Annotated in this window: 383 protein-coding genes, 3 tRNA genes, 1 other RNA gene, 8 pseudogenes and 1 riboswitch (2 of these 396 cut by a window edge); of the genes and pseudogenes, 196 read left to right on the top strand and 199 right to left on the bottom strand. The window is 58.8% G+C overall.

The annotated features are described in order from the left end of the window. The 5 genes in view from ACTG20_RS09050 to ACTG20_RS09070 are tightly spaced (at most 33 nt apart) and all read left to right on the top strand, a layout consistent with a single transcriptional unit that may run on beyond the window. A protein-coding gene (locus ACTG20_RS09050) for a type I restriction-modification system subunit M (RefSeq protein WP_439987592.1) crosses the window boundary here: on the top strand, positions 1–1824 show its 3' portion. Its footprint begins 21 nt before the window's first position; the window shows 1824 of its 1845 coding nt (coding positions 22–1845); the start codon falls outside the window, past its left edge; it ends in the stop codon at positions 1822–1824. Continuing rightward, complete coding sequence (locus ACTG20_RS09055; RefSeq protein ID WP_439982788.1) at positions 1814–3193, top strand: hypothetical protein; 1380 nt, start codon at positions 1814–1816, stop codon at positions 3191–3193. The genes ACTG20_RS09050 and ACTG20_RS09055 overlap by 11 nt, the downstream gene beginning before the upstream one ends. Further along, entirely contained in the window at positions 3184–5616 is a 2433-nt protein-coding gene (locus ACTG20_RS09060) for an McrB family protein (RefSeq protein ID WP_234879092.1), read from the top strand. Before ACTG20_RS09055 ends, ACTG20_RS09060 begins: the two co-directional genes overlap by 10 nt. Then, complete coding sequence (locus tag ACTG20_RS09065) at positions 5613–6941, top strand: McrC family protein (protein WP_439982786.1); 1329 nt, start codon at positions 5613–5615, stop codon at positions 6939–6941. Before ACTG20_RS09060 ends, ACTG20_RS09065 begins: the two co-directional genes overlap by 4 nt. A gap of 33 nt (positions 6942–6974) precedes the next feature. Next, the gene (locus ACTG20_RS09070; protein ID WP_439987594.1) at positions 6975–10073 is read left to right on the top strand and encodes a type I restriction endonuclease subunit R; all 3099 of its coding nucleotides are present in this window, start codon (positions 6975–6977) and stop codon (positions 10071–10073) included. Positions 10074–10127: 54 nt separating this feature from the next. Here the strand turns inward: ACTG20_RS09070 and ACTG20_RS09075 are convergent, their stop codons facing one another. Then, positions 10128–10502: a hypothetical protein gene (locus ACTG20_RS09075; protein ID WP_136501560.1), complete on the bottom strand. Its 375-nt coding sequence runs from the start codon at positions 10500–10502 to the stop codon at positions 10128–10130. Between the two features lie 80 nt (positions 10503–10582). Further along, positions 10583–10771: a DUF3283 family protein gene (locus tag ACTG20_RS09080; RefSeq protein WP_064341007.1), complete on the bottom strand. Its 189-nt coding sequence runs from the start codon at positions 10769–10771 to the stop codon at positions 10583–10585. Positions 10772–10887: 116 nt separating this feature from the next. Here ACTG20_RS09080 and umuD point away from each other — a divergent pair, with 116 nt between their 5' ends. From umuD to ACTG20_RS09095, 3 genes are all read left to right on the top strand, one after another. Beyond that, entirely contained in the window at positions 10888–11331 is a 444-nt protein-coding gene (gene umuD, locus ACTG20_RS09085; RefSeq protein WP_043133244.1) for a translesion error-prone DNA polymerase V autoproteolytic subunit, read from the top strand. After that, the gene (gene umuC, locus ACTG20_RS09090; protein ID WP_136501387.1) at positions 11312–12571 is read left to right on the top strand and encodes a translesion error-prone DNA polymerase V subunit UmuC; all 1260 of its coding nucleotides are present in this window, start codon (positions 11312–11314) and stop codon (positions 12569–12571) included. Before umuD ends, umuC begins: the two co-directional genes overlap by 20 nt. A gap of 519 nt (positions 12572–13090) precedes the next feature. Further along, positions 13091–13597: a hypothetical protein gene (locus ACTG20_RS09095; protein ID WP_136501562.1), complete on the top strand. Its 507-nt coding sequence runs from the start codon at positions 13091–13093 to the stop codon at positions 13595–13597. A 42-nt stretch (positions 13598–13639) separates the two neighbouring features. Here the strand turns inward: ACTG20_RS09095 and ACTG20_RS09100 are convergent, their stop codons facing one another. From ACTG20_RS09100 to ACTG20_RS09125, 6 genes and pseudogenes are all read right to left on the bottom strand, one after another. Further along, a complete protein-coding gene (locus tag ACTG20_RS09100) occupies positions 13640–15343 on the bottom strand; it encodes a DUF927 domain-containing protein (protein ID WP_136501563.1) in 1704 nt (567 codons plus the stop codon). Positions 15344–15423: 80 nt separating this feature from the next. Continuing rightward, complete coding sequence (locus tag ACTG20_RS09105) at positions 15424–15861, bottom strand: toprim domain-containing protein (protein ID WP_440007990.1); 438 nt, start codon at positions 15859–15861, stop codon at positions 15424–15426. A 38-nt stretch (positions 15862–15899) separates the two neighbouring features. After that, the gene (locus ACTG20_RS09110; RefSeq protein WP_440007992.1) at positions 15900–16316 is read right to left on the bottom strand and encodes a hypothetical protein; all 417 of its coding nucleotides are present in this window, start codon (positions 16314–16316) and stop codon (positions 15900–15902) included. A gap of 2 nt (positions 16317–16318) precedes the next feature. Continuing rightward, the gene (locus ACTG20_RS09115; protein WP_136501564.1) at positions 16319–16603 is read right to left on the bottom strand and encodes a helix-turn-helix transcriptional regulator; all 285 of its coding nucleotides are present in this window, start codon (positions 16601–16603) and stop codon (positions 16319–16321) included. 468 nt (positions 16604–17071) lie between these two features. Next, positions 17072–19968: pseudogene (locus ACTG20_RS09120) on the bottom strand (multidrug efflux RND transporter permease subunit). 15 nt (positions 19969–19983) lie between these two features. Next, positions 19984–21141, bottom strand: a complete 1158-nt coding sequence (locus ACTG20_RS09125; RefSeq protein ID WP_338710111.1) for an efflux RND transporter periplasmic adaptor subunit — start codon at positions 21139–21141, stop codon at positions 19984–19986. Between the two features lie 157 nt (positions 21142–21298). Between ACTG20_RS09125 and ACTG20_RS09130 the strand changes: the two genes are divergently transcribed. The 3 genes from ACTG20_RS09130 to ACTG20_RS09140 all read left to right on the top strand — a co-directional run bounded on the left by ACTG20_RS09130 (position 21299) and on the right by ACTG20_RS09140 (position 27417). Beyond that, on the top strand, positions 21299–22027 hold the full coding sequence (locus ACTG20_RS09130) for a response regulator (protein WP_439987596.1): 729 nt from the start codon (positions 21299–21301) through the stop codon (positions 22025–22027). After that, positions 22024–23109 (top strand): ATP-binding protein, encoded by a 1086-nt coding sequence (locus tag ACTG20_RS09135; protein WP_194495794.1) that lies wholly within the window; start codon positions 22024–22026, stop codon positions 23107–23109. Before ACTG20_RS09130 ends, ACTG20_RS09135 begins: the two co-directional genes overlap by 4 nt. Positions 23110–23541: 432 nt before the next feature. Then, positions 23542–27417 (top strand): DEAD/DEAH box helicase, encoded by a 3876-nt coding sequence (locus ACTG20_RS09140; protein ID WP_194495793.1) that lies wholly within the window; start codon positions 23542–23544, stop codon positions 27415–27417. Between the two features lie 156 nt (positions 27418–27573). Here the strand turns inward: ACTG20_RS09140 and ACTG20_RS09145 are convergent, their stop codons facing one another. Then, positions 27574–28467, bottom strand: coding sequence for a DNA replication terminus site-binding protein (locus tag ACTG20_RS09145; protein WP_139741342.1), 894 nt, complete (start codon positions 28465–28467; stop codon positions 27574–27576). 526 nt (positions 28468–28993) lie between these two features. On the opposite strand from ACTG20_RS09145, the gene ACTG20_RS09150 reads away from it, so the two are divergent. Together ACTG20_RS09150 and astE are read left to right on the top strand one after the other, a co-directional pair. Next, positions 28994–29203, top strand: a complete 210-nt coding sequence (locus ACTG20_RS09150; protein ID WP_005337823.1) for a DUF1127 domain-containing protein — start codon at positions 28994–28996, stop codon at positions 29201–29203. Between the two features lie 292 nt (positions 29204–29495). After that, positions 29496–30521 (top strand): succinylglutamate desuccinylase, encoded by a 1026-nt coding sequence (gene astE, locus ACTG20_RS09155; RefSeq protein WP_194495792.1) that lies wholly within the window; start codon positions 29496–29498, stop codon positions 30519–30521. Positions 30522–30681: 160 nt separating this feature from the next. Here astE and ACTG20_RS09160 read toward each other — a convergent pair whose 3' ends face one another. Further along, positions 30682–32235, bottom strand: coding sequence for a lytic transglycosylase (locus ACTG20_RS09160; protein ID WP_005361719.1), 1554 nt, complete (start codon positions 32233–32235; stop codon positions 30682–30684). A gap of 70 nt (positions 32236–32305) precedes the next feature. Then, on the bottom strand, positions 32306–33070 hold the full coding sequence (gene gloB / locus ACTG20_RS09165; protein ID WP_005337817.1) for a hydroxyacylglutathione hydrolase: 765 nt from the start codon (positions 33068–33070) through the stop codon (positions 32306–32308). 72 nt (positions 33071–33142) lie between these two features. Here gloB and ACTG20_RS09170 point away from each other — a divergent pair, with 72 nt between their 5' ends. Then, positions 33143–33865: a methyltransferase domain-containing protein gene (locus ACTG20_RS09170; RefSeq protein WP_162516067.1), complete on the top strand. Its 723-nt coding sequence runs from the start codon at positions 33143–33145 to the stop codon at positions 33863–33865. Here ACTG20_RS09170 and rnhA read toward each other — a convergent pair. Then, positions 33853–34317 carry a ribonuclease HI gene (gene rnhA / locus ACTG20_RS09175; RefSeq protein WP_005337815.1) on the bottom strand — a complete coding sequence of 155 codons (465 nt, stop codon included), beginning with the start codon at positions 34315–34317 and terminating at the stop codon, positions 33853–33855. The genes ACTG20_RS09170 and rnhA overlap by 13 nt on opposite strands. A 79-nt stretch (positions 34318–34396) precedes the next feature. Here rnhA and dnaQ point away from each other — a divergent pair, with 79 nt between their 5' ends. Together dnaQ and ACTG20_RS09185 are read left to right on the top strand one after the other, a co-directional pair. Continuing rightward, a complete protein-coding gene (dnaQ, locus tag ACTG20_RS09180; protein WP_088869726.1) occupies positions 34397–35131 on the top strand; it encodes a DNA polymerase III subunit epsilon in 735 nt (244 codons plus the stop codon). Continuing rightward, the gene (locus tag ACTG20_RS09185; protein WP_194495791.1) at positions 35128–36393 is read left to right on the top strand and encodes a TIGR03503 family protein; all 1266 of its coding nucleotides are present in this window, start codon (positions 35128–35130) and stop codon (positions 36391–36393) included. Before dnaQ ends, ACTG20_RS09185 begins: the two co-directional genes overlap by 4 nt. Positions 36394–36495: 102 nt before the next feature. On the opposite strand, the gene ACTG20_RS09190 is transcribed toward ACTG20_RS09185, so the two are convergent. Then, the gene (locus ACTG20_RS09190) at positions 36496–38013 is read right to left on the bottom strand and encodes an HD domain-containing phosphohydrolase (protein WP_194495838.1); all 1518 of its coding nucleotides are present in this window, start codon (positions 38011–38013) and stop codon (positions 36496–36498) included. Positions 38014–38337: 324 nt separating this feature from the next. On the opposite strand from ACTG20_RS09190, the gene ACTG20_RS09195 reads away from it, so the two are divergent. The 5 genes from ACTG20_RS09195 (at position 38338) to ACTG20_RS09215 (ending at position 43182) form a co-directional block, all read left to right on the top strand. Then, positions 38338–39141, top strand: a complete 804-nt coding sequence (locus ACTG20_RS09195; RefSeq protein ID WP_194495790.1) for a siderophore-interacting protein — start codon at positions 38338–38340, stop codon at positions 39139–39141. Between the two features lie 175 nt (positions 39142–39316). After that, a complete protein-coding gene (locus ACTG20_RS09200; RefSeq protein ID WP_194495789.1) occupies positions 39317–40333 on the top strand; it encodes a FecCD family ABC transporter permease in 1017 nt (338 codons plus the stop codon). 7 nt (positions 40334–40340) lie between these two features. After that, positions 40341–41378 carry a FecCD family ABC transporter permease gene (locus ACTG20_RS09205; RefSeq protein ID WP_194495788.1) on the top strand — a complete coding sequence of 346 codons (1038 nt, stop codon included), beginning with the start codon at positions 40341–40343 and terminating at the stop codon, positions 41376–41378. Continuing rightward, a complete protein-coding gene (locus ACTG20_RS09210; protein WP_194495787.1) occupies positions 41378–42181 on the top strand; it encodes an ABC transporter ATP-binding protein in 804 nt (267 codons plus the stop codon). The genes ACTG20_RS09205 and ACTG20_RS09210 overlap by 1 nt, the downstream gene beginning before the upstream one ends. Positions 42182–42264: 83 nt before the next feature. Further along, complete coding sequence (locus tag ACTG20_RS09215; RefSeq protein WP_058058834.1) at positions 42265–43182, top strand: ABC transporter substrate-binding protein; 918 nt, start codon at positions 42265–42267, stop codon at positions 43180–43182. 102 nt (positions 43183–43284) lie between these two features. Here the strand turns inward: ACTG20_RS09215 and ACTG20_RS09220 are convergent, their stop codons facing one another. The 4 genes from ACTG20_RS09220 to ACTG20_RS09235 form a co-directional block, all read right to left on the bottom strand. Next, positions 43285–43638, bottom strand: coding sequence for a copper-binding protein (locus tag ACTG20_RS09220; RefSeq protein ID WP_194495786.1), 354 nt, complete (start codon positions 43636–43638; stop codon positions 43285–43287). 44 nt (positions 43639–43682) lie between these two features. Beyond that, complete coding sequence (locus tag ACTG20_RS09225; RefSeq protein WP_194495785.1) at positions 43683–46811, bottom strand: efflux RND transporter permease subunit; 3129 nt, start codon at positions 46809–46811, stop codon at positions 43683–43685. Next, complete coding sequence (locus ACTG20_RS09230) at positions 46808–48316, bottom strand: efflux RND transporter periplasmic adaptor subunit (protein WP_194495784.1); 1509 nt, start codon at positions 48314–48316, stop codon at positions 46808–46810. Before ACTG20_RS09230 ends, ACTG20_RS09225 begins: the two co-directional genes overlap by 4 nt. 296 nt (positions 48317–48612) lie before the next feature. After that, positions 48613–49113 (bottom strand): hypothetical protein, encoded by a 501-nt coding sequence (locus tag ACTG20_RS09235; protein ID WP_194495783.1) that lies wholly within the window; start codon positions 49111–49113, stop codon positions 48613–48615. Between the two features lie 391 nt (positions 49114–49504). On the opposite strand from ACTG20_RS09235, the gene ACTG20_RS09240 reads away from it, so the two are divergent. The 3 genes from ACTG20_RS09240 to ACTG20_RS09250 all read left to right on the top strand — a co-directional run bounded on the left by ACTG20_RS09240 (position 49505) and on the right by ACTG20_RS09250 (position 52361). After that, on the top strand, positions 49505–50689 hold the full coding sequence (locus ACTG20_RS09240) for an OmpP1/FadL family transporter (RefSeq protein ID WP_194495782.1): 1185 nt from the start codon (positions 49505–49507) through the stop codon (positions 50687–50689). 134 nt (positions 50690–50823) lie between these two features. After that, the gene (locus ACTG20_RS09245; RefSeq protein ID WP_194495781.1) at positions 50824–51279 is read left to right on the top strand and encodes a hypothetical protein; all 456 of its coding nucleotides are present in this window, start codon (positions 50824–50826) and stop codon (positions 51277–51279) included. Then, positions 51276–52361, top strand: coding sequence for an HlyD family secretion protein (locus tag ACTG20_RS09250; RefSeq protein WP_194495780.1), 1086 nt, complete (start codon positions 51276–51278; stop codon positions 52359–52361). Before ACTG20_RS09245 ends, ACTG20_RS09250 begins: the two co-directional genes overlap by 4 nt. Positions 52362–52421: 60 nt before the next feature. On the opposite strand, the gene ACTG20_RS09255 is transcribed toward ACTG20_RS09250, so the two are convergent. The 6 genes from ACTG20_RS09255 to ACTG20_RS09280 all read right to left on the bottom strand — a co-directional run bounded on the left by ACTG20_RS09255 (position 52422) and on the right by ACTG20_RS09280 (position 61936). After that, positions 52422–55526 carry an efflux RND transporter permease subunit gene (locus ACTG20_RS09255; protein ID WP_110302419.1) on the bottom strand — a complete coding sequence of 1035 codons (3105 nt, stop codon included), beginning with the start codon at positions 55524–55526 and terminating at the stop codon, positions 52422–52424. A gap of 9 nt (positions 55527–55535) precedes the next feature. Further along, the gene (locus ACTG20_RS09260) at positions 55536–56735 is read right to left on the bottom strand and encodes an efflux RND transporter periplasmic adaptor subunit (protein ID WP_194495837.1); all 1200 of its coding nucleotides are present in this window, start codon (positions 56733–56735) and stop codon (positions 55536–55538) included. Positions 56736–57132: 397 nt separating this feature from the next. Beyond that, a complete protein-coding gene (gene xthA / locus ACTG20_RS09265) occupies positions 57133–57939 on the bottom strand; it encodes an exodeoxyribonuclease III (RefSeq protein WP_194495779.1) in 807 nt (268 codons plus the stop codon). Positions 57940–58054: 115 nt separating this feature from the next. Beyond that, the gene (locus ACTG20_RS09270) at positions 58055–59017 is read right to left on the bottom strand and encodes an ion channel (RefSeq protein ID WP_164536449.1); all 963 of its coding nucleotides are present in this window, start codon (positions 59015–59017) and stop codon (positions 58055–58057) included. A gap of 66 nt (positions 59018–59083) precedes the next feature. Then, positions 59084–60730 carry a tetratricopeptide repeat-containing response regulator gene (locus tag ACTG20_RS09275; protein WP_194495778.1) on the bottom strand — a complete coding sequence of 549 codons (1647 nt, stop codon included), beginning with the start codon at positions 60728–60730 and terminating at the stop codon, positions 59084–59086. Positions 60731–60889: 159 nt separating this feature from the next. Then, complete coding sequence (locus ACTG20_RS09280) at positions 60890–61936, bottom strand: FAD:protein FMN transferase (protein WP_194495777.1); 1047 nt, start codon at positions 61934–61936, stop codon at positions 60890–60892. Between the two features lie 335 nt (positions 61937–62271). Here ACTG20_RS09280 and azu point away from each other — a divergent pair, with 335 nt between their 5' ends. Then, positions 62272–62712, top strand: coding sequence for an azurin (gene azu, locus ACTG20_RS09285; protein ID WP_076494211.1), 441 nt, complete (start codon positions 62272–62274; stop codon positions 62710–62712). 114 nt (positions 62713–62826) lie between these two features. Here the strand turns inward: azu and ACTG20_RS09290 are convergent, their stop codons facing one another. From ACTG20_RS09290 to ACTG20_RS09355, 14 genes are all read right to left on the bottom strand, one after another. After that, on the bottom strand, positions 62827–63384 hold the full coding sequence (locus tag ACTG20_RS09290; RefSeq protein ID WP_042057881.1) for a HutD family protein: 558 nt from the start codon (positions 63382–63384) through the stop codon (positions 62827–62829). Between the two features lie 85 nt (positions 63385–63469). Next, positions 63470–64129 (bottom strand): YceH family protein, encoded by a 660-nt coding sequence (locus ACTG20_RS09295; protein ID WP_064336484.1) that lies wholly within the window; start codon positions 64127–64129, stop codon positions 63470–63472. 139 nt (positions 64130–64268) lie between these two features. Next, positions 64269–66407: a diguanylate cyclase domain-containing protein gene (locus ACTG20_RS09300; RefSeq protein ID WP_194495776.1), complete on the bottom strand. Its 2139-nt coding sequence runs from the start codon at positions 66405–66407 to the stop codon at positions 64269–64271. Then, the gene (locus tag ACTG20_RS09305; protein WP_194495775.1) at positions 66404–67597 is read right to left on the bottom strand and encodes a sugar ABC transporter substrate-binding protein; all 1194 of its coding nucleotides are present in this window, start codon (positions 67595–67597) and stop codon (positions 66404–66406) included. Before ACTG20_RS09305 ends, ACTG20_RS09300 begins: the two co-directional genes overlap by 4 nt. Positions 67598–67759: 162 nt before the next feature. Then, the gene (locus ACTG20_RS09310) at positions 67760–67975 is read right to left on the bottom strand and encodes a YdcH family protein (RefSeq protein WP_005337763.1); all 216 of its coding nucleotides are present in this window, start codon (positions 67973–67975) and stop codon (positions 67760–67762) included. Positions 67976–68251: 276 nt separating this feature from the next. Then, positions 68252–68863, bottom strand: a complete 612-nt coding sequence (locus tag ACTG20_RS09315) for a hypothetical protein (RefSeq protein ID WP_005361671.1) — start codon at positions 68861–68863, stop codon at positions 68252–68254. Then, complete coding sequence (locus ACTG20_RS09320; RefSeq protein WP_013723595.1) at positions 68860–70221, bottom strand: MATE family efflux transporter; 1362 nt, start codon at positions 70219–70221, stop codon at positions 68860–68862. Before ACTG20_RS09320 ends, ACTG20_RS09315 begins: the two co-directional genes overlap by 4 nt. Before the next feature lie 108 nt (positions 70222–70329). After that, positions 70330–72153: a SulP family inorganic anion transporter gene (locus tag ACTG20_RS09325; RefSeq protein WP_194495774.1), complete on the bottom strand. Its 1824-nt coding sequence runs from the start codon at positions 72151–72153 to the stop codon at positions 70330–70332. Positions 72154–72224: 71 nt separating this feature from the next. Continuing rightward, a complete protein-coding gene (locus ACTG20_RS09330; protein ID WP_194495773.1) occupies positions 72225–72815 on the bottom strand; it encodes a nucleotidyltransferase family protein in 591 nt (196 codons plus the stop codon). Continuing rightward, positions 72802–73062, bottom strand: coding sequence for a GNAT family N-acetyltransferase (locus tag ACTG20_RS09335; protein ID WP_005337747.1), 261 nt, complete (start codon positions 73060–73062; stop codon positions 72802–72804). The genes ACTG20_RS09330 and ACTG20_RS09335 overlap by 14 nt, the downstream gene beginning before the upstream one ends. A 203-nt stretch (positions 73063–73265) precedes the next feature. Beyond that, positions 73266–74450 carry an iron-containing alcohol dehydrogenase gene (locus ACTG20_RS09340; protein ID WP_194495772.1) on the bottom strand — a complete coding sequence of 395 codons (1185 nt, stop codon included), beginning with the start codon at positions 74448–74450 and terminating at the stop codon, positions 73266–73268. Positions 74451–74468: 18 nt separating this feature from the next. Then, positions 74469–74987, bottom strand: a complete 519-nt coding sequence (locus ACTG20_RS09345) for a hypothetical protein (protein WP_194495771.1) — start codon at positions 74985–74987, stop codon at positions 74469–74471. Next, positions 74968–75588, bottom strand: coding sequence for a TetR/AcrR family transcriptional regulator (locus ACTG20_RS09350; protein WP_194495770.1), 621 nt, complete (start codon positions 75586–75588; stop codon positions 74968–74970). Before ACTG20_RS09350 ends, ACTG20_RS09345 begins: the two co-directional genes overlap by 20 nt. Positions 75589–75599: 11 nt before the next feature. Then, a complete protein-coding gene (locus ACTG20_RS09355) occupies positions 75600–77045 on the bottom strand; it encodes a coniferyl aldehyde dehydrogenase (protein ID WP_194495769.1) in 1446 nt (481 codons plus the stop codon). Between the two features lie 212 nt (positions 77046–77257). Here ACTG20_RS09355 and ACTG20_RS09360 point away from each other — a divergent pair, with 212 nt between their 5' ends. The 3 genes from ACTG20_RS09360 to ACTG20_RS09370 all read left to right on the top strand — a co-directional run bounded on the left by ACTG20_RS09360 (position 77258) and on the right by ACTG20_RS09370 (position 79185). Next, the gene (locus ACTG20_RS09360) at positions 77258–77551 is read left to right on the top strand and encodes a hypothetical protein (RefSeq protein WP_005337735.1); all 294 of its coding nucleotides are present in this window, start codon (positions 77258–77260) and stop codon (positions 77549–77551) included. A gap of 223 nt (positions 77552–77774) precedes the next feature. Further along, a complete protein-coding gene (locus ACTG20_RS09365; protein WP_005337734.1) occupies positions 77775–78743 on the top strand; it encodes a nucleoside hydrolase in 969 nt (322 codons plus the stop codon). Positions 78744–78849: 106 nt separating this feature from the next. Beyond that, the gene (locus tag ACTG20_RS09370; protein WP_005353195.1) at positions 78850–79185 is read left to right on the top strand and encodes a DUF3634 family protein; all 336 of its coding nucleotides are present in this window, start codon (positions 78850–78852) and stop codon (positions 79183–79185) included. Positions 79186–79273: 88 nt separating this feature from the next. Here ACTG20_RS09370 and ACTG20_RS09375 read toward each other — a convergent pair whose 3' ends face one another. Together ACTG20_RS09375 and ACTG20_RS09380 are read right to left on the bottom strand one after the other, a co-directional pair. Next, a complete protein-coding gene (locus tag ACTG20_RS09375; protein WP_194495768.1) occupies positions 79274–80479 on the bottom strand; it encodes a c-type cytochrome in 1206 nt (401 codons plus the stop codon). Beyond that, positions 80476–82401 carry an NAD(P)-binding protein gene (locus ACTG20_RS09380; protein WP_058055889.1) on the bottom strand — a complete coding sequence of 642 codons (1926 nt, stop codon included), beginning with the start codon at positions 82399–82401 and terminating at the stop codon, positions 80476–80478. The genes ACTG20_RS09375 and ACTG20_RS09380 overlap by 4 nt, the downstream gene beginning before the upstream one ends. 366 nt (positions 82402–82767) lie before the next feature. Here ACTG20_RS09380 and ACTG20_RS09385 point away from each other — a divergent pair, with 366 nt between their 5' ends. After that, positions 82768–83142: a DUF805 domain-containing protein gene (locus ACTG20_RS09385; RefSeq protein WP_005337730.1), complete on the top strand. Its 375-nt coding sequence runs from the start codon at positions 82768–82770 to the stop codon at positions 83140–83142. Between the two features lie 82 nt (positions 83143–83224). Here the strand turns inward: ACTG20_RS09385 and ACTG20_RS09390 are convergent, their stop codons facing one another. From ACTG20_RS09390 to manA, 4 genes are all read right to left on the bottom strand, one after another. Continuing rightward, complete coding sequence (locus tag ACTG20_RS09390) at positions 83225–84328, bottom strand: YdcF family protein (protein ID WP_194495767.1); 1104 nt, start codon at positions 84326–84328, stop codon at positions 83225–83227. 334 nt (positions 84329–84662) lie between these two features. Then, the gene (locus ACTG20_RS09395; protein ID WP_047439217.1) at positions 84663–85415 is read right to left on the bottom strand and encodes a DNA/RNA non-specific endonuclease; all 753 of its coding nucleotides are present in this window, start codon (positions 85413–85415) and stop codon (positions 84663–84665) included. A 233-nt stretch (positions 85416–85648) separates the two neighbouring features. Beyond that, positions 85649–87523, bottom strand: coding sequence for a PTS fructose transporter subunit EIIC (locus tag ACTG20_RS09400; RefSeq protein ID WP_439987599.1), 1875 nt, complete (start codon positions 87521–87523; stop codon positions 85649–85651). Between the two features lie 503 nt (positions 87524–88026). Next, entirely contained in the window at positions 88027–89226 is a 1200-nt protein-coding gene (manA, locus tag ACTG20_RS09405) for a mannose-6-phosphate isomerase, class I (RefSeq protein WP_194495765.1), read from the bottom strand. A 129-nt stretch (positions 89227–89355) separates the two neighbouring features. Here manA and ACTG20_RS09410 point away from each other — a divergent pair, with 129 nt between their 5' ends. Together ACTG20_RS09410 and icd are read left to right on the top strand one after the other, a co-directional pair. Beyond that, positions 89356–90231: a helix-turn-helix transcriptional regulator gene (locus ACTG20_RS09410; RefSeq protein ID WP_194495764.1), complete on the top strand. Its 876-nt coding sequence runs from the start codon at positions 89356–89358 to the stop codon at positions 90229–90231. A 156-nt stretch (positions 90232–90387) separates the two neighbouring features. Continuing rightward, on the top strand, positions 90388–91641 hold the full coding sequence (gene icd / locus ACTG20_RS09415) for an NADP-dependent isocitrate dehydrogenase (protein WP_005347179.1): 1254 nt from the start codon (positions 90388–90390) through the stop codon (positions 91639–91641). Between the two features lie 71 nt (positions 91642–91712). On the opposite strand, the gene ACTG20_RS09420 is transcribed toward icd, so the two are convergent. From ACTG20_RS09420 to dsdX, 3 genes are all read right to left on the bottom strand, one after another. After that, entirely contained in the window at positions 91713–91889 is a 177-nt protein-coding gene (locus ACTG20_RS09420; protein WP_005337712.1) for a hypothetical protein, read from the bottom strand. Positions 91890–92196: 307 nt separating this feature from the next. Beyond that, positions 92197–93528 carry a D-serine ammonia-lyase gene (locus ACTG20_RS09425; RefSeq protein ID WP_194495763.1) on the bottom strand — a complete coding sequence of 444 codons (1332 nt, stop codon included), beginning with the start codon at positions 93526–93528 and terminating at the stop codon, positions 92197–92199. A gap of 16 nt (positions 93529–93544) precedes the next feature. Then, positions 93545–94882 carry a D-serine transporter DsdX gene (dsdX, locus tag ACTG20_RS09430; RefSeq protein WP_194495762.1) on the bottom strand — a complete coding sequence of 446 codons (1338 nt, stop codon included), beginning with the start codon at positions 94880–94882 and terminating at the stop codon, positions 93545–93547. 223 nt (positions 94883–95105) lie between these two features. On the opposite strand from dsdX, the gene dsdC reads away from it, so the two are divergent. Further along, positions 95106–96050, top strand: a complete 945-nt coding sequence (dsdC, locus tag ACTG20_RS09435; RefSeq protein WP_194495761.1) for a DNA-binding transcriptional regulator DsdC — start codon at positions 95106–95108, stop codon at positions 96048–96050. Positions 96051–96218: 168 nt separating this feature from the next. Here the strand turns inward: dsdC and ACTG20_RS09440 are convergent, their stop codons facing one another. From ACTG20_RS09440 to ACTG20_RS09450, 3 genes are all read right to left on the bottom strand, one after another. Continuing rightward, positions 96219–96395 (bottom strand): hypothetical protein, encoded by a 177-nt coding sequence (locus tag ACTG20_RS09440; RefSeq protein WP_005337704.1) that lies wholly within the window; start codon positions 96393–96395, stop codon positions 96219–96221. 311 nt (positions 96396–96706) lie between these two features. Further along, positions 96707–97156 carry a C40 family peptidase gene (locus ACTG20_RS09445; protein WP_194495760.1) on the bottom strand — a complete coding sequence of 150 codons (450 nt, stop codon included), beginning with the start codon at positions 97154–97156 and terminating at the stop codon, positions 96707–96709. A 191-nt stretch (positions 97157–97347) separates the two neighbouring features. Beyond that, positions 97348–98256, bottom strand: a complete 909-nt coding sequence (locus tag ACTG20_RS09450; RefSeq protein WP_005337702.1) for a hydrogen peroxide-inducible genes activator — start codon at positions 98254–98256, stop codon at positions 97348–97350. 146 nt (positions 98257–98402) lie between these two features. Between ACTG20_RS09450 and ACTG20_RS09455 the strand changes: the two genes are divergently transcribed. Then, positions 98403–99005 (top strand): peroxiredoxin C, encoded by a 603-nt coding sequence (locus ACTG20_RS09455; protein ID WP_005337701.1) that lies wholly within the window; start codon positions 98403–98405, stop codon positions 99003–99005. A 272-nt stretch (positions 99006–99277) separates the two neighbouring features. Here ACTG20_RS09455 and ACTG20_RS09460 read toward each other — a convergent pair whose 3' ends face one another. The 6 genes from ACTG20_RS09460 to ACTG20_RS09485 all read right to left on the bottom strand — a co-directional run bounded on the left by ACTG20_RS09460 (position 99278) and on the right by ACTG20_RS09485 (position 105474). Then, positions 99278–100243 (bottom strand): alpha-L-glutamate ligase-like protein, encoded by a 966-nt coding sequence (locus tag ACTG20_RS09460; protein WP_005353164.1) that lies wholly within the window; start codon positions 100241–100243, stop codon positions 99278–99280. A gap of 3 nt (positions 100244–100246) precedes the next feature. Further along, positions 100247–101785: an inactive transglutaminase family protein gene (locus ACTG20_RS09465; protein WP_005337699.1), complete on the bottom strand. Its 1539-nt coding sequence runs from the start codon at positions 101783–101785 to the stop codon at positions 100247–100249. Between the two features lie 3 nt (positions 101786–101788). Continuing rightward, positions 101789–102577, bottom strand: a complete 789-nt coding sequence (locus tag ACTG20_RS09470) for an ATP-dependent zinc protease family protein (RefSeq protein WP_234915315.1) — start codon at positions 102575–102577, stop codon at positions 101789–101791. A gap of 52 nt (positions 102578–102629) precedes the next feature. Then, a complete protein-coding gene (gene cmoB / locus ACTG20_RS09475) occupies positions 102630–103607 on the bottom strand; it encodes a tRNA 5-methoxyuridine(34)/uridine 5-oxyacetic acid(34) synthase CmoB (RefSeq protein ID WP_194495759.1) in 978 nt (325 codons plus the stop codon). Beyond that, positions 103604–104350 carry a carboxy-S-adenosyl-L-methionine synthase CmoA gene (gene cmoA / locus ACTG20_RS09480; RefSeq protein ID WP_194495758.1) on the bottom strand — a complete coding sequence of 249 codons (747 nt, stop codon included), beginning with the start codon at positions 104348–104350 and terminating at the stop codon, positions 103604–103606. Before cmoA ends, cmoB begins: the two co-directional genes overlap by 4 nt. Before the next feature lie 275 nt (positions 104351–104625). Next, entirely contained in the window at positions 104626–105474 is an 849-nt protein-coding gene (locus tag ACTG20_RS09485; protein ID WP_194495757.1) for a DUF72 domain-containing protein, read from the bottom strand. A 162-nt stretch (positions 105475–105636) separates the two neighbouring features. Between ACTG20_RS09485 and ACTG20_RS09490 the strand changes: the two genes are divergently transcribed. The 3 genes from ACTG20_RS09490 to ACTG20_RS09500 all read left to right on the top strand — a co-directional run bounded on the left by ACTG20_RS09490 (position 105637) and on the right by ACTG20_RS09500 (position 108530). Then, positions 105637–105888 (top strand): FmdB family zinc ribbon protein, encoded by a 252-nt coding sequence (locus ACTG20_RS09490; protein ID WP_005337686.1) that lies wholly within the window; start codon positions 105637–105639, stop codon positions 105886–105888. 32 nt (positions 105889–105920) lie between these two features. Continuing rightward, positions 105921–107687, top strand: coding sequence for an aspartate--tRNA ligase (aspS, locus tag ACTG20_RS09495; RefSeq protein WP_005337684.1), 1767 nt, complete (start codon positions 105921–105923; stop codon positions 107685–107687). A gap of 102 nt (positions 107688–107789) precedes the next feature. Continuing rightward, a complete protein-coding gene (locus ACTG20_RS09500; protein ID WP_005337681.1) occupies positions 107790–108530 on the top strand; it encodes a YebC/PmpR family DNA-binding transcriptional regulator in 741 nt (246 codons plus the stop codon). A 599-nt stretch (positions 108531–109129) separates the two neighbouring features. Here ACTG20_RS09500 and adhE read toward each other — a convergent pair. Further along, positions 109130–111796, bottom strand: coding sequence for a bifunctional acetaldehyde-CoA/alcohol dehydrogenase (gene adhE, locus ACTG20_RS09505; protein ID WP_019446648.1), 2667 nt, complete (start codon positions 111794–111796; stop codon positions 109130–109132). An 840-nt stretch (positions 111797–112636) separates the two neighbouring features. On the opposite strand from adhE, the gene ACTG20_RS09510 reads away from it, so the two are divergent. The 7 genes from ACTG20_RS09510 to ACTG20_RS09540 all read left to right on the top strand — a co-directional run bounded on the left by ACTG20_RS09510 (position 112637) and on the right by ACTG20_RS09540 (position 120394). Beyond that, positions 112637–113272, top strand: a complete 636-nt coding sequence (locus ACTG20_RS09510; protein ID WP_005337678.1) for a YchE family NAAT transporter — start codon at positions 112637–112639, stop codon at positions 113270–113272. 279 nt (positions 113273–113551) lie between these two features. Continuing rightward, the gene (locus ACTG20_RS09515) at positions 113552–115171 is read left to right on the top strand and encodes an ABC transporter substrate-binding protein (protein WP_042083894.1); all 1620 of its coding nucleotides are present in this window, start codon (positions 113552–113554) and stop codon (positions 115169–115171) included. Between the two features lie 98 nt (positions 115172–115269). Next, a complete protein-coding gene (oppB, locus tag ACTG20_RS09520; RefSeq protein WP_005337672.1) occupies positions 115270–116190 on the top strand; it encodes an oligopeptide ABC transporter permease OppB in 921 nt (306 codons plus the stop codon). A 14-nt stretch (positions 116191–116204) separates the two neighbouring features. Continuing rightward, on the top strand, positions 116205–117116 hold the full coding sequence (oppC, locus tag ACTG20_RS09525; RefSeq protein WP_005337670.1) for an oligopeptide ABC transporter permease OppC: 912 nt from the start codon (positions 116205–116207) through the stop codon (positions 117114–117116). Between the two features lie 54 nt (positions 117117–117170). Then, a complete protein-coding gene (locus ACTG20_RS09530) occupies positions 117171–118151 on the top strand; it encodes an ABC transporter ATP-binding protein (protein WP_005337668.1) in 981 nt (326 codons plus the stop codon). Continuing rightward, the gene (oppF, locus tag ACTG20_RS09535) at positions 118152–119147 is read left to right on the top strand and encodes a murein tripeptide/oligopeptide ABC transporter ATP binding protein OppF (RefSeq protein WP_005337666.1); all 996 of its coding nucleotides are present in this window, start codon (positions 118152–118154) and stop codon (positions 119145–119147) included. Between the two features lie 302 nt (positions 119148–119449). Continuing rightward, positions 119450–120394, top strand: coding sequence for a TerC family protein (locus ACTG20_RS09540; protein WP_005337664.1), 945 nt, complete (start codon positions 119450–119452; stop codon positions 120392–120394). 64 nt (positions 120395–120458) lie between these two features. Here the strand turns inward: ACTG20_RS09540 and alr are convergent, their stop codons facing one another. Next, positions 120459–121685 (bottom strand): alanine racemase, encoded by a 1227-nt coding sequence (gene alr, locus ACTG20_RS09545; RefSeq protein ID WP_042056513.1) that lies wholly within the window; start codon positions 121683–121685, stop codon positions 120459–120461. Positions 121686–121858: 173 nt separating this feature from the next. On the opposite strand from alr, the gene ACTG20_RS09550 reads away from it, so the two are divergent. Continuing rightward, positions 121859–122308: a methyltransferase family protein gene (locus ACTG20_RS09550; protein WP_040067858.1), complete on the top strand. Its 450-nt coding sequence runs from the start codon at positions 121859–121861 to the stop codon at positions 122306–122308. Positions 122309–122401: 93 nt separating this feature from the next. Here ACTG20_RS09550 and tapW read toward each other — a convergent pair whose 3' ends face one another. Together tapW and ACTG20_RS09560 are read right to left on the bottom strand one after the other, a co-directional pair. Continuing rightward, positions 122402–123541: a type IVa pilus ATPase TapW gene (gene tapW / locus ACTG20_RS09555; protein WP_005353124.1), complete on the bottom strand. Its 1140-nt coding sequence runs from the start codon at positions 123539–123541 to the stop codon at positions 122402–122404. A gap of 58 nt (positions 123542–123599) precedes the next feature. Beyond that, entirely contained in the window at positions 123600–123956 is a 357-nt protein-coding gene (locus ACTG20_RS09560; protein ID WP_005337656.1) for a DMT family protein, read from the bottom strand. A 112-nt stretch (positions 123957–124068) separates the two neighbouring features. Between ACTG20_RS09560 and ACTG20_RS09565 the strand changes: the two genes are divergently transcribed. From ACTG20_RS09565 to ACTG20_RS09575, 3 genes are all read left to right on the top strand, one after another. Beyond that, positions 124069–124800: a substrate-binding periplasmic protein gene (locus ACTG20_RS09565; RefSeq protein WP_376902784.1), complete on the top strand. Its 732-nt coding sequence runs from the start codon at positions 124069–124071 to the stop codon at positions 124798–124800. 97 nt (positions 124801–124897) lie between these two features. Next, entirely contained in the window at positions 124898–125905 is a 1008-nt protein-coding gene (btuC, locus tag ACTG20_RS09570; protein WP_439987601.1) for a vitamin B12 ABC transporter permease BtuC, read from the top strand. Further along, complete coding sequence (locus tag ACTG20_RS09575; RefSeq protein WP_194495754.1) at positions 125892–126689, top strand: ATP-binding cassette domain-containing protein; 798 nt, start codon at positions 125892–125894, stop codon at positions 126687–126689. Before btuC ends, ACTG20_RS09575 begins: the two co-directional genes overlap by 14 nt. Positions 126690–126711: 22 nt before the next feature. On the opposite strand, the gene aac(6') is transcribed toward ACTG20_RS09575, so the two are convergent. Both aac(6') and ACTG20_RS09585 read right to left on the bottom strand, forming a co-directional pair. After that, positions 126712–127170: an aminoglycoside 6'-N-acetyltransferase gene (aac(6'), locus tag ACTG20_RS09580; protein WP_194495753.1), complete on the bottom strand. Its 459-nt coding sequence runs from the start codon at positions 127168–127170 to the stop codon at positions 126712–126714. Between the two features lie 6 nt (positions 127171–127176). Continuing rightward, entirely contained in the window at positions 127177–128241 is a 1065-nt protein-coding gene (locus ACTG20_RS09585; RefSeq protein WP_194495752.1) for a 3-deoxy-7-phosphoheptulonate synthase, read from the bottom strand. 144 nt (positions 128242–128385) lie between these two features. Here ACTG20_RS09585 and ACTG20_RS09590 point away from each other — a divergent pair, with 144 nt between their 5' ends. Beyond that, complete coding sequence (locus ACTG20_RS09590) at positions 128386–128766, top strand: diacylglycerol kinase (protein WP_111899524.1); 381 nt, start codon at positions 128386–128388, stop codon at positions 128764–128766. Between the two features lie 81 nt (positions 128767–128847). Here ACTG20_RS09590 and serA read toward each other — a convergent pair whose 3' ends face one another. The 5 genes from serA to ACTG20_RS09615 all read right to left on the bottom strand — a co-directional run bounded on the left by serA (position 128848) and on the right by ACTG20_RS09615 (position 134768). Further along, positions 128848–130080 carry a phosphoglycerate dehydrogenase gene (gene serA, locus ACTG20_RS09595; protein ID WP_194495751.1) on the bottom strand — a complete coding sequence of 411 codons (1233 nt, stop codon included), beginning with the start codon at positions 130078–130080 and terminating at the stop codon, positions 128848–128850. Positions 130081–130400: 320 nt separating this feature from the next. Continuing rightward, positions 130401–131054, bottom strand: a complete 654-nt coding sequence (gene rpiA, locus ACTG20_RS09600; protein WP_005353106.1) for a ribose-5-phosphate isomerase RpiA — start codon at positions 131052–131054, stop codon at positions 130401–130403. Positions 131055–131215: 161 nt separating this feature from the next. Further along, entirely contained in the window at positions 131216–131812 is a 597-nt protein-coding gene (locus ACTG20_RS09605; RefSeq protein WP_194495749.1) for a 5-formyltetrahydrofolate cyclo-ligase, read from the bottom strand. A 212-nt stretch (positions 131813–132024) separates the two neighbouring features. Continuing rightward, entirely contained in the window at positions 132025–133359 is a 1335-nt protein-coding gene (locus tag ACTG20_RS09610; RefSeq protein ID WP_194495748.1) for a Na+/H+ antiporter NhaC family protein, read from the bottom strand. A 428-nt stretch (positions 133360–133787) separates the two neighbouring features. Further along, complete coding sequence (locus ACTG20_RS09615; RefSeq protein WP_194495747.1) at positions 133788–134768, bottom strand: alpha/beta hydrolase; 981 nt, start codon at positions 134766–134768, stop codon at positions 133788–133790. 273 nt (positions 134769–135041) lie between these two features. Here ACTG20_RS09615 and dapB point away from each other — a divergent pair, with 273 nt between their 5' ends. The 4 genes from dapB to ACTG20_RS09635 all read left to right on the top strand — a co-directional run bounded on the left by dapB (position 135042) and on the right by ACTG20_RS09635 (position 142359). Continuing rightward, positions 135042–135854: a 4-hydroxy-tetrahydrodipicolinate reductase gene (gene dapB, locus ACTG20_RS09620; protein ID WP_005347132.1), complete on the top strand. Its 813-nt coding sequence runs from the start codon at positions 135042–135044 to the stop codon at positions 135852–135854. Between the two features lie 670 nt (positions 135855–136524). Continuing rightward, positions 136525–137661, top strand: a complete 1137-nt coding sequence (carA, locus tag ACTG20_RS09625) for a glutamine-hydrolyzing carbamoyl-phosphate synthase small subunit (protein ID WP_005361585.1) — start codon at positions 136525–136527, stop codon at positions 137659–137661. 20 nt (positions 137662–137681) lie between these two features. After that, the gene (carB, locus tag ACTG20_RS09630) at positions 137682–140906 is read left to right on the top strand and encodes a carbamoyl-phosphate synthase large subunit (protein WP_005337626.1); all 3225 of its coding nucleotides are present in this window, start codon (positions 137682–137684) and stop codon (positions 140904–140906) included. A 301-nt stretch (positions 140907–141207) separates the two neighbouring features. Beyond that, entirely contained in the window at positions 141208–142359 is a 1152-nt protein-coding gene (locus ACTG20_RS09635) for a DUF1615 domain-containing protein (RefSeq protein ID WP_194495746.1), read from the top strand. 160 nt (positions 142360–142519) lie between these two features. On the opposite strand, the gene tyrA is transcribed toward ACTG20_RS09635, so the two are convergent. From tyrA to hinT, 12 genes are all read right to left on the bottom strand, one after another. After that, the gene (gene tyrA / locus ACTG20_RS09640) at positions 142520–143647 is read right to left on the bottom strand and encodes a bifunctional chorismate mutase/prephenate dehydrogenase (RefSeq protein ID WP_194495745.1); all 1128 of its coding nucleotides are present in this window, start codon (positions 143645–143647) and stop codon (positions 142520–142522) included. Between the two features lie 126 nt (positions 143648–143773). Continuing rightward, complete coding sequence (locus tag ACTG20_RS09645) at positions 143774–144847, bottom strand: 3-deoxy-7-phosphoheptulonate synthase (protein ID WP_194495744.1); 1074 nt, start codon at positions 144845–144847, stop codon at positions 143774–143776. Positions 144848–145256: 409 nt separating this feature from the next. After that, entirely contained in the window at positions 145257–146558 is a 1302-nt protein-coding gene (gene glgC, locus ACTG20_RS09650) for a glucose-1-phosphate adenylyltransferase (protein ID WP_005334047.1), read from the bottom strand. Positions 146559–146841: 283 nt separating this feature from the next. Continuing rightward, positions 146842–147759, bottom strand: coding sequence for a protein translocase subunit SecF (secF, locus tag ACTG20_RS09655; protein WP_005334046.1), 918 nt, complete (start codon positions 147757–147759; stop codon positions 146842–146844). A 150-nt stretch (positions 147760–147909) separates the two neighbouring features. After that, positions 147910–149712 (bottom strand): protein translocase subunit SecD, encoded by a 1803-nt coding sequence (gene secD, locus ACTG20_RS09660; protein WP_439987602.1) that lies wholly within the window; start codon positions 149710–149712, stop codon positions 147910–147912. A gap of 158 nt (positions 149713–149870) precedes the next feature. Beyond that, positions 149871–150305, bottom strand: coding sequence for a hypothetical protein (locus ACTG20_RS09665; RefSeq protein WP_081253334.1), 435 nt, complete (start codon positions 150303–150305; stop codon positions 149871–149873). A 95-nt stretch (positions 150306–150400) separates the two neighbouring features. Next, a complete protein-coding gene (locus ACTG20_RS09670; protein WP_440007996.1) occupies positions 150401–151258 on the bottom strand; it encodes a DUF6279 family lipoprotein in 858 nt (285 codons plus the stop codon). A gap of 3 nt (positions 151259–151261) precedes the next feature. After that, positions 151262–152086, bottom strand: coding sequence for a phosphotransferase (locus ACTG20_RS09675; protein ID WP_439987603.1), 825 nt, complete (start codon positions 152084–152086; stop codon positions 151262–151264). A 10-nt stretch (positions 152087–152096) separates the two neighbouring features. After that, positions 152097–152693, bottom strand: a complete 597-nt coding sequence (lpoB, locus tag ACTG20_RS09680; RefSeq protein ID WP_005302153.1) for a penicillin-binding protein activator LpoB — start codon at positions 152691–152693, stop codon at positions 152097–152099. Further along, positions 152693–153091, bottom strand: coding sequence for a YcfL family protein (locus ACTG20_RS09685; protein ID WP_005334038.1), 399 nt, complete (start codon positions 153089–153091; stop codon positions 152693–152695). Before ACTG20_RS09685 ends, lpoB begins: the two co-directional genes overlap by 1 nt. 82 nt (positions 153092–153173) lie before the next feature. Beyond that, a complete protein-coding gene (locus ACTG20_RS09690) occupies positions 153174–154610 on the bottom strand; it encodes a COG3014 family protein (protein ID WP_440007997.1) in 1437 nt (478 codons plus the stop codon). After that, on the bottom strand, positions 154610–154960 hold the full coding sequence (gene hinT / locus ACTG20_RS09695) for a purine nucleoside phosphoramidase (RefSeq protein WP_021231009.1): 351 nt from the start codon (positions 154958–154960) through the stop codon (positions 154610–154612). The genes ACTG20_RS09690 and hinT overlap by 1 nt, the downstream gene beginning before the upstream one ends. Before the next feature lie 252 nt (positions 154961–155212). On the opposite strand from hinT, the gene ACTG20_RS09700 reads away from it, so the two are divergent. Next, positions 155213–157225 carry a methyl-accepting chemotaxis protein gene (locus ACTG20_RS09700; RefSeq protein ID WP_439987604.1) on the top strand — a complete coding sequence of 671 codons (2013 nt, stop codon included), beginning with the start codon at positions 155213–155215 and terminating at the stop codon, positions 157223–157225. A gap of 69 nt (positions 157226–157294) precedes the next feature. Here the strand turns inward: ACTG20_RS09700 and ACTG20_RS09705 are convergent, their stop codons facing one another. Beyond that, positions 157295–158170 carry a 6-pyruvoyl trahydropterin synthase family protein gene (locus ACTG20_RS09705; protein ID WP_180343116.1) on the bottom strand — a complete coding sequence of 292 codons (876 nt, stop codon included), beginning with the start codon at positions 158168–158170 and terminating at the stop codon, positions 157295–157297. An 80-nt stretch (positions 158171–158250) separates the two neighbouring features. On the opposite strand from ACTG20_RS09705, the gene ACTG20_RS09710 reads away from it, so the two are divergent. From ACTG20_RS09710 to ACTG20_RS09730, 5 genes are all read left to right on the top strand, one after another. Further along, entirely contained in the window at positions 158251–159594 is a 1344-nt protein-coding gene (locus ACTG20_RS09710) for a dihydroorotase (RefSeq protein ID WP_439987605.1), read from the top strand. Between the two features lie 112 nt (positions 159595–159706). Next, positions 159707–159783: transfer RNA gene (locus ACTG20_RS09715), tRNA-Pro, on the top strand. Between the two features lie 216 nt (positions 159784–159999). Further along, on the top strand, positions 160000–160431 hold the full coding sequence (locus ACTG20_RS09720) for a CC0125/CC1285 family lipoprotein (protein ID WP_439987876.1): 432 nt from the start codon (positions 160000–160002) through the stop codon (positions 160429–160431). Positions 160432–160635: 204 nt separating this feature from the next. Next, positions 160636–161895: a dicarboxylate/amino acid:cation symporter gene (locus ACTG20_RS09725; RefSeq protein ID WP_005334018.1), complete on the top strand. Its 1260-nt coding sequence runs from the start codon at positions 160636–160638 to the stop codon at positions 161893–161895. A gap of 104 nt (positions 161896–161999) precedes the next feature. Beyond that, entirely contained in the window at positions 162000–163619 is a 1620-nt protein-coding gene (locus ACTG20_RS09730; protein ID WP_439987607.1) for a methyl-accepting chemotaxis protein, read from the top strand. A gap of 64 nt (positions 163620–163683) precedes the next feature. Here ACTG20_RS09730 and ACTG20_RS09735 read toward each other — a convergent pair whose 3' ends face one another. Beyond that, positions 163684–164286, bottom strand: coding sequence for a DUF924 family protein (locus tag ACTG20_RS09735; protein ID WP_123172793.1), 603 nt, complete (start codon positions 164284–164286; stop codon positions 163684–163686). 254 nt (positions 164287–164540) lie between these two features. Between ACTG20_RS09735 and ACTG20_RS09740 the strand changes: the two genes are divergently transcribed. The 3 genes from ACTG20_RS09740 (at position 164541) to ACTG20_RS09750 (ending at position 167523) form a co-directional block, all read left to right on the top strand. Continuing rightward, entirely contained in the window at positions 164541–164681 is a 141-nt protein-coding gene (locus ACTG20_RS09740) for a hypothetical protein (RefSeq protein ID WP_021231002.1), read from the top strand. 1 nt (position 164682) lies between these two features. Further along, a complete protein-coding gene (locus tag ACTG20_RS09745; protein ID WP_124929122.1) occupies positions 164683–165603 on the top strand; it encodes a DUF808 domain-containing protein in 921 nt (306 codons plus the stop codon). Positions 165604–165726: 123 nt separating this feature from the next. Next, entirely contained in the window at positions 165727–167523 is a 1797-nt protein-coding gene (locus tag ACTG20_RS09750; RefSeq protein ID WP_194495734.1) for a M3 family oligoendopeptidase, read from the top strand. A 63-nt stretch (positions 167524–167586) separates the two neighbouring features. Here ACTG20_RS09750 and ACTG20_RS09755 read toward each other — a convergent pair whose 3' ends face one another. Next, positions 167587–168993, bottom strand: a complete 1407-nt coding sequence (locus ACTG20_RS09755; protein WP_123172796.1) for a nucleobase:cation symporter-2 family protein — start codon at positions 168991–168993, stop codon at positions 167587–167589. Between the two features lie 505 nt (positions 168994–169498). On the opposite strand from ACTG20_RS09755, the gene ycfP reads away from it, so the two are divergent. Next, positions 169499–170038 carry an alpha/beta hydrolase YcfP gene (gene ycfP, locus ACTG20_RS09760; RefSeq protein ID WP_005334000.1) on the top strand — a complete coding sequence of 180 codons (540 nt, stop codon included), beginning with the start codon at positions 169499–169501 and terminating at the stop codon, positions 170036–170038. 74 nt (positions 170039–170112) lie between these two features. Further along, positions 170113–171405, top strand: coding sequence for an NAD(P)/FAD-dependent oxidoreductase (locus tag ACTG20_RS09765; RefSeq protein WP_194495733.1), 1293 nt, complete (start codon positions 170113–170115; stop codon positions 171403–171405). A gap of 83 nt (positions 171406–171488) precedes the next feature. Here ACTG20_RS09765 and ACTG20_RS09770 read toward each other — a convergent pair whose 3' ends face one another. The 3 genes and pseudogenes from ACTG20_RS09770 to ACTG20_RS09780 all read right to left on the bottom strand — a co-directional run bounded on the left by ACTG20_RS09770 (position 171489) and on the right by ACTG20_RS09780 (position 176017). Further along, entirely contained in the window at positions 171489–172130 is a 642-nt protein-coding gene (locus ACTG20_RS09770; RefSeq protein ID WP_194495732.1) for an energy-coupling factor ABC transporter permease, read from the bottom strand. An 88-nt stretch (positions 172131–172218) separates the two neighbouring features. Continuing rightward, positions 172219–173016: a pyruvate formate lyase 1-activating protein gene (gene pflA, locus ACTG20_RS09775; protein WP_005333994.1), complete on the bottom strand. Its 798-nt coding sequence runs from the start codon at positions 173014–173016 to the stop codon at positions 172219–172221. 65 nt (positions 173017–173081) lie between these two features. Beyond that, positions 173082–176017, bottom strand: a pseudogene (locus tag ACTG20_RS09780) (sensor domain-containing phosphodiesterase). Between the two features lie 135 nt (positions 176018–176152). Here ACTG20_RS09780 and ACTG20_RS09785 point away from each other — a divergent pair. The 4 genes from ACTG20_RS09785 to pbpC all read left to right on the top strand — a co-directional run bounded on the left by ACTG20_RS09785 (position 176153) and on the right by pbpC (position 186190). After that, positions 176153–177841 carry an FAD-dependent oxidoreductase gene (locus ACTG20_RS09785; RefSeq protein ID WP_194495730.1) on the top strand — a complete coding sequence of 563 codons (1689 nt, stop codon included), beginning with the start codon at positions 176153–176155 and terminating at the stop codon, positions 177839–177841. A 215-nt stretch (positions 177842–178056) separates the two neighbouring features. Beyond that, entirely contained in the window at positions 178057–178716 is a 660-nt protein-coding gene (locus ACTG20_RS09790) for a DedA family protein (RefSeq protein ID WP_194495729.1), read from the top strand. A 165-nt stretch (positions 178717–178881) separates the two neighbouring features. After that, positions 178882–183765, top strand: coding sequence for an alpha-2-macroglobulin family protein (locus ACTG20_RS09795; RefSeq protein WP_234915314.1), 4884 nt, complete (start codon positions 178882–178884; stop codon positions 183763–183765). Beyond that, positions 183731–186190: a penicillin-binding protein 1C gene (gene pbpC, locus ACTG20_RS09800; RefSeq protein ID WP_194495727.1), complete on the top strand. Its 2460-nt coding sequence runs from the start codon at positions 183731–183733 to the stop codon at positions 186188–186190. Before ACTG20_RS09795 ends, pbpC begins: the two co-directional genes overlap by 35 nt. Before the next feature lie 399 nt (positions 186191–186589). Here the strand turns inward: pbpC and ACTG20_RS09805 are convergent, their stop codons facing one another. Next, complete coding sequence (locus ACTG20_RS09805) at positions 186590–187555, bottom strand: hypothetical protein (RefSeq protein ID WP_194495726.1); 966 nt, start codon at positions 187553–187555, stop codon at positions 186590–186592. A gap of 177 nt (positions 187556–187732) precedes the next feature. Between ACTG20_RS09805 and thiI the strand changes: the two genes are divergently transcribed. Next, on the top strand, positions 187733–189181 hold the full coding sequence (gene thiI / locus ACTG20_RS09810; RefSeq protein ID WP_069556066.1) for a tRNA uracil 4-sulfurtransferase ThiI: 1449 nt from the start codon (positions 187733–187735) through the stop codon (positions 189179–189181). 75 nt (positions 189182–189256) lie between these two features. Here the strand turns inward: thiI and ACTG20_RS09815 are convergent, their stop codons facing one another. Both ACTG20_RS09815 and ACTG20_RS09820 read right to left on the bottom strand, forming a co-directional pair. Beyond that, positions 189257–189649: a hypothetical protein gene (locus tag ACTG20_RS09815; protein ID WP_005333978.1), complete on the bottom strand. Its 393-nt coding sequence runs from the start codon at positions 189647–189649 to the stop codon at positions 189257–189259. A gap of 100 nt (positions 189650–189749) precedes the next feature. Further along, positions 189750–190382, bottom strand: coding sequence for a trimeric intracellular cation channel family protein (locus tag ACTG20_RS09820; RefSeq protein WP_005333975.1), 633 nt, complete (start codon positions 190380–190382; stop codon positions 189750–189752). Positions 190383–190755: 373 nt separating this feature from the next. On the opposite strand from ACTG20_RS09820, the gene ACTG20_RS09825 reads away from it, so the two are divergent. The 8 genes from ACTG20_RS09825 (at position 190756) to ACTG20_RS09860 (ending at position 199178) form a co-directional block, all read left to right on the top strand. Beyond that, positions 190756–191670 (top strand): flagellin N-terminal helical domain-containing protein, encoded by a 915-nt coding sequence (locus tag ACTG20_RS09825; protein WP_108542026.1) that lies wholly within the window; start codon positions 190756–190758, stop codon positions 191668–191670. Positions 191671–192255: 585 nt separating this feature from the next. Then, the gene (locus ACTG20_RS09830; protein WP_123172804.1) at positions 192256–193155 is read left to right on the top strand and encodes a flagellin N-terminal helical domain-containing protein; all 900 of its coding nucleotides are present in this window, start codon (positions 192256–192258) and stop codon (positions 193153–193155) included. Positions 193156–193537: 382 nt separating this feature from the next. Next, positions 193538–194434 carry a flagellin N-terminal helical domain-containing protein gene (locus ACTG20_RS09835; protein ID WP_064336735.1) on the top strand — a complete coding sequence of 299 codons (897 nt, stop codon included), beginning with the start codon at positions 193538–193540 and terminating at the stop codon, positions 194432–194434. A 36-nt stretch (positions 194435–194470) separates the two neighbouring features. Then, positions 194471–194896, top strand: a complete 426-nt coding sequence (locus ACTG20_RS09840) for a flagellar protein FlaG (RefSeq protein WP_139463964.1) — start codon at positions 194471–194473, stop codon at positions 194894–194896. Between the two features lie 25 nt (positions 194897–194921). Then, positions 194922–196322, top strand: coding sequence for a flagellar filament capping protein FliD (fliD, locus tag ACTG20_RS09845; RefSeq protein ID WP_042083792.1), 1401 nt, complete (start codon positions 194922–194924; stop codon positions 196320–196322). A 23-nt stretch (positions 196323–196345) separates the two neighbouring features. Beyond that, positions 196346–196768 carry a flagellar export chaperone FliS gene (gene fliS / locus ACTG20_RS09850; protein WP_194495725.1) on the top strand — a complete coding sequence of 141 codons (423 nt, stop codon included), beginning with the start codon at positions 196346–196348 and terminating at the stop codon, positions 196766–196768. Continuing rightward, a complete protein-coding gene (locus ACTG20_RS09855; RefSeq protein WP_194495724.1) occupies positions 196768–197091 on the top strand; it encodes a hypothetical protein in 324 nt (107 codons plus the stop codon). Before fliS ends, ACTG20_RS09855 begins: the two co-directional genes overlap by 1 nt. Continuing rightward, a complete protein-coding gene (locus tag ACTG20_RS09860) occupies positions 197091–199178 on the top strand; it encodes a motility associated factor glycosyltransferase family protein (RefSeq protein ID WP_194495723.1) in 2088 nt (695 codons plus the stop codon). The genes ACTG20_RS09855 and ACTG20_RS09860 overlap by 1 nt, the downstream gene beginning before the upstream one ends. 69 nt (positions 199179–199247) lie before the next feature. On the opposite strand, the gene ACTG20_RS09865 is transcribed toward ACTG20_RS09860, so the two are convergent. The 15 genes from ACTG20_RS09865 to ACTG20_RS09935 form a co-directional block, all read right to left on the bottom strand. After that, positions 199248–199916, bottom strand: a complete 669-nt coding sequence (locus ACTG20_RS09865) for a class I SAM-dependent methyltransferase (RefSeq protein ID WP_194495722.1) — start codon at positions 199914–199916, stop codon at positions 199248–199250. A gap of 47 nt (positions 199917–199963) precedes the next feature. Beyond that, positions 199964–201010 (bottom strand): pseudaminic acid synthase, encoded by a 1047-nt coding sequence (gene pseI / locus ACTG20_RS09870; protein WP_194495721.1) that lies wholly within the window; start codon positions 201008–201010, stop codon positions 199964–199966. A gap of 33 nt (positions 201011–201043) precedes the next feature. Continuing rightward, positions 201044–201721, bottom strand: coding sequence for a formyltransferase family protein (locus tag ACTG20_RS09875; protein WP_194495720.1), 678 nt, complete (start codon positions 201719–201721; stop codon positions 201044–201046). Further along, positions 201722–202402, bottom strand: a complete 681-nt coding sequence (locus tag ACTG20_RS09880; RefSeq protein WP_439987611.1) for a PIG-L deacetylase family protein — start codon at positions 202400–202402, stop codon at positions 201722–201724. Continuing rightward, positions 202392–202679, bottom strand: a complete 288-nt coding sequence (locus ACTG20_RS09885) for a hypothetical protein (protein WP_440007999.1) — start codon at positions 202677–202679, stop codon at positions 202392–202394. The genes ACTG20_RS09880 and ACTG20_RS09885 overlap by 11 nt, the downstream gene beginning before the upstream one ends. Next, positions 202643–203857 (bottom strand): hypothetical protein, encoded by a 1215-nt coding sequence (locus ACTG20_RS09890; RefSeq protein WP_440008001.1) that lies wholly within the window; start codon positions 203855–203857, stop codon positions 202643–202645. The genes ACTG20_RS09885 and ACTG20_RS09890 overlap by 37 nt, the downstream gene beginning before the upstream one ends. Further along, a complete protein-coding gene (locus tag ACTG20_RS09895) occupies positions 203858–205147 on the bottom strand; it encodes an aminotransferase class III-fold pyridoxal phosphate-dependent enzyme (RefSeq protein ID WP_194495717.1) in 1290 nt (429 codons plus the stop codon). Continuing rightward, entirely contained in the window at positions 205144–205899 is a 756-nt protein-coding gene (locus ACTG20_RS09900) for a cytidylyltransferase domain-containing protein (protein ID WP_113739249.1), read from the bottom strand. The genes ACTG20_RS09895 and ACTG20_RS09900 overlap by 4 nt, the downstream gene beginning before the upstream one ends. Next, positions 205896–206741, bottom strand: coding sequence for an aldo/keto reductase (locus ACTG20_RS09905; protein WP_194495716.1), 846 nt, complete (start codon positions 206739–206741; stop codon positions 205896–205898). The genes ACTG20_RS09900 and ACTG20_RS09905 overlap by 4 nt, the downstream gene beginning before the upstream one ends. Beyond that, positions 206732–207874 (bottom strand): UDP-4-amino-4,6-dideoxy-N-acetyl-beta-L-altrosamine transaminase, encoded by a 1143-nt coding sequence (gene pseC, locus ACTG20_RS09910; RefSeq protein WP_194495715.1) that lies wholly within the window; start codon positions 207872–207874, stop codon positions 206732–206734. The genes ACTG20_RS09905 and pseC overlap by 10 nt, the downstream gene beginning before the upstream one ends. After that, the gene (gene pseB, locus ACTG20_RS09915) at positions 207871–208875 is read right to left on the bottom strand and encodes a UDP-N-acetylglucosamine 4,6-dehydratase (inverting) (RefSeq protein ID WP_439987613.1); all 1005 of its coding nucleotides are present in this window, start codon (positions 208873–208875) and stop codon (positions 207871–207873) included. The genes pseC and pseB overlap by 4 nt, the downstream gene beginning before the upstream one ends. Positions 208876–208980: 105 nt before the next feature. Then, entirely contained in the window at positions 208981–209814 is an 834-nt protein-coding gene (locus tag ACTG20_RS09920; RefSeq protein WP_194495713.1) for a cobalamin-binding protein, read from the bottom strand. Then, positions 209807–210769 (bottom strand): cobalamin biosynthesis protein CobD/CbiB, encoded by a 963-nt coding sequence (locus ACTG20_RS09925; RefSeq protein WP_194495712.1) that lies wholly within the window; start codon positions 210767–210769, stop codon positions 209807–209809. Before ACTG20_RS09925 ends, ACTG20_RS09920 begins: the two co-directional genes overlap by 8 nt. Further along, positions 210766–211458, bottom strand: coding sequence for a 5'-methylthioadenosine/S-adenosylhomocysteine nucleosidase (gene mtnN, locus ACTG20_RS09930; RefSeq protein ID WP_040067225.1), 693 nt, complete (start codon positions 211456–211458; stop codon positions 210766–210768). The genes ACTG20_RS09925 and mtnN overlap by 4 nt, the downstream gene beginning before the upstream one ends. 169 nt (positions 211459–211627) lie before the next feature. Next, positions 211628–212560, bottom strand: a complete 933-nt coding sequence (locus tag ACTG20_RS09935; protein ID WP_194495711.1) for a ZIP family metal transporter — start codon at positions 212558–212560, stop codon at positions 211628–211630. A 337-nt stretch (positions 212561–212897) separates the two neighbouring features. Here ACTG20_RS09935 and ACTG20_RS09940 point away from each other — a divergent pair, with 337 nt between their 5' ends. Continuing rightward, on the top strand, positions 212898–214529 hold the full coding sequence (locus ACTG20_RS09940; RefSeq protein WP_158112290.1) for a methyl-accepting chemotaxis protein: 1632 nt from the start codon (positions 212898–212900) through the stop codon (positions 214527–214529). Positions 214530–214935: 406 nt separating this feature from the next. Here ACTG20_RS09940 and suhB read toward each other — a convergent pair whose 3' ends face one another. Further along, positions 214936–215739 (bottom strand): inositol-1-monophosphatase, encoded by an 804-nt coding sequence (gene suhB, locus ACTG20_RS09945; RefSeq protein WP_005352992.1) that lies wholly within the window; start codon positions 215737–215739, stop codon positions 214936–214938. A 298-nt stretch (positions 215740–216037) separates the two neighbouring features. Between suhB and ACTG20_RS09950 the strand changes: the two genes are divergently transcribed. The 3 genes from ACTG20_RS09950 (at position 216038) to emrD (ending at position 218684) form a co-directional block, all read left to right on the top strand. Further along, positions 216038–216394 carry a hypothetical protein gene (locus ACTG20_RS09950; RefSeq protein ID WP_230599703.1) on the top strand — a complete coding sequence of 119 codons (357 nt, stop codon included), beginning with the start codon at positions 216038–216040 and terminating at the stop codon, positions 216392–216394. Positions 216395–216562: 168 nt separating this feature from the next. After that, complete coding sequence (locus tag ACTG20_RS09955) at positions 216563–217225, top strand: glutathione S-transferase family protein (protein ID WP_005333923.1); 663 nt, start codon at positions 216563–216565, stop codon at positions 217223–217225. A gap of 262 nt (positions 217226–217487) precedes the next feature. Then, entirely contained in the window at positions 217488–218684 is a 1197-nt protein-coding gene (gene emrD / locus ACTG20_RS09960; protein WP_042030002.1) for a multidrug efflux MFS transporter EmrD, read from the top strand. Positions 218685–218735: 51 nt separating this feature from the next. Here emrD and ACTG20_RS09965 read toward each other — a convergent pair whose 3' ends face one another. Beyond that, on the bottom strand, positions 218736–219644 hold the full coding sequence (locus ACTG20_RS09965) for a LysR family transcriptional regulator (RefSeq protein WP_439987614.1): 909 nt from the start codon (positions 219642–219644) through the stop codon (positions 218736–218738). A 162-nt stretch (positions 219645–219806) separates the two neighbouring features. On the opposite strand from ACTG20_RS09965, the gene ACTG20_RS09970 reads away from it, so the two are divergent. Continuing rightward, positions 219807–220613, top strand: coding sequence for a formate dehydrogenase accessory sulfurtransferase FdhD (locus ACTG20_RS09970; protein ID WP_193558653.1), 807 nt, complete (start codon positions 219807–219809; stop codon positions 220611–220613). Next, positions 220600–222891 carry an FdhF/YdeP family oxidoreductase gene (locus ACTG20_RS09975; protein ID WP_194495710.1) on the top strand — a complete coding sequence of 764 codons (2292 nt, stop codon included), beginning with the start codon at positions 220600–220602 and terminating at the stop codon, positions 222889–222891. The genes ACTG20_RS09970 and ACTG20_RS09975 overlap by 14 nt, the downstream gene beginning before the upstream one ends. Positions 222892–223056: 165 nt before the next feature. On the opposite strand, the gene ssrS is transcribed toward ACTG20_RS09975, so the two are convergent. Then, a non-coding RNA gene (gene ssrS / locus ACTG20_RS09980) (6S RNA) lies at positions 223057–223238 on the bottom strand. A 16-nt stretch (positions 223239–223254) separates the two neighbouring features. After that, a complete protein-coding gene (gene zapA / locus ACTG20_RS09985; protein ID WP_005333910.1) occupies positions 223255–223587 on the bottom strand; it encodes a cell division protein ZapA in 333 nt (110 codons plus the stop codon). Positions 223588–223760: 173 nt separating this feature from the next. Here zapA and ACTG20_RS09990 point away from each other — a divergent pair, with 173 nt between their 5' ends. From ACTG20_RS09990 to ACTG20_RS10000, 3 genes are all read left to right on the top strand, one after another. Further along, positions 223761–224330, top strand: coding sequence for a UPF0149 family protein (locus ACTG20_RS09990; protein WP_005333908.1), 570 nt, complete (start codon positions 223761–223763; stop codon positions 224328–224330). A 177-nt stretch (positions 224331–224507) separates the two neighbouring features. Then, positions 224508–225731, top strand: a complete 1224-nt coding sequence (ubiH, locus tag ACTG20_RS09995; RefSeq protein WP_194495709.1) for a 2-octaprenyl-6-methoxyphenyl hydroxylase — start codon at positions 224508–224510, stop codon at positions 225729–225731. 122 nt (positions 225732–225853) lie between these two features. Then, positions 225854–227122: an FAD-dependent 2-octaprenylphenol hydroxylase gene (locus ACTG20_RS10000; protein WP_194495835.1), complete on the top strand. Its 1269-nt coding sequence runs from the start codon at positions 225854–225856 to the stop codon at positions 227120–227122. Between the two features lie 212 nt (positions 227123–227334). Here ACTG20_RS10000 and ACTG20_RS10005 read toward each other — a convergent pair whose 3' ends face one another. After that, positions 227335–227562 (bottom strand): hypothetical protein, encoded by a 228-nt coding sequence (locus ACTG20_RS10005; protein ID WP_033138042.1) that lies wholly within the window; start codon positions 227560–227562, stop codon positions 227335–227337. Here ACTG20_RS10005 and gcvT point away from each other — a divergent pair. The 3 genes from gcvT to gcvP all read left to right on the top strand — a co-directional run bounded on the left by gcvT (position 227539) and on the right by gcvP (position 232285). Next, positions 227539–228636: a glycine cleavage system aminomethyltransferase GcvT gene (gene gcvT / locus ACTG20_RS10010; RefSeq protein WP_005346577.1), complete on the top strand. Its 1098-nt coding sequence runs from the start codon at positions 227539–227541 to the stop codon at positions 228634–228636. The two genes, ACTG20_RS10005 and gcvT, sit on opposite strands and share 24 nt — an antisense overlap. 84 nt (positions 228637–228720) lie before the next feature. Continuing rightward, positions 228721–229110 (top strand): glycine cleavage system protein GcvH, encoded by a 390-nt coding sequence (gcvH, locus tag ACTG20_RS10015; protein ID WP_005333898.1) that lies wholly within the window; start codon positions 228721–228723, stop codon positions 229108–229110. A gap of 298 nt (positions 229111–229408) precedes the next feature. Next, positions 229409–232285 carry an aminomethyl-transferring glycine dehydrogenase gene (gene gcvP, locus ACTG20_RS10020; RefSeq protein ID WP_194495708.1) on the top strand — a complete coding sequence of 959 codons (2877 nt, stop codon included), beginning with the start codon at positions 229409–229411 and terminating at the stop codon, positions 232283–232285. A gap of 91 nt (positions 232286–232376) precedes the next feature. Here gcvP and ACTG20_RS10025 read toward each other — a convergent pair whose 3' ends face one another. Continuing rightward, positions 232377–233930 (bottom strand): methyl-accepting chemotaxis protein, encoded by a 1554-nt coding sequence (locus ACTG20_RS10025; RefSeq protein ID WP_194495707.1) that lies wholly within the window; start codon positions 233928–233930, stop codon positions 232377–232379. Positions 233931–234133: 203 nt separating this feature from the next. Between ACTG20_RS10025 and ACTG20_RS10030 the strand changes: the two genes are divergently transcribed. Then, complete coding sequence (locus ACTG20_RS10030; RefSeq protein ID WP_123172827.1) at positions 234134–234844, top strand: HAD family hydrolase; 711 nt, start codon at positions 234134–234136, stop codon at positions 234842–234844. A gap of 126 nt (positions 234845–234970) precedes the next feature. Here ACTG20_RS10030 and ACTG20_RS10035 read toward each other — a convergent pair whose 3' ends face one another. Beyond that, the gene (locus ACTG20_RS10035) at positions 234971–236041 is read right to left on the bottom strand and encodes a permease (RefSeq protein WP_439987616.1); all 1071 of its coding nucleotides are present in this window, start codon (positions 236039–236041) and stop codon (positions 234971–234973) included. Positions 236042–236147: 106 nt separating this feature from the next. Here ACTG20_RS10035 and ACTG20_RS10040 point away from each other — a divergent pair, with 106 nt between their 5' ends. Beyond that, positions 236148–236474 carry an ArsR/SmtB family transcription factor gene (locus ACTG20_RS10040; protein WP_064342004.1) on the top strand — a complete coding sequence of 109 codons (327 nt, stop codon included), beginning with the start codon at positions 236148–236150 and terminating at the stop codon, positions 236472–236474. Positions 236475–236562: 88 nt separating this feature from the next. Here ACTG20_RS10040 and ACTG20_RS10045 read toward each other — a convergent pair whose 3' ends face one another. Next, positions 236563–237945: an amino acid permease gene (locus ACTG20_RS10045; RefSeq protein ID WP_005352966.1), complete on the bottom strand. Its 1383-nt coding sequence runs from the start codon at positions 237943–237945 to the stop codon at positions 236563–236565. 386 nt (positions 237946–238331) lie between these two features. Between ACTG20_RS10045 and ACTG20_RS10050 the strand changes: the two genes are divergently transcribed. After that, on the top strand, positions 238332–238628 hold the full coding sequence (locus ACTG20_RS10050; RefSeq protein WP_234915263.1) for a hypothetical protein: 297 nt from the start codon (positions 238332–238334) through the stop codon (positions 238626–238628). A 240-nt stretch (positions 238629–238868) separates the two neighbouring features. Here ACTG20_RS10050 and ppsR read toward each other — a convergent pair whose 3' ends face one another. Further along, positions 238869–239681: a posphoenolpyruvate synthetase regulatory kinase/phosphorylase PpsR gene (ppsR, locus tag ACTG20_RS10055; protein WP_194494530.1), complete on the bottom strand. Its 813-nt coding sequence runs from the start codon at positions 239679–239681 to the stop codon at positions 238869–238871. Between the two features lie 347 nt (positions 239682–240028). On the opposite strand from ppsR, the gene ppsA reads away from it, so the two are divergent. Next, positions 240029–242401 (top strand): phosphoenolpyruvate synthase, encoded by a 2373-nt coding sequence (ppsA, locus tag ACTG20_RS10060; protein WP_194494531.1) that lies wholly within the window; start codon positions 240029–240031, stop codon positions 242399–242401. 68 nt (positions 242402–242469) lie between these two features. Here ppsA and ACTG20_RS10065 read toward each other — a convergent pair whose 3' ends face one another. After that, a complete protein-coding gene (locus ACTG20_RS10065; RefSeq protein ID WP_194494532.1) occupies positions 242470–242928 on the bottom strand; it encodes a serine protease chaperone in 459 nt (152 codons plus the stop codon). An 18-nt stretch (positions 242929–242946) separates the two neighbouring features. Continuing rightward, positions 242947–244821 carry a serine protease Asp gene (asp, locus tag ACTG20_RS10070; RefSeq protein WP_194494533.1) on the bottom strand — a complete coding sequence of 625 codons (1875 nt, stop codon included), beginning with the start codon at positions 244819–244821 and terminating at the stop codon, positions 242947–242949. Between the two features lie 603 nt (positions 244822–245424). Here asp and ACTG20_RS10075 point away from each other — a divergent pair. Beyond that, positions 245425–246210, top strand: coding sequence for a MetQ/NlpA family ABC transporter substrate-binding protein (locus ACTG20_RS10075; RefSeq protein WP_194494562.1), 786 nt, complete (start codon positions 245425–245427; stop codon positions 246208–246210). Positions 246211–246295: 85 nt separating this feature from the next. On the opposite strand, the gene ACTG20_RS10080 is transcribed toward ACTG20_RS10075, so the two are convergent. Together ACTG20_RS10080 and ACTG20_RS10085 are read right to left on the bottom strand one after the other, a co-directional pair. Beyond that, the gene (locus tag ACTG20_RS10080) at positions 246296–248146 is read right to left on the bottom strand and encodes a DUF3413 domain-containing protein (RefSeq protein WP_194494534.1); all 1851 of its coding nucleotides are present in this window, start codon (positions 248144–248146) and stop codon (positions 246296–246298) included. Between the two features lie 47 nt (positions 248147–248193). Next, positions 248194–248421, bottom strand: a complete 228-nt coding sequence (locus ACTG20_RS10085) for a YejL family protein (protein ID WP_005333874.1) — start codon at positions 248419–248421, stop codon at positions 248194–248196. 73 nt (positions 248422–248494) lie between these two features. Between ACTG20_RS10085 and yejK the strand changes: the two genes are divergently transcribed. The 5 genes from yejK (at position 248495) to ACTG20_RS10110 (ending at position 254969) form a co-directional block, all read left to right on the top strand. Beyond that, a complete protein-coding gene (yejK, locus tag ACTG20_RS10090) occupies positions 248495–249544 on the top strand; it encodes a nucleoid-associated protein YejK (RefSeq protein ID WP_005333872.1) in 1050 nt (349 codons plus the stop codon). A gap of 407 nt (positions 249545–249951) precedes the next feature. Then, on the top strand, positions 249952–251133 hold the full coding sequence (malE, locus tag ACTG20_RS10095; protein ID WP_005333871.1) for a maltose/maltodextrin ABC transporter substrate-binding protein MalE: 1182 nt from the start codon (positions 249952–249954) through the stop codon (positions 251131–251133). A gap of 75 nt (positions 251134–251208) precedes the next feature. Further along, a complete protein-coding gene (gene malF, locus ACTG20_RS10100) occupies positions 251209–252861 on the top strand; it encodes a maltose ABC transporter permease MalF (RefSeq protein WP_194494535.1) in 1653 nt (550 codons plus the stop codon). Positions 252862–252873: 12 nt separating this feature from the next. Then, positions 252874–253764, top strand: a complete 891-nt coding sequence (gene malG, locus ACTG20_RS10105; RefSeq protein WP_041209357.1) for a maltose ABC transporter permease MalG — start codon at positions 252874–252876, stop codon at positions 253762–253764. A 68-nt stretch (positions 253765–253832) separates the two neighbouring features. Continuing rightward, complete coding sequence (locus tag ACTG20_RS10110) at positions 253833–254969, top strand: ABC transporter ATP-binding protein (protein WP_005333867.1); 1137 nt, start codon at positions 253833–253835, stop codon at positions 254967–254969. 112 nt (positions 254970–255081) lie between these two features. Here ACTG20_RS10110 and ppk2 read toward each other — a convergent pair whose 3' ends face one another. Continuing rightward, a complete protein-coding gene (gene ppk2 / locus ACTG20_RS10115) occupies positions 255082–255897 on the bottom strand; it encodes a polyphosphate kinase 2 (protein ID WP_005361444.1) in 816 nt (271 codons plus the stop codon). Between the two features lie 128 nt (positions 255898–256025). Here ppk2 and ACTG20_RS10120 point away from each other — a divergent pair, with 128 nt between their 5' ends. Continuing rightward, complete coding sequence (locus ACTG20_RS10120) at positions 256026–256826, top strand: alpha/beta fold hydrolase (RefSeq protein WP_194494536.1); 801 nt, start codon at positions 256026–256028, stop codon at positions 256824–256826. A gap of 111 nt (positions 256827–256937) precedes the next feature. Here ACTG20_RS10120 and ACTG20_RS10125 read toward each other — a convergent pair whose 3' ends face one another. The 3 genes from ACTG20_RS10125 to ACTG20_RS10135 are packed head-to-tail and all read right to left on the bottom strand — an operon-like array spanning position 256938 to position 259109. Next, complete coding sequence (locus tag ACTG20_RS10125; RefSeq protein WP_194494537.1) at positions 256938–257744, bottom strand: MipA/OmpV family protein; 807 nt, start codon at positions 257742–257744, stop codon at positions 256938–256940. A gap of 35 nt (positions 257745–257779) precedes the next feature. Next, the gene (locus tag ACTG20_RS10130; RefSeq protein ID WP_005352935.1) at positions 257780–258850 is read right to left on the bottom strand and encodes an AI-2E family transporter; all 1071 of its coding nucleotides are present in this window, start codon (positions 258848–258850) and stop codon (positions 257780–257782) included. 25 nt (positions 258851–258875) lie between these two features. Next, positions 258876–259109: a sulfurtransferase TusA family protein gene (locus tag ACTG20_RS10135; RefSeq protein ID WP_005361432.1), complete on the bottom strand. Its 234-nt coding sequence runs from the start codon at positions 259107–259109 to the stop codon at positions 258876–258878. A gap of 121 nt (positions 259110–259230) precedes the next feature. On the opposite strand from ACTG20_RS10135, the gene ACTG20_RS10140 reads away from it, so the two are divergent. Continuing rightward, complete coding sequence (locus ACTG20_RS10140) at positions 259231–260685, top strand: beta-barrel assembly-enhancing protease (RefSeq protein WP_005333848.1); 1455 nt, start codon at positions 259231–259233, stop codon at positions 260683–260685. A 90-nt stretch (positions 260686–260775) separates the two neighbouring features. On the opposite strand, the gene ACTG20_RS10145 is transcribed toward ACTG20_RS10140, so the two are convergent. Then, a complete protein-coding gene (locus tag ACTG20_RS10145) occupies positions 260776–261258 on the bottom strand; it encodes a TlpA family protein disulfide reductase (RefSeq protein ID WP_194494538.1) in 483 nt (160 codons plus the stop codon). 60 nt (positions 261259–261318) lie between these two features. Here ACTG20_RS10145 and arsC point away from each other — a divergent pair, with 60 nt between their 5' ends. Next, positions 261319–261669 (top strand): arsenate reductase (glutaredoxin), encoded by a 351-nt coding sequence (gene arsC, locus ACTG20_RS10150; RefSeq protein ID WP_167573058.1) that lies wholly within the window; start codon positions 261319–261321, stop codon positions 261667–261669. Beyond that, on the top strand, positions 261666–262049 hold the full coding sequence (locus ACTG20_RS10155; RefSeq protein ID WP_194494539.1) for a DUF2069 domain-containing protein: 384 nt from the start codon (positions 261666–261668) through the stop codon (positions 262047–262049). The genes arsC and ACTG20_RS10155 overlap by 4 nt, the downstream gene beginning before the upstream one ends. A gap of 43 nt (positions 262050–262092) precedes the next feature. Here ACTG20_RS10155 and ACTG20_RS10160 read toward each other — a convergent pair whose 3' ends face one another. Further along, positions 262093–262713 (bottom strand): ACP phosphodiesterase, encoded by a 621-nt coding sequence (locus tag ACTG20_RS10160; RefSeq protein ID WP_194494540.1) that lies wholly within the window; start codon positions 262711–262713, stop codon positions 262093–262095. 390 nt (positions 262714–263103) lie between these two features. Here ACTG20_RS10160 and ACTG20_RS10165 point away from each other — a divergent pair, with 390 nt between their 5' ends. Beyond that, entirely contained in the window at positions 263104–263883 is a 780-nt protein-coding gene (locus ACTG20_RS10165) for an ABC transporter substrate-binding protein (RefSeq protein WP_026034932.1), read from the top strand. A 66-nt stretch (positions 263884–263949) separates the two neighbouring features. Beyond that, positions 263950–265080 carry a beta-aspartyl-peptidase gene (gene iadA, locus ACTG20_RS10170; protein ID WP_194494541.1) on the top strand — a complete coding sequence of 377 codons (1131 nt, stop codon included), beginning with the start codon at positions 263950–263952 and terminating at the stop codon, positions 265078–265080. 103 nt (positions 265081–265183) lie between these two features. On the opposite strand, the gene ACTG20_RS10175 is transcribed toward iadA, so the two are convergent. Further along, positions 265184–266086, bottom strand: coding sequence for a lysine exporter LysO family protein (locus tag ACTG20_RS10175; RefSeq protein WP_194494563.1), 903 nt, complete (start codon positions 266084–266086; stop codon positions 265184–265186). A gap of 533 nt (positions 266087–266619) precedes the next feature. Between ACTG20_RS10175 and ACTG20_RS10180 the strand changes: the two genes are divergently transcribed. The 10 genes from ACTG20_RS10180 (at position 266620) to maiA (ending at position 275749) form a co-directional block, all read left to right on the top strand. After that, positions 266620–267390, top strand: coding sequence for an ABC transporter ATP-binding protein (locus ACTG20_RS10180; protein WP_005337310.1), 771 nt, complete (start codon positions 266620–266622; stop codon positions 267388–267390). A gap of 49 nt (positions 267391–267439) precedes the next feature. Next, entirely contained in the window at positions 267440–268213 is a 774-nt protein-coding gene (locus tag ACTG20_RS10185; RefSeq protein WP_005337307.1) for an ABC transporter substrate-binding protein, read from the top strand. Positions 268214–268398: 185 nt separating this feature from the next. After that, positions 268399–269139, top strand: coding sequence for an ABC transporter permease (locus tag ACTG20_RS10190; protein WP_005352911.1), 741 nt, complete (start codon positions 268399–268401; stop codon positions 269137–269139). Positions 269140–269232: 93 nt separating this feature from the next. Beyond that, positions 269233–269925, top strand: coding sequence for an ABC transporter permease (locus ACTG20_RS10195; protein WP_005337302.1), 693 nt, complete (start codon positions 269233–269235; stop codon positions 269923–269925). 183 nt (positions 269926–270108) lie between these two features. After that, positions 270109–270768: a TIGR01621 family pseudouridine synthase gene (locus tag ACTG20_RS10200; protein ID WP_194494542.1), complete on the top strand. Its 660-nt coding sequence runs from the start codon at positions 270109–270111 to the stop codon at positions 270766–270768. 26 nt (positions 270769–270794) lie between these two features. Further along, positions 270795–271463 carry an HAD family hydrolase gene (locus ACTG20_RS10205; RefSeq protein WP_194494543.1) on the top strand — a complete coding sequence of 223 codons (669 nt, stop codon included), beginning with the start codon at positions 270795–270797 and terminating at the stop codon, positions 271461–271463. 224 nt (positions 271464–271687) lie between these two features. Then, positions 271688–272824 (top strand): 4-hydroxyphenylpyruvate dioxygenase, encoded by a 1137-nt coding sequence (hppD, locus tag ACTG20_RS10210; RefSeq protein ID WP_194494544.1) that lies wholly within the window; start codon positions 271688–271690, stop codon positions 272822–272824. Then, complete coding sequence (locus ACTG20_RS10215; RefSeq protein WP_194494545.1) at positions 272817–273968, top strand: homogentisate 1,2-dioxygenase; 1152 nt, start codon at positions 272817–272819, stop codon at positions 273966–273968. Before hppD ends, ACTG20_RS10215 begins: the two co-directional genes overlap by 8 nt. Before the next feature lie 10 nt (positions 273969–273978). Next, positions 273979–274974, top strand: coding sequence for a fumarylacetoacetate hydrolase family protein (locus ACTG20_RS10220; protein ID WP_194494546.1), 996 nt, complete (start codon positions 273979–273981; stop codon positions 274972–274974). 139 nt (positions 274975–275113) lie between these two features. Continuing rightward, entirely contained in the window at positions 275114–275749 is a 636-nt protein-coding gene (gene maiA, locus ACTG20_RS10225; RefSeq protein WP_005361400.1) for a maleylacetoacetate isomerase, read from the top strand. 39 nt (positions 275750–275788) lie between these two features. Here the strand turns inward: maiA and ACTG20_RS10230 are convergent, their stop codons facing one another. From ACTG20_RS10230 to ACTG20_RS10240, 3 genes are read right to left on the bottom strand one after another with little or no spacing between them, the layout of a single operon-like run. After that, entirely contained in the window at positions 275789–277405 is a 1617-nt protein-coding gene (locus ACTG20_RS10230; RefSeq protein ID WP_440008004.1) for a tripartite tricarboxylate transporter permease, read from the bottom strand. Between the two features lie 9 nt (positions 277406–277414). Beyond that, positions 277415–277846, bottom strand: a complete 432-nt coding sequence (locus tag ACTG20_RS10235; protein ID WP_005359714.1) for a tripartite tricarboxylate transporter TctB family protein — start codon at positions 277844–277846, stop codon at positions 277415–277417. Between the two features lie 11 nt (positions 277847–277857). Beyond that, positions 277858–278844 (bottom strand): Bug family tripartite tricarboxylate transporter substrate binding protein, encoded by a 987-nt coding sequence (locus ACTG20_RS10240; RefSeq protein WP_158110668.1) that lies wholly within the window; start codon positions 278842–278844, stop codon positions 277858–277860. A 222-nt stretch (positions 278845–279066) separates the two neighbouring features. On the opposite strand from ACTG20_RS10240, the gene tctD reads away from it, so the two are divergent. Continuing rightward, on the top strand, positions 279067–279741 hold the full coding sequence (tctD, locus tag ACTG20_RS10245) for a transcriptional regulator TctD (RefSeq protein ID WP_108612209.1): 675 nt from the start codon (positions 279067–279069) through the stop codon (positions 279739–279741). Positions 279742–279790: 49 nt separating this feature from the next. After that, positions 279791–281140, top strand: coding sequence for a sensor histidine kinase (locus tag ACTG20_RS10250; RefSeq protein ID WP_320628402.1), 1350 nt, complete (start codon positions 279791–279793; stop codon positions 281138–281140). A gap of 65 nt (positions 281141–281205) precedes the next feature. On the opposite strand, the gene ACTG20_RS10255 is transcribed toward ACTG20_RS10250, so the two are convergent. The 6 genes from ACTG20_RS10255 to ACTG20_RS10280 form a co-directional block, all read right to left on the bottom strand. Further along, positions 281206–281454, bottom strand: a complete 249-nt coding sequence (locus tag ACTG20_RS10255) for a GlsB/YeaQ/YmgE family stress response membrane protein (protein WP_005359720.1) — start codon at positions 281452–281454, stop codon at positions 281206–281208. 248 nt (positions 281455–281702) lie between these two features. Further along, positions 281703–281879 carry a DUF3606 domain-containing protein gene (locus ACTG20_RS10260; protein ID WP_005337420.1) on the bottom strand — a complete coding sequence of 59 codons (177 nt, stop codon included), beginning with the start codon at positions 281877–281879 and terminating at the stop codon, positions 281703–281705. Positions 281880–282136: 257 nt separating this feature from the next. Beyond that, positions 282137–285571 carry an ImpA family metalloprotease gene (locus tag ACTG20_RS10265; RefSeq protein ID WP_194494547.1) on the bottom strand — a complete coding sequence of 1145 codons (3435 nt, stop codon included), beginning with the start codon at positions 285569–285571 and terminating at the stop codon, positions 282137–282139. Between the two features lie 301 nt (positions 285572–285872). After that, positions 285873–286628, bottom strand: coding sequence for a UDP-2,3-diacylglucosamine diphosphatase (lpxH, locus tag ACTG20_RS10270; RefSeq protein ID WP_194494548.1), 756 nt, complete (start codon positions 286626–286628; stop codon positions 285873–285875). Further along, positions 286625–287422: a DUF4269 domain-containing protein gene (locus ACTG20_RS10275; RefSeq protein ID WP_194494549.1), complete on the bottom strand. Its 798-nt coding sequence runs from the start codon at positions 287420–287422 to the stop codon at positions 286625–286627. The genes lpxH and ACTG20_RS10275 overlap by 4 nt, the downstream gene beginning before the upstream one ends. Then, the gene (locus ACTG20_RS10280) at positions 287412–287909 is read right to left on the bottom strand and encodes a peptidylprolyl isomerase (protein ID WP_005337417.1); all 498 of its coding nucleotides are present in this window, start codon (positions 287907–287909) and stop codon (positions 287412–287414) included. Before ACTG20_RS10280 ends, ACTG20_RS10275 begins: the two co-directional genes overlap by 11 nt. Positions 287910–288121: 212 nt before the next feature. Here ACTG20_RS10280 and cysS point away from each other — a divergent pair, with 212 nt between their 5' ends. Then, positions 288122–289498 (top strand): cysteine--tRNA ligase, encoded by a 1377-nt coding sequence (gene cysS, locus ACTG20_RS10285; RefSeq protein ID WP_150389314.1) that lies wholly within the window; start codon positions 288122–288124, stop codon positions 289496–289498. Between the two features lie 96 nt (positions 289499–289594). Here cysS and ACTG20_RS10290 read toward each other — a convergent pair whose 3' ends face one another. The 10 genes from ACTG20_RS10290 to ACTG20_RS10335 all read right to left on the bottom strand — a co-directional run bounded on the left by ACTG20_RS10290 (position 289595) and on the right by ACTG20_RS10335 (position 298361). Further along, complete coding sequence (locus ACTG20_RS10290; protein WP_150389313.1) at positions 289595–290407, bottom strand: hypothetical protein; 813 nt, start codon at positions 290405–290407, stop codon at positions 289595–289597. Positions 290408–290434: 27 nt separating this feature from the next. Continuing rightward, positions 290435–291121, bottom strand: coding sequence for a hypothetical protein (locus tag ACTG20_RS10295; RefSeq protein WP_150389312.1), 687 nt, complete (start codon positions 291119–291121; stop codon positions 290435–290437). 888 nt (positions 291122–292009) lie between these two features. Then, positions 292010–292765, bottom strand: coding sequence for a substrate-binding periplasmic protein (locus ACTG20_RS10300; RefSeq protein WP_194494551.1), 756 nt, complete (start codon positions 292763–292765; stop codon positions 292010–292012). A 139-nt stretch (positions 292766–292904) separates the two neighbouring features. Continuing rightward, positions 292905–293651: a substrate-binding periplasmic protein gene (locus tag ACTG20_RS10305; RefSeq protein WP_194494552.1), complete on the bottom strand. Its 747-nt coding sequence runs from the start codon at positions 293649–293651 to the stop codon at positions 292905–292907. 130 nt (positions 293652–293781) lie between these two features. After that, positions 293782–294528, bottom strand: a complete 747-nt coding sequence (locus ACTG20_RS10310; RefSeq protein WP_042083708.1) for a substrate-binding periplasmic protein — start codon at positions 294526–294528, stop codon at positions 293782–293784. A gap of 62 nt (positions 294529–294590) precedes the next feature. After that, positions 294591–295118: a GDYXXLXY domain-containing protein gene (locus ACTG20_RS10315; protein ID WP_439987622.1), complete on the bottom strand. Its 528-nt coding sequence runs from the start codon at positions 295116–295118 to the stop codon at positions 294591–294593. Next, positions 295115–296119 (bottom strand): DUF4401 domain-containing protein, encoded by a 1005-nt coding sequence (locus tag ACTG20_RS10320; RefSeq protein WP_439987623.1) that lies wholly within the window; start codon positions 296117–296119, stop codon positions 295115–295117. The genes ACTG20_RS10315 and ACTG20_RS10320 overlap by 4 nt, the downstream gene beginning before the upstream one ends. Next, a complete protein-coding gene (locus ACTG20_RS10325) occupies positions 296112–297050 on the bottom strand; it encodes a DUF2157 domain-containing protein (protein WP_236374006.1) in 939 nt (312 codons plus the stop codon). The genes ACTG20_RS10320 and ACTG20_RS10325 overlap by 8 nt, the downstream gene beginning before the upstream one ends. 164 nt (positions 297051–297214) lie before the next feature. Next, entirely contained in the window at positions 297215–297772 is a 558-nt protein-coding gene (locus ACTG20_RS10330) for a TMEM165/GDT1 family protein (RefSeq protein ID WP_005346773.1), read from the bottom strand. Positions 297773–298031: 259 nt separating this feature from the next. After that, positions 298032–298361 carry a translation initiation factor gene (locus tag ACTG20_RS10335; RefSeq protein WP_005337385.1) on the bottom strand — a complete coding sequence of 110 codons (330 nt, stop codon included), beginning with the start codon at positions 298359–298361 and terminating at the stop codon, positions 298032–298034. A gap of 119 nt (positions 298362–298480) precedes the next feature. On the opposite strand from ACTG20_RS10335, the gene ACTG20_RS10340 reads away from it, so the two are divergent. From ACTG20_RS10340 to ACTG20_RS10350, 3 genes are all read left to right on the top strand, one after another. Then, positions 298481–298708, top strand: a complete 228-nt coding sequence (locus ACTG20_RS10340) for a FeoA family protein (protein WP_005337384.1) — start codon at positions 298481–298483, stop codon at positions 298706–298708. Positions 298709–298834: 126 nt separating this feature from the next. Next, the gene (gene feoB, locus ACTG20_RS10345) at positions 298835–301105 is read left to right on the top strand and encodes a Fe(2+) transporter permease subunit FeoB (RefSeq protein WP_194494555.1); all 2271 of its coding nucleotides are present in this window, start codon (positions 298835–298837) and stop codon (positions 301103–301105) included. Further along, the gene (locus tag ACTG20_RS10350) at positions 301102–301341 is read left to right on the top strand and encodes a FeoC-like transcriptional regulator (RefSeq protein WP_005350974.1); all 240 of its coding nucleotides are present in this window, start codon (positions 301102–301104) and stop codon (positions 301339–301341) included. Before feoB ends, ACTG20_RS10350 begins: the two co-directional genes overlap by 4 nt. A gap of 99 nt (positions 301342–301440) precedes the next feature. Here the strand turns inward: ACTG20_RS10350 and ACTG20_RS10355 are convergent, their stop codons facing one another. Together ACTG20_RS10355 and ACTG20_RS10360 are read right to left on the bottom strand one after the other, a co-directional pair. Continuing rightward, positions 301441–302091, bottom strand: a complete 651-nt coding sequence (locus ACTG20_RS10355; protein WP_194494556.1) for a DUF2913 family protein — start codon at positions 302089–302091, stop codon at positions 301441–301443. A 98-nt stretch (positions 302092–302189) separates the two neighbouring features. After that, positions 302190–303485: a DEAD/DEAH box helicase gene (locus tag ACTG20_RS10360; RefSeq protein WP_064341970.1), complete on the bottom strand. Its 1296-nt coding sequence runs from the start codon at positions 303483–303485 to the stop codon at positions 302190–302192. A gap of 287 nt (positions 303486–303772) precedes the next feature. Here ACTG20_RS10360 and ACTG20_RS10365 point away from each other — a divergent pair, with 287 nt between their 5' ends. Next, positions 303773–304351, top strand: coding sequence for an O-methyltransferase (locus ACTG20_RS10365; protein ID WP_194494557.1), 579 nt, complete (start codon positions 303773–303775; stop codon positions 304349–304351). A 74-nt stretch (positions 304352–304425) separates the two neighbouring features. Here ACTG20_RS10365 and ACTG20_RS10370 read toward each other — a convergent pair whose 3' ends face one another. Together ACTG20_RS10370 and gltB are read right to left on the bottom strand one after the other, a co-directional pair. After that, positions 304426–305841: an FAD-dependent oxidoreductase gene (locus ACTG20_RS10370; protein WP_194494558.1), complete on the bottom strand. Its 1416-nt coding sequence runs from the start codon at positions 305839–305841 to the stop codon at positions 304426–304428. Positions 305842–305853: 12 nt separating this feature from the next. Then, positions 305854–310311 (bottom strand): glutamate synthase large subunit, encoded by a 4458-nt coding sequence (gene gltB / locus ACTG20_RS10375; RefSeq protein ID WP_194494559.1) that lies wholly within the window; start codon positions 310309–310311, stop codon positions 305854–305856. 611 nt (positions 310312–310922) lie between these two features. On the opposite strand from gltB, the gene ACTG20_RS10380 reads away from it, so the two are divergent. From ACTG20_RS10380 to ACTG20_RS10420, 9 genes are all read left to right on the top strand, one after another. After that, entirely contained in the window at positions 310923–311852 is a 930-nt protein-coding gene (locus tag ACTG20_RS10380; RefSeq protein ID WP_042083735.1) for a TIGR01212 family radical SAM protein, read from the top strand. Between the two features lie 377 nt (positions 311853–312229). Next, on the top strand, positions 312230–314374 hold the full coding sequence (locus ACTG20_RS10385; protein ID WP_005350980.1) for a type I secretion system permease/ATPase: 2145 nt from the start codon (positions 312230–312232) through the stop codon (positions 314372–314374). Continuing rightward, the gene (locus ACTG20_RS10390; protein WP_194494560.1) at positions 314367–315800 is read left to right on the top strand and encodes an HlyD family type I secretion periplasmic adaptor subunit; all 1434 of its coding nucleotides are present in this window, start codon (positions 314367–314369) and stop codon (positions 315798–315800) included. The genes ACTG20_RS10385 and ACTG20_RS10390 overlap by 8 nt, the downstream gene beginning before the upstream one ends. 37 nt (positions 315801–315837) lie before the next feature. Beyond that, the gene (locus ACTG20_RS10395) at positions 315838–317163 is read left to right on the top strand and encodes a TolC family outer membrane protein (protein WP_194494565.1); all 1326 of its coding nucleotides are present in this window, start codon (positions 315838–315840) and stop codon (positions 317161–317163) included. Between the two features lie 135 nt (positions 317164–317298). Next, positions 317299–318051 carry a transglutaminase-like cysteine peptidase gene (locus tag ACTG20_RS10400; protein ID WP_005350994.1) on the top strand — a complete coding sequence of 251 codons (753 nt, stop codon included), beginning with the start codon at positions 317299–317301 and terminating at the stop codon, positions 318049–318051. Positions 318052–318054: 3 nt separating this feature from the next. Then, positions 318055–319980, top strand: coding sequence for an EAL domain-containing protein (locus ACTG20_RS10405; protein ID WP_005337342.1), 1926 nt, complete (start codon positions 318055–318057; stop codon positions 319978–319980). A 263-nt stretch (positions 319981–320243) separates the two neighbouring features. Continuing rightward, the gene (locus ACTG20_RS10410) at positions 320244–335330 is read left to right on the top strand and encodes a retention module-containing protein (RefSeq protein ID WP_439987625.1); all 15087 of its coding nucleotides are present in this window, start codon (positions 320244–320246) and stop codon (positions 335328–335330) included. A gap of 86 nt (positions 335331–335416) precedes the next feature. Further along, the gene (locus ACTG20_RS10415) at positions 335417–335977 is read left to right on the top strand and encodes a hypothetical protein (RefSeq protein WP_194496064.1); all 561 of its coding nucleotides are present in this window, start codon (positions 335417–335419) and stop codon (positions 335975–335977) included. Between the two features lie 55 nt (positions 335978–336032). Continuing rightward, positions 336033–336749 carry an SIMPL domain-containing protein gene (locus ACTG20_RS10420; protein ID WP_194496065.1) on the top strand — a complete coding sequence of 239 codons (717 nt, stop codon included), beginning with the start codon at positions 336033–336035 and terminating at the stop codon, positions 336747–336749. A gap of 136 nt (positions 336750–336885) precedes the next feature. Here ACTG20_RS10420 and ahpF read toward each other — a convergent pair whose 3' ends face one another. The 3 genes from ahpF to ACTG20_RS10435 form a co-directional block, all read right to left on the bottom strand. After that, on the bottom strand, positions 336886–338466 hold the full coding sequence (gene ahpF / locus ACTG20_RS10425; RefSeq protein ID WP_194496066.1) for an alkyl hydroperoxide reductase subunit F: 1581 nt from the start codon (positions 338464–338466) through the stop codon (positions 336886–336888). A gap of 124 nt (positions 338467–338590) precedes the next feature. Continuing rightward, the gene (gene ahpC, locus ACTG20_RS10430) at positions 338591–339157 is read right to left on the bottom strand and encodes an alkyl hydroperoxide reductase subunit C (protein WP_005337335.1); all 567 of its coding nucleotides are present in this window, start codon (positions 339155–339157) and stop codon (positions 338591–338593) included. A 691-nt stretch (positions 339158–339848) separates the two neighbouring features. Further along, the gene (locus tag ACTG20_RS10435) at positions 339849–340295 is read right to left on the bottom strand and encodes a CBS domain-containing protein (protein WP_005337333.1); all 447 of its coding nucleotides are present in this window, start codon (positions 340293–340295) and stop codon (positions 339849–339851) included. 212 nt (positions 340296–340507) lie between these two features. On the opposite strand from ACTG20_RS10435, the gene queA reads away from it, so the two are divergent. From queA to nlpI, 7 genes are all read left to right on the top strand, one after another. Then, a complete protein-coding gene (gene queA, locus ACTG20_RS10440; RefSeq protein ID WP_021229691.1) occupies positions 340508–341560 on the top strand; it encodes a tRNA preQ1(34) S-adenosylmethionine ribosyltransferase-isomerase QueA in 1053 nt (350 codons plus the stop codon). A gap of 74 nt (positions 341561–341634) precedes the next feature. After that, on the top strand, positions 341635–342771 hold the full coding sequence (tgt, locus tag ACTG20_RS10445) for a tRNA guanosine(34) transglycosylase Tgt (protein ID WP_005337329.1): 1137 nt from the start codon (positions 341635–341637) through the stop codon (positions 342769–342771). 49 nt (positions 342772–342820) lie between these two features. Further along, on the top strand, positions 342821–343156 hold the full coding sequence (gene yajC / locus ACTG20_RS10450) for a preprotein translocase subunit YajC (RefSeq protein ID WP_005337327.1): 336 nt from the start codon (positions 342821–342823) through the stop codon (positions 343154–343156). 18 nt (positions 343157–343174) lie between these two features. Then, entirely contained in the window at positions 343175–345028 is a 1854-nt protein-coding gene (secD, locus tag ACTG20_RS10455) for a protein translocase subunit SecD (protein ID WP_194496067.1), read from the top strand. Positions 345029–345038: 10 nt separating this feature from the next. Beyond that, the gene (gene secF / locus ACTG20_RS10460) at positions 345039–345986 is read left to right on the top strand and encodes a protein translocase subunit SecF (RefSeq protein ID WP_005337322.1); all 948 of its coding nucleotides are present in this window, start codon (positions 345039–345041) and stop codon (positions 345984–345986) included. A gap of 84 nt (positions 345987–346070) precedes the next feature. Beyond that, positions 346071–346439 carry a rhodanese-like domain-containing protein gene (locus ACTG20_RS10465; RefSeq protein WP_019446086.1) on the top strand — a complete coding sequence of 123 codons (369 nt, stop codon included), beginning with the start codon at positions 346071–346073 and terminating at the stop codon, positions 346437–346439. 90 nt (positions 346440–346529) lie between these two features. Further along, positions 346530–347474 carry a lipoprotein NlpI gene (nlpI, locus tag ACTG20_RS10470; RefSeq protein ID WP_005351017.1) on the top strand — a complete coding sequence of 315 codons (945 nt, stop codon included), beginning with the start codon at positions 346530–346532 and terminating at the stop codon, positions 347472–347474. Between the two features lie 65 nt (positions 347475–347539). Here the strand turns inward: nlpI and ACTG20_RS10475 are convergent, their stop codons facing one another. Together ACTG20_RS10475 and ubiU are read right to left on the bottom strand one after the other, a co-directional pair. Then, entirely contained in the window at positions 347540–348412 is an 873-nt protein-coding gene (locus ACTG20_RS10475; protein ID WP_194496068.1) for a U32 family peptidase, read from the bottom strand. Positions 348413–348423: 11 nt separating this feature from the next. Further along, positions 348424–349419 carry a ubiquinone anaerobic biosynthesis protein UbiU gene (gene ubiU / locus ACTG20_RS10480; protein WP_047434357.1) on the bottom strand — a complete coding sequence of 332 codons (996 nt, stop codon included), beginning with the start codon at positions 349417–349419 and terminating at the stop codon, positions 348424–348426. A 189-nt stretch (positions 349420–349608) separates the two neighbouring features. Between ubiU and ubiT the strand changes: the two genes are divergently transcribed. Further along, positions 349609–350142: a ubiquinone anaerobic biosynthesis accessory factor UbiT gene (gene ubiT / locus ACTG20_RS10485; RefSeq protein WP_005359786.1), complete on the top strand. Its 534-nt coding sequence runs from the start codon at positions 349609–349611 to the stop codon at positions 350140–350142. Here the strand turns inward: ubiT and ACTG20_RS10490 are convergent. Then, on the bottom strand, positions 350095–350511 hold the full coding sequence (locus ACTG20_RS10490; RefSeq protein ID WP_005351023.1) for a hypothetical protein: 417 nt from the start codon (positions 350509–350511) through the stop codon (positions 350095–350097). The genes ubiT and ACTG20_RS10490 overlap by 48 nt on opposite strands. Positions 350512–350698: 187 nt before the next feature. On the opposite strand from ACTG20_RS10490, the gene trmJ reads away from it, so the two are divergent. The 20 genes and pseudogenes from trmJ (at position 350699) to ACTG20_RS10590 (ending at position 369679) form a co-directional block, all read left to right on the top strand. Then, on the top strand, positions 350699–351421 hold the full coding sequence (gene trmJ, locus ACTG20_RS10495; RefSeq protein WP_047434362.1) for a tRNA (cytosine(32)/uridine(32)-2'-O)-methyltransferase TrmJ: 723 nt from the start codon (positions 350699–350701) through the stop codon (positions 351419–351421). A gap of 92 nt (positions 351422–351513) precedes the next feature. Further along, entirely contained in the window at positions 351514–352017 is a 504-nt protein-coding gene (gene iscR, locus ACTG20_RS10500) for a Fe-S cluster assembly transcriptional regulator IscR (protein WP_026035025.1), read from the top strand. A gap of 53 nt (positions 352018–352070) precedes the next feature. Then, the gene (locus ACTG20_RS10505) at positions 352071–353285 is read left to right on the top strand and encodes an IscS subfamily cysteine desulfurase (protein WP_194496069.1); all 1215 of its coding nucleotides are present in this window, start codon (positions 352071–352073) and stop codon (positions 353283–353285) included. A 41-nt stretch (positions 353286–353326) separates the two neighbouring features. Beyond that, positions 353327–353710: a Fe-S cluster assembly scaffold IscU gene (iscU, locus tag ACTG20_RS10510; RefSeq protein ID WP_005333813.1), complete on the top strand. Its 384-nt coding sequence runs from the start codon at positions 353327–353329 to the stop codon at positions 353708–353710. 15 nt (positions 353711–353725) lie between these two features. Then, positions 353726–354049 (top strand): iron-sulfur cluster assembly protein IscA, encoded by a 324-nt coding sequence (gene iscA / locus ACTG20_RS10515; protein ID WP_005333812.1) that lies wholly within the window; start codon positions 353726–353728, stop codon positions 354047–354049. A gap of 118 nt (positions 354050–354167) precedes the next feature. Further along, positions 354168–354686 carry a co-chaperone HscB gene (gene hscB / locus ACTG20_RS10520; protein ID WP_005351031.1) on the top strand — a complete coding sequence of 173 codons (519 nt, stop codon included), beginning with the start codon at positions 354168–354170 and terminating at the stop codon, positions 354684–354686. Positions 354687–354714: 28 nt separating this feature from the next. Beyond that, positions 354715–356562: a Fe-S protein assembly chaperone HscA gene (gene hscA / locus ACTG20_RS10525; protein ID WP_005351033.1), complete on the top strand. Its 1848-nt coding sequence runs from the start codon at positions 354715–354717 to the stop codon at positions 356560–356562. A 1-nt stretch (position 356563) separates the two neighbouring features. Beyond that, a complete protein-coding gene (gene fdx / locus ACTG20_RS10530; protein WP_005333808.1) occupies positions 356564–356902 on the top strand; it encodes an ISC system 2Fe-2S type ferredoxin in 339 nt (112 codons plus the stop codon). 173 nt (positions 356903–357075) lie between these two features. Next, complete coding sequence (gene pepB / locus ACTG20_RS10535) at positions 357076–358380, top strand: aminopeptidase PepB (RefSeq protein WP_194496070.1); 1305 nt, start codon at positions 357076–357078, stop codon at positions 358378–358380. After that, positions 358377–359660 (top strand): aminopeptidase PepB, encoded by a 1284-nt coding sequence (gene pepB / locus ACTG20_RS10540; protein ID WP_194496071.1) that lies wholly within the window; start codon positions 358377–358379, stop codon positions 359658–359660. The genes pepB (ACTG20_RS10535) and pepB (ACTG20_RS10540) overlap by 4 nt, the downstream gene beginning before the upstream one ends. A 267-nt stretch (positions 359661–359927) precedes the next feature. Further along, the gene (gene ndk, locus ACTG20_RS10545) at positions 359928–360356 is read left to right on the top strand and encodes a nucleoside-diphosphate kinase (RefSeq protein ID WP_005333805.1); all 429 of its coding nucleotides are present in this window, start codon (positions 359928–359930) and stop codon (positions 360354–360356) included. Between the two features lie 167 nt (positions 360357–360523). Next, complete coding sequence (locus tag ACTG20_RS10550; protein WP_005344856.1) at positions 360524–361627, top strand: bifunctional tRNA (adenosine(37)-C2)-methyltransferase TrmG/ribosomal RNA large subunit methyltransferase RlmN; 1104 nt, start codon at positions 360524–360526, stop codon at positions 361625–361627. An 11-nt stretch (positions 361628–361638) separates the two neighbouring features. Continuing rightward, on the top strand, positions 361639–362430 hold the full coding sequence (gene tapF, locus ACTG20_RS10555; RefSeq protein ID WP_085943024.1) for a PilW family type IVa pilus biogenesis/stability lipoprotein TapF: 792 nt from the start codon (positions 361639–361641) through the stop codon (positions 362428–362430). Next, positions 362420–363388 (top strand): cytoskeleton protein RodZ, encoded by a 969-nt coding sequence (gene rodZ / locus ACTG20_RS10560; RefSeq protein ID WP_194496072.1) that lies wholly within the window; start codon positions 362420–362422, stop codon positions 363386–363388. Before tapF ends, rodZ begins: the two co-directional genes overlap by 11 nt. Positions 363389–363398: 10 nt before the next feature. Further along, on the top strand, positions 363399–364514 hold the full coding sequence (gene ispG / locus ACTG20_RS10565) for a flavodoxin-dependent (E)-4-hydroxy-3-methylbut-2-enyl-diphosphate synthase (RefSeq protein WP_005333801.1): 1116 nt from the start codon (positions 363399–363401) through the stop codon (positions 364512–364514). 138 nt (positions 364515–364652) lie between these two features. After that, complete coding sequence (gene hisS / locus ACTG20_RS10570; RefSeq protein ID WP_005351051.1) at positions 364653–365930, top strand: histidine--tRNA ligase; 1278 nt, start codon at positions 364653–364655, stop codon at positions 365928–365930. Between the two features lie 90 nt (positions 365931–366020). Next, a pseudogene (locus ACTG20_RS10575) lies at positions 366021–366583 on the top strand (tetratricopeptide repeat protein). Then, positions 366576–367760: an outer membrane protein assembly factor BamB gene (gene bamB / locus ACTG20_RS10580; RefSeq protein ID WP_005333796.1), complete on the top strand. Its 1185-nt coding sequence runs from the start codon at positions 366576–366578 to the stop codon at positions 367758–367760. The pseudogene ACTG20_RS10575 and the gene bamB overlap by 8 nt, the downstream one beginning before the upstream one ends. A 74-nt stretch (positions 367761–367834) precedes the next feature. Next, the gene (gene der / locus ACTG20_RS10585; protein ID WP_439987628.1) at positions 367835–369331 is read left to right on the top strand and encodes a ribosome biogenesis GTPase Der; all 1497 of its coding nucleotides are present in this window, start codon (positions 367835–367837) and stop codon (positions 369329–369331) included. A 123-nt stretch (positions 369332–369454) separates the two neighbouring features. After that, positions 369455–369679, top strand: coding sequence for a zinc ribbon domain-containing protein (locus ACTG20_RS10590; RefSeq protein ID WP_139734364.1), 225 nt, complete (start codon positions 369455–369457; stop codon positions 369677–369679). A gap of 373 nt (positions 369680–370052) precedes the next feature. Here ACTG20_RS10590 and mltF read toward each other — a convergent pair whose 3' ends face one another. After that, on the bottom strand, positions 370053–371537 hold the full coding sequence (gene mltF, locus ACTG20_RS10595; protein ID WP_005344877.1) for a membrane-bound lytic murein transglycosylase MltF: 1485 nt from the start codon (positions 371535–371537) through the stop codon (positions 370053–370055). A gap of 149 nt (positions 371538–371686) precedes the next feature. On the opposite strand from mltF, the gene purL reads away from it, so the two are divergent. Continuing rightward, complete coding sequence (purL, locus tag ACTG20_RS10600) at positions 371687–375610, top strand: phosphoribosylformylglycinamidine synthase (protein WP_194496074.1); 3924 nt, start codon at positions 371687–371689, stop codon at positions 375608–375610. 64 nt (positions 375611–375674) lie between these two features. Here the strand turns inward: purL and ACTG20_RS10605 are convergent, their stop codons facing one another. From ACTG20_RS10605 to ACTG20_RS10760, 32 genes are all read right to left on the bottom strand, one after another. Beyond that, a complete protein-coding gene (locus ACTG20_RS10605) occupies positions 375675–377210 on the bottom strand; it encodes an HD domain-containing phosphohydrolase (RefSeq protein ID WP_234915343.1) in 1536 nt (511 codons plus the stop codon). A 16-nt stretch (positions 377211–377226) separates the two neighbouring features. Further along, positions 377227–378657: an HD domain-containing phosphohydrolase gene (locus tag ACTG20_RS10610; protein ID WP_194496075.1), complete on the bottom strand. Its 1431-nt coding sequence runs from the start codon at positions 378655–378657 to the stop codon at positions 377227–377229. Continuing rightward, the gene (locus ACTG20_RS10615; protein ID WP_194496076.1) at positions 378654–379784 is read right to left on the bottom strand and encodes an FIST signal transduction protein; all 1131 of its coding nucleotides are present in this window, start codon (positions 379782–379784) and stop codon (positions 378654–378656) included. Before ACTG20_RS10615 ends, ACTG20_RS10610 begins: the two co-directional genes overlap by 4 nt. A gap of 191 nt (positions 379785–379975) precedes the next feature. Beyond that, positions 379976–381439: an NADH-quinone oxidoreductase subunit NuoN gene (nuoN, locus tag ACTG20_RS10620; protein ID WP_194496077.1), complete on the bottom strand. Its 1464-nt coding sequence runs from the start codon at positions 381437–381439 to the stop codon at positions 379976–379978. Beyond that, positions 381436–382980 carry an NADH-quinone oxidoreductase subunit M gene (nuoM, locus tag ACTG20_RS10625; protein WP_194496078.1) on the bottom strand — a complete coding sequence of 515 codons (1545 nt, stop codon included), beginning with the start codon at positions 382978–382980 and terminating at the stop codon, positions 381436–381438. The genes nuoN and nuoM overlap by 4 nt, the downstream gene beginning before the upstream one ends. Before the next feature lie 98 nt (positions 382981–383078). Next, complete coding sequence (gene nuoL, locus ACTG20_RS10630) at positions 383079–384926, bottom strand: NADH-quinone oxidoreductase subunit L (RefSeq protein ID WP_194496079.1); 1848 nt, start codon at positions 384924–384926, stop codon at positions 383079–383081. Further along, on the bottom strand, positions 384923–385231 hold the full coding sequence (nuoK, locus tag ACTG20_RS10635) for an NADH-quinone oxidoreductase subunit NuoK (RefSeq protein WP_194496080.1): 309 nt from the start codon (positions 385229–385231) through the stop codon (positions 384923–384925). Before nuoK ends, nuoL begins: the two co-directional genes overlap by 4 nt. Further along, positions 385228–385779 (bottom strand): NADH-quinone oxidoreductase subunit J, encoded by a 552-nt coding sequence (gene nuoJ, locus ACTG20_RS10640; RefSeq protein ID WP_005359828.1) that lies wholly within the window; start codon positions 385777–385779, stop codon positions 385228–385230. The genes nuoK and nuoJ overlap by 4 nt, the downstream gene beginning before the upstream one ends. A gap of 10 nt (positions 385780–385789) precedes the next feature. Then, positions 385790–386332 (bottom strand): NADH-quinone oxidoreductase subunit NuoI, encoded by a 543-nt coding sequence (gene nuoI / locus ACTG20_RS10645; protein WP_005351100.1) that lies wholly within the window; start codon positions 386330–386332, stop codon positions 385790–385792. Positions 386333–386342: 10 nt separating this feature from the next. Then, positions 386343–387311: an NADH-quinone oxidoreductase subunit NuoH gene (gene nuoH, locus ACTG20_RS10650; protein ID WP_005337244.1), complete on the bottom strand. Its 969-nt coding sequence runs from the start codon at positions 387309–387311 to the stop codon at positions 386343–386345. Beyond that, the gene (nuoG, locus tag ACTG20_RS10655; protein ID WP_194496081.1) at positions 387308–390064 is read right to left on the bottom strand and encodes an NADH-quinone oxidoreductase subunit NuoG; all 2757 of its coding nucleotides are present in this window, start codon (positions 390062–390064) and stop codon (positions 387308–387310) included. The genes nuoH and nuoG overlap by 4 nt, the downstream gene beginning before the upstream one ends. A 41-nt stretch (positions 390065–390105) precedes the next feature. After that, positions 390106–391491 (bottom strand): NADH-quinone oxidoreductase subunit NuoF, encoded by a 1386-nt coding sequence (gene nuoF, locus ACTG20_RS10660; protein WP_194496082.1) that lies wholly within the window; start codon positions 391489–391491, stop codon positions 390106–390108. Continuing rightward, complete coding sequence (nuoE, locus tag ACTG20_RS10665; protein ID WP_005337236.1) at positions 391488–392030, bottom strand: NADH-quinone oxidoreductase subunit NuoE; 543 nt, start codon at positions 392028–392030, stop codon at positions 391488–391490. Before nuoE ends, nuoF begins: the two co-directional genes overlap by 4 nt. Before the next feature lie 80 nt (positions 392031–392110). Further along, positions 392111–393916 (bottom strand): NADH-quinone oxidoreductase subunit C/D, encoded by a 1806-nt coding sequence (gene nuoC / locus ACTG20_RS10670; RefSeq protein WP_201941804.1) that lies wholly within the window; start codon positions 393914–393916, stop codon positions 392111–392113. Positions 393917–393918: 2 nt separating this feature from the next. Next, positions 393919–394593 carry a NuoB/complex I 20 kDa subunit family protein gene (locus ACTG20_RS10675; RefSeq protein WP_005344917.1) on the bottom strand — a complete coding sequence of 225 codons (675 nt, stop codon included), beginning with the start codon at positions 394591–394593 and terminating at the stop codon, positions 393919–393921. Between the two features lie 29 nt (positions 394594–394622). Beyond that, positions 394623–395027 (bottom strand): NADH-quinone oxidoreductase subunit A, encoded by a 405-nt coding sequence (locus ACTG20_RS10680; RefSeq protein WP_194496084.1) that lies wholly within the window; start codon positions 395025–395027, stop codon positions 394623–394625. A 380-nt stretch (positions 395028–395407) separates the two neighbouring features. Then, on the bottom strand, positions 395408–395977 hold the full coding sequence (locus ACTG20_RS10685; RefSeq protein ID WP_021231425.1) for a DUF1566 domain-containing protein: 570 nt from the start codon (positions 395975–395977) through the stop codon (positions 395408–395410). A 13-nt stretch (positions 395978–395990) separates the two neighbouring features. Next, positions 395991–397430, bottom strand: coding sequence for a DUF1566 domain-containing protein (locus tag ACTG20_RS10690; RefSeq protein ID WP_194496085.1), 1440 nt, complete (start codon positions 397428–397430; stop codon positions 395991–395993). A gap of 59 nt (positions 397431–397489) precedes the next feature. Next, entirely contained in the window at positions 397490–399937 is a 2448-nt protein-coding gene (locus ACTG20_RS10695) for a proprotein convertase P-domain-containing protein (protein WP_194496086.1), read from the bottom strand. Then, positions 399934–401940 carry a prolyl oligopeptidase family serine peptidase gene (locus ACTG20_RS10700; protein WP_194496087.1) on the bottom strand — a complete coding sequence of 669 codons (2007 nt, stop codon included), beginning with the start codon at positions 401938–401940 and terminating at the stop codon, positions 399934–399936. The genes ACTG20_RS10695 and ACTG20_RS10700 overlap by 4 nt, the downstream gene beginning before the upstream one ends. Continuing rightward, positions 401940–404078: a TonB-dependent hemoglobin/transferrin/lactoferrin family receptor gene (locus tag ACTG20_RS10705; protein WP_194496088.1), complete on the bottom strand. Its 2139-nt coding sequence runs from the start codon at positions 404076–404078 to the stop codon at positions 401940–401942. The genes ACTG20_RS10700 and ACTG20_RS10705 overlap by 1 nt, the downstream gene beginning before the upstream one ends. A 162-nt stretch (positions 404079–404240) precedes the next feature. Beyond that, on the bottom strand, positions 404241–405116 hold the full coding sequence (locus ACTG20_RS10710) for a flagellar motor protein MotB (protein WP_194496089.1): 876 nt from the start codon (positions 405114–405116) through the stop codon (positions 404241–404243). Continuing rightward, entirely contained in the window at positions 405094–405852 is a 759-nt protein-coding gene (locus ACTG20_RS10715) for a flagellar motor protein (protein ID WP_005351127.1), read from the bottom strand. Before ACTG20_RS10715 ends, ACTG20_RS10710 begins: the two co-directional genes overlap by 23 nt. Before the next feature lie 375 nt (positions 405853–406227). Beyond that, a tRNA-Ser gene (locus tag ACTG20_RS10720) sits at positions 406228–406315 on the bottom strand. A 145-nt stretch (positions 406316–406460) separates the two neighbouring features. After that, positions 406461–407078, bottom strand: coding sequence for a TPM domain-containing protein (locus ACTG20_RS10725; RefSeq protein ID WP_005337196.1), 618 nt, complete (start codon positions 407076–407078; stop codon positions 406461–406463). A 20-nt stretch (positions 407079–407098) separates the two neighbouring features. Further along, positions 407099–407824: a TPM domain-containing protein gene (locus ACTG20_RS10730; RefSeq protein ID WP_005351128.1), complete on the bottom strand. Its 726-nt coding sequence runs from the start codon at positions 407822–407824 to the stop codon at positions 407099–407101. Beyond that, positions 407821–408411 carry a LemA family protein gene (locus ACTG20_RS10735; RefSeq protein WP_005351129.1) on the bottom strand — a complete coding sequence of 197 codons (591 nt, stop codon included), beginning with the start codon at positions 408409–408411 and terminating at the stop codon, positions 407821–407823. Before ACTG20_RS10735 ends, ACTG20_RS10730 begins: the two co-directional genes overlap by 4 nt. Positions 408412–408496: 85 nt before the next feature. Then, the gene (gene mepA, locus ACTG20_RS10740) at positions 408497–409234 is read right to left on the bottom strand and encodes a penicillin-insensitive murein endopeptidase (RefSeq protein WP_194496090.1); all 738 of its coding nucleotides are present in this window, start codon (positions 409232–409234) and stop codon (positions 408497–408499) included. Further along, positions 409228–410133 carry an amino acid ABC transporter permease gene (locus tag ACTG20_RS10745; RefSeq protein ID WP_019444715.1) on the bottom strand — a complete coding sequence of 302 codons (906 nt, stop codon included), beginning with the start codon at positions 410131–410133 and terminating at the stop codon, positions 409228–409230. Before ACTG20_RS10745 ends, mepA begins: the two co-directional genes overlap by 7 nt. Beyond that, positions 410133–410954 (bottom strand): transporter substrate-binding domain-containing protein, encoded by an 822-nt coding sequence (locus ACTG20_RS10750; RefSeq protein ID WP_194496091.1) that lies wholly within the window; start codon positions 410952–410954, stop codon positions 410133–410135. Before ACTG20_RS10750 ends, ACTG20_RS10745 begins: the two co-directional genes overlap by 1 nt. Before the next feature lie 2 nt (positions 410955–410956). Then, on the bottom strand, positions 410957–411754 hold the full coding sequence (locus tag ACTG20_RS10755; protein WP_194496092.1) for an amino acid ABC transporter permease: 798 nt from the start codon (positions 411752–411754) through the stop codon (positions 410957–410959). Continuing rightward, positions 411747–412517, bottom strand: coding sequence for an amino acid ABC transporter ATP-binding protein (locus ACTG20_RS10760; protein WP_111901335.1), 771 nt, complete (start codon positions 412515–412517; stop codon positions 411747–411749). The genes ACTG20_RS10755 and ACTG20_RS10760 overlap by 8 nt, the downstream gene beginning before the upstream one ends. A 106-nt stretch (positions 412518–412623) precedes the next feature. Here ACTG20_RS10760 and ACTG20_RS10765 point away from each other — a divergent pair, with 106 nt between their 5' ends. After that, a complete protein-coding gene (locus ACTG20_RS10765; RefSeq protein WP_088869409.1) occupies positions 412624–413166 on the top strand; it encodes a hypothetical protein in 543 nt (180 codons plus the stop codon). 216 nt (positions 413167–413382) lie between these two features. Beyond that, positions 413383–413664, top strand: a complete 282-nt coding sequence (locus ACTG20_RS10770) for an RNA recognition motif domain-containing protein (RefSeq protein WP_005337180.1) — start codon at positions 413383–413385, stop codon at positions 413662–413664. 71 nt (positions 413665–413735) lie between these two features. On the opposite strand, the gene ACTG20_RS10775 is transcribed toward ACTG20_RS10770, so the two are convergent. Next, entirely contained in the window at positions 413736–414635 is a 900-nt protein-coding gene (locus tag ACTG20_RS10775; protein ID WP_194496093.1) for an aldo/keto reductase, read from the bottom strand. Between the two features lie 147 nt (positions 414636–414782). Between ACTG20_RS10775 and ACTG20_RS10780 the strand changes: the two genes are divergently transcribed. The 3 genes from ACTG20_RS10780 to ltaE all read left to right on the top strand — a co-directional run bounded on the left by ACTG20_RS10780 (position 414783) and on the right by ltaE (position 417111). After that, positions 414783–415190, top strand: coding sequence for a helix-turn-helix domain-containing protein (locus ACTG20_RS10780; protein WP_005351138.1), 408 nt, complete (start codon positions 414783–414785; stop codon positions 415188–415190). An 87-nt stretch (positions 415191–415277) separates the two neighbouring features. Next, positions 415278–415979: a short-chain dehydrogenase gene (locus tag ACTG20_RS10785; protein WP_194496094.1), complete on the top strand. Its 702-nt coding sequence runs from the start codon at positions 415278–415280 to the stop codon at positions 415977–415979. A 112-nt stretch (positions 415980–416091) separates the two neighbouring features. Continuing rightward, positions 416092–417111 (top strand): low-specificity L-threonine aldolase, encoded by a 1020-nt coding sequence (gene ltaE, locus ACTG20_RS10790; RefSeq protein ID WP_194496095.1) that lies wholly within the window; start codon positions 416092–416094, stop codon positions 417109–417111. A gap of 89 nt (positions 417112–417200) precedes the next feature. On the opposite strand, the gene ACTG20_RS10795 is transcribed toward ltaE, so the two are convergent. The 3 genes and pseudogenes from ACTG20_RS10795 to ACTG20_RS10805 all read right to left on the bottom strand — a co-directional run bounded on the left by ACTG20_RS10795 (position 417201) and on the right by ACTG20_RS10805 (position 419655). After that, complete coding sequence (locus tag ACTG20_RS10795) at positions 417201–417632, bottom strand: PAS domain-containing protein (protein ID WP_005337175.1); 432 nt, start codon at positions 417630–417632, stop codon at positions 417201–417203. Positions 417633–417640: 8 nt separating this feature from the next. Continuing rightward, positions 417641–418663 carry a response regulator gene (locus tag ACTG20_RS10800; RefSeq protein ID WP_047438363.1) on the bottom strand — a complete coding sequence of 341 codons (1023 nt, stop codon included), beginning with the start codon at positions 418661–418663 and terminating at the stop codon, positions 417641–417643. 54 nt (positions 418664–418717) lie between these two features. Then, positions 418718–419655: pseudogene (locus ACTG20_RS10805) on the bottom strand (LysR family transcriptional regulator). Positions 419656–420516: 861 nt separating this feature from the next. On the opposite strand from ACTG20_RS10805, the gene ACTG20_RS10810 reads away from it, so the two are divergent. The 5 genes from ACTG20_RS10810 (at position 420517) to ACTG20_RS10830 (ending at position 426479) form a co-directional block, all read left to right on the top strand. Next, a complete protein-coding gene (locus tag ACTG20_RS10810) occupies positions 420517–422469 on the top strand; it encodes a putative bifunctional diguanylate cyclase/phosphodiesterase (RefSeq protein WP_013723827.1) in 1953 nt (650 codons plus the stop codon). Positions 422470–422612: 143 nt separating this feature from the next. Beyond that, positions 422613–424178 (top strand): AbgT family transporter, encoded by a 1566-nt coding sequence (locus ACTG20_RS10815; protein WP_042055621.1) that lies wholly within the window; start codon positions 422613–422615, stop codon positions 424176–424178. A 71-nt stretch (positions 424179–424249) separates the two neighbouring features. Continuing rightward, on the top strand, positions 424250–424975 hold the full coding sequence (gene nfsA, locus ACTG20_RS10820) for an oxygen-insensitive NADPH nitroreductase (RefSeq protein ID WP_194496097.1): 726 nt from the start codon (positions 424250–424252) through the stop codon (positions 424973–424975). Between the two features lie 191 nt (positions 424976–425166). Continuing rightward, positions 425167–425931: a hypothetical protein gene (locus ACTG20_RS10825; RefSeq protein WP_005337161.1), complete on the top strand. Its 765-nt coding sequence runs from the start codon at positions 425167–425169 to the stop codon at positions 425929–425931. Beyond that, complete coding sequence (locus ACTG20_RS10830) at positions 425925–426479, top strand: VOC family protein (protein ID WP_194496098.1); 555 nt, start codon at positions 425925–425927, stop codon at positions 426477–426479. The genes ACTG20_RS10825 and ACTG20_RS10830 overlap by 7 nt, the downstream gene beginning before the upstream one ends. A 145-nt stretch (positions 426480–426624) precedes the next feature. Here the strand turns inward: ACTG20_RS10830 and ACTG20_RS10835 are convergent, their stop codons facing one another. Further along, on the bottom strand, positions 426625–427848 hold the full coding sequence (locus ACTG20_RS10835) for an MFS transporter (RefSeq protein WP_194496099.1): 1224 nt from the start codon (positions 427846–427848) through the stop codon (positions 426625–426627). 95 nt (positions 427849–427943) lie between these two features. On the opposite strand from ACTG20_RS10835, the pseudogene ACTG20_RS10840 reads away from it, so the two are divergent. Together ACTG20_RS10840 and ACTG20_RS10845 are read left to right on the top strand one after the other, a co-directional pair. Beyond that, positions 427944–428818: pseudogene (locus ACTG20_RS10840) on the top strand (LysR family transcriptional regulator). Positions 428819–428881: 63 nt separating this feature from the next. Next, positions 428882–429838, top strand: a complete 957-nt coding sequence (locus tag ACTG20_RS10845) for a LysR substrate-binding domain-containing protein (protein ID WP_194496100.1) — start codon at positions 428882–428884, stop codon at positions 429836–429838. A gap of 81 nt (positions 429839–429919) precedes the next feature. Here ACTG20_RS10845 and ribA read toward each other — a convergent pair whose 3' ends face one another. Then, the gene (ribA, locus tag ACTG20_RS10850; RefSeq protein ID WP_005351157.1) at positions 429920–430513 is read right to left on the bottom strand and encodes a GTP cyclohydrolase II; all 594 of its coding nucleotides are present in this window, start codon (positions 430511–430513) and stop codon (positions 429920–429922) included. 248 nt (positions 430514–430761) lie between these two features. Between ribA and cmk the strand changes: the two genes are divergently transcribed. The 6 genes and pseudogenes from cmk to pyrF all read left to right on the top strand — a co-directional run bounded on the left by cmk (position 430762) and on the right by pyrF (position 435937). Further along, positions 430762–431454 (top strand): (d)CMP kinase, encoded by a 693-nt coding sequence (cmk, locus tag ACTG20_RS10855; RefSeq protein WP_019444698.1) that lies wholly within the window; start codon positions 430762–430764, stop codon positions 431452–431454. Positions 431455–431548: 94 nt separating this feature from the next. Beyond that, positions 431549–433221: pseudogene (gene rpsA, locus ACTG20_RS10860) on the top strand (30S ribosomal protein S1). Positions 433222–433313: 92 nt separating this feature from the next. Beyond that, positions 433314–433598 (top strand): integration host factor subunit beta, encoded by a 285-nt coding sequence (ihfB, locus tag ACTG20_RS10865; protein ID WP_005299934.1) that lies wholly within the window; start codon positions 433314–433316, stop codon positions 433596–433598. A 158-nt stretch (positions 433599–433756) separates the two neighbouring features. Further along, complete coding sequence (locus ACTG20_RS10870) at positions 433757–434041, top strand: LapA family protein (RefSeq protein ID WP_005337143.1); 285 nt, start codon at positions 433757–433759, stop codon at positions 434039–434041. A 9-nt stretch (positions 434042–434050) separates the two neighbouring features. Further along, a complete protein-coding gene (lapB, locus tag ACTG20_RS10875; RefSeq protein WP_005346478.1) occupies positions 434051–435217 on the top strand; it encodes a lipopolysaccharide assembly protein LapB in 1167 nt (388 codons plus the stop codon). A gap of 18 nt (positions 435218–435235) precedes the next feature. After that, positions 435236–435937, top strand: a complete 702-nt coding sequence (pyrF, locus tag ACTG20_RS10880) for an orotidine-5'-phosphate decarboxylase (RefSeq protein ID WP_005351164.1) — start codon at positions 435236–435238, stop codon at positions 435935–435937. Here pyrF and rrtA read toward each other — a convergent pair. Then, on the bottom strand, positions 435912–436505 hold the full coding sequence (gene rrtA / locus ACTG20_RS10885; protein ID WP_179214420.1) for a rhombosortase: 594 nt from the start codon (positions 436503–436505) through the stop codon (positions 435912–435914). The genes pyrF and rrtA overlap by 26 nt on opposite strands. Here rrtA and ACTG20_RS10890 point away from each other — a divergent pair. The 5 genes and pseudogenes from ACTG20_RS10890 (at position 436504) to ACTG20_RS10910 (ending at position 439391) form a co-directional block, all read left to right on the top strand. Further along, positions 436504–437127 (top strand): tRNA-uridine aminocarboxypropyltransferase, encoded by a 624-nt coding sequence (locus ACTG20_RS10890; protein ID WP_194496101.1) that lies wholly within the window; start codon positions 436504–436506, stop codon positions 437125–437127. The two genes, rrtA and ACTG20_RS10890, sit on opposite strands and share 2 nt — an antisense overlap. Before the next feature lie 20 nt (positions 437128–437147). Next, positions 437148–437855 carry a 7-cyano-7-deazaguanine synthase QueC gene (gene queC, locus ACTG20_RS10895; protein WP_194496102.1) on the top strand — a complete coding sequence of 236 codons (708 nt, stop codon included), beginning with the start codon at positions 437148–437150 and terminating at the stop codon, positions 437853–437855. A 61-nt stretch (positions 437856–437916) separates the two neighbouring features. Further along, positions 437917–438588: a 7-carboxy-7-deazaguanine synthase QueE gene (gene queE / locus ACTG20_RS10900; RefSeq protein WP_194496103.1), complete on the top strand. Its 672-nt coding sequence runs from the start codon at positions 437917–437919 to the stop codon at positions 438586–438588. Between the two features lies 1 nt (position 438589). Next, complete coding sequence (locus tag ACTG20_RS10905; RefSeq protein ID WP_005337126.1) at positions 438590–438820, top strand: DUF3820 family protein; 231 nt, start codon at positions 438590–438592, stop codon at positions 438818–438820. Then, positions 438817–439391 (top strand): annotated as a pseudogene (locus ACTG20_RS10910) (cob(I)yrinic acid a,c-diamide adenosyltransferase). The gene ACTG20_RS10905 and the pseudogene ACTG20_RS10910 overlap by 4 nt, the downstream one beginning before the upstream one ends. 69 nt (positions 439392–439460) lie before the next feature. On the opposite strand, the gene ACTG20_RS10915 reads toward ACTG20_RS10910, so the two are convergent. Then, a complete protein-coding gene (locus tag ACTG20_RS10915) occupies positions 439461–439865 on the bottom strand; it encodes an H-NS family histone-like protein (protein WP_005359895.1) in 405 nt (134 codons plus the stop codon). Positions 439866–440167: 302 nt separating this feature from the next. Next, positions 440168–440339: riboswitch (Lysine riboswitch) on the top strand. Positions 440340–440427: 88 nt separating this feature from the next. Here ACTG20_RS10915 and ACTG20_RS10920 point away from each other — a divergent pair. Then, positions 440428–442008 carry a Na+/H+ antiporter NhaC family protein gene (locus tag ACTG20_RS10920; protein ID WP_005351177.1) on the top strand — a complete coding sequence of 527 codons (1581 nt, stop codon included), beginning with the start codon at positions 440428–440430 and terminating at the stop codon, positions 442006–442008. A gap of 91 nt (positions 442009–442099) precedes the next feature. Continuing rightward, positions 442100–442681, top strand: a complete 582-nt coding sequence (locus ACTG20_RS10925; protein WP_005351181.1) for a thymidine kinase — start codon at positions 442100–442102, stop codon at positions 442679–442681. An 80-nt stretch (positions 442682–442761) separates the two neighbouring features. Here the strand turns inward: ACTG20_RS10925 and ACTG20_RS10930 are convergent, their stop codons facing one another. Continuing rightward, complete coding sequence (locus ACTG20_RS10930; RefSeq protein ID WP_151286805.1) at positions 442762–444099, bottom strand: flavohemoglobin expression-modulating QEGLA motif protein; 1338 nt, start codon at positions 444097–444099, stop codon at positions 442762–442764. A gap of 158 nt (positions 444100–444257) precedes the next feature. Between ACTG20_RS10930 and ACTG20_RS10935 the strand changes: the two genes are divergently transcribed. The 4 genes from ACTG20_RS10935 (at position 444258) to htpG (ending at position 447817) form a co-directional block, all read left to right on the top strand. Beyond that, entirely contained in the window at positions 444258–444713 is a 456-nt protein-coding gene (locus ACTG20_RS10935; RefSeq protein ID WP_005337119.1) for a YbjN domain-containing protein, read from the top strand. 134 nt (positions 444714–444847) lie between these two features. After that, a tRNA-Ser gene (locus tag ACTG20_RS10940) sits at positions 444848–444935 on the top strand. Positions 444936–445119: 184 nt separating this feature from the next. Next, the gene (recR, locus tag ACTG20_RS10945; RefSeq protein ID WP_005346280.1) at positions 445120–445722 is read left to right on the top strand and encodes a recombination mediator RecR; all 603 of its coding nucleotides are present in this window, start codon (positions 445120–445122) and stop codon (positions 445720–445722) included. A 166-nt stretch (positions 445723–445888) separates the two neighbouring features. After that, complete coding sequence (gene htpG / locus ACTG20_RS10950) at positions 445889–447817, top strand: molecular chaperone HtpG (protein ID WP_439987635.1); 1929 nt, start codon at positions 445889–445891, stop codon at positions 447815–447817. A 105-nt stretch (positions 447818–447922) separates the two neighbouring features. On the opposite strand, the gene ACTG20_RS10955 is transcribed toward htpG, so the two are convergent. The 6 genes from ACTG20_RS10955 to pspF form a co-directional block, all read right to left on the bottom strand. Further along, positions 447923–448708, bottom strand: a complete 786-nt coding sequence (locus tag ACTG20_RS10955) for a peptide ABC transporter ATP-binding protein (RefSeq protein WP_439987636.1) — start codon at positions 448706–448708, stop codon at positions 447923–447925. Positions 448709–448742: 34 nt separating this feature from the next. Beyond that, positions 448743–449741: a peptide ABC transporter ATP-binding protein gene (locus tag ACTG20_RS10960; RefSeq protein WP_439987638.1), complete on the bottom strand. Its 999-nt coding sequence runs from the start codon at positions 449739–449741 to the stop codon at positions 448743–448745. Continuing rightward, positions 449741–450634 carry an ABC transporter permease subunit gene (locus ACTG20_RS10965; RefSeq protein WP_439987640.1) on the bottom strand — a complete coding sequence of 298 codons (894 nt, stop codon included), beginning with the start codon at positions 450632–450634 and terminating at the stop codon, positions 449741–449743. Before ACTG20_RS10965 ends, ACTG20_RS10960 begins: the two co-directional genes overlap by 1 nt. Positions 450635–450669: 35 nt before the next feature. Next, positions 450670–451629, bottom strand: a complete 960-nt coding sequence (locus ACTG20_RS10970) for an ABC transporter permease (protein ID WP_439987641.1) — start codon at positions 451627–451629, stop codon at positions 450670–450672. Positions 451630–451631: 2 nt separating this feature from the next. Continuing rightward, complete coding sequence (gene sapA, locus ACTG20_RS10975; protein WP_439987880.1) at positions 451632–453227, bottom strand: ABC transporter substrate-binding protein SapA; 1596 nt, start codon at positions 453225–453227, stop codon at positions 451632–451634. A 108-nt stretch (positions 453228–453335) separates the two neighbouring features. Continuing rightward, positions 453336–454364 carry a phage shock protein operon transcriptional activator gene (gene pspF / locus ACTG20_RS10980; protein WP_439987643.1) on the bottom strand — a complete coding sequence of 343 codons (1029 nt, stop codon included), beginning with the start codon at positions 454362–454364 and terminating at the stop codon, positions 453336–453338. Positions 454365–454560: 196 nt separating this feature from the next. On the opposite strand from pspF, the gene pspA reads away from it, so the two are divergent. The 8 genes and pseudogenes from pspA to ACTG20_RS11020 form a co-directional block, all read left to right on the top strand. Next, on the top strand, positions 454561–455247 hold the full coding sequence (gene pspA, locus ACTG20_RS10985; RefSeq protein ID WP_005346256.1) for a phage shock protein PspA: 687 nt from the start codon (positions 454561–454563) through the stop codon (positions 455245–455247). 3 nt (positions 455248–455250) lie between these two features. After that, the gene (gene pspB / locus ACTG20_RS10990; RefSeq protein WP_005333672.1) at positions 455251–455487 is read left to right on the top strand and encodes an envelope stress response membrane protein PspB; all 237 of its coding nucleotides are present in this window, start codon (positions 455251–455253) and stop codon (positions 455485–455487) included. Then, a complete protein-coding gene (gene pspC, locus ACTG20_RS10995; protein ID WP_194496107.1) occupies positions 455484–455888 on the top strand; it encodes an envelope stress response membrane protein PspC in 405 nt (134 codons plus the stop codon). The genes pspB and pspC overlap by 4 nt, the downstream gene beginning before the upstream one ends. Positions 455889–456033: 145 nt before the next feature. After that, a complete protein-coding gene (locus ACTG20_RS11000; RefSeq protein WP_194496108.1) occupies positions 456034–457440 on the top strand; it encodes a YcjX family protein in 1407 nt (468 codons plus the stop codon). Between the two features lie 65 nt (positions 457441–457505). Then, positions 457506–458537, top strand: coding sequence for a YcjF family protein (locus ACTG20_RS11005; protein ID WP_194496109.1), 1032 nt, complete (start codon positions 457506–457508; stop codon positions 458535–458537). Between the two features lie 190 nt (positions 458538–458727). Beyond that, positions 458728–459651 (top strand): LysR family transcriptional regulator, encoded by a 924-nt coding sequence (locus tag ACTG20_RS11010; protein WP_005346246.1) that lies wholly within the window; start codon positions 458728–458730, stop codon positions 459649–459651. A gap of 197 nt (positions 459652–459848) precedes the next feature. Beyond that, the gene (locus ACTG20_RS11015; RefSeq protein ID WP_194496207.1) at positions 459849–460994 is read left to right on the top strand and encodes an ABC transporter substrate-binding protein; all 1146 of its coding nucleotides are present in this window, start codon (positions 459849–459851) and stop codon (positions 460992–460994) included. 143 nt (positions 460995–461137) lie between these two features. Further along, positions 461138–461373: pseudogene (locus ACTG20_RS11020) on the top strand (ABC transporter ATP-binding protein) (it continues 777 nt past the right edge of the window).

Below are 461373 nucleotides of genomic sequence, written 5' to 3' on the forward strand. Positions count from 1 at the left end.
AGCCAGGCGCTGCTGGCCGCCGTTCCTGAAGATGGCAGCAGCATCGGCAACCAAGCCCTGATGGAAACCTTGAAAGCCCAATTCAGCGACCTGACCGATGAGGTATTTACCGCCGCACGCGAGGCCCTGCTGGAACAGGGCGTTCTGCGCAAGGGGCGCGGGCGGGGCGGTGCTGTACTCCGGGTGTTGGATGGCGAAGCCGCCGTTGCAGCACCACGCAAAGCGAAAGCGAGTGGCAGGGCGAAGCAGGCCAAGGATGAGCCGCAAGCTACCGGTATCGAGGGGCTGAAGAAGACCCTGTGGGCTGCCGCAGACAAGCTGCGTGCCGACATGGACGCCGCCGAGTATAAGCACATCGTGCTGGGCCTTATCTTCCTCAAGTACATCTCCGACTCCTTCGCCGCCCGTCGCGCTGAGCTCACCCGCCGCTTTGCCGATGAGAGCGACGAGTACTTCCTCTACGACTGTGACGATGAGCTGCTGGCCGAGGAGCTGGAAGACCGTGACTACTACCGTGAGGTGAACGCCTTCTGGGTACCGGAAGGGGCCCGTTGGGAGGGGCTGCGAGCGCATGCCAAGCAGGCCGATATCGGCAAGCGCATTGACGATGCACTGACCCTGATCGAGCAGGAAAACCCGCGCCTCAAGGGTATCCTCGACAAGCGCTACGCCCGTGCCCAGTTGCCCGATGGAAAGCTCGGCGAGCTGGTGGATCTGGTTTCCAAGATTGGTTTTGGCAGTGATGTCGGTGAAGCTCGCGACATCCTGGGGCAGGTCTACGAGTACTTCCTTGGCGAGTTTGCCAGTGCCGAGGGCAAAAAGGGGGGCCAGTTCTACACGCCTGCCAGCATCGTCAAGACGCTGGTGGCGGTACTTGCTCCCCATCATGGTCAGGTCTACGACCCCTGCTGCGGTTCAGGCGGCATGTTCGTGCAGTCGGAGAGGTTTATCGAAGCCCATGGCGGCAAGCTGGGTGATGTCTCCATCTACGGTCAAGAGTCGAACCCGACCACTTGGCGGCTGGCGGCGATGAACCTCGCCATCCAGGGGATGGACTACAACCTCGGGCGCGAAAACGGTGATACCTTCACCCGCAATCAGCACCCGGACTTGCGGGCTGACTTTGTGCTGGCCAACCCGCCGTTCAATATCAGCGACTGGTGGCATGGTAGCCTCGAGGGGGATCCGCGCTGGGTTTACGGCACGCCGCCTGCGGGCAACGCCAACTACGCCTGGCTGCAGCATATGCTCTACCACCTCAAGCCAACTGGCCGTGCCGGTATCGTGTTGGCCAACGGTTCCATGAGCTCTAGCCAGAATAGCGAGGGCGATATTCGCCGTGCCATGGTGGAGGCGGACGTGGTGGAGTGCATGGTGGCCCTGCCGGGCCAGCTTTTCTTCAACACCCAGATCCCCGCCTGCCTCTGGTTCCTCGCCAAGAACAAGACCCGCCGCCAGGGCGAGGTGCTGTTTATCGATGCCCGCAAGCTGGGCACCATGATCAGCCGGGTGCAGTGTGAACTGGACGAGGCCGCCATCGCCAAGATTGCCGATACCTTCCACGCATGGAAAGGGGAGTGCGAGCAGCCTTACGAGGATGTAGCGGGCTTCTGCCGCAGCGTAGCCTTGGCCGAGATTGCCGAGTACGGCCATGTGTTGACCCCTGGCCGCTATGTAGGGGCCGAAGAGGTTGAGGAGGACGATGAGGCCTTTGCCGACAAGATGGCTCGCCTAACCAAACAACTCGGCGACCAGATGACCAAGGGGGCCGAGCTGGATCTGTTGATTAAGCAGAAACTGGGGGGACTTGGGTATGAGTTCTGAGCTACGTAAGCGCTTAATGCAAGCAGGAGCATCTGTTCCTTATGAATGGGATGTTGTACCTCTCGAGGCTTTACTGAAAGACGCTAAAAGTATCTCTGTTGGTGTTATGTACCCGGGCCCTCATACCCCCGGAGGTACACCGCTTATTAAGGTCGGTGATATAAAAGGTGGCTTGGTAACGCAAAAGCCAGAGTATTGCATCTCAAGTGAAACTGATGAGTTACATCAGCGAACCCGACTTCACGGTGATGAATTGCTTATTACACTGGTTGGTAATCCTGGTGAGTGTGTTGTTGTAGAGCCTTGCATGGCCGGTTGGAACCCTGCAAGAGCTATCGCTGTTATCAGGCTTGCTAACCCTGGCTGGCGTATTTACTTGAAGGCCGTCTTGGAGAGCGCAGCGAGTAAACACCTGATTGATTCTGTACTTAATACTACAGTTCAAAAAACACTTAACCTGAAGGATATTCGTCAACTTCCTATCCCTCTGCCACCAGAAAAGGTAATTCAGTCTCTCAGTGATTTTTCGGATGTGCTAAGCAAGCGTATCTCCCTACTGCGCGAGACCAACGCCACGTTGGAGGCCATCGCGCAGGCGTTGTTCAAGTCGTGGTTTGTTGACTTCGACCCGGTCCATGCCTGTGCTCGTGGGGAGCAACCGGCAGGTCTGGCCCCCGAGGTCGCCGCCCTGTTCCCCGACAGCTTCGAAGAGTCCGAACTTGGTATGGTGCCGAAGGGGTGGGGAGTACAGCCGATACGTGATGTGGTTGAGGGGGTTTATGATGGCCCCCACGCTACACCGCCAGAATCAAATGTTGGGCCTGTCTTCTTGGGTATCAAGAACTTGACTGGCACAGCATTGGATCTCAGTGACGTACGCCACATTGCTGATGAAGACTTCATCAAGTGGACTAAGCGTGTGACCCCAAAAGCGGGTGACATCGTCTTTAGCTACGAGGCTACGTTGGGCTTCTTTGCGTTGATTCCAGATGAAGTTAAGTGTTGCTTGGGGCGTCGGCTGGCGTTGATTCGTCCTATGGCGATAGATGGACACGGCCATTTTTGGTTTCATCAGTTTGTCGCTGCGCCATTTCAGCGACACCTCGACAAGCACACTATTCAAGGTGCGACAGTGAATCGCATTGCATTGAAAGAGTTTCCTAGTTACCCAGTACTCAACCCCCCGAGCGAGTTAAAACAAGCATTTGAAGTACGTGCAGCGGCAATCTGGCACAAGATTCATCTCAATCAGAAGCAAGCCCAAACCCTCGCCAATTTGCGCGATACCCTGCTACCCCGCCTGATCTCCGGCCAACTGCGCTTGCCGGATGCTGAGGCACAACTGAGTGAGGTCGGATTATGTCAGTAATTCAGGATGCTTATCTGCTGACTTGGAATCCAGAGCACTACAAGGATGGTGGTAACGCAGGGGTAAGGGTCGGGGTATGTGAGCGATGGACTTGCAATTCAACTAAGCCGCAACCAGGGGACCGGGTATATCTGATCCGTCTTGGCGTTGACCCTAGAGGTATGGTCGCGCGCGGGACTGTGACCAAAGGAAGTTTTGAGGCTGAGGATTGGCGGGATGCGAACAAGAGTCGTCGATATATCGAGTTTATCCCCGAGGAGACCCGCCCGAATTGTGCCTCGGGTTTGGTGCCCCTATTGCTTCTTGAGCTGTTATCGCAAGGCCAGTTCAAGTGGAGTGCACAGAGTTCGGGGATAAGTATCCCCGCTGAATTGGCACAACGGTTGGATAACCTTTGGGAGGCTGGACGTGACGTACATAGCCTGGCCCAATGCGCTCATTGGTTTCAGGCCCAATCAGACTGGGAGAACGGAAGTTGGAAGCCACAATACCGTAGCCGTATCGATGCAATCGAAGCAATCAAGGCTGGACGGGCCACTCTCGATAAGGAGACGCTTGATTGGTTGTGGCGTGAAGGTAGTAACGGTGTGTGTACTGTATCGCCCGGTCACTTACCCAATATCGAATATGAGCGAAATATCGCACTGCTGCATGAGTTGGCCACCCAGGTAATACAAGAACCCGATCGCGAGACTTACCAACGCGTTTTTGACCGTTGGGAGAGTGCGAAAAGGGCGGGGTTGTTTCGGCAAACCTATATGGCAGTGGTGCATCGAGTGTTCGCGGCGGTTGCACCATCGCTCTATACGACGCTAGTGAACGTTCAGCATTGCCGTACCTTGCTTGGACATTTTAAACGTGATTTTGAGTTAGAAATTGTAGATAGCCGTGACTGGATTGCGTTAAATCGTGTAATCCAACGGTCTATCCATGAGGTTGGTTTAGCGGATCGAAGTCCAATCGACAATAACATATTCGTCTGGAGACTTTTTGAAGCATTTAGCGGAACCTTGCTCAAGGCCAGCGACGCTTCGCCCTCCCTTGTCCTATCACACGACAGCAAGGAGCACATCGTGGCCACAAAACCCCCCTTGAACCAGATATTGTTTGGCCCCCCCGGTACTGGCAAAACCTACCACACAATCGAGAAGGCATTAGCGATTCTTGAGCCGACTCTGTTAGCCAAGCCCGGAGTGACTCGAGCTGAGTTGAAGGCGGCATTTGACCGCCATAAAGATGCAGGGCAGTTGGCTTTTGTAACTTTTCATCAGAGCTTCAGCTATGAGGACTTTGTGGAGGGCATCCGGGCTGAGAGCAGGGAAGATGGGGGGCTTGATTACAAGGTTGAGCAAGGGGTGTTTGCAACTTTGTGTGAGCGGGCTCGACGTGGAGTTGTTGCGGTTGATGACCCATTTGAGCAAGCTTTGCAGAAGTTAGTTGAACAAGCAGAGCTGACAGAAGATGGTTGGTTGCCTATGCAGACTGCTCGTGGGAAGCGCTTCAAGGCTCGTTACTTCCCTGATAAGGGCACCTTTGCGATCGACCAAGAAAGTCGACAGGGAGACCGCAACCACGATTCGGCCAATATGAAGTACGTGCGAGCGCTGTATGAAACTGGCGAGAAAGGGGGATACAACACCTCTTACGTACAGGGGATGCTCGATTACCTTAAGGCGCAATGTGGTTTGGCCTTGTCGGTTGATGGTGGTGGTCACAGAGAGCGTAAGCCATTCGTGTTGATCATCGATGAGATTAACCGGGGCAATGTTTCACGCATTTTCGGTGAGTTGATCACCCTGATTGAGCCAAGCAAGCGAGCTGGGGAAAGCGAGGCGCTGACCACCACGCTGCCTTACTCCAAGCGCCCCTTTAGCGTACCGGGCAACCTCTACCTTATCGGCACCATGAACACCGCCGACCGCTCCTTGGCCGGACTCGATATCGCGCTGCGTCGCCGCTTTGTGTTTGAAGAGATGCCACCCAGGGCCGATCTGCTTGATGGTGTGGTCATCGAGGAAGAGGGGCACAAGGTAGACGTAGGTCGCTTGCTGCATACGCTGAACCAGCGCATCGAGGTGCTGCTGGACCGCGACCATTGCCTCGGTCATGCCTACTTTATGCCGCTCAAAGCTGCTGTAAAGCCGACCATGGCGCAGTTGGCGAGCATCTTCCAGCATCAGGTCTTGCCGCTGTTGCAGGAGTACTTCTTTGAGGACTGGCAGCGCATCGCCTGGGTGCTCAATGATCATCGCAAGAGCCGCGCTGAGGCGATGTTCCTCACACCTCCCAAACTCGATATCAAGACCCTGCTTGGTGATATAGCGGTTGGGGGGCAGCGCCAACGTTGGTGCATCAATGAGAAGGCGTTTACGCGTATTGAGGCCTATGCCTTGACCATCGAGGGTGACAAGGGGGCGCAGTGAAGGCTCCCATCACGGTTCGTGAGTATGGTCGGCTAACCGTTAGAGATAACGCTGTTGATACGCTGACGCTTGCCCATATAGACCCGGTTGATTTCGATTGGCTATGTCAGTTGAGCCAGCGCTACAAGGTAAGCCATGCACCCGCTCTTGCGCAGGTGGAAGATAGCCGGACCTTGCAACTGGACAACTACGTGGGGGTGATAGAGACCCCCACCGGGCAGGTGATCGAGATCCTGCCCAAGACCGCCAATGAGGATGACCCACTCGAGGATGGTCGTGAGTTGATCCGCCGGATGCTGGAACGAGCCCTGGATCTGCCACCCCGTGAAACGGCGGAGGCGTCGTTGGATCGCTTTGATATGCCGCTCAATGAGTGGGTTATTGCGCGCTTTCTGGCCGAGCTCGATCAGCTGGTCAAACGTGGCGTGCGCAGTGACTATCAGCGTCTTGAGGCGACCGAGCCGTTCTTGCGTGGTCAGCTGGATGTCGCCCGGCAGATGCGCCAGCCACCGGGTCGGGGCCACCATTTTGCGTTACGTTACGACCTCTTCTTGCCCGACCGGGCCGAGAACCGGCTGCTCAAGCGGGCGCTGGAGGCCGTCGCCAATGCGACTCAACACCCGGACAACTGGCGGTTGGCACAGGAGCTGCGCCACTTGCTGGTGGATGTGCCTGCCAGCCGCGATGTGGAAGGGGACTTCAGACTGTGGCGACATGACCGCTTGATGGCCCACTATCAAGGGGTTCGGCCGTGGTGTGAGCTCATCCTCTATCGTGCCATGCCGAGTGCCCTGAATGGTGAGTGGCGCGGCATCAGCCTGTTGTTCCCCATGGAGCGGCTGTTCGAGCGCTATGTAGAGGCGTGCCTGCGTCGACAGTTGTTACCTGGAGCCGAGCTAAGCAGGCAAGTTGCCAGTGAATCGCTTTGTACCCACCAAGGTAAGAAGATGTTCCAGTTGCAGCCGGACCTCTTGTTGCAGCACGGCAACAAGCGTTGGGTGATGGATGTGAAGTGGAAGCGGCTCGATAGCAGCGACCGTGATGGCAAGTACGGCATCAGCCAGGGTGACCTCTACCAACTGTTTGCCTATGGCCACAAGTACCTGACCGAGCAAGATGATGGTCATCTGGTATTGATTTATCCATCATGGAGCCAGCTCAAAGTTCCACTCGAACCTTTTTGTTATGATGCCCGCCTGACGTTGTGGGTCTTGCCGTTTGACTTGGCTGCCAGTTCGTCCCACCGGCTGATATTGCCTTGCCAGCCGGGGGCGGATTCTGCGTGCGAACTGCGTTTGCCGCTGAGGCCCACCGAGCCCGCCTGACGGGCGTTTCTCCCTGTTGATGAGTGATGGTGCATGACCGAAGATCAGTTGGAACAAGAGGTGCTGGGGTGGTTGGCCGAGGTGGGCTATCGCGTGGTGTGTGGCTACGATGTGGCCCCCGATTCTGATAATCCGTGGCGTGCGAACTTCAATCAGGTGCTGTTGCTCGACCAGTTGAGAGGCGCGATAGCACGCCTCAATCCGTCTGTGCCGATGGTAGCGCGTGAAGACGCGCTGGCGCAGGTGGTCAATCTCGATACCCCGGCGCAACTGTCGGCCAACAGGGCGTTTCACCGCCTGCTGGTGAATGGAGTGCCAGTCCAGTACCAGCGGGATGGCGAGACGGTGGGGGACTTTGTCCGCCTCGTTGACTTCGAGGATCCTACCGCCAACGAGTGGCTGGCCATCAATCAGTTCACCATCAAGGGGCCCAAGCACACCCGACGCCCAGACATCATCCTCTTCGTCAACGGGTTGCCGCTGGTTGTGCTGGAGCTCAAGAACCCGGCCGACGTGCATGCCGACATCTGGAAGGCATTCGACCAACTGCAGACCTACAAGGAGCAGATCCCCGACCTGTTCCAGTACAACGAGATCATGATTGCCTCCGATGGTAGCGAGGCGCGGATGGGATCGCTGTCTGCGGATGCCGAACGCTTTATGCAGTGGCGCACGGTGGATGGGGTCAACCTCGACCCCTACGGCGAGTTTGGCGAGCTGGAGACCATGGTGCGCGGCATTCTGACCCCGGCCATGTTGCTCGATTACCTGCGCTTCTTCGTGCTGTTTGAAGATGACGGCCGGTTGGTCAAGAAGATCGCCGGTTACCATCAGTTCCATGCGGTCAGGGCGGCCATTGAGCAGGTGGTGCTGGCGTCGCGTCCAGATGGTAGCCACAAGGGCGGGGTGGTTTGGCATACCCAGGGCAGTGGCAAGAGCATCACCATGACCTGCTTTGCGGCGCGGGTGATGCGAGACGCCGCGATGGAGAACCCGACCATCGTCGTCATCACTGACCGCAATGACCTTGATGGCCAGCTGTTCGGGGTCTTCTCACTCTCGCAAGATCTGCTGCGCGAGGAGCCGGTGCAAGTTAGTACGCGAGGTGACCTGCGTGACAAGCTTGGCAACAGGCCCTCCGGCGGCATCGTGTTCACGACCATCCAGAAGTTCATGCCCGGCGAGGATGAGGACTCGTTCCCGGTGCTCAGCGACCGTGCCAACATCGTGGTCATCGCGGATGAAGCACATCGAACCCAATACGGTTTCAGCGCCTCGCTCAAAGCGCCAGGCAAGGTTGCAGAAGGGGCTGCGCGCTATCAGGTCGGGTATGCCCAGCACTTGCGCGACGCGCTGCCCAACGCGACGTTCGTGGCCTTTACCGGTACGCCCGTATCTGCGGAAGACCGGGACACTCGCGCCGTCTTTGGCGACTACATCCACGTCTACGACATGCAGCAGGCCAAGGACGATGGTGCCACGGTTGCCATCTACTACGAGTCACGCTTGGCCAAGTTGTCACTTAATAACGAAGAGCTTCCCCACATCGACGACGAAGTGGATGAGCTGGCCGAGGATGAGGAAGAGAGCGAGCAGGCCAAGCTTAAGTCACGGTGGGCAGCCTTGGAGAAGGTGGTTGGCAGCAAGCCAAGAATTGAGCGGGTTGCCGCCGATCTGGTGGCCCACTTCGAAGAGCGCAATCAGGCGCAGCATGGCAAGGCCATGGTGGTCGCCATGAGCCGCGAGATTTGCGTGCACTTGTATGATGCCATCGTGGCCCTGCGCCCCGACTGGCATGACTCTGACCCCGACAAGGGGGCCATCAAGATCGTGATGACCGGCAGCGCTTCTGACAAGGCATTGCTGCGGCCCCACATCCATGCCACCCAAGTGAAGAAACGGCTGGAGAAGCGGTTCAAAGACCCGAGTGACCCGCTCAAGTTGGTCATCGTGCGAGACATGTGGCTTACCGGCTTCGACGCGCCCTGCGTACATACCCTTTATGTGGACAAGCCGATGAAGGGCCACAACCTGATGCAGGCCATTGCACGGGTAAACCGGGTGTTCAAGGACAAACAAGGTGGGTTGGTGGTCGATTACATCGGTATCGCCAACGAGCTCAAGAGCGCTATCAAGGAGTACACCGCCAGCCGTGGTCGTGGTCGCCCTACGGTCGATGCCCGTGAGGCCTACGCGGTGTTGGAGGAGAAGCTGGATGTACTGCGCTCCATGTTGCATGGCTTCGATTACAGCGACTACCTCACGGGTGGACACAAGCTGCTGGCAAGGGCTGCTGACTTCATCCTTGGTCTTGAAGATGGCAAGAAGCGCTTTGCTGACAACGCGCTGGCGATGAGCAAGGCATTCACCCTCTGTTGCACCCTTGATGAAGCCAAGGCGGTACGAGAGGAAGTGGCCTTCTTGCAAGCGGTCAAGGTGATGCTGACCAAGAAAGAGGTCACCCGGAAGAAGAAGACTGACGAAGAGCGCGATCTGGCCATTCGCCAGATCATCGGCAATGCTGTGGTATCGGGCGATGTGGTCGATGTGTTTGAAGCGGTCGGCCTCGACAAGCCCAACATCGGTCTGCTCGATGATGAGTTTCTGGCCGAGGTACGCAACCTGCCGGAGCGCAATCTCGCCGTGGAGCTGCTCGAGCGGTTGCTGGAGGGGGAGATCAAGGCGAAGTTCGCGACCAACCTCTCCCAGGAAAAGAAGTTCTCGGAGATGCTGAGCAAGGTCATCCAGCGCTATCAGAACCGCTCCATCGAGACCGCGCAGGTTATCGAGGAGCTGATCGACATGGCCAAGAAGTTTGCCGCTGTGAGCAAGCGGGGGCAGGCCTTGGGCCTCAACGATGACGAGCTCGCCTTCTATGATGCCCTTGCCAACAATGAGGCGTCTGTGCGTGAGCTGGGTGACGAGATACTGGCCAAGATAGCCCACGAGCTGACTGCCAGCCTGCGCCGTAGCGTGACCGTTGACTGGAGTAGCCGAGAGAGCGTCAGGGCCCGGTTACGTCTGTTGGTCAAGCGTATCCTGCGCAAGTACAAGTACCCGCCAGACCAGCAGGAAGAAGCTGCCCAGTTGGTGCTGGCACAGGCTGAGAGTTTGTGTGAGGTGTGGTGTTGAGTGGGGGAGGCGCGAGCCTCCCTCACCTTATCTATCAAGATGTGTAGATATGGCTTACTTCAGTATGACGCTGCCTGAAGGTATCTGGTTGGCCTCTTCGAGGCTCAGGTAGCGTGGGCCTTGTACGCTGGCCAGTGACTTGAATAGCCACGGATGCGGCTTTAGCCAAGCTTTGGTGTCTTCGTAAACGTCTCCACCGACCACGAAGTAACGACCATCACACCCGTCATCGTGTAGTTCATTGACATCAGGTGTCGAGAGTTTCAGCTGGCAGTCTTCGATGACAACCACGACTTGAGACTTGTAAACCCCAATGACGGTGGAGATTTTGTTGGCCATATCACTTGAAACCCGCCAAGCGCTAATGGCGCCCTTGTAAGCACCTCGGCTGGAGTAGGTCTCTACCAAGTTGACTACCAATGCCGTCACAATACATACCTCGTTAAGTTGTTTGGAATGCGGTTTGTTGCTAGTGACCTGCACAGCCACCGATGAACGTGTTGATAGGGTCAGCGAGACTTGAAGTAGGTGACCTTTTCAAGGAAGTAGCGACCCAGTTCACCTTGATGTTGGTTCGCTTCGCTTTCTGCGCTGGCCAAGTGACCGTTGCGCTCCTTCCATACCGCATACGCGGCGGCCTTCTCGACCTCGACCCGTTCTTGCTGCTCTTTCGGTAGGGCGCACAGATTGTGACTCATACTGACCTCTTTGTTATTTGTTGACGCCATGGTACGCCATCAGTGGCATGCGGGACTTGCGCTGGTTCAAAGGTGGTGCGCTATAATGCCTGTATATAAATACAGGTATTATTACCATGACGCTGTTAACCCCAGACCCATCACCCGCCGAGGTGACCATCCCGCTGTTCTTGCACCGCGCCTCTTGCGGCTTTCCCAGCCCAGCCAGCGACTATCTGGAAGGGAAGTTGGACCTCAACACCCACTGCGTGGCGCACCCTGCAGCCACCTTCTATCTGCGTGCCGAGGGGGAGAGCATGACCGGGGTCGGTATCTTTCCCGGTGACTTGCTGGTGGTCGATAAGAGCCTCACCCCTCGCCATGGTGATGTGGTGATTGCACTACTCGATGGCGGCTTCACGGTAAAGACTTTGCAGCTCAAGCCGAGGTTGCGGCTGTTGCCAGCCAATCCGGCGTTCGCGCCTATCGACCCTTGTATGAGCCTCTCCCTAGAGTTGTTCGGAGTGGTCACCCATGTGATTGGCAATCTGAGGCAGCGTGATGGCTATAGCGCTCGTTGATGTAAACAACTTCTACGCCAGCTGTGAGCGGCTGTTTCGCCCTGAGCTGCGTGGCCGCCCGATCGTGGTGCTCTCCAACAACGATGGATGCGTGGTGTCGCGCAGCCCCGAAGCCAAGGCGCTGGGTATCAAGATGGCCGGGCCCTACTTCAAGATCCGCGAGCAGTTCGAGGCGCATGGCGGTGTGGCATTCAGCTCCAACTACGCGCTCTACGGCGATATGTCTGGCAGGGTGATGAGCACGTTGGAGACCATGGCCCCTGAGCTTGAGGTCTACTCCATCGATGAAGCGTTCATGGCGTTGTCGGAGTCGTTTGCCGGGGACCTGACAGCCTATGGGCAACAGATCCGGCAGCGAGTGTGGCAGTGGACCGGCCTCACGGTAGGGGTCGGGATTGGTCCCACCAAGACCCTCGCCAAGCTGGCCAACTATGCAGCCAAGAAGTGGCCTGCCACGGGCGGCGTCGTGGACTTGCGTGACGAGCTGCGCCGTGCCCGGCTGATGGCTATCACCCCGGTGGACGAGGTGTGGGGCATAGGACGGCGCTTGGGGGCCAAGTTGGTGGCACAAGGTATCAATACCGTTGCTGACCTGGTGGCTAGCGACGCCAAAGGGTTACGCGCCCAATACGGCGTGGTGGTCGAGCGGATCGTACAGGAGCTGCGTGGCCTGCCTTGCGCAGAGCTGACCGTTGAACCGGCGGCGAAGCAGCAGATCCTCTCGAGCCGTTCCTTTGGTGAGCGCGTGACCGACCGTGGAGAAATGGCCCAGGCGTTGTCGGGCTTTATGGCTCGCGCAGCCGAGAAGCTGCGGGCCGAGGGAATGTGTTGCCAGCGGGTGCACCTGTTCGTGCGAACCAGCCCCTTTGATGAACGAGCCCCTTACTACAGTGAGCAGGCTGGCGTCCGGCTGGTCTGCCCTAGCGATGATACCCGGTTGCTGCTGCAGCAAGTGAACGTGCTGCTACCGCAGATTTGGCGCGACGGTTACCGTTATCAGAAGGGGGGAGTCATGCTGAGTGAGTTCACCCCCAAGGGGCAACAACAGGCAGATCTCTTTGCCCCGTCCTCCGCTCAATCAGATGCGCTGATGGCAGTGATGGACCAGATCAAAGCCAAGGGATTGGGGCGCGTAGGCTTTGCCAGCCAAGGTACGGGGTCGCCTGAGTGGATGATGCGACAAGAGCACCTGAGCCCCTGCTACACCACCCGCTGGGAGGACCTGCCGGTGGCGAGGTAACCAAGGCACAAGGAACCTGCTACTTGGCTGTAGTTGGACGTTTTGGAAAAGTGCTGCGAATGTAGACGGGTCTCGGTGACACATTCCACATGCGCGGCGGCGGGGTCACCTCCCGCCCCCCCATCTTGATTTGATCCACCCCCACCACCTCGTCGGTACCGGTTTTTCTCCCTTGTGCAACCGATAGCCACACTCACCCTCGACTCATCCTTTGCGGGTGAGTGTGCTGTTATGACTGCTGCTAGGTATGGTAACCAATTGAAATTGCTCGAATGTTCGTTTCCTATAATAGGAAACGAACCCCATCTTTGGCATGAGCTAGGGGAGGGGGAGTGCGTTCGAGATCCCGTCGAGCAGGGCCGCATCAATCGACCTGTGGCCCAATATCTGTCATGAACTTATGAAGTTACACCCAACTTGATGGGAATAAATATCAATTGCATTTGGTGGCAGTTTGTCCCCCTAAAGGGGGACTTAAATCTTGGGGCGGCAATAGTGCCAAAACCAAAGGACACCATCATGAAAGTGAATCTCGATCTCATAGAGCGACTCTTTGGCAAGTCGGGCCGGTCGATCCAGCGGATGCTGGATAACGGTCAGCTGACCAAGGAGGAGTTGTTGGACTTCAGCCTGTTTGTCGCGTCACTGACGGTGGCAACAGGGGGCATTCTGGGCAAGCCGTTGATGGATAGCATCAAGTGGGGATTGAGTGAGCGCATCATCTCCGGTCTGAACCCGTCTCTCGTTGGGCTCCATGTTAGCCACACCCAGCGGGAAGAGAAGGTGAGCGTGAGTGCCAAGCGAAAGGCTCGTCGTGTCTCGCTCAACGGTGATGAGGTGTTGGAGCTGGCCTATCTGATGGCCATCGCGGATGAACATTTCTTTGAGCAACTGCGAGGGCGAGTCGAGACCGACCTGCGGGAGAGGGTATGGTCGCAGGAGGAGCTGGTCGCTCAACTGACACACAAGCGGCAGCGCTGGCTTGATGAGGACTGCTCCGACGAACCACAATCCCCCCTGCATTAATAGCAAACAAGAAAAGGGGCCGCGTCCTGCGGCCCCTGTTGTTTACTCTCCACCTTGTTCCGCCAACAGCCTGTCGTGGGCGTCCGCGATCTTGTCTAACGACAATTGGTACACCCTGGATTGGCTGTGGCGTGGCAGGTCGCGGCCGGTGCCATGCATGAGAATGCCGTGTTTACGCAACACCTTATGGACGTAGTTGGCGTTAAAATCGGCGAAGGTCTTTTTAAACCCATACACGTAGAGGTGCAGGTCGGGCCCGAGTTTGTAGCCGTAAGTCTCTCCCAGCTTCGTTACATTCGGCCCATCGGCAAGGTACTGCCCGTGGCGCCCTTCGAGTAGGTCGACCAACTGCTCGATAATGTTTGCTTCTTCAAGGGAGCCGCTTGTACCACGCCTTGCGAGCCACTTGCGGAATAGTTGCTCGACAACAGCTGCTACACTACCCGCAGGCCAACCTGTGATCCCGAAGCGGTTGGCCAACTCACCTGCAGCTGATATCAATCCGAATGCATCGGCTACCCTTTGCACTTGGCCATCACACTCTTTGGCTCCAAGCCGTCGCATCATGTCAGCGCGATGTTCGTCAACGAATGCCTGAGCACCATTGATGTCCAAGGTCAGCTCTTCAACAAAAGATCGGAAGGCAATGCCATGATACTGGGCAGTCCGTTCTGCGAGGGCCTTGGAAAGGGAGGCACCATTCGGGTAGCCATGCAACTCTTCGAAGATGCCATGCCGGTCTGTATCGGCCTCAATATTGATCATGCGGACATCATGGCCAGCTTTGTGACGCTTACCGACCGAGGCAAGGCTGTGCTCCAAGTCAACTTCCCCGTTGCTGAGGAAGGTTGTTCGCCATTGCAGTTTGGCACGGCGCGACAGATCTGCATTGGCACGAGCTCGTCCTTCGCCGTTGGCCAGCATGTAGATGGTGTCGCCTAGAACATGAGGGTCAGCCTGCCCGATTTCGTCCAGAAAGAGGGTACTGTCGTTGAACAAGCCCGCAGTGGTTTCCAATCCCACCTTGGTGGCATTCCACGTCTGGATCTTGTTGGCAGGCTTGCCGAGCACACTAGCTGCAACCAACATGGCGGTGCTCTTGCCAATTGAGGATGGCCCCACCAGATGGACGCCAAAGCTGCTCTGATTGGTCAAGCGCAGCAAGGGGCCAACGAAAGCAAGCGAGGTACTTAATAGCAAGCGGCTGTTGCCAAGGCACAGCGCGGCAACGTCATCACGCCACTCGTCCAAGGTGCCTGCCACGTCGGATTGGGTTGGGTTATTCCCGGTATAGGTGTACTCATTGTCGTTGGTAGATCCCACCGGTCCATCTCCCAACATGAAGATGTGGGTATCCGGGATCCAGCCTAGTCGATCAACCCGAATGAACGTCTTGTAGGGGTTCTTCGAGTTGAGATAGTCAATCAGCTGTCTCTTCATTCCCAAGTTGAAGCGATAGCCCCCGTCCATCAGCTTCATCAACGCTTCGCGTCCGTCAGACAGCAGGTGAACGTGTGGAATGAACGCCTCCTGCGGTCGACCATCAGGGCTATACCAGCGTACTTGCAAGCCCCAGCCTAGACCCGCAGTGTCGCGCCCGCAGGCTGTTACCCAGAGTGGAGCACCGATCCTGCTCCAAACATCGTCTTGACCTTTGTCAGTGGTGACACAGTAGAGTCCATCTTGAAACTCAATGGGACCTAACTGGAAGGGCTCGGCCTTCAGCTCATAACGCTTTGTATTCATGAGATATTCCTTTATATAAAGTTGGTTGAACGATCCGGTCTCGTTGGGGTTTGTGACACAGTGACGCCGTGACACCGGATTTAATGGGCTGGAGGAGCGGCCTCAACACACGCGAGCAGTGCGGCTTTGCCGTTAAGGCAGAAGAGGTCATTGAAGTCGGTTATGCCGGGGATGGTCGGTGGCACAATCAAGCGGCCGTGCAGTTGATAAGCTGCTGCACGCGCTTTGGTTAGTCCGGGGTTGCCTGTAGTGGCATGATCGTTGTCTGCACACACCCACAGCTTGCTGTTGCTATAAAGCGTGCGAATGATATGGCCGACCTCGAGCAGGTTACCGGCAGAAAATGCAATGGCGACCGGCAGGCCGAGGTTCTCAAACAGCGTGGCCCCGGTTGAATAGCCTTCGCAAAGCAATACGGGGGCGCCGGACTTGGGTGAAGGGCCAAGGAGTAAGAACCCGCCCTTGAGTGACAACCCCCGATGGAAGCGCTTATTCCCGCTTTCATCGATGTCTTGCAAGCTCAACAACTGGGAGCGTGCATTGAAGACCGGTACTATCAACCGGTTACCAAACTGACGAGCACCGACCCCTGAGATTTGTTTGCGTGCAAGGTAAGCGTGTTGGTATGGGGGCTCGGCTGCCCCCCAATCTCTTTGGCTTCCTTGAGTGCCTTTGCTTGGGTCTCGGCAAGCCGATGTGCCTCAGCTGCTTTTGCTTGCTGAGTGAGTTGGGCACGGATATAGCTTGGTATTGCGGGTCCGATTGGCCGCCATACGCACTTTATTCCCAACTTCCACGAGCCAAAGACGGCATGATTACCCAACTCGTCGGTGATCAACCAACCATTGCTTGTACCAGGGCGGTCCCCTTGAATATGAAAGCGGAGAACCTGACCAGGAGTAGGGTTCAATGCGCGTGATGGCTTCACGCCCATGTCAGTCATTGAGTCTTCCAAGGAGAGGGCGGTGGTCATGGTTACATCCCCCCGACCAACTTCTGCATCAAGTCCTCGATATCACAGCTGCGCCAAGCGACGCGGCGACGCCCGAGCTTGTAATTTTGCGGGTAGAGACCCTGCTTCATTCCGTCATACCAAGTCGTCTTGCTGACAGGGATTAAAGCCAGCACTTCGTAAAGAGAAAGGAAGTGGTAGGAGCAGGTAGTTGATGAGCGCAGTTTGGCCTTAATTGTTGCTGGGGCAGAGGCGCAAGAGCGCTTGGTACCTTTGGGGTAAGTCTGAGGAGTGGCATTTTGATTCATACTGAGCTCCTTGCGTAGCAGTTGGTCAGCGTACGGTGTTGTCCCTGTCCGTACAGTGAGCGCAGTGAATCACTAATTTAAAAACTCCACATCAAATTTTTTTTCTAAGGTTATGTTTTTCATAACGTTTTTGTTATGTTTTTCATAACATCTCGGCGTTTTTTGTTATGTTTTTCATAACGTTTTTGGGTGTTTTTTAGACTTTGTTTTCATAACGATGTTGCTTTTTAGTTCATTTGGTTTGTTTGTTGCGGGGGGAGTACGATGATTTGGGTGGAGGGATATAGGTACAGTGATTGGTACATTGCGACTTTGTATTGATTCAAAATGCTTTAAAATTCAACTTCCTCAAGTGATGATTGCACTGGCTGTCTCTCCGCCACATACCAAGCCCAACCTGTTTAGCAGGTTGGGCTTTTTCTTTTGGTGATGTGCTGAGGAATTATCCGGCTGACTGTGTATCTGTGGTCATCGAGCCGGGTTAATGCTGTTGGATGCTCGCCGTGCCTGCCAGGAGTGCAGGCGCTGCTGCGCCCCGATGATGAAGACAAAAAAGACCGGTACGAAGAAGATGGCCAGCAGGGTGCCGCTGATCATGCCTACTTTAAAGAAGACGTCGTTGGGCATACCGCGCAGCATCACGGCCGCGACGGCACCGAGCAGGCCCAGCGGCACCACCAGCATCACCGAGAGCGGGATCGACCAGCTCTCGTAGAGTGCCGCCAGCACCAGGAAGACCACCAGCGCCGACAACAGCATCAGCAGGGGGCCTGCTCGGCCGACTGGCGCTCTTGCAACGACTGTCCCGTCCAGGCCAATGCGAAGCCTGGCGGCAATTGCGCCACCAGGCGCTCCATCTCCGCCATCGCCGCTCCGCTAGAGATGCCGGGCGCTGCCCCCCCGGCAATACGCACGGCAGGGAAGCCATCGAAGCGCATCATCTGTTGCGGCGATTCGCGCCATTCCGGTGTCACCACCTCCCGCAGGGGGACCATGCCGCCGCTGGCATTGCGCACCCGCAGGCCGAGCACATCATCGAGCTGCATGCGCGCCGACGCGTCGGCCTGCAGAATGACCTGTTGCATGTGTCCGCCGTTGGGGAAGTCGTTGACGTAGAGCGATCCCATCGCGGCCGACAGGGTACTGCTCACGCTGGCGAACGAGAGTCCCATGGCTTCGGCCTTCTGTCGGTTGATCTCGAGGTGAATGCTCTCGCCGGGAGGCAGATTGTCGGGATACACATCACTGACTACCTGGCTTTTGGCGGCCAGTTCCAGCAGTTGGGCCTGAGCGGCCAGCAGCGCGGCTTCCCCCCGGTTGGCTCTGTCTTGCAGGAACAGGGTGAAGCCGGAGGCGGTGCCCAGTTCGTCGATGGCGGGCGGCAGTAGGCTCATTACAGTGCCTTCAGGAATATTTGCCATGGCTGCTTGTGCCAGATCTGCCTCTTCGGCTGCCGTGGCACCATGACGCTGATCCCAATCTTTGAGCATGGTGAAGGCCATGGCGGCATTGGGGCCTGCGCCGGAGAAGCTGAAGCCCTGCACCACCAGGTTGGTGTCCAGCGCCTCGCGAGAGGCGATGTGAGCCTCGAAGGCCTTGACCACCTCAAGAGTACGCTCGCTGGTGGCGCCGGTTGGCAACTGGATGGAGGTCATGAAGTAACCCTGATCCTCGTCCGGCAGGAAAGAGGAGGGCAGCTGGGCGGCGGCGATGGCCAGCACGGCGCAGAGAGCGGCAAAGGTTGCCATCATCCGTCCGCTGCGCCCGACCAGCCGGGTTACACGCGCACCGTAGCCTGCCGTGAACCGCTCGAAACTCCGGTTGAAGGCACCGAAGAAGCCGCGCTTCTCATGATGATCTGGACTGACCGGACGCAGCAAGGTGGCGCAGAGCGCAGGCGTCAGGGTCAGGGCGAGGAAGGCCGAAATGAGGATCGACACCGCCATCGACAGGGTGAACTGCTGGTAGATGACCCCCACCGAGCCGCTGCCAAACGCCATGGGAAGGAACACCGCCGTGAGCACCAGGGTGATACCGATCACCGCCCCGGTGATCTCCTTCATGGCTTGCGACGTCGCCTCCCGGGGCGACAGCCCCCGGGTGGCCATCAGGCGCTCGACGTTCTCCACCACCACGATGGCGTCGTCAACTATGATGCCGATGGCCAGCACCATGCCGAACATGGTGAGAGAGTTGATCGAAAAACCGGCCAGCAGCATCACCGCGAAGGTGCCAAGCAGAGCGATGGGGGCGACGATGGCCGGGATCAGGGTGTAGCGCAGGTTCTGCAGGAAGAGAAACATCACCAGAAACACCAGCACCATGGCTTCCAGCAGGGTGTGGATCACCTTTTCGATGGAGACCTTGACGAAGGGGGCCGAGTCAAAGGGGATCGAATAGGCCATGCCCGCCGGCAGGGTGGGGGCGAGCTTGGCGAGACGGGTGCGCACCGCATCTGCGGTACGCACGGCGTTGGCGCCGGGGGAGAGCTGGATGGCGGCGCTGGTGGCGGCTACCCCGTTCTCGCGGTTGGAAAAGGCGTAGGATTGCGCCCCCAGCTCGACCCGGGCGACATCACCCAGCACCAGCTTGGCGCCATCACCACTGGCTCGCAGCACGATGGCGGCGAATGCCTCGGGGGTCGTCAGCTGCCCCTGAACCGTGAGGGGAACCGTCAGGCGCTGCCCCGGCAGGGCGGGTTCGTCACCGAGGCGCCCCGGGGCAATCTGGATATTCTGCTGCTCGATGGCCTGTGCCACCTCGCTGATAGTCAGCCCGTAGGCGGCGAGTTTGGCCGGATCTACCCAGATGCGCATGGCCTGCTCGGCGCCAAACAGCTGCACTCGTCCTACCCCGTCGATGCGGCGCAACTCCTGCACAATATTGCGTGCCATGTAGTCGTTGAGGGCAACCTCATCGAAGCGGCCATCCGGTGAGGTCATGCCGACCATCATCAGAAAACCGGATGAGGCGGACTCCACCTGCAGGCCGGTTTGCCGCACCGCTTGTGGCAAGCGAGGTTCGACTGCCTTGATGCGGTTTTGCACGTCCATCTGGGCAAGCTCAGGATCGGTGCCCGGCTTGAAGGTGGCGGTGATCTGCGCGCTGCCCGAGGCGTCCACCGACGACTCGAAGTAGAGTAGGTTCTTCACTCCCGACAGCTCGCGCTCGATAAGGCTCACCACCGCATCGTTCAGGGTCTGCGGTGTGGCGCCCGGATAGGTGGCATAGAGAGTCACCGACACCGGCGCCACCGAGGGATAGCGGGAGATGGGGAGCTTGGGGATGGCGATGACCCCTGCCAGCACGATGAACAGGGCGATCACCCAGGCAAACACCGGGCGATGGATAAAAAACTGCGGCATGGATAACTCTCCGATTCAGCGAATGCCACTGTCAGCCGGTTGGCTGAAAGCGGGTGGTTGCCAGGGGGAAGCTGTGACCTGAACCCCCGGGGTCAGACGGTCGATCCCTTCGATCACCACCTGTTGCCCGGCACTGAGCCCGGACGCGATGCGGTACTGGCTATTCACCAGTTCAGCTGTGTTGACCGGAACCAGCTGTGCCTGCCCCTGGCCATCCACCACCCACACGCTGGTCTGACCCGATGTGCGAACTACCGCCTGCTGGGGCACGGTCAGGGCGTTGGCATAGCGGGCACGGGGGATGCGCGCCTGCACATAGAGGCCGGGCAACAGGCGCCGCTCAGGGTTATCCACCAGCACCCGCAGCAGCACGTCGCCGGTTCCGGCATCGACCTCGATGCCGGAGAAGAGGATGCGCCCCTGCATTCCCAGCGGTGTGCCATTGCTGCCGAGGATCTCCACCGCCAGTTCCGGTGCCGTTGAGCCAGCCTGCTGGCGCAGGGATTCCAGCACCGAGGCCGGTTGGCGCACATCGACGTAGACCTGATCAATCTGCTGGATCCGGGCCATGGGGGTGGCATCGGTGGGCGACACCAGGGCCCCTTCACTCACCAGCGCCTGATCGATGCGTCCGGCGATGGGGGCCTCCACGCTGGCAAATTGCAGGTTCAGCTGGTGCCGGGCCAGAGTCGCCCTGGCCTGGGCCACATCGGCGGCCGCCTGATCCCGCTGGGAGATCGCATCGTCATAGGTCTGGCGGCTGATGGCGTCGGTGCGCAGCAGCGGCCGCAGGCGCTCAATCTGGATGCGGGCGCGGGCCAGCACGGCCTCGGCCCGTTGCAATGCGGCGGCGGCGCTGTCGACATCGGCCTTGAAGGGGGCCGGGTTTATCTGGAACAGCACAGTGCCAGCGCTGATCTCGGCGCCCTGCTCGAACAGGCGGCGCTGCACGATGCCGCTGATCTGGGCGCGAATGTCGGCGCTGCGCAGTGCCGCCACCCGGGCGGGCAGATCCTCGCTGATGACAAGCTCCCGACCAGTCAGAGTCAGCACCGATACCTGAGGAGGGGCGGGTGCCTCCTGCTCTTGCGGCGCGACATCGCAACCCGCCAACCCGAATGCGGCAATGACGGCGAGCAGGGCGCCCGCATACCGCTGTTTGACAAACATCATCCACTCACCTCGTTAAACCGTCTCTCCGGTGTGATGTGACCGAAGAGTGCATCGAGCGGCCATTATGGCGAGGGGCTATTGCGAATGATTCGAGGCTTTGTGGAGAATCCATGGAGGCGATGATAAAGTTCAACGCCACCTTTTTTCGAGTCCGACTATGTCCCATCTCAATGCTCCCGCCAGCCCGGCGGGCCAGTCACTGGTACTGATTGCAGAGGATGAAGCCGAGATCGCCGACATCCTCGCCGCTTACCTGCAACGTCATGGCTTGCGCTCCCTGCACGCCGCCGATGGCCGTGAAGCGCTGGTCATGCATCAGGCATTCAAACCCGATCTCCTGCTGCTGGATGTGCAGATGCCGCAACTGGATGGCTGGCAGGTGCTCAGCGAGATCCGGGCGCGCGGCGACACGCCGGTGATCATGCTGACCGCCCTCGATCAGGATCTCGACAAGCTGATGGGGCTGCGCATGGGGGCGGATGACTATGTGGTCAAACCCTTCAATCCGGCCGAAGTGGTAGCGCGAGTGCAGGCCGTGCTCAGGCGCACCCGAGCCGTAAAGCCTGCCACGGCGAACGTGTTGCGGGTCGGCCTGTTTCAGATCGATCTGGAGAGCCACGAGGCCAGCATTTTCCGCGATGACCAGCAGCAGGTGCTGGAGCTGACCTTGACCGAGTTCAAGTTGCTCGCCTCTTTGATGCGGGCGCCAAAACGGGTGTTCAGCCGCGCCGAACTGCTGACTCACTGCTTGCCGGAGGGGGATACCCAGGAGCGTACAGTGGATAGCCACATCAGCAAGTTGCGCAAAAAACTGGAGACACACGGCATTCAGGGGGTCCCCGCCAGTGTCTGGGGCGTTGGCTATCGCTTCGGGGGCGATGCATGAAATCGGCGCCCGGCCTTCGCAGGCAGATCATCCGCTCTCTGGGCCTGATGACGCTTGGTATCATCTCCCTCGCGGTGATCGGCACCTATGTGTTTTATGGCATCGCCGTGGCGTTTGTGCCGGGCAGCATCTCCGAGACCTGGGTGCCCTCCAGAGTCGAGATGATCTGGATCGGCTCCACCATTCTCATTGCATTGGGGATGGCGTTGTACGTGGCGGTGCGCCTCTCTCGCCGCATCCTGACTCCCCTCAACTCGGTGGCAACCAGCCTGCGCGAGGTGGCCGAGGGCAAACTCGATGCCCGTGTGCCGGAGGATGAGCAGGCGATCGGGGAGACGGCGCAACTGGTGCGCGACTTCAACGCCATGGCCGAGCGGCTGCAGAGCATGACCCGCGAGCGGGAGTTCTGGAATGCCGCCATTGCCCACGAGTTGCGCACTCCGGTGACCATTTTGCGCGGCCGTTTGCAGGGGCTGGCCGAAGGGGTATTTCCTCCCAGCAGCGAACTCTTCGAGGGGTTGCTGCGTCAGGTGGAGGGGCTCAATCACCTGATCGAGGATTTGCGGGTATTGAGCCTCAACGACAGCGGCCATCTGGAGTTACAGCGGACCGAGGTCAGGCTGGCCGACGAGCTTGCCGTGGTGCTTGAGGCATTTGCCAGCCCTCTGGCGGCGAGCGGATTTGTGTTGCAGCGGGAGCTGGATAGCGAACTTCATGTTTGCTGCGATCTGTTTCGTATCCGTCAGGCTCTGATGGCGCTGTTGGAAAATGCCCAGAAGCACGCGCTGCCGGGCCTGCTGACCGTGCGGCTGCATCGCTCGGAGAGTGTGTGCGTCCTGAGTGTGGAAGATGAGGGGCCAGGCATCAGCGAGGAGATCGCCGCCTGTATCTTCGATGCGTTTCGTCGCGGAGATCCGTCACGCTCGCGCAAGAGCGGCGGTAGCGGACTCGGACTCGCCGTGATCAAGGCGATTGCCGAGGCGCACGGCGGCAGCGCGGTTTGCCGAGCTACCGGGCAGGGAGGGAGCCGATTCGTGCTCTCCTGGCCCATCTCTGCCATGTCCGGTGGCCCTGAAATCTAGCCTAGGGGCGACAGGTTCTGATGAAGCTATACAGCTGACAGCTGCCCGCACAGGGGCGTTCGACAAGCGACTGCCATAAGGGTTTTCACCGCTTGTGCCGGGTGAGCAGGAGGGGTTGGGACATGGTTCATTTGGCGCGAAATCACGGTTTTTGCCGTCAAAAGTTGAAACCGTTTTCAGAAATCCTTTTCAACTGTGATCCGCTTCAAAGCTTTTTCGGGCGCCAACCTCTAGCATTGGCTCCACGAATTAGGGGCTAGCGCTCCCGATTTTCCCGCTGTGGGAGGTAACCGGATGATCCGGCTATTTCCTTCGTTACTTTCGACGGTCATCATGGATGGCCGTTTTTTTTTGAGTTATTTCACGGTAAAGGGTCGAGCCGCTGGCGCTTTACCGTTAAAATTCCGCTTTTGCACTTGCCCGTGAGTCTTGATGTCTGCGTCCACCCTCTCTTCGGATAGTTATGCCCTGCTCGCCACCCTGCAATTGCAGCGTGTTGCCAGTACCCGTTTGCTGCAAGAACAACTGGCGATAGGCCATGCCCTGATCGATAAACTGACCCGGCTGCAGGATGCGGGGCTGGTCAGATTGCGCGGGGAGCAGCAGTGGAGCCTGACCGCCGAGGGGACGCTGGCACTGATCCTGGGGGTGCGTGCCGGTCTCTGCCCGGCGCCGGACTGGAGCCGGGTGCCCTCATTGACCGGGCAGGATCTCACCCATGCGGTGGTGCGCGAGCTCTGCCGCGGCAAAGCGGGGGAGATCCCCACCTATTTCTCGGCCAGCGATCTGCTGACCCTGCTTGATACCCCGGACGCTCACCAGTTGCTGGCGGGCTCCAGCCCCGCCTGGCAGCAAATGTTGCTGGAGCACTTCTCGCTGCAACTCTTGCTCGATGCCCCCTATGAAGAGCGCTGGCCGCTGGCCAATGCGCTGGTGCGCTGCGCCCCCGAGGTGCAGGCCCGGGCCAAAGCGTTCGAGGCGGAGTGGCGCTGGCTCTGCGGGGATGGCGAGTGCACCTCGCCAACCGGCGAGGACAAGGATGCCGCCCCCGGCTGGCCAGCCCTGCAGGCGCTGGCCCAGCAGAGCCAGAGCGGCCCGCTTGGCGAGCGACTGCTCACCGCGCTGGGCCAGTGGCAGGCAACCGATGAGGGTGAAGCGGGCCAGTGGCCCCGTTCATTCAGCGCCCTGCTCTGGCTTGGCTGGTTGCAGCAGGCCGATCCCGTCATCGCCAGCGAACAGCGCAAGAAGTGGCAGCGCAGTCTGACTGGCCAGTTCCCCCTGCTTGCCGACTTGCTCAGCCAGTGGGCGGGCGATCGCCACGGTCAGGCGGTCGGCCTGTTCGATACCCTGCAACTGCCGGTGGAGGAGCTCCACTGGGGCTATCTCTGGCTCGATCTCTGTGCGCTGGCCCGTCACGGAGCCCAGAGCCCGCAGGTGGCCATGTTGCACAAGTGGGATCTCTCCCATCTGCTCGATGCCGAGCCCCATCATCGCCTGATGGCATTTTGTCAGGATCTGCTGCGTATCTTGTTGGGCGAGGCGGCCAAAGGGGCGCCCTTGTGCCAACTGCGCGGCAGTGAGGAGAGTGCGCAAGAGGGCAGTGACGAGCAGGATGATGACGGGGACGAGGACAAAACCGCGGCCTCTGCCAGCTGGCTCAACTGGTTGCAGGGGCTGGGACGCTCCAGTGGCGTACGCAAGCCGCAGGAGCGGTTGGTGTGGCTGCTCCATGCCGACGGTCCCGAGCTGGAGTGCAAGATCCAGAAGCTGAGCACCAAGGGGGAGTGGACCGCCGGTCGCCGGGTCGATCCGGCCCTGCTCTCCACCCAGTATGCCGCCATGCTCGACGAGCACGACTGGGCACTGGTTCGCACCCTGCCACGGGTGATGGGACGGCTGCCACGGGATGTTTGGGCACCGCTGGCCGATCACCCCCGCTTGTTCAACGCCAAGGGGCAGAAGCTGCAACTGGCCATCAGCGCCCCCCTGCTGCAGGTGGTCGCCACCGAACAGGGGATGAGCGCGCAGCTCTGCCCCGATGCAGCCGCCCGCGGGGCCCATATCATGCCGCTGGCGCAGGATCTGTGGCAGCTGATCCTCACCCCGCAGCCGCTGCTCGACCGCTTGCCTGCGCTCGAATCCATCCCGCTGCTGCCCGCCGAGGGGCTGGCTGAGTTGCAACGCACCCTGGACGCCATTCCCGAGTTGCCTTGGCACAGTCAGGTTGCGGGGCTTAGCGGCAACGCCGAACTGGCTCCCTGGCCGGGCATTCCTTCGGTGCAACTGGATTGGCAGGATGGCCAGCTGTCGGTCAAGCTGGTGACCCGCTTTGAGGATCTGCCGCCCCAGCCCCTTGGCAAGGGGGAGGCGATCGTGCGGCAGGGGATCAAGGCGTACCACTACTGGCAGCGGGATCTCGCGGCCGAGAAGCTGCAGGCCCAGCTACTGCGCAATCAACTCCCCATCGGCCTGCCCGGCAGCGAGTGGCTGCTGCAGGGGGAACAGGCGCTGGCGCTGGTCAATGCCCTGCCCGAGCTGGTGGATGCCGGTGTGGTCATTCACTGGCATCAGGACAGCGCCCGCCTCAAGAGCCTTGATGAAGCGGCCCTGAGCCTGCGCATCGAGCGGCGGCAGGACTGGTTCCAAGTCGAAGGGGCACTGGCCCTCGATGAGCACCAGATCCTCGACCTGCGCCTTATTCTGCGTCAGATGACCCCGGGGCAGCGCACCGTTCAGCTCGACGAGAAGACCAGCCTGATGCTGAGCGACAAGCTGGTGGAACGGCTTACCATGCTGGGGGCCATGCTCGATGAAGAGCAGCGGATCAACAACAAGCTGGCCTATCCGCTCACTCGTCTGCTCTCGGTGATTACCACCGAAGGGGATGCAGCGTGGCAATCCCTTCAGCAGGAGTGGCAGCAAGAGGTCGATTGCCCGGACGAGCTGCTTACCTCCCTGCGGGACTATCAGAAAGAGGGGGTGCGCTGGATGGCGACCCTGGCCCATCACGGTTTTGGTGCCTGTCTGGCCGATGACATGGGTCTGGGCAAGACACTGCAGGCGCTGATTGTGTTGCGCATGCGCCAGCACCTTGGCCCTGCGCTGGTGGTGGTGCCCAAGTCTGTGGTCACCAACTGGCAGGAGGAGGTAGCCCGTTTCGCCCCCGAACTGGATGTGGTGGTGTTCGAGAACCCGGCCGAGCGGGAGGGGATCATTCGCGAGGCCAAGGCCGGTCAGGTGATCCTCATCAACTACGGCATGCTCGGCAGCCTGGCGGAGGCGCTCAAGTCCCGCCGCTGGTCCTCCATGGTGCTCGATGAGGCGCAGCAGATCAAAAATGCCGGTACTCAGCGCGCCAAGCTGTTGTTCCAGCTCGACGGCGATTTTCGCCTCGCCCTCTCCGGCACCCCCATCGAAAACCATCTGGGGGAGCTGTGGAGTCTCTTTACCTTTATCAACCCGGGGCTGCTCGGCAGCCTTGGCGAGTTCAAGCGCCGCTTTGGCAAGGCAGTCAAGGATCCCCAGCACATGGCGCTGCTGCGGGCGGTGATCAGCCCCTTTATCCTGCGTCGTCTCAAGCAGCAGGTGTTGACCGAGCTGCCGGACAAGACCGAGATCATTCACCACATCAGCCTCTCCCCCGAAGAGCGCCAGCTCTACGAGGCGACCCGGCGGGAAGTGGTGCAGCAGGTGCAAAGCGCCGATGGCCGCGCCCTGATGCATGTGCTGAGCGGCCTGACCCGGCTGCGCCGTCTCTGCTGCTCACCGGAGCTGGTGATGCCCGAGTGGTCGCAGACCAGCAGCAAGCTGGACGAGGCGATGGCCCTGCTGGAAGAGGCGATCGACGGCGGCCATCGGGTGCTGGTGTTCAGCCAGTTCGTTGATCTGCTGAGTCTGCTGCGGGCCCGCATCGAGCAAAAATCCTGGGATTACTGCTATCTGGATGGGGGCTGCTCCGCCAAGTCCCGTCAGGACTCCATCCTGCGTTTTCGTCATGAGGAGGTGCCGCTGTTCCTCATCAGCCTCAAGGCAGGGGGGACCGGTCTTAACCTCACCCAGGCCGATACCGTGCTGCACCTCGATCCCTGGTGGAACCCGGCGGTGGAAGATCAGGCGAGCGATCGGGCGCACCGGATGGGGCAGACCCAGCCGGTGACTGTGTACCGGCTGGTGTGCGAGCAGACGGTGGAGGAGAAGATCGTCGCTCTGCACGACGAGAAGCGGGCGCTGGCCGATGGCCTGCTGAGCGGCCAGTCCGAGGTGCGCGGGCTGGATGTGGAGAGCCTGCGGGCCCTGCTGATGGGCTGATTGGCGACGCCGCCTTACATACCGTCTATCGATACAGAAAAGGGGAGAACATCCAGAGATGTTCTCCCCTTTCTCGTTTGGGATGCAGATGCGGGATTCATCGTTTATTGCGGCAAGGCGGCGCAGTTATCCCTGAACCAGCTATCCCTGATCCAGTCACCCCTGATAGAGATAGAGGTGCAGCCGCTCGATGATGGGTTCGCCGCCAATCTTGCGATCCCGCCGCGCCTGCCGGCTCTTGGGGGGATAGTTGCCCAGATGGGTGACTGCAGGCGGGGTATCGGAGCAGAGCAGCAGAGGCAGGCTCGCCTTGATCTGCTGCTTGCGCGGGGTGCGCTCCAGCCAGAGCAGGTTGATCATCGGGTGGGTCTTGACCGGGCGGCGGATCCGCAGCTCGGCATCGGCGGGCAGGCGGCGAATATCGTACACCTCCTGATCCACCATCTTGCTCCACTCCTCGTTGTTGGAGAGGGCCGGTATGTAGCGGCGGCTGCGCTCGAGCATCTCAAGCACCTGCTCGCGACTGAGACGATTGATGGTCTGCTTGTCGGCCCAGGTAAAGCCGAGGGATTGCAGCTCACCTGTCAACAGGGTCAGCTTGCGGTAGACCTGCAGCGTGATCACGCCGGGCAGGGCGGTATGTACCAGCTCGAACTTCTCGTCCCGTCCCCCCGCCTGCTGCACCAACGCCTTGAAATCAAGCTTGTGCTGGTTGATTTGGTCGATCAGCGGTTGCAGCAAGGGGGCAGCGGCGGCAGGAAAGCGCAACCAGCCGGGCAGCCGGTGAGTCGCCTTGGTGGAGCAGCCGGGGCGGGCGCTGTGATCCCGATAGGCGGCGAGGGTGGCCGCCAGCGCGGCTTCACCGTTGAGATAGCCCACCTCAATTTGCTCGATCGGGTCGTGTTCTTCCCCCTGTGCAACTGGGGGGAGGGGATAGACATGAGCCTCCTGCAGCTCGAGTTGGCCAAGCAGATCGGCCAGCTGGTTGAGAGAGGCTTCAATGGCGGCCATCTGTTGACGCAGGGCGGCGGTCGGGGTAAAGGTATCCATCGATGATCCTGTGGTCTGACCCGCTGTTGACGAGATCAGGTATGACATCAGCTGCGGGTAGCAAAACTACTGTATAAATAAACATACCAGCATGCGGCTGGAGTGCCAAGAGGCACTTTGGGGAGGGGGCAATGTGCGCCTCTGAATGGGGATGCGGTGCTGGTTTTATTTATGTTTCATTGTGTTAAATAAAGATCGTCACAAGATCATTAAATTAACAATTTCGTGTAACTCCGCTGTTGCCAGCTGTTCACACCTTGTCCATCCCTGCATATGTAAAGCAGTAAAATGCATATATAGATGGGTGCCATGCAGCACAATATGCTGTGCGACTCTGCTGGCCAACCGTTAAAATAATTATTTGTTTAAAATCAAAGCTTTAAAATTAAATCCTGCCGTTTTTAGACATTAGATTTACTAATGTAACGTATCAAAATTCGTCAATTGAGTCGGTCTGACTCCCTGACTAAGCTTTGCGCATCAAATAAAGCCCAGTGCGTAAACAAATATTCAGAGGAGCCACATCATGGCCAACATGACTTATACCGAAACCGGTTACCAGCATTCCAGCCAATTGAATCTGGTTGCTCGCGTTAAAATGACCGTTCTGACCTGGCTGGAGCGCAGCCGCAGCCGTCGCCAGCTCTCCGAGCTGCCCGAGTACCTGCTCAAAGACATCGGCCTGAACGAAGCTGACCGTTATCAAGAGACCACCAAGCCGTTCTGGCGTGGTTGATCTACCTGGCATGGATGCCTTGTTTTTCTGCTGAGTCGTTTGCTGTTCTGCCCCGTGGCGCCCGGCCGCCAGGTCTGTCATTGTCTGTTTTATATCCCCCGTTTTCCCCCTGTTATTTGTTGGTCCTTTTTCCTCTCCTCTTTATTCCACATCGCTACTGCCATTGCTGTCGTCGTTCGATTGTTATCACACTTGTATCGTTAATGTTTGAATTTGTTTAAAAAATGATTTTAAGCCGTGATGCCTTGCGTATAATCCGGCCATAGTGTTCCAGCGCAAGAGGGTGAGACGGATGATTCCCCAGCACGATTTTTTGGCCATGACCCGCAGCCATGAGTGGCAGCTCGATCCCTTTGAATTTGCCCTGCCCAATGGTGCGCGGGTCAGCGTCTGGGATACGGGCGTGCTCTGTCTGGAGCCTGCCAGTGGCACGGACGACCAGCCGGGAGGACGCAAGGATATCGTCCTCTCCTGCGGCATCCACGGCAACGAGACCGCTCCCATCGAGATCTGCAACCAGCTGCTGAGTCGTCTGCTCTCAGGCGAGCTGAGCGCCCGCCATCGGGTGCTGTTCCTGTTTGGCAATCCGGCGGCGATGAATCTGGGGCTGCGGGAGGTGGAGGAGAACATGAACCGGCTCTTCTCCGGAGCACACAGCAAGGGGGAGGGGCTCTGCAATCGGGAGCGGATCCGCGCCATGCGCCTCGAGCAGTATGTGAGCCGCTTCTTTGCCGATCCGGCTCGTCCCCGCTACCACTACGATCTGCACACCGCCATTCGCGGCTCGCGCCACGAGAAGTTTGCCGTCTACCCCTTTCCCCATGAGCGGCCCCACTGCCGCGAGCAGGTGCAGTTCCTCGGCGCCTGCGGGGTGCGTACCATTCTGCTCTCCGCCAGCCCGACCACGACCTTCAGCTACTACAGCTCCCGCCAGCATGGTGCCCACGCCTTTACGGTGGAGTTGGGCAAGGTGCGCCCGTTTGGCGAGAACGATATGACCCGCTTTATCGAAACCCGCCAAGCGCTGCAGGAGCTGGTCACTCAGGATGAGGTGGCGCTGGAGCCGTGGCGGGCGGATGATTTCACCCTGTTTGCCATCGATCGGGTGATCACCAAAAAATCGGCGGACTTTCGCTTCCTGTTCGCCAGCGATGTGGACAACTTCACCGAATTCCCCCAAGGGTTCGTGCTGGCCGAGGATGGTGAGCTGCGTTACACCGTCGAGCAGCCGCGTGAGGCGGTAGTCTTCCCCAATGCCAATGTGGCGATCGGCCAGCGCACCGTGCTGATGGTGGTGCCGACAAGGCTCTGGGAATAGCGGTGATAGTTTTGCCTGCAGAGCGGTGATGCATCCGCAGGTGGCGCCAAGCCATTGTTTTAGTCGGCGGCTCAGACACAGCAGCGGTTAGCCGCAGTAATAAAAAACGGGGCCAGTCAGATGACTGGCCCCGTTTTTTATCGGGTTCAAGCGGTGAGGCTTAGCTGTTGTTCTTCACAAACAGGGTCAGCTCCTGACCGGGCTTGAGGTAATCCCCTTTATCCAGCTGGTTCCAGCGCATCACATCGTTGATGGCCACCTGGAAGCGAGCCGCGATGGAGGAGATGGAGTCACCACGGCGAACCTGATACACCATCGATTTGTCGCTCTTCTTCCCTTGCTTGGGATAGACCACCAACTTCATGCCTGGCTTGAGCGCCGACTTGGCATTCAGACCGTTCCACTTGGCGAGCTCTTCGTGGGAGACACCGTGCGCCTGGCTGATGCTCCACAGGTTGTCACCCGAGCGCACCTTGTAACTGACTTTGGCCTTCTGGCTGCTACCACGGCTTGCCAGCTGCTGCGGTTTGCTGGCGGAGCTGGCCTTGCTGCTGACCTGACCGTGGGTCGGGATCACCAGTTGCTGACCGCGACGCAGGTTGTTGCTGCGCAGATTGTTGGCCAGCTTCAGCTCGTTCACGCTGACGCCATGATTCTGGGCAATGCGCGACAGGGTATCGCCACTGGTGACCTGATAGGAGCGGGTACGAATACGCTCGCTCTTGGGCAGATCGGCCAGTGCCAGCTCCAGGGTATCGGCATACTCTACCGGTACCAGCAGGCGGTAAGGGCCACGGGGCGACATCACGCCACGGCTCAGGGCCGGATTGACCTCCTTGAGCTGTGAGGTGCGCAGACCGGCCAGTTGGGCGGCCACATTCAGATCGATCTGGCTGCCGGTCTCCACCACTCGCAGCTTCGGCTCGTTGGCGAGCACCGGCAACTGGATATTGTACTTGTCCGCATTGCTGATCATGTCAGCCATGGCGAGGATCTTGGGCACATACATCCGGGTTTCGCGGGGCAGATCGAGCGACCAGTAGTCCGTCGGTTTGCCTGCGCGCTGGTTACGCTGGATGGCGTTGCGCACCCGTCCTTCCCCGGCATTGTAGGCGGCCAGCGTCTGCAGCCAGTCACCGTCAAAGAAGCGGTTCAGGTATTCCAGATAGTCGAGCGCCGCATTGGTGGAGGCCAGCACATCGCGCCGTCCGTCATACCAGTTGTCGTGGCGCAGACCGAAGTTTCTGCCTGTCGCTGGCACAAACTGCCACAGACCGACGGCATTGCTGCGGGATCGGGCATGGGGATCAAACATGCTTTCGATCATCGGGACAGTAATAAGCTCCATTGGCAGCTCACGCCGTTCAATCTCCTCTACCATCAGATAGAGGTAGGGTTCAGCCCGGCTGGCAATGGTCGCCAGATGCTTATCATTGCGCAACAGCCACTCACGTTGCTGGCGGATGCGCGGATTGTCCGGAGTTTCCAGTTGCATATCATCGCTGATACGCACCCACAGATTGTCCGTATCTTCCATTTCGTCCAGCTGTTCATCGCCAAACAGGAAATGGGAAGAGTGTTTTTTATGCGCTTTTTTCTTGACCTGGGGGGACTTGATCGGCTCGATTGCCGTTAGCGCCCGGTCATCCTGATGGCTCAGGTTTTGGCAGCCGCTGAGCAACAGCGCTGCCAATAAGGCCGTTCGTACCTTCATCTCGTTCCGGTCATTTTTAGGAAAAACAGCTCGCATCATAAGGGGCAATGGCCCCCTGATCAAGGTTTGTTCAAAAAACGTCCTTCCACTGACGCAGGATGGTGAAGGTATCTACCGGATTTTCCACGCATTTTAGCCCATGCTTTTCAGCAGAAAATTTCACTGAATCCTGTTCGCAGCGCAGAAAAATGTTGAAAGTGCGTTCGTCACCCAGCCGGGTTGGCAGGCTTGGCAGCCCTTGTTGCCGCAGTTTGCTGATCAGCCCGATCTGGCGGCGGATCGCCGGGTTATCCGGCTCGACCGCATAGGCAAAACGCAGGTTGGAGAGGGTGTACTCGTGGGCACAATAAATGAGTGTCTCATCGGGCAGGGCGGCGAGTCGTTGCAGCGAGTGGTACATCTGCTCCGGCGTCCCTTCAAACAGGCGGCCACAACCGGCCGAGAAGAGGGTATCGCCACAAAAGAGCATGCCGTTGCCGTGGTAGGCGATGTGGCCGCGAGTGTGCCCGGGCACATGGATCACCTCGAGGGCGAGGCCGTGCCAGTTGATCTGATCGCCATCTTCCAGCCACTGACCGTGGTGATCCGGCATGGGGTCAAGTTTGGGGCCATAGAGCCGGGCGTGGGGGAAGTGGGCAAGCAGGTCGGTGACGCCCCCGACATGGTCGTGATGGTGATGGGTCAGCAGGATGGCATCGAGCACCAGTCCTAATGCCTCAAGCCGCTCCAGCACGGGTGCGGCATCGCCCGGATCGACCACCAGACAGTGATTTTCGTGGCGGATCAACCAGATGTAGTTGTCATTAAAGGCTGGAACTGTGATCACTGGATACATGAGTCTGCTTCTCTTTAGGGAGGGTATCTTATATAACAGGATGGCGTTCGAAACCCCGAGTTGAGCCCTATTATGCAGGTGGCACGTACCGAACAACAAATCGAGATCCCGACCAGCTGGTCTGCATTGCCTATGGGGGACTGGGTGGCGGCCGAGATCCAGGATCGGCTCGACAACTGGTGTCCCAATCTGTTTGGGTATCATCTGCTGAAAATTGGCGCTCTGAGCGCTGAACTCTCCTGCAAACGCTCTTCCATTCGTCACCAGATCGGGGTCGCCCCCGGCGGGCGATTGCTCGACATGTATGGCGATCCCCTCGATCTGCCGGTGCGGACCGGCAGCGTCGATGCCTGCCTGCTGGCTCACTGCCTTGATTTCTCCGCCGATCCCCACCAAGTGTTGCGCGAAGCAGAAAGAGTGTTGACCGATGATGGCTGGCTGATCATCAGCGGCTACAACCCCATGAGTCTGGTCGGGATCGGTCACTGTGTGCCGTTCTTGCGGCGCAGAATGCCTTGGTCGGCACGGATGTTTACCCCGGGGCGGGTGACGGACTGGCTGCATCTGCTGGGATGCGAGGTGATGTTCGACGAGCGCTTTGGCTATTCATTTATGGGGAAACAGAGCTGGCACAGCTGGTGGCGGGAGAGTGTGGGGCGGGACTATTGCAGGGCATTTGCGTCGGTATACGTGATTGCGGCCCGTAAACGGCGCTTTCCATTGATCCCGGTGCGGCGGCGCTGGCAACTGCCAAAGTCCCTCGCCACACCGGGAATGGCCCGTCAGGGCTGGTAGCCGGTATCTTCGGCCAGATCCTTGCCACAGGCGGCATCTCTGGCCAGCTCGTCGCACCGTTCGTTCTCCGGATGGCCGGAGTGACCCTTCACCCAGAGCCACTCAATCTGGTGGCGACCCACTTCCGCATCCAGCTCCTTCCAGAGATCGACGTTCTTGACCGGTTGCCGGTTGGCGGTCATCCACCCTTTCTTCTTCCAGCCGATGATCCACTGGGTGATCCCCTGGCGGACATACTGGCTGTCGGTGGTGAGGCGTACCTTGCACGGTTCGTTGAGGGTGCGCAGCCCCATGATGGCGGCCATCAGCTCCATCCGGTTATTGGTGGTCAACTTGAATCCGGCGGAAATCTCTTTGCGGTGCTTGCCGTAGACCATCACGGCCCCGTAACCACCCGGGCCCGGATTGCCGAGGCAGGAGCCGTCGGTATAGACATCAATCTGTTTTAACATGAGCAATCAATCTGTTTTAACATGAGGCTTGGGGTAAACTAGCGAGTAAGTAAAGCCGAAGTTTGACATAGATTGGATCATGAACACACCCCAACTGAATCGCCAGATCATTCTGGATACTGAAACCACAGGTATGAATACGGCGGGCGGCCCTGTCTATCTGGGGCACCGCATTATCGAAATCGGCTGTGTGGAGGTGATCAACCGCAAGCTGACCGGTAACCACTATCACGTCTATATCAAGCCTGATCGTCTGGTCGACCCGGAAGCGATCCAGGTGCATGGTATTACCGACGAGTTCCTGCGTGACAAACCGTCGTTCAGCCAGATTGCCGACGAATTCCTCGAGTTCATCCGCGGCGCCGAATTGATCGCTCACAACGCACCGTTTGACGTGAGCTTCATGGACTACGAGTTCAGCAAGCTCGGACTCAACTTCAAGACGGCGGATATCTGCACCATCACAGATACCCTGGCGATGGCGCGGGATCTCTTCCCCGGCAAGCGCAACAACCTGGATGTGCTGTGCGATCGTTACGGTATCGACAACTCCCACCGTACCCTGCACGGGGCTCTGCTCGATGCGGAGATCCTGGCGGACGTCTACCTGCTGATGACCGGTGGCCAGACCAAACTCAATCTGGCCACCGAAAGCAACGAAAACGAAAGCAATCAGGACACCAGTATTCGCCGGTTAGAGAGCAACCGACCCGCCCTCAAGGTGGTGCGTGCCACTGCCGAGGTTCAGGCCCTGCACGAGGCGAGACTGGATCTGGTACAGAAAAAGGGAGGAAGTTGTCTGTGGCGGCAATGAGCAAGTGGTGTGCCGGTCTGCTGCTGTTGCTCTCGCTGGGGGCTGTGGCGACCGAGGTATTTGCCCCTTCCGATATTCCGCTGCTGGATAACCGCTTTCGCATCGATTACGGCGTGAAGGAGATCACCTTCATCATCAAGCGCAAGCCGGGCACCCCGTCAGTGATCCTGGTTCGCCCCGATGGCAGCAAGCTTTACGTGGGCAAGGTCAAACCCGCAGATGTGGGTTGGCTGGCGCTGCCGGAGCATGATCTCATTACCCTGCGCAATCCCATGCCGGGCCCCTGGCAGGCGATTGGCGAGGTGGATCCCGACAACCGGGTGCGCATTCTCTCCGATATCCGGCTCGATATCGCCGCCCTGCCGATGCAGCTCTATCAGGGGGAGGTGGTCAAACTCAAGGCGTGGTTGCTGATCAATGGTCAGCCGCCGAAAGATAAATACTATCTCTCTGACCTTGGCATGACCGTCAAGCTGCAATCGTTCAGCGATGCCGATAAGAAAGAGGTCGTGCTGGATCAAGTACTTGGCCACTATCGCGATGATGGCAAGGGGCTCGACGAAGTGCCAGGCGATGGCATCATGACGGCGGAAGTGACGCTGCAGGATATTCCCGGTGGCAAGTACCGCGCCATGTTCAGCACGGGCAATCAGGTGTTTGTCCGTGCCCGTTATCAGGATGTGCTGCTTTACCCCTATCCGTTCAGTTATAACCTGGCGCCGCCTTCGGATGAGCTGGGCGCTAAGCTCTCACTGCTAATCGACCGTGATGAGCTGGATCCTGCTTCCGTGGTGGTCAAGGGGAGTGTGACCAGCAATGTGGGCGGCCTCTACGAGTTCAGCGAGACCGCCAGCGACCCCAAGCTTGATATAGATCTCTCCAACATCAAGGAGGTCGGTCAGCATGAGGTGAAAGCAACCCTCTATGGCACCACTCGCCTCGGCCGTGAGCTGAAAATCGAGTTGCCGGTGAAAACCTTCAATGTCTTCCCGCCACCGCCGCCTCCAGTAGAGGTGGTGTCGGCCGCAGCTCCTGTATCTAGCGCCGAGGCGACCCATGAAGCTCCGGCAGAGGAGGAAATGGGCTGGCTGATCTGGGCATTGGCGGGTGGTGGTGTGCTGCTGACGGTATTGGGTGGGGTCGGGTTTGTGGTGATACAAAAACGGCGTGCCCTGAAGCGTGCTCTGGCCGCTGCGCAGGCCGAGAATCAGCAAGCCGGACAACCTGCTGCCAAGCTGGATCTCAATCTGCCAGAGCAGTAACCCTCGTACTTCTCGCTCTGAAGTGGCGTGATGCCAGATATAGAAAACCGCCCTGATAAGCAGGGCGGTTTTTTTGAATTCATAAACAGAACAAGCTGGCTATCAGTGTTCGCCGATATAGACATCCTTGTTCTGCTCGCGGATCTCGAGGAACTTGTCCAGATTGGCCATCATCAGCTCGACCAGCTGGGGGTCGAAATGCTGCCCCTTCTCCTCTTCAATCAGGGCCAGCACCTTGTCCAGCGGCCACGCCTTCTTGTAGCAGCGATCCGAACCCAGGGCATCGAACACGTCAGCCAGCGCCACAATCCGCCCCTCCAGCGGAATATCGGCCCCCTTCAAACCACGGGGATAGCCACTGCCATTCCACTTCTCATGGTGATTGCCAGCGATGGTGGCCCCAATCTGAAACAGCGCCAGATCGCTGCCGGAGAGCATATCCTGCCCGAGCTGGGCGTGGGTTTTCATGATCTCCCACTCTTCCGGTGTCAGCTTGCCCGGCTTGTGCAAGATGGCATCGGGAATTCCCACCTTGCCAATGTCATGGAGCGGCGAGGCACGTTTCACCAGCTCGCTCTGCTCTTCGCTCATGCCCATCAGGTGGCAGAACTGTTCGGTATAGAGCGCGACCCGTTTGACGTGCAGCCCTGACTCTTTTGAACGGGTTTCGACCAGTTCGCCGATGCGATAGATGATCTCCCGCTGGTTGTCGGCGATCACCTCATTGAGCCGGATATTCTCCAGTGCCACTATGATGTTTTCGGTAAACAGGGTCAGCAGACTGGTATCGATCTGGCTGAGCTGGCGGGTGGTCTCGATGTGGAACAGCAGGTGGTGGCGCGGATTCTGGCAGTAGAGCACCATCTGGGTGGCGTTATAGACATTGCTGCGCTTGCTCATAGCCTGGCGCAGGATCTCCGGCGCGTCCGTGAGGAGCATGGCGGGATGGCCGGAGAGCAGGGGCTCCAATACTTGATCCTTCACCTCATAGGCGTATTGCTTGACGTCGTATATCTGGGTTTCCCCCAGATGGAGCAGGGCGCTGAGCTGCTCCTGGGCGCCTTCGACAAACTGGCGCAGGGCCCGTTTCTCAAAGATCCCCTTGGAGGCTTCGATGACTTTTTCCAGCCCCTGACGGTTACTCTCCAGGGTGCGAATATCCCGATAGGATCGCAGGCTGGCCCGCAGCAGGGTGCGCAGCTTCTGGGAGGTGAGCTCGGTTTTATCCTTGTAGTCGTTGATGTCGTAGTTGGTGACCACGTCATCTTCCGGCGCCTGGCCGGGTTGGCCGGTACGCAACACGATGCGTACCATCTTGTTTTGCAGATCTTCACGGACGTATTTGACGACATCTAGGCCAGCGTGGTCGACCTCCATCACCACGTCCAGCAGCAACAGGGCAACGTCCGGGGTGGTGGCCAGCAACTCTTTGGCCTGCGCCGCGGAATAGGCATGCAGAAAATCGATGGGGCGATTGTCAAACTCGAATTTGTTCAAGGTGATTTTGGTGATGCGATGCACTTCAGGCTCATCGTCAACAATCATCACCTTCCAGCCCGCTTGCTGTGCGTCGGGGAGGGAGAGATCGTCATCATCAATAATCAGGATCTGGTCATCCATCATACAATCCTGTTTGGCATCCTGTGCTTACATTAACTGCTTCACTAAGGATAGGAAACTTATTGGGAAATAAAATTTGATCTCGAAAAACTATGGTCGAAATAAGCAAATGGAACCCTTTGTGACTGTGGCGTTGTCCGGCTGCTTTCTTTGCCCAATCATGGAGCTAGCGTGCATAAAGCCTATTTCTGGATTGGGGTGTGGACGCGAGTGGTTGGGGATGTTTGAATCCAGCTTGTAGCTATTAGACGAGAAACAATCTTATTTGATAGTGATTCCTATTTGCGTGTAGCATGGGCGACACACTCAACGAGGAGCCCCATCGTGTCCCCATCTCTGCCTCCCAATCGCCCCCGTCTGCTGGCTGTCAAAGCCATTACCCAGATCACCCCCCATTTGCGTCGCATCACCTTTGGTGGCAGCGAGTTGGCTGACTATCCCTTTACCTGCGGTGGGGCCCATATCAAGGTGATGCTGGCCCAGCCCCATCAGGTAGAGCCGGTGCTGCCTGCCATGACCCCGAGCGGCCCGCGCTGGAGTGACCCGGCTGACAAGCCGGTGATCCGCACCTACACCATCCGCACGTTTCGCCGTGATGAGCAGGAAATTGATATCGACTTCGTGCTGCACGGTGACGGCGGGCCCGCCAGCGCCTTTGCTACCCATGCCAAGCCGGGAGAGAAGGTGATCCTCTCCGGGCCGGGTGGTCCCAACCCCATGCTGCAACCGGCCGATCACTACTGTCTGGTAGGAGATCTCACCGCCTTGCCCGCCATCATGGCGATGTGTGAGGTGATGCCTGCCGAGGCCAGCGGGGAAATTGCGATTCTGGTGCCGGATCAGGCCGATGCTCAGCCGTTGACACTGCCGGTCGGGGTGCGCTGTCACTGGTTTGTCGGCGAGCCCGAGTCCAGTGGCCTGCTGGAGCATGTGATTGCTCTGCGGCTGGTGCGCGATGGTGGCTTCTTCTGGCTGGGTGGGGAAGAGGCGCTGGTGCTACCGCTGCGCCGCCATTTTCGGTCTGTGCTCGAGGTGGATCGCCAGTCGCTCTACGCCGTGCCGTACTGGCGCCGGGGCAAGAGTGAAGAGGCCTATCACCAGACCCGTCACGATGTGATGGATAATTAAGCGGATGCGAAAGAATACCTGACTCACTCTTGCAAATAAAAATGATTTGCATTTAGTATTGCGCCGTCTGGGTATTCGTTCAGGCGGCGTTTTTATTTCCGTTGACACAAGAGCGCCCTATTTTCACGTCGGTTTGGCTGAATGTTGTCAGACCCAACGCAAGGAGTCGTAAAGGGTGGTTAAGTACCAGACCCCTCTGTTCTGGCTGGGATTGTTCCTCCTGTTCATACTGCTTTCTCTCTCGCTCGCCACCGGTGCGGGTGTTTATGGTGCTCGCGAGGTGTTCGGCTACCTGATGGGTGACGCGCCTTGGGCGAGTGACGAGAAGCTCGCCATGGTGCTCAATACCTTGCGACTGCCGCGCACCCTCTGTGCCATGGTGGTCGGCGCCTCGTTATCTCTGGCTGCCTCCTTGTTGCAGAGTGCGACCCGCAACCCGCTGGCGGAGCCCGGCCTGCTCGGGGTCAGTGAAGGGGCCGTATTTGCACTGGTGGTGGGGATCACCTGGTTTGGAGCGGAATCAGCTTACAGTTACCTGATTTGGGCTGGTTTTGGTGCTCTGTTTGGCAACGTAATAGTGCTGGTACTCAGCACTATTACTGGCAGCGCAAATCCTCTCAAGCTCATTCTGGTCGGGGTAGCCCTCTCGGCAACATTTCGTGGTCTGTCGAGTTTCTTGCTGTTTTCCAACAAGATGGTGCTGGAGCAATACCGTTTCTGGGTATTAGGCTCCCTGTCGGCGGCCAATCTCGATGCCATCATTGCCGTGCTGCCCTTCGTGCTGGCGGCGTTTGTCATCACCTTGCTGCTCTGTCGCCAGCTGACCCTGATGCAGATGGGGGACAGTCAGGCCCAGGCGCTCGGGATCCGCCCTAACCGGGTGCGAATTGGCGTGCTGCTGGCCGCCACCCTGTTTACCGCCAGTGCCATCGCTATCGCCGGCCCCATCGGCTTTGTCGGCTTTCTGGCCGCCTACTGTGGCCGATTGGTGGAGCCGGTAAAGCTGTCGGTGCAGGTCTGTTTCTCCGCCCTGTTTGGCATGCTGTTTCTGCTGTTGGCCGACATTCTGGCGCGCTGGCTGATCCAGCCGTTCGAGTTGCCAAACGGGGTCATTCTGGCCCTGATCGGTGCACCTGTGCTGATCGCTATTGTCCACCGCGGGGGCTTTCGTACCCTGCTGACCGTCAAGTGAGGGGCTGATGCGTACACCTACCGATATGCTCTGCCTGCGGGCCGGCAACCGCTCTTTGCTGATCCATCTGCCCAGCTGGCGCTGGCTGGCACTGCTGGCCGTGGCGCTGCTGGCGCTTGCTCTGCTGGCCCTGAGCGTTGGCGGTGGCAAGCTCGGCTTGGCCGGGGTGGTCAACACCCTGCTGGGGGAGGGGACCCGGCTTGAGCAGCTCACCCTGTTCAAGATCCGGCTGCCGCGCATCCTTGGGGTGGTGGTGGCGGGGGCGGCCATGGGGCTCTCCGGCTGTCTGGTGCAGACGCTGGTGCGCAACCGGCTGGCCACACCCGATATGGTGGGGGTCAACAACGGGGCCTCTCTGGCCATCATCGTCTTCTCCCTCTACCTGACCGTGGGCAGCTGGCCCTGGTGGGCGGCCCCTATCGGAGCCATCTTCGCGGCGCTGGTGCTCTATGCCCTCTGCCGCAAACCGGGTGAGCAGGGCTATCTGTTCGTGGTGATCGGCATCGGTCTCTCCGAACTGTTCGAGGCGCTCGGCCAGTTTGTGATGTCCACCCAGGCCCTGCTGCACCTGAGCTCCCTCTATCTGTGGAACATGGGCAGCTTTATCGCCGTGGGTTACAGCACCATCACCCCGATTGCCATCCTGTTGCTGCTGCTCTGCCCGTGGATCGTCTATCTCTCCCGCTCGCTGGCGGTGCTGCGCTTTGGCCCCGAGATGGCCCGAGGGCTTGGCGTCAACGGCGATCGGGTGCAACTGGGCATTCTGGCGCAGGCCATTCTGGTGGCGGCGCTCGGCACCGCCATCGGCGGCCCCGTGGTCTTTATCGCCATGGCGGCCCCCATTCTTGCCTCCTGGCTGGTGAAAGACCGGGTGGTGCCGCTCTGGCTGGCTGCACTCAGCGGCTCTCTGTTGCTGCTCGCCAGCGATACCTTGGTCCGGGTGCTGGCCAGCCCTCACGAGGTGGCGACCGGCATCATGACCCGTATTCTCGGCGGCTTGTTGCTGCTGTTTCTTCTCGTTAACGATCGCCAGAGGGCTGACTGATGACGCTCACCGTAAATCGCCTCCATTTCGCCTATCAGCAGACCCCCATCCTGCGGGACATCTCCTTCAGCGTGCCGAGGGGCAAGCTGGTGGGGATCGTCGGCCCCAACGGTTGCGGCAAATCGACCCTGCTCAAGCTGCTATCCGGCCAGATGAAAGCCCAACGCGGCGAGATCCTGCTCAAGGGCAAGCCGCTTGCCAGCTACCCCATGAAGGGGCTGGCGCGGGAGCTCGCATATCTGCCCCAGTGGCCGACCCTGCCTGCCGGCATTCTGGTGGAGCAGTTGGTGCAGTATGGCCGCCACCCTCATCAGGGCTGGTTCAATCAGTGGGGTGAGGAGGATGCCCGCATGGTGCGTATTGCCTGCGAGCGGATGCAGCTTGAAAGCATCTGGCAGCAGAGCGCAGCGTCCCTCTCCGGCGGGCAGGCGCAGCGGGCCTGGCTTGCGATGATCCTGGCGCAGGACAGCGACATGGTGCTGCTCGACGAGCCCACCAGCGCCCTCGATATCGGTCACCAGACCGAGGTGATGGAGGCGATCCATCGCATCACCGCCGAGGGCAAAACCGTGCTGCTGGTGATCCACGATCTGGCGATGGCGGCCCGCTACTGTGACGAGCTGATCGCCATCGGCGAGGGGACCATTGCCGCTATGGGCCCGGCCCGGGAGGTGGTGACCAAGGATCTAATCGACCGGCTCTACCAGACCAGTGTCGACATTCTGCATGCCCCCGGCGACGGGGCGCCCATTATCGTGCCCCGTCGCCACGAACATGGCCGCACCCTGCGTTCGGCGAGTTGAGTCATATGGGCCTGCTCTGTGGGCCCGCCGAGTATATTCACGCGGCCGATTATCCGGGCCGTGCAACGAGAAGGAGTGAGATGATGAAGCGTTTTGCCGCCCTGGCAGCAGCCATCCTGATGCTGGCCGCGCCGCTGGTTCAGGCGCAGGAGATGCGTGAAGTGACTGATGCGTTTGGCCAGAAGGTGCAGGTGCCAGTCCAGCCAACGCGGGTGGTGGTGCTGAGCGAGCTCGAACTCGACAGCACCCTGACTCTGGGGCTGACCCCCATCGGCGCCGTCAATGGCCGTGGTCAACCCACCTTGCCCCGCTATTTGCTGAACAAGGCGGGCATGGGGATCCAGGTGATCGGCGATCTCGACAGCCCCAATCTGGAGTCGCTGATTGCGCTGGAGCCCGACCTTATCCTGACAGGCCAGACCCGTCCCGAGCTGCTGACCTTGCTGGGGGAGATCGCGCCGACCGTGGTGACCAGCAAGTGGGGTGAGCCGTGGCAGGATAGCTTCCGCCGCACCGCCCACACCCTTAACCGCGACCAGCAAGGGGATACTTTCTTGCTGCAGTATGCCGAGCGGTTGACTCAGGCCCGCAGCAAGCTGGCCAAGCATCAGGGGGAGAGCATCAGCATAGTGCGCTGGAATCCCAAGGGGCCGAGCTTTATGTATCAGGGCACCTTTGCCAGCAGCGTAGTGGAGTCGATGGGGCTGGTGCGCCCAAGCAAGCAGCAGGGTACTGGCGCGCCCCACTCACCGGCGCTGAGTCTGGAGTCCCTCAACCTGCTGGATGCCGACTGGCTGGTGGTCGGCACTCTGAGCGCCAGCGGTGATGCGGTGGATGCCATGCGTCAGGCGGAGCAGACCCCGGCGTTCCAGCAGCTGCCGGTGATCAAGGCCAAGCGCTTTGGCGCCGTGGACGGGTCGCTTTGGACCTCCAGCGGCGGCCCGCAGGCGGCCCTCAAGGTGATCGAGGATGTGGAGCAGTTGCTGGCAACCCGCAGCTGAGTGCCACCGCACACTAGCGGTTAATCAATAGAAGAGGGAGGCTGATGCCTCCCTCTTGCGTTGTCACTGTCTATCGTGACCTCTTCGGCGAGCCAGAGCCATTTATTGCGGCTGGATGGCTGTCACTGTGAGCTTGCCGCTCTGGCTTTCGGCATGAAAGTGGATGGCATCCCCCACCTTCAGCCCTTTGAGCTGGGCTGGATCTGCCACTCGAAAGACCATGGTCATGGCGGGCATCTTGAGATTCTCGATCGCCTCGTGCTTGATGCCGACCTTGCCGCTCCCCTCATCGAGGCGGGTAATGACCCCCTTGGTCATCACCATTGCGCCCTGTTCGTTCATCTCACCCGTCTGGCTCATCTCGCGCCCTTCATGGTGCATCATCTCTTCGGCTTGCAGGTTGGTCTGGGTGGCAAGGCCAAGCAGCAATGTCAGGGTCAGCGTCTTGTAGTTCATGATGGTTTCCTTATCGTTCAGTCAATATGGATCGTGAAATCCGGTTATTCGGATTGCGGGTTCGAGCTCTTGCCAAGGCTGCGACTGCGCCACAGGTAATAGGCCGCTGGCAGCACCAAGAGGGTCAGCACCAGCGCGCTCACCATGCCGCCGATCATGGGGGCGGCGATGCGCTGCATCACTTCGGATCCGGTACCGTGGCTCCACATGATAGGCAAGAGGCCGGCGATAATGGTCACCACCGTCATCATCTTGGGACGCAGGCGCAGGGCGGCGCCGTGGATCACCGCCCGATGCAGACCCGCCTTGTCCGGCTTGCCGCTGGCAACGAGATCGTCCCAGGCGTGGTTGAGGTAGACCAGCATCAAGACGCCGGTCTCTACCGCCACCCCCGCCAGAGCGATAAAGCCCACCCCGACCGCCACCGAGAGGTTGAAGTCGAGCAGCCAGAGGGTCCAGATCCCGCCCACCACCGCCAGCGGCAAGGTGGTGAGAATGAGCAGTACCTCCTGAACGCGGCGAAACGCCAGATAGAGCAGCAGCACTATGATGGCGACCGTCAGCGGCACCACGTAGGCGAGGCGCGCCTTGGCCCGTTCCATGTACTCGTATTGGCCAGACCAGGTGAGGGCGTAGCCCGCCGGCAGCACCAGCTGCTTGCCCACCTCGGCTTTGGCCTCATCGACGAAGGAGCCGATATCGCGGCCGCGAATATCGACGTAGACCCAGCCGTTGAGGCGCGCATTCTCGCTGCGCAGCATGGGGGCTTCATCGCTGATGTAGACCCGGGCTACATCCGCCAGCGCGATGCGCGCCCCGCTCGAGGTCACCACCGGCAGCAGCTCGAGGCTCGCCACCGAATCCCGATAGCTCTGGGGATAGCGCAGGTTGATGGGGTAGCGCTCACGCCCCTCGATGGTCTGGCCCACCTCCATGCCGCCCACCGCGGTGGCGAGCACCGCCTGCACGTCGGCGATGTTGAGGCCATAGCGGGCTGCTTTGAGCCGGTCGATATCCACCTTCACATAGCGGCCACCCGCCACCCGCTCGGCGTAGACCGATGAGGCGCCCTCGACCTTGCCAACGATCTGTTCGAGCTGTTGGCCGAGCTGCTGGATCACCTTGAGATCCGGCCCCGCTATCTTGATGCCGACCGGGGTCTTGATACCGGTAGCCAGCATGTCGATGCGGGTCTTGATGGGGGGCACCCAGGCGTTGGTGAGACCTGGGAAACGGATGAGGGAGTCGAGCTCCTCTTTCAGCTTCTCCGGGGTCATACCGGGGCGCCACTGATCGCGTGGCTTGAGCTGGATGCTGGTCTCCATCATCACCAGATCGGCGGGGTCGGTGGCCGATTCGGCGCGCCCCGCCTTGCCGAATACGTTCTGCACCTCGGGCACGGTGCGAATGAGCTTGTCGGTCTGCTGCAAAATCTCCCGCGCCTTACCCACCGAGATATTGGCTGCTGTGGTGGGCATATACATGATGTCCCCCTCATCGAGCGGCGGAATGAACTCGGAGCCCAGGTACTTGAGCGGCCAGAAGCCCGCCACCGTCACCACGGCGGCGACAGCCAGAGTGGTTTTCGGGCGGGCCAAGACGGCCTTGAGCAGCGGCACATAGCCCTGGCTTAGCCAGCGGTTGAGGGGGTTGGCCTGCTCCGCCAGCACCTTGCCACGGATAAAGTAACCCATGATCACCGGCACCAGCGTGATGGCGAGCGCGGCAGCGGCGGCCATGGCGTAGGTCTTGGTGAAGGCGAGGGGGTGGAACATCCGCCCCTCCTGCGCCTCCAGCGCGAACACCGGCAGGAAGCTGATGGTGATGATGAGCAGGGAGAAGAAGATGGCGGGCCCCACCTCGATGCTCGCCTCGGTGATGATGCGCCAGCGGTTCTTGTCGGTGAGCGCCTCCCGCTCCATATGTTTGTGGACGTTCTCGATCATCACGATGGCGCCATCCACCATGGCGCCGATGGCGATGGCGATGCCCCCCAGCGACATGATGTTGGCGTTGATCCCCTGCAGGTGCATGACGATAAAGGCCACCAGAATGGCGATGGGCAAAGTGATGACCACCACCAGCGACGAGCGCAGGTGGAACAGGAAGGCCAGACACACCAGCACCACCACGGCAAACTCCTCCAGCAGCTTGCCGGAGAGGTTGTCGATAGCGCGCTGGATAAGGTCGGAGCGATCGTAGACGGTGACGATCTCCACCCCCTCTGGCAGGCTACTCTTGAGCTCCGCCAGCCGTGCCTTGACTCCGTCTATGGTGTGCTGGGCATTCTCGCCGTAGCGCATCACTATGATGCCGCCCACTACTTCCCCTTCGCCGTTGAGCTCGGCGATGCCGCGCCGCATCTGGGGACCGGTGACCACATCTGCCACATCCCCCAGCAGCAGCGGGGCGCCGCGTACAGTGGTGCCGAGTGGGATCTGCTTCAGATCCTCGACGCTCTTGAGATAGCCGTTGGAGCGCACCATGTACTCCGCTTCCGCCATCTCGATGACGGAGGCGCCTGTCTCCTGATTGCCCTGCTTGATGGCGGTCTCGATAAGGGAGAGCGGGATGCCGTAGGCGCGCAGCTTGTCCGGATCGACCCGCACCTGATACTGGCGCACCATGCCGCCGACGGTGGCGACTTCGGAGACTCCATTCACCGTCTGCAACTCGTACTTGAGGAACCAGTTCTGCAGCGAGGTGAGCTGGCTGAGGTCATGCTTGCCGGTTTTGTCCACCAGCGCGTACTGATAGACCCAGCCCACCCCGGTGGCATCGGGGCCGAGCTGGGGGCGGGCGGAGGCGGGCAGATTGGGCGCAACTTGGCTCAAATACTCCAGCACCCGGGCGCGGGCCCAGTAAAGATCGGTGCTGTCGTCAAACAGCACATAGACGAAGGAGTCGCCGAAGAAAGAGTAGCCGCGCACCGTGGTCGCCCCCGGTACCGCCAGCATGGCGGTGGTGAGCGGGTAGGTGACCTGATCCTCCACCACCTGGGGCGCTTGGCCCGGGTAGGAGGTCTTGATGATCACCTGCACATCGGAGAGGTCCGGCAGGGCATCCACCGGGGTTTGCTTGACCGACCAGAGCCCCCAGGCGGTGAGCATGAGGGTCAATAACAGCACCAGAAAGCGGTTGCCCACCGACCAGCGAATAATCGAGGGGATCATGGCTTGGCTCCCATATTGTGCTGGCTATGGTCCATTCCTTCCATCTCATCTTTTGCCTGCTCCAGAGCGTGGCCGCTGGTCGGGGCCTTCTCCAGATGGATGGTGGTGATGCGGTACTCATCCCCCTCCTGCATTACCTGCAGGTGCAGGGTCTGCCCCTCGACCAGCTTGCTGATGTCGACTCCTTCGGCGACGGTGAACTCCATCTCCATGGCGGGCCACTGCCACTCGGGGATGGGCTGGTGGGAGACCATCAGGGTGCGGTTGGCCAGATCGATGCTTTCAACCTCGCCCTGGGTCCACACCTGAGCGGGGCGCACCGCCGTCATGCGCTGGAAGTCCGAATCGATGGCCGACTCGGAGTCGAGCAGGAACTGGGCCGAGCTGACGATGTTATCCCCAGCCTCTACCCCTGCCTTGATGGCAACCTTGTCGCCAAACTGGGGGCCGAGGGTGACGGCGACTGACTTGAAGTTGCCATCCCCCAACGCCAGCACCAGCCGATCCTGACTACCGGTGCGGATCACCGCTTCGCTCGGCACCACCAATCGCGGCTCTCCCTGCCCGGTGCGAATGCTCACCTTGGCAAACATATTGGGTTTCAAAAACTCGTCCGGGTTGTCAAAGCGCAGCCGCACCTTGAGGGTGCGAGTAGCGGCATCCAGTGTCGGGTAGAGGTAATCCACCTTACCTTGCCAACTGCGACCGGGGGCATAGTCGAGGGTCATGGTGACCGGGTCCCCCACCTTCAGCTGGGCGGCTTGACGCTCGAACACCTCGGCACTGACCCACACCTGCTTGAGGGTGCTGATGTTAAAGAGCGCCGCAGCGGGCTCCACATACTGGCCTTCGCGCACCTTCAGCTCGGAGACATAACCGCTGCTGGGGGCGTAAATGCTGATGGTTTCGTGCACCTGACGGGTGCGCTTGAGGGCCGCTATCTGATCCGCCGGCACCTGCAGGGACTTGAGCTTGCCCTCGGCGGCGCGCAGCAGCAGCGGGTTGGCGGTGTTGAGGGCCAGCAGGTACTCGTGCTGGGCGTTGACCAGATCAGGGGCGTAGATCTCGTAGAGCAGGGAGCCTTTGGCCACCTTCTGTCCCTCGCTCTTGATGGCGAGGGTGCGGATCCAGCCCGCCATGCGGGCGTTGACCGCCTCCAGCCGATCTTCGTCATAACCGACGTAGCCCACCGTCTCGATCTGCTGGTGGATAGGCAGCTTCTCCACCTTGGCCAGCCGTACCCCCAGGTTCTGCTGGATCTCGGGGCTGATGGTGACTGTACCTGGCGAGCCGTTTTTCTGCTCCTCATAGACGGGGATAAAGTCCATCCCCATGTTGTCTTTGGCAGGGGCATCGCGCTTGTCGCGGGGATCCATGGGGTTGACCCAGTAAAGGGGGGTCTTCTCTTTGGCGCTTGCGCCATCGGAGGTCTGTTTGGCGGCCCAATAGCCGCCACCAGCGCCAAGGGCGAGCAGCAGGGCCGACATCAGGACGGTCTTGTTCATGACTGGCCTCCAGCGCGGATCTGCATGCAGAAAGTGCAGGAGGGTAATGCGCCCGCGAAGGCAGCAACCTTGGACGGTGAAAAGTGGGCTGGTGACATAATTCGTCTTCTCTTGTGCAGGCCGCCGGTCGGGTGAGGTGCAAGGCATCACCAAAGGGGCTGGCGGCAAACGGGGCGCAGCTGTATCAGCGCGCACGGCTCCCTGTGAGCGGGCCGGTTTGGCCAGGGCACAGGGTCAGGCAAGGCGGCAGGAGACGGGCAAGCCAAGGCTTGCCGCTGCCGCAAGAGAAGATCTTTCTAGTGGCGCAGCACCGACAGCATCAGGTGTCGGCGCGGCCAGGAGGGAGGGTGAGTACCGCGGGATCGCAGGAAGGGATCCCGCAACCAGTTATCAAGCAGTGACGCTACGACGTTGTTGCCAAGTAGCAAGGGAAAGAGCAGCAGAGCGACCAGTACCCCAAGCAGAGTCATCGCGCCGAAGGAGAGAGCATTGACGCCGGTCTGCATCTGGCACTCATCGCCCATGGCTGACCCCTCGTCTCCCTGATGGCAGGAGAGGGGCATGACATCGCCCGGGTGATCCATAGCAGGCATTGCATGAGAGATATCGCCATCCGCCATCGCCATGGATGAATCGAACATCACCATCGACTGGGCGCTGCTTGGGGTCGGCTCGGAGGAGAGGGGAGAACCATGCCAGCTGATGCAGAGAGTCAGATTGCAGACGAGCAGCAGCGCCAGCAATAGCCGGGCCAGAGCAACAGAGGGCAATCTTGCAGCAAGCTGGGTGAGTGACAATCCGGGCATCCTTCGGGAGCAGATGGCGGGACTGTAAACCTTGCCACGAGGTGAAGGTCAATGGCGCCGGTGATGTAATAGAGGTGCTGTGTTGGGGCGGATATTTAAGCAATGCTTAACCATTGCGTATACCCAACCCTAATGAAGCATGCCCCTCATCCCGTTACGATGCCCCTGTCAGTTACCACGATGGCGTGATGGTTCACTCTTTTGCTCCGGCATAAATGACTGCGGCAGGAGTGCTTGCCGACCTTATCCATCCCGTGACGCCATGAGCGAGCAGTATAAAGCCGCAGGTCTCCCGGATGCTGACAATCAAAGAGTCAAACCGTGTTTTTGAGCAGCACACCTTGCCGGGTGCTCACCATGTTCACTATTCAGGAGTATTGAAATGCAGCCACGACTGCTGTCGCTGATGCTTGCCGCTTTGCTGAGTCCATCAGCCATGGCTGGCGGCCTTGCCCTCTACGAGACCAGCACTGCCAACAGTGCGCTGGCCAACGCAGGGTCTGCCGCCCGTGCCCAAGGGGCAGATACTATCGCAAGCAACCCGGCCGGTATGACCAAACTGGAAGGTACCCAGTTGCAGGTCAATGGCGGTGTGGTATACGGCGACCTTGAGCTGGATCTGGACAACGGCGGTAACAACGGTGGAAATGCCCTGCAGACCGCGCCGCTCGGCAGCCTCTATCTGACTCATGCCATCGACGATCAATGGGTCGCAGGTCTCGGCGTCTTTGGCAGTCACGGTCTGGGTATCGATTATGGCGATGGCTGGGATGGTCGTGGTTATACCCAGTCGGCCAAGCTGACCGGCATCGCCTTTGCTCCGAGTCTGGCGTACCGCATTGACTCAAATTGGTCGGTGGGAGCCAGCCTGATCGCCATGAATGGTTCGCTGGAAGCCTCTGTGGATCTGACGTCCGGGATGGGGGAAGGGCGGGAATTCTCCAACAGCGACTGGGCGTATGGCGCCTCCTTCGGGGTACTTTACGAGCTGGATCAGCACTCCCGTATCGGCCTGAGCTACTTCTCCGAACTGAAGTGGGAGCTGGAAGATCAGCTCTTCCCACGTGCTGATGTGGCAGGTCTAGGGGTCGAGATCATGATTCCGCAGACCATCACACTAAGTGGCTATCACCAGCTCAACGACCAGTGGGCCTTGCTGGCCAGTGCTAACTGGCAGCAGTGGTCCCGTTTTGGCGATATCGGTGTGGCATCTGCCATGGGCAGCCAAACCATTGATATGAATTACAAGGATACATGGCATGCCAGCCTGGGGGCACAGGTTGATGTCACCCCTGCACTGCGTTTGAGCAGCGGAATAGGCTATGACAGTAGTGCCGTGAGTGATGAGTACCGTACTGTGATGCTTCCAGTGGGTTCTGGTTGGCGCTGGGGTCTGGGGGCCAGTTATCAGTTGAGCCCAGCCACCAAGGTGGAAGCCAGCTATACCCTGGCCTGGCTGGGTGATATGCCAGTGGATCAGGACGGGATCGGTCGCCCGCACTTGTCCGGCAGCTACAACAACAGCTACCTGAACTTCTTCAACATCGGTGTGCAACACCAGTTCTGAGTTGTGAGCCTTGCAAGCCTTCACTGGTTGGGGGCTTCTCCATCCTAGCCGTCGCGCCGATCCGGCGCGTTATTAGCTGGGTGGCTCGTGAGGTCCACTTGTTTGCTCATCCGTTACTCAAGGAACAACATCAAATGTCATCACAATCAACCTCTGCGTTAGCGCGGTGGCTTTGGCGCCTGACGTTTATATTGGTCACGGTCGCTCTGGTTGTCTTCTTCTCGAAAGGTGCCCACATCAATCCAATTGAGGCGACCAAGTTCAACCATGCTTTGCCAGCCATCATGGTACTGCTTGATTCCGAGATCTTTATGGGGGTGATTACTGTGATCACTCTCTATGTGGTCCTCTATCTGGTCTATCTGCTGTGGCAACTGCATGAGATCGCTGTGCATCGTGCCAAGGTGTCTGAGTCGGTGCATATCACCCTGGTGTTTGCGCTCTCCTTGTGCGGACTGTTTATCGACAAGACCTGGTGGGTGCTTGCCGTCATCATCGCCTTTGCTCGTTGGGATGTGCTGAGCGAACGGATGAGCCTTATTATCGGCCATGGTATTCGACGTGGTCGTCATGAGGGGGAGGCATCATGAAAGAGATCCTGCTGCCCTATATCCTGATCGTGTGGTTGCTGGTCAAGCTGAACATATTGCCTTGGAACCTAAAAACTGGTTTTTGGAGTACCGCAATTGGCGCGTTATTGGCGCTTGGTTTGTTGACTACTTCTCGCCATTTGGCTCCGGTGGATTTTACCGATTCAGCGACAGTCAAGGCACCTCATGCGGTGTTGGGACCATTACTAGGCATCAACCAGTTTCATCAGATAGATCAGATTTATGTTGCGCATAATCAGCGTGTTGCGCGTGGTCAGCCCATTTATAGTCTTGCGGACTGGGAGAGTAACGGTAAGTCTCAGGCGTTGAGCTATCAGATTGACGCCCAGCATGCCCAGGTGGCGTCAGAGGTAAGCCAGCAGCGAGCGATCCAGTCACGACTGAACCTCAATCACAAGGAATTGGCTCGGCTGACCCAGTTGGGTAACTTTGCCAGTATTCAGAGCCGTGACCAGCTGCAGACCCAAATTGATGGCGATCTGGCGCAACTGAGTGCCAGTGAAGCGAAGGTTCAGGCGATTGAAGCTCAGGTGTTGAATCTAGAGACAGAGCTGGCCTTGCAGGAGCGACGGAATGAAGAGAAGGTGATCAGGGCTCCGTTTGATGGCCAGGTCTCGATAGTAAATATTGCCAGCGGTTCCCGTACCGGCAACATGCACCTATACGACACTTCTCGCAAGTTTCTGGAGTTTCGCATTCCGGATCAGAGTTTTCGCAACATAGCACCAGGCCAGTTTGCCGAGTTTTATGTAGATGCCTATCCCGGGCGCATCTTTCGGGCACGGGTGCACTCAGTACTTACTGGTACGGGGGAGGCCCAGATGAGTGTTACGCAGGGGGATCAGGATGTACGGCAGCATGTGGGCAACAACATGTCGAGCCATGGCCGGACAGTGGTACTCGACATGCTGGTGCCGGACGGTGTGGACCTGCCAATTGGGGCAACCGGCTCAGCCTGGATTTCGGCACATAAACCCCATCCGCTGCTTGGCTTTATCGACATCATCGGTGCGGCCACCGTACGCCTCAAGGCGATGAAGGCCTATCTGTTTGCGATGTAACGGACCGACATAAAAAAGCCCCTCCGTGAGGGAGGGGCTTGGTGAGCTTTACCGGAATAGTCAGGCCCTTTTTTCCGACCCTCTCATGATGAGGCGGAAGAAGAGCGGGATAAAGAAGATGGCGATAAAGGTGGCCGCCAGCATGCCGCCGATGACCGGCCAGCCGAGGGCGTGACGACTTGCCGCACCGGCGCCGCTGGAGGTCACCAACGGCACACAGCCGAGGATGAAGGCGAGCGAGGTCATCACGATGGGACGGAAACGCAGGCGCGCCGCCTCCAGTGCCGACTCGATGAGGCTCATCCCCTCTTCGTGCTTCATCACCGCGAACTCCACGATCAGGATGGCGTTCTTGGCGGCAAGGCCGACCAGGGTCACCAGCCCGATCTGGAAGTAGACGTTGTTGGTCAGCCCCACCAGCCAGGTGGCGAGCAGGGCACCGAACAGGGCGAACGGTACGGCGGTGATCACCGCAAACGGCAGGCTCCAGCGTTCATACTGGGCGGCCAGAATGAGGAAGATCATCACGATACCGAAACCAAAGGCCATGCCTGCGCTGCCTGCGGCCGCTTTCTCCTGATAGGCGGAGCCGGTCCACTCCAGCTTGGCGTCGTTGCCAAGAGCTTCATTAGCAACCTCTTCCAGCGCGGCGATGGCCTGACCCGAGCTGTAGCCGGGGGCGGGCTGGGCCATGATCTTGGCGGCCTGGAAGATGTTGAAGCGTTCGACCAGTTCGGGGCCGGTGGCATCACGCACCGTCACCAGACTGCTGAGCGGGATCATCTCCCCCTTGTCGGAGCGGACATAGACGTTGCGGATGTCGCTCTTCTTGGCGCGATAGTCTGCCTCGGACTGCAACTGCACCCGGTAGGTACGGCCGAACTGGTTGAAGTCGTTGACATAAACCTGACCGAAGGTGGCCTGCATGGTGTCGAACACCGCGTTGATCGGCAGCCCCAGTGCCTTGGCCTTTTCGCGATCCAGGTCGAGATAGACCTGTGGCACGTTGGCGCGGTAGGTGCTGGTGACGCTGGCAAACTCCGGGCGCGCCTTGGCTGCTTCAAGGAAGCGCTGTACTTCGCCGGAGAAGGCCTGGGCGTTGCCGGTGCCACGGTTCTGCAGATAGGCCTCAAGGCCACCTGTGGTGGACATCCCCTGAATGGGAGGCGGGTTGAAGGAGGCGACAAAGCCATCCGCCAGCCCCATCAGGCTCAAGCCCTGGAAGGTCTTGGCCAGCGAGAAGGAGTCCTGTCCGGTCCCCTGACGCTCGCTCCAGTCCTTCAGGGTAATGAAGGTCATGCCGCTGTTGCTGATGATGGCATTGGAAAGGATGTCAAAGCCCGAGAAGGTGATCACATCCTTCACATGGGGGTTGGCCATGGCGATCTTGTCGAACTGATCCGCCACCGCCTGGGTCCGGCTCATCGCGGCGGCATCCGGCAGCATGACGGCGGAGATGAGGTAGCCCTGATCTTCGTTCGGTACCAGTTCGCCCGGCACTTTCAGGAAGAGGCCGTAGATGGAGAGGATCAGCACGGCGATGATGGCAAAGGCGACCCCCACCCGACGGTTCAGGAAGGCCACACCCCGCACATAGCCGCGGGTCAGCTGGTCAAATTTTTCGTTGAACCAGACGAAGAAGCGGGCGGGTTTGTGGTGTCCCTCTTTGAGCAACACGGCACAGAGGGCCGGGGAGAGAGTCAGTGCCACCAGACCGGAGATGGCGACCGAGACCGCGACCGTGATGGCAAACTGCTTGTACATCACCCCGGTCATGCCGCCCATAAAGGCGACCGGCAGGAACACGGCGCAGAGCACCAGCACGATGGCGACCACCGGACCGGAGACCTCCTGCATGGCGAGGATGGCAGCCTCTTTGGCGGAGCACTTCTTCTCGCTCATGATCCGCTCGACGTTTTCGAGCACCACGATGGCGTCATCCACCACGATACCGATGGCAAGCACCATGCCAAACAGGGTCAGCAGGTTGATGGAGAAACCGAGCACCAGCATGCCGGCGAAGGTCCCGATGAGCGACACCGGCACCGCGATACAGGGGATCAGGGTGGCGCGGAAGTTCTGCAGGAACAGATAGACCACCACGAACACCAGCACGATCGCCTCGAACAGGGTGTGTACCACCTCTTCGATGGAGATCTTCACGAACTCGGTGGTGTCATAGGGGATCTGGTACTCGATATCCTGCGGGAAGCGCTCCTTGAGTCGCTCCATGGTGGCGTGTACCGCATCGGCGACCGCGACGGCGTTGGCGCCCGGTTGCAGATAGGTGGCGATACCGATGGCCGGTTTGCCGTTGGCGCGGGCCACCAGATCATAATCCTTGCCCCCCAGCTCGACCCGGGCGACATCGCGGACCCGGATCTTGGAGCCATCGGGCATGGAGCGGACGATGATGTTCTGGAACTCCTTCACATCCTCAAGGCGCCCCTTGGTCTGCACCGTGTAGGTGAAGTCGATGGGGGCCGTGGTGGGCTGGGCACCGATCTTGCCTGCCGCGAACTGGGTGTTCTGCTCGCGAATGGCGCCAATCACGTCGCTCGGGGTGAGCTCGAGCTGGGCCAGTCGATCCGGCCGCAGCCAGATGCGCATCGCATAGTCGGTACCGCCAAACAAGGTGGTATCACCGATGCCGGGAATCCGCTTGAGCTCGTCGATGATGTTGAGCAGGGCGTAGTTCGACAGATAGGTGGTATCAAACGAGCCGTTCGGTGACTGGAGGGTGACCACCTGCAGGATGGAGGTCGATTTCTTCTTGACCGTCACCCCCTGCTTTTTCACCTCTTCCGGCAGCTGGGCCATGGCAGCCGAGACCCGGTTGTTGACGTTGATGGTGGCCTGATCCGGGTCGGTGCCGATCTCGAAGTAGACGTTGAGGTTCATCTGGCCGTTGGAGGCCGACCCCGACTGCATGTAGATCATCCGCTCGACGCCGTTGATCTGCTGCTCCAGCGGCGCTGCCACGGTCTGGGAGATCACCTCCGGGGTTGCGCCCGGATAAAACGCCGTGACCGAGACCACCGGCGGGGTGATCTGGGGATATTGCTCGATGGGGAGCGCCCGCATCGCCGCCAACCCGCCCAGCACGATAATGATCGAAATCACGCTGGCGAAGATGGGGCGTTCTATGAAGAACTTGGAAAACATACGGGCTCCTTACTTGGCCGCAGACTGGCTGACCACCTTGCCGGTGATCGCCTTCATCTCGTCGGCAGAGACAGGTTTTACCACGGCGCCGGGGCGAGCCTTCATCAAGCCTTCGACGATATAGCGCTCACCAGCCTGCAGGCCGCTTTCGATCAGCACGCCGGAGTCGACTGCCGCGCCCAGGGTCACCGGACGGGGCACCACCTTGTTGTCGGCATCGACCACCATCACCATGCGGTCAGCCTGGGACTGGACGATGGCGCGCGGCGGCACCACGATGGCGTTTTTGCGCAGGCCCAGATCGATGGTCATGCGGACAAACTGGCCGGGCAGTAGTACGCCGTCCTTGTTGTCGAAGATGGCACGGGCACGGATGGTGCCGGTCTGGGGATCGACCCGGTTGTCGGAGAAGTTGAGCTTGCCCGCCTCCGGGTAGAGGGAGCCATCGGCCAGACGGATATGGGTGCGCCAGGTGGTGGCATCCTTCGCCTCAATCACCCCTTTCTTTACCGAGTTTTCGAAGTTGAGGCGATCCTGCTCCGAGTAGGAGAAGTTGACGTAGAGCGGATCAAACTGGGTGATGGTAGTGAGCAGGCCGTTGTCGCCGTTGGTGGAGATAAGGCTCCCCTCGGACTGGGAGCTCTTGCTCGCCATGCCGTTGATGGGGGCGGTCACCTGGGTGTAGCTGAGGTTGAGCTCCGCCTCTTTCACCTTGGCCTGAGCGGCCTGATGGCTGGCGATGGCCGCTTCGTAGTTGGCGATGGTGTCGTCATAGTCCTTGCGACTGACCACCTGACGCTTGAAGAGGGGAATGATGCGATCCCGATCGGCACGGGCCTTGTTGAGACGGGCCTGCTCCTGAGCCAAAGTCCCTTTGGCCTGCTCCAGCGCCACCTTGTAGGGCTCAGGGTCAATCAAAAACAGCTCCTGACCGGCGGTAACTGGCTGGCCTTCCACATAAGTGCGCTTGAGCAGGATGCCACTGACCCGGGAGCGCACATCAATCTCGCGAAAACCGGCGGTCTCTCCCACCATCTCGGTGGTGAGCGGCACATCGGTCAGCTTGACCTCGGCGACCACCACAGGGACGGTGGGCATGGTCTGGGCCGTCTGGGTCGTCTCGCCGCCACAGGCGCTCAGACCGCTGATCAGCGCCAGGGTCAGCAAGCTGCGTTTGTAAACCTCTCTTCCGGCATTGGGCACCTTCATCATCACACTCCTGTTGGATCGATTTCGGCTGCTGCGTTCAGCATGTTTCTCCATACACATCATTAACTTCATGATTAAAAAAACAACTTATTTATGATTGGAATGGGAGATGATAGGGCGGCAACCTTGAACACAACCTTCTCAAAGTGGCAATTAGGGTTGCCGATTGACGAAAAAAGTCTGACTTTTCCGATTTGGGCGGGGGGTTTCGGGGATGTTCATCCCGGGCCAGGGCTCTTCGCAACCGTATCATGCCAGCCACTCCTTGCTGCAAAAAATAAGGTGCCATAAGGCACCTTTTCTGGATGGTTTTTTTACGCCCTTTTATCGCGGGCAACCGCGAGCCGCTTCACAGTTTACGAATTCGTCGCGGCTCATCGGTTAATCTTGTGCCGAATCAGGCGAAGCAGGCCCAGATGGGGGCGTGGTCGGAGGGTTTCTCGATGTCGCGCAGCTCGTAGTCGATACCGGTCTCGGTCACCTTGTCCTTGAGAGCATCGGAGGCCATGATGAGGTCGATGCGCAGGCCACGGTTCTCGTCAAAGCCCTTGGAGCGGTAGTCAAACCAGGAGAAACGCTCGCACTCGGTGGGGTTGGCCGCGCGGAAGGTGTCGGTCAGGCCAAACCCTTTCAGGCGCTCCATCCATTCGCGCTCGATGGGCAGGAAGGAGCATTTGCCATCCCGCAGCCAGCGCTTGCGGTTCGCCTCGCCGATGCCGATGTCGAGATCGGTGGGGGAGATATTCATATCCCCGATCAGCACCAGCTGGTCGTCCGGGGTGTGGTTGGTCTCGAGGTAGTGCTGCAGATCCTCGTAGAACTTCTGCTTGGCCGGGAACTTGGTCTCATGATCCTGACTTTCACCCTGCGGGAAGTAGCCATTCATCACCTTGATGAGGGAGCCGTCTTCGCGCTCGAAGGTGGCCATGATCATCCGGCGCTGGGCTTCTTCATCATCGGTGGGGAAGCCTTTCTCCACCTTGACCGGCTTCTGCTTGCTCATGATGGCGACCCCGTAGTGGGCCTTCTGGCCGTGAAACTCCACGTGATAGCCCATGGCCTCCAAATCGGCCAGCGGGAATGCTTCATCGTGCACCTTGATCTCCTGCAGGCCGATCACATCGGGCTGGTGCTTGTCGATGATGGCTTGCAGTTGGTGCAGACGGGCGCGCAGGCCGTTGATATTGAAAGAGATGATCTTCATGTCCGGGATGCTCATGTCATTTTTATAAGTGGCTATTGGACTAGGAATCGGCGGTGGATGCAAGTTTGGCCGCGGGCCTGCGTCAGTGGCAGGCCCCGCGGGGTGGGCAGAGGTGTCAGCGGGTCATCTTTTTGACGAATACCACCACAAACAGCGCCAGCGTAAAGCTGCCGGTGAAGGCTTCGAAGGCGGCAAAGATCCTGGAGAGCCCGACCGGAGTGAAGTCACCGTACCCCAATGTGGTGAAGGTGACCACGCTGTAGTAGAGGCATTCGAGCAGGAAGATGGCATTTTGCTCGAGCGGGGCAGCGGGCTGGTAGATGAGGTGCTCGCCCTGAAAATGCAGTCCGCAGAAGAAGTAAAAAATGCTGCAGATAAAGATGAGCAGCAACGAGAAGAGCACCACCCGCATCGGGGCCTCGCCATAGCCGCAGAAGAGATCGACCACCCAGGAGGTGAAGCGCTGGGTCGACCAGAACGGCAGTTGCAGGCGGCGCATGGTGAGCTCCTGCTGGATATAGTTGCCGGACATGGTGAAGATCCCCTGCGCCTCGGAGGCTTTGCGCAGATCCCGGTAGGTCTCTTCCGCCTCCTTGAACCAGATGCGCGCCTGTTTGGGATCCCGTTCGCGGCGCCCCTTGCGATCCTGCATCACCCGTTTGCCGGTCTGCATGTTGTCGAGCCGGGTGTTGTGCCAGCGGATGCCGAGCAGGTTGACGTCATCGAGGGTGGCGCACTGGAGGTTGGCATCACTGAGATCGGCTTTCATCAGGCTGCCGCCCTTCATGCGCAGGCCGTAGAGGTGACCACCGCGCAGGTTGGCGCGATAGAGGTTGCACTGCTCCAGCAAAAATCCCTGATCGGACTCCTTGTTGACCAGATTGAGACCCGCCAGATTGGCCCGTGACAGCTGCAGGCCGTGGCAGAGTCCGCCTGCGCGAACGTACTGTTCAAGCGCCTCGGCGCTGCGGGCTTCCTGATGGGTATGGTGGGGATCATGCCAGTGGCAGAGATCGTGCTCGCCAGCCTCTTCACTGCAGTGGCGGCCATCGGCCACCAGATAACGACACATCGCCATCTTCGTTTCCCTCGTATTGCCGAACTGGTTTCAGCATAGGCGGGGAAAGGGGGGCGCGGCGGCGTCTTAGCTGAACTGGTTGAACTCCTGACGCAGCTTGCGAAAACGCTCCTGCTGGGCCGGGTTGAGGGGGATGCCGTCGAGCACGTCCAGGGTCTCTTTGCACTCGGCACCAAATTCCGGGCTCTTGCGGTTTTTCTGCATCAGTTGCAGCAGCACCTGGATCTTGTTGAGAGCCGCACCGGTATTGGCGGGGGCGCGGCGCAGGGCCTCGCGAAAATGGCCGAGGGCCTGCTCCAGCTCGCCGCTCTGATAGGCCTTGATCCCCAGATCGTTGAGCTGCTGGTAGCGCTGACGCCGCTCCAGCACCGTCTTGTCATCCCGGGTTGCCTGAATGCAGGTGGTGAGCAGCCGATCTTCGTCCTCTGCCAGCAGCCCTTGCAGGCTTTCGGCATATTCAAACTCGCCGAGCTGATAGAGGGCGAGGATGGTCTCGCCAAGCAGGGCGGGGGGCATGGTGGCCGGTTCATCGAGCCAGTTCTGATTGGCGCGATAGAGCATCTTCTTACCCTTGAGCAACTCACCCAGCGCAATCTGCACCCGGGCCTGACAGATCTGCTCGAACACCGGGTAGTTGAACTCCGACATCATCAGCGAATCGCGGATGCGCGACAGGGCAGAATTGACCTGCTTTTGCAGGTTGGCGATGTGGTAGCTGTCGTTGCTGTTGAGGGCGTAGAGGGTCAGGGTCTGGATATAGGCCCCCAGATAATGGGGCGTGCGATGGATGGAGTTGCGTGACAGGTCGATCAGCGACATCAGCACATCCTTGGCCTGGGCGTAGTCGTGGCGCTGCAGGCACACCTCCGCCAGCCGGCGGGAGAGTTGCACCGACTGAGGGGAGATATCCACCGCCCGTCTGAGCTCCTGCTGCGCCTGCTCGTCATTGCCAAGGGCCAGCAGGGATTCCGCCAGCCAGAGGTGAGCCTCCACCATCAGCGGGGTATTTTTGAGGGTCGCCTGCAGATGGCTGACCGCCTCTTCGTGGAGCCCCAGGGTGTTGCACGCCTTGCCCAGTGTCAGGCGGGCCCAGCTGTTCTCCTGCCCGGCCAGCAGTTGGCGCATCAGGGAGCGCGCCTCCTGCGTCTGACCCAGCTTGAGGTGGGTATCGGCCTGCAGGCAGCGGCAGTAGTTGGCAAAACGGGGCACCGCATCGGCCCGCTCGGCACAGGCGGTAATGAGGGCTGCCAGATTGTCATCGGCCAGCGCGGTAAAGACGCTGGCCAGGGCGTTGCGACGGGCGAGGGCACGCTTCAAGCGAAACGAGAACTGCTCCTGGGAGAAGGGCTTCATCAGGTATTCGTCGGGTTCGGCTTCCAGCGCGCTCAGTACCATGGCGCGAGAGCTGTCGCCACTCACCATGATCACCACGCTCTGGGGCGGGATCAGGTCTTTGTCGCGCAGGCTTTCGAGCAGTTGGCGACCATTCTCGCCAACCCCGAGATCGTAATCGATGAGATAGATGTCGAAACTGCCCTTCTGGCAGCGGCGCCGCGCATCCTCGGCGGTATTGGAGTAGGTGATGTTGCTGATACCCAGATTGAGCAGCATCGCCTTCATCATCACCTGAAACGAGCGCTGCTCATTGACCATCAGAATACGTTGTGGCTTGGCTGGGCTCTTTTTTTCTGGCTCTTGTTCAGGTGTCTGCATCTGTCTGGGTCGAGGCGCTGCGGGCTGATGGGAGAAAGTGTGCCACCAAAGCGCCCGAAGAGGCAATTGGCCAAGTTGTCGATTGCGAACCATCTCCGTTTGTCCGCCTTTTGTCCGCGATGAGTGAAAGAAAAAGGCCCTGTTGCCAGGGCCTGGAACTCACCGTTTTTTCTCTGCCAGATAGGGAGCAAATTGCGGCGTGTACTCGGCCTTGAACCCCTGTTCGGTCTTGATGATGAGATAGACCGCCAGCTGGTGCTGTTTGGCAAATGCCATCCCCGCTTCAGGCCCCATCACCATCAGCGCGGTATCGAGAGCATCGGCCTCCAGCGCGGTCGGGGTGATGACGCTGGCGGAGACCAGCTTGTGGGTGACCGGCTGGCCGGTGGCGGGGTCGATGATATGGGAGTAACGCTGTCCATCCAGCTCGTAGTAGTTGCGATAGCTGCCCGCGGTGCTGAGCGCCATGCCGTTGGGGATGACGATATCGGAAAACGCCCCCGGCTGATCGGAGGGTTCGACGATGGCCACTTTCCATGGCGAGCCCTTGCTGTTGTTGCCCTTGCTGCGCACGGCACCGGCCACTTCGATCAGGTAGTTGTGTACCCCCTTGCCTTCGAGCAGGGCGGCAATCTCGTCAGAGGCAGCCCCCTCGCCGAGGGTGGATAGGTCGAGATAGAGATCCGGGATCGTTTTTTCGAGCAGGAAGTGATCCCCCTGAGGGGTCAGGGTCAGCTTGTCGATCCCCACCTTGTGGCGGGCGGCGGCGATGGCTGCCTCATCGGGCCGCTTGACCGGCCGTTTGTCCGGGCCAAAGCCCCACAGATTGACCAGAGGCCCCACGGTCACATCCAGCTTGCCGTCGGTCAGCTTACCGGCATCCATCCCCTGCTGGACTATGATGGCCATGGCGGGCGGGATGGCAAACGGGGTGTTGGCGGGCCCCTGATTGAAACGGGAGATGAGCGAGCCCGGATCGTAGGTGGAGATCTCCTTGTTCATCCGGGCCAGCAGGCTCTCTACGTCGCTTTTGAGGGCGGGCTCTCCACCGGGGTAGCTATCGCTCAGGGTCACCACATAGTAGGTGCCCATGGTCTTGCCCTGAATACGGGTCTGGGCAGGCGGGGTGGGCTGGCAGCCGGCCAGCGCCAGCAGCAGGGTCAGCAGCAGGCCGCGCAGGGCCGCCACGGGGGTTATCGCAATCATCCGGCGCTCTCATCTGGAGAAGGTTCATATCGGGGCGCTAGCTTAGCCAAGGGGCGCCCGCCGGGCGAGCCCTGATAGGGGCAATCGGAGGGAAAAGGGCAGAAAAAATTAAACAGTTTTGAACCTGTGGCTGGAGCGGGTCGTATCGTCCATCCGTGAGGGAGCTAGTGGCGAGTAGAGCACCGTCTGGTGACCTGGCCCGCAGCTTTGGCCAAAAGCCATAGCCGATTGAAGACAATTGAGTAAAATGAAGGTCGATTTAGACGGCATCTTTGCGAAGCGTTAACCGCATCCGCCAAGTCGTTGCCATCCATTGCCAATCAAAGGAGAAGATGATGAAAAAGGCGATTACCCTGCTGTTTCTGAGTACCCTGGCTGCCCCCGTGCTGGCGGATGAGTGTGCACTGGTCATCGAAGGCAATGATGCCATGCAGTACAACCTCAAAGAGATGAGCGTGCCGGCCACCTGCAAGGAGGTGACGGTCACCCTGAACCACACCGGCAAGCTGCCTGTGACCGCCATGGGTCACAACTGGGTGCTGGCCAGCACCGCCGACTATCAGACAGTGGCGACTGCCGGGATGAGCGCCGGGGCCGAGAACGGCTATCTGCCCAAGGACGATGCCCGTGTACTGGCTCACACCAAGCTGATCGGCGGCGGCGAGAGCAGCAGCGTGACCTTCAAGACCGACGGTCTGGCGGGCAAGGATCTCACCTTCTTCTGCTCCTTCCCCGGCCACTTCGCCATGATGAAGGGCTCCTTCAAGGTCAACTAAGGTGCTGACCGGCACGAGCCGGTTGCCTCAATAGAAAAAGCCGGGATTTCCCGGCTTTTTCATCTCTGCTGTTTGTGTGTGGCGTGGCATGACTGCACACCGCCGACTTTTGCGCTATTTGGCCTGCAGGGTAAAGAAGGCGATGGCGGTCTTCTTCTGGCATTCGAAGTGAATGCTCTCTTCACCGGTCACCACCAGCGTCTCGTTGATGGCCACCTCTTTGCCCTGCACGGCCAGCTGGCCGCTCAGCAGGTGACAGAGGTAGGTCTTCTCTGGCTCGAGGGTAAGGGTCAGCGGGAAGGGGAGGTTCAGTACCCGCACGTTGGCGCTGATGCGATCCGGATGGTAGATAAGCCCCAGATCGGTCACCTCTTTTTTCAGCAACTCGCAGTGGGTCTCCTCATCGCCGCTAAAGTGCGCTGCCTCGAAGGTGGCGTAGGGGTGACCGTTGAGCACAAAGCCTGCCCCGCTCACCGGCAGCAAAATGCGCTGATAGCCGGGAAAGGGGGAGAAGGGGCCCGCGCTCTTGATGGGGGCCGAGCTCAGTCGATAGTCAAAGTCGAGTTTGGCAAGGCTGCTCCCCTTGGGGGAGATGAGGATCTGGCTGGTAGTGCCCTGCTGGTTTTTCCAGGGCATCTTCTGGTGGTCAGACTCTTTAATCAGGGTGATCACGGGCACTTCCTCACGATAAAAAAACGCAGGGAGCCGGGGACATCTGCCCCGGCTCCCTGATAGAGAGTGGCGATGGTAAAGGCGATCAGCCCTGACCATCCAGCGCAGCCAGCCGCGCTTCCATGGCGGCGAGACGGCTCTTGAGCTCGTTTACCTCCTGCTCCAGCTCGCTCAGACGGTCGGCAGCAGGGGAGGCATAGGCCGCGGCGGGGGCGGCATCCATCATCGCCTGAATATCCACTTCGCCGCTAAACAGGTGGGCATAGCGGGATTCGCGCTTGCCCGGCTCGCGCGGCAGCTTGACCACGTAGGGGCCACGCTCGATGAGCTGGGTCAGTACCGCATCCACCTCGGTGACATCATCGAAGCTGCAGAGGCGGTTGGTGCGCGAGCGCAGCTCCCCCGGGGTTTGCGGGCCGCGCAGCAGCAGTTCGCAGACGATGCCAAGCTCCTGGGCACTGAATTTCAGCTCGCCAAATTCGGTGTTGCAGAATCTGTGCTGATAGCGGGGCACCCGGGCATTGAAGCCGGCGGTGTTGACCACCAGCCGCTTGCGGATCAGCTCGTCTACCACGGCGCGGATATCGAGCTCGGAGAGCTCCAGCACCGGCTCGCGGTTGCTCTTCTGGTTGCAGGCGTTGACCAGTGCATTAAGGGAGAGGGGATATTGATCCGGGGTGCAGATCTCTTTTTCAATCAGACAGCCGATGACGCGGGCTTCCAGCGGGCCAAGTACTAACTCCATTTCCTACTCCCTTCCAAATCGAGACATCAAGAGCCCCTATCTTAGTCATGGTCCGCGCCGCGTCTAGCGTTGCGCGCCATTTTTGCGAGCTGATCAGGGGGTTGGCGAAAGGCTCGCCAACGCCACAGACCTCTGCTTTTTATCGCTGCCCCTGATAGAAGCGCGCCTTATTGGCATACATGGCGTCGTCCGCCACCCGGCTCAGCTCCGCCAGGGGGGTCTGGTCGCTGCTGCTCCAGCCGATGGCAAAACGCAGCGGGAAGCTGTGCTCCCCATGCTGCACGATGGCGTGCTGCTGGCTTGCCTCAAGTCTACCTGCCAGCAGCTGGCTGGCGAGGTGATCCGCCTCCGCCAGCAGTACGAACTCGTCGCCGCCGATGCGGAAAATCTTCTCATTCTGACGGCACAGCGTGCGTAGCTGGTGAGCCATCTGGATCAGCAGGGCGTCGCCCGCCTCGTGCCCATACTGGTCGTTGGTGCGCTTGAGGCCGTTGAGGTCGAGCATGAAGAGGGCGAGGTGACGCTCCGGATGGCGCGCCAGCACCGCTTGATAGTGGTGGAAGGTCTCTTCGAACGCCTGTCGGTTGGGCAGTCCGGTGAGGTTGTCGGTGCGGGCGACCCGTGCCAGCTCGTCGGTGAAGAGGCGCCCCTCGATGCCCACCGCCAACTGCTTGGCAAACAGCCGCAAGATGGCCCTGTCTTCGGACTCCAACCCTTCTGCGCTCACCATCAGATAGCCAAACAGCACGCCGCTTTGGCTGCCGGGCAGGGTCATGATCTTCCAGAGTGCGTTATCCCACTGGCATTCGGAGTGTTTGACCTCCTCATCCATCAGTTGAGCCAGTTTCTCCTGCAGGGCATCCCGCAAGGGGGCATCGACCCCCTGGGTCAGGGAGTAGTGGGGCTGGCCATCGCGGCGGATCACCAGTCCCCAGCGGTGGCCAGGATAGAGCTGCGAGAGCTGCAGCAGGGCGGAGCTGGCCAGCTCGGCAATATCGATATCCAGCTGCTGGTGCAGACCGAACTGCAACCAGGATTGCAGGATATGGCGGCTGCGCTCCTCCCGGCTCAGGGCCGAGCGCAGGGCGGTCGTTTGCGAGGCAACCTCTTGCTCCAGTTCGTCGTTGAAGCCGAGCAGCCGCTGGTTGAAGGCCTCTTTCTCGCTATTGGCCTGCTGCAGCTGTTCATTTTGCTGATAGAGCGCCCGCACCTGATCCGAGATGGTGCTGGCCATCTCTTGCAGCAGCTGGCGCACCTCGTCGTACTCCACAAAGCGCAGCGGCGCCTGCCGTTGCTGGTAATTGCCCTTGCCATAGCTGCGCACCAGCGCGGCCAGCGAGCGCAGCGGTCGGGTGAGCCAGCGGGTGAGCCAGACGCAGCCGATGGCCACCAGCAGCAACATGACGGCGATGCTGACGGTCAGCAACTGCTGGGATTTGTTGAGCTCGCTGACCCTGTCATTGCTGTAGCTGTAGAGGGTGATGGTGGGGGTGATCTCCTGCTCCAGCTGGGGCCAGCCAATAGCCAGGGGCTGCGCCATCTTGCTTGGCTCCCTGTCATCCATGGCGTTGGCGCTCTGGTGAGCCCCTTCGTAGAGACGGTTCTCGCCCTGGGAGATCACCAGATATTCGCTTCCCTTGAGATAGGGTTCCAGCAACTGGGCCATCTGCCGCCAGGGGAGAATGGTCATCACGAAGCCGGAAGGGGTCTGCATCACCCCTGCTCGCTGGTGGTTGCGATAGATGGGGGCCACCAGCGCCAGCCCGCCACTGCGGTTTTGCTCCATGTCGTCGACCAGTACGGGATCATTGACGGGGAGCAGCAGATGCTTGCCCTGTTTTGCCTCGCGGGTCTTGCCCCAGGCCATCAGCTGCGGCATCAGGTTGCTCGACTCGAGGTGGGAGGCCTGACCATTGATGTACTCCACCACCAACCCCTTGTCATCGATAAGGTAGGCCGAGGTGAGCAGGCTGTTGGATTTGACAAAGGAGGCCAGCGCCAGCCGGGCATGGCTGGAGAAGAGAAAGTTGTCGAGGGCCTGATGGAGCACCCGATCCTGGCTGAGCTGATTGAGCTGGGTGCCGATCAGCTCGCTGCGAAAGCGGGCCTCGCGGGTCATGCTGGTGAGGGCCCGCTCCAGCTGTGACTGCTCGCTCTGGGCGATGATCTGGTGCTGGCGGATCAGCAGCACAGTGCTGGCCAGCAGTGCCGGCAGCAAGGCGACGGTGAACAGGATGATGATGAGGGTCGGGCCGAGCCGAAAGGTGCGATGTTTCATGGTGTTTTGACCTGCCGGTACTGCTGATCGGCCAGCTGCTGCATATAGCGGGCGGTGTCGGCAGCACTGATCCCCTCTTTAAAGCGCTCGAACCCTTTCTCCATCGCTTGCCAGGCGATGGACATGGCGCTGTCGGAGGGCATGGGGGTACTGAGGGTGAACTGTTCCAGCAGCACTTTTTCCTGAGGCGTGGGACGGTGACTAATGGCGCTAAAAGCCTGCTGATTGACCGGCAGCAGCGCCCCCTGATGATAGATGGACTGCTGAATATCCTGACGCTGGATAAAGGCCATCAATGCCTTGATGACGGGTTTCCTATCCTCATCATCCATCGCCCAGCGGGAGGCTCCCATCACGTAGGCGCCGCTCATGGAGTGCATGGGATGGCTTTGCCAGCGGGGCAGCAGTGCAACGCCCAGCTTATCCCCCATGTTCTTCACCAGATCGTTGAAGGCCCAGTCCCCATTGATGAGGTAGGCGCTCTTGCCCTCATTGAAGCGGGCGAGGGCGGTGTCATAGTCGCACTCGGGATCGACCCACTGTTCGCTGGCGATGGTGCGGTAGGCCTCCAGCGCCTGCACCATGGCCGGGCTGTCGAGGGTGATGCGCCCTTCGGTCACCGGCGAGCCGCCAAAGGTGTGTAAAAAGGCGGCGAAGTAGTACATGTCGTGATAGGGCCAGCTGACGGGGTAGACCCCCTTGGCCTTGAGGGCCGGGGTGATAGCAGTCAGTTGCTGCCATTGGGTCACCGGAGTCGAGACCAGCGCCTTGTTGTAAAACAGCATCAGATGGTTGCCCTGCATCATGGGCATGCCCCAGCGTTGCCGATCCAAGGTGACATAACGCAAGGCGCTGGCCATCAGTGCGGGGGAAAACCACTCGGTCGGGAGCGGGGCGAGGGTCATCTGGCGATAGAGGCCGATAAAATCGGAGGGGATCAGCATCAGGTCGGGCAGCCCCCTTGCCTGAGCCGCCAGCAGGAGATCCGCCTTGATCTTGCCCGGCTCAATCTGGGTGACCCGTACTCTGTGGTTCCCCTCCTGATTGAAGCGGGCGATCACGTCGTCGATCACGTAACCGGCTTGCTGGGAGTGCCACAGCTCCAGTTCAGGCTCCTGAGCCTGCAGGGGGTGGCTCAATGCGAACAGGCAAAGCAGCAATAGATGATAAAAAGATCGTTTTCTGCTCATGTTATCATCACCGTTATCCCCTGAATTCCAAGGAAAAAATGTAACAAACTACCGGCAAGATCGGTAGGCTCGGGTGTCAACTAATTGACTGAAACAACAAAAAGCCCGGCGCGTGGGCCGGGCTGGGGGATAAATTGCTTATCCGCATATTCTTCGAGGCATCTATTGTGGATGTTGTTTGAGGATGTCGTATATCTCCTCTTTCAGTTTGAGTTTCTGTTTTTTCAGATCTCTCACCTCGGCGCTATAGTCGCTGGCGTGATGCTTTTCCAACTTTCTAATCTCCGCATCCAGGTCGTTGTGCAAGTCAAACTTCTTCTGGAAATGGACATCACTGCTCTTCAGTTTCGAGATAAGTTCTCTGTACTCTGGGAACATGTAATGGAGCCTCCTTGGTTTCGTTTGATTGTGCCTGTAAGACCAAAGCTACCCCTTAGTGCCGGGGATAAATGTGATCCTGATCGGATTTGGGGGCAATGATTTGGAGTATTCGGCGGGATATTTATAACTTGTTGAATCAAAACAAGATAAGTGATTTATCAATCTGAATGGTGAGCCAAACTGTGCGACAAGTCACAACAGGGGCAGTGTTGGCGTGAGGGCGCAGGATCAAAAAAGGGGCCGAGTGGCCCCTTTTTATGGATGCAGGCAACGTTACTCTTTCTCTTCGTCCGCCTGCTCTTTTTTCTTTTTCTTCTCGGGCAGCGGCTTGCCGTCGCGATGGATCACCTTGCCCGCTTCAAAGCCAATCTGGGCCGCCAGCTCCTCCAGATCCGCCGACTTGGCCTGATCACCGATGGCGTAGCGATAGTTGGCGATGGAGAGCTTTTCAGCCACCGGCGTGCCCGGGACGATAGGCTCGCGCCAGCCCTGGCCGATGTGGGCCACCAGGGTGCCGTTCATCAACAGCTCGCCGACGATCTCCTGGGTCGGATTGCCCTTGCCGTAGGTGAGACCCTGCGGGTGCTTTTTGCCGACTAGCGGCTCGTTGCTGGCGGGGATCAGCTTGGTGCGGATCAGCCACTTGGGCTTCTTGGTGTTGCCCACCGCCTTGCCGGTCTGGTACTCGTTGATCTTGATGGTCTTGATCATCTGGGCCATGAAGTCCTTGGTCAGCGCCTTCTGGGCGTCGCTGGTTTCATCGATGGCGATGGGGGCCACATACCAGGTCTGGGTGGCTTGAGCCTTGGGAGCGGCAGGGGCAGTTTGCGCCATGGCCAGGGGGCTGAGCAGGATGGCAGCCAGCAAGAGTCCTATCTTCTTCATTGTGATTCCGCTTTTGTTTCAACAAGAATTTTGTTTTGCCAGCGACGACTGCGCCAGCGCCAGAACATGGCCAGACCGCGCACCCACTCGTCGCAGGCCAGCGCCAGCCAGATACCGACCAGTCCATAACCCTGCATGATACCGAGGAAATAGGAGAGTGGCACGGCAATTCCCCACATGGAGAGCAACGCCATGTAGAGGGGGAAACGGGCATCCCCGGTGGCCCGCAGGGCGTTGATCACCACCAGATTGAAGGTGCGGCCGGGCTCGAGGATAAGGCTGATAAGAAACAGTTGCGCCACCTGAGTGATGATGTCGGCATCATCGGTAAAGAGGCTGATGATGGTGCGGCCATTGAGGGCCGCCGCCACGGCGATGACGCATGTGACCGCCAACCCGAGCTTGAGGCTTTTGAGTAGCTGCTGATAGGCGCGATCGAACTGTCTTGCTCCCGCCAGATGGCCGATGATGATCTCGTTGCCAAGGCCGATGGAGAGGCCAAACAGCAGGATAAACAGGCAGATCTGGAAGAAGTAGGACTGGGTTGCCAGCGCCTTGTCACCCAGCAGTCCGACAAAGGCTGTCACCACCATAAACTGCAGCATCCAGGAGAGGTTCTCTCCTGCCGCAGGCAGGCCGATATGGAGCACCTTGCCCAGCATCTCCCGACTGGGGTGGACGATATCGCGCACCACCAGCCGAATGCCGGTCTTGCGGGCGACAAGCCACACCAGCAGCACCACGCCGATCAGTCGCCCGGCAACTGTGCTGATGGCGACACCGGCGACGCCAAGTTGGGGCAGGCCGAACCAGCCGTAGAGCAGCAGCAGGTTGCCGACGAAGGTGATGAGGTTGACGATGAGGGTCACATACATCGCCTGACGGGTGTGGCCGTGAGCGCGCAGGGTGGCAGCCAGACAGAGGGCCGCGGCCTCCGGTAACAGGCAGAGACCGATGATCTGCAAGTAAAGCGTCCCGTCGCTCATCAGATTGGCAGGCAGGTTCATCAGCGCCAGCATGGTGCTGGCCCCCGCCATCACGCCGATGGCGGCCACCAAACCGATCAGCAGGTTGAAGCCGATGGCGGTGTGGATCACCACCCGACTTTTCTCCCGATCGCCGGCCCCCAGATACTGGGTGATCACCACGCTGGTACCGATGCTGACGAAGCTGAACAATGTGATGGCGAGATCGAACACCTGATTGCCGACCGCCAGTGCCGCGACCCCCTGATAGGAGACATGACCCACCATGAAGGTATTGAGGGCACCCGTCAGAAAGTGCAGGGCGAGATCGATAAAGAGCGGCCAGGTCAGCGCAAAGAGGGTACCCGGGCCTGCGTGGGATTGAGATTGCATGGCATGTCCAACAGCTGGGAGGGCACGGGGGAGTGCCCTCTGGGGGCGCATTTAACACCAAGGCCAAGGCCGGTGCAATCCTTGTGCAGGATTGCATCGGCCAGGGGATCAGGCAGGCGTGGCGCCCGCCTCCTGTTCGCTTGGCAGGGTGAGGCGAGCCGAGTCGGGCAGGGCATCATCCTGCGGCCAATTCGAGCGGATAGCATCTGTGGTGCTCTCCACCACCGCATCATCCTTGAACACCGGCTCGCGGTAGCAGCGGGTCAGACGTAGCGCCTGATACATATCGGGGCAGAGGATGATCCCTTCATCGCCCACCCGCACACCCGCCTGCTTTAGCCAGTGGGTCATCTGGCCGTGGCGACCCGCCATCACCATATGGATGCCGCGCCGTTTCAGCTCCTTGTGCAGCTCCCCCACCATGCTCATCACGCTGATGTCCTGATGGGTGAAGCAGGCAACCGCATCGATCACCAGACACTTGGGGGCTCGGGGATCCTGTACCAGCAGGGCCAGCACCCGGCGCTTGAAATAGGGGGCATTGAAGTAGGTCAGCGGCGAGTTGAAGCGATAGACCAGAATACCCGGGATCGCTTTGGCCTGTTCGTTATCCCCCAGGGTGCGCACTACCCCCTCGTCATCCATGCCGAGCAGCTGATCGGTGGGGCGCATCACATTGCGCAGGAACTGGAACAGCCCCAGCAACACGGCGAGGGTGATCCCCGGGATCACCCCCATGGTGAGCACGCTGATAAAGGTGACCAGCGCCAGCCAGAAAGCGGATCGATCGGAGTGGCGCAGGGCCCAGAGACCGCGAAAATCGGTGAGCGACAGGGAGGCCATCACCAGCACCACCCCGAGGGCAGCGGTGGGAATATATTTGAGCGGCGCCGTCAGATAGAAGGTGATGAGGGCGATCACCGCAGCGGCGATGATAGAGACCAGCTGGCTCTTGCCGCCGTTGGCGTCGTTGACCGCGGTGCGTGAATCCGCGCCGCTGATGGCAAAACCCTGGGAGACCGCGGAGGCGAGGTTAGCCATACCGAGGGCCCGAAACTCCTTGTCTGCGTCGATTTCGTAACCGTTTTTGGCTGCAAAGCTGCGAGCGGTCAGCATCATGGAGACGAAGCTCACCATGGCCAGGTTAAGCGCAGGCAGCACCAGCTCCCGCATCAGACCGGGGGGAAATTCCGGCATCTGGAAGGCGGGCAGGCCGGAGCCCACGGCCCCCAGGGTGGCGATATCAAACTGGCCGAGATTAAATCCCCACACCAGCGCAGCGGTCACCACCATGGCCACCATGGAGGAGGGCCATGCCGGTTTGTAGCGCTTGGCCAGCAGCAGGGTGAGCAGGGCTACCAGACTCATGGCCAGGGTCGGCAGATGGGTCTGGGTGATATAGGTGGCCCCGCTGGCGATCCGCTCGATGAGGTAACGTTCGCTGAAAGTGAAGCCGAAGATCTTGGAGAGCTGGCCCACCATGATGGTGATGGCCACACCATTGAGTAGCCCCATCAGGATCGGGCGGGAGAGAAAGTCCGCCAGTACTCCCAGCTTGAAGCGGCTGGCAATCAGGCACCAGAAGCCGGTCATGGCGGTCATGGTCATCACCAGTTGCCAGTGACGGGTGGGGTCGCCTGCGGCCAGCGGCGTCACCACGGCGGCGATGACCGCACAGGTGGCGGCATCGGGGCCGACAATCAGCTGGCGGGAGGTGCCAAACAGGGCGTAGACCAGCATGGGCAGGATGCAGGAGTAGAGACCGACGATGGCACCCACTCCGGCGAGTTCTGCATAGGCAATGGCGACGGGCAGCGCCACTGCCGCCACCGAGAGTCCGGCGCGAAGATCTGGCATCAACCAGGCGCGCTGGTAATGCAGCAGGGCGGCGAGGCCCGGTAGCCAGCGTTCGAGAGAGAAGAAGTCGCGCATTATTTAACCCATTGAGTTACAACCAGCTTTTCCCCTAGTGTGCCCAAGGTTATCGAAAGATTGCAATCAGGTTATGGCCAGTTTACCTGAAGGTCAGGCCAGATAGCCTGCCAGCGTTTCTCCTTGATGCGCTGGGTAAAAATCTGTTTGTCCTGGCGACATCTGGGGTTGGCACTCACTTGCAGCGACCAGTTGATGGCAAAGCCGTAGGGGGCAAGCCACTCGAACTCGCCATCCCGGGTGAGGCGTACGCCGATGCAGGTGGGCACCTCGACCCAGTGGCTGAGCGCCTCAAGGCTGCTGGCAAACGGCGCTACCATCTGGCGAGTGTGCATGCGGGCCTGATTGCGTACTTCCCACTGCTGGCCGGGCAGCCGTTTTGCCAGCCAGGCTTCGTGCTCTGCTTCGGCCAGCCCTTGTGGGTCGTTGCTATCGAGATAGATAAGGTCGATATCGTTGAGCGGGGTTGACTCGGTTTTGTGATGCAGGTGATCCCAGATGAGGTTGCGGATAAAGCCAGCTCCCAGCGCCCAGTCGGGCAGATTGAGCTCTGCGGCGGCTTGCAGGCAGGCCATCCGCTGCGGATCGGCCCGCAGCAGGGTTTCTGTTTTGGCTTGGAATTGCTGTTCGAGGGCGGTGTTCAGAGGTTCAGTTGTTGGCATTGCGGCGTAACCAGACATCAATGTAGCGGCAGCTCGGCACTATAGTGAGCCCCTCCGCCTGAGTCCAGTTGAAGAAGGCGCGCGCCAGCTGATCGGCAATCCCCTGCACCCGCAGCTCGGGGGGCACGAAGGTGCTGTAGGCGTCGATGGTCTTGGCATCGAGCCGCCGGTAGCGCAGTCTCGACTCTTTCCCCTCCACCATACAGATGAACTGCTGCTGGTTGGCCTGATGGATGATGTCGCTCATGGTGGGCACCTCTGGCATAAAGTTGGGTCTCTCGGCACAACATAACTGTTAGCCAAGGTATAGAACAGATAATGAGAGCACGTGGTCAATATCATCCCCCTTTGACAGAGGGCGCATCGATATCGCGATGCAGATCAAGGTGCCCGATGGTGAGTCGGGCACCGCGTTAGTGTCAGCACAAGAGTGTTGGCAAAGGGGAGGGATCAGACCCAGGCTCGCTCCAGCAGGGTGAGTAACTGCTCACGGTCGGCATCCTTGCGATTGAACAGCAGGGCACCGTCGTTGACCGCCAGATCGCGGATCTCGGTCAGTAGCGAGCGATCGCTTACCCCAGCCTCGCTCATGGTGCGCGGCAGCTTGACCGCTTGCCACAAGGTGTCGCGCAGGGTGCGAATGGCTGTGATGGTCGCCTCCGCCCGCTGATGGGCCGGGGTGGCGGCAAAGCGCTCTGCCCCCACCAGCGGCAACAGCAGCCGGGCCAACTCGCTATCCACCTCGGGGCGGTTGTAGTCGAGCACGGTCGGCAAAAAGAGGTTCATGCACAGCCCGTGGGGCAGATGGCAGCGGGCTCCCAGACTGTGGCCGAGGGCGTGTACCAGCCCCACCATGGAGTTGGAAAAAGCCATGCCAGCCAGCGTGGAGCCTTCCGCCAGTTGCAGCCGCAGCTGTTTGTTTTGCGGGTCGTGGATGATTTGCGGCAGGGCGCTGGCGATCTTCTCCACTGCCATCAGGGCCAGCGCATCGCTCACCGGGTTATTGGCGGTACCGATAAAGGCCTCGATGGCGTGGGTCATGGCGTCCATGGCAGTGGCGGCGGTGATATTGAGGGGCAGCCCCTGGGTCAGGCGCGGGTCGAGCACCGCCAGCTGGGGCAGCAGGAAGGGGGAGGTGAAGGGCACCTTGCGCCCGCTCGCCTCATCCTTGATCACTGCAACCAATGTCACTTCTGATCCTGTGCCCGCCGTGGTGGGCACCACCGCCAGCGGCTTGAGGGGACGGGTCAGGCAACCGGCGCCCGAGTAGTCGAGCAGGTGTTCACCCCCCATGGAAGTGAGAATGTTGACCGCCTTGGCGGTGTCGATGACCGAGCCGCCCCCCAGTGCCACCAGACTGTCGCAGTCGAGCTCGCGATAGCGTTTGGCGATCCGCTCCACCACGGCGGTGGAAGAGTCGGCCGGGATCTCGTCCCAGATGGCGGCAACCGGCAGCTCCCCCTCGGCCAGCACATTGGCCAGCAGGGTGGCAAGGCCGGTGGCATTGACCCCCTTGTCGGTCAGCAGCAGCGGGCGACGGGCCCCGAGGCTGGTCAGCTCGCTGGCCAGCTGCTCCAGCGCCTGTTCACCGGCCAGCAGTTTGACCGGGCAGAAGAAATCGTAATAGCGGCTCATTTCAAGGCTCCTTGCGCGTTAGCCGGTCACCAGACCCAGATAGATGTTGCAGGCCCGGCCGATCTTGTTGGTCGGGGCGGGATAGTGGCGCAGCAGCGGCCGCGCGATAAAGGCGGGCAGGATCAGGGACTGCAACTGCTCAAGCCCCCGCACCAGATGCATGGCAACGGTCAGATCCCCCTCCACCAGCAGCCGGTTTTCGCCAAATGCCTGATTGACCCCGAGCCGAAAGCTCAGGGCGCGAAAGGCGATATTGGGGTGCTTGAAGCGCACCCGCAGCGGATGGATGGTGGCATGGGGGGCGGCTGGCGCACCGGGATACCAGCGGCCACCCTGCTTGTACATGTTCATGGAGTAGCCGATGCCGCCCACTTCGAGGCGGATTGCCAGCCCGTCCGGCAACGGCGCCAATTCGCGGCGTACCGCCTCATCGGTGCGGGCGGCGCGGCAGAGGGTACGACCCACCACCCAGAGCAGAGTGGTGATCCAGAGGCGGCGGCCAAGGGCTGCCGCAGGTTCAAACATCCGTGTTTGCATGGGGATTGGCTCCTGAGATGGCTGACCAGAAGAGGGCGAACGCACTGGCTTGCCAGTAGTCGTCCTCTCCCAGCTCCGGTTGATCGACAAACAGTGATGCGCAGGCGAGGAACTGGCCCTGACACACCTCCAGCAACAGTGGCGCGGGGGCCTGCATCAGCTCGCCGCTGGCCTGCCCCTTTGCCAGCAGGGCAGGCAGAAAGCGCAGGGCATCGTTCAGGATCTGGCTACGGGCCGGTCTGGCCAGCAGCGGAGAGTGAAAGAAGCCGAGCACGAATTTGAGCTCATTGGGATGCGCCAGCATCCATCTCATCGCCAACTGCCAGTAGTGGCGGGTCTGGTCGTACAGCGGCAGGGTGGGGTCTGCTTCATGGATGGCGCTCCCCATCCGGGTCTTTACATCCTGATAGAGGGCGAGGATCAGCGCCTCCTTGCTCGGAAAGTGGTGGAACAGGGTGCCGTTGGCCACCCCGGCCGCTTTGGCGATACGGGCGGTGGCTGCCCCCTGCAGGCCATCTTCGGCGCAGAGGGCGAGGGCGGCATCCAGGATCTGGCGGCGCTTGTCGGTCATGGTTTGTGGCTGCGGGATAGCCTGGTGCATGGTCATCTCCATCAGCGCAGGAAGAAGGCCATCATCAGCTTCTGGATCCAGCTGTGGTAGGGCGGATGGATCAGGGAGCCGGTGGTGAACTTGCCGCGGGTCAGCACGGTTTTCGCCTTGGAGAAGGTGAGGAACCCCTCGTGGCCGTGATAGTGGCCCATGCCGGAGGCGCCGATGCCGCCGAACGGCACATCGTCGGCCGCCACCTGAAACAGGCTCTCGTTGATCGCCATGCCGCCGGAGTGGGTCTCCCGGGTCACTCGCGCCTGCAGCTCGGGGTCGAAGCTCATCAGATAGAGAGCCAGCGGGCGGGGCCGCTCGGCCACATAGGCGAGCGCCTCCTCCAGGGTGTCGTAGGGAATGAGCGGCAGCAGCGGCCCGAAGATCTCCTGCTGCATCACCTGACACTGACTTGGTACCCCGGTCAGCAGGTGGGGCACCAGCAGGCGACGCTGGTCGTCGCGGGCCGGGCTGCCACAGGGGTGGAGTTGGGCTCCCGCCTGCTCGGCTTCATCGAGCCAGCTGACGAGACGTTGATACTGGCGGTCGTTGATGATGGCGCCGTAGTCGGCACTATTGAGCCCCTGCGGGTAGAGCTTGCTGAAGTGGCGGCGATAGGCGGCGATAAAGTTATCCACCTCGCTGCGGGGCAGCAGCACATAGTCGGGGGCGACGCAGATCTGGCCGGCGTTGAGGCTCTTGCCGAAGATCATCCGCTCGACCGCGGTGGCGACCGGCATGTCGGGAGCGATAAGACAGGGGCTCTTGCCACCCAGCTCAAGGGTGAGGGGGGTGAGCTGGGGCGCGGCAGCGGCCATCACCAGCTTGCCCACCATGGTGGAGCCGGTAAAGAGCAGGTGATCGAACGGCAGCGAGCTGAATGCCGCCGCCATCTGGGCATCCCCCTCGATGATGGCGATCTCGTTTTCGTCAAATACGCTGGTGAGCATGGTGCGCAGCACGGCATTGGTATGGGGAGTGAACTCGGAGAGTTTCAGCATCGCCCGGTTGCCCGCCGCGATGGCGGTGATGAGGGGGCCGAGGCTCAGCATCACCGGAAAGTTCCACGGCACGATAATGCCGACCACCCCGAGCGGCTGGAAGTGCACCTCTACTTTGGCGGGGGCCAGCAGCAGGCCGGTGTGACGGCGGTGGGGCTGCATCCAGCGCTTGAGCCGCTTCTGGGTGTAGTTGATCTGCATGATGCAGGGCAGCACATCGGCGATCAGGCTGTCGTAGTGGCTGCGCTGGCCATAATCTGCTGCCAGCGCCTTGCACAGCGGCCCCTTGTGGGCGAGCAACGCCTGTTTGAGTTTGGTCAGCTGCGCCCGGCGCTCGGCCAGGGTAGGCATGGGATGAGCCAGACTCGCCCGCTTGAGCCGCGCCAGCTGATCCGGCAGGGACAATTTGATGGCGAGGATATCCTCAGGAGTGTGTTGAAGTTGCACCGCACCCATGTTGTTCTCCGCATGAAAAATAACCGACTGATTAGTCGGTCTAAATTTAGCTGTTTGTTACCGGAATGTAAAGCTGGCAAGCTGTCTGCCGCTCACCGCGAGCCGGACGCAAGAGAGAACTGTGTGTCTCCCCACACTTTTGTGGTTTGCTCGTTGGTGACTTATCCAATAAGGGGTAGTTTTTGGCTATTAACCTACACGGAGAGAGCACTATGACCAGGGAACTGAACAGCTTGTTGGCCCGGCTTGAAGATGTGGTTGAGCGGATGCCGGATTGCTTCAACACCTACGAATTCGCCCAGAAGCTGGCACTGCAATATCAGCCGGAGTTCTTTGCCGCGGGCCACTCTCTGGCCGAGCACGAGGGCAAGGTACTGCGGGTGCTGCACCAGAAGATCGCCGAAGCGCTGGCAGGCAGCGAGATGGTGATTGAAGGGGCACTGCTCCCCTGTGTGACCCCCTGGGGAGAGAAATCCACCTCACCACGCTGGCACCGTAAACACTGAGGATCCGGTCAGGCAGATCACTGCCAGATAGCAGATAACGAACAACGATAAAGGGCGCGGCGCTGGCAACAGGGCCGCGCCGTTTTTTGTGCAGATTGTCGCCAGCCTTTGCCCCCGCTGCCGGGAGCAAAGGCCCGGTCTGTGATCCCATGCCGGGATACGAGACCGTCAGCAGGGTAGACTCTCCCTTTTGCCGAAGGGTTTGTCACCGTAGGAATTTCTCATGACCCATAAAATCATTCTGGATACCGACCCGGGTATCGACGATGCCATGGCCATCCTGTTTGCCGAGGCCCACCCCGCCATCGAGCTGCTCGCCATCACCACTGTTTTTGGTAACGCCACCATCGACAATGGCACCCGCAACGCCCTCTGGCTCAAGCAGAAGTACGGCATGAAGGCGGATGTGGCCAAAGGCGCTGCCGCCCCGCTGCTGCGCGAGCCGGTCGGCCCCACCACCATAGTCCACGGCCCGAGCGGCTTTGGCGACATGGAGGCGGGAGAGGTGACTATCGCTCCGGATCCCCGTCCCGCCTGGCAATATATTGTCGAGGCGGTGAAAGCCGCGCCGGGGGAGATCACTCTCGTCACTATCGGCCCGCTGACCAATCTGGCGCTGGCGCTACAACAGGCGCCCGAGATTGTCTCGCTGGTGAAACAGGTGGTGGTGATGGGGGGCGCCTTTGGCGTCAACGGCCATCGCGGCAACGTCACCCCCTATGCCGAAGCCAATATTCACGATGATCCCGATGCCGCCGACCGGGTCTTTACCGCCGATTGGCCTGTGGTGATCATCGGGCTGGATGTGACCCAGCAGAGCTTCTTCAGCAGCGCCTATCTGGATGAGCTCAGGGACAAGGCGGGGGAGCCGGGCCGCTTCCTGTGGGATGTCAGCCGCTTCTACCTGCGCTTCTACTCCGAGAAGCTGGGGCTCTCTGGTTGCCACGTTCACGATCCGTCCGCCATCGCCTATGTGATTGATCCGACCCTCTTTACCCTGCGGGAAGGGCCGGTGCGGGTGATCACCAGCGGCCCGGCCATCGGCCACACCCTGCAAAAGTTCGATGGCAAGCGCCATTCCCACGATGACTGGGCAGCCTATCGTCCGCAGCAGGTCGGAGTGGCGGTGCGTGATGAAGCCTTGCTGGCGCTCTATCGCGAGACGCTGGTGGGCTGGGGCAAGGATTGCTGAGCAAAGGGGCGCTATTGCGCTGAGGCGGGGGCTGTGATCGGCGCCAAACAATCGGAGCGCACGGCCGCTTATACTGCCTGATATCAAGAGCTTGGGAGGGATGAAGATGGCCTGGATTTCCTTGATAGTTGCGATTGCGCTGATCTGGTGGTTGATGAAGCTGGGGCGTGGCGCCCTGTTCGAGATCCGTCTTGCCCCCGGCAAGGTAGTGGTCAAGCAGGGCAAGGTGTCACCCGCCTTTATTGAGCATGCCAAGCAGATCCTGCGCCACGACACGGTGCGCGGTCGCATTGTTGGGCAGCGCGATGGCGATGGCGTCAAGCTGATCTTCTCCCGCTCCATCCCCGAGCCGGTGGCCCAGCGGTTTCGCAATATCTTCCCCTATGGCGATTACCGCCAGCCAACGGCGCCACTGCCGGGGCCAAAATCCCGCAAGGGATAAGCACCGGAACCTGGTTCATCAATAGCAAACGGGCCTCCAGTGGAGGCCCGTTTTTTATGGCACTTGGCCAAGAGATAGCTGACAGCCCTTACTCCTTGCCGTGCAGCTCGCGCTGGGCCTTGACCGCCGCCGCCTTGACGGCGGTGCCTTCATTGCCCCAGGAGGCGCGCAGGGTGTTGACCAGCTCGGCGAGCCGCTCGTCATCCATGGTCCAGCCATAGCCTGGCATGTGGTAACCCAGATGGCCGTGGGTGACCGGTGTTTCGGCGCCGTGCAGCAACACGTTGATCAGGCTCGACGGATCGCTCGCCAGCACGGTGCGGTTGTTGACCAGCGAGGGGATGACGTGGTCATTGCCCTGTCCGTTGACCCCGTGACAGGTGGAGCAGTACATGGCGTAGTCCGCCTTGCCGCTGGCACTGGCGTAGGCACGGGCCCCTTTCTCCGCCACCGGTTCATCTTTCAGATCGGTGAGATAGGTGGCGATGCTGGCCAGATCGGCGTCGCTGAAATACTGGCTGCTGTGAGTGATCACTTCCCCCATGGGGCCCGCGACTGCTTCATGCTGGCTGCGGCCGGTTTTCAGCAGGTCGATCAGCGCCTGCTTGCTGTATCGGCTGCCTCGAATGTCGGGGGCATACCAGCCATCCAGCGCCGCACCGCTCAGGTAGACGGGATCCGCCTCGGTCAGCGCTTTCTCCTGCATGCCGAGCCCGCGCGGGGTGTGGCAGCTGCCGCAGTGGCCGGCACCCTGCACCAGATAGGCGCCACGGTTCCACTCTTCGCTCTTGCCAGCCACCGGGGTGAAGCGGCTGTCATCGTGGTAGACCCAGTTCCAGCCCATCAGCGGCCAGCGCATGTTGAGGGGCCAGGGGATGTCGCTCTCCTTGTTGGCGATGGCCAGCGGCTGTACCTCCTTCATCAGATAGTGATAGAGATCTTCGAGATCCTTATCGCTCATCTTGGCGTAGGCGGTGTAGGGCATGGCCGGATAGAGGCGATGACCATCGCGGGCCACCCCTTCACGCATCACCTTGATGAACTCCGGCAGGCTGTAGTTGCCGATACCGTGGGTCTTGTCAGGGGTGATGTTGGTGGCAAATACGGTGCCGATGGGGGTCGGGAACCCTTTGCCGCCCGCCAGCGGCTTGCTGGTTTCGCTGGTGTGACAGGCGGCGCAATCGCCCAGCGTGGCCACGTATTCCCCCCCAGACATGGCGGGGGCTGCGTTGGCGGCAAGGGCGGGCAGGGCCAGCAGCAGGGCGCTGGCGGTCAGTGACAGGGCGCGGCTCATTGGGCACCTCCCTTGCTCATGGCTACCAGCTCGTTGACGGCGCGCCACGCTTCGTCGATGGCGGCGTGGGCGTAGGGGCTCCAGCCCGCATCCGAGTTGGCGATGGTGATGTTGCCGATCGGCTGGCGACCCAGTTCAATCCATTTTTCGCACTGCGCTTCGTCATCAAACAGGGTGTTGGTGACATAGGAGTAGCCGTGAGACCAGCGGTTGACCGTGATGGCGAGGATGTCCTGCTCATGGTTGAAACCGGCGCTGCCGAGCATCCCCTGCAACTGTTCGCGGATCATCTGTTCATGCTGCTCGAACGGCATGCCGAGGATCATGGCGCGCCCCTTGCGGGACTGCTCGCGGGCCGAGAGGCCGCTGCCCGGCAGGGTCGGCACATAGACCATGTGCAGGCACATCGGCTGATCCGGGCTCTTGGGATGCTCATAGCCACCCATGCTGACCGGATAGTCGAGCTTGACCCGGCTGTAGGGGGCGGCGGGGGAGTAGACCTCGTGCACCCCCAGCTTGACGAAGGCTTGCCAGTTCTTGATCACCACCTTGGTGTAGACCAGCGGCGCCTTGGCATTCTGGCGCAGCGCCTCCTTCTGGGGCTCCGGCATCTCGGGCACCATGTAGGGGATCATCATGTTGTAGCCAGCCATGATCGACTGCTTGGCCCGCACCCGGTACAGTTTCCCCTCCTTGATGTAGGTGACATCCACCGCCAGCTTGCCGTCGGCGAGGCGCACGTTTTTGGCCTGCAACGCCGTGCTGCCAAGGCGCAGTTGCACCTTGTGCTCCGGCAGGTCGAGTTTGCTGTAGTCAAACTTGGCCAGCACCACATCCTGCATGGTGTGACCCGGCGCCACCTGCGGAATGAGCTTGCGTACCATCAGGCGGGTGAGACCGGCGTTGCCATCAGGGAAGTGGAAGATGTAGGGATCGTCCAGCTCCGCCTGCTCCTCGGCATCCAGCGGCGTCAGATTGAGGCCGTCGAACCCCGGCAAGGCGCAGAGGCGCGCATCGGCGCAGGCGGTGGCGTCGATGCCGACCGCCTGGAAGTCGTTGGTGCGCTGCTGGAAGTAAGTGATCGCCCGCTCGCTCAGGCCCACTTTATCGCGTAGAAAGGTGGTGTAGCTGTTGCGAGTCACCCACTCGTCCTGCTGCTCGCGGGTCATGCCGCTCAGGTAGTCGATCTTCGATTCGTGCAGGGCCAACAGGGCGGCCTTGTCGGCATCATCGAGGGGGAAGTCACCGATAAATTCTGCCAGCGGCCGGCCGTTCAGGCGATCGCGCGGGATATCGTCTGCCACGTTGTGACCCGGATCCCCGTTCACTATCTTGTTGACGCCAAAGTGCTTCTCATCGAAATAGACGCCGCGGCTGAGCCCCAGATCCGGATAGAAGGTCTGCTGGAAACCGGCGGCCAGCTCGTCGATGTTGACCTCCAGCGCCTTGAGCAGCCCGAGCGCCACCGGACTGTAGACCGAACGCGGTGATTGCAGGGACTCACTGCCGCCGTAACCCAGACGCAGGCCATCGGGGGTGGTGAACTCGTTGCGCTTGGCGTGGCCGCCGAAGTCATCGTGGTTGTCGAGTAGCAGGATCTTCTTATCCGCGCCGAGCAGTTGCTGATAGAAGCAGGCAGCGGCCAGGCCGCTGATCCCGGCGCCGACGATCACCAGATCGTACTCCCCCTCAAGGGGAATATTGGCGAAGTCATACTGCTTGCCGTCACGGGCGATGCTGTGGGCCGGTTCGAAAGAGCCCGGGTGGTTGCCGCGCAGGCCGGTGAGGGCGGGCGGGTAGGCCAGGGTTTTATCCGCCAGCGTGCTGCCGCCTTCGGCAGCCTTGAGCAGATTGATGGGGGCGACGCCTGCCGCAATGGTGATGGCAACGCCGTTGAGAAAATCTCTGCGTGTAATACTCATGGCTATCCCTGTGTTAGGAGAAGTAATGAATAAGTGGATTCATTATGGGAGGGAGACACAGATCCTGTTCAGGATTGGGCGCCGAATCTACCGCTATCCTCACGCTGAGTCCATACGATTGCTAATGGATTATTAAGCACCATTTTCCTGCTTGTGACGAGAGTGATGCGCTGATGGGGGTGATTTGCCCTGTTGCAGGGCAAATTATCTTCCGGAACGGTCGGTCAATGATTGCCGCAGTTGATTAGTTTGGGAGGCGTTCGGGCATCATTGTCGACTCGGGGGGATGATCGCGCTAAGCTCTTAACTACTTGTTTTATCGACTCTCTTTTTATTCATAGGCATAAAGGCCACTCAGGAGGCGCAATGAACTGGTATATATCGGTCCTCAAGCAATATGCGGTATTCAGCGGGCGGGCCCGTCGCACCGAATACTGGATGTTTGTGCTGTGCAACGTCATCGTCATGCTGTTGCTCGGCATGGTGGACAAGCTGATTGGCGGCGACAATGAGCTGATCAGTTCCATCTATTCGCTGGCGGTGCTGCTGCCATCGCTGGCGGTGGCGGCCCGTCGCCTGCACGATACCGACCGCAGCGCTTGGTGGCTGCTGCTCGGGCTCATCCCCATTATCGGCACCCTGGTGCTTATCTACTTTATGGTTTGCAATGGCCAGCAGGGGCCGAACCGCTTCGGTGACGATCCCAAAGCGGCCCCCTCACAGGGCTTTATCGTCAGCTAACGGGCGCGGCTTGGCCAATCATCGGTCAATAAAAAGAGAGGGAGGCATCACGCCTCCCTCTCTTTTTCGTGTTGATGGTCGATCAACGCTCAATCAGCGGGGCGGAGCGGTAGCTCCACATGCCGTAGGTGCGCAGGGCGTCGCGGTAGATGCCGAGCAGCTCGCTCTCGCTCGGGGTGGCCAGCTCCTCGAGGGGCTTGTCGGGGTAGCTGACGCTCGCCACCTTGATGTTGGCCGGACCAATCTGGTCGCAGGCGATTTCCAGCACCGTCTGGCCGCGACGTACATGGCTGGCGGAGCTTACCAGCACCGCATAGTCAATCTGGTGGCGGGCGAGGGCATAGGCGCTGTAGAGGGCGTTGTCCACCGTGCTGGTGGCGTAGTTCTCTTCAATCAGGCGGCTGCGGTCGATGCCGTGGTTGGCCAGCCAGTCGGCCATCAGCTTGCCCTCGGTCTGGCGGTTCTGGGGCACGCCGCCGGTCAGGATGATCAGCGCCTCAGGGTCGGCCTTGGCCAGCGCCAGAGTGGTTTGCAGGCGGCCCAGCAGGATCTTGTCCATGCTGCCGTCGGGATTGAGGGCGTAGCCCAGGGTGACGATGGCGCGTTTGCCCTCCCTGCTGGCCTTGACCTGATCCTCGGTCAGTTCGGTCTGCAGCGGGGCGGCGGTGATCCGCTGCACCCGGGCGATGATCTCCTCCAGATCGGCGGCGCGGCCACTGTTGCGATCCGCCACTTTCGCCAGATAGCTGCGGGAAGCCTCCTTGTTACCCTTCACCAACTGCCAGATGGCGAGATAGCTGTTGATGTCGAGATCATCGGGAGCGACGGCTTGCGCCTGCTCCAGCAAGGTGATGGCGCGGCTCAGGTTGCCGTTGTAGATCTGGGCGTTGGCCGCCGAGATGAGCAGGTCGGTGCGGTAGGGCTCAAGCTGGTAGGCGGCCAGCAGCCGCTCGGTCACCAGCTCCATATTGCTCGGCATCTTGGCGGTAAAACCGGCGTGGGAGATCTTGGCAGGCGACTTGTAGATCTGCAGCGCTTCGCCGAGCAGCATGTCCACCGCCTGGCGCTTGCTGACCAGGGTATTGAGGTCATGCTCCATTTGCATCGAGCTCTCGGCCGCTTGCAGGGCGAGGGGGGAGAGCGCCAGCAGGCCGCCGAGGGTGAGGGCAAGAAGGGTCTGTTTCATCAAAAGGTCCTCTGTCGGACTGAATCGCGCCGTATTGCGCCGGCGTGTGGGCCGATGGGATAAGGCAAATATGCGTCAATTCAGTCTGTTAGTGCCAAAGAGAGGGCAATATAGCAGCTAACGGCGTGGCAAACTGTGAGTCGGGGCGGGTCGTCGGGTGATGCCACACTAGTGGCCGCAAAAATGGCCGCAACAGTGGCCGCAACGGGTCAGCAGCCATCTAAAAAGGGCAGGGGGAGCGTGACTCCCCCTGCTGGGAGGGGCGTTGGCCCCTCCCTCTATCGCGACTCAAGACACATGGGGAGTCAATCCATCTGCTGGCGAGTGTTCGCGGTCAGTTCCACATCGGGGAGATGCGGGCTTCCAGCGTCTCTTGCTGCTCTTCGGGCATATCGCTGAAGAAGTTGAGCTGGGTCTGCTCTTCCACCTCGCGTACCGAGACCCGGTAGTCGGCGATCTGGCTGATGGGCACCTCTTCCTGCGGCATGATAAAGGCGATGGCCTGCAGTCTGGCCGGGTCCATCACGATCTTGTAATAGGCGCTCGGGATCGCCACACCCTGACCAATGGACTCTTCAGAGCCGGTAAAGATGGGGCCGGTGATCACCTGCACATCCTTGCGGGAAACCGCCCACTTGTTCACCTTGTCCTCCAGCACGCGCCACGCCTTCTGGTTGAGCACCCCGATCTGCGGCGTCATGTTGCTCAGTAGGAAGCTCTCTTTCATGGTGTTCTTGTTCGATTTCATGTCCCCCGCCGGGGCCTGATGACCACGGTCGTAGCCCGAGCCCTTGTAGTCGGAGAGGGTGGCGCGATAAGCAACCGGGATCTCCCTGTCCTCGGCGAAGGCATCCTTGCGCGGCACTGTGCCTTGTGCGCTCTGGGCGGTCATCCGGTAGGAGACCCAGTCCGCCACCTTGTAGTCGTAGTTGTAGCCGACCGCATACCCTTCACGGCAGAGCTTCTGATCCGATTCGGAGGGCAGGCCGAAGCGTACGTGCTCACCGCACTCCCAATGGGCGGCCAGCAAGGGGGTGGCAGTGAGGGTGAGGGTAACAGCCAGAACCAATTTATTGATTTTTATCATTTTTGTGATGTTCCAGTTTAGTAGGCGGAGCCATTTGACATGAGATCTGACCAGCGCTTCAATTGCTGTTTTTTTACACGTCACCGTTCTGTGACGGCTCGCCAAGATCCGTGATGTGACAGGTTAATATGTTTTAAATCAGTGGCTTGGTCGGTGGGATGATGTGCGGTTGCTCGGCAGACAACGAAAAGGGGCACGCGATGGGCCCCTTGTGATGAGCGGTCTGACTGCTATCAGGCGGCGTTTGCCTTGTTGCCCAGCGTGCGGGCCAGCAGTGCTTCCGGATTGTGGATCGCCTCCTTGGTCTTCACATCGATGACTTCGATATCGGTGAAGCGCTCACGGTTCTTGATAGCCACATCGTGGGCGAAGATGACGCAGCGGGCGTTGGCGACATCCTTGGCGGTGATGCGGTTGATGATGCCGTTGGCGCCCTGGGTCTCGACCTTGATCTTGATCCCCTGCTGGGCAGCGGCCTTCTGCAGGCTCTTGGCGGCGAGGAAGGTGTGGGCCACGCCAGACGGGCAGGCAGTGATGGCCAGTACGTCTGCTTCCCCTTCCGCTTCAATGACTTCGAAGCTGGTTTGGGTGGTGGTCACGTCATCTTCTTCGCTCACCGGCTTTTTCAGCAGGTTGACGATGATGGCGGTGGTCAGAGCGCCGAGGATGGTACCCAGGATGTAGCCCATCTTGCCTTCAACAACCGGCAGGACAATCCAGCCACCCCAGGGGGCGTGGTTGATACTGTGCATCATGAAGCCAGTGATGTTGCCGACGATGCCGCCTGCGACGATGGCCGGGATAACACGCATGGGGTCAGCGGCGGCAAACGGGATGGCACCTTCACTGATACCGATCATGCCCATGATGGCGGCCGCTTTACCGGATTCACGCTCTTCTTTCTTGTAACGCTTCGGAGACATGAAGGTCGCCAGCGCCATACCGAGCGGCGGCACACAGATGGCGATACCGACGCAGCCCATCAGCCAGGGCTGGGTGTTGACCTGAGTCTGGGCAAACAGGGTAGCAACCTTGTTGACCGGGCCGCCCATATCGAAGGCGGTCATACCACCCAGAATGGCACCCAGCATCACTTTACCTGAGCCTGCCATGCTGGAGAGCCAGTGGTTCATCCCTTCCATCATGGCGGCGATCGGGGCACCGATCCCCCACATCACGATGCCACACACCAGGAAGGTACCGATCAGCGGATAGATGAAGATGGAACCAAGGGAGGCCATGGAGTCAGGCAGCTTGATCCGTTTTAGCTGATTGACCACGAAACCTGCGATAAAGCCCACCAGAATGGCGCCGAGGAAACCGGTTTGATAGTGCTGAACGGCAATCCAGGAGCCGATCATGCCCGGGGCCAGGCCCGGCTTGTCAGCCAGCGAGTAGGCGATGTAGCCACCCAGCACGGCGGTAAACAGGGTCAGACCGGCGATACCCATGGTGGCCATGTCTTTGAGGAAGCCCGCTTCCGGCACGGCGCCCTTGCCGCTCATCATCACCGACAGTGACAGCAGCACACCGCCCGCCACGATGAAGGGGATCATGTGGGAAGTACCAAACAGCAGGTGCTGCTTCATGGTATTGAGGCGATCCTTGAAGGTGCGATCGGTGGGTTCAACCGGAGCAGCGGCAGCCGGTTTTTCCATTTTCGGGCCTTGCTTGAGCAGGGTCAGGGCTTGTTCGACAGTGGTGGCCGCCTTCATCTGCTCGATAAAGCCCGGCTCCAGCAGACGGGTAGAGAGCTCCGCCAGCACTTCGATGTGGTGGTTGGCGCCGCCATCCGGGGAGGCAATCATGAAGATCAGCTGGGTCGGCTTGCCATCTTCGGCGCCGTACTCGATACCCTGACGGCTGACACCGATGGCAATGGCCGGACGGCTGACCGCCTTGCTCTTGGCGTGGGGCAGGGCGACACCCTGCTCGAAGCCAGTGCAGTCCAGCTGTTCGCGGGCCCAGATATCCTTGACGAATTGTTGTTGATCAGACACGGCGCCATCGCGCGCCAGCATCTGTGCCATCTCGTCGAACAGGGCCTCCTTGCTGGTGGCCTTCAACTCCAGGCAGATGAGTCTGCCGTTGGTCATGGTGGGTAACATATTACACTCCTGGCTCCGTTGCCGAGCCGCATGATGGGGGGAACAATTGACCTGGATATTGTTCTCCCGTTGGCGCGGTGCCGAAATCGGACAAATGTGCCGTTTACTGGATTTTTGTGCTGGTAAGAATGAGCTGTGATTCTCATCTCGTTTTGGCGTGATGATTGAATTCGATGTGAATATTAATTTAATTATTTAGTATCAATCACTTGCTTTTGTTTCGTTCGTGCAAAATCTTATCTGAGTGTCTAGGTCGATGATGAGTTTTCTGTGATGGAATGGATATTTGTGTGATTTGTTATGGGTCAATAGTGTGAGCTGGTTGGCAAATAGCAGGCGCCTCAAGTGATTTTATTGTCATTAATTGGGAGGGAGATAACTCTGTGAGTATGGTCAACCGTGTTGCGAAGCGATGAAAGGGGATGGATGGGGATAAAAAACAAGGGCCATCATTGATGGCCCTTGTGCATATTCGAATGGGGCATTGCCTCAGGATGTGCCCGTTAGCAGCGGTTGCCGGCGCGGGCGACCCGTCCCTCGGCCAGCAGCTGGTAGCTGCCGGTGGCGGCCGGGATAAAGGCAGACTGGCCCTTTTCCAAACGCAGTGACTGTTCGCCCTGCTTGAGGATCACGGTGGCATCGATGGCAAACAGGATCTCGGCGCTGGCGGTGGTGAGCTGGTGCTCGCCCGCCGGATAGACGCTGAAAGTGAAGTCAGGTACCGGTACCTCGAAGTGCTGCACCGATCCTTCAACATGGGGAGCAAGCAGGATCTGGTCGTCCGGTTTGGGCAAGCAGCGGGTGCAGTCCAGCAGTTCTGCCACATCGATGTATTTGGGGGTGAGGCCGGCACGCAGCACGTTGTCCGAGTTGGCCATGATCTCGAGGCCGGTGCCGCGTACATAGGCGTGCGGGGTGCAGGCATCGAGGAACATCGCCTGCCCGGGCTTGAGGGTCACCACGTTCAGCAGCAGCGGCGAGAAGAGGCCGACGTCGCCCGGATACTGGGCCGCCAGACTGGTGATGAGGGCAAAGGTCTCCTCATCCTGATGCTCGCTGGCAAAGGCCAGCAGCCCCGCCAGCGCCTCCTCCTTGCGCGCCCCTTCCAGTACCAGCAGCTGGTGGAAGAAGTGCTGCAGGCCCGATTCATTCTGGCTGGCGGCAAGGGCTGCGGTCAGCTCGGCGATGGCCGCCAGATTGACCCGCTCGAACAGTGCCAGAATGGCCGGGATGGCGCGAAAACCGTTCATCGCCTGATAGGGGGTGAGGGCAAAGACCAGCTCGGGTTTGTGGTTCGGGTCCTTGTAGTTGCGATTGGCTGCCTTGGCATCAATGCCGGCAGCCTCTTCCTTGGCAAAGCCCGCTTCGGCCTGAGCCTTGCTCGGGTGCACCTGAATGGAGAGAGCCTTCTCGGCACACAACACCTTGAACAGGAACGGCAGGCTGCCAAAACGGGCGAAGGTGGCCTCACCCAGCGCGGCGGCCGGAGCCCTGTCGATCACCGAAGAGAGCTTTTGCACACTGCCCGCCAGCGTCACCTCGGAGCAGCCGTTGGGGTGAGCCCCCATCCAGAGCTCGGCCTGGGGTTTGCCTTGCGGGTTGGGAATGCCAAACAGGGTGGTGAGGGAGTCATGACTGCCCCAGTCATAGCCTTGAATCGGGTTTTGCATCAACAGAAAGGAGGGCAGATCGCTACTGCTCATAAGGGACGCCTCGTCTAGTTTGAAGAAAATCGGGTGCAGAAAAGGGTGGCATTACTGCTGTGGACCGGACTATAACATGGGCGGTCGCGCGCGCCGCAACCGCTTGCCTCTCTCTTGATCAGGATCACCATGTCTCTCATCTTCAGCCAACTGCTCGACGGAGCCCTGAGCGAACAGGTTCCATTTGACCAAATCTGGTTTGCCTGTGAACAGGGGGTGCCACCCAGTTTCAGCTATCAGGTCAACTTTCCCCGCCTCGAGCTGGTCTTTAGTGGCGAGTATCTCAACCAAATTTGGGACAGGGAGGAGGGGGGCAGAGAGATCAGTGTATTGCCGGGGCAGGCGCTCTACATTCCCCCCAACGGCTGGAACAAGCCGCTCTGGACCACCGACTGCTCGGTGCTGAGCCTGCTGTTTGGCAAACGCCAGCTGGGGTTCAGTCTGGTGAGCAAGCGCCGTGAAGATCCGGACTTTTTCGATGTGCAAAAGCACAGCATCATGGCGCGGGCGGGCCATGTGATCGAACACATTTTGGCGGCGCTGAACGTACTGACCGAGGATCCCGGTCGCTCCCCCACCGATGATCACCTGCTGCAGGCTCTGCTGGCGAGTGCCCGTCAGCTGTTGCTGGAGTCCGCCACGGATCGGCCACGGGGGGCAGAGCTCTTTCACGGGATCTGCATCTATATCCAGGAGAACTTTCACCGTCCCATCACCCGTGACTCCATTGCCCACCGCTTCAACGTCTCGGCCAGCCATCTCTCCCACCTGTTCCGCGAGCAGGGTCATATGCGCCTTGCCGATTACATCAGCTGGGTGCGGATCGATCGGGCCAAATTCATGCTGAAAAAGTACCGCTTTCGTCTTGAAGAGGTAGCCAGTCGCTGCGGTTACAGTGACGTGAACTACTTCTGCCGGGTGTTCAAACAGAAGACCGGCTTGACCCCTTCCCAGTATCGTTCCCTAAGTCAGCCGCAGGCGGTGGCCAGCGAGCTGGAGGGATAACGGGGCTGTGTCGGGAAGGCGTGGTGACGGCGCACTGGCGGGTGGCTACCTCTTTGGTCTGACATGCTTTCTTGTCGTTTTATTATGAAAATGAATGGGCTAAGATGGCCGCGCGCAACAAACAAGTTGATAACAAACGGAAGTTAGGAGATGCCGATGGAAAGCAAAGTAGTAATCCCGACCCAAGGTCAGAAAATCACAGTCGATGCCAACGGCAAGCTGCAGGTTCCCAACCATCCGATCATTCCGTTTATTGAAGGGGATGGCATCGGTGTTGACGTAACCCCGGCCATGTTGAATGTGGTGAATGCTGCGGTCGAGAAAGCCTACAAGGGCGAGCGCAAGATCGCCTGGATGGAGATCTATACCGGCGAGAAATCGACTCATGTTTATGGTGAAGGTGCCTGGCTGCCGGCCGAAACCCTGGATTTCATTCGTGAATATTGCGTGGCCATCAAGGGCCCGCTGACTACTCCGGTCGGTGGTGGTATTCGCTCCCTCAACGTAGCCTTGCGTCAGGAGCTGGATCTCTACATCTGCCTGCGCCCGGTGCGTTACTACGACGGCACCCCGAGTCCGGTGAAACGTCCTGATCTGACCGACATGGTGATCTTCCGCGAAAACGCCGAAGACATCTACGCCGGTATCGAGTGGAAGGCCGACAGCGCCGAAGCGAACAAGGTGATCGCCTTCCTGCAAAACGAGATGGGCGTGAAGAAAATTCGCTTCCCGGAGTCCTGCGGTATCGGCATCAAGCCGATGTCCAAGGCTGGTACCGAGCGTCTGGTGCGTGCCGCCATCGAGTATGCCATCGACAACGATCGCGACTCCGTGACTCTGGTGCACAAGGGCAACATCATGAAGTTCACCGAAGGTGCCTTCAAGGATTGGGGTTATGCTCTGGCCCAGAACGAGTACGGTGCCCAGCTGATCGACGGCGGCCCCTGGTGCTCCTTCAAGAACCCGAAAACCGGCAAGACCATCGTCATCAAGGATGTCATCGCCGATGCCTTCCTGCAGCAGATCCTGCTGCGTCCGGCCGAGTATGACGTCATCGCCTGTATGAACCTCAACGGCGACTACATCTCCGACGCGCTGGCCGCTCAGGTAGGCGGTATCGGTATCGCGCCGGGTGCCAACATCGGTGACGGCGTGGCCCTGTTCGAAGCGACCCACGGTACTGCACCTAAGTATGCCGGTCAGGACAAGGTCAACCCGGGCTCCCTGATCCTCTCCGCCGAGATGATGCTGCGCCACATGGGTTGGGTCGAAGCGGCCGATCTCATCATCAAGGGGATGGAAGCGGCGATCCGCAACAAGACCGTCACCTATGACTTCGAGCGTCTGATGGAAGGGGCCACCCTGCGCTCCTGCTCCCAGTTTGCTCAGGACATGATCGACCAGATGTAATCTGCTGCTTGCCAGAAACGCAAAACCGGCGCCATGTGCGCCGGTTTTTTATCGTGAAAGAGTGCAGGGGCTTATTGCGCCTGCTCTACGTGTTGCTGATAGCGTTGCTGCCATTTGCTGGTTTCTGCTTCATCACCCTGGGCCTTCCAGAAGGCGCAGATGGTATTGGCAAGTTCCGAAGCCATCGCGTGATCTCCGTCACGTCGACTCATCAGATAATCTCCCAGCCAGCTTTGATATTGTTTCATTACCCGATCTCCTTATCTCATGTGCCCTTGAGGGTGCCCACCTTGACGGAAGCCTGTCGGCTCATCTTGGGGGGAACATCATCAGGCATGATGGTGCAAAGTCACGACCCGGGCAGAGAGCCCGATGGGCCATCTGGCGGCGAACGTGACGCGAGATGTCAAAAATGAGCGCCATTTTAGCACAAACTGACCAACTTGGGGAAATTGTCGCCATGGATTGCGACAGAACAGCCCCATCCCCTTGTTCCCAAAACAGAAAACCCGCCGTGATGGCGGGTTGATTTGCAGATAAATGTGGCAAAAGAGCCTAGATCTTGGCGTTGGCCAGGTACTTTGCCATCTCTTCGGCAGGCACCATGCCACCGCCGGTGGCCCACACCAGATGGGTGGCCTGTGCCATGGTTGCGGCATCGCAACCGCGCCCGGTTAGCCACTCGGGATTGGCTGCCACCCGCCACGGGCCGGCCATACCAGCCAGAGCGGAGGGCTCGAGTGTGATCTGTTCATCGCGCGCCAGCAGCCCCAGCAGGTCATACATCTCCTGATCGCTCAGGGTGTAGAAGCCCGCCAGCAACCGCTCCATGGCGCGGCCGACGAAGCCGGAGGCGCGACCTACCGCGAGGCCGTCGGCTGCGGTGAGGTTATCGATGCCCAGATCCTGCACCGCAATGGCATCGTGCAATCCGGTGTGGACCCCCAGCAACATGCAGGGGGAGTGAGTGGGCTCGGCGAAGAAGCAGTGAACGTTATCCCCGAACGCCAGCTTGAGACCAAAGGCCACGCCGCCCGGGCCGCCACCCACGCCGCAGGGCAGGTAGACAAACAGCGGGTGGTCGGCATCCACCTTGATACCCATCTGGTCGAACTGCTTTTTCACCCGCTCGCCCGCCACCGAGTAGCCGAGGAACAAGGTGCGGGAGTTCTCGTCGTCGATAAAGAAGCAGTTGGGATCGCGCTCGGCCTCTTTGCGCCCCTGTTCCACCGCCACCCCGTAATCTTCGGCATATTCGACCACGATGACGCCGTGTTCACGCAGCTTGCGCTTCTTCCACTCCCGCGCATCGGCTGACATGTGGACGGTGACGGTAAAGCCGAGCTTGGCGCTCATGATGCCGATGGACATGCCAAGGTTGCCGGTGGAGCCCACTGCGATGCTGTACTGGCTGAAGAACTGGCGAAACTCGTCGCTGAACAGTTTGCGGTAGTCATCCTCTTCCCGCAGCAGACCAGCCTTGATCGCCAACTGTTCGGCGTGAGTCAGCACCTCGTAGATACCGCCTCGCGCCTTGATGGAGCCTGAGATGGGCAGGTGGCTGTCTTTTTTCAGCAGCAGCCTGCCGGTGACTTCAACGCCGTAACGCTGGTTGAGCGTGGCCTGCATCGCCGGAATGGCGGCGATCTCGGACTCCAGAATACCGTTGCTGGTGCGGGTCTCGGGGAAGGCTTCGCACATGTAGGGGGCGAAGCGGGCCAGCCGAGCGGAAGCGTCCGCCACATTGTTGTTATCGAGCCCCACATAGGGCAGACCGGCAGCCAGAGTGGTGGTGTTGGGGTTGAACCAGGTGACTGGCTCAAGCGCGATCAGGGATTGCACCAGTGGAAATTGCGCTGTGAGCTGTTGTACGTCGATGTTTTTCATAGTGTTCTCGGTCTTGTTACACGATAAAGGAGAGCAGGAAGGTACCGGCCAGCGCCATCAGGGAGGCGACCAAGGTGGCGGTGGTGTAGTACTTGAGTGTTTCGTTCAGGGTGGCGCCGCAATACTGCTTGACCAGCCAGCACAGAGAGTCGGTCACCATGGTGCAACCAATGGCGCCGGAGCCGATGGCCAGGGTCATGATCTCCGGGCTGATATCCGGGTAGTGCACCATGATGGGGGAGACGATAGCGGTAGCGCCCATCATGGCGACGGTGGCGGAGCCCACGGCGGCGTGCAGCACGATAGCCACCAGCCAGGCGAGCAGAATCGGGTGCATATCCAGCTGGGAGAGGATGGTGGCCAGGCTATCGCCCAGGCCACTTGCCTTGAGCACCCCGTTGAAGGCGCCGCCCGCTCCGATAATGAGCAGGATATTGGCGATGGAGGAGAAGCACTCCTCGGTCTTGTTGAGCAGCCCTTCCATCTTCATCTGCTGGCGGATCCCCAGCACGTAGTAGGCGGTGAAGGCGGCGATAAACATGGCGGTGATAGGGTTGCCGATAAACTCCAGCACGGTGTAGAGGTGGCTGGCGTGCTCCATATTGAGCTCGGCGACCGTCTTGGCCAGCATCAGCAGGATGGGCAGCAGCACGGTAAAGAGCGAGGCGCTTAAGGTCGGGAGAGTTGCCTCATCGCGGGCCTTGATGTCGGCAAAGGCAGCGGGCACCTCCTTGAACGGGAGCCGGTTACCCAGCAGCTTGAGGAACAGCGGGCCGCCCACCAGCGAGGCAAACAGCCCGACCGCGAGGCCATAGACAATGACCGAGCCGACGTCAGCCCCCAGCTGATTGGTGACATAGAGGGCAGCAGGGTGCGGCGGCACTATGCAGTGCACGGCCATCAGGGCGGTGCAGAGCGGAATGGCCAGCTTGAGCAGCGAGGTGTTGGTCTTGCGGGCGATGGAGAAGGCGAGCGGGATCAGCAGCACTACCCCCACTTCGACAAACAGGGTGATGCCGCACACCAGACCAACCAGCACCATGATGACATCCGGCGAGAGCCAGCGGCATCTCTGCAGGGCGAGACCGATGCGCTCTGCAGCCCCCGACACCTCCATCATCTTGCCGAGTATGGTGCCAAGACCGATGACGGCGGCGAGAAAACCGAGCGTGCCACCAATACCCTCTTCCATGGCGTTGACCATCTTGAGGGGTTCCATCCCCATCAGGGTGCCGACATAGAAGCTGGCCAGCAGTAGGGCAAGGAAAGGATGCACCTTGCCCTTCACTATGGTGACCACGATAAGAACGATGCTACTTAGCAAGGTAGCGATGACCCATACCTCTGAACTCATACTGCGCCTCGACATCTGTTGTGTGTGATTGTTTATGCGCTTATTGAATGAAAATGAGGTGGGGCTGACAAATGATGAAATCGACCACTTGGATGAACTGAGGTGATGCAAAGGCGCTGCATTGGTCACAATTTATCGAAATCACACTCTTTGGGTCTTTTGAGTTCATCCTGAAGGTGGCCTGTGGGTGTATCATCGGCGGCTCTTGCGAAGAGGGGGATGAATGTATAACGGGGATAATTACATATCGCGCAACAAGCTGCTGAGTGGCTACCAGCTGGCCAAGCTGCACACCTTCGAGGCGGCCGCCCGCCACGGATCTTTTGCCATGGCAGCTGATGAATTGTCGCTGAGTCCCAGTGCCGTGAGCCACCGGATCAGCGCGCTGGAAGAGGAGCTGGGGTTCAAGCTCTTTGAGCGTTTTCACCGCAAGGTGGTACTGACGGCGGATGGGCAGCGGGTGTTCTGGGCGCTCAAATCTTCGCTGGAGTTCATCAATCAGGAGATCCTGGAGATCAAGAATCAGGAGCTCTCCGGTACCCTGACCATCTATTCGCGTCCCTCCATCGCCCAGTGCTGGCTGGTGCCCAGGCTGGCGGATTTCTCCCGCCTGCATCCGCAGATCGAGCTCAATATCATCACCGGCAACGAGAACATCAACCTGCATGGTTATGGCATCGATTTGACCCTCTATTTCGATGAGAAGAGCCCGGAGCGGCTTGCCATCCACCCGCTGATGGATGAGTTCATGCTGCCGGTCTGCAGCCCGGAATATGCCGAGCAGCACGGGCTTGTCGGTAATCCCGCCAACTTGTCTTTGTGCCGTCTGCTTCATGATCGGCAGGCATGGGGATTTGACTCGGATACCGATGAATGGAGCTGCTGGGCTCGCCACGCCGGGGTCAGCCTCGAGGCATGCCAGCTGAGCATGGGTTTTGATCGCTCGGATCTCGCCATCATCGCCGCCATGAATCACGCCGGGATCGCCATGGGGCGCAAGAATCTGGTGAGCAAGCGACTGGCACGCAACGAGCTGGTGGCCCCTTTTGCCGGGCTGGAGATCAAGTGCGAGCAGCGTTATTACATGGCGACCCTGCCCAATCGGGCGTGTCCCAAGATCCAGGCCTTTATCGACTGGGCGCAGGAAATGGCTGCCGAGATGGAATGAACAGAGGCCGGTGCGCAAGAGCAAAATGAAGATGGTAAAGCGCGAGTGAACGAAGGTAGCGGTTTAACGTAGCGGGAAAATTGGGGGAGAGGGGTTGGCTGATGGTGGTTGGTCGCGAGTGGCCTTGCTGCCAACACCGGGTGGCTGGCAGCAAGGGAGCGGTCAGGGTCAGGTGGTCTTTTCCAGATGGTTCTGGTAAATCTGCTGCCACTTGTCCAGTTCGTTTTCATCACCCTGCTGCTGCCAGAACTCGCAGATGGAACTCGCCATCTCGCATGCCATGGCGTGGTCACCGTCACGGCGACTCATCAGGTATTGCCCCAGCCAGCTTTGATACTGTTTCATTGCACGATCTCCTTATCTATTTAACCCTTGATACTGCAGCTGTGGGACACCCGTCCGGCAGTGTCGCGCCACACTCCACTTTCGCCGTGCGCTGCTTGTTATTGCCTCGCTTGTTGTCAATCAGGACAGAGAGCGTATGAGAAAAAGGCGAAAGTGTTAAAAATTGGCCACCACCTTATCACAAAATGGTGTGATATGCAGGCTTTGGGGCCAATTGAGTTATAAGCGCGGGTTGTGTGTCCCGACATCGCGACAGGGATTGACGGAGAGTATCGGCACGCAACTTGTGCCGCAAGCAGGCGTTTGAGTGGTTACTGGGTCACCCGACGTGCCTGCCAGTAGCGACTGTTCCAGTAGACGTTGTCGAGGCGGGAGCGGATCACTCCCTTGCTGGTGGAGGCGTGAATAAACTCGCCGGCACCTGTGTAGACCCCCACATGGTACTGTTGCCAGCCGGTTTTGAAGAAGACCAGATCCCCGTGTTGCAGCCGGTAGCGATCCACCGGTTTGCCAATGCTGGCCTGAGATTCGGTGGTTCTTGGCAGGTTGAAGCCCAGCACCTGACTGTAGGCGAGCTGGGTGAAGGCGGAGCAGTCTAGCCCGGCGCGGCTGGCGCCGCCCATGCGGTAAGGGACACCGCGCCACTGTTGGTAGAAGCCATCAAAGGCACTGTTCTGCCGGGGGGCCGGAGGCGGCTCCGGCGTGCTGGAGCAGGCGGCCAGCAGCAGAGTCAGCAGGGATAGCAGCAGCTTGCGATACATCGGGCTCTCTCCACGGACGGGTCTACCAAACGAGACATTTATCGAGCGCCATATCCTGCCAAATCGTTATGGCGGTAGGGGGCGCGACAACTTTTCCATCATAAACAGGGATCTGGCTCCAGACCTAGTCTCTGGGAGGAAAAATGTGGTGGGGAACTGAAAAACGCCAACCCTAGGGCTGGCGTTTGTTGTCACTCGTTGTGGCTGATCAGTGGTTTAAGCAGCTCGGCCAGCTTGTAGAAGGTCTGCACCCGGGTGGTGCTGGGGCGCCAGACCAGCCCGATCTCGCGATAGGAGGTCTCTCCCGGCAGCGGGATGGCCACCAGATCGGAGTTGGCAAGAATGCCGGCATCGATGGCCATCTGCGGCAGGAAGGTGGTGCCAAGACCCGCTTCCACCATCTGTACCAGGGTGTGCAGGCTGGTGGCGGCGAACGGGTTGATCTTGCTCTTGTCCCGCAGGCGACAGGCGCTCACTGCGTGCTCGGTGAGGCAGTGCTCCCGCTCCAGCAGGAAGATGCTCTGGTTGGGCAGCTCCTTGTAGTCGAACGGGGTATGCAGACCAGCCGCCATGCTGGCGGGCATCACCATGTGGAACGGATCCTGGCCGACGGTCTTGCAGTGAAATCCACCGATCTCGATGGGCAGGGCAAGGATCAGCAAGTCGAGCTGACCCTGTTCCAGCTGCTTGAGCAGATTGCTGGTGGTGTCTTCACGCAGCAACAATTCGAGGTCAGGATAGGTTTTGCTGCACTCTTTCAGCAGCTTGCTCAGCAGGAAGGGGGCGATGGTGGGAATGCAGCCAAGACGTACCGTCCCCTGCATCACGCCGCCCTGATGTTGCCCGAGCTCCATGAGATCCCGTGCATCGGAGAGCAAATTGCGAGCGCGCTCGACGATTTCCATGCCGACCGGGGTCATAATGAAGCTCTTGTGGTCCCGCTCCACCAGTTGCAGGTTCATCATGTCCTCCAGCGTCTGGATCCCGGTACTCAGGGTCGACTGGCTGACATGACAGGCCTTGGCGGCGCGGTTGAAGTTCTTGTGCTCATCGAGAGCGACCAGATATTGCAGCTGTTTGAGGCTGGGCCAACGTTGCATAGAAAAACCCGATTAATGCTATCTATTTAATTTGATTTACCTAATCTACCACCGGGTCTATAGTTTGTCGCTTGAATTAGATGGACTTGGCTCTAGGTAGCCCAATCCTCACCGGATTGTTCACTTCACATAAAGAGGAATTGAATATGGTATTGGTAGGCCGTCCCGCACCCGATTTTACCGCCGCAGCTGTTCTGGGTAATGGCGAGATCGTTGATTCATTCAACCTGTCATCCCACATCAAAGGCAAAGCTGCCGTTGTCTTCTTTTATCCGCTCGATTTCACCTTCGTCTGCCCGTCCGAGCTGATTGCCTTCGATCACCGTTATGAAGAGTTCCAGAAGCGTGGCGTGGAAGTGATCGGTGTTTCCATCGATTCCCAGTTCTCCCACAACGCATGGCGCAACACCAAAGTGGAAGATGGCGGTATCGGTCAGGTCAAGTATCCGCTGATCGCCGACGTGAAACACGAAATCTGCAAAGCCTATGATGTTGAGCATCCGGAAGCCGGCGTGGCGTTCCGTGGCTCCTTCCTGATCGACAAGAACGGTGTCGTTCGTCACCAGGTTGTCAACGATCTGCCGCTGGGCCGCAACATCGACGAGATGCTGCGCATGGTCGATGCCCTGCAATTCCACGAAGAGCACGGCGAAGTGTGCCCAGCTCAGTGGGAAAAAGGCAAAAAAGGTATGCAAGCCTCTCCGGACGGCGTTGCCAAGTACCTGTCCGAGAATGCTGACTCCCTGTAATCGAGTCGTACTCTCCTTGAAGAACCGGCGTCTTGGCGCCGGTTTTTTTATACCTGTGAGTCATCTATCCCCCTGATATCGCCGGTCACACTCTTCTCGTTCCATCGTTCCATCGTTCCATCGCTCTCCTCGCTATTCCAAGCAGCCGTTCGCTGGCGTACTCGTTGTTTCGGGATGAGATGCTGACCCTATGGTTGGGAACGGGATGGGCCGACAGACAATAGCCATAAAAAAAGCGCGCCATAGGCGCGCTCAGTTCACAAGCGGAGGTGTTATTCCTCAAAGATCCCGAAGTGATCCTTGGCGAAATTGACCCGCTGCTCCACGTTCATCTTCACCTGCCCCAGCTTCTCGATGGTCTTGAGATTGGGCACCAGGCCGCGACCGTTGGCGATCTGGATGGCAAGACCAGGACGGGCATTGAGCTCCAGCAGCATGGGGCCGCGGAACTTGTCCAGCACCATGTCGGTACCGATATAACCCAGACCCGACATCTCGTAGCAGGAGGCCGCCAGGGTGAGCAGGGTATCCCAGTGTGGGACCTTGAGCTCATAGAGGTCGAGGCCGGTATCCGGATGGTGGCGCAGCGGATTGCCAAACTGCACCGCCCGCAGGGCACGACCGGTACGCAAGCACAGACCCACCCCCACGGCGCCCTGGTGCAGGTTCGCCTTGCCATCAGAGGCGGCGGTGGAGAGGCGCATCATCGCCATCACCGGGAACCCTTTGAAGATGATGACCCGGGCATCGGGTACCCCTTCGAAGGAGTAGCCATCGAACACATCATCAAAGTTGATGAGGCCTTCCACCAGTGCCACGTCAGGCTTGCCGCCAAGCGAATAGAGCCCCGCCAGAATGTTGGAGACATGGCGCTCCAGATCCTGACCGGTAGAGGCGCTGCCGTTGGGCTTGTAGAAGAGGCCATCTTCCTGACGCAGGATCACCAGGATCCCCTTGCCGCCCGAGCCACGGGCCGGCTTGATGCAGAAGCCCGGCCAATCTTTTACCAGTTCGGTGATGCGACCCACATCGTGCTGGGCACGGATGGTACCGATCAGCTCAGGCACGGTGACCCCTGCATCCAGCGCAATTTGCTTGGTCTGCAGCTTGTCATCCACCAGCGGATAGAGGCTGCGCGGATTGTAGCGGCTGATGTAGGAGTGGTTGCGCTTGTTCATGCCGAGGATGCCTGATTGGGACAGGCTCCACGGGGTGGTGTATTTTTCCCAGAACCACATCGGTTACTTGTCCTTACCCGGGGTGACGCCAGATTTCATCTCGTCTACCAGCGGCTTGAAGCGCTTCAGTTCGCTCAGCTTGTAGCCGGTGTAGTTACCCATCAACAGCACGGTCGCCATCAGCACCAGCTGCAGGCCGAGGAAGTTGAAGGTGAGGTGACGAATTAGCTCGTTATCCATGGCCAGATAGGCGATGACTGCAACCAGCAGAGAGCCGCCGCCCTGGCGGAACACCTCTTTCGGGCCCTCTTCTTCCCATAGGATGGACATCCGTTCGATGGTCCAGGAGAGGATGATCATCGGGAAGAAGGTGATCTTCATGCCGTCGGTCAGCCCCAGCTTGAAGGCGAACGCGGAGAAGATACCGATCATCGAGATAACCATGATGATGATGGCCGATATTCGGGCGACCAGCAGCAGGTTAAGCCGCGACAGATAGGAGCGGATGATGAGACCGGTGCCGACGATCAGCAGGAAGCCGATGAGGCCGGTGACCAGCGAGGTCTGGATAAAGGCGACCGCGATCAGCACCGGCATAAAGGTACCTGAGGTCTTGATCCCCACCAGCACCCGCAGGAACACCACCATCAGCACGCCGATCGGGATCAGCAGCAAGCCCTTGAACAGGGTCTGCTCTTCCAGCGGCAGGCTGTGGATGGAGAAGTTCATCATCTCTGATTTTTCGAACTTCTGCGCCAGTGCCACGCTCACCGGCTGCTCCTGCTCGATCATCGAGAAGCTGACACGGGAGTTGTGACCACCGGTCACGTCCAGCAGGGCGCCGGAGTTATACTCCCACAGCAGCAGGTTGGCCGGACGACCCTGTTCACCGGTTTGCGGGTTGAACAGCTTGTAGTCGGTCGGGCTGTTGAATACCTGCAGGTAATCCACCAGCTCCTGACGACGGCGGCCATCTTCCAGATTCAGGGCATGCACCACGCGGGTGGGGACGTCAGCATTGTTGAGCAGCTCGGCGATCAGGTTGGCGCGGCTCTTGTGCTTTTTCAGCAGCTCGGCGTTCTGCTCCTGCTTCTCGATCTCTTTGATGATCTCGCGAGTCAGGGTGTAGCCGTCGGCAGAGCGCTCCTGTGCCCGCTCGAGGATCTGCTTCATCGCGGTGGCATAAGGCTCACTCTCGATCTGCTTCTCGATGGCAGGCGGCTGCGGATTGGCGGCCGGTTTGGCGTGGGCATCTGCCATCATGTCGACGCGGTAGTAGAGCTCCTGACGGCCAGATGCGGTGCGGATGGACCACTCGGCGCGGGCATCGCCATCTTTCTCGACAAAGGAGAGGCCGTAGCCGGGGCTGGCGGCGTTCTCATTCATCAGGGTGAAACCGGGCTGGGTGCCCGGAATGGCCAGGGAGGCGATCACCGGCTCACCGGTCGCCTCAAACTCCAGCTTGGCTTCGATGGACCAGATCTGGCGCTTTTCACCGGGCGTCAGCGGCACATCCAACGCGATATGGTGATAGATCGTCATCCCCAGGCCGACAATGTACAGCAGGGCTACCAGCAAATAGAACGGCTTACGGGAAACCATGGATTATTTCACATCCTTGAGCTTGGGTTTGGGTTGGATATATTCGCGGGCCACATCAACCACGGCGATGTCTTTCAAAAATTCGCGACCCAGCAGCACAGGGAAGGTCATGTCGCTACGGTCTTTCAGGGTAAATTCGGCTTTCTCGGTCATGTCGCCAATGCGCACGGCCAGACGCACCACCGGACGGCGGTCCAGATCGTCGGCAGAGGCCTGACGCACCCGTACATGGCGTACCAGCGGCGCTTCGATCTGGATCTTGTCGTCCACTTCCTGATGGCTCAGGAAGAAGCGCACCCAGTTTTTGCCGTTGCGCTCGAAAATGGTGATATCCTGCGCACTGATGGAGGAGGTGGTCGCACCGGTATCGACCCGCGCCTGGAAGGCGTCGTTGGCCGCATCAACCCAGATCCACTCGGCTTCACCGACCATCAGCTTGCCATCGATGGTGTGACCCTGATTGGGGGCCGGGCACTTCTCGGTGGGGATGGCCATCGGCTTGGGCGGCTCGGAGGGGAGGGTGGCGAGCTTGTGGTCTACTTGCTTGACGGACTCTTTCATATTGGTGACATCTGTGTTGAGCTGAACCAGCAGGTGCTGTTGCTGCACATACTGCTTCTGTTGCTGTTCCATGGATGTTTGCAGGCGCTGCTCGCTCTGGCTCAGCTCGCTACGAAGCTCGGCCAGCGTCAGAGCAGGGACCTGAGGCGCTTTTTCCATATTGACACACCCGCCGAGACTAAGCAGGGAGAGCAGGGTCATTCCTTTTAATTTGCTTTTCATGTCATTCATTTAACTGTGCTTCCTGGAATTGGGTCAGTGTAACTTCCTGAATCGCCATCGGCTAGTCTTTGGCCTTGCGGGCAATCAGTACGGCACGTTTCGGCGCCGGGTGTCCTTCTACCGTGAGTGCCGGATTGTCTGGATCCAGATAGTCACTCAGGGATTCATTAATCATCCAGTCGGTACGACGCTGTTCGTCGGTGCTGGTCATATTCTCGTCTACTATCCGCACGTCGGTGAAGCCGCAGCGCTCGACCCACAGCTTGAGGGCGCGGCTTGAGGGAATAAACCAGACGTTGCGCATCTTGCCGTAACGATCGGTGGGCATCAGCACGTCGTTGACCCCGCCGTCAATCACCAGCGTCTCCAGCACCAGCTCGCCATCATCTTTCAATTGATTGCGCAACTGCTCGATGTGCTCGATGGGGGATTTGCGATGATAGAGCACCCCCATGGAGAAGACGGTGTCAAAGGCACGCAGTTCCGGTAGCTCCTGAATGCCAAGCGGCAACAGGTGGGCGCGCTGATCATTGCCCGCGAAGTGGCGAATGGCCTCGAACTGGCAGAGAAATAGCGGGCTCGGGTCTATGCCGACCGCCAGCTTGGCCCCTTCACCCACCATGCGCCAGAGGTGGTAACCGCTGCCGCAGCCCACATCCAGCACGTAACGGCCTTCGAGCGGGCTGATATGGGGCAGCACCCGATCCCACTTCCAGTCAGAGCGCCACTCGGTATCGATATGGATGCCGTGCACGGTGAACGGCCCCTTGCGCCAGGGCATGAAGTGGCGCAGCAGGCTCTCGACCTTCTTGCGTTCACCTTCGCCAAAGCTCTCGGCCGAGCCAATCTCGACCCGGCTTTTCAGCTCGATGTTGCCGGGGGAGACCACCGGCAGCTTGTTGAGGGCACGATTCCAGCGCGGCAGGTCGCCATGCTGGTTGTCATGTTGCCAAGCGTGCAGTTGGGCGGGCAGGGTATGCAGCCAGTGGCTCAGCCGGTTTTTGGCAATCAGTTGATAGAAATTGGCAAAGTCGATCATGTCTGGGCGTCGCTGGATTTGATGGCAATCATGGAGCCGAAGTTGAAGCACTGGAACCAGAGATCCTGATGGACGAAACCGGCATCCCGCAGGCGTGCCTGATGCACCGGCAGGCTGTCGGTGCGCATCACGTTCTCAAGGGCAGTGCGTTTCTGGCTGATCTCCAGCTCGCTGTAGCCATTGGCCCGCTTGAAGTCGAGATGCAGATCGATGAGCAGCTCGTTGACCGGTTCATCTTCGAAGCGGAACTTTTCGCTCAGGATCAGGATCCCGCCCGGGCGCAGACCATCGTGAATGCGCTGGATCAGGGCGGCCCGTTTCTCTGGTTCGACAAATTGCAGGGTGAAATTGAGCACCACCACGGAGGCGTTCTCGATCTCGATGTCGCAGATATCTGCTTCCACCAGCTCCACCGGCACCTCGGATTTGAAACCGGAGAGGTGGGCGCGGGCGCGCTCGATCATCGGATGGGAGAGATCCACCGCGGTGAGGCGGCAGCCGGGCTGGCTGACATGGCGACGCATCGCCTGGGTCGCGGCGCCCAGTGAGCAGCCGAGATCATAGAGTCGGCTCTCGGGTTGGGCGTAGCGGGCGGCCATCATGCCGATGGCAGAGATGATGTTGCTGTAACCCGGCACCGAGCGCTGGATCATATCGGGAAAAACGTCGACGACCTGTTCGTCAAAACAGAAGTCTCCCAATCGGGCGATCGGGGCGGCAAAAATTTGATCTTTGGTATGCATGCTGGCGCAACCTGACAGTCGGGACATCACCCGGCTGTATTGTTCAATTGAGTCGTTGGGTGACACCCATCAGAGTAGATTTATCACCTGTTTACGAACGGGGTGGCTGGTCATGAAATCCTTTGGACCTGTCCTGTTCGTACGGGCCATGTTCCGGACCCTTACTTGGGGCGGTAGTGTAGAGGATTGATGGCCGTTTGTCTTGACGCCAGGGCTTGCCACGCCACAAAAAAGCACTTTTTTTGCAGTGAAACGATGGCCGCAGAATGGGTTGGCTAAAAGCGCAGCACTCCCTGCCGTGCGCGATCGTTTTCCCCCGGCCAAGGGGCCATCTCCTGCTCCAGCAAGCGGGTGATCTGGCGGGCCAGCTCAGGTGCCTGGGCGTTGTCGGCAGTATGTATATAGAGGTAGAGATCTTTCCCCTCCGCGAGCCACTGGCGCCAGTGGGGGAGCCAGCTGGGCAGGAAGGGGTGATTGGCCGCCGGATCCGGCAGGCCGATAAAGCGCACCATGGGGGCGTTGGCGGTGGCCAGCAGATGCACCGGTAGGCGCGGTTTCTTGCCCTGGGCATCGACAAGGGCTGGCGTGGTTGCTTGGACCGAGAAGAGTGGCCGGCTGTCGAGCATCACCCGGTTCACACCCTGTTCCATCAGCAGCCGGTTCAAGGCCCGCTCGGCCTCCCCCTTGGCGAAAAAGTCGGGGTGACGCACCTCGAGGGCGTAGCGAAACGCCCGTGGCAGCCGCTCGATAAAGGCCGCCAGTCTGGCCAGCCCCTGTGGCCCGAAACGGGCGGGCAACTGCAGGGTGAGCAGCCCCAGCTTGTCGTGCAGCGGGGCGAGCAGGCGAATAAAGTCGGCGACTTGTTTGTCTGCGCTCACCAGATCGCTCTGGTGGCTGATGGTTTGCGGAAATTTGAAGTTGAAACGAAAGTGATCGGGCACTGCATCGGCCCAGCGCTGTACCGTGTCCGGTGTCGGCAGGGCGTAGAAGGTGGTGTTACCCTCCACCGAGTTGAAGACGGTCGCGTAGTGGGCGAGGTGCTCGGCGGGCTTGGCGCCCAAACCCAGCAGCTGGCCGGGCCAGGCGTGGTGGGACCACTGTGGCAGGCCCAAATAGAGGCTCATGGTGGCTATTCTCTTCGCTCTTGGTGCATTCGTGCCGATTTTTTGCCCGCTTTTTGTCATCGAGTGCAAAAAACTGGCGAAAGGAGGCTGCTGGCCATTTTACCCAAAAGGGGGTTTTCCTCTATAATGCCAGCCCTTTTGTTTTTCAATTTCTTGTGACCCATGCCTATCTACGAATATCGTTGCGACGTCTGTGGCCATGAATTGGCAAAACTGCAAAAGCTTTCCGATGCCCCCCTGACCGACTGTCCGGCCTGTAGCAAGCCGAATCTGGTCAAGCTGATATCGGCGGCAGGCTTCCGGCTCAAGGGAACCGGATGGTACGAGACTGATTTCAAACCGGGTAAGAAAAAGAATCTGGCCAGCTGTGAGACAGACGGTGCTTGCCAGTCGTGCCCGGCGGCCCAAGGTTAACCGTCTCTCTACAATTTCGAAGGAAGAAGTCCATGCGCTCTATCTATTGCGGACAGGTCAATGAGGCCCATGCAGGGCAGACCATTACATTGTGCGGTTGGGTTCATCGTCGTCGTGATCTCGGCGGTCTGATCTTTATCGATATGCGCGACCGGGAAGGGATCGTTCAGGTGTTCTTCGATCCGGACAAGCCGGATGCGTTCGCCCTGGCCTCCGAGCTGCGCGGCGAGTTCTGCATCCAGGTGACCGGCGTGGTGCGCACCCGTCCCGAGTCCCAGCGCAACAGCGACATGGCCACTGGCGCCATCGAAGTGTTCGCCCACGAACTCAACATCATCAACCGTGCCGAGCCGCTACCGCTGGACTTCAATCAGGTCAACAGCGAAGAGATCAGCCTCAAGTATCGTTACCTGGATCTGCGTCGTCCCGAGATGGCCAAGTACCTGAAGACCCGAGCCAAGGCCAGCGCGTTCGTACGCCGCTTCATGGACGAGCACGGCTTCCTCGATATCGAGACCCCGATGCTGACCAAGGCCACCCCGGAAGGTGCCCGTGACTATCTGGTGCCGAGCCGCGTGCACAAGGGCAAGTTCTACGCTCTGCCGCAATCACCCCAGCTGTTCAAGCAGTTGTTGATGATGTCCGGCTTCGATCGCTACTACCAGATCGTCAAGTGCTTCCGCGACGAAGACCTGCGTGCCGACCGCCAGCCGGAATTCACCCAGATCGACGTGGAGACCTCCTTCATGACCGCGCCGCAAGTGCGTGAAGTGATGGAAGAGATGATCCGCAAACTGTGGCTGCACATCCTGAACGTGGATCTGGGCGACTTCCCGATCATGACCTTCGACGAAGCCATGCGTCGCTACGGCTCCGACAAGCCGGACCTGCGTCTGCCAATGGAGCTGGTCGATGTGGCTGATCTGCTGACTGCTGTCGAGTTCGCCGTGTTCGCGGGCCCCGCCAACGATCCGAAAGGCCGTGTGGCTGCCCTGAAAGTCCCGGGCGGTGCCGAGCTCTCTCGCAAGCAGATCGACGAATACACCAAGTTTGTCGGCATCTACGGTGCCAAGGGCCTGGCCTGGATGAAGGTCAACGAAGCGGCCAATGGTATCGAAGGCGTGCAGTCTCCGGTTGCCAAGTTCCTCTCTGACGCCATCGTGCGCGAGATCCTGGCCCGTACCGGCGCCGCCGACGGCGACATCATCTTCTTTGGCGCTGACAGCAAGAAAGTGGTCTGCGATGCCATGGGCGCCCTGCGTCTGAAAGTGGGTCGCGATCTGGGCCTGCTGGAGAACAGCTGGAAACCGCTGTGGGTCATCGACTTCCCGATGTTCGAGGAAGATGGTGAAGGTGGTCTGGCCGCCATGCACCACCCGTTCACCGCGCCGAGCAACATGAGCCCGGCCGAGCTGAAAGCCAACCCTGTGGGGGCTTACGCCAACGCCTACGACATGGTGATCAACGGCTACGAAGTGGGTGGCGGCTCTGTCCGTATCCACAACAGCGAGATGCAGTCCACCGTGTTCGACATCCTGGGTATCACCCCGGCCGAGCAGCGCCTGAAGTTCGGCTTCCTGCTGGATGCCCTGAAGTACGGTACCCCGCCGCACGCCGGTCTGGCCTTCGGTCTGGACCGTCTCAGCATGCTGCTGACCGGCACCGAAAACATTCGGGACGTCATCGCCTTCCCGAAAACGACCGCGGCCGCCTGTCTGATGACAGACGCCCCCAGCCTTGCCAACGCCGCCCAACTGGGTGAGCTGGCGATTGCAACCACCGTCAAGGGCGACGAGTAAGCCGATACCGGCACCGGAGGCCGCCGCCGTGCGGCCTCTGTGTTTCCCTTGGGTTAGTCATGATCAGTGTTACTGACATTTAAAAAATAACGGAGAGTCTCTATGGCAGGTCACAGTAAATGGGCCAACATCAAACACCGCAAGGCCGCTCAGGACGCCAAGCGTGGCAAGATCTTCACCAAACTGATCCGCGAAATCACTACCTCCGCGCGTCTGGGTGATGCCGATCCGGCCAACAACCCGCGTCTGCGTGCTGCGGTGACTGCCGCCCTGACCAACAACATGACCCGCGACACCATCAACCGTGCCATTCAGCGTGGCGCCGGTGGTGGCGATGGCGAGCAGCTCGAGACCATCGTATACGAAGGTTACGGCCCGGCTGGCTCTGCCGTGATGGTAGAGTGCCTGACCGACAACCGTAACCGTACCGTAGCCGAAGTGCGTCACGCCTTCAGCAAGTGCGGTGGCAACCTGGGCACCGACGGCTCCGTTGCCTATCTGTTCAGCAAGAAAGGTCTGCTGACTTTCGTGGGCGTAGACGAAGATGCCCTGATGGATGCCGCGCTGGAAGCGGGCGCCGATGACGTGGTCACCGAAGAGGATGGCACCATCGAGGTGTACACCACCCCGAACGACTTCGGTACCGTGCTGGATGGTCTTGAAGCTGCCGGCTTCAAGGCCCAGAGCGCCGAAGTGACCATGATCCCCTCCACCGAAGCGGAGCTGGATGCCGAGACCGCGCCCAAGCTGATGCGTCTGATCGACATGCTGGAAGATCTGGACGACGTGCAAGAGGTGTATCACAACGGCTCCATCTCCGATGAAGTCGCTGCGACCCTCTGATCGCTGAATTGTGCTCTCCCGATGGCAGCCTGATGGCTGCCATTTTTTTATCTTTGCATCGTGGCAACTGCTGATGTGTCGGTTGCGCAACCGGTGCTACAACTCTCTTCACTGACAATCTTTCCCGCTTTCTCCGCGAATTATCATTGATCTGTCCCTGCCAGTCGGTTGGCCCTGCACGTACGCCAGTCGGCAGTTCTGCTGCATTGCGTTAGTGAGGCTCAGCTGATCCTGTTTATCACACCTATAGCTCTTGAGATGGCGTTGACTGCTCACATCTGCCCGTAAGGGTAATTCGTTGCGTTGCGTTGCGTTGCGTTGCGTTGCGGGTAGGGGAGAGGAGGTGATGGAGCGTGCTCTTGTTATCACAGGTGGCCCATCAATACAGAGTCACAGGTTGGGATGTCGATAACGGATTGGCTGGGGCGAGTTGGTTGGTTGGTTGGTTGGTTGGTTGGTTGGTTGGTTGGTTGGTTGGTTGGTTGGTTGGGAAGTTAGGGGCTGCACTACCGCAATCGGCTGGAGAGAGGAGCTCTGTGATAAGTGGCAGATAAAAAAAGCCCGCGCAGTGCGCGGGCTTGTCATCTCAGGGCTGGTTATCAGGCCTTGGATTTCTTCTTGCCTTCAACCTTGGCTTCAACCGGGGCAGCGGTTACCGGAGCGGCTTCGGTGAACGGACGACCGTAGTAGGAGTCCAGCAGAACCTGCTTCAGCTCGCTGATCAGCGGGTAGCGCGGGTTGGCGCCGGTGCACTGGTCATCGAAAGCTTCGATAGCCAGTTGGTCAACCTTGGCCAGGAAGTCAGCTTCAGTCACGCCAGCTTCGCGGATAGAGGCCGGGATACCCAGGGTAGCCTTCAGCTCGTCCAGCCAGGTCAGCAGCTTCTCGATCTTGGCGGCGGTGCGGTCACCGGCAGCAGTCAGACCCAGGTGGTCAGCGACTTCGGCGTAACGACGACGAGCCTGCGGACGGTCGTACTGGGAGAACGCAGTCTGCTTGGTCGGGTTGTCGTTCGCGTTGTAGCGGATGACGTTGCTGATCAGCAGGGCGTTAGCCAGACCGTGCGGAATGTGGAACTCGGCACCCAGTTTGTGAGCCATGGAGTGGCACACACCCAGGAAGGCGTTGGCGAACGCGATACCGGCGATGGTGGCAGCATTGTGCACCTTCTCACGAGCGATCGGGTCGTTGGCACCGTTCTGGTAGCTGGACGGCAGGTACTCTTTCAGCATTTTCAGGGCTTGCAGCGCCTGGCCGTCGGAGTACTCGTTAGCCAGTACGGAAACATAGGCTTCCATGGCGTGAGTCACGGCATCGATACCACCGAAGGCACACAGGGACTTCGGCATGCCCATGACCAGGTTGGCATCAACGATGGCCATGTTCGGGGTCAGCTCGTAGTCAGCCAGCGGATACTTCTGACCAGACACTTCATCGGTTACTACTGCAAACGGAGTGACTTCAGAACCGGTACCGGAAGTGGTGGTGATACAGACCAGTTCGGCCTTCACGCCCATTTTCGGGAATTTGTAGATACGCTTGCGGATGTCCATGAAGCGCATGGCCAGATCTTCGAACGCAGTGTTCGGGTGCTCGTACATCACCCACATGATCTTGGCTGCATCCATCGGTGAACCACCGCCCAGCGCCAGGATAACGTCCGGTTTGAAGGAGTTGGCCATCTCGGCACCCTTGCGAACCACAGCCAGGGTTGGGTCAGCTTCTACTTCGTAGAACACTTCCACTTCCATATTCTGTGCTTTCAGCAGGCTGACCAGTTCATCGGCGTAGCCATTGTTGAACAGGAAGCGGTCAGTCACAACCATGGCACGCTTTTTACCTTCCAGGTCGCTCAGAGCGATCGGCAGGGAACCACGACGGAAGTAGATGGATTTTGGAAGTTTGTGCCACAGCATGTTTTCTGCCCGTTTTGCGACTGTCTTCTTGTTGATCAGGTGCTTCGGACCCACGTTTTCGGAGATGGAGTTACCGCTCCAGGAGCCGCAACCCAGGGTCAGGGACGGTGCCATTGCGAAGTTGTACAGGTCACCGATACCGCCTTGGGTAGACGGAGTGTTGATCAGGATACGCGCGGTCTTCATCTTGTCGCCGAAGTACTTGATGCGGTCAGCGTTACGGTCCTGGTCGGTGTACAGACCTGAGGTGTGGCCGATACCACCGATGTTGACCATGTCACAGGCCATATCAACGGCGTTTTCGAAGCTGCTAGCACGGAACATACCGAGCAGCGGGGACAATTTCTCGTGAGCAAACTCATCTTCTGCACACAGCTTGACGCCTTCACCAATCAGGATCTTGGTATCAGCCGGTACAGTCACGCCAGCCATCTCGGCAATCTTGGTGGCTGGCTGGCCAACGATGTTGGCGTTCAGGGCACCGTTGATCAGGATGACTTTACGTACCTTGTCAGCATCTTCTTTGGAGAGCACATGGCCCTTGTGGGATGCAAAGCGCTCTTTAACCTGGTCGTAGATGGCATCAACAACGATGACTGCCTGCTCGGAAGCACAGACCACGCCGTTATCGAAAGTCTTGGACATCAGGATGGAGGCAACGGCACGCTTCACGTCGGCGGTTTCGTCGATAACGATAGGTACGTTACCGGCACCTACACCGATAGCAGGCTTACCGGAGGAGTAGGCTGCTTTCACCATGCCCGGGCCACCGGTGGCCAGGATCAGGTTGATGTCTTCGTGCTTCATCAGGGCGTTGGAGAGCTCAACAGACGGTTGGTCGATCCAGCCGATGATGTCTTTCGGCGCACCAGCGGCAACAGCTGCATCCAGTACCAGCTTGGCAGCGGTATTGGTGGAGTTCTTGGCACGGGGGTGCGGGGAGAAGATGATGGCGTTGCGGGTCTTGAGCGCGATCATGGATTTGAAGATCGCAGTGGAGGTCGGGTTGGTGGTCGGAACGATACCACAGATGATACCTACCGGCTCGGCGATGGTGATGGTACCCATCTGATCATCTTCGCTCAGAATGCCGCAGGTCTTCTCGTCTTTGTACTTGTTGTAGATGTATTCGGAGGCGAAGTGGTTCTTGATAACCTTGTCTTCGATGATACCCATACCGGATTCTTCCACGGCCATCTGGGCCAGGGGGATACGGGCGTTGTTGGCGGCCAGGGCGGCGGCACGGAAGATCTTGTCTACCTGCTCTTGAGAGAAGCTGGCGAATTCACGCTGGGCTTCCTTAACGCGGGCGACCAGTGCATCCAGTTCAGCCAAATTGGTTACTGCCATGTTTATCTCCTGATTATTTGAAAACTGTTTAGTAAGACGTTGGCAATGCCCGGCAATTATAGTCGCCCTGTCAAGACGGTATCGTTGCAACAGCTTTTTCACATGCCTTACTAAATCGCTTTCTGAGTCGATTATAGAGCGGGGCTGACTCAGAAAAACTTGATCTGGATCATGTGTAACAAAAGAACAAAAGAAATTTTATTTCACAATCCTTGTTTGACTGATGTTATCGGAATGTGCATCAAAGGGAAAGGCGAGAGACTTGTTAACTCAGGGTAATAAACCACATTTATCAAGTGGTTAATTGCAATCGAACATAGGATTGCAGAGCTATTTTGGCGGTATAGGTTAGCAAATATGAGTGAATTGGTTTCAAAATCACCGACAAACGCACTTTATTCCAGCGTTTGTTGCAAAAATGATTGTTGTTTTAATCCATGACTAATCCGCTTTATTCCCCAAGGGGGCCATTTCTGCCCGCTTTCCCGGTTTTTGCATTGTGGCTCTCTTGCCGAGTCAATGAAGTGATGTCTGGCCTGAAATAGTGGGAAGGTAAAGCCTGGATCCTCTCGAGTCGCTTGGTCATTCGGTCAGTCATCGTCGGGCTCTCTGGTCGTGATTAAGCAGGCTTGCGCTCACTTTTCTGGCGTGTGTCGGGCGATAGAAAGGGCTTTTGGCATCGATTTATGCCAATTAGCGCGGATGCATTAGATGAACTAACTAAAAAACCCTCAAAATGGTGAGATTATTTGATTGGTGCCCGCTCTGGCTATGATGTAAATTTACGCACGAAATTAATGGACTGGCCCGCTGGGCCCGAAACTCTATTGGAAGGCGCCTATGGCAGCAATTGACGTCTCGTTGTATCTGAAGTTTTTTGTCGGTTTGTTCGCAATTATCAACCCGCTTGGTTTGTTGCCGGTGTTTGTCAGCCTGACCAGCCACCATACCCAGGCCGAGCGGATGAAAACCAATACCACCGCCAATATCGCGGTGATGGTGATCCTGCTGGTCTCCATGTATATGGGGCAGCTGATCCTCGATGGGTTTGGCATCTCGCTGGCGTCGTTCCGGATCGCCGGTGGGTCGCTGATTACCCTGATTGCCTGGTCGATGCTGCAGGGCAAGCTGGGCGAGGTGAAGCACAACAAACAAGAAAAGGGCGAACTGGCGGTGCGTGAGTCTATCGCCGTGGTACCGCTGGCGCTGCCGCTGATGGCGGGCCCTGGTGCTATCTCCTCGGTGATTGTCTATGCCAGCCAGAGCCACTGGCAGCAGCTGCTCGGCATGTCAGTGGTTGTCGTGGTCTTCTCCTTCTGCTCCTGGCTCATCTTCCGCGCCGCGCCGCTGCTGTTCAAGATCATGGGCAACACCGGCATCAACGTGGTGACCCGTATCATGGGTCTTATCATGATGTCGCTGGGTATCGAGATCATGGTGGCCGGTATCAAGGGGGTTTTCCCCAGTTTGATGTGAGCCAGCTCCGCTTTATGAAAGCCGGTCCTCGTGACCGGCTTTTTATTGGTTGCTTTTTGCCCGGTCTTTTCTAGAATCGGTCGTTTGTGTGAAAAATGAGCGCCTTGCTGGTGTTTTAATACTGAAAAAGCGCATGCCAGCTGATTTTTTGACCAGAAAATGACGATTACCCTGACAATATCTGTTGCATTATCGGAATTGGCAGGGAATTATGCTGGGAGCGGGTTTTAACCCCGTCACTTTAAAAAATGCATGGAATGTTCTTGTTGGAGTAGGGAAATGACTCATAAAAAAACAATGATTAACACATTGCTGGTGGCTGCACTGTTTGGTGGCGTCAATGTGGCTCAGGCTGCCGATGTTCCGGCGGGAACCAAGCTGGCTGAAGTCCAGCAACTGGTAAAAGGCAACGGCTCCGAGCCTGCGACCCTTGACCCGCACAAGACCGAAGGAACGGTCGAATCCAATATCCTGCGCGACCTGTTCGAAGGTCTCGTTGCTTCCGGCCCGAAAGGGGAAATTCTCCCGGCTGTGGCTGAATCCTGGGAAACCAAGGATAACAAGCACTACGTCTTCCACCTGCGCAAAGATGCCAAGTGGTCCAACGGTGACCCGGTCACTGCCCACGATTTCGTTTTTGCTTTCCAGCGTGCCGTTGATCCGAAAACCGCCTCTCCTTACTCCTGGTATCTGGAGATCCCGACCATTGCCAATGCCTCCGAGATCATCGCAGGTAAAAAGCCGGCTGATACGCTGGGCGTGAAGGCGACCGACGACTACACCTTCGAAGTGCAGCTCGAGAAAGCGATCCCTTACTTCGTCAGCATGCTCTCCCACACCACCACCTATCCGGTACCGAAGAAGGTGATCGAGAAGTTTGGTGACAAGTGGACTCAGCCGGAAAATATGGTATCCAACGGTGCCTATACCCTGAAGAACTGGGTGGTGAACGAGCGCGTCGAAGTTGAGCGCAACAAGCACTACTGGAACGATGGCAAGACCGTCATCAACAAGGTGGTCTATCTGCCCATCCAGTCTACCAACGCTGACCTGAGCCGCTATCTGGCGGGCGAAGTGGACATCACCTATCAGATGCCCATCGAGCGCTTCAAGCAGATGAAGAAAGAGAAGCCGGACGAGCTGAAAGTGACCGGTTATGTTGGTACTTACTACTACCAGTACAACGTCAAGAAGAAGCCGTTTGACGATGTGCGTGTCCGTACTGCGCTCTCCTATGCCATCGATCGCAACGTGATCGCCGACAAGGTGATGGGTCAGGGTCAGACGCCGGGTTACACCCTGGTGCCGGACTTCGTCGATGGCTTCAAGCCGGTAGCGCCCGAGTGGTCGAAGATGACCCAGGCCGAGCGTGATGCCAAGGCCAAGGCGCTGCTGCAAGAGGCCGGTTTCGATGCCAGCAAGCCGCTGAAGTTCGAGCTGCTCTACAACACCGACGACAACCACAAGAAAGTGGCTGTGGCCGTGGCTTCCATGTGGAAGAAGCTGGGCGTGCAGGTGAGCCTGGTCAACCAGGAGTGGAAAACTTACCTGGAAACCAAGAAACAGGGTCAGTTTGACGTAGGTCGTGCCGGCTGGATCGCCGACTACAACGAAGCCTCCTCCATGCTGGATCTGATGCAGACCACCCACGGTAACAACGACGGCAAGTACTCCAATCCGGAGTTCGACAAGCTGATGGATTCATCCCGTGATCAGGTCGATGTGGCTGCCCGCAACAAGCTCTACGTCCAGGCGGAAGAGATCCTGGCCAAGGACATGCCGATTGCCCCCATCTACCAGTACGTGACTGCCCGTATGGTCAAACCCTATGTAGGCGGCTACCCGGCCAACCCGCTGGATAACCTCTACAGCAAAGATATGTACATCATTGCTCACTGATTTAAAGCAACAAGTCGCATAACAAGCAGGGCCCGCCGGACGGCGGGCCTTTATTACAACCGCGACCATTTGGAAGCAGTACAGGACAGGAAATGTCTATGTTGAAATTCATTTTTAAACGGCTATTGGAAGCGATCCCGACTCTGCTGGTCTTGATCACCGTCTCTTTCTTCATGATGCGTTTCGCCCCCGGTAACCCCTTTACCAGCGAGCGTTCACTGCCCCCCGAAGTCATCGCCAACATTGAGGCCAAATACGGGCTCGACAAACCCATTGGCATGCAATATCTCACCTACCTGGGCAACCTGGTGCAGGGTGATTTGGGCCCCTCTTTCAAATACAAGGATTTCACCGTCAATGATCTGGTGAGCCAGGCGTTGCCTGTATCCGCCAAGATCGGGACCACGGCCTTCTTCTTCGCCGTGTTGCTGGGGGTCACCTTCGGCACCATAGCGGCACTGAAACAGAACACCATCATCGATTATCTGCTGATGTCGTCGGCTATGGCCGGGGTGGTGATCCCGGGCTTTGTGCTGGCGCCCTTGCTGGTGCTGTTTTTCAGTATTCATCTGGGTTGGTTCCCTGCCGGTGGATGGCAGGGGGGTGGCATCCAGTTTATGGTGCTGCCGGTGTTCGGCATGATGATGTACTACATCTCTGCCATCTCGCGGATCATGCGGGGCAGCATGATCGAGACCATGAACTCCAACTTCATCCGTACCGCCCGTGCCAAGGGCTTGCCGCTGCGCCACATCATCCTGAAACACGCGCTGCGTCCGGCCATGCTGCCAGTGGTCTCCTATCTGGGCCCGGCCTTTGTCGGCATCATCACAGGTTCCGTGGTGATCGAGACCATCTTCGGCCTGCCGGGGATCGGTCAGCTGTTCGTCAACGGTGCCCTTAATCGTGATTACTCCATGGTGCTCGGTCTGACCATTCTGGTCGGCGCCCTCACCATCACCTTTAACGCAGTGGTCGATATTCTCTACGCCTTTATCGATCCCAAGATCCGTTACTAATTCGGGAGTTCATCATGGTTGTTTCAACTGAAAAACGCGATGCCGTCGAGGCGTTCGCGCAAAAAGTGGAAGTGGTGGAGGGGCGCTCCCTGTGGAAGGATGCCCGTCGCCGTTTCCTGCGCAACAAGGCGGCCCTGACCAGCCTGATCATTCTGACCATCATCGGTCTGGCGGTCATCTTTGGCCCCCATTTGTCCCAATACACCTTTGACGATCCGGACTGGGGCGCCATGCAGTCGCCGCCCGATATGGAAGCGGGTCACTACTTTGGTACCGACAGCCTGGGGCGCGATCTGTTCGTGCGCACCCTGCTGGGCGGTCGCATCTCCCTGATGGTCGGCATCATGGGCGCCATGGTAGCGGTCATCATCGGCACCCTGTATGGCGCGGCCTCCGGCTTTATCGGCGGGCGGGTCGACAGCCTGATGATGCGGGTACTGGAGATCCTCAACGCTTTCCCCTTCATGTTCTTTGTCATCATGCTGGTCACCTTCTTTGGCCGCAATCTGGCACTCATCTTTATCGCCATCGGGGCGGTGAGCTGGCTCGATATGGCGCGTATCGTGCGGGGCCAGACTCTCAGCCTCAAGAGCAAGGAGTTTATCGAGGCAGCCCACGTCTGCGGCGTCTCCAAGTGGAAGATCATCACCCGTCACATCGTACCGAACGTACTCGGTATCGTGGCCGTCTACGCCACCTTGCTGGTGCCGGGGATGATCATGTTTGAATCCTTCCTGAGTTTCCTGGGCCTTGGGGTTCAGGAACCGATGACCAGCTGGGGTGCCCTGCTGGATGAAGGCTCCAAGTCGATGGAAGTGGCCATCTGGCAACTGCTGTTCCCCGCCTGCTTTATGGTGGTGACCCTGTTTTGCTTCAACTTCCTCGGGGATGGTCTGCGTGACGCCCTCGATCCGAAAGATCGTTAATCGAGCATCGGATCGACAGGAAAGCATCACGAAAGATCGATAAGGAGTTTTTATATGAAGTTACTGGATGTGAAAGATCTGCGGGTCGAGTTCAAGACCCCGGACGGTAATGTGGTGGCGGTCAACGACCTCAACTTTTCTCTCTCTGCGGGTGAAACCCTGGGGATCGTCGGCGAGTCCGGCTCCGGCAAATCCCAGACGGCCTTTGCCATCATGGGGCTGCTGGCCAAAAACGGCATTATTACCGGTTCCGCCAAGTTTCAGGGTGAGGAGATCCTCAACCTGCCGGAGTCCAAGCTCAACAAGATCCGTTCCGAGAAGATCGCCATGATCTTCCAGGACCCCATGACCTCGCTCAACCCCTACATGAAGGTGCAGGATCAGCTGATGGAAGTGCTGATGCTGCACAAAGGGGTGAGCAAGGCGGAAGCGTTCGAAGAGTCGGTACGGATGCTCGATGCGGTGAAGATCCCCGAAGCACGCAAGCGGATGGGGATGTATCCCCACGAGTTCTCCGGCGGCATGCGTCAGCGGGTGATGATCGCCATGGCACTGCTCTGCCGGCCGCAACTGCTGATCGCCGACGAACCGACCACCGCACTCGACGTGACCGTACAGGCCCAGATCATGACTCTGATGAACGAGCTCAAGCGCGAGTTCAACACCGCCATCATCATGATCACCCATGACCTTGGCGTGGTCGCCGGTATCTGCAACAAGGTGCTGGTGATGTATGCCGGTCGTACCATGGAGTACGGCAAGGTAGACGATATCTTCTATCGCCCGAGCCACCCCTACACCGAAGGCTTGCTGCGCGCCATTCCCCGTCTCGATACCGAAGGGGAAGTGCTGCCCACCATCCCGGGCAATCCGCCCAACCTGCTGCGTCTGCCGACCGGCTGCCCCTTCCAGGAGCGTTGCCACCGGGTCAGCGAGATTTGCGGCCAGCAGTCACCGATCCTGACCCCGTTCAACGACGGTCGGGAGCGTGCCTGCCACTGGGTATCGGATGCCATGAACAAGGGAGCCAACTAAATGGGTGCCGACAAAAAATTGCTGTTGGAAGTGTCTGACCTCAAGGTCCACTTCAGTATCAAGAGTGGCAAGGCGTGGCCCTGGGCCAAGCCATCTGACCTCAAGGCGGTCGATGGCGTGACCTTGCGTCTCTATGAGGGTGAAACCCTCGGCGTGGTGGGGGAGTCCGGCTGCGGCAAATCGACCTTTGCCCGCGCCATCATCGGTCTGGTACCGGCCACCGATGGCAAGGTGGTGTGGCTGGGTGATGATCTTACCAAGCTCGATCAGAATGCCCTGCGCGAGAAGCGCAAAGAGATCCAGATGATCTTCCAGGACCCGCTGGCTTCTCTGAACCCGCGCATGACCATCGGCGACATCATTGCCGAGCCGCTCATCACCTTCTATCCCAACCTGCCGCGGGAAGAGGTGAAGGAGAAGGTGCGCGCCATGATGAGCAAGGTGGGGCTCTTGCCCAACCTGGTCAACCGCTACCCGCACGAGTTTTCTGGCGGCCAGTGCCAGCGGATCGGTATCGCCCGGGCGCTGATCCTCGAGCCCAAGATGATCATCTGCGACGAGCCGGTGTCGGCGCTTGACGTATCCATTCAGGCGCAGGTGGTCAACTTGCTCAAATCCCTGCAAAAGGAGATGGGGCTGTCGCTTATCTTCATTGCCCACGATCTGTCGGTGGTCAAGCACATCTCCGACCGGGTACTGGTGATGTATCTGGGCAACGCCGTCGAGCTGGGGACTCGCAAGGAGATCTTCGCCAACCCGTTGCACCCCTACACCAAGGCGCTGATGTCAGCGGTGCCGATCCCGGACCCTGAGCTGGAGCGCAACAAGGTGATCCAGATCCTGGAGGGGGACTTGCCCTCACCGATGAACCCGCCGTCCGGTTGCGTGTTCCGCACCCGCTGCCCGGTGGCTGGCCCCGAGTGCGCCAAGACCCGTCCTGTGCTGGAGGGGAACTTCGATCACGCGGTCTCCTGCCTCAAGGTCGACCCGCTCTGATGGGGATGTGTTGAACCTGTTTGCGGGGCTCCTTGATGGGGCCCCGATTTATTTCTGGCGGTAGTGAAGATGCCTCTTGGCGTTATCTTTTACCGCTGCTACTATCCGCGCAACAAGGGGAGTAACTTCTCGCCGGTTTGTCGTCATTACGGTGCACCCATTTCCTGCAGTGCACCCGGCAGCCGGGCAGTCGATGCAAATCAGCTGTAAGTGAGACCTTGCCGAGAGGCAAGGTGTATCTGCTCCAAACGCAAACCCACGCCTCTCGGTCGTGGGTTTTGTCGTTTTTGGGAGAAGTGAACATGGGTGAATGGTGGATGTGGACCGGTTTCTTCAGCATAGTGCTGGTCCTGTTATGGATAGACATACGCTTTGTCGGTGGCGGCAAGTCACACAAGGTGTCCCTCAAAGAGGCGGGCGTCTGGTCCCTCATCTGGGTCAGCGTGGCCCTGCTCTTCAACCTGGCCATCTGGCTTTGGCTCGATCACAGCGCGGGCCGTGAGATTGCCAACCAGAAAGGGCTGGAGTTCCTCACCGGCTACCTCATCGAGAAAGCGCTGGCAGTGGACAACGTCTTCGTCTGGCTGATGCTGTTCGGCTACTTTGCCATTCCAGCCGAGCTGCAGCGCCGGGTGCTGCTCTACGGGGTGCTGGGGGCCATCGTGATGCGTGCCGGTATGGTGTTCGCGGGCAGCTGGCTCATCGAGCAGTTCCACTGGATCCTCTATCTGTTCGGCGCTTTCCTGCTGCTGACCGGTGCCAAAATGCTGTGGGCGGCCGACAAGGAGCCTGATCTCGCCAACAACCCGCTGCTGGGCTGGATGCGCCGTCGCTTCAAGGTGACCGAGACCCTGGAAGGGGAGAAGTTCTTCGTCTGGCGTGACGGTGTGCGCTATGCCACCCCGCTGCTGCTCATTCTGGTGCTGGTGGAGGTGAGCGACCTCATCTTCGCGGTGGACAGTATCCCGGCCATCTTCGCGGTGACCACGGATCCCTTCATCGTGCTGACCTCCAACATCTTCGCCATCATGGGTCTGCGTGCCATGTACTTCCTGCTGGCCGGTGTGGCTGATCGCTTCGCCCTGCTCAAATACGGTCTGGCGCTGATCCTGATGTTTATCGGAGTCAAGATGCTGCTGCTGGATATCTTCAAGATCCCGACCGGCATAGCACTGGGCGTAGTCGCGTTGATCCTGCTGGCATCCATGGGGCTGAGTCTGTTTGTGACCCGTAAAAAGGCCGCTTAAACGCAACATTATTTAATACCAAACAACAAGGGCTCCCGCGGGAGCCCTTTTTCATATCGCGTGATCAGCGTTTGATCTTCTTGGGGTTGGTGTAGCCCCAGATGGTGTACATGTCCGCCAGCAGGGCGCCGTTGTACTCCTCCAGATCCGCCTGTTTCACTTCGGCTTCACCCTGACGGCCAAACAGCACCACCTCGTCGCCGGGTTTCACCCCTTTCAGATCAGTCACATCCACCATGATGGTGTTCATGGAGGTCTTGCCGACCACCGGTACCTTCTGACCCTGGATCAGCACATAGGCTTTGTTGCTGAGGGCGCGGCGATAGCCATCGGAGTAGCCCAGCGGCAGGTTGGCGAGCCAGGAGTCACGCTTGAGGGTAAAGGTGCGGTCATAACCGACGGTGTTGCCCGCGGCATAGTGGTTGACCGAGGCGACCTGGGTCTTGAATGCCATCACCCGCTTGTACTCGGTGTGGGAGGGGATGGAGTCACCGTAGAGCAGGCCGCCCGGGCGCACCATGTCGAAGTAGGCGTCCGGCACGGCTAGAGTGGCGAAGGAGTTGGCGGCGTGGATGGTGATCTTGCTGCGATCCAGTTTGCCCGCTTCCAGCAGCCACTGGGAGTCCAGTTTGAACTGGGCCAGTCCCATCTTGACGTCCTCTTTCTCCTCAACCGGGAAGTGGGTCATGATGCCGACCGGGGTGATCCCCTTTAGCTTGAGCATGGCCAGCGCATCCTGCTTGGCATCGGCCAGACGCAGGTCGATGCCGTTGCGGCTCATGCCGGCGGAGTTGAGCGCGATATGCACCGGAATGGTGGTGTGGTGGCGCTGGGCGATATCGGCGATACCCTGGGCACTCACCAGACTGCCGATCAGTTCCTCCATCTTGTAGGGCAGGGCCTGCTCTACTTCATCCGGGGTGGCAGCACGCACCCGCATCAGACGGCCGGTAAAGCCCTTCTCGCGGGCGACGCGCGCCTCTTCGTTGCTGGCGATGCCGATGCAGGGGATATTGGCCTTGACCACGGAGGGGACCAGCAGGTCGATGCCATGACCGTAAGCGTCGGCCTTCATGATGGCGCAGATCTGCGGGCCCTTGTCACCGAGACGATCCTTGAGGGTCTGGATATTGTGTTCAAAGGCGCCCAGATCCACTTCCAACCAGGCGTTGCTGGCGGTTTGCTCCTGGCCGTTGCGATGATCCGTCGCAAGGGGCAGATAGGGAGCCGCAACGGCTTGGCCCGCGAGCAGGCCGAAGATCAGGGTAGCCAGCAGAGTTTTCTTGTGCATGGTGATTCCTTTTTGTTATTCGCGTTGGATAGTTTGGACGGGGTCGGCCACATTGGTGGTGGTTTAACCACAACTTGTTGTTATTATTATGATCTTTGTCACTCTCAACAGGCGCTGACTGGTTGGGAGTCTACCGCAACACGGGTTCGGCCGACACTCGTCAGGGGAAGAAAATGGTCAATCTTGAGTTACGTTTGCCACCACCGCTGATCTTTCTGCTCTGTGCTGGTGTCATGTGGTGGCTAAGAGGGGAGAGTCAGCCCGGCATCTGGGCAATGACGCTGATGGCTATGCTGGTCGTGGCGGGGGCCATCATGGGCTTTGGTGCCCTGCAACGGTTTCGTCACCATCAGACCACGGTCAGCCCCACCAAACCGCAGCACACCAGTCGTCTGGTGACCTGTGGCGTCTATCGTGTCAGCCGCAATCCCATGTATCTGGGCTTGCTCTGCTGGCTGGCCGCCTGGGGCTGTTATCTCGGTGGAAGTTGGGTCTGGGTTGGGCCAATCGTGCTGGTTGCCTGGCTGACCCGCTTTCAGATCATGCCGGAGGAGCGGCTGCTGCGCGCCCGTTTCGGCGACGAGTATGTGGCGTATTGCCAGCGTGTTCGCCGTTGGTGCTGACTGGCTGTGAGCTGCGTGAGCTGAGGGATAAGTCGGGTCAGCCGTGCTGGATAAAGAGAACCCCGGGCGGGCCCGGGGTTCTCGAGGGGCTGGTTAGAAAAAATCGCCCTTCTCGTCCTTGGTGGGTTCGAGGCTCCAGCCGGTGGCATCGCTGCTGCTGGCAATCTGTCCCTTCTCCTTCCACAGCTTGATCTTGAGGCGCAGGTTGTTGGCCGAGTCGGCGTTCTTCACCGCCTCTTCTTCCTCAATTACACCTTCCACTACCAGATCAAACAGGGCACTGTCGAAGGTGACCATGCCGAGGGCTTTGGACTTTTCCATCACCTCTTTGAGGCCGCCAAATTCGCCGCGCTTGATCATGTCGCGGATGGTGTGGGTGCCGAGCATGATCTCCACTGCGGCCCGGCGACCGCCATCGGTGGTTTTCACCAGCCGCTGGGAGACAAAAGCCTTGAGGTTGTTGCCCAGATCGTTGAGCAGCTGGGGGCGGCGCTCCTCGGGGAAGAAGTTGATAATGCGATCCAGCGCCTGGTTGGCGTTGTTGGCGTGCAGGGTGGAGATGGCAAGGTGGCCGGTTTCGGAGAAGGCCAGCGCATGTTCCATGGTCTCGCGATCGCGGATCTCGCCGATAAGAATGACATCCGGCGCCTGACGCAGGGTGTTTTTCAGGGCAGCGTGGAAGCTGCGGGTATCCACGCCAACCTCCCGCTGGTTGATGATGCTCTTGCGGTGGCGATGAACGAACTCCACCGGATCTTCGATGGTGATGATGTGGCCGCCGCTGTTGCGGTTGCGATGGTCGATAAGCGCCGCCAGCGAAGTGGATTTGCCCGAGCCGGTACCGCCGACAAACAGCACCAGGCCTCGTTTCTCCATGATGGTGTCGAGCAGCACAGGCGGGAGTTTGAGATCTTCAAAGCGGGGGATTTCGGTCTTGATGTTGCGGGCCACCAGAGAGACTTCGTTGCGCTGCTTGAAGATGTTGACCCGAAAGCGGCCGATCTGGGGCAGGGAGATGGCGAGGTTCATCTCCAGATCCTTCTCGAACTGCTGCTTCTGCTCGCCATCCATGATCTCGGCGGCGATCCGCGCCACTTCCCCCGGCTCCAGCGGCGTTTCGTTGAGGGGGCGCAGGCCGCCGTTAAATTTGGCGCAGGGGGGCGCGCCGGTCGACAGATAGAGGTCTGAGCCATCCTGCTTGGCCAGGATCTGTAACATGTCTCGCAATTCCATTTTTTTGCCTCGTCGATCAATGAGATGCCATGAGCGGGATGATATGGAGTGTACAGCCTCAGGCGCCGGTCAGTTTCTCGCGAAAGACAAAAAAGACCGCACCGAGAATGCAGAGCCCTGCCCAGAGATAGTCCCATTTCAGATCTTCCTTGAGATAGAAGATAGAGAAGGGGACGAATACGGTGAGTGTGATCACTTCTTGCAGGATTTTAAGTTGGCCCACGCTCATCACCGTATGGCCGATGCGGTTGGCAGGCACTTGCAGCAGGTATTCGAACAGGGCGATACCCCAGCTCACCAGGGCGGCAATGATCCAGGGTTTATGGTTCATGCTCTTGAGGTGAGCGTACCAGGCGAAGGTCATAAAGACGTTGCTGCAGAGCAGCAGACCGATACTGGTGAAAATCGGGTTCATAGGGTTCTCCTTGAAAATCCGGCGCATTTTATCCCTGAACCACGGGTTTTCATACGTGGTGCGGGAGGGTATTTTTAACCAACAGGATAAGCCGTGCGAGGTATGCGACGGGATGGGCAAGTTATGCGGGATAGTGTTGTTACTGTTATTTGCCATGCCGGTGCGTGCGGCCCCGACGCTGATAGTGGCCACCGATCTGTGGCCGCCATTTCGCATCCTGCAAGCGGATGGCCGGTTGCAGGGGCTCGACATGGACATCCTGCGCCGGTTGCAACAGGCGAGCGGCATTGAGTTGCAGGTACGGCGGATGCCGTGGGGCAGGGCGCTCAAGCAGATGCAGACCGGGCAGGTCGATCTGATGATTGGCATCGCCTATACCGCCGAGCGGGCGCAGTTTATCGACTATCTGCAGCCTGCCTACTACCAGTGCTGGCCCGCGTTTTATGGTCAGCCGGTCAATGTGGCCCGTATCCACCAATACCGCGATCTGCAGGGGGTGAAGGTGGGCTATGTGCTCAACTCCGCCTACTTTGAGCCCTTCAACAGTGACAGCCGCCTCGACAAGCACGGAGTACCCACCGAAGATCAGCTGCTGCGCATGGTGCAGCGCGGTCACCTGCCGCTGATGATTGGCACCGACTGTCAGGTGGACTATGCCCTGAGTCAGGGAAATGCCAGCCGGATAGGCAAGGCGGACTACCGCCCCGCCACGCCGGTGACTCTCTATCTGGGGATGAGCAAACACTCACCTCACCAGTCGCTGCGCCAGCCCTTGCTGGTGGCGCTGCAAAATCTGGTGGCCAGCGGCGAGATAAGCGTGATGGCCAAGCGTTACCAGCCTTGACCTTGGGTGGCAAGCCACTGTTATCATGCCCTTTTCCTGCTTCCCCCCGGCGCTGTGACAGGGCCGGGGATGAAGCCTTGTTATTCGGGGATCATCCTTGTACCTCTCCCTTATCGCCCGCCAGCGGCGCTGGCAGCGGCGTTGGCTCTGTGGCCTGACGCTGCTGACCTTGCTGCTATTTCTCTTCTCCCTCGTCTGGGGCGAGTTTGTGCTGCTGCCCTGGCAGCCCCTTGGCGATCTCGAACAGCGCATCTTGCTGGAGCTGCGGCTACCCCGTGCCTTGCTGGCCCTCTTGGCTGGCGCTGCGCTCGCTTGTGGCGGCGCTGTGCTGCAGGTGATGCTGCACAACCCGGTGGCGGAGCCCGGGCTGCTTGGCGTTTCAAGCGGGGCAGGCCTTGCCGCCATGGTGGCGATGGCGGTGGCCAAGTCCCTCGGCCTCTATCTGCCCGGCTGGGGGCTGTCGCTGGCGGCCTTCGGTGGCGCCCTGCTGGTGACCATGCTGCTCATTCGGCTGGCTCGTCGGGCGCGTCTCGGCCATGCCCGCTTGCTATTGTTTGGCGTCGCCATCGGTATTCTTACCAATGCCGCCATGACCTGGTTGATGTACTTTGCCGACGATGGCTCCTTGCGTGAATTCATGTTCTGGATGATGGGGAGCTTCTCTTACGGCAGCCAGCAGTTTGCCTGGTGGTGGCTGGTGCTGCCGCTCACCCTGTGCTGGCTCTGCTGGCAGGGCAAGGCGCTGCAACAGTTGTTGTTGGGGGAGACCCAGGCCCGCCTGATGGGGATGGATGTCGACAAGATGCGGGTGCGGTTGGTGCTGGCGGTCTGTCTGCTAACCGGTGTGGCGGTGTCGTTGTGTGGTGTCATCGGTTTTGTCGGGTTGGTGGTGCCCCATCTGCTGCGGCTCTGTGGTGGCAGCGATCAGCGCTTTCTGCTGCCTGCCTCGGCGCTTGGCGGCGGGGCCCTGCTGCTGGCGGCCGATTTGGTTGCTCGATCCACCCTGAGCGCGGGGGAGTTGCCTATCGGCGTCATCACCGCCTCGGTGGGGGCGCCGCTCTTTATCTATCTGCTATTGAGGCAAACTGCCGATGTCACCCGCTGATCCCATGCCGGTTTCTTCTCGTGCTGCTGCGCCGCAGCTGGAGGCGCGCGAGCTCGCTATTGCCGGACGGCTCTCTCCCCTAGATATCCGCTGGCATGGTGGCCAGCTGGTGGCGCTGCTTGGCCCCAATGGCAGTGGCAAGTCGACCCTGCTCGGGGCGCTGGCGGGGATTTTACCCGCCGATGGCACAGTGCTGCTGGGGGGGGGAGTGCTTACTGACATGAGTTGGCCCGAGCTTGCCAAACGGCGCGCCATGTTGCCCCAGCGTCAGCCCCAGCTGTTTCATATTCCGGTGTTTCAGGTGTTGAGCCTGGGGCTCGATGAGGCGGTTGCGCCCGCCAGACAGAACGAGGCGATAAATGCATTGTGCGAGGCATTGGAGCTGGAAGCTTTGCTGGCTCGTGACTTCAGCCGGTTGTCGGGGGGCGAGCAGCAGCGGGTGCTGATTGCCCGCACCCTGCTGCAGGTGTGGCCGAGCCTCAATCCGACCGGCAAGGTGCTGCTGCTGGACGAGCCGCTGGCGGGGCTCGACCTGCATCACCAGCTGGCGCTATTGCGCTTGCTGAAAACCCTGGCCGGGCAGGGCTTGCTGGTGGTGCTCGCCATCCACGATATCAATCTGGCCATTGACTGGGCCGACCGCATTCTCTGCCTGCAAGGGGGCGCGGTGGTGCGCGAAGGGGGTGTCGAGCTGGTGGATGAGGCGCTGCTGGCGCAGGTGTTCCAGATCCGCACCGACCGCATCGAAGCGGCAGGGCGCGTGTGGTTTATGCCCAGTTTGTGAGAAACAAGAAAGGCCCTTGGCGTCAGCCGAGGGCCTTTTTGAAGAATACGACTCGCTCCGTTTCGGCAAAGCCGAGTTGTTGGTGCATCTGCTGCGAGGCAAGATTGTCGATGGCGGCATCGGAGGCCAGTTCCCGGCAACCCAGCTCGCGGCCCCACTGCGCCACCTGAGCGATCAAGGCTTGGGCCACCCCACGCTGGCGCGAGGCCGGTTGCACATAGACCCCTTCCAGATACATCACAGGGCTGCTGTTGCAGCCATTCACGTAATCGTGGCGCAGGGCTGCATCGGCAAAGCCTACCGCCTGACTCTGTTCATCCAGCGCCAGAAAGGCGTTGAGATGTGCATTGGCCAACATCTCAACCCCTTCCTGCAGGTGGGCCGAAAGTGCGTGGTGCGGCCACAGCTGCTGGCGCAGGGTTGCCCACTGCGCCAGCAGCGTCTCGTCGAGGGGGACTATCTGCCAGCCGATCTTCGTCATCGGGGCTCAGGCTTGCCGCTTGGCAAGGCGTACCAGTGCAGCCTCTGCCAGCATCGCCAGCAGGGTTTCGGTGTCGCTCCATGACAGGCAGGCATCGGTGATGCTCTGGCCAAAGGTGGCGGCGCAGCCGTTCTCCACATCCTGACGCCCTTCCACCAGGAAGCTTTCTGCCATGATGCCGGCGATGCCGGTACGGCCGCGGCGCAGCTGATCGCAGATATCTTGCGCCACCAGCAGCTGACGGCGGTGATCCTTCATGCTGTTGCCGTGGCTGAAATCGACCACCAGACGCTCCGGCAGGCCCACATCGGCCAACGCTTCACAGGCTTCATCGACACTGGCGGTGTCGTAGTTGGGTCGGTGGCCGCCACGCAGGATCACATGACCAAAGGGGTTACCGGCGGTGCGATAGATGGTCATCTTGCCGTCTTTGTCCGGCGAATAGAAGATGTGGCTGTGACGGGCGGCGCGCACCGCATCGATGGCGATGCGGGTATTGCCGTCGGTGCCGTTTTTGAAGCCGACCGGGCAGGAGAGGGCCGAAGCCATCTCGCGGTGTACCTGGGATTCGGTGGTACGCGCGCCGATGGCGCCCCAGGTGATGAGGTCGGCAATATACTGGCCGGTCACCATATCGAGGAATTCGGTGGCGGTGGGCATGCCGATCTCGTTGATGTCGACCAGCAGTTTGCGCGCCAGTTTCAGCCCTTCGTTGACGTCGAAACTGCCATCGAGTCGCGGATCATTGATGAGCCCTTTCCAGCCGACGATGGTGCGCGGCTTCTCGAAATAGGTGCGCATCACGATGCAGAGGCTCTTTTTATAATGCTCGCGCAGGGCGTTGAGGCGCTGGGCATACTCGCGAGCAGCAGCGGGATCATGAATAGAGCAGGGACCGACAATGACCAGCAGGCGCTGATCGTCTCCAGCCAGAATGGCTTCCACTTCGCGACGGGCATCCAGTAGATTCTGGGCAATGGTATCGGTGATCGGAAACGCGTGTGCAAGCTCGCTCGGAGTGATCAGTGACTCCAGGCGACGGGTGCGCAATTCATCTGTGTGAATGGACATACAACTCAAGTCTCGAGTGGGTGGTGTCAGCCGCAAGGGGCGAAAAAGCAAAGAGATAAAATAAAGCAAAAGTCCCCTGATTGAAACCTTGGGGGGCTCTGATAGGATGTGAGGCCAAAATCGATTCCAAATGAGGTAGTTAGCGTGGCAAAGCCAGGGGCAACCGGGGTCACCCGCATCATCAACGCAACCGGTTACAGCATGAAGGGGCTCAAGTCAGCCTGGATTAACGAGGCGGCGTTTCGACAGGAGCTGATGCTGATCCTGTTGCTGATGCCACTTGCCTTCTGGATTGGCGATTCCCTCAACCAGATCCTGCTGCTTATCGTCATCAGCTGGCTGGTGGTGATCGTCGAGATCCTCAACTCCGCCATTGAAGCTGTGGTAGACAGGGTTGGCTCCGAGCATCATGAGCTCTCCGGTCGCGCCAAGGATTTGGGCTCTGCCGCCGTCTTTATCGCGTTGGCCCTCAATGCCCTGGTGTGGGGCGCTCTGGTGGGCCGCAACCTGTTGGGGTGGTGGTAAGCCATCACGCTGCTTTGAGGTTCTGCTTCATACAAAAGCCCGTCATCACGACGGGCTTTTTGCTGCGCAGATAAGGGTCTATCAGTGGAGAATGCGGGCTCGGATGGTGCCGTTGATCTCCTTGAGCTTGGCGAGCGCCTTCTCGCTGTGCTCGGTCTCCACGTCGATCACCACGTAACCGATATGGCTGCTGGTCTGCAGGTATTGACCGGCGATGTTGATCCCCTCTTCGGCGAAGATCTGGTTGATCTGGTTCATCACGCCCGGCTGGTTGCGGTGAATGTGCAGCAGGCGGCTGGAGCCCTTATGGCCCGGCAGCGACACTTCCGGGAAGTTGACGGCAGAGAGGGTGGAGCCGTTGTCGGAGTATTTGACCAGCTTGTTGGCCACTTCCAGCCCGATATTCTCCTGCGCTTCATGGGTGGTGCCACCGATGTGCGGAGTCAGGATCACGTTCTCCAGCCCACGCAGCGGGCTTTGGAACTCCTCGTCATTGGACTTGGGCTCGACCGGGAAGACGTCGATGGCGGCGCCGGCGATATGGCCGCTCTTGATGACGTCAGCCAGCGCATCGATATCCACCACGGTACCGCGGGCGGCGTTGATGAAGATGGCGCCCGGTTTCATCATCCGCAGCTGCTCGGCACCGATCATGTTCTTGGTGGAGGCGGTCTCCGGCACGTGCAGGCTGATGACGTCAGACATATTGAGCAGATCGACCATGCTCGGCACCTGAATGGCGTTGCCCAGCGAGAGCTTGTTCTCGATATCGTAGTAATAAACCTTCATGCCGATGCTCTCGGCGATGATGCCAAGCTGGGTACCGATGTGGCCGTAGCCGATGATGCCGAGCTTCTTGCCGCGGGCTTCCACCGAGCGATTGGCCAGTTTTTCCCACACGCCGCGATGGCACTTGGCGTTTTTCTCGGGGATGCCGCGCAGCAGCAGCAGGATCTCGCCCAGTACCAGCTCGGCGACCGAACGGGTGTTGGAGAAGGGGGCGTTGAAGACCGGAATACCGCGGATCTGGGCCGCTTCCAGCTCGACCTGGTTGGTACCGATGCAGAAGCAGCCGATGGCAACCAGCTTGTTGGCGGCGTCGAGGACTTTCTCGGTGATCTGGGTGCGGGAGCGCAGCCCGATGAAATGGACGTCGCGGATCTGCTCGATCAGCTCCTCTTCGGAGAGCGAGGTCTTGAGATACTCCACACTGGTGTAACCTGCGGCACGAAAGGTCTCTACGGTGTTGGGGTGAACCCCCTCAAGCAGCAGAACCTTGATTTTATCCTTGTCCAACGAAAACTTGGCAGTCATGACGATCCCTCTGTATGTGCAAACGTAAGTGCAGATTTGGTGTGCGAAGAAAACAGTAAAGTAGCAAAAACGTTTGGGGGAGGGAATATTTGTGACGAAAGTCAAATTCTTTGAAGTTATCAACGAATGTTGTAAACATCCGTATGCAACTTGTTGAGGGATAAATAAAAACGGCGCCATCAGGCGCCGTCATTTATTCACAGTGCAATGTTTGGGTCATATTCCATCCCGGGGCTCAATCAACGCCGCTGTTGCGTCAGGGCTGGCAGAGTGGCGCTGGCGGGCGAGGATGCCGCTGCACTGTGCTACCGGTGTCGGGATTACTGGGTAATCACGCCGTCCGGCGTACCGATCAGGACCACATCGGCGCCGCGCGCGGCGAACAGGCCGTTGGTGACCACGCCAACGATGGCGTTCAGTCGTACTTCCAGCGCCTTGGCGTCGGTAATGGCCATGCCTTTTACATCCAGAATGTGGTTGCCGTTGTCGGTGACCACGCCTTCACGCCACACCGGGTTGCCACCCAGTTTGCGAATTTCGCGGGCCACGTATTCGCGGGCCATCGGGATCACTTCCACCGGCAGCGGGAACTGGCCCAGCACGTCGACGGTCTTGGTGTTGTCGATGATGCAGATGAACTTGTCAGCTACGGCGGCAACGATCTTCTCGCGGGTCAGGGCTGCGCCACCGCCCTTGATCATGTCGCGGGTTGCGTTGATCTCGTCGGCGCCATCCACATAGACGGAGAGGGCGTCGATCTCGTTGAGATCATATACGGTGATGCCGAAGCCCTTGAGACGCTCGGTAGAGGCCACGGAGCTGGATACCGCCCCCTTGATCTCGTCCTTCATGGTCGCCAGCGCGTCGATAAAGTGGTTGACGGTAGAGCCGGTGCCCACCCCGACGATGGTGCCGGGAACCACATACTTGAGCGCAGCCCAACCGGCCGCCTTCTTCATTTCATCTTGAGTCATGATCGTTCCTTAAGAAAAAAGCGGGCGCATTATATCCAACCCGGTACCCCGTCGCGACCTTGTTGCTCACGTTCCGGGGCAAAAAGAGGGACTTTGTAAATCGTTTGCCTGTTTATTCTGCGTTTGCGCGCACAAAGCAGGGGCTGCCTGCCAAAAACAGTCTATTCAAAGCGCCAGCAGTGGCTCGGGGTGATGATCTGGGGCAGCGGCACATCCCACTCCTCTTGCGGGACCGCATCCACCTGCTGGCAGTCGTGGGCAATGCCGAGCGGCTTGGGGCCCAGCTTGTGCTCATGCCAGATGGCGAGAGTGCGATCGTAGTAGCCGCCCCCCATGCCAAGTCGATTACCTTGAGCATCGAAGGCGACCAGCGGGGTGCAGATAAGATCGAGCGTGCTGTGGGGCACCACCTGCAGGATATCCAGCTCCGGCTCTTCGATGCCGTAGCGGTTGCGCACCATGGGACTGGTAGCGGTATAGCGCAAAAAGAGCAGGTGACCCGGAGTAAAGGGGTGGAGCACCGGCAGGTAGATCTCTTTGTGCTGGGCCCACAGCCAATGGATGGTGGGCAAGGGGTTGATCTCCCCATCATTGGCCAGATAGAGGGCAATGCGTTTGGCGGCGAGGATCTCGGGGTGTTGCTTGAACTGGGCCAGCAGCTGTTGGGCCGCCAATTGCTGCTCGGCCGGACTCAGATTTTTGCGGCGTTGACGAACCAGTTGGCGCAGGGATTGACGTTCGGGTTGGGACTCATGCATGGGGAACCTCTGGTATAGCTGCGCATCGATGGCTTGAACGCGCTCTACCTTAGCACATTCACTCTTGACGTTAAGGGGGGCAGGGGAACTCCCGCCCCGGACGGCTGATGCCCGGGACGGTGGGATAAATGCTGGCGGATCCGTTAGTGAGCCAACAAAGGCCAGGATGTGGCCCCTGTTGATGGCATGTCGGCGCGCCAGCGTCTGGTCAGTTACTTCTCAGCCTTGCCGCGCATCTGGTGCTTCACAAACACTGCAATGAGTGCCGCTAGAGCGAGCGCCATCGGGTAGAAACTCATGCTCACCACCGCCAACGGCGACAGGGCGAAGATGGATCCCAGCAGCAGCGCCTGTGCGCCCCAGGGGATCAGACCCTGTACCACGCAGGAGAAAATATCGAGCATGGAGGCGGCGCGGCGCGGGGTGACACCGTGGTGTTCGGCCAGATCCCGGGCTACCTTGCTGGCGACGATAATAGCCACCGTGTTGTTGGCGGTACAGAGGTTGGTGAGGCTCACCACCCCGGCGATGCCGAGCTCGGCGGCTTTCTCGTTCTGTTCACCATTGTGTTCGCGAGTGAAACGGGCAATCAGGGCGCTGATGCGCTCGCTGATCCAGGCCAGTCCACCCTGACGCTCCATCAGGGCGCCGAGACCGCCGATCAGCATGGAGAGCAGGAAGATCTCCTGCATGCCGGTAAAGCCCTGATAGATATCCTTGCTGAACTGACCGATGGCGTAGCCGTTGATCATGCCCACCGCTCCGGCGGCCAGAATACCGATCCCCAGCACCACAAACACATTCACCCCGGCGAGCGCCAGCCCCAAGATCAGAAGATAAGGCATCACCTTGAACAGCTCGATGGCGCTGCCGTTTGCCGGGGATTCACCCACTGAGCCCAGGGTCAGATAGAGCAGGATCACCGCGATGGCAGCAGGGGCAGCAATCTTGAAGTTTTCACGGAACTTGTCCTTCATCTCGCACCCCTGGCTGCGGGTGGCCGCGATGGTGGTGTCGGAGATGATGGAGAGGTTATCGCCAAACATGGCGCCGGAGAGAATGGTGCCTGCCATCAGCACCGGATCGATACCGGCCGCCTGCGCCACGCCCAGCGCGACCGGCGCCACGGCACCTATGGTGCCCATGGAGGTGCCCATGGCGGTAGCAATAAAGGCAGAGATGAGGAACAGTCCGGGCAACAGCGCCCAGCCAGGGATGAGCGACAGGCCCAGCGCCACAGTAGCATCAACCCCGCCGGTGGCCTTGGCCACGCTGGCAAAGGCGCCCGCCAGCAGATAGATAAGGCACATCGCCATAATATTGCTGTGGCCAACCCCCTTGAAGAAGGTTTCCAGATTGCTGTTGAAGCTCTCTTTGCCAAGCAGCAGGGCGAGCATCACCGCAGGCAAGGCAGCAACCGGAGCGGGCAGCTGATAGAAGGCGAACTCGACCCCCTGCAGGGTCAGCCAGGTACCGGTACCGATAAAGAGTGCGAGAAAAACCAGAAGTGGCAGCAAGGCCCTGGCACTGGGTTGAGTCTGGATCATGTGTTCCTCTGAAATTGAACAATGACCTCCTGTCATAAACTGCTTTGTACCTGTATCGGATAGGGATAGGGGGAAAACAGGGCGGGCATCCTGCCGCATTGGGGTGCCCACAGTAGTGAGTCAACCTCGCTTGGTCAAGATAGACGTCCAGATGGATAAGTGTTTTTGTTTGATGATTCTGGTCTTGTTGAGATATCCAAAGAATATTCGGAAAAAGAAGTTGGCGCTGTTTATTATTCATTGCTGTTCTGACGCAGTCCGCGGGTATCGCGTGCCTTTAATAAGGAAAGAGGTAAACGATAAGATCTCTGCATGCCATCTTGGGGATTTCTCCCGCTGCCAAACGTCAGCCGCACCTCTCTCTATCTCTACGTGAGCATGGTGCGGATATTTCCAGAACGCGTGGACACAAGACCTGAGCTGTGTGGTTACTGTGTCAGTTTCTCCACCGCCTGAACGGCTGTCGCGAGAGCATCCTGTTCCAGCGTCAGCGGAATGTGGCCAATTCCGGGCAGTAGGGTGACAGGCCAGGAGATGCCGAGACGTCTTAACTCAGGTTCAAGTTGATCTGTTTGAAAGGCTTCGTCATTTGCACCCGCGATCACGGCGCAGGGGCGTTGCACATTGCGTATGTTTTGCTGATAGTCGCGCTCCGGCTGAAAGTTCGAAGCAAGGTTGAAGGAGTAAGAGGGGGTCAGCAGGGATTTCGCCTCATCATTAAGGGCAAAGTTCAGCACGGTCAGATGGTTGAGTGCGGAAATATGGAAACCGTTGAGGATGCTCAGGGCGATGAGGCGAGGCAAGCCGACACGCACCCAGCCACCGCTGTTGGGCCGGTAGTTGGCGGCGGTGGGGCCAAGATAGGGGGAGAGCAGCAGATAGCTCTCGAACAGGGTTTGTCGCGCACTGCCAGCAACACGCAGGACAAAGCCACCCCCTGACGAGAAGCCGACGAGTGTTGCAGGCTTGTCGGGGGCTACCGACTTGATGAAATCTTCCAGATCGTCTTCAAGCTGACCGATGTAGGCAATGGTGCCTTTGTTGCCCGATGCGCCATGGCCGCGAATATCGAGGGCGTAGGCGTCATATCCCGCTTGCGAAAAGGCGCTCGCCATCTTGTGCATGCTCTGACTGCTGGCAGAAGAGCCGTGAACCAGTATCACGCTGCCCTTGACCTTGTTGTTCTCTGCGTGCTCCTTTGCGCCATAGTGCCGATAGGCCAGCTGCGTGCCGTCACGCGCCGGGTATCTTGAGAGGGGTGGCATGTTGCTCCAGCCACTCCCCTTGAAAGGGTCGTTGATGCTGGCCATCGCCGGTGCCGGACTCGGCCCGCCAAACAGCAGAGCCGCGGTCAGCATGACCAGGGTCAGTGATATCAACCCCACAGCAAACAGCAATCCTGCGCTCATTCTTGCACCTCGGTTGATATCGACACGGGCGTTGCCCTGATTTTGCTTATGCTGGCATTTCACTCGTTCGAACCTATCAGATGGCACCCGGTCTGCCAAATGATGGAGTGAGACGATGAAAAACGGCCTGTGACCAAAAGGAAGTTCTTGGCCAGCCAGCGGGCGCTGCCGTTGGCGAGTGCTGCAAGGAGTGGTGGCATCATGGCTTTTCAAACCCGGCGCGGGCTGGTAAAACGGTCTCTTTCCATAATTAAAAGAGATGAGAGGGTGGAGATGGACAATCCGATCCGTGTGGCCGTGATGGGCTGTAATGGTCGTATGGGCAAGGTGCTGCTGGAGGCCATCACCAACACCGATGGCGTAGTGGTCGGGGCTGCACTGGAGCGGCCGGGTTCGGCGGTGATCGGTCTCGATGCCGGTGAGCTCAATGGGCTGGGCCATCTGGGCGTGGCCATCAGCGACAGTCTGGACAAGGTGCGTGACGAGTTTGATCTCATCATCGACTTCACCCGCCCCGAGGTGACCCTTGCCAATCTGGCTTTTGCGCTGGCCCACCACAAGCAGATGGTGATCGGCACCACCGGTTTTGACGATGCAGGCAAGGCCGCCCTGAAAGAGGCTGGCAAGCAGATCGGTATCGTGTTCGCCTCCAACTACTCGGTCGGGGTCAACCTGGTGTTCAAGCTGCTGGAGCAGGCCGCCAAGGTGATGGGGGATTACACCGACATCGAGATCATCGAGGGCCACCATCGCCACAAGGTGGATGCGCCATCCGGTACTGCCCTCTCCATGGGGGAAGTGGTCGCCAAAACGCTGGGCCGGGATCTCAAGGAGTGCGCCGTCTATGGTCGCGAGGGGATCACTGGCGAGCGGGATCGCAACACTATCGGCTTTGCCACCATTCGCGCCGGCGATCTGGTGGGGGAGCATACCGTGATGTTTGCCGATATCGGCGAGCGGGTGGAGATCAGCCACAAGGCCTCCAGCCGCCTGACCTTCGCCAACGGTGCTGTGCGGGCGGGCAAGTGGCTTGGTCAGCAGGGGGCCGGTCTTTATGACATGCAGGATGTGCTCAATCTCAAGTGATGCCTCTGAGCGGCACTTTCGTACTACTGCTACCCCAGTGAAAAACCCCGGCTTGCCGGGGTTTTTGCTGTCAGTCAGCCAGATTTTGTGTAAAAAGACACGCTGCCTGCAATTTTTAACTGAACTCCTTATAAATCACACTATTGCGTTATCCGCCAGATTTTTCCTTCCTGAATGTCATCACCAGGTAACAGATTTGAGCATCTTTATGGCGGATAAAGCCATTTTTTTACACGGGCTGGAAAAGACTAAAAATTCAAACACAGAAAAACGTTTTCCATTTTTCATGTTCAATATTGTCATCGTAAAAGCGTTAAATTTGTCATTAATGTTTTTTGTGTAAAAATAAATGTTATTGTTTTAATTGGTTTTTTTGTTTGTTTTTGTCGTTATCGCTGGCTTGGTGGCATCTTTTGATGGTGGTTTTTCCTTTTCTTTCGCGGGAGGGGGTTGCAAAGCGATTAAGTGCATAGATAATGGGTAATGTTGCTTTTTTATTGAATTTAGATGCATTTCATCTGAGAAAAGACGTTGAAATGCCACTTTTTTTAAGTAGAATGCGCCCAATTTGCCAGAAATCTGCCGGGTTCGAGTCCTGTCCAAGACCGGAACCGAGCCCGCAACACCCAGGTAAATTGCTGAATTTAAAGCTAAATAACTGGAGGTTGTCTTGAATCACACTGCATTGCTAGTGCTGGAAGATGGAACTGTGTTCAAAGGCGTGTCGATAGGCGCCGAGGGATGTTCCGTTGGTGAAGTGGTTTTCAATACGTCGATGACGGGCTATCAGGAAATCCTCACCGATCCCTCTTATTCCCGTCAGATAGTCACCCTCACTTACCCCCATATAGGCAACACCGGCACCAACAGCGAAGATGAAGAGTCCAGTCAGATCCATGCTCAGGGATTGATCATCCGGGACCTTCCGATACTTGCCTCCAATTTCCGCAATCAGCAATCCCTCTCCGAATACCTCAAGTCTCACAACATCGTTGGCATCGCCGACATCGACACCCGTAAACTGACCCGCATCCTGCGCGAGAAAGGCGCTCAGGCTGGCTGCATTCTGGCCGGGAAACAGGTCGATGAAGCCTATGCTCTCGAACAGGCCCGCGCCTTCCCCGGTCTGAAGGGGATGGATCTGGCCAAAGAGGTGACGGTTGGTGAGGCGTACAACTGGACGACCGGGAGCTGGCAGCTTGGCAAGGGGCACGTCACCCCGGATGCCGACCAGCTGAAATACCACGTGGTAGCCTATGACTTTGGCGTCAAGCGCAACATCCTGCGGATGCTGGTTGACCGTGGCTGCCGCCTGACCGTGGTGCCTGCCAAGACCCCGGCCGCCGAGGTACTGGCGATGAACCCGGATGGCATCTTCCTCTCCAACGGCCCTGGCGACCCCGAGCCGTGCGACTACGCCATCGAGGCCATCAAGGCTTTCCTTAATACCAACACGCCGGTATTCGGCATCTGTCTGGGTCACCAGCTGCTGGGTCTGGCCTCCGGTGCCAAGACCGTCAAGATGAAGTTTGGCCACCACGGCGCCAACCATCCGGTGAAGAGCCTCGATGACAACACCGTCATGATCACCGCTCAGAACCACGGCTTTGCGGTAGACGAGAACAGCCTGCCGGATTGCCTGCGCGCCACCCACGTCTCCCTGTTCGATGGTTCCCTGCAAGGTATCCATCGCACCGACCGTCCGGCCTTCAGCTTCCAGGGGCACCCCGAAGCGAGCCCGGGCCCGCACGACTGTGCCGGTCTTTTTGACCACTTTATTGAATTGATTAAGCAGTATCGCGCCTAAGAAATAGAGGAAAGAGTTTCATGCCAAAACGTAATGACCTTCAGAGCATCCTGATCCTCGGCGCCGGCCCCATCGTCATCGGCCAAGCCTGCGAATTTGACTACTCCGGCGCCCAGGCGTGCAAAGCCCTGCGCGAGGAGGGCTACCGCGTTATTCTGGTCAACTCCAACCCGGCCACCATCATGACCGACCCGGAGATGGCTGACGCCACCTACATCGAGCCCATCACCTGGGAAGTGGTGCGCGAAATCATCAAGAAAGAGCGCCCGGACGCCATCCTGCCCACCATGGGCGGCCAGACTGCGCTTAACTGTGCACTGGCGCTGGAGAAGCATGGCGTGCTGGCCGAGTTCGGTGTCGAGATGATCGGTGCCACCGCCGACGCCATCGACAAGGCCGAAGACCGCTCCCGCTTTGACAAGGCGATGCGCAGCATTGGCCTGGAGTGCCCGCGTGCCGGCATCGCCCACAACATGGAAGAGGCGTGGGGCGTGCAACAGATGGTTGGCTTCCCCTGCATCATCCGTCCCTCCTTTACCATGGGCGGCTCGGGTGGCGGTATCGCCTACAACACCGAAGAGTTCGTCGAGATCTGCGAGCGCGGTCTGGACTTGTCGCCGACCAAAGAGCTGCTCATCGACGAGTCGCTGATCGGCTGGAAAGAGTACGAGATGGAAGTGGTGCGGGATCGCAACGACAACTGCATCATCGTCTGCGCCATCGAGAACTTCGACCCCATGGGTATCCACACCGGTGACTCCATCACGGTCGCGCCAGCCCAGACGCTGACCGACAAGGAGTACCAGCTGATGCGCAACGCCTCCATGGCGGTGCTGCGCGAAATCGGCGTCGAGACCGGCGGCTCCAACGTCCAGTTCGGTATCAACCCGAAAGATGGTCGCATGGTCATCATCGAGATGAACCCGCGGGTGTCGCGCTCTTCTGCGCTGGCCTCCAAGGCGACCGGTTTCCCCATCGCCAAGATCGCTGCCAAGCTCGCCATCGGTTACACCCTCGACGAGCTGATGAACGACATCACCGGCGGTCGCACTCCGGCCTCCTTCGAGCCGGCCATCGACTACGTGGTCACCAAGGTGCCGCGCTTCAACTTCGAAAAATTCGCCGGTGCCAACGACCGTCTGACGACCCAGATGAAGTCGGTCGGCGAAGTGATGGCCATCGGCCGCAACTTCCAGGAGTCCCTGCACAAGGCGCTGCGCAGCCTCGAAACCGGAAAAACCGGCTTCGACCCCATGGTTGACCTCAATGCCCCGGACTCCCTGACCCGCATCCGTCACGAGCTGCAGGACGCCGGTAGCGACCGTATCTTCTACATCGCCGATGCATTCCGCGCCGGTCTCTCCATGGATGGCATCTTCAAGCTGACCAAGATTGACCCCTGGTTCCTGGTACAGATTGAAGACCTGGTGAAACTGGAAGAAGAGGTGAAAGAGCGCGGCATGGCCGGTCTCGATGCCGACTTCCTGCGCGCCCTCAAGCGCAAAGGCTTTGCCGATGCCCGTCTGGCCAAGATCCTCGGTGTGGCCGAAGGGGAAGTGCGCAAACTGCGCGCCCGCCACAACATCTTCCCGGTTTACAAGCGGGTTGATACCTGCGCCGCCGAGTTCGCCACCAACACCGCCTACATGTACTCCAGCTATGACGAGGAGTGCGAAGCGGCCCCGAGCAACCGCGACAAGATCATGATCATCGGCGGCGGCCCGAACCGTATCGGTCAGGGTATCGAGTTCGATTACTGCTGTGTGCACGCGGCGCTGGCCCTGCGCGAAGATGGTTACGAGACCATCATGGTCAACTGCAACCCGGAGACCGTCTCTACCGATTACGACACCTCGGATCGTCTCTACTTCGAGCCGGTGACCCTGGAAGATGTGCTGGAAATCGTGCGCATCGAAAAACCCAAGGGCGTGATTGTTCAGTACGGTGGCCAGACCCCGTTGAAACTGGCCCGTGCACTGGAAGCCAACGGCGTACCGATCATCGGTACCAGCCCGGATGCCATCGATCGCGCCGAAGACCGCGAGCGCTTCCAGTCTGCCGTCGAGCGCCTTGGCCTCAAGCAGCCGGAAAACGGCACCGTCACCGCGCTGGAGCAGGCCGTGCTGCTGGCCGAGCGGATCACCTACCCGCTGGTGGTTCGCCCCTCCTACGTATTGGGTGGCCGCGCCATGGAAATCGTCTATGACGAGCAGGATCTGCGTCGCTACTTCGCCGAGGCGGTGAGCGTCTCCAACGAATCGCCTGTACTGCTGGACCGCTTCCTGGACGATGCCACCGAGCTGGACGTGGATGCCATCTGCGACGGCACCGATGTAGTCATCGGCGGCATCATGGAGCACATCGAGCAGGCCGGTATTCACTCCGGTGACTCCGGTTGCTCCCTGCCTCCCTATACCTTGTCCAAGAAAATTCAGGACGAGATCCGCGAGCAGGTGCGCAAGCTGGCGCTGGAGCTCGGCGTTATCGGCCTGATGAACGTGCAGTTCGCGGTCAAGGGCGATGACATCTACCTCATCGAGGTGAACCCGCGTGCCGCCCGTACCGTGCCGTTTGTCTCCAAGGCGACCGGCGCCCCGCTGGCCAAGATTGCCGCCCGTGTGATGGCCGGTCAGTCGCTGCAAGAGCAGGGCTTCACCAAAGAGATCATCCCGCCCTACTACTCGGTGAAAGAGGTGGTACTGCCGTTCGCCAAGTTCCCGGGAGTTGACCCGCTGCTCGGGCCAGAGATGCGCTCTACCGGTGAGGTAATGGGTGTGGGCAGCAGCTTTGCCGAGGCCTATGCCAAGGCGCAGCTGGGTGCCAACCACGCCGTACCGAAAGAGGGGCGTGCCCTCTTGTCAGTGCGTCACAGCGACAAGGCGCAGGTGGTCGACTTGGCTGCCAAGCTGCTGGAGCTGGGCTACGAGCTGGATGCCACTCACGGCACCGCAGTCGCGCTGGGTGAGGCGAGCATCAACCCGCGCCTGGTCAACAAGGTGCACGAAGGTCGCCCGCACATTCTCGACCGCATCAAGAATGGCGAGTACACCTACATCGTCAACACCGCCGAAGGGCGGGTGGCGATCCAGGACTCCAAGCAGCTGCGTCGCGCCGCCTTGCAGAACAAAGTGGCGTATACCACCACCATGAATGAGGCATTTGCCACCTGCATGGCCATCAGTGTGGATGCCACCGCCAACGTCAACTCGGTGCAGGAGTTGCACCAGAAGGTGAAAAACCGCTAAGAGTTTCCAGCGGGCATCAGCCCGACTTGCCAGACGACCAACCCCCGCCAGCGATGGCGGGGGTTTCTTTTTATCTGTCGCTCACCGTACGGTTCGGGGCGGGTGAATCCTTGAAGAAGGTCATGAGTTCCGCATCGCAGACAACGGATGGCGCGTGGGGTGGTAAAAGCTGGCAAGGGGAGGGGATGCTGCGAGCGCGGGTTTCAACTGCGGCAGGCAATCCTCTACAATGGCCCCACTTCGCTTGTCAGTGCAGTGCCAGCGGCGCTGCCTGTAGGGCCAACAAAAAATGGACATGCTTATGACCGCTTTGCCTTCCTGTCGTCTTCTTGCTTTCTGCTCTGCCTTGTTGCTGGCCGGTTGTGCCAGTGATCCCGCTTCCGCGCCCGCCAAAGAGGCGAGCGTGAGCAACCCCAAAACGCCGCCTGCCATGCAGCCGCGCAAACCGGCGGATATGAAGAGCCGCATCGTGCGCTTCTTGCCCCGTCAGGTGCCGGACAAACAGGGGTGGGCCAACGACGTGGTGACGGCGCTCACCACCCAGGGGGTGACGGTCAATGATCACAATGTCTGTAGCGTGCTGGCGGTTGCAGAGCAGGAAGCCACCTATCAGGCCGACCCCGTGGTGCCGGGCCTTGGCAAGATCGCCTGGAAAGAGATCAACTCACGGGCCGCCAAGCTGCTGATCCCCGAATTTATGGTGCGGGCCGCGCTCTCCATCAACTCGCCCACCGGCAAGAGCTACGCCGAGCGGATCGACAAGTTGCGTACCGAGCGGGAGATGAGTGAAATCTTCGAAGATATGATCAGCATGCTGCCGATGGGCAAGACGCTGTTTGGCAACCTCAACCCGGTGCATACCGGTGGCCCGATGCAGGTGAGCATCGCTTTTGCCGAAGCCAACGCCCGTGGCTACCCCTATCCAATCAAGGATTCCATTCGCCACGAAGTCTTTACCCGTCGCGGCGGCATCTGGTTTGGCACCAAGCATATCTTCGGTTATCCCGCCGACTACCCGGATACCCTCTACCGCTTTGCCGATTTCAACGCCGGCTGGTACGCCAGTCGCAATGCCGCCTTTCAGGCCGCCGTCAGCCGTTTGAGTGGCAAAACTCTGGCGCTGGACGGGGATCTGATCCGCTATGACTCGGATCTGCCGGGCAATACCGAGCTTGCCGTCTACACCCTCGCCAACCGGGTCAATATGAGCAAACAGGCGATCCACCAGAGCCTGCGCAAAGGGGATACCGCCGAATTTGCCGAGACCGCTCTCTACCATCGCATCTTTACCCTGGCCGACAAGCAAGCGGGCAAGCGACTGCCCCGCGCCATCCTGCCCGGCATTCAGCTAAAGAGCCCGAAAATCACCCGCAACCTCACCACCGCCTGGTTTGCCAAGCGGGTGGATGACAGAGAACAACGCTGCGTGCGGCAGATGGCAACGATTCGGTAAGACTGGGTTTGCTTCGAGACTAGTTGCAAAGCGGGTTGCCATTGTTAATGACAACCCGCACGCTTAATCGCCCCTTCCAATGGAGATCTTTGGCTCGCATCCAGTTATGAACGGTGGCGGCTCCTTCCGAGTGGCATGAGTTGTTACTACTTTTGCAGGATCAGCCGTGTTGGCGCCGGTCGTTGGCCTGGGCCAGTAGCATGCGGCTTTCACGCAGGAACTGGTCGGCATGTTCGCCGAAGAAACCGGAGACTTGCGAGAAGGCCTCGATGAAACCGTCCCTGTCCCCCCGCTCCAGCAGCCCCAGCGCTTCACCGAAGTTCTGGTAGTAGCGACGGATCATCGCCAGATTCTGCGGTGACGACAAAATGATGTCGGCATAGAGGTGGGGATCCTGAGCGAACAGCCGCCCCACCATGGCGAGCTCCAGCCGGTAGATGGGGGAGCTCAAACTCAGCAGGCGATCCAGATTGGCCTGCTCCCGGGAGAGGTGCCAGCCATAGGCAAAGGTGGCGAAGTGACGCAGAGCCTGAATGAGGGTCATCGCCTCATCGTGGGCCTTGGCTTCCACCTGTTGCAAGCGGGCGCCCCAGATGGTCATCTGATCCAGCAGCCATTGGCTGGCGGCGGAGTCACGACCCTGGCAGCAGACGATCACCTGCTTGGCGAGACTCGCCACATCCGGCCCGAACATGGGGTGCAGCCCCATCACCGGCCCTTGATGCACCGCCAGCATATGTTCGAGCGGTGCCGCTTTCACGCTGGTGACATCGACCAGCAGGCAGTGGGCGGGCAGGTTGCCGAGGCGATCGATGATCTGGCAGGTGATATCGATGGGCACCGCCACCATCACCAGACCGGCTCCTGCGAGGATCTCGTCAGCTCGCGGCCAGTCGGCTTGTTCCAGCGTCTCGACCCGATAGCCTGAGAGGCTGAACATATGGCCGAACAAGCGGCCAAGCTGGCCCTGACCACCGATGATGACCACTTTGCCAAGGTCTGGCTTTATGCATTTGAAGCCGGTATCTTTCTCGCTGGCGTAAGATTCGCGCATCACCCGGCGCAGTACGTCTTCGATGAGATCGCCGGGCACTCCCAACTGCTCGGCCTCGGCGCGGCGGCGGGCCAGCATGCTCGCTTCCCGATCCGGTGCATAGATGGGCAGGCCGTGGCGGCTCTTTACTTCACCCACTTCTCCCACCAGAGACAGACGGGCGGCCAGCAGATCGATCAGCTGCTTGTCCACCGCATCTATCTTGTCCCTGAGTACATTCAACTCTTCAGCCATATCCAGTCCCTGCTGGCGCCGCGAGCGGCGGCGCCCTGAAATTCAAGATGCAACAAGGTATCACGGCGTGATGCCACCAGCAGTGATACCTCGATTGTTCAATAGGTTACGACAAGATACCACGGCTTACCGCGCAGTTCTGCCCTTGAGGGGGTCAGCCAGCAGGTTGTGGCAGCGGGCCAGCAGGCTAGCGGTGCTGTCCCAGTCGATGCAGGCATCTGTGATGGAGACCCCGTAGCGCATCTGCTCCTTGGGCTGCTCGCTGGACTGGTTACCCTCAAACAGGTTGGATTCGAGCATCACCCCGATGATGGAGCGGTTGCCCTCCTGGATCTGGTGGATGACGTTGTCGGCCACCTTGGGCTGCAAACGGTGATCCTTGCTGGAGTTGCCGTGGCTGCAATCCACCACAAGGCTCGGCAGCAGGCCCGCTTTCTCCAGCGCCTCTTCCGCCAGCGACACGTTGACCGAGTCATAGTTGGGATGTTTGCCGCCGCGCAGGATCACGTGGCCATCCGGGTTGCCCTGGGTCTGCAGCAGCGCAACCTGGCCCTGCTGGTTGATCCCCATAAAGGCGTGAGGGGAGGAGGCCGCCTGCAACGCATTAATGGCAGTCCCCAGGTTGCCGTCGGTGCCGTTCTTGAAGCCGACTGGCATGGAGAGGCCGGACGCCATCTCCCTGTGGGTCTGGGATTCGGTGGTGCGGGCGCCGATGGCTGACCAGGAGAAGAGCTCGGCCAGGTATTGTGGGCTGATGGGGTCGAGCGCTTCGGTGGCCAGCGGTAACTCCAGCTCCGCCAGCCAGCAGAGCAGCTCGCGGGCACGGTGCAGCCCCAGCTCTACATCGAAGGTGCCATCCAGATTGGGGTCGTTGATAAAGCCTTTCCAGCCGACCGTGGTGCGCGGCTTCTCAAAGTAGACCCGCATGACAATGTAGAGAGAGTCCTGATAGGCATCATGCAGCGCTTTGAGTCTGGTTGCGTACTCTTTGGCGGCGTCCATGTCGTGGATGGAGCAGGGACCACAGATCACCAACAAGCGGTGATCGCGGCGGTGAATGATGTCGGCGATGGTATTGCGGGCCCCTTGCACGAATGCCAGCGCCTTGTCGGAGATGGGTAACTTCTCCTTGAGCTGGGCAGGCGTGATCATCACTTGTTCGGACTGGATATGGATGTTGTTCAGGGGGTCTCTTTGCATGATTTCATTCTCTCTACTGTATTAAGCCAAAAGCGATTGTACCGATATGTTTACGTTGGTACCTGCTTTGTTACGCAACCGCCCTCACCTTACCAAGGAAAAACAAATAATCAAGTGAAACTAGCGGGTTTACCGCTAGAAAGTCAGATAAAGGAGCTGCTATATAGTGCGAACAGGAATAATACAGAGAGGTTTTCGGAGGGGTGATGGTTATTTTGTAATTTAATGTTTACGGTTTGAGGGTGTAAAGGCAGCGTTGCCCAGCTGTTTACCCACAGTAAATGGTATCTCTGGGAGACTGCAACGCGATGGTAATGATGGTGTGAGGTGGCTATCTGGTCAGCCATAGAAAGAGGGAGCCATAGTGGCTCCCTTTGCGGTAGGAAGGGGGCTCCCGTCTGGCTGCGGATCAGCGCTTTTGTTTTCCCTGCAGCTCTTTGTTCAGGCGAGTGAGCATCCCCTGGGTGACCAGCACTATGCCCTGCTCGGAGCGGTGGAAGCGACGTGCATCTTCATCGGCGTTTTCACCGATCACCGTGCCTTCCGGCAGTTTGCACCCCTTGTCGATCACCACCCGGCGCAGTCGGCAACCGGCACCAATCTCCACACCCGGGAAGATAACGGCCTGATCCAGGGTACAGAAGGAGTCGACCCGCACATTGGTAAAGAGCACCGAACTCAGGATGAAAGAACCACTGACGATGGTGCCCCCGGCAAACATGGAGTTGATGGTCATGCCGTGCTGGCCGTTTCGGTCTTGCACGAACTTGGCGGGAGGAGTCATGTTCTGACTGGTCCAGATGGGCCAGTCCTGATCGTAGATATCCAGCTCCGGCGTGACGGAAGCGAGATCCATATTGGCCTCCCAGAAGGAGTCCACGGTGCCCACATCGCGCCAGTAGGGGCGGCGATCCGGACAGCAGCCGACACAGGACATGCCAAACGGGTGAGCGAATGCGGTGCCCTCTTTCACCACGCGGGGGATCACGTCCATGCCGAAATCGTGATGGGACTGCTCGTTGGCAATGTCCTCTTCCAGCAACTGATAGAGATACTCGGCATCGAAGATATAGACGCCCATTGAGGCCAGCGCGGTGTCGGCCTTGCCCGGCATGGCGGGCGGGTTGGCAGGCTTTTCGACGAAGGCATTGATCTTGCGATCATCATCCACCGCCATTACCCCGAAGGCGCTTGCTTCACTGCGTGGCACCTCGATGCAGGCAACGGTCACCTTGGCGCCCATATTGACGTGGTCGAGCAGCATGGCGGCGTAATCCATCTTGTAGATGTGATCGCCTGCCAGCACCACCACATATTTGGGGGCGTGATCGCGGATGATATCCAGATTCTGGTAGACCGCATCGGCGGTACCCCGATACCAGTTCACCTCATCCACCCGCTGCTGGGCAGGGAGCAGATCGATAAACTCGTTCATCTGGTAGCGCAGGAAAGACCAGCCCGATTGGAGATGGCGCAACAGGCTGTGGGATTTGTACTGGGTCACGACACCGACCCGACGGATGCCGGAGTTGATGCAGTTGGAGAGCACGAAATCGATGATGCGGAATTTGCCGCCGAAATGAACGGCAGGTTTTGCACGGTTGTCGGTTAACTGTTTGAGGCGACTACCCCGCCCTCCTGCGAGTACCAAAGCCATGGTCTCGTTCAGCAACTGTCTGGATTTTGCTGTATTGGCAGGTTGTAACAACATCTCATATCCCTTTGTAGATAAATCACTACAATGTTGCCTCCTTTGAGCCCTCAAGAAAGTGCTTTCAGTCACATTTTATGGTTTCTGACGTAATAAAATGACCTTTTTGTTATTAAAAATGACGGGTTGATCCGTCATTGCTTTCAATATAGTCAGTTGTCAATTGAGGCGAGCCGAACGACAAAATGGGCGGCGAGAGAGGAGGGATGAAAAAGCCCCTGCCAATGGTTGGCAGGGGGCCCGGTTTGTTGAGGCCCGGTGAGCCGGGCCTGGTTAACAAGGTTCAGGCTGCGTTGGCCAGTGGCTCCTCGCTCTTCTTCTGGTAGGCCTGCGGGGTGAGCCCAAGCAGCTCCTGCACGGTCGAGGCGACGGTAATGGAGGAGACGGTGCCCACCAGGATCCCGGCAAACAGGGTGAAGGAGAAGCCGTAGAGAGCGTCACCGCCAAACAACAGCAGAGCGCCCACGGTAAACAGGGTGGTGCCCGAGGTGATCATGGTGCGACTGAAGGTCGCCTTGATGGCCACATCGGAGCACTCGTGGATGCCCATCTGGGTACGCGAGCTCAGCAGATCCCGCAGCCTGTCTGAGATGACGATGCTGTCGTTGAGGGAGTAGCCGATCACCGCCATCAAACCGGCGATGATGTTCAGATCGAATTCAATCTGAAAGAGTGACAACAGCCCCAGCGCTACGATGGCGTCATGGACCACCGAGAGCAGGATGCCGATGGCCTGACGCCACTCGAAACGAAACGCCAGATAGGCCGACATCGCCAGCGAAGCGACCAGTACCGCCAGCATCCCCTGCTGGAACAGTTCTGCACCCACCTGAGGGCCGACGATGGTGGTGCGCAGCAACTCGACCGGCATCCCCAGCTGTTGGGTCAGCATGGTGGCGAGATCTGCCGCGGGCCAGGGAAGTTCGTGGGGGGGCAGCTTGATCAGCCACTCGCCGGGAATACCGGCCGAGCTCAGCTCAACGGCTCCCGCCAGCGGGGAGACCAGCATGGCATTGAGTTCATGGGCCTCTTTCAGGGTCTGGATATGAAACTCCAGCAGGATCCCGCCGGTAAAATCGAGCCCCAGTGTCAGGCCGTTCACCAGCAAGATGGCAACGCTGGCCACGGTCAGCAGGATGGAAGCCCACAGGCCAATATAACGCCAACGGGTCAGCCCCATGGCAACGATCATTCTCAACATAATTCTCTCCTTGGCCAGCCAGCACCAGGCTGTTGGCCCATCACGACGTGTCGCGACACGCCGGGAAATAGTGTTCTGCTTTGGCCGCTCCGGCCATATCCATGGCCGATGGCGCAGCCAAAGCCGCTCATCAGAAGGACTGCTGTCTCGTTACACCTTCAGCGTGCGCTCGCTGCTGCGTCCCCAGAGGGGGTTGATGATGGCGCGCGTCCCCCAGATCCCGGTGATCATGCTGGAGAGCAGACCCAGAATGAGGGTGATGGAGAAGCCCTGCAGCGGCCCGGAGCCGATGGAGTAGAGCACCACAGCGCAGATGAGCGTAGTGATGTTGGCATCGAAAATGGTGTGGAAGGCCGAGCGATAGCCAAAGTCGATGGCGTTGGCCAGTGAGCCCCCTTCTCGCAGACGGTCCCTGATCCGCTCGAAGATCAGCACATGGGTATCCACCGCCATGCCCACCGTCAGCACCAGACCGGCGATCCCCGGCAGGGTCAGCACGGCGCCCGGTAGCACCGCCAGCATGCCGACCTGCATCAACAGGTTGGCAACCAGCGCCGTGATGGCAACCCAGCCGAATTTGCGGTACCAGGCCATCATGAACAGCATCATGCCTGCCATGCCGAAGGCCAGCGCGGTGAAGCCCGCCTCGATATTCTGCATCCCCAGCGTCGGGCCAATACTACGTTCTTCCAGGATCTTGAGCGGGGCGGTGAGGGCGCCGGCACGCAGCAGCATGGCCAGCTCTTGCGCTTCCGGCAGACTGCCAATGCCGGTGATGCGGAACTGGTTGCCAAGGGCGGTCTGGATGGTGGCGACGTTGATCACCTCGCTCTGGGCGCGCAGTTTGCCCTGGGCGTTGGTTTTGTACTCGGTGAAGACGGTCGCCATCGGCTTGCCCACATGCTGGCGGCTGAACTGGTTCATCTTGCTGCCACCCAGGGTATCGAGCACGATATTGACCTGGGGTTGACCCATCTCGCCCATGTTGGCGCGGGCATCGACGATGTGCTCGCCGGTGAGTACCGGCTTGCGCGCCATGCCGACGGCCTGACCGTTGCGATCGGCGATATAGAAGTGGCTGTCGGCTTTGGCCTCGTAGAAGGCCAGCGAGGCGGTGGCGCCGATCACCTCTTTCGCCTGCTTGGGGTTATGTACCCCGGGCAGTTCGATACGGATACCATCCTGCCCCTGACGCACCACCGAGGCTTCGACGATGCCGAGCTCGTTGATCCGTTTTTTCAGGATCGACAGGTTCTGGGTCACGGCGTTGTTGACCAGCAGGGTACGCTCCGCCTCGCTCAGCACCAGTTTCAGATCATTGCCGGAGCGGGTCAGCTTCCACTGATCCTGACGGGTACCGGCACTCTCCTTGATGATGGCGAGCCAGCTCTCCTGTTCGGCCACCTCCGGCAGGGTGACGGCTACGGCGCCCTGTGCGCTGCGCGTGACGCTGGCGCCGCGCAGGTTGGCTTCACGGAAACGGGTGCGCAGGGTGTCCACCAGATTCTTGGTCTGATTGTCGATGACAAAGTCCACATCCACCCCGATCAGCAGCTGGGAGCCGCCACGCAGGTCGAGCCCCAGCTTGATGGGGTCGGCGCCGAGGCGGGTGATCCAGGCCGGCGCGTTGGAGTGAAACTCCAGGGTCAGGGCGGCACTGTCGACCCCTTGCAGCTCCAGCAACTGCTTGGCGCGCTGTTGTTCGCCCTGGCTGGCAAAGACCAGCTCGACCCGCTCAGGTTGCTCAATGACCTTGATCGGGGTCAGGTGTTTGTCGCTCAGCAACATCTGCTGCTGAGCCGTCAGGCGCTGCTGTCCGTGCAGGCCGAGGGAGGGCTGCTCACCGAAAAAGGTGGGCAGGGAGTAAAAGGTAAAGGTCAACAGCATCAACAGCAGCAGTGCGTACTGCCACTTGCTCATGCGGTTGAGAACGGTGCGATTGCTCTTTCTCATGGCAAACAAGCCTCTGTCAGGAGAATGGTGCCCGGGCCGATAGCAACAAGGCTCGGCAAGGCGCAAAAAATGGGATGCATCAGATGCGGATCAGGTAGCCGCCGGATCCGTCAGTAAGAGGAGATGAGCAAACAGTGGATGTGCCAGCCCCTCCGGGGTCAGGCGCTCAGATAGCTCTGGGTGAAGCGGTATTGCAGATGTTGGCGCTGTAGATGGCGCCGGTGGATCGCGCCAAAGCGCTCGCGAAAACTCTGTTTGTGATAGAGCTCGGGTGCCAGCATCAGCCAGCCGAGCAGCAACAGCAGGATGGCCTGGGCCGACCAACTCTGGATCAGCTCGTAGACCACACTCTTGGGCTGGTTGTCACTGCGCAGGGATTGTTCGAGACGCAGCAGGTGATTCTGATGGCTGCCGACAAACTTGATGATGCCATCATCGCTGTCGCTAAGCTGATTGAACACCTGAGTCTGCTGCTGTTCACTCTGGGGAGATGCGGGTAGCAGCGGGCCTTCCATTCGGGCGATGGAACAAAGCAGGGTGAGGGCGATAACCAGAGTTACCAGCACCAGTTTTACTTTGTCGATAAGGCGCAAAAGTTAATTCCCGATAAATAGGAAGGGCAAACTACCATAAGCGCCCGGTTTGAACAAGGTTGTCCCGGGCGCATGGCACCATTCGGTGCCGCTCGTCAGCTGCCGCTCATCTGCTTGAAGTCGCGTGCATAACCCTTGAGCAGGGAGTAGAGATGGGCCCGCTGAGAGATATCCAGCGACTGGCTCATGGCGCTCAGCCAGTTGACGGTACGTTGGCGCGACTGCTCGGTATAGCCGGTAAAGCGGCCATCCATCAGCCCATCCCCCTCGGCCAGCAGGTCAGTCAGCTCGCGGGTAAAGTCGGGACTCTGGCGCTGCTTCATCAACCTGTCCAGCTCCTGGGTCCAGGACTCCTGAAACTCGAGCCAGGGGGGCATCAGCTCGTATTGCCATTCGGCCCACTGGGCCACCAGTGGCGCCTGTGCCGGTTTCACCTCGCCAATCCAGAACTCGAGCCGCTTGTTCATCTTGTCGCGAAACTCCGCCAGCATCTGCTCTTTGGGCTCGCTCGCAAACTCCTGCTGGCGCTCTTGCTGGCGTTTGAGGCGATCGGCCATAAAGCGGGCGACCTGCTCATCGCTCAGGGTCCGTGCGATCCTGACGGTGCGGGGAATGGCGTTTTGCAGGGTGCGGGTGAGGCTCTGCTGCACCGCATCGAGGTTGGTCGAGATCTGCTCCGGCGTCATGGGGCTGGCTACCGCTTTGGCGAGGGTATCGAGATCATTGGCGTAGCGGGGCAGCTCATGCTGGCGGTGCCAGGCCATCAATCCCTTTACCTCCTGGCTCAGCAGATCCTTCTGGGGGGAGGTGAGGACGAAATAGTCGTCAAGCTGCCAGATGATGGCGGTATCGAGCCAGTAGTAGATCACCCGGGTGGAGCAACCGGTCAGCAGCAGGCCGATCAGCAGCAGACCCCAGGTTTTCGGCTTGTGCCAGCGCACCTTGTTTATCATCTGTTACTCCAGTCGTTGCCGGTTGATGGCGATCAGGATGTCATAGTCGAGTGAGGGCTGTTGCTCTGCCATCAGCAGGGCCCAGAGCAGGCCGATATAATCGACCCAGGGTAAAAATGCCTCGCTCTGAAAATCGGGCCACTGGTGGCGCGGCACAGCCTGCAGATAGTGCGCTTCCAGCTCGTCGCGCCGCTCGGCGGGCCACTCATGGGTGCGCTGGATGCTGGCGAGCTCAAAGCCGGGGTGACCTGCCGCGCCATACTCCCAGTCGATGACCCAGGGCTTGCTTCCCAACAAGTTAGCCGGATTGAGATCATGGTGGCAAGGGCGCCAGCAATCATTTGGCTCACTGCTGGCGAGCAAGCTCCGCTCCAGTGCAGGCAGCCAGGAGGGAATGCGGGCCAGTCGGGCGCGATAGCCTGCGGCGTGGGCTCGGACCGCCATCACCACCGCAGGCAGCGGCAGGCGATGGAGCTTGCGCAGCACCTCAGCCAGCAGACGGGGCTGATCGGCTTCCAGTGGCGCCGCGTGTACCCAGTTTGGCTCATCGCACCATTCGAGCAGCATCAGACCGCTGGTGGGATCGCCATAGTGGCAAGACAGTGCCAACCCTTCGCCCATCGCCCCCTGATAAAGCTGCCACTCGGTGGGACGGTCGATACCAAGGTGCACCGGGTCGGGGTGGCCCTGACGCAAAAAGTAACTGCGCCCCGAGGGGAGGCGCAGTCGATAGTTGCAGTTGGTCAGGCCTAACCCGAGTGGCTCCAACTGCCCCTCCCGCCAGGGGGCGGGTAGGCTGGCCAGCAGCGGATCACAGTTGCCTGTCATCGGGAGCCTGTTACCAGCCAAAGGTGGATTTCTTCGCCTGTTTGCGGATCTCTTTCTGATCGGCCCACAGCAGTTCGCCGTTTTGCAGGTCCATCAGGTTCATGGTCATCTGGTAGTAGACATCCTTCACCTTGCCATTGTCTTTGACGATGCTGGCGAGGTTGCCATAGACCATGTAGCGGGCACCGGTCTGCTTGCCCAGACGCACCATGGAGGCAGGATCCACCATGCCGCTGCTCTGCTGGTATTCGAGCTGCTGCTTGACGGCGGCCACCTTGCTCATGTCGACGAAGCGGAACTTGCCGGCCCGCAGCAACTTAGTGCGGATGGTGTCGGTGATAGCTTCGGTATCGATGTGCTCGGAGGTCTTGTTGCGGATAGAGTCCATAAACATCACCGGACGACCGCCTGCGGTGATCTCGCTGGTGGCGGGGGAGGCGAGCATGGAGTCCGCCATCTTGTCGGCGATGGCCTGCAGGTCGCTTGAGCCGTAATCGACGGTGACGGTTTCGGTTTCAGTGGGATCGCCATAGCTGACGGTGGTGCTGGAGCAGCCGCCCAAGAGCAAGGCGCCGGTCAATATCAGCAGGGCATGATTCATTTTCATCAGTAGGATTCCTCAATCACTTCGCGTACGTAAATCCGGTAACCCTGCGCCGCCGGGCTGGGCGCCAGGGCCGAGAGGGTGCGGGTCTGATAGCCATGCAGCTTGATGGGGGTCCAGCCGCGGCCATCGCTGGCGACCTCCTGACCGGCCTCATCATACCAATAGAAGATATATTGCAGCTTGTTATCGCCGCGCTGGGTGCTGGCGGCGGCCACATTGACCTGCAGCAGGCCATTTTGCTGGCGGCGGCTCAGCTCGGTCAGGGTGACGTTGACGTTTTGATGCTGCTCCAGCGTGGGAGCACCGCCCGCGGGGCCATAGAGCGCCACGCCGGAGGTGTTGGTGGCGCAGCCGGTCAGCAGCAGCGCGAGCCCGAGGGCCAACCCGTATGCTTTCATCTTGCTCTCCTTAATCGGGTGAGTGGGGCCGCGTGTGAGCCTGCCCGGTTAATTGTCTTGCTCATCTATCTTCGCCATCTGCTCAGAGCGGCATCACCCGGGTGGTCAGACCGGCGCCGAGGCGCTGTACCCAGACCAGGGTGGTGCGTCCCTTGTGGATGGTGAGCGGTAATTGCCGCTGGGCTGCCCCCGCGCCCAAGATGAGATTGATGTCACCTGCCGGCACCATTCCCTGCCAGCTCGATGCCTGAGCGGGCAGCGTCAGCCAACTGCGGGTATCGGCCCGCTCGGAGAGGGTGTTGAAGATCCCCACCAGAATATTGCCCACATCCCCTCCCTCTTTGGCGGCGGTGCGGCGCATCTGCTCCTTGGCCACCAGTCGCAGCGCCTGGCGGGTCAGTATGCCGGGCAGCCGCTCCTGCAGATCTTTGGCGGCCAGCGCTTCCAGCCTGACCAGCTCGCTGGTCTGCCAGGCCCGCTTGCCGACTTCCACCGTCAGCGGGCCGGTGTCGCTGGCCCGATTATCGTAATAGGGGATGGCGACGGTAAAGGTGCGAAAATCGCCGCGGGAGGTGGAGATGGGGAGCGGCAGGAACAGTTCGCGCCGTGCCGGGATCAAACCATCTTCAAACAGCACCACCAGTTGGCCTTGATCTTTTGCAAGCGGCGGCGCTTTGCGGCCTATCTTTTTCTCGGTCTCGCGGATCTCGTCCGGCGCGCCACGCAGCTGCGCCAGACGCAGCAAGGCATCTTGCAGGCTGCGGTTGTCCGGCGCTATCTGGTAGCCGCGCTGATAGTCGACCCAGGCATCGTTGAGATCCCCGGTCGCCTCATAGAGCACGGCGGAAAAATAGAAGGTGTAGGCGTTCTGAAAACCGTTTTTGACCTTGCCGATCAACCGGTCGAGATCCGGTGCGCCGCGCGACATCAGCTGGCGCATCTCGTCTTCTGCTTCGGCCTCTTCGCTCTCATCCTTCGCCTTGCGCACCTCATCGGCTCGCCGTTTCAGGGCCTGCTCCTGCACCTGATTGGCCCGGCGCACCTCCACCAGGGCACCATCGGCATCTCCCCGTTGCAGGTAGTTGAGGGCCAGATAGTGATGCAGCATGGTGCGTTCGTAATCGGGGGTGAGGTAGGCCATCGACTGGTCGTTGGTGAGCAGGCTGCCCACCTGATCCAGACCGTGGCTCAGCCGGTATTCTGCCTGATTGTCTTCCCATTGAAGGCGACTGTCGGCGGCGGTGAACGCCTGCTTGCTGCCCGCATCCTGACCCGCCAGCCAGGCAATGCGCCCCTGTTCGAGCCGATCCAGCACAAAGGTGTCATCCCCCAGGGTGGAGTCGCGCACTTCGGGCAGTGCCTCGGCGGCATGGCCCAGCAGCAGCTGGTTGCGCAGGGGCACCATCTGATCGGAGTAGGAGACGAACATATCCTGCCAGCGGGAGGCGCAGCCTCCCAGCAACAGCAGGGCGCCGCAGAGCAACAGGGCGCTGCGGCAGGTTGAGGCGTTGCGATTCATTACAGGCTGAGCAGCGGTCCCAGCGGCTGGCCACCGACCAGATGCATGTGGATGTGGTAGACCTCCTGCCCGCCGTGGCGGTTGCAGTTCATGATGAGGCGGTAGCCATCTTCGGCGATGCCCGCCTCGCTGGCCAGTTTGCGGGCCACGGTGAACATCCGGCCAAGGGCCAGTTCATGTTCGGCTTCCACGTCATTGACGGTGGGGATCAGTACATTGGGGATGATCAGAATATGGGTCTTGGCCTTGGGCTGTATATCCCGGAATGCGGTGACCAGATCGTCTTGATAAAGGATGTCGGCGGGGATCTCTTTACGGATGATTTTGCTGAAAATGGTTTCTTGCGCCATGGCTAACTCCCTTATATGAAACAGAAAATTGAACTAGAACCCCAAGCGGCTCCCGAAAGGGGGGCGAGCAGCACGCCAAGTGTGACACAAGCCGACATTTGACACAGCTGATGTCCCATTCCCTTCAGTTATTGTTAAAAATACCGATAGCCAGAGGGACGTCATCTGCAGCGCCTGTTCAGGGTGGTCTGCAGGGTATCAAAAGGACGGGGTACTCAGGCAAGGGACTTTTGCATATACAGCGGGACAATAATGAAACAAACAATGTCGGATCTCTCCATCTTGCAGCGAGTCTACCTTGGCTTCGCGATCCTGGTGGCCGTGATGGTGGCCAGTTCACTGCTCACATTTCGTAGTCAGGAGACCCTGGGGAACGCACTGGAGCAGGTTACCCAGCAGTCGATGCCGCTGGTGATTGCCAGCAGCCAGACCCAGATCACCCTGCTCAGCGCCAACAAGTGGCTGGGGGATGTGCTCACCGAGCAGGATCCCAAACAGCTGCCGGCCGAAGTGGCCGAACTGAAACAGGCCAAGGCTGCGGTGGGCAAGAGCCTTGACGTCTTGCGCCAGCAGGTGGCCCATCACCCCGAACTGCAAGGGGAGATGAGCAGCCTCAGCCAGCAGGTCGGCAGCTACCTGCAACTGACCGATACCCTGCCCGGCGAACACGAGGCGCTGCTCACCCGACTGCACAAGGTCAATCTGGCCAAGGGGCAGTTTCAGGTCAGTCTGCCCCAGTTCAAGAAGAGTCTGGGTGACATGATGGTCACCATCGACGACAGCTTCATCAAGATGCTCTCCGAGACCCTGACCACCAAGCTATCCGCCATCGAACTCTCCACCATGGATGCCCTCAACCAGACTATTCCGGCTCCCATCGAAGGGGCGCTCAAGCGCAACAAGATGCAGATCGAGGGGTTCAACAGCACCATCAAGGATCTCCAGGGGGAGCTGAAGAACTTCGAGAACGACATGGGCCACTATGTTCACGGCTTTGTGCGCGACACCACCGCAACCGAAGGCGTGCTCTCCCAGTATCTGGCGCTGATGAAGCAGCAGGAACAGATGCGGGAGAAGAGCAAGCAGGCGAGCGCTCTCATCGTCGAGATCCAGAACCGGCTTGAGCGGATCACCGGCCAGAGTCAGCAGCTGATGAGCCAAAGCATTCAGCACGCCAAAGCCACACAGAGCCAGAGCACCCTGACCCAGGGAACCAGCATCGTAGTCGCCATCCTGATCGCCATGCTGGTGGCTTATACCCTGGGCAAGGCCATTCGCCGTCCGCTCAGGGAACTGCTGCGGGTGCTGACTGAAGTGACTCAGGGCGACATGACCCAGCGCATCGGTTTTCAGAGCAAGAACGAATTTGGTCAGCTGGGCAGCCAGATCAACCTGCTGATTGCCCAGATGGGGGAGGTGCTGGCGCAGCTTTCACAAGCGTCGGCCCAGCTTAACGATGCCGCCCACGGCAATCGCCACACCACCGAATCAGTGCGGGCGGATCTGGAGAAACAGCGGCAGGAGACCGCCTCGGTCGCCGCCGCCATGACCCAGATGGAGGCCTCGGTGCGGGAGGTGGCGCAGGCTGCCAACCAGACACTGGAGCGGGTGCAGGATGTGGAGAAGGCCTCCGAGATGGGACGCAAGGTGATGGCAGGCAATATCACCACCACTCATCAACTGGCGGGCAAGCTGCAACAGACCGGCAAGGTGATTGGTGATGTGAGCGCCATGAGCAGCCAGATCGGCAACATCCTCGATGTCATTCGCGGCATCGCCGAGCAGACCAACCTGCTGGCCCTCAACGCCGCCATCGAAGCGGCGCGGGCCGGCGAGCAGGGGCGCGGTTTTGCGGTGGTGGCCGATGAGGTGCGCAGTCTGGCGGGGCGTACCGCCCAGTCCACCAGCGAGATCCAGACCATGATCGAGAACCTGCAGCAGGGGGTTGCCAAGGCGGTGACCGTAATGCAGGAGTGCTCTCGCGAGATGGACAGCTGCGTGGATCAGAGCTCTCACGCCAACAACGCCATGGAGGAGGTGCAGGGAATTGTGGTGCTGATCAGCGACATGTCGAGCCAGATCGCCTCTGCCGCCGAGCAGCAGCAGGCCACCAGCGCCGATATCGCCACCAACCTCAACCGCATCTCCGATATCTCGGATCTCAACTATCAGGGGATTGAGCGGGTAGCCGAGACCAGCCAGCAGCTGGACTCCCTTGCCGAGCAGCAGGAGAGCCTGGTCAAGCGCTTCCGCCTCAGCGCCTGATGGTCGAAAGTTGAAACAACAAGGCCCCGTATCTGCGGGGCCTTGTTGTTAATGCGATTAGCTGAGCGCTTATGCGTAGGCGATTGCGCCCTTGCCGACCCCTTCATAAGCGACAATCTTGACGAACTTGTCGCCCACCATCTTCTTCACTTCGCGGGCGATATAGCAGGCCAGCAGCTCGACCGTGGTGTCGGTGTCGATCATCTCCACCTCGGCGGTGGGGATGGCCAGCTGGAACAGCCCTTGCGGCGCCACATATTTGAAGCCGCAGTGATGCTCGCCAAGCTGGGCATTGGCGCGGGGGCTCAAAGCGAGCTCGGTCAGCGCCACCTTGTCCTCCTCGGTGCCGAGGTAGATATCGCCCCAGCGTTCGGCCCAGTTGAGCTCAAGCTCCTGGTCGCGCTCGCCATCGACATGGATCTCGATGGGAGAGCGGTGGCCGTGGGCGATACGCTGGCAGTTGCCATCGTGCTTTTTCAGGCCATGGCTGTAGTGGTAGAAGGCTCCGGTGATCGCCTCCTGACGCAGGGTCAGGGAGAGATCCTTGATATTGCCCGGCAGCCGTTTGGCCAGTACCGCCAGCAGGTAGCGGGTCACCGACTCTTTATCAACTTGCGGGGCCGGGATAAAGGCAAAGCCCTGGGATGGGCAGCGCAGATGGATGGAGCGACCCGGGCGCAGCAGATCCACTGTGCTTTCGTCACCATCCAGAGCCTCAACGTGGATCAGCGGGCACTCGGTCGGCACCAGCAGCTTGTGGTCCACCTCTTCATCGATGATCGACTTGATCAGCTTCTTTACCCGGCCAAAGTCCAGCAGCATGCTCATTTCGTTGAGCTCACCGCTCATTTCGATATCTACCAGCCAGCTCTCGCCCACCATGCCGCGGCGTTCGCAGAGGTAGCTGGAGTCGATCACGGTCAAATCTCTTACAAATAACTTCATCAGTCAGGCCTTGCTACAGAGAAAGGGCAGTTTTGCGCTATTATGACCCGCGATTATCGGCAAAGGAACTGGAACCCCCCATGAACAAACTGCTTATCAAGAATGCCACCCTGGTCAACGAAGGCCGCATCTATGCCTCCGATGTGTTGATCGAGGGGGAACGGATTGCCCGCATCGCCCCGGATATCGAGGCGCCCGATGCGCTGGTGATCGATGCCGCAGGTCGCCATCTCATCCCCGGAATGATCGATGATCAGGTCCACTTCCGGGAGCCGGGATTGACCCACAAGGGGACTATCGCCAGCGAATCCCGCGCCGCCGTCGCCGGTGGCACCACCAGTTTCATGGAAATGCCCAACGTCAATCCCCAGACCACCACCCTCGACGCCCTCGAAGCCAAATACCAGATCGCCGCCGACTCCTCCGTCGCCAACTACAGCTTCTATCTCGGCGCCACCAACGACAACCTTGAAGAGATCAAGCGTCTCGACCCCAAGCAGTCCTGCGGGGTCAAGGTGTTTATGGGCTCCTCGACCGGCAACATGCTGGTGGACAATCAGGAGACCCTGGCGGCCATCTTCCGCGAAAGTCCGGTGATGATCGTCACCCACTGCGAAGACACCCCGACCATCGCCAAGGCGGAAGAGGCGGCACGGGCCAAGTGGGGCGAGAATGTGCCGATGGGCGAGCACGGCCGCATTCGCAGTGACGAAGCGTGCTACAAATCCTCCAGCATGGCGGTGGCGCTGGCGAAAAAATACGGTGCCAAGCTGCATGTGCTGCATCTGACCTCGGCCAAGGAGCTGTCGCTGTTTACCGCCAGCCACGATCTGAGCGAGTTGAAAGACAAGAACATCACCGCCGAGGTGTGTGTTCACCACCTCTTCTTCAATGAAGCCGATTACGAGACCCAGGGCAGCCTGATCAAGTGCAACCCTGCGGTGAAGAGTGCCGCCGACCAGCAGGCGCTGCTGGATGCGGTACGTAACGACGTGCTCGATATCATCGCCACCGACCACGCTCCCCACACCTGGGAAGAGAAGCAGAACAGCTACTTCAAGGCGCCGTCTGGTGTGCCGCTGGTGCAGCACTCTTTGCAGGCGCTGCTGGAGCTCTACCACAACGGCGTGTTTACCCTGGAGACTATCGTCAAGAAGACCTCCCACGCGGTAGCCGAGCGCTTCCAGGTGCAGGATCGCGGTTATATCCGCGAGGGCTACTTCGCCGATTTGGTGCTGCTGGATCTGGGCAAGCCCTATGTGGTCAACGATGACAACATCCTCTACCACTGTGGCTGGTCGCCCTTCAACGGCTACCGCTTCCACAGCACGGTGGAGATGACGCTGGTGAACGGCCAGATCGCCTGGCAAAACGGGCAGGTGACTGACCAGATCCTGGGCAAGCGGCTGACCTTTAACCGCTGATTGTTCGTAAAGCAGGCGAACGCACCGTGGCCGAGGAATTGACGGCGTTTCCCTGTTGACAGGGCAGGGTCATCTCCATAAACTCTGCCCCCGTCAGCCGAGCTGACTCCGTCGGTGTGTAGCGCAGCCAGGTAGCGCATCTGCATGGGGTGTAGAGGGTCGGAGGTTCGAATCCTCTCACACCGACCAAATTCCCCGGTAAAGGCCTTGTCAAACGACAAGGCCTTTTCTTTTGCCTGCGATTCGCCGCACAGGCGTGAAGCCAGTGGTGATGCACGCTGGTCGCTGCTGGCGTGAGCAGATTGTGCTGCCACCGCGCTTTATGGTGTAGTAACAACTCTGTTGCTCATTTGCCTGGCGAGGCCTCTCGTGTCTGCATCCGTATCTAAACCCTGTTGTCTGCTGATGCTCACCCTGCTGCTGGTGGGCTGCGCCACCTCTTACGAGAGTGAAAAGTCATTCTGGAACGGCCAGACCGGTTTCTCCCAGACCCGGCTTGGCCCGGACAAGTGGCAGCTGGAGTTTGTCGGCAACGATCTGGTGGACAGGGAGACCGCCCGCAGATATGTGCTCAAGCGGGCAGGGGAGCTGGCACTGGCAGAGGGTTACTCCTGGCTCAAGGTCGATGAGCTGACCATTAACCGCGATGCCGTCAGGGTGACCCCATCACGGCCGATCTTCGGCTTTGACGAAGATGAACCGGATCTCTTTATGGCCCAGATGCAGGTGCAGCATACCATCTCGGCGATGCTCACTTTTCGCCTGTTGCCACGGGCACTCGATGAGCGAACTCTGAATGCGAAATATCTCGCCGAAATCAAAATAAACAGTGATTAATATTGGTGGTTTGCAAGATCTATATCACATACACCTAATGGCAGGATAAAATTCTGGATAAAGCCTCTAGATTTACCCCCTGCTTTTAGGCATTCTCCCAGCATACCAGCCGCCAGGAATCAACGGCTCGGATCACAAAAACGGACTGTAGTGGCTCCCACGCCACTGTTTACGGCTTGCACCAATCAAAACCGGGACTCCCCCATGAAAATGAATAAACTGACGGTCGCCATCCTCATCTCCATGATGTTTGGCATCCTCACCGGCCAGGGCTATCGGATGTTTGCCGCAGATCAGGCTGCGGATTTCGCCAATAACATCACGATCCTGACCGATATCTTCCTGCGCCTGATCAAGATGATCATCGCTCCCCTGGTCTTCACTACCCTGGTGGTCGGTATCGCCAAGATGGGTGACACCCGCACCGTGGGGCGTATCGGTGCCAAGACCCTCGGCTGGTTCATGCTTGCCTCCCTGATGTCCCTGAGCCTGGGTCTGGTGATGGTGACCCTGATGCAGCCGGGTGTGGGTCTTTCACTATCCCTGCCCAATGACACCGCCAGCTCGGGTATTGCTGCCGGTGCCATTACCCTGAAAGATTTTGTGACCCACGCCATCCCCAAGAGCGTGGTCGAGGCGATGGCCACCAACGAGATCCTGCAGATCGTGGTCTTCTCCCTCTTCTTCGGTCTGGCTGCCGCCGCGCTCGGCGATCTGGCCAAGCCGGTAGTGGTGCTGATGGCCAGCGCTGCCGAGATCATGCTGAAAGTGACCGGTTATGTGATGAACTTTGCGCCATTCGCGGTGTTTGGCGCCATCGCCGCCATGGTGGCCAAAGAGGGGCTGGGTATTCTGGTTACCTACGGCAGCTTTATGGCCCAGTTCTACATCGCGCTGGCCTGCCTCTGGCTGCTGCTGATCGCCATGGGTAGCGTCTTCCTGCGTGGCCGTGTCATCAAGCTGCTGGCGATGATCCGCGAACCCATCCTGTTGGCCTTCTCGACCGCCAGCTCTGAAGCGGCCTATCCGAAGACCCTGGATCGTCTGGAGAAGTTCGGTTGTGACAAGCGCATCGCCAGCTTCGTGCTGCCGATGGGTTACTCCTTCAACCTCGACGGCTCCATGATGTACTGCACCTTCGCGGTGATGTTCATCGCCCAGGCGTATGGCATCGAGCTCTCCATGGCCCAGCAGATCACCATGCTGTTGCTGTTGATGGTCACCTCCAAGGGGATGGCCGGGGTACCGCGCGCCTCTCTGGTGGTGATTGCCGCTACCCTGAACCAGTTCCATATTCCGGAAGCGGGCATCCTGCTGCTGCTGGGGATCGACCACTTCCTCGACATGGGCCGCTCTGCCACCAACGTGTTGGGCAACGCCATCGCCGCCAGCGTGGTTGCCAAGACCGAAGACAGTCTGGGTGAAACCGTCGCGCTGGGCGAGAGTGAGCCAGCCAAAGCCTGATCACAAAGCCATGAAAAATAAACAACAACGGCCCGCCAATGCGGGCCGTTGTTGTTTATGGCTCGTCTACACTGCTAGATAGTTTCCATCTGGAGTGTACGGTTATGAATATTGCTCGTCGACTGCAACTGATAGCGCTGTTGGTGATGCTGACGCTCATTTTTCTCAGTTGGTTCAGTATCAATCGCCTTGGGGCAGGCAACCGTGATTTGAGCTATGTGACGGACAATACGGTGCCCAGTATTTCGCTGATTAAGGAAGTGCAGGCCGATTTCTATGAATTGCACTCGCTGGTACAAACACATGTGCTCAATACCGACTCAAGCAAGATGCAGCAGATTGAAACGGGTATCACCGAGATACGGGGACAAATCAATTCGCTGCTCGACAAATATAAGGCAGAGATGCTCTCCAATGATGAAGATCGGCGCCTGACTGACGATGATCAACGTATTGTCGCGCAATATTATCAGGAGATAGACAAGGTTCTGCAGCTCTCCCGCCAAAACAAGAATGATGAAGCCAGAGACATGCTGGCGGGAGAGGCATACGTACTGTTCAAGCAGTTTGCCAAGGCCATCGAGCTTCACGTCAACTTCAATATGGATTTGGGACTGGCGCTCAAGAAGCAGGGTCAGGAGAACTACGACAACAGCCTGCAAACCCTGCTGTTGATCGCCGGTGGTGCCACCGTACTGACGATGGGGCTATTTGTCTGGTTGTTCAATCAGGTGGCCAATCCCCTTCGCACCGCCATGGATACCCTGACCCGGATCCAGCGTGACCTCAACTTTACCCTCAGAGCGGATGTGAAACAGCAGGATGAGATTGGCCTGACCCTCAATGCGGTCAACCGTCTGCTCGATACCTTGCAGCAGACATTTACCGAATTTTCCGTCGGCAGCTTGCAGATCAAGAGCACTGCCGAATCCCTCTCTCAGGCAGCGCAACACTTGGCCAGCTCGGCTAATCAGGCCAATGATGCCACCAGTCTGATAGCCGCCGGTGTGGAAGAGATGACGGTCAGCATCACAGATATCTCCCAGCGCACTCAGGAGACGAGCCGCATCACCAACGAATCGGGGCAACTGGCGTCCGAGGGGGGCCGGACCATCGAGCGCACCGTTCATGCCATCAACGAGATCGCCGACTCGATCCGGCAGGCATCGGCCGAGGTCATTGCGCTGGGTGAGGGCATTTCGCGCATTGGCGGTGTGGTCAACGTGATCCGTGATGTGGCAGGGCAGACCAACTTGCTGGCCTTGAACGCGGCCATTGAAGCAGCGAGGGCCGGGGAGTCCGGCCGTGGCTTTGCGGTGGTGGCGGATGAGGTGCGCAAACTGGCGGAGCGGACGGCGCAATCCACCCAGGAGATCTCCGCCACCGTAGAGGCGATCCAGCAGGAGTCGAACAATACGGTCTCCCGCATGCATCTGGTGGAGGAGAAGGTGAGCCAGGGGGTCACCATGGCGACCGAGAGTGGCGCCATTATTGCCGAGATCCGCAGTGCGTCGCACCGGGTGATGGAGCAGGTGGGCGAGATCACCAATGCCATCCGCGAGCAGAGTTCGGCCGCCGAGTCGATCGCTCATCAGGTGGAGCAGATTGCTCAGGTCGTGCAGCAAACCAGCAGCACAGCGGAAGAGACCTCAGCCGCAGCCGAGGAGCTCAATGTCACCACCGAGAGCATCCACCAGCAGATATCCCGTTACCGCATTCAGTAATGCTGACGGTTGTTATCCATCTGCTATCCCCGCCAGCTGGCGGGGATTTTTTTATATGGCTTGCTTAGAAGCCTGAGCCCGGTTGCTGCAAAAATGCCGCCTCTTCCGGTGTGCTGGTGCGACCCAGAATGTCGTTGCGGTGGGGGAAGCGGCCAAAGCGTTCGATGATCACCTGATGGCGGCGGGCAAAGTCGGCAAATCCTGCGAAGGTCGCTTGCGCCGGTGTGCCAGCCTGCTCGGCAGCCAGTGCCTCGAACAGGGCCACACTTCGGACTTGTTGTTCGCGGGATTCGGCATGCTCCAGCGGCAGATAGAAGAAGACCCGCTCCAGTGGCGAGAGGGATTTGTCCGCCCCGATGGATAACCCTTTCAGGCAGAGATCCCTGGCCAGCGGATCCTGGGCAAAGGCTGCAGGCGTGCCGCGATGGATATTGCGCGGCAGCTGGTCAAGCAGCAGGATCAGCGCCAGCCGACCGCTGGGAGCATCGGCCCAGTGGGCGAGGCAGCCCTCGGCTGCCGCCTCTGCCAGCTCGCCAAATTGCTTGGCAAGCAGGGCATCCGTTTCGCTGCTTTTTCCCCACCAGAGCGGGGCTTGCCGTGTGGCCCGCAGGACGTCATCGGCTTCGTCGCCAAACCAGAGATCGAGCAGAGGTTGCCAGGGTTGCATGGGAACTCCTTGAGGTGATTCAGAGGGAACCAGGAACAAATGGCTCAGGGGTGCTGCCGAAACGGCGGCTTCTCGTTACACTGTGCCATCTTTTGCCCGAAAGACGTAACCCCCCCCCGATGGCGAGCGCTGGATTCTTGGCTCGGCCGATGATGGCCTGCGATCGCCATGAGGTGGCCCTGTTGACCCTGGTGGTTATCGGGACGTACACCTCTCTCCCGGGGTTGTTCTCACTGATATAAGGAATCTTTGATATGGCCGGAACCAGTTTGTTGGCCCTGCTCGACGATATCGCCAGCGTGCTTGATGACGTGGCGCTGATGACCAAGGTCGTGGTGAACAAGCGCGAGACATTTTTCGGGAAGACGTTTCTCACTGATATAAGGGATCTTTGATATGGCTGGAACCAGTTTGTTGGCCCTGCTCGATGATATCGCCAGCGTGCTTGATGACGTAGCGCTGATGACCAAGATGGCGGCGAAGAAGACTGCCGGGGTGTTGGGGGATGATCTCGCCCTCAACGCGGAGCAGGTTTCCGGGGTGCGTGCCGAGCGGGAGCTGCCGGTGGTGTGGGCGGTGGCCAAGGGCTCATTTCGCAACAAGCTGATTCTGGTGCCCGCCGCCATCGCAATCAGTGCCCTGGTGCCCTGGCTTATCACGCCGCTTTTGATGCTGGGGGGCGCCTATCTCTGCTTTGAGGGGGCCGAGAAGCTGGCCCACAAGTTCCTGCCCCATGAAGCGAGTGAGGGTGAGGCACACACAGCTCCTATTCCCGATGATCTGGTGGCCTTCGAGCAACAGAAGGTGAAGGGGGCGATCCGCACCGATTTTATTCTCTCAGCCGAGATCATCGTCATCGCCCTTGGCACGGTACAGGGAGCAAGCCTCGCGCTGCAGCTCTCGGTAGTGGCGGGCATCGCCCTGCTGATGACCATTGGGGTCTACGGGTTGGTGGGGCTGATCGTCAAGCTCGATGACATCGGTCTGCATCTGCTGCAAAAGCCCGATGGCAGCGCCCTGCGCCGCGCGGTGGGGCAGGGACTGCTGGTGACGGCGCCCCGCCTGATGCACCTGCTGGCACTGGTCGGCACCATCGCCATGTTTATGGTGGGCGGTGGCATTCTGGTGCATGGCTGGCCCTTTGCCCATCACCTGATTGAAGGTGCAGCCGCTGTTGTCGCCACCCTGCCCACTGTGGGGGCCGTACTGGCGGCGGTGACGCCGACGCTGCTCAACGCCGTGGCCGGTGTGGTGGCGGGTCTGCTGCTGGTTGCCGTGATGACGCTGGTGAGCCGTCTTGCCCCGGCCAAGGGATAAGCGAGCTTGCGGGCCATTTTCTCTTTTTTCCTCTCTTCATTTTTTGGCCCTCGGGTTGCCCGGTTTCGGACTTGCTGCCCGCAGGTCTGTTACGCCTCCCGATAAAGGCCTTTGCGAGAAGTTATGTATCAACAACAGTGGAATAACGACCATATCTACCCTGGCCTCGACAGCACCGAGCTGGAAGCGGACATGCGCGCCGCCCGCCACGCGCTGGAAGAGCTGGCCAGCTATATGGCAGGTCTGGACGGGGTGCGCGATGCTGACGCAGCGCTGCTGGATTTTTTGCGGGAAGTGCGGCTGCGCGCCCGTGATATTCGCCATATCGGCTGGAACGTCGCCATTCTGGCCGCGTGCCGCGGCAGTCAGGATGCGCGGGATCCGCAGGCCAAACAGCTGGCGTCCCGTGCCCGCGCCCTCAACGCCGATCTGTTCAAGATCCTGGCGCCGGTGGAAGATCTGATGCTGGCGTTGCCGGAAGAGGAATTCGCCGCGCTGATGGCGGATCCGCTGCTCGGCGAGGAGGAGTACCGCTTGGGCCATGAGCGTCGTTTGCAGGATCAGCGCTTGCCGGTGGCGGCGGAGCAGCTGGTGATTGGTCTGGGCACCGATGGTCTGCACGCCTGGGGCAACCTCTACAACGATCTGGTAGGCAAGATCCGCTTGACCATTGATGGCCGCGAGATGGGGCTGGCCGAGGCGAGCAATCTGCTCTCCAGCCCGATACGTGTGCTGCGTTTAGAAGCCTTTGATGCCATCAGCGCCGGTTGGGAAGGGGAGCAGGAGACGGTCGCCGCTATCCTCAATGCCATCAACGGCTGGCGGCTGGAGCTGGCCCGTCAGCGCGGCAAAACCCGTGTGCTCGATGCGCTGGATCTCTCCTGCCACCAGAGCCACATCGAACGCGCCACCCTCGATGCCCTGATGAGCGAAACCTGGCGAGCCCGTGGGTTGGGTCAGCGCGCCTTGGGGCTGATGGCCGAGCGCCTTGGTCTCGATGATCTGGGGCCGGAGGATCTCTTTGCGCCGCCGCCAGCTTCCAGTAGCCGTGACATTCCTTTTGATGAGGCGATCGAGTTGATTGCCGATGCCTTTAGCCGTTTCGATCCCGAGATGGGGGCATTTGCCCGCATGATGGCCGAGAAGGGGTGGATTGATGCGGCGCCCACGCCAAATCGTCGCACCGGCGCCTACTGCACCAAGTTTGCCGAACCGGTCGAACCGCGGGTCTTCGTTACCTATGCCGGTACCATGGACAACGTCATTACGCTGGCCCATGAGCTGGGTCATGCCTGGCACAACTGGGTGATCCGCGATCTGCCGATGAGTCAGCGCAGCTACCCCATGACGCTGGCGGAGACCGCCTCCATCTTCGCCGAAACCCTGGTGCGCAGCGCCCTGTTCGGGCAGGCGCAAAGCCCGGAAGAGCAGTTGGCCATCGCTTGGGCCGAGGCCGATGGCGCAGCCACCTTCCTGGTCAATATCCCGGCCCGCTTCGATTTCGAGCAGGCCTTGGTGGCCGAGCGGGCGCAGGGTTATGTGTCGGCAGAGCGGCTCAAGGCGTTGACCGACGAGGCGTGGGGACGCTGGTATGAGGGGAGCCTGACCCGCTATCACCCGATGTTCTGGGCGGCCAAGGCGCACTTCTCCATCGCGGGGCTGGGCTTTTACAACTATCCCTATCTGTTCGGTTATCTGTTCAGCCTCGGGGTCTATCAGCAGTTGATGAGCCGCAAGGCGGCGGGGGAAGAGGGCATTGCCGAGGCGTATCGCGCCTTGCTGCGCGATACCGGCCGGATGAGCGCCGAAGAGCTGGTAGCCAAGCATCTGGGGCAGGATATCCGTGAGGCCGCCTTCTGGCAGGGGAGTCTGGCACAGGTAGCGCAGGCGGTAGAGCGCTTCGCGCAGTTGCCTGCCTGATTGGGTCAGCGGTGATATGAACAACAGGCCCCCGGACAGTCTCGCTGTCCGGGGGCCTGTTTGTTATGCCTGCTCTTGCTGTGGTTTGATGGGACCAACGAACAGAGGACGGGTCTGGTGAGTCAGATCAGGCTGATAGCCGTTGAAGAAGAGGTTGAGCAGTACCGAACTGATGGTGGCCAACAGGATACCGCTATGAAAAAGCGGTTGTAGCTGCGCCGGAAGTTGTTGGAAAAAATTCCCGGAGACCGTCGGGATCATGCCAATTCCGAGACTGATGGCGACGATATAGAGGTTGTGACGGTTGCTGTTGTAATCGGTGCGCGCCAGGATGCGAATGCCGGTGGCCAGTACCATACCGAACATCACGATACCGGCGCCCCCCAGCACGAAGGGCGGGATGGAGGCGACCAGCACCGACATCTTGGGGATGAGGCCAAAGGTGAGCAGGATCCCCCCCGACATCACGCAGACCCAGCGACTCGATACCCCGGTCACGCTCACCAGACCGATATTCTGGGAGAAGGAGGTGTGGGGGAAGCTGTTGAATATCCCACCAATAATGGTACCGATGCCATCCACCCGCAGCCCGCGTACGATATCACCGCGCCTGGCCGGATGGCCGACGATGTCGCCAAGGGCCAGAAACATCCCCATGGATTCGATAAAGGTGATGAGCATGATCACCGTCAGAGTGGCGATGGAGATGGGATCGAAGGTGGGCCAGCCGAAGGCGAAGGGCACTATGGGGGCAAACCAGGCTGCCTCGCCGAGGCCATCGAGGCTCACTTCGCCCATGGCGATGGCCACCACGAAACCGAAGATGATCCCCAGCAGCACCGAGATATTGCTGAAAAAGCCCTTGGTGAAGCGGGTCACCAGCAGGATAAAGACGAGCACCAGAAAGCTGGTGCCGATATAGCGCAGGCTGCCATATTCCGGATTACCCTTGCCCCCCGCCATCCAGTCGATCCCCACCTGCATGATGCTGATCCCGATGGAGGTGATAACCACCCCGGTGACGACGGTGGGGAAGAGTGGCATCAGCCGACCTATCAGCGGCACCAGCAGGGTCGAGATGATACCGGCGGCAATGGTGGCGCCGAAGATGCCCGTCAGCCCCAGATCCGGGTTGGCTCCGATGGCCAGCATGGGCATCACGGCGGCAAAGGTGACCGACATGATGACCGGCAGCCGGATCCCGGCAAAGCGACCAATCCCGACACATTGCAGCAGGGTGACGATGCCGCAGCAGAATAGATCCGAACTGATGAGGTAGGAGATTTGATCCTTGGGCAGCCCCAGACTGCCGCCAATCACCAGTGGCACCGCCACGGCGCCAGCGTACATCACCAGCACATGTTGCAGGCCCAGGGTAAAGAGTTGGCCCATGGGGAGCATGCGCTCCACTTCATCCACCGGGTGCTTGCGCGCACCCGGTCGGGGGGAGGGGGGATTGGTCTCGTTCATGAACAGATCACTCCTTGAAGCCCGCGCAACTGCTACAGGCAAGATAGTGAAAGCCGCAGCTTTCCCGGTCATTGATCTCGTGTATTGACAGAGGTGCCAGATCCCTCGGCAGTAGTGAGAGGGAGCCGGTGCAGCACGGGTCAGTGCACAAAACATGCACAACGCCACTCACGAGAGAAAACGTTTGGCGATAACGCCTTGTTTTTGCGGGATGAGTCACATACCGGCCAGATAAGTGTCCGGCTGCTGGCAGGGGAAGGAGGTGGGGGCATCTCAGATTGGTAAGGGGTTTATCATTATTGGTCTGGCGATCTCACTTTGATAGCCGGGCACCAGAGGGTTGCTCGCAATGCGTCCCTCTGCATGTGACGGCGCTCGCGGGCCGCAGGGCGCAATCGAGGGCGGGGGCGTGATCCAAAGCAAGAAAGTTGGATGTTTTGGTGGCGCACGGGGCCGCCGCTGGGGTAGTTTCGATAAAACCGACACAGATCCTGAGGTCTTATCCATGATCATCTATCTGCATGGCTTTGATGCCACCAGCCCAGGCAATCACGAGAAAGTGCTGCAGTTGCAGTTTATTGATGATGATGTGCGTTTCGTGCACTACAGCACGGTTCACCCCCGTCATGATATGAGCCATCTGCTCAAGGAAGTGAAAAAACAGCTCGATATGAGTACCGATCCCAAACCGCTGATCTGCGGCGTGGGTCTTGGTGGCTACTGGAGCGAGCGGATCGGCTTTCTGTGCGGCATTCGCCAGGTGATCTTCAACCCCAACCTCCATCCGGAAGAGAACATGCAGGGCAAGATCGACCGGCCGGAAGAATATGACGATATCGGTACCAAGTGTGTAACTGAATTTCGTAAGAAAAATTCAGGAAACTGCCTGTGTATCCTTTCCGTTCAGGATGAAGTGCGCGATAATCGGGACACTGAACGTGAATTGAAGAACTATTACGACATCGTGTGGGATGAGCGCGAGACTCATAAGTTCAAAAATATCTCGCATCATCTGCAGCGGATGAAGGCCTTCAAAGAAGCCTGATCCATCACGTCGACCGATTTCGTTTTAGGGAGCCAATGGCTCCCTTTCGTTTTGAGGAACCGAGGAAAATCATCATGATGAATATTGTCGTTGTAGGCGGCGGCGCCGGTGGCCTGGAGCTGGCCACCAGTCTGGGTCGCAAGCTTGGCAAGAAGAACAAGGCCAAGATCACTCTGGTCGATCGCAACCGCACCCACCTGTGGAAACCCCTGCTGCACGAAGTAGCCACCGGCTCTATGGATGCGGGCATCGATGCTCTGAGCTACCAGTCTCACGCCAAGAACCACGGTTTCGACTTCCAGCTCGGCACCCTGACCGACATCAAGCGTGACGATAAACGCATCGTGCTGGCCCCGATCCACGACGACAATGGCGACATCGTGGTCAACGAGCGCGAAGTGCCCTACGACTATCTGGTGATGGCCATCGGTTCTGTCTCCAACGACTTCAACACCAAGGGCATCAAGGATCACTGTATTTTCCTCGATAGCCCCTCCCAGGCGCACCGTTTCCACAACAGCATGATGAACCGCTTCTTGCAGTTCGCCACCGAATATAAGCCGGGCGACAAGGTGAAGATTGCCATCGTTGGTGGCGGCGCCACCGGCGTCGAGCTCTCTGCCGAGCTCTACAACGCGGTCGAGCAGCTCTATGCCTACGGCTTCAAGAACCTCACCACCGACAGCCTGAAGGTGACCCTGGTGGAAGCGGGCCCCCGCATCCTGCCGGCCCTGCCGGAGCGCATCAGCGGCGCCGCTCATCAGGAGCTGGTCAAGCTGGGTGTGGACGTGCGTACCGCCACCATGATCACCGAAGCGACAGCAGAAGGTCTGCACACCAAGGATGGCGAGCTGATTGAAGCTGACCTGATGGTGTGGGCTGCCGGTATCAAGGCACCTGACTTCATGAAGGATATTGCTGGCCTTGAGACCAACCGCATCAACCAGCTGGTGGTGAAAGAGACCCTGCAGACTACCCGTGACGAGAACATCTTCGTTATCGGTGACTGCGCAGCCTGCCCGCAGCCGGATGGCAAGTTCGTGCCGCCGCGCGCCCAGTCTGCCCACCAGATGGCCAGCCAGGCATTCAAGAACATTCTGGCCAAGATGAACGGCGGCGAGATGAAGCCCTACCTCTACCACGACCACGGTTCGCTGGTATCCCTCAGCCGCTTCTCCACTGTGGGCAGCCTGATGGGCAACCTGATGCGCGGCTCCATGATGGTGGAAGGCTACATCGCCCGTCTGGTCTACATCTCTCTCTACCGGATGCACCAGATCGCCCTGCATGGCTACGTCAAGACCGGCCTCATCATGCTGGTGGGTCGCATCAACCGGGTATTGCGTCCGACCCTGAAGCTGCACTAAGCCGGGATTTGTCACAATTCGGAATAGCAAAAGGAGAGGCCATGGCCTCTCCTTTTTTATGCGCGCAGATCGGGGAAAAGGAGTTATTTGCCCAGATAGGTGCGATCGAAGAAGGTGTTGACCCAGTGGGGGCGGTAGATGGCGAGCACCGTCATCGCCATGCCGTTGAGCAGGGCTTCGGGGAACAGCAGCAGCGGCCAGATGGAGAGGTAGTCTGCCGTGATGGTATGCCAGGGGTAGCTGCCGCTTATCCCCATCAGCAGGGCGCTGGCTGCCACCTTGACCGAGATGGCGAGGGCGCCGCCAAGAAAGGCGGCAACGAAGATATAGACAAAGAGATGGCGCGGCAGCCAGGCCCAGCTGGCCAGAAACAGCAGCCAGCTGCTGGCTACTGGCAGGGCAATGCCAACCAGCGCCTGCCAGCCAAAGTCGGCCAGATTGGTGACGCCAAAGTAATCGAGTACCAGCAGGGTCAGGCAGGGGGCGAGCAGGGCCAGCCGCCAGCCAAGCAGCAGAGTGAGGGAGGTGAGCCCGAGAAAATGGACCTCCAGTCCCTCATGCAGACCGGCCCTTAGATACCAGAGCGGCACCAGCGCGATGGCGCTACCCAGCAACAGGTGCTGATAGAGGGGGTTGTCATGGAGGGTTTGCCACAGAGAGCGGCGCAGGCTGAAGGCCAGCATTACCAGCCAGATCAGGAGGGCGGCGAGTTGTCCTTCACTCATCTTGTCGTCCATTTATGCAGTAGAGTCCGGGCGGCCTTCCCGACCGCCACATAGCAGAGCAGGCTGACGAGTCAGCCTGCTTTTACCATCAATATTTGACGTTGTTGTGGTACTTGCCGAGGATGCCCTTGACCCGTTCCATGGTCTCCTTGCTGGGGGGCTTGATCCCGCTCAGCTCGTACGGGTCGCCCAGCACATCCCACTTGTGTTTGCCGAGCTCATGGTAGGGGAGCAGCTCCACCTTCTCCACGCTCTCGCCCAGCTCGGCGATGAACTGGCCCAGCCCTTCGGCGCTCTCGTCGTCGTCGCTCCAGGTCGGCACCACCACGTAGCGGATCCACATGGTCTTGCCTTTGGCTGCCAGATAGCGGGCAAACTCCAGGGTGTATCTGTTGCTGACGTGGGTCAGCGGAATGTGTTTCTCGTCATTGATCTGTTTGATGTCGAGCAGCACCAGATCGGTCTGGTCGAGCAGCTTGTCCACCTGTTCGTCGAGATGACGGACGAAGCCGTTGGTGTCGAGACAGGTGTGGATCCCTTTCTCTTTGCAGGCGGTAAAGAGTTCGGTAATGAAAGCCGGTTGCAGCATGGCTTCACCGCCGGACGCTGTCACGCCACCGCCGGAGGCATTCATGAAGTGGCGATAGCTGGTGATGTCACTCATCAACTCCGGTACGGTCACTTCGCGGCCACCTTCGGTATCCCAGGTATCGCGGTTGTGGCAGTACTTGCAGCGCATCAGGCAGCCTTGCATGAATACGATAAAGCGTATTCCCGGGCCATCGACAGTGCCGCAGGTTTCGACGGAATGGATCCGGCCAACGGTGCCGTGAGCTCCGGCTGGCTGGCTGATTTCAACGGCTGGGATCCGATTAATGACAGACATAAACAACTCCAACGATTCGAGCAGGCCGTTATTTTATTACATAAACCCCTATTGATCCTACACCTTTAGTCCGGCGCCCGGCTGCCAAGCAGTTGCTCCAGTCCCTTGACGGTGAGCGGCCGACTGGTGAGAAACCCTTGATAATGCTGGCATCCCAGCGTTTTGAGGATGGCCAGCTGCGCTTCCTCTTCCACCCCTTCGGCGGTGACGGTAAAACGGAAGACCTGGGCCAGATCGAGTATTGCCTTGACGATGGCTCTGTCCTGTTCGCTGTGTACCAGGGTCTGAATGAAGCTTCTGTCCAGCTTCACTTCATCGGCGGGCAGATCCCGCAGATAGGCCAGCGACGAGTAGCCGGTACCGAAGTCATCGATGGAGATGAGGATGCCGAGCTCCTTGAGCTGGCGCATTCTGGCAATACTCTCCTGCCGATTCTCCAATACTACCGATTCGGTCACCTCCAGCAGCAGGCGGGAGGGGGCACACCGGTGTCGCGCAAGATGTACTCTACCTGTTGTACGAAGCCCTGGGTGTGGAACTGGCGGGCACTGACGTTGACCGACAGATGGGGGATCTGCAGGCCACGGTTGAGCCAGAAGCTGTATTGGGCGCAGGCGGTCTTCATCACCCAGTAGCCGATTTCGAGGATCAGGCTGGTCTCTTCGGCGATGGGGATAAACTCCCCGGGCGGTACCATGGTGCCGTCGCTGCGCTGCCAGCGCAGCAGCGCCTCGATACCCGACAGCGAGCCATTGTCGACCCGGTATTGCGGTTGGTAGTGGAGTTGCAGCTCGTGGTGACGCAGAGCATCGCGCAGCTCATTGGTGAGGGTCAGCCGGTTCTTCTCATGCTGGGCCATCGCCTCGGTAAAGAAGACGTAGTGGCCCTGACCGGCGCGCTTGGCCATGTGGGTCGCGGTGTCGGCCTGTTGCATCAGGACCAGATGATCCGTCTCGTTGCCGGAGAAGAGGCTGATCCCCACCGAGGCGCTGCAGTGCAGTTTGTGATCGCCGATGTCGAACGGGGTGCGAAACAGCCCCATCAGCTCGCGGGCGAAGTGCTCTGCCAGAATTTTGGCGGTGACTTCCCCTTGTCCCAGCTGGGTAAAGAGCAGGGCAAACTCATCCCCCGAGATACGCGCCTGCACCAGATTGTCCTGGGGCAGCTCCCTGAAACGCTGCACCACGGCCTGCAGCAGCAGATCGCCGCAGGCGTGACCAAGGGAGTCGTTGATCGACTTGAAGTTGTCGAGATCCACCAGCAGCAGGGCGCCCCACTGGCCGTTGGAGGCGCTCAGGGTCTGCTGCAAAATATGGTTGAGGCTGCGCCGGTTGTGCAGACCGCAGAGATCGTCGTAGTAGGCGAGCTGCTCGATGTGTCTGGCCGCCTCTTTTTCCTGGGTGATGTCGTAGAAGCTGCAGATAAAGTGGCTGAGCTCCCCCTGCTCATCCTTGACGCCGTTCACCATCAAGCGCACCGGAAAGAGGTGACCATCCTTGTGCAGGCAGCGCTCTTCCCCAAGCCAGAACTCCTGCTCGTTGACGGTGCGGCTGACATCCTCCTTGAGATGATCCCCGTAGTAGGTGGGACGCAGCTTGCGAATGGAGTGACCGATCACCTCTACCTCGCCAAATCCGGTGATCCGGCTGAAGGAGTGGTTGACCTTGAGGATGATGCCGTTGTGATCCATCACGATCAGCCCATCGTGGGTATTAAAGGCTACCTCGGCCAGCCGCAGGGCATCGTCGGTGGCGAGGCGCTTGAGCTCGATGGCTGCCCGCTCGTGCTGGCTGCTCAATAGATCCAGCAGGGGCTCAGGCTCCTCAAGAGGGGTATCGAGCAGCAGGGTGATCTGGCCAATGGGGGCGCCGCTCTGGCCATGGAGCGGAATGCCGATGTAGGCGCTGGCATTGAGGGCAAGCAGCCGGGTCGCTTTGGGATAGCGCACGGGCAGATCTTCCACATAGATGGCCTGACCGTGCTGGAACAGCTCCTGAGCGGGGCCGGGGTCGAGCTGGATGGGCTTGAGTGTGGAGCAGATCTCCTCGTTGATGACGCAGCGGGGGATGATCCAGAGATCCTGACCGCGGGGCTGGAACTCGCCGATCCAGCCCACCCGGGCACCGCTGGCGCTCATGGCCCAGCTTACCAGCGTCTTGCAGTAGTCGATGCCGGTCTGTTGGTGCAGTTCGGGCGGGAGGGCCAGCTCGGCGCGGTGCTCTTCCGGTTGCGGTTGCCAGTGGCCGAGCAACTGGGCGCTGCTGCGCACCAGCTGCAACATCTCCTCGCTAAGCGGGGTGGGATCGAGATACTCCAGACTCAGCACCCCGAACAGCTTGTCCTGCTCCAGCAGGGCACCATCGAGGCGTGAGCGCACACCGGCACTGGTCAGATAGAGGTGATTGCTCAACATCGGTTGGTGGGCGGCTTCCGAGAAGCTTAACGATTTGCGGGTACGCAGGGCGCGGATATAGCGGCTGTCACCGCGAATGGGGTAGAGCGCCTCGACCCCCAGGGTGAACACAGGGGTAAGTTGCTCGCTGCCGAGATCGCCGTTGGCCTGATAGTGCCAGAGGATGAGCCGATCGGCCCCCAAACTCTCTTTAAGGGCCTCGAGCAGGGGCGCATACTGTTGCTGGCTCGCCATCTGGCTGAGGCGCGGCAGTTGCAATGCCAGATCGGCGATGGGCTCCTGACGAAGGTTCTGCAGACAGATGAGCCAGAAGCCATCCTGCTCGTGAGCGAGGGCGATGTGCCAGAGCTGGCTGGCAAAGCGCACGGTGATCTTGCCGCCATGGCCGTTGGCCAGCAGTTGTTCGATGGGCAGGCGCAGGGCATCGGGAAGCTGGGCAGGCCAGGGGGCGCGCGGCTCATCGAGCCAGTAGAGCGGGGTTTGCATCACGTCGGTCAGGGCGACCAGCCGTTGACTGCGCAGATCCAGACGGAAAAAGAGCGGCGTCTGGAGGGCAGGGGGTAGATGACTGAGTGCGGTAGACGACATGAACAAACAACATCCTGTTAAGCAACCGTCGGGGTTGCAAGAATACTGCAAAATGGTGTGAAACAAAATTTCATTGAATTCTAAATTAGAAAAGTCTAATTTATTGCCCATTATCATGTATGAGGAGTCTTGCAGATGAAACGGATCCTGATTATCGGTGGTGTCGCGGGGGGCGCATCGGCGGCGGCTCGTGCTCGTCGTTTGAGCGAAGAGGCAGAGATCATGATGTTCGAGCGGGGCGAGTTTGTCAGCTTCGCCAACTGCGGTCTGCCCTATCACATCGGGGGCGATATCCCCGACCGGGATGCCTTGCTGCTGCAGACTCCCCAGAGTTTCAAGCGCCGTTTCAACGTCGATGTGCGGGTCTTCCACGATGTGATTGAGATCGACAAGGCGGGCAAGACCTTGCTGGTGCGCAACCTGCAAACCGGTGAAGAGCAGCGCGAGCATTACGATGTGCTGCTGCTGAGCCCGGGGGCGGCGCCGATCCGTCCTCCCTTCCCCGGTATCGACAGCCCCCATGTCTATACCCTGCGCAACATCCCGGACATGGATCGCATTCTGGCGGCCCTGCATCACGATCAGCCGCGCCACGTTACCGTGGTGGGCGGCGGCTTTATCGGGCTGGAGATGATGGAGGCACTGCACCAGCGCAAGCTGGATGTCACCCTGCTGGAGTTGGCCGATCAGGTGATGGCACCGGTGGACAAGGAGATGGCCAACATGCTCCATGCCCGCATCCGGGAAGAGGGGATCGACCTGCGCCTGCGCACCGGCCTCACCGCCATCGAGAGTCTGGATCTGCCTGCCGAGAAGACCTCCGCTGTGCCGACTGCCAAAAGCGGTGGCCTGCGCCTGACCCTCAATGACGGTTCCCATCTTGATACCGGCCTGCTGATCCTCGCCATCGGCGTCAAGCCAGAAACCCTGCTCGCCGCCAAGGCGGGGCTGGAGCTGGGCCCACGGGGCGGCATCAAAGTGGATGCCGGGATGCGTACCTCGGATCCCTTTATCTATGCGGTGGGGGATGCGGTGGAAGAGATAGACTTCGTCACCGGCGAATCTGTGCTGATCCCGCTGGCGGGCCCGGCCAACCGGCAGGGGCGCATTGCCGCCGACAATATGTTGGGCCGAAGCGAAACCTACAAGAAAACGCAAGGGACCGCCATCTGCAAGCTGTTCGATCTGGCGGTGGCCAGCACCGGCCTCAACGAGAAGCGACTGGTGCAACTGGGATTGCCGTTTGAGAAGGTTTATGTCCACCCGGGCAGCCACGCCGGTTACTACCCGGGTGCCCATCCGGTCAGCCTCAAGCTGCTGTTTGCCCCGGATGGCAAGATTTATGGCGCCCAGGCCATCGGCAAGGATGGCATCGACAAGCGCATCGACGTGCTGGCGGTGGCCCAGCGCGCCGGTCTCACCGTGTTTGACCTGCAGGATCTGGAGCTCACCTATGCGCCGCCCTTTGGATCGGCCAAGGATGTGATCAACATGGCGGGCTTTGTGGCAAGCAATCACCTGAAGGGGGACACCCTGCTCTGCCATGTGGCCGAGGTGCAGGCTCGTAACCCCCATCAGCTGGTGGTGGATGTGCGCAATGGCCCGGAGCTCGACAAGCTGGGTCGCATTCCGGGGGCGCTGCATATCCCCCTCGACGAGTTGCGTGGTCGCCTCCATGAGTTGCCCAAAGAGAAAGAGCTGCTGATCAGCTGTCAGGTTGGGCTGCGCGGCCATGTCGCCTGCCGTTTGCTGAGCCAGCACGGCTTTAAAGTGAAGAATCTCTCCGGCGGCTTCAAAACCTGGCAGATGGCCACCGCCGAGTAACCGTTTTATTTCTGTGCCTGTTTGCCCCTCTCCCTTGTGCGTGCAAGATGAGGGGCTTTTTGTTTCTGCTTTTCGCCCTTCTTGCATTTCCTTCGTTGCTGCAATATTTCGACACACTTTATTTTCTGTGCCGGACAAAATTAACGTTTTGTTCAGGGGATGGGTGCTATAACCCCTGCCTCGTTCATGATGAACCGTGTAGTAGGGAGAGTGACATGCTGGATATGCTGATGGCCATTTGGCATCAGGATTTTGACGCCCTGGTTCAGATGCAGGCGGTACCCCTGCTGATCAGTTGCCTGATGCTGGTACTGCTGCTGGAGTCCGCATTCGTCTTCCTGCCCCTGCCGGGGGACAGCCTGGTACTGCTGGCCGGTGGGCTGGTGGGCATGGGGGTGTTTGGCCCTGAAGTAACACTTATTTATCTGCCGTTGGCTGCTGGCATAGGTTCTGTGCTCGCCTACTGGCAGGGACGGGTACTGCAGCGCACCCGCTTTATGGAGCATATCGAACGGATGTTGCCTCCCGACAGCCTGCCCAAGGCGACCCGCTTGCTGAAAAAGTACGGTTTTCTGGCGATGTTCTCCTCCCGTTTTATCCCGTTTGTGCGGGTGCTGACCCCCATGTTGATGGGGATTGGCCGCCTGAGCGTGCTGCGCATGTGCGTGGCCAGCTTTGCCAGTGCCTTTATGTGGGCGCTCTGCCTCAGTTTGGTGGGCAAGCTGGCGATGAATACCCCCTTCTTTCTCCACCACAGCGAACTGTTGACCCGGGCCCTGCTGATTACCTCGCTGGTGCTGTTTCTGGCGGCCGTCATGGCCATCCTGTTTCGCTGGTTCAAAGGCGGAGCAAAAAACGAGACCAGCCACGACTAGATGACAACCCTTGCCGCACTGGATCAGTGGGCAAGGGGGTTCTCGCTCAGTAGGGGCGCGGAATTGTGCCCATTCGGGTAATGAGCTTTGTGTCGGGTGAGCAGGATGCCTTATCCTGTTTCCAGCCACGCTGCGTTTGCAGCGCTCCAACTCGGGATGGAACCTATGCGCCTCTTCGACTTTCCCTCTGCTTCTCACCGCTCTACCGCTGAAACCGGCGCTCTGCGCCGCCGCTGGTCAACCCTGCTGCTTTGCGGGGTGGTCGGTTTGCTGTCTGGCTGCGGCCCTGACAAGCCCACCAGCCAAATATCGACCACAGAATCCACAGCCCAGCAGGAGGCCGGGGCGCCAACTTCTGTAGTGCAGGCCAATGCCCGCCAATATCGCGATGCGCCGGCGCTGGCGCTGGTCTTCTCCGGCCCCCTGTCGCCCAAGGCCAATTGGCAGAGCTGGCTCGGGGTCAGTGAGGGGGGCAAGCAGGTGCAGGGGGAGTGGATCCTGGCCGACGATGGTCGCACCCTTTATTTCCCGAACGTGCAGCCCGATAAAAGCTATGAAGTGAGCCTCAAGGCGGGACTGGGCCCATCCCCTCAGAGCTGGACCCTCAAGACCCGGCCGCTGGAGGCGGGAGCCTCCTTTACCGCCAGTGGCATGGTATTGCCGCTGCGTCAGGAACTTCGCTTGCCCATCAGCGCTGTCAACGTGGATGAGGTCAATATCGATTTCTTTCGGGTCGATGCGGAATATCTGCCCCGTTTTCTGGCGGAATATCGCCCCGGTGCTGGCATAGGCAACTGGGAGCTTGAGCAAATCACCCAGCGGGCCAAGCGGGTATTCAGCGGCCGCTATGCGCTGGAGCTTGATGCCAACCGGCGCGAAACCCGCCTCATCAATGTGAAGGAGCCGCAGCTGGCGGAGGCTGGCGTCTACTTTGCGGTGATGTCGCCCCTTGGCAACTACGACTGGCGCAAGGAGACCACCTACTTCGCGGTGAGCGACATGGGGCTCAGTGCCCGCCGCTACCGCGATCAGCTGGAGGTGTTCGTGAGCTCCTTGGCCAGCGCCGATCCCCTCAAGGATGTGCAGCTCTCCCTGCTCGACGAGAAGGGCAACCGGCTGCAGGTGCAAACCACTGATCCGCAGGGCCATCGTCGCTTCGATCAGGTGCAGGGGGCTCGCCTGCTGCTGGCCGAACAGGGCAACCATCTGGCGGTGCTGCGCCTCGATGGGGCTGCGCTCGATCTCTCCGCCTTCGATCTCGGCACCCAGCCCTGGCAGGCCCAGCAGCTCTATCTGTTCAGCGGGCGCGATCTCTATCGTCCCGGCGAGCGGCTCGACAGCGAGATCCTGCTCAAGGGGCAGGATGGCCAGCTGCTTCCCGGCATGGCGGTGGAGCTGGAGGTGAAGCAGCCGGACGGTCAATTGCTCGAACAAAAGCGGCTGCTGCCGGACAATTTGGGCGCGGCCCACTACGGCCTGCGTTTGCCTAACGATGCACCGCTTGGGCGCTGGACCATCAGCCTCAAGACCGCCGCCGGCAGTCGCTTCGAGTGGCCCTTTTTGGTAGAGGAATTTCTGCCTGAGCGCTTGAAACTGCAGCTTGGCAAGGGGCCGGATGGGGAAGTGACGAGTCTGGACGCCGCCCTCAGCCTGCCACTGCAGGGGGACTATCTCTACGGCGCGCCGGCCAGTGCCACCAAGGCCAAGGCGGAGGTAAAGATCAGCCGCGCCACCATGCCTTTTACCCAGTGGCAGGAGTTCACGCTGGGGGACGTGCTGCTTGCCGAGCAGGCCAAGGATCTCGAGCCTCTCAATCTCACCCTCGATGCGCAGGGGCAGGGGACTTTTTCGCTTGCTGATGAACTCGATGGGGTGCACGCCCTCGGGCCGCTGGAGGTGGCCTATCGGGTGTCGCTCGCCGAGCCCGGTGGCCGCGCCGTCAATCGCAGCCGCACCCAGTATGGCTGGCCCGCGGGCAGCCAGTGGCCGGCGCTTAAGGCCGACTTCGTGGCGGATCGGGTAGAGGGGGGTAAGCCGCTCCCCTTCCAAATCCTCAACCTTGATGAGCAAGGCCAGCCGGTGGCGGGGGCGGTGAAGGTGCGCCTTATCAACGAGTACCGCGACTACTACTGGCACTACGCCGATGGCGAGGGGTGGAAGTACGAGTTCAACAGCCAGCCTTATCTGGAGCAGGAGCAGACCTTGCAGCTGGATGACAAGGGGCCGACCCCGCTCACGCTGCAACTGGCGGCTGGCTGGTATCGATTGGAAGTGGAGAACAGTCAGGGCCATCAATCCAGCCTGCGGGTGGAAATAGGCAGTTACGCCTGGGGCGGCGGTGGCGAGCAGGCGCGGCCCGACAAGATTGCCATCACCCTCGACAAACGTGCCTATCAGGCGGGTGACAAAGCCAAAGTGACGCTGGTGGCGCCGCGCCCCGGTAAGGGGTTGCTGCTGGTGGAAGATGGCGATGGCCTGCGCTGGTGGCAGCGTATCGAACTCAAGGGTGCCGGTGATGATGCCAAGGATGCCCGCGGCGAGTTCGAGATCCCGGTCAGCCCCGAGTGGCTGCGTCATGATCTGCACATTTCGGCCCAGATTGCCGCGCCAGACAGCGCCTCCAGACCGGCTGGCAAGCAGCAGGGGCAGAGCCTGCGCTCGGTCGGACTGGTGCCGCTCACCCTGGACCGGGAAGCGCGCCGACTGCCGCTCACCCTGAGCGCGCCTGATAAAGCGGTGCCCCTTACCCGGCTGGAAGTAACCGCCACCTCCACCCCCAACAGTCGGGGGCGGGTGGTGCTGGCGGCGGTGGATCGGGGCGTGCTCAATATCAGCGACTACCAGCCTCTCGACCCGTTCGAGATCTTCTTTGGTCGCAAGCGCTTCTCCCAAGATTTGTTCGACAACTACGGCCAGGTGATCCCGCCGCAGGATGGCAAGCTGGCCCGCCTCAACTACGGGGGCGATCGGGCGCCGCTGAAAAAGGGTGGTGCGCTTGAGAGCCGGGTCGAGATCGCCGCACTCTGGAGCGGCGAGGTGAGTTTTGACCAGCAGGGCAAAGCGGTGATCCCGCTCGATTTGCCCAACTTCAACGGCGAGTTGGCGCTGATGGCGCTGGCCTGGAACGAACAGCAAGTCGGGGAGGCCGAGCGCGCCGTCAAGGTAGTGGCGCCGCTGGTGGCCGAAATTGGCTGGCCGCGCTTTGGCGCCAGAGGCGATGAGACCCGGGCATTGGTGCAGTTGCGCAACATGAGTGGCGAAGATCAGACCCTCTCCCTTGTCTGGACCCTCAACGGTGGGCTCAAGGCAAACGGCGAGCTGCCCGGCACCCTTGCCCTTAAAAACGGCGAGGAGCAGTGGCTGACCCTGCCGCTCACCGTGACCGGGGCGAGCGGCGTGGCGAGCCTGCAGTTGGCGGCCAGCGGCAAGGATTTTGCCATCAGCCGCGACTGGACTTTGCCGCTGCGCTCCCCCTGGCCGGCCGAGACTCGCCAGCGCTACCAGATGCTGGCCCCCGGCCAGCAGATGAGCTTTGCGCCAGCTGAGCTGGCCGGGCTGGATCGCACCAACCTGCAGGGGCTGCTCAGCCTCTCCGGCACTCCCCCCTGGGATCCGGCAGCCCAGTGGCAGGCGCTGGCTGACTACCCCTACGCCTGTCTGGAGCAGACCTTGTCGCGGGCCTGGCCTTACTTGCTGACCACGGCCGATGAGCGGGCCGCCTGGAGCAAACCCGCAGAGGGCAAGAAAGCGGCGAGTGAGGCGGATGTGCAGCGCGCCCTGCTGCAACGGCTGCAGCGGTTGCAACTGCCCAGCGGTGGCTTTGGCCTCTGGGATGGTCGCTCCGACGAGGAGCAGTGGCTCACCGCCTATGCTGCCGACTATCTGCTGGCGCGCAAGGAGGCGGGTGACGCAGTGCCGGAGGCCATGCTCAATCAGGCGCTGAACCGACTGCAGAGCTATCTCACCGACAGCCAGTTCGGCGAGCGCTGGAGCAGTGCCCCCGAGCACAGCCGGCTGGCCTATCAGGCTTACAGCGCCTATGTGCTGGCCCGGGTGGGCAAGGCGCCGCTCGCTACCCTGCGCCTTATCTGGGAGCAGCAGGCTGATCACGCCCGCTCCGGTTTGCCGCTTTTGCACCTCTCGCTGGCGCTCTCGGCCATGGGGGATGAGCAGAACGCCGCCAAGGCCCTCAGCCGGGCATTGGCGACCGAGCGCGGGGATGACTATCTGGGTGATTACGGCTCACCGCTGCGCGATGAAGCCCTTGAGCTCTCCTTGCTACGCCAGCACAAGCTGGCTGGGGAGCGCTGGCCTGATCTCAGCGCCAAGGTGGCCGATACCCTGGCTCACCGTCAGTGGCTCAGCACTCAGGAGCGGCTCGCTCTGTTGCGACTGGCCCGTTTCGATCCTGCCGTCGACTGGCAGGCCAAGGTAACTTCCTCTCTTGGCAGTGGATCCCTGAGCGGTTCGGCTCCGCTACAGCAGGGTGCCCCCGAGGCACTGGCCGCGAGCACCGTCACCAACGAGGGCAAGGGATCCCTCTATGTGCAGCGCACTCTGGTAGGTTACCCCGAACAGGCGCCAGCACGGATTAGCAAAGGGATGAGTGTGACCCGCAGCTGGTTCAACGGCGACGGTCAGCGTTTTGATCCCGCCACAGTGAAGGTGGGGGATCTGGTGGTGGTGCGACTCAACGTCAGCAGCGAATCCGCGGTGCCCGATGCCCTGCTGGTGGAGATGGTGCCCGCAGGCTTCGAGCTGGAGAACCCGGCCCTTGGCAACAGCATCAAGCTGGAAGAGCTCTCCATTGAGGGAAAACCGGCGTGGCAGAGCGAGTGGAACGACTACCTCAAGCATCAGGAGTTTCGCGATGACCGTTACACGGCGGCGCTGGATCTGAGCGCCGGGAGCAACCAGCAACTGGTCTACCTGATGCGGGCGGTGACGCCGGGTCGCTATCAGGTGCCGCCGACCCAGGTGGAGGATATGTACCGCCCCGAGCTGCGGGCTGTGGGTGAGGATATCCAAGAGGTGCGTATCTCTGAGTAACAAACCCTCCCTTGAGCGGGTTCGCCCGCTCACTTTCTGGCGGCGCGGCTGGCTGCGACTGTGTCACGGTGGCCGCATTTGCCGCCACCGGCTTGGCCGTCTGCCGCGCTGGCTGCGTTTCTCGGTGCTGGGAGTTGTCGCACTGCTGCTGTCATTGCTGGCGTTGGATCGACTCTTCCCGCCGCCGCCACTCGACCCCGCCTATGCGCGGGTGGTGCTCGACATGAAGGGGCGGCCGCTGCGCGCCTTTGCCGATACCAGCGGCGTGTGGCGCTACCCCGTGACCCTGGAGCAGGTCTCCCCCCGCTATATCGAGGCGTTGCTGGGCTACGAGGATCGCTACTTCTGGCGTCATCCTGGAGTCAATCCGGTGGCCATGGTGCGCGGGGTCTGGCAGTGGCTGCGCTATGGGCGGGCTGTGTCGGGCGGCTCGACCCTCACCATGCAGGTGGCGCGTCTTATCGAACCCTACCACAGGAGCGTGCCCGGCAAGTTGCGCCAGATGGCCCGTGCGCTGCAACTGGAGTGGCACTACGACAAGCGCACCCTGCTCACCGTCTACCTCAATCGGGCGCCGTTTGGCGGCAATCTGGAGGGGGTGCAGGCGGCAAGTTTTGCCTATCTCGGCAAGAGCGCCGCCAAGCTGACCTATGCCGAGGCGGCGCTGTTGGCGGTGCTGCCGCAGGCCCCCAGTCGCAACCGGCCGGACCGCCATCCCGAGCGGGCCCGCACCGCCCGTGACAAGGTGATGCAGCGGCTGGTAGCGCAAGGCGTCTGGCCCGAACAGGTGTGGCTGGAGGGGCGTATCGAGCCGGTGCTGGCCCGCGGTCACTTCACGCCGATGGAGGCGCCGCTCTTTGCCCGTCTCGCCGCCGACCATCAGGCCGGGGCGCTGGTGCACACCACCATTGATGGCGATCTGCAGCGCTGGTTGGAGGGGCGGGTGGCGAGCTACATTCGCCGCTTCCCCGAGCAGACCTCAGCGGCGTTGCTCTTGGTAGATAACAAAACCATGGCTGTGCGCGCTTATGTGGGTAGCGCCGAGTATGGCAATTTGCGCCGCCACGGTTATCTCGACATGGTGCAGGCAATCCGCTCTCCCGGCTCCACCCTCAAGCCCTTTATCTACGGTCTGGCGATGGATGAAGGGTTGGTGCACTCGGCCTCCCTGCTCTCCGATGCGCCGAGGCTGGGATCTGACTATCGCCCCGCCAACTTTTCCGGCGCCTTTCAGGGGCCGGTGACCCTCGCTCAGGCACTGCAGCAATCCCTCAACGTGCCGGCGGTGCAGGTGCTGGAGGCGCTCGGGCCCGACAAGCTGGTCAGCCGCCTCGACAACGCTGGGGTGCGGCTGGCGCTCTCCGACAAACCCAATCCGGCCATTGCGCTGGGGGCGGCGGGCATTCGACTCGAGCAGCTGGTGGCCCTCTACAGCGCACTGACCCGGCAGGGGCAGGTGGCAATGCCGGTCTGGCTGGCGGGGCAGCAGGCGGTGTCACGCCCCTTGCTGAGCCCGGGAGCGGCCTGGATCATCTGGCAGATATTGAGCGCGCAGGGACGGGCGGACCAACCCTTTGCCAGCGAGGCGACCGGCCGGGTCAACAGGCTGGCCTGGAAGACCGGTACCAGCTATGGCTATCGCGACAGCTGGGCGATGGGGGTCTCCGGTCGCTGGACCATCGGCGTCTGGCTGGGGCGCCCCGACGGTACCCCTATGCCCGGTTTTTACGGCCAGAGCGCGGCGGTGCCGCTGCTGCTTTCGGTCTACTCGCGACTGGCTGACAACAGCCCTCTGCCGGCACAGCCCAACACGGTGAGCGAGGCCGAGATTTGCTGGCCGCTGGGGCGCAAGGCCAGCGCGACCCTGCCTGAAGCCTGTTTGCAGCGCCAGAGCGCCTGGTTGCTGGAAGGGCGCGATCCTCCCACCTTGCCGGATCCCATGGACTGGCCCTCGCCGCTGCGGCAAGTTGCACTCACTGCCGAAGGCAAGCCGACGCTGACCCGTTGCCCCGATGCGGCACAATCCGGTTTTCGGGCACTCTGGCCGTTGTCGTTGGAGCCTTGGCGGTCCCCCAGCGAGCGGCGGCAGTCGCTGCTCGCCAGCAGTTGTGCAGGGGAGGGGCAGAGCGCCGAGCTGCAGGCCCCCATTCGCATCGTGGCGCTGGGGGAGGGCAACCTTATCCGCAGCCAGCGCTATCGGTTGCAGCCCAAGGTGCTGGGCGGTGTCGGCAAGTCGGCCTGGTTTCTCAACGGCCAGCGACTGCGCTGGGACGGGGATCAGGTGCTGAGTGTGGCGGGTCGTTATCAGCTGGTGGTGGTGGATGAAGCGGGCAACAGCGATCGTATCGAGTTTCGCGTGGTGCATCCTGACAGTGATGCCGGCACCATCACCCGTTGTTCGTTTTGCCGACAGCCATTGAGGTGAATGTAATTAACTATTTGAAATGCATCAATATTTGATTGGATGAATTAATTTATGAATAATTACGAGTTCATTCAAATCCAATCGGGAGTTCTCTTTTGCTGCGTGTTCTGTGTCCCTTGCTGGTGCTGATGAGTTCGGGTTGTGCCACAACCAATCATGGTGATCACCATGTTTCTCCTGAACGTACCGGGTTCTATTCACCTTTCGAACCAGCTTCCGAGAGTTTTGCGCGTTGCTATCAGAAACAGTTTGCCTGTACCCCTTCCAATATCCGCCGTGACAGGGCGATGGAGGCGCGCAGGAAGGCGCAAGAGCGGGCCAATCATCGTGGTGATGATTGGTAGGCCGCAGATAACGAGAGGGGTTGGCAAATGCCAACCCCTTTTTCATTCCGCCCATTCAGCCCGGTTGGCGCAGATGGCCGAGCCGGCTGAAGAAGTGCTGGCTCTTGCGCTGGTGAAAGTGGCTCTTCTTGATGGGATGGAAGATGAGGTTGCTTTCGGGGTGGCTCGCCTTTAACTGGTGGAGCATGGCTACGGCGGGCAGGCTGGTGCTGACCAGGGTGGTGAGTGGCATGCTGAGGGTCTCGGGCCCGAGCAGTTGATTGAGCCCTTGCTGAGCCTGCTCAAGGCGGGTCAGGGCCGCCGGGTCGGCATAGCCGCTACCCAGCATGGCGAGCAGGTTGTCGATGGCCAGATGAAATTCGGCCAGCTGTTGGCGAAAGCCGCTGCGCCCGCGCAGGGCAATCAGCTCTGCAAACGGAATGTCGGCCAGGTGAGTGGGCACTTGCAACGGGATCTCGAGGTGGAAGCAATCCTGACCACCGCGATTGTGGTAGCGGGATTCGAGCAGATGGAGCAGGCGGTCGAGATAGTCGTGATCGGTAATAAGCGCCCCGTCATTGGCGAGTGCCCACTCACGGGCGAGACGCATGGAGAGCAGGTTGGCAAAGCGCCGCGCCATTCTGATCCCCCCTTCATCCCGGGTCGCAAAGCCGTGAGTAAGGCAAAAGCCGTGCAGCCGCTCCAGCCCCGCCTGATCCGGGCAGAAGCAGTCGTGGTTGGCCTCCTGACGCCAGCGACCAATCAGCTCCTTGTTGCCAAACACCTTGTGGCGGACGAAATCGGGGGCCACAAGGCCGCTTATCTGGCTCTCCAGTTGCGGGGTAATGGCGGCAAAAAAGGCTGCATCGGGCCGCTCGGCCAGCAGATCGCTCTGCTGTTGAAGGGTATCGAGCAGGGCGGTGAGACCGCTCTTTTCGCTGACGGTGAAGACAAAGGCAAGCCGCTCCAGATAGAGCAGGGCAAATTTGAGCCAGAGCTCGTCGCGTACCTCCATGCCGGGGTAGTAGATATAGGTCTTCATCGGATCAGTCTGTTGTCAAAAATCTGGCGAGGCGCAGGGTCGGGAATATACGCAAGATTGGCGCTGTACGGCAAACACTGCGTGGGGGAATGTGAGCAAACGCTCATCCAGTAGGCGCTGGCCACAAAGTTCTGATATAATTCGCGCCCTTAAATCAAGGTCACCCGAGTCATTACCATGAAGTTCATTATCAAGCTGTTCCCGGAAATCACCATCAAGAGCAAGTCGGTTCGCCAGCGCTTTATCAAGATCCTGCAGGGCAATATCCGCAATGTCCTGCGCCGCTTCGACGACGATGCCCGCGTACGGATGGATTGGGACAAGCTGATCGTGAGCTCCCGCAATGACCAGTTCCGCGAGCAGGCTATCGAAGCTTTGGCCTGTATTCCGGGCATTCAGGCCTTCCTCGAGGTACAAGCCAGCAAGTTTACCGATCTGCACGACATTTTCGAGCAGGTGAAAGCCGTATGGGGCGACCAGCTCAAGGGCAAAACCTTCTGCGTGCGCGCCAAGCGCCACGGCAAGCATGAGTTCTCCTCCCTCGAGGTTGAGCGTTACGTGGGCGGTGGATTGAATCAGCACTGCGAAAGTAATGGTGTGCGCCTCAAGAACCCGGATGTGAAGATCAACCTCGAGATCGACGGCGAAGAGCTCTTTATTGTCAGCGCCATCCATCAGGGCCTGAGCGGCATGCCCATCGCGACCCAGGAAGATGTGCTGAGCCTGCTCTCCGGCGGTTTTGACTCCGGCGTAGCGTCGTTCCAGTTCATCAAGCGCGGCTGCCGGGTGCACTACTGCTTCTTCAATCTGGGCGGTGCGGCCCACGAGATCGGCGTCAAGCAGGTGGCCTATCACCTGTGGAACCGCTTCGGTTCATCCCACCGGGTACGTTTCACCGCGGTCGACTTCGAGCCGGTGGTTGCCGAGATCCTCGAGAAGATCGACAACGGTCAGATGGGCGTGGTGCTCAAGCGGATGATGATGCGTGCTGCCGCCAAGGTGGCCGATGAATTCCAGATCCCGGCGCTGGTGACCGGTGAGTGTGTGGGTCAGGTCTCCAGCCAGACTCTCACCAACCTGAACGTGATCGACCGGGTCACCGACAAGGTGATCCTGCGCCCGCTTATCACCTGGGACAAGCCGGATATCATCAACGAAGCCCGCCGCATCGGCACTTTGGAGTTTGCCGAGACCATGCCGGAGTATTGTGGGGTCATCTCCAAGAAGCCGACCGTGAAGGCCGAGCTCTCCCGCATTGAAGAGGAAGAGGCCAATTTTGACTTCTCCATTCTGGACAAGGTGGTCTCAGAGGCCCGTTACCTCGATATCCGCCGTATCGGTGAAGAGACTGCCGCTGAAGTGCAAGAGGTGGAAACCACCCAGGTGCTGGGCGCTGACGAGGTGATCCTGGATATCCGTTCTGCCGATGAACACGATGAGAAACCGCTGGTGGTGGAAGGTCGTGAAGTGCTGCATATCCCCTTCTTCAAGCTGGCCACTGCCTTTGGCGATCTGCCCAAGGAGAAGACCTACCTGCTCTACTGCGATCGTGGCGTGATGAGCAAGCTGCAGGCGCTCTATCTGAAAGAGAAGGGCTTTGACAACGTCAAGGTGTACCGCCCGTAAGCGTGTTTTTCACTTTCAATAAAAAATCCGGCCAATGTGCCGGATTTTTTAATTTCACAGAGTGAGCCCTGACTATCAGGGACAGGGAACCGGAGTGAAGGAGTCTTGCCCCTGACAACGCCAGCCCATTTCTGCCTCCCGCATCTGCCACAGGTTGTTGCTGCGATAGAGGGTCAGGATGTAGATCATGTCGCTCTTGCTGCCGTCGAGGGCGACCGAGAGCACCAAGTCATTGTCCAGTTGCTGGGCATGGATGCGGCTGGGCGTGTCACCATGACCGACGAATCGCAGAGCTACCTCACGGTAGTCATTGACCCAGTTTTGCTGTTGATGGCTTGCCTGGCGTATCTGTTGGTTGAACTGCTGCACCGGCGCCGAGGCCAGTCGTCCAAATACCACTTGTGCTTCGGCGTGGGCTGCCGTCACGTTCGCCAGGAGGAGGGTGGTAAGCATACCGATTTTGCGCATGAGAAGTTCCGGCTAACAACGACTGCTTCTATGACAACAGAAAAGCCTATTTGGTTCAACGCGCGGCCCACAGCGACATGATGACGCTGTGGGCCTGCTCTCAATTGCGTTGCAGCGAGAAGGTTGGCAGCGACAGATGCCAGTAGATAGCCGCGACCCGCAGGCCAAACACGGCCGTCATGCAGATTAGCATGGCCGTTACCCTGTCCATGTTGGCCTCAAGTGCCAGGGTATAGAGAATGCCGCCAAGGATACAGGCGGTGGCATAGATCTCTTTTTGCAGCACCATGGGGACCTCCCGCGCCAGTACATCGCGGATCATGCCACCGGCTACCCCGGTCATGGTGCCCATGATCACGGCAATCAGCCCCGGGGTGCCGAAGTTGAGGGCCTTCTGGGCACCGATCACGGTAAAGAGGGCCAGTCCGAAGGCATCCGCCACCGGCAGTACATACCAAGGCATTCTGCGGGGCAGCTTGACCATCCACATACCGATCAGCGCCGTCGCAATGACGACCCAGATATAGAGGGGATCGCGCACCCAGAACACGGGGGTGGCTCCCAGGATCATGTCACGGATAGTGCCGCCGCCGATGGCAGTGACCGCCGCCAAAACCATGACGCCAAACCCGTCCATTCTGAGTCGTCCAGCCACCAATACCCCTGAAAACGCGAATACCGCAGTACCAAACATGTCGCTGATGTAAACAATCTGCTCAACCAGTGTCTGCATGGAGAACAACTCACGCCAAATTGTTGATGGGGCCGCGATTTTAGGGGTTGGTGAGCCCAATCGCCAACAGTGCTCGACAAAATTGAGAGTCGGGGCGGATTTTTTATCGCAGCACGAACGGTAGTGTCTCGTTTGTCCCCTGCCGTTGGCTAGCTTCAGAAGGTTGAGTCTGTCACTGGTTTTGACCCGATTTTTTCCTTAAGTATCCCCCCGACCCGCCGATATATAAGGTAAGCGGCGTTAATGCGATGAAGCGTTGAAAAAAATGCTAAAGACATCCAAAAACGAGCCGTTAAATAAGACGCATCGGGCACAGAAAATAATAAAGCCAGAGCAAATAGAAGAGTAAATTTAATAGCTTAGGAGAATAGTCATGGGCCTTTTTATCAACACTAACGTTTCATCACTCAACGCTCAGCGTAATATGATGAACGCGACCAAATCACTGGATACTTCCTACACTCGACTGGCATCTGGTTTGCGTATCAACAGCGCCAAAGATGATGCCGCGGGTCTGCAAATTTCCAACCGCTTGACCTCTCAGATCAACGGTCTGGACCAAGGTAACCGTAACGCTAATGATGGTATTTCTCTGGCACAAACTGCGGAAGGGGCCATGGATGAAGTGACCGGCATGCTGCAGCGTATGCGTACTTTGGCACAACAGTCGGCTAATGGTTCCAACTCTGCCAAGGATCGTGAAGCACTGCAAAAAGAGGTGGATCAACTGGGAGCAGAGATCAACCGTATCTCTACCTCTACCACATTTGCGGGGACCAAACTGTTGGATGGTTCTTTCACTGGGAGCTTCCAGGTTGGGGCTGATGCCAACCAAACCATTAGTTTCAGTTTGAGTCAAAACGCGGGCTTTAGCATTTCGGGTATTGCTGAAGCTGCTGCAACTACGATTACGGTTCTGAATGCTGCTAGTGCACAGACCACAGTTGCTTTGAGTAATATCTTCACTGGTGGGGGAGTTGGCGGCATCAGTATTAGCACTCAGAGTAAAGCTCAAGAGGTTTTGGCAGCAGCAGATGCAATGTTAGCTGTTGTAGATGGCAAGCGTGCTGAGCTGGGGGCAGTACAGAACCGGATGGATTCGACTATTCGCAACCAAGCCAACATTTCGGAAAACGTTAGTGCAGCTCGTTCGCGTATCCGTGATGCTGACTTCGCGATCGAAACTGCCAATATGACCAAACAGAATATCCTGCAGCAGGCAGCTTCCAGTATCCTGTCACAGGCCAACCAGAGACCTCAGTCAGCACTCCAACTGCTGCAAGGCTAACAAAAGAAAACAGGGCGGTTGTTCAGGCCGCCCTGGTCAAGAGATGGAACAAAGGGGTGTTCGGGTTCGCACTCTGTTCTATCGGGAGAGATATAATTCTCTACTAGTAATGCCAAGTGTTGTCCAGCTGTTCAGTTCTGTCACGCTTGGTCATATTCTCCTGAGCATATGCTCATTTTTAGGCCGGTTCTCCGGCCATTTTTTATTGTGTCGCCAAATTGGCGTCACTCCCCTCAGTGTGTGCATACATCATGCCAAAATTATATTTCCTCAGGCTCATCTATGGGCATGGCTGGAAGGCTCTCCCATAGAGGGTGGGGTGATTGAGTATGTTACCCCTCACAGGAGGAGACTTGCCGTTATCGGCAACAATTTTCCTAAAGCTTGGCAAAATTCTGCCGCTAAAAAGATGACGCAATCGAGGGGTGTTCGGAATCCAACGTTTGCATTGCTGCGGGTAGTCTGTCTGTTCAAACAGGTACCCGCCAGAAGAGAGAGGCCAGTTCAACCTCCTCTTCAACGGTGGGTCGTCACTCAGTTATGGTGACGCAACCCGCAGTCGCATGTTCTTCGGGAGAATTTATTATGGCCATGTTCATTAACACTAATACGTCATCACTGAACGCCCAGCGTAATTTGATGAATACCACCAAATCTCTGGATACCTCGTATACCCGTTTGGCATCCGGTTTGCGTATCAACAGCGCAAAAGATGATGCTGCGGGTTTACAGATCTCCAACCGTTTAACTTCTCAGATCAATGGTCTGGATCAGGGTAACCGTAACGCTAACGACGGCATCTCTCTGGCACAAACGGCTGAAGGCGCAATGGATGAAGTGACCGGCATGCTCCAGCGCATGCGCACCTTGGCGCAACAATCTGCCAACGGCTCAAACTCAGCAAAGGACCGTGAGGCTCTGCAGAAAGAGGTTAACCAGCTTGGGGCCGAGATCAACCGTATCTCTAAAGACACTACGTTTGCTGGTACTAAATTACTGGACGGCACTTACGGCGGAACTTTCCAAGTCGGTGCTGACGCCAACCAGACCATCGGTTTTAGCTTGTCTCAAGCTGATGGCTTCAGTATCTCTGGAATTGCTGCTGCGGCGAATACTACCGTTGACGTAGGCACCGTGATTGGTACCGCGATTAACGTTACTGCTATTTTTGCTGCAGGTAGCTCCATCAGCATCAGTACTCAGAGCGGAGCACAGCAAGTCCTCGCTGCTGCAGACGTCATGCTGGGAGTTGTGGATAGCAAACGAGCTGAGCTTGGTGCCGTACAAAACCGCTTGGACTCAACCATTCGCAACCAGGCAAACATCTCTGAAAACGTCAGTGCTGCACGTTCGCGCATCCGTGATGCCGACTTTGCGACTGAAACAGCCAATATGACGAAGCAGAATATTCTGCAGCAGGCGGCCTCAAGCGTTTTAGCTCAGGCTAATCAACGCCCTCAATCAGCACTATCTCTGCTTGGTTAATAGTTCCTCACTTTTGTGTAGCAGTCTGAACTCAAGCGGCCAACTTAAGGCCGCTTGAGTTTTATTGAGCGTTCTGAATACAACCTGGGAAAAGTCGGGTAATGCTTGCGTTATGTCTGCAAGGCTGGTTGAAAAAGTGATGAGAGAAAGCGTTCTGTTTTTGCCAATAATGTCCTAAAGATTGCGACTTGGCCGCCGTTAACCAAGATGAGGCAATCGAGGGGTGTTCGGAATCCAACGTTTGCATAGCTGCGGGTAGCCTGTCCGTTCAAACAGATACCCGCCAGAAGAGAGAGGCTCGTTCAACCTCCTCTTCTACGGTGGGCCGTTGTCAGCTTTGACAGCGCAACCCGCAGTCGCATGTTCTTCGGGAGAATTTATTATGGCCATGTTTATTAATACCAATACGTCATCATTGAACGCCCAGCGTAATTTGATGAATACCACCAAATCTCTGGATACCTCGTACACGCGTCTGGCATCCGGTCTGCGCATCAACAGCGCGAAAGATGATGCAGCGGGTCTGCAGATTTCCAACCGTCTGACCTCCCAGATCAACGGTTTGGATCAGGGTAACCGTAACGCCAACGACGGTATCTCTCTGGCTCAAACGGCTGAAGGCGCGATGGATGAAGTGACCGGTATGTTGCAGCGCATGCGTACGTTGGCACAGCAATCTGCTAACGGTTCCAACTCAGCCAAAGATCGTGAAGCATTGCAGAAAGAGGTTGACCAGCTGGGGTCAGAGATCAATCGCATTTCCAAAGATACGACTTTTGCGGGAACCAAGTTACTTGATGGTTCTTATACAGGTACTTTCCAGGTCGGTGCTGACGCCAATCAGACGATCGGCTTTGCACTTGATCAATCCGCTGGTTTTAGCATCTCCGGTATTGCTGCCGCCGCAGCGACAACTATTGCTACAACGGCAGCTGCTGTTGGTGTCACGACCATTTTTGTTGGTGGAAGTGCTGGTGGTATCAGCATTAGTAGTCAGAGTAACGCTCAAAACGTATTGGCGGCAGTGGACTCAATGTTGGGAGTGGTTGATAGCAAACGAGCCGAGCTTGGTGCGGTACAAAACCGATTAGATTCGACTATTCGTAACCAAGCTAATATCGCGGAAAACGTTAGTGCCGCTCGCTCTCGTATCCGTGATGCGGATTTTGCGACCGAGACTGCTAACATGACCAAGCAGAATATTCTGCAACAGGCCGCATCCAGTGTCTTGGCTCAGGCTAACCAGAGACCGCAGTCTGCTCTTTCCCTGCTTGGGTAATGGGTTGACTAGGCTGACTAAGATGGGAGAGATAAGATGGCAACCGAAATAGGCAATCTGTCATCTGCCAATGGCGCTTCCTTACAGCTAAGTGACAAGAGCGGCCAGGTGGCCGCTCAACTGCTTTCTGGCACGGTTGAGGATGCCGGGACTGTACAGCAAAAAAGTCAGGAGCAGGCAAAGGAAACTGAGCTTCAACAAGTGCAGAGCCAGGCAGATATTGAAAAACAGGTACAAAACTTGCAGGAATTTGGCAAGTTGCAAGGGTGGACCGTTAATTTCAGCATGGAGCAGGAGTCTGGCCAGGTTGTAATAAAGGTAATGGACTCTGATACCCGCTCGGTGATCCGGCAGATCCCTACAGAAGAGTTGATTGCTATCCACAAGCGGATCCAGGCGTTGCAGCAAGGTGAAGCAGGGGCGAACCCTAAACGCGGACTGTTGTTTGATAGCGAGATTTGAACCGAATTGATGAGGAGAAGATAACATGGCCATTACTTCTGCCGGGGCGGGCTCTGGGCTTGATCTTGAGAGCGTCATCGCTGCTAGCGTAGCGGCCAAGAAGGCCCAGCTACAGAAACCGATTTTGACCAAGCAAAACAGCACCCAGATCAGCATATCTGGTATAGGCCAGCTGAAGTCATCCCTCACCGCATTCACCGATATTCTCGATACCTTGAGCAAACCAGGGGCCTTCAACAAGCGAGCCGTCACCATCACCCAAGATAAAGATAACCCGGTGATGAAGGTGGAGAGTAAAAGTGGTGGCTCCAATGGTCAGTACAATATTACCGTCAATAAATTGGCAACCACTAGCCGTGTTGAAGGTGAATTTGCCAGTTCGACAACTCCACTTGTGACTCAGGATGGTCAGTTGACCTTCAAAGCCGGTGACAAGGAATTCAAGGTTGATGTCAAGGCAGGGGATACTCTGCAAGACATTCGTAAAAGTATTAATAGCAACGGAGATAACTTCGGTCTTAGTGCAAATATTGTCAATACTGCCGATGGTAAGGCAAAATTTGTTATTGACTCTGGGATATCTGGAGATGGCAAAGATTTGCTGATCACTGGTAATAATTCTGAGCTGGATATCTTTGCAACTGGTGCTACTGGTTCTGCGATGAGCCAAAAGCAAGCCGCTAGTAGTGCTGAAATTACTGTTGATGGTAATACACTTAAAAGTGATACCAATGTGTTTGACGACTCTATTCAGGACTTAAAATTAACGGTTTTACGGGTATCAGATAAAGAAAGTGATGGCACAACTCTGAAATCCAATAAAGTTGCCATAACAACTGATAAAACTGCGATTCAGGATATGGTCAAGCAGTTTATTGATGGTTATAACGCGCTGCAAGATAAAATGGACGCGTTGGGCAAGCGTAATAGTATCGTTGGTGGAGTTAGACAAGATGATGGTGGCGCGCTCGCTGGTGATGCGAGCACTCGTACCATTAGCAGTTTTATGGCTAATACTGTAACAAATAAAGCAGGTACCAGTACGACTTACTCAACCATCTTTGAAGTAGGCATTAAGATGGATAATAAAGGCAAGTTGTCTCTGGACAAAACAAAATTTGATGATGCTGTTGATAAAAACTTTGACCAAGTCGTTGGGCTTTTCGGTGGAGAAAAGGGTATTGCTGCAACCTTGAATACAGGTTTAAAAGAGTATTCCAAGTCTGGCGGTATGCTGGATCAACGTACAGATGTTTTGAATGCCGATCTGCGTAGCTTGAACCAGAAGCAGGCCACATCAAACGCTCAATTGGTTAAATACGAAGCTTCACTACGTGCTCAATATGGTAGCCTAGACGCCTTGTTAGTGAAAATGAATCACTCAGCGGCAGCACTGCAATCATTACAGATTAATAACAAGAAATAAATTTATATTACGAGGAGCAGGCTATGTACCAGCGTAATCTTAAAGCATATAAGGCAACCAGTGTCACTGCTGACTTGGCTGTTGCCGATCCTCATCGTGTTATTCAGCTCATGATGCAAGGTGTACTTGAACGTTTGGCTCAAGCCAAAGGTGCAATTGAGCGTCGTGATATGGAAGCAAAATCTACCGCTGTATCGAAAGCTCAGGGATTATTACATGGTTTGCAGGATGCACTTGATATGAGTCAAGGGGCTATTGCTGAAGATTTATATAGCCTCTATTCCTATATGGACGAGCGAATTTGGGATGCAAGCCTTGCATTGGATGTAGCCCCGATTGAAGAGGTCATGGCTTTGATGGTTACTATAAAATCTGGTTGGGATCAGTTACCCGATTCAGCTAAACAACAGGGCTATCAAATGAGACAGCAACTGGGTGAGTTGTAATGACCACTTTAGCCTCTTTGCAACAAGCTCTCACAGAAAATTACGAGCAACTTCAATATCTATTAGCCAGAAAAAGCTATGATGATGCTCTGGTCTGTATGGATGAGCGGATTTCTTTGATTGATCGTTTGCTGCATCTCGCTGAAAGTGAGCCTTCACTAAAACAAGATACCACTTTATTGGCTACATTACTTTTTCAACAAGAAGAAAGCATGAAAAAAGTGGCATCTGATCACCGTAAAATCATTTTCAATGAGTTGTCTGTGATTGGGTTGGCGAGTAAAGCAAAGCAAATTTATAGTGTGAATAGCAAGGAGTTCTGATGTCGGAAAATATTGATGATATTTTGGAAAAAGCTGAAGGTGTTGCTTTACGACTAAAAGAACGTGCAGAGCAAGAGGCTGCCATGTCGGTGGCCTTGCCGCTTCGATTCTCACAGAATATTGCTGCATTTCGTAAATATATCCCCCATATTGCAGATATGTATGAGTCATATCAACCAAGCCGACCATTTCGTTTTTTTTGTAATGAAAATGGCCAGCCAAATATGGCTTGGATCGATGATGATGTCGCGGTATATGGTGATGAGCCGTATCTTATCTGTGAGACATTAGTTAAAGAGTTCATGGATAAAGGGGGGTTATCCAAGTTCTCATTTAGTCAAGAAGCCAACCCACTCGGATTTATGCACGTTGAGTATCTTAATAAACTCAATGCTTATCTTGATGATATTTCTGTTCGAGAAGAGCCATTAAAAAAAGTACCAACTGAAGTTCCGACCGCACTGGTGTTTGGGGTTGGGTTGGGTTACCACCTTGGTTATCTTTATGAACAATGCAAAATTGGCACTTTATTTCTTTTGGAACCAGATTTAGATCTTTTTTATGCATCTCTTTTTTGTTTCGATTGGGCTCCTTTGCTTGATTATTTACATAAAGAGAACCTCGGTCTACATATCTTATTAGGCCAAGATGAAGATACTATCTTTAATGATTTTGCATCGGCTATTCATAGCCGAGGTTCTTTTCTTATCGCTAATGCCTTTATCATGTGGGGTTACCAAAATGATAAAATCAAAAGTTTAATTGAGAGGGTCCAGCAGGAGTATTATCTGCTAGTGATGGGGTGGGGTTTTTTTGATGATAATCTGATAGCTCTTTCTCATACGGTTGATAATCTTGAACGAACTGTTCCATTCCTGGTGCAGGGGAAGAAAATCCCATCGGAATATAATAGAACCCCAGTTTTTGTGATTGCGAATGGTCCATCTTTGGATGCATCTCTTCCTATTATTGAAAGAAATAAAGAAAAAGCAATTTTAATTTCATGTGGTAGTGCTATTTCTGCATTGCATAAAGTAGGTATTAAACCAGATATTCATGTTGAGACTGAACGAACTAAGATTGTTTATGATTTCTTGGTTAATATGAATGACCCAGATTATCTTAGAGATATACTTTTCCTAAGCACGGATGTTATTCACCCTTATTGCTCAACGCTGTTCGACAAATCAGCATTAATGTTTAAACTTAGTGAGCCTGGAGTTATACTCTATCATGTAAACTTCCCTCATCTTCCCAAATATGCTGCATTGGGAGGGGTAAACCCTTTAGTCGGGAATATCGGGGTGAGTGCTCCTATTCATCTTGGTTTTAAAAATATATATTTATTTGGCCTCGATAATGGTTATAAAAACAAAGGGCATCATCACTCGAAATTTAGTGCTTATTATAACAGTGATAAAAGTGCTGAGGTACTAGGTGAGTTGATGTATGGAGACAGCCAGTGGCAGCATGAAGGTAATTTTGGTGGTGTTGTAATAAGTAACGCCATGTTTAATACATCTCGAAAAGTTATTGAGCAAGTATTAGCTGCGAATGAACATGTTCAGTGTTTTAACTGCAGCGACGGGGCTAAAATTGCAAAAGCAAGGCCATTGCCTGATAGTGAGATCAATTTTTCATCAGTCATAGATAAAGCTGAGCTGATTCACCAAATTACACAGCTATCAACTCTGATCCCTCTGTCAAAAGAAGACTTCAAACCATATCTGGATGTTGAGTTTTTCGATGTTTTAATCGATAAAATGATAGGTGAGTGGCAACAGAAGTTCTCATCTAGAAATGAGATTAATCAATTAATGTTGCGTAATTTTGGTTATCTCGCACAGATTGCAGCAACTCGGCAAAAACATATATCTCAAATTATGATTGGCTCAATGAACTATGTGTTTACCATATTGAGTTCAATTCTCTATTCTTTTGATGGAGAGGAAAAAACGATGGCGCTGATGAGGCCAGCAATCAGCTTATGGTTAGACTTTTTGGCGAAAATAAAAGAGATGTATCCAAGAGCTTTCGATAGTGTTGATATGGTTGATAATGAAATTATGTCATTTTTTAGAAAATAATGATGTTTCTGATGTAGTGAACAATGCATTATTCTTTTTGTGGGAGGCTAATGCCTCCCTTTTTTATTATTAATTTGGGTGGGGATATGGATTTTTTGCATCAAGAAGCTGCGAGTCTTTTTTCAATAGTTGAACAGAAACCAATGCATCTGGTTCCAGCTCGTGAGTACCATCATGATGCATGACGTGCTCAAATACTCGACAATAACTTGGATGCCAACTGAACATACTACTGTAATTCATTTTATGGCTAAAAATGTTGGCATGATGTTGGTAGTCATTTCGATAGTGTCCTGTCGGAGGACAAAAATCGTAAATAGCCATTACCCCCTTGTCTGCGAGCAATCTGTCACTATTAGCCGCAATGGTGAATAAATCCTGTGGATCGCATAGATATAAACAAAAACCGAAAATTATCAGATCGACAGGTTCAAAATAAGGTAAACCATCTGCAGTTCCAACACTTAGATTTAATGCAGGATAGCTCTTAGCACCATCTTTAATAGCTGCTTGTGAGGGATCTATACCATAGCAGGTGGCACCATAATGGTTAGCCAGTTGTGCCAATCGCCAACCATTGGCACAACCAATTTCAAGGATTCGTTTCGGTTGGTAGCCGATATTTTGTAACGCTATGAATATGGGATCATTACTCAGAGATTTTTTATTGATGCAGAATTTATTTCTCTCATACCATGCATCAGCCTCTTCTTTCATGAATACGCTTTTTTGTTTCATATACAATACCTTGTAATATGAGAGTTATAATTTAATGCTTTAAGGTTTCATAAAAAATCATCGATATGAACTGCCTTTCCACGATTAATATCTTGGCGAGCTTTTTTTCCCAATATTTGTGGCAATGCTTCAGGTGGCAACCCATAACCTGGCCGGATCCGTCGGATGTGTTCCGGCTTTATGGTGGTGCCCGCTGGAATGTCGGTAACAAAATACAAAGAACGACGAAATCTCAGGTTTGCTTGTTCAGCCTGGTTGTCACCACTTTCTCCTGACCCCAACGCTTGCCAGCAGAGTTTTGCCTGGCTGCAGAGCTCTTTCAGTTCATGTGGTTCAAGTGAGAACTCTGCATCCGGGCCGCCATCAGCGCGAGCCAAGGTCAGGTGTTTCTCGATGGCCACAGCGCCTAACGCTATTGCCAGTTGAGCGGCAGTATTCCCCAGCGTGTGATCAGAGAGGCCAACGGGCACTGAAAATGTCTCTGCCAAGCGGGTAATCCGCTTGAGATTGATATCGGCAAGAGGGGTTGGGTAGCCACTGACGCAATGAAGTAGCAGGATCTGTGGGCAGCCATTTTCACGCAAAATGGTCAGGGCCTTGGCAATTTCAATTTCAGTCGACATTCCGGAAGAGATAATGACCGGCTTTCCTTGCTGAGCTATGTAGCTGAGCAGGGGAAAGTCGGTAATTTCGAATGAGGCAATTTTGTATGCGGGAGTACCCAGCTCCTCCAAAAAATCAACAGCACTCTCGTCGAACGGAGTTGAGAAGATGGTCAATCCGCGCGACTTCGCTCGTTCAAAGAGAGGCTGGTGCCATTCCCACGGGGTATGAGCCAGGGTGTAGAGATCGTAAAGGGTATGGCCATCCCATAAACCGCCCTGAATATGAAAATCCGGTAGATCACAGTCGATTGTCATAGTGTCAGCGGTATAGGTTTGCAGCTTGATGGCATCAGCTCCCGCATCGGCAGCAGCATCTACCAGCGCCAGTGCCCTCTCCAGCTGGCCATTATGGTTGCCGGAGAGTTCGGCAATTATATAGGGGGGGGTATTTGGACCGATTGTACGTCCATTGATTGTAAATTCATTCATAATTATCATTAAATCCTTGAAACAATTTTGATTTTAATCGTTATGTTTCTGTATGCGAACATGTGCTTCTATATCTCCAGATAATCGCATTATCGGATGCGAAAAAATTAACCTATATTTACCAACGTCAATATAAGCTGGAGGGTAACCATCAACATCTAAAACTCTTATTTTATCAAAAATATGTTCAATGCTGTTATTCATATCAATATTGCTTTGCTCATTTTTTCTACGCTCAAATAATGTGACATCCCCAATTTGTGGCATTGGCGTAGGGAGTTCATGCAATAGTTTATTCATCATTGATATGCTAGTGAGATAGATCCTTCTGAATACCTCCTCGCCACCGCCAAGTAGGGATACATCTTGGCGTAAATATATAGGGCCGGCATCTAGCTGATTTGTCATTTTAAGTGCCACTACTTGAGTGGTTTGATGTCCATTCAGCACCATATTCTGAATGGGGCTACCTCCTCTGCCGTAGGGTAAAGGAGTGCTATGAAAGCAGATGCATGTACATTCTTCAATTAACTTATTAGAAACAATCCATGACCAATGTGGAAAAAAAATCAAATCTATATTTTTTTTAGACAACAAGAGTAAATCGTCTTGATATTTACAAATATAAGTTGCATTGTTAAGCAACGCAGGTGATTTTTCCTGTAGCAAATGCCAGAATGAGTCGCTTTTGCAAGCAATAGCATATTTCATTTACAGCGACCTCGATTTAATTATTTCAAAAGCTTCTGAATAATTAAAGCCAGCCTGAGAGCCTCTAACTCTATTTATATTTTCTATGGAGGAAATTGATCTTGGGTGAGGTATATCTCTCATCTCCATCCAATAACAGTTGAGCGCTTCAACTTTTTTATGCATAAACTTATCGATGTTTACAAATAAGTTAGGGTTAAAGGTACGAACTCCCCATTCTGTTGAGGATGCAATTTCATAAGCTCTTATTTCTTGCCATGACTCATTTGGCTGAGCTCTAAAAGCAACTAATGTTGCCTCATGAACTCGCCTATGATTGATGTTAAGATCTGCAGACGAATGAGTATATATTATATCAGGAGATATATGTTTTTTTACTTCCTCTATATATCTTGCTAATTCGAGGAGTGGCACAGTGTCAAGCATATTATCTGGAAATTGACCTCTTCCAATCCAAGTGAATCCAATGGTTTTGGCTGCTAGATCAGATGCTTGCTTTCTCTCTTGCGATAAATTTTCATCGTCAATATTATTTACTCTGGCACCGATACCATTAGTAAATGATAATACATATACAATATCACCTTGGTTAATGTGTTTGGCAATAGTGCCACCACACCCAATGGTTTCATCATCAGGATGGGCTGATATAACTAAAATAATTTTTCCCTTATAATTCATCTCTCCTCCTATTTTTAGTAAGTTCCATTTCTAGATACTCCTCATTTGAGTCTCTCTCGAGGAAGTTAGATTTTTTATATAGTTTAAAAGCTACATCATTAGTTACTTTTACACACAAATTTAGCTTTTCTAAATTTGCAATATCAAATGCGATATATTCTATTGCCTGAAGTATTTTATTTCCAAACCCTAACCATTTATCACTAGGGTGTCTATATATGTCTAACCAGGCCTCTTTTTTTATCCAATCGATTCTATGTAAAGATGTAGAACCCATGATTTGATTTCATAGAAAACCGCATAGTTTAAATTGCAAGGATCCTGTTCTTGACTTTTGATGAAGTTCATATGAGAGGATATTGATATACGCTTTGTGTCATGCATTTCTTTGCGAACTTTATATCTATTCCTTATAGATAAAATAGTTATTTTTTCAGATTTATTTAATTGAGTGAATGGGATTAATGTCAACTCTCTATAAGTGATAGCTGTAGACATTTTTGAATAATAAAAAAGTACGTGAGATAGTCGTTGTGCCCCGTCAGGAATAGGATATTTACTCATGTTCACAACATGATTTTTTCTTGTTTGAAAGTCATTTAATATCGACATAGAGGTTCTTATTTTTTCTATAAGATTATCATTTTCCCAGTTGTCAATAATTTCAAATAAGTTATGGCTAGAGATACTCTCTAGTTGTGAAGACTGGTTTTCGGCTGTTTTTATAATAATGGAAGGTAGTAAAGATGCTATTAGCTCAAAAATTGTCTGCCCTGCAGCACAAATAGATATGTCACTTTGATACATTAACTCCGCTACCTGTTTGGCGCTAAGGTTAGAGTAATAGATACAATTTGATGAACATGCTGTCTGTATATTTGTTATTATGTGTATTGTTGCGGTTGGATATATGTCTTTTGTGATGTTAACTATACGGTTAGTTATCCCCAGAATATCTGTTCCACCCATCATAATAAGAATGTTATTAATGGTTTTCTTTAGTGTTTTATTCCTTTTACGGATGTCAATAAAATCTGGTCTGATGGGTTGCCATGATGTGCCGATGAGCCAGCGAGATGGATTGTTTGTAATTTTAGTTACGTTTGGTGTGGGATGTATAACTAGACCTTTTGGATATTTCACGCGAAAAGTATCATCAATATATGCTGTTATTTTAAAAAACGATGATAATTTTTTAAGTTGTGTTACTGATGCAGCATAGCTATCTATAATAGCAATATCCATGTTCAAGGAAATCGTTATTTTTTCGAACTGCCATTGTTTCCATACTACGTTATTCCCATTAATAAACTGATGTGCAATTGAATCGCCATCAATCACCCATTGAACTTTACCACCTAATTTTTCCCATGCAGTGGCATATGAATGACATCGACTTAGATGCCCCAAGCCTCTCTGTTGGTCACCCTCGGTAAAAATCCAAAGTGTCATCATTTAGCGTACCTTGAACACTGGCTGTATAGGTTTGCCGTGTAGTTTGGCAGTTAGAGATTTATCGTGATCATGGTGGATTAGCGCTGGCAGTATGTCGCGATAGGCGGCCAGCAAAGCGGCCACATCCTGTTCGCTGTGGGCCAGATTCATATTGTGACTGCCAAGGGTGAGGATCCCTCGCTTGCACAACTCCTGGATCAGATAGCTCTTGAGAAGCCAGGTAGAGTGGTTTACTGAATCCGCAACCAGCAGAAAGCTCCAGCTCGGATGTCCGGCGGTATGCAGCCAGTCCGGGGCATCGATCTCTTTTAGCAAGCTATCGAGCCCATCCAGTACCTGTTGTCCCCGCTCTGCAAGCCTCTTTGGTACATCCAGTCGCCGCATCTTTTTGATGACGGCGTTGGCCGCAGCGAGGGCAATTACATCCCCGCCGAAGGTGCCGGAGAAGAAGATATCTTCCATCCGTTTCATATATTGGCGGCGGCCAACAACGGCGGAAATCGGGAAACCATTGGCCATGCCTTTGCCGAACGCAGCAAGATCCGGCGTCACACCAAAGAGGCTCTGTGCCCCGCCCAAGTGGTAGCGAAAACCGGTAATGGTCTCATCAAAGATGAGTAGTGCGCCATGGGCATCGCAGAGTTGGCGCAGACCAGGCAGAAAATCCGGGGTTGGCCAGGTTACATTCATCGGTTCCAGAATGACGGCTGCAAACTCGCCCGGGTGAGCTTCCAGCAGGCACTGCAGCGAGGCAAGATCGTTGTAGTCAAATCTGTGGGTCAGCTCTCTCACGCACTCGGGGACCCCCAAATGGCGGGTGGTTGAGCCGATGTACCAGTCTTGCCAGCCATGATAGCCACAGACGGCTACCCGCTCGCGGCCTGTGACTGCTCTGGAGAGCCTGATACAGGCTGAGGTGGCATCAGTCCCGTTTTTGCCAAAGCGAACCATTTCGGCGCAGGGGATGAGCTCAATGAGCTGTTCAGCGACTTCAGTTTCCAGCCGGTGGGGAAGGGAGAAGATCGAACCAAGACTGAGTTGCTCCATTACCGCTTCATTCACATCCGGATCGCAATATCCAAGACTGATGGCCAGTAGGCCGCTGGCAAAATCAAGATACTCGTTGCCATCTACATCCCAAACATGCGCCCCATTGCCGCGCTCGATAAAGAGTGGGGCGGCGCCATAGGGGAAACAGAGGCGACTTTTGGAGAAGGTTTGGGAGCCGAGTGGAATGCTCTGTTCCGCACGTGCCGAGAGAGCGAGTGAATGTTGATAACGTGAAGTCATATATGATTCTCCTTGGCCAGCGAATTAGCCAATCCTTCGTTGCGCTTGTGCCGGGTATTAAGTGTTGTCAGCTCCGGCTGCTGCGCCAGCAGGGCGAGGATATCGTCGGTCGTAAAGGTTGGGTTGGCAGGATAGAGAGCCTGATAAATTCGCTCTACCAGTTCAAAGTCGGCAGGCTCATCGACAGTCCAGCGCAGGTGGGCCAGAGAAGGCGAGCGCTGTAGTTCGCCGATAGAAAACTGTTCGGAATGACAGCGAACGTAATAGGTGACATGTTCCCGCTCGGTCTGCGTGGCGGCCTTTTCCTGCAAGGTTGCCAGAGTCGCTCCACTCATGATCTCGGCATCCAGCCCATCCGGATAACTAGGGTTGCCGCAGTTGCTGCTGTAGTCGAACTTGCCCGAGAGATGGAGGGCTATCAGCTCGTCTATTACCATAGGGTCAGCCAGTGGGCAGTCACCAGTGAGACGCACAACATGGGTCGGACTGTAGGGTTGGGCCGCCAGATAGAAACGCAGCAACACATCGTCAAGTGGACCGCAGAAACAGGGGATATTCAACCTCTCGCACAGCTCGGCAATGGCGCGATCTTCCGACTGATCGCTGGTGGCAACCAGCAGCTTGTCCAGTAGCTTGCTCTGTTGCAACCGTTCAATCTGCCTTGCCAGCATGGGTTCGCCCAGCAGTTCCTTTAGTACCTTGTTGGGCAGGCGGGAAGAACTGGTTCTGGCCTGCAGAATACCCAAGATCATCGTGTTCTCCAGAGTCCGGGGTTGATAAGTTCCTGTTCCATAGACGCCAGGTGTGCGATATCGGCCTCGTAGCACTCGTGCTGTACTTGACTGGCCGCAACGATGGCGGCCAGCTCTTGGGCATGACAAACACCGACAACAAAGCGGCTCACCTGTGGTAGGGCAGTCATGATGGAGAGGGCTCTGCCAAGCGGGGCCACCGAGGGATGCCAGTGGTCAAACCGTTCAAGTGCGGTAGCGAAACGCTGAAAATAGTCAGGTCGCTGCGCTGGTTGCATCAATAACAGGCCCTGTAAAAAGAGCGAGCGAACATGGATTTCACACCCCATATCTACCAGTTTGTCGAGCCATCCAGTGCGTAAAAAGCGTTGATCGAGCAAATTGGCAGGTAATTGCACCAGTTCCAGAGGATAGCCAGCTGCGATCCAGGTATCGAGCTCCTCCGGGGAGTAGACGGAGATCCCGAGTTTTCCGATCGCGCCCTGTTGCTGCAAATCGGTGAGTAACTCGAACAAGGCAGGTGAGGCATCTTGGCTACGGTGCAGCAGCAAACCATCGAGCCGTTTTCGCCCCAGCCAATGCAAGCTGTTGTTGAGCGCTGCCTTAACATCGGACAGCGGTAGCCCTGGTGCCAGCTTGTCGATGAGAGTGAAGTCGGTGATATCTCTTTGCCCCAGCCTCTGCTCGGCATTGCCATAGGCTTGCGCCGTATCCAGGGTATCGATACCTGCTTGACGAGCTAACGCAATGATCGCGTCGAGTTCCTCATCGCTGACTTGTCCGTCGTGATTGCTGATCCCGTAATCCAGACCGAATTGCACTGTGCCCAGAGCTAGCCGCATAGTGCCTGCTCCAGCGCATCTACGACCTGTTGCTGCTCTGAGAGAGTCAGAGCCGGGAACAGTGGAAGAGAGATTGCTCCCTGATAGTAGGCTTGTGCGCCCGGATAGGCTGCTGGATCATGTCCCAGCCCACGGTAGTAGGGCTGGGCTGGGATAGGAATATAGTGAACGTTGACGCCAATGCCGGCAGCACGCAGGCGGGCAAACACCTGATCGCGTTCAGCCACCTGAATGACATAGAGGTGATAACCGCTCTGGCGATTATTACTCTGCTGCAACGGCTGGACTGGCAAGGGGGATAACAGCGCGTCATATCGCCTGGCAAGTTCACGACGCTGGGTAATGAACTGGTCAAGACGGCTCAACTGACTAAGCCCTAGTGCCGCCTGAATGTCGGTCAAGCGATAGTTGAAGCCCAGAAGTTGTTGCTCGTAATACCACTCTCCGGGAGAGGGCATGAGCAGCGCTTGCGGATCTCGAGTGATTCCATGGCTGCGATAGAGTTGCAATTTGTCGGCCAGCACCTGATCTCGGGTGGTGACAGCGCCTCCTTCTGCGGTCGTAATCGGTTTGACCGGATGAAAGCTGAAGACCGTCATATCGCTGTGACGGCAACTACCGATAGGTGACCCCTGATAGTGGGCACCCAGTGCATGGCAGGCATCCTCGATCAGAATGATTCCGTACTGGCGACAGAGCGCACCGATCTCTTCGAGATCGCAGGGCTGTCCGGCCAGATGTACAGCAATCAGCGCTTTTGGAAGGGAGTGGGTGAGCACTGCTTGCTGCAGTTTCTTATCCAGTGCCACTACATCGAGGTTACCGGTAGCAGGGTCAACGTCGACAAAATCAACGTTGGCATTGCAGTAGCGAACGCAGTTCGCCGACGCAACAAAACTGACCGCAGAAACCCAAACTGTATCTTGGGCGCCAATATCCAGTACTGCGCAGGCCAGATGAAGCGCAGTGGTGCCGTTACTGCAAGCAACCACATGCGGCACTTGGCAGTAATCGGCCAGTCCTTGTTCGAAAGCAGGAACGGCTTGGCCTTGGGTCAGATAATCAGATTTCAGTACGGCAACGACGGCTTCTATATCGGCATCGCTGATCGATTGGCGGCCATAAGGGATCATTCGGACAATACCTGCTGGTTCATGCTCTGTAGTTCGGCTATCGACAGAAAGTACTGATTATTTAGGGAATTGTATTCAAAGCCCGGTGCAACCAGTGTGGCTGTTTCACCCAGAGCATTAACGCTGAAATCATTGTTGCGGCTGGTGAAGCTGATGCTGGGGGCAATCACGTAGTAATCATTGAATTCATAAGTGTGGAAAGAGTCGTCAGCCGGACACATCACCTCGTGCAGCTTCTCCCCGGGGCGGATACCGATGATCTCCTGCTTAAGTGCCGGTGCCATGGCTGCTGCCAGATCGGTGATCTTGACCGACGGGATTTTCGGCACGAACAGTTCGCCACCGCGCATACGCTGGAAGTTACTAAGAACAAAATCTACGCCTTGCTGCAAGGTCAGCCAGAAGCGGGTCATCTCGGGGTGGGTGATAGGCAGCGTACTGACGCCGCTCTTGATCAGATTGTCGAAGAAGGGAACCACGGAGCCCCTTGAGCCGACCACGTTGCCATAACGTACCACCGAGAAGATGGTCGGGTTCTTGCCCGCCATATTGTTGGCAGCGACAAAGAGCTTGTCAGAACAGAGCTTGGTTGCTCCGTAAAGGTTGATCGGGTTGGCAGCCTTGTCGGTCGAGAGTGCAATGACCTTCTGCACGCCATTGTTGAGTGCTGCCTTGATGACGTTTTCGGCTCCTCCAACGTTGGTCTTGATGCACTCCATCGGGTTGTATTCGGCAGCTGGCACTTGCTTGAGCGCCGCGGCATGCACCACAAAGTCGACATCGCGCATAGCCATGTCGAGGCGCTCGGCATCGCGAACATCGCCGATAAAATAGCGCATGCAGGGATGGTTGAAACGCTGCTGCATTTCAAACTGCTTGAGCTCATCACGGGAGTAGACGATCAGTCGTGCGGGTTGGTAGCGGGATAGCACGGTTGCAATGAATTTCTTGCCAAATGACCCCGTGCCACCGGTAACCAGGATTGTTTTTCCATTAAACATGACGGTGTCCCATGATGAAAATTGGTATCTATAGAATTCTAAAGCACTTTTTATGCCATTTGCAGACGTATATTGGCAGGCGTGATCTGAATGGCTGTTTTTTGGCTACTTGCTGTTGGGTTTGGTAATAGCTTGGCAAACCTGCTCCACTGCATTGAGGGCTCTCGGGGTGAACCGGTGTAGCTCATCCGAGTTGATCAAATCGAGTCGCTGATGCTGCACCGCGTCGAGATTTGGCCACTTTCGCCAGTGACGCAGGGTGTCAGGATCTTGACTCCCCGCCAGGATCAGCGATGGGTTGGCTCTGATCACCTGTTCCATGTCCACTTGAGGGTAAGGGGTCTTGGCATTCGCCATGATGTTGATCCCGCCGCAGAGTTCGATGGCCTGAGCCGGCCAGGCATTGCCACTGACGCTGGTGAGTGGCGGGTACCAGAGCTGGTAGAACACCTTGACACCGGTTGGTTGGCCATAACGCTGTTGCAGGGAATGCAGGCGTGCCAGATAGCGATCGGCGGCTTCGTTGGCGCTCTTTTCCACCCCCAGTAATTTGCCCAGCGCCCGCATCTCTACGGCCAGCGAGGCAAAATCGGTAGGCTCAGAGTAGAAAACCGGGATACCCAGCTGCTCCAACGGGGCCAGCATCCGTGATTGAGCCGAGCGCCAGCCGAGAATGAGATCCGGCTTTTGCGCCAGCACTGCCTCGACGTTGATGCTGCGATAATTCGCCACCTTTGGCTTGGTTTTGACCTCGGCTGGGTAGTCGGAAGCATCGTCGATGGCCACCAGTTTGTCGCCGGCGTCAATCTCGTAGAGCAATTCGGTCAGGTGAGGAACAACGCTCACCACCCGGGTCGGCGTGGCGGCCAGCAGGGCACCGGGCAACCAGGCAAGCAGCACGCAGGGCAGCCAGATCGGCAAGCGCAACACTCTACCCATGAAATAACCCCGCTACCGTGACAACCAGCGCCAGTATCAACCAGCCCCAGCCGCACCCTTGCAGAATGTTGAGCACCTTGCGCGGTGTCTCGCTATCTGGCTCAGCACCCGTGCCGATGACGGGCCAGCGCTGGAGAGTCCCCTGATAGTAGCGAGGGCCACCAAGACGGATCCGGCACTTGTCTACCAGCAGAGTGAGCAGCATCCCCATGGCGGGATAGGGCCAGAGCGTGCCACTTCGCAGCAGCTGTGCGGCCTGTTTGAGACGGCTTGCCAGCAGTGGCAGCCCCAGCAGTAAAATGACGGAGGCATTGAGCCCCTGATAGAGCGCGCTGGCGGCGCGACCAAAGTGGTCGAAGGCGGGATCTTTGCGACTCCAGCTTTGATTCATCAGCTGCACCAGCCGCCAGAGCAGGGCGCCCTGTACGCCAGCTAGGGCAAATCCCAGCAGCGGGCCAGCCCATTGGCCGACCAGACGCAGGGCGCAGCTTTCCGCCACCGCTTTGGCGAGCCCCATGGCCGAGAGTTTGCCGGTCTCCCGTTTGAGCCAGGGGGCGGACTGCAATCTTGCCAGCGGCAGGGTCTCCTGGGTGGCGAGCGAGCGGGTGGCATGGGCGAGTTCGCGCAGTGGACGGGATTCGAGCATCAGCAGCAGGAACAGCAGATCGAAGACTGGCTCGCTCAGGGCCAGATTGCGCAGCGACCAGAGCCCGGCGGCGCAGGGGAGCCAGACTACCAGCATTGCCAGCAGGCCGGCCTGCATTTGCTGGCCGGGTGAACCATCGGGTCTGTGTACCTTGTGCCCCAGCTTGGTCAGCAGGGGCGTGACGGCCGAAAGACGCAGATGGGATGGCCACGGGATCACCGCCTCCAGTAGGGCAGCCCCCACCAGAATGGCCGCCGTCGTCGAAGGGAGGGCGTCGGCCATCAAATCAAGCGAGCCGGTCTCGATCACAGCTTGCCGAGCATCTTGATAATCACTTCGGCGGAGTGCTTGCCGGCTACTTCGATGAAGGCATCGAAGGATTCAACCTGTTCCTTGCCGGCGATATCGGACATGGCGCGCACCACCAGATAGGGCACTTTGAACATGTGGCACACCTGACCGATGGCGGCACCTTCCATCTCGACCGCCAGCATCTGCGGGAAGTCGGCGCGAGCCTTGGCGATGGCGTCCGGTTTGCACATGAACTGATCGCCGGTACAGATAAGGCCAACCTTGGTCTGGTGCTTGCCCTGCTCGGCGATGCAATCCTGAGCGACCGCGATGAGCTTCTCGTCGCAGGGGAAGGCGGCGGGTTGCTGCGCCATCTGGCCCATCTCGTAACCAAAGGCGGTCACGTCGACATCGTGGAAACGCATCTCGCTGGCGATCACCACATCACCGATGTGCAGGTCTTGGGCAAAGCCGCCCGCAGAGCCGGTATTGATGACGCAGTCGGGGGCAAATTTTTCCAGCAGCAGGCTGGTGGCCACGCTGGCGGCAACCTTACCGATACCGGAGCGGGTCAGGATCACCTCTTTGCCTGCCAGCATCCCTTGATAGAACTCGCAGCCGCCCAGTTGCAGGGTGGTGGGGTTGCTCATCTGGCTGCGCAGCAGGGCTACTTCTTGCTCCATGGCGCCGATAATACCTACTTTCATTGCTGACCTCGTCTTGATAGCCGTGTGGCTGAATTTAAGTTGCTGTAGATCATAACAAAAGATGGCGTCGGCGCCGAGAGGCACAAGCGAAAGGAGAGATGAAGCGCGGCGCTCCATATGGGAGCGCCGCAGGTGACAAAAAGCATTGATGAGAGAGGAGGGAGGGCCTTTAGCCGAGCGCGGTGTCGAGGGTCATCATCAGGGCAAAGCCTGCCATCAGGCCGAGGGTGGCATAGGTCTGGTGACCGTTGCGGTGGGTCTCCGGGATCACCTCGTGCGAGACCACAAACAGCATGGCGCCGGCGGCGAGCCCAAGTCCGATGGGGTAGGCGATGGCAAGGCCGCTGGAGAGCCCGACCCCGAGCAGGGCGCCAACCGGTTCGAGCAGGCCGCTGGCGATGGCAACCAGCACGGCGACAGAGGGGCGAAAACCGGCGGCGCACATGGCCAGCGCTACCGCCAGTCCTTCGGGAATATCCTGCAGTGCGATGGCGGTGGTGAGTGGCAGCCCCACCGACATATCCCCCTGCGAGAAGCTGACCCCGATGGCCATCCCCTCCGGCAGGTTGTGCAGGGCGATGGCAAAGACGAACAGCCAGACCCTAGAGCACTGCTCATGGCCGGGGCCGCAGGGGCCGGTTTTGTCATGTTCGTGCGGGGTGAACTGATCCAGCCCCAGCATCAACAGCACCCCGAGGGTCATGCCGACCACCACCACGGCGGCGGCGCTAAAGCCGTTGCCGGTGATCCCCTCGGCGGCCTCCAGCCCCGGCAGCAGCAGGGAGAAGGCACTTGCGGCCAGCATCATGCCGGCGGCAAAGCCCAGCATGGTGTCCTCTACCTTTTGCGGCACCGCTCGCAGGAATAGAGCGGGCAGGGCGCCGATGGCGGTGGCGGCAAACCCGGCAGCACCACCGACAAGGCCGTAGCGCACGCCGCTGGTCACTTCGCCGGTAGCGAGCATGATGAGACTCTGCAACAGCAGCGACAAGACCGCAGCCAGCGCGATAAAGAGGCCGAGAGCGGTGAGCGGGCGGCTTTGCATCTGGCTGCGCAGTTGCTGTGACCAGGATAACGGAGGAAGAGCTGAGAGATGGTCCATGGCATGACCTCGAGTGTGCAAAGTGGATGGTGGCATTACATCCACTTGGCCGCCCCTTGTCTATGTCTGCAAGGCGATTGCCGCTATCGAAAAATGGCGTCAGGTGAATATGAAGTTTTTTGTGATCCGGCTCCGATTGTTGGTTTTTTTAAGTTGCTTTTAATTTTTAAAGAAAAGTGAGGGCGTGGTCGCTTTGTGCTAGAGTGCGCGCCTTTGCGGAACTCTACCTTCCCGGTGTTCTGCATTTTTTCCCGTCAGGAAGGTCCGGGGATTTGCTCATAGGGACGTGATCGCCACACTCCATTCGCCTGTCAGCAGTAGAGGATCACCCGCCACTATGTTTTACAAGAATCTCTCCATTGGCAAAAAGATTGCCGTGGTTTTTGCGGTCATTGCCGCAGTCAACGTTCTCTTCGGTGTTTTTCTCTCCAGCGAATTGCGCGGTGTGCGTGATCGGGTGCTGAACTTTACCGACTCTACGCTGCCGAGTGTCCTGTCGGTCGAAACCCTGCTCTATGACGTCTCCTATGTCCGTCGTGCCCAATTTGCCTTGCTGATGGTGAACGATGCCGCTGATCTGCAGGCTCGCCGCAGCCGGATCCAGCAGAATATCCAGAAAGTAGACAACGCATTTCACGCCTATGAGGCGACCGTCGGTGCTGATCATGAGCGTCAGGTGTTTAATCAGGCCAAACAACAGTGGCTCAGTTACCAACGTGCAGTGAACGAGTTTGATCAACTGCTGGTACAAGGACAACAAGAGCAAGCCAAGGCACAGTTATTTGCCTCGAATGCTGCTTTTGGTTCTTTGGAGCGGGCAGTTAATGCTCTGATCGATGTGAACCTCGGTTTTGTGAAGGAAAACCGCAGCAGCTTGCTTGGCAGCGTCAGTATGGTGACCACTTTCGCCATGGTGAGCATTGGTGCTCTGCTGGTGTTCATGGTGGTGATGACCTGGTTTCTGACCCGCCAGATCTGCCTGCCGCTGCAAGCGGTAGTGGCTCAGGCCAACGCCATTGCCGCCGGCGATCTGACTCATCAGCTGGAGCGTCAGCATATCGGCCGCGACGAGCTGGGCATGCTGGCCAAAGCTTCCCTCAAGATGCAGGACAACCTGCGTGGTCTGATTGAAGAGGTGGTGGCTGCGGTTACCCAGTTGGGGGCGGCGATTGACGAAGTGAGTGCGGTTTCCGAACAGTCTGCCAAGGGTATTCAGAGCCAGCAGCAAGAGATTTCGCTGGTGGCGACGGCCATGACCCAGATGAAAGCGACCGTTGCTGATGTGGCGGGCAATACAGAGCACACTTCTGAGTCTGCCAGTGCGGCTAATACCTTGGCCCGCAAAGGTAATCAGGATGTGCAGCGTTCGCTGGTGGCGATCACCCGTGTGGCGGAAGAGATTGAGCAGGCTGGCACGCTGGTGGCCGAACTGGAGCGTGAATCCGCCCAGATCAACGTAGTGGTCGATGTCATTCGCAGCATTGCCGATCAGACCAATCTGCTGGCTCTCAATGCCGCCATTGAGGCAGCCCGTGCCGGTGAACAGGGCCGTGGCTTTGCGGTGGTTGCCGATGAGGTGCGCACCCTGGCGGGCCGCACCCAGGCCTCTACCGGCGAGATCGTCGCCATCATCGAAACCCTGCAGTCTCGCGCCAATCAGGCGAAAGAGGTGACCGGGCTGAGCTGTGACATGATCCGTCAGTGCGTCACCCAAAGCGAGCAGACCGGCACCGGTATCCAGCAGATTGAAGAAGCGGTGGCGCAGATCGCCGATATGGCGATCCAGATTGCCAGCGCTTGTGGTGAGCAGGATGCTGTGTCTGATGAGCTGGGTCGCAATGTTGAGCGGATCAACGAATCCGCCAATGAGGTGGCGCAGGGGGCGGATCATACTGCCCGCGCCTGTCTGGAGCTGAGCCAGCTGGCGGTGGGTCTGAAGCAGACCATCGGTCGCTTCCGCCTCGCCTGATAAAGGGGCTGGCGTACGCCGGCCTCTTCATTCATAAAAGTCGGGGCGCTTTGTATGTCCTCATGACACCCGGCCATGTGCCGGGTGTTTTTTTATCTGGCGATGGGGACGAGGCCAGATGGTCGGGGTTCTTCGCAAGGGGATGAAGGTCAGGGCAACAAACAGGGGGCAGATGATTATCCCGGCCTGTGCGCGGTGATATTCAAGAAGGTTGGTTAAAGCGTATTTGCTAACGAGAGAAGAGCGACGAACGGTTTTGGGGATGGGGAACGGGGCGAGCGGTTGGGGTGTGCGCTACGGGGAAGAAGAGCATAAGCAGTTGGTTGGAATGCCCGAACAGGGCATATCGCAGCAATAAAAAAACCGGCTTGCGCCGGTTTTTTTATCTGTCTGCTCGAAGGCAGGCTTATTTGGCCAGAGACTCCGGCAGCTCTTCGCGGATCTTGCCCAGCATCTCTTTCAGGACGCGCGGGTTGGCAACCACGATGTTGCCGGAGTTTTCGTAGTTGTGACCGCCTACGAAGTCGGTGACGATGGCGCCAGCTTCTTTGGCCAGCAGTTCACCGGCAGCGGTGTCCCAGGGCTTGAGGCCGATTTCCCAGAAACCGTCGACGCGACCGGCAGCCACGTAGGCCAGATCCAGTGCGGCAGAGCCGGAGCGACGGATGTCGGCACATTCGATGAACATGCTCTGGAACATTTTCAGGTAGGACTCGATGTGGTGCTTTTGTTTGTAGGGGAAACCGGTAGCCAGTACGGTGCCAGCCAGCTCTTTGGCTTTGCCGACACGGATACGGTAGCCGTTCAGCTGGGCGCCGCTACCACGAGTAGCAGTAAACAGTTCGTCACGGATGGGATCGTAAACAACGGCTTGTTCGGTTTTGCCTTTCACGCGCAGGGCGATGGAGACCGCAAAGTGCGGAATGCCTTTGACAAGGTTGGTCGTGCCATCCAGTGGGTCAATGATCCATTGGTAGTCCGGATTGGTACCGGCAATCTCACCAGACTCTTCAGCAACAATGCTGTGCTCCGGGTAAGATTTTTTGATGGTGTGAATGATGGCCGCTTCGGCTTCACGGTCAACGTTGGTCACGAAGTCATTGCTGCCTTTTTGGATAGCCTCAATGTTCTCGGGCTGGGAGAAGGCTTTTACTACAACTTGACCGGCGTTGCGCGCAGCGCGCACGGCGATATTCAGCATCGGATGCATAGGTTCACCACTGGATGTTAAAGAACGGGGGATAAAAGGACGCGGTATGATACCAGTATTTTGTGCGATGGCAACTGTTATCCCCCTACGACCAATTGATTACCACTGCCAGATTTGACGGCTCCAATATAGACCAGATCTGCGCTAGTCTTATCCCAGCAGCCGGATACAGGCTGTCATGAGCATAGGGATGTGAACCATGAATTTGTCATTAGTGAGTCAAAAAGTGTCTACTGCCAGCGAGGGACTGCTGGCCATCTTGCGGTCATAACCCGAGTATGGTGATCACTTTGCCCACATCACCGTGACCCCCCTGGCCCAGTGGCAACCGGCCAAGACGGAGGCGGCGATCCTGCTGATCGACGGCGATGCGCCCTGGCAGGATGCCGGATTTGCCCGGGGAGAGGATGAGACGATCGGTTTGCCGGTCTTGCCGCTGCTGATCCGCAAGGGGGACAAGGAGCTGACGGTCTGCGGGCCGGATGTGCGTGACCCCCGTTTCTATTTTGTCTCAAACGGCATCGTGCTGGATGAGTCGGAGCTGGCCGAGCCTGCCTGCAGCCGGGTGCTGTTGCGCAAGCTGGAGTCCTACTTCCCGCTGCTTTCCCGCCTGATCATGCTGCGCCAGCGCAAGCCGGTCGCCGTGATTAACTAATATCTACCATTACCAGAGCGCACCAGCGGCGCACCGTGGCCTTGTTTGGCCTACGGTGCGCCGCTTTTTAATGGTCTGGAGCCGGTCACTTGTTGCAAGATGAGGCGGCTATGGTATTGCACCCTGTTCCAACCGTGCAATCTGGCTATGACCAACAAGGAGTGAATCATGATCGACTTTTACACCGCCGCGACCCCCAATGGTTTCAAAGTGGCGATCGCCCTCGAAGAGTTGGGTTTGCCCTATCGGGTCATTCCTCTCGATCTTTCGGCGCTGGATCAGAAGAAGCCCGAGTTTCTCGCCATCAACCCAAATGGCCGTATTCCGGCTATCGTCGATCGGGATAACGACGATTTCGCCGTATTCGAGTCGGGGGCCATCCTCATCTATCTGGCGGAGAAAGCAGGCAAGTTGCTGCCCGCTGATCCCAAACGCCGCTCTCAAGCCATCCAGTGGCTGATGTTCCAGATGGGCGGGGTAGGACCCATGATGGGGCAGGCCAATGTCTTCTACCGCTATTTCCCCGAGAAGATCCCCGCCGCTATCGAACGCTACCAGAAGGAGGGGCGCCGCCTGTTCGAGGTGCTCGACAGCCATCTGGCCCATCATGAATATCTGGCGGACGAGTACAGCATCGCCGACATTGCCACCTGGCCCTGGGTGCGTATTTATGACTGGAGCGGCATCTCCATCGAGGGATTGCCCCATCTGCAAGCCTGGATGGATCGCATGGCAGAGAAACCTGCCTGCCAGAAGGGGATCACCATACCGCCACGCAAGGAGCAGCCCGATGAGCTGATCAAGCAGGCACAGCAGATGGTAACACGTTGATTTTTAACTGCTGACGGGGCGTGCTGCCCCGTAATATTAGAAAAACTAAGGCAAGCCGATTATAAAGATTCGTTCGTTTTTTGTGAGCTGAATCACTATGATGCCCCCATACCACCAAGCGTCCTGTGCGGTGGCTTGGCGGGCTCCCCGCCTACTGTTTCCAACACTGTTTTTGATTGCATCACAGCCTCTGTGATCAGATTCCTCTGGGCCATTTTGTGCCAGAGGGGCGGCAGCATTTTTTCGATTTTTTGGGACTGATATGGATCGGCACAGTTTTTATCCGTTGTTTTTACTGACCATTCTGATGGTCGCTGTGGGCCAGATGACCCAGACCCTTTATGTTCCCTCCATTCCCATGATGGCGGGGGACTTCAATGTGGCCTCGGGCCAGTTGCAGGCGGTGATGGCCTGTTACCTGATCCCCTATGGCCTCTCCCAGTTTGTCTACGGGCCGCTGTCGGATCGTATCGGCCGTCGCCCGGTGCTGATCGTCGGCATGATGGTGTTTCTGGTGGGCACCCTGATCATTCAGGTCATCCCCCATTTTGCCGCCCTGCTAGTGGGCAGCTTTGTTCAGGGGCTAGGTACCGGTGCCGGTGGCGCCATGAGCCGTACCGTGATGCGCGATCGCTACAACGGCGCCGAGCTCAACCGCGCCAACAGTCTGGTGAGCATGGGGGTGATCTTCTCCCCGCTGCTGGCCCCGGTGCTGGGTGGCTGGCTGACCGAGCTGTTCAACTGGCGCGCCGGTTACTGGTTCCTGTTCGGTTTTGGTGCCGTAGCCACCCTGGCGATCATGGCCTGGTTTGGCGAGACCCTGCCTGCTGCTGCCCGTCAGCCACTGCGCGTCGGTGCTGCCTATCGCCATGTGCTGGGCAACCCCAAGTTTCAGGGCAACCTGCTCTGCCTGATGGCGACCTTTGCCGGTTTGGCAGTGTTCGAGGCTGCGGCCGGTGTACTGCTGGGCGATGTGCTGAAACTGAGCGCTCGTACCGTGAGCGTGCTGTTCGTGCTGCCGCTGCCCGGCTATCTGTTCGGGGCCTGGCTCTCTGCCAAGCTGAGCTTCCGTTTGACTCAGGGCAAGCTGATGCGTCTGGGGATCGCCTTTCTGGCGCTCGGCTCCCTCATCATTCTGGTGCCGGGGCTGTTCGGGGTGGTGAGTGCCGCCTCGCTGGTTGGTGGTGCGGCTGTCTACTTCATCGGTAGCGGTATTCTCTACCCGACCGCCACCTCCTGCGCCATCGAGCCCTTCCCGGGTCAGGCCGGCACCGCGGGGGCCATTCTCGGCGGGATGCAGAATCTAGGGGCGGGCGTGGTGACCCTGCTGGCCGCCGGTTTCCCGATGACTGGACAAGTGACCCTGGGGGCCATCATGACCCTGATGGTGCTGATCGTGGCGCTGAGCTTTGTCTGGTTACGCCACCATGGCTCGCCGCACGAGCAGATGGCCATCTAAATTTGCTTGCCAGTTGCAAAACAAAGCCCGCCTGTTTGGCGGGCTTTGTCGTTATGGCAGCTTGTTGGTGGGGCCATCTTCCGCCACCAGATCGAGAAAGGCCCGCATGGCGGGGGTGACACTCTGCTTGCGAGTCAGAAAGACGGTGGTACCAGCATCGAGCGGTTCGAGGGGCTGGCAGACGAGATCGGAGAGCTGGCTGGCAGAGCTTGCAAGCCCGGCACTGACGATGGCCCAGCCCAGCTGGTGGCGCACCGCGCTTACCAGATGGAAAAGGGAGTCGGTCTCCAGCACCACATTGAGCGAGACCCCGGCCCGCTCGGCTGCGAGATCCAGATAGTTGCGAAACTGCATGGTGCGGCTTGGCAAGACCAGCGGCTGCTGTTGCAGGCTGGCAAGGGTCATGGGGATATCGGAGAGGAGGGGTGTTGCCGCGCTGCGGCGCATCAGCACGGCCATCCGGTTTCGCCCTTGCGGATAGATGTGAAAGGCCCGCTTGTCGGGATCGCTGGCGGGAACGTCAAATCCCAGCCCGATATCGCATTGATGGAGCGCCAACTGTGACAGCAGTGCCTCGTTGCTGAGCACTGACAAGCGGATGACGATATCGGGGTAGCGCTGCTTGCACCTAGCGATAAACGGCATGATGTCGACATTGGATTGCGGCACTATGCCGATACGCAAGGTACCTGATAATTCGCCATGAAACAGCGCCAGCTCCTGTTTGAGTGCCTCCTGCTCCAGCAACATCCGCTCGGCATACTGGCGCACCAGCTCGCCCGCCTCGGTCAGGGCGACAAACTGGCTGGTGCGTACTACCAGATCGGTGCCGAGGTTTTTCTCCAGCGCAGTGATGCTGGCCGACAGGGTCGGCTGGGTGATGTGGCAGGCTTTGGCCGCCTTGGCAAAATGCTGATGTTTGGCCAGTTCGTGAAAGTAGTGCAGCTGCTTGATGTTCATGACGAGGTGGCGAGGCGTCGGGCGGGATGATGCCTAAAATTAATCAATTGAAAATTCATCGTCAATAGAGTGATTCTATCAGGAGATAGATTTAATTCATTGGTTTTGCCGGAGCGGCCTCTCTAAACTTGAATGCAGATTGCATTTTTAGGCCAACCTGTCATGCCTGCAGCCAACCCCGGCGTTCCACCCGATTCCCACTACCCCTTGCCCTCGCTGGATCATCTGGTGGAGGAGGTGGCGGTTTCCATCAATATCAATGGCATCAACCATGCGGTCATGATGGCGACCCCGGACGATCTCGATGATTTTGCGGTCGGATTTCTGTTCTGCGAGTCGATCATCCGGCACAACCACGATGTGCACGATATCCGGGTATACCCCGCCGAACATGGCTTTGTGCTGGATGTTACCATCGCCAACCGCTGCCTGGCGCAGCTCCAGCTGCGTCGGCGTAGCCTGACCGGCGCCACCGGCTGCGGCATCTGCGGTGTGGAGGCCGTCGAGCAGGCGTTTCCTCCCTTGCCAGCGCTGCCGCTCACCCCACCCCTTGATGGCGCTTTGCTGGCCGGACTGCGTGCGCAGATCGCCCGCTGGCAGCTCAAGGGACAGCAACACGGTGCCCTGCATGCGGCGCTGGCGCTGGATGCCGAGGGCCGGATCCTCCACTGCCGGGAAGATATCGGGCGCCACAATGCCCTCGACAAGCTGATCGGCCTGCTGCTGCGTCAGCAAAGTGCGTGCGACACCCTGGTGGTGACCAGCCGCTGCGGTAGCGAGCTGGTGCAAAAAGCCGCCCGCTTCGGTGCCCGTCATCTCATCTGTCTGGCATCGCCCAGCCAGTTGGCAATCAGGCTGGCCCTCAAATACAACCTCAACGTCGTTCATATTCCCAAGTTTGATGCCCCGGTCAGCTATTCGAGCTATCGCCCGGCGGATCCCATCGGAGAGTGCCATGAGTCATATTGAAAAGCCCGCCAAAGCCGGCGGTTTTTCGTCCCTGCAATCCACCATGAAACAGGTGCTGCGCAGCCAGAAGACCCGTCAGAACATCAAGAACCTGCTGCGGGTCAACCAGACCGACGGCTTCGATTGCCCGGGGTGTGCTTGGGGTGACAACGACCACGGCACCTTCCAGTTTTGTGAAAACGGCGCCAAGGCAGTGGCCTGGGAGTCCACCGGCAAGACGGTGGGGGCCGAGTTTTTCGCCGCCCATGCGGTGCGCCAGCTGGCCACCCAGAGCGACTACTGGCTCGAGTATCAGGGGCGGCTGACCGAGCCGATGCGCTACAACCCGGCGACCGACCACTACGAGCCGGTGAGCTGGGACGACGCCTTCGCCCTGATCGCCGGCACCCTCAAGGGGCTGAATAGCCCGGACGAGGTGGAGTTTTACACCTCAGGGCGTGCCAGCAACGAAGCTTCTTATCTTTATCAGCTGTTTGGTCGCCTGTTTGGCACCAACAACTTCCCAGACTGCTCCAACATGTGCCATGAGGCGAGCGGGGTAGCGCTGATCCAGTCGGTCGGTATCGGCAAGGGGACTGTGGTGCTTGATGACTTCGACCAGGCCGATGCAGTGTTCGTCTATGGCCAGAATCCGGGTACCAACCACCCGCGCATGATGAATGCCTTGCGTCAGGCGGCGCGCGGCGGCTGCAAGATCGTCAGCTTCAACAACTTGAAAGAGGTGGCGCTGGAGCGCTTCGCCAGCCCGCAGAGCCCGCTGGAGCTGCTGACCCCGGCGGCTACCACCATCAGCCACCAGTACCTGACGCCGAAACTGGGTGGCGACATGGCCGCCATCCGCGGCATGGCCAAGTACATCCTGGAAGAGGCGCCAGAGGCGGTGGATCGCGACTTTATCGCCCGCCATACCCGCCACTTTGACGAGTATGAGGCGCAGGTGCGAGCCACCGACTGGGCGGCGATCGAGCTGCAGTCCGGCCTGACTCGCGCCGAGATCGTGCAGGCGGCCCGGGTATTTGCCGCAAGCCAGCGCATTATCAGTTGCTGGGCCATGGGGGTGACCCAGCATCTGCACTCGGTCGATACCATTCGCGAAATCGTCAACCTGCACCTGATGCGCGGCCAGATTGGCAAGCCGGGGGCTGGGCTCTGCCCGGTGCGGGGCCACAGCAATGTGCAGGGCAACCGCACCATGGGGATCAACGAAAAACCCACTGCCGCCTTTATCGACCGGCTCGAGCGTCACTTGCAGGTGAGCCTGCCGCGGGCCCGTGGTCACAATGTTTACGAGGCGCTCAAGGCGCTGCACGAAGGCAAGAGCAAGGTGCTCATCTGTCTGGGGGGCAATCTGGCGGCGGCTGCTCCCGATACCGACTTCACTTACGGGGCGATGAAAAAGGCCGAGCTCAACGTGCAGATCAGCACCAAGCTCAACCGCAGCCATCTGCAGGTGGGCAAGGCTGCGCTGATCCTGCCCTGCCTTGGCCGTACCGAGCTCGATATCCAGCGCAGCGGCAACCAGAAGATCACGGTGGAGGACACCTTCAGCATGGTGCACGCCTCAACCGGGGCGGCCGAGCCGGTATCGCAGCTCTGCCTCTCCGAAACCGACATAGTCGCGCGGATGGCTCATGCCTCCGTGGGCAGCGAGCGGGTCGACTGGCTGTCTCTGCGCGATGATTATGGCCGCATCCGCGATCTTATCGAACAGACCATCGCCGGCTTTACCGATTTCAATGCCCGCATCCAGCAGCCGTGCGGTTTTCATCTCGATAACTCAGCCGCGCAACTGACGTGGAATACCCCCAGTGGCAGCGCCGAGTTTCGTGCCAGCACCCTGCCGCAATCAGTGCTGCCGGAGTGTACCCGCCATGCCGAACAGATGCGCGATCAGCCAGTCCTGCTGTTGCAGAGCCTGCGCTCTCACGATCAGTACAACACCACCATCTATGGCATGGATGACCGTTATCGCGGCATCAAGGGCCAGCGCAACGTGGTGTTCATGAACGAGGCGGATGCTCGCCAGCTTGGCTTTGCCGAAGGGGATCGGGTCGACATGGCGGCCATCTGCAACGATGGGCGCGAGCGCAGCGTGACCGGTTTTGTGGTGGTGATCTACGAGATCCCGCGTGGCAATATCGCGGCTTATTACCCCGAGACAAATCCGCTGGTGCCTATCGACAGTATCGGCGCCGGGTCGTTTACCCCGACCTCCAAGTCGATCCCGGTGCTGGTGACTGCCTCCCGCCAGCAGGAGAACCTGTTGCTGGTCAAATAAAAGCGCTAACGCGACTGGCTGCGCTGAGATAGCCTGCGCAGTGAATGCGGTGATGCCCCGGGTGAGCTTTTCATCCGGGGCATTTTTTCAGCTCTGAAAGGGGTTGGGTTCGTTGATCATCAGGCAAAGAAAAAGCCCGTCACGCTGGTGACGGGCTTTTGCTGTTGGTACCCCGAGATGCCGTTGCCGGTTTGGGCCCTTGAACCGTCGGTTCAAGGCGGGGATCGGATCTGACCGCAGGCTTCTCGGTCGTGCCGAGCATGCGCAATAGCCAGAAGGCAGATCCCCTGTTTGGTATGAATATCGGCTCGGGGACTTGAACCGGCTGACAAACATCCCAGGGAATTTTAAAACGGTTTGCGATTAGGGCTGTTGCCCCTCTTCGCTGGAATCACCATATTGTCCGTGCTCGATCAGGGCCGCTTCGATGGTGCGCTGCAGCATCTTGATCCGCTTGTCCATGGTCTCAGAGTATTGGTGGTTCTTCTCTTTTTCAAGGCAGAGCTCATGACAGAAATTGAGCGCCGCCATGATAGCCAATTGCTCGTTGCTGGAGACTTTGGAGCGTTGACGCAGGTCGATCAACTTGTCGGTCAGCTGCTCGGCGGCCTGGCGCAGGGCATCCTGCTGTCCCAAGGGACAGGATACCTTGTAGGGACGTCCCAAAATGACGATTTCTACGGCCTCTGTGCTCATGCCTTCCTCAATACGGCGGAGCTGATTTCCGCCTTTATCCACGTGGACAACTGGGCGGGACTATATAGCGCAGATGCATAAGTTTCAAGGCCTTGCTGGCTCTGCAAGAGGGAGAATGCTAGGATCCTGACCATTAATTCTGCAAATTTGACTGAACTTTGAGCGGATCCTCGATGAGCAAAACGAACCCCCTTAAATATGCGGCAGTGGCCGACATCATGGAACAACATGAGCTGATGGCCAGCGCAGTAGAGGCCCATGGTGTGATCTGCGGTCTGGTGTGCGGTGGTGTGGCACTGGACGACAAGAGTTGGCTGCCCCATTTCAACGATCTGGTGAACGACGGTTTCGGCCTGCCGGCCCCGGTGCGCCAGGTGATGACCGATCTTTATCACAATGTGGTCGAGAGCCTGATGGCCCAGAAGGGCGTCGAGCTGCTGCTGCCAAGTGATGATGCTCCCCTCGACGAACGCATCGATTCGCTGGTGGACTGGTCACAGGCATTTCTGGCCGGTTTTGGCGTGGTGCAGCAGGAGCTCTCCCGCGCGTCGGAAGAGCTGCAGGAGATGATCCAGGATATCGCCAGCATCACTCAGGTCTCTGCCGAGTTCGATCAGGAAGATGACGAGAACGAAGCTTCCTTCCTGGTGCTCTACGAACACGTCAAACTGGGTGTCATGATGGCATTCGAAGAGTTTGGCAAGCGCCCCGATACCCCGAGCGCGCCGCCGACCCTGCATTGAGGTGCGGGTCAACGCGACCCTTACTGAATCTGCAAGAGCGCCTGATGGCGCTCTTTTTTATTCCCTTGTGGTGGCTAACCCTGTGAGGCGCAACCGGTTTTTTGCCGGTGACCTCGCATTCGGCCAGCGGCTTTGTGATAGCATGAGGCCACCTTTTTCACTTCTTCCTCTCTGCTTATGTCTCAATCTGATGTGCGACAGGTCGATGTCACCCTGGTCGGCGGTGGAATGAGCGGTGCCGTGCTGGCCCTCTCGCTGGCAGCCCTGCTTCGATCCGATGGCTCCCCCCTCGAGATCCTGCTGCTGGAGGCAAGCGTCCCCGAACAGCACACCCATTCAGGGTTCGACGCCCGCGCCATTGCGCTCTCGGCCGGTACCTGCGATGCGCTGTTGCGACGCGGACTCTGGCCGCTGTTTGCCCCCCATTGCGCCCCCATTACCCAGATTCATGTCTCGGATCGGGGCCACTTCGGTCAGGCTCGCCTGTCGGCTGCCGAATACGGTCTGCCCGCGCTGGGCCAGGTGATCGAGCTGGCAGCTGCCGGTCATGAGCTGCAACGGGCGATGGCGGCCTCTCCCAATATCCGGGTCTGCTGTCCGGCTCGGGTGAGCGAGATTGCGCCCGATGAGGAGAAGGTGACCCTCACCCTTGAGGACGGTGAACAGATTGAGACCCGCCTGCTGGTGGCGGCAGACGGCGGCAACTCCTTTGTGCGTCAGCACTTCAAGTTGCCGGTGACCCGCCACGACTTTGAGCAGCATGCCATCATCGCCACGGTCAAAACGGCGCAAGACCCTGAGGGACGCGCCTTCGAGCGTTTTACCGAAGGGGGGCCGCTGGCCCTGCTGCCGATGCAGGAGGGGCTCTCCTCGCTGGTGTGGAGCGTCGGGCTGCATGAGGTGGATGAGCTGACGGCCCTCGATGATGCCGCCTTCCTTGCCCGCTTGCAGCAGGCCTTTGGCTGGCGGCTCGGCCGCTTCGAGCGATGTGGCGTGCGTAACGTCTATCCGCTCATTCTGACCGCCTGCGACTACCCGCTGGCCCAGCGTACCGTGCTGGTGGGCAATGCTGCTCATGCCCTGCACCCTATCGCCGGACAGGGCTTCAACCTCGGGATGCGGGATCTCGACCTGCTTACCGGCGCCGTAGCCAAGGCGTTGGCAGAGGGGGAGGATATCGGCAGCTTCAAGGTACTGAGTGGCTACTGGCAGCAGCGCAAGCAGGATCAGGAGCAGACCGTCTGGCTCACCTCTTCGCTGGCCCAGCTCTTCTCCAATGGTCACGATCCGCTGGTGGCGGGGCGCAATCTGGCGCTCACCCTGATGGGGCGATTCCCGTGCCTCAAGGCGCCGCTTGCCTCGCGCACCCTGGGCTTTGTCGCTGATGTGTGCGGCAACTAGCCAGCACTTGTTGAGTGGAACCTGTTGACCGCCATTCGTTGATCAAAACCTATTGAATAAAGAGGTGATGCCTGCGGGCGTCCCCTCGCTGGCCAGCCGGTCAGCCCTGAAAGGATGAGATGATGCAGATGCAAAATGTGGATGTGGTGATTGTCGGTGGCGGCATGGTGGGGCTGGGGCTCGCTGCGGCCTTGAAACATAGCGCCCTCAAGGTACTGGTGGTGGAGGGGCAACTGCCAGACCCGCAGCTGGGGGAGGTGGCCGATAATCGGGTCAGCGCCTTGAGTCTGGCCAGCCAGCAGATCCTGCGCCATGTTGGCGCCTGGGACGGCATTGAAGCGCGCCGCCTGCAGGCCTATGACAAGATGGCGGTGTGGGAGCAGGACAGTTTCGGCCATATCGACTTCGATGCCGCCAGCCTGCGTCAGGCCAACCTCGGCCATATCGTCGAGAATCGGGTGATCCAGCTGGCGCTGCTTGAGGCGATTAAAGGTGCCAGCAATATCCAGTTGCTGACCCCCGCCAGAGCCAAGAGCCTGCAGAGCGGCCCGGTGGGCGCCTTGTTGCTCCTTGAAGATGGTCAGGCCATCTCGGCCAAACTGGTGGTGGCTGCCGATGGCGCCCACTCCTGGGTGCGCCGTCAGGCTGATATCCCGCTTACCAGCTGGGATTATGGTCACCACGCGCTGGTGGCGACGGTGCGCTGCGCCGAACCCCATGAAGCTGTTGCTCGCCAGATCTTCACCCCGGATGGCCCGCTCGCCTTTTTGCCGCTGTGGCAGGAGAACCTCTGCTCCATCGTCTGGTCGCTGCCTGCGGCTCGTGCCGAGGTGCTCTGCGCCTGTGACGACGAGCAGTTCAACCGCCAGCTCACCACCGCCTTCGATGCCAGGCTCGGTCTGTGCAAGGTGGAGGGGCCGCGCAGCGCGATTCCTCTTACCGCCCGCTATGCCCGCGATTTTGCTCGCGAGCGGTTGGTGCTGGTGGGAGATGCCGCTCATACCATCCACCCGCTGGCGGGGCAGGGGGTCAACCTTGGCCTGCTGGATGCTGCCGCGCTGGCGGAGCAGATCTTGCAAAATCATGCCGCGGGCGAGGATATCGGCCTGCTCGCCAACCTGCGCAGCTACGAGCGCTGGCGCAAGAGCGAGGCGGCTCGCATGCTGGCGGCGATGGAAGGGCTCAAGCGGCTGTTCAGCGGGGCCAACCCGCTCAAGAAGCTGGTGCGGGGCGTGGGATTGCGCGCGGCCAATCTGCTGACTCCGTTCAAGGAGGGGGTGATCCGCGCCGCCATGGGGCTGGAGGGAGAGTTGCCCGCATTGGCCCGTCCTGACTGGGCTGTTGCTGCGACCAAGGGCAGTGCCATGCAGGCCAAGGGTGAAAAAAACTAATATTACTCGCCGTTTTTGACAACAAAAGTAATCCGACAAGGCTGACGACCCGTTTTGGGTGTCAGCCTTTAATTTTGCTCTGGAGCGAAACGTTTTTCTGCAAATTGTGACGAAACGGTAAAAATCAAAATTTAATCTCGCCTGAGTCGGCTTATGGCTGTTTTTATCACTGCATTTATCTTAGTGTCTGGAGTCAGTTTTACGGGAGGGGATTAGTTTTTTTTGAGCGGCACGCTCGCCTGCTTGTCATATAATCCGCTCCGTTCAAGGAATCCCTCTTGCCTGGCAAGGGCAGGAGCGAGCACACACTTTTGGATCCGGTCGCTTTTTGCTGCACGCAGTGCAGTCAGAGCGGTGGCGCGGGTCGCAAGGGTGGTCGCCAAAGCGAAAAGGCTTTTTGCTAAGGAAAGAATGCGATGATCCAGACTACTGTACTGCATCCCAAACACCTGGAAGCCGGCGCCAAGATGGTGGACTTCCACGGTTGGGAAATGCCCATCAACTACGGCTCCCAGCTGGAAGAGCACCACGCGGTGCGCAGCGATGCCGGTATGTTCGATGTCTCCCACATGACCATCGTCGATTTGACCGGCGAACGGGTCAAAGCCTTTCTGCAACACCTGCTGGCCAACGACGTGGCCAAACTCACTGCCCCCGGCAAGGCCCTCTACAGCGGCATGCTCAATCCGGAAGGCGGCGTGATCGATGACCTCATCACCTATTACCTGACCGATACCTTCTACCGGCTGGTGGTCAACTCCGCTACCCGCGAGAAGGATCTGGCCTGGATCCGCCATCACGCCATCGATTTCGATATCACAGTGACCGAGCGTCCCGAGCTGGCGATGATTGCGGTGCAGGGCCCCAACGCCAAGGTCAAGGCCGCAGCCGTGCTGAGCGCCGCTCAGCGTACCGCCGTAGTGGGGATGAAACCCTTCTTCGGCGTGCAGGCTGGCGATCTCTTTATCGCCACTACCGGTTACACCGGCGAAGATGGTTATGAAATCGTGGTGCCGCAAGAGAAAGCCTGCGAGCTGTGGCAAGCGCTGCTGGATAACGGCGTCGCCCCCTGCGGCCTCGGTGCCCGCGATACCCTGCGCCTCGAAGCAGGGATGAACCTCTACGGTCAGGATATGGACGAGTCAGTCTCTCCGCTGGCCGCCAACATGGCCTGGACCATCGCCTGGGAGCCGAGCGATCGCAACTTCATCGGCCGCGACGTGCTGGAAGCGCAGAAAGCGGCGGGCAACCAGCCCAAGCTGGTGGGTCTGGTGATGGAAGAGAAAGGGGTGCTGCGTGCCGGTATGCCGGTCACCTTCACCGCGGCAAACGGTGAGAAGCGGGAAGGTGTGATCACCTCCGGCTCTTTCTCCCCCACCCTGGGCTACAGTATTGCCCTGGCGCGGGTGCCCCGCGATATCGGTGAGCTGGCCGAGGTGGAGATCCGCAAGAAGCTGGTCACCGTGAAGGTCACCAAGCCCGCTTTCGTCCGTAACGGCCAGAAGCTGGTTTAATACCGTCTTGGGGGAGGGTAGTGCCTCCCTCATCGCTTTTCATATTCGTTTTTAAACGCGACTCAAAGATCAAAGGAAGCACAAATGAGCCATATCCCGAGCGAACTGAAATATGCCACTTCCCACGAGTGGATCCGTGTTGAAGCCAACGGTGAGGCCGTGGTCGGTATCACCGAGCACGCCCAGGAGCTGCTGGGTGACATGGTGTTTGTCGAGCTGCCGGAAGTGGGCAAGCAGGTCAGTGCCGGTGACGACTGCGCCGTGGCCGAGTCGGTCAAGGCGGCCTCCGATATCTACAGCCCGGTGAGCGGCGAGATCATCGCCGTCAACGAAGAGCTGGAAGGGAGCCCCGAGCTGGTCAACTCCGACCCCTACAGCGCTGGCTGGCTGTTCCGCATCAAGCTCGATGACGAGAGCGAGCTGGCCAACCTGCTGGATGCCGAAGGCTACCAGAACGTGGTGGACGAAGAGTAATGCCCCCGGGCCCTGCCAACACAGCAGGGCCCCTTTGTATGGCCGCCAGCCGGGCAAGCACCGGCCGGTGGAAGGGTGAAGTCGCCCGCGCCTGCTGTTTGCCAGCCTAGGTGCCTAGGGGCAAACAGGCCGGTTCGCAACAAGGCGATCCCCTCTCGATGCTGCCGCAGCATCCGGTGCCGCGCCCTGTCTGCGGGACCCAGAACATGAGTGGAGTCGGTATCAGCCGACGATCAGGAACATCAGGTCTTGGTTATCAGGATGTCATGCCAGGACTTATTTATCAGGAAATAGGGAAATGACCCAGTCACTGTTTGAACTCGAGCAAAAAACCGATTTTGTCCGCCGCCATATCGGCCCGGGCGAGGAAGAGCTGCGCCAGCTGCTGGCGACCGTCGGGGCCGAGAGCCTGGACGATCTGATTGCCCAGACCGTGCCCGCCGCCATTCGCCTGCCGGGCCCGCTGGGGATCGGTGCCGGCATGACCGAAGTGGAGGCGCTGGCCAAGCTCAAGGGCTATGCCGCTCAGAACAAGATTGCCAAGAGCTATATTGGCATGGGTTATCACGATACCCATGTGCCCCACGTCATTTTGCGCAACGTGCTGGAAAACCCGGGTTGGTATACCGCCTACACCCCCTATCAGCCCGAGCTGGCGCAGGGCCGTCTCGAAGCCCTGCTCAACTTCCAGCAGCTGACGCTGGATCTCACCGGCATGGATCTGGCAAGCGCCTCCCTGCTGGATGAAGCGACTGCCGCTGCCGAGGCGATGGCGCTGGCCAAGCGGATGGCCAAGTCCAAATCCAACCTCTTCTTCGTGGCCGATGACGTGCACCCTCAGGTGATCGATGTGGTCAAGGAGCGCGCGGTTCACTTCGGTTTCGACGTGGCGGTTGGCGCCGCGAGCGATGCGGTGAGCGAAGAGGTGTTCGGTGCCCTGTTCCAGTACCCCACCACCACAGGTGAGGTGAAAGATCTGCGCGCCCTGATTGCCGCGGTACAGGCCCAGAAAGGGTTGGCCTGTGTCAGCGCCGATCTGCTCTCCCTGCTGCTGCTCAAATCCCCGGGCGAACTGGGTGCCGACGTGGTGTTGGGTTCCGCCCAGCGCTTTGGCGTGCCCATGGGCTACGGTGGCCCACATGCCGCCTTCTTCGCCACCCGAGATGCCTACAAGCGTTCCATGCCGGGTCGTATCATTGGTGTCTCCAAGGATGCCCGTGGCAAGGCCGCGCTGCGCATGGCGATGCAGACCCGCGAGCAGCATATCCGCCGCGAGAAGGCCAACTCCAACATCTGTACCGCTCAGGTGCTGCTGGCCAACATGGCGAGCTTCTACGCCGTCTACCACGGCCCGGTGGGACTGAAAACCATCGCCTCCCGCGTGCACCGTCTCACTACCATTCTGGCGTTTGGCCTCAAGGCCAAGGGGGTGGCACTCAAGCATGCCAGCTGGTTCGATACCCTGACCGTGCAGACGGCAGATAAAGCTGCACTTATTGCCAAGGCTGAAGCCAATGGCATCAACCTGCGTGCCGATCTCGACGGTGCGGTAGGGGTGTCTCTCTCTGAAACCACCACCCGCGCTGATGTGGCCGAACTGTTTGATCTGTTCCTCGGCCAAGGCCATGGACTGGATATCGAGGCCCTCGACAAGGCGGCCCAGACTCATCACGCCATCCCGCAGGATCTGCTGCGCAGCGATGCCGTGCTGACCCACGAGGTGTTCAACAAGTACCATTCCGAAACCGAGATGTTGCGTTATATCCACCGTCTCGAAGCCAAAGATCTGGCGCTCAACTACGCCATGATTTCGCTCGGCTCCTGCACCATGAAGCTCAACGCTACCGCCGAGATGATCCCGGTGACCTGGCCCGAGTTTGGCAAGTTGCACCCGTTCGCTCCGCTGGCACAGGCCAAGGGCTACCAGCTGCTGCTGGCCGACCTCGAAAACTGGCTGGTGAAGGTGACCGGTTACGATGCGGTCTGCATGCAGCCCAACTCAGGTGCCCAGGGCGAATACGCAGGTCTGCTCGCCATCAAGAAATATCACGAGTCTCGTGGTGAAGGGCATCGCGACATCTGTCTCATTCCGGCTTCTGCCCACGGCACCAACCCGGCCTCTGCCCAGATGGCGGGGCTCAAGGTGATCGTCACCGCCTGTGACAAATCCGGCAACGTGGATCTCGACGACCTGCGCGCTAAGGCGGCCGAGGCGGGTGATCAGCTTTCTTGTCTGATGGTGACCTACCCCTCCACTCACGGGGTGTATGAGGAGACCATCAAGGAGGTGTGCGACATCGTTCACCAGCACGGTGGTCAGGTCTATCTGGACGGCGCCAATATGAACGCGCAAGTTGGATTGACGGCACCGGGCTTTATCGGGGCGGACGTCTCTCACCTCAACCTGCACAAGACCTTCGCCATTCCTCACGGCGGTGGCGGCCCGGGCATGGGCCCCATCGGCGTGAAGAAGCATCTGGCACCGTTCGTGGCTGGCCACACAGTGGTCAAGACCGACAAGGAGAGCCGTGACAATGGCGCCGTGTCGGCGGCACCGTTCGGCTCGGCCAGCATCCTGCCCATCAGCTGGATGTATATCGCCATGCTGGGTGACGAGGGGCTGAAGAGATCCACTCAGGTCGCCATCCTCAACGCCAACTATCTGGCCAAGAAGCTGGGTGAATCCTTCCCGGTGCTCTATTCCGGCCGCAACGGTCGGGTGGCCCACGAGTGCATCCTGGATATCCGTCCGCTCAAGGAGGCTTCCGGCATCAGCGAGATGGACGTGGCCAAGCGGCTGATGGACTACGGCTTCCACGCGCCGACCATGAGCTTCCCGGTGGCGGGCACCCTGATGGTCGAACCGACCGAATCGGAATCCAAGCGCGAACTGGATCGCTTCGTCGAGGCGATGACGTCCATCCGCGCCGAGATTGCCAAGGTGCAGGAGGGGCAGTGGAGCCTGACCGACAACCCGCTGGTCCATGCGCCGCACACCCAGGATGACGTGATGGATGCAGAGTGGTCCCGTGGCTACAGCCGCGCCGAGGCGGTTTTCCCGTCCGAGGCGGTACGCGCTGCCAAGTTGTGGCCCTCTGTGAACCGCATTGACGACGTCTACGGCGATCGCAACCTGTTCTGCGCCTGCATCCCGACCGAGGATTACGCCAAGTAAGTGGCGTTTAGTAGCTACAGTTAAGCCTTATAAACAACAGGGCCACCCAGACGGGTGGCCCTTCGTTTACATGGACTTTATCTGCATGCTGCTATCCGAACGTCCGGCTTAAGTCCTTGAGCTGGCTCGCTTTGCTCTGCAAGTTGGCACTGGTTTCACTCACTTGATCGATTTTGAGACTGTTATCGTGAGAGAGCGAGGATATCTGGTTGATATTGCGACTGATCTCCTCGATGACCGCTTGTTGCTCGGTGGCCGCGGCGGTGATCTGGTTGGAAAAATCAGAGACCTTGTCTATCTCGACCACAACCTGATTCAGGTTGCCGGTACTTGCCCGGGTGGTGGCGAGGCAGGCGTTGGTTCTGGTCACATTGAGATGCATCATCTCTTTCCATCCCCCCAGGGTTTGCTGGATATGGCCAATGCTGTTCTGGATCTGCTCTGTCGCCTTGTGGGTTCTGGTCGACAGGCTGCGAACCTCGTCCGCCACCACCGCAAAGCCGCGCCCCTGATCGCCTGCCCGTGCGGCTTCGATGGAGGCATTGAGCGCCAGCAGGTTGGTTTGATCCGCAATCCCGCGAATTTCGCTCATGATGGTGCCGATCCGCTCGGATTCGCTCGCCAGCTCGACAGCTGACTGGAAGGCTTGCTCCGCTTGGGTGGCCAGCGCCGACATCTCTTCTCCTGCTTCCGAAAGCTGGGCGCTGGTGGTGATGCAGTGGCGGCGGGCCTCTTCGATCTGGCTGTTGCTGTCTTGAATATTGCGGTTGATCTCCTCGGCGGCCGAGGCCATCTGGGTAACGGCGGTGGCAATCTGTTGGATCTGCGTGTCTTGCGAAGAGATATCCTGGCTGGCCAGCGAGGCGGAGCCGCGCAGGTCATTGGCCATGGCATTGAGCGAAGCCGTGGTGTCATCCACCCGGCCGAGCACGGTACGGATCCTCGCTTGCCCGAGTTTGATATGGAAATCAGCGATGCTGTGGGGGGCATCCCCCGAGAAGATAAGGCGGCTGATGCTGTCGTAATCCTGCTCGAGCTGCAGCAAGAATCGCGGCGTGAGGAAGAGAGGGTGGCGATTGAACCAGATGGTGGCTACTAGGGGAATGATGACCCAAAGCGCCTGCAGCGGTGAGATCAGCCAGAGCGCGCTGATCACGCTGACGAGCAGCAGGGGGATGGTCATCATGGCTGGCGTGAGTTGACGCAGGCCCATGTGAATGGCAGAGCCGGTTTCACGGGCTTTAAGGGTTTTGTACATCTGGCTGGCACGCGCTTTGTGCTCTGCGGCGGGGCGGCAGCGGACGGATTGGTAACCCACCATCTTGCCATCTTCATAAATCGGGGTGACATAGGCATCAACCCAATAATAGCGACCATCTTTGCAGCGGTTTTTTACCATCCCTCGCCATGGTTTACCCGCCTGCAGGTGGGCCCAGAGATCGGCAAACGCTGCCTTGGGCATGTCGGGGTGGCGCACCAGATTGTGATGCTGCCCCAACATCTCTTCCAGGCGATAGCCTGCCACCTGACAAAACGCCGGATTGGCGTAGGTGATGTCCCCTTTGAGATCGGTCGTCGATACCAACTGGATATCGTCGGCAAATTCAACCTCGGTATCTGTGGTGTGAAGCGAGCTGGTTACCATGATCAGACTCCGGTTTCGGCGTAACGGAATACTTCGTTTGAGTATGGCAGAGGATGTTCATTTATTGTGTTGTTGCACATTAACTCTTGTGCTACTGCGTGGGGACGGGATGGGTCTCACATTTTTACAGCGCGGTTTGGCGAGGGGAGGCAAGCCAAGTAACATGGCGTGACTTATGGCTGTGAAGCGAGACAGGTAACGCAATGAAGTTGGATGCGATTTTATGGGATTATGACGGTACTCTGGTCAATTCGGTGCCGAAGAATATCGATATCACCAAGCAGATCCTGGCTGAGGTCGCCCCCCATCTGACCGGAGAACATCTGCCGCGCTATCTGCGCAGCGAAGCGGAGTATCACCATGCCAATCACGCCGCCAAGAACTGGCAGGCGCTCTATATGGATTACTACGGTTTGTCGCGGGACGAGATGGTGCTGGCTGGCAGTCTGTGGGCCAAGCATCAGGAGATGAACCGGACCGAGGTGCGTTTTTTTGCGGGGCTGGAGGCGGTGATTGACCATTTCTCTGCCATTCCCCACGGAATTTGTTCGCAGAACTCCCAAAAAAACATTCGCCGGGTACTGGAGCTGCATGGCGTGAACAGCCTGTTCAAGGCTGTGGTCGGCTATGATGACGTGCCCGGACAGCAGCAAAAACCTCATCCTTTCGGTGGCCTCAAATGTCTGGAGTCTATCTTCGGCCCAGCCAGGTGCCAGTCGCTCATCTATATCGGTGACCATGAAGCGGATGTGCAGTTTGCCCGTCATTTGCAAGCAGCGCTTGGCGAGCAGAGCCGTGTGATATCGGTGGCTGTCGCCTATAGCCGCGCGACCCCGGAGCGCTGGGAACACCAACCCGACCATATCGCCCGTGACGTCGAGGATCTGCTCCCCATCGTCGGGCAATATCTGTAACGCCGGTTGCAGATTGCCGTATGGAATAGACAAACGCCGATCAGTTGATCGGCGTTTTGTCTATGGGAAGCCTGATGGTTTCACACTCAGCTGGCTTAACACTCTGTCTGTTTAAAGATGGGTACCTTAAAACAACAGTTGTGTCAGGTAGCCCATCAGGATCGCCATGCCGAGGATCACGGTAAGAAAGGCCGCAATCATCGGGGTTCTGAACATCGATTTGAGCAGAATCACCTCGGTCAGGCTGGCACCTGCACTGCCGATGATCAGCGCCATGACGGCGCCCATTCCCATCCCTTTGCCCAGCAGTACCGACGCCAGCGGGATCACGGCCTCGGCGCGGATGTAGAGCGGGATCCCGACGATGGCGCTGAATGGAATGGCCAGCGGGTTGTCGGCACCAGCATGGGCGGCGATCCACTCGGCCGGAATAAAACCGTAAATAAACGAACCGATGAGCACCCCCAGCAGCAGGAAGGGCAATACCGCTTTGAACTGCTGCCAGGCATCAATGCGAGCTTTGACCCATGCGGTGGGGAGCTGTGGTGCTCTGGTCAGGGTTGCTGTGCCATCGCCGCAGCAGGAGAGGGTGGCCTGTTCTGCCATCTCTGGTTGCGGTGCCGGGCAGCATGCTGCCCCGTTGAGGGGTTTGATTGCGCGAATGGTACTGCGTTGGTTGTCACTGCAATTTGTTTGAGTTGTGGCGCGGGTCGCCGGGCCACAGTCGCTACCGCAAAAGGGGGTGGCCTCTTTGGGGCCGATGACATGGCGCTCGAATCCCAATCTGTCGAGCAGCATGCTCGCCATGACGGAGACGCTGGCGGCGATCACGGCGTAGAGCAGGGTCACTTTCCAGCCGAAGGTGGCCCACATCAAGCCGACGATGATGGGGTTCAGCAGTGGCGAAATAAACAGGAAGGTGAGGGTGGGGCCAAAGCCAGCCTTGGCCGAGAGCAGCCCTCTCAGCATGGGGATGGTGGAGCAGCTGCAAAAGGGGGTGACGGCACCGAGCAGGGTCGAGAGCAGATAGCCCTTGCCATGTCTCGCCCCCAGCATCCGCTGGATCTTCTCGTCGGGGATCTTCTGACGGATCAGGCTGACCCCGGCGCTAATGACCAGAAACAGCACCGACAGCTCGACAGCCAGAAACAGGAACATCTGGGCTGCATCGGTCAGCATGGTTAACCACTCATTCATTGTCGTACCCTCACTTGGTTTCTATATTTCCAAAATAATCGAAATGAATGGCCGGTCAAGATATTTCTGGTATTATCGAAATATCAAATTTGTGGAGAGCGCAAAGATGCAACTGGAAGAGGTCGCCAAGGCATTGAAAGAGCTGGGTCATCCGACCCGGCTGTTTATCTTCAAGCATCTGGTCAAGGCGGGAGAGCAGGGGCTGCCGGTGGGTGAGCTGCAAAAGCAGCTGGCGATCCCCGCTTCCACCCTCAGCCACCATATCGCGGCGCTGGTCTCGGTGGGGCTGGTGAAGCAAAACCGGGAGAGTCGCACCCTGCTTTGCGTCTCTCAATACGCGGTGTTGGAGGAGATCATCGCCTTTTTCCGCGATGAGTGTTGCGTCAACAGCCCGGAGCATCGGCAAGATCAAAGGCAAGAGCAGCCTTCCTGAGGGCTACGGCTGCTAGTAGTGCTGCGCGCAATAAAAAAACGCCGATCATGTGATCGGCGTTTTGCATTGATGTCGCTAGATTCGGGCATTAACCCAGATTGGCTGCGACCTTGCTTTGGGCTTGTCCTTTGCGCTTGATGACAAAGCCAATGCCCAACACCACCAGCCAGGCTGGGATCAGTTCGACCGAGATGCGGAAATCGGGGGTCATATACATGATCACCAGAATACCGGCCATGAACGCGAGGCAGAGGTAGTTGCCGAAGGGATACCAGAACGCCTTGAACTTGGGCTGGACGCCTTCCGCGACCTTGGCCTTGCGGAACTTGAGGTGCGCGAGGCTGATCATCGCCCAGTTGATCACCAGTGCGGAGACCACCAGCGCCATCAGCAGGCCGAACGCCTTGCCCGGCATCAGGTAGTTGATCAGCACGCAGAGCAGGGTGGCGATGGCCGAGACCGAGAGGGCAACCAGCGGCACGCCGCTCTTGTTGGTCTTGAGCAGGGCTTTCGGGCCGTTGCCCTGTTTGGCCAGACCGAACAGCATCCGACTGTTGCAGTAGACGCAGCTGTTGTAGACCGACAGTGCCGCCGTCAGCACCACGATGTTGAGTACGGTGGCGACCAGATTGCTGTCCAGAGCGTGGAAAATCATCACGAACGGGCTGCCGCCTTCCACCACTTTACCCCAAGGGTAGAGGGACATCAGGATAGCCAGAGCACCGATGTAGAAGATGAGGATGCGGTAGATCACCTGATTGGTGGCCTTGGGAATGCTCTTCTCTGGGTTGTCCGCTTCCGCGGCGGTAATGCCCACCAGCTCCAGACCGCCGAAGGAGAACATGATCACCGCCATCGCCATCACCAGACCGCTGATGCCGTTGGGGAAGAAGCCGCCCTGAGCCCACAGGTTGGTGACGCTCGCCTCGGGGCCGCCGGCACCGGAGAGGAGCAGATAGCCGCCAAAGCCAATCATGCCGATGATGGCGACCACCTTGATGATGGCGAACCAGAACTCCATTTCGCCAAACGCTTTGACGTTGGAGAGGTTGATGGCGTTGATCAGCACGAAGAAGAAGGCTGCCGACATCCAGGTCGGGATCTCGGGCCACCAGTACTGGACATAGATGCCCACCGCGGTCAGCTCGGCCATGCTCACCAGCACGTAGAGCACCCAGTAGTTCCAGCCGGACGCAAAACCGGCAAACTCGCCCCAGTATTTGTAGGCAAAGTGGCTGAATGAACCCGCTACCGGCTCTTCCACCACCATTTCGCCGAGCTGGCGCATGATCAGGAAAGCGATAAAGCCGCCGATGGCATACCCCAGCAGGACCGAGGGGCCTGCCATCTTGATGGTTTGGGCAATGCCCAGAAAAAGGCCGGTGCCGATGGCGCCGCCCAAAGCAATCAACTGAATGTGGCGGTTTTTAAGGCCGCGCTTCAGCTCCTCACCGTCTTGTTTCAAATCCATGGGTCTGTCCTTACGTCTCTGTTGTCTCTGGTCGGTGTTGGGCTCATCCTGAGCAGGCCGCATTGCGTAGCCAAAACCTGACGAAATCTGTATTTATTTCGTTACGCCATGCCATTTTCAATTTTTAGTGTTGGCTGGCAACTGAAGCAGAATAGTGATAATCCGCCATGAATGCACCTGTTTTCCATCTCTAATGGCCGTGTTTTGTACCAAAGGCAGCTTTTTCATGATTTGAAGAGGCTTCTTGGTAGTTTCTGGTTGATGTTTGTGTAATCGAATTCTGTTTTGTTGACATTTTATCTTGTTGGTGTGCTTTTGTTGTGCCAAGCCACAAATGGATGCAAATGATGCCAAACAAGCAAGAGTACAGGGAAGAGTGTAGGGAGTTGGAGTACAGAGAGCGAGAAAGCGTGCTGCAACAAGGGGTTGCCCGGGGTGTGCTGGTGGCGCTCTGGTTAGGGATTGCTGCCAGTCCGCTGTTGTTGCTGGTGGCCGCCACCATGCTGCTGGGCTGGCTCTCGCTCGGTGATCAGGAGTTGCTGCACTACTGGCAGCTGCTGTTGCTGGTGGGTGGGGTAACGGGGGCGCTCGTTGGCGGCTGGTTGGCGGAGCGGGTTCGCCTGCGCCACGGTTTGCTGGCCTTCTATGCCCGGTTGATGAACAACCCTGAGCTCAATCGTTAGTGAACGCTGGCTGTTTGCCGAGCGCAGCAGAACGGAATCGAATAGCGGCTAACTGGCAGCGGGTGACAAGGGCACAACGGCAAGGTCGACAAGAAGAGGGATAAGCATTTGTGGTGCTTATCCCTTTTTTTATCCACGCTTTTCACTGTCATCTATGTGAATTGCAGTTCGCCACAGCTGACTTTTGCCGCGACACTGTAATTTTTATCTTTTGTTGATGCCGATAGCTGTCAAGCTGGCTTAACAGAGCTGGCGGCGCAGACCGGTCGCCTCGAGGACCTTGGCGCTGATCTCCTCCACCGAGTGGGAGCTGGTATCGATGAAGCGGATCGCCTCCTGGCGAAACAGCCTCTCCACGCAGGCCAGCTCCTGCTCGCACTGTTCGATGGAGGAGTAGCGGCTGTTAGCGCGGCGCTGGTTGCGGATCTCGTGCAGCCGCTGCGGCGCTATGGTGAGGCCAAACAGCTTGTGACGGTTGGCCTTGAGGGGGGCGGGCAGCTCCAGCATCCCCATGTCCTGCTCGATAAAGGGGTAGTTGGCAGCGCGAATGCCAAACTGCAGCGCCAGATAGAGGCTGGTGGGGGTCTTGCCGCAGCGGGAGACCCCGATCAGGATGATGTCCGCCTCATCGTACTCTTTGGTGGTGATGCCATCGTCGTTGGCCAGCGCAAAGTTGACCGCCTCAATGCGATCGTCATAGAGCTTGCGATTCTCCATACCGTGGGTGCGGTGGAGGCGGGGCTCGGCTTTTACCCCCAGCTCCTGCTCCAGCGGGCTGACGAAGGTGTTGAGAAAGTCGTGGCCGCACGCCTCCGATTTCAGTACCTCTTCCCGTACCAGCGGGTCGACGATGGTGTGAAACAGAATGGGGCGTACCCCGGTCTGGCGGAACTGCTCGTCGATCCGCATCCGTACCTGACGGGCTTTCTCCAGTGTCTCCACAAAGGGGATAGTGATCTGCTCGAAGGCCAGCGGAAACTGGCTCAGTACCGCGTGGCCGAACACTTCGGCGGTGATGGCGGTGCCGTCTGAAACATAAAATACGGTGTGCACGTAGGGCTCCTGTGATACCGCTGGTGGGGTCGTATGGGGTAAAGGGTGAGAAGTATCTCCCGAAACCATACCAGTTTTGTCAACCGGTCTGCTGTGCCCAAGTTGTGAAGTGGCTTGCAAACCTGAATCGTTATCTTTTTGTGTCGCCATTGTAGAATGTTCCGGTCATTCGACCATCCCCAACGCTTGCTCGGGGATTTTTTTGAAAACCAGTAGAAAACGTTTTCGTGGTCGTTGGCAACAAAAGAAACAGACAATAACGCACCTGACTTACCCATAACCTCATCGATTAAATCGGGCGCACGAGGTGCTATGGCATCGGTGCCCACCAACCTGGAGACATCCAAGTGCAACAGTACGTGCTCTGGTACGAACAACTCGGAATGCAGGACGTAGAACGAGTTGGCGGCAAGAACGCATCCCTTGGCGAGATGATCAGCAACCTCTCTGGCGCCGGCGTATCCGTGCCGGGGGGCTTTGCCACCACCGCCTTTGCGTTTAACGAGTTTCTGGAGTCAAGCGGCCTCAACGGCAAGATCCACCATCTGCTCGACAATCTGGACGTGGACGATATCGCCGCCCTCAACCGGGCCGGTCAGCAGATCCGCGACTGGGTGATCGAAGCCCCGTTCCAGCCCGAGCTGGAGCAGGCGATCCGGGTTGCCTATGAAAAGTTGAGTGCCGGTGTCGAGGCCTCGTTTGCGGTGCGCTCCTCCGCCACCGCCGAGGATATGCCGGACGCCTCCTTTGCCGGTCAGCAGGAGACCTTCCTCAACGTACGTGGCATCGATGCCGTCATGACGGCGGTCAAGCATGTGTTTGCTTCCCTGTTCAACGATCGCGCCATCTCCTATCGGGTGCATCAGGGCTATGACCACAAGGGTGTTGCCCTCTCGGCCGGGGTGCAGCGGATGGTGCGTTCCGATCTCGCCGCCTCCGGCGTCATGTTTACCCTGGATACCGAGTCCGGTTTCAACGATGTGGTCTTTATCACCGGCGCCCATGGTCTTGGCGAGATGGTGGTGCAGGGCGCGGTCAACCCGGACGAGTTCTATGTGCACAAGCCTACCCTCAAGGGGGGGCGCCCGGCGGTGGTGCGCAAGACCCTCGGCTCCAAGCTTATCAAGATGACCTACTCGGACGATGCCGGTCACGGCCGCCAGGTGAAGATTGTCGACACCAATGAGGCCGAGCGCAGCCGCTTCTGCATCACCGATGAGGAGGTGATGGCGCTGGCGAAACAGGCCCTCATCATCGAGCAGCACTATGGCCGCCCGATGGATATCGAGTGGGCCAAGGATGGTCAGGATGGCCAGCTCTACATAGTGCAGGCCCGCCCGGAAACCGTGCGCAGCCGTCAGGAGGCCAACACCCTCGAGCGTTTTGCCCTCAAGCAGTCGGGCAAGGTGTTGATCGAGGGGCGGGCCATCGGCCACAAGATTGGCGCGGGTCCGGCGCGGGTCATCTCTTCCATCAGCCAGATGGACGAAGTGCAGCCCGGCGATGTGCTGGTGACCGACATGACCGACCCGGACTGGGAGCCCATCATGAAGCGGGCCTCCGCCATCGTCACCAACCGGGGTGGCCGCACCTGTCACGCCGCCATTATCGCCCGTGAGCTGGGCATTCCGGCTGTGGTGGGCTGTGGCAACGCTACCGATCATATTCAGCCGGGCCAGCGGATCACCGTCTCCTGCGCGGAAGGGGATACCGGTTTTATCTATGACGGCGAGCTGGACTTCGATGTGGCGGTGACCGAGGTGGGCAATATGCCACGCCTGCCCATCAAGATCATGATGAACATCGGCAACCCGGACCGCGCTTTCGACTTTGCCCAGTTGCCCAACGCCGGGGTGGGGCTGGCACGCCTTGAATTCATCATCAACCGGATGATCGGCGTGCACCCCAAGGCGCTGCTGGAGTTTGACCAGCAAACCCCAGAGCTCAAGGCCACCATCGGCAAGATGATCGCCGGTTACGAGAGCCCGCGTGAGTTCTACGTGGCCAAGCTGACCGAGGGGATCGCCACTCTGGGTGCGGCGTTCTGGCCGGAGCGGGTGATTGTGCGGATGTCAGACTTCAAGTCCAACGAGTACGCCAATCTGGTGGGCGGTCGTGGCTACGAGCCCCACGAGGAGAACCCGATGATCGGTTTTCGTGGCGCATCCCGCTACATCGCCGACAGCTTCCGCCCCTGCTTTGCCCTCGAGTGCGAGGCGATCAAGCGGGTGCGCGATGTGATGGGGTTGACCAACGTCGAGGTGATGATCCCCTTCGTGCGCACCGTGGGCGAGGCGGAGCAGGTGATCGACATCCTGGCAGAGAACGGTCTGCGCCGTGGCGAGCGGGGGCTCAAGGTGATCATGATGTGCGAGATCCCGAGCAACGCCCTCTTGGCAGACAAGTTCCTCGAGCATGTTGACGGCTTCTCCATCGGCTCCAACGACATGACCCAGCTCACCCTTGGACTTGATAGGGACTCGGGGCTGATTGCCCATCTGTTCGACGAGCGCAACGAGGCGGTCAAGGCACTGCTGGCGATGGCGATTCAGGCCGCGCGCAAGGCGGGCAAGTATGTGGGGATCTGTGGCCAAGGCCCATCCGATCATCCGGACTTCGCCGCCTGGCTGGTGGAGCAGGGGATCGACTCGGTGTCTCTCAACCCCGATACCGTGGTCGATACCTGGCTCTATCTGGCGGAGCAGCATGGTGCCAAGTAAGCCACTATCAAAATGAGCTGCACAGAAAGGGGGCCATAATGGCCCCCTTTGTTATCTGGTGTCGCGGCCTATTTCGGCTGCTGTTCGGCCCCCGACAGCTCGATCTGCACATTCACCCCTTCGCTCTTGAGCTTGGTGGCGATGGCGTTGAGATCGGTGCCCGATTTAGCCTCCAGCAGGGCGATACCACCACTGCTCTGCTTGAAGTTCAGGCCGTGGCGAGTCGCCAGCGCCTTGGCGCTGGCATCGTCAGCTTCCACCAGCAGGGTGCCGCTTACAGTCAGCTCCGGGCTGGCGGCCCCTTGCATCAACACGTCACCGCGGCGCAGGGTCTGTTGCGGGACCTTGCTGTCAAGGCTGCGGGCGACCCGCCTCTTGCTGCCGTTGTCGGGAATGAGGTAAGTCTGGCCGTTCACCTCTATGGTGCTGTACTGCTTGCCATCCATGGTGACGGACTCCTGGGCGCAGAGCTGTCCCGAGAGGGGGGCCAGCAGGGTTGCCAGAAGCAAGGTAACAGGTTTGTTCATGGTAATACTCCTAGCGTGTTAGCTGCGGTTGGCATCGTGACCCAGGACCCGCAGGGACCATGAGATCAGCTTGCCCGGTTGGCGATTGTTGCGCTCGGTCAGGGTGGTACGCTCACGGGTCTCGCGATTGAGCAGAGAGACCTGACGGGTACCGTTGGCAACGTCGGTCACTTCCAGTCGCCATGTGCCTTGCGCCGATTCGCCGTAGAACTTGTTGGATAGCATCCGCATGTCGCGCAATCCCTTGGTTCGCACAAAGCCCAGTTGCTGCTGGTCGAGAGATTGGCCGACCAGGCTGTTGAAGGGGCTCAGCAGGATGCTGCGGGTGCCGGCGGGGGAGACCAGTTCGATCAGCAGATCGGGCAGACGCTGGTGATCCAGGCTCACCATCACCTGAACCGCTTCCACCGTCAATGGTGTCGCGATGCGGGTGGTGGAACGGGTCGGGCTGTTGCCCACATCCGCAATGGCGGCGGCACTGCCGGTGACATTGATCTTCTGCCATGGCAGTTGCACCAGCGGGGGCAGGGGCTGGTGATTGGCTGCCAGCTCAAGGGCCTTGTTGACGTCGATCAGACCAAAACCGTAAGTCGGGCTGAACCACATGCCGGCGGCATTGCGCTCCCACCCTTCCAGCCCTTTCACATCACGCACCTTGCCGGTGCTGCTGGTGTAGCTGACCATCACGGGTTGATGTTTGGCATCGACCCGGGTTGCGCTGCGCGCCAGCAGATCCCGCAGGTCCCGCACCGACAGATCCGGGTAGGCGGACATCAGCAGCGCCATGGCGCCGGAGGTGCTGGGGGTGGCGGAGGAGGTGCCGTTCATCACGCCGTTGTAGTCGCAGCTGGCATCCAGTTGCGAGTTGCCGTGCAGCCGGTTGGTGCTGGGATCGTCGGTGCGGTTGTAACCCATGTCGCAGCCGGGCAGATCCGTGGTTACCATCGCCGGAGCGTCGGTACCGTACTCGCCGCCGGTCGCGCTCAGGAAGATGTTGCTGCCGACGCTGGAGTAGGAGGATCTGACGCCATCGGCGTTGAGCGCGCTTACCACCAGGTTCCAGAAGTTGCTGTTGGAGGGATCGAGGTTGCTGTTTTCAAACGGCAATTTGGGGCCATTGCCGGTGCGGTTAAGCACATAGCCGCCCGCCGCTATCTTGTTGAAGCCGTTGCCGGCGGCCTTGATATAGGCCGCACCCTGCGCCTTGAGGGTCTGCTGTTCAAACAGACGATCAAGCTGGGATTGATCCAGAGAGTTGGCAGAGCGGGGATCCACCACACTCATGCCGTAGCTCTGGTTGAACACCCGGTTGTCGCGGCTGGCATCGCTGTCGCCAAGGGCGTAGAGCCAATCTTTCTGCAACTGCTGGCTGTTGTCATCCAGCAGGTTGAACCCCTGCAGCTGGGCTCGCGGGGCAATCCCCTTGGTCCCGATGGCGTTGTCCACCGCCGCAATAATGCCGGAGACCGAGGTGCCGTGGGCCGAATCCGGATCGGTCGGTGTCGGGTCATCGCTGCCGGTCACCACGTTTTTCGAACCCGGACGCACGTTGTCCGCCAGATCCGGGTGGGCGATGGCCAGACCATCATCCACCACGGCCACATTGACTCCCTGGCCCAGCACGCCGGTGCGATGAGCCCACCAGAGGTTGAGATCATTGCCCGCTATACCGCCACGGGCGCTGAATCCATCCTGGCCGCTGTTGAGCAGATACCACTGCTGATCCTGCAGGGGATTGGTACCTGGCAGGCAGCGCTCGGTGCTGCTGCGTCCGATATCCATGCCGCTCTCCTTGCCGGTGAGCGGCGCACAACCTTCATTTGCCTGAACGAGCGCACTGGGCAGGGTCGACAGCAGTGCTGTGATCGCCAGTGCTAACGATGTTTGCTTCATTATTTTTTTAACTCCATCTTGGATCGCACCATCCTGAGTGCGACGGAAATCTATACACGGGTGAAAGGGGTTCAAAAAGAGCCATTTTCAAAAAACGCAATGAGGTTCAAAGAAATCCGATCTGGTTTATGGTAGGTATTCCAATGACGCTAGTTATGTGTTTTATTGAGAATGGTTCTCACCGCTCGCTACTGATCTTTTTATCTGTAATTCACTCATCTCGCGACTCTCCTTCGCCGCAGCCATCTCGATTCGGGGCAATCCCGAGGGGAGCTCGTGCGCTCTTGAACGTGAGCGGCATGGTTGTGTTTGCCAACGTGAGTGCAGCTATACATTCGGGGGTGACAGCAAGGGTGATGAGGTGGAACCAGCGGTTTATTGCTTGGCGGCGGCGGATGGCTCTGTTATGGTAATTGAAATAGCCGTTTGGATGGCTAGATTGCTGCTGTTTGAGGGGGGTAATCTCTGAGAGCCACCCCGCCGCAGTCCCATAGCTTGATGCGTACCTGACAGGGAGTCCCTATGCCGTTTTGTTCCTTCTTATCTTCTCCTTTGACTGCTTCCTTGCGCGCCACTGCTTGCGCCAGCACCTTTATTGCCGCGATGGCGGTCGGGAGCCTCTCTTTTTCCGCGGTTGCCGCCGATGAGCCCTTGCCGACCAAACAGGAGATTGTGATTGGTACCACGGTGGGGGATTTTGCCGACATGGTGACCGACTCCATCAAGCCGCAGCTGGAGGCCAAGGGGTACAAGGTCAAGCTGGTGGAGTTCACCGACTATGTGACCCCCAATATTGCTTTGGCTGACGGATCACTGGATGTGAACTGCTTCCAGCACAAACCTTATCTGGAGAGTTTTGCCAAAGATCGCGGCTTGTCGCTGGCACCCATTACCCAGGTGCCAACTGGCCCGATGGGGCTCTACTCCGGCAAGCTGGCAGCACTCGACAAGGTGAAAGAGGGGAGCACGGTGGCCATCCCCAACGATCCCACCAATCAGGCGCGGGCGCTGTTGATGCTGCAGGATCTTGGTTGGCTCACTCTCAAGGAGGGGATAAACCCGCTCAAGGCGAGCGAGTTTGATGTGGTGGACAATCCGCACAATCTCAAGCTGGTGTTGCTGGAGGCGGCGCAACTGCCCCGCTCGCGGGAGGATGTGGACTTCTCGGTGATCAACGGTAATTTTGCTGCCTCCAGCGGTATCCCGTTCAGTGAAGGACTGTTTCTGGAGCGCAGCTACGATTTTATCAATTGGGTGGTGGTGAAAAGCGCAGATGCGGATCAGCCGTTTGCCAAAGATGTTGCGGCAGCCTACAACTCGGCGGCTTTCAAAGCCTATGCAGCCAAACGTTTCGTCGGCTACAAGTACCCGCAAGGGTGGGGTGGCTAACAGTCGTGAACGTGGCCCGGCTATACAACGAAAAACGCCCCGAATTCGGGGCGTTTTTTATGGTAGCAAGCCATTAACGGGCGCTTCACTGGTTGCGATAGAAGCGGTTCAGCTCGTTCATCACCTGGATCATGGCGCCCATATCCGGGGTGCCGTGCTTGATCGGGCGATAGCTGTTGCGCTCCAGCAGTTCGAAGTCACCCTGCTTGTTGAAGTGGGTGATGGTGTCCCCTTCATAGATGGCGAAGTCATTCTGATCCCCGGCCAGCAGCCAGTTGCGCGGGCTGGTATCAAACAGCGAGCGGCCAACGCTATAATCGCGCGCCGGATTGCGCACGCCCAGCATCCCCTGCATCAGGGTCGGCGCCAGATCGAAATGGCTGCTTGGTTGCTCCCGAACGTCACTGCCGCGCCCCGGCCAGGCCAGTACCAGCGGTACCTGCACCTGATAGGGTGAGTAGTTGCTGCCTGCGCCCCAGCTGTTGCTGCGGGTGTCGTTGAACTCCTGACCGTGGTTGGAGGTGATGACGACGATGGTGTTGCTGTCCATCCCCTGGGACTGCAATTTGGTCAGCATCTGCTCAAGCAACTGGTCGGTATAGAAGACCGAGTTCTTGTAGCGGTTCTCCAGTTTTTGCAGGTTCTCCGCCCGATAGGCGGTCGCCGGATTGAAGTTGGCGAGCTCCGGTTGGAACGGCCCCTTCATGGTGGCGGGCAACTGGTAGTCGCCGGGGCTCGAGAGATAGACCAGCGAGAACCAGGGACGCTCGGGAGAGCGCTTCTCCAGCCACTGCTGCCAGTCGGTCAGCAGCTTGCCATCGTCACTCTGCTCGGAGACAAACACCTGTTTGCGCAGACCGGCGAGGATGCTCTTGCGATACTTCTGGGCATCTTCCATCGCGCCGAACAGCCCGAACTGGTAATCCTGACGCAGCATCTCGTCGAACAGCACCGGCGGACGCTTGTCGCTGCTGATGTCCTTGTAGTAGTGGCCGGGCAACCCGTAGAAGAGGCTGAACATCCCCATCAGATCGTCGTTGCCACCACTCAGGTGATTGCGGAACGTCAGATGCTGATCCGCATAGCGCTGCAGATTGGGCATGTTGATGTTGTTGAGCATGTCAAAACGCAATGAGTCGACCACCACAATCAGCAGATTGCTGTGAGTCAGGGGGGCGTTGACGTTGAGCGGGCGCAGCGGATAGTGCATCCGGCTGTCGTTGTTATCCCCCTGGGAAGCAGCCTGCTTCTCGTACTGATCCAGATCCAGCCAGCCATGTTTGGCCAGGAAGGAGCGGGCCGTCATAGGGTAGGAGAGGGGGAAGTTGGCTCTCTGCATGGTGATCGGCTGATAGAGGGTCGCATCCGCCCAGCTGTTAACCACGTGGGTCAGAATAAAGCAGATCAGCAGGGCCAGCCCCACCTGATTGCCGTACTGGCGGCGCTTGCGCTTGTTGATCTTGCGCCAGACATAGGCCGACAGCAGCAGTTGCAGCAGGAAGATGGTGGGCACGGCAACGAAGATGATGCTCCAGATTGAGCCCTCTTCGGTTTGCGCCTGATCCAGCAGCAACTGCCATACCTGACTGTTGAGGTGGAACTTGAACAGCCGGAATACCTGGGTGTCGATCAGCAGCAGCACCAGCGCCAGGGTGGCGATGATGGCCGAGATGAACCGCAACGGCTTCTCCTTGGGCAGCACGAAGCTGAGCGGGAAGATCGTCAACAGGTAGGTGACAAAACTCAGAAACGAGAAGTGGCCAATCCAGCTTACAACGAGATAGATCACGCCAAGCGTGGTCGATGGCCAGCTGATGGCACCCAGATAACGGGTGGCGATGAGCATGGCCAGAATAATGTTGAAGAAGGAGAACCAATGCCCCCAGGTGATCAGGCGAGAGACATTATCACGATAGGGGTTACCGGTTTCGACCATAGTGATCCATCTGCGTTGAGAAACGTCAAATCAACAGAGTCGGGGACTCAGTGTGCGTCGTGGCGATTATCGACCGATGCGGTCAGGGCCTGGACAAACTTTTCAGTGATGGCCTGGCGCTGGGCCGGTGCCATACCGTTGATGATATTGGTGGTCAGATTGCCAAGCACCATAAGGCTGAGATCCACCGGCGCTTTATGCTTTTCCAGCGCGGTGATCAGGTCGTTCATCAGGGCGTCAAATTGCTCGTTATTGTACTTTGATACGATAGGCATAATCTTCAGTTCATCTCGGTTCAAAGCGCCTTATAATACTTCACCCTTTCGGCTAACACTATGGCTTTGTGACATGAGTCTCGATATCGACAAGATCATTCTTCACTCCTTGCGCCAGGGCGGCGATGGTCAACCCCACGCCGATACCCGCAGCCAGACCCTGCCCCCTGATGAGGCGGTACAGGGACTGATGGCGGAACTGCATCGGATCTACAACGGCAAGGGCGGCAAGGGCTTTGGCTTCTTTGCTGACCCCGAGGCCGCCGTCGCCGAGCTGGCCGACGGTGAAGAGGCTCCCAAGCAGCCTTCACCCGCGTTTCGTATCGCCCTCGAACAGCTGCTCGACGAGCAGACCGAATTCGTTCCCTTCTCGGTCACCGTGACCCAGATGCTGGTCAAGCAGCTGGTGGAGCACGCCCTCGATGAGCAAGGGGTGCTGCTGTTTGCCAAATATAACTACGTCGGGGTCGATTATCTGCTGATTGCCCTGCTGGAGGGCAAGGAGAGCGTCACCGTCAGCGAAGCGCTGGAATTACGCCATATCCAGTATCTGGATATCGGCAAACTCAATCTGGTGGCCCGCATTGATTTGACCGAATGGAAAACCCAACCTGATTCGCGCCGCTATATCACCTTCAGCAAGGGGCGCATTGGTCGCAAACTGGGCGACTTCTTTATGGATCTGCTGGGTGCCCGCGAGGGCATGGATGCCAAGGTACAAAATAAAGGCTTGCTGCAGGCGGTCGAAGATTATTGCGACAGTCGTCAGCTCGAACCGACCGAGCGCAATGACTATAAAAAGCAGGTCTTCAAATATTGCACCGAACAGGCGAGCGCCGGTGAAGAGATCGAAATCAAGGAGCTGTCTGCAGAATTGCCTGGTGACGGTGACCTCGATTTTTACAGCTTTATTGGTCAGGAGTATGAGCTGGAAGAGCGTTTCCCGGCGGATCGCTCTACCCTGCGTGGTTTGACCAAGTTTGTCGGCTCCGGTGGCGGCCTGACTTTGAGCTTTGAGCAGAAGCTGTTGAACAGCCGGATCTTTTACGATCCCCAGACCGACACCCTGACCATCAAGGGTGTGCCGCCCAATCTTAAGGATCAGCTGCTGCGCCAGTCGTAGTCATGCTCCCGAGTGTGATCAACTCGTCATTTCTGGCAAAAAGAGACTCCGCCCCGGCGGGGTCTCTTTTTTATTGCGCCCGGGCAGACCTCGAAACTGGCGCGGTACTTTGTTAACAAATCAAACAAAATAAACCACCTGAAAGGGTTTTCATTGAGGTGAAAACCCTTTCATTCATGAAATTTTATTTCATTTTGGTAATTATTATTCTGTGGTTGTCTGGAATTAAGCCGATAAATGGCCGTAATTCCCTGAAATAAGAAAATGTTTTCAAAACTTTCTGGAAGGAAATACGTAATTGCATTTCAAAAATGCGAGTTGCGTCATGTGAGCCGTTTGCCGCTTGGGATAATATTCATCTCGCACACAATGCTCTTACAGCGCGGAACTAATACAAGGAAAGGCTCATGAAAAAGAAATTGCTGTCATCCCTGATCGGTCTGGCCACTCTTGGCGTCGCTTGCTCTGCTACTGCTGCCATCGATGAAGGCCAGCTGACCATCTGGATCAACGGTGACAAGGGATACAACGGTCTGGCTGAAGTGGGTAAGAAGTTTGAAGCAGAAACCGGCATCAAGGTTACTGTGGCTCACCCGGATCAGGTTGAAGTGAAATTCCAGCAAGCCGCCGCCACTGGCAACGGCCCGGACATCTTCTTCTGGGCTCACGACCGTTACGGTGAGTGGGTCAAAGCCGGTTTGCTGGTTCCGGTAACGCCGAACGCTGCCACCAAAGGCAAATTTGAACAGCTGGCATGGGATGCCATGACTGTTGATGGCAAAACCTATGGCTACCCGGTTGCCATGGAAGCAGTCAGCCTGATTTATAACAAGGACCTGCTGCCCGAGCCGCCGAAAACCTTCGAAGAGATCGCCAAGATTGACGAGACTCTGAAGAAAAACGGCAAGCGCGCCATCATGTGGGCTTATGACACCCCGTACTTCAGCTATCCGCTGGTGGCTGCCAACGGTGGTTACGCCTTCAAGAAAACCGCTACCGGTTATGACGTTAAAGATACCGGCGTGAACAACGCAGGTGCCAAGATGGGCGTGGGCTACATCTCCGAGATGATCAAGTCCGGTCACCTGGAAAAAGGCATCGACTACGGTGTGATGGACGCCAAGTTCAACAAGGGCGAAGTGGCCATGATGATCAACGGTCCCTGGGCCTGGAGCAACCTGGACAAGAGCGGCATCAAGTACGGCGTAGCGCCGCTGCCGACCCTGAACGGCAAGCCGGCCAAAGCCTTCGTTGGCGTACTGGGTGCCACCATCAACGCCGCCAGCCCGAACAAGGATCTGGCTATCGAGTTCCTGGAAAACTACCTGCTGACCGATGCCGGTCTGGCGCCGGTTAACGCCGACAAGCCGTTGGGTGCCGTTGCGCTGAAATCCTTCCAGAAGACCCTGGAATCCGATCCGCACATCAAGGCCACCATGCTGAACGCCCAGGCTGGCGAGCCGATGCCATCCGTTCCCGAGATGAGCCGTTTCTGGTCTTCCTTCGAAACTGCCCTCAAGAACGTGACCTCCGGTCGTCAGGGTGTTGACGAAGCTCTGGATACCGCTGCCAAGCGTATCGTTCAGTAAGCACGCACTACCCGGGAGGCCGTCATGGCCTCCCACTCTCTCAAATCTCTCTTGGCGTTATAAAGGTTAATTGGCATGGAAGTAGTACCTTCTGTTGAGTCCTATGCCGGTCCGAAGGATAAGCACACCTGGCTTAAGTGGACCATAGCGGCCCTGGTTGCCATCCTCAACGGCTACGCAGCCGTGATGATGTACGCCAGTGGCGAGTGGGTATTCGCGCTGCTGGATCTGGTGGTGGTTTCCGTCGGTCTGTATGTCTTCATGAACAAGAAGACCTATGCCCATCGCTACATCTTTCCGGGTGTTGCGGGCATGGTTGTGTTTATCATCTTCCCTCTTGCCTACACCATTGGCATTGCCTTCACCAACTATTCGGGGTCCAACTTGCTCTCCGTGGAGCAGGCGCGGGACTACCACCTGAAGAAAACCTACAAGGTGGCGGGCGGTGAATTCGATTTTACCCTGCTGGGTGGCGACAACGGCCAGTTCCAGCTGCTGCTGACACAGGATGATCAATCCTTTATCAGCCAACCTGTTTCCCTGATGACCAACAAGGCCCGTGAGCTGGCGTCCCGCGAGGGCCGTGTGCAGAACACCCAGCAAGTGGTCGAGCTGCAGCCCTTCACTGGCGAAGCGGCCAGCAAGGCCGCACCGATCCGCGCCATTGTTGAGCATCGTACTCACCTGAGTGACCTTGATCTGGTACTGCCGGATGGCGGTACCCACCTGACCCTGAGCAGCCTGCGCAAGTTTGCCGCCCAGAAGCAGCACTACACCCGTCTGATGGATGGTGCCGTGCTCAAGTCCGGCGTGGTGATCAAAGACAGCAACCTGCTGCGTGATACCCAGAATGGCGAGCTGATGCTGCCCAATGGCGAGACCGGCTTCTATCAGTACATCGACGATCAGGGTCAGTTTGTCGGCAAGGGTATTGCTCCGGGCTTTGTGGTGAGCGTCGGTTGGAAGAACTTCGCGCGCATCGTCACCGATCCGGGTATCCAGTCACCCTTCCTGCAGATCTTCATCTGGACCGTGATCTTCTCAACCTGCTCCGTCGCTTTCACCCTGGCTATCGGCATGGTGCTGGCCTGTCTGGTGCAGTGGGAAGAGCTCAAGGGGCGCGGTTTCTATCGGGTCATGTTGATCCTGCCCTATGCGATCCCGGCGTTTATCTCCATCCTGGTGTTCAAGGGGTTGTTCAACCAGAACTTCGGTGAGATCAACATGTTCCTGGAAGCGGCGTTTGGCATCAAACCGGACTGGTATACCAACCCCATGCTGGCCAAGGTGATGATCCTGATTGTCAACACCTGGCTCGGCTACCCCTACATGATGATCCTCTGCATGGGCCTGCTCAAAGCTATCCCGGAAGATCTCTATGAAGCGTCCGCCATGGACGGTGCCGGTCCGGTGCAGAACTTCTTCAAGATCACCGTGCCGCTACTGATGAAGCCGCTGACCCCGCTGTTGATTGCCTCGTTCGCCTTCAACTTCAACAACTTCGTACTTATCCAGTTGTTGACCAACGGTGCTCCGGACATCATCGGTGCCAGCACTCCGGCCGGTACTACCGACCTGCTGGTGAGCTACACCTACCGGATTGCGTTCCAGGGATCGGGTGGTCAGGACTACGGTCTGGCCAGTGCCATCGCCACAGCTATCTTCCTCATCGTAGGTGCGCTGGCGCTGCTCAACCTGAAATTGTCCAAAGCCGACAAGCAGCTGTAAGGAGGCTTCAACATGGCAATCGTACAACCCAAATCAGTCAAATACCGGGTGTGGGCAACCCACCTGGTCATGTGGGGCTTCCTGGCGTTGATCATCTTCCCGTTGATCATGGTTATCGCCATCTCGTTCCGTAACGGTAACTTCGCGGTAGGGGAGATCATCCCCTCCAATCCGACCCTGGATCACTGGAAACTGGCGCTGGGCATCTCCATCACCAACGCCGACGGCAGCATCACGCCGCCGCCGTTCCCGGTGCTGACCTGGTTGTGGAACTCCATCAAGATCGCCGGCATCACTGCCCTGATGATCGTGACGCTCTCCACCACCTGTGCCTACGCTTTTGCCCGTCTGCGTTTTCGTGGCAAGTCCACCATCCTGCAGGGCATGCTGATTTTCCAGATGTTCCCGGCTGTGCTGGCACTGGTGGCCATCTACGCGCTCTTTAACAAGATTGGTGACTACATCCCCTGGCTGGGTCTCAACACCCACGGTGGCCTGATCCTCGCCTACATGGGCGGTATCGCCCTGCACGTCTGGACCATCAAGGGCTACTTCGAGACCATCGACTCCTCTCTGGAGGAGGCTGCGGCCATCGACGGTGCGACTCCGTGGCAGGCATTCCGCCTGATCCTGTTGCCCCTGTCGGTGCCCATTCTGGCGGTGGTGTTCATTCTGGCCTTTATCGGTTCCATTACCGAGGTGCCCATGGCCTCCATCCTGCTGCAGGATGTGAACAATCTGACCCTGGCGGTCGGAGCCCAGCAGTATCTCTATCCGCAGAACTACCTGTGGGGTGACTTTGCCGCAGCCGCTGTGCTTTCCGGCTTCCCCATCACAGTGGTGTTCCTGCTGGCACAGCGCTGGCTGGTTGGCGGTCTGACCGCTGGCGGTGTGAAAGGTTAAGTTTATGGCCGGGGGAGCTGACTCCCCCCGCTATCACGATTTGCAAAGATTCAAGAGCGGAGCTCGTCATGGCTGAAGTAGTACTCAACAACGTTCGCAAAAATTACGATCCGGCTGTTCACAAGGACACCCTGCGCAACATCAACCTCTCCATCAAGGAGGGCGAATTCATCGTCTTCGTCGGCCCGTCAGGCTGCGGTAAATCCACCCTGCTGCGGATGATCGCGGGTCTGGAAGACATCACCAGCGGTGAGCTGACCATCGGCGGTCGCTACATGAACGACGTGCCGCCGGTAGAGCGCAACGTCGGCATGGTGTTCCAGTCCTACGCCCTTTATCCGCACATGAACATCTACGAGAACATGGCCTTTGGTCTGAAGCTCAAGAAAATGGACAAGGAGAACATCCACAAGCGGGTGATGCGCGCCGCCGAGATCCTGGGTCTTGAGCCGCTGCTGGACAGAAAGCCCAAGGCGCTCTCCGGTGGTCAGCGTCAGCGTGTCGCCATCGGTCGCTCCATCGTGCAGCAGCCGCAGGTGTTCCTGTTTGACGAACCCTTGTCCAACCTGGATGCCGCGCTGCGGGTCAAGATGCGGATCGAGATCGCCAAGCTGCACAAGGAGCTCAACTCCACCATCATCTACGTGACCCACGATCAGGTGGAAGCGATGACCCTGGCCGACAAGATTGTGGTGCTGAGCCCGCTCAAGGCCGAAGCGGCCACCAACCTGGAACAGTTCGGTTCACCGCTGGATCTCTACCACAACCCGGACAACAAGTTCGTGGCGGGCTTTATCGGCTCTCCCAAGATGAACTTCCTGGCGGGCGAGTTGCTGGAGATTGGCGAGCAGGAGTGCCTGGTCAAGTTGACCTCTGGCGATACCGTGCGGGCTCGGGTCGATGCCCGCAGTGGCGCTGTGGGTGACAAGGTGGAGCTGGGTATTCGCCCCGAGCACCTGATGCCGCTGGATCACCCCCATGCGCACAGCAAGGTGAGCGGGATCGTGCAGGTGGCCGAGCACCTGGGCGCCGAGTCCTTCGTTTATATGGATGTGGATGGTCACGACTTTACCGTCAAGGCCACCTCGGATGTGGATGTGGCGACTGGTCAAACCTACAGTGTGGGTATCCCGGCCGAAGCCTGCTACCTGTTCGATGCCAAGGAGCAGGCGTTCCCCCGTACCGCCAAATATATCCGTACCTGATTTTTTGTTGTGCTGGTTTTCCTTTCTTAATAATCAATGCCTTTTTGCCGGTCGTCAGACCGGCTTTTTATTGCCTGCGATTTGAACATGCAGATAGGCAAGGTAACCCGGTTCAAGCCTCGAGTTCGGCGGTAATATCGGGCACAAAGGTCTGGCTGGCCAGCGGCGGGCGCTCATACCCTTCGGTCTTGATGGGGGGGAGCTTGATAGGCTCGTAGTGGATCGCCTCGTAGGGCACCTTGCTCAGCAGATGGGCGATGCAGTTGAGCCGGGCACGGCGTTTGTCATCTGCCTCCACTACGAACCAGGGGCAATCCTCGGTGTCGGTGTAGGTGAACATGTCATCCTTGGCGCGGGAGTACTCCACCCAGCGCGAGCGGGACTGCAAATCCATCGGGCTGAACTTCCAGCGCTTGATGGGCGTATTTATCCGCTCCTTGAAGCGCTTCTCCTGCTCCTCATCGCTGACCGAGAACCAGTATTTGATCAAGGTGATGCCGGAGCGGATCAGCATCCGTTCAAACTCGGGGCAGGCGCGCAGAAATTCGCGATACTCGGCGTCGCTGCAAAATCCCATCACCCGCTCAACCCCAGCCCGGTTGTACCAGGAGCGGTCAAACAACACCATCTCACCAGCGGCGGGCAGGTGGGCCACATAACGCTGAAAGTACCACTGGGAGCGCTCCCGATCGGAGGGGGCGGGCAGCGCTGTGACCCGGCAGACCCGGGGGTTTAGCGGCTCGGTGATCGCCTTGATGACGCCCCCTTTACCGGCGGCGTCCCGTCCCTCGAACAGCACCACTACCTTCAGTCCCTCCTGCTTGACCCACTCCTGCAGCTTGACCAGCTCCTCCTGCAGATGGGCAAGGTGGTGCTCGTAGCACTTCTTGTCCAGACGTGGCCGCTTCTTGCTCTTCTCCTTCGCCATGGGCTTCTCCTTTTGGCATCCTTTCATGGGTGACTTCTTTGAGTCACTGCCAGCTTGCACCAGGGAGGCGTCACCTGCCAAGGGGGACGTGATACACTGCCCGCCCATCGCTGGCAACAGGAGATAACATGAAGCATTTTATGGAGATAGCGGGCCGCCGGATGGCCTATCTGGATGAAGGGCAAGGACCGGTACTGCTGTTTGGTCACAGTTATCTGTGGGACAGCGCCATGTGGGCGCCGCAAATCGAGGCGCTCAAGGGCAGCTATCGCTGCATCGTTCCCGAGCTGTGGGGCCACGGCGATTCCGACCTGCTCCCCGAAGGTGGCTGCACCCTGGCGACTCTGGCGCGGGATCACCTGGCGCTGCTCGATGCCCTCGGCATTGAGGAGTTCGTGTTGGTGGGCCTCTCCATCGGTGGCATGTGGGGTGTTGAGCTGGCGCGCATGGTGCCAAACCGCCTTAAGGGTCTGGTGCTGATGGATAGTTTTGTCGGCCTGGAACCGCAGATCACCTGCGAGCGCTACCTCGGCATGCTGGCGATGATCGAGCAGCTCGGCACCGTGCCGGCGCCCATCATCGAACAGGTGGCGCCGCTATTTTTTGCCAATCAGCCTGATGAGGCGCTGATGAGTGGTTTCAAGGCGCGTCTGGCCGCTTGGCCAAACGAGAAGATTGCCGCCATGGTGGCGGTGGGCCGCAGCTTTGTGACCCGCGAAGATCGTATCGAGTGGCTGGAGGAGATCACCACTCCCGCACTGGTGATGACCGGCTGCGAAGACAAGGCCCGTCCGGTGCTGGAGGGCTATCTGATGGCCGAGGTGCTGGGTTGCCCGTTCAGGGAGATCCCGATGGCTGGCCACATCTCGTCGCTGGAAAATCCGGCCTTCGTTAATCAGCAGCTGGCCGATTTTCTGGCGACGCTGTAAGCCTGAATTGGCAGCTTGAGCAGGCTGTACTACCAGCCTGATGGTCGTGAAAAAGGGAGCCGAGGGCTCCCTTTTGTTTGGTCGTGTCTCACGGTTCAAGACTCATAACCGTTACCAGATATAGCCCAGCGCAAAACCCGCATAGAGCTCGCCATCGTGCTGGATGATGGGGCTGTTTTTGATGTCCCGATCATACCATTCGTAGTTCATGGCAAACATGCCAATCCAGTTGGGGCTGAAGCGGTAGCTGGTGATGAGGGCCGCCATCGGGGATAGGGTGGTGCCGGTATCCCAAGCAGGCCGCTGGGCGGTTGCCTCGCTCTCGGAGATGCCGCCGAAGTAGTAGTTGGCCATCTTGTCGCTGCGCAGCATCAGCCCCATCCCCGGCATGATCAGCAGGTTGTCACGCAGGATGGGGAAGTCGGCCCACAGCAGCAGCTCCTGCCCCTTGCTGCGGCCGGTGACATCGCTGTTGGCCCGCACGGTCAGCAGGGCGTAGGGGGTGATGATGTTGCCACCGATCCCGCCTTCCAGCTGCCATTTTCGCTGCTCCATGCCAGTAAAGGCCGGAGAGTCCTCGGGATCCAGATTGCCAAAACGGACCCGGCCATAGCCGTAGAGGGCCACGTTATCATCCTTGTGGAAGTAGTAGCGGGCCCGATCTCCCAGAAACATGAACTGGTCGCCGAAGTAGATAAAGCCGGGGATGGCGTAGAGGCTGTTATCTTGTGCTTCATAGCGGGCTTGTCCCCCGATGAGCGCCGCACCGGCGACAAAGCCTTGTGGCACCGGACTGGTTGGGCTGTCGCTGGTGAGCAGATCCATGGCGCCAAGATCGATATCGGCGCGGACGGGCATGACGGCAGCGAGGAGCAGGGCCGTCAGCCCTGCCGCTCTGATTTGACGAAAAAAGGTCATGGACACTCCGTTGTCACGATTGCAGGGGAAGCAGGTTATTTTGCGGCACTGGGCATCTCTTCGCGTTTTGGCCAGGCATTGATCACCGCCTTGACCAGGGTGGCGAGGGGAATGGCGAAGAAGACTCCCCAGAATCCCCACAAGCCGCCGAAGACCAGCACGGCGATGATGATGGCCACCGGATGGAGGTTGACCGCTTCCGAGAAGAGCACCGGCACCAGCAGGTTGCCATCGAGGGCCTGAATGACCAGATAGGCCACCATCAGCCAGGCGAACTCGGGAGTGAGCCCCCACTGGAACAGGGCGACCATGGCTACCGGCACGGTCACCACGGCGGCGCCGATATAGGGGATCAGCACCGAGAAGCCGACCGCGACAGCCAGCAGCACCGAGTAGCGCAGTCCCATCAGGGCGAAGGGAACATAGGTGGCGATGCCGACGATAAGGATCTCGATCACCTTGCCGCGGATGTAGTTGATGATCTGGTTGTTCATCTCGACCCACACCCGGTTGACCAGGGTGCGGTTGCGCGGCAGGAAGCGGCGCAGGCTGCCCATCAGTACCCGCTTGTCTTTGAGCATAAAGAAGACCATCAGCGGCACCAGAATGAGGTAGATCATGATGGCAACCACGTTGACCAGCGAACTGAGGGAGGCGCTTACCAGATGCTCGCCGCCACTGAGGATGCGCTGGCGAATATTGTCGATGACGGTCTCCACCAGACTGACGTCGATGAGCTCGGGGTATTTGTCCGGCAGGGTGCGCACATAATCCTGAGCGTGGGTCAGCATGGCCGGCGCCTCTTTGGCCAGATTGATCCCCTGACTGACCAGCGTCGGGATAAGACCCAGCAAGGAGGCGACTGCTACCGCAATAAAGAGGATCAGAATGACGCTGGTGGCCAGGGTGCGCGACAGCCCCGCTTTTTGCAGCCGGGCGACCGGCCACTCCAGCAGATAGGCCATTACCAGCGCCACCAGCAGGGGGGCCAGCAGATCGCCAAACAGCCAGATGATGGTGAAGCAGAACACCAGCAACAGGAAAAGGGTAACGGCATCGGGATCGGAAAAACGGGTCTGATACCAGCGCTTCAATACTTCTAACATGACTGCATCCTTACATCACTGGGGCTCAAGATGGCTGTTTCGCCCCGACAACCAACTGCAAAGAGAGGGTATTGTCCGGTTGTTGCTGCATCTCGACATGGTGGCCCTGACGGTGCAGATAGGCCGGAATATCCTGCCGGGAGCCCGCATCGGCCAGCCGGATGGTGACGGTTTGACCGCTTTTGGCCCCCCTTAACCAGAGCTTGAGCCGGATCAGCGGCTCGGGGCAACGCCAGGGGGTCAGGTCGAGAATTTCCATGGGGGCTCCATCAGGCAGGTGGCCGCTATTATGGCCGTGATAAGAGCGTGAAACAACGCTTGTAGCCCTTGATGGGCAAGGGTATTCTGCCGAGGCCCTTTCTGATGGAGATAGAGATAACGTGGCACGTTTTTCCCCCCTGATGGCATCGCTTCCCCTGCTGGCTTCCCTGATGGGCGCCACGTTTCATGCCGAGGCCAACAATCAGCTTCCCGACATCGGCACGGCCGGGGTTGCTGCCCTGCCCATCGAGCAGGAAGTGCGTTACGGCAACGCTTTTATGCGCTTTGCCCGTGCGGGTCTGCCGATCATCGATGATCCAGTGCTGAGCCAATACATTGACGATCTGGGTCAGCGACTGCTGACCAACGCCGATGGGGTGCGTTTCCCGTTTACCTTCTTCCTCATCAATGATCCCAGCATCAACGCGGCCGCCTTCCTCGGCGGGCGAGTCAAGGTGCACACCGGCCTCTTCCTCTACGCCGACAGCGAGAGCGAGCTGGCCTCGGTACTGGCCCACGAAATCACCCACGTGACCCAGCGCCATATCGCCCGTTATATGGAAGCGCAGGCGAGCAGCTCGGCGGTGACCCTGGCCGGTCTGGTGGGCTCCATCGCGCTGGCGGTGATCAACCCGACTGCCGGTATCGCTGCGTTGCAGACTACGCTGGGCCTCTCCATGCAGTCGGCCATCAACTACACCCGCGACAACGAATACGAAGCGGATCGCATCGGCATGAAGACGCTCTATGATGCCGGTTTCGATCCCATGGGGATGGCCAACTTCTTCCAGAAACTGGCTGCCGAATATCGTTACGCCAGCAAGCCGCCGGAGATGCTGCTCACTCACCCGCTGCCGGAGACCCGGATCAGCGAGGCCCGCGCTCGGGCGGGCAGCTATGGTCGCCGCGACTTGCCGCCCAGTCTCGACTTCTGGCTGGCCAAGGTGCGGATTCAGGTGCGTTTTGGTACCGATACCCCGCAGGGGCTGCTGAGCTACTTCGATAGCCGGATCCAGAAGGGGGATTACCCGCTCAAGGATGCCGCCATCTATGGCAAGGCGCTGGCGCTGATCCAGCTCAAGCGCACCGACGAGGCTGATACTCTGATGCAGGAGCTGGCGGCCCGTCATCCGGAAGATCTCTTTATCGTCGATGCCCAGACCGACATCGATCTGGCCAAGGGGCGCAGTGCCCAGGCCATCGCGCGCCTCGAGAAGTTCCGCAGCCGGATGCCGGATAACGAAGTGGTGGTGGTCAACCTCGGCAACGCCTACCTCGAGAGCGGCAACTACAAGAAGTCCATCGCCATCCTCGACCCCTATGCCCGTGCCCATGAGGAGAACAATCTGGCCTGGAACCTGCTGGCCGATGCCTATCGCAAGGCGGGTAGAATGACCGAGCTGCATATGGCGCGGGCCGAGATGCTCGCACTGCGCGGGGATTATCAGGCGGCCATCGACGAGCTGATCGTGGCACGCGGTACCACCAGCGATCGGATGACCCTGGCTCGTCTGGAGGCGCGCATCACCGAGCTGGAGCGGGCCAAGAAGGATCTCGACAGCCTCAAGGGCTAACGAAACCTATCAAACAAGGGCGCACTATGGTGCGCCCTTGTTGTTTATGGCGGTGGCGTTGATGTGGGGGACGGTGATAGCAGCGATGGGCTAGTGACTCATGCTGCTGGTGGTCGCCTTGAGCATCTCGATCTGCTGCTGGTCGAGCTCGCCGACCAGCGTCTGCTTCAGCTTGCCCTCGCTATCGAGCAGATAGCTGGTGGGCAGGCCGCTTGGACGAGGGAAGGGGAGCCTGGCATCTTCATTGGCAATAAGGAGCGGCACCTTGATGTGATACTGCGCAGCCAGCTTGTCCAGCTCTGCTGGCGTGGTCGGGTCGTAGTTGATGGCCACCACTGTGATCTGGCATTCTGCCGCCAGCCCGTTGAGGCGCGGCATCTCCCGCAGGCAGGGAGCGCACCAGGGGGCGAAGTAGTTGACCAGCAGCGGCTTGCCGGCAAAGTGGCGCAGGCTGACCGACTGCCCTGTTGCATCGGTAAATTCGGGGGCGGGTGTGCAGGCGCCCAGCAGGCCCGCCACAATCAGCCAACAAATTCGTTTCAATTCCTTTCCACTGCCGCTTACCCTGACCATCACTTTCCCCTACAATAGCGCCGTTTCTAGTCCCATCTTGCGATTAATCAGGGAGTTACCATGAGCGAGACCCAAATCTACCACAATCCGCGCTGCTCCAAGAGTCGCGAAACCCTGGCCCTGCTGGAACAGCACGGGATCGCCCCTGATGTGGTGCTCTATCTGGAGCAGGCCCCGAGCGAAGATGAGATCCGCAACCTGCTCTCTCTGCTTGGTTTTAACGATCCCCGCCAGCTGATGCGCACCAAGGAGGATCTCTACAAGGAGCTGGGATTGGCCGATGTCAGCGGTGATGGCCTCATCCGCGCCATGCACCAGCATCCCAAGCTGATCGAGCGCCCCATCGTCATCAAGAATGGTCAGGCCCGTATTGGTCGCCCGCCGGAGCAGGTGCTGGAGATCCTCAAGTGAGCACCCGCTTCGCACGTTGGCTGACTCTGGTCGGCTTCTTCGGCCTGCTGGGCTGGGTCATCCTCTGGCATCTGTGGCTGTCGCCCCATCCGGACCTCAACCCTTGGCTGCTGCCGGTGATCTGGACGGTGCCGCTGATCTTCCCTCTCAAGGGGATAGTGCAGGGCAACCCCTACACCCACGCCTGGGGCAACTTCGTGTTGATGCCCTATTTCCTCCACGCCCTCACCCTGATCACCACGGATGAGGGGGAGCGGTGGCTGGCGGTGGTGGAGCTGGTCTTCACCACTCTCGCTTTTGTCGGCACCATCTATTACGCCCGACTGCGTGGTCGGGAGCTGGGCTTAAGCATTCGCAAAAAGAAAGACGAAGCCAACTGATGACAAATGCCCCGCAAGGGGCGTTTTTTATGGGAACGCAGCTCTATCCAGAGGGATCAGTGTGCCCTTGGGCTGCCAGATATTGGGCCAGCTGCTGCTGGCTAAAGTCCATCAGCTGGGGATAGAAGCGCAGAAATCCCGCCTCGCATGTTTGCCACTGCGACTCATCGAGGGTCAACAGCGCCTCTCCCAGTTGTACCGGGCGGCGCAGTCGGCGACCTATGCCATTTAGCGCTTGCCCCAGCCCCTCCCTGTGGCGGTAGGAGGCGATCCAGTTCTGCTCGGCCATCCGCTTGAGGGGGAGTGGCAGTCCATCCGGCAGGCGTGGGTGATCCGCCAATAGCTGGTCATAACTGCGTTGCAGGAAGCGGGGCAGTGGCTCGGTATTGAACAGCTCCCAGTGCTGACTCAGCCAGTGGTCGTAGATCATATCCACCACTATGCCGCCAAAGCGGCGCCAGGGGGCCTCGAAACAGGCGACGGCCGCCTTGTGCTCGGGGTGGCCGTCGGTGAAGGCGTCAATTTTGCGGTGCAGCCAGATCCCCTCATCGAAGTGGGCGGCAAGCCCCGTGGGCAGCGTGCCTTTGACGAAATCGCCGAGCAGATTGCCGGTGAGGGAGCTTCGGGTGTGGGCAGCCAGATGGAGATGGGCCAGAAAATTCATCGGTCGCTGTGGGTCTGTTATGGGATGGCAAGGTGCTTCGAGCCTAACGGATCCCGCCCGCCTTGACCATGATCGGGATTTTGCTACTGCCCGGCGGCTGCCTCTTGCCGAGCAAATTTGGGGCGTGTTAAGGTGATTGCCATCTTTGTCACAGGACGCGACAAACCACCATGATGCGCAAAGCCAGAGGCTTTTTTCTGGCCTTCTACTTCAAGCCTTTCTATCTCTCCGAGTGGTTCGACGAATAGATCGAACCCCTGGAGCAGTTCACTGACGCCCGCTCGGGCGTGATCTCACTCATCCAGATTTTGCCGCTTTTGGTCATCGCATGCATTCGCCTGCGGTGCCTTGTCCGCGCCTGTGCGCTTCTTATGTAATGGAGTACTCAAGATGAAGATCAGACTGACCCTCTCAGCCCTGTTTGTTGCCAGCTTGCTGGCCACCCCCGCCATGGCCAAGGAGTGGAAAACCGTGCGCTTCGGGGTGGAGGGGGCCTACCCGCCCTTCTCCTGGACCGATGCGTCGGGCGAGATCAAGGGGTTTGATATTGATCTCGCCAACGCCCTGTGTCAGCAGATGGCGGTCAAGTGCGAGTTGGTGGCGCAAGATTGGGACGGCATGATCCCGGCCCTGCTGTCGCGCAAATACGACGCCATCATCGCCGCCATGTCGATCACCGACGAGCGGCGCCAGAAGGTCGATTTCACCGAGAAATATGCCCATATTCCCAATCGCTTTGTGGCGGCCAAGGGGACCGAGCTGACGCTGACCCCGGAAGGCATGGCGGGCAAGCGCATCGGGGTGCAGCGTGCCACCACCCACGACAAGTACCTGACCGACAATTTTGGCTCGAATGTCACCATAGTCCGCTACGGCAATGCCGATGAGGCCTATCTCGATCTGAAAGCGGGTCGGGTGCTGGCCCTGCTGGCAGATGCCTCTGCCATTGAGCAGGGACTGCTTGGCAAAGAGGGGGGCGACAAGTTCGACTATGTGGGGCCCGCCCTGACCGATCGCCAGTGGTTTGGTGATGGTATGGGGATCGCCGTGCGCAAGAGCGATAAGGAGCTCAAGGGCAAGCTGGACGAGGCGATCAAGGCCCTGCGTGCCAACGGCACCTATCAGCAGATCAACCAGAAGTACTTCAAGTACGATATATATGGTGGTTGACGGGGGGAGGGAGCTTGCTCCCTCTCTTTTCATTGGGCAAGCGACAATCGTGCAAGGAGGATCGCCATGTTGACCCTGATCGAGGGAGCCGAGATCTTCAGCCCCTCCCACCTTGGCCAGCAGGATCTGCTGGTGGCTGATGGTCGTATCGCCTGGATGGGCAAGGGGTTGACGGTGCCCACAAACTGGCCGCTGCATCGGGTCGATGGTCGTGGCCGCTATCTGGTACCCGGGCTGGTGGATCCGCTGGCCCATATCACCGGCGGCGGCGGGGAGGGGGGCTTTGCTTTTCGCACCCCGGAACTGGCTGCGGGCGAGGCGCTCAAGGCAGGTGTCACTACCCTGGTGGCGGCGCTTGGCACCGACAGCCTGACCCGCACTCCCGCGCAGGTGCTCGGCAAGGTGCGCGAGTTTCGCGCCGCCGGGGTGAGCGCCTTTATGTATACCGGCTCCTACCATCTGCCGGTCAAGACCCTGACCGGCACGGTGGAGTCGGACATCATCCTGATCCCCGAGGTATTGGGGGTGGGGGAGGTGGCCATCAGCGACCACAGATCCAGTGCGCCGACCCACGATGAGCTGGCCAGGCTTGCCAGCGAGGCGCGGGTGGCCGGGCTGCTTGCGGGCAAGAGCGGGGTCAGCTTCTTCCATGTCGGGGATGGCAAGGGGGCATTGGCGCCCCTGCGGGCCCTGCGCGATGAGACTGACATTCCGCTGCGCCAGCTCTATCCCACCCACTGCAACCGCAACCCCTGGCTCTTTGCCGAGGCCATCGAGTGGGGCAAGGCGGGAGGTTGGGTCGACCTCACCACCTCGAGCTTTCCCGATCTGCTGGAAGATGGCGAGCGGCTTGCCGCCGATGCACTCCTCGAGCTGCTGGCCGCCAACGTGTCTGCCGAGCGCATCACCTTCAGCTCGGATGCCAACGCCAGCCTGCCGCGCTTTGATGGCGAAGGGCGGCTAATCGAGATGCGCTGCGGCCAGATTGCCAGCCTGTGGCAGCAGTGCGCGCGCGCGACCCGGCTCGGTGTCTCGCTGGAGAGGGCATTGGCCGTGGTGACGAGCAATCCGGCGCAGGCGCTGGGGCTTGGCAGCAAAGGGCGTATCGGGGTCGGGCAGGATGCGGATCTGCTGCTGGTGCACGACCGGACGTTTGCTATCGAACGGGTGATGAGTGGCGGCTTGTGGCGCGAATAAGGCTGCGGGCAATATCGCAGCCAGTGCGAGAGCGTGGTTGTTCCAAACAGCAAAAGCCCGACAACAAGGTCGGGCTTTTTGATCTGCAATGTGGGAATAAGGCTTAGATAGCCAGAAACCCGAGGATCAGGATGGGGCCGAGCAGGCTCAGGATAAAGCCGGAGACAATGGCCACCGGCACCACCTGAATGCCCCCTGATTTCTGGATGACCGGCAGGGTGAAGTCCAGCGCCGTGGCGCCGCCGTAACCGATGGCCGCCGAGGGGTGGCGTCGCATCAGGACCGGGATGATCAGAATGGCGATAAGCTCACGCCCAAGATCGTTGATAAAGGCAGCAGAACCGAGCACCGGCCCCAGTTTGTCGGCCACCAGAATGCCGGAGAGCGAATACCAGCCGAAGCTCGAGCTCATCGCCAGACCATGGGTAAAGGGCATGCCCAGCAACTGGGCCGCCAGCAGGCTGCCCAGCCAGCTGCTGAGGATGACGGTGGCGGCTATCTTCATCCCCCAGGGGTTGAGCAGGATCTGGCGCAGCCGCATGCCGGAGTTGCGCATCTGCACCCCGATGAGAAACAGCAGCAGCATCAGGGCCCACTCGCTCCACTTGTCGATGGGCAGTGCGCGCAGATCCACCAGTAGACCCAGCAGCACACCGCCGAGCACCACAAAGCAGAGCTGCAGGGATTCCCACAACAGGTGCAACTTGCCCGGCATCTTGGCATCGCTCGCCTCGTGGGTCGGCGGCGTGCGCTTGTCGAGCCACCAGAGGGCCAGCAGGTTGCAGACCGTGATCGCGGTCAGCATCACCCCGGCGACCTTGAAGATCACCGCCAGATTGCTGCCCAGGTTCTCCACATAGGCAAGCCCGAGCCCCATCAGAAACAAAATGAGGTAGACCATCTTGCCCAGACTCTGGTTGACCAGCTTGATCAGCCGGGCAGAGGAGAGGGGAACCAGATAGCCGATTGCCAGTGGCAACAGGATCAGCAACACATTGAGCAGCATCGAGGCCTCGATCACAAAAACTGATAAAAACACCACCTTATCATTACTTATTGGCTCTGTGTCACATATCTCTCGCTTTCATGGCCAAAAACAGCCCTTTTGGGGGCGGATTGTTACTTTTTTGCCACAACCTCTCTGTCCAATAAGGTTCTGTGCGAGCCCGAGTGCACCAATGAAATCAAGTCGATCCGATCGGGGGGCCGATATTTCGCTCGGCGAGGGGATGCATAAAGCCATTTTGGTGCCGGTTTGGCACACATCACGCTTTTCTCTTGCCACTGATATGATTGGGGTATAAAAAGGCGTTATCGGAATAGCCATTGAAACGGCTGTTTATGCAAACAAAGTGCTGAAAAATACGCAAAGATCGAATAAAAATAGAGCGAATCCCCTGAAGACCCTCGTTCTGTATTGTTTTTTCACTATCCGGGTGATATTTTCGCTGAAGGTTGCCATCGGTTAACTTTTTGTTAAATGGACGATGGTTGAGTCACGCCCCCTGCGGCGTCTAGGGACAGACAAGGTTGTAATGGATGAGCGACGTTGCCGCACTGGAAGTACGTGATCTGCACAAATATTTTGGCACCCACGAAGTGCTCAAGGGCATCGACATGACCGCCCACAAGGGGGATGTGATCTCCCTTATCGGCTCCTCCGGCTCGGGGAAGTCGACCTTTCTTCGCTGTATCAATCTGCTCGAAACCCCCTCATCCGGCACCGTCTCGCTCCATGGCGAGTTGATCCGGATGAAAACCAGCCGCGCCGGCGAGCGGTTGCCCGAGGATATGCGTCAGGTGGAGCGGATCCGCAGCCGGCTGGCCATGGTGTTTCAAAGTTTCAATCTCTGGTCACACATGACCATCATGCAGAACATCATCGAAGTGCCGATCCAGGTGCTCAAGGTGCCTCGCGCCGAAGCACTGGCCAAGGCAGAGCAACTGCTCAACCGGGTTGGACTCTGGGAGCGGCGTGACTACTATCCCGGCCACCTCTCCGGTGGTCAGCAGCAGCGGGCCGCTATTGCCCGTGCGCTGGCGGTAGAGCCCGAGGTGATGCTGTTCGATGAACCCACCTCGGCGCTGGATCCCGAGCTGGTGGGGGAGGTGCTCGGCCTGATGCGCGAGCTGGCCGAAGAGGGGCGCACCATGCTGGTGGTGACCCACGAGATGTCGTTTGCCCGGGATGTATCTAACAAGGTGATGTTTTTGCATCAGGGGCGGGTGGAAGAGGAGGGCAACCCCAAGGAGATTTTCGCCCATCCCAAATCCGAGCGGTTCAAGCAATTCATCTCCTCCATCTACTGATGGCGGGATGCCTGGTTACCCAATCAACTGTTTTATCAAGGAGAGATACATGAACAAGCTGATGCTGGCGACAGCCGTAGTTACTGCCCTCGCGTCCGGTAGCCTGATGGCCAAGGAGTGGAAAGAGGTCCGGATCGGGGTTGAGGGTGCCTATCCCCCCTTCTCCTGGACCGAGCCCAGTGGCGAGGTGAAAGGCTTTGATATCGACATCGCCAACGCCCTGTGCGAAGAGATGAAAGTGAAGTGCACCCTGGTCAAGCAGGACTGGGACGGCATCATTCCGGCGCTGCTGTCGCGCAAGTTTGACGCCATCATCGCCACCATGGACATCACAGAAGAGCGCAAGAAGAAAGTGGACTTCACCCAGAAGTACCAGCACATTCCGGCCCGCTTCGCCGCCAAGAAGGGCACTGACGTGCAGCTCGACAAAGCCTTTATGGAAGGTAAGTCCGTCGCGGTGCAGCGTGCAACCTCCATGGATACCTTTATTACCGACAACTTCCCCAATGCCACCATCAAGCGTTACGGCACCGCCGATGAAGCCTATCTCGATCTGAAATCCGGTCGTGTGGACTATGTGCTGGCCGACTCTGCCGCCATCACCGACGGTCTGCTGAAGAAAGAGGGCGGTGATGCCTTTGAATTCGTCGGCCCGAAACTGACCGATCCCAAGTGGTTTGGCGAAGGCGCCGGTATTGCGGTGCGCAAGGCTGACAAGGATCTGAAAGAGAAATTCAACGCCGCCATTCTGGCGCTGCGTGCCAACGGCAAGTACAAGGAAATCAACGACAAGTACTTCGAGTTCGACGTATACGGCGAGTAAGTCCAAAGACGTCTACGGCAAGTAACGACAGGTTGATCCCGTCAGTAGTCATCGGGCCCGTCACCTCCCTGAGGGAGTTTACGGGCCCGCATTGATTGCAATGGAGCTGCACATATTTCATTCGGACTGCTATGGAGCCTTCTGGTTAGCAGGTGCGTGAAGATTCAGTGGCGATGGAGTTGCATATGTTTGATTTGAAAGGATACGAAGCCTCGCTGCTGGAGGGCGCCTGGGTCACCCTGGAAGTGGCGCTGGCCTCCCTGCTGCTGGCGTTGCTGCTGGGGATGCTGGGGGCGCTGGCCAAACTCTCTCCCTACAAGTGGGCCCGGGCCATCGCCACCGGCTACACCACCATTATTCGCGGCATCCCCGATCTGGTGCTGATGATGCTGCTCTTCTTTGGCGGCCAGGTGCTGATCAACGGCATTTGCACCTGGGTCAACGAGACTTACAACAGCTGGTTACTGGAGAGCAATCCCAATCAGGAGTGGGTCTCCCTGCTCCCGGACTATATCGACATCAGCCCCTTTGTGGCCGGTGTCGCGACCATCGGTTTTATCTTCGGCGCCTACATGACCGAGACCTTTCGCGGCGCCATTCTTGCGGTGGACAAAGGTGAGCTGGAGGCCGCACGAGCTTTTGGCATGCGGGCAACCCAGGTGTTTGTGCGGATCCTCTTCCCCCAGATGATGCGCCACGCTCTGCCCGGGTTTGGCAACAACTGGCTGGTGCTGCTGAAAACCACCGCGCTGGTCTCCATCATCGGCCTTGATGACATGGTGCGCAAAGCCTCGCTGGCGGCGGGCTCAACCCAGCAACCCTTCACCTTCTACATGGCGGTGGCGCTGATCTTCCTGATCTTCACCGCAGTCTCCACCTCGGCGCTCAAGTGGGCCGAGCGTCACTATGCCATCAAGACGAGGTAAGCCATGTCGTACTCAATGCAGTCATCCGTTTACTGTGAGCGTCGCGGTGCCAGTGCCGAGCGTCACTACATCACGATGAAGACGAGGTAAGCCATGGATTTCTCAATCATTCTCAAAGAGTGGCCCACCTATTGGGAGGGGCTCTATACCACCGTCTGGCTGGTGGCCCTCTCTCTGATCCTTGGGTTGATGCTGGCGGTGCCCATGGGCATCCTGCGCAATAGCCGCAACTGGCTGATCAAGGGGCCGATCTGGGCCTATATCTACTTCTTTCGCGGCACCCCGCTGCTGGTGCAGCTCTTTATCATCTACTACGGCGCCGCCCAGTGGGAGTGGCTGAAGAACAGTGCCGCCTGGTCGCTCTTCTCCGAAGCCTGGTTCTGCGCTCTGCTGGCTTTCACCCTCAATACCGCCGCCTATACTGCCGAGATCGTGCGCGGGGCGGTGCACAATATGCCGCGCGGCCAGATTGAGGCAGCCAACGCCTTTGGCATGACCCGCTGGCAGACCCTGACCCGGATCATTTTGCCCAACTCGTTTCGTCGGGCACTGCCGGCTTACAGCAACGAGGTGATCTTCATGCTGCAGGGCTCGGCGGTGGCGGGCATCATCACCATCGTCGATCTGACCGGCGCGGCGCGGATCATCAATTCTCGCTACTACAGTCCGTTCGAGGCCTTTTTGACCGCAGGGCTGCTCTATATGCTGCTCACCTTTGTCATCGTCTGGCTGTTCAAGAAGTGGGAAGCGCGCTGGCACGCCCACCTGCGCCCGCGCAATGTGTAAGGGTTGACCTGCCAAGATGAGCGAAAATGGCTCCGCCTGTTGCAGGCGGGGCCATTTTTTATTTTCATCCTCTGCCCGCCCGGTTTGCCAAATGGCGGCCGAGCAGGGAGAATGCAGCACTCCCGAGCGCCGCCAGCTGTTGGCTGCATGCCTAATCCCCCAGTTCCCGAGTCCCGAGGTTTTATGTACCGGATATTGTTTGAGCATCCCGCTTTCCTGGTTATCGACAAGCAGCCCGGCATCGGCATGCATGACGAGAAGGGCGACGGGGAGGCGGTCAATCCGGGGCTGGTCAATCGCGTGAAGGCCGATACCGGGCTCACCCTCTATCCGGTGCACCGGCTCGACAAGATGACCTCCGGGCTGGTGCTGCTTGCCCGCACCCCAGAGGCGAACCGTGAGCTGAGCATGGCTTTTGCGGCCCGTGAGGTGAGCAAGCAGTATCTGGCGCTCTCCGATCGCAAACCGAAGAAGAAGCAGGGTTGGGTGAAGGGGGATATGCAAAAGGGGCGCGGCGGCAGCTGGATGCTGGCGCGCACGCTGGAAAACCCCGCCATCAGCTGGTTCGATTCGGTGTCGGTGCGCGAGGGGCTGCGGCTCTATCGCATCAAGCCCCAGACCGGCAAAACCCACCAGATCCGGGTTGCCCTCAAAAGTATCGGCGCCCCCATTCTCGGGGATGAGCGCTATGGCGGTACATCAGCCGATCGCGGTTATCTGCATGCCTGGCGACTGAGTTTCACGCTGGCGGGCGCGCCGTTCGATTTTGTCTGCCCGCCCGATGTGGGGAGTGAATTTGTCACCCCCGAGCTCATGGCCGCCATCGCGACCCTTGCGCCCTGATGGATATGCGCCCAGCGCCTGACTCAATGATCCATTCATCGATAGACCGTGAGCCAGAAGGGCGCGCGCCGCGCTGGATCCTGGCCGACTTTGACGACACCCTGGCCCCCGGCGACAGCCACGCCGGTCTGCTGTGCTATATCCTGCGCCGCCGGATCTGGTCGCTGCTGCTGTTGCCAGTGATTGTGCTGGGTGGCTTGGTCTATCTTCTTCCCAGCCAGCGGCGGCGCGGTATCTCCCTTATCTGGTGGGCCATCTCGTTGGGGCTTTCTCCTTTGGGCTGGCGCAAGCTGGTGCGCGCCTATTGCCGCACCAGGCCGGGGCTGTATCGTCAGGCTCGCGAATTGCTGCAAAGCGAGGGGGCGCGCTGCTGGGTGATCTCCGCCAGCCCCTGCGCGCTGGTGCGAGCCCAGCTCTATCAGCAACTGCCCGGCCAGTTGCCCCACCGGATCATTGGCTCGCAGATGCACTACCGTTTTGGCGGCCTGATGCCGCGCTTCTATTGCCACGGCCAGTACAAGCTGCTGCCGGAGATCTGCGCCCTCGATGCCGAATTGGCCTTGAGTGACAGCCTGCACGATTTGCCGCTGCTGGGGTTGGGGAAAGAGGCGTGGTTGATCAATCCGACACCTACGCGACTGCAAAAAGCCCGGGCCTGCTTGCCCCATCTGATGATCAAAAACTGGCAACTGTAATGCAAAGCTGACAGCCATGCGGGTCGTCACACTTTGATCCGCAGGGCTGCGGCTTGAATGTCACAATCCATTTACATCTTTTGCTGCCAGCTACGAAAAACTATCTGCAACCTGCCTCTTCTCTTCCTGCTACGCCCTGCCTCTAATGAAACAAGTTGTTAACACTTGCTGCACCGCTGCGTGCCGCAATCCGTTTTAACCGAATCAAGAGCAAGGAGCGCCCGATGAATGCCACCTCTTCCGCCACCCATACCATCAATCCGTTAGGCACAGATGGCTTCGAGTTCGTCGAGTACACGGCCCCCGATGCCAAGGGGATTGCCGCCCTCAAGAGCCTGTTTGTGTCGCTCGGGTTTGCCGAGGTCGCCAAGCACAAACACAAGCAGTGCTGGCTCTACCGGCAGGGGGATATCAACTTCGTGGTCAATGCCGAGCCCCACTCCCAGGCGGAGCAGTTTGCCAGCCTGCACGGGCCGAGCGTTTGCGGCATGGCATTTCGGGTGAGCGATGCGGGCAAAGCCCAGCAGTACGCCATCGCCAAGGGGGCCAAGCCCTTTGTCGGCAAGATTGGCCCGATGGAGCTCAACATTCCCGCCATCTACGGTATCGGCGAGAGCACTCTCTCTTTCGTTGACCGCTATGGCGACAAGGGCTCCATCTACGATGTGGATTTTGTCTTCTACCCCGACTGGCAGGCCCGGATGGCGGAGGTGGATGCCGGTCTCATCGAGATCGATCACCTGACCCACAACGTCCATCGCGGCAATATGGATGTCTGGTCCAACTTCTACGAGCGGATCGGCAACTTCCGTGAAATTCGCTACTTCGATATCGAGGGCAAGCTGACCGGGCTGCATTCGCGCGCCATGACCGCCCCCTGCGGCAAGATCCGCATCCCCATCAACGAGTCGGCGGATGATAAGTCGCAGATCGAGGAGTACCTGCGCCAGTACAAGGGGGAGGGGATCCAGCATATCGCACTCTCCTCGGCCGATATCTACCACACCATCCGCACCCTGCGCAGCCGCGGCACCGGTTTTATGCCGACGCCGGATACCTACTACGAGAAGGTGAACAGCCGGGTCGAGGGGCATCAGGAGGATCTGGCAGCCCTCAAAGAGCTGCGCATCCTCATCGACGGCTCCCCCACCAAGGATGGCATCCTGCTGCAGATCTTCACCGATACCGTGATTGGCCCGGTCTTCTTCGAGATCATCCAGCGCAAGGGCAACGAAGGGTTTGGCGAGGGCAATTTCAAGGCGCTGTTTGAATCGATCGAGCTGGACCAGATCCGCCGCGGCGTGCTGGATGGCGGTGAGGATGAGAAGGGTGCCCGCAAAGAGGGAGCGAGCAATGCGTAACTGGATTAACTTTCCCCACCGGGAGGGAACCCACTCCCGACAGGCTCATGCCGACCTGCCGGAACAGGCCATCTATGAGCGCGAGCTGGGGCGTAGCGGCTTTTTTGGCCCCGCCACCCACATGCACCACAAGCATGCCCCTACCGACTGGAGCAGTTGGGAGGGGCCGCTGCGGCCACGGCTGTTTGACCTCAATGCCCTGCAGGAAGAGGTGAGCTCCCTCTCCCCCTGGGTGGCTCCCGACATTCTCAGCAACCCCCATTGCCGCTACCGGATATGGCGGCTCTCCGAGGCGATGCCGTTTCTGGTACGCAACGCCGACGGCGACGAGCTGCTCTTTATCCACGAGGGGAGCGGCGAGTTCTTCTGCGATTACGGCCATCTGACTCTGCGGGACGGCGACTATGTGGTGATCCCCCGTGGCACCATGTGGCGCATTGAGCCGACGGCGCCCCTGTTCATCCTGATGATCGAGGCGACCAACGACAGCTACCAGCTGCCGGACAAGGGGCTGGTGGGCAATCACGCCATCTTCGACCCGGCGGCGCTCGATGTGCCCGCCATCAACGAGCGCTTTTTGGCCCAGCAGGATGAGAATCCCTGGTCGCTGCAGGTGAAGCGCCACGATCAGGTGTCGGTCATCACCTGGCCGTTCAACCCGCTGGATGCGCAAGGTTGGCACGGGGATTTGTGCGTGGTGCGCCTCAACTGGCGGGATATCCGCCCGCTGATGAGCCATCGCTACCATCTGCCGCCGTCGGCTCATTCGACCTTTGTGGCGAGCCGCTTCGTGATCTGTACCTTCGTGCCGCGCCCCATCGAGAGCGATCCCGGCGCCCTCAAGGTGCCCTTCTATCACAGCAATGACGATTACGACGAGGTGCTCTTTTACCACGCCGGGGATTTCTTTAGCCGGGACAATATCGAGCGGGGCATGGTCACCTTCCATCCCGCCGGTTTCACCCACGGCCCCCATCCCAAGGCGTTTGCGGCAGGGCAGGCCTATGCCAAGAAGTTCACCGACGAGGTGGCGGTGATGCTCGATACCCGCGATGCGCTGAACGTCGGCAGTCTGTGCGAAGGGATCGAGAACACCCGGTATGTCTCCAGCTGGCAGCGCCCGGGCGCGGCTGCCGGCAAATAAGGAATCGCTTATGAAATTGGCAACATTGAATAATGGCAAGCGCGATGGCGCTTTGGTGGTGGTGAGCCGGGATCTGACCCGTGCGGTACGGGTGAGCGAGATTGCCCCCACCCTGCAGGCCGCTCTCGACGAGTGGGCCGAGGTTTCCCCCAGGCTCGAGGCTGTCTATCAGCAGCTTAACGAGGGCCGTGTGGCCGAGGCATTCCCCTTTGACGAAGCGTCTTGCCTCTCTCCGCTGCCGCGCGCCTATCAGTGGGCCGATGGCAGCGCCTACGTCAACCATGTGGAGCTGGTGCGCAAAGCGCGCGGCGCCGAGATGCCGGAAAGCTTCTGGCACGATCCGCTGATGTATCAGGGGGGCTCCGACAGCTTTTTGGCTCCCCGTGGGCCGATTGTGATGGGTTCGGAAGAGTGGGGGATCGATTTCGAGTCGGAAGTCGCCATCATCACCGACGACGTGCCGATGGGGGTGAGTGCGCAGGGGGCCGCCAGCCACGTCAAATTGCTGATGCTGGTCAACGATGTGAGCCTGCGCAATCTCATTCCGGGGGAGCTGGCCAAGGGATTTGGTTTCTTCCAGTCCAAACCGTCCAGCGCCTTCTCGCCGGTGGCCATCACCCCGGACGAGCTGGGGGATGACTGGCGCGATGGCAAGGTGCTGCTGCCCCTGCGCACCCATCTGAACGGTGCGCTGTTTGGTGCGCCAGAAGCCGGGGTGGACATGACCTTCAACTTCTTCGAGCTGATTGCCCATGCCGCCAAGACCCGTCCCCTTGGTGCGGGCTGCATCATCGGCTCCGGCACCGTCTCAAATTACGATCGCAGCGCCGGTTCATCCTGTATCGCCGAGCGCCGCATGCTGGAAATTCTTGATTGTGATCAAGCTATAACCCCCTATTTGCAGTTTGGTGATAGAGTGTCGATCGCGATGGAAGATCGCTCTGGCCAAAACCTGTTTGGCACCATCTCTCAACAGGTGGTGCCAGCGAGCGGTCAGGGAGGTTGATGACCAGCGCCGGTTGGCGGCAAGCATATTCGGGAGATGTCCGGATCACGACGAGCCCTCAACTGGTGCTGGATACACACGGAGGCAGGTGGCGAGCACCTGCCGGGCTTCAGGCCCAGATAAGATGCAGGGACAGATTATGTTGCAGTTGTTTGGCTATTGGCGTTCGTCGGCAAGTTTTCGGGTGCGGATCGTGTTGCAGCTCAAGGGGCTCGCCTACGAGCAGCATCCCATCAATTTGCGGCAAGGCGAGCAGAGCGAGAAGGCCTATCGCCGGATCAATCCGCAAGGGCTGGTGCCGTTTCTGGTGGATGGCGATGTGCAGATCGGTCAGTCGGTCGCCATCATGGAGTACCTTGACGAGACTTATCCCGCCTACTCACTGATGCCCTCTTCCCCCGACGCGCGGGCCCGGGTGCGCCAGATCGTCAACATGATCGCCTGCGATATCCACCCGCTCAACAATCTGCGGGTACTCAACTATCTGGAAGAGCACTTCAGGGCCAACAACGAGCAGGAGGCCCGCTGGTATCGCCATTGGATTGACGAGACCTTCACCGCCCTCGAACAGCTGTTGATGACCACCGCCGGTGTCTACTGCGTCGGCAACGAAGTGACCCTGGCTGACTGCATGCTGGTGCCTCAGGTCTACAATGCCCGCCGCTACGACATGACCCTGGACGATTACCCCACCATCCGCCGCATCGTCGCCAACTGCGAACAACTGCAAGCCTTTATCAAGGCGGCCCCCGCCAACCAGCCGGACGCGCAGTGACCTACTGACTTGAATCGCGGGATGGCGTCAACACGCCATTCATAAATATGGGCCCCACTGTGTGGGGCCCTTGTTCGTTAACGGCACTCCAGTTTGCTGGCGTGCCTCTTTCTGTTCAGAGGGGATCAGGCACCCTGCTCCGGGCGGGCGTCCGGGATCAGCGGATCGGCTTTGCGGCGGCGCAGCAGGCGTACCAGCGGGGGCAGGGTGATCACTGCAATCGCCAGTACCAGCAGGGTCTGGCTGATGCCGCTGCTCCACAGGATGGCGGTGTCGCCATTGCTGATGGAGAGGGCGCGGCGCAGGTTCTGCTCCAGCATTTCTCCCAGCACGAAGCCCAGAATGAGCGGTGACATGGGGAAGTGCATCTTGCGCAGCAGGTAGCCAAAGACCCCGAGGGCCACCATCAGCAACAGGTCGAAGGTGGTGCTGTGCACCATAGACTCCCACTGCCGAGACGCTGGCGATGGCGGGCACCAAAAACCAGAGCGGGATGGAGAGCATGCGGGTAAAGAGCCCCACCATGGGGATGTTCATCACCAGCAGCATGACGTTGGCCAGCAAGAGGGCGGCGATCAGTCCCCACACCACATCGGGCTGTTCGGTGAACATGGTGGGGCCGGGGGTGATGTTATAGAGGGTCAGCGCCCCCATCATCACTGCTGTGGTACCCGACCCCTGCACTCCCAGTGTCAGCATGGGGATAAAGGAGCCGCAGGCTGAGGCGTTGTTGGCCGCCTCCGGTGCGGCAACGCCGCGAATGTCCCCTTCGCCGAATTTGGCATTCGGCCCCGCCAGACGCTTCTCGGTCATGTAGGTGATGGCACTGGCGATGGTGGCACCGGCGCCGGGCAGAATGCCGACGAAGAAGCCGATGGTGGAGGAGCGCAACATGGTGCCGGTGCAATGGACCAGCTCCTTGAAGTTGAACAGCATCCGTCCGGTGGTGCGCACCAGCTTGCCGCCACCACTGGTGTGCTCCAGCATCAGCAGGATTTCGCTCACCGAGAAGAGGCCGATCACCACCACGATAAACTGCACCCCGTCCGAGAGGTGAACGCTGTCGAAGGTGAAGCGATAGACGCCGGTATTGGCATCCACCCCGACGGTGGCGAGCCCCAGCCCAATTAGCGCCGCCATAAAGGATTTGAGCGGGTTTTGGCTCATCATGCTGCCAAGGCAGGCGATGGCGAACACCATCAGGGCGAAATACTCCGCCGGGCCGAAGGCCAGTGACCAGCGCGCCAGCGCCGGGGCGAACAGTATGATGCCGCCGATGGCGAGCATGGAGCCGACAAAGGAGCTGACCGCCGAGATGGAGAGAGCTACTCCTGCTTTGCCCTGCTGGGCCATGGGGTAGCCATCCAGCGCGGTCATGATGGCGGCGGCATCCCCCGGCACGTTGAGCAGGATCGAGGAGATCCGCCCGCCATACTCACAACCTATGTAGACGGTGGCGAGCAGAATGAGCGCCGATTCGGGGGGCAGTTTCAGGGCAAAAGCCAGCGGCAACAGGATGGCGACCCCGTTGATGGGGCCAAGGCCCGGCAGCAGGCCGACCACGGTGCCGACAAAGCAGCCGATGAGGGCAATCACCAGATTCTCCGGGGTGAGTGCCACCGCAAAGCCCTGGGAGAGGTACATCCAGGTATCCATATTGACTCCTTAAGAGAACCAGACGCCGAGGGGCAGGGTGACATCCAGCAGCCGGTCGAAGGCGAGATAGAGCACCAGACCGCCGACGACGCCGGAGAGCAGGGCGGCTTTAGTAGAGGCGCCAAACAGGCGCCCCAGTACAAAGGTGAGCAGGGTGGTGGCCAGCGGAAAGCCCAGCCACTCGAAGCTGGCACCGTACCCGGCCAGCGCCACCACCATGATGGCAAGGTGGCGCAGGGTACGCAGTGGCGGCCAGCTGACGGTGTCCGGCTGGCGGCGCAGCAGCAACAGGGCGCAGAGCGCCATCAGGCCGATGATTCCGAGCGGGAAGGGGCGTGGCCCCAGCGGCTCATAGCTGTATTCGCTCTGGATCTGCCAGGCGATAGCGGCGCCTGCCAGACAGAGCAGCAGCCAGATAGCGGCGAAGATGCGATCGCTCATGGCTGCGGCTCCTATTTGGCCAGACCGAAGGCTTTGGCCTGCTCGCGATATTGCGCTACCTGCTCCTTGACGTAGCTGTCGAGGGCCTCGCCGGTGAGGTCAAACTCGAACAGGCCGCGCAGATCCCGCTGCGCCTTGAAGGTGTCGGTCTTCACCAGCTGATCGAAGGTCTGCTTCCACCACTGGTATTCGCTGTCGCTCACCTTGGGGCCGACATAGAAGCCGCGGATCACCGGCCACACCAGGTCATAACCCTGCTCCTTGGCGGTGGGGATGGTGGACAGCTTGCCGGGCAGCCGTTCGGCAGAGAACACCGCCAGCACCCGCAGTTTGTCGCCGCCGATATAGGGCACCATCTCGCTCAGATCGCCGGAGACCGCCTGCACATGGTTGCCCAGCAGCGCGGTGACCGGCTCGCCGCCCCCTTCAAAGGCGACGTAGCGCATCTTGTGCGGGTCAACCCCGGCCTGTTTGGCCAGCAGCGCCGTCTTCATCCAGTCCTGACTGCCGATGGAGGCACCCGCGCCGATCACCACGCTGTTGGGGTCGCGCTCCATGGCGCTCACCAGCTCCTTGAGGTTCTGATAGGGGGCATCGTGGCGCACCGCAATCATGCCGTAATCGGTGCCCACCGCCGCCAGCCAGCGCACATCGTCCACCCCGTAACGGCCAAATTTCCCCTGTGAGAGGTTGAGCAGGGAGCCACCGGAGAAGGCGACCACAGTCCCCGCCTCGGCGGGGCGCTGGGCCACGATGGCGTTGTAGGCCACGGCGCCGACCCCGCCCGGCATATAGGTGACCCGCATCGGCTTGTCGATGGTGCCGGTCTCCTGCAGGCTCACCTGCAGCAGCTTGCAGGTGAGATCGAACCCACCGCCCGGTTTGGCCGGTGCGATGCATTCGGTACGGCTCGGGGTCGTGGCACTTTCGGCCGCCTGCAGTGGCAGGGCGCCGAGCAGGGTCAGCAGGGCGAGGGCATGACGTGTGCGTTGCTTCATGGTTGTGTGCTCCATCTTGTCGTTGTTTTTCCTGGGTGTGACTCCGTCGATAGACGAAGTGATGCGAAATTGTTAAAACAACAACCTTTCATTCACCTTTCAATCACTGACCAAGAGCCGGGAGTGTGACCCTGATCGCACCTTCTCCCGCAATGGCAGTGACGAAGGGATGCAGTTGAAGCAGTGCGGCTGAATGCTGCGGTTAGGAACAAGGGGAGAGGGATGCGCTTGCTGTTGGCAGAAGATAATCACGAACTGGCCCACTGGCTGTCGCGGGCACTCACCAGCGCCGGTTTCGCGGTGGATTGGGTAGCTGACGGGGCTCAGGCTGATCACCTGCTGCGCCACGAACAGTACGCGCTGGCGGTGCTCGATATCGAGATGCCCAAGCTCGACGGGCTGGCGGTACTCGGCCGATTGCGTAGTCGGGGGCAGGGAGTGCCGGTGCTGCTGCTCACCGCCCGCGGCGCGGTGGAGGAGCGGATCTGCGGCCTCAATGCCGGAGCCGATGACTATCTGGCCAAGCCGTTCGATCTGGGGGAGCTGGATGCCCGGTTGCGAGCCCTGCTGCGGCGCAGCGAAAGCGGTGGTGCCGAGTTGCGGCTGGGGCGTCTGACCCTGCATCCCGACGGCTATTTTTTGCTGGCCGATGCCCGCCTTGCCCTGACTCCGCGTGAGCAGGCGCTGCTGACCGCGCTGATGTACCGCCACGGGCGGCCGGTCGCCAAAGGGCAGCTGTTCGAGCAGGTGTTCAACCTCGATGACGAGGTAGGGCTCGACAGCATCGATCTCTATATCCACCGGCTGCGCAAAAAGCTGGTGGGCAGCGGGGTGGTGATCACCACACTGCGCGGTCTCGGCTATCTGCTGGAAGCGGCGCCGGAGGCCTCCCATTAGTCGCTCCCTGCTCCATCAACTGCTGCTGTTTCTGGGGGGCCCACTGCTGATCCTCTGGGCCGCCTCGGCCTGGTACAGCTACTACGGCGCGTTGGCGGCGGCCACCTCGGCCTATGATCGCACCCTGCTTGCCTCGGCCCGCACCGTTGCCGAGCGGCTGACGGCAGCCGAGGGCAGCCTCAGGGTGGATGTGCCCTATGTGGTGCTCGACAGCTTCGAGCGCAACATGCGCGATCGCCTCTTCTATCAGGTGCGCGGCATCGACGATAGGGTCATCTCCGGCTTTGACGACTTGCCCCCCATGCCCGTCGGTACGCCGCTGACCGACCGCTATCCGGCGCTCGCCTACTTCTACGACGGGCTCTATCAGGAGGCACCGATCCGCGCCGTGATGCTGCTGCAACCGGTAGGTGAGGGGGGCGTCAACGGCATGGCCCGCATCACGGTGGCGGAAACCCTGCTCGGTCGCCAGCAGCTGGCGGAGCAGTTGCTCTGGTCGGCCCTGCTGACCCAGGGGGCGCTGGTGGTGCTCACCCTGCTGCTCGCTTATCTGTTGCTCAAACGGCTGCTCACCCCGATGCGCCGTTTGTCGCGGGAGATCCTGCGCCGCGATGCCGCCAATCTTGCCCCCTTGCCGGATTTGCTCCCCTGGCAGGAGACCCGGCCGCTGGTGCAGGCGTTCAACCGCCAGCTGGCCCGATTGCGCCAGCTGGTGGCCCGGCAGGAGCGCTTTAGCGCCGATGCCGCCCATCAGCTGCGCACGCCGCTCACCATTTTGAAAACCCAGGTGGAGGTGGCGCGCGGCAGTGGCGATCCCGCCCTGATGAGCGAAAGTCTCGATGCCATGGCCGTGCGGCTCGATCACACCATCGCCCTGACCGAGCGGTTACTGCTGCTGGCCCGGCTCAAATCGGACGAGTGCTCCGGGCTGCGCCAACGTGAGCCCATCGAGTTGACGGCGCTGGTGCAGCAGGCCTGTCTGTCACGGCTGGCGCAGGCCCGCAGCAAGGGGATCGATCTCGGTTACGAGGGGGAGGAGTCCGCCATCATGGTGGCGGGGGAGCCGCTGCTGCTGGGGGAGCTTTGCGCCAACCTGCTCGACAACGCCATCAAATACACCCCGCCCCACGGCACCGTGACGGCGCGGGTGGTGCGAAGCAACGGGCAGGTCTGGCTGGAGGTGGAGGATAGCGGCCCCGGCATCGCCCCCGAGCTGGCGGAGCGAGTCTGGCAGCCGTTCCAGCGCCTCGAGCAGGGGAGTGAACAGCCGGGAGCGGGGCTGGGTCTGGCACTGGTGCGCGATATCGCCCACTATCACCACGGCGAGGTGGTGTTGCTGCCGGCCACCCAGCTGGGTGGCTTGCTGGTGAGGCTGATCTTGCCGCTGGCAACATCGTGAGGGCGATAAAAAAGAGAGGGCACCTCGCGGTGCCCTGTTTATCTACACATAGATGGCGTTGGTGGTCAGCTGCGGATCTTGTTGAAGACAAACAGGACGATAAGGGCGCCCACGGTCGCCAGCGCGATGCTCGGGATATTGAAACCGGTCACCGAGCCCAGCCCCAGCAGGGTTCCCACATAGCCGCCAACCATGGCACCGACAATCCCCAGCAGGGCGGTCATGAAGAAACCACCACCGTCGCGACCCGGCATGATCCACTTCGCCAGAATACCCACCAACAGTCCCAATACGATCCAGGTGATAAAGCCCATGGATTAATCCTCTCTGTGTGTTTGAGCCCGCATTATAGGCAGGGATGCCGCTATGCGAAGGGCCGGATGGCGCTGGCCGGTCACAAGCTGTCGGACGGCGGCCGGCGCTGGTCGGGCTGCACAGTCCGGTTATGAGCGGTTGAAGGGCGGTATGTGCGCAGCCAAACCGGAGGCAGGACGGGCCCACGTAAAGGCCAAGATGAGAAAAGCCCCGCGAGCGGGGCCGGGTTTGTGACGGGGTTGCACCCTCACTTCTTGAGGTATTTTCTGATCGCCTTGCCTGAGGTGCCGACTGCTTTGACCGCCCGTTTCAGCTGGACTTCGGTGCATTCGAACATTTTGATCCACTGCTTCATCTCATAGGGATCGTTGACATTGATCTTCTTGGCATCGAACGGGTGAGCGACCGCATTGCTGTCAGGCATACAAACCTCAACTTGTTGAAATAGCTGGCGAGAAAGATGTTTCTGCCTGAGCGCCATCATCCTCTCAATTGGCAAGGGGCAAGGTGACGGGGTTCACACAACCCGGGGACTGAGGGAGGAGTGCAGGTTTGCTTTGTTGATCTGTGAGCGATCACCACTTATTCCACCCTCTTCACATCATCAACAACGGGGCCAGAGGCCGGATAAACAACAAGCGCCCAGCCGGGCGCTTGTTGGGGTTATCGCGATGACCCTATTCAGGGTGTTGGGCAGGCGCTTGGCGAGCCACTGTTGCGGGGCCAGAGGGTGGATCCGTCGCTTTCGGAGAGCGGCAGGAATGTGACGCCTTCGCTCATGTTGGCAGGGGGCAGGTCATCCTCCATCACATACATCCCCATCGGCAGGCTGCCATAACGCTGGTTGGCCTGCACCTGAGCGACCGCGAGGCTGGAGTAACGCAGGCCAAGCAGATCGAAGTGATTGCGCCAGTCCCAACCGGTGAGCCGACTGAGTGCAACCAGCATAAAGTCATTGCCCGGTATGTCGCGCACCCGTTTGCCGCCATAGACTGCATGCCCCGAGTAGGGGAACAGGCTAAAGCCGAGCCTATCCTTGTTGGCATTCCACTGCGCTTCACTGTCGGCTGCCGCGCCGAAGATCCGTGAATGCTGATAGAGCAGGGTGAAGATAGTGAAGCCATCGTTCAGCCGGGTGCCATCAGTCAGGAGCATACGGTGGGCGCGTAATGCCATCTGGATATAAAACGCCATGCGATAGCCGTTGTGGACGGCGTAGGCATTGCTCTTCCAGGGGGCTTCGTAGCGACTCTCGCCGGTATCGAGCACCAGGCAGTTGGCCCCGAGCACGACGCGGTTGCCACTCCTGTCCCTTACCTGCGCCGCATCAGACATGAACACATAGAAGAGATCCTTGTGATTCATGTGCCCATCCTTGATGGGAGCAGTGTTGCCATCCCTCAGATAATGGGCGCGCCACTTCACCACATAAGGGAAGATGTTGTTGGAGTTTTCCCCCGCCCGGCTGCCATAGCCACTCCAGTTGTCGGCATCGCCTGCCGCAGCGTACTGCACGTTCAACCGGTTGGTCTGCAGGTTGTGGCCCAGTTCGTGATTGTCGAGCCAGCCGGTCGGGCTGATGCTGCCGGAAGAGTCCCACGGGTTGCCACTGCAACCGCTGCCGCAATGGGCATTCTGGTCATAGTTGGCATGCTGGATGATGGTGCGGGTATGAATCGACTCATCGAGACAACCCTCCCCCAGCAGTGCCACGCAGGCGTTTTTAACATCCGCAGGCAGCGACTCATCGAGCCCCTTGCCCTGAATTTTCAGGCCCGCCAGGGTGTAGACGCCATTGATGTGATCCCGGGCGATGCTGTCGAGCAGGGCATTGGTGTCGGGGATGACGCCACCCACCGCCTTGGTGAAGCGATCCCGGCGCAGATGCTGTTCGGCGCCATCGGCCCGCAGATCGATATGGGGCAGCTCGGTCTGTTCCAGCCGCTCGTTGAACTCGCGTATCTGCTGCTCATCACTGAAATCCATGATGGCCGGATGACGGGTGACGCCCGTGGCGCTCACCTGGACGGCCAGCGATGCTGCCCCCCCTTCCAGATAGAGGTAGATAGGGCCGCCATAAGGAGAAGTGAAGGTGACACTGCCCCCCTTGGCCAAGATCAGTCGTCCGGTGGTCAGCTCCAGCGGGGCTCGATAGATCTTCTGCTCATAGGCGCGATTGGTGTTGGGCCTGTGGTAGTTGAGTCGGACGGTAGCGGACACATCGGCGTTATCGGTGCGTCTCAGGGTGATGGTCTGTCCCGGCAGGGCATACCAGCCGGTGGTGGTCCACTGCCCGCTGTAGGGAACCGCAATGCGCCGAGTGTCGGTGAGCTTCGCGGGATAGGCGTAGTGGGCTGCTTGTCCCTTCACCACCTTGTTGCGATCGGTGACGTACTCCCCCAGATCGGGCTGGGCCGGGGTACGGGTGCGGGCATAGCTCACCAGCCAGTCGGCAAACATCGCCTGCTGCCAGGATTGATGTTCATCCCAGGCAATGGGGTAGTCGATGGCGGCCCTGTATTTGTCGGCCAGTAGCAGGGTGGCGGGCAACAGTGTCACGCCGTCACGGGCAAAGGGACTGATCCCGGCCTTGTCGAGGGTGATGGCCGCATTTCTCAGCCAGTCGGCACCCAGCTTGAACTGCTGGTTGAAGCTCTCCGAGCCACCGCAATTGATAAAGTTGCCGCCGCAGCTATCGAGCCACTGGGTTGTGAAGTTGCGATCCTGAAGGTTGCCAAGCAGGGTATCGACCGCCATCAGCTGGGCGTCGGGTGCCATGATGGTGTTCACTGCCAGATCGCTGGCTCTGAGTTTTGACCAGTAGTTGCCCCAGGTGACCAGCCCCATATCGAGATAGAGGGGGCTTAGCAGCGGGCTGGCATCGCGCCGATAGTTGGAGAGCAGCAGCGGGATCCCGGCCGCTTTGGCCTTGGCGATCCCTTGTGCGATCCCCTGATACCCCAGCCCTTGGCGGTCGATATCGCTGATCACGATAAGCTCCGGCGCCATGGTGTCTATACAGTCGCTCAGCGCCTGATAATCGCAGGTATTGGCTGGGTTGATGCTGTGCTTGTCGGAATAGATCGCCTTGAGCCAGTCACGCATGCCTTCGTTATGGGGAAAATAGACGCTATCGGCGCGGCTTGGCATCTGGGCAGTGAGGATGCGCAGGCCATCGCTATCCTTGCCCCGGGTCAGCCAGCCAATCAGCCCCTTGAGCAGCGCCTCGCTCTGCGCTGTGCGGTCAACGGAAAACAGGTTCGCCCCCATGGCGGCCTGACGGTAATCGGCTTGCTCGGAGACCATCACCAGACCCCGGATCTCGCTCTCCCCCTTGCCATTGATATTGGAGGGGAGCAGGGTCACCGTGCTCTCCGGCTGGAAGCTGGAAAAGGTGATGGAGTCGTGGCTCGGGTTCCAGCTGATCTGTGCCATTCCCTGATAGAGGCTGCGAACCAGCTCGGTGCGGTGCGCCTCACTGTCGGCAATCGCCGCACGGGCATGGGCGATCAGGGATTGCTCGCTGGCAAGGGTATGATCTTCTCGGGCAATGGCATTGGCGGCATCGCTGATAAAGCGGGCCGAGATCTGACAATCGGCGCGCATGGGTTCTGTGGTGTAGGTATTACCCGTCAGGGTACCCTCACACCCAGTGACCTGCGCCAGCACGAAGCCACTCTCGGGCTGCACGGTGAAACGGCCCTGTTCACCGGCGTTCAGACGCAGGGCGTCGGGGCTGAGTGCGCCCCCCTGAGAAGCTTGAGTGGTGGCGTTGAAATAGACGGCGGCACTCTCCTGCGTGAAGCTGGCCGAGATCTGGCAATCGCTGCTCATGGGGCCAGTGGTATAGGTGAGGCCGTCCAGGGTGCCATCACATCCGCTTATCTCGGTCAGGAGGTAACCGCTGTCAGCCTGTACCGAGAAGCGCCCCTGTTCTCCCGCCGCCAACCGCAGGCTGGTGGGGTTCAACTGTCCGCCCGCGCTGCTCTGGCTGGATGCCTCGAAATAGTTGGGGGTGACAGGGGGGCGGATAGGGGTCTCTTCCTGTTCGCCATCACCGCCGCCACAGCCTGTGATCAACAGCGCCAGTAAGGGGGTGAGAACCGTCTTTTTCATTGTTTGATACGTTCCTTGTGTTACGACGGGTAGGGGAGTCGGTAGTCTAATGAGCTGCCTTGCTTATTTCAACGCTGATTGAATGGTCATTTTGCTTTATTTTCAGCATCTTGGATGTTTTTTTGCCAGCTTTTGCCGTATTTGGTGTTGCTGGCGCAGCAGAACCGATAGGGATGGGGCGAGCACCCCATCAGCACAGGCCATACCAGCCTGAGCTCACCGTAATGAGTCGCTTCACCGGGTTAACAGGGGGCGATGCCGGGCCGCAGGTTTTGCCTGCAACCCGCACAGGGGGGGGATGTCAGACGGATGGATGAGCGGCGGGGCCGATCGTTGCCAGCGCCCGCATTTCCAGCCGCTGCTCGCCGGGGCGGCAGATCAGCACCGAGCCTTGCTCGAACCAGTCTCCCAGCACGATGCGCCGCGCCGGCTGGCCGTCCAGGGTGAAGTCGTGGATGGCGGGTCTGTGGGTGTGGCCGTGGATCATCATCCGGCAGTCGTGGGCACGCAGGGTGTCGTCCACCGCCGCGGGCGTTACATCCATGATGATCTGGCTCTTGTGGGCATTTTCCATCTGGCTTTGGCCGCGCATCTTGCAGGCGATGGCCTGACGGCGGGCGAGCGGCAGCCGCAGGAACAGCCAGCGCAGCCACTTGAGCTGGGTGATGCGGCGAAACTTCTGATACCCCTCATCCAGGGTGCAGAGCAGATCGCCGTGGCTCAGCACTACCCGCTCGCCGTAGAGGTCGATAACGCAAGGGTCACCCAGCAATGTCATCCCCGCGCGCTTGGCAAACTGTTGCCCCAGCAGAAAGTCACGGTTGCCGTGGATAAAGTAGATGGGCACGTTCTGCTGGCTCAGGGCCAAAAAGGCATCGGCCATCTGTTGATGGAGCGGATTGGGGTCATCGTCGCCAATCCAGAATTCGAAGAGATCCCCCAGCACATAGAGGGCGTCGGCGCCGGGGGCGTCGTGCTCGAGAAAGCGCACCAGTGCCGCGGTCATATCGGGCCGCTGGGCAGAGAGGTGAATGTCACTGATAAAGAGGGTGCTCATGATGTGGGGGTCGGGCTCTCGGTCGAAACAGGGCAAACGGGGGTGGCAGAGATAGTAGAAACAACTGGGGACGAACAGTGTGCTGCGGGCGCCATCGCGCCAGTTGAGGTATGGATATCGTCACGGGATGGCGGCTGCCATGACAGCTCGGCCAGATTGCGCCCCTCCAGCGTCAGCAGGGCGGCGTAAGGATCGCCCGCCAGACCCAGTAACCGGCACATGGCCGCTTCCCCTTTCAATCCCTCTTCAAGGCGCAGACGCAGCACTTCGCGGTAAAAAGCATCGCCAAACCGCTCGAGCAACGCGGCCATCAGGGTGAGGTGGCGCCAGCCATTCAGCGTCTCGATGGGGGCGGGGGTGACATAGAGCTCCAGCGGCCAGCTGGCCTCGCTCTTGTCAGAACCGCTAACAGCACTCTTCTGCTCGAGGCAGGAAAAGGTGCGCTCCAGCAGCCAGATATTGTCGCCCTTGGCGCTTGCCAGCCAACCTTGAGCTTCGAGCGTCGCGGCAAACGCCGCCGGATCAGCATGCTGGCAGAGAATATCGAGATCGCTGCCGGGCCGATCGAGGCCGATGGCGAGCGTGCTCACCAGCGCCATATCGGCGCACTGCGCGGCCAGCTCATCCCACACACCGGCGGTGAGCAGGGCATGGGCCGAGCGCTGGCGCGGGTTGCCGTGGGCCAGATAGTCGAGGCGGCGCCAGTTCGGACTGGCTGTTGGGGAGGCAGATGGAAAAACTGCGGCCGGGGCCGCAGTTTTGTCAGTGCCGAGTCGGCAGAGATCAGTCAGCAAGGGTCACCTTGGTGATCACTACATCTTCTACCGGCACGTCCTGGTGGATGCGGCCGTAGTTACCGGTCTTGACGCCCTTGATCTTGTTGACCACGTCCATGCCGGCAGTCACTTCACCGAATACGCAGTAGCCGAAGCCCTGAGTGGTAGCGGATTTGAAGTCGAGGAAGTCGTTGTTGTTCACGTTGATGAAGAACTGGGCGCTGGCAGAGTGCGGCTCCATGGTGCGGGCCATGGCGATGGTGCCGATCTTGTTGGAGAGACCATTGGCCGCTTCGTTCTTGATGGGAGCGCGGGTGTCTTTCTCTTCAAAGCCCGGGGCATAGCCGCCGCCCTGGATCATGAAGCCGTCGATAACGCGGTGGAAAATGGTGTTGTCGTAGTGACCGTCACGGCAGTATTGCAGGAAGTTGGCCACGGTTTCCGGGGCTTTTTCAGCGTTCAGGGTGAGGGTGATGTCGCCGTGATTGGTGTGCAGAGTGACCATGATATGTCCTTTCATTTGATGCGAGCGACCAAGTGCCCGCAGGTGTATGGCATAAAGTGGTGGCAATTCTAGCCCATCAGGGGCTGGCGGCATAGTCTCTCAGGCGCCGTAACCGTGCTGGCAGGCGGGATTAGCCCGCTTTTCTGCCTCGTTTTCTGCCCCCGAACGGGGTATTATGACCAACCATTTTACTCACAGGCAGTGGTTAGAAGATGCTGAAGATATACAACACACTCACTCGTCAAAAAGAAGAATTCAAACCTATCCACCCGGGCAAGGTGGGCATGTATGTGTGTGGTGTCACCATCTACGATCACTGTCATATCGGCCACGGCCGCACCTTCGTCGCCTTTGATGTGGTGGCTCGCTACCTGCGTTACGCCGGTTACGACCTCACCTACGTGCGCAACATCACCGACGTAGATGACAAGATCATCAAGCGCGCCGCTGAAACCCGCGTCACCTGCGACGAGCTGACCGAGCGTCTGATAGGCGATATGCACGCCGACTTTGACGCCCTCGGCATGGTGCGCCCGGATATCGAACCGCGCGCCACCCAGCACATCGAAGAGATCATCGAGCTGGTGCAATCCCTGCTGGAAAAAGAGCACGCCTACGTGGCGGATAACGGCGATGTGATGTTTATCGTCGAATCCTACGCCGACTACGGCAAGCTCTCCGGTCAGGATCTGGAGCAACTGCAAGCCGGTGCCCGCGTTGACGTGGTCGATGCCAAGCGCAATCCGCTCGACTTCGTGCTGTGGAAGATGTCCAAACCGGGCGAACCGACCTGGGAAAGCCCCTGGGGCCCGGGCCGTCCTGGCTGGCACATCGAGTGCTCCGCCATGAACTCCAAGCACCTTGGCAACCACTTCGACATCCACGGCGGTGGCTCCGATCTGCAGTTCCCGCACCACGAGAACGAGATCGCCCAGTCCTGCTGCGCCCACGGTGGCGACTATGTCAACACCTGGATGCACAGCGGCATGGTGATGGTGGATAAAGAGAAGATGTCCAAATCCCTTGGCAACTTCTTCACCATCCGCGATGTGCTGGCTCACTACGACGCCGAAACCGTCCGTTACTTCCTGATGTCTGGCCACTACCGCAGCCAGCTCAACTACTCGGAAGATAACCTCAAGCAAGCCCGCGCCGCGCTGGAGCGCATGTACACCGCTCTGCGCGATCTGCCTGTGGCCGCTGCTGCCGGAGGCGACGAGCAGGTGGCTCGCTTCAAGGAAGCGATGGACGACGACTTCAACACCCCGGAAGCCTACTCCGCCCTGTTTGATCTGGTGCGCGAGATCAACCGCCAGAAGGGTGAAGACATCAATGTTGCCGCCGCGCTGGGCGCCCGTCTGCGCGAGCTGGGCGCCGTGCTCGGCATCCTGCAGCAAGACCCCGAGGCTTTCCTCAAGGGTGACGAAGCGGATGAAGAGGTTGCCGAAATCGAACGCCTGATCGCCGAGCGCAATCAGGCCCGCGCCGACAAGAACTGGGCCGCCGCTGACGCCGCCCGCAACCGTCTCACCGAGATGGGCATAGTGCTGGAAGACAGCGCCGGCAAGACCAGCTGGCGCCGTGCCTAAGGTCGGTGGGCCTTGTTGGCGTCTGGTGCCAACAGGTTGAGCCAATAAAAAACCGCAGCCCTTGGGCTGCGGTTTTTGTTCAGTGAATATTGTCAGTTAATAATAATATCTTTTCTCAGATGATTTTCTTTCAACATATTCAGCATCATTATCTTCAATTTTAATTCTACCAAATGGCTTAAAAAGCACCCAGTCCATTATATCTAAACCATTAAGGTCTGTAGTTATTGGGATTGGAATTAAATCATCGTCAGTGTAGTTGGATAGTTTTAAATAAAAGCGATAAGAATCCTGAATTTGTTGCTGAGTAAGACGTGATTTTTCTATGTGTTGAAATGCTTGAGCGAACAGCCAAATCTTAAGATTACCAATAGAAAACTCTATAGTTCCATCATTGCAGACGTAATTATCTTTCTTATCATTAGCCTTCTGCGTTGAGAATAGAGTCATCACTACAGCAACAGAAAATTTCTTGCCGTTAACTTCAAAATAGCTTCCATACTCTGATTCATGGTCAGTGCTACTTAAATGGAAAAGTTTGTTTTTTCGTATGCATTCTGGGCCTTCGATAATTTCATTTCCATACTCCTCACCTTTTATCCACGGGTGTGTATGCATACTTCCAATATGGGCGTAGTCATCACCAAATATATTTGATATTTCTTTTTTTATTTCTAGAGACTTACGGTAAGTGCTTACGGAACTTCTGCTTCTTATTGCTGATGTCTCTATTGACACGTGATTAACAGTACATGTTAATGGCATTCTTTTATTTATTTTACCCCAAAGGTGAGCATATGTCTCAACTGCGATAACCTTACTCTCATTATGTTTTATTGTGTATGCTTCAACAGCAGACATTAATAATTCAAAAAAAGCACTTTTACTGAAATTAATGGTAGCATTCATGTTGTATATCCTTATTTAGAATTGATATCACTTGGATATTGTTCGTTTCTCAATCACCCAGCGGGAGTATGAACCACTATCATTTTTACCGCACCGCGTTACTTTAATTTTATCTTCACCCATATCCAGCTTTAACCAAGAATTCATTAATTTATCACTTTTCATAAATGAAACTGGATTTGTTATCTCAATTTTTCTAGGTTTTTTGGGACTACAGAGTAAAAAGTGTGCTTTGACACTTTTCCACTTTGTATGACTGTGCGTAGCTGAAACCTCTGGCTCATAGAAGATGGCCCTAAAACGCTCATTTTTACTCTGTAATTGAGCGTTACTAAAGGTGCTATCACCTTTAGCTTCAATCATCACTATATGGGTTGTGTTTTCGTGATCAACGAAGGCAATAAGAAAATCGACATCCTCTTGAGTGCCTGATATTTGATAGTCAATTGCAATTCCATTTTCTTCTATGAAATTGCGTTTTACGCAGCTCGCAGTGTTTTTTTTAGTGAGGTACAAGCTGGCATAGATCCAGTCAAGGTGGTAATCCATTGCAGCAAAGTATTTTCTGGGGATAGTGAGACCGATTAGGTTTGATATCTTATCAAGCTGGTTGTCATCCATGCGAAATTCTGGGTTTCCCAGCATTTGACCAATTAGGTAAAACCGCTCTTTTCGGTTAAACGATTTCAAATTATCAATTAGGGTGTCGCTCATATAAATCTCGAAAATGTATCTTGTCTGATAGGAAATAATGCAATGGAAATCGGTGTATATCGTAGGATGTAATGAACGAAGTGAATTACACCTCTATCTCAGATCGGCATGAATCCTGTATCTGATATTTTCCTCGGGGCTATGGGTCGGGTGTTGCCCCCTGTTGTTCGCCGAGGTGAGTCCGTTTGTCCAGGCCGCGAGGCAGGACGCCGAGCGAGCGCCGCTGGGCCATGGATGGCCCAGCGGCGCGTGCCCTGGGACAAACGGGTGAACCGAGGGAACCCGAAGCAGGAGGGCGAACAAGTGGGGGATAAGACTTTTGGTGTTATTTGCCAAAGAGAGCGGGTCTTTCCAAAGTCACTCGCCAAGCCGCGCAGCGGCGGCGAAACCCCGTCGAGGACGGAGTCCTCGTGTCCTGCATGGCGAAGCCATGCCATTTAGGCTGGCGATATTCCGCCATGTAATGACGTTACCGACCCCCCTCACCCTAGCCCTCTCCCGCAAGGGGAGAGGGGACGGTTACCGCGGACGATTACGCTTCGCTAATCGACCCTACGCTAAAGTGGCTACCGCCCCTGACTCTCGCTACCAGATTGCGCCGTTGACCATTAATCTCGGAAAAGGGGTCAACAGACGCCCGTCGCCATATTACGGAGCCAGAGTGGTCTTATCTATGGTTTTGATGGACTAACTATCAGAAAAGAGTGAATTTTTGCGCTGGCACAAACTTTTATTAATTGGTGATTAGTTGTTGGTTGTCGGGGCTTGGCAGTGGCAGGGCGGTGGGGTGACGCCGCGAGAGGCGTGCAAACGGTAAAAAGAGGGGGGCGCAAACGGAAAAAGCGAAGGGGCCCACTGTGGGCCCCTTGTTGTTGGCGCTCGACGCCGCTATTTGGTGGCGGGGGTAGGGAAGTATTTGCTGTGCAGCAGCGGGTATTCGCTGCTCGCCAGCACCTGGGTCAAGCCGGTCTGGAACTCCTTGACCAACTCGTCGCTCACCGGATGGCTGAAGGCGAAGCAGAACTGCTCCGAGCTCAGCACCCACTGCTCCTTGAAGCGGGCGGGGTCGAGTTTTTGTTCGACGATCAGCTGCTCCATGGTGGTCTTGTTGGTGGAGACCAGATCGACCCGGCCGGAGGTGAGCATCTTGAGCGCCTGTGCCAGCCGGTTGGCGGCCATCAGTTTGGTCTCGTCAAAGCCGTTGTTGAGCAGCAGTTGCTCCCCCACGTCGGCTCGCACCGCCCCGATATTGAACGTCTTGGCATCGTCGAGCTTGGTGATGGTGATATTGCGATCGGCCAGTCCCACCAGCACGATCTCGGCATACCCGATGGGGCAGGCCCACTTGAACAGGGGATCCCGCGCCTGGGTGCGGGCGGTGGAGAAGAGCACCGCATTGGGCTTTTGGGTCAGCAGGTAGTAGCCGCGCGCCCACGGCATGATGGTGACGGGCTGCGCCGGCGTGTTGGTCTTTTTCCACACCAGTTGCAGCAGTTCGACCGCGAGGCCGGTGGGGGCGCCGCTGGCATCGGCGTAGTTGTAGGGTTTGTATTCTTCGGTGATGTAGTGCAGTTTGCCGAGCTCAGGACTCGCCTGTGCGAGGGTGGCCAGCAGCGCCCCGGCCAATCCAATCCATGGTTTCATTTTTGCCATCCTGATCAAGGGAATATCTGCTCAAGTGTGACCAAGCTGGCCGATTTCGCCAAGGTGACGGAGCATGTTTGGCAAAAATGCGCGAGTGGATGCCGCCATCTTGCGCCCTATGTCGGCGGCGATCAGGGCGTTAGCGCAGCGGCAGGTATTTGGCTTGCAGGGCCGAGAAATCCGCCGAGGCGACAGCGTGGGTCAGCGCCTGCTGAAAGAGGGCGACCTCGCTGTCGGGCACCTGACGGCTGAAGGCGTAGCAGAGCGGTCTGGCATCCAGCACGAAGGCGACATGAAAGTCATCCGGCTTGAAGCCGATCTGCTGCAGGGTTTGATAGCCCGCCAGCTTGTTGGTCGCAAACAGATCGGCGCGACCGGAGGTGAGCATTTTGGCCGCCTGGGTGAGGCGGTTGGCCAGCATCAGCTGGCGCTCATCGATACCGCGCTCGAGCAGCAGCTGTTTGGAGACGGTGGAGCGCACCACGCCGACCTTGTAGCGGCTGATCTCGGCCACCGAGCCGAGGGTGATGTTGTCCGCCTTGCGCCCCAGCAGCACAAATTCCGAGTGATCGATGGGGCAGGCCCACTTGAAAAGCGCCTCCCGCTGCGGGGTGCGGGCGGTGGCAAACAGCACCACATTGGGTTTTTGTTGCAGCAGGTTGTAGCCCCGGGCCCAGGGCAGAATGCGGATGGGCTGGGGCGACACGCCCCGCGCTTTCCAGATAAGCTGCATCAGCTCCACCGACAATCCGGTCGGCATCCCTTGTTGGTCGCTGAAATTAAACGGGGGAGAGATTTCGCTCAGATACTCGAGCTTGCCCGGATCGGCCTGCGCGAAGGTGGCCCACAAGAGCAGTAGCAGATGAGGTAGGTGCCATGTCCGCACGGGAAAGATCCTTCGCAATCAACAATGTAGCCCAGTTTGACTGCTTGCGGCGGGAATAGCTAGCCACCTCTATTGCATCTTTCATCAATAAAATGGGCAGCGAACCGCTGCCCATTGGGTGAGTGAGTACTCAGCGCACCGGCAGGTATTTGGCCTGCAATTTGCGAAACTCTTCCGAGGCGAGGGCGCGGGTCAGGCCCTGCTGAAAGAGGGTGATCTCGCTGTCGGGCACCTGACGGCTGAAGGCGTAGCAGAGCTGCTCGGCGCTCAGCACCATGGCCACGTTGAAGTCGTCGCTGCTCAGCTTCAATTCGCGGATGGCGTCATATCCCGCCAGCTTGCTGGTGGCGAGCAGATCGGCGCGGCCGGAGAGCAGCATCTTCAACCCCTGCGACAGGCGGTTGGCCGGGATGATGTTGTTGTCATCCATGCCGTTGTTGAGCAGCAGCTGTTCGGCGGCATCCGAGCGCACGGCGCTGATCTTGTACTGGCTCATCTGTTCGAAGGCGGTCAGGGTGATGTTCTGCGCTTTGCGGCCCAGCAGTATGTACTCCGAGTAGCCGATGGGGCAGACCCACTTGAAGAGATCCTCCCGCGCCTGGGTGCGGGCGGTGGAGAAGAGCACCACATTGGGCTTCTGGGTTAGCAAGTAATAACCTCGCGCCCAGGGCAGGATGCGCACCGGCTGGGGCGTCACGCCGCTGTGTTGCCAGATCATCTGCAGCAGATCGACCGCAAGGCCGGTGGGCTGGCCTTGCGGATCGCTGTAGTTGTAGGGGGGGTACTCTTCGGTGAGGTACTCGAGCTTGCCCAGATCAGCCCGGGCCGTCGAGGCCCAGCAGAGCAGCAACAGATGACAGATCAGCCATATCCTCATTGGGAACATCCTTAGCGATCAACCTTCCCTTGAGTGTGACCATGAACAGAGTAAATAGCCACTCACTGCCGTTTCCAGCGGGCGCGGATCTGCCCGATGGGCTGGTAGGCCTCATCCCGCAGCCCCACCAACAGGGTCTTGCCATCCGCTTGCAGCCGGAACTCGCCGTAGCGGGCCGCTTCGTACTGCTCCCCCGACCCCTCTTCAAAGAAGTAGGCATCGGGGCCGATCTGCCACTGCCGCTCGCTCTGGTGCACCTGCAATAGCCGCTCATCGCTGGCGAGCCGATCCGGTTTGCCATCGACCACCAGAGTGGCTACCTGATGGGCATCGAGGCGGATCACCAGGGTGTCGCTGCCCTTGTCTTGAGTCGCACGGGCGTCGCGGCTGGTCAGCTCGCGGGCAATTTCATAGTTGAGGCGCATGTAATCCCCCTGCATCAGGGAGCGGGGGTCGACCGGAGCGAGCCGCAGCAGCACCACTTCGCCGCTGCTCATGGCGTGCTCATAGCGCCAGACGGTGGCATTGATGCCCGCCAGAATGGCGAGGCCGCTCAGCAACAGGGCGAGTTGTCGGGTGACGGGGTTCATGAATCGCTCCTTGCCGCGAAGGTGGTGAGCAGTTGGCGGGCACCCAGCAGCAGGATGCCGGAGCCCAGCAGCAGCCAGGATTTGGTCATCAGGGGGAGCCCCAGATCGTAGTAATAGAGCGAGCCATAACCGAGCAGCAGCAGGGCCGAGAGGGTCATCAGCCCCAGACTGCCGGCATAGAAGCCGAGGATCAGCACCAGTGCGCCTGCCCCCATGCCGGGGATGATGGCACTGATCAGCACCAGCGGCAGGCCAAACAGCAGAGGGAGCTTGAGCTTCACCATCACCGCCAGCAGCAGGGCGGCGCAGAGCAGGGGATTGAGCCAGAGCGGCAGGCGCGACAGCCCCAGTTCGTCCAGCACGCTGCTGCCGCCATCCCACAACGGATGGTGCAGGCGGCCCAGCACCAGCAGCGAGAGGGCCAGCCCCAGCGTGATGGAGTGGTAGAGCTGGTGACGCTCTGGATCCCTATCTGCCCGCAGCCAGCAGAAGGTGATGGCCGCCATCACTAGCGGCAGCGCCAGCAGTTGCAGCCCGAGGCAAGCGAGGCCAAGGGTGAGCAGCAGGGCCGCCGCCACGCTGTGAAACAGCCGTACCAGCCAGTGATCGAACAGCACGGCGATGGCAAGGGAGAGCAGGCACAACCCAAACCAGAGCAGGGCGTGATGAAGGTCCAGCTGATCGAGCAGGCCATAGAGCAGCCAGGCATCGGCCGCCAGGGTGAGGGCCAGCACGAACTGATCCCAGAGATCGCCGCGCTGGCTGCGATTAAGGGCGTAGGCCCCCGCCAGCAGCACGGCCCCCAGCAGCAGGGCACTGTTGGCCTCGCGGGTCAGCTGCTCGAAGGTGAGAAACAGGAAAAAGAGCAGGAACAGGGCGGCAATCCAGCCCACCAGCCCCAGCAGAAAGCGGCTCGACCAGTGGGGTTGGGTATCACGGGGCTGATCCCCTTCCACCAGATTGGCCTGTTGCAGCTTTTGCCAAAGGGTCAGATCACTCATGAGACCTCCGTTGTTGTTGCAGCCAGCGGGCGGCGGTGACAGAAAGGCCGATGGCAATCAGGCTCAGCAGCAAGAAGCCGTTGATGTCGGGCTCCATCCACTTGCCCAGCGCCGCGAGGATGACGGCAATCAGACTGAGGCACCCCATGGCGAGTCCGGCGATAAATCTGTGGTGCCACAGGGCATAGGCGGTGGCGAGCCAGCCAAACCAGAGCGGCCACACCAGCGGGGAGGCGGCATCGAAGAGCGCCAGCAGGGTGAGCAGGGTGGCCCCCAGACCGGCAGCCAGACCCGCCAGCCAGCTTGGCATCAGGCGCCAGCGGGCAGGTGCCAGCAGAAGCAGAGCCCAGAGGGCAGCGTTGAGCAGGGTAAGGCACCAGCCCAAACCCTCTTCATCGAAGGTAAAGAAGAACGTGAACAGGCCGAGCCGCCAGTAGAGCACCAGCGCCAGCTGGCCGAGCAGCCAGCTCAAGGTCCAGAGCAGGGGGCTTTGGCCAAATACCGCCAGTGGCACCAGCATCAGCGCCCAGGTGGCGAACAGCTGCCAGGGATCGGCGCCGGTCTGGTAGGTCTGACCCACCAGCGCCAGCAGGGCGCCGATATTGAGGGCGATAGCGAGCAGCAGCGCCTGACGGGGGGTATCCCCCAGCGGTTTGCGCCACAGCAGAAGCAGCATGGCGAGCAGCGGTGCCTCCAGCAGGGCGAGGCGGGAGACCCGGCCCAGCTCTTGCCAGTTGAAGGCGACGAAGAAGATGAGGCCAGCCCCGATACAGAGGGCGCCGAGCCAGAGCAGCAGCCGGTCAAACAGCCACTGCCAGCGCGCCGGATGGGGGGGAAGATCGGCGAGGGTCAGGGCGTCTACCAGCTTCTCTGGCGCCAGCCGTCCCTGTTTGACCCATTCGAGAAGCGTCTCTCTTGATATGTTGTGCATGGGGGGACTCCACGAGGTTTGCCCCATTATGGCATGAGGCACCCGCAACCGTGCACTGCCCCTTGGCTCTACGGCTGGTGGTTGCGACAGCGGATTACGCAATAGACAAAGCAGCAAACAAAAAAGCCCTCCACAGGGGAGGGCTTGAGCAGGGGAAAAGGCGATCAGGCAAAGATCAGGGTGCTCACCCCGAGGCCGACGAAGAGGATGGCGCAGGCGATGCGGATCCCCTTGAGCGGCAGCTTGTCTGCCCCCAGCTTGCCGATCAGCACCACAGGCACGTTGGCCAGCATCATGCCGAGGGTGGTGCCGGTAATGACCTGTACCAGCGAGTCATATTTGGCGGCCAGCAATACGGTGGCGATCTGGGTCTTGTCACCGATCTCGGCGATGAAGAAGAGCACGAAGGTGGCCATAAAGGGGCCGTATTTATCCAGCGGGCTCTCCTCGTCATCCATCTTGTCCGGCACCAAAATCCAGATAGCCATGGCGATAAAGGCGATGGCGACCAGCCAGGTCATTATCTTGGGATCGAGCCAGCGACTGATGAACTCACCAATCCAGGCAGCGCCCGCATGGTTGAGCAGGGTAGCCGCCAGCATGCCGGCGATGATGGGCCAGGGCTTGCGAAAACGGCAGATGAGCAGCAACGCCAACAGCTGGGTTTTATCGCCGATTTCGGCAATAGCGACGCTGAGGGTTGAGGTTAACAAGGCTTCCATAAAAATGACCGGGGGACGGAATTGTTATAAACCAAAGACAAGCCTGCGCCATCCGTCCCCGGTATTGGCACTGGCCCGTCAAAGGTCTTGTCAAATCCATGGCTGGCATGGATCACCCTGACCATGGTGATTTGGCACCAAGTATGTTGATCAGGGTCGCAAACCGGTATTCATGCAATGGATGGCACCGGCGTGCGAGACTACTCCCCCTCGATGGGAGCGGGCATTCTAGGGAAAAACCGCATGAGTGACAAGGGGATCAGCCACCCACCAGCTTGACGCTGAAACCGGCTTTCTCCAGCTCGGTTTTGATCAGGTCCCGTTTATCCCCCTGGATTTCGATTACCCCCTCCTTGATACCGCCACCGGTGCCGCACTTTTTCTTGAGCAGGGTGGCCAGGGATTTTTGCTGATCGGCGGGTACGCCATGAATGGTGATCACCCCGGCACCCTTGCGCCCCTTGGTCTCGCGGCGAATGCGCACGGTGCCGTCGGTGGGGAAGGGGGAGGCGGATTGGGGAGCGCTCTGCTCCTTGATCATGCCGCCATCTGTGCTGTAAACGAGGCGGCTGTTGTTGTCGTGACTCATGGCATTACTTTATGGGTTAGCTAAGCGGAGTTTGATTTTACTCAAATAAAAGTTGAAGACACAGCTTATAATGCCCCAAGTAAAAGCGAATTATTATTGTTTAACTTCAGGAGTCAGTCATGGTACTCACGCAGTTGTCACCGGGACAGAGTGCTCGCATCAAGAATATGAATCAGCTCGCCCGGCCGCTGCGCCGCAAACTGATGGTGATGGGCCTGTTGCCCCAGACTGAAGTCATCTATCTGCGCTCCGCCCCCCTGGGGGACCCGCTCCAGATCCAGTGCCAGGGGATCTGTCTCTCCATGCAAAAGAGTCTGGCCCAGCAAATAGAAGTCGAGCCGGTATAACCCCCTGCTCGGCTACCGCTCCGGTCAAAAAAGTCACCGGGAGCGGTTCAGAGACAAGAAGTCGAACCTGCAAAGCGGCTTGCCACACGCACGGCAGGTTCAGAAGAAAATAGAGGTAGAGCTGGTATGAATTATTCTCTGGTAACGGTAGGTAACCCCAATAGCGGCAAGACCTCCCTGTTCAACGCCCTGACCGGCGCCCGCCAGCAGGTAGGCAACTGGAGTGGTGTCACCGTTGACAAGAAAATGGGTGAGTTCAGCGCGGGTGAGCATCACTTCAAGCTGATGGATCTGCCCGGCATCTATAGCCTGGCCAGTCAGGATGGCAGTCTGGACGAGCAGATCGCCAGCCGCTTTGCCCAGGGCCAACAGCCCGACCTGCTGCTCAACGTCATCGACGCCGCCAATCTGGAGCGCTCCCTCTACCTCACGCTGCAACTGCGCGAACTGGGCCTGCCCATGGTGGTGGTGCTCAACAAGCTGGATATCCTGCAAAAGCGCCGCATCGTCATCGACGAGAGCAAGCTCGGCAAATCCCTCGGTTGCCCTGTAGTGGCCCTCTCTGCCCACAACAGCAAGCAGGTTGCCGCCTTCAAACAGCAGATCCGGCAGTTTATCGTTCAGCCGCAAGCCGCCTTGCAGCTCGATTACGGCCACGCGCTTGAAACCGATCTGGCGGAGTTGGAGACCCTGCTCGCCCCGCATCACCTCACTACCCGTGGTCGCGCCCTGCGCCTGCTGGAAGAGGATGCGGTGATGCAGGAGACCCTGCTGCCCGGTCAGCAGGCGGCCGCCGCCAATGTAGTGGCTCGCGCCCATCAGGGACAGGATATCGACCTGCAACTGGCGGATATTCGCTACGGCCATATCCACCAGTGGGTACAACAGGCTCGTCAGCAGAAGGGCAAGCTCACCGAGGCCCAGAGCGAGTGGCTGGATCGGGTGCTGCTCAATCGCTGGATTGGCATCCCCTTCTTCCTGTTTGTCATGTACCTGATGTTCCTGTTTGCCATCAACGTTGGCAGCGCCTTTATCGACTTCTTCGACATCATGGGCGGCGCCCTCTTTGTCGATGGGGTGCACCACCTGCTGAGGCTGGTCAATGCCCCCGAGTGGCTGGGCGCCATTCTGGCTGATGGCTTTGGCGTCGGTTTGCAGACAGTCGCCACCTTTATTCCGGTGATTGGCTGCCTCTATCTCTTCCTCGCGGTGCTGGAGAGCTCCGGCTATCTAGCCCGTGCCGCCTTCGTGGTGGATGCCCTGATGCGCCGCCTCGGCCTGCCGGGCAAGGCGTTCGTGCCGATGCTGATGGGCTTTGGTTGTACCGTCCCCTCGGTGATGGCGACCCGTACCCTCAACTCCGAGCGGGAGCGGCTGATGACCTCCGCCATGGCCCCCTTCATGTCGTGCGGTGCCCGTCTGCCGGTTTACGCCCTGTTTGCGGTGGCTTTCTTCCCCGAGTCAGGTCAGAACCTGGTGTTCGGTCTCTACCTCATCGGCATTCTGGTGGCGGTGCTCACCGGCCTGTTGCTGCGCAGCACCCTGCTGCCGGGCAAGAGCGACTCCATGCTGATGGAGATGCCAGATTACGAGTGGCCGCGTCCGGTCAACGTTGCCATCAAGACCTGGCAGAAGCTCAAATCCTTCGTCTTTGGCGCAGGTAAAACCATCGTGCTGGTGGTTGCCGTGCTGAGCGTGCTTAACTCCCTGGGTACCGATGGCAGCTTCGGCCATCAGGAGCAGGAGAGCTCGGTCCTGAGCAAGATAAGCCAGGCGGTGACCCCGGTGCTGCACCCCATCGGTGTACGCGATGACAACTGGCAGGCCACGGTCGGTATCGTCACCGGTATCTTCGCCAAAGAGGCGGTGGTCGGAACCCTCAACAGCCTCTACGCCGGTGGTGGCGATGCAGAGGAGGAGAGCGAGTTCTCGCTGGTGGCCAGTTTCCACGAGGCGATCGATGCCGTGGCGGCCAATCTGGCGGAGATCAACCCGAGCGACCCCATGGGGCTTGATGTTGGCAACCTTGACGACCAGAAAGCTGCCGCCGAGGCGCAGGAAGTGGATGTCTCCACCTACGGCAATATGCAGACCCACTTCGACGGGGCGGCCGGTGCCTTTGCCTACCTCTTGTTCGTGCTGCTCTACATGCCTTGCGCCGCCGCCATGGGCGCGCTGGTGCGGGAAACCGGTCGTCAGTGGGCGCTAATGACGGCGGTATGGTGCAACTATATGGCCTTTATGTGCGCGACCCTCTTCTATCAGGTCGCGACCTTTGCCGCTCATCCGGAGCAGAGCCTGTTCTGGATCGTCAGCTACGGCCTCTCTCTGGTACTGCTCTGGTGGGCCGGTCGCCGTCACGGTGATATCGTTGCCCGCAAGGTGGTGACCTTATGATCCTGCGTGAGCTGGGGGATTACCTCGCCGCGCAGCAGAAGGTGAGCCGGCGTGATCTGGCTCGCCACTTCCACACCTCGGAAGATGCGGTGGAGGCCATGCTCGGCGTCTGGATGCGCAAGGGGCGGGTCATCAAGCGTGAAAGCCGTGTCTGTGGTGGCAGTTGCTGCGGCAAGAGCGAGGAGGTGATGTTCGAGTGGTGTGACGCGGGCCAGATTGGCATCAAGATCCGCTAAACGACTACCCAACCTCATCATCAAACATCGAACAATAAAAAACGGCAGGCCCTGCTTTAAATGAGGGTCTGCCGTTTTTATTGTTGAAAACAGGCGGGATCAGGCGCCTTGGCGGGCCTCGCTCAGCAGTGCCAGCGCCGGTTGGGCGTTGTCCGGCATCAGCCGGTAGGCCTTGTGGTGTTTGACCAGGGTGGTCTTCTTGTTGCCCCGGCTCAGCAGCAGACCGTGCTTGAAGGCCGCCTCGGCCAGCACCTTCTCGTCACCGCGCACATAGAGGGTGAGGGGTTTGACAAGCTCACCGTCCTCGATATGGCCTTCATATTCGCTATGGCTTACCACCAGACTCGCCTGACCGCCCGATTGCAGGCGCAGCTTGGCGTTCACTTCGCTCTCGGTCAGCACCAGCCAGCCTGCCGCTGAGAGCTCCTCCAGCAGGGCAGCCAGCTTGGCCCCCAATTGCTGCGGATTGGTCATGGCGCACTGGTATTGGAAGGCGATGCGCTCCAGCAATCCCTTGAGATCGGCGCCCGCACCCAGAGTGCGGCCAAGCTGCACCCAAGCTTTCAAATCTTCCATCACCAGACGGGAGAAGCGCTTCTCCTTGAGGGAGTCGGCCATCCAGGTGCAGAGAAAGTGGCTCTCTTGCGCCGGAGTGCGCTTGCCCGCCTTTTGCTCGGCGGTGCGGGCCAGTTCGGCCAGGCTTTGAGTGGCCATCTCGAGCAGGGCCTGATTGTAGGTCGGAGAGGTCATAAGCAATCCTTGAGTTGACCACCAGGGGCCAACACCGATGACAGAGATGGCAAAGGCGCCAGTGGCGCCTTTGCGGTTCAATAGAGCAACTGCCCGCCTTATTTCGGCTGACGGGGCTTCTTGGCTGCAGCCAGACGCTTGAGGCGCTGACCCTGCAGCTTGGCTTCGGCCATCACCTGGGCCACGGCGTTATCTTCACGCTGCGGGCGCTTGCCAAAGCGACGACGCTCCTGCAATTGCTTGATCAGCTCGTCACGGCTGCTCACCTCATAGCCCGGCACCATGATGCGGCGGATCTTCTGGCCGATCAGGGCCTCGATCTCCAGCAGGGTACGCTCCTCTTCACGGCTGACGAAGGAGATGGCCATGCCGCGCTTGCCGGCACGACCGGTACGACCGATGCGGTGCACGTAATCTTCCGCCAGGAACGGCAGATCATAGTTGACCACGTATTCCAGGCTCGGGATATCCAGACCACGGGCGGCCACTTCGGTGGCGACCAGTACCCGTACCTTGCCTTCCATGAATTCGCGCAGGGCGCGGCGACGGTTGCCCTGGGCCTTCTCGCCATGGACAACGGCGGACTTGATGCCGTCGAGGTTCAGCTCCTCGACCAGCACATCACAGCTCTCGCGGGTACTGGCGAATACCAGCACCTGCTGCCAGTTCTGCTTGCCAATCAGCTCTGAGAGCAGCTCGCGCTTGCGCTTCTGCTCGACCGGATAGACGGTGTGGCTGACGGTGTCGGCGGTGGAGTTTTGCTTGTTGACGCTGACGATCTGCGGGCGATCCAGCATCAGGTTGGCCAGCTTCTTCACCGCGTCGGAGAAGGTGGCGGAGAAGAGCAGGTTTTGACGGGTCTTGTTGACCGCTTGCAGGATCTTCTGCACATCGGCACTGAAGCCCATGTCGAGGATGCGATCTGCTTCATCCATCACCAGACACTCGACGCCAGAGAGGCTGAGGTTGCAGGCGGTGAGGTGCTCCAGTAGACGGCCCGGGGTGGCCACAATGATGTGAGCGCCCGCTTTGAGCTTCTTGGCCTGCACGTCCTGTTTGCCACCGCCGACGATGGTGATGGTGGTGATATCGAGATACTTGGCGAAGTCATTGATGTTGCTCGCCACCTGAGCCGCCAGCTCGCGGGTCGGGGTCAGGATCAGCACACGGGCGTTGGAAGGCTGGACCGGAGCCGGATTGTCTACCAGACGCTGCAAGATGGGCAGGGCGAAGGCGGCGGTCTTGCCGGTACCGGTCTGGGCGCTGGCCAGCACATCGCGGCCACGGCGAATGGCCGGGATCGCCTGTTGCTGCACAGGGGTCATCTCCTGATAACCGCAATCTGAGACAGCACGCAAAATCTCGGGGGCAAAATCGAACGATTCAAATCTCATAATGGGTTCCTGTGTTCCAGCTGGGCTGTGTTTGGCTTGGTTAGCTCGGCATGAGCGAGACGGAGGTTGTAACCACCGACGGCTGCGCCTGACATCAAGTCAGAGAGTGAGCCGGAAAATGGCGGGCGCGAAGTGTAACAGATAGACGTCACAAATTCTGCCTCAAATGGTTGTCCTTTTCTCATCCTTTGTGGTGTGAATAGCGGTTGAAAGCAATCATTTGACTCCCAAAGACCAAGCCAAGAGCAGTGGGTGAACGGATTTGGACAAGGACGAAAGGGATATCGATGGAACTGGAACAGTTAAAACGCCAGCTGGAGCAGCTTGGCGAGCGCAATGACAGCATGCAGCAGGCACGCCAGCGCAAGCTGCTCAATATCACCCGCGACACGGGGGAGTTGCTGTCAGTGCTGGTGCAGGCCCGTGGGGCGCAGGCGGTGCTGGAGATCGGCACGTCAAATGGTTACTCCACACTCTGGCTGGCAGAAGCGGTGCGTCGGTTGGAGGGGCACGTGACCACCATTGAGCTGGATGAGGATAAGCGCGTGCTGGCCCATGACAACTTTCAGAGGGCAGGGCTGGCCCCTTGGGTAACGTTGCTGGCAGGGGATGCGAGTGAGCTGTTACCGACCTTGCCGCAAGCCGGCTATCAGCTCATCTTCCTCGATTCGGATCGTCAGCACTACCGGGCATGGTGGCCGCAGATCCGCCGCCTGCTGGCACCCCGTGGCCTGCTGGTGGTTGATAACGCCATCTCCCATCGCAGCGAGATGGTGGAGTGGATGAACGAGGTCGGGCAGGATCCGGCTTTTGCCACCTCGCTGGTGCCGGTCGGCAAGGGGGAGTGGCTGGTGGTGCGTTTGTAGGGGTAGCTACAAAAAATCAGCCCCGCATTGGCGGGGCTGATTGTGAAAGCGCATCATGGCCTTGGTCGGTCGGATCAGACCGCCAGATAGTCCATGATCCCTTCGGCTGCCTTGCGCCCTTCGTAGATGGCGGTCACCACCAGATCGGAGCCGCGTACCGCGTCGCCACCGGCGAACACTTTGGGGTTGCTGGTCTGGAAGGCGTATTCGGCCTGCTCGCGGGCCTTGATGCGATCCCGGTTGTCGAGCTCGATGCCGAACTCCGCCATCCAGGGCTGGGGGTTGGGCTGGAAGCCAAACGCCATCACCACCGCATCGGCGGCCAGCACCTGCTCGGAGCCTTCGATAACCACCGGATTGCGGCGGCCATTGGCATCGGGTTCACCCAGCTCGGTGCTCACCACCTTGATGCCGACGGTGCGACCGTTGGCATCCAGCTCGACCGCTACCGGTTGCAGGTTGAACATGAACTCGACCCCCTCCTCGCGGGCGTTTTTCACCTCCCGCTTGGAGCCCGGCATGTTCTCCTCGTCGCGGCGATAGGCGCAGATCACCTTGTCAGCCCCCTGACGGATGGCGGTACGCACGCAGTCCATGGCGGTATCGCCGCCGCCCAGCACCACCACCTGCTTGCCGGCGAAGTCGATGTAGTCGGCTTGCGCCTTCTCGAATCCCAGCAAGCGGTTGGCGTTGGCGATGAGGTAGGGCAGGGCGTCATAGACTCCCGGCGCCTCTTCGTTGGCAAAGCCGCCCTTCATGTACTTGTAGGTACCGACCCCGAGGAAGACCGCATCGAACTCGCCGAGCAGATCGGCGAAGGTGATGTCCTTGCCCACCTCGGTCTCGAGACGAAACTCCACCCCCATCCCCTGGAAGATCTCGCGGCGACGCTGCATCACCTCTTTTTCCAGCTTGAAGGAGGGGATACCGAAAGTGAGCAGGCCACCGATCTCCGGATACTTGTCAAACACCACCGGGGTGACGCCATTGCGCGCCAGCACGTCGGCACAGGCGAGGCCCGCGGGACCGGCGCCGATGACGGCGACCCGTTTGCCGGTCTTCACCACCTTGGAGAGATCAGGGCGCCAGCCCATCTCGAACGCCTTGTCGGTGATGTATTTTTCGATGTTGCCGATGGTGACGGCACCGAATCTGTCGTTGAGGGTGCAGGCACCCTCGCACAGACGATCCTGCGGGCAGACGCGGCCGCACACCTCCGGCAGGCTGTTGGTCTGGTGGGAGAGCTCCACCGCCTCCAGAATGCGCCCCTCTTTGGCCAGTTTCAGCCAGTTGGGGATGTAGTTGTGGACCGGACACTTCCACTCGCAGTAGGGGTTGCCGCACTCGAGGCAGCGATCCGCCTGCATCTGTACCTGCGGCTGATTGAAGGACTCGTAGATCTCCACAAACTGGATTTTGCGGATCTTGAGCGGCTTCTTGGGCGGGTCGACCCGCTGGACATCGATAAACTGAAATACGTTCTGGCTCATAGGGTTCCCTCCTTATTGCGCCTGGATTCTGAGTTCTGCACTGGAACGGCTGGTGTGACCCAGCAGCGATTTCACGTCGCTGGACTTGGGTTTGATCAGCCTGAACTTGGGCACATAGGAGTCGAAGTTGGCCAGGATCTCCTCGGCGCGCGAGCTGCCGGTCTCATTGAGGTGCGCCGTGATGATACCGCGCAGGTGCTCCTGATGGATGGCGAGATCCGCCACGTCCAGCAGTTCCACCAGCTCGGGGTTGGTGCGCTTGGCGAAGTTGCCGCATTCGTCGAGCACGTAGGCAAAGCCGCCGGTCATACCCGCCGCGAAGTTGACGCCGGTCTGACCGAGTACGGTGACGATGCCGCCGGTCATGTATTCACAACCGTTGTCGCCAATTCCCTCGACCACCGCCAGCGCGCCGGAGTTGCGCACCGCGAAACGCTCGCCAGCAGTGCCTGCGGCGTAGAGTTTGCCGCCGGTGGCGCCGTAGAGGCAGGTGTTGCCGATGATGGCCGCTTCATGGGACTTGAACGCCACGCCGACATGGGGCTTGATCACCAGCTTGCCACCGGTCATCCCCTTGCCCACGTAGTCGTTGGCGTCACCGGTGAGGATCATCTCAAGGCCACCCGCGTTCCAGACGCCGAAGCTCTGGCCCGCGGTACCGTTGAAGTGCACCTTGACCGGATCCACCGCCATCCCCTGATTGCCGTGACGTTTGACGATCTCGCCCGAGAGGCGCGCACCCACCGAGCGGTCGGTGTTGCGAATGTCGTAGCGGAACTCGCCACCGCTTGAGGTTTCCACCGCATCCAGCAGATCTTCCACCATTTTCAGGTTGAGCGGCCCCTTGTCGAAGGTGGGGTTGTGCTGCTGGCTGAACAGGCTGGAGCCTGCAGGTGCTACCGGACGGGCCAGAATGCCAGAGAGATCCAGCTTGGCCTGACGAGCGGTGATGCCGGGCAGGGCTTCCAGCAGATCGGTGCGGCCAATCAGGTCGGTCAGCTGGGTGACGCCGAGCTGGGCCATCAGCTCGCGGGTCTCTTCGGCGATGAACTTGAAGTAGTTCATCACCATCTCCGGCAGGCCGGTGAAGTGCTCGCGACGCAGCTTCTCATCCTGAGTGGCTACGCCGGTGGCGCAGTTGTTCAGGTGGCAAATACGCAGGTATTTGCAACCGAGCGCCACCATGGGGCCGGTGCCAAAGCCGAAGCTCTCGGCGCCGAGGATGGCCGCCTTGATGATGTCGAGGCCGGTCTTGAGACCGCCATCCACCTGCAGCCGCACCTTGTGGCGCAGACCGTTGGCGACCAGCGCCTGTTGGGTCTCGGCCAGACCCAGTTCCCACGGGGAGCCGGCATATTTGACCGAGGTGAGGGGGCTCGCGCCAGTGCCGCCGTCATAACCGGAGATGGTGATGAAGTCGGCATAGGCCTTGGCCACGCCGCAGGCGATGGTGCCCACACCGGGCTCGGAGACCAGTTTCACCGACACCAGACAGCTCGGGTTGATCTGCTTGATGTCGAAGATGAGCTGGGCCAGATCCTCGATGGAGTAGATATCATGGTGTGGCGGCGGCGAAATTAGGGTCACGCCGGGCACGGAATAACGCAGCTGGGCGATCTGGGCAGTCACCTTGTCACCGGGCAGCTGGCCACCTTCGCCGGGCTTGGCACCCTGAGCCACCTTGATCTGCACCACATCGGCGTTCATCAGGTAGTGGGGGGTGACGCCAAAGCGGCCGGAAGCCACCTGCTTGATGCGGGAGTTTTTCTCGGTACCGAAGCGCTTGGGATCTTCGCCACCTTCGCCGGAGTTGCTCTGACCGCCGAGGCGGTTCATGGCGACAGCCAGTGCTTCGTGGGCCTCAGGGCCGAGGGCACCGATGGACATGGCGGCGGAGTCAAAGCGGGGGAACAGCTTGTCGGCTGGCTCAACCTGATCCAGTGCGACCGGATTGTCGACCTTCTTCAGCGCCAGCAGGTCACGCAAGGTAGAGACCGGGCGCTCGTTGACCAGACGGGCGTACTCCTTGTAATCGGCATAGTTGCCGGAGCGCACCGCGGTTTGCAGGGTCTGCACCACATCCGGGTTGTAGGTGTGGTACTCGCCGCCGTGCACGAACTTGAGCAGGCCGCCGTGGGCAAGGGGCTTGCGGGCCAGCCAAGCCTGACGGGCCAGCTTGAGCTGATCCTGCTGGATGTCGGCAAAATCGGCACCCTGAATACGGCTCGATACGCCGCGGAAGCAGGTATCGACCACCGACTTGGCCAGGCCCACCGCTTCAAACAGCTGGGAGCAGCGATAGCTGGCGACCGTGCTGATGCCCATCTTTGACATCACCTTGTAGAGCCCTTTGTTGATGCCGTTGCGGTAGTTGACCATGGCCTGGCGCAGGGACATGGTGAGTACGCCCTCTTCAACCTGTTTGGCCAGGGTTTCGTAGGCGAGATAGGGGTAGATGGCGGTCGCGCCAAAGCCCAGAAGCACCGAGAAGTGGTGCGGATCGCGGCAGCTTGCGGTCTCTACCAGAATGTTGGCGTCGCAGCGCAGGTTGTTGTCAACCAGGGTGCGCTGCACCGCGCCCACCGCCATGGCGGCCGGGATCGGCAGGGTGTCGGCGCTGATATCGCGATCCGACAGCACCAGCAGCACGGTACCGCTCTTGGCGGCGGTTTTGGCCTCGTCGCAGATGCGCACGATGGCCGCTTCCAGTCCCTCTTCTGGCTTGAAGTTGAGGCTGATCACCTGATGACGGTAGTACTCACCTTCCAGTGCCAGCAGCTGGTGGAAGTCGGAATAGAGCAGGATCGGCGACTGGAACAGCACCCGGTGGGCGTGACCGAAGGTTTCGTTGAAGACGTTCTGCTCGCGACCGATACAGGTGGCCAGCGACATCACGTGGTTTTCCCGCAGCGGGTCGATGGGCGGGTTGGTCACCTGCGCAAACATCTGGCGGAAGTAGTCATAGAGGGTGCGCGGGCCGGAGGAGAGCACCGCCATCGGGGTATCATCCCCCATGGAGCCCACCGCTTCCTGACCGTTCTCACCCAGTACCCGGATGATCTGATCCAGCTCCTCGAAGGAGTAGCCAAACAGCTTCTGATAAGTCTTCAGCTGGTCGTCGGCAAATTCGCGGCGGCCGGTCTGGCTGTCGTCCATCTGCTCGAACGGCACCAACCGGGTGCAGTGCTTGTCCATCCATTGCTTGTAGGTGTGGCGGTTCTTGAGATCGTCATCGATCTCGAAGCTGGTCCACACCTTGCCGTTGCTGGTATCCACCACGAACAGCTCGCCCGGGCCGACCCGGCCCTTCTCCAGCACTTCGTCCGGGGTGTAGTCCCAGGTGCCGACCTCGGAGGCGAGGGTGATGAACTTGTCCTTGGTGATGACGTAGCGGGCCGGACGCAGGCCGTTTCTGTCAAGCGCGCAGGTGGCGTAGCGGCCATCGGTCATGACGATACCGGCCGGGCCGTCCCACGGCTCCATGTGCATGGAGTTGAAGTCGTAGAAGGCGCGCAGGTCGTCATCCATGTTCGGGTGCTTTTGCCATGCTGGCGGGATCAACAGGCGCATGGCGCGGAACAGGTCCATGCCACCGGCGAGGAAGAGATCCAGCATGTTGTCGAGACTGGAGGAATCTGACCCCGTGGTGTTGACGAAGGGGGCCGCTTCCTGCAAATCGGGAATGAGCGGCGTCGCAAACTTGTAGCTGCGCGCCTTGGCCCACTGGCGGTTGCCGGCGATGGTGTTGATCTCGCCGTTGTGGGCCAGATAGCGAAACGGCTGCGCCAGCGGCCAGCGCGGGCTGGTGTTGGTGGAGAAACGCTGGTGGAAGACGCAGATGGCCGCCTGCATACGGATGTCGGCGAGATCCAGATAGAAGCGCGGCAAGTCCACCGGCATGCACAGCCCTTTATAGACGGTGACCAGGTTGGAGAGGCTGACCACATAGAAGTAGTCGTCGTTGACGCGCTTTTCGATGCGGCGGCGCACGATATAGAGACGGCGCTCGAGATCCTTGTCGACCCAGCCGGGCGGGGCGTTGACAAAGACCTGTTCAATGCTGGGCAGGGAGGCTTTGGCGATGGTACCCAGTACGTTGGTATCGACAGGCACCTTGCGCCAGCCGACCAGACTCAGGGTCTCTTTTTCCAGCTCTTCGTCGATGATGTCGCGGGTCTGCTGGGCCAATACGGGGTCAGGGTTGAGAAACAGCATGCCGACCGCATAGTTGCGGCCAAGGTGCCATCCCTTCTCCTCGGCGACAGCTCTGAAGAAGCTGTCCGGTTTTTGCAGCAGCAGACCGCAACCATCGCCGGTCTTGCCATCGGCGGAGATCCCGCCGCGGTGCTGCATGCGAGCCAATGCTGACATCGCGAGACGGACAAGCTTGTGGCTGGCTTCCCCTTCCATGTGGGCCAACAGGCCGAAGCCACAGTTATCCCTCTCCAGCTTTGGATCATATAGTGACATTGCATTTCTCCCTTGCTCGGCCTTGTATCGTACAGTCATCACCTGACTGCATAAATTGCGATTGGCTCTTGTGGTTCCGTCTGCCTGACGTGGCGAATCTCCAAACTAATGGGATTTTCTGGCGAGGTCAATCGCAGGTCAGGTTTGTCTTCATGGTTACATTCGCATAACAAAATGTCGGGTTAGGGGGATTAACTCGCAGTTATGGGGTGTTTATTCTGTATGGTTTGATTTTGTTGGTTAAATATATCGCCATTGACGGGCTCAATGGTGCGCTCGGCGACGATGGGCGAATGTAGTAATTTTACCAACCCTATGCTACCGAGAGCGGAAGTGATCACATTTTCAATATCCCATGCTTGCAATTGTGTGCTGTCGGGTCTCTTTGAATTTTTCATTGTTCAACAGTGGGTTATCAGGTCTCATTTTCATATGGATGTTTACTGTTTGAATCATCAAAGAACTGTAAAAATCCTTTTTTTGCGCTTTTTCTCTATATTTATTCAAAATTGGTCGGGTATTTATATGTTTTACCCTCTCCGCTAGCTTGATCCAGCTCAGCCCCTGTTTTGCGCAAGCTCGTACAATGGCGCTCCTTTAGCGGAGGTGTCATGCAGTTACACGAACTCGTCAATACATTCGGTCAGGATCTCAAGCAGCGTCATGGTCAGAAGATCCACAAACTCTCCATCCACGGGGCCTTCACCTGCCCGAACCGTGACGGCACCCTGGGCCGTGGTGGCTGCACCTTCTGCAACGTATCCTCTTTTGCTGACGAGTCGGCCCAACAACTCTCCGTGGTGCAACAACTGCTGGCTCGCCGGGACGAAGTCACCCGTGCCAAACGCTATCTTGCCTACTTTCAGGCCTATACCAGCACCTATGCCGAGGTCGAATATCTGCAGCGGATGTATGAAGAGGCGCTGTCAGTGAGCGATATGGTGGGGCTCTGTGTGGGCACTCGCCCCGATTGCGTGCCGGATGCGGTGCTGGATCTGTTGGCGGGCTATCAGGCCCGGGGTTACGAGGTGTGGCTGGAGCTCGGGCTGCAAAGTGCCAACGACAAGACCCTGCAACGGATCAACCGCGGCCACGGTTATGCCGCCTATGAGGATGCGGTAAGACGTGCCCATCAGCGCGGCATCAAGGTATGTGCTCATCTGATCGTCGGCCTGCCGGGCGAAGTGCCGATGGACAGCCTCGATACCCTGCATCGCATCGTTGAGACCGGTGTTGAGGGGATCAAGCTGCATCCGCTTCATGTGGTAGAGGGTAGTACTCTTGGCAAAGCGTGGCAGGCGGGGCGCCTTGAGGTCTTGACGCTGGAGCAGTATGTGGAAGCGGCCGTTGCCATGATCCAGCACACGCCGCCCGAGGTGGTGTATCACCGGATTTCGGCCTCCGCGCGCCGTCCAACCCTGTTGGCGCCAGCCTGGTGTGAAAATCGCTGGACGGCCATGGCGGACATTGCCAAAGCACTCTCATTGAACGGCCCGCAAGGTCACGCGTTGGGCAGACCCTTCATACTTCCTGACCTATAATTGAGCGCCAGATTATTATTTTCACGTAAAACATAGGGTTATATAAAAAACTTCATACCCTAAACTATAGTTTTGCTACGTGCCGGTTGATATAGTGGTGCGCCATAATAAATGCCATTATCAATTAACTCCGACATTCACCCTGATTGCAGTGTTAGCATGGTGTTGATGAGCCGATTATTTTTACCAATAACGAATCATGCCGCCATTGCTGCTGTGCCGGGAAATTGGCGATGAGTGTCGCGATCTATCTGGACAGGTTTATCCCCTGATCAGTCTCATCAGCGGGAAGGCCACTCGGTTTTAGCGTGGCTATAGCAGGGAAATATGAGCGATGAACGCTCTTATCTACCTCATTTATGCAGTGACAGGATGCTATGCAAGCAGAAACAAGTCGTATTGATGAGTTATTGGAGTGTCTGGTCTTCTTGACCCGTTTTTATGGTGTGCCCAACAGCCAGGATGCCCTGACGACCGGGTTGCCACTGGTCTCCGGACGCCTGACAACCGCACTCTTTTGCCGTGCTGCCGAGCGGGGCGGGTTATCCGCCCGTGAAGTGATACAGCCACTGGCCGATATTTCTCCCTTGCTGCTGCCTTGTGTATTGCAGATGCGCAGTGGTGGCGCCTGCATTTTGCTGGAGTGGAACGAAGATCGCAGCCAGGGGAAAGTGATTTTCCCGCAGGCCGGTGATGCCGCGCAATGGCTGACCGCAGCCCAATTGGGTGATGAGTATCTGGGACGCCTCTTCTATGTAAAGAAGCAGTTCAAGTTTGACGAGCGCTCGCCCAAGGTACTGGAAACCCGTGATGGACACTGGTTCTGGAGCACCTTGTTCGAATCCCGCGGCATCTATCGCGATGTGCTGATCGCCTCCATTCTGATCAACCTGTTTGCCATCGCCAGTCCGCTCTTTACCATGAATGTTTATGACAAGATTGTGCCCAATCTGGCGTTTGATTCGCTCTGGGTGCTGGCGGTCGGGGCCATGGTGGTCTTTACCTTCGATTTTGTGATGCGGCAGTTGCGTAGTTACTTTATCGACATTGCCGGTAAAAAGTCTGATGTGCTGCTGTCCGCCAAGATTTTCGCCAAGGTGATGGGCATGAGGATGGAGTCTCGTCCCGCTTCCACTGGCGCGTTCGCCAAACATCTGCAGGAATTTGAATCGGTGCGGGAGTTTTTCACCTCCGCAACGGTTTCTACTCTTATCGATCTCCCTTTTGCCGTATTTTTCCTTTTTATTATCTGGATGTTTGCAGGCGTAATGGTGGTGGTTCCCATCGTCGCCATGCTGATCCTCATCGCCTACAGCTTCTATATTCAGGAGCCCCTCAAGCAGTCCATCGAAGAGGGGTCACGCCTTGCGTCCCAGAAGAACGCCAACCTGATTGAAAGTATTTCCGGGCTGGAAACCGTCAAGATTTTCGGCGCCGAGAGCATGTTCCAGCATCGCTGGGAACAGGCCGTCTCCCATATTTCCACCTGGGGCGTACAGACCCGCCGGATTACCAACTCCATGTCCTCGCTGGCCAGCTATATCCAGCAGGTGGTGACGGTCGGTCTGGTGATCGTCGGTGTTTACCAGATCTCGGAAGGCTTGGTCACTATGGGGGGCATGATTGCCGCCGTGATGCTCTCCAGCCGCGCCATTGCGCCCATGGTGCAACTCTCCGTGTTGTCGACCCGTTATAACCAGGCCAAATCTGCACTGGATATTCTGGAAAAAATCATGCAAACCCCGGGTGAGCAGGAGGAGGGCAAGCAATATATCCATCATCCGGTGATTGCCGGTCGCATTGAATTTGAAAATGTATCCTTCAAATATCCGGGAATGGAAACCAGCACCCTGCACAATATCAATTTGCGCATTCAGCCGGGCGAAAAGGTGGCGATTATCGGCCGGATTGGGGCGGGTAAAACGACCCTCGAGAAGTTGTTGATGGGACTGTATCGACCGACCGATGGTTCGGTACGTATCGACGGTTTTGAACTTGATCAACTGCCGCCTGCGGTGATCCGTCGCAATATCGGCTGTGTTCCGCAAGATGTCATTCTCTTTTTCGGATCGGTGCGGGACAACATCATGCTGGGTAATCCGCTGGTGGATGATGTGAGAGTCTTGCGCGCAGCCAAGCGGGCGGGTGTCACCAACTTTACCAACCGGGATCCTAACGGGCTAGATCGGCAGATAGGCGAGGGTGGCCGTCAGCTATCCGGTGGCCAGCGTCAGTCGATCCTGCTGGCACGCGCCCTGCTCAATGATCCCCCCATTCTGGTGATGGATGAGCCGACCTCCAACATGGACAACCAGTCCGAGATGCAGGTCAAACAGGAGCTCGCCAGACTGGGCCCGGAAACCACATTGATCCTCATCACTCACAAAACCTCGATGCTGGATGTGGCATCGCGAGTGATCGTCATCGAGCAGGGGCAGATCGTTGCTGATGGCCCCAAAGAGGTGGTGTTACAGCAGTTGAAGGAAGGCAAGGTGCGCGTGCAGGAGGTGTCCCATGGTTAAGGGGCTCATGGACTGGTTCAAGCGCAGCAAAAAGACGCCTTCCGGCGAGGTATTGCCGGCACCCGAGCATCTGGAGTTTGTCGATGACGGCGCGGCAGCTGTGCTGCTGACCACGCCGACCGGAGCTCGCATCCTGTTGTGGTGCTGTTTCCTCTTTTTCATGAGTGCCATCGTCTGGGCGGCCTGGGCCGAACTGGATGAAGTCACCGTGGGTCAGGGCAAAGTTATTCCGTCCCGTCAGCTGCAGGTGATCCAGAACCTGGAAGGGGGGATCGTCAAAGAGATCTTCGTCAAAGAGGGGGACATCGTCGAAAAGGGGCAGCCGCTGCTGCGTATTGATGACACCCGTTTCCGCTCCGACTTTAGAGAACGGGAGCAAGAGGTCGTCACCCTGAAGGGGGATGTGGCCCGTCTGCGCGCCGAGATGGCCAGCGTCGAGGTGAAAAACGACCCGGCACTGGGGTGGCGTGAGCAGGTAGTGGTAGGCGAAGCGCCAATCCAGTTTCCCGATGGTTATGAAACTGTCTTTGCCGAATACGCACACCGTGAGCGCTCTGTACAGCGGGATCGCCTAAATAACCTGAAGAACCAGCTCTATATTCTTGGTCAGCAAATCGAACAGAAAGAGCAGGAGCTGATTGAACTGAATGCCAAGATCCGCACTGTGAATCGCAGTGTGGAACTGGCCAGACAGGAACTGAATATTAGCCGTCCGCTGGCGAAAGAGGGTATAGTGCCTCAAGTGGAGCTAATCAAGCTTGAGCGGCAGGTCAACGAGATGCAGGGGGAGCTGGAGAGCAACCGTCTGCTGATCCCAAAACTCAATTCGGTACTGCGTGAGACCATCTCCAAGCGTAATGATATTGCGCTAAAATTCAGAGCAGACTCCCAGACTGAACTGAACGAGAAGCAGGGGCGACTTGGCCAGTTGTCAGAAGGGCAGGTTGGCTTGCGAGACAGGGTCGACCGGACCAGCGTGATTGCACCGCTCAAGGGCACCATCAAGAAGCTCAAGATCAACACCCTGGGCGGCGTGGTTCAGCCCGGCATGGATCTGATGGAGATTGTGCCGCTGGAGGATACTTTGCTGGTAGAAGCCAAGGTGTCACCGAAAGATATCGCCTTCCTGCGACCGGGGCTGGATGCCATCGTCAAGATTACTGCCTACGACTTTACAATCTATGGAGGATTGCATGGCAAGGTTGAACAGATAAGTGCGGATTCGATCCAGGATGAGGAGGGGAACTCCTTTTATCTGGTTCGGGTTCGGACAGAGAAGAGTTACTTGGGCGATGAGCTTAACGCACTTCCCATCATCCCCGGTATGTTAGCCAGTGCTGATATCATTACTGGTAAAAAAAGTGTCCTAGACTATTTGCTTAAGCCGATTTTACGGGCAAAGCAGTCTGCACTGAGAGAACGATAAGCCAACAATCTAAAAACAAAACATGACTGGAGATAACATGAAAAAAACGATTGTTGCCATGCTGGTCAGTGGCTGCATCCTGATCCCGAGTTTGGGTCAGGCCCAGACTCTGGAAGAGTCGGTGGCACAGACACTTGCTACGCATCCCAAGATCAAGGAAGCGTTTGATCTGTATCAGGCACGACTCTATCAGCATGATGGAGCCAAGGGTGGCTATTATCCTACGATCGATTTGCGTGGTGGTGTAGGCTATGAAAAAACTGACAGCCCTTCTACCCGCGCTGCCAGTGCCAACAGCAATATTGATGATTCCATGACTCGCAAAGAGGCAGGATTGAGTCTGCGGCAAATGTTGTTTGATGGCTTTGATGTCAGCAACAACGTCTCCAGAACCGAAGCTGAAGCGAATGCCCAGCGTCTGGCGATGATCTCTGAAGCTGAAAATACCGCGCTGCGAGTAGCTGAGGTCTACCTCAATATGCTGCGTCAGCAGGAGATTTTGGAACTCTCCAAACAGAACCTAGAAACCCACGAACAGATCCGCAGCGACATCAGCAAGCGGACTGATTCAGGGCTTGGCTCTACTGCGGATCAGACCCAGATAGAAGGTCGTGTTGCCCGGGCCTATTCAAATCAGGCCGCTGCTGAAAACAACTATCGCGACGCAGAGAGTGAATTTATTCGTGTCGTGAACGAGGTTCCCAAAGATCTGGTACAGCCGGTTCCCAAGACCGAGCTTATCCCGACCAGCCTCGATAGTGCGCTGAAAACGGCGACCGAAGTCCACCCGACCCTGCTCTCTTCCCTGCAGGATATCGAAGCGGCCAAGTATCAACATGAAGGCGCCAAATCCGGTTTCTATCCGAATGTAACATTCGAGGTCGATCAGAACTGGAATGAGGATATCGATGCGGTAAAAGGGCGCAACGATGATCTGACCGCAATGGTGCGGATGCGTTACAACCTGTTCCGTGGCGGTTCTGATGTGGCAGAGAGCAATGCAACATCGGCGCTCTACTCTCAGGCGAAAGACATTCATTTGAATGCGTTCCGCCAAGTGGAGGAAGGCACTCGTCTGGCCTGGAACGCGAAAGAGTCGCTGGCCAAGCAGAAGACCTTCCTGAAAGAGCATGTTGACGCCAGCTATGACACCGTACAGGCATACAAGAAGCAGTTTGGGTTGGGTCAACGGACATTGCTGGACGTATTGAACACCGAGAACGAACTGTTCGAGGCGCGTCGCAGCTATATCACTGCCGAGTATGATGCACTGCTGGCGGACTATCGCATTCTCAACGCGACAGGCAGTCTGCTCAATGCATTTAGCGTCAAACAACCCGCTGAATGGCAGGCCAGGCAATAACCGTTTGTTCATGATCCCGCAGGGATCATGAACGCCAACATGGTGATTGCAGCTGGCAGTCACCATGTTTGGCTAACGCAGGTTGTTGTACGAGCTTTGAGGAGTGCAGCAGTAATAATGCAGCAGGAATATGATGTGACACTCCAGCGCGGAACCGGTAGCCGATGGTGTTATCTTCTCAATGAATGGAGATACCGATCGCTACGCGCTCTGCGCCACTCCTTATGGATCCTGCTGTTACCCTTCTCACTTCTGCTCTGTGCCAGTCAGCCTCTGCCACAGGAAGATCTCAACTTGATCAAACGGGCGGAGCAGACCTATGGCGCCAGAGCCGGCAAGCGCGTAACCAGTTGGCGTATGTTGGTCATGGAGACGAAGGGCAGGGCCCTGAGCGAAGAAAAAAAGCTTGAGCGGGTAAATAATTTTTTCAATCGGATGCGTTTTATTGACGATATCAAGTTGTGGCGCAAAAAGGATTATTGGGCAACCCCGCTAGAATTTTTGGGAGCAGCTGGGGGAGACTGTGAAGATTTCAGTATCGCCAAATACTCTACGCTGCTCGAGCTTGGGATCCCGGATGATAAAATGCGGATGGTGTACGTTAAGGCTCTTGATTACAACCAGTTTCACATGGTGGTGGCATATTATGAGACACCCTCTTCTGTTCCGGTTATTTTGGATAATTTGATAGGCTCGATTCGCCCTGCCACACAGCGGCGAGATCTGGTGCCTATTTACAGCTTTAACGGTAGTCACTTGTGGTTGATGAAGGCACGAGGCCAAGGGGAACTGGCTGGTCAATCATCCCGCTTGGGATTATGGAATGATTTACGCAATCGCATGACCTCGGGGCGATTGGCTCGGCCAGTGGTGAATTTGGATGATTAACCTATGACGCTCTATCGACAGTTATTAGCCACCATGCTGCTGCTGTTTGGATTGTTATTTGCGGCCACATACTGGGTGCAATTCAATTCAACCCGCACTTATCTGGCGCAGCAACAGGAAACAACGGTCATCAATACGGCAACCTCACTGGGGCTTGCGCTCACCCCCTATCTGGAAAACGGTGACAAGGTCGGTGCCGAGTCGGTGATCCAGGCTATTTTTGATGGCGGCTATTATCGACTGGTTCGCCTTGACTTGCTTGCATCAAAGGATGTCATCGAGCAGGAAAATACCAACAATATTCAGGGGGTGCCGCAGTGGTTTGTGAATTTGGGTCTGTTTCCTGAGGTATCCAACGAGTCAATTCTGACGTCTGGCTGGTTGCAGCTTGGAAAATTAAAAGTAGTGGGTCACCCTGGCCAGGCTTATTACGAGTTGTGGCGGGGGATGAGCGAGCTGGCGAGCTGGTTTCTGGTCGGCTTTTTGATCACCACAATTTTGTTGATGAGAGCACTCAACTACTTGCTCAAGCCACTCAAACAGATCTGTGATCAAGCCGTCGAGATCGAGCTGCACCATTTCGGTCATACGATCCCGGAGCCTAAAACCCATGAATTGAAGCAGGTCGTTCAGGCGATCAACACCCTCTCAAGCAAGTTGGCGTTGCAATTTAAAGAGCAAGCCGATGAGGCCGAGAAATTGCGCGAGCGGGTTTATGTCGATGCCGTGTCGGGGCTTGGCAACCGAGCCTATTTTGTGGGTCAGGTAAACGCATGGATCGCGGAGGCTGGCCAAGGTGGCGTCATGCTGGTTGCGGTCGACATGCTGGATGATATCTATCGCGATGAAGGCTTTGCTGCCCGCGACAACATGGTCAAATCGATAGCTCAGGCTTTGAAAGAGCAATTAAAAGGGTGGGATGGCGCAGCATTGGCACGGATCTCCGCGACGGAATATGCGCTACTCTGTCCAACTGACGATCTGACTCAGCTAAAAGAGCTGGCTGAAGTGATTAATAGCCGCATTGCCGATCTGGTGGTGAATCCAATGGGCGAAGGGGATGCGCTCTCCGTCATCGGTATTGCCGGTCGTGATGGCAATGATGATCTCTCTGCCTTGTTGACCAAAGCCGATAATGCGCTTGGCAAGGCGCGCAATGAGCGCCGTGGTGCTGTGGTGATGGAAGGGGGTACCGAGCAAGGTTTGATGGGGCGTTTGGCCTGGCGAGATCTGGTACAAGATGCTATTTCACGACAACTTTGGCGCTTTAAAGCACAACCAGCTTGCCGGTTTGATAATGGAGCAAGGTTGCATGCCGAGCTGTTTGCTTCTATCTCTCGCGATGGCACAGATTATTTTGCCGGTCAGTTCTTGCCCGCGATTGAACAGTTCAAATTGGGTGGCGAGTTTGACCAGGCGGTGCTTGATGCTTGCGTTCCATTACTGCAAAAACAGTCTGATCTGGTACTGGCGATCAACATCACTGCTGGCTCGCTCTGCTCGGATGAATTTTTAACCTGGCTGACGCGCTATCTGACCGAGCATGCAGAGCTCAAAGAGCGGTTGTTATTTGAAATACCTGAAGCTGCCATCATGAAACATAAAGACAACGTGGCTGCGTTGGTTGGCACCTTGCAAGCTCATGGCTTCCAGTGGGGGGTTGACCACTATGGTCGTCACTTCCAGTCTCTGGGCTATCTGGAGGAGCTGTCGCCGGCTTATGTCAAGGTCGATCACGGTTATACCAGTCAGGTCATGGAGCCGGGGGCTGACACCTCATTCCTGGCAGCAGTGTGTCGCGCCGCACACAATGCCGGTGTGACCACCATTGCGACCCGTGTCGAGGATCAACATCAAGTGGAACTGCTTTCCAAGTTGCATATCGATGGTTACCAGGGATTTGTTCATCCTGCCTTCCCATTGTCTTGAACTAAATGCTGGAAATGGCCCCGATAGGGGCCTTTTTTATACCAGTCACTTCTCTTTTCGCCATTTTTCTATAACCAACTCAAGGTCGGCCTTGAATGGAGCTGTGTCTAGGGTTCTGATTTTTATTAAGAAATTCCAACTCTTCGATTTTTTTCCGTCCATTTGTTGAATTCCTCTCGAACGTACGCTTTTTTGCAACGGAACAGCGCGCTATCTCCTTCTACGGTGTAGACATCAAGATCTGTCACCTTGGAGCAATGGATATGCGTACCCAAATCATCGACAAGTCCGTGGTTGTCTCAGCTATAGAAGGCAATGTGGAGATTGTGCTGGCTGATGGAAGCAGCCGCCCTCTGCAAAAAGGGGAAATTCTCCAACCCGGAGCAAAATTGGCCATAGCTGATGACGCCAAGCTGGCTCTTTCCCCTTATGACGATACTCCAGCATCGGATGTTCCGGCCGGTTCCGAGTCCGCTGAACCTGCTCAACCGCAAGTGGCGGCCAGCCAGGAAGGCGCACCTTCAGATATTGCCGCATTGCAAGAATCGATTCTGCAGGGTGTTGACCCGACTCAAAACTTTGAGGCTTCTGCTGCTGGTGGGGCTCCAGCGGCCGGTGGTGGTGGCGGTATTGGTGGGGTTGCGGGGGCCAGTGGTAATGGTGGTTTCGTCACAATTGATCGAACTGGCGATGCCACGATAGCGGCTGCAGGGTTTGATACTACCTACGATACGGCCGCTGTCATCAATGAAAATCAGGCCGAAGATTTGATACTTGAAAATCAGCTTGATGATTTGGGCGAAACCGCCGTAACCCTGGAAGACACTCAGGTCAGTGGGAATTTGCTCGACAATAGTACCAATCCAGATGGACCCGCTGATGCCTCTATCGTTTCATATGACTGGGGTATCAATATCGGAGTCCCTGCCGGTGTTGCTGCCACCATTACCGGAGTGGGCACACTGATCATCAATCCGGATGGGAGCTATACCTTTACTCCGGCTCCTAACTATGATGGCGCAGTTCCCCCGGTGAGCTATCAGGTAACTGATGGCCAGGACACAGTGACTTCAACACTCGTTATCTCCATTACTCCGGTAGATGAGGAGGTAAGTCTTGATGGGCTTACTCAGGAAGGGGGAGAGGTGTTGGTCAGTGATGCCAACTTGGCCGACGGTTCGGCACCTAACGCTGCCGCGTTAACTCAACCTGGGGTGTTTACCTTCAATGCCCCGGATGGGGTTCAGCTACTGAGTGTGGGGGGACTTCAGCTGATCAGTAATGGCGCAGTCGTGACCTTGCCGCAGTCGGTTGATACCCCTTTGGGTAACACATTGCAAATTACGGCCATCACCTACGATCCGGTTACGGGTAATGGCACAGTGACTTACAGCTATACCCTTCTTGATAACGAATCTCATCAACAACCAGCCAACGACACTCAGTTGGGTGAAAATCTCCTAGTGACACTGACGGACGACGATGGCGATACGACCAGCGCAACGCTGGATATCGTTATTCAGGATGATGTGCCTACCCAAAGTGTGGGCGTAGCTGAAGAGGCCAATGTTGGCGGACTATCAGTCAGTCTGGACGAGACGGTTGGCGAAGGGGATACCTACAATGGAAGCGATGTGGATGATGGCTACGTCAGTGACGATGTGACTAATGCATTGGCCCAAGCCACAACGGGGATTGAAGGCGGTTTGCTGTCACTGTTTACCAGCAGTGGCAGCTACGGTGCTGATGGTGCAGGTAGCATCACCGGCAGTTTTAGCTTTGTCGGAATTGGCGAGGCGGGGGTTGCCACCAACCTGTCGGCCACCAAAGGTGGTGCGATTACCCTCAATGCAGTGAGCGCGACCGAGCTGCAAGGGGTTGATGGCAATGGTGTCGTGGTGTTCAGCATCAAGATTGTGGTGGTAGATGGGGTATCTCAACTGCAGACCACCCAGTTTGAAGCTTTGTCTCATGACAACACCGGCCTGTTTGATGAATCACTGCTACTGCTGCTCAGTGGGCAGAACAGCTTGGGACTGCAATACAGCGTGACCCGGGTGGACGGTGATGGCGATAGTGTAACCGACAGTGCCACCGTCAGTCTGGTGTCTGGTGAGCGGTCGGTGTTCAGCTTTGACGATGATGGCCCGACCCTGAGCGTCAGTGCCGAGGCTTCGAGAGAGGAGCTGGCAGCCCTGCAGGTCAATGTGGATGAAACCGAAGGCGATGAGCGACTGGCCGACGGTGAGATTGATTCGGACGGCAATACAGATGGCGATGCGCCCGGTCTGGGACAGGTGACGACCGGTCTGATTGCCGAGCAAGGCGGGCTGCTGAGCCTGTTCAGTGCCTTGGCCAGTTACGGCTCAGATGGTGCCGGGCAGACTACCGGCAGCCTGAGCTTTGTCGGCTTCCCGGAGAGCGGCGAGCTGGCAACCACGCTCGAGGCCATTGATGGTGGTTCGATCACCCTTGTCAAAGCGAGCGAAACATTGCTGCGGGGCGTGGATGAGGACGGCCAAGGGGTCTTCACCATCGAGATCGTCAACCTGGGAACGCAGGCGGATCCTAACTATCAGCTGCAGACGACCCTGTATGAGCCGCTCCGGCATGGTGACGATAGCCTGCACGACGAAGCGGTGCAGTTGCTCCTTGCTGAGGATGGCGCAGTGCAGCTGCAATACAGTGTCACGGTCGAAGATGCCGATGGCGACAGCATCACCCGCTCGGCGATGGTGGATCTGATCAGCCGCAGCTCGGTCGACGAAGAGGAAGTCAGCGAGAGCAGTGTGTTCAGCTTCGACGACGATGGTCCGCTGGTCAGCAGCTTTAGCCTGAAGGCGGGCGTGAAACTGATCGTAGACGAGTCGGTGGGCATTACCGGTTCGACCAAGGACGAGGCTGGGCAGGCGAGCAACAACGACGAGTCTGGTCGTCCGGCTGGTGTGATTGGCTACAAGACCATCACCGGTGCGAGCCTGTTCAATCTGGCGGTGGATGCCGGTAGTGACGGTCAGGATACGAGCAAAACGCAGTACGAGCTGACGCTGAGTGCCGCGAATGTGGATTCGGGCCTGGATGCCACGGCGGGTGGCGACATCCTGCTATCGAAGGAAGCAGGCACTGGCGACATCTTGGGCAAGGTCGGCGACACAGTGGTCTTCCGTCTGCATATGGATGCAGACGATGGTGATCTGACCCTGACGCAGTACTTTGCCATCGAACACACCGACAGCAACAACCACGACTTCCTGGCCCAGATCAGCGCGGGTCTGGTAGGCGCCAAGGTGACGGTGTATGACAACGACAATGACTCAGCCAGTTCCAGCACTCTGGACCTGGGCCCGGTGCTGGGTTTCGAAGACGATGGCCCGCTGGTCAGTAGTTTCAGCCTGAAGGAGGGCGTGAAACTGGTTGTGGACGAGTCGGTGGGTACCACTGGTTCGACCAAGGACGAGTCCGGTCAGGCGAGCAACAACGACGAGTCTGGTCGTCCGGCTGGTGTGATTGGCTACAAGACCATCACCGGTGCGAGCCTGTTCAATCTGGCGGTGGATGCCGGTAGTGACGGTCAGGATACGAGCAAAACGCAGTACGAGCTGACGCTGAGTGCCGCGAATGTGGATTCGGGCCTGGATGCCACGGCGGGTGGCGACATCCTGCTGTCGAAGGAAGCAGGCACTGGCGACATCTTGGGCAAGGTCGGCGACACAGTGGTCTTCCGTCTGCATATGGATGCAGACGATGGTGATCTGACCCTGACGCAGTACTTTGCCATCGAACACACCGACAGCAACAACCACGACTTCCTGGCCCAGATCAGCGCGGGTCTGGTAGGCGCCAAGGTGACGGTGTATGACAACGACAATGACTCAGCCAGTTCCAGCACTCTGGACCTGGGCCCGGTGCTGGGCTTCGAAGACGATGGCCCGCTGGTCAGTAGTTTCAGCCTGAAGGAGGGCGTGAAACTGGTTGTGGACGAGTCGGTGGGTACCACTGGTTCGACCAAGGACGAGTCCGGTCAGGCGAGCAACAACGACGAGTCTGGTCGTCCGGCTGGTGTGATTGGCTACAAGACCATCACCGGTGCGAGCCTGTTCAATCTGGCGGTGGATGCCGGTAGTGACGGTCAGGATACGAGCAAAACGCAGTACGAGCTGACGCTGAGTGCCGCGAATGTGGATTCGGGCCTGGATGCCACGGCGGGTGGCGACATCCTGCTGTCGAAGGAAGCAGGCACTGGCGACATCTTGGGCAAGGTCGGCGACACAGTGGTCTTCCGTCTGCATATGGATGCAGACGATGGTGATCTGACCCTGACGCAGTACTTTGCCATCGAACACACCGACAGCAACAACCACGACTTCCTGGCCCAGATCAGCGCGGGTCTGGTAGGCGCCAAGGTGACGGTGTATGACAACGACAATGACTCAGCCAGTTCCAGCACTCTGGACCTGGGCCCGGTGCTGGGCTTCGAAGACGATGGCCCGCTGGTCAGTAGTTTCAGCCTGAAGGAGGGCGTGAAACTGGTTGTGGACGAGTCGGTGGGTACCACTGGTTCGACCAAGGACGAGTCCGGTCAGGCGAGCAACAACGACGAGTCTGGTCGTCCGGCTGGTGTGATTGGCTACAAGACCATCACCGGTGCGAGCCTGTTCAATCTGGCGGTGGATGCCGGTAGTGACGGTCAGGATACGAGCAAAACGCAGTACGAGCTGACGCTGAGTGCCGCGAATGTGGATTCGGGCCTGGATGCCACGGCGGGTGGCGACATCCTGCTGTCGAAGGAAGCAGGCACTGGCGACATCTTGGGCAAGGTCGGCGACACAGTGGTCTTCCGTCTGCATATGGATGCAGACGATGGTGATCTGACCCTGACGCAGTACTTTGCCATCGAACACACCGACAGCAACAACCACGACTTCCTGGCCCAGATCAGCGCGGGTCTGGTAGGCGCCAAGGTGACGGTGTATGACAACGACAATGACTCAGCCAGTTCCAGCACTCTGGACCTGGGCCCGGTGCTGGGCTTCGAAGACGATGGCCCGCTGGTCAGTAGTTTCAGCCTGAAGGAGGGCGTGAAACTGGTTGTGGACGAGTCGGTGGGTACCACTGGTTCGACCAAGGACGAGTCCGGTCAGGCGAGCAACAACGACGAGTCTGGTCGTCCGGCTGGTGTGATTGGCTACAAGACCATCACCGGTGCGAGCCTGTTCAATCTGGCGGTGGATGCCGGTAGTGACGGTCAGGATACGAGCAAAACGCAGTACGAGCTGACGCTGAGTGCCGCGAATGTGGATTCGGGCCTGGATGCCACGGCGGGTGGCGACATCCTGCTGTCGAAGGAAGCAGGCACTGGCGACATCTTGGGCAAGGTCGGCGACACAGTGGTCTTCCGTCTGCATATGGATGCAGACGATGGTGATCTGACCCTGACGCAGTACTTTGCCATCGAACACACCGACAGCAACAACCACGACTTCCTGGCCCAGATCAGCGCGGGTCTGGTAGGCGCCAAGGTGACGGTGTATGACAACGACAATGACTCAGCCAGTTCCAGCACTCTGGACCTGGGCCCGGTGCTGGGCTTCGAAGACGATGGCCCGCTGGTCAGTAGTTTCAGCCTGAAGGAGGGCGTGAAACTGGTTGTGGACGAGTCGGTGGGTACCACTGGTTCGACCAAGGACGAGTCCGGTCAGGCGAGCAACAACGACGAGTCTGGTCGTCCGGCTGGTGTGATTGGCTACAAGACCATCACCGGTGCGAGCCTGTTCAATCTGGCGGTGGATGCCGGTAGTGACGGTCAGGATACGAGCAAAACGCAGTACGAGCTGACGCTGAGTGCCGCGAATGTGGATTCGGGCCTGGATGCCACGGCGGGTGGCGACATCCTGCTGTCGAAGGAAGCAGGCACTGGCGACATCTTGGGCAAGGTCGGCGACACAGTGGTCTTCCGTCTGCATATGGATGCAGACGATGGTGATCTGACCCTGACGCAGTACTTTGCCATCGAACACACCGACAGCAACAACCACGACTTCCTGGCCCAGATCAGCGCGGGTCTGGTAGGCGCCAAGGTGACGGTGTATGACAACGACAATGACTCAGCCAGTTCCAGCACTCTGGACCTGGGCCCGGTGCTGGGCTTTGAAGACGACGGTCCGCTGGTCAGTAGTTTCAGCCTGAAGGAGGGCGTGAAACTGGTTGTGGACGAGTCGGTGGGTACCACTGGTTCGACCAAGGACGAGTCCGGTCAGGCGAGCAACAACGACGAGTCTGGTCGTCCGGCTGGTGTGATTGGCTACAAGACCATCACCGGTGCGAGCCTGTTCAATCTGGCGGTGGATGCCGGTAGTGACGGTCAGGATACGAGCAAAACGCAGTACGAGCTGACGCTGAGTGCCGCGAATGTGGATTCGGGCCTGGATGCCACGGCGGGTGGCGACATCCTGCTGTCGAAGGAAGCAGGCACTGGCGACATCTTGGGCAAGGTCGGCGACACAGTGGTCTTCCGTCTGCATATGGATGCAGACGATGGTGATCTGACCCTGACGCAGTACTTTGCCATCGAACACACCGACAGCAACAACCACGACTTCCTGGCCCAGATCAGCGCGGGTCTGGTAGGCGCCAAGGTGACGGTGTATGACAACGACAATGACTCAGCCAGTTCCAGCACTCTGGACCTGGGCCCGGTGCTGGGTTTCGAAGACGATGGCCCGCTGGTCAGTAGTTTCAGCCTGAAGGAGGGCGTGAAACTGGTTGTGGACGAGTCGGTGGGTACCACTGGTTCGACCAAGGACGAGTCCGGTCAGGCGAGCAACAACGACGAGTCTGGTCGTCCGGCTGGTGTGATTGGCTACAAGACCATCACCGGTGCGAGCCTGTTCAATCTGGCGGTGGATGCCGGTAGTGACGGTCAGGATACGAGCAAAACGCAGTACGAGCTGACGCTGAGTGCCGCGAATGTGGATTCGGGCCTGGATGCCACGGCGGGTGGCGACATCCTGCTGTCGAAGGAAGCAGGCACTGGCGACATCTTGGGCAAGGTCGGCGACACAGTGGTCTTCCGTCTGCATATGGATGCAGACGATGGTGATCTGACCCTGACGCAGTACTTTGCCATCGAACACACCGACAGCAACAACCACGACTTCCTGGCCCAGATCAGCGCGGGTCTGGTAGGCGCCAAGGTGACGGTGTATGACAACGACAATGACTCAGCCAGTTCCAGCACTCTGGACCTGGGCCCGGTGCTGGGCTTCGAAGACGATGGCCCGCTGGTCAGTAGTTTCAGCCTGAAGGAGGGCGTGAAACTGGTTGTGGACGAGTCGGTGGGTACCACTGGTTCGACCAAGGACGAGTCCGGTCAGGCGAGCAACAACGACGAGTCTGGTCGTCCGGCTGGTGTGATTGGCTACAAGACCATCACCGGTGCGAGCCTGTTCAATCTGGCGGTGGATGCCGGTAGTGACGGTCAGGATACGAGCAAAACGCAGTACGAGCTGACGCTGAGTGCCGCGAATGTGGATTCGGGCCTGGATGCCACGGCGGGTGGCGACATCCTGCTGTCGAAGGAAGCAGGCACTGGCGACATCTTGGGCAAGGTCGGCGACACAGTGGTCTTCCGTCTGCATATGGATGCAGACGATGGTGATCTGACCCTGACGCAGTACTTTGCCATCGAACACACCGACAGCAACAACCACGACTTCCTGGCCCAGATCAGCGCGGGTCTGGTAGGCGCCAAGGTGACGGTGTATGACAACGACAATGACTCAGCCAGTTCCAGCACTCTGGACCTGGGCCCGGTGCTGGGCTTCGAAGACGATGGCCCGCTGGTCAGTAGTTTCAGCCTGAAGGAGGGCGTGAAACTGGTTGTGGACGAGTCGGTGGGTACCACTGGTTCGACCAAGGACGAGTCCGGTCAGGCGAGCAACAACGACGAGTCTGGTCGTCCGGCTGGTGTGATTGGCTACAAGACCATCACCGGTGCGAGCCTGTTCAATCTGGCGGTGGATGCCGGTAGTGACGGTCAGGATACGAGCAAAACGCAGTACGAGCTGACGCTGAGTGCCGCGAATGTGGATTCGGGCCTGGATGCCACGGCGGGTGGCGACATCCTGCTGTCGAAGGAAGCAGGCACTGGCGACATCTTGGGCAAGGTCGGCGACACAGTGGTCTTCCGTCTGCATATGGATGCAGACGATGGTGATCTGACCCTGACGCAGTACTTTGCCATCGAACACACCGACAGCAACAACCACGACTTCCTGGCCCAGATCAGCGCGGGTCTGGTAGGCGCCAAGGTGACGGTGTATGACAACGACAATGACTCAGCCAGTTCCAGCACTCTGGACCTGGGCCCGGTGCTGGGCTTTGAAGACGACGGTCCGCTGGTCAGTAGTTTCAGCCTGAAGGAGGGCGTGAAACTGGTTGTGGACGAGTCGGTGGGTACCACTGGTTCGACCAAGGACGAGTCCGGTCAGGCGAGCAACAACGACGAGTCTGGTCGTCCGGCTGGTGTGATTGGCTACAAGACCATCACCGGTGCGAGCCTGTTCAATCTGGCGGTGGATGCCGGTAGTGACGGTCAGGATACGAGCAAAACGCAGTACGAGCTGACGCTGAGTGCCGCGAATGTGGATTCGGGCCTGGATGCCACGGCGGGTGGCGACATCCTGCTGTCGAAGGAAGCAGGCACTGGCGACATCTTGGGCAAGGTCGGCGACACAGTGGTCTTCCGTCTGCATATGGATGCAGACGATGGTGATCTGACCCTGACGCAGTACTTTGCCATCGAACACACCGACAGCAACAACCACGACTTCCTGGCCCAGATCAGCGCGGGTCTGGTAGGCGCCAAGGTGACGGTGTATGACAACGACAATGACTCAGCCAGTTCCAGCACTCTGGACCTGGGCCCGGTGCTGGGCTTCGAAGACGATGGCCCGCTGGTCAGTAGTTTCAGCCTGAAGGAGGGCGTGAAACTGGTTGTGGACGAGTCGGTGGGTACCACTGGTTCGACCAAGGACGAGTCCGGTCAGGCGAGCAACAACGACGAGTCTGGTCGTCCGGCTGGTGTGATTGGCTACAAGACCATCACCGGTGCGAGCCTGTTCAATCTGGCGGTGGATGCCGGTAGTGACGGTCAGGATACGAGCAAAACGCAGTACGAGCTGACGCTGAGTGCCGCGAATGTGGATTCGGGCCTGGATGCCACGGCGGGTGGCGACATCCTGCTGTCGAAGGAAGCAGGCACTGGCGACATCTTGGGCAAGGTCGGCGACACAGTGGTCTTCCGTCTGCATATGGATGCAGACGATGGTGATCTGACCCTGACGCAGTACTTTGCCATCGAACACACCGACAGCAACAACCACGACTTCCTGGCCCAGATCAGCGCGGGTCTGGTAGGCGCCAAGGTGACGGTGTATGACAACGACAATGACTCAGCCAGTTCCAGCACTCTGGACCTGGGCCCGGTGCTGGGCTTCGAAGACGATGGCCCGCTGGTCAGTAGTTTCAGCCTGAAGGAGGGCGTGAAACTGGTTGTGGACGAGTCGGTGGGTACCACTGGTTCGACCAAGGACGAGTCCGGTCAGGCGAGCAACAACGACGAGTCTGGTCGTCCGGCTGGTGTGATTGGCTACAAGACCATCACCGGTGCGAGCCTGTTCAATCTGGCGGTGGATGCCGGTAGTGACGGTCAGGATACGAGCAAAACGCAGTACGAGCTGACGCTGAGTGCCGCGAATGTGGATTCGGGCCTGGATGCCACGGCGGGTGGCGACATCCTGCTGTCGAAGGAAGCAGGCACTGGCGACATCTTGGGCAAGGTCGGCGACACAGTGGTCTTCCGTCTGCATATGGATGCAGACGATGGTGATCTGACCCTGACGCAGTACTTTGCCATCGAACACACCGACAGCAACAACCACGACTTCCTGGCCCAGATCAGCGCGGGTCTGGTAGGCGCCAAGGTGACGGTGTATGACAACGACAATGACTCAGCCAGTTCCAGCACTCTGGACCTGGGCCCGGTGCTGGGCTTTGAAGACGACGGTCCGCTGGTCAGTAGTTTCAGCCTGAAGGAGGGCGTGAAACTGGTTGTGGACGAGTCGGTGGGTACCACTGGTTCGACCAAGGACGAGTCCGGTCAGGCGAGCAACAACGACGAGTCTGGTCGTCCGGCTGGTGTGATTGGCTACAAGACCATCACCGGTGCGAGCCTGTTCAATCTGGCGGTGGATGCCGGTAGTGACGGTCAGGATACGAGCAAAACGCAGTACGAGCTGACGCTGAGTGCCGCGAATGTGGATTCGGGCCTGGATGCCACGGCGGGTGGCGACATCCTGCTGTCGAAGGAAGCAGGCACTGGCGACATCTTGGGCAAGGTCGGCGACACAGTGGTCTTCCGTCTGCATATGGATGCAGACGATGGTGATCTGACCCTGACGCAGTACTTTGCCATCGAACACACCGACAGCAACAACCACGACTTCCTGGCCCAGATCAGCGCGGGTCTGGTAGGCGCCAAGGTGACGGTGTATGACAACGACAATGACTCAGCCAGTTCCAGCACTCTGGACCTGGGCCCGGTGCTGGGTTTCGAAGACGATGGCCCGCTGGTCAGTAGTTTCAGCCTGAAGGAGGGCGTGAAACTGGTTGTGGACGAGTCGGTGGGTACCACTGGTTCGACCAAGGACGAGTCCGGTCAGGCGAGCAACAACGACGAGTCTGGTCGTCCGGCTGGTGTGATTGGCTACAAGACCATCACCGGTGCGAGCCTGTTCAATCTGGCGGTGGATGCCGGTAGTGACGGTCAGGATACGAGCAAAACGCAGTACGAGCTGACGCTGAGTGCCGCGAATGTGGATTCGGGCCTGGATGCCACGGCGGGTGGCGACATCCTGCTGTCGAAGGAAGCAGGCACTGGCGACATCTTGGGCAAGGTCGGCGACACAGTGGTCTTCCGTCTGCATATGGATGCAGACGATGGTGATCTGACCCTGACGCAGTACTTTGCCATCGAACACACCGACAGCAACAACCACGACTTCCTGGCCCAGATCAGCGCGGGTCTGGTAGGCGCCAAGGTGACGGTGTATGACAACGACAATGACTCAGCCAGTTCCAGCACTCTGGACCTGGGCCCGGTGCTGGGCTTCGAAGACGATGGCCCGCTGGTCAGTAGTTTCAGCCTGAAGGAGGGCGTGAAACTGGTTGTGGACGAGTCGGTGGGTACCACTGGTTCGACCAAGGACGAGTCCGGTCAGGCGAGCAACAACGACGAGTCTGGTCGTCCGGCTGGTGTGATTGGCTACAAGACCATCACCGGTGCGAGCCTGTTCAATCTGGCGGTGGATGCCGGTAGTGACGGTCAGGATACGAGCAAAACGCAGTACGAGCTGACGCTGAGTGCCGCGAATGTGGATTCGGGCCTGGATGCCACGGCGGGTGGCGACATCCTGCTGTCGAAGGAAGCAGGCACTGGCGACATCTTGGGCAAGGTCGGCGACACAGTGGTCTTCCGTCTGCATATGGATGCAGACGATGGTGATCTGACCCTGACGCAGTACTTTGCCATCGAACACACCGACAGCAACAACCACGACTTCCTGGCCCAGATCAGCGCGGGTCTGGTAGGCGCCAAGGTGACGGTGTATGACAACGACAATGACTCAGCCAGTTCCAGCACTCTGGACCTGGGCCCGGTGCTGGGCTTCGAAGACGATGGCCCGCTGGTCAGTAGTTTCAGCCTGAAGGAGGGCGTGAAACTGGTTGTGGACGAGTCGGTGAGTACCACTGGTTCGACCAAGGACGAGTCCGGTCAGGCGAGCAACAACGACGAGTCTGGTCGTCCGGCTGGTGTGATTGGCTACAAGACCATCACCGGTGCGAGCCTGTTCAATCTGGCGGTGGATGCCGGTAGTGACGGTCAGGATACGAGCAAAACGCAGTACGAGCTGACGCTGAGTGCCGCGAATGTGGATTCGGGCCTGGATGCCACGGCGGGTGGCGACATCCTGCTGTCGAAGGAAGCAGGCACTGGCGACATCTTGGGCAAGGTCGGCGACACAGTGGTCTTCCGTCTGCATATGGATGCAGACGATGGTGATCTGACCCTGACGCAGTACTTTGCCATCGAACACACCGACAGCAACAACCACGACTTCCTGGCCCAGATCAGCGCGGGTCTGGTAGGCGCCAAGGTGACGGTGTATGACAACGACAATGACTCAGCCAGTTCCAGCACTCTGGACCTGGGCCCGGTGCTGGGCTTTGAAGACGACGGTCCGCTGGTCAGTAGTTTCAGCCTGAAGGAGGGCGTGAAACTGGTTGTGGACGAGTCGGTGGGTACCACTGGTTCGACCAAGGACGAGTCCGGTCAGGCGAGCAACAACGACGAGTCTGGTCGTCCGGCTGGTGTGATTGGCTACAAGACCATCACCGGTGCGAGCCTGTTCAATCTGGCGGTGGATGCCGGTAGTGACGGTCAGGATACGAGCAAAACGCAGTACGAGCTGACGCTGAGTGCCGCGAATGTGGATTCGGGCCTGGATGCCACGGCGGGTGGCGACATCCTGCTGTCGAAGGAAGCAGGCACTGGCGACATCTTGGGCAAGGTCGGCGACACAGTGGTCTTCCGTCTGCATATGGATGCAGACGATGGTGATCTGACCCTGACGCAGTACTTTGCCATCGAACACACCGACAGCAACAACCACGACTTCCTGGCCCAGATCAGCGCGGGTCTGGTAGGCGCCAAGGTGACGGTGTATGACAACGACAATGACTCAGCCAGTTCCAGCACTCTGGACCTGGGCCCGGTGCTGGGCTTTGAAGACGACGGTCCGGATATCAGCAATGTTCAGGATGCGGTCCTTGCCAACTCGGCTAGTGGCTACTTCTCAGGTGGTTCGGTTGTCGATATTGGCACTGATGGTGCCGGCTGGGCTGATCTGACGGGTAACATCAGTGGGTGGGATGGTTCAAGCACTACCTATGCTGCCAGCGCGTTGACCTCAGGTGGGGCAACGGTTTACTACTACGTCAGTGCAGCCGATCCGAGCATCCTCTATGCCTATACCAGCACGGTGCCCGGCGCCTATACCGGTGGTGCCGGTCAGTCACTGATATTCACCTTGAGCCTGAATACGTCTGGTAATTATGTCATCGACATGAATGGCAAACTGGACAACGCTACCCAAGAATACTCGGCGACATTCTCGAATATTCCTGGCGGCAATCAGGATTATCTCGTGGTCAGTAATACCGGGGGCATCTACAAACCCGGAGAGGTTGTACCGGCCGGTCAGTTCGTAATCATGTCTATCGACTCATCAATAGACTCTGTCAATTCCAGTACCCAGGGGCTGGCGACAGACAATCAGTGGGTCGACGGCAGCGAGAAGCTGTATTTCGACTTCAGTGAGCCTGCCGTCAAGGTGTCGTTTGCCATTGACGTACAAACTGGCGCTACGACCAATAGCGTTAACTGGACTGTGTATGGCACCAACGCTAACGGTGAGTTGGTCACTGAAAGTGGCAGCACGCTGTTCACTGACGGTGTGCTTCAGCAGGTGCCGACGACCCTGACGGACATCACGCGAGTTGAACTGTCTGACAACGGTGGGGCTTACGGCTACCGGGTGCAGAAGGTCACGCTGGTCGATCGTGTAGACGAGAGCCCAGTAACGAGCAGCTTTGATCTGGCCGTCGTCGATGCCGACGGGGATAGGGATTCGGCCACACTTGATGTGACCTTTGAGCCTGTGGTTGCCCCGGTTCTGATTGTGGGCACCAATGCGGATGATGTTACCGGCAGCTCGGTGCCCTATGAGGTATCGGGCGGTGCCGGGGTTATTACCGGCAAGGGTGGCAATGATGTGTTGGTCGGGGACGTGGGGGGCACGACGCAGTTGCTCGGACAAAAGGCCAATATCGCTTTTGTACTGGATAACTCCGGCAGCATGCAGACCAATACCATTCAGTTCACCAATGCAAATGGCACCACAACGACCATGACTCGTCTGGATGCCATGAAACAGGCGGTGATAAGTTCACTGAATGGTCTCTATAACTCGGGCGCTGGTGATATTCGGGTTCATTTGGATACATTTGCGACCCAGGTTAATGGTTCCGGCACCTTCACCCTGACTTCCGGCGGTGTGGATAACGCAGCTCAACTGGCGGCCGCGATAGCTTTTGTCAATGCCATCACGGTGCCGGGCTCGGATGCTGCGCAATACACCAACTATGAAGCGGGTCTGGTGGCAGCGAATACCTGGATCGAGTCTGCAGGGGTAAATGCGCCTATAGCGGCGGCGGATGTCAATAAGGTCATCTTTGTCTCCGACGGTGAGCCCAACAGGGCGCTGCAAGGCAATGGAACCAGTTCGGTAGTTTCGTTAAGCACCACAGGGGCCATGAAACATGTGCTGGGTACCTATGACGTCTCCCCCAACAGCAATGATGATACTGTCAATGAGATCAACCTGATCGAGAACGTCGGCTCATCGACGGGACAGGCCTTTACCGTCGAGGCGGTTGGCATTCAGGTTAACGAAAGTGCGCGGAGCCTGCTGAGCCAAGTCGAGGGAGCTGGTGGCAGTGCTACCAATGTGACTAATGCCAATCAATTGAGCAGTGTGATTGGTCAGCTGACCGGTGGAAGTATCAACGCTAACTCGGTAGGCAACGACCATCTGGTCGGTGGTAACGGCAATGATGTGATGTTTGGTGATAGCATTCATGCAGACAATGTGGATGGTGGTTGGTTCGAGTTTGTTACAGACAATCCGGGCAAGAGTGGTGGGCAACTGCTCAACGAACTTTACAGTCAGCATGCAGTGTATGGTAAGGAGGGGGCTGTCGGTGGCGATGATACCCTTGAAGGTGGCGACGGTAATGATGTGCTTTATGGCCAAAAAGGGAATGACATCCTGATTGGCGGTGACGGTATCGACATTCTGATTGGTGGGACCGGGTCTGACATCCTCACTGGGGGGGCTGGCAAGGACACCTTCAAGTGGGGCGCTGGAGATGCGGGTGGTACCGATGTGATCAAGGACTTCACTACCGGTACCGGTGGGGATGTACTGGATATAAGCGAGCTGCTAACTGGCGAGCATGCCAACTCTGGTTCGCTTGATGCGTACCTCAATTTCAGTAGTGATGGGCCAGGCACAAACAAATCAACATTGACTATTGATTTGGATGGTACGAATGGAGGAACCACCCACGTCATAAAATTTGACAGTATTGACTTGACGACCCTGGGTAACAGTGACTTGCAGATTATTCAGAAGTTGCTGGATGACGGTAACTTGAAGGTTGATCCGTAACCTTGTCTTGGGGCCGGGCTTGCCTGGCCCCTGTTTTTTCCTCAAGGGGATGGATAAGATAGCGGCAGTAGAGGAGAGGGGTAATCATGCAGTCATTCAACTGGGTCGACATTGATGGCATCCGTTATAGCTGGGATGGGCAGGGGAACATTACCTGTGCAGGCCAGTTTGGCTATCAGGCATCGATCGCGGGGGATCGGCTGGATGGGATGGAGATTGAGAATGAGGCCGGTGATGTAGCGGGCTCGCTCTATGTTGACTTCGCTACGGCCTCTATCACTTATGTGCCGGTCATGGATACCGAGTCTGCCCATAACATGATTCTGGTTGGCCATCATCAGGGGCAGCAGGAGTATCCGCTGGCCAGTTTTCACTCGCCGTTGTTGCAAGATTTGCTAGGGCCATCTGATACCATCCCTTGGTCTGCGATGGAGGAGGATAGTGGTGGCACCAATATCGGACAGGCGTTGCAAGGACACGTTCTGTCGTGGGACTCGTTCCATTTCGATGATGAGGTGTTGGTCTGTGGCACGGCTCCTGCTCTGGATATGGCAAACCAGAGCCAGGATCCCGGCAGCATGGTCACCATTAGTCTCGATCTGACCAATCAGATACTGGATCAGCTCCCCCCCTTGCACGATATATGAATCCCGTAGCTGCACGGGCATAATGGCCTCAATCTTTCCGATTGAGGTTTTTTCTATGTGGCGTCCCCTTCTTACTCTTTCTGCTCTGGTTGTCAGTGCTCCGCTGCTGGCGATTGAAGTGCCGCAAGCGCCCCATCTGGTGGTGAGCGGTTATGCCGAGCAGAAGACCGAACCCGATATGCTGACCCTCAATGTGGCGGTGAGTGCACTGGATAAGCAGGGCCTCAAGGCCAAGCAGCAGGTCGATACCAAGGTTGCAGCCTTTTTCAGCCAACTGGAAGGGTTGGGGATCAAGCGCAGCGATGTTGAGGCTGGCAACCTGATGGTCTCGCCGGAATATCAGTATGGTGAAAACAAGAAGCCGGTATTGCTGGGATATCGTGCCCAACGGCAATTGGCGGTCAAACTCTATCAACTGGATAAATTGAGCCCCCTGATGGATACCGCACTTAAAGCCGGGCTGGAGTCTGTATCCCAGATTGAATACGGGTTGAAATCGCCGCAGGTCATCAAGGAGCAGGCCCGTCTGAATGCCGTTGAGGATGCCAAAATCAAGGCTGAATCTCTGGCCAAGGCGTTCGGGATGAAGCTTGGCAAGGTCTACAGTGTGGAGTACCGCAATGCTTCGCCCATTACCGCCTACAGCCGCAACCTGAAAGTGGTGCAGGCCATGGCGATGGCTGCTCCTGCGGCGGATATGGCGGACAACAGCTATCAACAACAGCAGATCACGGTAAGTGATAATATCGAGGCTGTTTTCTTGCTGGAGTGATGCCCGTCGTTTAAGTCCAGTCATGAACAACCCCGCCATTTGCTGCGGGGTTTTTATTGCGCATCGATGCAGATATAAAAAAGCCGACGCTCGTGTTTACTTAATCGAGCGTCGGCTTTTTGTTGCGCTGGGTTTATCAGGCGGTCACAGCATCAGCCTGGGTCGCTTCAGGAGCAGGGTTGCGGATGAGGTAATCAAACGCACCCAGTGCAGCGGTGGCGCCGGCACCCATGGAGATGATGATCTGCTTGAACGGTACCGTGGTGGCATCCCCTGCGGCGTAGACGCCGGGCAGGGAGGTCGCCCCTTTGGTATCGATCTCGATCTCGCCAAAGCGGGTCAGGGCTATCTCGCTCCCTTTCAGGAACTCGGTGTTCGGTACCAGACCGATCTGGACGAAGATGCCCGCTACCGCCAGGTGCTTGATCTCGCCGGTGGTGCGATCTTCGTAATCCATACCGACCACCTTGCTGCCATCACCGATCACTTCGGTAGTGCGAGCGCTCATGATGATGTCGATATTGCCCATGGAGCGAGCCTTCTTCTGCAGTACTTCATCGGCACGCAGGGTGTCGGCGAACTCCACCACAGTCACATGCTCGACGATGCCAGCCAAGTCGATCGCTGCCTCGATGCCGGAGTTACCGCCACCGATCACAGCTACTCGCTTGCCCTTGAAGAAGGGGCCATCGCAGTGCGGGCAGTAGGCCACGCCCTTGGTGCGGTACTCAAGCTCGCCCGGTACGTTCAGATCACGCCAGCGGGCACCGGTAGCCAGGATCACGGCTCGGCTCTTCAAGGTGGCGCCAGAGGCGAGATTCACGTTCACATATCCATCTTTGCTGATGGCGGCGGCGCGCTGCTCGGTGATCACTTCAACGCCGTACTCTTTGACGTGCTGCTCCAGGCTGGCGGCCAGCTTGGGGCCTTCGGTGTAGGGCACGGAGATAAAGTTCTCGATGCCGACGGTGTCCATCACCTGACCACCGAAACGTTCGGCAACGATGGCAGTGCGAATGCCTTTACGAGCGGCATAGATGGCCGCTGCGGCGCCAGCCGGGCCACCGCCTACCACTAGCACATCGTAGGGATCTTTCTCATTCAGCTCGGCAGCTTTGCGCTCTGCGGCGCCGGTGTCGAGTTTGGCGACGATCTCTTCGAGTGAAATACGGCCCTGGCTGAACGGTTGACCGTTCAGGTAAACATTCGGTACCGCCATGATTTGACGCTCGGCGACCTCTTCCTGGAACAGGGCGCCGTCGATCATGGTGTGGGTGATGCCGGGGTTCAGGGTCGCCATCAGGTTGAGGGCCTGCACCACGTCCGGGCAGTTGTGGCAGGAGAGGGAGATATAGGTCTCGAAGTGGAACTCACCCTTGAGATTGCGGATCTGCTCCTGCACGGCCGCATCGGCCTTGGAAGGGTGGCCGCCGCTTTGCAGCAGGGCGAGTACCAGAGAAGTAAATTCATGACCCATGGGGATGCCGGCAAAGTGAACGCGCGGAGCTTGGCCCTGCGGCGCGACACTCATGGAAGGCTTGCGAACGGCAGTGCCAGAGGTCTGGGTGATCTTGGGGGACATCTCGGCGATCTCGCTGGCCAGTGCCAGCAGCTCTGCAGATTTGTCGCTGTCGTTGCCGGACACGCTGATCTCGATGGGATTGACGATGTACTGCAGATAGGTGTTCAGCTGTTGTTTGAGGTTGGTATCCAACATCTTCGAATTCCTTCTTGTGATTGCGGGTCGGCGTGAGATGTAAGCCGGAAAGCAGACCGGCGCCTTTGCTTGGGGCCGGAAACAAAACCGGCCCTTATACGGGCCGGTCTTGGAAGCGGGAGGCTTAGATCTTGCCTACCAGGTCCAGGGACGGGGCCAGAGTGGCTTCGCCTTCTTTCCATTTAGCCGGGCACACTTCACCCGGGTGGGAGGCAACGTACTGGGCTGCTTTGACTTTGCGCAGCAGTTCCAGTGCGTCACGGCCGATGCCGCCAGCGTTGATCTCGACGATCTGGATGATGCCCTGCGGGTCAATTACGAAGGTACCGCGGTCAGCCAGACCAGCTTCTTCGATCATCACGCCGAAGTTGCGGGTGATGGTACCAGTCGGGTCACCAATCATCGGGTACTGGATCTTCTGAATGGTGTCAGAAGTGTCGTGCCATGCTTTGTGAGTGAAGTGGGTATCGGTAGAGACAGAGTAGATCTCAACGCCCAGTTTCTGGAATTCAGCGTAGTTGTCAGCCAGGTCGCCCAGCTCGGTCGGGCAAACGAAGGTGAAGTCAGCCGGGTAGAAGAAGACCACGGACCACTTGCCTTTCAGGTCAGCGTCAGACACCTGAACGAATTTGCCATTGTGGTAGGCGGTAGCATTGAACGGCTTGATTTCAGTGTTGATGTAGGTAGACATGTAATTGCTCCTTGGTGATGTACATATGCCGGTCTGGTGTTGAAGAGTCTTGCCAGACGAGGCGCTTAACTTTCGATGGATTCATCATAGGGGCTTCCGTTAATCGATAAAAGCCGCAATTTTGAATCGCTTAAATCTACTTATTAGATAACTCACTATGGCTGTACCTAACATGAATATCTCTGGCCTACTGAGATAACTCCTTGTCGTGGTTCAATATCTGTGCGCTACATCGCCTTTTCAAGGCATAAGAAGGGGTGTGCAGAGTCACGATGACGCGATGAGATAAACGGTGGTGCAAACAGGTGGCGCAGGAGGTTGAGGCAGCTGCTTGCAGCGATGGGGATGTGCTGACTAGGGGGAGAGCAGAAAACGCGGATAAAAAAATCCCGGCGCTATCACAACGACAGGGCCGGGTCATCAAACAAGGAATGGCTATATAAACAAATGCTTTACAGCAAAGACTAACTACGGGGTGTGCAAACTTGCAGACATATGAGAGGAAGATAATGGGTGCACAATCCCTCGTCTCCCCCTCGGCAACTATTGCATGAGAGGGATGATAGTGTGATGCAGATCACAAGGCAAGCATTTGGTGTAATTTTTCAATCAAAATGAAAGTGTTTCATCATTTCAGCTTATTTTTACGGCTGAAAACGCTTTTATTGTAATTTAATTACGGCTAAATCTGTCAAAAGTCGGTAGGTGGTTCCTGCTCTTCCATCAATTCCAGCAGGTTGATGGCCACGGAAATAAAGTCCGACTCGGTGACAATGCCGATCAGCTTGCGTCCTTTGAGGACCGGCAGGCAGCCATATCTGTGGCGCTGCAGGTAGAGTGCCGCCTCCTTGATGCCGGCGTGAGGATCTACGCTCGCCACTTGCCGTGTCATGATCTCGTCGAGTTGCACGCTGTCGGTAAATTCGGCTTCCCGCTCCGGGCTGATGAGCAGCAGCTTGGATTCCCGGGTAGCCAGGATATCGGTGAGGGTCACCAGCCCCAGCAGGTGGTGCTGCTCGTCGACGATGGGAATGTGGCGGATCCGCTCCTGCTGCATCAGGTCCATCGCCTGTTTGACACTGTTTGACGGACCCAGAGTGAAGGGATGTTCGGTCATGATTTCGGATAGGGTCATCATGGTGGGCCTCCTTGTGTATCTGCTTTCACCCTAGCCCAGCCCCAACTGGCAAAACATGATCAGGGTCAATACAGAACATTAAAGAATCATTAACCGGAGGTGTGTCTCAATATTGCTCGCTACCCCTTGTCTCTCTTGGGTTTTTGGTCTTTTGGGTTGCCTTGGAAGATGGGGATAACTAGACTAGCCGCCGATTCCCCCCGAGGTGAAAGATGCAAGTATCCGATTTTCATTTTGATCTGCCAGACGAGCTGATTGCCCGCTATCCGATGGCAGAGCGTACCGCCAGCCGCCTGTTGCAGCTCGATGGTCAGACTGGCGCCCTGCGCCACGGTCAATTTGTGGATGTGCTGGATCAGCTCAATCCGGGTGACCTGCTGGTATTCAACAACACCCGTGTCATTCCGGCGCGCATGTTTGGCCAGAAGGCCAGCGGCGGCAAGCTGGAGGTACTGGTCGAGCGCATTCTGGACGAGCACAGCGTGCTGGCCCATGTCCGGGCCTCCAAGGCGCCCAAGCCCGGCACCCGGATGATCATGGATGGTGGTGTGGAGGCAGAGATGCGCGCCCGCCACGACGCCCTGTTCGAGATCCACTTCCTAGACCCGCGTCCGGTGCTGGAGATTTTGGAGGCCATCGGCCACATGCCGCTGCCCCCCTATATCGACCGTCCCGACGAGGATGCCGACAAGGAGCGCTACCAGACCGTTTACAATCAAAAGCCGGGCGCCGTTGCCGCGCCGACCGCCGGCCTGCACTTTGATGAGCCGCTGCTTGAGAAAATTCGGGCCAAAGGGGTTGAAACGGCCTTCGTCACCCTGCATGTAGGGGCGGGGACCTTCCAGCCGGTGCGGGTTGAGAAGATTGAAGATCACCACATGCACTCCGAGTATGCGGAAGTGCCGCAAGAGGTGGTAGATGCCATCGCGGCCACCCGTGCCCGTGGTGGTCGGGTGATTGCCGTTGGCACCACCTCGGTCCGTTCGCTGGAGAGCGCGGCCAAGGTCACCCTGGCGCAGGGCAAACCGCTAGCGCCCTTCTTTAGTGACACCGATATCTTCATCTTCCCTGGTTACAAGTTCCAGATTGTCGATGCCATGGTCACCAACTTCCATCTGCCGGAGTCGACCCTGATCATGCTGGTCAGCGCCTTTGCCGGTTATGACAACGTGATGGCGGCCTATCAGGCAGCCGTGGCCGGGCAGTACCGTTTCTTCAGCTACGGGGACGCCATGTTCGTCACCCGTCGCCAGGTTGAAGCATAAGCTTCAGCTTATTTACCGGGCCGTGAGCGGCCCTCCTATTGTCAGACTGTTTATCTGACGCAGCCGAGGTAGCAATGAAATTTGAACTGAAAACCACCGACGGCCGTGCCCGTCGCGGTCAACTGGTCTTCGAACGTGGTGTGGTACAAACGCCGGCCTTTATGCCGGTCGGGACTTACGGCACCGTCAAGGGGATGACCCCGGAAGAAGTGCGTGAAACCGGCGCCCAGATCCTGCTGGGTAACACCTTCCACCTCTGGCTGCGTCCGGGTCAGGAAGTGATGCGTGCCCACGGCGATCTGCATGACTTCATGAACTGGCAGGGCCCGATCCTGACCGACTCCGGTGGTTTCCAGGTGTTCAGCCTAGGCCATATTCGCAAGATCACCGAAGCGGGCGTCCACTTCCGTCACCCCATCAATGGCGAGAAGATCTTCCTCGACCCCGAGAAGTCCATGGAGATCCAGTACGATCTGGGCTCCGACATCGTGATGATATTCGACGAGTGCACACCGTACCCGGCCACTTATGAAGAAGCGCGCAAGTCCATGGAGATGTCCCTGCGCTGGGGCAAGCGCTCCCGCGACAAGTTTGATGCGCTGGGCAACAAGAACGCCCTGTTCGGCATCATTCAGGGCTCGGTCTACGAAGATCTGCGGGATGTCTCCCTCAAGGGGCTGCTGGAGATCGGTTTCGACGGTTATGCGGTCGGTGGTCTGGCCGTGGGCGAACCCAAAGAGGACATGCACCGCATCCTCGAGCACGTCTGCCCGAAAATTCCGGCTGACAAGCCGCGCTACCTGATGGGTGTCGGCAAGCCGGAAGATCTGGTGGAAGGGGTGCGCCGTGGTATCGACATGTTCGACTGCGTCATGCCGACTCGCAACGCCCGCAACGGCCACCTGTTCACCACCGATGGCGTAGTGAAAATCCGCAACGCCCAGCACCGCAACGACACCAGCACCCTGGATGCCGAATGCGATTGCTACACCTGCAAGAACTACAGCCGCAGCTACCTGCACCATCTGGACAAGTGCAACGAGATCCTCGGTGCCCGTCTGAATACGATTCATAACCTGCGTTATTACCAACGCGTGATGCAGGGTTTGCGGGACGCGATCGAGCAGGGTAAATTAGACGACTTTGTAACAGAGTTTTACCGTCGGCAAGGGAAGCCTGTGCCTCCGTTAGCTGAAAATGACGTTAAATAACAACATATAATTTTGTTTTTTTAAATCTACATCAATAAGAGGTTGTTAAATGAGCATTATCTCCAAGGCGTATGCAGAAGGCGCAGCACCGGGTGCACAGGGTGGTGGTATGGAAATGATCATCATGCTGGCCGTATTCGGCCTGATCTTCTACTTCATGATCTATCGTCCCCAGGCCAAGCGTGCCAAGGATCACCGCAATCTGATGAGCTCCTTGTCCAAGGGTGATGAAGTGCTCACTTCCGGTGGCCTGGTTGGCAAAATTGCCAAAGTGGCTGCAGACAGCGATTACCTGGTGATCGCCCTGAACGACCAGACTCAAGTCACCATCAAAAAGGACTTCGTCTCTGCCGTTCTGCCCAAGGGTTCTATCCAGTCCCTTTAATCTCCCAAGGAGCACAGCGTGTTGAATCGCTATCCGCTGTGGAAATACCTGATGGTGATCCTGGTGATCGCCATCGGTTTTCTATATGCAGCCCCCAATCTTTACGGCGAAGATCCGGCTTTGCAGGTTTCTGCCAGCCGTGGTGCCGAAGTCAAGCTAGATACTCTTGATCTGGTGAAAGAGACCCTTGAAGCGGCCAAGATCCCGGTCAAACATGCTGCATTCGAGCACGGTTTTATCCTGATCCGTTTCAAGAACACCGAAGACCAGCTGAAGGCGCGCGATATCGTTGCCAACAAGCTGGGCGACAACTTCATTACCGCACTCAACCTGGCACCTTCCACTCCCGCCTGGCTCGAAGCCATCGGTGCGGCGCCTCTGAAGCTGGGTCTTGATCTGCGCGGTGGTGTGCACTTCCTGATGGAAGTGGACATGGCCGAAGCACTGACCAAGCAGCAAGAGCAGATGGTGCAGGATTTCCGCTCCGAGCTGCGCACCCAGAAGATCCGTTACTCCGGCGTGCGCCGGGTCGGTGATCAGGTGCAGGTGATCTTCCGTGACGAAGCCGATCAGGAACGCGCCGTTTCTCATCTGCGTCGTCAGAACCCTGATTTGACTTTCACTACCGAGCAGAAAGGGGATGAGTTCATCCTGCTGGCTAGTCTGAGCGAAGCCAAGATCAAGGAAGTGAAGAAGTACGCCCTCGAGCAGAACATCACCATCATCCGTAACCGGGTCAACGAACTGGGTGTGGCCGAGCCGCTGGTACAACAGCAAGGCGCCGAGCGCATTGTCGTTGAACTGCCCGGTATTCAGGATACCGCCCGCGCCAAGGAGATCCTGGGGGCAACCGCGACCCTGGAATTCCACATGGTCGATGAGACTGCCGACATCCAGGCTGCGGCCGATGGCCGTGTCCCGCCCAGCTCCAAGGTCTACAACGATCGCAATGGTCGTCCCGTGGTGCTGCAAAAGCGGGTGATCCTGACCGGTGACCACATCGTGGGTGCCCAGTCCGGTTTCGACGAGTACAGCCGTCCCCAGGTCAACATCAAGCTGGATGGCCAGGGTGGCAACAAGATGGCCAACTTTACCAAGGATAACGTCGGTAAAGGGATGGCGACCGTCTTCATCGAGTACAAGCCGGTCGGTCAACCGGGTCCGGATGGCAAGCGCAAGTTCCGCAAGCAGGAGGAGGTGATCAACGTCGCCACCATCCAGTCGCGTCTTGGCAGCCAGTTCCGTATCACAGGTATCGACAACGCCAACGAAGCCCACAACCTGGCGCTGCTGCTGCGTGCCGGTGCCCTGATCGCCCCGATCCAGATCGTGGAAGAGCGCACCATTGGCCCGAGCCTGGGTCAACAGAACATCGACAGCGGTATGGAAGCCATCGGCTGGGCCATGCTGGTGATCGTGCTGTTCATGGGGATCTACTACCGTGCGTTCGGCTGGGTTGCCAACCTGGCGCTCTGTATGAACCTGGTGTTGATTGTCGGCATCATGTCGATGATCCCGGGGGCCACCATGACATTGCCGGGTATCGCCGGTATCGTCCTGACGCTGGGTATGGCGGTGGATGCCAACGTGCTGATCTACGAGCGTATTCGTGAAGAGATCCGCAACGGTCGTGGTGTTCAGCAAGCCATCCATCTGGGCTTTGATCGGGCATTCTCCACCATCGCCGACTCCAACGTGACCTCGCTGATCACCTGCGTGATCCTGTTCGGAATCGGTACTGGCGCCATCAAGGGCTTTGCACTGACGCTGGGCATTGGTCTGACCGCCTCCATGTTTACTGCCATCACAGTTTCCCGTGCCATTATCAACCTGGCTTGGGGTGGACGGCGTATCGACAAGCTGCCCATCTGAGGATAGAGAAATGTTTCAGATTCTACATTTTGAAAAACCGATCCCGTTTATGCGCTATGCCAAGCCGGGTGTGGTTTTCTCTTCCGTGCTGATGGTGGTAGCCCTGTTCTTCCTGTTTGATCGGGGGCTGAACTGGGGCCTGGACTTTACCGGTGGTACCACTATCGAGGTGGGGTTCCAGCAGTCGGTGAGCCTGGACAAGATCCATGACGCTCTGGAAGAGCAGAAGATTGAAGGGGCAACCCTGCAACACTTTGGCTCCAGCCGTGACGTGCTGTTCCGTCTGACCCCGAAAGAGGGGGTCAAGGTAGAACAACAGGGTAACGAAGTGCTGGCGGCGGCCAAGCAGCTCGACGAGGGCGCTGTGCTCAAACGCGTCGAGTTCGTCGGCCCTTCCGTGGGTGATGAACTGGCGACAGACGGTGCGCTGGCCATGCTGGCATCCATCCTCTGTATCCTGGCCTACGTGGCAGTGCGTTTCGAATGGCGTCTGGCGCTGGGGGGCATTCTCTCCCTGGTGCACGACGTGGTGATCACGCTGGGTGTCTTTGCCTACTTCCAGTACGAGTTCGACCTGACTGTACTGGCGGCACTGATGACCCTGGTGGGTTACTCCCTGAACGATACTATCGTGGTGTTCGACCGCTTGCGGGAGAACTTCCGCAAGGTGCGTAAAGGGGATACAGAGTACATTCTGGATCTCTCCATGACCGAGACCCTGAGTCGTACCATCATCACCTCCGGCCTTACCTTTATCGTGGTGCTGGCGCTGCTGCTCAAGGGCGGTGCGCTGATCCACGGTTTTGCCGTGGCCATGGTGATCGGTGTGGCGTTCGGTACCTACTCCTCCATCTATGTGGCGAGTGCGTTTGCCATGTTCCTCGGCGTCAAGCGCGAGCACATGCTGCCCACCCAGGTAGAGAAAGAGGGTGCGGACCAACAGGAAATCCTGCCGTAACAGTGAAGAGCGCCTCATGGCGCTCTTTTCTTATCTCTGCGTGTCGTTTGCTGACGCACATGATTTAAACAACAGGAGTTTGTCATGCATCACAATCCCCGTTTTTTGGCGCTGGTTGACGGGATCCGCTCCCGCATCACCGAAACCGATGTTCACCAGATCAAGCGCTGGCAGGATGAAGGGCGCACGTTTCACCTGATCGACGTGCGGGAAGAGAGCGAGTGGGCTAAAGGCCATCTGCCCGGTGCCCGATATCTGGGTCGTGGCGTGATTGAGCGGGATATCGAGACCCAGTTCCCGGATCTCGAGACCGAGCTCTACCTCTATTGTGGTGGTGGTTTTCGCTCAATTCTGGCGGCGGACAACCTGCAACAGATGGGTTATCGCAAGGTGATCAGCGTCGACGGCGGGTTTCGCGGTTGGTGCGATGCCGGATACCCTGTCGAATCCTGATTTATTTGAGGTAGAGGGGCACAGCTACATGACAAAGCGGCAGTTGACCTTTACCATATGCGGGGTCAAGCGTAAGCGTCGGAGTGTTCATTGAACGTCAGGAAAGGGATTGGATACCTCCTCGGTATCCTGTTGTTGCTTCCCATGTGGGGTTGCAGCAGTAGCAGTCAGGTTAACACCCCCAAGGTTCCCAAGCCGCAGCCTGCTTCACTGGTGTTGGCGACCCCCCTGCAGGTCTCCTACCAGAGTGAGCTGGCGCTCGCCCGACTCGGGCAGATGCTCAGTGAAATGGAACTGACCACCGAGCAACGGGCAGAGTTGTTCTATGAGCGTGCCGTGGTGTTTGATCGGGTTGGTCTGCGTTCCCTCGCGCGGCTCGATTTCAACCGTGCCCTGCGGGAGAAGCCGGATTTCGCCGAAGCCTACAACTTCATCGGCGTCTATCTGGTACAGCAGCAGAATTACGACGAAGCCTATGATGCGTTTGATTCCGCCCTCGAACTGGCGCCGGACTATGACTATGCCTATCTTAACCGTGGCATCGCCCTCTATTACGGCAACCGTCCCGAACTGGCCGCGGCCGATATGAAGCGTTTCTACGAGGCGCAGCCGGAAGACCCCTATCGGGTGATCTGGCTCTATCTGGCCGAGCAGAAACTCGACCCGTCGGCCGCCATGAGCCGGATGCGCGAGCGTCTCAACAAGTACGATGACGATGCCTGGAACTGGGATCTGGTTCGCCTCTATACCGGCGAGATCAACGCTTCCCAGCTGATGGGCAACGTGGTGAAAGGGGTGAAGGATAACCGGGAGCTTGCCGAGCGCCTGTGTGAAACCTACTTCTATCTGGGCAAGTTCGAGTTGGGCAAAGGCAACCGCAAGGAAGCCATCAGCTACTTCAAGCTGGCCTTATCTAACAACGTCTATGACTTCATCGAGCACCGCTATGCGCTGCTGGAGCTGGAGTTGATGGCGCGCAAGCCCTTGCCGCCAGGTGCCCAGAGCGCTCGTAACAAGGGTGATCAGCCCTCCTGATCTACTGCCAGATAGTGGTAAAAAAGGCCTCGCGATGAGGCCTTTTTGTTGGGCGAATGGCGGGTTTACTCCACCAGGCTCATGCCGGGGATCTGGCGCCAGTAGCCGTTACAGTCGCTTCCTTGCTGCAAGGGGAGGGGAGCCTGGCCCTGCCGGTTGGCTTTGAAGCGGGCCAGCATCTCCAGCGTCTCCATCCCTTGCGGTGAAAGTCTGACCACATCCACCAGACCTTCCATACCAGCCAGCTCGTTACCCAGGTTGTAGCAGTAACCGGACTGGGTCTGGATCCCGTTGAGATTGAACACCCGCTGCCCCTCGCGGCTGTTGGCCAGTCGTCCGGTGGGGTAGTTGATGCAGGCGAGCTCGCAGTTGTCTTTCGGTTTGTCGAGGGAGCGGGCGGTGAAGCAGCGCGCCGAGTAGGCGAGCGGCAGATGGCCGTAGGCAAACACCTCCACCTCAAATTGGTCGCGCAGGGAGCCCAGATCCTGATTGAGCTGGATCAGCCAGTCACGGGAGAGCTCCACCGGCATGACCCAGCGTTTCATCCCCTGTTTGAGCAGCATGCGCAGCACATCGGCGTTATAGGCGTTGATGGCGGGGCCACAGACGAAGGGGATCCCTGCCTCCCAGGCGAGTTGCACCGTACCGAGATCGTTGGCTTCGACCATCAGGTCGCCATTGTCGACCAGCCGCTTCACCTCCTTGAGTTCGGAGGGGGCGGAGATAAGGGCGAGGGTCGAGAGCACCACCTGCTTGTCGGAGCAGGCCATCTGACGGGCCAGCGCAATCCAGTCATCGACTTTGAGTTCGCGCCGCTTGCTGCAGACGGTCTCCCCCAGATAGATGATGTCGGCCTGACTGTCGGCAGCGGCATGGTAAAAGGCTTCGGTATCGGCTTTGGGCCAGTAGAAGAGCAGAGGCCCGAGAGAAAATTGCATGGGTGGACTCCTTATTGCCACTGACGATGGTAGGCGCCGAGGGTAGTCTGGCTACCTTCGGAGACGCGGGCTAGCTGGGCATCCCACTCAGCTTTAACCTGATAGGCCTCGGGATTGGCCTGATAGGCATCGATGGCTGCACGCCAGACCCGGGTCACTTGCTCCACATAGGCGGGGCTGCGCTGGCGTCCTTCAATCTTGACCGACTGGATCCCGGTCTTGAAGAGCTCGGGCAGGAGACCCAGGGTATTGAGACTGGTGGGCTCTTCCAGCGCGTGGTAGGTCTGGCCATCCACGTCGAAACGCCCCTTGCACAGGGTCGGATAGCCAGCATTTTCGCCCGGGCCATAGCGGTCGATCAGCACCTCGTTGAGCCGCGACTCGAGACCATTCGGGGTCTCTTCCCAACGGACGAACTTGGCCGGTGAGCAGGCGCCGACGGTGTTGGGACTCTCGCCAGTCATGTAGGAGGAGAGATAGCAGCGCCCCTCGGCCATAATGCAGAGGCTGCCAAAGGCGAACACCTCTAGGCCAACATCGGTCTCGCGGGCCAGCTGCTTGACCTGATGCATGGAGAGCACCCGGGGCAGCACCACCCGTGTGGCATTGAATTGCTGCTGATAGAAGCGAATGGCGGCGGCATTGGTGGCGCTGGCCTGCACCGAGACATGGAGTTCCATCTCGGGGTAGTGGCGGCTGGCATATTCCAGCACGGCGAGATCGGCGATGATTAACGCATCGGCGCCGAGGGCCACCCCGCGATCAACCGCCTGTTTCCATCGAGTATCGGCCCCGGGATGGGCAAAGGTATTGATGGCAATATGCAGCTTGCGACCATGTTGATGCACATAATCTACCGCCTTCTCCAGTTTGCTGTCGGTAAAGTTGAGACCGGCAAAGTGGCGGGCATTGGTGTCATCCTTGAAACCGATATAAACGGCATCGGCCCCGTTATCCACGGCGGTTTTCAGTGCCGGCAAACTGCCTGCCGGACAGAGTAATTCCATTGGTACGCTCCGAGAGTGCATATGAAGGGCAAACGAGCCCTGATTGTATGCAGCCATGCACTCCCGCTTTTTGACCTGAGGCAGCTTTGTGTGGCTTTACCCTTCTTGAGGTAACCCTGCACAAGTTTGATTTCCAACAGGATCTTGCCACTCTCCCTGTGTTTGAATGCGCAAAAAAGGGAGTCTATCGTGTTTCAACAACTGCAACGCCGCCTGGTCGAACAGGCTCCGCGCTTCTTGCGCCATCCCCTCAAGCTGGTTCCCTTCAATCTGCAAAAGCAGCTGATGGAGAGTTTACTGGCCCGGGTTTTCAAAGAGGCTATCGAAGATGGCGATTTCGAGTTTCTGGCAGACAAGTGGCTGAAAGTCGAAGTCTCTGATCTGGACCTGTGCTGGTTTATCAGTGAGCAGAATGGCCAGCTGGTGGTGGCTCGCGAGTGTGACAAGGCCGATGTCTGCTTCAGCGGTACGGCCAACGATCTGATCCTCATCGCTGGTCGCAAAGAGGATCCGGACTCGCTCTTTTTCCAGCGCAAGCTGAAGATAGAAGGGGATACCGAACTGGGCCTTGAGGTGAAAAACCTGATGGACAGTCTGGATCTCGATGGCTTGCCAAGCCTGATGAAGTATCCCCTGATGGATCTGGCGACGTTTATCGAACGCGCCCGCACCGAGTCAGCGCAGGCTCCGGTGCAGACGGCGCCGGGCGGGATCCCGTCTTAAGTGGACAATCACCCCATGGGCATGGCGACGATAATGGTGCCGTGCCCAGAGGCAGCGACAGGCCCACAGACAGGGCACCAAGGCGATGAGTGCCGCAGGGGCGGGCAGCTGTGACATGGCCAGCCCCGCAGCCAGCCAGATAAAGGGTTGCGCTTCATACAGCCACTCCGGCTGTAGCCAGCGTTTGCTCGGAAAGATAATCAGATCGGTACGTCGGTAGCTGGAGCGCATCATCCAGGTCACCGCTCCGGCGATAAACAGCAAGGCGCCTGCAAACCAGAGCAGGGGCTGTTCACTCAACGTAATAATGGCAATGGCTGCCAGCAGGTAGAGGCTGGGCAATCTCTCATAGATAAAGGGAGGAAGCATGGCGTGGTGTCTCCTGTGCCGTTTATCGGATATCCATCAAGTTTAGTCCCCCCCTCTCACTTCCCTCATGCTGGTTTGTTATACAAACGGCTGGTTTTGTTCTGAAATGGCTCGGCTTTTACGGTGCCAACATCGTGTTCTCTTATGTTACAATTGCGCGCCATTTTTGACTGAAGATTGACTGGGCATGTTGGATCAGATTCGTATCGTTTTGGTAAACACCTCTCATACCGGCAACATGGGGTCTGCGGCACGCGCCATGAAGACCATGGGGTTGACCCAGCTGGTATTGGTTGATCCGCAAGCCTTGCCGGATGACAATGCCTTCGCCCTGGCTGCTGGTGCCAGCGATGTGCTTGCCAATGCCCGTATCGTCCCGACGCTGGACGACGCGATCGCCGATTGTGGTTTGGTGATTGGCACCAGCGCCCGCTCTCGAACCCTGAGCTGGCCCATGCTCGATCCCCGTGAGGCGGGCGAAAAGTCGGTGGTTGAGGGGATGCAGCACCCGGTCGCGCTGGTGTTTGGCCGTGAACGCACTGGTCTCACCAACGACGAATTGCAAAAGTGCCACTACCACGTGGCCATTCCGGCCAATCCCGATTACAGCTCCCTCAATCTGGCCATGGCGGTGCAGACTCTCTGCTACGAAGTGCGGATGCGCTGGCTGCAGGGGCAGGCCGCCGAGCCTGAAGACGAGATGGTCTATCCGAGTGCCGCCCAGCTGGAAGGGTTCTATCAGCACCTGGAACAAACCCTGATGAAGACCGGTTTTATTGCCGATGACCATCCGGGTCATGTGATGAGTAAGCTGCGTCGCCTGTTCAATCGGGCTCGGCCGGAAGCGGCAGAGCTCAACATTCTGCGCGGGATTCTGACCTCGGTACAGAAAGCGCGCGTACCGGATTAATCCGACTGATTTACTCAACCATATACTTGACTGATTTGGTCGGGTATGTGACCATGTGCTCCATTAAATTGCTTCGCAAGACGGTAAGGCACATGAGACTGACTTCAAAAGGACGTTACGCTGTAACCGCCATGCTCGACGTGGCGCTGCATGCAGAGCAGGGGCCCGTCCCCCTTGCCGATATTTCCGAGCGCCAGGGCATCTCGTTGTCCTATCTCGAGCAGCTCTTTGCCCGCCTGCGTAAACATGGTCTGGTGAGCAGCGTGCGTGGCCCGGGTGGTGGTTATCGCCTCGGGTTGGCCCCAGGCGAGATTTCGGTTGGTCAGGTGATCACCGCGGTCGATGAGTCGGTCGATGCAACCAAGTGCCTCGGCAAGGGCGGCTGCCACGGTGGTACCCAGTGTCTGACTCACTCCCTGTGGCGCGACCTGAGTGAGCGGATCTCCAGCTTCCTCGGGGATATTACCCTGGCCGAGCTGGTACGCCAGGCCGATGTGCGCCGGATTGCCGGCAAGCAAGATGAACAAATGAAGACCGTGTTGTCCCTGGTTGATCGGGCAGAACACGGCGATGTGAGCTTGAAAGTCCAACTATAAACGTGCTTTCCACAGCGGGACTCTGTATGACCCGGACTGTGACGGAGAAAAACATGAAACTGCCTATTTACCTTGATTATTCGGCAACCTGTCCGGTGGACCCGCGTGTCGCAGAAAAAATGATGCAGTGTCTCACCATGGATGGCCTGTTCGGCAATCCGGCTTCCCGTTCTCACCGTTTTGGCTGGCAAGCCGAAGAGGCGGTGGATCTGGCCCGTAATCAAGTGGCAGATCTGATCGGTGCCGATCCCCGCGAGATCGTCTTCACTTCCGGTGCGACCGAATCCAATAACCTGGCCATCAAGGGTGTTGCCCACTTCTATGCCAGCAAGGGCAAGCACATCATCACCTCCAAGACCGAACACAAGGCGGTGCTCGATACCTGTCGCCAGCTGGAGCGTGAAGGGTTCGAGGTGACCTATCTTGAGCCGATGCCCAACGGCCTGTTCACTATCGAGATGATCGAAAATGCCATGCGTGATGACACCATCCTGGTCAGCATCATGCATGTGAACAACGAAATCGGCGTGGTTCAGAACATTGCCGCCATCGGCGAGTTGTGCCGTTCCCGCAAGATCCTGCTGCACGTGGATGCCGTTCAGAGTGTGGGCAAGATCCCGGTAGATGTGGAAGCACTGAAAGTGGATCTGCTCTCCGTCTCTGCGCACAAGGTGTATGGTCCGAAAGGGATCGGTGCACTGTTTGTTCGCCGCAAACCCCGCGTTCGCCTGGAAGCCCAGATGCACGGTGGCGGCCACGAGCGCGGCATGCGTTCCGGTACTCTGCCGACCCACCAGATCGTCGGGATGGGCGAAGCTTTCCGCATCGCCAAAGAAGAGATGGTGAGTGAAGGCGAGCGCATCATGGCTCTGCGCCAGCGTCTGTGGAATGGCATCAAGGATATTGAAGCCGTCTACATCAATGGCGATCTGGAGCAACGTGTTCCGGGTAACCTCAACGTCAGCTTTGCCTATGTGGAAGGGGAATCCCTCATCATGGCGCTGAAAGATTTGGCGGTCTCTTCCGGTTCGGCCTGTACCTCCGCCAGCCTGGAACCTTCCTATGTGCTGCGCGCACTGGGTCTGAACGACGAGCTGGCACACAGCTCCATCCGTTTCAGCATGGGTCGCTTCACCACCGAGGAAGAGATTGACTACGCGGTCAAGCTTATTCGTGACTCCATCGGTCGTCTGCGCGAGATGTCCCCTCTGTGGGAGATGTACAAAGACGGCGTCGATCTGAACACGGTCGAATGGGCTCATCACTGATCCACCGGGTCAGTGAGCAACAGAATTAGCAGGAGTGAGATATGGCTTACAGTGAAAAAGTAATCGACCACTACGAGAATCCTCGCAACGTCGGTGGTTTCGACAAGAATGATCCCAGCGTTGCAACCGGCATGGTCGGTGCGCCCGCTTGTGGCGACGTGATGAAGCTGCAATTGAAGATCAGCGACGAAGGCATCATCGAAGATGCCAAGTTCAAGACCTACGGATGCGGTTCTGCCATCGCCTCCAGCTCCCTGGTGACCGAATGGGTCAAGGGCAAGACCCTGGACGAAGCAGCTGGCATCAAGAACACAGATATTGCCGAAGAGTTGGCCCTGCCACCGGTGAAGATCCACTGCTCCATTCTGGCTGAGGACGCCATCAAGGCCGCCATCGCCGATTACAAGCAGAAGAAAGGTCTCTAAGCGCCGGAGAGCAGTATGGCTATTACCATGACAGATGCCGCCGCGGCACGGGTTTCCTCTTTTCTGGCTAACCGGGGCAAGGGCATTGGCCTGCGCCTCGGCGTCAAAACCACCGGCTGCTCCGGTCTGGCCTACGTGCTTGAGTTCGTTGATGAACTGACCGATGAGGATCAGGTGTTCGAGCAGCAGGGCGTCAAGATTATTGTTGATGCCAAGAGCCTGATCCATCTGGATGGCACCGAGCTGGATTTCGTCAAGGAGGGCCTCAACGAGGGCTTCCAGTTCAATAATCCCAACGCCAAAGGCGAGTGTGGTTGCGGCGAAAGCTTCAGTGTCTGAGATGTTTGACGTCAATGATCCTTCGTCTGTGGTTGAGCGGGTCGCCCATGACCCGTTCAACCACATCTCATTTGCCAGGGGCGAGTGAGGTTGTGGCGAACGTTTCCAAGAGGTTTGCATGAATCATTTCGAGCTGTTTGGGCTGGTTGAAGGCTTCGAGCTCGATACCCGTCAGTTGGCTGATACCTACCGCCAGCTGCAAACCCAATTCCATCCTGATCGTTTTGCCACCGCCCCCGAACGGGAGCAGCTGGCTGCGGTGCAACGTGCCGCCCAGATCAACGAAGCATTCACCACCCTCAAGGCGCCGCTGCGCCGTGCAGAATATCTGCTCTCCCTGCGTGGCACCGATATCCGTGGTGAACAGCAGACTCTGCAAGATACCGCGTTTCTGATGCAGCAGTTGGAGTGGCGCGAGCGTCTGGCCGATCTGAAAGATGATGCCGACCCTGAGCGCGCCATCAAGGATTTTCGCAGCGAGATCAGGCATGATCACCAGATGTTGATGCAGCAGCTGACCGAGTCTCTTGCCGCCGGCAGAGATCTCGTTGCCGCTGATTGCGTTCGCAAACTCAAGTTTGTCGACAAGCTCCTCGAAGAGCTGGAACGATTCGAAGACTCGCTTCTCGAGTCTTGATCCTTTAACGCTGGAAGTTTCATTACCCATGGCATTACTGCAAATCGCCGAGCCCGGCCAGAGCGCTGTTCCTCATCAGCACAAACGTGCCGTCGGCATCGATCTCGGCACCACCAACTCTCTCGTCGCTGCGGTTCGCAGTGGTCACGCCGATACCCTTTGCGATGAGCAAGGGCGCGACCTGCTCCCGTCAGTGGTGCACTATCAAAGCGACGCCATTCGAGTCGGAATTGATGCCAAGCGCGAAGCGGCTCTCGATCCTCACAACACCATCGTCTCGGTCAAACGGATGATGGGCAAGGCGCTGGCCGATATCGATACCCGCCAGCAGCCTTACCAGTTTGTTGCCGCCGACAATGGCATGCCGCAACTGCAAACCCGTCAGGGGCTGGTCAATCCGGTGCAGGTCTCGGCCGAAATTCTCAAAAAGCTGGCCGAGCGTGGCGCCCAGACACTCGGGGGCGATCTCGATGGCGTGGTCATCACCGTGCCCGCCTATTTCGATGATGCCCAGCGTCAGGGGACCAAGGATGCGGCCCGTCTGGCCGGTCTGCACGTACTGCGTCTGCTCAACGAGCCGACCGCGGCCGCGATTGCCTATGGCCTTGACTCCGGTCAGGAAGGGGTGATCGCGGTTTACGATCTGGGGGGCGGCACCTTCGATATCTCCATCCTGCGTCTGCACCGCGGTGTGTTCGAAGTGATGGCGACCGGCGGCGATTCGGCCCTCGGTGGTGATGATTTTGATCACCTGCTGGCGGACTGGATCAAGGAGCAAGCGGGCCTCTCCGGCGAGCTGGATGCCCATCTGCAGCGCGAGCTGCTGGATGTGGCCGCTGCCGTCAAACACGGCCTGACCGATGCCGAGCAGGTGGCGTGCACCTTTGCTGGCTGGCAGGGTTCAGTGAGCCGTAGCCAGTTTGATGAACTCATCACCCCGCTGGTGAAACGGACCTTGCTGGCCTGTCGCCGCGCCCTGCGCGATGCTGGTCTCGAGCAGGTGGAAGTGCTGGAAGTGGTAATGGTCGGTGGCTCCACCCGGGTGCCGCTGGTGCGTGAACTGGTGGGCGAGTTCTTCCAGCGTACGCCGCTGACCAGTATCGATCCTGACAAGGTGGTCGCCATTGGCGCCGCCATCCAGGCCGATATTCTGGTGGGCAACAAGCCCGATGCCGAGATGCTGCTGCTGGACGTTATCCCCTTGTCGCTGGGTCTGGAGACCATGGGTGGCCTCGCCGAGAAAGTGATCCCGCGCAACACTACCATTCCGGTTGCCCGCGCCCAGGAGTTCACCACCTTCAAGGATGGTCAGACCGCCATGGCCATTCACGTGGTACAGGGGGAACGCGAGTTGGTGGCCGATTGCCGCTCCCTGGCCCGCTTTACCCTGACGGGTATTCCGCCGATGGCTGCCGGCGCCGCCCATATTCGCGTCACCTTCCAGGTGGATGCGGATGGTCTGCTCTCGGTCAGCGCCATGGAGAAATCCTCCGGCGTTCAGGCCGAGATCCAGGTTAAGCCCTCTTACGGACTGGCGGAGCAGGATATCCTCAACATGCTGAGTGCCTCCATCGAGAACGCCCAGCAGGATATGGATGCCCGCATGCTGGCCGAGCAGCAGGTTGAAGCCGACCGGGTGGTCGAGAGTCTCAATGCGGCGCTGGCCGCCGATGGCGATGCACTGCTCAATGCTGCCGAGCGTGCCGAGATTGATGCCGCCATCGCCCATCTGCTGACCATGCGCAACAGCGGCGCAACCCATCAAATCAAAGAAGCCATTGAGGCAGCCGACGCTGTCAGTGGCGAGTTTGCAGCCCGCCGGATGGACGCCTCCATCCGCAAGGTGCTGACCGGACAAAACGTCAACAAGGTGTAATATGCCAAAACTGATCATTCTTCCTCATCCCGTACTCTGTCCGGATGGCGCCGCCCTCGAGGGGCAAAGCGGCGAGACCATTCTGGATGTGGCGCTGCGCAATGGTATCGAAATCGAGCATGCCTGCGAGAAATCCTGTGCCTGCACTACCTGCCACTGCGTGGTGCGCGAGGGCTTTGACTCACTCGAGCCAAGTGACGAGCTGGAAGACGACATGCTGGACAAGGCGTGGGGGCTGGAGCCGGAATCCCGTCTTAGTTGCCAGGCAAAATTGGCGGACGAGGATCTGGTGGTGGAATTGCCCAAGTACACCCTGAACCTTGCCTCTGAACGCCATTAATTACACATGAGTGAATTGCACGTGCAGCATCCTGTGGTGCTTCAGTGATATGGTGGAAGGCCGTGACCCTCGGGGGCACGGCCTTTTTTGTATTCGTTATTCTCTCTTTGCCAATAAGCTCTTTCCCATAAAGAGTGCTTATACATAGTGCCAGTAAAAAGGAAGCAAACACGATGGCTGACATGATGAAGGTAGCGTTATCCACCCAGGCTGCGGCCGCTTATTGGGGCGAGGGCGCCCAGCTCAGTTTCAATGGCGACGAGGCACTGATCCATCTTGGTACCGCCGGTCAGGAGAAGGATGTTCTGCGTACCGTTCAGCGCGCAGCCCGTCGCCTCGAATCGAGCGGGATCAAGCGGGTGACGCTGGCTGGTGAGGGGTGGGATCTGGAGCGTCGCTACGCGTTCGCCCAGGGGTTCTACGCCGCCAAGGGTGCGCGTGAACTGGATTTCGGCCAGCAGAGCGACGGGGATGCCCGTGAACTGGATGCGCTGCTCAAGGCGGCTCGCTGGGTACGTGACATCACCAATGGCTGTCCGGAAGAGATCTACCCCATGAGTCTGGCGGAATCGGCCCTGTTGCTCATTCGTGGTCTGGCCGGGGATCAGGTTACAGCTCGCATCACCGCCGGTGAAGCGCTGCGCGAGTCCGGCCATATCGGGATCTGGTCGGTTGGCCGTGGCAGCGAGCGCGAGCCTGTGCTGCTGGAGCTCGACTACAACCCGACCGGTGATCGCAATGCGCCCGTGGTGGCGGCGCTGGTGGGCAAGGGGATCACTTTTGATTCCGGTGGCTACTCCATGAAGTCCTCTGACAACATGCTGCCGATGAAGTCCGATATGGGCGGCGCGGCTATGGTGACTGGCGCGCTGGCGCTGGCTATCAGCCGCGGTCTGAACCAGCGGGTGAAGCTCATTCTCTGCTGCGCCGAGAACCTGGTCTCCGGCCACGCCTTCAAGCTGGGCGACATCCTGACCTACAAGAACGGCATCTCGGTCGAGATCCAGAATACCGATGCGGAAGGTCGTCTGGTACTGGCCGATGGCCTGATGGCGGCCTCCGACAGCGGTGCGGCTTATATCCTTGACGCAGCCACCCTGACCGGCGCCGCCAAGATGGCGCTGGGGCGCGACTACAATGCGGTGTTTGCCCTCGATGAGACCGAACAGCTGCGTGCGCTGGCCGCCGCCAAGGTGGAAAACGAACAGGCGTGGGCGCTTCCGCTGGAACCCTGGCATGCCAGCCAGCTCACCTCGGCCTTTGCCGATCTGGGCAACGTCGCCTCGGCAGAAGGCACGGCCGGTGCCACCACGGCTGCTGCGTTCCTTTCCCGTTTCGTACGTGATGAGGGCAAGGGTTGGGTGCACCTGGATCTGGCAGCCTCTTATCAGAAATCGGGCAATGATCTCTGGGCGACCGGCGCCAAGGGTCACGGTCTACGCACCATCGCACGCTGGCTGCAGGAGGTGACCGCATGAATGTCTGGCTGAGTCGTGAATTTGCACCGGCCGAGTGGGGGGAGGGGGCGCTGCTCTCTCACCGTGCCGACGGCATGGTGATCCATCTGGTGACGGCCAATCCGCTGCTCGATATCCAGCAGGCGGCCCGTCGCCTCTGCCAGCAAGGGATCCAGAAAGTGACCCTGGCTGGTCACTGGGAGCGTGAACAGCAGTGGGCTTTTGCCCAAGGGCTGCAAACCCCCAAGGCGGAGGTGCAACTGCAGTGGGCCATGTCCTCGGAAGAGGACAGAGAGGAGCTGGAAGCGCGTTGGCTCTGCGGCCGCTGGGTGCGCGAGATGACCAATGCCACCCCGGAGCAGTTGGGCCCGCTGGAGCTGGCGGTGGAAGCGGCCTCCTTTATTACCGAGCTGGCGCCGGACAAGGTGAGTCATCGCATTTTGAAAGGCGAAGCGCTGCAACAGGCGGGCTGGGTCGGCCTCTATCAGGTGGGCCGCGGCAGTGCGCGCGAACCGGTATTGCTGGAGCTCGACTTCAACCCGGGGCGTGACCCCAAGGCGCCGGTAGCGGCAGCGCTGGTGGGCAAGGGGATCACCTTTGACTCCGGCGGCTACTCCATGAAGAGCTCCGAGGGGATGCTCACCATGAAGTGCGACATGGGTGGTGCGGCGATTGTCACCGGTGCGCTGGCGCTGGCTATGCTGCGCGGGCTCGACAAGCGGGTGAAGCTGATCCTCTGCTGCGCCGAGAACCTGGTCTCCGGCCACGCCTACAAGCTGGGCGACATCCTCACCTACAAGAACGGCACCACGGTCGAGATTGTGAATACCGATGCCGAAGGGCGGCTGGTGCTGGCCGATGGCTTGCAACTGGCGAGCGAGTCCGGCGCACCGCTGATCATCGATGCCGCGACCCTGACCGGCGCTGCTGTGATGGCGCTGGGTGGGCGCTACAATGCCCTGTTTGGCCTCGATAAAGGGTTGATAAGCCGGGCCATGACCTATGCCGATGCCGAGCATGAGCCTGCCTGGCCGCTGCCGCTGGAGCCCTGGCACCGCCAGCAGTGCCCCTCCCATTACGCCGACACGGCCAACAGCCGTCCGGTGAAGGGGGGCGGGCCGGGTGGCGCCTCCAACGCGGCGGGTTTCCTCTCCCGTTTCGTTGCCAACGAAGGGATGGGCTGGTTGCATATCGATCTGGCAGCTTGCTTCAGTGACAACGGCGATGCCCTCTGGGCGCCGGGGGCCAATACCCTGGGGATGCGCACCATAGCGCGGGCCTTGCTGGCGGAAGCCAAATAGGCGAGACAAGGCACCTTCGGGTGCCTTTTTCATGCTGTTCTAATTGTGAACAAAAGATGGAGTTTTGGCGGCTTAAGGTAACTATCGTGCGCAAGCGCACATATTTTCCGGCTCTGCTCGGTCAAGATGAGTGTGGATGTTGATTGCAAGGGAGTGATGTTTAATAAAAAGTTGCTTGTTTGTGTGTTTTTCCGGTTTTTGTTTACGTATAATCGCCAGCGAACATGGATTCTAACAATAAAACTCTGTAGTTAAGGAAAGATATCAATGGCCATCGAACGTACCTTCTCTATCGTTAAACCGGATGCTGTCAGCAAGAACCTGATCGGTGCCATCTATAGCCGTTTCGAAAGCGCAGGCTTGAAAGTGGTGGCATCCAAAATGCTGCACATGAGCAGTGAACAGGCTGCCGGTTTCTATGCCGAGCATCAGGGCAAGCCTTTTTATGACAATCTGGTCAGCTTCATGACCTCTGGCCCTGTCATGGTGCAGGTGCTGGAAGGGGAAGACGCCATCCGTCGCAATCGCGAGATCATGGGTGCTACCAATCCGAAAGAGGCGCTGGCTGGTACCTTGCGTGCCTGTTATGCCGAGAGCATCGATCGCAACGCAGTGCATGGCTCCGATGCACCTGCATCTGCTGCCCGCGAAATTGCCTACTTCTTCTCTGACAACGAGATCTGCCCGCGCGGCTGATTTTTGTGGATGATGACCCAAGGGAGCCTAGGCTCCCTTTGTTGTTTTCGCCGTTTACGCAATATCCCTCTATTCTCCAGGTGGAAAGCCAGACCCATTATTTGTACAATGCCGCCCCCTGACGTCGTCAGCCAATAATTGATGAAGTGTTTGAACTGAGGCCATTGATGAGCGAAACAAAAATCAACCTGCTGGATCTTGATCGGGATGCCATGCGTGCCTTTTTCGTCGAACTGGGCGAGAAGCCATTCCGGGCAGATCAGGTCATGAAGTGGATCTATCACTTTGGGTGTGATGATTTCGATCAGATGACCAACGTCAACAAGGTGCTCAAAGAGCGCCTCAAGGCGATAGCCGAGATCAAGGCGCCCGAGATCAGCCGCGAGCAGCGCTCTGCCGATGGCACCATCAAGTGGGCCTTGCAGGTGGGCGATCAGGAGGTCGAAACCGTCTACATCCCGGAAGATGACCGCGCGACCCTCTGCGTCTCCTCTCAAGTTGGCTGTGCGCTGGAGTGCAAGTTCTGCTCTACCGCCCAACAAGGCTTCAACCGCAACCTGAAAGTCTCCGAGATCATCGGTCAGGTGTGGCGTGCGGCCCGCGTGGTCGGTGGCAAGCGTCCCATCACCAACGTGGTGATGATGGGGATGGGCGAGCCGCTGCTCAACCTCGCCAACGTGGTACCCGCCATGCGTCTGATGATGGATGACTACGGCTTTGGTATCTCCAAGCGCCGGGTGACCATCTCCACCTCTGGCGTGGTACCTGCGCTGGACAAGCTGGGCGACCAGATCGACGTGGCGCTGGCTATCTCCCTGCACGCCCCGAACGACAAGTTGCGTTCAGAGATCATGCCGATCAACGACAAGTACAACATCGAGGAGTTCCTCGCCGGTGTCCGTCGTTACCTGGCCAAATCCAATGCCAACGGTGGTCGGGTGACCGTCGAGTATGTGCTGCTCGATCATATCAATGACGATATGCAGCATGCTCACGAGCTGGCCAAGGTGCTCAAGGACACTCCGAGCAAGATCAACCTGATCCCGTTCAACCCCTTCCCGGGCAACCCTTATGGCAAGCCGAGCAACAGCCGTATCGATCGCTTCTCCAAGGTGTTGATGGAGTACGGTTTCACCGTGATTGTCCGCAAGACCCGTGGTGATGACATCGATGCTGCCTGTGGTCAGCTGGTGGGGGACGTGATTGACCGTACCAAGCGAACTATCAAAAATCGGATGCAACAGGATGGGATTTCCGTCAAAATGGTTTAAATGCTAAGCCATTGTATAGACAGGGAATGGATACACGTACATTGATCGTAGTGGCAGCGCTCTGCGCGCTGCCAGGCTGTGTGACCGAGACCACTTACGCTGGCCAGAACTCGACCCAGCGTGAAGTGGGGCCTGACCTCAAGGCGGCTGCCCAAACCCGCCTCGACCTGGGTATCCAGTACCTGCGTCAGGGCAATGCCGAGCAGGCCAAGTTCAATCTTGACCGCGCCCTCCAGTATGACCCCTCCAACCCCCAGATCCAGATCGGTTTTGCCTACTTTTACCAGAAGGTAGGAGATTTCAAGGCAGCCGAGACCCATTACAAGAACGCCCTTGCCATGGATCCGTCCAATGCTGACGCAATGAACAACTATGGTGCCTTCCTCTGTGATCGCGGCAGGTATGCCGAGGCAGATCAGGCGTTCAACCAGGCTGTTATTCAGCCAGGTTACGTAAAAATTGCCGATACCTATGAAAATGCGGCACTTTGTGCGCTGCAAAATCGCAGAAATGATAAAGCAGGCGAGTACTATCGCCTGGCCTTGGGGTATAATCCCCGCAATCCAGGGTTATTGCTGGACTTGGCCGAGCTTTCCATGAAAGATGGCAAGCTGCCTGATGTGCAGTCCTACCTCGCCCGTTTTGCCGATGTGTCAGACGAGAACGAGGAGAGTCTCTGGTTGAGACTTCGGCTGGCACAGGCGATGGACAAGCCGGCATTACTTCACCAATTCGGGACTGAGCTGGTAAGGCAATATCCCACTTCGCAACAAGCCAAGCGTTATTTAGCCAATGACTATTGAACAGCAACACGATTTCCAAGACGACTCCCAGGCAGTAGGCCCAGGCCAATTGCTGCGCAACGCCCGTGAACAGCTTGGCTGGACACGAGAACAGGTTGCGTCCCGCATTCACCTTCGTCTGACCCTGATCGCCGCTATCGAATCGGATACTTACGACAAGCACACCTCCCATACCTTTATTCGGGGCTATCTGCGTACCTATGCCAAGCTGGTCGGGATCCCCGACGAGACCATTCTGGCTGCTTACGACAAGCTGGGTCTTACTCCTCCCGACAATATCGACATGCAGAGCTTCTCCCGTCGCTCCCGCCAGCAAGCTAACGACAGTCGGCTCAAGGTGGTGACCTGGCTGGTGATCCTGGTGTTGATTGCGCTCTCGGTCGCCTGGTGGTGGCAGAGTACTTCCCGTCGTTCAGCCGGTGATGAAGCGCTGGCAGCTACCGAGATGAGTGCAACCAGTTCGACTCCGGCTGAACCTGCCATCACGCCGCCCGATGCGATCAACACCGCTCCGGTGGAAGGCGCGACCATCGTACCGGCCGTCACTGATGTAGCTGCCCCTGCGGTGGTCTCCGATGCGACGGCTACCCTGGCGCCTGCTTCTGCGGCTGTTGCCCCGACCGATGTCAGTGCGGCTGTCGGCACTGCGACCGATGCTGCGGTATCCGGCGCCAATGGCTCCGAATCTGAAGAGGCTGTCGTTGATCCGGCGACGGCGCCGCAACTGAAGATGAGCTTCACCGCCGATTGCTGGCTGGATGTGAAGGATGCCAACGGCAAGACCCTGTTCAGTGGTCTGAAGAAGGCCAACGACGAGCTGGTGCTGGAAGGCGCCGAGCCCCTGAAGTTAATCATTGGCGCGCCCATGGCCGTCAAGCTTGACTACAAGGGGCAGTCGTTTGATATGAGCCGTTACAACAACGGTCGTACAGCCCGCTTCTCACTGCCGCAGGAGTAATCTGTTTCCCATGTCTTCTCACGAATCACCCATCATTCGTCGTAAATCCAGACAGATCATGGTTGGTAATGTACCGGTTGGGGGCGATGCCCCCATTACCGTGCAGACCATGACCAACACCAAGACCACAGATGTCGCCGCCACCATCGAGCAGATCCAGCGGATCGAGCGGGTCGGTGCCGATATCGTCCGTGTCTCCGTGCCCACCATGGAAGCGGCGGAAGCCTTCCGGCTGATCAAACAGCAGACCCGCATCCCCATCGTTGCCGATATCCACTTCGACTATCGTATCGCCCTGAAAGTGGCCGAGTATGGTGCCGACTGTCTGCGTATCAATCCGGGCAACATCGGCAACGAGCAGCGGGTGCGCTCGGTGGTCGATTGTGCACGCGACCTCAATATCCCGATCCGTATCGGGGTCAATGGCGGGTCGCTGGAGAAAGATATCCAGGAGAAGTACGGCGAGCCGACCCCAGAGGCGCTGGTGGAGTCCGCCATGCGTCACGTGGACTATCTCGATCGTCTCGATTTCCAAGACTTCAAGGTGAGCGTCAAGGCCTCCGATGTGTTCCTGGCAGTCGGTGCCTATCGCCTGCTGGCCAAGCAGATCGAGCAGCCGCTGCACCTTGGCATCACCGAAGCGGGCGGTTTTCGTGCCGGCGCGGTGAAGTCTGCCATCGGTCTGGGTATGCTACTCACCGACGGCATCGGCGATACCTTGCGTATCTCGCTGGCGGCGGATCCGGTGGAGGAAGTGAAGGTCGGTTTCGATATCCTCAAATCCCTGCGTATTCGCTCCCGTGGCATCAACTTTATCGCTTGCCCATCCTGCTCACGGCAGGAGTTCGATGTGATCGCCACCGTCAACGCACTGGAAGAGCGGCTCGAAGACATCATCACCCCGATGGATGTTTCCATCATCGGCTGTGTGGTGAATGGGCCGGGTGAAGCGCTGGTCTCCGACCTTGGTCTGGCGGGGGCCGCCAACAAGAGTGCCTTCTATGAAGGGGGCCAGCGGGTCGATCGGCTCGACAACAAGGATCTCATTCCAACTTTGGAGCGCCGCATTCGCGCCCGCGCCGCCATGCTGGATCCCGCCAACCGGATCCCGATGGACAAGGAGTGAGCGAAACAGGGCCACATTGGGTGGCCCTTTTTCCAGGTGACTGATTTTAAATCCCGCATCCGGATTCCCTGATTTTACCTTGGGGGGGAAAATCCCTATAATGCGGCCAAATTTTACCTCTTTTTCTCGAGTATCAACGTGGCAAAACAGATCCAAGCTATTCGCGGTATGAATGATTGCCTGCCGGAGCAGAGCCCGGTATGGCAGAAGGTTGAACAGATCCTGCGCCAGGTCGTTGCCAGCTATGGCTACAGCGAAGTGCGCATGCCGATTGTCGAGCAGACTCATCTGTTCAAGCGCGCCATCGGTGAAGTGACCGACGTGGTCGAAAAAGAGATGTACACCTTTGAAGATCGCAACGGCGACAGCCTGAGCCTGCGTCCGGAAGGGACCGCCAGCTGCGTCCGTGCCGGTATCGAACACGGTCTGCTCTACAACCAGGAACGCCGGATGTGGTACATGGGCCCCATGTTCCGTCACGAGCGTCCCCAGAAGGGCCGTTATCGCCAGTTCCACCAGTTCGGTGTCGAGCTGTTTGGCATCAACGGGCCGGACATTGACGCTGAGCTGATCATGCTGACCCACCGTCTGTGGCGTCTGTTTGGCATCAGCGAGCATGTCACCCTGCAGCTCAACACCCTGGGTCAGAGCGCCGAGCGTGCCGCTTACCGCGATGCGCTGGTGGCCTATCTGGAGCAGTACAAGGAGCAGCTGGACGAAGAGAGCCAGCGCCGCATGTACAGTAACCCGCTGCGGGTGCTCGACTCTAAGGATGAAAAGGTGCAGGCCATTTTGGCGGGTGCCCCGCGTCTGTTCGACCATCTGGGCGAAGAGAGCCTGGCCCACTTCGAGGGGCTCAAGCGCCTGCTCGAGTCTGCCGGTATCAAATACGAAGTGAACGAGCGTCTGGTGCGTGGTCTTGACTACTACAACCTGACCGTGTTCGAGTGGGTCACCAGCAGTCTGGGTGCCCAGGGCACCGTCTGTGCCGGTGGTCGCTACGATGGTCTGGTAGAGCAGCTGGGCGGTCAACCGACCCCGGCCGTGGGCTTTGCCATGGGCATGGAGCGTCTGGTGCTGATGCTGGAGACTCTCGAGCTCAACGCCGATATCCGCCCGGCGGTGGATGTCTATCTGGCGATGGTGGGCGAGGGGACCGAACAGGCTGGCTTCCAGCTGGCCGAGCGTCTGCGCGATGCCCTGCCGGACCTGCGCCTAATGAGCCACTGCGGTGGTGGCAACTTCAAGAAACAACTCAAACGTGCCGACAAGAGCGGCGCGGCAATCGCCCTGATCCTTGGTGAAACCGAGGTGCAAAACGGGGAGATCACTATCAAATATCTGCGTGGTCAGGCCGAGCAACAGACCGTCAAGGTTGACGCCGCCATTGCCCTGCTGGCAGCCAAAGGAGAGTAAGCTGTGGAAGTCTATACCACCGAAGAACAACAGGTTGAGGTTATCAAGGAGTGGTGGAAAGAGAACGGAACCTCGGTGATTGCCGGGACCGTGATCGGTCTGGTCGGTCTGTTCGGCTGGCGCTATTACAACCAGCACCAGCAAGAGACCATGGAGGCCTCCTCCCACTCTTACAACCAGGTGATTGAGCAGCTGGCCAAGGGCGATGCCGCCGGTTTCGAGCAGGCACAGCAGTTTGTCACCGCCAACAAGGGTGCTCCTACGGTGAACTGGCCGCGTTGCAACTGGCTGCCGCTGCCGTCAAGGCGGGCAAGCTGGATCTGGCTGCCGAGCAGCTGGAGCTAGTGGCGACCACGGGTGACGAGAGCATTCGTCCCATCGCGGCGCTGCGTCTGGCCCGTGTGCTGAATGATCAGGGCAAGACAGATGAAGCACTGGCCAAGCTGGCGACCATCCAGAATGAGGCCTTCAAGGCGCAGGTAGCCGAAGCCCGTGGTGATGTGCTGCAAAAGCAGGGCAAGACCGAAGAGGCTCGTGATGCCTATCAGGCGGCGGCGGATGCCGGCGGCCTGCAGGGTAGCGCCGAGCTCAAGCTGAAAATGGACGATCTGGCCCTGCCGGCCGTTGCGACTGGTGAGGCACCGGATGCGTAATCTATTCAAGATGGTGGCGCTGGGGGCTGCGGTCTCCTTCGCTCTGCAGGGTTGCTCCCTGTTCAGTTCCGAAGAGGATCTCAACCCGATGGCGCCGCTGCCCAAGGTTGAATCTGCCTTCACTGCCGACACCGCATGGTCATCTACTGTGGGTGATGGTATCGGTGACTTCTACTCCCAGCTCAAGCCGGTGGTGGAAGAGGATCGCATCTACGCGGCGGCCCGTGACGGCGATGTCAGCGCCTTTGACCGTGCCAGTGGCGATCGCCTCTGGACTGTCGATCTGGCCGACCTGCCGGTCAACGCCGACAAGCGCAGCGCCCGCCTCTCCGGTGGTCTGGTCTCCCGTTACGGCAAGCTGTTCCTCGGCTCCGAGAACGGGGTGGTCTACGCCCTGAACGAAGAGAACGGTGAAGTGCTGTGGCAGACCAATGTGCCCGGCGAAGTGGTGGCAAGCCCCGCGGTGGAAGATGGCCGCGTGGTGGTGTTGACCACCTCCGGTCGCCTGATCGCCCTCGACACTGATGAAGGCAAGATGCAGTGGTCGCTCTCCGAAGAGCAGCCGCCGCTGACCCTGCGCAGTGCCGGTGCTCCGGTGATCACCAACGGCGCCGTGATTTACGGTCGTGCCGATGGCAAGGTGGGCATCGCCCTGCTGAGCAACGGCCAGCCTGTGCGCCAGTCCAAGGTGGCTGATCCGCGCGGTGCCACCGAGCTGGACCGCATGGTTGACGTCGATGCCAGCCCGCTGATTGCCGGTGATGAGCTCTATGCCATCGCCTACAACGGTCAGCTGATGGCGCGCAAACTGATGACCGGTGATGAAGTGTGGAAGCGCAAGTATTCCGGCTATCGCGATCTGGCGATGACCGGTAATGCCATCGTGCTGACCGACAGCCGCAGCCACCTGTTTGCCATCGACCGTCGCAACGGTCTGGAGCTGTGGTCCAACACCCAGCTGGAAAATCGTACCGTCACTGCACCTGTCATCTTCGGTGACTATGTGGTGGTGGGTGATGTGGAAGGATACCTGTATTGGCTTGATCGTACCGACGGTACCATCAAGGCTATGCAGCAGCTCGATAGCAGTGGTCTCTACGCCGCCCCGCTGGTGGATGGCGAGACCCTGTATGTGCAGAGCCGTGACGGCAAGTTGTACGCCCTCAAGCGTCCTTGATCGTCCGATAATGTGAATATCCGGCTCCTGGTCTTCGGACCCGGAGCCTTTGTCGTCTTGAGAATGAGGCTTTTATGACTCCTGTAGTAGCCCTGGTGGGCCGCCCCAACGTGGGGAAATCCACCCTGTTTAACCGCTTGACCCGTACTCGGGATGCCCTGGTTGCCGATTTTCCCGGTCTGACCCGGGACCGTAAATACGGTCAGGCGAAGTTGGGCGAGCTGGAATTTATCGTGGTCGATACCGGTGGTATCGATGGCACCGAAGAGGGGATCGAGCTGAAGATGGCCGAGCAATCCCTGCTGGCCATCGAAGAAGCGGACGTCGTGCTGTTCATGGTGGATGCCCGTGCTGGTCTGACCGCGGCGGATCAAGCCATCGCCGAGCACTTGCGCAAGGCCCACAAGAAGGTATTTCTGGTGGCCAACAAGACCGACGGTATCGACGGTGATTCCGCGGTCTCCGAGTTCTACGGTCTGGCGCTGGGCGAGGTCTACCAGATCGCGGCCGCCCACGGTCGTGGTGTGCTGAGCCTGCTGGAACTGGCCCTGGCTCCCCATCTGGAGACCCTGGTCGACTCCGCTACCGATGATGATGCGCAGGATGAGGAAGAGGAGGACTTCGACGAAGAAGCCCTGCTGCGCATGGTGGCTGCCGGTGAACTCGATACCAAAGAGGACACCAAGGAGACCCCGTTCGCCGACCTGCCCATCAAGTTCGCCATCGTTGGTCGTCCCAACGTCGGTAAATCTACCCTGACCAACCGTATGCTGGGTGAAGATCGGGTCATCGTCTATGACATGCCCGGCACCACCCGTGACTCCGTTTACATTCCGATGGAGCGTGACGAGCAGAAGTATGTGGTCATCGACACCGCCGGTGTGCGTCGTCGTGGCAAGGTGCACGAGACGGTGGAGAAGTTCTCCGTTATCAAGACCCTGAAAGCTATCGAAGATGCCAACGTTTGTCTGCTGGTGATCGACGCCCAGGAGACCATCACCGATCAGGACTTGAGCATCCTTGGCTATGTGCTCCACGCCGGTCGCTCCGTGGTGCTGGTGGTGAACAAGTGGGATGGTCTGGATCAGAAGGTGAAAGAGGATGTGAAGAACGAGCTGGATCGTCGCTTGGGCTTCATCGATTTCGCTCGCGTTCACTTCATCTCCGCCCTGCACGGCAGCGGTGTCGGCCATCTGTTTGAATCCATTCAGGAGGCTTACCTGTCCGCCACCCGTCGTACCAGCACGGCCATGCTGACCCGCATCATGCAGATGGCACAGGAAGATCACCAGCCGCCGATGGTCAACGGTCGCCGCGTCAAGCTCAAGTATGCCCACGCCGGTGGCTACAACCCGCCGCGCATCGTGATCCACGGCAACCAGCTGAACGACTTGCCGGACTCCTACAAGCGGTATCTGATCAACTACTTCCGCAAGTCCCTCAAGATCATGGGCTCGCCGATCCGGGTCGAGTTCCAGGAGTCGGTCAACCCGTTTGAAGGCAAGAAGAACACCATGACCCTGAGTCAGGAACGTCAGCGCAAACGCCTGCTGAAAATGAAGAAGAAATAAGTCCTTGCGGCTGCCCTCACCGGCAGCCGCTTTGTTATCCTCGCCATGTTAAGGTGAGGAATAGGGGGAGGGGGATCTGCCATGGAACAAGACCATGGCAGATCCACTTTCGAGGAGTTGATTATGGAAGTCCTGCTTTGTCCATCATGCCAGGCTGAACTGGATACCCGCAGCAAGGAGCAAACCTGTGGCCAGTGTCAGGCCAATGTCCGCGTCACGGCCATCTGCCCGACCTGCCAACAGGAGCTGGAGCGTCTCAAGGCGTGCGGCGCAGTGGATTACTTCTGCAACCACTGCAACTCGCTGATCTCCAAGCGGTCGGTACAGTTCAAGGCGGCGCTGGTGTAAGACAGTATTCAGGTGAGAAAGAAGATAAAAAAACCCGGCGAATGCCGGGTTTATGCTGTGTGCTCTGCAATAAGCAGGGTATAGGATCGATTTCTGCGCCACAGGTTGCGCTTGATGTCATTAAGCTTGAGTTTGCGTCTGGGGCTCCAGCTGCACTTCGCTTTTCTGACCAGACTGATTTTTCTACGTTTTTGCATCTTGGTCTCCTCCCAACTCAGTTGGCCATCCCGGCCTTGGGTCATTGATGGAGCCCATCCGAAATTGCTGTTATTTAATCTCTCAACATAATGAAAACAATGCGATTTCGGATAGGCTCCGATGTGAATCGATGGTAACAGAGAAGTTTGCGTGAAAACAGCCGAATAATGGCTGGTTAGCGCATGGTGATCTGATTGACCACTTCGGCGATGGCGGTGGGGCGCTCGGCCAGCTCGGGCTCGCTGTCGTTGTCGAGACTCTCCCGTTGATGTGCCTTCTGCTGCTCGTTGTCGAGCCAGAGCAGACTCTGGTAATACTGGCGCACGTTGTTGACATAGTTGCGCGCCTCGCTGCCACGGGCATAGCCGTAACGTACCTTGCGGTGCCAGCGCGCTTGTTGTAGCAGCGGCAGCACCTCTTTCACGTCGCTCCAGGCGTCAGGATTCTTGCCGAGCTCTTTGGTCAGGCGGCGGGCGTCCATCATGTGGCCGTAACCTATGTTGTAGGCGGTGAGGGCAAACCACACCTTCTCGTCATCGGGCACCGAATCCGGCACCTTCTCCATCATCTGTTGCAGATAGAGGGAGCCACCTTTGATGCTCTCTTCCGGATGAAGCCGGTCGTTGACTCCCATCGCCTTGGCGGTGGGCTCGGTCAGCATCATCATGCCGCGCACGCCGGTGTAAGAGCGGGCCTGCGGGTCCCAGTGGGACTCCTGATAGCTGATGGCGGCGAGCAGACGCCAGTCGATATTCTTGGCGTGAGTCTGGAACAGCGGCTGGTACTTGGGCAGCAGGCTCTTGGCGCGCTTGAGGAAGGTACGGGTATCGACAAAGTCGAAGTTCTGCACGTGGCCGAAGTACTTCTCGTCCAGCTTGGCGATGGCACCATCCATAAAGCGCTGACCGAAGAAGTCGATCACGCTGGCATAGAGGCTGTCATCGGGCAGCTTGCTCATGGCCCAGGCAACGGTCTGCTTCTGGGCCAGGGTCAGCCCCTCGGTGAGCTCCGGGTAGTAGCGCTGGGTACGGGCCAGCACGGTATCCTGCACCACCGTGTAGTCAATCTTGCCATCCACCACCTGCTTGAGCAGCTCCTCCACATCGGCGTTGTCGCTGGTGCTCCAGGCTAGTTTCGGATTCTCTTTGCTCATCTCTTTGAGCAGATCTTCACCGGTGGAGCCGGCGGCCACCACCAGCTTGCCCTTGATATCGTTCAATGAGGCCGGCTTGGGTTTGCCGTTGCGGTAGACCAGTTTGGGAGAGACCTGATAGAAGCCCGGGCCGAAGCGAAACAGCTCGCGCCGTTCGGGGGTGACCATGATGGCGGCAGCCGCCAGATCGAGTTTGCCCTTTTTCAGCAGGGTGACCAGTTGGTCAGTGGTGTCGACCGGGATGATGGTGAGTTTCACCCCCAACCAGTCGGCATAATTTTGCGCCAGCTCGTAATCGAACCCCTGGGCGAGGTCGTCACGCTGGTAATAGGAGGTGGGACCATAGATAGTGCCAACCCGGATCTCGCCTCGCTGGCGGATCTGCTCCAGCTGGCTGGAGGGGCTATAGAAGTCGCAGCCAACCAGTGTCAGCGTCAACAACAGCCCGATAAACAGTCGAAAAATGCAGCGCAAGTAGGTGAGTACCTTTGTTGAAAAAATCGGCATTTGTCAAAAAAGAGGCACCTTTATACCAGAGAGTGTGCGCAGAGTCACACTGCACGAAGTGAGAAAAACGTTTGTCCGCTGTGAGCCAGATCCCTATAATACGCGCGTCTCAATTCCCCCCCACTTTAAAACTTGGTGAGAAAGGTCATATGGATATCTTGCGTGGTGCCCCAGCACTGTCTGATTTTCGTGTCCAAAAACTGCTGCAACGCTTCGCACAGATGAGAAACGAGAGTGGAGTAGAGAGCGGAGTAGAGATAGAGGATGTCTATGCCGAGTATGTGCACTTTGCCGAGCTGACAAGCCCCCTCTCTCCCCCCGAGCGAGCGACCTTGGGCCAGCTCTTGCGCTACGGCCCGACTATCCCCGAACACACCCCCAGCGGTCAGCTGTTTCTTGTTACCCCCCGCCCCGGCACTATCTCCCCCTGGTCTTCCAAAGCAACCGACATCGCCCACAACTGCGGCCTGAAACAGGTCAAGCGGTTGGAGCGTGGTATTGCCTATTACCTGACCATCAAGGGGCAGGGTGAGCTGAGTGCCGCCCAGCGCAGCGCCATTGCCGCCGTGCTCCATGATCGGATGATGGAAGTGGTGTTTGCCGAGATGAGCGAGGCTGCCGCCCTGTTTGCTCACCACGAGCCGCGCCCCTTCACCCAGGTGGATGTGCTGGGCGGTGGTCGCGCAGCCCTGGCCGAAGCCAACGTGGCGCTCGGTCTGGCGCTGGCCGACGACGAAATCGACTATCTGGTGGAGAACTTCACCAAGTTGGGTCGCAACCCCAACGACATCGAGCTCTACATGTTCGCCCAGGCGAACTCCGAGCACTGCCGTCACAAGATCTTCAATGCCGACTGGACCATCGATGGCGAACAGCAGCCCAAGTCGCTGTTCAAGATGATCAAGAACACCTTCGAGCAGACGCCGGATCATGTCCTCTCTGCCTATAAAGACAACGCCGCCGTGATGGAAGGGAGCCAGGGGGGCCGCTTCTTCCCGAGCCCGGCCAACGGCGAATACCAGTATCACCAGGAACAGGTTGACATCCTGATGAAGGTGGAGACCCACAACCACCCGACCGCGATCTCCCCGTTCCCGGGCGCGGCCACCGGCTCCGGCGGCGAGATCCGCGACGAGGGTGCCACCGGTCGTGGAGCCAAGCCCAAGGCGGGTCTGGTCGGTTTCTCCGTCTCCAACCTGCGCATCCCCGGCTTCGAGCAGCCCTGGGAGCAGGATTTTGGCAAGCCGAGCCGCATCGTCAGCGCGTTTGACATCATGCAGGAGGGGCCGCTTGGCGGCGCCGCCTTCAACAACGAGTTCGGCCGTCCGGCCATTCTCGGTTACTTCCGTACCTTCGAAGAGGAGGTGCCGAGCCACAATGGCGTCGAGGTGCGTGGCTACCATAAACCCATCATGCTGGCGGGCGGCATCGGCAATATCCGCACCGAGCATGTCCAGAAAGGGGAGATCCCGGTAGGGGCTGCCCTCATCGTGCTGGGTGGCCCGGCGATGAACATCGGTCTGGGCGGCGGTGCGGCTTCCTCCATGGCTTCCGGCCAGTCGGCCGAAGATCTCGATTTTGCCTCGGTGCAGCGTGATAACCCAGAGATGGAGCGCCGGTGTCAGGAGGTGATCGACCGCTGCTGGCAGCTGGGGGACGACAACCCCATCGTCTTCATCCACGACGTGGGGGCGGGCGGTCTCTCCAACGCCATGCCGGAGCTGGTGAGCGACGGCGATCGCGGCGGTCGCTTCGACCTGCGAGCCATCCCGAACGACGAGCCGGGCATGAGCCCGCTGGAGGTCTGGTGCAACGAATCCCAGGAGCGTTACGTGCTGGCGGTGGCCAGGGAGAAGCTGCCGCTGTTCAAGGCGCTGTGCGAGCGTGAGCGCGCACCCTATGCCGTCATCGGTACTGCCACCGAAGAGAAGCACCTGACGCTCTCTGATCAGCATTTTGACAACCACCCCATCGACCTGCCGCTGGATGTGTTGCTGGGCAAGACCCCCAAGATGCATCGCGATGTGGTGACCCTGCCTGCGCAAGGCAAAACGCTCCAACTCGATGGCATCACCCTGGGCGAAGCTGCCGAGCGGGTGCTGCGTCTGCCCACTGTGGCGGAGAAGTCCTTCCTTATAACCATCGGCGATCGCAGCGTGACCGGCTTGGTCAACCGCGACCAGATGGTTGGCCCCTGGCAGATCCCGGTTGCCGATTGCGCCGTCACTGCCGCCACCTACGACAGCTACCACGGCGAAGCCATGTCGATGGGCGAGCGCACCCCGGTGGCGCTGCTCTCCCACGCCGCCTCTGCCCGCATGGCGGTAGCGGAAGCACTCACCAACCTGGCACCGGCTCACATCGGCTCGCTCAAGCGGGTCAAGCTCTCCGCCAACTGGATGGCCGCCGCCGGCCATCCGGGGGAAGATGCAGGTCTCTATGAGGCGGTCAAAGCGGTGGGCGAGGAGCTCTGCCCGGCCCTTGGCATCACCATCCCGGTGGGCAAGGACTCCATGTCCATGAAGACCCGCTGGCAGCAGGATGGCAAGGAGCACAGCGTCACCTCGCCGCTCTCCCTGCTCATCTCGGCGTTTGCCCGGGTCGAGGATGTGCGCAACACGGTTACTCCGCAGCTGCGTACCGACCTCGGTGAGACCGACCTTATCCTCATCGACCTTGGCAATGGCAAGCAGCGCCTCGGTGCCTCTGCGCTGGCGCAGGTCTACCGCCAGCTGGGTGACAAGGCGCCGGATCTCGACAATCCGGTACAGCTCAAGGGCTTCTTTAACGCTATTCAGGCGCTGGTGGCCGATCGCAAGCTGATCGCCTATCACGACCGCTCCGACGGCGGCCTGTTTGTCACTCTGGTGGAGATGGCCTTCGCCGGTCACTGCGGTCTCGACATCCAGCTCGATCGCATCGGCGGCGAGCTGCTGCCGGCGCTGTTCAACGAAGAGCTGGGCGCCGTCATTCAGGTGCGTCGTGAAGACAAAGAGACGGTGATGACCCTGCTGGCCGGTCACGGTCTGGCAGCCTGCTCCCATGTGCTCGGCACCGTGCGCGAGGGGGATCTCATCACCTTGCAGCGGGGCGGTCAGGAGGTCTATCGCGCCAGCCGCACTGCCCTTCGCACCATCTGGGGCGAGACCAGTTGGCAGATGCAGCGCCTGCGCGACAACCCGGCGTGCGCCGACAGTGAGCACGCGGCCCGTCAGGACGCCACCGATCCGGGTCTGCATGCCAAGCTGACTTACAACCCGTCCGAGGATGTGGCAGCCCCTTACATTGCCCGCGGGGTCTCCCCCCGTCTGGCGGTGCTGCGCGAGCAGGGGGTCAACTCCCATGTGGAGATGGCGGCGGCGTTCGATCGTGCCGGTTTCGCGGCGGTCGATGTCCATATGAGCGACATTCTCTCCGGTCGCATCAAGCTGGAGGAGTTCCAGACCCTGGTGGCCTGTGGCGGTTTCTCCTACGGTGACGTGCTGGGGGCGGGGGAAGGCTGGGCAAAGTCCATCCTGTTCAACGACAACGCCCGCGAGCAGTTCCAGCGCTTCTTCGAGCGCGGCGATACCTTGTCGCTGGGCGTGTGCAACGGTTGCCAGATGATGTCCAACCTGCGAGAACTCATCCCGGGTGCCGATCTCTGGCCGCGCTTTGTGCGCAACCGCTCCGAGCGCTTCGAGGCCCGCTTCAGTCTGGTTGAGGTGCAGGAGTCCCCGTCGGCCTTCTTCGGCGGCATGGCAGGCTCGGTGATGCCGATTGCCGTTTCCCACGGGGAAGGGCGTGTCGAGGTGCGTGATGCCGCTCACCTGAACGCACTGCAGCAGAGCGGTCTGGTAGGGCTGCGCTTTGTCGATAACCGCGGCAGCGTGACCGAGCAGTACCCGGCCAACCCCAACGGCTCGCCGGATGGTATCACCGCCGTGACCACCACCGATGGGCGCGCCACCATCATGATGCCGCACCCGGAGCGGGTGTTCCGCACCGTGGCCAACTCCTGGCACCCCGACAACTGGGGCGAGGACGGCGCCTGGATGCGGATATTCCGCAACGCCCGGGTTCGTCTGGGTTAATAGAGACAGCACCAGCGCATAAAAACAGAAACCGGCCAATTGGCCGGTTTTTTTATCCGTGTCGTTACGGCTTGCCGAGCGGTTGGGGGATAAAGTCTCCCCGGTCGAGGATCCGTAGACAGGCATCCACCACATCCGCATCGAGCTGATGGCCGCGCATCTGGATGATCTGCTCCCTGGCCTGGGGAATGCCGAGGGCGGCGCGATAGGGGCGATCCGAGGACATGGATTCGACGATATCGGCGACGGTGAGGATGCGGGCCTCCAGCAGGATCTCATCCCCCTTGAGTCCCAGCGGATAGCCGGAGCCATCGAGATACTCGTGGTGCTGGTGGATCATCCGGGCGATGGGCCAGGGGAAGTCGATATCCTTGAGCACCAGATAGCCTGCCGTCGGGTGCTCCTTGACCAGATTGAACTCCTGGGGGGTCAGCTTGCCCGGTTTGGTCAGGATCTCGACAGGCACCTGGATTTTACCGATATCGTGCACCATGGCGCCCAGATAAAGACCACGTAACTGTTTGTCACCCAGCCCCAGTTCCCGACCGATGGCCAACGCCAGAGTAGCGACGTGCTTCTGGTGACCTGCAGTGTAGGGATCGCGTTGTTCCAGCACGGCTGCGATGGCTCCCAGCGCATCCTCCAGGGCCAGCTCCAATTGACGGGCATGCATGGCTTTTTCTCGCTGAGCGGCGAGATAGGCTTGCTGGGTACGACGAGCTTGCAGGCCATAGGTCAGGTAGTCAGCCAGTCCGTTGAAGAGGTGTACTTCCTCATCGGTGAAGGCTCTGGCCTGCGTGCTGTGAATAAGCAGGCCACCTGGCACTGTTGCTTGCCACGGTAATGGCAGCAGCAGCCGGCCCCTCAGGGTGGCGGAGTGGTGAACCAGTTCGATGCCGAGTGCTTCGTTAAGCATCTCGCCTGAACTGATGGCCCGGATCAGGGCCACATCCCGGGTGAGCCAGTCATCGCTGGCAAACCAGATAGCCTGACCTGCCTGCGCCAGGATCTGCATACTGTCCTGATCTGCGGCCTGCAGCATGATCACCAGAGGAAAGCGCCCATCGAAGGTGATGGCATCGCAGATCTCCTGCAGTAGTGTCTGCTCGTCCCCCTGCTTGAGCATGGCATGGTGGGCGCGGGTAATGGCTTCAAGCGTCCAGGTATATTGCTGGAGACGCTCCTGCTGCTGCTTCTGGTCGGTGATATCTTCGAAGAAGACACCGACGCCGATCACCTTGCCCAGCTCATCGTACAGGGGAAACTTGGTGGTACTGAGCCAGCGGTCTTCACCCCCTTTCAGATAGGGTTCTTCGTGATGCCGGGTTGTGCCGCTGGCCATGACCTGGAGATCGTCATCCCGATAGCGTTGGGCCAGCTCGGTCGGGAAAAAATCGGCATCGCACTTGCCAACCAGTTCGGCCGGAGTGAGGGCCAGATCGTCGGCCAGCAGACGGTTGCAGGCGATGAAGTGTGAACGGGTATCTTTCAACAGGACGCGATAGGGTAGCTGTTCCATCACCTGATGGAGCAGGGCTGCGGTGGGGTGAGAGTTGACGCCCGGTGGCTGAATGGATGGCGGTAGATTTTTTAACATCATCTTGGTGCAACCAGAGTCAGGTGGTAGTAAAGCGGTAGCCCGCTTGCCAGACGGCGAAACAGGCATCGACCACCTGTTTGTCGTAATGCACACCGGCGTAGCGCGTCAGTTCGGCGAACGCATCGGTGAGGGGGAGGGCACGCCGGAACGGCCGGTGGGCCGTCATGGCGGCCAGGGAGTCGGCGACCCGTATAATCCTCGCCTCCAGCGAGATCGCATCTCCCTGTAGCCCCTGCGGGTAGCCGCTACCATCGAGATTCTCATGGTGCTGCATCACTATGGTGGTGATGGGCCAGGGGAAGTCAATCTGTTGCAGGATCTTGCGGCCAGTATCCGGATGCTGTTTGATAAGTTCGAACTCAACTGGCCTCAGTTCCCGTGGGCGAGTGAGGATCTCCGCCGGGATCTGCAGCAGGCCGATGTTATGCACCATGGCCGCAAGACCCAATCCATCCAGCTGCTCTTGCGGCAGTTGCAGCTGTTGACCGATGGCCAGCGCGAGATCATGCACGCGCCGTTCGTGTCCTGCCGTGACCGGATCTTTGTGGGCAATCGCGGAGGAGAGGGCCGCTATGGTCTGAAACAGCAGGGTGCGCTGGCGTTGTTCGCTCTCCTTGATATGAGTGATGTCGACTAGGACGCCGATGATACCTGCCACCTCGCCCTGATGGTCATAGAAGAGATCCTTGAAGTTCAGCACCTGGTAGCGGTGGCCGCTGCGATCAAACAGCGTATGCTCGAAATATTGCGGTTGCCTGCTACGCAGCACCTCCATGTCACGTTGGGTATATTCGTCCGCCATCTCTGGCGGCAGGATTTCGTCTACTCGCTTCCCCTCTAGATCGGTTTTGCTGATCCCGGTCACTTGAGTAAAGGCCGGGTTGCAACTGATAAAGCGCCCTTCAACATCCTTGTAGAATACAGGGATGGGGATGGCCTTGAGCAGGGACTCGTTGAGGCGCTGCATGTCGAGCAGTTCGGCCTGCTGGCGCCTGGCGAGCTGCTCGCTGTCTTTGCAGAGGGAAATGGCGCGGGCCAGGTTGCCGAGCACCGGGCTGAACAGATGGCAGACCGGTACGATCTGCTGATGTGGCTGGGGGGCGAGCAGCAAGATGAGATAACCCCCTTCAACCTTGAGCCGATAGGCAAATTGGTAGGGGCGGCTGCCCGGCAGGGGGAGCGTCTGTTGCAGCAGGCAGTGCTCCTCCTCGCTGACCCACCCTGGCAGTGGCAGGGTGGTGCCGGTGTGCTGGCGCAGCTGCTCGTCGCCGATCACCTTGAGCAGCTTGTATCCCTCCCGTTGTTGCTGCAATACCACACCAACCGGAGTGGCGCAGTGAAACATAAAGCGTTGCAACACCTTGGTGAGTAGGGCATCGAGTGTAACCTCCCGACCAATGCAGAGGGCGAGATCGCATACGACGGTCATGGCGTGGTCATTGTTCATCGTCGTCCCTCCCCGTTGCAGAGAATGGCGCCATTGTGAAACAGCGGATAGTCTCCAGGCCGCAGGCTGCCTATTTCACCAAGGGAGAGCGCGCCGACCAGCTCATGGGCTCCGCTTTGGGTGAAGAGGGTTTCCAGTTCAAGCGCACTTTGCGTACCGAAGTGCTGCTGACGTCCGGCGCAGTAGTAGATCTCGATGCGTTCAGGCACACCATACTGGCTGAGTTTCTCGGCCAGCTCGATGGCATTGGCGGTCGGACTTTGCGGCGCCTTGAGCAGAGTGAGAATACTGTAATCTGGCACTTCTCCCACGCAGAGCAGGGCTCCCTCTTCGGTGACGGCGACCGGGATCCGCACGATTACATCGCCATTGGCTCTGAGCAACCCGAGCGGCAAGTGGACGCCGTACTGGTAGAACTGCTCCGGGGTGAGGTTCTGCTGGAATTGCTGCCGTATCAGGGATTGATAGCGGCTGAAGGCGGGTTCCCAGTCGATAAAGGAGATCTTGTTGCCCTCGCTGCTGGTGGCAAGCATGGGTTGAGCAGTGAGCTGGTAGCCGTGCTCGAGCAGGGAGTAACTTTGGTGGGGAAGCAGTACACAACTGACCCCGTGATCCAGCAATATCTGGTTGTCGAAGAGGCAGGGCATGGCCGTGAACTGGCCGCTGCCAGCATTGACGCCGGCATAGTTGACCCTGTCCGCCAGTCGCAGATAGATCCCTTCCAGAATGGAGGCAATATTGGGGATCATGGCGTCGAAAGTGAGAAAGAGGGTTGGGACTTTCTGTTGATCCGGCCATTGGGAGATCCGAGGGACCAGCTGCTCGCAGATGATGGTGGCCAGCTCATCGGCGCTCGCGGTAGAGGAGAGTGGGATCAGCAGGGGGTTATGGGATGCCGGGCGGGGCAATAGCCAAGCCCCCTGTTCGTGGAAACCATGCTGGCTGACCAGGCTTGGAAAGATGGCCCCGCAAAGCTGTATATCGAGGCGTTGGCACTGCTGCTGCAGTTCGGCAACACGTGCAGCATCCCGCTCGGCCAGCAACACATCGAGTCGTCCTCCTCGGTAGGGAAGCAGTGTGTCGGTCAGTGGATGCGCATCAAATTGATAAAAAGTAGGCTGCATCATCGCTCGGAACTCCATTCCTGCCAGTCATCAATATATCAGCAAGGGGGCTGGGTGAATACCCATCAATATTTGATGTGTCAGTATAAGCCTTTCTAAAGAGAGACAAATTTGAGTCGTGGCAGGATGTATCCGGTTAGGTGGCAATAAAAAACCGGCCACAGGGGCCGGTTTTGATTGAGCCGCAGTTTGAGTTATTGCAGTACGACGTTCTGGAAACCCTGTACCAGCGAGATGACTGGTTGTGGGTAGAGGCCGAGCAATACCACCAGAGCTGCCGAGAGCAGCACAACCACTCCACCGGAGGAGAGAGCCCAGTCTGCGCTGGCATCCCGCTGCTGCATACCCGGTTCGCGCAGATAGAGGGTCACCATCACCTTGAGGTAGTAGTAGAGACCCAGTGCGCTGCCGAGCACGATGGCACCGGATAGCCACCAGAGCTGCGCCTCGACGGTGACGCCGATGAGGTAGAACTTGCCGATAAAGCCGAGGGTCATCGGGATGCCCGCGAGTGACAACATCATCACCGTCAGTACGGCAGTCAGATAGGGGCGCTTCCAGAACAGACCACGATAGCTGTGCAGGGAGTCGGCATCCTTGCCGCGATAGGGGCTCGACATCATGCTCACCACCCCAAAGGCACCCAGGCTGGTGAAGAGATACATCAGCAGGTAGACCCCGGCTGCTTCCACCGGCATCTGGCCGAATCGGCTCGCCACGATCACCGCCAGCAGGTAACCGAAGTGGGAGATGGAGGAGTAACCCAGCATCCGTTTGACGTTGGTCTGCACCAGGGCCAGCAGGTTGCCGACCAGAATGGATATGACCGCCATGGCTGCCAGCAGCCAGTGGATCATGGGATCGCTCGCCGCCGGTACCGCCAGATAGAAGCGCAGCAGCACGGCAAAGACCGCCACCTTGCTGACGGTGGCGAGGAAGGTGGCGACCGGTGCCGGGGCACCTTCGTAGACATCCGGGGTCCAGAGGTGGAAGGGGGCCAAGGAGAGTTTAAAGGCAAAGCCGACCAGCATTAACCCCAAACCGCCCATCAGCAGCGGATGGTGAGCCGGGCTCTCGGCCAGGGTCTGCCCCAGGGCTGCAAAGCTCAGGCTGCCAGCCTGTGCATAGAGCAGCGCCATGCCAAACAGCAGGAAGGCGGTGGCGGCGGCAGAGAGCACCATGTATTTCACCGCGGCTTCCAGCGAGTGGCGCTCGCGGTAGGCGTAACCCACCAGACCAAACATTGGCAGGGTCAGCATCTCGATCCCGATAAAGAGAGAGGCGAGGTGACGGGAGCATGCCAGCACCAGACCACCAGCGGTGGCGATCAGCAGCAGCAGGAAGAACTCCTCCCGGTTGTCCGGGTAGGCTTTCAGCCACGATTGACCGAAGGTGCAGGTGGCCAGGGCGCCGATCAGTACGAGACCCATGTAGAAGACTGCGTAACTGTCCACTTGCAGCAGCGGGGTGACCCCCTGATCCCCTTGCGCCATCACGATGGGCAGCGAGAACAGAGCAAGGTTGAGGCCAACAATGGTCACGGTAAAGGCGGTGGTGACACAGCGGCGCCAGGCGATGGCCAGCATCAGGGCCGCCATGGCCCCGGTGGTCAACAGCAGGGGAAGCAGTGCCAGCAGTTGGGAAGCGGAGAAAGTCATTGCAGGGCTCCAGCAGTCGGCAGCAGATACCAGTGCAGCACGTTGATAAGGCTGCTGCTGGCGGTGTCAATCACGGGTTGGGGATAGAGGCCAAGCAGAACCAGCAGGCCCGCGATCACCATCATCATGGTCAGCTCGCGGCGATCCAGTCCCTTGAGCATGCTCTCATCCTTGGCGGGGCCAAAGCAGGCGCGCTGCAACATGATGAGGGAGTAGACCGAGGCCAGTACCAGACCGAAGGTGGCGACCGCCGTGATGACAGGGGCAACCTGGAAGCTGCCGACCAGGATCAGGAACTCGCCGACGAAGTTGCCGGTGCCCGGCATGCCGAGCGACGCTACCGAGAAGAAGAGCATCACGCCGGGCAGATAGCGCAGGCGTCCCCACAGGCCGCCCATCTGGCGCAGATCCCGGGTGTGCAACCGCTCGTAGAGCTGACCGCAGAGGATAAAGAGGCCGGCAGCCGAGAGACCGTGGGCGATCATCTGCACCACGGCGCCCTGCAGGGCCAGCTCGCTACCCGAGTAGATAGCGATCATCACAAAGCCCATGTGGGAGATGCTGGTGTAGGCTACCAGCCGTTTGATGTCGGTCTGGGCAAAGGCCACGATGGCACCGTAGACGATACCGATCAGGCCAAGCACCATGGCGTAGGGGGCAAATTCGGCGGACGCCTCGGGGAAGAGCGGCAAGGCAAAACGCAGCAGACCGTAGGCGGCGGTTTTGAGCAAAATACCGGCGAGATCCACCGAACCTGCAGTCGGCGCCTGACTGTGGGCATCCGGCAGCCAGCCGTGCAGCGGCACCAGTGGCATCTTGACCGCGAAGGCGATAAAGAAGCCCAGCATCAGCAGCCACTGAACGCCCTTGCTCATCGGTGTATTGAGCAGCTCCAGATAGTTGAAGGTGAAGACTCCGGTGGCATGCTGGTGGGTCAGCACCAGCCCGATGATGGCCACCAGCATGATAAGGCCGCTCACCTGGGTGTAGATGAAGAACTTGGTTGCGGCGTTGATCCGTGATTTGCCGTCAGTGACCGAATGGCCCCAGAGCGCAATCAGGAAGTACATGGGGACCAGCATCATCTCCCAGAAGAAGAAGAAGAGGAACAGGTCCAGCGCCATAAAGACGCCGAGTACGCCACCCAGGATCCAGAGCAGGTTGAGGTGGAAGAAGCCGATGCGCTGCACGATCTCTTTCCACGAACAGAGAATGGCCAGTACCCCGATAAAGCAGGTAAGGATCACCATCAAGAGCGACAGGCCATCCACCGCCAGATGCAAAGAGATGCCGAAGCGGGGGATCCACGACAGGCGCCACTCGGCGGCCCAGGCGGAGGCAGCACCGGAGACGCCCGCGCTGTCGAGGCCGGTCGTGGCAAGGGAGAAATCACCACTTAGCCAGATGGCACAGGAGAGCAGCAGGCTGGCGCTCATGGAGAGCAGGGCAACCCAGCGGACAAACTGCCCGCCGAGACGCTCCATCTGCCAGCAGAGCAAGCCGCCGATAAAAGGAATTAGCAAGATCCAGAGTAAGGTCACGGTATCAGCTCTCGTTCAAGTTCATATGAGATTGCGCTCCCTGTTCCATCAGGGAGAGCAAACAGCCCGGCTGTATGATTGTCCGGTTGTTCATCGCGTTACCCCAGCAGCAACAGCGCCAGCACCAGCACGGCGCCGATCCCCATGGAGGCGGCATACCAGCGCAACTTGCCGGTTACTGTCCAGGCCAGCAGCTGGTTGCCATGCAGGGCAAGCCAGGCGGGCAGGCCCATCATCCAGTCCAGCGGATCCTGCCCGAGCAGACGGGTCGCCAGCAGATAGGGTTTGACCCACAGCTGGTCATAGAGCCAGTCAAAGCCCCAGGCGTTGAACCAGAGGGTGCTGAGCAGGCGGCCCGGCGCGCTGTTGGCAATGGAGGTGGCCAAACGGCGCTCACCAAGGAACAGAAACGCGGCCAGTGCAATGCCTGCGATGGCGATGATGCCGGAGGCTACCTCCAGTGCATGGCGACCCTCTTCGATATGGTCCCCCGGGCCTGCGGGTAGTACACCTGCCAGTGGCGGGGTGATCAGCGCGCCTATGCCGGTGGAGAGCACCAGCAATACCAGCAGCGGCAGATGGTGAGCCAGACCGTGGCCCGCATGGGCTTTGGTCTGCTCTTTGCCATGGAAGGCGATAAAGATCAGCCGGAAGGTGTAGAGCGAGGTGAGGAATGCCCCTACCAGACCTGCCCACAGCAGCGCGCTTTGGCCAGAGGCTTCTACTTGCCACAGGATGGCGTCCTTACTGTAGAAACCGGAGGTGACCAGCGGCAACGCCGCCAGCGCCGAGCCCCCCACCAGGAAGCAGGCGTAGACCAGCGGCAAACTCTTGCGCAGGCCACCCATCTTGAAGATGTTCTGCTCATGGTGGCAGGCGTTGATCACGGCACCGGCGGAGAGGAACAGCAGCGCCTTGAAGAAGGCGTGGGTCATCAGGTGGAAGATGGCCCCTTCCCATGCGCCGACACCCAGTGCCAGAAACATGTAGCCAATCTGGCTCATGGTGGAGTAGGCGAGGATCCGCTTGATATCGGTCTGAACCAGCGCGGCAAAGCCTGCCAGCACTAGCGTGATGGCGCCAACCAGCCCGACCAGATGGAGGATCTCTGGCGCCAGCAGGAACAGGCCGTGGGTACGGGCAATCAGGTAGACACCGGCGGTCACCATGGTGGCGGCGTGGATCAGCGCGGAGACGGGCGTCGGGCCTGCCATCGCATCCGCCAGCCAGGTTTGCAGCGGCAGCTGTGCCGATTTGCCGACCGCGCCGCCCAAGAGCATCAGGCAGGCCAGCGACAGGGCAGGGGAGCCCTCGGCAAACAGGGTCGGGGCACGAACCAGCAGCTCGTGGATATTGAGGGTGCCCAGATCCCGATAGAGGATAAACAGGCCGATGGCGAGGAAGACATCACCCACCCGGGTCACGACAAATGCCTTGAGGGCCGCTGCGCCGTTGTTGCGATCCTTGTAGTAGAAGCCGATCAGCAGATAGCTGCACAGCCCCACCCCTTCCCAGCCGAGGTAGACAAACAGCAGGTCATCGGCCAGTACCAGAAACAGCATGCTGGCGATAAAGAGGTTGGTGTAGGTAAAGAAGCGGGAGTAGCCCTCTTCACCGCGCATATACCAGGAGGCGAACAGGTGGATAAAGAAACCCACCCCGGTCACCACCCCCAGCATGGTCAGCGACAGGCCATCCAGTGCCAGCGAGAAGCTCGGGGTAAAGTTGCCCACCGCCATCCATTGCCACAGGTGCTGGACATAGACGCCCCCCTCGGGCGGGTTGCCCAGAAAGTCCCTGCTCACCCACAGGGTAGTGAGGGCCGACAAGCCAATGGAGCCTACCCCGATCAGCGCCGAGGTACGCTCACCAAACCGGCCGAGGGAGAAGGCCAGCACCAGCCATCCCAGCAGCGGAAATAGAAAAGTCAGATATAAGAGGCTCATCCGCGCATCTCGCTCACAGTGTCCACGTTCAGGGTGTGGTAACGACGATAGAGCAGCAGTAACATGGCAAGGCCGATACTGGCCTCCGCTGCCGCCAGAGAAATCACCAGGATATACATGATCTGGCCATCGGCCTGGGCCCAGCGGCTACCCGCCACCACAAACGCCAGTGCCGAGGCATTCATCATGATCTCGATACTCATCAGGATGTAGAGCAGGTTGCGGCGGATCAGCAGACCGCACAAGCCGATGCAGAAGAGCACCGCGGCCAGCAGGAGGCCGTGCTCCATAGGGATTCCATTCATTGCTGACCTCCTTCTTGTGCAGAGCGGGATGCTGTGCGGGGGACGGAGAGCACTTCACCGCTCTTCTCTTCCCGACCCAGGTGATAGGCGGTTACCAGACCCGCCAGCAGCAGGATGGAGGCAAGCTCCACCGCCAGCACATAGGGGCCAAAGAGCTCGACACCCACCTGCTTGGCGGTCACCTCGGTCACTCCGATCAGGCCGCCGGTCACCCCGAGAATGCCGTGGGCCAGAAAGCCCAGCAGGATCAGCGAGAGCAGGGCTGGGCCCCCCCAGGTCATGGGGGTGAGCCACTTTTTCTCCTGTGCCTGGGCACTCCCCAGGTTCAGCATCATCACCACGAACACGAACAGCACCATGATGGCGCCGGCGTAGACGATCACCTGCAGGGCGCCCGCAAAGGCGGCACCCAGGCAGAAGAAGATCATGGCCACGGCGATGAGGGAGATGATGAGATTGAGCAGCGCATGCATGGGATTGCTGGTGCTGATCACCCGCAGCGTGCTGTAAATGGCCACCAGGGCCGAGGCATAAAATGCCAGTTCCATGATTGACTCCTCAGGGCAGCAGGCTCTTGACATCGATGGGCTTGGCTTCGTTTTCGGCATCCCCTTTCGGCTTGCCGTCGATGGCCATCCCGCTCATGCGATAGAAGTTGTAGTCCGGGTATTTGCCGGGCCCGCTGATCAGCAAATCTTCCTTCTCGTACACCAGATCCTGGCGGCGATACTCACCCATCTCGAAATCCGGTGTCAGCTGGATAGCGGTGGTGGGGCAAGCCTCTTCACACAGGCCGCAGAAGATGCAGCGAGAGAAGTTGATGCGAAAGAACTCCGGATACCAGCGGCCATCATCCCGCTCAGATTTTTGCAGCGAGATGCAGCCGACCGGGCAGGCAACTGCGCAGAGGTTGCAGGCCACGCAGCGCTCGTCCCCATCGGGGTCACGGGTCAGCACGATGCGACCTCGGTAGCGGGGGGCCGCATAGACTGCCTGCTCCGGATAGTTGAGGGTTTCACGGGGCCGCCAGGCATGGGAGAAGACCATGGCCAGACTGCGTAACTGGGTGCCGACACCCTGAATAATGCTAACAATTTTCATATTGAGTGCCTCACTGCGTACTTATCAGTACAACTGCCGCGGTGACCAGCATATTGATCAGGGTCAGCGGCAAGCAGACTTTCCAGCCAAACGACATCACCTGGTCAAAGCGCGGGCGAGGCAGGGAGGCCCGCAGCAGGATGAAGAACACCATGAAACAGGCGGTCTTCAGGGCAAACCAGATGAAGGGGGGCAGCCAGGGGCCGTGCCAGCCACCGAAGAAGAGGGTCACGATGAGCGAGGAGATCAGCACGATGCCGATATATTCGCCCACGAAGAAGAGACCCCACTTCATCCCCGCATACTCGATGTGATAGCCGTCGGCGAGCTCCTGCTCGGCTTCTGGCTGATCGAACGGGTGACGGTGGGTGACGGCGACACCGGCAAACAGGAAGGTGACAAAGCCCAGGATCTGGGGCACCACGTTCCACAAGTCTGCCTGTGCCTCGACGATATCCCGCAGGTTGAAACTGCCGGTCTGGATCACAATCCCCATGAGCGACAAGCCCAGGAACACCTCGTAGGAGAGGGTCTGGGCCGAGGCGCGCAAGCTGCCGAGCAATGAGTATTTGTTGTTGCTCGACCAGCCGGCGAACAGCACCGCATAGACCGCCAGCCCCGCGATGGCCAGGATGTAGAGCAGCCCCACATTGAGATCCGCCACGCCCCAGGTGGGGGTGATGGGCACCACCGCAAACGCCAGAATAAAGGCAGTGAAGGCGATGATGGGGGCCAGGATAAAGATCCGCCGATCAGCGAACGGCGGGATCCAGTCCTCCTTGAAGAACATCTTGATCATGTCGGCGGCCAGCTGGAGCAGACCAAACGGCCCCACCCGGTTGGGGCCGTAGCGATCTTGCCACAGGGCCAGCAGACGGCGCTCGATGAAGCTCATGAAGGCTCCAGCTCCCACGATCCCCACCAGCACGATCAGTGCCTTGCCCACCTCCAGCAACAGATCGATCAGCGACTCGCTCATGCGATCACCTCCTGCAGGTTAGTGATTGAGGCTTGTTGCAGGGCCGTCGGCAGGCCGTTTACCCCAAGGGGGAGCCCCACCAGACCAGCGCTCAGCTGCTCGCTAAGCCGCAGACGCAGTTGCCAGTGGCTACCGCCCCAGGAGAAGGAGACCTGACTGCCCCCGTGGAGGGCCAGACGCTGCGCATCAAGGGGATTGAGCACCAGCTCGGGTTCGGTCATCCGGGCCTGAATGACCGGGCTGCGAGCGGAGAGCTCCTCGCCGCCAAACAGCTGGGCATAATTGACCACTTGCAGCGCCTCTGCGGCCTTGAAGGGGGCGGGGATGGTGGTGAACCAGCCGAGCAGCGCCTTGCCTTCTGCCTGCGGGTCTGTTGCTTCCAGCAGACGGCGACCCGGATCGCCAGCACGCAGTTTGCCACCCACTTCATCCTGGAACTTGTTCCAGGCGGAGGGAGAGTTCCAGCCCGGCGCCCAGGCGAACGGTACTTGCGGCAGCGGCTGACGGGCTCCGGCATACCCTTCCATGGAGAAGTTGAAGGGGGAGTCGGGATCTTGCGCTACCCGCGGCTCGCTGACGTTCTGATCCGCCAGCATGGAGGTGCGACCGCTGTAACGATGCGGCTCACGGGCCAGTCGCATGCCACGGATCCGCAAGCCTGCGTTGGGCGCTGCTTCCAGCATGGTGGCCAGCAGCGGATGACTGCTGGCGCAAGCGTGGCTGATCTGCTCGAAGTTCTGCCAGCGCAGCGGCTTGCGTTCGATCGCCCCTTGCAGCGCCGCCAGCCAGCGCCACCCTTCACGCACCTGAATATCGGCGTTGTAAAAGGCGGGTGCATAGACCTGGAAGAAGCGCTGGGCGCGCCCTTCCATGTTCACCAGGGTGCCATCGGCTTCGGCAAAACTGGCCGCTGGCAGCACCAGATCAGCCTTGTTGGCGGTCGGGGTCGCCTGATGGTCGATGACCAGCAGGTGCTGCAGCCGTGCCAGCGCAGCATCCACCCGGTTGCGCGGCGCGCGGCGGTAGAGATCGTTCTCCAGGGTGACCAGCGCCAACCCCTCTTCGGCCTCGATACGCGCAAGGGCGGCTTCGAGCGGCTTGTCTGACAAGGTTTGAGCGCCCAGCATGGCCAGACCCAGCGAGTTGGCCTCCTGGCCAACCAGCGCGATGCTGGCTTCCTGTCCAAGGCCTTTCAGGGCGCGGGCAATGTTGCTGGCCGCCTCAAGCAGCGCCACCTCGCGGGCAGTGGAGCCTGCAATGATGAGCGGCTTCCTGGCGTTGCCGAGCAGCTCGGCCCAGCGAGCCGCTTGTGCCTGCTGTTCGGGGCAGAGGTCGGCCACGGCCGGTGCACTCGGGTCGAGCAGGTTGGCGATGGCAAAGCCAAGGCGCGCCTGATCGGCATAGGGGGCGTGCAGCTTGTCGGCCGCCACATCGTCCAGACGGGTGGTGTCGAGGCTGGTGATGAGCAGCGGGTAGCGCTCGTTCTGACCCAGGGTTTGAACGGCGGCGACTTGCCACAGATCGACCTTCATCTTGCGGGCCAGCTCGCGAGCCTTGCCCTTGACGGCTTGGCGCAGCGCCAACGCGATACGGGCTGCGCTCATGGTGACATCCTCGCCGAGCAGCAGAATGGCGTCGGCCTCTTCCATGTCCCGCAGGCTCGGGGTTGGCACGCCGCCCTGTTGCAGGATCTGCAGCATCTTCAGCTGACAGGCCCACTCGGCCTGCTCGACGCCTGCGTAGAAGTTGGCTTCACCCACCAGCTCGCGCAGGGCAAAGTTGCTCTCCAGCGAGGCGCGGGGCGAGCCGATGCCGATGAGGCTGCTAGCGCTGCGCAGGGCATCGGCGGCGCGGTTGAGGGCGCCATCGACTGTGATGGTCAGCTGGTCGTTGCCATCTTTGAGCAGCGGTTGGCGCGGGCGGTCCGCCAGATTGACGTAGCCATAGCCAAAGCGGCCACGGTCACAGAGGAAGTAGTGGTTGACGCTGCCGTGGAAGCGGTTTTCGATGCGGCGCAGCTCGCCATAACGCTCGCCCGGACTGATGTTGCAGCCCACGGAGCATTGCTGGCAGATGCTGGGGGCAAATTGCATGTCCCACTTGCGGTTGTAACGTTCGGAGTGGGTCTTGTCGGTGAAGACGCCGGTGGGGCAGACCTCCACCAGGTTGCCGGAAAATTCACTCTCCAGGGTGCCATCCTCGACCCGCCCAAAATAGACGTTGTCGTGGGCACCATAGACCCCGAGATCCTCGCCACCGGCATAATCCTTGTAGTAACGGACGCAGCGGTAGCAGGCGATGCAGCGGTTCATCTCGTGACCGATGAAGGGGCCCAGCTCCTGATTCTGGTGGGTGCGTTTGGTGAAGCGGTAGCGACGGCTGTTGTGGCCTGTCATCACCGTCATGTCCTGCAGGTGGCAGGCGCCGCCCTCTTCACATACCGGGCAGTCGTGGGGGTGGTTGGTCATCAGCCACTCCACCACGCTCTTGCGAAATTCTTTAGCCTCTTCATCCTCGATGGCGATGTAGCTGCCATCGGTGGCCGGGGTCATGCAGGACATGACCAGACGACCGCGTTTGTCATCGGCATTCTGATACTGTTTGACCGCACACTGGCGGCAGGCACCAACGCTACCCAGCGCCGGATGCCAGCAGAAATAGGGGACGTCCAGACCCAGCGACAGACAGGCTTGCAGCAGGTTATCTGCTCCGTCTACCTCGTACTCTTTGCCGTCTACATAAATGGTTGCCATACAACTTCCCTGAAACCTGTTTTGTGAAATCTGTGGTGTCGTTACCAGCGCTCGCCCAGCAGATTGGGCTGGATCCCTTTGACCGGCTTGCGGTTATCACCGCTGCCCTTGATCCCGGCCTCGAATTCGGAGCGGAAATATTTGATGGCGCTGGCGAGCGGCTCGACGGCGCCCGGTGCGTGGGCGCAGAAGGTCTTGCCCGGGCCAAGGAAACCGCAGAGTTGTTCCAGAGTCGCCAGATCGCCGGATTGCCCTTCGCCACGTTCCAGTGCCCGCAGCAGCTTGACGCTCCAGGGCAGGCCATCGCGACAGGGCGTGCACCAGCCACACGACTCGCGGGCGAAGAACTCCTCCATGTTGCGCAGCAGGGAGACCATGCTGATTGAGTCATCCACCGCCATGGCGAGGCCAGTCCCCATCCGGGTACCTACCTTGCCGATACCGGCGGTATACATCTGGGCATCGAGGTGCTCCGGCAGCAGGAAGCCGGTGCCCGCGCCGCCCGGTTGCCAGGCTTTCAGGCGATAGCCGCTCTTCATCCCGCCGGCGTAATTTTCAAACAGCTCGCGGGCGGTGATGCCAAAGGGCAGCTCCCAGACCCCGGGGTTGTTCACCTTGCCGGAGAAGCCCATCAGCTTGGTGCCGTGATCGTCCGAGCCCGGCAGCGCCAGCCCGTGATACCAGGAGACCCCGTTGCCGATGATGGCGGGGACGTTGCAGAGGGTTTCGACGTTGTTGACGCAGGTGGGTTTGCCCCAGACGCCGGAGACGGCGGGGAAGGGGGGTTTGGCACGCGGGTTGGCGCGGCGCCCTTCCAGCGAATTGATCAACGCCGTCTCTTCACCACAGATGTAGCGGCCGGCGCCGGTGTGGACGAACAGCTCGAAATCAAAACCGGAGCCCAGAATGTTCTTGCCCAGCAGACCGGCGGCCTTGGCCTCTTCCACCGCCCGGCGCAGGTGGATGGCGGCATCAACGTATTCGCCGCGCAGGAAGATATAGCCGCGATAGGCCTTGAGCGCCCGAGCACTGATGATCATCCCCTCGATCAGCAGATGGGGCAGTTGCTCCATCAGCAGGCGATCTTTCCAGGTGTTGGGCTCCATCTCGTCGGCGTTGCAGAGCAGGTAACGGATGTTCATGCTCTCGTCTTTGGGCATCAGCCCCCACTTCACACCCGTGGGGAAGCCCGCGCCGCCACGCCCCTTGAGACCGGCATCCTTGACGGTACTGACAATCTCGTCCGGGCTCATCTGGCCGAGCGCCTTGCGGGCGGCTTCATAGCCCTGTTTGGCCTGATACTCCTCCAGCCACACCGGCTGGCCGTCATCCCGCAGCCGCCAGGTGAGCGGGTGGGTCTCGGGGGCTCGCGGGGTGCGATTGGCGGTGCCAAGAGAGGCGAGGATCTTGTTTTGCGGCAGGCTCATGGGTAAGCCTCCAGGGTTTTCAGCAAGGTCACCGGATCGAGACCGCCATAGGTGTCGTCATCGATCATGATCGCTGGCCCCTTGTCGCAGTTGCCAAGGCAGCAGACCGGCAGCAGGGTGAAGCGGCCATCCGGGGTGGTTTGACCGGGGCCGAGGTTCATCACCTCCTTGAGACCGGCCAGCAGATCTTCATGGCCATTGATGTAGCAGACCATGCTGTCGCAGACGCGGATGATGTGACGCCCTACCGGCTGGCGGAAGATCTGGCTATAGAAGGTGGCAACCCCCTCCACGTCGCTGGCGGGAATGCCGAGCTCGGCCGCGATGGCGTGAATGGCGCCGTCGGGTACCCAGCCTCTGGCCTGCTGCACGATCTTGAGCGCTTCGATGCTGGCGGCGCGGGGATCTTCGTAGTGGTGTTTCTCGTGTTCGATGGCATCGCGTTCAGCCTGGCTCAGAACGAAGTCGTCCTGTTTGCTGCTGCATGCCCCTTGCCCCTGTGGGGTCTGATTATTGTGACACTGACATTGCTGGCTCATGACTTGACCTTTGGTGGCTTGTCCTTTTACTGCTCGTTCGGTGATCCAAATTCCCGGCCATGGCCGGGAGGGCGGATCACTTAACGGTCCACATCCGACATAACGAAATCGATACTGCCCAGATAGACGATGAGGTCCGACACCATGCTGCCCTTGATCACCGAGGGGATCTGCTGCAGGTGAGCAAAGCTCGGGGTGCGGATCCGGGTCCGATAGCTCATGGTGGAGCCGTCACTGGTCAGGTAGTAACTGTTGACCCCCTTGGTCGCCTCAATCATCTGGAACGACTCGGCAGCGGGCATCACCGGGCCCCACGACACTTGCAGGAAGTGGTTGATCAGGGTCTCGATGTGCTGCAGGGTGCGCTCTTTGGGCGGCGGGGTGGTGAGGGGGTGATCCGCCTTGAAGGGGCCCTCCGGCATGTTCTTCATACACTGCTCGATGATCGACATGCTCTGGCGGATCTCCTCGATCCGCACGGTGGCTCTGTCGTAGGCATCGCCATTGCTGCCGACTGGCACTTCAAAGTCGAACTGATCGTAACCGGAGTAGGGGCGCCACTTGCGCACGTCGAAGTTGAGGCCGGTGGCGCGTAATCCGGCCCCCGTGGTGCCCCAGGACAACGCCTGCTCGGTGGTGTAGGCAGAGACGCCTATGGTTCGACCGCGCAGAATGCTGTTGCGCATCGCCGCTTTTTCGTAATCCATCAAGCGCTTGGGCAACCAGCTCAACAGGTTGTCCTGCACCAGCCGCTGCCATCCCTTCGGCAAGTCGTGGGCCACACCGCCGATACGAAACCAGGCCGGGTGCATACGGGCACCGGTGATCGCTTCGATGATGGTGTAGATCTTCTGCCGGTCGGTGAAGGTGAAGAAGACCGGGGTCATGGCCCCTACGTCCTGGATATAGGTCCCGAGGAACAAGAGGTGGCTCTGGATGCGGAACAGCTCCGCCATCATCACCCGGATCATGTCGACCCGCTGCGGCACCTTGATGCCGGCCAGCTTCTCGACTGCCAGCACGTAGGGGAGGTTGTTCATCACCCCGCCCAGATACTCGACCCGGTCGGTATAGGGGATGTAGCTGTGCCAGGACTGACGCTCGCCCATCTTCTCGGCGCCGCGATGGTGGTAGCCGATGTCGGGCACGCAGTTGCGGATCTCCTCGCCATCGAGCTGCAACACCAACCGGAAAGCACCGTGGGCAGAGGGGTGGTTGGGGCCGAGGTTCAAGAACATGTAGTCCTCATTCTCGTTGCCGCGGGCCAGCCCCCACTCTTCCGGTTTGAACAGCAGGTTCTCCTGCTCCATGTCCTGTTTGGCGGCATCGAGCATGAAGGGATCGAATTCGGTGGCGCGCGCCGGGTAATCCTTGCGCAGCGGGTGACCCTGCCAGCTCTTGGGCATCATGATGCGGGTCAGATGGGGGTGACCGTCGAAGGTGATGCCCATCAGATCCCACACTTCCCGCTCGTACCAGTTGGCATTGGGGAAGTGGTTGGTGATGGAGGGCAGATGCAGGTCACTCTCGGCCAGCGCTACTTTCAACATCACATCGGCGTTACGGTCGATGGAGATGAGGTGATAGAAAACGGTGAAGTCGCTCTGGGGCAGACCGTCGCGATGGCTGCGCAGCCGCTCGTCGGTGGCGCTGAGATCAAACAGCATCACAAACGGGGAGGGCACTTTGCGCAAAAAGCCCATCACATCCTGCAGCAGTTCTCGGGGAATCCAGACCACCGGTACGCCGGTACGGGTAGTCTGCACGGTGAAGTGCTCGGCCCCGAAGTGGGCAAACAGTTCGCCAATCACTTTGGCATCCTTGTGGTCGCTGGGCTGCCACTGGGCCATGGCGTAATTGCTGGGAAAATCACGAGTCAGTTTCATGGTCAGATCTCATCCGGCGTGCGCAGGTTGGTCACATTGATCCGTTCGCCGCGCTTGCGCTCTTTTTCGGCCTGCATCTGGGGACGGTAGATCCCCTGATCGCCCACCACCCAGGAGAGGGGGCGGCGTTCTTTGCCGATGGAGTCCTGCAGCAGCATCAGGGCTTGTAAAAAGGCTTCGGGACGGGGCGGGCAACCCGGAATGTAGACGTCGACCGGCAGGAACTTGTCCACCCCCTGCACCACGGAATAGATGTCATACATGCCGCCGGAGTTGGCGCAGGCCCCCATGGAGATCACCCACTTGGGTTCGAGCAACTGTTCATACAGGCGCTGGATGACTGGCGCCATCTTGATGAAGGGGGTCCCTGCAATCACCATGAAGTCGGCCTGACGGGGCGAAGCGCGGATAACTTCGGCGCCGAAGCGGGCCACATCGTGGGGGGAGGTGAAGGCGGTACACATCTCCACATAGCAGCAGGAGATGCCGAAGTTGTAAGGCCAGAGGGAGTTTTTGCGGCCCCAGTTGACTGTGTCTTGCAGCACCTCCTCGAGACGGCCCATCATGATGCCGCGCGTCGCTTCTTGCGCCAGTGGGTCATCGACGGTCTGGCGCTGCTCCTGGGGGTAGCGCTCAACGGGGGCATCCGGGTCAATCCGGGTCAGGGTGTACTTCATGGTGCAACCTCAAGGAAAGGGTCTGTGGTTCAATCACTGTTTTTGTTGTTCGACTGCGGTTTGCGCGGTGACCAGTCCAGTGCGCCGATGCGCCAGAGGTAGATCAGGCCGATAAGCAGCAGTCCGATGAAAATGGTGGCTTCAATAAAGCCGACCCAGCCGCTTTCGCGCACGGAAACGGACCAGGCAAACAGGTAGAGCGCCTCGACGTCGAAGATGACGAAGAACATGGCGACCAGATAGAACTTGGCGGAAAAACGCAGGCGGGCACTGCCGACCGAGTCGACACCAGATTCAAATGGCTTGTTCTTGGTGCGGCCGTAGGCACGACCTCCCAGCAGGGCGGCGAGGCCTATCATCACCAGACAGATGGTGATGGCACCGATGACATAAATGGCAAAAGCCCAATGTTGAGCAGAAATATCAGCAAACATAGAGGTTTTTCCTAACCAAATTAATCAAGCGACTTAACAATAATGTTACGCATTATGACACTTTCGCACTGATTTACATGTCATTTTTACGGGTTAATTATTAATCGGTTAACCGGTAATTAAATTTTGTTAAGAAGCGCACTTTTTTGTTGGTTATGGCGGGCGGGAAAGGCCTGTAAAGCGCAGAGAGCTGCTCCTCGTTATCACCTGAAAGGGGTAAATGCCGCGGGCGAAGCCGGATCAGGTCGGTATCGCGGGCAGGGGGCACTGGTGGGAGAAGAGCGTGATGGCGGGTGAGACAGGGGGGGTGGCAAGAGCAATAAAAAGAGAGGCTTTCAAGCCTCTCCTGTCATCGCGTTCCGGTTTCGAGCGTGGGGCGGTCAGGGTTTATTGGCGACCAACAAGACCTGATCCGGGTAGGCGCCAATGGCGCGAAGACCGATATCTCCCGAGGTGATGTCCAGATACGCCCGCTGACCATTGGCGGAGGTTACCGTGCTGCTCATCAGATAGACATAGCCCTCATTGACCTCTTTACCGCCCCCCGCCATGGCACGCGGGAAAATGGCTTCATTGAGAGAGGGCTTGTAGCAGGCATGCTCGACCAGGGTCGCCAGCTCCTTGATGTCGGGCAGGCGCCACTGGCTGATACCGCCGAAGTGATAGAGAGCATGGCTGCTGTCACTGCGGATCCGCTCCGCCACTTGCAGCCCCTGCTGCCAGTAGTAAACGGTCGGTTCCCCCAGGCAACTGCTGCCACTCCATGTCTGTCCCAGTTTGCAGCGCATCCAGGTGAGGCCGGTGTGTTGATCCGTGACGGTGCCGTTGCCATGGTCAAGAAAACGGGCAGAGGGGGCGGTGCGATCCATGGTGTCATCACAAATGGCAGCACCGTGGGCCAGGGGGGCCAGCAGTGCCAGCATGGCGAACGAAAAGCGATAAAGGCTCATGATATTCCTCGGATTATTGGGGAGTGGCGACCAGTCGTACCTGCATCAGCTCGATATAGGTATCTTGCTGCACCAGTGCGGGATAGGTGGTGCCCGCATCTTCTCCCAGGAGCAGGACTGTGCGTTTGCTGATGGGGCCACCGGAGAAGCGCTGGGCGGTGTTGCTGGTGGCGCTCCAGTAGTAGCCATGGTAGGTGTCATCTTCCGAGGAGGCGATATCCGGGAAGTAACGGGTATCCACGATGATGCGCTGACCCAGCGGGTCCTTGGCCAGGCTGCCGTAGTGCATCAGTGACATCAGCTCACCCATGGTGGGCAGCCGCCACTGGCTGATGCCGCAGCGCTGCTCGCCATTGAGCCACTGCTGATACGCGCGGGTGGTCAGCATGGTGGTCAGCGCCTGTGCTCGGGCGAGGGCCGCCAGATCTCCTTCGGCGGTGAGCTGTTCGATCCTCTTATGAATATGCTGGTAGGCCGCTTGCTGCTCGCCTGCGGTCGCCTTGAACTGCTCATCCTCATAGGCAAAGGGTCTGCTTTTCCAGTCAGGACTCAAGGGATCATCCGATTTGACCTCCCACACCAGACCGGTATTGAGATCCTTGACGCACTGCCAGCTCGGCGCGTTGTCAGGGAGCACCTGACCGCGATCATCGAGCTTGCGATAGGCAAGTTGGGGACGAGTGCGATTCCAGCTGGCATCTTGTCCCGGATAGTCGGCGGGTTCCTGTTCCAGCAGCGGGTCGTTGCCATCGCTGAAGGTGGTGACGCCGGTGACGGTCAGCAGGTTGCGTGGCTGCTGCTGCACCAGCAGGGTCAGCAGCTCTCTTTGGGTCTCTTCGGCAAACTGGCCGTTGCGCTGCCACTCCTGAGCCAATTGCGCCAGCATCAGGCTGATGGCGCGATAGCTGGTGGTGAGCAACTGGGTCTCCTTGGCGGTGGCAAGGCGTGTGCGGGCCTGTTGCTGCAAGCTGATCGCCACCTGCTGCAGCGCCTGATCAAACTGGCCGAGACCTGCGAGGGCCGCGCGGTCGCTGCCCGGTTGCAGCGGCGCGAGATCGGCCAGCAACTGCGTCAGTGCGCGATCGGCGGCCACCCCTTCGGCAATGCGGCTCTGCCACAGGGTACTGAGCAGGGTCGGTTGCAGCCGTTGTGGATCCCCTTTGGCGGCCGGATGTGCCAGTAGCAGGCCTCCGCTCCTCGGTACGAACAGCAGGGGCGAGTTGACGATGTTGGCCGAACGGCTGACCAGGGCCACCGCTCCTTCGCCGCTGACGGCAGGGTCGGCAGGATCACATTGCCAGTTCTGATCCAGATCGGCGCACAGGGTACCTGCGGTTGGCAGGGCGACATCGACCCGGTAGTCCGGGATCGCCAGTGGTGCGTTATCTTCCCCGCCGCCACAGGCGCTGAGCAGGGCTGAGAGGGTTGCAATAACCAGTACGGATGGTTTCACTTCACATTCCTTGATTCGGTCACAGGTTCACGGGGGCGGTAACCCCCGTGGTACAGGATTCAACGGCGCGGGGTGCTCCGGCGCCAGAGGCGGGGCCAGAGGGCCAGCAACAGCAGCAGGGGGGAAGCCGTGCCGCCACCCCCTTCATCCTGCTCAAGGGGAATGATGCCGGTGTTGGGCAGGGCTTCATCCTTGTCGCAGCGGGCGCCGACTTGCTGGGCTACCCGCCAGTTGCGCAACTGACCGGTGTCACCGGCGCTGGTGTCGTTGATCTCCAGCAGCCAGCGGCCAGCGAGCGGTTCGCCGTGCAGCTTATCGAGTGATTCGAACGGTACCAGTTCACGGGGGAACTCCCCCTTGAGCCGGGTATGGCTGGCATAACCCTTGTTCCACAGGCTGATCCGGGTGCCGTAAGGGGAGGTGAGCCAGATCTCCAGCTGCTCCAGCTTGCTGTGCTCCAGATCGAGGGCAACCACGAATCCGCTGTCGATGCGGGCCTTGCTCTCGGGCAGGGTGAGAGTGAAGCGGGACAGGCCGTGCCGTTCATCGCTCACCGCATCCTTGATCTGGCCACCCTGGCCGATGGCCCGCTGCCAGAGCGGTTCACCGATCGGCAGTTGCAGGTCAAGGCGGGTCTGGCGCTCGGTGGGGCTGGGCAGGGTGAGCTGGAACTGCAGCGGCAAGGTGACTGCCTCGCCACAGGTCAGGTTGCTCGCCGCTTCCAGCGGCAGGGTCCAGCGGGCTGTGCCATCGGCGTTGAGCTCTCCCTGCCAGTGATCCTCACCCATGAGCCCCTTGCTCGGGAGCAGGCTGGCGTCAGCCACGGTCAGGGGGCGGCCGCTCTGGTTGGTCAATTCGATGGCGAGGCTCTTTTTCTCCCCGGGCAGCAGGTAGCTGTCATCGGCAAGGCGGGCCGCAATGGGAGTGGGCAGCAGGGCGTGGTGGCGGAAGGCCTGCTCCAGCAGCTTGCCATAACTGCGATCAGGATAGAGGCGGTTGGCGGTATCCACGGTGACCCGCGCCAGCTGGGGCATCCGCACCTGCGGGCCGAGGCCGAAGTGGGATTCAATCAGCAGGGTATCGAACTCGTCACGGGCTACCTCGCCATACTGTTCAACGGCCTGGCGCAGCGCGGTGAAGAGCGGAGTGCCCCACAATTGGTCGCCGTTGCTGCCGTTGATAGTGAGGTGAGCCGGATAGAGGAAGCCCGGATGATAGCGCGCCCGCAGATCGTCGAGCTGACGGGGCGTCCGGCCGCTGATCCTGGCATCCCAGTTGAAGACCATGAAAGGCTCGAACTGGCGAGCCTCTGGACTACGCTGGCGCCAGCTGGCGGCCAGATAGTCGCTAAAGCCCTCGCCGATGGCGCCCCAGTCACCCTCGTCTCCCATGTCGGGCAGGATATGGTGCTGCACCGCATGGCCAAACTCGTGCCAGATCACCATGGGATCTTCCGCATCGGGTACCCCTATCCGGCCAATTTCCAACCGGCGCAGGAAGGGGTCATAGAGAGAGTTGTCCTGCTCCCCGGCATCGGTATCGATGGCCAGGGGGCCGCCCATCAGCGTTGGGTAGCCAAGGGATTCCACATGGCGCTGGGCCAGATCCAGATGGTAGTAGCCATTGATATCGAGGAAGGCGGGCTGCTGGTGATCCAGCTGGAAGCCATCGGCATCAGGGCTGCTAAAGGGGGCAGTTTCCGGCGCCGTGCCATCCACGACCCGGGCGCGTGGGCCATTTAGCTGGTAGGTGTCATCCACCTTTTGTACCGTGAGCGGCACGGTGCGATAGGCCCCGTTGTCCAGCACCAGATCGTGGCGCCACAGCAGGTTGCCATCTTGCAGTTGGGTGCGGGGATCGAGGGCAAAGATGCGGGCCTGCACCGTGGCCGCTTCCCCTGCCAGCGGGGCCGCTTCGGCACGGGTGTTGGCCTCTTGCAGCGTGCGCCCCAGCAGGGCGCTGCCATCGCAGGTGACAAACAGTTGCCAGTGGCTGCTCTTGCTGTTGCCCGGCTGGCTTTCCACCGCCAGCAGGCGCCAGGCCGCAGTCAGGGTGTCGCCATCCTGCCAGTACCAGGGCTGGGCCTCGTCACTGCCGGCGAATTGCCACACAGCGCTATCCAGCGTGGCGGTATAGGCATCCACCCCGGCGCGGCTTGCTTCATCACATGGCGTCGCCTGTGCCTGCATCAGCCGGGTATTGTGATAAAGGCGCCACGGGCGACCCTGCTCATCGAGACTGACGGCGGCCATCAGGCCGGCGATCGGTGCGCCATTGAGCTGCTGACGATAATGCAGATAGTGGCCCAGCTTGCCTTGGCGCTGATAGGCCGGGGCATCACTCAGGGTGACGCCGAGCTGCTGTTCGAGCCAGAGGCGGGGATCGGCCGGGGCGTCCTGTTCGACAAAACGCAGTTCGGCGGCCTGAGTGGAAAAGCCAGCCAGCCCCAGCAAGAGGGCGGGCAACAGGGGTTTCATAGTGGTACTCCCAATCAGCGGCAGGGTCATTGATTGATCCCCGCCAGATGCAACAAGAAGGCAAATTCACGAGCCCGATCGCCACCACCGGCGCGGTGGCCTCCCTCCAGTTCGGTCAGCAGCAGGTAGGGGCCGGAGCCCGTGCTGTGCTCCCGCAGGCGGGCCAGCCACTTGACCGGCTCCCAGTAGGGCACCTGGCTATCGTGCAGGGCGGTAGTGACCAGCAGGGGCGGGTAGGGGGCACGGTGCAGGTTGTCGTAGGGGCTGATGCGGCGCATCGCCTGATATTCTGCGGGCTTGGCCGGGTTGCCCCACTCCTGATACTCCTGACGGGTCAAGGGGAGGGCGGGATCACTCATGGTGCCGAGCATATCGACGAAGGGAACCTGCAACACGGCGCCGCTAAAGAGTGTCGGTTGCTTGTTGAGGGCCGCAGCAACCAGCGTGCCCCCCGCGCTGCCCCCCATGGCAAACAGGGGCAGAGGGGCGGCGTCGGGCGACCAGTGGCGCAGGGTGTTGCCGGCAGCGATAAAGTCGCTGATGCCGTTCTGCTTGTTGATGCCCCGCCCGTCGCGGGTCCACTGCTCCCCCAGCATGCCGCCGCCGCGCACATGGGCGATGGCGTAGACAAAGCCCCGATCCAGCAGGCTCAACAGCTCTTTCTGGTAGTAGGGGCGCATCGGCGTGCCATAGGCGCCATAGCCATAGAGCAGTACAGCGCGAGGGGCCAGATCCTTGCGCCACACCAGCGAGACAGGCACCCGGGTGCCATCGGCAGAGGTGATCCAGCGCCGCTCGCTCTGATAGGGCAATGCTTTATTGCCTGCGGTGTGCTGGTCGTTGATCCAGTGGCCGCTGGTCAAATCCAGCCAGCGCTGGCCGGGGGGCTGGCTCAAGCCCTGACTGCGCACCAGAATGCGTTCGCTGGCCGGGTCATGTTCTCCTTGCAGCCAGCCGGTACCGGCGCCACTGGCCAGCGGCAGGCGCTGGCGTTCATGGCCGTTGCGATCGAGCAGGGCGAGCCAATCCTCCCCCTGCTGGCGAAACTGCACCACCAGATGGCGATCAAACAGCCGCCACTTCTCGGGATCGCCGAGATCCTCCCCTTTGGCGGGCCACAGGCGCTGCCACTCACCGAGCGGCGTGCTGGCTGAGTAGAGGGCAAATGCCCCCTCCCGGTTGCTCTTGATCACCCAGCCGGATTGACTGTCCAGATAGTATTCCACCCCGCGCTGGCGGGGTTTGACCTGCTGCGGCTTGCCCGAGTCGAGCAGGTACTGCTCCGAGCTGTCGTGGTTGTTGCCCTGCAACACCAGATGTTGGCCATCCGTGGTGCGATAGAGGCTGAGCAGCCAGGCGGGATCCTGCTCCTCATAGAGAGTCTGCTCCTGGCCATCCTGCCAGCCGCGCAGCTGCCAGGGGCGCAGGGTGTAGCGCTCGTTGGCGATGGTGTAGAGGGTGCGACCATCTTGTGACCAAGCGAGATCAGCGCTGCGCTGCGCCAAACTGGCCAGCACCTTGCCGCTCTGGAGATCGAGCAGGGTGACCTGATAGTCGAGAGCGCCGCGCCTGTCTTCGGCGATGGCCAGCGTGCGGTTATCCGGGCTCAGGGCCCAGCCGCCCGCTTCGTAATAGCCCTCACCCGCTCTGGCGGGAAGCCGCTGCTGCACCTTGCCCCCGTGGCGTTGCCAGAGTGAGCCATCCGGGCGCAGCTGCCATGCCTGATCGCCGCGCACAAGCCAGTTGTCTGGCACGGGTTCACCCGCCGGATGACGGGCAAACTCGGCGCGCAAGGTTGCTTCCAGCGGCTGCTGCGCGGCGAGCTGCTGCTCGCTCCAGCGATTTTGCTGCTTGAGCAGGGCGAGAATGGCCGTGTTGCTACGGCTCTCGTCCCGCAACCAGAAGTAGGGATCCTGGCGTACGGGATTGCCTGAAATCAGGTGCGATTGGGACGGGATCGGCGGTGGCAGGGCCTCTTGCGCCCACGCCAACGGGGCGGCCAACAGGGCCGCCATGATTGCATGATGTTTCATCACATCCCCACGAAACGGTAGCTGAGGCTGGCTGACAGGTAGCGGCCGCTCTGGCTGTAGAGGGAGGTATCGCTGCCAGCCGGAAGTCCGGCCACATCCTGATAGCGGACGTAGCGGGTATCGAGCAGGTTGCCGATGGTGGCATTGACCTTGAGCGCCTCGGTGATCTGCCAGTCGCCGGTGAGGTCCAGGCTGAACCAGCCTGCGCTGCTCTGGCAGGCACCGTTGTAGCCAGTCTGCGCATTGGCGCACTGGGGCACCTTGGTCATGGCGGCGGCATAGTTGCCACTGAGCTCAACCCCCCAGTCGAGCTGTTGCCAGCGCAGGGTGGTGTTGCCTTCCAGCGGTGTCTGGGTTCGCAGCGGCTCACCGCGGTGATCCTTGCCATCCATCCAGGCCAGATTGGTCGAAAGCTCCCACTCGTCGCTCAGCCAGAGGCTGGCGGCCAGCTCGGCGCCCCAGGTTTCTGCTTTGGCGACGTTGCGATACTGGCGCAGGAAGACACCGTCATCGAGGCGAAAACCGGTCTGGCGCCAGTCGATGAAGTTGTAGTAGCGGTTGTAGAAAACGGCCGGTTTGACGCTCCAGTTGTCGCTTTGGCCATTCACTCCCCACTCCAGACTGTGGCTGGTCTCCTCCTTGAGGTTGGGGTTGGCAATGATCTCGAATGGCGGCATGGCAAAGTAGTGGGGAATGTTGCCGTAAACCTGATCGTAAGCGGGGGCGCGGAAGCCGTTGGCATAGCTGAGCCAGCTGCGCCATGTTTCGTTGAAGCGGTAACTGGCCGCCACACTGGGGGAGATGTGATCGCTGTGGTTCTCGGCCATATTGCTGTCCGGTGCGCGCAGGCGCTGGCGGTCAAAGCGCAGGGTCGGGGTAAACTGCCAGTTGCCCAGATCGATCACATCGCTCAGCCAGATACCATCGCGGCGGGTCTCGGCCTTGCTGAAGGGGGCTTTCTGTCCCTGGGTGGTGATGCCATCTTCCAGGGTCAGATTGCTGACCGGCCGCTCGTGGTTGGCCTGCTCCACTTCCACACCGTAGCTGAAGGTGTGATCCAGCGAGCCGGTGCTCAGCTTGCTCTGCAGCTCCAGCTCACTGCCAAGGCGCAGCTCCTCGAAGGTGGAGAGGGTGCGCTGGCTGCGATATCTGGGATAGCCGCTCAGGGCATCGTTGCGCAGCAACTGGCGCTGGTTGGCTTCGTTGCGTGACTGGTTGCCAAACAAGCTCCAGTTGAGGGTATCGATCATGCCCAGATCGTTGGCCTCCCAGCTGAACTTGCCGCCCTGGGTGCGCTGATCGCCATCTTCCTGAAAACCGACCACGTCCCAGCTGCCATCGGGTTGGGGCACCGCTTTGGGCCCCATCTGGCGTTTGGCGTGATCCTCGTAGTAGTCCAGCTCCAGCCGCAGAGCGTGATGGGCATTGAGGGGGAGGCGGCTGCTGGTGGAGGCACTCATGCCATCCAGATCAGCCGGAATACGGTTCTCCTCAAAGTTGGCGGTTTCGTTGCCGCGCCAGCCGGAGAGACGCAACAGATGTTCGCTCTCCAGTGCCCGTACCGCGCCGGTCATGCTGAGCTTCTTCTTGTTGCTGTCGCCACCGTAGAGGGTTTTGGCCGCCAGATAGCTATCTTGCTGTTGCAGATAATCTTCCGGCTGCTTGGTATTCATCACCACGGTGCCGCCGATGGCATCGGAGCCATGCAGGGAGGAGCCGGCCCCCTTGGCCACCTCAATCTGCTTGATGTCATCAAGGTCGAAGTTGAAGCGACCCACCTTGTCATTGATGTTGTCGGCGCCAAAACCATCGCTGACGCGCACCCCATCCTTGATCAGCAGGATACGGTTGCCACCGATGCCGCGCACGCTGATGTTTTGCGGTCGCCCGGCAGAGCCGGTGACCGAGACACCGGGGATCTTGCGAAACACATGAGTCAGCTCGCTGGCGACCTGACGGTCCAGCTCTTCCTGGGTGATGACGGTGATGGAGCCGGAAACATCGGAGAGTTTCTGTTGTACCCGTTGCCCGGTGACAATGATGGTGTCGTCGCTGCGAGCCTTCTCCACAGGGGGAAGATCGGCCGCGCCAGCGGAGGCACACAGGAGTGCCGGCCATGCCTGAAGCAGTTTGTTCATAATGATAATTGTTTTTATTTAAGCCTGAGGGGCGGCATTATTGCAGAGGCCTGACCACTTGACAATAAATGGCAATCATTATCATTAAGATCTTATGGTATTGATATTATTGAGTTATTTGTTTTTAAAAAGAGACTCCCGCGCGAAGCGGGAGCGGGGGGATCAGGGCTTGAGCAGTTGCAGCGACTCTTCTGCGGCCTTGCCTTGAGAGAGGGTGATATCGACCCGGCGGTTCGCCTGGCGATGTTCGGGGGTGTCATTGGCAAAGCGGGGTTGGGTGTCGGCAACCCCCTGAGCGATGACTCGTCTGGCATCCAGCTGGGGGTTGGTCAGCATGGTCTGTACGATGGAAGAGGCCCGCAGCACCGAGAGCTCCCAGTTGTTGCGATAGAGCTCCACCGGCGCTTGGGAGTTGTCGGTATGACCGGTGACCACTACCTGCCCCGGGATGTTGGCCAAAATGCCGGCGATCTTGTTGACCAGCGGGATGAACTGGGGCTGCAGGAACGCCGAATCAGAGGGGAATAGCGCCTTCTCGCCGATGCGGATCACCAGCTGGCTGCCAAGCTGCTCGACCTCGAGATCCTTCGATTCGATCTGGGCCTTTAGCTGCTGCTCCAGCTTCTGCTTGGTCACCTGCACCCACTCCTGCTCCTGGGTCTTGTGGGGCCAGGCTTCGGTGGCGCTCGGTTTTTCTGAGGCACCTATGGTCTCGTTGAAGGGGTCCGATGCCGCCATGGGGGCATCTTTCTCCAGTACAGTCTCTTCTTTCGGGCTGCTCGGCGTGGTCTTCGATTCCGGTTCGAGAATCCCTGTGCCCCCCTGCATCAAAGGTGAGCCGGCAGGCGGGGAGATGAGGCCGATTTTACCCAGCGACTCGATAAAGCCCTGGATAAGCACCCGGGTTTCGGACTGCTTGGCCATGGCAAAGGAGTAGAGCACCACAAACAGGGCGAACAGCAGGGTCATGAAATCGGCATAGGAGACCAGCCAGCGTTCATGGTTCTCCGGTGCTTCAGCCTTTTTCTTTTTGGCCACCGTGACCTCCCAGATAAGGTTCGAGGGTAACTTGCAGGCGCGCTTGGGATTCGCCATCCACGATGCAGAGAATGCCGGTCAGGGTCATCTCCTTGTAGTGGCGGATCTGGTGGGCAAACCCCTTGTAGCGGTTGCCGAACGGCAAGAAGATCAGGTTGGCTGCGGATACCCCGTAGATGGTGGCGATAAAGGCCACCGCGATGGCGCCGCCCAGCTTGTCGGGGGCATCCAGCAGACCCATGGCGTGGATCAGGCCAAATACCGCCCCGACGATCCCCATGGTCGGGCAGTAGCCGCCCATGGCTTCATAGAATTTGACCGTCTGTTCGAGATCTTCCTGTTCAAATTCGATCTCGTTCTCCAGCACCTCATGGATTTTGGCCTTCTCGTAGCCATCGACCATCATCTGCACCCCTTTCTTCAGGAAGGGATCCTTGATCTCCTCGATCATCCCTTCCAGCGCCAGCATACCGCTGCGGCGGGCGTTGCCTGCCAGGGTCTCCAGCAACTGGGCCTGTTCCAGCAGGTCGAGTTTGAGGGGAGAGAGCAGCCATTTGAAACGCCTCATGGTGCTGCCGACAACGGAGAAGGGGAACTGGGTCAGCGCAGCACCTATGGTGCCACCTATCACAATCAGAAATGCGGGCAGATCGAGCAGTGCACTGGGATGACCACCCTCGATCATGTTGCCGCCAAGGATGGCGATCAACGCCAGTACCAAGCCAATCAAGCTCATTTTTTACACGTCCCTGCATGTTGATAATGGCTAGTGTAGCTACTTAAGTATCAGTTTTTCAAAATGAAATCCAATCGCTGAGCAATTAATGGGCGCTGGGTAACGTCCATAAAAGAAGGCGTATTGCGGCCATAAGATGGCATTGCAATCATCTTGTTGCTCCTGTTGTGACAGGAATGAACGCTTGTCGGGTGGGGCAATCACAAAAGCAAGGTAGGGGGCGGTAGATGGCAATACGAAAAGCAGTGATGTTCCATCAGTGCTTTGCAAACCGGGGGATGAGTGCGTGGATGATCTGCCACTGCGTGGCTCACTTGTCGGCATAGGTGTTTGCCGGAAAGCAAAAAACCGACCCTGAGGTCGGTTTTTTAAATTTGGCGGTGAGGGAGGGATTCGAACCCTCGATACGTTGCCGTATACACACTTTCCAGGCGTGCTCCTTCAGCCACTCGGACACCTCACCAAATTTTCGTTCGCTGCGCTGTTGCGCTGGAACGGGGCGTAATTTAGGGGAAAGGGCTGTGTGGGTCAACCTCTTTTCCCCTTATTTTTCATAATCTTTTCCGAATGCCTAACCCTTGTGCAGAATGCCGGTTTTTTAAACCGGATCAGGGCTTGTCGAGGATGATCAGACTGTCCGGCAGCTCGTTTTGATCCCGGGTGGCCGGGAAGGCATCGGTCAGAATGGCGCTAACGCGCTCAACGCACTCCAGAAAACCTTGTTCGATCTCCTTGTTGCGCACTCGCGCCACGAAGTCGTCGATGATCTCCTGCCACTGGCCGTTGTCGATATGCTGGGCGATGCCGTCATCCACCAGTATTTCTACATAGTGCTCGGCGGCCGAGACGAAGATCAGCACCCCGAGCCGGTCGCGGGTGCGGTGCAGCCCCTGCTCGACAAATTGCAGGCGGGCCATCAGGGCCGCCCGGTGCTGGCGAACCTTCTTCGGGATTAGCCGCATCTTGATGGGGGTCCAGTGGAACAGCAGGCTCAGCAGCAGCCAGACTGACCACTGCACCAGCAGGATTTCATACCAGCCTAGCCAGAAGCCGAGCTGGAACACCAGCAGCGGGGTGAGCATCGCCAGCAGCGCCGCCCAGAGGGTGGGAATGTAGCGATAGCCATCGCTGGCCGGGGCCAGCACGGTGACCAGTTCAGCATCAGTCTCTAGCTCCGCTTCGCGCACCTTGGCCTGAAGCGTGTGGAAGAACTGTTTAGAAATCATGATTTGTCTCTTTACTCCTGTTACCAGCCACCGGAGGCTCCGCCGCCGCCAAAACTGCCGCCGCCACCGCTGAATCCGCCGCCAGAGCGACCACCAAAGGAGCCGGCACCCAATCCACCAGCCATGTAGGTCGACCGACGTCGTCCTCCCGGCCCACCGCCGCCACCCCCGCGCAGGTTGTGGAGCACGATCATCGCAATCACCACCAGAATAAACAGCCAGGGGCCGCCACCGTTGTCACTCTTTGGCTGCTCGACCGGCTGATATTCCCCGGCGAGTGCCTTCATGATGCTCTGGCTGCCCGCCATGATCCCGGCCACCATATCGCCGCGCTTGAAGGCGGGCAGGATGCGGCCATGGATGATGTTGGCGGCGATGGCGTCGGGCAGGGCGCCTTCCAGCCCATATCCCACCTCGATCCGCACCTTGCGCTCATCCTGGGCGATCAGCAACAACACGCCATTGTTCTTGCCTTTCTGGCCGATCCCCCAGTGGCGACCGAGCTGGTAGCCGTACTCCTCGATGGTCTCCCCATCGAGGCTGTCGACAGAGACCACCACCAGCTGGATACCGCTGCGCTTTTCAAAGGCGGCTAGCTGTTGGGTCAGTTGATGGGCCTGTTTGCGGGACATCAGACTGGCTTCATCCACCACCCGTCCGCTCAGCGTCGGGAAGTCCGGCGCCGCTTGCAGGGCACTGGCCCAGAGCAGTAGACAGGGAAGAAACCAGCGCAGCATCATCTTCATTGGAAGCTGACCTTGGGCGCCTCATCGGCACCGGGTTTGGCACTGAAACTGGGTTTGGCTTCCAGATCCGAGTAGAGCAGCTTGGACCAGATAACGCCGGGGAAAGTGCGGATCTCGGTATTGAACTGGCGCACCGCCTCGATATAGTCGCGGCGAGCCACCGAGATGCGATTCTCGGTTCCTTCCAGCTGGGCCTGCAGGGCAAGGAACTGCTGATCCGCTTTCAGCTCGGGGTAGCGTTCTACCACTACCATCAGGCGAGAGAGGGCGCTGGAGAGCTGGTTCTGCGCCGCTTCAAACTCCTTGAGCTGGGCAGGATCGCTCACCTGCACGCTGCCGACCCGGGCACGGGCATCGGTGACCGCCTTTAGGGTCTCCTGCTCATGGCTGGCGTAGCCCTTTACGGTGGCGACCAGATTGGGAATGAGGTCGGCGCGGCGCTGATACTGGTTCTCCACCTGCCCCCAGCTTGCTTTAACCTGCTCATCCAGGGTCGGAATGTTGTTCATGCCGCAGCCGGTCAGGCTGAGCAGCAGGGTCAGGGTCAACAGGCTCTGCGTGGTTCTGCGCCAGAGTGATGTGGCCATCTTGTTGTTCTCCTTTGGTATTTCGAGTCGATAGTGCGCCATGGATGGTGTACGACCAAGCGTGCACCACCATACCAGCTTGGGGTCAGTTGCCACAACGCGCAGGTAGTTCGGGTCGCTTGTTGATGCCGGAGACCTTGGGCAGCTGGGGCTTGTCTTTGAGCCAGGATGCCAGCTCTTCCCCGCAGCCATTGCCGGGCGGAATGGGAGCCTGGGGTTCACAATCGGGGCTGCCCACCGGGCAGCGCAGCCGCACGTGGAAGTGGCTGAAGTGGCCCACCCAGGGGCGTAGCTTGGCGACCCAGGGTTCGTTACCAGCCTGTTGGCAGACCGCGGATTTGATCACCGGATTGACGAAGATGCGGGCCACCTCGGGTTTGCTGGCCGCAAGCCGCAGCAGGGTGAGCTGCTGGGGGCCAAAGCGGCCCGGTAACATCTTGTAGCTGGGTTCGTCGATCAGTGCCCACTCCTTGGGAGCATCCTGCTCCCATTTGCTGATGGGGCGGTTGGCCATGCGAAACCAGATATCGGCGTCGAGTCCGGTCTGATGGCTGCGATGGCCGGAGGTAAAGGGGCCGCCCCGGGCCATCGCCAGATCGGCGATATAGAGATCCGGCAGCCCGGCCATGCGGGTCTGGTTGGCCAGCGTCTGCAGATAGTGGATAAGGTCGGGGTGGCCGTAGTAGCGCAGCCGTTTGGTGCGGATCACCTGATAACCCGGCCCTTCGAGGGGTAGGGGTACGCCGTTTTTCAGGCAACCGGCGGCATAACCACCGATGGCTTCCGCTTGCAATACAGTCGCCAGCAACAGGGACGTCAGCATGTGCGTGCTCCTTGTCTTGCTTCGAGTCGGCTCAGCAATACGAACAGACTCAAACATATAAATAAATAGGCCGCGGCCACCAGCAGCCAGATCTCGTAGACCAGTCCGCTGGAGTTGGCCATCTCGGTACCGACGAAGGTGAGCTCCTGTACCGAGATAAGGGAAACGATGGCGGTATCCTTCACCAGCGCGATGAGCTGACCGGTGAGGGGGGGCAACATCAGCAGCATGGCCTGCGGCAGGATCACATGGCGCAGCCGCACCCAGGGGGAGAGCCCGAGGCTCTGCGCCGCCTCCCACTGGCCACGGGGGATGGCGGCCAGCCCGGCGCGGACGATCTCGGCGACGAAGGCGGCGCTAATCATCCCGACACAGAGGGTGCCTGAGATGAGGTTTTCCCAGCGGGCTGGTGGGCCAAACAGCGCCTCTTGCCACGGGGAGAGCGAAACGGTGCCGAGCCAGCGGGAGAGGCCGCTCGCGGGCAGCAGCTGGTTGGCGATAAAGAAGTAGAAGATGAAGATAAAGACCAGCGGCGGCAGATTGCGGATCAGCTGGATAAACAGGGTCGCAGGCATCACCAGCCAGGGGCGGCGGCTGAAGGCGGCTACCCCCAGCGCAGTGCCGAGCAGCAGCGCCAGCACCATGCCGAGCAGGGCGATGCGCAAGGTGGTGAGCAGACCGCTGAAAAAGTAGGGCAACTCGCCGTGAGGGCCAGGGGTGAACAGCAGATCGAAGGCCTCATGCCAGCGCCACTGATAGGCTACCCCGATGTGCAAGCGGCTGGCCAGCCAGAGGCCAGCCAGCAGCAGGATCAGGGCGATCGCCCCATCCAGCCAGTTGATGTTCCGACATGGCTTCCGGACGATGCGCCGGATGGTCTGTTTGAGGGCCATCAGCATCAGGGATTGGCGACCTGCGCTTCCCACGCCAGCGACTTGAACCAGTAGTCATGGCGCGCCTTGAGCCAGCCATCGGCCTGACGGGCGGCGATCCACTCGTTGAACTGCTCAGCCAGGGCATCATCCCCCTTGCGCAGGGCAAAGCCTTCATCGCCTTGTGCCAACGGCTCGGCAAACGGCATAAAGAGGGCATCGGGGTGGCGCAGCGCCTCTTGCTCGGGTTTCGGGGAAGAGGAGAGGGCGCCGTGAGCGCGGCCGTTCAGCACCTCCTGAAATACCTGTGACTCGTCATCAAACTGGCGCAGGGTGGCCTTGGGGAAGTGTTCTTTTGCCACCTGTACCGGTGAGGCGCCACGACGTACCGCCAGGATCACCCCGCGCTGGTTGAAGTCCGCCACGGTTTTCTTCTCTTTGGCCATGGTGCTGGAGGCGGCCAGCTGCACCCCCGAGTGGGAGTAGGCCTGGGTGAAACGCACGCTCTTCTCCCGCTCGGGGGTGATGGTGAGGCCGCCGATGATGACGTCATACTTTTTCGCCAGCAGGGAGGGGATGATGCCATCCCAGGCGGTAGGCACGAACTCTACCTGCCAGCCGTTATCTGTGGCGAGGCGACGGGCCACGTCAATCTCGAAACCGATCAGGGCCCCCTGCTTGTCGCGCATCGCCCAGGGGGCGAAGGTGGACATGCCGACCCGCAGGGTACCGCTCTGCTCGATCTGCGCCTGGGTGTCGGATGGGGCAGTTTCTGCCAGTGCCGGATTGAGCAGACTTGCCAGCAGCAGGGCTGCGCCCGACAGGGTGGTCTTGAATGACAGATTCATGGTTAGCGTCCTTGTTGATCCGGATTCAGGTGACGGGCCAGCGCCCGCGAACAGGCTGACAGCGTCAGGGTTAACAGCAAATAGAGGGCAGCCACGGTAAACCACACCTCAAAGGTCAGAAACGTATCGGCAACTAGAGTACGCCCTTCGTTGGTCAGATCGAAGATGGCGATCACACTCACCAGCGCCGAATGTTTGATAAGGGAGACCAGCTCGTTGGTCAGCGGCGGCAAGGTGATGCGCACCAGCTGGGGCAGGATCACCTTGCGCAGGGTGATGGTTCGCGACAAGCCAAGAGAGTGGGCCGCCTCCCACTGTCCTTTGGGAATGGCCTGTACACCTGCACGCAACACCTCGGCGGTGAAGGCCCCCTGATAGAGGGAGAGGCTCAACACGGCGCAGGCAAGGGGGGCCAATCCCAGCATGGGGCCCAGCAAGAAATAGAGAATATAGAGCTGCACCAGCTGGGGCGTGGTGCGCACCAGCGCCAGATAGGCGATGGCGAGCCAGGGGCCGAGCCGGGAGGGGAGCAGCCGCAGGCTGACCACGCACACCCCGACCGCCAGAGTGCCCAGCAGACTGAGCAGCGCCACCTGCAGGGTGACCAGCAGGCCGTTTAGCAAGGGGCCGGCATAAAAGGTTCCCTCATCCCACTCGCCGAGAAAGGGCAACACCCGCGGCCACTGCCACTCATAGCCCATCTGGCGAGCGCCGCTATAGAGTGCCCAGCCCAGTAGCGCAGAGAGCATCACAGTGCCTGACAACCAGCCGAGCAGGCGGGGGCGATTGAGCCTAGCCATGATAGCTGAGCACCTGTTCGAGGAAGGCCTGGGTTCGCGGGTGCCGGGGGGCGTTGAATAGCTGGGCGGGCGGGGCCGATTCGATGATCTTGCCCTCGTCCATAAAGAGCACCCGATCCGCCACCTGACGGGCAAAGCCCATCTCGTGAGTGACGCAGATCAGGGTCATCCCCTCGTCAGCCAGCTCGCGGATCACATCGAGCACTTCGCGGATCATCTCGGGGTCGAGGGCGGAGGTGGGCTCGTCAAACAGCATCAGCTCGGGTTGCATGCAGAGGGAGCGGGCGATGGCGACCCGCTGCTGCTGGCCGCCGGATAGCTGGTGGGGGTACTTGTCGGCCTGTGCCTGAATGCGCACCCGCTCGAGCAGCCCGAGCGCCCGGGCTTTGGCCTCCTGAGGGCGCAACCCCAGGGTATGCACCGGCGCCACCATCAGGTTCTCCAGCACCGTCATATGGGGGAAGAGGTTGAACTGCTGAAACACCATGCCAACCCGACCTTGCAGGCGGCGCAGGTAGGAAGGGGTCACCGGCTCGCCAAACAGGAACAGCTGGCCGTCGTCGATCCCCTCCAGCCCGTTGATGGTGCGGATCAGGGTCGATTTTCCCGAGCCTGACGGGCCACAGATAACCCACTTCTCTCCCCGTTCAATGGTGAGATCGATGTGATGAAGAGCCTGAAAGTCGCCATAGAATTTGTCAACGCCACAAAAGCGCACACAGGGTTGCGAGCTGGTCAAGAAGCGGGTTCCACTGAGGATCATTTACGCCATGGTATTGATTTTATAGGGGGATGACAAAGAAAACCCCCTTGTCAGCATCCTTATGCCTATTCACAATGGCGCCATTTCGTGATGACAGGAGCTTTTCATGCGTATTACATCCTTGCTTGCCGGTTCCCAGGTGCAGCTGTTGATGCCGCCAGCGGTTCGCTATCGCTGCGTCATTTTTCTGTTGTTGCTGGTGAGTTGGGGCGTGGTGGCGGCCTCCTTGTGGGATGGCTGGGGCGCCATGGCGCTGCTCAACTGGGTGGGCGTGGTCTTTGGTGGCATCACCGGGATCATGGTGTCGCTGCCCCGCAGCTGGCAGCCCTGGCGCCTGGCGGAGCTGGGGTGGGATGAACAGCATATCTATCTGCTCAATGGCAACAAGGATGAGGCGCTGGCACTGCCCCGCAGCCAGCTGGTGGCGCTCGAACGGGAGCGGCGAGTGGGTCACGACGGCCAGTGGCTCGACTTCAGCCTCGATCTGCAACTGAGTGAAGAGGAGCTGGCGGCGGCTATGGCCTTACTGGATCTCAAGGCGGGTGAGCTGCATCTGGTGAGCCCGTCTGTCTATCGCTTCGGCTTTAAACGGGCCTGGCACGGTCGCCAGATGCTGGCGCAACGGTTGTCAGATCTGCAATCGGCCTGAGTCGACTATTTTCTCGACAATTCCCGGCAAAGCTCAGATACTGCCAGTGACTCGAATTGATCTTGTCCGCACTGTTAACCCAAGAGATCAATCACTTGACGACAGTGTGGAGAAGGCCACGGCATGAAGCCATGGCAGGTCCGGCATAGGGGTTGTGCCCTTACCGTTATGCTGGGAATTGCATAGAGAAGGCACCTTGAATCGAGAGTGGATGGCATGAAGATTTACGTAGGAAATCTGTCGTACCGGATGACGGCCGACGAACTGAAAACCCTGTTCAGCCAGTTTGGACAGGTCGACAAGGTTGATATCATCATCGACCGCGATACCGGCCAGTCAAAGGGGTTTGGTTTTATTGAAATGCCGGTCAATGGTGATGCCGAAAAGGCCATCGCTGGTCTGCATGGCACAGAAGTCGGTGGCCGTACCATCACCGTCAACCAGGCCAAACCGAAGACAGATGCTCCCCGTGGTCGCCCGCAACAGCGCCACCGCTAAGGTGCCTCGGCAATAAAAAAACGGCATGGGTTTCCCCCATGCCGTTTTTGTTTCTGGACGTTTTGCTGTTATCAGGGGACGTCGTAACCGAGCGCCGCCTTGCGGATGCGGAACCACTGCTGGCGGTTCAGCTCGACAGATTCGGCGGCTACGGCGGCAGCAATCCGCTCCCGTTTGCCGGAGCCAATCAATGGCAGCGGCTGGCTTGGCAGCATCATTACCCAGGCGTAGACCACCTGCTCGATAGTCTGGGCGCCCACTTCCTGACGGATCTGCTCCAGTTCGGCACGCAGCGGGGCATAGGCGTCATCGCTGAACAGTCGGCCGCCGCCGAGACATGACCAGGCCATCGGCTTGATGCCAAGATGCTGGCACTGATCCAGGGTACCATCGAGGGTCCCTTCCTGATGAAGCGGCGAGATCTCCAGCTGGTTGGTGACCAGCGGGAAGGGGAGGCGCGATTGCAGTAGCTCGAACTGACGGGCGGTGAAGTTGGATACCCCGGCGTGCTTGATCTTGCCCGCCTGTTTCAGGGTGATAAAGGCGTCGGCCACTTCATCTGCGTTCATCAGGGGATCTGGGCGGTGGATCAGCAGCAGGTCCAGATGGTCGGTGCCGAGCTTGCGCAGCGAGGCCTCGGCGCTGGCGATGATATGGTCCTTGCTGGTGTTGTAGTGGTTGAGAGCATGCTCCGGCTTGGCGGTGAGGGCGATACCGCACTTGGTGACGATCTCCATCCGGCTGCGCAGGGAAGGCTCGAGGCGTAGGGCGTGACCAAAGGCCTCTTCGCACTGGTAGCCACCATAGATATCGGCGTGATCGATGGTGGTGACCCCCAGATCCAGATGATATTTCATCAGATCGAGCAGAGCGGCCGGAGAGAGCTGCCACTCCATCAGGCGCCAGTAACCCATGATGAGGCGAGAGAAGGTGGGGCCTTGCGGATGCAGGGCGACACGGGATACAGACATGGTTGACTCCTTGAAAAACACGATGCGAAAACGATGTGCAACATAGATGACTGCGGGCATCTTGGCCTCATGTGGCTGGCAAAGCAATAATGGGCAGTGGCATGATTCGAACTTTGGTTCTGATCGCAGAGTAGGAGAGAGAGTTGGATGGAAGGATTTGCCGAGCGCTTGCAGAGCCTGATCGGGGAGATGAGCGTGAGCGCATTTGCCCGCAAGGTGGGGCTCAGTGAAGCGCTGATCCGCAAATATTTGAAGGGAGCCGAGCCTGGCCTGGCGCGGGCCAACCAGATCGCCATGGGGGCCAACTGCTCGCTGGAGTGGCTGGCAACCGGCTGCGGTTATCTCTACCGTCAGGCGGAAGTGGTAGACAGGGAGGCGCTGGCAGCGGCGCAGCTACTGCTGGGCGAGCAGCAACCCGGGGTGGGGCTGCCCGATGAGGAGGCACTGGTCACCCTGCTCGCCTATTACCAGTTTTTGCGCACCCACAAGAAAGCGGACGGTTTTCTCGACTTGGCGCTGGCGCGGGAGTTTGGTCGCCATCTGGGGGAAGCGTGATGAGGGGCATATTACCCTTTGGTCGTGTCACGGCCGGTTGATTATTCTGATACGCTCTAAGCAAGATAACTCTCCATGGAATGGGCGATGAGCTACTTGATCCTCGGAAGCGGTGCGCTGGGCTCGGCGCTGGCAAGAGAGCTGATGGCAAGGGGGGAGTCCTTCCTTCTGGCCGGGCGCACCTATCCAAAAGGGATCGAGATGGGGGCTTTCTTCCCGCTGCAAGAGGTGGACGCCATCTCGTTCGACGCCCTGTTTACCCTCTACGACACCGATCCGCTTCCCACTGTGGTGATCAACACCATCGGCCTGTTGCACGATGTCAGCTTTATGCCAGAGTGGCGGGTCGAAGAGGTGCACCCCAAGTGGCTGTGCGACAGCCTGCTGGCCAATGCCTGGCCAACGCTGGCGCTGGCTGCCCGTTTCAGTCGGTTGATGGGCAATGACCATCCGCTGTGGCTCTGTGCCATCTCTGATCTGGCGGGCTCCATCACCTCCAATCTGGAGGGGGGGCGTTACAGCTACCGGATGAGCAAGGCGGCCCTCGACATGGGGGTGAAAACCCTGGCCCTTGAGTGGACGCAGCGTTTCCCGCAAGCAGGGGTGGTGGCCGTTGCGCCCGGCTTGATGGACTCCCCGATGAACACCCCCTTTCTGAGCGAGTTGCCCGCGGATCAATTGCAGGAGCCTGCCGAGGTGGCGGTGAAACTGCTCAATCTCATCAAGGGGTTATCGTTGACCCAATCGGGTCAGCTACTGGATCTCAACGGTCAGCCGCTGCCTTGGTAAATCCCGCCTGCGGGTTCTATGGACGTCTATTGGCTTCACATTCTGCTCATGCGCCCCTTGCCAAGCGAGGGGCGCATGGCTAACGTCACTCTCCTGTTTCAGGAGGGATCTCATGCGCTATATCGATTTACGAAGTGACACCGTCACCCAGCCTACTGACGCCATGCGTCAAGCCATGCTCCACGCCGAAGTCGGTGACGATGTCTATGGTGAAGATCCGGGCGTCAACGCGCTGGAGGCCTTTGGGGCCAGATTGCTGGGCAAACAGGCGGCGCTGTTTGTGCCGTCCGGCACCATGTCCAATCTGTTGGCGGTGATGAACCACTGTCAGCGCGGTGAGGGGGCCATCCTCGGCAACGCCGCTCACATCTATCGCTATGAAGCGCAGGGGAGTGCCGTGCTGGGCTCCGTAGCCCTGCAACCCTTGCCGATGCAGCGCGATGGCACGCTGGCATTCGATGATATCAAGGCTGCGCTGGCCCCTGATGATGCCCACTTCGTCCAGACTCGCCTGATCTGCCTTGAGAACACCCACAACGGCAAGGTGCTGCCGCTCTCCTATCTGCAGGAGATGGGGGCATTTGTTGCTGAACGTGGCTTGAAGCTCCATCTCGATGGCGCACGGCTTTTTAACGCCGCCGTGGCCAGCGAGACCTCGGTCGAGGTGATCGCTGCACCGTTTGACAGCATCTCGATTTGTCTCTCCAAGGGGTTGGGCGCACCGGTGGGCTCGCTGCTGGTGGGCAGCCACGACTTCATCGCCCGTGCGCGCCGCCTGCGCAAGATGCTGGGAGGTGGCATGCGTCAGGCGGGCATTCTGGCGCAAGCCGGTCTGTTTGCTCTCGAGCAGCATGTGACCCGTCTGGCCGATGATCACCGCCGTGCCAAACGGCTGGCCGAAGGGTTGGCTGCACTGCCGGGCATAGAGCTCGACCTCTCGCTGGTGCAGAGCAACATGGTGTTCCTGCGGCTGCGTGAGGGGGAATCGGCCCCACTGCTCGCTTTTATGAAGGAGCGGGGGATCCTCTTCTCCGGTTACGGCGAGCTGCGGCTGGTGACTCATCTGCAGATCAACGATGACGATATTGAAGAGGTGATCGACGCCTTCACCGAGTATCTCGGAGCGCGTTGAGACGGCTGGTGAGGTAGAGGTTATACCAAGACCTGTTCATACCGAAATAACAGAGGGCGCTGCGGCGCCCTCTGTTATTTGCTGCAAGCTCAAGCCTGTCGCTGACCGCTCATCAGCATGGCCTCATCGGTGGCATCGTAGATCATCACCGCGATGTGGGTCACCTGACCGCCGAAATCGGCCAGTGGCACCAGGGTCAGGTTCTGGAACATGTGGGGGGCCGAGCCGGTAATGGGGCGGTAGTTGGAGAAACGCAGCAGATAGGGCTTCTGCTCCCAGGTGCTGAAGGCGCGGTTGTTGAGTTTGAAGACCATGTTGGCCTTGCGTTCGAACCAGGCTCTGTCCACATCGGGGAAGAGCTCGAACAGTACGCCATCGCGCACGTCACTGGCCAGTCGGCCGCTGTGGCTCTCCATAAAGCCGTTCCACACCTGAACCTTGTACTCCTTGTCGAGCACCACCAGGCCTACGTCCAGGTTCTGGACTATGTTCATCAACCAATGAAATTCACGGATTTCCATAGTCACTCCTAGAGCATGTGCATGATTTTGTTGTTCATGGTGGCGATGGAATCTTCGGTAAACAGCAGCAGCAGATCACACTGCACCGCGTAATCCTGGATCCGGTAGTTGATCTCGATGGCGAGCGTGCGGCGCCAGCGACTCTTGTTGGTGTTGATCAGCTCGTTGATGGGTCTGTGCTGGCCGAGCACCACCGGATGCCCCTGACTGAAGGGGGTGTCGAGCTGGTTGGCGTAGCCGCGCAGGAAGGCGCCGATCAGCACGTTGGCGGTATCCATCAACAGCTCCAGTTCGGCGGTGCGATCCAGCGTCCCCTGATGGTTCATCAGCTTGGCCAAATCTTTGAAGCTGGAGTCATGGAACAGGATCAGCGCTTCACCGGCGATCCCAGCTCCGATAAACCCCTGACAGACGGCGGAGAGGGTATCTGAATCCGCAGCGGCCGAGAGGGCCATATGCAACTCTGATACTTCCAGCACGTTGACGTTGGGGATAGGCAGTACCACGAAGGCGTTGAGCAGACGAGCCAGCAAGTCGGCCGCCTGACCCATGGAGACGTTGGCCAGCTCCTGATAGACATCGCGGATTTCGGGGGTGATCTTGACGCCTGCATCGGCTACAACGCCGTTTGGCTGCTGCTCGGGGGCGCTTGGTTGACCGCTCGGGGCGGCACTCCAGAAATCATGCTTTTTGAGCAGGGCGAGCAGGGTTTCTGGGGCGGCGGGTTTCTTGATGAAATCGAGCGCCCCCAGCCCCATGACCCGTTGATAGGCCTCTGGTTGGATATCCCCGGAGACCACGATCACCTTGTTGCGTAGACCCTCCCGTTGGAGGGTCTCCAGCACGCCGTAACCGTCCATTTCCGGCATGGTCAGATCGAGGAAGATGAGATCGCCATGACCCATCAGCACCTGTTCGATCCCTTCGAGACCATTGGCTGCGTAGTGCAAATCGACTTTCCAGTCGGCCGGGAGCGCCCGCGCCAGCTGTTTGCGGGCGAACCCGGAGTCATCACATATCAATACATTCATGGCGTTAGGCAGGCTCTGTTGGCAAGGGATGCTATAAGTGTGGCCCGCTAACGGTCAGATGCAATGGGTGAGGCTATCACCTTGTGAAAATTGGTTGTCCCACTGCCGATTGCGATAGCGTGCTGAGTATTTTTCAACAAATTCAACGAACATCTTAACACGCAACGGAGCGAACTGGTGCTGGCAACACAACATGTAGAAGGGGCGATTGCCGGTTTGCCAGTCGGTCAGTACCGGCACCAGCTGCTCGTCATGGAGGAAGCTGCTCAGATAGTGCAGCGGGGCATTGACGATCCCCAGATGACGCCGGGCTGCACGTACCGCGGCCTGGGTCTGGTTGACGGTCAGTTTGGCGCTGCGTTTGATGCAGACGCTCTGGCCATCCTTGTCGGTCAGCTGCCAGTGCTGGTGAGGCCAGCAGTAGATGAGATCGTGCTCTTCCAGCTGGTTGGGGTGGGAGGGAGTGCCCTTCTTGGTCAAATAGAGTGGTGAGGCAAACAGGCCGTACTCGATATGGCCGAGACGATCGCATTGGGCAGCGACTGGGGCAGCTCACCATTGAAGAACACCAGATCCCGATCATTGTCGAACAGGTGCTGGTGATCATTAGTCTGGGTGATATCGAACTGTACCTCGGGATAGTGCAGCCCGAATTCGGCCAGCATATCGATGAGGATGGTGTTGGAGAGTGCGATGGGCGCAGCTATCCGGATAAGCCCGGTGATGTCGGCCTCTTGACCCTGGATCTCGCTGGTGGCCTGCTCGATTTGCGCGAGTGGCGTGCAGAGACGTTCGTAGTATCTGAGGCCATCATCGGTAAGGCGGAGCTTGCGGGTAGAGCGATGTAGCAGGGAGCAACCCAGTTGCTCTTCCAGCTGGGAAATGCGTCGACTGATGGTGCCTGTTGGCATGCCCAGTGCGGCTGCAGCGTGGGAGAATCCTCCCTCTTGCACCACCTTGACGAACAGGTAGAACTCTTCGATGTGCTTCATAAACGCTGTTCTGGGTGTAACAAGGGGGCAACCATAAAAAGAGCGTTCCGGGTTGGCAAGGGTAATTCAGCGTTTAATTGATCTGGATTCGATTTCTGTTGATACCAGTTCTCCACCCGCCCGTCATCTCAGTTTCCCCGAGCTGGTGATTATTTCGGCACGATGCCAAATGGTGTTGCGGCAGAGATGTTTGCCATATTTCCTGATTTGTTCCGCTATAACCGTGGGCGAAGGCCGATATTGCAACCTGATGGAAGGGCGCCGGGGTGCTCTGCGTACTCAGCCGGGGTGGTTTGCCATCCACAGCCAATGTGATGCAGATCATATATTCGGGTTTTGCTCATTGCCTGTTGAAAAATGAATTTGGGGTATATCAATTCCGCCTTAGTGAACTATTTTTGTCCGATTTGGCGTTTTTTTGGCTGTTTATCCATCCGCTTGGTTAATTAATGGAAGCTTTGTGACAGAGAGTGATGACTATTTCCACCATTGATTTAAATGTTAATAACAAATTTGTCGCAGCAAATATGCAATTGCTCTTTCAAGGTCTCGAGTGGATAGCTCTTAGTGCTTGTTTTTACTGGGGAAAAAAGTTAAAAATCGACTATATGATTTGCCTGGATTAACAGGGTCCTTGGCTGAGTCCTTTGTGGTATTGCCGTACAGGCTGCCCTGTTGTTGATATCTGAAATAGTTTTGTCCGCTCTTGGCTATGTGAAAAGGGATAATGGCCGAGAGGTATTTGCACCTTGCATTCTGCAGCTAGCGGTTTGCCAGATCTGTTTTCCGGTTAACCAGTGACCATCCAGCATGAATGACCTTGACCAGATGAATACGCTTGACGAACGGTTACTGAAGACGATGGATGTTCTGCATACCCCGATCTGGGTTTATGACATCGAGCATCACCATATTTTCTGGGCAAACAGCGCCGCGCTCTCCGTGTGGGAGGCGACGTCTCTCGACGAACTCTGCTCCCGCGACTTCTCTGCCGATATGGCAACCGCCATCGATCTGCTGCTACAGCGCTATCTGGGTGATTTTCAGCAGGGGCGCAGTTACAACGAGTGGTGGACCCTCTCCCCAAAGGGGGTCAAGAAGCAGATCTATCTACGCCTCTCTGGCATTCAGCTGGCTGGCCGGCTGATGATGATGACCGAAGCGGTGCTCGACTCCGATACCCTCTATCAGGAGTCCTCGCTGGCAACCGGCGATACCCTTGCCTGCCTGTTCGATAGCCACGGTGTGTTCGAGAGCGGCAACTATCACTTCGAAATGTGTTTCGGCCACCAGATCGCCAAGCTCTCCCAGGTTTTCTCCGGCAATGATGACAGCTTCTACCAGAAGCTCTCCCGTCTCGATGAGGTGGTGACCGAGGGGGAGTGCCGTACCCTCAAGGGGATGCGCTGGTTCCAGTATCAGTTCCGCTATATCCAGCAGGGGGCCCGCATTCTGCTCACCATGCGGGATATTACCGATCGCAAACTCGAAGAGCTGGAGCATCGCCACCTCGCCTGGCACGACTCCCTGACCGGCCTGCTCAATCGGTATGGCTTGATGAAATCCCTTGAGGCCTATTGCGGGCTGGGGGAGCGTTTCGCGCTGGTGTTCATGGATCTGGACAACTTCAAGCTGGTCAACGACAACTACGGCCACAAGGCGGGAGATCGCCTGCTGGAGCGGGTCGCCGGTCGCCTCAAACAGATTTGCCCGCGGGATGTGGAGCTGGCTCGCCTCGGTGGCGATGAATTCACAGCACTGGTGCCGCTGGGCAATCAGGGGGATCGGGCGCAAGAGGTGGCCGATCAGATGCTCTCCCAGATGACCAAGCCGCTGCAACTGAGCGGGCTGCCGGAGGTGACCATCGGCGGCAGTATCGGTATCGCCATCTATCCCGATGATGCGGATGACGGGGACAACCTCATCACCCGTGCCGACATGGCCATGTATCAGGCCAAGCAGATGGGGCGGCTGCGCTGGCAGCGTTTCACCCCCAGCATGCAACAGACCCTGCAGCGCAAGCTCAATCTCAAACAGTTTCTGGCCAAGGCCATCGGCCGTCAGGAGCTGAGCCTCTGTTACCAGCCGCAGGTCGATGCCGCCAAACGGCGTCTGATCGGTTACGAGGCACTGCTGCGCTGGTACAACCCGGTGCTCGGCCATGTCTCGCCGGTGGAATTTATCCCGCTTGCCGAAGAGATGGGGCTGATCCGCGAGATCGGCAGCTGGGTGCTTTCCACTGCGCTGGCACAAGTCGCCAGCTGGCAGAAGCGCTTCCATCAGCGGGTGCCGGTCTCCGTCAACCTCTCCGGTTTCCAGCTATCGTCGGCGTTGCCCGGGCAAGTTCGCCAGCAGCTGGAGCTGCACGGGGTGGATGCCTCCCTGTTGACGCTGGAGCTGACCGAAACCGTGCTGATGCTCGATATGAAGGGGTGCCTCGGCATTCTCGACGATTTGAGCGAGCAGGGGATCAAGATTGCCATCGACGATTTCGGTACCGGCTACTCCTCGCTGGCCTATCTCAACCGGTTGCCGATCAATAACATCAAGCTGGATCGCTCCTTCGTGGTCGGTCTCAACTTGCCGGTGATCCGGGCGACTGCGGCCATGGCCACCAATCTGGGGTTGGGGATCATGGCGGAAGGGGTGGAGGAGCCTCACGAGCTGGCCGCACTGCAGACCCAGGGGTGCCATGTGTTCCAGGGATATCTGTTCAGCAAGCCGCTGACTGTGGCGCAAGTCGAGGCGAGCGGTTTTGTGGTTGAGTGCCAGGTTGGGCGTTATCCACTGCTAGATGCCGTAATGGCAGAGTAACAAGTGTGCGTTAGGCCACAACTTGGGATTTTATTCCGCAATATTTAATCAAAATTAATCATTCTTTTGCGATCGGTCATGAGACGGATTGGCTGGAGTTGCTAGCATGCGCCCTCGTTTCTAGGGAAAGGAGTATCGCAATAATGAGTCATGCTGCTGTCAATGACCGTCCGGCCAGCCCTCCCAAAGGTTGGCTGAACCGTTTCCTCAATGGCGTCGAGAAAGCCGGGAATAAATTACCCGACCCCGCCATGCTGTTCCTCTATGCCTTGCTGATCGTCTGGGTCGGCTCCTGGGTGTTGTCACAATTCCAGTTTGATCTGGTCAACCCCCGTACCGGGGAGGCGGTAGTGGTCAACAACCTGCTGACCGGTGCCGGTCTGGCCGAGTTTCTCTCCACCATGGTGACCACTTTCACCGGCTTTGCCCCGCTGGGGATCGTGCTGGTGGCCATGCTCGGGGTCGGGGTGGCCGAGCAGTCCGGTTTTATCAATACCGGTCTGAAAAAGTTGCTGAAAGTGACGCCTGCCCGTTTTCTCACTCCCATGCTGATCCTGGTGGCGATCGTCAGCCACACCGCCGCAGATGCGGGTTATGTGCTGGTGATCCCCATCGGTGGCATCATCTTCCACGCTGCCGGACGCCATCCGCTGGCGGGGATCGCCGCTGCCTTTGCCGGCGTTTCCGGCGGTTTTGCCGCCAACTTCCTGCCCTCCGGCGGGGATGCGCTGCTGCAGGGTTTTACCCAGTCCGCCGCTCAGTTGCTCGATCCTGACTACATGGTCAACACCCTGTGCAACATCATCTTTACCGGTGCCTCTTCGTTGCTGATCATCTGCGTCGGCTGGTTCGTCACCGAAAAGGTGGTGGAGCCGCGCCTCAAGCACGTGGCGCTCAACGAGGATCTGGAGAGTGCCGACGAGATGGGGCGCTACAGCGCGCAAGAGAGCCGGGCCTTCAACTGGGCCGGGTTTGCCATGCTGGCGGCTATCGTGCTGCTGGCGCTGGCGCTCTCCCCGAGCGATTCACCGCTGCGTGCTGCCGATGGCTCCCTGACCACCTTCGCCGCGCCGGTGATGAAGTCCATAGTGCCGCTCATCTTCCTGCTCTTTATCCTGCCCGGGATTGTCTACGGCTTTGTCGCAGGCAGCTTCAAGAGTGGCAAGGATGTGATCGATGCCATGTCGGCCACCATGAACAAGATGGGCTCCTACATGGTGATGGCCTTCTTCTGCGCGCTCTTTATCAAGGCGTTTGGTGACTCCAATCTGGGCACCCTGCTGGCCCTCTCCGGTGCCGAAGTGCTCCATGCGCTGGCGCTGCCCGGTGAGGTGACCATCGTCGGGATGATCCTGCTGACCGCCAGCGTCAATCTGGTGGTGGGGTCGGCTTCGGCCAAGTGGGCGCTGATCAGTCCGATCCTGGTACCCATGCTGATGGCGGTGGGGATCTCCCCCGAGCTGACCCAGGCGGCCTATCGGGTAGGGGATTCCGCCTCCAACATCATCACCCCGCTGATGGTCTTCTTCCCGCTGGTGGTGGTCTATTGCCAGCAGTATGTGAAGAGCACCGGGATCGGTACCCTGGTCTCCATGATGCTGCCCTACTCGCTGGCCTTCCTGGTGAGCTGGACGATTTTCCTGCTGCTCTACTGGGCGCTCGGCTTCCCGCTCGGGTTGCAAGCCCCTTACGTCTATCCGGCCCCTTAAGCTGGGTGTGCGAGGGAGCCTTGGGCTCCCTCGTTTTTTTCGCTATGGTGTTACCTCATTTTGGAGGTGCCATGAATCAGACCATCGATCTTATCCTTTCCCATCGCTCCATTCGTCAGTTCACTGCCGAGCCGATCGCCCCGCAGCAGCTGGATGCCATTCTCGCCGCCGCCCAGTCCGCCTCAACCTCGAGCTTTTTGCAGGTGACCAGTATTGTGCGAGTCTGCGAGCCCGAGGCGCGTCAGCAGTTGGCCATGCTGGCGGGCAATCAACCCTATGTGGTGCAGGCGGCCGAGTTTCTGGTGTTCTGCGCCGATTACCACCGCCACACCCAGATCGTGCCCGAGGCCCAGACCGGCTATGCGGAGCAGTTGCTGATCGGAGCCATCGACGGCGCCCTGATGGCGCAAAATGCCCTGCTGGCGGCGCAGTCGCTGGGGCTGGGCGGGGTCTATATCGGCGGCATTCGCAACCATCCGGTCGAGGTGAGCGAACTGCTCGGCTTGCCCCATCAGGTGATCCCGCTGTTTGGCCTCTGTCTTGGTCATCCTGCCCAGCAGCCGGAACAGAAACCCCGTCTGCCCAGGGGATTGGTGGTGCATCAGGAGCGCTACCAGCACGAGCTGGATCGCGACCTGCTGGCCCAGTACGATCAGCAGCTCGCGGACTACTATCAGGCCCGCAGCAGCAACAACAAGCAGCAGACCTGGAGCGGCCAGATCCGCGCCATTCTGGGCAAGGAGTCCCGCCCTTTTATGCTGGGATTCCTGCAATCGCGGGGCTTTAACCTCAAGTAATGGCGCTGATGGGCGATACTATGGGGAGGTGACCGTCATGGTCATCATCCCCTGATCCTGCAACCTCTCCCTGATACCGGGGGCACAGCTTGGTGACAAATCGTGGGCAAGGGGGGATCTGCAGGCTACCTTAAGTGGGTAAGCTGTTGTAGGATCACGCAATTGGATAGGAACAGGGGTTTGGACATCCTATGATTTTAACTTTGGTATTGCTGTCTATTGGCGCACTCCTGTTTTTGGTTATCGCCTATAACGTGGTGCAGCAATATAAGCAGAAGGCAGAGGCGGACAAGCGTCACGCCGTTGCCAGACACAAGACGGTGGCTGACGAGACCGAAGAGGTGTTGCTGAACGTCAATCTGGTGCCTTTCTCCAAGAACATGGTGTTGCTGTTGCAGCACCGGATCCTCGATGCCTATCGCGCCATCGCCCAGGTGATGCCGAACAACCAGATCAAGCAGCGCATCGTCGACGTGCAGACCCAGATCAAGAATGTGCAGGAGAACTACAGCGTGCAGGATGAGGGTCAGTTCAAGACCCCGGAGTCCGATCGTCAGGCGATCCAGATGCTGCAGCTGGTCAAGAAGATGCGGGCCGTGCTGCGGGTCGAGCACAACAAGGGCAAGATTGACCCTCAGGGGTTTGCCCAGGAAGAGCGCCGACTCGAGCTGATGCAGCTCAAGATCAACATCTCCAATCTGGTCAAGCGGGCGATGGATGCCCGCATTCAGGGCCAATATGGTACTTGCCGCCAGCTCTATACCAAGGGTCTGTCGGCCATGGCGAGCGTGGGCGACAAGGATCCCTATCTGCTTGCCCGTGAAGAAGATATGCGTCAGGGGCTCAAGGAGCTTGAAGAGCTGCAGCAGCAAAATAGCGCGCAGGATCTGCAAAACATCAAGGACAAGGAAGCCGACGAGCTCGATGTCCTGTTTCAACCCAAGAAGAAATGGTAAGCATGTCCCACCCACTCGATTCCACACTGGGGCCAATGGCCCCATTTGTTTCTCAGCTGTTGGCCGAACTGGCCGCCAGTGGCGTCATCATTTCCCGGCCAACGGTCGATCACCTCTGTTATCGGGCGGCTACCCTGCAGGAGTACCGCGCGCTATGTGCTGTGCTGGCTGAGGCGGGCTCCTTGCTGGTGGAGGGTATGATTGGCGGACGTCCCATCGCGACTTATCAGTTGCATCAGCCGCTGCTGGCTGGTGAGGTACAGGTACCCTGTATCGAGCTGGCTGCACCGAAACCGGGGCGCGTCCATCAGGCGGGGCTGGAACATATCGAGCTGGTGGTCACTTCATTGCAAGATCTGGTAGCGTGCTATCCCGAGCTGCCATTCAAAACCGGCAACATGCAGGATACCCGCAACCCCGATATTGGCCTGATGTTGCCCTCCGGACAGATCAAGTTTCATCTGCGCTCGCTGGCTGAGGTGATTGCCGAAGAGGTGGCGACCGGTGCTGTGGTCGCGGTGCCTGCGGATTATTTCGATCAGGAGTGATCCTGCGCACAATGCTGAGCGGGCCTGACAGGCTCTTGAATAACGCAGCAAAAGGGGTCACCGGTGTGACCCCTTTTGCTATCTGGCGGTGCTGGGTTGCGAGAGCACCATCTGCTCGTGGGTGACCCTGTTTGCGCTGAGCCCGTTACCCGTGTCGGTGGGGTTGCTGGGCGGGCAGTGGCGATTGGCTTCGCTGCTTGAGACGGCCGAGCCAGAGGCTCAAGCCCGCCGTCAGGATGAGGACCAGTTCAATTCCTATGACCAGACCGCCCAGCTCGCCTTGCTCCCAGAAGGGGTGCAGGTAAAGTCCCCCCAGACTGGCTCCCAGATAGTAGGCTACCAGATAGAGAGAGGAGGCGAGGGCGCGGTTGTGTTCGACATGATGACCGACCCAGGCACTGGCGCAGGCGTGTGCCAGGAAAAAGCCGAAGCTGGAGATCAGCAAGCCACTCAGGATCCCGAGCAGGCTAGCCTGCAGCAGCCACAGACTGCCGATAGCCATCAGTGCGATCCCCACTAGCAGCATCCGTTGTGCCCCCCAGCGGTTGGCAAAGCGGCCACTCAGAGAGGAGGCTACAGTCCCCGAGAGATAGGTGAGAAACAGCATGCCGAGCCACTGGGTGGGCAAGGAGAAAGGAGGCTTTGCCAGCAGGAAGGTGAGATAACTGAACTGGTTCAGAAACACCATAAAGTTGAGCCCGCCGATAAGGTAAGCCCCTACCAGCAAGGGATTGGTCAGGTGTTGCTGCAAGGCGCGGGCAAATTGACCGCGAACGGGGGCGCTCGCCACAAAGCGGGTCTGGTGGGGCAGCAGCCAGAAGACCAGCGGCAGCAGTGACAGGCTGATCACTCCGATCCCCAGAAAGGTATGCTGCCAGTCGCCAAACCAGCCCGCCAACAGACCGCCGACCACCCGACCGGCAATGCCACCGAGGGAGTTGGCGGCAATATAGACCCCCACCGCCGAGAGTAGCGCCCGTTTGCTGAACTCTTCCCCCATATAGGCAATCGCGGTCGCGGGCAGTCCTGCCAGCAGCGCGCCCTGCAGGATGCGCAGCAACAGCAGGGAACCAAACTGCTCAACCAGCGGGATCAACAGTGAGAGCAAGATCGCCAGGGTGAGGGTACCCAGCATGACCTGCCGACGGCCATGGCGATCCGCCAGTCTGGCGCAGATCAGCAGGGAGGCGGCGAGGCCTGCAGTGCATCCTGCCAGGGTCCAGCTGGCCGAGAGGGAGTTGACCGAGAAGACCTCGGCAATCAGGGGTAACAGGGGATGGGTCTGGTAGAGGTTCAGAAACACCAGAAAAGAGCCCAGGCTGAGGGCCAGGGTTGCACGTATCCACTCGCGACTTCCAACTTCAATCATTGCGTATTGTCCTGACTACTTTTGGTCAGGGTAGAGCCCTTGCGGTTATAAATATAATATATTTAAGTTATCCATCTCATAAGATGAATTGATACATGGATCTGAAACAGCTCACCTATCTGCTGGCGGTCAGGGATGCCGGCTCATTTACCAAGGCAGCCAACAGTCTGCATGTGGCACAACCGGCCATCAGCATGGCCATCGCCAAGCTGGAGCAGCAGCTCGAATTGCGCCTGTTTGATCGACAGGATCGGGCGGTACGGCTCACCCCGGAGGGAGAGGTGCTCTGTCGCCATGCCGAGCGCTTGTTGTTGCAGATGCATCAGGCCGAGGCCGAGATGGCCGAGCTCAAGGGGCTGGAGCGGGGGGAAGTGCGGATCGGGATCCCCTACATGATGGGCTCCTACTATTTCCCCCCTCGTCTGATGGCCTTCAAGCATCGCTATCCCGGCCTCAAGATCCGGGTCGAAGAGGCCGGCACCCGTGAGCTGCTCAGCCGGATGGTGGATGGCTCCCTCGATCTGGCCATTCTCATCACCAGTGATCTCCCCCCGCCATCGAGGGGGCACATCTGCTGAGTGAAGAGATGTTGATGGTGGTGGGGGACGATCACCCCTTGCGCGGCGCATCGGCCGTCACCCTCTCGCAGTTCTTTGCTCAGGAGCTGGCGCTGTTTCGCCGTGGCTTTTATCACCGGGAGCATATGGAGGCGCTGGCCCAGAGCCTGGGCGTTGAACCCGATATCGCCTTCGAGAGCAATCTTATCCCTCTGCTCAAGGCGGTGGTGCGGCAAGGCTTTGCGGTGACCACCTTCTTGCGGATGGTGCTGGAAGAGGAGCCGGATCTGAGTGGCGTGCCCTTCGACCCGCCCATCTACCTCGACCTCTGTGTGGCGTGGCGGCGTGGCGATCCGCTATCCATGGCCAACCGTGCCTTGCGTGATTTTCTACTCAAGGAGCGCCCGGCCTGATGGCGGCGGGCCATTGCTGAAAGTTTGTTACTATTAACGGTGGGTTCGCTTGAGGGCTACACCATGAAATTGCAGCAATTGCGCTATATCGTCGAGGTGGCGAACCACAGGCTGAATCTGTCGGCCACCGCCGAGAGCCTCTTTACCTCCCAGCCCGGGATCAGCAAACAGGTGCGGATGCTGGAGGATGAGCTGGGGATCCAGATCTTCGAGCGCAGCGGTAAACACCTGACCCAGATCACTCCCATCGGTCGGGATGTGATCAAAGTGGCCGCCGAGGTGCTGGACAAGGTCGCCACCATCAAAGTGATGGCCAGGCAGCATGTGCATCCGGAGCAGGGAACCCTCACCATTGCCGCTACTCATCTGCAAGCCCGTTATATTCTGCCCGCCATCTTCAAGGGTTTTATGGCCCGCTTTCCCAAAGTTGCCGTAACTGTGATGCAGGGGAGTGCGGCGCAGTGCCGCGCAGCCGTGCATGATGGCGCTGCCGATCTGCTGCTGGCGGATGAACCGGAGGAGGGGAGCGATCTGCTGATGCTCCCCTCTTTTCAGTGGCAACGGGGCTTGGTGCTGCCAAAGGAGCATCCGTTGGCCAGAGCAACATCGCTGACCCCGGCCGAGCTGGTGGAGTTTGCATTGGTGACCGATGGAAGGGCTCTCTCCACAGCTCATGGCACTGATTGCGCTCATGCCGAGAGCCGGATCTCCTGCTGTGCGAGCGACAGCGATGTGCTCAAGACCTATGTCAGACAAGGGATGGGCATCGGGGTGATGGCAACTTTTGCTTGGGAGCCCCAGCGCGATAGCGATCTGGTGCTCAAAACGGCGCCCTGGCTACCAGGCGGTGTAGCCACTATCGGGTTGCGCAGAGGGGCATTTTTATGCGGCTATCTCTACGATCTGATTGAACGTCTCGCGCCGCAATTGACCCGCGAGCGGGTCGAACAATACTGTGCGGCCCGCACTGGCGAAGAGCTTGAAGAACTGTTGGCCAATCTGACCGTACCACTTAGATAGCCTGGGTTGATGTGTGGTCATCCCAAGAAAAACGCCTCCCAATGGGAGGCGTTTGACTATCTGTAATTCGTCAATGCAGGCTCACTTCTTCAGCATATGATCCAGCTTGTTGGCCTTGGTCGACAGATAGAACTCGTTGTGGGGATTGCGCCCTTCCTGCAAAGGTACCCGTTCGGCCACCGGAATACCGAAGGATTCCATCGCTTTCATCTTGCGGGGGTTGTTGGTCATCAGTTTGAGAGACTTGACCTCAAGCTGCTTGAGCATATCGGCGCAGATGGTGTAGTCGCGCATATCGGCGGCGAAACCGAGGGCCACGTTGGCTTCCACGGTATCGGCCCCCTGATCCTGCAGGTGATAGGCGCGGATCTTGTTGAGCAAGCCGATGCCACGACCCTCTTGACGCACATACAGCAACACGCCACGACCGGCTTTGGCGATATTCTCCATGGCCGCCTGCAACTGGAAACCGCAGTCACAACGCAGGCTGAACAGGGCGTCGCCGGTCAGGCACTCTGAGTGGATCCGGCCCAGCACGGGCTCGTCACCTGTAATGTCGCCCATCACCAGTGCGGCGTGATCTTTGCCTGTGCCGGTTTCCTGAAAACCTACCAGCGTGAAGGTGCCCCAGGGGGTTGGCAATTTGGATTTGGCCACGAGGGTAACGCTGCTCATAGGTTGCTCCTTACTACTAACGGCTCAAAAAAGGGGGCCAGTTTAGCGCGCCTTGTCAGGAACGACCATAAGAACAAGTCCCTGCATTGCTTAATGAAATCTCCAAATGAGATACAAGCACAGCTATCCGGCGGGGTTTTGGCCCTTTGTGCGGATTGATGACTGCCAGGCTCACCACATTCGGGTATAATCGGCGCCCATTAACCCACCCCTTCGGGATGGGAGCAACACAGTGCAGGAGAGAAGTTATGCCTCAGATGGCCCCCGTAATGACAATTGATGGCCCCAGTGGTGCAGGTAAAGGCACCTTGTGTCAGCTGCTTGCTGAGAAGCTGGGTTGGCACTTGCTGGACTCGGGCGCCATCTATCGGGTGTTGTCCCTGGCCGCCCTGCATCACGATGTAGAGCTGGACAGTGAAGCCTCACTGGTGCCACTGGCTGCCAATCTGGATGTGCAATTTCAGGTTGAGGGCGATCTGGTCAAGGTGATCCTGGAAGGGGAAGATGTCTCCCGCACCATCCGCACCGAAGAAGTGGGTAATGCTGCCAGTAAAATCGCCGCCTTCCCCCGGGTGCGCGAAGCCTTGCTGCGCCGTCAGCGTGCATTTCGTCAGGCCCCGGGTCTGATTGCCGATGGTCGTGACATGGGCACAGTTGTTTTCCCCGAGGCCGAGGTGAAGATTTTCCTCGACGCCAGTGCCGAAGAACGGGCCCAGCGTCGCTATAAGCAGTTGCAAGATAAGGGCTTTGATGTTAACTTTGAGCGTCTTTTAACCGAGATTCGGGAACGTGACGATCGCGACAGAAATCGCGCTACTGCACCCCTGAAACCGGCAGAAGATGCTCTGGTGGTAGACTCTACCGCCATGACCATAGATGAAGTGCTGGCAACAGTACTCGCCTATGCAGAGCAACAACTTGGTGATGCCAGCGCAAGCTGACATCCGGTCGTCTGCACCAAGGATGGCGCAGATTATTTAAAACAGCCCCGCTTGTGCCGGATTGCAAGTGGATGTTTCATTTGTGACATAAACAATGATCGAATCTTTTGCTCAACTCTTTGAAGAGTCCCTGAACGCCGTTGAAACCCGTCAAGGTTCCATCGTCAAGGGTACTGTCGTTGCTATCGAGAACGGTTTCGTACTGGTTGACGCCGGTCTGAAATCCGAGTCCGCTATCCCGGCTGAAGAATTCAAGAACGCCATGGGCGAGCTGGAAATCAACGTCGGCGACACCGTTGACGTGGCTCTGGACTCTATCGAAGATGGTTTCGGCGAAACCAAGCTGTCCCGCGAAAAAGCCAAGCGCCACGAAGCCTGGCTGCAGCTTGAGAAGGCTTACGAAGAGCAAGCTACCGTTATCGGTATCATCAACGGCAAGGTCAAGGGTGGTTTCACCGTTGAACTGAACGGCATCCGTGCCTTCCTGCCGGGTTCTCTGGTTGACGTGCGTCCGATCCGTGACACCGCTCACCTGGAAAACAAAGAACTCGAGTTCAAAGTCATCAAGCTGGACCAGAAGCGCAACAACGTTGTTGTTTCTCGTCGTGCCGTGATCGAGACCGAGAACACCTCCGAGCGCGAAAGCCTGCTGGCTAACCTGCAAGAAGGTCAAGAAGTTAAGGGTATCGTCAAGAACCTGACCGACTACGGTGCATTCGTAGATCTGGGCGGTGTTGACGGCCTGCTGCACATCACCGACATGGCGTGGAAGCGCGTTAAGCATCCTTCCGAAATCGTCAACGTTGGCGACGAGATCGCTGTCAAGGTTCTGAAGTTCGACCGCGAGCGTACCCGTGTATCCCTGGGTCTGAAGCAGCTGGGCGAAGATCCCTGGGTTGCTATCGCCAAGCGTTACCCGGAGACCACCGTCGTCTGTCTGGCCGCGTGACCAACCTGACCGACTACGGCTGCTTCGTTGAAATCGAAGAAGGCGTTGAAGGCCTGGTACACGTATCCGAGATGGATTGGACCAACAAGAACATCCACCCGTCCAAAGTTGTTAACGTTGGCGACGTGGTTGACGTGATGGTTCTGGACATCGACGAAGAGCGTCGTCGTATCTCCCTGGGTCTGAAGCAGTGCAAATCCAACCCGTGGCAGCTGTTTGCCGAAACTCACGCCAAAGGCGACCGTGTTTCCGGCAAGATCAAGTCCATCACTGACTTCGGTATCTTCATCGGTCTGGATGGCGGCATCGACGGCCTGGTTCACCTGTCTGACATCTCCTGGAACAACCAGGGCGAAGAAGCCGTGCGTGAATTCAAGAAAGGCGACGAGATCGAAGCCGTTGTTCTGCAAGTGGATCCGGAGCGTGAGCGCATCTCCCTGGGTGTCAAGCAGATCGAAGAAGACCCGTTCAACAAGTACCTGGCTGACAACAAGAAAGGTGCTATCGTGAAGGGTAAGGTTACCGAGGTTGATGCCAAAGGTGCCGTTATCGAACTGGCTGATGGCGTAGAAGGCTACCTGCGTGCCTCCGACGCTGCTCGTGACCGCGTAGAAGACGCCACTCTGGTGCTGTCTGTTGGTGACGAAGTTGAAGCTAAATTCATGGGCGTTGATCGTAAGAACCGCACCGTAAGCCTGTCTGTCCGTGCTAAGGACGAGGCTGATGAGCGTGTTGCTATCGATAACCTGAACCAGCAAGAAGAAGTTGTGTTCAGCAATGCTATGATGGAAGCGTTCAAAGCCGCCAAGGGTGAGTAATCCTTGATGCAAGAAAAGGGCGGCATTGCGCCGCCCTTTTTTATCCTGGCAAAATGAATATTGCATGTGATCGGGGAAGGAGATTTAACGTTATGACCAAATCAGATCTCATCGAACAACTGGCAGCCAGCCGCATGCATATGCCGGCCAAGGATGTCGAAGCCGCCATCAAGGAGATCCTTGAGCAGATGGCGTCGACCTTGCAAAACGGCGACCGGATTGAAATCCGCGGATTTGGCAGTTTTTCACTGCACTATCGTGCGCCCCGTGTGGGCCGCAACCCCAAGACTGGGGACAAGGTTGAACTGACCGGGAAATATGTCCCGCACTTCAAACCTGGTAAAGAGTTGCGCGAGCGCGTCAACATCATTGAATAATGCAGAAATGGGCATACCTCGGGTATGCCTTTTTTCTTTTTGGCACCGATTCCTGTGCCAATCGTCTTGTTTCTTAAACTCTTTTCCCATTCACTCTAGAGTCTGCCTGCGATTTTAAGGATAATCAGCCTCTCATTAGATACTGACAGGGAGCTCTTATGAAGCGTATTTTGGCCCTCATTCCGCTGGTGCTGGTGTTTGTTCTGACCCTGGCGCTGGGCTCACAAAATGGCCAGCTGGTTCAGTTCAATTACCTGATCGCTCAGGGTGAGTTTTCGCTTGCCATGCTGTTGGGCTTCTTCTTCGCTGGCGGTTTTTTGCTGGGCTGGCTGGTATTCGGCCTGCTGTTCCTGCGCCTGAAAATGCAAAACCGCACCCTCAACCGCACCATGCGTCGTCAATCCCGCGAGTTGGAGCTGGCCCGGTCACCGGGTAAGGAATAATGTTCCTCAATGCTTGAACTGCTTTTCCTGCTGTTGCCCATCGCCGCCGGTTATGGCTGGTACATGGGTCGCAGGAGTGTTCGCCAGGACACCCAAAAACAGAGTAACCAGTTTTCCCGCCAGTATGTGGCGGGCCTCAACTATTTGCTGTCCGATGAATCCGACAAGGCGGTGGATCTCTTTATCCAGCTGCTTGAGGTGGACAGTGAAACCATCGAAACACACCTCTCCCTCGGCAACCTGTTTCGCCAGCGTGGGGAGGTCGATCGTGCCATCAAGATCCACCAGAACCTGGTAACCCGCCAACTGACCCGGGAGCAACGACAGCTTGCCCTGCAGGAGCTTGCGCGCGACTTTTTGGCTGCCGGTCTGCTCGATCGGGCGGAAGCCCTCTGGAACGAGCTGTGTGACGACAGCGACTATGAAGAGACGGCGCTGGCACAGCTGTTGATCATTCATCAACAACTGCGGGATTGGGACAAGGCCATCGATGTGGCGGTGCGTCTGCAAAAATTCCAGGGCAAGAAGCTGGCCGACCCCATTTCCCATTTCTATTGCGAGCAAGCTGAAATCGCGCTGCGTGAGGGCAATAAAGGGGAGGGGCTGGCCAAGCTCAAACGGGCGCTCAGTATCAATCCGGCATGTGCCCGGGCCAGTTTGCGCCTCGCTGAGCTTGCCATGGCGGAAGGGGAGTATGAGCAGGCCAGCAAGGAGCTGCTGCGGGTGTTCGAACAGGATATCGACTTTGCCTCCGAGGCAATGCCCAAATTGCTCGAGTGCTATCAGCAGTTGGGCCGCACGCCTGCGTTGATCCCGCTGCTTGAGAAGGCAGTGGAAGATCATGCTGGCGTCAGCGTGACCCTGGCCCTTGCCAAGCTGGTTGAAGAGCGTGATGGCCTGAGTCAGGCCCGTTCGCTGGTGCTGCGTCAGCTGCGTCGTCATCCGTCGATGAAAGGTTTTTACCAGTTGGTGGGTTTTCAACTGGCCAGTGCGGAGGAGGGGCCTGCCAAGGAGAGCCTCGAACTGCTGCAACAGCTGGTCGGCGAGCAGATAAAAATCAAGTCAACCCACAAGTGTCGGCAGTGCGGCTTTGCCACTCACTCGTTGTTTTGGCAGTGCCCGTCTTGTCGCCAGTGGGGTTCCATCAAGCCGATCCGCGGTCTGGACGGTGAATAACAAGCAATAGGATGTGAGATGCAAGATCCCAAAGTACTGGTAGCGCTGGATTATCAGCACGAGGCAGATGCCTTAGCGTTCGTTGAACGTATCTCTCCGGCCCAGTGCCGTCTCAAGGTAGGCAAGGAGATGTTTACCCTGTTTGGCCCGCAGTTTGTACGCCAGCTGGTGGCCAAGGGATTCGATGTCTTTCTGGATCTGAAATTTCACGATATTCCCAATACCGTTGCCAAAGCCGTGGCAGCCAGTGCCGAGCTCGGTGTCTGGATGGTCAACGTGCATGCCAGTGGTGGTGAGCGGATGATGCGTGCCGCCAAAGAGGCGCTGCTGCCTTATGGCGACAAGGCGCCATTGTTGATCGGGGTGACCGTACTGACCAGCATGGAGCAGTCCGACATGATCCCTCTTGGTCTGGATGTGAGCCCTGCCGAGCAGGTGATCCGACTGGCTACCTTGACCAAGGCATCCGGCTTGGATGGGGTTGTCTGCTCTGCCAACGAGGCCCATGAGCTTAAAGCCTTGCTGGGTGATGAGTTCAAGCTGGTGACCCCGGGTATTCGCCCGACCGGTTCAGCGGCCGGGGATCAGCGCCGGGTGATGACACCGAAAGCGGCGGTCGAGGCGGGGTCCGATTATCTGGTTATCGGTCGCCCCATTACGCAGGCTGCCGATCCGGCCGCCATGCTGGCCAGCATCAATGCCGAGCTGGCTGGTGCGTAACAGGCTCACTCAGTGATACGCGGTGCAGGCCGAGTAACAGGCCTGCACCGGCCCCGATAAGATGAGAGCCGATGTGTACCCTGGCATTGATCAGGGTGGATATCGGGGTCTCTCCTGCGTTGTAGAAGTCCATCGCCAGCTTGAGCCCCATCCCTGCCAACAGTAGCCAGCCCGATGTGCGGCGTCCGTGGCGAATATCCTGCATTGCCCCCCAGACAAACAGGCCATGCAGCGAGCCGGATAGCCCCATGTACCATTGGGTCTGCGGGCACCACCACCAGATCCCCAAGCCCACTGCCAACCAGAGCAGCAACATCAGCAGCGGCAGGCGAGCCCCACCCAGATAGTCGCGAAACAGGCTATAGAGGATGGCGAGGCCGCCCAGATTGAGCAGCAGGTGCCACAGATTGGTATGAGCCAGATTGCCTGTTATGATCCGCCACCCTTCGCCCCCGGCGATCAAGGGCCGATCGAAGGAGAGCTGAAGATTGGGAACGGTAAAGAAGAGTAGCAAGCTGGTGAGAGAGAGCGTGATAACCCAGAGCAATCCAGATTTGTCTGACAACATGAAACAGTCCAACGACAAGAACAGTCGATACTGTACACGTTGCACCCGAGCCCTCAAAGCCTGCCTGTGCGATTATATTGTGCCGGTTGACAATTACACGCCCCTCTACATCTTGCAGCACCCCAACGAGGTGGCACATCCCAAGGGGACCGCGGCGCTGCTGGCGGCCTCTTTGCAACAGTGCGAGATCCATGTGGGGGAGGACTTTTCCCGCGATGAGTGGCTCAATGTGCTGCTGGCTGACCAATCCCGTTGTTTTTATTTGCTCTGGCCGAATGAGGATGCCATTTCGCTGACCGATCTTCGCCAACAGCGGGAGAGTGAATCCTCTGGCTCCGCATCAGTCGCCTTTATCTTGCTTGACGGCACCTGGCGCAAAGCCTATCGCATGTTGCAGAGCAACCCGGCACTGGCCCGCTTGCCCCGCATCGGCATTGGTGCCATTGCCGGTCAATATGCCATTCGCAAGAAACCCTTTCCCGATGCCCTCTCTACCATAGAGGCGGGCTATCACCTCTTGTCCCGGTGGGAGGGGAGGCCGGAGCGCTATGCGCCCTTGCTGACCCTGTTCAATCGGTTAAATACCCAGTGGCAGGACTTTGCCGAAGGCCGCCGCGCGTGACATTTGAAGGAGTTATCAAGATGAAAAAAGCAGTCGTGGTTTTCAGCGGCGGTCAGGACAGCACTACTTGTCTGGTGCAGGCATTGGCCCAGTATGATGAAGTGCACGCCATCACCTTCGACTATGGCCAGCGCCATCGGGAAGAGATCGACACCGCGCGCCGTCTGGGCAGTGCACTGGGGATTGCCGCCCACAAGGTGATGGATGTAACGCTGCTCAATGAGCTGGCGGTCTCTGCCCTGACCCGTGACGACATTCCAGTCAGCTGCGAGCTGCAGGATAACGGGCTGCCCAACACCTTCGTGCCGGGCCGCAATATCCTGTTCCTGACCCTGGCCTCCATCTATGCCTATCAGGTGGGTGCCGAAGCGGTGATCACCGGTGTCTGCGAGACTGACTTCTCCGGCTATCCCGATTGCCGTGACGAGTTCGTCAAGGCCCTCAATCAGGCGGTGTCGCTGGGGCTGGATCGCCGCATCCGTTTTGAAACTCCCTTGATGTGGCTCGACAAGGCCGAGACTTGGGCACTGGCGGATCACTATGGTCACCTCGACACGGTGCGCCAGCAGACCCTGACCTGCTACAACGGCATTGCCGGTGACGGCTGCGGCACGTGTCCTGCGTGTGAACTGCGTCGTCGCGGCCTGAACAACTATCTGGCCGATAAGGCGGGCATCATGGCCAGACTATTTGAGAAAACCGGGCTGGGCGAGAAAAGCGCAGAGTGAGCCTGCGTCTTGCCGTGGCTTGGGGTATAATCCGCGACTTTTGCAACAAGCCGTGATCGAGATGCACTACCCAATCAACGAGATTTTCCAGACCATCCAGGGGGAGGGCATCTTTACCGGCCTGCCCGCCATCTTTGTTCGCCTGCAGGGTTGCCCGGTGGGCTGCCCCTGGTGCGATACCCGTCATACCTGGGTTGTTGATCCGGCTCGAGAAGTGGGTAAGGCGGCGGTGCTGGATCGCTCCAACGAATCCGATTGCTGGAGCCAACTCAGCACCGCGCAGATCATCGCCAGCTTTAGTGAGCTGGGTTATCAGGCGCGCCATGTGGTGATCACCGGTGGCGAGCCCTGCCTCTACGATCTGCACGAACTCTCGTCAGCCCTGCTGGCGGCGGGTTATCAGGTGCAGATTGAAACCAGTGGCACCAGCGAGATCAAGACCCATGAGCAGACCTGGGTGACCGTCTCCCCCAAAATTGGCATGAAAGGGGGGCTGCCTGTGCTGGTCTCGGCGCTGGAGCGGGCCAACGAGATCAAGCATCCGGTGGCGACCGAGCACCATATTGAAGAGCTGGATACGCTGCTCGCTACTGCTACCCTGCGCCCTGATGTGGTCATTGCCTTGCAGCCGATCAGCCAGAAGCCAAGGGCCACCCAATTGGCGATGGATACCTGTATCGCGCGTAACTGGCGACTCTCAATCCAGACTCATAAATATCTGGATATCGATTAATATGGATTGGCTATCCGACGAACAGGTACTGCTGACCCTGACCAACAAGATGCCTTACGGTAAATATCAGGGGCGGCGTATCATCGATATTCCAGAGCCCTATCTGGTGTGGATGGCGCGCAGCGGTTTTCCGGCGGGTAAATTGGGCCAGACGCTGGCGTTGGCTTACGAAATCAAACTCAATGGACTCGAGTCCATGATTATTCCCATTATTAACAGGATGTCGGTATGAGAATATATACGAGGCAGGGCGATAAGGGCATGACCCGGCTGGCCGATGGTATCCAGTTGCCAAAGGATCATTTGCGGGTCGAGACCTACGGTTATATCGATGAGCTCAACTCCCATATTGGCTTGCTGATTTGTGATGTGCCGTCGCAAGAGATCGGTTTATTGGCTGATTTACAGCTGTTGCAACAGGAGTTGTTTGATCTGGGGGGGAGTTGGCATTCTCCAGCGACGCCCAGAATGAATCAATTTGGCAAGTTAATGCCGCCTGGACCACTCGCCTTGAACAGCAGATAGATCGTTATAGTGAGCCATTGCCGCCGCTGCGCCAATTTATATTGCCTGGTGGTTCCCGTGCCGCGGCGCAAGCACATGTGGTGCGTACTCTGGTGCGTCATTGCGAGCGCTTGCTGTTGACATTGAGCCGGGAAGAGCGGGTCAATCCCGAGGTGCTGCCCTATCTGAACCGGATGAGTGACTGGTTCTTTACCGTTGCCCGCTATCTCATCTGCGTAGCAGGGGATCGTGAAGTGCTGTGGGTCAAGGCAGCAGATCGCCCGCAATCGGCTATCTGATATGTCACATTTAAGCGGCAATAAAAAACCTCGCCCTAGCGAGGTTTTTTATTAGCAACGAGATTGAGATCAGATAGCAAAGTCTTCCAGTGATTTGCCTGCTGCCACTGCGCTGGCAATAGCCGAAGGCATACGGCCCTGGCCGGTCCAGGTTTTCTCCACGCCATTATCCTGATAGCGATATTTGGCAGGACGTGGCGCCCGCTTGGCTTTTTCTGATTTGCCGGGGTTGGTAGCGACAGCGCTTACCAATTCTGCCGGGTCAATACCGGCGGCTTTCAGCATTTCGCTATATTCGTTAATTTTCCGCAGATGCTCTTCACGGGCCTGACGCTCGGCAGCTTCATCCTGCTGACGCTCGGCAACGATAGTAGAGAGTTTTTCCAGTGCCTCTTCCAGTTGTTCCAGAGAAAGCTCGCGGCAGGTCGCACGCAGACTGCGGATATTAAGCAGTACCTTTAAAAATTCATTCATAGGAGTTACCACGTCGAGTCAGAGAAAAATATTATGTTCCAGCTGATTCTTGCTTGGCGATTTAAATAAGTCAAGCCGGGTTAAATATAATATCCGTGGGGAACATCAATACAGATATTTAATATGGCCTGCAATAGGCTTGGAGATTGGATGCCAATGAAACCGCTGTAGGTGAAAATAGCGTCAAAGCTGGCGTTGTTGCATCATTTGACTACCATTTTCCGACCTTGATTTGTTTATTATGATTATTTAATCAAAAAACTTGCTATAAGCTGCCATCTCGATAAAATGTGCGGCGAATACCTTTAAGTAGAGGCGCGCTGCCTATGAGTATTTGTGCGGAGGGTGATGCCTGTGATGCACAAGGAAAGGAGTCAGCGCCGAAGTGGCCAGGCCATCATACCGGGCTGCTGGTTCTGCATCTAATAGGTGCAGGACTGCCATAGTCATCCACTATGGAGCGCTACCTGAAGGGGCTGAGGAGTATGACCTCCCCATAGGTTTTGTTTCTTTAGATCCTCTCGGTAGATCTCCACCTGTAATCTTTAGGTGCAAAGAGATCATGGACATTAGTCATTTCGCCGACTCCGGTTGGTCCGTTCTTCCCCCCCTGTTGGCTGTCGCGCTGGCGATCATGACCCGCCGCGTGCTGCTGTCCCTTGGTGTGGGCATCGTCACCGGCAGTTTGCTGCTCAATCAGTTTTCACCCCTCGAATCCCTGCATTACATGTTGAATACCGTGCTCAAGATCTTCTGGGTCGATGGCGCGCTCAATCGTGACAATGTCAACATGATCCTGTTTATGCTGCTGCTGGGTGGCCTCATCAGCCTGATGAGCGTCTCCGGGGCGACCCGTGCCTTTGCCGAGTGGGCCGAGCGTCGTGCCAAGACCCGCAAGGGCGCCAAAGCCCTGACTGGCATGATGGTGTTTGCCTTCTTTATCGATGACTTCTTCCACAGCCTGTCGGTGGGGGCCATCTGCCGTCCGGTGACCGACCGCTTCCAGATCTCCCGTGCCAAATTGGCCTATCTGCTGGACTCCACCGCGGCGCCGGTCTGCGTGCTGATGCCCATCTCCTCCTGGGGGGCTTATATCATCGCCCTGGTTGGCGGCATCATGGCGGCCCACGGTCTGACCGAGCAGAGCCCCATCGCTGCGTTTGTCGAGATGATCCCGATGAACCTCTACGCCGTCTTCACCCTGATCATGGTGTTGGTGGTGATCGCCTGTCAGCTGGATATCGGCCCGATGCGTCAACACGAAGCGTGGGCGCTGGAAGGCAAGCTGTGGGATGAGTCCAAGGGCCGCCCCATCGGTCTGGATATGGAGAGCCCGGAAGAGAGCAACGGCGGCATGATCGACATGGTACTGCCGATCCTGACCCTGACCGCCGCCACCATCTATTTCATGATTGATTCCGGTGCTGCGGTGCTGAGCGAGAAAGGGCTGCCCTTCAGCGTGCTTGGCTCGTTCGAAAACACCAACGTCGGCTCTTCGCTGGTTTACGGTGCCCTGTGCAGTCTGGTGGTCTCCATCGGTCTGGCGATGCGCCTGAAGCTGGGAGCCAAGAACTGGATCAAGGCCGCTCCGCAGGGCGTCATGGCCATGCTGCCAGCCATCAACATCCTGCTGTTTGCCTGGACTATCGGTGCCGTGGTGCGTGACGTGGAGACCGGCAAGTACCTGGCTTCGCTGGCTAACGGCAACCTGCCGATCGAAGTGCTGCCAGCCGTGGTCTTTATCCTCTCCTGTGCCATGGCGTTTGCCACCGGCACCAGCTGGGGTACCTTCGGCATCATGCTGCCGCTGGCCGGTGACATGGCCGCCGCCAGCGACATCAGCCTGATGCTGCCGATGCTGGCTGCTGTACTGGCTGGCTCGGTGTTCGGGGATCACAGCTCACCCATCTCCAGCACCAGCATCCTCTCTGCTACCGGTGCCGGTTGCCATCACATCGATCACGTGATGACCCAGTTGCCCTATGCACTGGCCATCGCCTTCGGCGCGGCCATCGGTTACCTGGCGATGGGCTTGATGCACTCCAGCCTGGCCGGTTTCAGTGTCAGTGCCCTCTGGTTCGTGCTCTTTACCGGCTATCACCTGAAAAAGGCCAAAGCGCGGCCAGTGCTGGCCACCGCGTAACATTTATAGAGCAAGGGGCCCGCGGGCCCCTTGGTTTTGTCAGGGGCTTTGGTTAGCATGCGCCCCATAAATTCAGTTTCGGAACAGTATCATGGCTTCACTGCACTACAAATTTGCCACCATGAATTCAGGCAAATCCACCCAGCTCATTCAGGCGCACTTCAACTATCTGGAGCGGGGTATGCATCCTCTGGCGATGACGCCAGCCATCGATGACCGTTTTGGGGTCGGGGTGATCAGTGCCCGGGTTGGCCTTGAGCTGAAGGTGGACGTGTTCAGCGACAGCTGCGATCTGTTTGAAATGGTGAAAGCGCGCCATGCGAAGAAACATATCGATGTTTTTATCGTGGACGAGGCCCAGTTCCTGACCCGTGAGCAGGTCTACCAGCTGGCCCGCATCGTCGATGAGCAGGATATTCCGGTGATGGCCTATGGCCTCAAGACCGATTTTCGCGGTGAGCTGTTCCCCGGTTCCTACCATCTGCTCTGTCTGGCCGACAAGTTTGAAGAGCTGAAGAGCATCTGCTGGTGTGGCAACAAGGCTCACATGAACTCCCGGGTCAACGAAGCGGGGCAGGTGATGCGTGATGGCGAACAGGTGGAGATCGGTGGCAACGATCGCTATGTGTCACTCTGTCGCAAACACTATCTCGAAGGTCGCGCTTACAAGTAAGTCGGCTGCGATATTTGAATCGTCGAGCAGGGCGCCAATCTGGCGCCCTTTTTATTTTCCCCAACTTCTATCGCTGTGGTTCAGTCGATCTCGATATCCACCGGCGCAATGATGGGATCGGCCACCGGCAGGCGTTGAAACAGCTGGCGAAAATGGTGCTGTACCCGGCCTATATCGACCAGTGACATGCCGGAGGCAAAACCGAACCAGACATAGAGGCCGGTGAGATCGCGAAACATCGGCGGCAAATAGCGGGGAGCGGCGATCAGCCCCTCCAGATAGTGCTGATAGAGCACCGGAATGTCATCCAGTGTCACCTTGCCGACAAACAGCATCGGCAGGATCTCGGGCACCCCTTCCAGCACGGCGCTGCGGATAAAGTTGACCGTCTCCACATAGCCACGCACGTAGGAGAGGTCCTTGGTAAAGCAGGCGCCGCCGCCCACCATGCCGCCACGAAAGACCCGCTGGGTGATCTTGTAGGCGTCGTGCTCGCTGGTGCCCTGCAGCACGAAGTGCTGAAACACCTCGATAAAATCGGCGCCGCGCTCGGCCATGTCGATGGCCATCACCCGATCGGAGATACGCTTGGCCCGATCCGGAAAAGAGCTGAAGGTGAGGGTCTCTATCAGGACAGCAAGCCCCTCCTGACAGGCGGTGATCCGCGGTGAACCGGCGCTCAGCCAGGTGGCATAAGGCTGCTGGCGACCGTTGAGGGTGGTGCCGACATGGACCCACCCCTCGTGTACCTCCAGCACCTGCAAGTCCAGCTCGGAGAAACGGGCGTGGGAGTTGAGCTTGATGTAGTCGCCACCGGCAGCGGCATCGGAGACAATCCCATCGCTCAGCTTCACCTGCACAGTGCCGTCACTGAAGTAGCTCGACAGCTTGCCCTGCAGTTTGGCGACCGCGGCTTCTCCTTCGAACTCCTTGGGATAGGGACGCACCAGATGGCGCGCGCCGGGCAGGGAGAAGATGTCGCACAGGCGGGCGCCCAGCTCCTTGAGGGTCTTGCGATCCCCGCGCAGGTGATCGCTGGCAGAGCCATAAAGCAGCTGGCTGTAACGCTGAAAATCGGGTTGGCCCCGCTGGCGCAGCATCTCGATCACCACCATGTACTGATCGACCGTCTCTTGCAGGATCCGGCCAAGATCGTCCTGTGGCCCCAGTTTTCTGCGGATCCGGTCCCGCAGCTCCTTGAGCTCCAGATACTTGTTGCGCGGATCGAAGCCGAGGGGGAGGGCATCATAGAAGTGCCTGTCGATAGCGGGCAGCTCCCTGCCACCGCTTGCCAGAAAGCGATCCTGCAGATGGCGTGGCCATTTGATGGCATCCAGAATGCGGATGGGTTTTTGCAGGGTGAGCAGCTCATCCGAGAGTGATTTCAGATGAAGGCGATACTTTTCTTGGATAGTCATGGGGCCCCCTGTGGGGCAAGCGTCATCGTGGATTTGGCTGAGTATATGCATAGCGCTTGCCAAAAAGAAGCGAGGCGCAGGGTTATCGGGTTGGCGTGCTTTTTGTTGATAGCAAATTGGTTTAGACTGCGCCCCTTGATCCCAATCTTGTCGTGGAAATGATGAATATCCCCAGCTCCGAAATGATAATGCGTTGGTTGCAACAGGCTCGTATCGAGCACTATGTCTGCGACCAGTGTCACGGTATCCACATTGTCTCTTTGCAGTCGGTCGATGGTATTCAGGAGAGCCGGATCTTCGTGGAAGAGGAAGGCCTGCTGTTCTCCTCCGAGCTGGAAGTGCGCCCCTCCGCAATGCTGCCGCTGGTTGCCGAACTGGGCCGACTCAATATGCAGTACCCCTCCCTCAAGGTGTTCCTCGATATCATCGATGACAACCTGCCGCGGCTGGTGGTCGGCCACACTGTCTTTACCAAGGCCGGACTCAGCGTCGAGCAGTTCCTGCTGTTCGTGCAAAGTACCATCGCTGCCACCCACGAACTGGTTGCCGAATGCGAACGTTCCGGCTTCCTCAACCTGCCGGAAATCCAGGTCGCACCGGAATCTGTGCATTAAGTGTTCGAACGGTTCGCCAGGTGAAAAAAGCCGTTGACGCGGGCGGGGCTTTCCCCTAAATTACGCCCCGTTCCAGCGCAACAGCGTAGCGAACACCGTGTTGGCTGAACACGTTAAACCACAGACCAAAATTTGGTGAGGTGTCCGAGTGGCTGAAGGAGCACGCCTGGAAAGTGTGTATACGGCAACGTATCGAGGGTTCGAATCCCTCCCTCACCGCCACATTGCAAAGCCCTGATGGAAACATCAGGGCTTTTTGCTATCCGCGTTTTTGCGGGCGCGGTGGGCAAGCCGATGGCGATGGGCGGCGCGCTCGGGTATAGTCCTGCGCCAATGGCGTTATCCTGTTTTGCTGACCCGTCGTGGCCCAGGTGGTGGCGAGGGGCAGGCCCGTGTAAGGAGTGTTATGAAGTTCAGTCCCCTGCTCGATGAGATGATGAAGGCCCTGCAAGTATTGCCGGGGGTGGGGCCCAAGTCTGCCCAGCGGATGGCCTTTACCCTGCTTGAGCGCGAGCGCAGCGGCGGCTTGCGGTTGGCCCAACTGCTCTCTCGCGCCCTGACCGAGATTGGCCACTGCAGCCACTGCCGCACCTTTACCGAGAACGACCGCTGCGATATCTGCGCCAATCCCAAGCGGGAAGAGAATGGCCTGCTCTGCGTGGTGGAGAGCCCGGCGGATGTGGCCGCCATCGAGCAGACCGGCCAGTTTTCCGGTCGTTACTTTGTGCTGATGGGCCATCTGTCGCCGCTCGATGGTATCGGCCCCGAGGAGCTGGGGCTCGATATTCTGGAGCGCCGCCTGAAGGATGAGGCGATCAGCGAACTGATCCTCGCCACCAACCCCACCATCGAGGGGGATGCCACCGCCTGGTATATCGCCGATATGGCCCGTGCCGCCGGGGTGGAGGTGAGCCGCATTGCCCATGGCGTACCGGTGGGGGGCGAGCTGGAGCTGGTGGATGGCACCACGCTCTCCCACTCCCTGATGGGGCGTCAGCGCCTCAAATAAGGGGCGGGTATAGCGCTGTATCATTGCGGCTTGATCAGAAAATCGGCAGTTGAATGGAAAAAGGGGGCGAGTGAGCAGGATTGCACATTCGCCCCCTTGATATTTGGATCCCTGTCCCCATCTAGGTTGGGCGTATGTTCAACCCGATGTTTCTGAGGATTGGTCCATGACCCAAAGTGTTCATGCCGAAACCCACGGCTTTCAAACTGAAGTCAAACAACTGCTGAGCCTGATGGCTCACAGCCTCTACTCCAACAAAGAAGTATTCCTGCGCGAGCTGATTTCCAACGCATCCGATGCGGCGGACAAGCTGCGCTTCAAGGCGCTTTCCGATGCCTCTTTGTTCGAAAACGACGGCCAGTTGCGTGTGCGCCTGGTGGTGGACAAAGAGAAGCGTACCCTGACCATCTCCGATAACGGGATCGGTATGACCCGTGATCAGGTGATCGAGCACCTGGGTACCATCGCCAAGTCCGGCACCGCAGAATTCTTCAAAAACCTCTCCGGCGATCAGGGGCGTGACTCCCAGCTGATTGGCCAGTTCGGGGTCGGTTTCTACTCCGCCTTTATCGTTGCCGACAAGGTGACCGTGGTTTCCCGCGCCGCCGGCACTGCTCCGGAGCAGGGCGTGCAGTGGGAATCGGAAGGGGAAGGCTCCTTCACCGTGGCTGACGTGACCAAAGAGGGTCGCGGTACCGACGTTATCCTGCACCTGCGTGCCGAAGAGGGCGAGTTCCTCGACGACTGGCGTCTGCGCTCCGTGGTGAGCAAATACTCCGACCACATCAGCGTGCCGGTTGAGATGTACAAAGAGGGTACGCCGGATCGCGAAGAGGATGGTGAAACCATCGTCGGCACCGATGCCGATACTACGGGGGGCGAGTGGGAGCAGGTCAACCGCGCGACTGCACTGTGGACCCGTAACCCGAAAGATATCAAGGACGAGGAGTATCAGGAGTTCTACAAGCACGTCGCCCACGACTTTGAAGATCCGCTGCTCTGGGGTCACAACCGGGTGGAAGGGGCGCAAGAGTACACCAGCCTGCTCTACGTACCGGCCCGCGCACCGTTCGACCTCTACAACCGCGATCAGAAGCACGGTCTGAAGCTCTACGTACAGCGCGTCTTCATCATGGACGACGCCGAGCAGTTTATGCCGACCTACCTGCGCTTCGTCAAAGGGGTGCTGGACTCCAACGATCTGCCGCTCAACGTCAGCCGCGAGATCCTGCAGGACAACAAGGTGACCGCCTCCCTGCGCAAGGCTTGCTCCAAGCGCGTTCTGACCATGCTTTCCAAGCTGGCCAAGGATGATGCAGAGAAGTACGCCAAGTTCTGGAGCGAGTTCGGTAATGTGCTCAAAGAGGGCCCGGCTGAGGATTACGCCAACCGCGAAGAGATCGCCAAGCTGCTGCGCTTTGCCAGCACCGCTGGTGAAGGCGAAGCCCAGACCGTCTCTCTCGAGGATTACGTTGGCCGCATGAAGGAAGGTCAGCAGAAGATTTACTACATCACCGCCGACTCTTACGCCGCTGCCAAGAACAGCCCTCACCTCGAGATCTTCCGCAAGAAGGGTGTCGAAGTGCTGCTGATGTGGGAGCGGGTCGACGAGTGGCTGATGAGCCACCTGACCGAGTTCGACGGCAAGCAGCTCATCTCCGTCACCCGTGGCGAACTGGATCTCGGCGATCTGGAAGATGATGCCTCCAAGCAGGCCCAGATCGATGCCGAGAAGGCCAACGCCGGTCTGGTGGAGCGGGTTAAGAAGAGCCTGGGTGATGCAGTGAAAGAGGTGCGTGTCACCCACCGTCTGACCGACTCCCCCTCCTGCATCGTCACCGACGCTTACGGTATGAGCACCCAGATGATCAAGCTGATGCGTGCGGCCGGCCAGCCGGTACCGGAGCAGAAGTACATTCTGGAGCTGAACCCCGACCATGCGCTGGTGAAGAAACTCGACACCATTGAAGACGAGGCACTGTTTGGCGAGTGGGTCACCCTGCTGCACGAACAGGCTCAGCTGGCCGAGCAGGGTGGGCTGAACGATCCGGCGAGCTTCGTCTCCCGCATCAACCGCCTGTTGCTGCAAGCCTAAGCCGCGACTCCGATAACAAAAAGCCCACTGCATGTAGTGGGCTTTTTTGATCCTGCCGTGTGAGAACGGTGAAACACAGCGGCAGGGGAGGCGGCCTGCGCCTCTCTATTTGCGATATTCGTTGTTGTAGTTCTGGATGAGACGCCGGGTCACCTCGTGCTGGGGATCGGCAAACACCTTGAGGGTTTTGCCGCGCTCTACCACCCGTCCTTCATGCATGACCAGTACCTCATCGCTGATATGGCTGACGATGCCCAAATCGTTGGCCACCAGCACATAGCTTAGCCCCATGGTCTCCTGCATCTCCAGCAGCAGGTTGATTATCTGGGAGCGTACCGAGATATCCAGGGTGGAGAGCGCCTCATCGGCCACCACTATCTTGGGGTTGAGGATCAGCGCGCGAGCCAGCGCCACCCGCTGCTGCTGACCAGAGGAGAGCATCTGCGGGTAGAAGAGGGCGTGATCCGGCAGCATGCCCACCATGCGCAAGGTCTGCACTACCTTCTCGCTGCGCTCCTCCTCGCTCATCTCGGTGTTGAGGCGCAGCGGCGTCTCCAGGATCTGGCCGACCCGGATCTTGCGGTTGAGCGAGGTGTTGGGATCCTGAAAGATCATCCGCAGCAGCTTGCAGCGGGTCTGGTAATCGCCGTGCACCATCAGCTGGCCGTCGATGGCGATGTCGCCGCTGGTGGGTTCGATCATGCCAGCCAGAATGCGGGCGAGGGTGCTCTTGCCGGAGCCCGCTTCGCCGACAATGGCGAGGGTCTGACCCACGTCGAGATCGAACGAGAGGGGCTTGATCGCCTCCACCGCCTGACGACGGAACAGACCAGTGCGGTTTTGGTAGGTTTTGCTAAGGCCTCTGACCTGCAACAGGGATGGCTCGATCACAAGCGGGGCTCCTTCATGGGGGCATTAACAGTCATCATTTTTTCGGCTCCTCCATGTTCAGCGGGAAGTGACAGCTGAACTGATGGCCTTTGATCTTGTTCATCAGCGGGGTCTGCACGCACTGCTTCTGGGCGTAGGGGCAGCGTGGCCCCAGACGGCAGCCGATGGGCAGGTGTTGCAGCGGTGGGATGACGCCGGGCAGGGTCTCGAGGCGCGACTTGTGGCGCACCAGCTTGTCAAAGTCGGGGATCGACTTGAGCAGCGCATCGGTATAGGGGTGATGCGGGGTCTCGATGATCTGCTCCCGGGTGCCCACCTCTACCATCTGGCCGCAATACATCACGTTGATGGTGTCGGTCAGGTTGGCAATGGCGGCGATGTCGTTACTGATGATCAGGATGGTGGTGTTGCCCAGCTTGTTCATCTTGTCCAGCAGTCGCAGGATCTGGGAGTGGGTGGTGGATTCCATGGCGCTGGTGGGTTCGTCTGCCACCAGCAGGCGCGGCTGGTTGGCAATCGCCATGGCGATCATCACCTTCTGGCACATGCCATCAGACAACTCATGGGGATAGGCGCGCATCACCTTGCGGTGATCCTTGACCCCGACCCGGTGCAACAGGGCGATGGCTTTTTTCTTGCGCCATTGGAAGCGCTGCCAGAACTGCCCCTCGAACGAATCGGTCGGGATCGCCTCTTCCAGCTGGGTGCCGATCTCCTCGGAGGGGTCGAGACAGCTGATGGGATCCTGAAAGATCATGGCGATCTCGCGGCCCATGATGCGACGGCGCTCCTTGGGGGCCATGGTCAGCAGATCCATGTCGTTGAAGCGCATCCGGTCGGCACGTACCGTCCAGTTGTCCTTCTCGATGCCGACGATCACCTTGGCCACCAGACTCTTGCCGGAGCCGGATTCCCCCACCAGACCGCGGATCTCTCCCTCAGTCAGGGTCAGGCTCACCTTGTCCACCGCCTTGACCTTGCCTTGCGGGGTATCTATCTCGATGGTGAGATTGCGTATATCTAGCAACGGCATTAGTCATTCCCCTCTTTGAGTGCTTCACGAATGCCTTCACCAACTAAATTGGTCACCAGCACGCTGAACAGAATGGCCATGCCGGGCAGGGTGACGGTCCAGGGAGCGAGATAAATAAGATCGCTCGAATCGGCCAGCATGGTGCCCCACTCAGGTTGGGGAGACTGGGCGCCGAGACCGAGAAAACCGACCGCCGAGATATCGAGAATGGCCGCCGACAAGGTGCGGGTGGTCTGGGCCACCAGGGTCTCGACAATGTTGGGCAAAATAGCCAGCCGCATGATCCGCAAGGGGGGCGAACCATCGAGCCGGCTGGCGGTGATGTACTCCTTTTGCATCTCGGCATGCACCGCGTTGTGGGTAGCCCGGATAAAGGGCGGGATCAACGCCAGGGTAATGGCGATCAGGGTATTGCCAAAACCCGGCCCCATGATGGCGACCATGATGATGGCCATCAGCAGGGAGGGGATGGAGAGCAGGGTATCGAGCAGGTGATGCAGCACGCTCGATTTCAGCCCCTTGCTCATGCCGCCGAGGATACCGATGGCGGAGCCCACCACCATGGCGATCACCACCACGACCAGTGCGTAACCAAAGGTAAAACGCGTCCCCACCACCAGCCGGGAGAGCATGTCACGCCCCAGATCGTCGGTGCCGAGGAAGTAGTCGATGTTGCCGGTCGCCGCCCAGGAGGGGGCCAGCAGCAGCTTGTCGGTGTGCTGCTCATCAATGCCGTAGGGAACGACCAGCGGTCCCACCAGCGTGATGAGCAGCAGCAGCAATAAGCACCAGAGTCCCGCCATGGCGAGCGGATTGCGGCGATAGGAGGCCCACGTCTGCTCAAGGGGCGAGAGGATCTTGAGCTCGGGATAGATGTTCGATTTATCTTGCATAGGATACCTGGCTCCGGGTCATGCCATGAGCACGTTCAGTCTTGTTTTGCATAGAGCTCTTTGCGCCGCGCCGGATAGATAAGGGTGGTGAGTAGCTCGGTGCTGACGCTGATGAAGATGACGAAGCTGGCCACCACCAGGGTGGCACCGCGGATGGCGGCGTAGTCCTGCAGGGCGATGCTGCTGACCAGCCAGCGGCCGATCCCGTGCCACTCGAACACCACCTCGGTGATCATGGCGGAGGTGAGCACGCTGCCCAGTTGCAGGCCCAATAGCGGCAGTACCGGCGGCAGGGCGTTTTTCAGGCCATGGCGCCAGACGATCTGCCACTTGGAGAGGCCACGGCTCGCTGCCGCCTTGATATAGTTCTGCTTCATTACGTCGATGAGCGAACTGCGCACATGGCGGATCACCTCGGTGGTGGGCACTACCGCCAGCACCAGCGAAGGGAGGATAAGGTGGCGCAGGGCATCGTGCAGCGCTGCTTGTCGCCAGGGCTCGTTGCTGAGCAGCACATCGATCACCGCGATGCCCGTGATGGGGGGAACGTCGTAGAGCAGGCTGATCTGGCCCGATGCCGGCAACCAGCCGAGATCGAGGGAAAATAGCATCACCACCAGCAGCGCCAGCCAGAACACCGGCACCGCATAGCCGATAAGACCGGCGGTCATGATGGAGAGATCCAGCGTCTTGCCCTGTGACAGGGCCGCCAGGGTGCCGAGGGGAATCCCCACCAGCAGCGAGATAACAAAGGCGGCCAGACAGAGGATCAGGGTCGCCGGGAAGTAGTGGCGGATTTCGTCCAGCACCGGCAGCCCGGAGACGCTGGAGATCCCCAGATCCCCGGCGACAATGCGACGCAGAAAGTCGGGATAACCACTCCAGAAATTGAGCTGATGGCCGATCAGCCGATAGTCCAGCAGATAGGCGACAAAGGTCAGCGCCAGCAGGGTGATGAGCAGCAGGTTGATGCGGCGCAAGGTGTATAAAAGCATGCTTATTCCCTGTGAGCCTGGTTGAAGGAGGCGCCGCCAAAGGGCATCAGCGTCAGCCCCTCGATGTCGCTGCGGCTGACCTGGGTGCGCAAGGCGTGTGCCAGCGGAATGAGCGGCAGCTGCTCGTTGAGCAAGGTCTGGGCGTAGTAGTAGTTGCGCAGCCGGAATGCCAGCTGGGGCGTGGTGACCGCATCATCCAGCAGTTGATCGAAGGCCGGGCTGCACCAGCGGCTGTAGTTGTTGCCCCGCTCAACCGCCGAGCAACTCAGCAACTGGCGGAAGAAGTTGTCCGGGTCGGCGTTGTCGGCAATCCAGCCGGAGAGCAGGCTGTCGTACTGCCCCTTGGTGAGACGACCTTCGATCACCGGCCACTCCCGTTGCACGATCTTGAGCTTGATGCCGACCTTGGCCAGATCACTGCGGATCAGTTGAGCGGTTTTGACCGCATCCGGGTTGTACGGGCGAGCGTCCGGTTGTACCAGCACCTGCATCTCGAACCCTTTCTCCAGTCCCGCTTCCTTGAGCAGCTGGCGGGCCCGTTTCAAGTCGGGCTTGCGCTCCGGCAGGCTGGGGTTGTAACCCCATGAAAGAGGCGGCAGCAGGCTGTTGGCGGGCAGGCCGGTATCGAAATAGACTGCCTGCAACAGGTTGTCGATGTTGATGGCGCTGGCAATGGCCTGACGTACCTTGACGTTGCTGAATGGCGGCTTGCGGGTATTGAGGGCCAGGAAGGCCACGTTCATCCCCGATTGGACCGAGAGGTTCAGAGCCGGGTTCTGTTTGATCACCGCGAGCTGGCTGGCGGAAGGGGTGCTCATCACATCGCACTCGCCGGTCAGCAGCTTGGCCAGCCGCTTGGCGGATTTGGGGGTGATGTCGTAGACCAGCTGTTCAATCTTGGCATCGCCGCCCCAGTAGCCGGGGTGGCGCAGATAGCGGATGAACTCGTTGTGGCGATACTCCTTGAAGCTGAATGGGCCGGTGCCGATGGGGCGGCTATCCAGCAGGGCAGGCGTGCCCGCCTTGAGCATCTGTTCGGCGTATTCGGCTGAAAGGATCACCGCATAGTCGCTGGCCAGGGTGGCGAGGAAGGAGGCGTTCGGTTGATTCAGTTCGAACACCACCGTCTGCGGCCCTTTTTTGTAGACTCGCTTGAACAGCAGATCTTGTCCCAGGCTATAGAAGTAGGGGTAGTCGCCGCCGGAGACATTGTGATAGGGGTGCTGATCGTCCAGCTGGCGGGCATAGGTGAAGACCACGTCATCGGCATTGAAGGTGCGGCTGGGCTTGAACCAGGGAGTATGATGAAACGTCACCCCTTTGCGCAGGGTCAGGGTATAGGTGAGGCCATCCTCGCTCATATGCCAGTTGGTGGCGAGCGCTGGCCCCAGCGCCAGGGTATTGGGGTTCACCTCCAGCAGGCGGTCGTAGAGCGGACGGGCACTGGCATCCAGCGTCACCCCGGAGTTGGAAACATGGGGGTTGAAGGAGAGGGGGGATCCCTCAGCGCAATAGACGAGTCCGGTTTTGGAGGCCTCGGATTGCTTGTCGCAGCCGGTGAGCAGGACCAGCAGACCCAGTAGCAAGGGGGTGAGCATTCTCATTGTTGAACCATGTTCTTATAGGGGGTTTGGTCGCACGTATTGATACAAATGTACCAGCACAAAGGCTGGCGTGTTGCTTGCATTGGCCTCAACCGCGCTCCATCACTCTTGTTCTGCATCATTATCGCCATCTTGCAGCTGATATTTGCGTAGCATGCCACGGAACTGGTGATAGCTTAAGGCCAGCAGTTGAGCTGCTTTGCGCTGATTATACTGGGATTGCTGCATCGCTTGCTTGAGTAAATTAATCTCGTATTCCGCCACCGCTTGCTTGAGATCGAGCGGCAGGACGAGGGGGGATGCAGATTGTACCTCGCGTTGGGCCTCTTGCGCAGGTTGCGTGACCTGTGGTCGCCAGGGGGAATCAAACGGGTTGAGCACCAGGGTCGAGAGCGGTAACTGGGGATTGCCCTGGCGGTAGATGCTGCGTTCCACCACGTTTTTCAGCTCCCGCACGTTGCCAGGCCAGGGGTAATCCTGCAGCAGCTGGGTTGCCTTGCGCGAGAAACCGGCAAAGAGCGGATAGCCCAGCTCCCGGGTCATGCTGTGGGCAAAGTGCTCCGCCAGCATCAGGATATCTTCCCGCCGCTCCCGCAAGGGGGGGAGGGTAATCACATCAAACGCGAGCCGGTCCAGCAGATCGTGGCGAAACAGCCCCTTGTCTGCCAACGCTGGGAGATCTTCGTTGGTCGCGCAGACCAGCCGCACATCCACCTTGAGGGGCTTGGCCCCGCCCACCCGCTCGAACTCGCCATACTCGATGACCCGCAGCAGCTTCTCCTGCACCCGGGCGCTGGTGGTGGCCAGCTCGTCGAGGAACAGGGTGCCGCCATCGGCCCGCTCGAAGCGGCCCTGATGGCGCTTGGCCGCGCCGGTAAACGACCCCGCCTCGTGACCGAACAGCTCGGTCTCCAGCAGGCTCTCGCTCAGGGTGGCGCAGTTGATGGTGACAAAGCTTTGATCCCAGCGCGCCGAGAGATAATGTAGGCGGTGGGCGATCAGCTCCTTGCCCGTCCCCCGCTCACCGATGATCAGCACGGGTTTGCGCAGCGGGGCGAGCCGTGAGGCCTGCTCAATGATCTCGAGAAATGCGTTGGATTCCCCCAGCAGGCTTTCCGTGGCCGTGGTCATAGTGATCCCTGTTGGTTGTTAAAGCTGGTCAATCTTACCAAAAGTTGGTGATTTTTATCACCACCTGCATGGCATCTATTGAAACGGGGCAAAGCAGCCCCATATAAATCAACAAGTTAAATTTTGTTCCAGATTGGCACACAAGTTGCCATTCTCAATGGAGAAACAACGCCATGCCAATAACAGGAGTGCAATCATGAGTATTTTTTCCCGTCTGGCCGACATCATCAATTCCAACCTGACGGCCCTGCTCGACAAGGCAGAAGATCCCCAGAAGATGGTGCGCCTGATCATCCAGGAGATGGAGGACGAGCTGGTCAAGGAGCGTTCCAATCTGGCCCGCTTCCTCGCCAGCCAGAAAGAGATTGGCCGTCAGGTCGCCCGTCATCAGGAGCGGGTCGACGAGTGGCAAGCCAAGGCCGAGCTGGCCCTGACCAAGGGACGTGAAGATCTGGCCCGCGCTGCCCTTATCGAGAAGAAGAAGCAGAGCGAGCTGGGTGAGGCGTTGCAGCGTGAGCAGCAGGCGGTCGACAGCGGTATCGAGAAGCTGGGCGAGGAGATCCGCCAGCTCGAAGCCAAGCTGGAAGATGCTCGCGCCCGTCAAAAGGCGATGGCCATTCGCACCGAAGCGGCCAGCAGCCGCCTCAACGTGCAGAGCCAGGTAGCTCGTGGCGAGAGCCAGGCGGTGGTAAGCAAGTTCGAGCGGATGGAGCGTCGCATCGACGAGATGGAAGCGCGCGCCGATCTGGGTCAGTCCGACAAGGCGCTGGCGCAGCAGTTTGCCGAGCTGGAAGTGGACGATCAGATAAGCCGCGAGCTGGAAGCCATGCGTCAGAAGCTGGGCCAGGGCGACAGCAAAAGCGAAGGTAAACAGGGGGAGTAACAGATGGAAGATCTGCTGGGCGTATTGATGGTTCCCATGGTGGTCTTCATGGTGGTGGTAGCCCCCATCTGGCTGGTGCTGCACTATCGTGCCAAGGGACGGATTGGCGCCGGTCTTGCCGATAGCGAGCGGGAACAGTTGCAAGGGCTGCTGGCCCGCACCGAGAAGATGCAGGAGCGGGTTGGCGCGCTGGAATCAATTCTGGATGCGGAAGTACCCGGTTGGAGGAACAAGGTATGAGCAGTGTCAGTCGTGAAGGGCGTAACCTCTATCGTGATCCCCAGCGTGGCAAGATAGCCGGGATCTGTGCCGGTTTGGCTGAGTATTTCAGGGTGGAGACCTGGATCGTGCGGCTGCTCGCCATCAGTGGCCTTATCTTCGCCGGTTTCATCACCTTCACCGCCTATATCGCCGCCTGGTTCCTGCTCGACAAAAAGCCGGTCACCCTCTATTCGCAAGAGGATGCCGACTTTGCCGAGGTGCGGATGAAAGCGCGCAGCTGGCAGGCGGGGATCACCCCTCATCAGGCGCTGGGCCGTATCGCGCAGGAACTTGACGCGCTGGAGCCCAGAGTTCAGCGGATCGAGAAACTGGTGACCTCCAGGGAGTTCACCCTGCAGCGGGAATTTCGCAAGCTGTAGTGCTTGCTAAAGCACTCAATGTCGATGGTGGAATCTTCTGTGATGATCCACTATCGACGACAACTATCCAGACGTGGATAAGCGGTCGACCTCTCGCACGGCTGAGCACGCCGGATGCAACCACCAAGGGAGAACGGATCAAGCCTTGATACTCAACAAACTGGAACAGAAGTTGACTCGCCTGCAACACAAGGCGAACGACGTGGTGAACCGGGTGCGGGATCGCCATATCCGGCTGGCGGTGACCGGCCTCTCTCGCAGCGGCAAAACCGCCTTTATCACGGCGCTGGTCAACCAGCTGGAACACGCGGTCATCGACGGCCGTTTGCCGTTGTGGGATGCCCTGCGTCAGGGGCGCATCCTCGGTGCCCGCCGGGTGCCGCAGCTCAATGCCCACATTCCTACCTTTGCTTACGAGCGTGGCCTCGACTCCCTGTTTGGCGATCCACCAGCCTGGCCCGAGCCCACTCGCGGGGTGGCCGAAGTGCGCCTCGAAATCCGTTATCGCACCCGTCATCCCCTGCGCAAACATCTGGGGGAGATCTCCACCCTCTACGTGGATCTGGTGGACTACCCCGGGGAGTGGCTGCTCGACTTGCCGCTCCTTGAGATGAGCTACGAGCAGTGGAGCGAACAGGTGCGCGAGCAGCTTCGTCGCCCAGAGCTGCAGGCACTTGCCGCCAGCTGGCTGACCCCCGGGTGGCAGGTCGATCAGCGCTTCGAAGAGCGGCCGGTGGCTGAGCTTGCCGAGCGCTACACCGCCTATCTGCATGCCTGCAAACAGGAGCTGGGATTGCACCTTATTCAACCCGGTCGCTTCGTGTTGCCGGGGGAGTATGCCGGTGCCCCCATGCTGCAATTTGTCCCCTGGGTGTGGGAGATGCCTGTCGGCGAGCCCGCCGATGGCACTCTTTACGCCACTCTCAAGCAGCGCTTCGAGCAGTACAAGCAGCATCTGGTGCAGGGTTTTTATGAGCAGCACTTTGCCGGCTTTGATCGCCAGATCGTGCTGGTGGATTGCCTGCAGCCCCTCAACGCCGGGGCAGCCAGCTTTGGCGACATGCAGCAGGCCATCGCCCGCATCATGGAGAGCTTTGCCTACGGCAAGAGCAACTGGTGGCGGCGACTCTTTTCGCCCCGTATCGACAAGCTGCTCTTTGTAGCGAGCAAGGCCGATCATGTCACCCCCGAACAACATGGGCCCATGGTCTCACTGCTGCAGCATCTGGTGCGCAGCGGCCGCGGCCAGGCCCGTTTTGAGGGGATCACCACTGAGTGCTTGGCGCTTGCCGCCATCAAGGCGACCGAAGTGGGCAAGGGGGTGGCCAATGGCCGCGAGTTCCCCGCCATCCGCGGCACCAGCCTGAGCGGTGAGGCGCTGCTGCTCTTCCCCGGGGAGGTGCCGCCCCATATTCCGCCAGCGCAGTGGTGGAACAGTCAGGGTTTTGATTTTCAGGCGTTTCGCCCCATGCCCATGAGCGCCCATCAGGCGCTGCCGCATATCCGGCTCGATGCTGCGCTGGAGTTTCTGCTCGGGGATCACCTCGAATAACGGTGTGCGGCTCGGGTTTGTTTCCTGCGCCGCCCGCAAGAGACTGTTTTCAGGAGAATAAGGCGATGAACGATCAGATAAAAGAGCGGCCACCGTTGCAGGGCAAGGTGATTCTTGAGCCTGCCTTGACGGTGGCCAGTGACGAGCGACCGCCCGCACCGGCCCAGCGGCTGGAGGAGGCGAGCTTCGAGCGCCTCGACGAGCTGGACGAGTTCACCGAGGTGGAGAGCGCCCTCGTCAGCAAACCGCGCCGCCGCCATCGGCTGCTGGCGTGGGGGCTGGGGGCGGTCGGTCTGCTCTCGTTGGGCCAGTATGGTGCCTTTCTTTACGATCAATTTCTCACCACCCCGCTCTGGGGCTGCGCCTGGCTGGCGGCCTCGGCGCTGGTCGCTGCGGGGACCGCCAGCGTGGTGGGGCGCGAGTGGCTGCGGCTGCGCACCCTCAAGCGGCGTCAGGATGTGCGCTCGCGAGCAGAAGATCTGCTTGCTCATCAGGGAGTCGGGCAGGGGCAAGCCTTTTGCGAAGGGTTGGCGGTCAAAAGTGGCGACAAGGGGCGCGAGGGGTATCAGACCTGGCTGGCTCAGCTCGACGAGAGCCACAGCGATCGGGAAGTGCTGACCCTCTATAGCCAGCTGGTGCTCGCCGAGCGCGACAAGCTGGCACAGGCGCGGGTGGCCAAATGGTCGGGGGAGGCCGCCGTGCTGGTGGCGCTGAGCCCGCTCGCTACCGTCGACATGATGCTGATGCTGTGGCGCAACCTGCGGATGATCGAGGATATCGCCGATGTCTACGCCATCGAACTTGGCTACTGGAGCCGCATACGCCTCATCCGTCAGGTGTTTCGCAACATGCTCTACGCCGGTGCCACCGAGCTGGTGACCGAGGTGGGGATGGACTTGCTGGGCGCCGAGTTTGCCGCCAAGCTCTCTGCCCGCGCGGCGCAAGGGGTGGGGGCCGGGCTGCTCACCGCTCGCCTTGGCCTGCGTACTATAGAGGCGTGCCGCCCGCTGCCCTGGTGTGCGGACGAGAAACCGAAACTCGGCGAGCTGCGCAAGCGGCTGATCGGCCAGCTGGCGGGGTACCTCAACAAATCCTGATAGCCCTGTCTGCACCTTGCTGCGATGATCCATGCCCCTGTCGTGCTCGCCAAGCCACAGGGGCATAGTTTTAATCGGCAGATCATTGAGTTGGCAGCAGAGTCCTGCTTTGGCGGGGCGCCCGTTTACAGTTAAGCTGGCAGTCAATCTTACCAATCACACTAATAGTACCAATCGGCAAGGATGCCCGATGAACTTTACCTTTCGTCAGATCCGTTATTTTGTGGCCGTGGCCGACAGCTTTTCAGTGAGCCGTGCCGCCGCCGAGCTTCATATCTCCCAGTCGGCGGTCACCAGCGCCATTCGCGAGCTGGAGACCGAGCTCGGCGCCCCGCTATTCGAGCGCAATCCGCGCGGCGTCACCCTCACCACTCAGGGGCACCAGTTTTTGCTCCACGCCCGCCGCATTCTCGGCGCCATGACCGAGGCGAGCCACTCCCTCAAAGCGGTGGCCCAGCAGGATCAGGGGCGACTCACCATCGGCGTGACCACCTTGGTGGCGGGTTACTACCTCTCAGAGGCGCTTGGCCGCTTTCGCCGTGCCTTTCCGGCGGTACAGATTGAGGTGAAGGAGGATGAACAGCCTTTTCTGGAGCACCAGATCGTCAATGGCGAGGTGGATGTGGGGATCCTGATGACCAACCGCACCATCCGGCAAGAGGCGTTTGATACCGAATTGCTGACCCGTTCGCCGCTGCGGCTCTGGCTGGCCGCCAACCATCCGCTCTGCGCCGAGTCGACCCTCTCGCTCACCGCGCTGGGGGAGGAGCCGATGATCTCGCTGACCGCCGATCAGCTCGATCAGATCATCGGTGGCGGCCTGCGTCGCTACGGTATCTCCCCCCGTATCGTGCTGCGCACTGCGTCGGTGGAGGCTGTGCGCAGTCTGGTGGCAAGCCAGCTCGGGGTCGCCCTGTTGCCCGACTTTGCCTATCGCCCCTGGTCGCTGGAGCAGGAGCGGGTCGAGGCGCGCCCCATCAAGGAGCCCATTCCCGCCATCGATATCGGGCTGGTGTGGCGCCGTGGTTCTCGGCTGGATTGGACGGCGCGGGAATTTATCGATATTGCGCGGGATCAGAGCCGGTTGCGGGCCCGTCAGGCGCTCCCTCGCTAGCCATCTCTTGCGGGGTAGCCACCAAAAATCAGATTCATCTGCACTCGATATCGATTTAGCTGATACCTGAGCCACCAAAAATTGAAATATTCATCGTATTGCCACTCCCCTAAGCTCATTTCTGGTTAACAGGATGTTAACGCCTATGGTGGCGTTCCTTCACCTGATGCAAGTCAACACAATGCAAGGAGTGCATGATGAAATTGACCCCTCTGATGCTGGCTCTTGTTCCGGCGCTGCTGGCAGGCCAGACCCAGGCTGCCCCGACCGAGCTCGGCAAGGGTGAAGGCCAGCTCAATATCGTGGCCTGGGCTGGCTACGTTGAGCGTGGCGAGACCGACAAGAACTACGACTGGGTGACCGGCTTCGAGAAAGAGACCGGCTGCAAGGTGAGCGTCAAGACGGCGGCCACCTCGGACGAGATGGTGGCGTTGATGAACGAGGGGGGCTTCGATCTGGTGACCGCCTCCGGCGATGCCAGTCTACGTCTGATTGCCGGTGGCAAGGTGCAGGCGCTCAATCTGGCGCTCATCCCGAGCTACAGCAAGATTGAGCCCCGGCTGCAAAATGCCCCCTGGCACACTGTTGATGGTAAGCACTACGGCGTGCCCTACCAGTGGGGCGGCAATATCCTGATGTACAACACCAAGGTGTTCCCCAAGGCACCGGACTCCTGGAACGTGGTATTCGAGGAACAGACCCTGGCGGATGGCAAGTCCAACAAGGGGCGGGTGCAGGCCTTTGACGGCCCGATCCACATCGCCGATGCCGCCCTCTATCTGATGACCCATCAGCCCGCCCTGGGCATCAAGGATCCTTACGAGCTGAACGAGGATCAGTACAAGGCCTCCCTCGATCTGCTGCGCAAGCAGCGCCAGCTGGTGGGACGCTACTGGCATGATGCCTTCGTCCAGATCGATGACTTCAAGAACGAAGGGGTGGTTGCGTCAGGCTCCTGGCCGTTCCAGGCCAATGCCCTGATCGCCGACAAGCAGCCCATCGCCACCACTGTGCCGAAAGAGGGAGTGACCGGTTGGGCCGATACCAGCATGGTGCACAGCGATGCCAAGAACCTCACCTGCGCTTACAAGTGGCTGGAACACTCCCTGAGCAACAAGCTGCAGGGGGATCTCGCCGCCTGGTTTGGCTCGGTGCCTGTGGTGCCTGCCGCCTGTGAGGGCAATGCCCTGCTGGGCCCGACCGGGTGCAAAACCAACGGTCTCGACAACTTCGATCGGGTTCGCTTCTGGCGCACTCCGGTCTCCCAGTGCAAGAGCCAGGGAACTTGCGTGCCCTATTACCGCTGGGTTTCCGACTATATCGCCATTCTGGGCGGCCGCTAAGGTGGGGTGAGCAAGGTGGTCGGAACCGCTGCCACCTTGCCAACGGCAGGGGAGCTGCGCCTCCTCTGCACGACTGCCGAGAGCGGATAATCAAGCGGGCCAGACAGGAGTCCGGCCAATCCCAGTACAGACAAGGACGCCCCATGAACGCCGTACAATTTGACCGGGTCAGTCGCCACTATGGCGAGGTGAGGCGGTCGACGACATCTCTTTCCAGATCCCCTCCGGGGAATTCTTTACCCTGCTGGGGCCGAGCGGTTCCGGCAAGACCACCTGCCTGCGGATGATCGCGGGCTTTGAGTACCCGAGCGACGGGGAGATCCGCCTGTTTGGCGAACCCTGCTCCACCGTGCCCCCCTACGATCGCAACCTCAATACC

The sequence above is a fragment of the Aeromonas sp. 84A genome (assembly GCF_051919345.1).
Classification (GTDB): domain Bacteria; phylum Pseudomonadota; class Gammaproteobacteria; order Enterobacterales; family Aeromonadaceae; genus Aeromonas; species Aeromonas veronii.

Coding starts and splice junctions, on each gene's coding strand:
- ACTG20_RS09490 (WP_005337686.1), top strand. CDS start 105,637: ATGCCTATCTACGAATATCGTTGCGACGTCTGTGGCCATGAATTGGCA.
- ACTG20_RS10180 (WP_005337310.1), top strand. CDS start 266,620: ATGAGCGACGTTGCCGCACTGGAAGTACGTGATCTGCACAAATATTTT.
- ACTG20_RS09745 (WP_124929122.1), top strand. CDS start 164,683: ATGGCTGGAACCAGTTTGTTGGCCCTGCTCGATGATATCGCCAGCGTG.
- ACTG20_RS09445 (WP_194495760.1), bottom strand. CDS start 97,156: ATGTATCGCAAGCTGCTGCTATCCCTGCTGACTCTGCTGCTGGCCGCC.
- ACTG20_RS09115 (WP_136501564.1), bottom strand. CDS start 16,603: ATGAATCAAAATGCCACTCCTCAGACTTACCCCAAAGGTACCAAGCGC.
- ACTG20_RS09835 (WP_064336735.1), top strand. CDS start 193,538: ATGGCCATGTTTATTAATACCAATACGTCATCATTGAACGCCCAGCGT.
- tapW (WP_005353124.1), bottom strand. CDS start 123,541: ATGGAATTGCGAGACATGTTACAGATCCTGGCCAAGCAGGATGGCTCA.
- ACTG20_RS09425 (WP_194495763.1), bottom strand. CDS start 93,528: ATGAAAAACATCGACGTACAACAGCTCACAGCGCAATTTCCACTGGTG.
- ACTG20_RS10085 (WP_005333874.1), bottom strand. CDS start 248,421: ATGCCTATCGTATCAAAGTACAATAACGAGCAATTTGACGCCCTGATG.
- adhE (WP_019446648.1), bottom strand. CDS start 111,796: ATGGCAGTAACCAATTTGGCTGAACTGGATGCACTGGTCGCCCGCGTT.
- oppB (WP_005337672.1), top strand. CDS start 115,270: ATGTTGAAATTCATTTTTAAACGGCTATTGGAAGCGATCCCGACTCTG.
- ACTG20_RS09900 (WP_113739249.1), bottom strand. CDS start 205,899: ATGATCTTGGGTATTCTGCAGGCCAGAACCAGTTCTTCCCGCCTGCCC.
- ribA (WP_005351157.1), bottom strand. CDS start 430,513: ATGAGCAGCGTTACCCTCGTGGCCAAATCCAAATTGCCAACCCCCTGG.
- ACTG20_RS09220 (WP_194495786.1), bottom strand. CDS start 43,638: ATGAACTACAAGACGCTGACCCTGACATTGCTGCTTGGCCTTGCCACC.
- ACTG20_RS10680 (WP_194496084.1), bottom strand. CDS start 395,027: ATGTTTGCTGATATTTCTGCTCAACATTGGGCTTTTGCCATTTATGTC.
- nuoL (WP_194496079.1), bottom strand. CDS start 384,926: ATGAGCCTCTTATATCTGACTTTTCTATTTCCGCTGCTGGGATGGCTG.
- ACTG20_RS10890 (WP_194496101.1), top strand. CDS start 436,504: ATGAAACAGTCCAACGACAAGAACAGTCGATACTGTACACGTTGCACC.
- ACTG20_RS09550 (WP_040067858.1), top strand. CDS start 121,859: ATGGTCAATCTTGAGTTACGTTTGCCACCACCGCTGATCTTTCTGCTC.
- rodZ (WP_194496072.1), top strand. CDS start 362,420: ATGACTATTGAACAGCAACACGATTTCCAAGACGACTCCCAGGCAGTA.
- ACTG20_RS09360 (WP_005337735.1), top strand. CDS start 77,258: ATGACCAGGGAACTGAACAGCTTGTTGGCCCGGCTTGAAGATGTGGTT.
- ACTG20_RS10135 (WP_005361432.1), bottom strand. CDS start 259,109: ATGGAAATTCTCGACCTGACCCCCTGGCGTTGCCCCGAGCCGCTGATC.
- ACTG20_RS09470 (WP_234915315.1), bottom strand. CDS start 102,577: ATGAATGACATGAAAAGCAAATTAAAAGGAATGACCCTGCTCTCCCTG.
- ACTG20_RS09485 (WP_194495757.1), bottom strand. CDS start 105,474: ATGAGCCTCTATTTGGGCCTGCCACAGTGGTCCCACCACGCCTGGCCC.
- ubiU (WP_047434357.1), bottom strand. CDS start 349,419: ATGGAATTACTCTGTCCGGCAGGCAGTTTGCCGGCACTGAAAACCGCC.
- ACTG20_RS09585 (WP_194495752.1), bottom strand. CDS start 128,241: ATGTCCATTCACACAGATGAATTGCGCACCCGTCGCCTGGAGTCACTG.
- ACTG20_RS09320 (WP_013723595.1), bottom strand. CDS start 70,221: ATGCAATCTCAATCCCACGCAGGCCCGGGTACCCTCTTTGCGCTGACC.
- ACTG20_RS09205 (WP_194495788.1), top strand. CDS start 40,341: ATGCGTACACCTACCGATATGCTCTGCCTGCGGGCCGGCAACCGCTCT.
- ACTG20_RS10925 (WP_005351181.1), top strand. CDS start 442,100: ATGGCTTCACTGCACTACAAATTTGCCACCATGAATTCAGGCAAATCC.
- gltB (WP_194494559.1), bottom strand. CDS start 310,311: ATGTCACTATATGATCCAAAGCTGGAGAGGGATAACTGTGGCTTCGGC.
- ACTG20_RS10715 (WP_005351127.1), bottom strand. CDS start 405,852: ATGAGCTTGATTGGCTTGGTACTGGCGTTGATCGCCATCCTTGGCGGC.
- iadA (WP_194494541.1), top strand. CDS start 263,950: ATGTTGACCCTGATCGAGGGAGCCGAGATCTTCAGCCCCTCCCACCTT.
- ACTG20_RS09055 (WP_439982788.1), top strand. CDS start 1,814: ATGAGTTCTGAGCTACGTAAGCGCTTAATGCAAGCAGGAGCATCTGTT.
- ACTG20_RS10750 (WP_194496091.1), bottom strand. CDS start 410,954: ATGAATCTGTCATTCAAGACCACCCTGTCGGGCGCAGCCCTGCTGCTG.
- tctD (WP_108612209.1), top strand. CDS start 279,067: ATGCGCTTGCTGTTGGCAGAAGATAATCACGAACTGGCCCACTGGCTG.
- alr (WP_042056513.1), bottom strand. CDS start 121,685: ATGCACAAGAAAACTCTGCTGGCTACCCTGATCTTCGGCCTGCTCGCG.
- ACTG20_RS10935 (WP_005337119.1), top strand. CDS start 444,258: ATGATGAATATCCCCAGCTCCGAAATGATAATGCGTTGGTTGCAACAG.
- ACTG20_RS09310 (WP_005337763.1), bottom strand. CDS start 67,975: ATGTTCCCAGAGTACAGAGAACTTATCTCGAAACTGAAGAGCAGTGAT.
- ACTG20_RS09975 (WP_194495710.1), top strand. CDS start 220,600: ATGAGTCATATTGAAAAGCCCGCCAAAGCCGGCGGTTTTTCGTCCCTG.
- ACTG20_RS09060 (WP_234879092.1), top strand. CDS start 3,184: ATGTCAGTAATTCAGGATGCTTATCTGCTGACTTGGAATCCAGAGCAC.
- hppD (WP_194494544.1), top strand. CDS start 271,688: ATGAATGCCACCTCTTCCGCCACCCATACCATCAATCCGTTAGGCACA.
- ACTG20_RS09130 (WP_439987596.1), top strand. CDS start 21,299: ATGTCCCATCTCAATGCTCCCGCCAGCCCGGCGGGCCAGTCACTGGTA.
- ACTG20_RS10235 (WP_005359714.1), bottom strand. CDS start 277,846: ATGAGCGATCGCATCTTCGCCGCTATCTGGCTGCTGCTCTGTCTGGCA.
- nuoI (WP_005351100.1), bottom strand. CDS start 386,332: ATGAAAATTGTTAGCATTATTCAGGGTGTCGGCACCCAGTTACGCAGT.
- ACTG20_RS10785 (WP_194496094.1), top strand. CDS start 415,278: ATGAGCTACTTGATCCTCGGAAGCGGTGCGCTGGGCTCGGCGCTGGCA.
- ACTG20_RS10835 (WP_194496099.1), bottom strand. CDS start 427,848: ATGATTGAAGTTGGAAGTCGCGAGTGGATACGTGCAACCCTGGCCCTC.
- ACTG20_RS10035 (WP_439987616.1), bottom strand. CDS start 236,041: ATGAATGAGTGGTTAACCATGCTGACCGATGCAGCCCAGATGTTCCTG.
- umuD (WP_043133244.1), top strand. CDS start 10,888: ATGACGCTGTTAACCCCAGACCCATCACCCGCCGAGGTGACCATCCCG.
- bamB (WP_005333796.1), top strand. CDS start 366,576: ATGCGTAATCTATTCAAGATGGTGGCGCTGGGGGCTGCGGTCTCCTTC.
- ahpF (WP_194496066.1), bottom strand. CDS start 338,466: ATGTTGGATACCAACCTCAAACAACAGCTGAACACCTATCTGCAGTAC.
- ACTG20_RS10260 (WP_005337420.1), bottom strand. CDS start 281,879: ATGCCTGACAGCAATGCGGTCGCTCACCCGTTCGATGCCAAGAAGATC.
- ACTG20_RS10040 (WP_064342004.1), top strand. CDS start 236,148: ATGCAACTGGAAGAGGTCGCCAAGGCATTGAAAGAGCTGGGTCATCCG.
- ACTG20_RS10130 (WP_005352935.1), bottom strand. CDS start 258,850: ATGTTAGAAGTATTGAAGCGCTGGTATCAGACCCGTTTTTCCGATCCC.
- ACTG20_RS09255 (WP_110302419.1), bottom strand. CDS start 55,526: ATGTTTTCCAAGTTCTTCATAGAACGCCCCATCTTCGCCAGCGTGATT.
- dsdX (WP_194495762.1), bottom strand. CDS start 94,882: ATGAGTTCAGAGGTATGGGTCATCGCTACCTTGCTAAGTAGCATCGTT.
- nuoH (WP_005337244.1), bottom strand. CDS start 387,311: ATGAGCGAGTCGCTGATCGATCTGTTGCTGGAGGTGGGCAAGGCACTG.
- ACTG20_RS10205 (WP_194494543.1), top strand. CDS start 270,795: ATGATCCATTCATCGATAGACCGTGAGCCAGAAGGGCGCGCGCCGCGC.
- sapA (WP_439987880.1), bottom strand. CDS start 453,227: ATGCTCACCCCCTTGCTACTGGGTCTGCTGGTCCTGCTCACCGGCTGC.
- suhB (WP_005352992.1), bottom strand. CDS start 215,739: ATGCATCCGATGCTGAATATCGCCGTGCGCGCTGCGCGCAACGCCGGT.
- cysS (WP_150389314.1), top strand. CDS start 288,122: ATGCTGAAGATATACAACACACTCACTCGTCAAAAAGAAGAATTCAAA.
- ACTG20_RS09355 (WP_194495769.1), bottom strand. CDS start 77,045: ATGGGTGCGGTGCAACTTCAACACACTCCTGAGGATATCCTCGCCATC.
- ACTG20_RS10415 (WP_194496064.1), top strand. CDS start 335,417: ATGCAGTCATTCAACTGGGTCGACATTGATGGCATCCGTTATAGCTGG.
- ppk2 (WP_005361444.1), bottom strand. CDS start 255,897: ATGGCGAAGGAGAAGAGCAAGAAGCGGCCACGTCTGGACAAGAAGTGC.
- ACTG20_RS09885 (WP_440007999.1), bottom strand. CDS start 202,679: ATGGGTTCTACATCTTTACATAGAATCGATTGGATAAAAAAAGAGGCC.
- manA (WP_194495765.1), bottom strand. CDS start 89,226: ATGAGCAGTAGCGATCTGCCCTCCTTTCTGTTGATGCAAAACCCGATT.
- ACTG20_RS10330 (WP_005346773.1), bottom strand. CDS start 297,772: ATGGAAGCCTTGTTAACCTCAACCCTCAGCGTCGCTATTGCCGAAATC.
- ACTG20_RS09210 (WP_194495787.1), top strand. CDS start 41,378: ATGACGCTCACCGTAAATCGCCTCCATTTCGCCTATCAGCAGACCCCC.
- ACTG20_RS10490 (WP_005351023.1), bottom strand. CDS start 350,511: ATGCTTCCTCCCTTTATCTATGAGAGATTGCCCAGCCTCTACCTGCTG.
- ACTG20_RS10765 (WP_088869409.1), top strand. CDS start 412,624: ATGCGTATTACATCCTTGCTTGCCGGTTCCCAGGTGCAGCTGTTGATG.
- ACTG20_RS09645 (WP_194495744.1), bottom strand. CDS start 144,847: ATGCAAAGAGACCCCCTGAACAACATCCATATCCAGTCCGAACAAGTG.
- ACTG20_RS09670 (WP_440007996.1), bottom strand. CDS start 151,258: ATGATAAACAAGGTGCGCTGGCACAAGCCGAAAACCTGGGGTCTGCTG.
- serA (WP_194495751.1), bottom strand. CDS start 130,080: ATGACTGCCAAGTTTTCGTTGGACAAGGATAAAATCAAGGTTCTGCTG.
- ACTG20_RS09890 (WP_440008001.1), bottom strand. CDS start 203,857: ATGATGACACTTTGGATTTTTACCGAGGGTGACCAACAGAGAGGCTTG.
- ACTG20_RS10145 (WP_194494538.1), bottom strand. CDS start 261,258: ATGGTCAGGGTAAGCGGCAGTGGAAAGGAATTGAAACGAATTTGTTGG.
- ACTG20_RS10380 (WP_042083735.1), top strand. CDS start 310,923: ATGCAGTTACACGAACTCGTCAATACATTCGGTCAGGATCTCAAGCAG.
- ACTG20_RS10920 (WP_005351177.1), top strand. CDS start 440,428: ATGGACATTAGTCATTTCGCCGACTCCGGTTGGTCCGTTCTTCCCCCC.
- ACTG20_RS09675 (WP_439987603.1), bottom strand. CDS start 152,086: ATGACAGGCAACTGTGATCCGCTGCTGGCCAGCCTACCCGCCCCCTGG.
- pspF (WP_439987643.1), bottom strand. CDS start 454,364: ATGACCACGGCCACGGAAAGCCTGCTGGGGGAATCCAACGCATTTCTC.
- gcvP (WP_194495708.1), top strand. CDS start 229,409: ATGACCCAGTCACTGTTTGAACTCGAGCAAAAAACCGATTTTGTCCGC.
- carB (WP_005337626.1), top strand. CDS start 137,682: ATGCCAAAACGTAATGACCTTCAGAGCATCCTGATCCTCGGCGCCGGC.
- ACTG20_RS09295 (WP_064336484.1), bottom strand. CDS start 64,129: ATGGAGTTAGTACTTGGCCCGCTGGAAGCCCGCGTCATCGGCTGTCTG.
- zapA (WP_005333910.1), bottom strand. CDS start 223,587: ATGAGCACAGAGGCCGTAGAAATCGTCATTTTGGGACGTCCCTACAAG.
- ACTG20_RS10405 (WP_005337342.1), top strand. CDS start 318,055: ATGACGCTCTATCGACAGTTATTAGCCACCATGCTGCTGCTGTTTGGA.
- ACTG20_RS10810 (WP_013723827.1), top strand. CDS start 420,517: ATGGATGTTCTGCATACCCCGATCTGGGTTTATGACATCGAGCATCAC.
- ACTG20_RS09215 (WP_058058834.1), top strand. CDS start 42,265: ATGAAGCGTTTTGCCGCCCTGGCAGCAGCCATCCTGATGCTGGCCGCG.
- ACTG20_RS10325 (WP_236374006.1), bottom strand. CDS start 297,050: ATGCACAACATATCAAGAGAGACGCTTCTCGAATGGGTCAAACAGGGA.
- ACTG20_RS09465 (WP_005337699.1), bottom strand. CDS start 101,785: ATGGTTTCCCGTAAGCCGTTCTATTTGCTGGTAGCCCTGCTGTACATT.
- ACTG20_RS10165 (WP_026034932.1), top strand. CDS start 263,104: ATGAAGATCAGACTGACCCTCTCAGCCCTGTTTGTTGCCAGCTTGCTG.
- ACTG20_RS09225 (WP_194495785.1), bottom strand. CDS start 46,811: ATGATCCCCTCGATTATTCGCTGGTCGGTGGGCAACCGCTTTCTGGTG.
- ACTG20_RS09185 (WP_194495791.1), top strand. CDS start 35,128: ATGAGCAAGTGGTGTGCCGGTCTGCTGCTGTTGCTCTCGCTGGGGGCT.
- nuoF (WP_194496082.1), bottom strand. CDS start 391,491: ATGAGCCTGCCGCAAAACAAGATCCTCGCCTCTCTTGGCACCGCCAAT.
- ACTG20_RS09125 (WP_338710111.1), bottom strand. CDS start 21,141: ATGATGTTTGTCAAACAGCGGTATGCGGGCGCCCTGCTCGCCGTCATT.
- ACTG20_RS10120 (WP_194494536.1), top strand. CDS start 256,026: ATGAAGCATTTTATGGAGATAGCGGGCCGCCGGATGGCCTATCTGGAT.
- ACTG20_RS09880 (WP_439987611.1), bottom strand. CDS start 202,402: ATGAATTATAAGGGAAAAATTATTTTAGTTATATCAGCCCATCCTGAT.
- gloB (WP_005337817.1), bottom strand. CDS start 33,070: ATGTATCCAGTGATCACAGTTCCAGCCTTTAATGACAACTACATCTGG.
- ACTG20_RS09830 (WP_123172804.1), top strand. CDS start 192,256: ATGGCCATGTTCATTAACACTAATACGTCATCACTGAACGCCCAGCGT.
- hscB (WP_005351031.1), top strand. CDS start 354,168: ATGAATCATTTCGAGCTGTTTGGGCTGGTTGAAGGCTTCGAGCTCGAT.
- ACTG20_RS09720 (WP_439987876.1), top strand. CDS start 160,000: ATGCTCACCCTGCTGCTGGTGGGCTGCGCCACCTCTTACGAGAGTGAA.
- nuoC (WP_201941804.1), bottom strand. CDS start 393,916: ATGAAACTGACTCGTGATTTTCCCAGCAATTACGCCATGGCCCAGTGG.
- ACTG20_RS09875 (WP_194495720.1), bottom strand. CDS start 201,721: ATGAAATATGCTATTGCTTGCAAAAGCGACTCATTCTGGCATTTGCTA.
- pseC (WP_194495715.1), bottom strand. CDS start 207,874: ATGATCCCTTATGGCCGCCAATCGATCAGCGATGCCGATATAGAAGCC.
- malE (WP_005333871.1), top strand. CDS start 249,952: ATGAAAAAGAAATTGCTGTCATCCCTGATCGGTCTGGCCACTCTTGGC.
- ACTG20_RS09420 (WP_005337712.1), bottom strand. CDS start 91,889: ATGAAACAATATCAAAGCTGGCTGGGAGATTATCTGATGAGTCGACGT.
- ACTG20_RS09790 (WP_194495729.1), top strand. CDS start 178,057: ATGCTGGATATGCTGATGGCCATTTGGCATCAGGATTTTGACGCCCTG.
- ACTG20_RS09510 (WP_005337678.1), top strand. CDS start 112,637: ATGGCAGCAATTGACGTCTCGTTGTATCTGAAGTTTTTTGTCGGTTTG.
- ACTG20_RS10915 (WP_005359895.1), bottom strand. CDS start 439,865: ATGAATGAATTTTTAAAGGTACTGCTTAATATCCGCAGTCTGCGTGCG.
- ACTG20_RS10700 (WP_194496087.1), bottom strand. CDS start 401,940: ATGAAACATCATGCAATCATGGCGGCCCTGTTGGCCGCCCCGTTGGCG.
- ACTG20_RS10190 (WP_005352911.1), top strand. CDS start 268,399: ATGTTTGATTTGAAAGGATACGAAGCCTCGCTGCTGGAGGGCGCCTGG.
- ACTG20_RS10160 (WP_194494540.1), bottom strand. CDS start 262,713: ATGAATTTTCTGGCCCATCTCCATCTGGCTGCCCACACCCGAAGCTCC.
- ACTG20_RS09805 (WP_194495726.1), bottom strand. CDS start 187,555: ATGAAGACCTATATCTACTACCCCGGCATGGAGGTACGCGACGAGCTC.
- ACTG20_RS09920 (WP_194495713.1), bottom strand. CDS start 209,814: ATGGGTAGAGTGTTGCGCTTGCCGATCTGGCTGCCCTGCGTGCTGCTT.
- ACTG20_RS10815 (WP_042055621.1), top strand. CDS start 422,613: ATGAGTCATGCTGCTGTCAATGACCGTCCGGCCAGCCCTCCCAAAGGT.
- mepA (WP_194496090.1), bottom strand. CDS start 409,234: ATGCTGACGTCCCTGTTGCTGGCGACTGTATTGCAAGCGGAAGCCATC.
- ACTG20_RS09455 (WP_005337701.1), top strand. CDS start 98,403: ATGGTATTGGTAGGCCGTCCCGCACCCGATTTTACCGCCGCAGCTGTT.
- ACTG20_RS10465 (WP_019446086.1), top strand. CDS start 346,071: ATGCATCACAATCCCCGTTTTTTGGCGCTGGTTGACGGGATCCGCTCC.
- ACTG20_RS10360 (WP_064341970.1), bottom strand. CDS start 303,485: ATGAGATTTGAATCGTTCGATTTTGCCCCCGAGATTTTGCGTGCTGTC.
- ACTG20_RS09410 (WP_194495764.1), top strand. CDS start 89,356: ATGTCTCTCATCTTCAGCCAACTGCTCGACGGAGCCCTGAGCGAACAG.
- gcvH (WP_005333898.1), top strand. CDS start 228,721: ATGAGCCATATCCCGAGCGAACTGAAATATGCCACTTCCCACGAGTGG.
- ACTG20_RS10930 (WP_151286805.1), bottom strand. CDS start 444,099: ATGACTATCCAAGAAAAGTATCGCCTTCATCTGAAATCACTCTCGGAT.
- ACTG20_RS09770 (WP_194495732.1), bottom strand. CDS start 172,130: ATGAGTGAAGGACAACTCGCCGCCCTCCTGATCTGGCTGGTAATGCTG.
- ACTG20_RS10300 (WP_194494551.1), bottom strand. CDS start 292,765: ATGAAACCATGGATTGGATTGGCCGGGGCGCTGCTGGCCACCCTCGCA.
- ACTG20_RS09150 (WP_005337823.1), top strand. CDS start 28,994: ATGGCCAACATGACTTATACCGAAACCGGTTACCAGCATTCCAGCCAA.
- ACTG20_RS09710 (WP_439987605.1), top strand. CDS start 158,251: ATGAACAAACTGCTTATCAAGAATGCCACCCTGGTCAACGAAGGCCGC.
- secF (WP_005334046.1), bottom strand. CDS start 147,759: ATGTTGAGAATGATCGTTGCCATGGGGCTGACCCGTTGGCGTTATATT.
- gcvT (WP_005346577.1), top strand. CDS start 227,539: ATGATCCAGACTACTGTACTGCATCCCAAACACCTGGAAGCCGGCGCC.
- xthA (WP_194495779.1), bottom strand. CDS start 57,939: ATGAAGATCATCTCTTTCAATATCAACGGCCTGCGCGCCCGTCTGCAC.
- ACTG20_RS09160 (WP_005361719.1), bottom strand. CDS start 32,235: ATGAAGGTACGAACGGCCTTATTGGCAGCGCTGTTGCTCAGCGGCTGC.
- secF (WP_005337322.1), top strand. CDS start 345,039: ATGTTTCAGATTCTACATTTTGAAAAACCGATCCCGTTTATGCGCTAT.
- ACTG20_RS09250 (WP_194495780.1), top strand. CDS start 51,276: ATGAAAGAGATCCTGCTGCCCTATATCCTGATCGTGTGGTTGCTGGTC.
- maiA (WP_005361400.1), top strand. CDS start 275,114: ATGTTGCAGTTGTTTGGCTATTGGCGTTCGTCGGCAAGTTTTCGGGTG.
- ACTG20_RS09260 (WP_194495837.1), bottom strand. CDS start 56,735: ATGAAGGTGCCCAATGCCGGAAGAGAGGTTTACAAACGCAGCTTGCTG.
- ACTG20_RS10755 (WP_194496092.1), bottom strand. CDS start 411,754: ATGGCTAGGCTCAATCGCCCCCGCCTGCTCGGCTGGTTGTCAGGCACT.
- ACTG20_RS09750 (WP_194495734.1), top strand. CDS start 165,727: ATGTATCAACAACAGTGGAATAACGACCATATCTACCCTGGCCTCGAC.
- ACTG20_RS09940 (WP_158112290.1), top strand. CDS start 212,898: ATGTTTTACAAGAATCTCTCCATTGGCAAAAAGATTGCCGTGGTTTTT.
- rrtA (WP_179214420.1), bottom strand. CDS start 436,505: ATGTTGTCAGACAAATCTGGATTGCTCTGGGTTATCACGCTCTCTCTC.
- ACTG20_RS10800 (WP_047438363.1), bottom strand. CDS start 418,663: ATGAATGTATTGATATGTGATGACTCCGGGTTCGCCCGCAAACAGCTG.
- umuC (WP_136501387.1), top strand. CDS start 11,312: ATGGCTATAGCGCTCGTTGATGTAAACAACTTCTACGCCAGCTGTGAG.
- ACTG20_RS09330 (WP_194495773.1), bottom strand. CDS start 72,815: ATGCCAACAACTGAACCTCTGAACACCGCCCTCGAACAGCAATTCCAA.
- ACTG20_RS10385 (WP_005350980.1), top strand. CDS start 312,230: ATGCAAGCAGAAACAAGTCGTATTGATGAGTTATTGGAGTGTCTGGTC.
- ACTG20_RS11010 (WP_005346246.1), top strand. CDS start 458,728: ATGAACTTTACCTTTCGTCAGATCCGTTATTTTGTGGCCGTGGCCGAC.
- ACTG20_RS10965 (WP_439987640.1), bottom strand. CDS start 450,634: ATGCAAGATAAATCGAACATCTATCCCGAGCTCAAGATCCTCTCGCCC.
- ACTG20_RS09575 (WP_194495754.1), top strand. CDS start 125,892: ATGTCACCCGCTGATCCCATGCCGGTTTCTTCTCGTGCTGCTGCGCCG.
- pepB (WP_194496070.1), top strand. CDS start 357,076: ATGGCTGACATGATGAAGGTAGCGTTATCCACCCAGGCTGCGGCCGCT.
- ACTG20_RS09610 (WP_194495748.1), bottom strand. CDS start 133,359: ATGATCCAGACTCAACCCAGTGCCAGGGCCTTGCTGCCACTTCTGGTT.
- ndk (WP_005333805.1), top strand. CDS start 359,928: ATGGCCATCGAACGTACCTTCTCTATCGTTAAACCGGATGCTGTCAGC.
- ACTG20_RS10675 (WP_005344917.1), bottom strand. CDS start 394,593: ATGAAGTACACCCTGACCCGGATTGACCCGGATGCCCCCGTTGAGCGC.
- ACTG20_RS11005 (WP_194496109.1), top strand. CDS start 457,506: ATGAACGATCAGATAAAAGAGCGGCCACCGTTGCAGGGCAAGGTGATT.
- ACTG20_RS09530 (WP_005337668.1), top strand. CDS start 117,171: ATGAAGTTACTGGATGTGAAAGATCTGCGGGTCGAGTTCAAGACCCCG.
- ACTG20_RS10590 (WP_139734364.1), top strand. CDS start 369,455: ATGGAAGTCCTGCTTTGTCCATCATGCCAGGCTGAACTGGATACCCGC.
- htpG (WP_439987635.1), top strand. CDS start 445,889: ATGACCCAAAGTGTTCATGCCGAAACCCACGGCTTTCAAACTGAAGTC.
- ACTG20_RS09280 (WP_194495777.1), bottom strand. CDS start 61,936: ATGATTGCGATAACCCCCGTGGCGGCCCTGCGCGGCCTGCTGCTGACC.
- pyrF (WP_005351164.1), top strand. CDS start 435,236: ATGCAAGATCCCAAAGTACTGGTAGCGCTGGATTATCAGCACGAGGCA.
- asp (WP_194494533.1), bottom strand. CDS start 244,821: ATGAAGCAAACATCGTTAGCACTGGCGATCACAGCACTGCTGTCGACC.
- dnaQ (WP_088869726.1), top strand. CDS start 34,397: ATGAACACACCCCAACTGAATCGCCAGATCATTCTGGATACTGAAACC.
- rpiA (WP_005353106.1), bottom strand. CDS start 131,054: ATGACTCAAGATGAAATGAAGAAGGCGGCCGGTTGGGCTGCGCTCAAG.
- ACTG20_RS10110 (WP_005333867.1), top strand. CDS start 253,833: ATGGCTGAAGTAGTACTCAACAACGTTCGCAAAAATTACGATCCGGCT.
- malF (WP_194494535.1), top strand. CDS start 251,209: ATGGAAGTAGTACCTTCTGTTGAGTCCTATGCCGGTCCGAAGGATAAG.
- dsdC (WP_194495761.1), top strand. CDS start 95,106: ATGTATAACGGGGATAATTACATATCGCGCAACAAGCTGCTGAGTGGC.
- ACTG20_RS11015 (WP_194496207.1), top strand. CDS start 459,849: ATGAAATTGACCCCTCTGATGCTGGCTCTTGTTCCGGCGCTGCTGGCA.
- queC (WP_194496102.1), top strand. CDS start 437,148: ATGAAAAAAGCAGTCGTGGTTTTCAGCGGCGGTCAGGACAGCACTACT.
- ACTG20_RS10295 (WP_150389312.1), bottom strand. CDS start 291,121: ATGAGCGACACCCTAATTGATAATTTGAAATCGTTTAACCGAAAAGAG.
- emrD (WP_042030002.1), top strand. CDS start 217,488: ATGGATCGGCACAGTTTTTATCCGTTGTTTTTACTGACCATTCTGATG.
- ACTG20_RS09230 (WP_194495784.1), bottom strand. CDS start 48,316: ATGAACAAGACCGTCCTGATGTCGGCCCTGCTGCTCGCCCTTGGCGCT.
- ACTG20_RS10355 (WP_194494556.1), bottom strand. CDS start 302,091: ATGACCTCTCCGACCTACAATCAGGCCCTGCTCGAGATGGCCACTCAA.
- ACTG20_RS09635 (WP_194495746.1), top strand. CDS start 141,208: ATGACCGCTTTGCCTTCCTGTCGTCTTCTTGCTTTCTGCTCTGCCTTG.
- recR (WP_005346280.1), top strand. CDS start 445,120: ATGAAGTTCAGTCCCCTGCTCGATGAGATGATGAAGGCCCTGCAAGTA.
- ACTG20_RS09865 (WP_194495722.1), bottom strand. CDS start 199,916: ATGAAACAAAAAAGCGTATTCATGAAAGAAGAGGCTGATGCATGGTAT.
- icd (WP_005347179.1), top strand. CDS start 90,388: ATGGAAAGCAAAGTAGTAATCCCGACCCAAGGTCAGAAAATCACAGTC.
- azu (WP_076494211.1), top strand. CDS start 62,272: ATGAAAAAGGCGATTACCCTGCTGTTTCTGAGTACCCTGGCTGCCCCC.
- ACTG20_RS09685 (WP_005334038.1), bottom strand. CDS start 153,091: ATGAAAGCATACGGGTTGGCCCTCGGGCTCGCGCTGCTGCTGACCGGC.
- ACTG20_RS10610 (WP_194496075.1), bottom strand. CDS start 378,657: ATGAACAATGACCACGCCATGACCGTCGTATGCGATCTCGCCCTCTGC.
- ACTG20_RS09240 (WP_194495782.1), top strand. CDS start 49,505: ATGCAGCCACGACTGCTGTCGCTGATGCTTGCCGCTTTGCTGAGTCCA.
- ACTG20_RS09245 (WP_194495781.1), top strand. CDS start 50,824: ATGTCATCACAATCAACCTCTGCGTTAGCGCGGTGGCTTTGGCGCCTG.
- ACTG20_RS09365 (WP_005337734.1), top strand. CDS start 77,775: ATGACCCATAAAATCATTCTGGATACCGACCCGGGTATCGACGATGCC.
- ACTG20_RS10775 (WP_194496093.1), bottom strand. CDS start 414,635: ATGTCTGTATCCCGTGTCGCCCTGCATCCGCAAGGCCCCACCTTCTCT.
- ACTG20_RS10960 (WP_439987638.1), bottom strand. CDS start 449,741: ATGCCGTTGCTAGATATACGCAATCTCACCATCGAGATAGATACCCCG.
- ACTG20_RS09840 (WP_139463964.1), top strand. CDS start 194,471: ATGGCAACCGAAATAGGCAATCTGTCATCTGCCAATGGCGCTTCCTTA.
- queA (WP_021229691.1), top strand. CDS start 340,508: ATGCAAGTATCCGATTTTCATTTTGATCTGCCAGACGAGCTGATTGCC.
- ACTG20_RS09395 (WP_047439217.1), bottom strand. CDS start 85,415: ATGATAAAAATCAATAAATTGGTTCTGGCTGTTACCCTCACCCTCACT.
- feoB (WP_194494555.1), top strand. CDS start 298,835: ATGAATTATTCTCTGGTAACGGTAGGTAACCCCAATAGCGGCAAGACC.
- ACTG20_RS09990 (WP_005333908.1), top strand. CDS start 223,761: ATGAGCAAAACGAACCCCCTTAAATATGCGGCAGTGGCCGACATCATG.
- ACTG20_RS09370 (WP_005353195.1), top strand. CDS start 78,850: ATGGCCTGGATTTCCTTGATAGTTGCGATTGCGCTGATCTGGTGGTTG.
- ACTG20_RS09300 (WP_194495776.1), bottom strand. CDS start 66,407: ATGAAACATCGCACCTTTCGGCTCGGCCCGACCCTCATCATCATCCTG.
- ACTG20_RS10265 (WP_194494547.1), bottom strand. CDS start 285,571: ATGAAAAAGACGGTTCTCACCCCCTTACTGGCGCTGTTGATCACAGGC.
- ACTG20_RS09440 (WP_005337704.1), bottom strand. CDS start 96,395: ATGAAACAGTATCAAAGCTGGCTGGGGCAATACCTGATGAGTCGCCGT.
- ACTG20_RS09730 (WP_439987607.1), top strand. CDS start 162,000: ATGAATATTGCTCGTCGACTGCAACTGATAGCGCTGTTGGTGATGCTG.
- nfsA (WP_194496097.1), top strand. CDS start 424,250: ATGAATCAGACCATCGATCTTATCCTTTCCCATCGCTCCATTCGTCAG.
- yejK (WP_005333872.1), top strand. CDS start 248,495: ATGAGTCTCGATATCGACAAGATCATTCTTCACTCCTTGCGCCAGGGC.
- ACTG20_RS10615 (WP_194496076.1), bottom strand. CDS start 379,784: ATGATGCAGCCTACTTTTTATCAATTTGATGCGCATCCACTGACCGAC.
- ACTG20_RS09970 (WP_193558653.1), top strand. CDS start 219,807: ATGCCTGCAGCCAACCCCGGCGTTCCACCCGATTCCCACTACCCCTTG.
- ACTG20_RS10605 (WP_234915343.1), bottom strand. CDS start 377,210: ATGATGTTAAAAAATCTACCGCCATCCATTCAGCCACCGGGCGTCAAC.
- ACTG20_RS09135 (WP_194495794.1), top strand. CDS start 22,024: ATGAAATCGGCGCCCGGCCTTCGCAGGCAGATCATCCGCTCTCTGGGC.
- ACTG20_RS09190 (WP_194495838.1), bottom strand. CDS start 38,013: ATGGATGACCAGATCCTGATTATTGATGATGACGATCTCTCCCTCCCC.
- pepB (WP_194496071.1), top strand. CDS start 358,377: ATGAATGTCTGGCTGAGTCGTGAATTTGCACCGGCCGAGTGGGGGGAG.
- fdx (WP_005333808.1), top strand. CDS start 356,564: ATGCCAAAACTGATCATTCTTCCTCATCCCGTACTCTGTCCGGATGGC.
- cmoB (WP_194495759.1), bottom strand. CDS start 103,607: ATGATCGACTTTGCCAATTTCTATCAACTGATTGCCAAAAACCGGCTG.
- ACTG20_RS09385 (WP_005337730.1), top strand. CDS start 82,768: ATGAACTGGTATATATCGGTCCTCAAGCAATATGCGGTATTCAGCGGG.
- ACTG20_RS10825 (WP_005337161.1), top strand. CDS start 425,167: ATGATTTTAACTTTGGTATTGCTGTCTATTGGCGCACTCCTGTTTTTG.
- ACTG20_RS10725 (WP_005337196.1), bottom strand. CDS start 407,078: ATGATTTCTAAACAGTTCTTCCACACGCTTCAGGCCAAGGTGCGCGAA.
- ACTG20_RS09325 (WP_194495774.1), bottom strand. CDS start 72,153: ATGCGCGACTTCTTCTCTCTCGAACGCTGGCTACCGGGCCTCGCCGCC.
- ACTG20_RS10410 (WP_439987625.1), top strand. CDS start 320,244: ATGCGTACCCAAATCATCGACAAGTCCGTGGTTGTCTCAGCTATAGAA.
- ACTG20_RS10505 (WP_194496069.1), top strand. CDS start 352,071: ATGAAACTGCCTATTTACCTTGATTATTCGGCAACCTGTCCGGTGGAC.
- ACTG20_RS10745 (WP_019444715.1), bottom strand. CDS start 410,133: ATGCTGATGGCCCTCAAACAGACCATCCGGCGCATCGTCCGGAAGCCA.
- tyrA (WP_194495745.1), bottom strand. CDS start 143,647: ATGGCTGAAGAGTTGAATGTACTCAGGGACAAGATAGATGCGGTGGAC.
- ACTG20_RS10475 (WP_194496068.1), bottom strand. CDS start 348,412: ATGCAATTTTCTCTCGGGCCTCTGCTCTTCTACTGGCCCAAAGCCGAT.
- ACTG20_RS09825 (WP_108542026.1), top strand. CDS start 190,756: ATGGGCCTTTTTATCAACACTAACGTTTCATCACTCAACGCTCAGCGT.
- rnhA (WP_005337815.1), bottom strand. CDS start 34,317: ATGTTAAAACAGATTGATGTCTATACCGACGGCTCCTGCCTCGGCAAT.
- ACTG20_RS10870 (WP_005337143.1), top strand. CDS start 433,757: ATGAAGCGTATTTTGGCCCTCATTCCGCTGGTGCTGGTGTTTGTTCTG.
- ACTG20_RS10340 (WP_005337384.1), top strand. CDS start 298,481: ATGGTACTCACGCAGTTGTCACCGGGACAGAGTGCTCGCATCAAGAAT.
- ACTG20_RS09460 (WP_005353164.1), bottom strand. CDS start 100,243: ATGTGGTTCTGGGAAAAATACACCACCCCGTGGAGCCTGTCCCAATCA.
- ACTG20_RS10770 (WP_005337180.1), top strand. CDS start 413,383: ATGAAGATTTACGTAGGAAATCTGTCGTACCGGATGACGGCCGACGAA.
- ACTG20_RS10000 (WP_194495835.1), top strand. CDS start 225,854: ATGCAGATGCAAAATGTGGATGTGGTGATTGTCGGTGGCGGCATGGTG.
- ACTG20_RS09795 (WP_234915314.1), top strand. CDS start 178,882: ATGCGCCTCTTCGACTTTCCCTCTGCTTCTCACCGCTCTACCGCTGAA.
- nuoN (WP_194496077.1), bottom strand. CDS start 381,439: ATGACTTTCTCCGCTTCCCAACTGCTGGCACTGCTTCCCCTGCTGTTG.
- ACTG20_RS09740 (WP_021231002.1), top strand. CDS start 164,541: ATGGCCGGAACCAGTTTGTTGGCCCTGCTCGACGATATCGCCAGCGTG.
- der (WP_439987628.1), top strand. CDS start 367,835: ATGACTCCTGTAGTAGCCCTGGTGGGCCGCCCCAACGTGGGGAAATCC.
- nuoG (WP_194496081.1), bottom strand. CDS start 390,064: ATGGCAACCATTTATGTAGACGGCAAAGAGTACGAGGTAGACGGAGCA.
- ACTG20_RS10240 (WP_158110668.1), bottom strand. CDS start 278,844: ATGAAGCAACGCACACGTCATGCCCTCGCCCTGCTGACCCTGCTCGGC.
- ACTG20_RS10315 (WP_439987622.1), bottom strand. CDS start 295,118: ATGAACCCCGTCACCCGACAACTCGCCCTGTTGCTGAGCGGCCTCGCC.
- ACTG20_RS10200 (WP_194494542.1), top strand. CDS start 270,109: ATGTACCGGATATTGTTTGAGCATCCCGCTTTCCTGGTTATCGACAAG.
- nuoJ (WP_005359828.1), bottom strand. CDS start 385,779: ATGGAACTGGCATTTTATGCCTCGGCCCTGGTGGCCATTTACAGCACG.
- ACTG20_RS10350 (WP_005350974.1), top strand. CDS start 301,102: ATGATCCTGCGTGAGCTGGGGGATTACCTCGCCGCGCAGCAGAAGGTG.
- secD (WP_439987602.1), bottom strand. CDS start 149,712: ATGAGAAAGAGCAATCGCACCGTTCTCAACCGCATGAGCAAGTGGCAG.
- dapB (WP_005347132.1), top strand. CDS start 135,042: ATGGACAATCCGATCCGTGTGGCCGTGATGGGCTGTAATGGTCGTATG.
- ACTG20_RS09400 (WP_439987599.1), bottom strand. CDS start 87,523: ATGTTACCCACCATGACCAACGGCAGACTCATCTGCCTGGAGTTGAAG.
- ACTG20_RS09765 (WP_194495733.1), top strand. CDS start 170,113: ATGATGAATATTGTCGTTGTAGGCGGCGGCGCCGGTGGCCTGGAGCTG.
- ACTG20_RS09275 (WP_194495778.1), bottom strand. CDS start 60,730: ATGCAGACACCTGAACAAGAGCCAGAAAAAAAGAGCCCAGCCAAGCCA.
- ACTG20_RS10255 (WP_005359720.1), bottom strand. CDS start 281,454: ATGGGCTTTATCACCTGGATCGTATTGGGACTGTTGGTGGGTATTCTG.
- ACTG20_RS10830 (WP_194496098.1), top strand. CDS start 425,925: ATGGTAAGCATGTCCCACCCACTCGATTCCACACTGGGGCCAATGGCC.
- ACTG20_RS09500 (WP_005337681.1), top strand. CDS start 107,790: ATGGCAGGTCACAGTAAATGGGCCAACATCAAACACCGCAAGGCCGCT.
- ihfB (WP_005299934.1), top strand. CDS start 433,314: ATGACCAAATCAGATCTCATCGAACAACTGGCAGCCAGCCGCATGCAT.
- ACTG20_RS09935 (WP_194495711.1), bottom strand. CDS start 212,560: ATGGACCATCTCTCAGCTCTTCCTCCGTTATCCTGGTCACAGCAACTG.
- ACTG20_RS10075 (WP_194494562.1), top strand. CDS start 245,425: ATGGCGGTCGGGAGCCTCTCTTTTTCCGCGGTTGCCGCCGATGAGCCC.
- pspA (WP_005346256.1), top strand. CDS start 454,561: ATGAGTATTTTTTCCCGTCTGGCCGACATCATCAATTCCAACCTGACG.
- purL (WP_194496074.1), top strand. CDS start 371,687: ATGGATATCTTGCGTGGTGCCCCAGCACTGTCTGATTTTCGTGTCCAA.
- ACTG20_RS09605 (WP_194495749.1), bottom strand. CDS start 131,812: ATGCATGAGTCCCAACCCGAACGTCAATCCCTGCGCCAACTGGTTCGT.
- hscA (WP_005351033.1), top strand. CDS start 354,715: ATGGCATTACTGCAAATCGCCGAGCCCGGCCAGAGCGCTGTTCCTCAT.
- ACTG20_RS09560 (WP_005337656.1), bottom strand. CDS start 123,956: ATGAACCCGATTTTCACCAGTATCGGTCTGCTGCTCTGCAGCAACGTC.
- ACTG20_RS10780 (WP_005351138.1), top strand. CDS start 414,783: ATGGAAGGATTTGCCGAGCGCTTGCAGAGCCTGATCGGGGAGATGAGC.
- ACTG20_RS10365 (WP_194494557.1), top strand. CDS start 303,773: ATGGAACTGGAACAGTTAAAACGCCAGCTGGAGCAGCTTGGCGAGCGC.
- ACTG20_RS09145 (WP_139741342.1), bottom strand. CDS start 28,467: ATGGATACCTTTACCCCGACCGCCGCCCTGCGTCAACAGATGGCCGCC.
- ACTG20_RS09755 (WP_123172796.1), bottom strand. CDS start 168,993: ATGAACGAGACCAATCCCCCCTCCCCCCGACCGGGTGCGCGCAAGCAC.
- ACTG20_RS10370 (WP_194494558.1), bottom strand. CDS start 305,841: ATGAGCCAGAACGTATTTCAGTTTATCGATGTCCAGCGGGTCGACCCG.
- ACTG20_RS09390 (WP_194495767.1), bottom strand. CDS start 84,328: ATGAAACAGACCCTTCTTGCCCTCACCCTCGGCGGCCTGCTGGCGCTC.
- lpxH (WP_194494548.1), bottom strand. CDS start 286,628: ATGAGCACCCTCTTTATCAGTGACATTCACCTCTCTGCCCAGCGGCCC.
- ACTG20_RS09895 (WP_194495717.1), bottom strand. CDS start 205,147: ATGACTTCACGTTATCAACATTCACTCGCTCTCTCGGCACGTGCGGAA.
- astE (WP_194495792.1), top strand. CDS start 29,496: ATGATTCCCCAGCACGATTTTTTGGCCATGACCCGCAGCCATGAGTGG.
- ACTG20_RS10760 (WP_111901335.1), bottom strand. CDS start 412,517: ATGATCCTCAGTGGAACCCGCTTCTTGACCAGCTCGCAACCCTGTGTG.
- ACTG20_RS10030 (WP_123172827.1), top strand. CDS start 234,134: ATGAAGTTGGATGCGATTTTATGGGATTATGACGGTACTCTGGTCAAT.
- ahpC (WP_005337335.1), bottom strand. CDS start 339,157: ATGTCTACCTACATCAACACTGAAATCAAGCCGTTCAATGCTACCGCC.
- ACTG20_RS09725 (WP_005334018.1), top strand. CDS start 160,636: ATGAAAATGAATAAACTGACGGTCGCCATCCTCATCTCCATGATGTTT.
- ACTG20_RS09375 (WP_194495768.1), bottom strand. CDS start 80,479: ATGAGCCGCGCCCTGTCACTGACCGCCAGCGCCCTGCTGCTGGCCCTG.
- ACTG20_RS10185 (WP_005337307.1), top strand. CDS start 267,440: ATGAACAAGCTGATGCTGGCGACAGCCGTAGTTACTGCCCTCGCGTCC.
- ACTG20_RS10705 (WP_194496088.1), bottom strand. CDS start 404,078: ATGAACAAACTGCTTCAGGCATGGCCGGCACTCCTGTGTGCCTCCGCT.
- ACTG20_RS09540 (WP_005337664.1), top strand. CDS start 119,450: ATGGGTGAATGGTGGATGTGGACCGGTTTCTTCAGCATAGTGCTGGTC.
- nuoK (WP_194496080.1), bottom strand. CDS start 385,231: ATGAATGGAATCCCTATGGAGCACGGCCTCCTGCTGGCCGCGGTGCTC.
- ACTG20_RS09095 (WP_136501562.1), top strand. CDS start 13,091: ATGAAAGTGAATCTCGATCTCATAGAGCGACTCTTTGGCAAGTCGGGC.
- ACTG20_RS09705 (WP_180343116.1), bottom strand. CDS start 158,170: ATGAAGTTATTTGTAAGAGATTTGACCGTGATCGACTCCAGCTACCTC.
- ACTG20_RS10685 (WP_021231425.1), bottom strand. CDS start 395,977: ATGAGCCTTTATCGCTTTTCGTTCGCCATGCTGGCACTGCTGGCCCCC.
- ycfP (WP_005334000.1), top strand. CDS start 169,499: ATGATCATCTATCTGCATGGCTTTGATGCCACCAGCCCAGGCAATCAC.
- ACTG20_RS09700 (WP_439987604.1), top strand. CDS start 155,213: ATGAAACAAACAATGTCGGATCTCTCCATCTTGCAGCGAGTCTACCTT.
- ubiH (WP_194495709.1), top strand. CDS start 224,508: ATGTCTCAATCTGATGTGCGACAGGTCGATGTCACCCTGGTCGGCGGT.
- iscU (WP_005333813.1), top strand. CDS start 353,327: ATGGCTTACAGTGAAAAAGTAATCGACCACTACGAGAATCCTCGCAAC.
- mtnN (WP_040067225.1), bottom strand. CDS start 211,458: ATGAAAGTAGGTATTATCGGCGCCATGGAGCAAGAAGTAGCCCTGCTG.
- ACTG20_RS09955 (WP_005333923.1), top strand. CDS start 216,563: ATGATCGACTTTTACACCGCCGCGACCCCCAATGGTTTCAAAGTGGCG.
- ACTG20_RS10905 (WP_005337126.1), top strand. CDS start 438,590: ATGGATTGGCTATCCGACGAACAGGTACTGCTGACCCTGACCAACAAG.
- ACTG20_RS09450 (WP_005337702.1), bottom strand. CDS start 98,256: ATGCAACGTTGGCCCAGCCTCAAACAGCTGCAATATCTGGTCGCTCTC.
- nuoE (WP_005337236.1), bottom strand. CDS start 392,030: ATGAGCCAGCAATGTCAGTGTCACAATAATCAGACCCCACAGGGGCAA.
- ACTG20_RS10230 (WP_440008004.1), bottom strand. CDS start 277,405: ATGGATACCTGGATGTACCTCTCCCAGGGCTTTGCGGTGGCACTCACC.
- ACTG20_RS10125 (WP_194494537.1), bottom strand. CDS start 257,744: ATGACCTTTTTTCGTCAAATCAGAGCGGCAGGGCTGACGGCCCTGCTC.
- ACTG20_RS10320 (WP_439987623.1), bottom strand. CDS start 296,119: ATGAGTGATCTGACCCTTTGGCAAAAGCTGCAACAGGCCAATCTGGTG.
- ACTG20_RS10065 (WP_194494532.1), bottom strand. CDS start 242,928: ATGAACAAACCTGTTACCTTGCTTCTGGCAACCCTGCTGGCCCCCCTC.
- oppC (WP_005337670.1), top strand. CDS start 116,205: ATGGTTGTTTCAACTGAAAAACGCGATGCCGTCGAGGCGTTCGCGCAA.
- fliS (WP_194495725.1), top strand. CDS start 196,346: ATGTACCAGCGTAATCTTAAAGCATATAAGGCAACCAGTGTCACTGCT.
- pspC (WP_194496107.1), top strand. CDS start 455,484: ATGAGCAGTGTCAGTCGTGAAGGGCGTAACCTCTATCGTGATCCCCAG.
- ACTG20_RS10795 (WP_005337175.1), bottom strand. CDS start 417,632: ATGGAAATCCGTGAATTTCATTGGTTGATGAACATAGTCCAGAACCTG.
- ACTG20_RS09615 (WP_194495747.1), bottom strand. CDS start 134,768: ATGAGCGCAGGATTGCTGTTTGCTGTGGGGTTGATATCACTGACCCTG.
- iscA (WP_005333812.1), top strand. CDS start 353,726: ATGGCTATTACCATGACAGATGCCGCCGCGGCACGGGTTTCCTCTTTT.
- ACTG20_RS10045 (WP_005352966.1), bottom strand. CDS start 237,945: ATGGATTTGAAACAAGACGGTGAGGAGCTGAAGCGCGGCCTTAAAAAC.
- oppF (WP_005337666.1), top strand. CDS start 118,152: ATGGGTGCCGACAAAAAATTGCTGTTGGAAGTGTCTGACCTCAAGGTC.
- hinT (WP_021231009.1), bottom strand. CDS start 154,960: ATGGCGCAAGAAACCATTTTCAGCAAAATCATCCGTAAAGAGATCCCC.
- thiI (WP_069556066.1), top strand. CDS start 187,733: ATGAAGTTCATTATCAAGCTGTTCCCGGAAATCACCATCAAGAGCAAG.
- ACTG20_RS10290 (WP_150389313.1), bottom strand. CDS start 290,407: ATGAATGCTACCATTAATTTCAGTAAAAGTGCTTTTTTTGAATTATTA.
- ACTG20_RS10730 (WP_005351128.1), bottom strand. CDS start 407,824: ATGAAGATGATGCTGCGCTGGTTTCTTCCCTGTCTACTGCTCTGGGCC.
- ACTG20_RS10395 (WP_194494565.1), top strand. CDS start 315,838: ATGAAAAAAACGATTGTTGCCATGCTGGTCAGTGGCTGCATCCTGATC.
- ACTG20_RS10970 (WP_439987641.1), bottom strand. CDS start 451,629: ATGCTTTTATACACCTTGCGCCGCATCAACCTGCTGCTCATCACCCTG.
- ACTG20_RS10005 (WP_033138042.1), bottom strand. CDS start 227,562: ATGCAGTACAGTAGTCTGGATCATCGCATTCTTTCCTTAGCAAAAAGC.
- ACTG20_RS09315 (WP_005361671.1), bottom strand. CDS start 68,863: ATGAAGAAGATAGGACTCTTGCTGGCTGCCATCCTGCTCAGCCCCCTG.
- ACTG20_RS10215 (WP_194494545.1), top strand. CDS start 272,817: ATGCGTAACTGGATTAACTTTCCCCACCGGGAGGGAACCCACTCCCGA.
- ACTG20_RS10220 (WP_194494546.1), top strand. CDS start 273,979: ATGAAATTGGCAACATTGAATAATGGCAAGCGCGATGGCGCTTTGGTG.
- ACTG20_RS09905 (WP_194495716.1), bottom strand. CDS start 206,741: ATGCGGCTAGCTCTGGGCACAGTGCAATTCGGTCTGGATTACGGGATC.
- queE (WP_194496103.1), top strand. CDS start 437,917: ATGCACTACCCAATCAACGAGATTTTCCAGACCATCCAGGGGGAGGGC.
- ACTG20_RS10335 (WP_005337385.1), bottom strand. CDS start 298,361: ATGAGTCACGACAACAACAGCCGCCTCGTTTACAGCACAGATGGCGGC.
- cmoA (WP_194495758.1), bottom strand. CDS start 104,350: ATGCATACCAAAGATCAAATTTTTGCCGCCCCGATCGCCCGATTGGGA.
- ACTG20_RS10845 (WP_194496100.1), top strand. CDS start 428,882: ATGAAATTGCAGCAATTGCGCTATATCGTCGAGGTGGCGAACCACAGG.
- ACTG20_RS10310 (WP_042083708.1), bottom strand. CDS start 294,528: ATGAGGATATGGCTGATCTGTCATCTGTTGCTGCTCTGCTGGGCCTCG.
- iscR (WP_026035025.1), top strand. CDS start 351,514: ATGAGACTGACTTCAAAAGGACGTTACGCTGTAACCGCCATGCTCGAC.
- ACTG20_RS09350 (WP_194495770.1), bottom strand. CDS start 75,588: ATGCACCAGGCTATCCCGCAGCCACAAACCATGACCGACAAGCGCCGC.
- ACTG20_RS09735 (WP_123172793.1), bottom strand. CDS start 164,286: ATGCAACCCTGGCAACCTCTGCTCGATCTCTGGTTTGGCGACGAAGCC.
- ACTG20_RS09340 (WP_194495772.1), bottom strand. CDS start 74,450: ATGAGCCGCTATTACGATTTCTTCTGCCCGGTCAAACTGCTGGCCGGT.
- ACTG20_RS09855 (WP_194495724.1), top strand. CDS start 196,768: ATGACCACTTTAGCCTCTTTGCAACAAGCTCTCACAGAAAATTACGAG.
- glgC (WP_005334047.1), bottom strand. CDS start 146,558: ATGTTGTTACAACCTGCCAATACAGCAAAATCCAGACAGTTGCTGAAC.
- ACTG20_RS09565 (WP_376902784.1), top strand. CDS start 124,069: ATGGGCAAGTTATGCGGGATAGTGTTGTTACTGTTATTTGCCATGCCG.
- ACTG20_RS10420 (WP_194496065.1), top strand. CDS start 336,033: ATGTGGCGTCCCCTTCTTACTCTTTCTGCTCTGGTTGTCAGTGCTCCG.
- pseI (WP_194495721.1), bottom strand. CDS start 201,010: ATGAATGAATTTACAATCAATGGACGTACAATCGGTCCAAATACCCCC.
- tgt (WP_005337329.1), top strand. CDS start 341,635: ATGAAATTTGAACTGAAAACCACCGACGGCCGTGCCCGTCGCGGTCAA.
- malG (WP_041209357.1), top strand. CDS start 252,874: ATGGCAATCGTACAACCCAAATCAGTCAAATACCGGGTGTGGGCAACC.
- aspS (WP_005337684.1), top strand. CDS start 105,921: ATGCGCTCTATCTATTGCGGACAGGTCAATGAGGCCCATGCAGGGCAG.
- trmJ (WP_047434362.1), top strand. CDS start 350,699: ATGTTGGATCAGATTCGTATCGTTTTGGTAAACACCTCTCATACCGGC.
- ACTG20_RS09305 (WP_194495775.1), bottom strand. CDS start 67,597: ATGAGCAGAAAACGATCTTTTTATCATCTATTGCTGCTTTGCCTGTTC.
- ACTG20_RS10280 (WP_005337417.1), bottom strand. CDS start 287,909: ATGGTCACTCTGCACACCAATCACGGCGACATCACCCTCACCCTGAAC.
- ACTG20_RS10025 (WP_194495707.1), bottom strand. CDS start 233,930: ATGGTAACCAGCTCGCTTCACACCACAGATACCGAGGTTGAATTTGCC.
- ACTG20_RS09690 (WP_440007997.1), bottom strand. CDS start 154,610: ATGAATCGCAACGCCTCAACCTGCCGCAGCGCCCTGTTGCTCTGCGGC.
- ACTG20_RS09785 (WP_194495730.1), top strand. CDS start 176,153: ATGAAACGGATCCTGATTATCGGTGGTGTCGCGGGGGGCGCATCGGCG.
- ACTG20_RS09070 (WP_439987594.1), top strand. CDS start 6,975: ATGACCGAAGATCAGTTGGAACAAGAGGTGCTGGGGTGGTTGGCCGAG.
- ACTG20_RS09110 (WP_440007992.1), bottom strand. CDS start 16,316: ATGACCACCGCCCTCTCCTTGGAAGACTCAATGACTGACATGGGCGTG.
- ltaE (WP_194496095.1), top strand. CDS start 416,092: ATGCGCTATATCGATTTACGAAGTGACACCGTCACCCAGCCTACTGAC.
- ACTG20_RS10080 (WP_194494534.1), bottom strand. CDS start 248,146: ATGGTCGAAACCGGTAACCCCTATCGTGATAATGTCTCTCGCCTGATC.
- ACTG20_RS10695 (WP_194496086.1), bottom strand. CDS start 399,937: ATGACCCTGCCGCTGATTGGGAGTACCACTATGAAACCCCTGTTGCCC.
- ACTG20_RS10195 (WP_005337302.1), top strand. CDS start 269,233: ATGGATTTCTCAATCATTCTCAAAGAGTGGCCCACCTATTGGGAGGGG.
- mltF (WP_005344877.1), bottom strand. CDS start 371,537: ATGCCGATTTTTTCAACAAAGGTACTCACCTACTTGCGCTGCATTTTT.
- fliD (WP_042083792.1), top strand. CDS start 194,922: ATGGCCATTACTTCTGCCGGGGCGGGCTCTGGGCTTGATCTTGAGAGC.
- ACTG20_RS09815 (WP_005333978.1), bottom strand. CDS start 189,649: ATGCGCAAAATCGGTATGCTTACCACCCTCCTCCTGGCGAACGTGACG.
- pseB (WP_439987613.1), bottom strand. CDS start 208,875: ATGTTTAATGGAAAAACAATCCTGGTTACCGGTGGCACGGGGTCATTT.
- ACTG20_RS09380 (WP_058055889.1), bottom strand. CDS start 82,401: ATGAGTATTACACGCAGAGATTTTCTCAACGGCGTTGCCATCACCATT.
- pflA (WP_005333994.1), bottom strand. CDS start 173,016: ATGTCTGTCATTAATCGGATCCCAGCCGTTGAAATCAGCCAGCCAGCC.
- ACTG20_RS09335 (WP_005337747.1), bottom strand. CDS start 73,062: ATGAGCGACATCATCCATCAGGCCAACCAGCAGCAGTTCATCTGTATG.
- cmk (WP_019444698.1), top strand. CDS start 430,762: ATGCCTCAGATGGCCCCCGTAATGACAATTGATGGCCCCAGTGGTGCA.
- ACTG20_RS10175 (WP_194494563.1), bottom strand. CDS start 266,086: ATGCTGCTCAATGTGTTGCTGATCCTGTTGCCACTGGCAATCGGCTAT.
- ispG (WP_005333801.1), top strand. CDS start 363,399: ATGTCTTCTCACGAATCACCCATCATTCGTCGTAAATCCAGACAGATC.
- pspB (WP_005333672.1), top strand. CDS start 455,251: ATGGAAGATCTGCTGGGCGTATTGATGGTTCCCATGGTGGTCTTCATG.
- ACTG20_RS10550 (WP_005344856.1), top strand. CDS start 360,524: ATGAGCGAAACAAAAATCAACCTGCTGGATCTTGATCGGGATGCCATG.
- ACTG20_RS09270 (WP_164536449.1), bottom strand. CDS start 59,017: ATGGCGATGTGTCGTTATCTGGTGGCCGATGGCCGCCACTGCAGTGAA.
- ACTG20_RS09080 (WP_064341007.1), bottom strand. CDS start 10,771: ATGAGTCACAATCTGTGCGCCCTACCGAAAGAGCAGCAAGAACGGGTC.
- yajC (WP_005337327.1), top strand. CDS start 342,821: ATGAGCATTATCTCCAAGGCGTATGCAGAAGGCGCAGCACCGGGTGCA.
- ACTG20_RS09820 (WP_005333975.1), bottom strand. CDS start 190,382: ATGCAGACACTGGTTGAGCAGATTGTTTACATCAGCGACATGTTTGGT.
- lapB (WP_005346478.1), top strand. CDS start 434,051: ATGCTTGAACTGCTTTTCCTGCTGTTGCCCATCGCCGCCGGTTATGGC.
- ACTG20_RS09170 (WP_162516067.1), top strand. CDS start 33,143: ATGCAGGTGGCACGTACCGAACAACAAATCGAGATCCCGACCAGCTGG.
- ACTG20_RS09965 (WP_439987614.1), bottom strand. CDS start 219,644: ATGAACATCAAGCAGCTGCACTACTTTCACGAACTGGCCAAACATCAG.
- arsC (WP_167573058.1), top strand. CDS start 261,319: ATGAGCGAGACCCAAATCTACCACAATCCGCGCTGCTCCAAGAGTCGC.
- ACTG20_RS10735 (WP_005351129.1), bottom strand. CDS start 408,411: ATGGCCACATCACTCTGGCGCAGAACCACGCAGAGCCTGTTGACCCTG.
- ACTG20_RS09515 (WP_042083894.1), top strand. CDS start 113,552: ATGACTCATAAAAAAACAATGATTAACACATTGCTGGTGGCTGCACTG.
- ACTG20_RS09140 (WP_194495793.1), top strand. CDS start 23,542: ATGTCTGCGTCCACCCTCTCTTCGGATAGTTATGCCCTGCTCGCCACC.
- lpoB (WP_005302153.1), bottom strand. CDS start 152,693: ATGAAAATGAATCATGCCCTGCTGATATTGACCGGCGCCTTGCTCTTG.
- ACTG20_RS09345 (WP_194495771.1), bottom strand. CDS start 74,987: ATGCAAACACGGATGTTTGAACCTGCGGCAGCCCTTGGCCGCCGCCTC.
- ACTG20_RS10390 (WP_194494560.1), top strand. CDS start 314,367: ATGGTTAAGGGGCTCATGGACTGGTTCAAGCGCAGCAAAAAGACGCCT.
- ACTG20_RS10435 (WP_005337333.1), bottom strand. CDS start 340,295: ATGATGACCCTATCCGAAATCATGACCGAACATCCCTTCACTCTGGGT.
- ACTG20_RS09100 (WP_136501563.1), bottom strand. CDS start 15,343: ATGAATACAAAGCGTTATGAGCTGAAGGCCGAGCCCTTCCAGTTAGGT.
- ACTG20_RS09860 (WP_194495723.1), top strand. CDS start 197,091: ATGTCGGAAAATATTGATGATATTTTGGAAAAAGCTGAAGGTGTTGCT.